This window comes from Natronincola peptidivorans, from assembly GCF_900111615.1.
GTDB classification, from domain to species: domain Bacteria; phylum Bacillota; class Clostridia; order Peptostreptococcales; family Natronincolaceae; genus Natronincola_A; species Natronincola_A peptidivorans.
Genome location: NZ_FOHU01000003.1, coordinates 1 through 337428, shown reverse-complemented (window position 1 = coordinate 337428; position 337428 = coordinate 1). Strand labels below are relative to the sequence as shown.

The window sequence follows — 337428 nt, the reverse complement described above, 5'->3', positions numbered from 1 at the left end:
AATCCAGAAGGAAGCGATAATCTTGCATTTGAAACTTTAGAATTCTAGGGAGCTTATCAATCTTTAACTTCTGGTACTTAGGACTATTAGAGTCTTCAAAATTCAATTGGCGTAAAGGGATGTTTCTAGAGACAAAGATTAAAAGTGTATAAAGTTCTTTTTGTAGATATTGAATATATAGTACTAAATAAGATATAATGGAGTTCACAATGACCACCCTTTCTTTATTAATTGTGAGCTGGGAACTTCAATTATATCAAGAAATGGGGGGGCATTGTTTTTTTATACAAAAAAACTTTGAAACCTTTAAAATATAATGATTAGTTAGTAAAAAAAGAGTGTCAAACTTGACACTACGAACTATATAAAAGGGGTCTTTATATGAATTACTATTCAGCACCAATAGCTAGATTGATAGATGAATTTACAAAACTTCCCGGCATAGGTAGAAAAACTGCCCAAAGACTGGCTTTTCATGTAATAGGCATGCCACATGAAGAGGTTTCAGTACTGGCGGAGACGATTATTGAAGCAAAGAAAAGTGTAAAGTATTGCAGTATATGTACCAATCTTACAGATAGAGAAACCTGTAATATTTGCAATGATAAAAAAAGAGATATGACGGTTATTTGTGTTGTTGAGGACCCTCGAGATGTTGTGGCAATGGAAAAAACAAAGGAGTTTCATGGTTATTATCATGTTCTCCATGGCGTTATTTCTCCTCTAGAGGGGATAGGCCCTGAGGAAATAAGAATTAAAGAGCTGCTGACAAGATTAGCTGAAAATGAAGTAAAGGAAGTAATCTTGGCAACGAACCCTAATATTGAAGGAGAAGCTACTGCTATGTACATTGCAAAGCTTTTGAAACCACTAGGAATAAAAGTGTCAAGAATAGCTTATGGGATTCCTGTCGGCGGAGATTTGGAATATGCAGATGAAATAACCCTTTCTAAAGCAATGGAGGGAAGAAGAGAGTTATAAAAGAAAGAATATACCTGTAAAGCATAATAACGTTTACATAAATAATAAACAGGTAAATAAAATAAACATTTATAAAAAAACATAGTTTAAGGAAAAAGCAATTATCCTTAAACTATGTTTTTTTGTTTTGCATAAGGCAAGTTCATTGAAAAATCAACTTGTATTAGCATTGAACCTTTTTAATCCGCATAGTATAAAGTAAGAGAGATTAAGAATTTAGCTTTAATGGGAAGAGGTATAAATATAGAAAAAAATGGACAATATTACAAATAAAAGAGACCTAATATAGAGGGAGGTTTTTACCCGCTAAACGGTAACCGAATTTATTTCTAGGATGTAGTGCTTGACCTATCGCTGGATAAGCGGAAGCTTTAGCAATACACCGAAGGGGGGTTGTGGTATTGAAAGATGAGAAAGAAATGCAAAAAAAAGAAAATATGCTAGAAGGAATTACAGAGGTTTTTAATGAATTACGTAGTAAAATACAACATATGCAAGAGCCGGAAAAAGATGAAAATCAAAAATTTGTTGAAATTATAAATCAAGCGCGAGCTGAATGGGAAAGTGCTGAAAAAACCTTTCATACTGTAGCAGATCCAGATTTGATAGATTATGCTATTTACAATGTTGAAGCAACAAAAGCAAGGTATATATATTTAATAAAACAAGCAAAGGAAATGGGGATAAAAACTAACTTTTATTAGGAAGGCTCGTCATATTATCTATACAGAATTTATATAATATAAGGAGTAGTATATAGTGCTACTCCTTCATACGTTTTATTGAAGAGAAAAAAGAAGATAACTTATATTTTTTGCAAGGTGAAGCTTAGGAATCTATTGCAATGCTACTCAGAGTGTTAGATAATAGATGATAAAACAAGGTAAATTAATAGTATAGTAAAGGTGGGGAGCGATTATGGGTTTTGAATTAAGTGTTATACTAGCGTATGCTTTTGGATTAATATTATTGTATATTGTAGGGTGGATATTGTTAATACCACTGAAATTTATCATAAGACTAATTTGGAACGGCATTATTGGAGGAATTATGCTTTTGTTAGTAAATCTAATCGGAGGTATTTGGGGCATATCCATCGTTATCAATCCAATCAGTGCTATAATGGCAGGGTTCCTAGGGGTGCCGGGGGTTATACTGTTATTGTTGCTGCAATATATTCTATAAAAAACTTTTTATCTACTAAAAACAAAAGATGCTGGGAGGGTTTTTGGGCAAAAACATATCAATGTTTTACAAAATAGTATATAATATTATATGAATTAAGGGTAGTTCATATAATAATGTTCATAAGAGGAAAGGTGAGTACTATGAAAATTGGTCTTAGGACCATAAAGACGGGTATTGCTGTTACCCTGTCACTTCTAGTCTCTAATATACTAGGGATAGAAAGCCCTTTTTATGCAGCTATTGCTGCCATTATTGTGATGCAGCCTACTGTATCCGATTCTTGGAAAATTGGGGTTAATCGACTGCTGGGAACCATGATTGGTGCAGCTGTTGGAGTGGCTTTTGTTAGTATTTCTCCTGGTAATCCATTACTAGGAGGGGTTGGTGTAATTGTTCTTATTCTTGCTACAAACAAGTTAAATTGGAAAGAGTCCATATCTATGGGAGGCGTTGTATTTGTTGGCATATTTATAAATGCTGAAGGGGGATATTTAAATTATGCACTCCATAGACTATTAGACACATCCGTAGGCATAATTGTTGCGGTAGTGGTAAACTATACAATCTATCCACCTACTTTTGATGATAAGGTTGTTGATGAAACAAAGCAGATTTCTAAAAACATTTTAAACTACTATGTAAAAACACTGGAAATGCTTCTACTAGAAGATGAAGAAAACATTGATCTACTACAGGAACAGATACTAGAAATAGAAAAGGAATTAGAGCTATCAGAGGAACTGTTGGCTTTAAAGAAAAAGGAAGAACGGATTATGTTTCAAGGAGGTATAACCTATAAGGAAATGGTTATGACTTTGAATCTAGAAAAAGAAACCTTTCAACATCTTCGAAATATGCAAAATGTTTTACAGAAAGGGATTCATAAGGAAGTTGTAAATATTGTTTTAGAGGATATTTACAAGGTTAAATGTGCTATAAAGCAACTACAGCATAAAGAAAAAGATCTTTGTGAGCTATACAAAGAAAATGATGAAAAAGAAACCATAAACCTTAACTACATTATAAAAGATATAAAAAAGGCTAAAATTCATTTAAAAAATAATGAAACCATCAATGATTATCCTACAGAGGAAGTAGTAAAAATGCTGGTGTTTTTATATAATCTTGAAGAAGCATTACTAAAATTTAATATGGTCATCAGCTGTTAAGCATCGAACTTTTCGAGTGCTTCTTTTTTTCATGAGTTAAAATAATAGGATAGACAAAGGAAAATAAGTATTTAAATAGAATATGTTTATAACACATAGGAAACTATCTAATATATAAAAATATAAACAGGTGAAAATACTATTGAAATCAGCCCATAAGAAAACCAACAAATAGCATCTTAGCTAGAAAGTGTTATAACGAAAAAAAGGGGGGAGAAAAAATGCTTCAAAACAATAAAACCAATAATGATATTGGTAAAAACTTAAAAGTAATAGAATTTTTAAAGTGCGAGCTTTTAAACACAGTAGCTCTATTATTTGAAACCATGATGAAGGGTTTAAAAAATAGCCAAGAGCTAGTGTTGGAGTGTTTGGTAAACCTCCTACTAGTAACCTATACATTAGGTAAAAGAGCAGGCTTTGACTATGAACTTTTAGATAGGAAGCTAGAGGAAAAAATAAAAGTCAGTATATTAGAAGAACATCATTTAGAGAAATGGTATGGAGATTTATCTAGTCTTAATGAGCATATAAACAATCATGGGAAGTGAATAAATCAGCGGGAGTGATTTTGACATGCATGCTAGCAGCAGCAAAAAAGCATTGATAGAAGCAGCGTTAACGGCAACTATTACCACTTTTTTTGTAATAGCAACTTTATATATTTCTATTTTATCTATTTTATTGGTTGTGTTACCGATGCCTTTTATTATCTTATCAGTACGACATGGTACAAGATATACGGTTTTGTCCTTGATCATTTCAAGCTTACTTATTGGATTTCTAACAAATATTTTATATACAATTTTTGTTTTTATTATTTTTAGTCCTATTGCTTTAGCGATGGGATATGCCATAAGAAGAAGAAAGAAACCCTATGAGGTGATAGGCTTTGGAACAGCTGCTTCAGTGTTGGCTATTTTTTTTCTATTGCAAATAATAGCTATTGCTGCTGGGATAAATATCACTGACGAAATAGCGAATATGACAAGGGAAGCCATTGACCATCAAATGGAAATGCTAAGAACTTTGAATCTAGATGTGGTAGATGTTAAAGAGTCGTTGAATTATCTAATGATGATAATACCGGCATTAGTTATTATTCATTCTATGATAGGTGCCTTCATCAACTATTACTTGACTGCAGCAGTTATCAATCGATTTAACTTTATAGACCATCAACTAGGTGAATTTAGTGAATTCAAGCTTCCTGGAAACATTGTTTTAGGGTCATTCATTATTTTTGTATTATCACTAACAACTAGATACATAGAAGGTATACAGCATACCAGCTTAATAGCCAATGTCACAATAATTTTCCTGGTGATTTTTTTTCTACAGGGACTAACCTTCATAAGCTATTTACTTAAAAAAACAAAGGTACCAAGGTTTATTAGAATAATACTTGTTTTGTCACTAATTATTATTAGTCCTCTAATGACGATAGTAGCTTTTTTAGGGCTGTTGGATGCAATATTAGATATAAGAAAGCTTAAAAAAAAGAAATAACCATACTTTTGTGGGAGGCAAACACACATGAGGAACTCTAGATTTTTTAAAATGTTGGTACCGGACACGCGAATATATCTATTTATCATCACTGTATTGATTATCGTTATTTCCATCTATAATCATATTATAGGAATTGTGGGTATATTTTTGTTAACCTATTTAATTTACTATAATTTAAAGACTACCAACATCAGAAGAGAAGAATGGACCCAGTACATAGAAGGTTTATCATCGGATATTGATTCTGCCACAAAACAATCTATATTAAACATGCCAATTCCCCTAACAATGGTGGAGATTGATGGCACCATTAAGTGGTACAATAGAAAATTTTTAGAGGTGGTAGGAACTCAGGGTATATTAGAAAAAGATATTGATGATATTGTGCCTAGCTTCGATTTACAGAGTATTCTCAAGGAGGATACAGAGAAAACAAAAAAGGCAAAAATCCAGGATAGGAGCTTTAGGGTTTTATATAATGTTATTAAGACAGGAAAAAGTTATGATACCAGCTATGTCATTATGCTATACTGGGTTGAAGATACAAAGTATCAGCTTTTAAAGAAAAAGCATAATGAAGAAAAGCTTGTAACTGCACTAATACAAATAGATAATTTTGATGAAGTAATGCAAACAACCGAAGATGCCAATAAGCCTTTGGTGATAGCGGAAATTGATCATAAACTAAACCTCTGGGTAAACAAAGGTAAAGGGTTTATGCGGAAATATGCTGATGATAAATTTTTAGCAGTTTTTGACAAAGAGGATTTAGAGAAACTAGAGATAAAAAGGTTTGATATTTTAGATGAAGTTAGGGAAATAAATGTAGGAAATAAAATACCTATAACCCTAAGTGTAGGTATAGGAACAGATGGAAAAACCCCAATGGAGACCTTTGAATTTGCCAATGGAGCTAAGGATTTAGCTTTAGGTAGAGGCGGGGATCAAGCAGCCGTTAAAAAGAATGACAAAATCAGTTTCTACGGAGGAAAAACCAAAGCAGTAGAAAAACGTACCAAGGTAAAAGCCCGGGTTATAGCTTATGCTTTAAGAGAGTTAATAGAACAATCCAGCGGTGTCATTGTTATGGGACATAAGCACGCAGACTTAGATGCTTTAGGAGCGGCATTAGGGATCTATAGAGCTGCAAAAAATAGAGATAAGGATGCTAGTATTGTTTTAAGCGGTAATAATCCTTCTATAGGATGTCTATATGAAAAAATAATAAGTAGAGAAGAGTACAAAAAAAACATTATCACCTGTGAAGAAGCAAAAACAAAGATGGATGACAACACCTTAGTAGTGGTGGTGGATACCCATAGACCCAATTTCACTGAATGTCCTGAGCTTTTAGAAAAAACGGATAATGTGGTAGTAATCGATCATCACAGAAGAGGAACAGAGTTTATTGAAAATACAGTGTTAACCTATCATGAAACCTATGTATCCTCCACCAGTGAAATGGTAACAGAAATTCTTTTTTATATGGAGGAAAAGGTAAAAATAGAAATGATCGAGGCAGAAGCACTATTAGCTGGAATTGCCATCGATACAAAAAACTTTACTTTTAAAACAGGGGTAAGAACCTTTGAAGCAGCGGCGTTATTAAGAAGAGCAGGGGCTGATACAACAGCAGTAAAACAATTGTTTCAGGATGATTTAAATACGGTTATCGCTAGAGGAGAAGTAGTAAAAAAGGCAGATATTGTTAGAGACGTTGTTGCCATATCTACTTATGAAGAGGAAATAGAAGCTTCTCCCTTAATAGCTGCTCAAGCGGCGGATGAGTTGTTAAATATAAAAGGAGTTCAAGCCTCCTTTGTTTTAGGAAAAAAAGATGATAAAATGATATATATAAGTGGTAGATCCATGGGAGATATTAATGTACAGGTAATTTTAGAGAAATTAGGAGGGGGAGGCCATTTAACGGTAGCCGGCGCTCAATTGGAGGATATAACCATGGAGGAAGCAAAGAAAAAATTAGAAAATACTATAGAAGAATACTTTGAGGAGGGAAAAGAATAATATGAAGGTTATTCTATTAGAAGATGTAAAGGGACAAGGAAAAAAAGGAGAAGTAGCTAATGTTAGTGATGGCTATGCTAGAAATTACTTATTTCCTAAAAATCTAGCTGTGGAAGCTACTGCTGGAAACATGAAAGTATTGGAAAAGCAAAACCAAGTGAAAAAGCAAAAGAAACAGATACAAATAGAGGAAGCAAAACAATATGCAGCAGAGATTGAAAAATTAACAGTTGAAATAAAGGCCAAAGCAGGAGAAGGTGGAAGACTGTTTGGTTCAGTAACCTCTAAGGATATTTGTGAAACAGCAGAAAAGAAATATAAAATGAAGCTGGATAAGAAAAAAGTTGTTTTACCAGAGCCCATAAGAGAGTTGGGAGTAAAACACCTAGAGGTAAAGGTATATCCTGGAATCGTTGCAAAACTGAAAGTGCAGGTTACAGAGGAGTAGGCTGTTGAAAAATCTTTAGACTGAAAGTAACAAAGATAAGGGCATAAGACCCTCACCTCCAAGGGATGTTGCAGGTGAGGATTTTACCTTGTATAAGGGACTGACACAAAATCATAGATTTTAGACATCTGATTCTTCGATGTTTCGATTTACTGAAACCAGTTCACTGGGAGGAATAAACATGGAGGAAACCAATATATTTAAAGTGCCGCCCCATAGCATAGAAGCAGAGCAATCGGTTTTAGGAGCTATGCTAATGGATAAAGAGTATATCGTAGTGGTTTTAGAAATATTGAAGCCAGAGGATTTTTATAAAGAAGCCCATAGGGAAATATTTGAGGCTGTTTTTGATGTCTTTAATAGAGAAGAACCAGTAGATTTGATTACTTTAACAGAAGAACTAAAAAAGCGAGGAACATTAGACGCTATAGGTGGTATACCCTACATTAATAGCTTATCAGAGGGGGTGCCTATTACTGCTAATGTAAAATATTATGCAGATATTGTGGAAGAAAAGGCAACCTTAAGACGATTAATTAAATCCTCAGAAAATATTATTCATATGAGCTTTAATACAGAAATGCAGGTACCAGAAGTTTTGGAACTAGCTCAAAAACATATCTATGATATCTCTCAAAACCGATATCAAGAAGGGTTCACCCCAATAAAAACAGTACTATCCGATACCTTTGATAAAATTGAGGAGCTATATGAAAACAAAAAAAATATTACTGGATTGACAACAGGATTTATTGATTTAAACAAAAAACTAAGTGGATTTCATAAATCAGATCTAGTACTGGTTGCTGCAAGACCTGCTATGGGAAAATCAGCCTTTGCCTTGAATTTAGCACAAAATGCTGCTATCAAAGCTTCCGCTTCAGTAGTTATTTTTAGCTTAGAGATGTCTAAAGAACAGCTAATGCTAAGGATGCTGGCAGCAGAATCTATGGTAAGCTTAAACAAAATACAGCATGGCAATTTAAACGAAGAGGAATGGACAAAGCTGGCAGGAGCTATGCTGCCCTTGTCACAGGCTAAAATATATTTTGACGATACACCTGGAGTTAGCATTACTGAAATGCGCTCTAAATGTAGAAGACTAAAAATGGAAACAGGCGTTGATTTAGTACTGATAGATTATCTTCAATTAATGCAGGGTGATGGCAGGACAGAAAACCGACAACAAGAAATATCTGCTATATCTAGAAATCTTAAAGTGATGGCAAAGGAATTGGATTGTCCTGTTATTGCATTATCACAGCTATCGCGTGCTCCAGAACTAAGATCCGATCATAGACCAATCTTATCAGATCTAAGAGAATCAGGAGCCATTGAGCAAGATGCAGACTTAGTTATGTTTCTTTACCGAGATGAGTACTATCATCCAGATAGTGATAAGAAAAATACTGCAGAAGTTATTATAGCAAAGCATCGACATGGTGAAACTGGAACTATTGAGTTGCTTTGGTCAGGAGAGCATCAAAAGTTTTTAGATTATGATAAGTATAGGGAATAATAAGAGCTAAAGACGGAGGAGAAGCATGATAATCGCCAGGGGGAAAACAACCTATATAACAGAACTACAGAGAGAACAAGTAGATGCTATGCAGTGGTGGGGGCACCATACAAATCCCTTGTTTGATAGCTACAATTTTCCCATCATGAACACAGTAGAAAGAGAATATTGGTATAGGAACAAAAAATACAGCTTTACCAAAAGATGCTTTGGTGTTTGTAATCTAGAGGATATATTTATAGGATATATTGCATTAAGAAATATACGCTGGGTAAGAAAACATAGTGAACTGGGGATTGTATTTGATCCAAAGCATGTAGGCAAAGGTTATGGTAGTGACAGCTTAAAAAGTTTCTTGGATTACTACTTTCATCATATGAAGATGAAGCAGCTAGGGCTAAAAGTAGCATTATTTAATAAAAGAGCAGAAAAGTGTTATGAAAACAGTGGTTTTCAACTAAAGGAAATGAAATATGATGCTTTTGAAGATCAAAACCTAAGGGTTTTTCAGGAGGATAGCTTAATAGCATATCGTCAATTTTTTCAACAAAGAGGAAAAGAATTGCTATGCAGCTATAAGCATATGTATATTACAAAAGAAATGCATTTAGCAAACAAAACAAATTATCCACACTATACACCGAACACATGTGCATATCCTCGGGAAAATGTGGATAACCAGGAGATTTTTTTAAAAAAATCCACATAATAGTTGATAAAAACCATGAAAAATGGTAACATTAAATAACATCAATAGATTGAAATGAAATTAAAACCAATATAAAGAAGACTTCCCTATAGCAACAAAAAAGTATTGAAGGAAGTTTAAGGAGGAAAAAATATGTTTAAAGTAACAGAAGATATGACCATTATGGAAGTATTACAAAAAGATCGTGAGTCTGCTGCTGTATTTATGAAATATGGATTACATTGTCTAGGTTGTCCAGGTGCTACTATGGAGAGTATAGGCGATGCAGGCAAGGTACATGGAATAGACCCAAGTAAGCTTGTGGAAGACTTAAATAAGTTTTTTGAATCAAAAGCTTAATAAAGAGATAAACTAAAAACCTAGGGATAAAGCCTAGGTTTTTTTATTATTTTCTTTTTTTTAAACAGAACAAAAGATAAGCGAATAATATTTAAATATAAACAAAAATCATTCGAGTTATATTTGACTATATCCATATTTTATGGTAATATTATTAATGATTGTTCGGAATGTGTAGAACATTAAAAAAATACCAATAAATATAGGGGTGGAAAAAATGCCATCAGTTGTTGTTGTAGGAGCCCAATGGGGTGATGAGGGTAAAGGAAAAATTATTGATTACTTAGGAGGCAAAGCCCATGTAGTGGTTAGAGCTCAAGGTGGAAATAATGCAGGACATACAGTAATTGTAGGAGATAAAAAGTATGCCTTTCATTTATTGCCATCAGGCGTTCTGTATAAGGACAAGCTAAATATTATTGGTAATGGTGTTGCATTTGATCCTGAAGGATTTTTAAAGGAAATAGAAACTATAGAAGCCCAAGGTGTTGATACCTCCAATATAAAAATAGATGAAAGGGTGCATGTGATTTTTCCTTACCATAAAAAGATGGATGCATTAGAGGAAGAAGCTAGAGGAGTAGGTGAAATAGGCACAACTAAAAAAGGGATAGGTCCCTGCTATATGGACAAAATTCAACGTTCAGGGATACGATTAGGAGATATGATAGATAAGGAAGATTTTAAGAAAAAGTTATTTCTTCAGGTTGATAAAAAGAATGAAATCATAGAAAAAATCTATGGAAGTAAAGGCTTTAATAAGGAAGAAATGTTTGAAACCTATTGGGGCTATGCAGAAAAGATAAAGAAGTATGTGGATGATACCACCATACTTGTTCATGAAGCCCTAGAATCCGGCAACAAGGTATTGTTTGAAGGAGCGCAAGGAACTTTGCTAGACATTGACTTGGGTACTTATCCTTATGTTACTTCTTCTCATCCTACATCTGGTGGATTTTGTGTGGGAGCTGGAATAGGACCAAACAAATTACAGGAAATTATTGGCGTTGTTAAGGCCTACACAACAAGAGTAGGATTAGGACCCTTTCCCACAGAGGAAGACAATAAAACGGGAGATTTAATTAGAAAAAAAGGAAATGAATTTGGAACCACTACAGGAAGACCTAGAAGGTGTGGTTGGTTTGACGGGGTAATGGTAAAGTATACAGCAAGAGTCAACGGTCTAACAGGGATTTCTTTAATGCTTCTAGATGTATTAAGTGGTTTTGATAAGATTAAAATTTGTACTGGCTATGAGGTTGAAGGAAAAACGATTCAGCATTTTCCTGCCAATATAAAGGTATTAGGAAAAAGCAAACCAATTTATGAAGAAATAGACGGGTGGCAAGAAGATATTACAAAAGTAGAAAGCTATGAGGATTTACCAGAAAATGCAAAGAAATATATAGCTAAAATTGAAGAGTATGTGGGCTTACCAGTGAAAATAGTATCTGTAGGACCTAAAAGGAATCAAACGATAGTAAGAGAAACTATCTTTTAAAAGAAAATTATGAAAAGCTAATAAAATATAAGAAAAGTACACTTGATTAGCTTTGAAAATCATCATTTTATTTTTCCACTGTATATGTTGAAGCAACTGATTTTTTGTTCCTCCAATCCAATACGATTTTTTAACAAGCTACAGCTGCCAACTTTTTTCGACAAAAAGTGTTGACAGCTCTTTTTTTTTGTATTAATATATATAAATGTGAGTATCTTACGACCCATTAGCTCAGTCGGTAGAGCACCTGACTTTTAATCAGGGTGTCCCGCGTTCGAGTCGCGGATGGGTCACCAATCACAGAGCAAGAAATAGGAAGTCAGCAGAGGTAAAAAGAATTCGGCAATTCTTAGTGAGGGAAACTGGGTTTTGCTGAAGTTATTGGCCCCTTGGTCAAGCGGTTAAGACACCGCCCTTTCACGGCGGTAACAGGGGTTCGATTCCCCTAGGGGTCACCATACATATAAAACACACCTTGTATCTTTAGTGATATAAGGTGTGTTTTTTAGATTATTAAAAAGCCTCAAGATTGTTTATTCCCATCTCAAATCCTTGCCATAAAATTTTAGTATGGTGTACTTTGCAAAGACCCGAGAAAAGATTCTATCATCATAGGTATCCATAATTTCCTTTGGAGTAAAATTCGTAGAAATAATGGTTTTTTTGCTGGTTAAAAGACGACTATTAATGATATTGAAAAGCTCACTATTGGTAAAGGAATTGGTCATTTCTGTACCTAAATCATCGATAATCAAAAGGTCTGCTTCAAATAATAGCTGTGCTTTTTCCTTATCACCATTATTTTGAAAACGAACCTCTTCTAAGATCTCTAATATTTTAAAGGCAGTTTGGTAAATAACAACCTTTCCTTTGTCAAGAAGGGCCTTGGCTATGCAATTGGCTAAAAAGGTTTTACCTAAGCCTGTAGCACCATAAAAAAACAGATTTTCTTCATTGTTACTGTCAAAATTAAAGACAAAGCCTTCACAGATATTTAGAATCTCCATCATATTTTCTCTAGGACTCTTCTCTTGGTTTTCATAAGCTTCATCACTAAATAAATTTATATTAAAAGCATGAAAGTTTTCCTTTTTCAGTACATTAGATAAATTGGACATAGAGTAGGTATGATTAATAAGCTGCTGTTTAAAGCAGCTGCACTTTTCTCCAGCAGGCAAAAAGCCAGTATCTTTACAATTTCTACAGTGATACTGTTCCTCTAAGTACTCTAGAGGAATATTATTTTCTGTTAAGAGGATGGCTTTTTCTTGTCTCAGCTTTTCCAAAGAGGTCTTTAGGTTTATCAATATGTCATGAGGGTTTTCTGATGAATGAAGCAAGGATTTTGACAAGGAAAGACCTACTTGTTTAATTTTTTCATCTATAGTTTTAATCTCTGGTACCTTGGCATAAATCTCTTGAATACGTCTTTCTTGCTGTTGCTTATTGAGATCTTTTTTCTTTTCATATTTTTTTAAGATATCCTTGATTATTGCATTTTTCATAAGGAGTCACTCCTATTACTTGTTTTTTTGGCGATTTAATAATAATTCCTCTAATTCCTTTGCCTCATACTTACTTCCCCTGCTTTCAGACAAATGAAATCTAGTTTTTTTCCGAACGGGTTTCTGAGACGAAGGCTTTTCAGGAGGTGTATCTTTCTTCTTTTCTGTGAGGATAGAAAGATCCTCTATCTTTTTAATGCCTTTTTTATGCCAATCCCCCAAGATACCATCTATGTAATTAATATTGGGGTTAGAGGTCTTGCTACAGTTTTCACAAGCTTTTAAGATGATCTCCATAGAAAACTGATAGGTATCAATCCATTTGTCCATAATGCTTATTTCTGCTTCAGAAGGTTCTCGATAGGCAAAGCCCATAGCCTTAAAGATTCTATCGTATAAGCTATACCTCTCTCCTTGTTTTTCTAAATGAGCCTGAAGCTGCTCCATGGTTGTAATGTTTAAGTCGTACCAGTTTCTAATAACCCCTGCTACATATTTGACGTTTCGCACATTTTTTTTGTGGCGACAGTAGCTATAAGCCTTTACCACCAAGGGAGGATCAATATTATAGTGGTGAAACCATTCTAAGATTTGCATCTTTTCATTTGGAACAAGAGAACGATTAATAATTTTATTTATGTCAATAAACATTTTTTTAATTTCGGGAATTTTATTAGCATCCAAAAGATCTTTAGTAGAACAGCTATAGGTTTCTTCTTCTGTTGTTTCTTGGTTTAAGGCTTGTAGAGATTTATAGTTATTATCTATATATAATTGCCTTATATTAAGGAACTCCACGGTATAATCCCATTCATTATCCTCAGACGGAGAAATCTTTTTTATAATTTTCTTGCTTTCCCAAAAATCCCATGCAGCTAGAACATCTGACAAAGGGATATTTAAATTTTTTGCAATGGTTATATTGTTTATGTTTTTACTAGGGTCTCCATCGCAAGCATATTTATAGCCTAATAAATAGACTTTGACAAAAGTACCATTTGCCATAGGCATATAGACATCAATAAATATATTTTCGATGGGGGTATCCCCTAAATCTATAGAAGTTGTGGTTTTTACAAAACCCATAAGTATCACTCCAAACTATTTGATCGGTAACAACATTATATCATATTTATCCTGTTACATTTTATAGGAAACAAATAATATGAGAAAAGAAATAAAATCAATGAGCATTTAAGAGTATAACTAAATTTCACAATAAATATGAGATTTTTTGTAATAAAATCTAGAATTACAAATAAAATTTTAATAGCTTAAATGAAGAAGGAATAGGGGGTAAAAAAGTGAAAATCAGCAGAAAGCTGAGATTAATGATTATTATTTTTAGTGTTATGATTTTTAGCATATCCATTCAGTATGTTTGGGATCTAACACAAGCAGAAAGGACCATGAGTTCTTATAACAAAGTAGACACCTTAACAGAGTACAATATTACAGTAGAGTTCTTAGAGGATAATATGTTTTTAAAAGGAAGTCAAGAGTTCATTTATACCAATCATCAGAAAGTTCCTTTAAAAAATTTATATTTTCATTTATATCCCAATGCTTTTAAAACAATAGAGAGAGTACCCTTTGAAAAAGAAGAGATACAAAGAGCTTATCCAAATGGGTTTGATACTGGTTATATAGAAATAGCCAGCATTAAAGAAGGAAAAAACACAATAGATTATAAGATAATGGGGGAAGGAGCAACGATTCTAAGGGTAACTCCTGAAAAGTCCTTGGCACCAGGCGAGATGTTACAGTTATTTTTTGACTTTAAGGTAAAGCTTCCTAATACCATAGGAAGAATGGGCTATGGAGAGAATACGGTCAATATTACCAACTGGTTTCCTATCCTAGCAGTATACGATGAAAGAGGATGGAATCTAGATCCTTACTATGCTATAGGTGATCCTTTTTATAGTGAAGTGGCCACCTACAATGTTACTGCTGTTATACCAAAGGAATATCAGCTAGCTGCGACGGGAAATGTTACTAAGATACATGAAAGGAGCAATAAGAAAACTTATAATATAGAAGCAGATTTAGTAAGAAACTTTGTAATGATATTAAGCAAGAATTTTCAAGTGAGGGAGGCAATGCTTGAGAATACAAGGATTTTCTCTTATGCAATAGATGGACTAAAAGGAGAACTGGCACTGCAGTATAGTTTAGATGCATTAAAAATATTTAATTCTCTTTTTGGAAAATACCCCTATGAGCAACTATCGGTTGTGGCCTGTGACTTTTTTGTTGGCGGTATGGAATACCCAAATGTTGTTATGATTAGTCAAAATCTTTATGAAATGAAGGAGGATTTTCCACTAGAATATGTAGTAGCCCATGAGATCGCACATCAATGGTGGTATGGAATTGTAGGAAATAATGAAGTTAGAGAGCCTTGGCTGGATGAAGCGTTAACCGAGTATAGTACTTTGATGTATTTTGAAAAAAAGTATGGAGCCCATATTAAAGAGCAGATTTTTGAAAAAATGATAAAAGCTCAATATGAGAATTATATTGATTTTGAAGCTGACAGAGGAGAAAAAATATTAAGAAGCTTGAGGGAGTTTGACAGCTCCTGGCAGTATAGCAGCATCGTTTATAGTAAGGGTGCTATGTTTATACATGAAATAAGAGAAGAGATGGGAGATGAGGCCTTTATAAAAGCATTGAGGGAGTATTTTGAAGCCTTTAAGTTTAAGAATGCTACCACAGAAGATTTCTATAACATCTGTCAAAAAAACACTGATAAACCTTTAAATAATCTATTTAATCAATGGCTAAATACTGATATGTAATATTTTCCTATTATCTGGGATATAATAATGTAGAAATATATGGAAGAACATAAGTTTGGGCTTGTATAATTAGCAAAAGTTATTATATAATATTTAAAGGTATTATTACAGAAATGTTACAAAAATCTAAATAAAAATTAAAGAAACACATATAATGGGTATAATGCCATAAATTGGGTAGCGCCCCATGAGAGGAGATCTCAAGATGGAAATAAACCAAAGAATTTTAAGGGTTTACAAAGAACTAGTAAATCGAATTACACAACTTTCAGGAAAAAAACTAGATAAAAAAGTTTTTACATATACAGCAGTTGGTTTGGTTTTAATAATTTTGGGAGTCATCTTAAACAGCAGCATAAATGCTTCTTTGAGAGCCTATGAGGTACAAATGGATGGCAGTGTTCTAGCTACTATAAGAAGTGAAGAGGATTTTGAGGAAGCGATAGAAGAAGTGAAGGAAGAAATTTTAGCATTGTATGGACATGAGTTTGTAGTTCCAACAAACATAACTTTAGTAGAAACAAAGGCAAAGCAGGAAGATTTGACGGACATAAACACCATCATCTATAACATAAAAAGACAGTTAGACATGAAGGTGAAGGCAATCTCCATTAAAGTAGATGGACAGGTGGTTGCTTATGTTAAGGATCAAGCAACAGCCGATAAAATATTAGAAGATATTAAAGGTTTATATATTAGTGAAGACAAAGAATATGATTTTATTGGGTTTAGAGAGAATGTTGTATTAGAAGAAGCGGCTGTGGAAATTAAGGATATTCGAAATAAAGAAGATGTTTACCAGTTGATTACTCAAGGAACAGATGAAGAGCAAATTCATGAAGTGGCTGCTGGGGAAAGTGCTTGGGTAATAGCAAGAAAGTATGATTTATCAGTAGAGGATATCGAGGCGGCAAACCCTGGTATTAATCCAGAACGTCTTCAAATAGGACAAAAACTCAGTTTAATTGTACCAAAGCCATATATCACTGTTCAAACAAAAGAATATGTTGAGTTGATAGAGGCTATTCCGTTTGAAACGGAACGTGTAGAAACAGACTCTCTCTATAGAGGAGACCAAAGAATTACAGTTCAGGGAATAGAGGGAGAAAGAGAAATAAAGGGGTATTTGATTAAAGAGAACGGTGTGCTAGCAGATAGAGATATTTTAGAAGAAATCATATTATCTGAACCAAAAACAAGAGTAATCGCAGAGGGGACAAAGCCTAGACCAGCTACTGTAGCTACTGGAACCTTTGCAAACCCAACAAGGGGAAGACTTACCTCAGGATTTGGAACGAGATGGGGAAGAAGACATGAAGGGATTGATTTGGCAGCACCCACAGGAACCTCTATTACTGCTGCGGATGCAGGCAGAGTTTCCTTTGCTGGCTATCAAGGAAGCTATGGAAATCTTGTTATTATTGATCATGAAAATGGCTATCAAACTTATTATGCCCATTGCAGCAGGATTTTGGTAAAAGTAGGTACAAGGGTGTTTAAGGGACAGGAAATAGCTAAGGTAGGAAGCACTGGAAACAGTACAGGCCCACATCTTCATTTCGAGGTAAGAAGAAATGGTGTACCAGTAAATCCTCTACAATTCGTAAGGTATTAAATTTATAAGATAAAAACGAGAGCGACCTTTATTAAAAGGTCGCTTTTAAATGTGGCTCATTATGAAAAGATATAATTAGAGGAACAACACTAAAAAAACAATCAGTATGACAAAAAACCAACCATCAAATATGGAGAATATTCCTCTAGATCCTCTGCTGCCTTCTTTAGGAGATCTATTAGGTGGCTGAGGAGAAGGGTTGGTGGTTCCCATCATTTTTTTTATATCCAGTAATCCTGCTCCTTGAACATCTGGATCATAGCCTAGACCAACACCATGACCCATCATGGTTCTTTTTATCTGAGTAGGTGTAAGATTCGGGTTGTTTTCATATAATAGAGCAGCACAGCCAGCCGCTATAGGAGTGGCCATAGAGGTGCCAGACAGGCTATGGTAGCTATTATCTTTATTACTTAATGAATTAATATTTACACCTGGGGCCAAGATATCTGGTTTGTTGATGTTATCAGGCGTAGGACCTCTACTGGAAAAGTTAGCAATGGTACAATCACTGGGCTTAGCAGCACTACGATCATCACAGGCACCCACCGCTATGATATTTGGACTAATAGCAGGAGAGTTAATAGTAGATTTTTCTGGGCCACTGTTACCAGCAGCAGCTACCACTGTAATACCATGATTTGAAGCTCTATCAACTGCTTTACACAAAGGATCTTCACGGTAGGAGGTTTTTGCTTTGGTACCTAAGGATAAGGTCATAACTTTAATATTATATCTATCCTTGTTTTCTACTACCCATTGTACACCGGCGATTACATCTGAAATGCTGCCACCACCATCTTTATTTAAAACCTTTACGCCAACAATATTGGCATCAGGTGCAATGCCCATATATTTCCCATTCGATGAAAAACCATTTCCAGCTACAATCCCTGCCACATGGGTGCCATGACCATCATCATCATAGGGTGAGGTTTTTTTATCAACAAAGTCTACAAAGCCAACGATACGATTATTAGGAGTAGTTAAATCTGCATGAGGGTATACTCCTGTATCCACTACAGCTACACCAATATCCTTACCTGTAAGACCATGCTCATTAGCATAATCAGACGCTACGGTGACGGAGGCAATATCCATCAGTTTAAAGGCCATGTCATCATAATGGATTTTGCTAACGTATTTTTCTCTTGATACACTTCTCACACCAACAGGTGGGATGTAGGCAGCAACGGCATTGATAAGATGAAGTTTATGCTTTATAGTTCCTCCCAGGTTTTCTACATACTTTTCTAGGTCATCACACTCACAATCATCCCCAGAAATAATTACAGGGATATGTTCACCGTTAGATTTCAACAAATTTTCAATTACAAGATCTTCCACAATATTTGAATAACTAAACACAATATGTCCCCCTTTACGCTATTGATAAATAATTAAGTTCACTGATCAAATCAGCAATCAACATTCCTCTATAAGGAAATCCAACATTCTTTATACTAGATTATGCATATAGCAGGAAAAGGTGATTGTCTGAAAGGAGGAAATACCATTAATTCTCATGGTTCATTCCATAGAAGTTTTAGTTGTTTTATGGTATAATAGTCCTGTCTTACCCCTAAAAAACTAGATTTGTTAACGCTGAAAAGTAAAGGGGGAAGAGGTATGGTCCTAAACAAAAAAAGGAAGGTACCTATTAAAATACTGGTAATAGTAGGTATTATTGTGCTTTCTATAGGTTTGCTTGGTTTTAAAAAACAAGATTATAATGTAAAGGTAGTTTTTCGTCCTATGGTTAGAGCTGTTGAAAGTAGGCTGGTTGGATACAAAACCCAGGGTTATGATTTTGTGACTACTGAGAATTTTATTATTCGATATGAAGAAAACATAGATTTAGAGATAGTAAAAATGATTGCTAGAACAGCAGAAGATAAATATAGAGCAGCAGTAGAGGTTTTTGAATATAAGCCTAAAGAAAAGATCCAGGTGATTTTATATGATAATCCAGAGGTTTTGATGCAAACAACCATGCTTAAAAAAGGATCACCACCTATGGGGGTTTATTATGGAGATACAATTCATATCTTAAATCCCATCCATTGGGTAAAGAATGTGGAAAAGGTTGAAGAATATTTTTACTCTCAGGGACCCTTTCTCCATGAATTAGTGCATTTGTTCACAGACCATATTGCAAAAGGGAATTTTCCTATATGGTTTACTGAAGGGGTTAGTCTTTATTTTGAGTACAAAGTAGATGGTTATGAATGGGGAAAGGAAGTAGTGTTTCAAGAAAATGAATATACGTTGGAGGAGTTAACAGATAACTTCCATGGGCTAAATGAGTATTTGGCTTATACACAGTCATTTAGAAATGTTAAAAACTTCGTTGATGATCATGGGATAGATGCTTTAATGGATATAATTAAGGTTTTAGGGGAAGGCAAAAGTTTACAAGAATTTATTCATCTTTTTTGATCTGTTTATTGGCGGAGAGCATGATTTTCTCCGCTATTTTACTGAAGATAGTGTCAAGATATAAGGAAAAATTTCTAAGCTTTCAATTAAGCAGGAAATAATAGAAAAAAGTAGAATCTTAAACTTATAATAACTGGTGGGGTGATGAAGTATGGAAACAAAAATATTAATCGTGGAAGATGAAAAACCAATAGCGGATATTTTGAAATATAACTTAGAAAAAGAAGGGTACAAAGTAGATATAGCCTACGATGGAGAAGAAGCGCTACATAAAGTGCCGCAATATACGCCTGACCTCATATTATTAGATGTAATGTTACCAAAGATAGATGGGTTCCAAGTGTGTAGAAAGCTTCGAGAAGGTTATTCTACGCCGATTTTAATGTTGACGGCGAAGGAAGAAGAGGTTGACAAAGTGTTGGGCCTAGAAATGGGAGCAGATGATTATATAACCAAGCCCTTTAGTATGAGAGAGCTTCTGGCTAGAGTAAAGGCTAATCTCAGGCGCATGAGTATACCTACTGGAGATAATAAGGCCTCCGTGATCACCTCAGGTGCACTAAGGATAGACTTCAATAAGTATGAGGTAAAGAAAGATGAGGATGTTGTAGAATTAACTTCAAGAGAATTTGAACTCTTAAAATTTCTGGCAGTTCAGGGAGAACAAGTTTTTTCAAGAGAGCAGCTATTAAAGGAAGTATGGGGATATGAATACTACGGAGATATAAGAACAGTAGATGTAACTGTAAGAAGATTGAGAGAAAAAGTAGAAGACAATGCTAGCAGCCCGAAGTATATACTAACCAAAAGAGGAGTAGGTTATTACTTTAGGAGGGCATAACATGTTTAAAAGTATAAGATTTAAGTTTATTACTATTTATTTTTTATTAGTATTTATGGCTATGATCATAGTAGGGGTATTTCTAATACAACAATTTGAACAATATCATCTAGGGGTAGTAAGAGGCAATGTTACACAGATTGCCGGTAGCGTCATGACTACCCTAGAGGATATAGACTGGAAAAATAATAAAGAAGAGATACAAAAAAATATTAGCCCATACGAAAAAATGGGAATGGAAATCTATGTTATTGAAAAAAACAATGATTTTACCATTATTTCCAGCACCAATTTATCCTACTGGAATCGAAATGCTATGTACATACTGGACTCTGATTTGATTCTATCGGCTTTTCACGGTGAAATCAAAGAGAAGGACATTGTTTCTGATCAAGAAGGACAAAGAAGCTCCAAAAACATGGTGTTTCCTTTGTATGACGAACATAGTCGTATTACAGGAGCGTTGTATATAAGACAAAATATTGAGGATATATATGCTACTTTGGATCAATCAAAATTTATTTTGACCAGAGCAATCATTTTAGCGTTGTTTATTACCATTATCTTGGGGTACCTGTTAGCAAAAAGTATTACAGGACCAATAAACGATGTTACAATTAAAGCTGAGAAAATGGCTAAGGGTGACTTTAATCAAGTAGTAGAAGTCAAGTCTGACGATGAAATAGGACAACTAGCAGGGATGTTCAACTATCTAACCGCCCGCTTAAAATCAGCGTTGCAGGAAATGTCTAATGAAAAGAAAAAAATGGATACCATTATTAACAATATGGCGGATGGGTTAATTGCTACAACGGCAGAGGGAATAATTATTCATGCTAACCCTGTAGCATTAGGTATGCTAAACACCAACGAAAAGATATTAACAAAAAAAAGCTTTGATGATGTTTTTTCTCCTTTAAATGATAAGCTTTCTTTAAAGTACCTAGCTAAGGAGAAAAAATGGTATGGAAACGAAATGATTGAGATGGACAAAGGTGTAAAACTAAGAGCAAAATATGCACCTATTGTAAGAGAAGATGGTGAGTTAGAAGGATTAGTTGTATTGCTTCAGGATGTTACAGAGCATGAAAAATTGGAGAACATGCGGAAGGAATTTGTTGCAAATGTTTCTCATGAATTAAAAACACCTTTAACAACTATAAAGAGCTATACAGAAACATTACTAGAAGGTGCAATGGAGAACAAGGAATTAACAGGTCAGTTTTTAACTGTTGTAGAAAGTGAAACGGATCGAATGACACGATTGGTACAGGATTTATTGCAATTATCCAATCTAGATTTCAAACAGGCTCAGTGGAATAAAATGGAGACTAATGTAAACGAAATTGTAGAAAATGCAATATTAAAATTAGATGTATCTGCAAAGAATAAAAAGCAACAGATAGATTATCATACTAGTGAAGAGGATCTCACAGTGTTTGCTGATATAGATAAACTAGAGCAGGTAGTTTTAAATGTCCTCAGTAATGCTATAAAGTATACGGCTGAGGCTGGAAAAATTCATATAGAAACAAAAAATGAGAATGATGTTGTGAAAATAATTATTCATGATAATGGTATAGGTATACCAAGTAAGGATTTACCTAGAATATTTGAAAGATTTTATCGGGTAGATAAAGCAAGAACCAGAGAACTGGGTGGAACTGGTTTGGGATTATCTATTGCTAAACAAATAATGGAAGCCCATGACGGCAAAATTGAATTATTCAGTGGAGAAGGGATAACTGGAACCAAGGCAATCATAACACTACCAGCGGTAGAGAAGGCTTTTGCTTCAGTTTAATCCAATATAGGAAAAAATGTGTAATTTATTTTTAATTCCACTGTAATATGATTGTAACAATATTTCTATATAATGATATTGAATAGAATTAGCTGTTATATGGGAGGTGTCAAAACAATGAAAAAGTTAATAGCCAGTACAGCTGTGCTTTTAATAATAGGAGGTACAAATATAGTTGCCTACGCAAGTCCAACAACAATATTAACAACAACTCCAGGAACCACCACACAAGAAATCAAAGCAGAAGAAGAAGCTAAAGAACAACAGGATACTCTTAAGATTATTACTCCCAATAGAGATGTGGTAGTAAGTGACTCTAATATGGTTTTAGCTTTTACTGCGCCAGAGGGTACAACTGTGACAATAGAGGTATATTATAATACAAGTGTAGCCACCAGTAGACAAAACTATGTAGAGGCTTATGATCCTATTGAAGTAAAGGTAGGAGCATTACAAAGAGGTTGGGCGGAAGTTGAACTAAGAAAAGGTCTAAACAAAATAGACTTTACAGCAGTATACAAAAATGGAATAAGAGATGTCATTAGTAGAATCATTGAGGTAAAGGATATAGATGAAGTAAAAAAACAGGTAGAAAAAGGTATTGCTAACACTTCTTCTACAGATGCAATAAGAAGTATCACAAGTACAGAAAGTAAGCAATAAAATTCGGAGTGGTTAAAATGAATAGGGAACAACTAAAAACCCTTATATTGACCTTATTGATTATTATGAGTGTCGTTTTCACTCAACAAATATGGTTCCATTCCCCTATTGCTATATTGCAATCTGAAGCATCTTCTCAGGAAAGACAGTTGAAAAACATAGAGAAGAAAAAAGAAGTAATTATGCCTAAAAGGGGCATTGTTAGCTTTGGAAATAATTACCACACCATCATTTCTACCGATATAGAAGAGCTTTGGACCGCCTCCAAGGTGATTTTAGAGGATTTTTTCACAGGAGAACCAGAAGTTATTTCTACTACCTATGATAAGTATAGGGAGAACAACAGATTAAAATCGATAGAATTGGAGTTTGGTAAAAATATTTCATCTGTTCTAGTAGGATCTGTTTTTGACACAGTAGATAATAAAATTGTTATGAATATTAAGGAAGTAAAAAAAATATTGATTCCTGCTTTAAACAGAGGGGTTATTTATATTGTTGGAAAAGAGGATCATGTCTATGAAGTAAAGCTAGATAATCATCAGGAGAATAGATTTTTGTTAGCCCTCATAGATGATTTACAAACTGCCAACCATATAAAATACTATCCTCTTTTTGCTGATGTAGATAACTATACTGTAATGCCTTTAAGCTATCAACAGTCAACACCACAGGTTTTTGTAGAAAGCAATATAAATGTTGAGAATGAACAAATGGTTATAGAAGAAGTAAAAAGCTTCTTTAATGAAAGTCTAGACTTTGTCAAGACAATAAGAGAAACCAGTGGAGCCATTGTCTTTATGTATGGATATGGAGAAAAAGGTGTTCGTATTAATAATAGAGGAAGATTAGAATATACTGAAGAAATTAGAAATTTTTCCAGCAGTAATGTAGTAACAGCCCTAGAGATAGCAATTGAGTTTGTTGAGGATCATGGAGGTTTTCCAGAAGATGCGTATTTAAAAGAAATCAGATACGAGGAGAAAAAAGGATATTACTTTGGATTTGGCTATCGTATAGAGGGGTTACCAGTTGCTTTCAACAGTGGTAATTTAGCACACCCTATTGAAATAGAGGTATATGGTGATAAAGTAAGAAGCTACCGTTCATTAATAAGAAAAGGCAAGAACTTGCCAAATGTTTCTCCCACCAACTATACTTTATTACCTCAAAAAATTATTGAAGATCATATAGAATTATTGAAAGCAGATTATTTAGCAGATATAGAGGAAAAAGATCTTTTGGAAGAGAAGGAGATTTTAAATTATATTGAAAGAAATATTGCACAGATGGAATTAGTTTATTATGATACATTAGAAGATGCTAGGATACAATTACTAATTCCTACGTGGAAAATCAAGATAAATAAAAGAGTATATTATTTTAGTAGCTATGATGGAAAATTACTACATAGTGGCCTTGTAAACTAGGAGGCGGTGAGAAGTTCTATGGATTGGTCAAAGGCGAAAAATATCCTAATAGTTGCCTTTATCATAACCAATATCTTTCTTATTTATCACATACAGAAGGATATGTTTGATAAAGGAGAACTACAGCTGATAAGTGATGCTTATATAGAGAATGTAGAAACCTATTTAAAGGATAGAGGTGTGAAGCTAGACATAGATATACCCCGTGAAATTGTATCTCTACCGTCTTTAATGGTGAGATATAGAGCCTTTGAACCTAAAGAGATTGCAGAAAAATTTTTAGGAGAAAATTATGAGGCATTAGAAAACAATGTATTTATTTCTGGTGAAAAGAAGGTTGAAAGTATAAGTAACAAAAAGTTTATTTATAGGAATTTTGCCAAAGAATCTATTAATTATCCACTGGATGAAAAGGAAGCTATTAAAATTAGTGATAGATTTTTAAAGCAGCAAGACTTATTGATAGAAGATTTAGTTTTACAACAGATATATTTTGGTGTTATTGAAGATTATGGAGAGGTACCTTTATACAAATTGGTATACAACCAAAACTATAAAAATATGTTTTTAGCGGAAAGCTATATCCATGTTTATATTCGACATAAAGAAGTAGTAGGGGTAGAAGCTATGCTGTTGGAATACGAAAAAACTGATGGTGATAGGAAAAGAATTATTCCTGCAACAGAAGCTTTGTTAAGAAAAATGAATGATATAATAAAAGAAAGCGAAGGGAATCACGATATAGCCATAACAGAGATGGAAATAGGCTATTACTTTAACACAGAAGATATCAATTTTACCACATGGGATACGATTGAGGCTGGGACGGCTTTTCCCTCGTGGAAAATTGTATTAAGCAATGGGAAGACTTTTTATGTGGAAGCATTATAGAGTGAATATTGTTATAAAAAAAGAGGATTTTTCTAATGAAAGTAGAATGAGTATAATTGATGCTCTTTCTACTTTTTTGATTTAGAGGGTAGTAAAAAGAAAGAGGATAGAGAAGTTACATAATATTTCCATAAAAACAGATGTTATCAAAGGACCATAAAAATGCTATAATGATAAGCAGTTAAGAATTTTTTTAAGCGATTTGAAGATATACAAATAATTCATTGATGGATAAATGTTTTGTTAAATTCATTTAGAAGGTGGTGACTACTGACATTTGTCAGAAACTATATGGAGAAGTTAATCATTGAAGGTGGGAAAAGGTTATCTGGAAAAGTTGAAATTAGTGGATTTAAAAATGCAGCTGTAGCCCTTATACCGGCAGCGGTTTTAGCAGGGGACGTTTGTACTATTGAAAACTTACCAAGTATAAGCGATGTAAAAATATTAGCAAAAATTTTAAGGGGTTTGGGAGCAACGGTGCATCAAAAAAACTCTAAGGTCATAGAAATAGACCCTAGAAATATAAATCATTGCTTTATTGATTATGAGGATGCCAAAGAGCTAAGAGCCTCCTACTATTTTCTAGGGGCAGCTTTAGGCCGTTTTAAAAAGGCAAAAGTAGTATATCCAGGAGGATGCTGTATAGGAAGTAGACCTATAGATCAGCACATAAAAGGTTTTGAAGCCCTAGGAGCACAAGTCAATATTGAACACGGAATTATTTCAGTAGAGGCTGAAAGATTAATAGGAACAGAAATATATCTAGATGTGGTAAGTGTAGGTGCTACCATCAATATTATGCTTGCAGCCACCAAAGCAGAAGGAGTAACCATTATAGAAAATGCAGCAAAAGAACCTCATATTGTAGATGTGGCTAACTTTTTGAACTGTATGGGAGCAAATGTAAGAGGTGCTGGAACGGACACCATAAAAATAGAAGGCGTACAACAACTAAAGGGTTGTCATCATACTGTTATTCCAGATCAAATAGAAGCAGGAACCTACATGATTGCTGCCGCTGCTACAGGCGGTGATGTTTTAATAAGCAACATCATACCTAAACACTTAGAAGCTATTACAGCAAAACTAAGAGAAATGGGTGTAGAGGTTGTTGAAAATGGAGAATCTCTTAGAGTGAAGGCTACCAAACCTTTAAAGAATATCAATGTAAAGACTTTGGTTTATCCAGGCTTTCCAACAGATCTACAACAGCCCATGAGCAGCTTACTGACAATCGCCAGTGGTACAGGTGTTATTACTGAAACTATTTTTGAAGGAAGATTTAAGCATGTGGACGAGCTAAAAAGAATGGGAGCAAATATCAAGGTGGAAGGAAGAGTAGCAGTTATACAAGGAGTAGAAAAGCTGCTGGGGGCAAAGGTTTCTGCATCGGACTTAAGGGCAGGAGCAGCTTTAGTGGTTGCTGCTTTAGCTGCGCAGGGTGAAACAGAAATTGAAAATGTTCATTATATCCATAGAGGTTACACCGGTTTATGTGATAAGCTTACGTCTTTAGGAGCTATAATTAAAAAAACATACTAAATACACACCTCAAAGGTGTGTATTCTATTGGAGGCACATACATGAAGGTACAGTTTTGTTCCTTAGCAAGTGGCAGTAGTGGGAACTGTCATTTTATAAGTAATGGAGAAGAGCATCTATTAGTGGATGCAGGATTAAGCGGGAAAAAAATTCAAAGCAAGCTGCAAGAGATAGGTTTTGAACCCAACAAATTGACAGGAATATTTATTAGCCATGAACATAATGATCATATATGTGGGGCAGGGATTTTGTCTAGAAGATTTGACATACCCATTTATGCCAATGAAGCTACCTGGCAAGCAATGGAAAGCAAATTAGGCAGTATTAAACAAGAGAATATTAAAATTTTTAAGACAGAAACAACCCTTCATGTAGGAAATTTACAAATAACCCCCTATAGTATTTCTCATGATGCGGCGGATCCAGTGGGATTTGTTTTAAAAAATAAGACAGTAAAAATCAGCATTGCTACTGATTTAGGCCATATAAATCAGGGTATACTAGATAAAATAGGGGACTCGCATTTAGTGGTATTAGAATCTAATCATGATGAAGATATGTTAAAGGCAGGGAATTATCCCTATTATTTAAAAAGAAGAATTTTATCGGACCATGGACATTTATCCAATGAGGCAGCTGGAAATGCCATCGTGGATTTAATGAAAATGAATGTAAAGAATATTTTGTTGGCACATTTAAGTAAGGAAAACAACTTTCCAGAGCTAGCAATTATGACGGTAAAAAGCATTTTAGATAGTCATAAAATAAATATAGGGAAGGATATTTCTATTGATTTAGCCCATAGGGATAAAGCAAGTCATCTATATGCTTTTGAGGGATAAGGAGGTTATTTTGATGGATTTTTATAACAACAATTACCAAAATGAAAAAGATGGAGAAAATCAGGAAAATAACAAAGCCACTTGGGAGGATACTAGTATTTATCCAAAAACTGAGTTTAGATCGGAACCACCTCTACCGCCAAACACACCAAGACAAAAAAAGACTTCTAAACTAAGCTACATAGCAGTGGCTTTGCTGGCAGCAATTTTTAGCAGTGTTATTTCTCTAACAGCAGCCTATATGTACTTACCACAACTGCTACAACACAGAGGTATGATTACTATGCCAGCACCAAACATAACCATTGAACCACAGCAAGACTTGACGGTATATACAGCGGTAGCGGAAAAAGCGATGCCCTCTGTTGTTGGGATAACAACTGTAACATTGCAAAGAGATGTTTTCTTTGGCACAAGAAGAGCTTCCGGCCTAGGGACAGGTGTTATTGTTGATGAAAGAGGATACATCTTAACAAACTCCCATGTTGTCGGGGATGGCAATGTTGAAGAGGTTATGGTGCTTTTACATGATGGAAGCAGTGTTAAGGCTGAGGTTTTATGGAATGAAAGAACCTTAGATTTAGCTGTGATTAAAGTAGAAGGAACAAATTTAGTTCCAGCTGAATTAGGAAACAGTGATGATTTAAGGGTGGGAGAAGTTGCTGTAGCTATTGGTAATCCCCTCGGTTTAAATTTTGAGAGAACCTTAACACAGGGGGTTATTAGTGGTCTTAATAGAAGTATACCCTTAGGTCAAGGAGAAACCATTGAAGACTTGATTCAAACAGATGCTTCTATAAATCCTGGCAATAGTGGAGGACCCTTACTAAATGCTTATGGCGAAGTGATAGGTATTAACACAGCTAAGATTCAAACCGGGGAAGGATTAGGCTTTGCAATACCTATAAACACAGCAAAACCTATTGTAGATCAATTTATAGAAAAAGGAGAATTCACAAGGGTACTATTAGGGGTTAGAGGCATTAACGTAGAGTCCTTTGAAGGCTTTACAGGAACTAGACTAAAGGCTGAAGAAGGGGTATATATAGTAGAGGTAGAGGCTAATTCAGTGGCAGAAGCCCATGATATCCGACCAGGAGATGTTATTGTGGGAGTAGGAGGCAACAGTATCGAAACCATGGGACAATTAATCCGAGAGCTTTATCGCTATAGACCGGGAGACAATACTACAATAAGCATTTTAAGAAATGAAAGAGAATTACAAATAGAAGTAGTATTATAATTACAACCCAAGGATGCCTTGGGTTGTTTCACGTGAAAAACAATTGAAACATTAAGAGAACTGGTATATAATGGAATCATAACGAGACAAGGTGCTTTGATTTTGATAGATCTTTATACAAATAAAAGGAGAAACCTTTAGCAAAGATAATCTATCAATGAATGAAGAAACCAATTTAACAGATACTAATAGAAAGTATGATTTAATATAAACAGAGGAATACATTAGCTCAATTGCAACTTAAGTTGTTTTGTGTAGCGACTGAAATAAGGAGCATTAAAATCAGACGCAGAGCACACATGAAATCGGAGCATATTATTTATAAATGGAGTGAAAAGAATGTACGTTGTATGTAATGAGCATTTAGACAACGCCATAGATGATTTTGTAGATGTTTATGAACAACCACCAGATCTCTATGAACTGGGTTCAGTAACCTTTACTGAATGGGATGTTCCCAAAACCTGTGATTTTTGCGACCATTTCCCAAGGTATTTGGTGGTGTAAGGAATAAGGTTAAGAGAGCCAACCATGCAAGCAGGAAGGTTCTTTTTTATTGCCGAGGAAAAACAAGGAAGCGAGTCCTTGGATAGTATAAGAGATCAAACATAGTGGTTAAAGCGTCAGCTTCAACACAAGGAAAGTTCACGCCAATAAAAACATGAGGAACAAAGGAGGACAGGTTTTATGAATATCACCATTATTTCAGTAGGAAAAATAAAAGAGAAATACATAAAACAGGGCATCGATGAATATGCAAAAAGATTATCTAGATACAGCAAGCTAAACATCATCGAGGTGGCAGATGAAAAAGCACCAGAGAACCTAAGTGATACAGAGATGGAGATAGTAAAGAGTAGAGAGGGAGAAAACATCTTAAAACATATCAAAGAAGGAATGTATATCATTGCCTTAGATATCAAAGGAAAAATGCTCTCCTCAGAAGAACTAGCAGAAAAAATGCAAGATTTAGCCATATCAGGCAACAGCAGCATTGCATTTATCATTGGCGGTTCTCTAGGACTCTCAAAAGAAGTGCTAAAAGCATGCAACTACAAACTATCCTTCTCCCCAATGACCTTTCCGCATCAGCTAATGCGATTGATATTGCTAGAGCAGATTTATCGGGGGTTTAGGATTATTAAGGGTGAACCGTATCACAAGTGACGACTGTATTCTAAAATTCTGTAGCACAGGTCAATTAGATAATGATATCTAACGAATGAAATAAGAAAAGAAAGCTCTCTCTTATTTTGCTTACTAATATTAGCGTATTACAGTATAGTAGTTATCAAAGAAATTACTTGACCGGGGTGATGGATCTGTTTTCCGGTACTTATAGGGAAATAAGTGTAAGGAGAGACTGTACTATGAATAATAAGCAAGTTCTGCCGAAAGTAATTAAGCCTAAGTTCATAAAAGGTATTGAAAAAACGTGTATAAAAATTAGTGATGTTGAAGATGAAGCTATTATTAAGAATATTTATATATCAGACTGCGGGATGGAAACACGAGAAGCTAACAAAGTAGCTTTTGAAGGTGTCATTTTTAATAAAGTGGATTTTAAAGGTATCACATTAAATTCATTAGAGCTTACTGATGTAACATTTAAAAACTGTGATTTGTCAAATGTAAATTTTGTTGGAGCAATTATACATAGAACTGAGTTTATCAACTGTAAGCTAATGGGCTTAAACCTCAATGATGCTACACTTCAGAATATTTATATGAATAACTGCAATGGTCAATTTATTCATATGAATTATACTCAAATGAAAAATGTGATCCTATCTGAGTGTATATTTGAAAATGGTAATCTTCAACACAGTAAATTACATAAGGTTGAGTTTAGAAAATGTAATTTTATATTAAGTCAAATGTCTGGAACTAGCATGTCAGGAATAGACTTGAGTAATTCCAATTTTGAAGGAGTTGGTATACGACCTGAAGATATTAGGGGTGCAATTGTTTCTCCTATGCAAGCAGTAGACTTTTCGAAAATATTTGGACTTATTATAAAGGAGTAAAAAAGAGGGTCAGGCTTGAATTATTTACTTACTAATAAATATGATAATGTTGGTGATGCATATGGCAAGGAAACCACAAATCCATTATCCTAGAGCACTATAGTATGTAGCAGTTAGTGGAGATAATGGTGAAAATGTGTTATGTAAAGAAATACATAAAAACGAGTATTCAAAAGATATCAGATATTAGTAAAGCTACAGTTCTTCTAAGTGAGAAGCATTGCAATATAAACAATAAATTGTTGTCGGAAAAGCTTAGCTTATCACCATCAATGATATCAAAAATAAAACCTGCAGACAGTAAAGGAAGATCTTATGTTGAAGAAATAATTAGAAGGCGGGAGGAAGAAGCATAAGTAAATAAGTAAATAATTCAAGCCTGACCCCTGCTTCTTTAGCCTTCTGTTGATGGACGTTACCCTTTTCCATAAGTATTTCGATTATTTTTTTGTCGTCTGGCGTCTTCGCTTGCAACGTGCCAAAGGATATACCCATCAGAGAATTCCTGTTAATTACAGTGTCACTATTAAAGTTTTTTGCTTGTTCAGCTGTAAGACCGCCTTTTTTGCCAAGCTAAGCGCTGCAGTGCGGTAGTTAAAATCCCCATCGTAACCAAGCATTTGTAAAATCATTGAACTATACGCTCTAGCATTCAATACTTGTTTTGGTCCAAAGCTGCCGTCCGGCATAACTTTAACATAACCCTTGTCGATTGCATAAGCTATTTGTTTTTTTGCCCAATGAGTTACATCAGCAGCATCTGTAATCAGCGCAAGCTTTGAATCTACTTCCTCATCCGTTAACGCCAGCGCTTCTTCTTCAACGCCAAAGATCCTCAGCAGCATGACAATCCCCTGCTCTCTGGTAAAAACTCCACCTAGATCAGATTCAAAGGTTGTATCTGATACTCCATTAAACAGAGTTGAGTCATATATTTTTCTGGCTTCTTTCTCGTAAGAATATTGCTTCGGACTTAGCGGTTTAGGAGCTTTTATAACTGTCACGGTGTAGTCTTTTGTAGCACCATTTTCTGCTTGCACCCTTACAACCACACGGTTTTCACCAACCACAAGATTAATTGGAGCTGATACCGTGTTGTTCGCTGTTGCTATCCCGTTAATTCTCAAGCTTGCGCTTGCATCTGCCAGTTCTGCCGTTGCAGTGATATGATGAACAGCCGAGGTGACCGATACGGAGTAATTTGTGATATTAGTGTTAAATTCAGGCGACAGCGACCCTCCGCTTATGGATAGTAATGCCAGATTATTATTACTACTTTCCGAGGGGCTAATGGGTGGCGCTTCTCTTGTCATCGTGATATAGTAATCAGTGCTTAATTCATCAAATTGTGATCTGTGAGATACGGTAATGGTTGTATTCCCTGTAGAAAGATTCACTGAACCACCATCTTCTGTTATAAGTGTATCGTTAACGTACACTTTTCCTTCCTCAGCACTTGCATTGACCGTTATACTGTATACGGATGAAGAAACGGAAGCAGTGTATTGAAAAATAGAAGGGTTAAAAGATGGACTCAATTGCCCGTTGCTTATGGTAAGGGAGCTCAGCCCTTTTATCACTCCTGCAACTATCGCCTCCTGTTTATCCACGATACCTTTTTCGATAAGTATTTCGATTACTTTTTTACTGTCTGGCGCCTTCGTCCTCGCTTGCAACGAGCCAAAGGATATACCGACCAGAGAATCCCTGTTAATTGCAGTGTCACTATTAAACTTTATTGCTTGTGCTGATGTAAGACCGCCTATTTGTGACAAGCTCGTCGCTGCAGTGTTGTAGTCAAAATCCCCATCGTAACCAAGCATTTGTAAAATCATTGAACAATACAGCTTACCATTTAATGCCTGTTTGGGTCTAAAGCTGCCGTCCGGCAACCCTTTAATATATTTCTTGTCAACTGCATAAGCCACTTGTTTTTTTGCCCAAAGACCTACATCAGCAGCATCCGTAAACATCGCGAGCTTTTCATCTGCTTCCGCATCCGTCAACGCCAGCGCTGCTTCTTCAACTCCAAACAGCCTCAGCAGCATGACAACCCCCTTCTCTTTGGTTAAGACTCCACCCAGATCAGGCTCAAAATCTGTATCTGAAACTCCTTTATACAGGGCCAAGTCATATAATATTCTGGCTTCTTGCTCGTAAGAAAACTGCTCCTGTGCCTGGGCAGTAAAACTTGCGAAAAGGTTTGTCAGTAATGCTATAAGGGTAATAAGCGTAACTTGTTTTAAATTTTGTTTCATTGAATATTCACCTCACTTAATTATTTGGTAAGAACTCTTCTCTACAAATTTTGAAATGGTTTTTTTCAATCAACAAATAATTCAAGCCTGACCCCCATACATCCATGGGTATTGGATTGTGGACCTTCAGTACCCGAATAATACTTCTTGTGTTAAGTTATGATGCCTTATTATCGGCAAATTATTGATGATTCTTTAGGTTCAAGAGGAAAAAAAAGGAAATAAAGGAAATAAAGGGGGCGGCACAAAGGAGATGATAAAGAACAGGAAATATCGCTCTGATATTCATCTTTAATCATCTATTGTAGAAATAATGATTTTTAAAAATTAGTTTGCTTTTCATTTTAAAGCGTGATAAGTTCATATTGACCGGTCTAATAATAATTCGAAGGGATTTGATATATAATGAAAACAACTATTGAAATAATTCCACACTATAAAATTGCTTATATTCGGAATACAGGACCATATGGAGTAAACAACGTTCGAACAATGGAAGAACTGAAAACATGGGCTCGAGAGAAATCTTTGCTGAACCATGATTCGATTATTTTGGGGATTGCCCAAGACGACCCATCAGTAACTAAAGCAGAAGAGTGTCGGTATGACACTTGCATTGTTGTTTCTGATGAATACGAGATTGATGACGAGTATGTGCAAGGAGGAGAGACTGCAGGTGGAGAATATGTAGTTTTTGAAATTGAACATACTGCTGAAGCGGTTCAAAAGGCATGGGCAGATATTTTTCCTAAGTTAAACAGGAGTGGCTTCAACATGGATTATTCAAGACCGATAATAGAAAGGTATGCTACCAAGATGATTGCCAATCATAAATGTGAAATATGTATTCCGATATGCTAATGGCTGACTATTAGAGAAAGAAACTTCATAATTTGATTCGAAAAAGTAGTCCTTCAAACGAAGGGCTATTTTTTTTGTATAGATAAGTAGGTTTAACATACAATTATTATCAACAAAACACAACAAAGTGCAATAAAGCACAACAAATCAATTGACCATAGCATAAAAATCAATTATAATTTTGGAATAAGCCATTAAGAAAGGATTACGTGATATGGAAAATAAATTTTATACAGTGGACAAAATTGCTGAATTCCTAGGCATGCATCATAAAACCATTAGAAAATTTATAACTGAAGGTAAACTTGGAGCAAGTAAGGTTGGAAAACAGTGGAGAATTTCAGAACATGATTTAAATGTTTTTATGGAAAAAAACAATGTCAAAAAGGGTAATGGAAAAAATGATAAGGGGCTAAGCTTTGATTACTCTACTGTGGGAGAAGAGGTAGAGACTACACGACAGCGGATATATGTATCATCTGTGATAGACATCAATGAAACCGAAAAGGAGGAATATATAAGAATATCAAATACACTTATAGCAATAGCCAACTGTAAAGACCCAGAGGTCGGTGAATCCACAATTCAAGTAAAATATGATGAGAAAGATAAAAGGCTAAGAGTTATTTTGTGGGGTAGCGTAAAGTTTATTGAAAGCATGTTAAGTTCAATTTCAATGCTTACTGAATAAACAAATATAATTACAAGAATCTATCTAAAAGTATTAATTATAGTATTGAATCAAAAGGATATTCTATTGCTGTATAGATAGGAGGGAAAGAAATGTCCTATGAAGTAGAGACCTATGCCAAGAATCAAATGGTAAAAATTCCAAGGGGAGAAATCGTGCTAAGAGACGATAGAATAAAACATAAATGGAAAGTCGAAATAAAACCTTTTCTTCTCGCCAAATATCCTGTAACCCAGGATCTGTATTATGATATAACACAAAAGGCACCTTCCTCTTCTAAAGGAAATCAAAATCCTGTAGAGAATGTCTCATGGTATGATGCAATTCAATTTTGCAATTTACTATCTCAGAGAGAGGGATTAAGAGAAAGTTACTCCATAAGCAGTAATGGTGAAGATGTTACATGTGATTGGGAATCGGAGGGCTATCGCCTGCCTACCGAAGCAGAGTGGGAATACGGGTGTAGAGCAGGAACGACAGAGGTTATATATGGAGAAATTGATAAGATTGCCTGGTATAAGGAAAATTCTATTGGAAAAACACATGAAGCAGGAAAAAAGGAACCGAATGCATGGGGTCTGTATGACATGTTAGGTAATGTATGGGAGTGGTGTTGGGATGTATATGACGAAAAGGTATATGGTTCCTACAGGATTTTTCGCGGCGGTGGTTGGTCTGATCCAGCCAGAGGTTGCCTTGCTTCGAATCGTCGTCGTAGTCATCCGACGTTTTACATCGATGACCTGGGACTGCGCCTTGCTAAGTCTTTAAAGGAGTTTGATGTCTATTACTAGCAAGATGGACTTCAATAACAATTATATAATTTTAAAGAAAAACCATTCATTGGAGGACTAACATGAAAATAAAAAAAATAAAAGAGAATGGCGTAGATATTGCTATTGTAAGTAGTAACGAAATTATCATCATTGATGTACAGTCGGCACTAGATTTTATTGCAACAGTAAACTATGAGACTGGCTGCGATTCAATAATTTTAAATAAATCAGCAATATATGAGGACTTTTTCAACTTAAAAACACGACTTGCAGGAGAAATTTTGCAAAAGTTCATTAATTATCGCGTGAAAATAGCTATAGTTGGGGACTTTTCTATATATTCAAGCAAGAGTTTAAGAGATTTTATTTATGAGAGTAACAAGGGAATAGATATATTTTTCTTAGCAGATGAAAAAAAGGCTATTGAAAAATTAATACTGGTGAATTCACTATATAGATAAAGACCAGTTTTATTATAATACAAGTCAGGTAAATATATATTTGAGGAGAAATACTATGGAAAAATATACAGGAGAAGAATTGATAGAAGCGCTAAGTGTTGTCTGTTGAATTATCAATAAATGTGAAAAGCACAGTTGAAATTTATGGAGGGTGCATCTCATCACACCCGCTTAAAGAACATAATAAAAGCGATGTATATTTCTAAAACATTAATAACAGATGAAATTAGTAAAAAAGTCTAACTTGCTATTTCGAGTACAAGACATAATCTACTTTTTCTCAAGATATATATTATTGATAAAAACCGCCATTAGAACGATAAGGCGAGCCATACCATAAGTGACTACAGTTTTGTAGCAGTAGTATTTTTAGGATATGAAGTAGCGCAATTATTATAAAGTTGTCCTAATCACCTAAGGGATAAGACCCACAATATAAGCTATACAAAAAAGTGCTACAGATAAAACTATACAATTTGCAACCTGGAGTAATTATGAAAAAAAGCTTTTTTTTATTTATCACTGATGGTTATGATGTTAGTAACTAATTGTAGTAATAACAGTGTTAATAACTTAGAACCAATGATAATGCTTAATGATGCAATATATCTTTCAGTACATGAAGAAGTTAAGGAGAATACTGATTTAATAAGATTCTTTAATGTTTTTCCAATCAATACATTTAATCTAAACATAGGGGGAATAATTAGATAATTGAAGTATTAATTTTAAAGGAGAATTAATGTGAAACAAATAATACAATGGCTAATATTTCTAGCTCCTATTGCATCACTAGTGCTAATTGGAAATAAAACCCTTAAAAGATTTCTTCCAGTTGCATTGTTTGTTACTGTAGTCGTCACTCTTATTTACCAAGCCGCATATCATTATAATTGGTGGAGAGAACCTGGGCTGTTTGAATGGGACAAAGTCGCAAATATTCCTTGGGTATATAGTGCATATTTAGTAGCAACAATATGGATTTTCAAGTTTACCTACGGAAAATTTTTTGTTTATTTGATAACAAACCTAATATTGGATGGTGTATATATATATTTATGGTATCCAATACAACAAAACCTTGGATTAGCTTCAGGTGAAATGTCACCACATATTACATATTTAATGATGATCGGAGTAGCCCTTTTAATATATGTTTTTCAGATTTGGTATGAAAAAAATTTACAAAGTAATCAAGATACTAGCTAAAACTTTCATAATTTCTTCTTAAAACTTACGGGTGCTTATGTTGAAGAAAGAAAAATTAAATAACAGAAGAATGCATTCTTTTTATGTATATTTAAACCCTACAAAAGTAGGGTTTATCTTATATAGTGAAGTAAAAGTATCGGTCAAATTGAACTTTGTATTTGATTTGTTTCGGTGAACCGGAGCATAAATGATAGGGGTTTTGCAATGAAATTATTGAAATTACTGGAGTTTAAGAGGAGTTATATATTTGTTTTTAGTTTTTTAATTATAAGAGGTAAGGAAAATAAGGTATATACTGAGGTGAGTTTATTTGAGTTATAATATGGTTTAGAGACCGTATTACAACTCAAATATAAATATTACAAAGCAACAAAGATAGTGATAATCGAATCCAGATATAGTAAGCAAGGACAGTCCCTGCTTACTATATCTAGAACAAAGAACCCTTTCCTTTTAAGTTGGCATCACATGGACAATTTGTTGTATACGAACATAGAATATCGTGTCACTATCATATGACCTCACAACAACATGATCAGGCATTACATCTGCTATTATACCTTGTAGGTTTCCTCTAACTGTTTCAATCACTACTGATTGGCCTATAATCATCCTTAATGTTTCTACAACGTAAGGATCTACTAATGTAGTATATTGTATTGGCTGTCTATTTTGTATCATAGGCATTTGATATAAGTGATAATTCATTATTCTAACCTCCAAATAAATTAATTTAATGCACTATATTATATTTAATATCTATAGAAAAAGTTATGTTTCAGGAAGAAGAAGGAGAATTTTACACCTATCATATCATACAGCGAGGGAACGATAGAAAAGAAATCTTTTTATCTAATTATGATAAAAGCCGATATATTAAAACCTTTGGAGGGGTTATGGCTTTTGATCTCACAGGGGGGAAACCCAGTGGAAATTTGCCACTGGGTTTTGAAAGAAGCCTAATAACCGCTAGAGTTACTTGACTTAGAACTTATATCCATTTAGAATTAGACTCATATCTTGAGATGACTTGTTTCATCATGTAATCAGGCAATATTGTATTTGATGGGTCTACACCCATTTTTTCTAAAGTACTAGCACCTCTTTCAGTTGTACTAAAGTGTGTATGATTAACTTCAAAAGGTATTCTTGTGTTTATGCCCATCTTTTCCAATACAGATATAACTAGTTTCCGTTGTTCATTGTCAAAACCAAAAGAACCACTTTGTCCATTTGCATACCTAATAAATTTATTTAATGCTGCAGCCATTTTACCTGCGTTAATATAATTATCTTCATTATATAAGCCATCATCTTTACAGAATATATCTACTATGTTGTCTTTAATTCTTATAACCATTCCATTTCCTAAATCAATGTTGGTTCCAGGAATTAAAGAAATACTATTTTCAGTTTTATTGAGACCAAAGCCTTCTTTAACTGTGAATGGAGAAAACAAGTTGTTTCCAAGCATTATGTCTTCGGATGTAGCAGGTAATCGTATAATAGTAAGGTTATATTTTTCAGCAAATTCTTTTGGACTACCTTTTTTTACTTCAAATTGGTCTTCAAAATCTTCATTCAGGTAATTACTAAAATAATTTTCCCAAGTTATTTTAGGCTTCTTGCTATTGTAAGAGTTAGTATAATTGACTGCTGAACTTTGATAGTTATTATCAATAACCATATTCTTCACCTCTATATAGAATTATTATCTATTTATATTATCGGAATATATTTTTATAAATGGTATACTAAAAACAAAAAAAGTAAAAAGTTTAAGGCGAAAAATTTGATATATAGGATACTAGTTTTATGACAAGTGACTTTGAGAAAAATAAGGGACAAGTGGACGGGGTCTGAAAAAAATGACAGTGGGAAATGTCAATACTACTTGTAAAATATATGAAATAATGAGAGTGTTACATGAGAAGACGGTGGATTTTCCAAGCTGTAAATGATTAAATAGTGTTTCAGAGAGGGTATTGGGATAAATTATCTTTCTTGAAACAACATGATCTACCTATTGAATAATTGGGTTTAAAGATGGTAGTGTAAAGTAGCTTATGAAAACTCTAAACAAACAAAAATGCTTCTAACAGAAAGCATAAAAAGACAAAAAAAGATTGGGTAAACATAAAATTCAATGACAAACTAAGAGGCCTGCTAGCTGCCGCCACCCTTGACAGCATGACAAACAATGCTCTGGAATTACAACCGACGGCGAAAGAACTCAAAAGCAGATAGACTTCACCGTCTCATTCACAGTATTGTAGCATTGTTTTTTACATGCCATCAAGGGCAAGTCCTTCGGATGGCTAGGTACCTCAGGTTCAAGAATCTAAAAGCAGACAGAGTTAAACAGCGATGTTTTGCTGCATGTTTAAGATGGTTTGCTGACCAAGAAAAATGAGGAGCTGCCATTTACCAGGCATGTTAGAAGTCTGATCCAGCATATCTACTTGATTTAAAGGACGTCTCCAACGATACAAATCATGAGGACGAAGGAAATTGTAATAGGTAACCCACAGACTAACACCATAGGCAGCACCATCATCACTACCATAACCACAAGTAACACGATAAGAAGCCTTAAAAGTTCTGTCAAGCCTTTCAATTTTCTGCTTTAAAGACCTAAACTCTTTAGAAATAGGGTCATCATTAGTAAGACCAATAACCTGAGTAATATCAAAGAGTTTATCTTCTTGGATAGCAAATTGCTGAGATGCTAAAGGATAAGCACTGTAACCATCAGCAACAAAAGCAGTTTTGGCATAACTAGCAACCATCGCATGAGAAATACTGATATTATGAATCTCTTTAAGAGCTTGAGAAGTTTTTCTTAAAGACAGACCTAGGTTGACATGATAAGTAAGGCAAAGCCCCATGACATGAGGATTTTGCCTCTTAAACTTAAAATTAGTAGCCCAATTAGGTAAGGCATGAAGATGCATTTTAAAAAAGTCCATAGTAAATTCACGATAAATATAGTGAAGCTTGTATTTGTGTTTATCCTCAGGAGCTAAATCCTTAGGTAGCTTTCTGAGATTCGATAAGTAGTAAGAACACTTTTTATTGGTACACTTATGAACCCTAAAGTGCTTACGATCCTTCCTAGGAACAAGAGTATGGGAGCAGTGAGGACACATAAGAACCAAAGGCCTTTTAACAACTTCACCGGTCTTGAAGGTTTGGCCACAGACTTTGCACTGATACCGTCCATTACCACCATTATTGTCATAAAGATAGTGGTGAGGAGCATCACAACGGGCACAAAAAATATTCTCAGGAATAGCTCTACCATTACGACGGTTAACAGGCTTAGTGTCTTTACCATAATGATGCTTATAGTAAGCAAGAAGGAATCGATAATCATGCTTTTCAAACTTTAAGATTCGAGGAAGCTTATCAATCTTGAATTTCTGGCACTCTGGACTTTGAGCATCATTAAAAGCCCATTGTTTAAGGGGAATGTATTTAGCAATAAAAAGAGTAAGGTTAAAAATTTCTTTATGTAAGTATTGAATATATACAAGTAAATAAGTTATAATTGAGTTCACAATGACCAACCTTTCTTTTGAAATTGTTGTTGAGGAACTTCAATTACATCAAGAAATGGGGGCCATTGTTTATTTATATAAAAAAACTTTGAAACCTTTGAAATATAATGATTAGTTAGTAAAAAAAGAGTGTCAAACTTGACACTACGATGTAACTAAGGGTGGTTAACATATGAAAATAGATAGGTTACTTGGAATAGTAACAGTGCTCTTAAATAATGAAAAGACGACAGCAAAAATTTTAGCTGAAAAATTTGAAGTATCTATCCGCACTATCCATAGAGATATAGAGAATTTATGCAAAGCAGGTATTCCCGTAGTGACATATCAAGGCGGTGGTGGCGGAATAAGTATTGCAGAGGGTTATAAGCTAGATAAAAGCATACTATCAACCGATGAACTAGATAATATAATAATCGGTTTAAAAAGCATTGAAAGTATATCAAAGAATTTTAGTATGAACCTTCTTCTAGAGAAGTTAGCATTAAAACAAGAGGACATTATATCTATTAGTAGTAACATCATTATAGATCTAACCTCTTTTCATAAGACAAGTCTTTCACAGAAAATAAGCCTTTTGAGAGATGCCATAAGTAGAAATCAAGAGGTAGAGTTAGATTACTTTTCGTTAAAAGGACCTTCTAGCAGGGAAATTGAACCTTATTTTATTACTTTCAAGTGGTCTGAGTGGTATGTCTTTGGATACTGTAAATTAAGGCAAGATTTTAGGCTTTTTAAACTTAATAGAATTAGTCATTTGAAAACAATCAATAAACAGTTCACTCGTAGGGATATCCCCAGGGAAAAACTTGATCTTGATATCTATTTTGAAAGTGAAGAAAAAACAATTACTATGCTCATCGACCGATCCGTTGAATATCAAATTGTTGATAGCTATGGTGAAGACTCCTATGAAATTACCGAAGATAACCGTATAAAATTTCATCTTGTATACACTAATCATCATTACGCAATGGATTTTATACAAAGCCTGGGTGATAAAGCATATGTGATATCACCACAATCGATAATTGATGAACTGAAAGTTAATGCAAAAAATATTTTAAAAATGTATAAATGAACATGACATACTGTTGTCATATTCGTTTTGGTATGATGTTTAAGTAAAGTGGTGGTTTCATGATGATCTAAGGCTCATTATAAAAAAGATAGGAGATGTAAACATGAAAAAGTATAGAGTGACTAAAAATAGAAAAACCAGTTCGGAAAATCCAATAAGTTTATTTAAGGATGAAAGAGTTATATGCGGCGAGGAGTCCAGTGAAGATAGCGATTGGGCTGGTTGGATATATTGTAAGAGTCAAAATAATGAAGGATGGGTTCCCAAACAAATAATCAATAGAAATGAGGATAGTGGTATTGTACTAGAAGATTATGATGCAAGAGAATTTGATATAGAAGTAGACGAAATTATAATTATGGATAAGGTATTAAATGGTTGGATATGGGGAGCTAAAAAAGATAATCTGGACACAAAGGGATGGGTTCCCCTAAATCATGTAGAAGAAGTTTAAAGCTAGTGCTGTAGAAGTTTTAGGGGCGGTTTTAATAACCCGGCGGCAACTGGGGAAAGGGAGTAGCGACACAATTAATTACATATTATGATCTACTTTTATCCCAAGTTATGTATATTACTAATAAAAACCGCTAATACAACGGTACGGTGAATCGTATCATAAGTAAAGGCGATTTTTTAGGTTATATCGTTCCATATATAACATAGACTAGAAGGATGAAGGGAAAGGAGAAGGCTTTAAATATATAAAGAATCAAATAATTTCAATTATTAAATACTTAAACCTTGAAAAAACAGATAAAGTAGATATAATTTAATTATAAGAAAAAATTAAGTGTTATTACTAAAGTTCTCTACCCCTAGAGTTAGTTTTTATGGCAGGGTTGGGGTGCTGAATTATAAAGGAGGAAGTATGATGATACCAACACCACATATTGAGTCGAGAAATAAGGATGAAATTGCAAAAACTGTTTTAATGCCAGGCGATCCCCTGCGAGCAAAGTTTATAGCAGATACATTTTTAGCTGATGTAAAACAGTTTAATGGCGTTCGAAATGTTTTAGGTTATACTGGAACTTATAATGGAAGAAAAATTTCTGTTATGGCAAGCGGTATGGGAATGCCTAGCATAGGAATTTATTCCTATGAGCTTTACAAATTTTACCACGTAGAAAACATTATTCGAATAGGATCTTGTGGAGGCTACACTCCAGATGCAAAGCTGTATGATGTAATCTTGGCCAAGGATGCCTGGAGTGAATCTAGCTATGCTAAGGTACAAGGCGGCTACGAAAGTGATGTTATTGAAGGAACACCAGAACTAAACCAGAGGCTTATGAGATTTGCAGATGAGCTAGGGATTCCGATGCAGATAGCAAGAATTCATTCTTCTGATGTGTTTTATAGAGAAAATTTTGAAGAGTATAAGAAAATTTATGATAAATATGGCTGTGTAGCTGTAGAAATGGAAGCTTTTGCCCTTTTCCATAATGCAAAGGTGCTTGGAAAAAATGCAGCATGTTTACTTACTGTGTCTGACAATTTGGCAACTCATGAGGCAACCACTTCTGAAGAGCGACAAAATGCTTTCACCAATATGATGAAGATTGCATTGGAAATGGCAGAGTAGAAAAAACATGAAAGAAGTAGGGTTTGTTTGACTTCTAATTACTAGTATTATTTTATAAAAGGTACAGGTTGTGAATAGTAGATCTAAAGATGATGCACTTAGTAAAACTCTATGTAAAACCTGTATATAATTAGGCGACAGCTGAATAGAGGTAAATATCTATGTCGCTTTATAATAGTAAAATTGAATTTAGTCTATTATAAGTAAACCCTATAAGAAATTTATAGTATCATCATTTTTATTAAATGTTTTCAATTATAGTGTACATACCATAATTGGAGGCGATATTATGAATATAAAAACTATAACATTTAAGTTAAAGAACGAACTTGAGGATGTCCCGGAAGCTACAGTGATACGGTGAACCGTGCCATGAGAAAAGGCGGTTTTTTATAAGAGATATTACTGAAATCCAATTAAGACTAACGCATTTCGTGGATGGACACTTTACTCTTTACCCACAAATCCCAAAAATCAAGGGTTTTACAGATTACTGTAGGACCCTTTTTTAGTTAAGCTTGGAAATTTCTATAAAAAGGTAAAAGAAGAATTAAAAACGGAGAATAGGACAGAATTAAAAGCAGAAATAACGGCTGAAAGGAAGACTGAAGCAAAAAAGAAAGAAGAGCTGAAAGAAGGAATCTTAGGTAAATTTATTGAACACTAGAGAAATAATGAATATAATGCTTAGGGATATGGGTGAGTGACATGACATGGAAAAATAGAGATAAATTTGATACAAGATTATATGAGAATCTAAAAAATGATTGCCAAAAATGTTTTGGCCTTTGCTGTGTTGCTTTGTATTTTTCAACTTCAGAAGGTTTTCCAACTGATAAAGAAGCTGGTAAACCTTGTATAAATTTACATCATAACTTTAGCTGTACTATTCACAATAGCCTTATAGAAAAAGGCCTAAAGGGATGCGTAGCTTATGACTGTTTTGGTGCAGGGCAAAAAGCTGCTCAAGTCACATATAATGGAAAGGACTGGCAAGAAGCTCCAGATTCAGCAAGGCAAATGTTTGAAGTGTTTTCCATTATGAGACAACTCCATGAAATGCTATGGTATCTGACAGAAGCAGTTTTGATAAAAGTGAATAGTGCCATGCAGGAGGATATAGCGTGTTTGATAAGGGAAATAGAAGGTCTTACATATCTAAATGCTGATGCTCTTATAGTGCTAGAAATAGATTCGTATAGAGAAAAAGCTAACGACCTTCTCAAAAAGGTTAGTAAACTCGTGAGAATTAAGTTTCCCAGAGATCAAAAAAACACCATAAATTGCAAAAAAACAATTGCTGGAAGACTAAATTTAATTGGTGAAGATTTAAGAAAAATTAACCTTATGGGAGAGGATTTAGCAGGAGCCCTCCTTATTGCAGCAGATCTGAGGGAAAGTGACTTGAGGGGGACTAACCTTATTGGAGCTGATTTAAGAGATGCAGATATCAGAGGGGCAAATCTTACAGAGAGTCTATTTATTACACAAGCTCAAGTTAATACTGCAAAGGGAGATCCTAATACGAGGTTACCAGCATGGATAGATTATCCTAAGGCTTGGTACAAATAATGAAATTCTATTACCTCTTTTATTTTCCACAAATGGGATAGGGTTGATAGTGAAGCTCATCATATGTAAAGGATTTATTCTAGTAAAGGTTAGGAGTAGGTTGGTGTGTCCAATGAAGTTAAGGTTTGCTCTGAAGACAAAATGATAAAAATACCAAGGGGAGATATAATATGGATAAGCTTAATATAACAGGTTGATGGATAAAAATAAATTCTTAGCAATATTTGATTAGCTAAATGAAGGACTAAAAGAAAATCAGCTGCAACTTGAGATAACCATTTATGGTAGATAGAGTATTGTTAAAGGAATTGGTTGAGTTTTTAAAAGAAATTATTTGCTTACATAACGCTCTAATCCGGTGATGTGTATAGTCTAATTATATGCAAGTAATGTTTTCAGAAATAAAAGACATATAAAACATTATGAGTCAGGAGATGACTTAGTGCAATCCCTGACTCACATTAGCATAGGTTACTCAAAATCTATCTGTCAGTTGATTGCAGCTGATTTTTTTATTTAACCTTTTTCAAATAGTGGCGTTACGTCTTCATATAAATTACCTGTGGTTAAAGGTATACGCTTATATTGTTTAAAACCACTAAAATCAATTTCTTTCAAGTCTATTGCCCTTATAGATTGATTTTGATTAGTTCGAAAATAGTAGATTCTATGAACATGGTCTCTAACTACTTCCCAAAGGGTACGTTCTATAATATCTTCACCATTAACCAAAGCTACTCTATTAATCATGTGAAAAGCTTGCTGGACTTCTTCGTTGGCATCTTTACTAATAGGAGAAAACTCTCTAAACATAGATAATCGAACAAAGCGAGAGGGAGGTGTAGAATCTCCTGGAAGCCCTAGCATACCACTACCATGACCAAGTGGAGTCCAAGGTCCGTCAGAGGTTGCATCTTTATAAGTTAGGTTACAATAATTACGCATATTGAGTAAATGCCAGTGCAAAAACGGAGAATTCGTTAAAACAGAAGCTTCTTCATCAAGGTAAATCTTAATCTCTCCATCCTCTGCCTCAAGTACTAAACTTTTGCCTTGTGCATCATGCACAACTAAATGAAGACTGCGTTCATCTGCTACGTATAGCACACTTAGATCACAGACAGTTACACCACTTTCTAAGAATTCTTTTACCTCATTAACATCTTTACAATTTCCCAAAACATATTGTAATAGATAGCCTATGGATATATTTTTTTCTGGACATTTGTCGGGCTCAGGATACCCGCAACCATATAAAGCTAATAAACCTGCCGACAACCCCATTTCATTCATTCCATCAAGATAGATAGGTAAGTTCCAACTATCTATTCCCACAAAGCCATATTTTGTTTTCCATTGCATACCCTGTTTAAGCGGTTGTTTTTCCTTATCTTCCCCATCATAATAACTAAAGACGTGAGTACCTCTAGGAACGACGACGAAGTTTGAGTACATTTCTTCAAACCAATCCATGGTACGGCCAGAAACTCTAGCCTTTTTGTGGCCTTTCAGCATAAATTCACTACAAGCTCCCACCATACTTCTCATGTAACTCCCCCCTAAAACAATCATATTTTTCTAGTTAGATAGCTCGTGTTATTTCACTACACTATATTCAGTATATTTTATTGTGTGCTATTAATTTTTTTTTGAAAATCTACTCCGTAGGAATTTTAGATTTAGCATTCAAAATGTTGAAATCAGGCCTATATTTTCTTTATCTTATGTATTTATTAGTGCAACAACCCTGAATTGGACAAATAAAAGCTCTTCCTATTAGATTTCTAGGGAAGAGCTTTACTATTAAGCATATAAATACTATTTTGTGTAATTATCAAAATAGCCTTGGATATAAACTACAGGAGTTCCCTTATCGCCGCTGCCTGAAGTCAGGTCACAAAGGGATCCTATAAGGTCAGTGAGTCTTCTAGGTGTAGTGCCTTGAGCTGCCATAGCACCAGTAAGGTCGGACTTTTTATTTCTAATATATTCAGAAATGGCTTCCTTAAGTGCATCACCTTTTAAGTGAGCAAAATCATTATCTGCAAGGTATTTAATTTTTACCTCATTAGGGGTACCCTCAAGTCCTGCAGTATAGGCTGGAGACACAACTGGATCAGCCAACTCCCAAATCTTACCCACGGGGTCCTTAAATGCACCATCTCCATAAACCATAACCTCAACAGTTTTGCCGGTAGCTGCTTTGAGCTTAGTCTGAATTGCATCAACAAGAGGCTGGCAATCCCGTGGAAAAAGCTTAACGCTTTCTTCTGTGGATTTATTTGAGCCTAAAAGACCATAAGCTTCATTGTAACCATTACCGTCTATGGAGGTTGACAAGAGATCATCAAGCCCATAAACCTCATTTGCACCATTCGCCTTTAATATTCTTTTGGTTCTAGCTCTAGTATGAATATCACAGGTAAGAATACTTTTTGTATAATTTAATATTGTTTTAGGATTGTTTGAGAAAATCACTTCACACTCAATACCGTATTCTTGAACTAAGGATTTATAGTAATCTACATAATCTACACCAGTAAAAGTATGCTTAATATGCCCAAAATAATTTCTAAACTGTTCCTCTGTAAGGACATCGGTCCATGGATTAATCCCTTTTTCATCTAACATATCTATATCTACTAAATGGTTACCCACTTCATCTGCTGGATAGCTAAGCATTAAAACAATCTTCTTGGCCCCTTTTGCAATACCACGGAGACAAATGGCAAAACGGTTACGACTTAATATAGGAAAAATTACCCCCAATGTATTTTCACCAAATTTTGAAGCCACATCCTTGGCAATAGAGTTAACGCTTGCATAGTTTCCTTGGGCCCGGGCAACCACGGACTCAGTTATAGCAACAATATCTTTATCATTAATATTGAAGCCCTCTGCTTTAGAAGCATTTAATACGGTGTTTACAACAATTTCTGATATGTTATCTCCTTGGTTGATGATGGGCGTACGAAGCCCCCTAGAAACGGTACCTATTATTCTTTCCACCAATAATCTCTCCTTAATTCATCTCTTTTTTTTATAATACATAAGAAATTATGTACCCTCAAAAATTACACAAACTATGAGGGCTATAATGTTTCAACAAAGTCTACCTAATAAATTATATCACAAGCAGCAGCGGTTTTTTATAGTAAAGTTTAATAAGGAAACCATGGCGCTAATACCTCATATGGAATTTTTGTGCCAGTGATGCTTTCCCCGATTTTCACATTAGGCTTAATTTTTCCATGGTAGTCACTTCCTCCTGATGCATAAAGCTTGTGTTTACCACAATATTGAAGAAGATACTTTGTTTTATCTATAGTATGAAGGGAATGGTAACACTCTATACCGTCAAGCACATTTAAAGATACGATTGAATTCAAAAAAGTTTCATGATCATCTACAAAGTAGCCATAAAGATGGGCAAGAAATGCTTTGCCTCCTGCTTTTTTTATAAGTGAAGCAGCCTCCTGTACAGTGAGATAATTTTTCAGTAGATCAAGAAAGAAAGGACTGTTTTCATTATTGACGCAGGTTCTATAAAAGGCATTGAGGCTTTCCCATACTTCTTTAGTAAAATGCTTTTGATTTTCAGGATATTTCCTAAGGTCTGCATGTAGAATCTGTGTTGCAAAATACTTATCAGTATGAATAGATAAATCATCACTATATTTTAGGTTGAGGTTTCTACATACCTCCTTCAATTTTTTAAGGTAAGTATTTTCTCTTTCAAAAAACTTTTCATCTGAGATAATGCCTGTTGAACTTATGGTGTCAAGGTCTATACCATATCCTAATATCTCGATAGGTTTTCCATTGTGAACAACAGAAAACTCACAACCGGGAAGGATAGCACCTTCGAAATAACTGCTTACTTTTATTTCTCGCAATTTTTTGTAAGCACCAATGGAATCATGATCTGTAATAGATATGTATTTTAGACCTGCTTGTTGTGCCTTGATCAGAATATCTTTGGGCTCATCTGAACCATCTGACGAAGTAGTATGAATGTGTAGATCTATCATTTAATGCATCTCCCCATTTCTATTTTTACGATAACGCGATACTTTTCATTTGTAGATAGATTTTTCCTCATGAGACAGGGTACAAATAAGTCTATTCATACCCTGTCATTTATTAACTACTTATAAGCCTTAGTCATAATTTCTATGGTTTCTTCAAGGGATAGAGTATAACAATCTAACTCAAAGAGTCCACCCATGGTGTTATGGGCATTTTCAGCGAGGGAGGGAATTTCTTCCTTTTTAATACCATAATCAGACATTTTAAGATCGCTGACTTGGCAATCCTCCTGAAGCTTTACCAAAGCCTTCACAAAGGACATAGGACGGTCCTCCTCTGGAAGCGTTTCGATGTCAACACCCATAGCCTGTGCCATAGCTGTAAATCGTTCAGGTGCGTTGGAGGCAAAGAAGGTATAATATGCTTCTGAAAGCATGATAAGTCCAGCTCCATGGGGCAGATCAGGATAAAAGGCACTCAGGGCATGCTCCATTGAATGCTCAGAGGTACAGCTGGATGTAGATTCTACAAAGCCGGAAAGGGTATTGGCTAAAGCCACTTGGGTACGAGCTTCAATATTAGTACCGTCCTGAACACATATAGGTAAGTATTTGGCAATTAACTCAATACTTTTTAAAGCATAAGCATCACTAATGGGTGTTGCTATGTTTGCGATATATCCCTCAGTTGCATGAAAAAGTGCGTCAAAGCCTTGGTATGCAGTGAGGTGTTTAGGGACTGTTATCATAAGCTCTGGATCAACTACTGATAAAACAGGAAATGTAGATTCATTGCCAAAGCCGATTTTTTCATTGGTTTCCTCTTTAGTTATCACTGTCCAAGGATCTGCTTCTGTACCTGTTCCAGCCGTAGTAGTGATGGCAACTATAGGAAGAGCGGGGTTTGGTACAGGAAGGCTTTTTCCACTTCCTCCACTGATATAGTCCCAGTAATCTCCAGGATTTTTGGCCATCACAGCGATACTTTTTGCTGAATCAATACTGCTGCCGCCACCGAGACCGATAACAAAGTCACATTTTTCTTCTTTTGCTAAGGCTGCGCCCTCCATAACATGAGCTTTAACAGGATTAGGCAGGATTTTGTCAAAGACAACATAATCGACATCTTGGTTATGTAAAATGGTAATCAGACGGTCTAAATAGCCATTTTTTCTAATGGAACCCCCGGAAGAGATAACAATTAAAGCTTTTTTACCAGGCAATACTTCCTCTGCCAAAGCATTCAATTTACCTGGTCCAAACAGAATTTTTGTTGGCATATAATAGTTAAACTTCATAAAAAGACCTCCTTGTTATTGATTTAATTATTGAAACTGTTACTTAATAGTATAATACTTATAAATATTTGGCAAGCTGAGGTTCCAAAGGGATCGGTACACTTTTTAAACCAATAAGGAAGCTTTGCCTACTACATTGTTGAAAAAAAGCGTGCCTTACATTACTCTAAGCATCTAATATTTTTGCGGGCATATTTTCCTTTAACAGGAAGGAGTAAAAAGCAACGCATGATAAAAAACTACAATAAAACCAAACAAAATACAATAAACATTTTGGGGGAGGGTAGAATTTATAGAGTACAGGTTATATTCAGTTTTTATGCTTATTGAGCAATAAAGGGAAGGATTTGTTTTTCTATCAACTAGGAAAAAGGCTATAGAAAAACTTGTTTTGGTTAACTCACAAAACAGCATACCGTTTTACCGCAGATGCAAATGCTGGAGTAGGAAGAGAATTGTTTTCCTTGTATAAGAGCTTTGTCTTTTATGCTTTTTATAAAATAATTTTTAATAGTACAGGGACAGTAATTAAAGAAAGCAATGTGGTTGCAGATACAACAACAGCTGCATATTCCCTTTCTTTATCAAAACTTTCTGCTAGGATTGAAGTCATAGCGGAGGCAGGCAAGGCAGACATAATAACAACAGTATTCATAGCTTTGGAGGAAGGCGCAATTAACAAGAAGATTACGTATATAATTGAAGGAATAATTATCAACTTAACAGTTATTCCATAATAAATTGTCCAATCCTTTAAATACTTTTTTAGCTTAACATTTGAAAGGATAGCTCCAATAATGATCATAGATAATGGACCTGTGATATTGCCAATAGCTTCTATACTAGATAATAGGGAACTTGGTAATTGAATATTGAAAATCATAATGATAATACCTGCACAGACTGCTAGAATAGAGGGGTTTAGAAGAATCTTTATTAGCTCTTCCTTTAGTTCCCTCCTATTAAAATTACCCTTAAATAATATTAGGCCATATGTCCATAGCAATATTACGAAAAACATATTAAATATAGATCCATACACAACACCTTCAGCACCATATATAGCATACAATATTGGAAATCCAACATAACCTGTATTCATGAATACATTCGCAAAATGCAATATGGTTTTTTTATCATGCTTTACTGGTAATAGCAGCAAATATGAAACAAGGAGGATAATAATATAAGCTATAATAGAATAGTAAAAGGTTTTGATGGCATTTGATTTAATCGTAGGGTCATAAGTATAAATGAAAGAAGAAAGAATCATAAAAGGTAAGGCTATCTGTATAAGAAGATCTGTTAACCCTTTATTCATTTCTGCAGTTATGATTTTTTTCTTACTCCCATAAACCCCCACCAAAATCATAATAAATAAAGAAAGAACACTTTCTAAAATAACGAGCAATTCCAAGAGGGTTCCCTCCTTTTATTTCGATACTAATTATTTTATTCCACAGGGGTTTTTATGTTACAAAACAAAATAATTTTAAGTAGCTTGGTTTATTTATATATAAAGGGTAATTCATTTTCTTAAAACAATCCAAACAAATATAAAAGGATTCTATAAACTACTAGAATCCTTTTACCATATTTCTTTATTGGTTAATAATCATCAGGCTAATAGAACAAGGCTAATAGCCATTACAATCATTCCTAGGATAGTACCATATACAGAGAGATGATGGTCACCATAATCTCTTGCAGCAGGTAATAGTTGATCCAAGGAAATATAAACCATAATCCCTCCTACTGAAGCAAATACAATACCAAAGACAACCTCTGTCATAAAGGGAGCCAAAATTAAGTAACCAATCAATGCTCCTATGGGCTCTGCGATCCCTGAAAGAAAAGAATAGAAAAAGGCTTTAGATCTACTGCCTGTTGCATAATATATGGGAACAGACACTGCGATACCCTCAGGAATATTATGAATAGCAATAGCAATAGCAATGCTGACTCCTAAAGCAGGATCTCTAAGAGTTGATATAAGTGTTGCGAAGCCCTCGGGGAAATTGTGAATAGCTACAGCTAAAGCCGTAAACATCCCCATTCTAAGTAACCGCTTCTCATCCTTACTCTTTTCGTCGGTAGAAGAAGTTGTTTCTTTATGCACATTTTCTTCAAAGGATGGTATTAACTTATCTATTAATCCTATAAAAAACATACCACCAAAAAAAGCAATAACATTGATCAAAGAACCCAGTTTTAAACCTAATTCACCCACAAGAGATTCCTGGGCTTTAAAAAATATTTCTATCATAGAGACGTAGATCATTACCCCTGCAGAGAAACCTAATGATAAAGAAAGAAATTTTTTGTTGGATTTCTTAGTAAACAACGCTATCATACTTCCAACTGTGGTTGAGAGCCCTGCCAGAGCTGTTATTGTAAAAGCAAATAATAAACCTGAAGTTTCCATAGGCAACCCTCCAAATCAACAAATATATTTTTACACGAGAAAAAGATAGTTTCCTTAAGGTAATTTTCAGCATAATACATAATATAAAATAGAGAAAAAATTGCTACTATTTCACAGCACTTTTCTTATAATCTATAGGAAAGTTCTCACTGTACAATAATTAAATTATAGAGAACTTTTGGTATATAGATTTCAACAAAGTCATCCTCTAAAGCTTCCAAAGGAAGAATTTGTTCTAAAGATTCCTTTTACTTTATGACGTAACTAGGGAAGACAAACGCTACATTTCTGTCTTAGATTTCTAACAGCTTATAAAATAGCAGCTGTGATATAATACTATATAGAATGAGTCTATAGGAGGAGTTGGTTATATGAAATCAAAAGCAACAGATATCCTAGATATCGCCACCAGTAAAAGCCTTACTTATCAGCAAAAGCTTTTTAATCTTGCTAATACTGCAGAAAGGCTGCTAGACCCCAGAGAAGTATTAGATTATGATGAAATCGAAATGATGTATATTGAAAAGGAAATGATATGTGATTTAAATGAAGGCTATGTTCCTTATCGACCCCGATATATCGTACCGGATTATTCTGTGTTGCTATCAAAGGGCTGCGATTTTTTAGATCTAAAGCCACCAACAGATTTAGATGAATTATTAGATCATCTGCTGATTCTCTATAGACATATCCCCTCTATCACTTCTTTTCCTGTATTTATTGGGGATCTTGATAGGCTGATTGATCCTTTTGTTACTCATGAGGAAAAGGACTATAAGAAAATTAAAAGGTTTTTAAACCATGTAGATAAATCTATTCCCGACTCCTTCTGTCATGCTAATATTGGTCCAGAAAGGACAAAAGCAGGAGACCTGATCCTAAAGGCGGTTATTGAATTAGAAAATCCTACTCCTAATATGACCATCAGATACGATAAGGATAAAACCCCTAAGAATTTTGCCCTAAAGGCGGTAGAGGCTTGTTTAAAGGTATCAAAGCCTTCCTTCAGCAATGATGCAAAGTATTGCAGAGATATGGGGGAACATCGGATTGTCAGTTGTTATAATGCCCTTCCCCATGGCGGCGGTGCCTATACCCTGCCAAGGCTTAGGTTAGGGACAATTGCAAAAGGAGTACAGTCTCTAGAGGAGCTATTAAAGGATAGGTTGCCTAAGGTAACAAAGGCCATGGCCACTATGATGGATAAACGGATCAAGTTTTTGGTGGAGGAATCAAATTTTTTTCAAACCTCTTTCTTGGTTAGAGAAGGCTATATTCAAAGAGAAAATTTCTCTGCTATGTTTGGCATTGTTGGATTGGCAGATGCAGTGAATCAGTTATTGAAGCTTGAGGGGCGACAGGAGCGGTTTGGCACCTCTAAAAGAGGTGATGAAATTGGCCACAGTATATTAAAACGGATACAAGAAGTCGCTAATAACCATGAAGCCCCTTATTGCGAAAGAACCAATAATCGATATCTTTTACATGCTCAAGTAGGGGCTAACCTCAGTGAGGAGGATACCTGCAATACACCAGCTCATCGGGTTACTGTAGGTGATGAACCAATCCTTCCTCTTCATATAAAACAGGCGATTCCCTTTCATGAGTACTTTATCTCTGGCACAGGTGATCTTTTTGCCTTTGATGAAACCTATCTGGATAAGCCTGAAGCAGTGCTAGATATTATAGAAGGAGCTTTTTCCTTGGGAGGACGATACATTACCACCTATCTACATAACACTGACCTCATAAGGGTAACAGGATATCTTGTAAAAAAGAGTGAAGTAAAAAAGGCAGCAGCTGGCGAAGCGGTTCTTCGAGATACAGATATTTTAGGCTATGGCACCAATAGCATTGCCCATGTTTTTGAAAGAAGATTGAGAAAAGATGAAATATAAGGCAGAAGTAAACAAAATCATCCCATTTTCAAATGTAGATGGCCCCGGCAACCGATTGGCGATTTTTTTTCAAGGCTGCAACATAAACTGTAGCTACTGTCATAACCCTGAAACCATTAACTGCTGCAGCCATTGCGGCACATGTGTAAGCCTTTGTCCAACAAAAGCTATAAAGATGGTGGATGGCAAGGTCATTTATGAGGAAGCTTTATGTATAGGATGTGATCAATGTATAAGAACCTGTGGATTTAATGCTTCTCCTAAAACAAGGGAATATACTGTAGACCAGCTCTATGAAGTGATTGAAGGCTATGCCCCCTTTATCAGAGGCGTTACGGTTTCCGGCGGGGAGCCCACCCAGCAGGCAGCTTTTATTACAGAACTTTTTAAAAGAGTAAAAGGGCTAGGCTTAAGCTGTTTTGTTGATACCAATGGTTTTTTTAATAAAGAAGATATGATTGAACTTATTCAAGTAACGGATCAATTCATGATAGATATTAAGGGGATCAATACACTAGAGACATTATGTGGAAAGAGGAGTAAACAACACCTAGAAAACCTGCAATATCTTCTAAGCATCCAAAAGACTTATGAAGTAAGAACTGTTGTGGCGCTGGAAATGGTAGATATAAAAGAAACACTAACCAGCGTGGCAAGCCTCTTAAAGAACCATCCCTCTGTCACCTATAGGCTTATAAGTCTACATTTAACAGGTCTGATTCCTTTTCAAAAGGAAAATTTAAAAGATAAAGTACCAAGTAAAGCCTATATGGAGGAATTAAAAGCCTATGTGACAGCCTTAGGAGTGAAAAAGGTTGAAATTCAAAGCAATTAAGCATTAATTTTAACCAGTTACAGATTTCACCTTGTTCTTGAATAAATTAGAAAACCTAAGATTATGGAAAAAGAACCGTCTCATTAACAAATAAAAAATTGTCAAGATGTAAATGAAGCGATAAATTACATAAAAAATATATTAGAATCAAAAGATCAAAGGACAATAAAGTATATTAAGATATAATTATAAAAGGAATATCTAAAGGGAGTATGCTGATATTAGATTTCATGGGTTGACAAAAATGAATAGATTCTATATAATTAATTTGAACGTTCAAACAAGGAGTTGGTGATATGGGAGAGAATGAAAAAGACACAAGAGAGAAAATAATTGCTGCTGCCTATGAAGTTTTAGCCAGAGAGGGTTATGAGAAAGCATCTACAAAGGAGATTGCTAAGGAAGCAGGTGTAGCTCAAGGTCTGATAAATTACTACTTTAACAAAAAAGATGATTTGTTTATTGAAGTTTTTAAAAAAGAAAAAGAAAGATATGGAGAATTCTTAGAGAATATAGCCAATGTACCTACTGAAGAGTTAATGGGAAAGATAATGACAGGGCTTGAAGAAAAGGTAATCAATCACTCGGAATGGTACAGATTAAGATATGAGCTATTTGCCCTAGGAATGCGTAATCCCGCTTTCAACACTGAAATAAAAAATTTCATGGAAGAAGGGAGAAGCAATGTAAAGGGTGTTTTAAGTAAGGTGTATCCCAAAATAGATGCTGGAAAGATGGAGACCTTGGCAGCAATTATCATCGTTTGCCTAGATGGCTTGGCACTGCAAAAAACCACTGATTCAGAATTTAATATTGACAAGGCATACTTAGCTTTATTTGAAATGATAGAAGCTATATCTAAATAATTAGAAACAATCTCTTTTTTTTAAAAACTTATTGTTTGAACGTTCAAAAAAACAATAAGGAGGATGTTTATGAAAATTTGTGTTGTAAATGGAAGCCCTAGAAAAAATGGAGCTACGGGGAAAATCCTTCAGGAGATGGTAAGACAGCTAGAGGGAAAAAAAGATGTGGAAATAAAGTGTTTTCATCTGGGAGATTATAGGATGAACTTTTGCAGCGGATGCATGAGATGTAACTATGATGGTAAATGTACTATAAAAAATGATGGAATCCAAGATGCTCTAGAGGAAATTAGTAAAGCAGATGGAATCATCATAGGCAGTCCTACATATGCTTCTAATATAACTGGGCAGCTTAAAACATTTATTGATAGAGGAAACTTTGTAATGTACCAGCAATTTAAAGGGAAATATGCTTTTGCAGTAAGCACCTATGAAAATGCCGAGGGGAAAAAAGTGATTAGCGTACTAAACAAATTATTCTTATTTTCAGGAGCAGTATTAAGTGGAAGCTATCTATCAAAGGTGGCCTTTAATGGAGATCCTTTTAGTAATGAAAAAAAACGCGGACAGCTTGATAGAAAAACAGAAAAGTTATATAAAAAAATTAAGAATAAAACCCAAAAGCCTATTATTCAGTTAATCATACATAGTATTGTTCTAAATCTAGGCATAAAACCTTTTGTTTTTAGAAATAAAGATAAAACAAAGGGACTTTTAGATAGATGGAAGCTTAATGGAACCATATAAAAAGATAATAGAAAAGCAAGAAAACCTTTATTTTAAACTATAATTGATTTATCATGCTTTCAAACTAAAGAAAACGCAGGTGATTTACTTGTCTAGAACACCCCAGCATCTGATAGAAAAAATTAAAACAATACCAGCCAAGCCTGGTGTATATCAAATGAAGGATAAGAATAATAGAAACTATGTATACTTAAAGATAGAGAACAGATGTATTTAGCAATGAAACTTCTTACCAGCTTCTTCAAGCATATTGATAAATACCAATAATTCCTTTCTAGAGGTAACATTAAGCTTAGCATAGATGCGCTTGTTATGTGTTTTTATGGTATTGATACTGAGACATAGTTTTGCTGCGATTTCTTTTGCAGTGTATTGTTGTACATAGAGATTGAAAACTGAGCGTTCTGCTGGAGAAAGTGTTTTCAAATTTTTTAAAAATTCATTAAGAACTACAGAGGAAGGATCTTCCTCACCTTTCTTTTGAAAACTTTCATTTTCTAGAGAAAGAAACTCAATAAGATCATCTATTTCTGGTATTTCAGTTTTAGGTGTTTCTATTAAGCCATTTGACTTAATCATATCAAAACTCTTTTTAATCGGCCGCATGTAGTATTTGCTTAGGAAAAATGAAACAATGATTCCTAAAATCATTAACAGGACAAACTTAAGGGCTAAATTGTAGTTAGCGTTTGCTATAGAGCTTATTATATCCTCTGTTGGCACCATAAGTGCCACAGCCCAATCTTCATGAGAAAAAGCAGAGCCTTTAGGATATAATTCTATAGATGTATGAAATCCTAAAAAAGAGTCTCCTCCTTCTTCTCTATAGGAAAAGAAGGACTTTTTTTGGCTTTCCTTAAAGTGAAGTAACTGATTATCTGCAAAAACATTTCGGGCAGAATAACCACCAGAAAACATTGCTTGAGAGACATCAAAAGTATTTTGAGAAACGGGGGTCAGCATACAGGAAATGCGATTATATATACGATTATCAGGCAGATGAGATAGTTTAAAAAGCATAGCACTCACCTCAAACCCACAGACGCCAAATACATTACCTTTTGAGTCAATAAGAGGAACAGAACAAAGCATAACCTCTTCGCTGGTACCTGGCAGTGTAATTGCAGGATTCCAGTAATAGAGCCTCGATAGGGGCAATGTTTGCTGAGATGCCGCTTCCATAGGAATCCTATAGTAAGAGGCATTAGTAATATCAAATTCCATACTCCATTGGGTATGAAGCGGTATAGTGTTACTACGGCCAATATTGGGGAATCCCCTTAGCAAAACAATCGTGGGGGAAGAGGAGCTTAAAATATTGGGCTCCATATTTTTAATAAAAAGCCCTGCCCTAGAAGCTTCGGCATTTTTTAGCTTTGGATTAACCGTTGCGTCTAAAATGATAAATACACCGCTGCTTTTAGATCTCTGCAGAGAAAATAAAGCACGCTCATACTCACCTGCTATTAACGCTTCAAGTAATTCTGGATGATCTTGCAAATCACTAACCTCAAGCCCTTGCTCCTGTAATCTTTTCTCGATACTCTTTGATAATTCAGTAGCAAGATCTACTGACTCCACTGATAGCTGGCCATATTGATTAGAAATATTGCGCCAGGTAAAGCTGAGCTTATTTTGAATGAGTTCTTCATGAGTATTTAGTTTAGCTGTAAAAGTGCCAGTAAGCAGTAGAATAGCAATTATTCCAAGAAGCATGGTAACTACCAGAACAATTAAAAATAAAAAAAGCCTTGGGCCCATTGATAGTCTCAGTGAGCCTGTTTTTATAAATCGTTGTTTAATTTCACTTAACTTACTTACCCCTAGCAAAGTTATCACACCCATTCGAAAAACATAAAAGTTGATTTTATTATACTTTTGCTTAGCAAAGGTGGCTTCTTTTGGTCAAGAGGTTATTACCAATTTTCAAGAAAAATCTTTTGCCTTTCTTTTATCTTTCCATAAGCCTCAGTGGCATGTAGGTGAGTTATAAGCTCTAGATATTCTTTTCTTGACTCCAGAGTAATATCTAGCAATCTCTCCTCATACTCCCTTTGAAGCCTATCAAAATCGTCAAAATAAGGTGGAATATAAAAATCATACTCATCATGCATCTGAATTGCCGTTATAAGAAGCGCTTTAATATTATCATCTGAAATGCTTTCAATCTCGCTAGTCATCATATCTCCAAAGGCTTCTTTCGTTACCGGAAGATATCCGGTTTTGGATACAAAGCGTAAATTCTGCTTGGGATCAGTAAACCATTTAAGAAAAATACTGGCAGCATATGCTTTTTCTTCGGTGGATTTTATAACACACATACCGCTCCCTCTTTGAATAGCTATTTTCTCACCATCCTTATAAACAGGATAAGGCAAAATGGAATACTCTACGGGTTCTGTTAAATTGTTTTCGTAGGTAATGGTAGGGGGATAAAAGATTACACCTGCTGTGGAACCTAAAGCACATATGATATCGCCTGTTTTTGCAAGGTCAGTGGCATATCCGTCAAAAATAGCAAAATGGCCCTTAACAGCAGGCTCATAATAGGTCTCCCATATCTTAGAAAATGCAGGTGAAGACAGATTCAACTGAGTACCTTTAAAAAGATCTTCTCCTAATTGTTGATAGCCAATCTGGGCGAGGTTAAAAAGAGAGTCAGGCATAAAAAACATTTTGCCCTCGGACCACTCATAATAGCTATCTGCAGCTTTAACAATCCCTTCAAAGCTTTTCAAATCCTCAAAGCTAATGTCGGTATCATTTGAAAACCTGTCAAAGATTGTCTTGTTTACATACAAAACCTCTGTTGATTTTGCACATGGAAAAACAAAGAGTCTATCACCTTTCAATCTTCCCTCTTCTAAAAAGCGTGGAACATAGGCTGTAAGCTCTTTTTCGGTAAAAAATTCACCAATATCTACTAACAAATTCTTTTCAGCTAGTGTAATTGCTGTTTTAGGATAAGCCGTTGTAATGTCCGGCAGTTCTGGTGCACCAGGATCCTGATTAGCGGCCATAATAAGCTTTTCATGGAGAGTTGCAGAACCAGAGATAGAGGTAACACTGAGGATAACTCCTTTTTCTGCTCCAATAGTATCGTTGAATTCGTCTATCATTATGTCCATAGTAGTTTTCATTTGGCCGCCATAATTATGCCAAATAGTTAGAGTGATAGGTTCTTTAGGGTTAAGGACCTTAGTTTTTTGACAGCCTAACAAAAAGCTCAATATTATCAATAATAAAACAATAAAAAATATGTTTAATTTTTTCATCTTCAACCCCCTACATTCACCATTAAATTCAACAATAAGTTTGATAAAGAAACACAAAAAATACCATATATATCCAAGTACAACCAAATCTATTATATCATATAGTATTAGAGAAAAATTGTCGCTATTTGGAAAAATCATTTTACAAATTACGTCTGATTTTTTTCTGTAATCAGTTTAAAGATAATTACAGAAGTAGCATATATAGCTACAATAAGAATGAAGGATTTGACCCCTTTTCATACTTAACCTTAAAAATATCAAAGTTTGATGATATAATAATAAAGATAGGGGTAAAAAAAGTTTTTATTGGAAGTAAAAATAATAAGTATAGTGGGAGGTATTTATGTTTTCACAAATGAGTATTTTTGAAATTTTAATGTTACTTTGCTTTGGAGCAGCATGGCCATTTTCAATTTATAAATCCTATAAGTCAAAGTCAGTAGCAGGAAAAAGTCCATATTTTTTGATGATCTTAATTATGGGCTATTTTTTTGGAATTCTAAATAAAATATTCTATAATTATGATCAAGTAGTTTACTTATACGGACTTAATTTAGTTTTAGTTTCTACTGATCTTAGTTTATACTTTAGGAATATAAGACTACAAAACAGCTTCCAAAAAGAAACTTCCATGTAAACTAGCAGGTGAAAAGCTAAAGAACATAAAAAAAAGTATTCTATGAATCTAAATAAAGCTATAGCTACATTCACTAGTCTACATATAAAAGTTGCAGAAACAATGATATGGAAAGCGTATTTAGAACATAATCTCAGATTAATATTGTAAAGCAAGATTCTAATACAAGGTTAGCTGTATGGATAGATTATGGAAAGTTTTGATACAAGTAATAATTATTTGGAAGAAAACTTTTAAAGTCTTCACAGATGGAGCATACTATATTCAGAATTTAGTAAAGATAGGAGTGAAAAAATGAAAGAAATATTTACAAGAAGAAGTATTAGAAGGTATAAGGATCAACCTGTAGAGTCGGAAAAAATACAGCAAATCCTGCGAGCAGCTATGTATGCACCTTCTGCTGGAAATGAAAAGCCATGGCATTTCGTTATTGTACGAGATCGCAGCAAGCTAAATGAGATTACTAAATTTCATCCCCATACACAAATGTTGAAAGAGGCTCCATTAGCAATTATAGCCTGTGCAGATATTAGCAATGTTAAATATGATGGCGCATTTTGGGTTCAGGATATGGCTGCTTCTATACAGAATATCCTTTTGCAGGGCGAGGCTTTGGGTCTTGGAACCTGTTGGTGCGGAGTATATCCTAAGGAAGAAATTGTAGAAAATGTGTCAAAATTAGTAAAGCTTCCTGCAGAAATCATACCAATAGCCATTATTGCTGTAGGCCACCCAGCAGAGCAAAGAGAAGTAAGAGAAAGATATAATCCCGACAGAGTACATGATGAAACCTGGTAGAAATTTGCTAAATTAAAGAGAAAACTGAAGAATTTGGTACAAAAACTATAACTATGGGATATATTCATGAAAAGGGCTCTAGAAATAAAGGGAACCATGCAGGATGTTAGGAGCTTTGGCATATGCGAATACGAAGAGAATGCAAAAGTTGAAGAGTTTAACGAACAAACCTACCATAATCAAGTCATAGCAATGGAAGTAGATAGTTTTAATCATATACCCAGCGGTATGATTAAAAAGACTATTGATGGTGGAAGGTATGCTGTCTTTACCCATAGAGGAAAAATTGATCTTATAAAAGAAACCTATAATTATATATGGGGAACTTGGGTGCCGTATTCAAAGGTGGAGTTAGATTTTAGGGATGAGTTCGAACTTTATGATGAAGGTTTTAAAGGAAGACAAAACCCTTCATCAACGTTTGATATTTATATTCCTATAAAATAGCCTATTAATGAAATGTCTGCTTTTATTATAAAGGGAAGTCTCAATGACTCTGAAACTTCCCTCCAGCACCGCAAAAAAATATTTTTGGTAGTTTACCTACTTATTTTTTCTGATTTTATAATACTATTCAACAGAACCTCTGATTATTTTATTAAATCTTTTATTTTTGCACTTTTTCTTTCCCTTCATCATAAATCAATGATAAATGTTCATATAAGCTATTGGAAAAATTTGACGATATATCTTTATAGACATTTTTATAGCTGGAGGTAGCTTCCATGGTTATTAAAAATAAGTGTCAATTGGGTAGAGGTATTGAAAAAGAATAGTATAGAGAATATTGCACAAAAAATAGGATGTTCTATTAGAGGAGTTATGATAAGAATTATGAGGTCAGTTAAATAGTCAGGAGTGAAGGATATGAGTATGATGATAAAAAAATTTACACATGATGCACACTATAAGGAAACTAAGGTAGCTTATGAAAAAAGTAAAGAGGAAATACTTAAAACAGCATTTGTAAGTATTAAGGAAACTATAGAAGGAACTAATTTTAAAAGAGAAGAAGAAAGAGAAAACTATGAAAAAAGAATAAGTGAAAAGGTTAAGTTAGGTGAAAAGCTAACACAAGAGGAGATGAGCTATATTCAAAGAACAAATCCCATTATGTATATGCGCGTCAAAAGGATTCAGATGCAGAGAGAAGCATTAGAGAGAAGATTAAAGCGATGCAGGTCAAAAAAAGAAGTAGAACAAGCTTATAACGAAGCCATATCTATGATTCATAAAAAGGATCCAGATAAACAAGTATTGGTGAGTGCTTATAATAATGTTATGAAAGAAGTTAAAAATACAAGAGAATATAAAGTCTTTCCTTTGGAAAGAAAGGATAAGGAAAATGAAAAAAATATTTTTGAAGCTAGTGTAAGAAGAAATAAAGAAACCACTTTTGATGTAACAGTTTAATTTTGATAAGAAACCACCGATACAACGATAAGGTGAACCGTAGCATAAATAAAGGTGGTTAATAAATTATCAATTCTTGAAATTTATGGAAGGATATTGTACCATTATAGGAAAGAGATAGTATAAGTGAATATTCTACCAAATGAGAATAGCGAGAGATATCTTATTAAAGATAGCCGAAGAAGCAATATAAAAAAAGTCAGGTTTTTATAGAATCTTTCAGGCAAAAGGATCGTTATTTGATGGGACTCTGGAGAGATCGAGAAACCGACGCCGAAGGGGCAATACATAGTGTGTGTAAAAACTCTCAGGCAAAAATACAGGGGATATAATGACATAATTTATTAATATGTCATTATATCCCTTTAATTACTAATAATTATGAGAATATTTGAAATACTTTTAAAGATGATGGTTTTTCTATATCTAAGAAAGCATGATTTTTGATTTTCTAGACATAGGGAGTGCAGAGGGGATTCTCTTCGCTGGTTTAAGGTGGGTGCTCAGGCTGCGATAGCAGGTGTCGAAGGGGACTAAGTCCCCCTATAAGCAGGTAGCCTATTTAGCTTGCTAAATTGTGCTGATTGCTTAGTTGTTTCACCCAGCTAAGAAAAAATTGACGAAGTCAAATTTGTTCAATTTGTACTTCTAATACTATTTACAAGGAGGTTTTTGTAGTGGAAGATCCAAAAAAAACAGCATTGTTTTATGCTCATCAAAAATATGGAGGAAAAATTGTTGACTACTCAGGATGGGCACTGCCGGTACAGTTTGAAGGTATAACAGCTGAACACGAGGCTGTAAGAACTGCTGCTGGTTTATTTGATGTATCTCATATGGGAGAGATAGAGGTTAAGGGAGCTCAAGCAGAGGATTATATTCAAAATTTGATTACAAATGATGTATCTAACCTAAAGAATGATCAAGTGATCTATACCTTTATGTGTTATCCCCATGGAGGAATTGTAGATGACCTTTTGGTTTACAAGTTCACAGCCAACCATTTTTTTCTTGTAATTAATGCAGGCAATATAGCAAAAGATTATGAGTGGATGAAGGATAACATTGGTACATATGATGTGGAGGTAAAAAACGTATCAGAAGAAATATCAGAGCTGGCTTTACAAGGCCCCAAGTCCGAAGAAATACTGCAAAAGCTAACAGAAACGGATCTTTCAGAGATAGGATTTTTCTATAACAAAAGAAATGTCAGGATTGCTGGGGTAGATTGTCTGGTTTCCCGTACTGGTTATACAGGAGAGGATGGCTTTGAAATATACTTAGATCATGAAAATGCTGAAATGGTGTGGGATCAATTAATGGAAGCAGGCAAGGAAGAGGGAATAAAGCCTATAGGTCTTGGGGCAAGAGACACTTTAAGATTTGAAGCCAGCTTACCTCTTTATGGTAATGAAATCTCCCAAGAGATTACACCACTGGAGGCAGGATTAGGGTTTTTTGTAAAACTAGACAAACCAGACTTCATTGGAAAAGAAGCATTAGTAAGACAGAAACAAGAAGGGTTAAAAAGAAAAATTGTAGGTTTTGAGATGGAAGAAAACGGCATACCAAGAAGCGGCTATGAAGTAATGTCTGGCGATAAGGTCATAGGCTTTGTAACTACAGGCTATTACTCTCCAACCCTAATGAAAAACATCGGTTTGGCTATGGTGGATATTGAGTACACAGACCTTGATACGCCTATACAGATTAAGATTAGAAAGAGGATTCTAAAGGCTAAGGTAGTCACCAAGAAATTTTATAAAAAGAATTATAAAAAATAACTTTAAGATACAGGATTTAAAAGACGTTTACTTTTAAGCTAATAAGGGAAATTATAAAATAGCTATCATTGAAAAAAGCATATAATTTTCTATTGCTTGAAAAAATAATAAAAATGATGAGGAGGAATAAAAGATGAAAACAGTAGCAGGATTATTATATTCAAAAGAGCATGAGTGGGTGAAGGTGGAGGGTTCAAAGGCCTTTATTGGGGTTACAGATTATGCACAGCATGCCATGGGAGAAATCGTTTTTGTTGAATTACCTGAGGTAGATGATGAATTTAGTATGGGAGACGTTTTCGGAGTAATTGAATCTGTAAAGGCAGCCTCAGAGGTTTACATACCAGTTTCTGGTAAAGTGCTGGAGATTAATGAAGCGTTGGAGGATTCTCCAGAGCTCATCAATGAAGACGCATTTGAAAATTGGATTGTATCAGTAGAGATAACAAATAAATCAGAGCTAGAGGGGCTGATGGGAGAAGAAGAATATCGAGAATTCTGCGAAAAGGAGGAATAATATGCACAGGTATATACCAAATACAGAAGCAGATGTAAAGCTAATGCTGGAAAGTATGGGGGCAAAATCTATAGAGGATTTGTTCCAAGATATACCTAAGGAGCTTCGTCTTAATAGGGAATTGAACCTAGGGGAATCTCTCTCAGAAATGGAATTAGCAAAACATATGAAGGACCTTAGTGGTAAAAATAAAAGCCTTGATGATTTGGTATGTTTTTTAGGGGCTGGAGCCTATGATCATTACATCCCATCTATAGTAAAGCACTTAGCTTTTAGGTCAGAGTTTTATACGGCTTATACCCCTTATCAACCAGAAATTAGTCAAGGAACCCTTCAGGTGATTTTTGAATACCAAACTATGATGTGCAGTTTAACTGGAATGGAAGCAACCAATGCATCTATGTATGATGGTGCTACGGCTTGTGCCGAAGCAGCTACTATGGCTGTGGAAAATACCAAAAGAAAGTCCATCATCGTTTCTAAAACTGTTCATCCAGAAGTAAGAAAGGTATTAAAAAGCTACATGAAGCTTAGAAAAGTAGAAGTAATTGAAGCTGATATGGCTGAGGGTGTTACTGATATTGATCATCTAAAAACATTAGTGGGAAAAAACACAGCAGCGGTTATTATACAAAACCCAAACTTTTTTGGGATCATTGAAGACCTTTCAAGTGTAGAAAAGATCACTCATGAAAACAAAGGGTTATTTATCAACTATGTAGATCCTATTTCTTTAGGAATCTTAAAAACACCTGGTGAGTTAGGGGCAGATATTGTAGTAGGAGAAGGTCAATCTCTGGGCAATCACCTTAACTATGGAGGACCTTACTTAGGGTTCCTAGCAACCACCTCAAAATTATTGAGAAAAATGCCTGGAAGGATTGCAGGGCAGTCAGAAGATGTAGATGGAAATAGAGCATTTGTATTAACATTACAGGCTAGAGAACAGCATATTCGAAGATATAGAGCTTCTTCAAATATTTGTTCCAATCAGGGACTAAATGCCGTCATGGCTACCATCTATTTAATTACTATGGGCAAAAAGGGTTTGCGTGAGGTTGCGAAGCAAAGCATTCAAAAATCTCACTATGCAATGCAACAGATTACAAAGAGTAGCAGCTTTAAGCCTTTGTTTAACAAACCATTCTTTAAAGAATTTGCAGTCACCAGTGAAGCAGACAGCAGTAAAGTTAATCAAGAGCTTCTAAAGCAAGGGATATTAGGAGGCTATGAGCTTGGAAAAGATTATCCTGAGATGAAAAATGGATTGTTATTATGTGTAACAGAGAAGAGAACCAAAGAAGAAATCGATAAATTAGCCCAAGTGATGGAGGTGATATAATGCAGAAATACAACAAGTTAATTTTTGAGGTCTCTAAGGAAGGAAGAACTGCTTATAGCCTTCCAAAATGCGATGTTGATGAAGCGGCATTGGATCAAATGATTCCTAAGGAATTTATCAATGAAGAAGAACTTGATCTGCCAGAAGTAAGTGAGGTAGATGTAGTCAGGCATTTTACACTATTGTCCAACAAAAATTATGGAGTGGATACAGGTTTTTATCCTTTGGGCTCCTGCACTATGAAGTATAATCCTAAGATCAATGAGGATGTAGCAGCACTAGGTGGATTTGCCGGTATTCATCCCTATCAGCCTCAAGAAACAGCACAAGGTGCTCTTCAGCTGATGTATGAGTTAGATAAAATGCTGGCAGAAATATCAGGCATGGAAAGGGTGTCCCTCCAGCCTGCTGCAGGATCTCATGGAGAGCTGGCAGGGCTAATGATTATTAAGGCTTATCATGATGATAGAAAAGACTATAAAAGAACAAAGATTATTGTTCCTGACTCTGCCCATGGAACAAATCCAGCTACTGTAGCAGTTGCTAATTTTGATATGGTAGAAGTAAAATCAGATCAAAATGGTGCTGTTGATTTAAATAGCCTTAAAGAAGTTTTAAGTGATGAGATTGCAGGGCTGATGCTAACCAACCCCAGCACCCTGGGACTTTTTGAAGAAAACATCAAAGAAATAGCAGATTTGGTTCATGAAGCAGGAGGACTACTTTACTATGATGGGGCCAATATGAATGCTATTCTTGGTAAAAGCAGACCAGGTGACATGGGATTTGATGTAATGCATTTTAACCTCCATAAAACCTTTTCAACCCCTCATGGGGGAGGAGGCCCTGGAAGTGGACCTGTAGGTGTTAGATCAGATCTTGTTAAATTTCTTCCAGTACCTGTAATAGAGAAAAAAGAAGACCAATATGTACTGGATTATGATCGTCCAGATTCCATAGGAAAAATCAAAGCCTTCTATGGTCATTTTGGTGTGATGGTGAGGGCATATGCATATATTCTTACCATGGGAAAAACAGGTCTAACTGAGGTAAGCGAAAAAGCGGTTCTAAATGCAAACTATATCATGAATAAATTGAAGAAGCATTATCATTTACCTATTGATCAAGTATGCAAGCATGAATTTGTCTTAGGGGGTCTTGCAAAAAGCACTCTTGAAGTCTCTACTTTAGATGTTGCAAAGAGATTGCTTGATTATGGCTATCACCCGCCTTCAATTTATTTCCCATTGATAGTAGAACAGGCTATTATGGTGGAGCCAACAGAAACAGAAAACTTACAAACCATTGATGGTTTTATTGAGGTCATGATCCAAATTGCAAAGGAAGCAGATGAAAACCCTCAAATACTAAAAAATGCACCTTATGATACACCAGTAAGAAGAATAGATGAAGTAAAGGCTGCAAGGAACCCAATACTAAAGTGGAAAAGAAGTGAATAATCCTTTTCCATAGCAATACAAGAAAAAACAGAGGAGGTACCCATATGCTATTTGCTCAAGACGGGGACATAAAAAAAGCTTTTATGGATAGTATTCAATCATCCATAGAAGAAAGAAAAGCCAATGCTTGCGCAACCTGAGATGTTGCAAGTGTACTTGCACACGCCTGGGGCGTGAAAGAAATGGTAGACCCAAAGCAATCTGAATCAATCAGAGCCTATATAAAGAGTGTTGAAGGAAGTGAAATCACACTAGATTCTGGAGAAAAAGTAACCATATTAAAGGGCGACGTAAAGGAAAAAAAAGAAGATGCTATATTGATATATAGATATCAGTTAGTGTAAATAGATAGCCGAAAAGCAGATGGACAACAGTATGGTTTACAACCTTTGATTCAGCTGCTTTCACAGAGCATATCTATGATTCTCAGGTAGTACTTTATACAGAGTGAGATGGAGTGCCCCCTACTGAAAAAGTGGGGGGTAGTTCACTAGAGGATTTAAAAGTAGAGATAGGTAAAGGGGATAGGGAGATGAGGTTAAATCTACTGTTTCTAGGAAAATGCCACTATGATGAGGCTCTAAAAATACAATATGATATTTTGGAAAAGAGGCAGCAAAACATAATAGAAGATACTTTGATCATAGTAGAGCACCCTCCTGTAATTACGCTGGGAAGGCATGCAACAAAAGGAAATATCATGGTTTCAGCAAAATACTTAGAGGATCAAAAGATTCAGCTCTATGAAACCGATCGGGGAGGAGATGTCACCTACCACGGATATGGACAAATCGTAGGATACCCAATTGTTGATTTGAAAAGCAAAAAAATGGGAATTAGGCAGTTTGTAGATAAATTAGAAGAGGTTTTCATTCAGCTGTTGAAGGATAAGTATAACATAACGGCAGAGAGGTCTTTAAAGCATACGGGAGTATGGGTAGAAAATAGTAAAATTGCTGCCGTTGGATTAGCAGTAAAACGAGGGATTACTATGCACGGGTTTGCTTTTAATGTAAATACAAAGCTGGAACATTTTAACCTAATCGTACCCTGTGGAATATCCAATAAAGGTGTTACTTCTATCGAGAATATATTGAAAAAACCTGTAGAATTAAAGAATGTGAATCAATGGATACTAGAGTATTTTTTAAAGATTTTTAACTATGAAGAGTATCAGGAACTTAGCATAAAGGAATCTATTGGGAGGTAAACCCTATGAATATGAAAAGAAAGCCGCAGTGGCTTAGAATAGATCTTAGTAAGGGACGTAGTTTAAATTATGTAAAGGAAATCTTAGAAAAATTTTCTTTAAATACAGTATGTGAAGAAGCCAATTGCCCCAATAGGATGGAGTGCTTCAGCAAAAAAACTGCCACCTTTATGATTTTAGGCAGTGAATGCTCACGCAACTGTAGATTTTGCAATGTATCCCATGGAGAGCTTAAGGAGGTAAATCCAGAAGAACCTGAAAATATTTCAAAGGCAATCTTAGAGTTAAAGTTAAAGCACGTAGTCATAACATCTGTCACTAGGGACGATTTGCCTGAAGGAGGAGCATCTCATTTTGCTGAGGTAGTAAAATGTATTAAAGATAGGGCTGAGGAAGTGGTTGTTGAAGTGTTGATTCCTGACTTTAAGGGAGATGAAGAAGCTTTAAAAATGGTAGTGAAAGCTAAACCTGAAATCATCAATCACAATATTGAAACGGTACCAAGGCTATACCCAGAGGTGCGCTCAATGGCCACATACGAAAGATCACTACAGGTACTGAAAAACGTGAAATTGATGGATGCTGGCATATTAACAAAGTCAGGTATCATGGTAGGTCTTGGGGAGAAGGAAGAAGAAGTGATAGAGGTATTAAAGGATTTAAGAGCAGTAGGCTGTGATTTCTTAACTATTGGCCAATACTTAGCACCTAGTGACCAGCACTATCCAGTAGCTGAATATATAGCACCGGAGATTTTTGAAAGGTATAAAGAAAAAGCCTTGGAACTAGGATTTACCTTTGCAGCATCAGCCCCCCTAGTTAGAAGCTCTTATAATGCAGCTGAAATGCTTGGATAATAGGACTAAGGGATTGCATCTAATCTGCAACCCTATGCACTATTCCAAAGGAAGCTTTGGAAAAAGAAGGCTACGGAGAACATAAAGTATTATTTCAAAAAGAAGAATATGATTTAAACAAGGAAAGGACCAAATGCTGAAAATCAGTGATAGCTTGGGTCCTTTTTTGATTAAAGAACCAGAGAAGGGAGTTCCTCTGTAAGATTAACAACTAAAGAAAAATCAGCATCTTCAAACCCAGTATGAGTTTTAACAGGACCTAGGAAGATTTCCATAATATAGATGCAAAAAAAACCAAACATTGGTACAATAAGATTATTATAATCAATAGAAAAGTATAATCATTTTAAAACTTTGTAGAAGCTATAAATTTTGTAAAGGGCTTTAAAATAATCAACCGATAAATCCTTTCAAGGAATACTTTTTTTAAATGGAAAATACTATAAGAGGAGTTGAAGCATATGATTAGAGTGATAATTGCAGATGATGAAACTCGAATATGCAAGCTTATCATTAAACTTATCCATTGGGATAAGCTAGATATGCTTATAGTGGGAACTGCCAATAATGGTATCGAAGCCCTTGAACTTATTGAAAAAGAAAATCCAGACATCGTTATTACCGACATTAGAATGCCTGGTTATGATGGGCTAGATATGATAGAAAAAGCTAAAAAAATCAATAACACTTTGGAATTTATTATAATAAGTGGATATGGACAATTTGAATATGCCAAGCGAGCAATAGAGTTTGGTGTAAAAGAGTACCTTCTTAAACCCATCAATAAAGAGGACTTATATAAAACCCTGCTTAAAGTAGGGGAACATGTAAAAAAGAATAAGTATCAGAGCAGCTTAGAAAAAGAGTATGAATTAATACTTAAAAATGATGCAAATAGAATAAGAGAATCATTTTTAAGTAATTTCCTATTCTACAATTCAGAGGGCTTTAAAGAATATACCATAAAGGAGATCAATGAAAATCATCATTTCCATTTTCAAGAGGGCTTTTTCAGTATAGCTGCTTTAAAGCTTGATTATAGAAGCAAAGAGGATTTAGGGCATATAAAAACTATGATGAATGAAATAGTGGATATGATTAAATCAAAGCTGCAAAATATTACCTATGAAGTAGATAGTATCAGAAACAAAAACAATTTATATATTGTGATGAATTATAATCAAAAGAAGAAAAAGCAAATGGAGGCAGTTTTTTTACGGGTTTTAGAATATTTCAATCAAAGGATTTCTACTGCTGAGAAGCTTGAAGTTACAGTTGCGTTGGGGGAGGAAGTAAAAGAATTAAAAGATATTGCAGAATCATTTGAATCAGCAAAACTATTAATTGAGGATAGAATACTAAAAGGGACAAGAAAAATAATAAAACTCGATAAAATAAGAACAGATAACACTGAAATAGAAGATGTCTTCAGTAATTTTTCCAAGAAATTTATTAAAGCGGTAGAGGTATTAGATGGAGATGAGGTAAAAAAATTACTGCTTAATTTTAAAAGAGATATCAGCTTTAGAAACATAAGAGGAACTGATTTAAAAAGAATGATCAATGAGATAGGAAGCATTTATTATATAACCATGAAAAATAACAACATGAAAATTGATCATGTTCCTGAGGATTATACTAAACTAAAAATTACAATAGAGGATTGTAATTCTATTGATGGTTTGTTTAATTTAATATTAAATTATATAACCTCTTCCTTAAGTGTTATCTCTGAAAATAAACCTCATAATCATCTTAGACAAATCAGAGAAGCAAAAAAATATATAGAAGAAAATTACATGAAAAATATCACTTTAGAGGATTTAGGTGTACATATAGGATTCAGTCCAAGTTATTTTAGCAGTCTTTTTAAGAAAGAGACAGGAACTTCTTTTATAGAGTACCTCTCTAAGGTAAGGGTTGAAAAGGCAAAAGATTTGTTAAAAGAATCTGATCTAAGGATACAGGATATATGCCTCATGGTGGGATATCATGATGCCAAATACTTTACTAAATCATTTATCAAACATACGGGCTTGAAGCCTAATGAGTATAGAAAAATATTTGCATAGGAGAATGAGATGAAGGAAAAAAGAGGATTTTATTTATTTGATAGAATTTTTATTGTTCTGATGGTTATGATTATTATGCTGCTAATTACTTTTTTACACTTGATATCTAGTTCTATCAGCAAGGGAACCTATGTTTTTTTATTCATATACACAATTATTACAGCAGGGGGTCTATATCTTTCCTATAAATGGATTTATATACCCTATAAAGAAAGCAACAAAGTATTAAGGCTTTTTCACGAAGGATATATATTTAAAGGAGTTTTTGACCTTAGAGTACCCTTCAATCACGAATCGTTACTGGCTTTTCAAAAGTTTAAAGAGATCATTGATACAAAAGAGCTAATTGAAGGCTCTAAAAAGCATGCTGAATACTTAGCTCTTCAGAATCAGATTAATCCTCACTTTCTATACAATACACTGGAAGGAATCAGAAGTGAAGCATTAATCGAAGGGGTAGACAGTATTGCCAATATGACGGAAACTTTGGCAACTTTTTTTAGATATACAATATCAAATGTAGATAGGCTTGTAAGCCTTGAAGATGAAATAGCAAATGTGGAAGACTATTATAAAATACAGAAATTTAGATTTGGTGAAAAGCTAGACTATAGTATACAGATTCAGGCAGATGATCATGAAGAGATACTTAAAGCAAGAATACCGAAGCTGACCCTGCAGCCTATTTTCGAAAATGCTATTTTTCATGGGGTAGAACGGAAAATGGGAATGGGGATATTGACATTAAAGGTTCTAGCAACAAGAAAAAGACTCATTATTACAATATCTGATAATGGTGTAGGTATAGAAGAGGAGAGGGTTAGAACACTAAATGAAAAGCTTAGAGGAGCCTCTCTTGAATATATGAAGGAAGATAAAAATAAAGGCGGTATAGCATTACTTAATGTAAACAATCGGATTAAGCTTATTTTTGGTGATGAATACGGCATTTATGTATATAGCAAAGTAGGAGCAGGAACAGATGTTGAAATAACAATACCTTTAATAATGGATTAATGCTTCCACGTGGCATTATATGAGGATGGGATTATGAGAGAAGAAATATTAAGAATTGAGAATGTAACAAGAAAGATAGAGGGCATTACCTATCTTGATAATATAAACTTCCATGTTTTCAAAGGGGAAATTGTAGGTTTATTACCCTTGAACAATCATGGGAAAAGGCAGCTTATTGAAATCATATCACAAAATGTATCCATTAATTTTGGCAGAATTTATTTTAATGAAAAGCTTGTAAACTATTATGAGCACAGCAGTATGACCAACAATAAAGTTTACTCAATAGACAAAGAGACAAAACTAGTAGAAGATCTCAAGGTAACAGATAATATTAACGTTCTTAATCATACTTTTCATGACTATATAATAAAGGAAAAAAAATTAAAAGAAAAAACGGATGAATTATTAAAACACCTGGGAATAGAAATAGAAACCTACCAATATGTTTCTGAATTATCCCTCTTTGAAAAAACAGTTATTGAACTGATTAAAGCGGTAATAAGTGGTGCACAGTTAATCATACTGAATGAGCTATCTAGCTTTTTAAGTATTGAAGAGCTCTGGGACTTCCAAAAGCTAATTCTATATTATAAAAACCAAGGCATAGCCTTTCTCTATATGGCCAATCACCATGAAGAGGTATTCAAGATATGTGATAGGGCTTGCCTTTTAGAAAACGGAAGAATTATCAAGGTAGTAGATAAAAAAGATTTTTCAGATGAAATATTAAAGCCTTATATTATCTCCTTTGATAACAGCATTGAGTTAAATGAACGAAGCAAAAACAAAGGAATTTTTGAATTAAGAAATTTTGCAACAGAAAACCTGAAGGGCATAAGCTTTTCTGTAAAGCGAAGTGAATGTATAACAATTCTTGATATTAACAATAAGGGCATCCAAGATATCGTTGGAATATTTAGTGGAGGCAATCAACCTATAGGTGGAGATATTCTACTAGATAATCACACTATTGATCCTATCAATGCCAATAATCTATTGTTAAACAAAGTGGTGTTTCTACCTGAAAACCCTGTGAATAAAATATTGTTTTATGATATGTCCTATATAGAAAATCTAACCTTTCTTATGGACCGCAAACTAAATAAAAGTATTATCAATAAAAAGATAATAAAACATATAAAGGAAGAATATAGAGCATTGGTAGGAAAGGATGTAGATGCAAAGGATATTAGAGGGCTTGATGCCAAATCCCTATATGAGCTAGTCTATTTTAGAGTACATATATTTAGCCCAAAAGTCGTTTTTATCATGCAGCCCTTTTCTGACGCAGACATGTATTTAAGAGGAAGAATCATAGAACTGATCAATAAACTAAAGAAAAAAGGTGTTGCCATTATCATTCTTGCTGTAAATATATCTGATACCTTAACAGTTTCTGACAGACTCTTGGTGATGGAGGATGGAAAGTTCCTAAAGAATTATAATAAAGAAAATTTAGCACTTTAAAAAAACATCTAATAAATGTCCCCCTAATTTAAAAGAATCTCTACCATGTTGGTTTTTAAATTATGATATTATTTATCTAAAGAATCGCATGGAGGAAGCTTAATTAGGGGGTTTTTATGGATAATTATATTGTTGAATTAGAAAACGTTTACAAGAATTTCCCAGGAGTAAAAGCTCTTGATAATGTTTCTTTTAAATTAAAATCAGGAGAAGTGCTTGCGTTGCTTGGAGAAAACGGGGCGGGTAAATCCACCCTTATGAAAATATTATCCGGTGTCTATACCAAAGATCAAGGTACGATAAAAATATTTGGAGAGACCATTGATGATATGAATCCAGTTAAAGCTCAGGAGCTAGGTATAGCCATTATTCATCAGGAGCTTAATATGTGTGACCATCTAACAGTTGCACAAAATATTTTTCTAGGCAGAGAAGTAACAAAAAAAGGTGTTTTATCGGATAAAGAAATGAATGATGAGGCTGGCAAGATTCTAGATGGATTAAATATTGATATTAACCCCGAAACAATTGTTGGAGATCTATCTGTATCCAAACAGCAAATGGTTGAAATCGCTAAAGCACTATCTACAAAGGCAAAAATACTTATTATGGATGAGCCTACATCAGCTTTAACATCTAAGGAAATTGATGATTTGTTTGCAATTATTAAAAGATTAAAGAAGGAAGGACATGGCATCGTATATATATCCCATAGACTTGAAGAGCTTCAGTATATTGTTGATAGAGTTATGATTTTAAGGGATGGACAATATATAACCTCCATGGATTATCAAGATACAAGCCTTAGAGAGATTATAGCTTATATGGTGGGGAGAGAAATTACTGAGAAATTCCCGCGAATAGACAAAAAAGTTGAAGAGAAAATACTGGAAGTAAAAAATTTAAATGCAGGGAAAATGGTTAGAGATATCAGTTTTTCCCTTTATAAAGGTGAGATAGTTGGAATAGCTGGATTAATGGGAGCGGGAAGGACAGAAACCACAAGAGCATTATTTGGTGCTGATTCCAAGGAATCCGGAGCAATCATGATTGATGGCGTAGAAGTAGAAATTAACAAGCCCATAGATGCAATAAACTCTGGAATCGTACTAGTACCAGAGGACAGAAAAAAAGATGGACTATGTACAAAGCTTAGTATAAGAGATAATATAGCCCTTCCTAATCTTGATATCATAGCCAATACATTAGGTATTGTGAATAGAAAAAAAGAGGAAGAAATAACAACAAAATCAGTAGATAATCTTAACATTAGATTAGCTAATGCAGAGACAGATGCAGACAGTCTTTCTGGTGGTAATCAACAAAAGGTTGTTGTAGGTAAATGGTTAGTAAGAAATTCCAGAGTTGTTATATTTGATGAGCCTACAAGGGGAATTGATGTGGCTTCAAAGGTTGAAATCTATAATCTCATGAATGAATTAAAAAGTCAGGGAATAGGCGTGCTTTTTGTTTCATCTGAAATGCCAGAGATACTAGGAATCAGTGACAGAATACTGGTTATGGCGGATGGAAGGATCACGAAAGAGCTTGATATTAAAGAGGCTACCCAGGATGTTATTCTTGAATATGCCACCAAATTTGACAAAAAAATAAATGAGCAAATAGAAGCTTGAGAAAGAATGGGGGAGATTATAGTATGGAAAACAAAAAAATACCTAGTAAATTGATGAAGGTTTTTTCTAAAAGAGGAATGGGGCAGGTTGTCACAGTAACAATTGGACTTTTAGTGCTTATTATCGTATTTGGCTTATTAAATCCTAACTTTTTTTCTAATAGAAACATTTCCAACCTATTAAGACAGATTGCGCCTATTATATTAATTGGTATCGGACAGTCCTATGTACTGATCACAGGGAACATTGATTTGTCCATAGGATCGGTTGTAGGAATGAGCTGTATGATTTCAGCTACACTTATGACAAAGGGGATGAACCCTTGGCTTGCAGTAGGGTTTACCTATATAGCAGCACTTGCTATAGGGCTGTTAAACGGACAGCTTATATCAAAAGCCAAGCTTCCAGCTTTTATAGCAACCTTGGGTACTATGACCATAGCAAGAGGTATAGCACAGATTGTTAATAACAACTACAATACTGACTCTATAGGAATAGGAGCGGAAGGATTTAGGAATTTCTTTTATTATGGTAAAACCTTTGGACTATATAATACGATATGGATTGCTCTTGCTATTTGGCTGGTATTTAATTTTATCCTTAGCAGGACTAGAACAGGAAGACATATTTATGCCGTAGGCAGTAATATCCATGCTGCACATCTCTCTGGAGTCAATATAGCTAGTACAATCACCAAAGCTTATCTAGTAAGTGCAGTATGTGCTGCTACTGTAGGCCTTGTGATGACAGCTATTAGTGGTATGGGTACCATGGACGCAGGTACAACCTACGAGCTTTATGCAGTAGCAGCATCGGTTATAGGTGGAGTTAGCACCCTGGGCGGTCAAGGAATACTTCTTGGAACAATTGTTGGCGCCTCCATCTGGGGGGTATTGCAAAATGGACTTCAATTTGCCGGTGCTCCTGTAGCCATAAGAAATATCGTAATAGGAATTATTGTTATTATCTCCGTTCTTCTAGACTTAGTGGTAAGAGCCAATAAAAGCAAAGCTAAAAAAGCAAAAATCAAAGCTTAATGTATTTAGGTTCTTAAAGCGAAAGCTTTAAAATAAAAAATAAAAATGGGGGATTAGGTATGAAGAAAAAAATTATTGGAGTAGTTTTAACCTTAGTGCTTATTATTGGGTTAGTAGGATGTGCAAGCGACACTGGCACAGGCACTGAAGGTAGCGAAGGTGGAAACTATAAGGTCTATCTTATAACCATGGACCAGATGGACCAGCATTGGGTAACTGTTGATGGAGGAGCAAAAAAAGCTGCAGAGGAGCTAGGTAATGTAGACTATGTATGGCTTGCTCCTGATGTAAAAGACGATGCAAAGCAAATCGAAAGTATCAATAATGCTATTGCTGGTGGAGCAGATGCAATACTTCTTGCGGCAAATGGACCAACGGCAGTAACATCAGCCCTTAGAGAGGCAGAGGCAGAAGGAGTAAAAATCGTATATGTTGACTCACCTGCTGACTTTCCAGCGGAGCAAACCTTGGCCACTGATAATGAAGCAGCTGGTACAACTGCAGGGTTGGAAATGATTAAAGCATTAGAAGCTAAGGGTGTAACATCTGGCAAGATTGGTATAGTCAATGTAAACGCATCAACAGCCTCTACTGTAGCAAGAGAAAAAGGCTTTAGGGCAGCATTTGAAGGAAAGGATTTTGAAATTCTTGAGACACAGTATGGAGAAGGAGATGCAGCAAGATCAAAGGATATAGCAGCTAATTATATTACTGAGGGCGTTGTTGGTATATTTGGAGCAAATGAAGGATCTACTGTAGGAGCAGGAAATGCCATTAAAGAAGCAGGTGGAGAAGTTATAGGAGTAGGATTTGATAAATCTGATACCATATTACAATTGATTCAAGAAGGAAATCTATTAGCTACAATGGCACAGAATCCTGATGTTATGGGATATGAAGGTATGAAGACGGCAGTTAAGGTTCTTGAAGGAAACACAGTTGATAAAGACTATGTTGATACAGGAGTTTCTGTTATAAACAAAGATGCTTTATAGAAAAGGATGCATTTAAATAAGAGGTTACCTTGGTAACCTCTTTAAACCTCTATGATGATGAAAAGAATCTATACTGTGGATTTTTTTCATGACCATAGAGTAGGATTAGCAGAGTAAGGGTTTCTAGCCACAACAGCATGGTGAAGTAAAATTTGTTCCATAAGGGTGATATACATTGAAAAATAAAACAGAAGTTATCTTAAATGAATTTAAAGAAAAGTATCCAATGATGGCCTATCTTGAAGGGGAGCTTAGAAGATTAGTAGAGGAAGTGGTAAATAGAATACAACTAGGAGGCAAAATCCTTGTTTGCGGAAATGGTGGAAGCGCCTCAGATAGTGAGCATATCGTAGGGGAACTTTTAAAAGAATTTTATATAAAAAGAGTAGTAGATGAAGATTTTAAAGAAAGACTGAAAGAAGATGTTTCAGAAAAAGATTTTGATTACATAATGGGATGCCTTCAGGGAGCCATACCGGCAGTGTCTCTGGTAGCACAAACAGGATTTCTAACTGCATATGGAAATGATGTAAGCTTTGATATGTCTTATGCTCAGCAGGTTTATGCCTATGGGAAGAAAAATGATGTGCTGATTGGTTTATCTACATCAGGAAATGCAGCCAATACTTGTTATGCTGCAAAGGTAGCCAAGGCGAAGGATGTTTTAGTAGTTTCTCTGACTGGAGAAACAGGAGGAGAACTTAAAAAATTCAGTGATATTTTATTAAATGTACCAGCACAGGAGACATATAAGGTACAGGAATATCATCTCCCATTGTATCATTTTATTTGTAGAGCTTTAGAATTTGAAATGTTTGGAGAAAGCTTATGATTGTGTTAGGATTTGATATAGGAGGAACAAAGTCAGCAGTACTATTGGCAGAAGTATCAAATGACCAGATTCATTTTTTTGATAGAAAGGAAATAAAAACCACAAAAAACTGGAAGCAGATGTTGGAGCATTTAATCGTAGAAGGAAAAAATATCTTAAAAACAAATGGCAAAGAAGATAATGATTTTAAAATTGGTGTTTCCTGTGGTGGACCTCTTGACAACAAAAATGGTATTATACAATCACCACCCAATCTTCCAGGTTGGCATCATGTTCCTATCCTTCACTATATCCATGAAAAGCTAGGTGTTTGGGGAAAACTTCAAAATGATGCAGATGCCTGCGCTCTAGCAGAATGGAAGTATGGGGCAGGAAAAGGGTATGAAAATTTGATTTTTCTTACTTTTGGCACAGGCTTAGGAGCAGGACTGATTTTTAACGGAAAATTATATACTGGTGCCAATAATATGGCTGGGGAAGTAGGCCATATACCTTTACAAGATGATGGACCCATAGGATATGGAAAGCCTGGAAGCTTTGAAGGATTTTGTAGTGGTGGTGGCATTGCAGAAATAGCAAAGCTAAAAGCAAAAGGGCTAGAAGCACAAGGAATAAAAGCATCCTTTGTTAAAGAAAAAATTAATAATATAACAACAAAGGACGTTGCCGAATCTGCCGAAGCAGGAAACAGAGATGCATTAGAGGTATTTAAAATCTCTGGCAAGTATTTTGGGAGGGGATTATCAATCCTCATCGACATTTTAAATCCTGAAATAATCATTGTGGGCAGTATCTATGTACGAGCAGGAAAATTTTTAAAGGAAGAAATGTATAAAGAAATAGAAGTTCAAGCATTGGAATCTTCCAGAAAAGCAGTTAAAATAGTTCCTGCAGAACTAGGTGAAAAAATTGGAGATTATGGGGCAGTAGTAACGGCGCTGCTATAGATTGAGAAAATTAAACTTGAGCTCTGATACCCTAAGGACTACAAATGCATCATTTAGCGTAGGGAAACAGAGCAACAAGCTGTTTTAAGTGAGGAGTGATGAAAATGTTAGGCGCTATTGAAGCAGGTGGAACAAAATTCGTATGTGCAGTAGGAGATGAAGATTTCAAAATAATTGAAAGGGTTTCCTTTGCTACAACCTACCCAGAGGAAACTTTACAAAGGGTTTTCGACTTCTTTGATACATATCCCCAGGTAAAGGCTATAGGCATAGGTTCTTTTGGACCCATTGAGGTAAACAAACAATCACAAAAATATGGCTATATTACTTCCACACCTAAAACAAACTGGAGAAATTTTAACTTCCTTGGGGAGATGAAAAAACAGTATAGTATACCTATTGGATGGACGACTGATGTTAATGCCGCCTGTTTAGGAGAATATAAGGTTGGGAGTGCTGCAGATGATCATAGCTGTATCTATCTAACTGTGGGGACGGGAATAGGTGGAGGAGCTATAGTAAAAGGAGAAATTATAGAAGGTTTTGGCCATACAGAAATGGGACATATCATCATTAGGAGTCATCCTGATGACGACTTTGATGGCTTTTGCCCCTATCACAAAAATTGTCTTGAAGGACTGGCTGCTGGGCCGTCAATTGAAAAGCGATATGGAATAAAAGCAGAGAACTTAGATGCCAACCACAAAATTTGGGAGATTCTTGCTTATTATTTGGCCCAAGCCTTGGTTAACTATACCCTAATATTAAGACCAGAAAAGATTATATTAGGAGGAGGTGTTATGAATCAGGTGAGGATGATGGACTTAGTAAAGAAAGAATTTTCTTTCCTATTGGCAGACTATGTTGAAACACCGGACTTAGATGCATATATCGTAACACCTTCCTTAAGGGATAATGCAGGCATTACCGGTGGTTTAATACTAGCTCGACAGGCTTTATAGAATATAAATGTGCGCTATAGGAATCTAATTTTTTAATACATGTGCCTAGGAGTTAAACATCATAGACACTGTATGTAAATGTACTCCCCCCTTAGCATTTAAAAAATTAGTTGTGAAGCGCACGTCTATATATTTGCAGTAGGAAAGGAATGAAATTGGACTAGATTTCATTCTTTTCTTTTTTAACAATAAGTGAGAAACACATAGCTCAAGCTAAGGGGCATATTTTAATGATATAATTAAGATGGATATAAGAAAGAATCGGGAGAGGAGGATTTCTATGGAAATAATATTTTTAGATAAGATTTTTCATGAAAAGATTTGGGGCGGTAATAGAATCAAAACTCATTTTGGTTACGATATAGATAGTGAAGGTATAGGTGAATGCTGGACAGTAAGTGCTCATCCCAATGGAGATTGTAAGGTTATCTATGGTGAATATAAGGACAAAACATTAAGCTGGCTATGGAAAAACAAAAGACATATTTTCGGCAATATAGAAGGGGATAGATTTCCTTTACTAACAAAAATAATAGACGCTAAGGATGACCTAAGTGTTCAAGTTCATCCTAATGACGACTATGCTGATACATATGAAAATGGTGAGTTTGGGAAAACAGAATGCTGGTATATCATTGACTGTGATGAAGGGGCAGAGTTAATCATAGGTCATCATGCTAATGACAAAAAACAAATGAAAGAAATGATAAAACAAGGTCTCTGGAATGAGCTATTGAAGAAGACACCTATTAAGCCAGGAGATTTTTTCTATATTCCCTCCGGCACCATTCATGCCATTGGAAAGGGAAGCTTGATTTTAGAAATACAGCAGTCCAGCGATATAACCTATAGAGTATATGATTATGATCGTCTAGAAAACGGCCAGCCTAGAGAACTACATATAAACAAAAGTATTGAGGTAGCCACCATACCCCATAAAGATTATAAAATCAGTAGAAGTACTGAGAAAATAGAGAACGGGTACAAGGAAAGTTTGATACAAGAGAAATATTTTTCTGTACACAGATTACAGATAGAGGGTAGATTAACCTATAAGCATAATAATAAATTTAAAATTATAAATGTTTTAAATGGCGTAGGAAGTGTTGATGGAATAGATATTAAAAAAGGTGACCACTTTATCATCCCCTGCGATTATGGTCCCTTAAGCTTACAAGGAGATTTGGAATTAATGGTTTCCCATCTATAGAAGAATATCTTTCTATACAATTTCGCAGCAGGATGATTCTTGGTCCTAAAAGTGGCTAAATAAGAACAAAGAAGATATCAATAGAAATAGAACTGACATCTTCTTTGTTTTGAATTGTAAAGCCTACTGTATAATTGCTCTAGGCTCCTGTATGTATTCCTCGATGATGTCTTGAACATGTGAATCTTTTAAGATCAAGGATATTTCAATCCTTCTATTTTGAGCACGGGCCCTTTCTGATGTTCCACTTACAATAGGACGATACTTCGAATAAGCGCTAGCTACAAAATAGGAGGCATATTTTCTCTCTATAGAGGGATTACTGGACATCAAGTAATTGACAACAGTAGTTGCTCTTTTAGAGGATAACTCTCTGTTATATGCTCCTGTCCCAACATCATCTGTATGACCTTGAATGCTTATTGCATCAATATTTTCTCTAACAGCTGGATCATCTAAAACATTTTCGAAGGCTTCAGAGAGTTTTGTCAAAAGCTCCCTTCCTTCAGACTTAATAGCATAAGAATTAAACTCAAAAACCAAACCTTCATTTATTACGATATTACCGTTATCAGCAATGCTGACCAATTCTTGTCCTGAACGATTGGTTGTCCCCAATTCTTCTTCTATAGAAGTTTTTACTTTTTCTAATACATCTAAACGAAGAACTGCAATACCTTTTAATTTTGCTCTCACTTCTCCTAATTCTCGATTGCTCTCTGCTATTATTTGTCGCTGTTCTTCTATTTGCTCTTCTGATAGTGTCAAAGCAATCTGCCCATCTTCAACTTCAGCCCTGATCTCTTCCAACTGATCCCTCATGAGCCTTAGATGTTGATCAGCTTGGCTAATTTCAGCCTTAGAAGATTCTAGCTGCAATTGAGTATCCATCAATTCTTTTTTTGCAAATTCCAAATTTTTACCAGAAATAATATTTTGTATATAAGCTAAAAGCATTAGCACAAAAAGTATTAAAGAAATGGTGGAAATCATATCAGTGAAAGAAGGCCAGAAATTCTGTTCTCCGCTGCTTCTTTTAAAGTTTCTTTTGCGAAATCTCATAGAAAGGCCCCCTTTTTATTCTTTTTTTCTGCTAAAGGTTAGGGTATCAATTCTTTCATTGATTTCCTTTATACTTTTCTTATGACTAGCAAGATCTTCTGTCAAATCTGCAAACCCAACATTCATGCGATCAACATTGGTTCTAAGATGATAGTTAAACTCTGAAAAATCTCGTGTGTTTTCACTAAATTTTTGTAGAGATTGATCAAATTGATTAATGCTTATAGATAACTCATTAGAGGTTTTTGTCATACTATCTGCCGCAGCCACAAATTGATTGCCCATGGTTTCAGCAACATAGTGAAGGTTTCTTTCTAGTGTGTTACCTATAGACTCGAAGGAATCCTTCCAAACACTTCTCTGTCTTTCATAATCCTGTTCTTTTTCTTTTTTAGTTAGTACAAAGGCTATATTGTTATCTAAGTATTCTTCTATTTGAACCATGACAGATTCTCTAGCATCCTCTACATTAAATATGATGTTTAAAATGGTTAATAAAACAGAACAAGCGATACCAAATAAAGAAGTAATAAAGGCAACGGACATTCCTTTTACAGAATCAATTAATCCTACTATAATATTGTCCATACCTTCTAATACTTCTGCACCTCCACTGATAGAGAGGATCTCTACCAATTTGCCAATAGAAAGGGTTAGCCCATAAAAAGTTCCTAAAAGCCCTAATATGATCATTAACGAGACGGCATTCTTAATAAATCTTTCTGTGAGGTTGAAGCTTCTAAACTCGCTATTAAAGTTTCTTTCAATAATAGCCTGGGTATTGATATCTCTAAAACTTCCTTGCATAGCATTATTATAATCATTAATAATGCTGTTAAAAATAGCGTGGTCAAATTTTCCTTTTGTTCTATTTGCAGGATTATTTACATCATTGCCCATAGACATATATTTTCTTCGAAGGGTAATTGACCCAAATAATGCAGTAAAAAAAATAACTAAAATGCTCACAATGATAAGTACAGCTAGTCCATTAAGTTTGCTTAATAATGGCAACATATTATCTTCCCCCTTTTCAGTAAATAGTTGTATAAAAACAAGCCTATCTATAATTATACCCAATATAGGCAAAAAGCACCAGCTTTTAAGCCAGTAGGTACTTTTCCTTCAAAATATAAAAGATATCTGCATCAACTAAAAACAAAACCAACAACATAAATGGAAAGCATCACGATGTAAGTAAGGGGTAACAAATAAAGATAGTTTTTATAAAGATCCTTTAACTTCACCTGGAAATATTCCAAGGTCAAGACCTGACAAAGGTGTAGCGGCGAAATATAATAAAACATAAAGGAGCTTGTATAGATAAACATAGCATATAAAAGTTTAGTCTCATAGTTGGGGGCTAAAGGCAAAAGCAAAGGAAATAAAATTGCAATACCAGGATTTGTTGAAGCTAATGGGAAGCATATAACAGCACTGGATAATATGATCAAAAGCTCAATAGGCATCCCTTTTTCCAGTAGACTATTTAGAAAGATAATGATTTCATCAATCTCATTCACAGCATTTTTATAAAGCATTATGCCAATGATAGCAATGAGCATAGGTAGTTTAATTCCTTTGTACATGGTAATTAGAGGATGCTGATTGATATTATATTTTCCATCTCTTTTTTTATCATATTGATTGATGACAATACTAATAACGATTCCTACCAAAAGAGAAGCTTGAAAAGAAAGCTTTAAAAGTGCAACCCCCAGCAAGCTTACTAATATAGGAGATGAATAGAGAAGAAATTCCCTTACAGCTTTGATATATTGTTGAATATTTATTTTTTCAGCTTTAGACTCCTTATAATTTCTAAGATAAAACATATAACCAAATATGTATAAAGCTAAAGCAATGGGAAACTGAAGTTTAATAAAGTCAATCACTTTAAAATCCCCTATTTCAGCAGCTAATAGGAGTGTAGGGGCCAGTGGAAAAACAAATAAAAGAGCATGTCTAAAAACCAAATTGATAGCTACTTTTCTGTTGTCGGAGATATGCAGTCTATCTCCTAGACTTCCTACAATGGGACAAGACATTAATGCACCACCAGAAACAAGCAAAGTCCCCATGAGGGCAGGGGCCACTAATATTGTAGCCTTTGCACTGCGCAGCATCCTTTCTAAAGCAATAATCATCCTATCCAAAATTAGATATTTCTCCATTAAATGTGCTAAAACACAAATTAAAGCAATAACAGAAGCCAAGGAAATTGTGGTGGATTCAAAAAGCGTTTGGATAAATATTTGTAAAAACGTTGAAAGACCACGTCCATTTAATAGTACCAGTAAAAAAGATCCAGCTATTAGAGAAAAGCCTATATTTACTTTTCTATTCACTAACAATAGTGTTACAAAAATTGAGGTAAAAAGAGATAAAATCAGCATAGTACAGCACCATCCCTACATATTTTCAGCTACATACTAATATATCATATTTAGCCGTCTCTTTTCTATATTAACCTTATGATGCTAGCATATAAAAGAGACAAAGGGGACAGAAAATCTTAAAATTTAGCAGTAAAGAAAGAGTTATTCAAGTGAGTTTATGTGATGGAAAGGGAGAAGAGATTTAAAAAAACTGAGTATATATTAGTTTTAGTATAGAAAAAGACCACACTGAGCTACAGTATGGTCTTAAACAAATGAACATAATGAATTGAGCTTGTTTCAATAAAAAGTTAATTAATTTCCTATTGTAGCTTTGATTTTCCTTGATAGATGAGACCATCTGATTCTTTTATTTGTTGATGGATTTACCTGGAGTATCTATATCCTCACCACTATATTTTGCAAACCTTCCTAAAGCCTTGGAATTCACCGGATCCTTTCTATCCCATGGCCAGCCTCCAAAGCTGGTAGCCTTGTAATCCTTGTAGGCTTGTTGAATTTCTTCCATAGTATTCATGACAAAGGGACCATAGTTTACAACAGGTTCATTGATGGGTTCCCCTTCAAGCAGCAGCAAAAAGCTATCTTCATTGCCATTTAGCACCTTGATTTCTTCATTACCAGCCAGCTTCAAGCTGCTATTAGATTTAATAGAGGTGCTATCTATTGATATGCTGGAACCTTTATAAAAATAAAGATTTCTATTTAAGGTAGGAGACACGCTGGGCAGGGTAAAGCTTGCACCTGGTTCCAGATGAATGGTCCAGATACCCACATGATTAGTCCTGTTATTGGCCCATGAATTGGGATTTGGGTCTAAGCTTTTAATGTCCTTGTAGGATCCTGCAATGACATTGATAATAGCTTTGTTCCCAGATTCGTCTACCTCTTCTACCACAGGAATATCTTCAGCCCACAGCATTTTATAATAGCAGTCAACAAATTTATCCTTACTTGGTGAGTTTAACCAAACCTGGAACAGCTCCATGGTATTTTCTTTATCATCATGTACTAAAGGAAACATCTCTGCATGCTGTATACCGCTTCCTGCTGTCATCCATTGCACATCGCCGGCACCATATCTTCCTGTTGCGCCAATAGAATCAGAATGATCCACATAGCCCTGTAGAACGATGGTGATTGTTTCAAAGCCTCTATGGGGATGAACAGGAAATCCCGGCACTTCTTTTCCATAATACATTTTCCAATCATCACTAAAGTCAAAGTCTTCTCCTATGTTTTTCCCTTTTAAGTCTGTCTTAGAGACTCCCTGATGACCATTACCTTTAGGATAATAGTCAAGATGATGCATCCTTGCAATAAAAGGGTCACCTGGATCCTCTCTGAACTTAAAATCCTTCACGCTAATTATGCTTTTCCCCACATTTACACCCCATTCTTTTAAAATTTAAGTCTTCCTATAACAATTATACCTAAAAGGAGAAAATTTAAACTCCCATCAAAACTTCAACAGTCCTAAATAAGAATAAACTCCTTTAAAATAATTCAACAGAGTAGTATTGTATAAATTTACTTGCAAATATTTAGGGAGTCATACGGATAGCCAATAATTGTGTACACAGTCTGTAGCAGCAGATTTAGGATTAGAGTAAAGGGTTTTGGGGAATTTATATAGTAGGATGTTGATTATATAATGCCATTTAAAATGAGAGGTGAATAGAGGATGAATAAAGACACTATAACAGAAAAAGCCACCTTTGCAGGAGGATGCTTCTGGTGCATGGTGAAACCCTTTGATGAAATGCCAGGGATTTATAGTGTAGTATCAGGGTATTCAGGAGGGCATAAAGAAAACCCATCCTATGAAGAAGTGATCTCAGGCACTACTGGCCATCGTGAAGTAGTGCAAATCACCTTTGACCCAACAGTTTTTCCTTATGAAAAGCTATTAGATATATTTTGGAAAAGCATTGACCCCACGGATGAAGGAGGACAATTTCATGATCGAGGGGAGCAATATAAAACCGCTATATACTATCATAATGAAAAACAAAAGCATTTAGCAGAAGAATCTAAAGAAAAGCTTGAAAAAAGCAAGAAATTCCATAAACCCATTGTCACAGACATTTTCCCAGCGAAAAACTTTTACCCAGCAGAGGAAAAGCATCAGGATTATTATAAAAAAAATGCTTTTCACTATAACTATTATTATCAAGGGTCTGGGCGAAAAGGCTTTATTGAAAGCAAGTGGCGGGTAGAAAAAAATACTAAAGAATTAAAAGAGAAATTAACGACGTTACAGTATGAGGTAACACAAAACAACGCTACTGAGAGACCTTTTGATAATGATTTTTATGATAATAAAAAAGAAGGAATCTATGTAGATATCGTATCAGGTGAGCCACTTTTTAGTTCCAAGGATCAATACGATGCTGGTTGTGGATGGCCAAGCTTCTCAAAACCATTACAGTATCAACACATTGATCAGAAGCTAGATGAAAGCCATGGAATGATAAGGACAGAGGTGCGGAGTAGATATGGTGATTCCCATCTAGGGCATGTTTTTGATGATGGTCCTAAAGAAAAAGGAGGATTAAGATATTGTATCAATTCCGCTGCACTACGTTTTATTCCTAAGGAAGATTTAGATAGGGAAGGCTATGGGGAATATAAAACGTTGTTTACAGAAGAAGACACCAATTTACAAGCAAAGCAGTGATTTAAAAATGATTCCATAAAACAACAAAACTACGTCCCTGAATCCTAGGAATACTAATCTTATACAAAAAATAAAGCACCTTGGAGGAACCTGATAGGATTTGGATATACAATAATTCAATGAAGGGAAGTTTCAATGATCTTGAAACTTCCCTCCAGAACTGCAAAAACTTTGTTTGAAAACTTGCTTACTTATCTTTTCCAATCCTATAGGTTTTTTGAGTGTTCTTCCTTTAGCAGTTTTATTTGATGAAGATGATTTAAAAGATGAAGATAAAAATCTGATTTCTTTTGAACACTTATAATTAACTCTTCAAGCTGCTTATTCTCATTCTTTGATTTATCAACAAGGTTTGTAAGATTGGAGGTAATATCGTGTATACCTTTTAAGTTTTCTTCCTGTGAATGATGCACTTCTTCAACATGGGCATTAATATCATTTTCTGATTTAATAATATTATCTAATAGAACCTCTGATTGTTTTATTAAATCCTTTGTTTTTAACACTTCCTCCTTTCCTTCATTTGATCTACTGTTCAACAAGTTCATCATATCTGTCATTTCTCGTAATGTAGCAATAATATCCTCTGAATTTTTCTCTGTATCATTAGAAAGCTTCTTTATTTCTTGCGCAACGATAGCAAAGCTCTTCCCTGCCTCTCCAGCCCTAGCAGCTTCTATGGATGCATTTAAAGAAAGCAAATTAGTTTGATTGGAGATACCTTTAATCACCGTTGTAAATTTTTCGATATTATTGTAGAGAGAACTCATTTGCTTAAACAAATCAAAAATATGTTGAAAAGCATCTGCAACAGTCTCCACTTGAAAAGATAATTGGTGCATTCCTTCTTTGGCGTTATTAATTTCTAAGGAAGAGGAAGAGAGGCTCTTGACTACATTAGTTACTAAGTCCCTAGTTCGTTCACTATTTTTAGATAGCAGGTAGAGATGCTCCTCCACTTCTGCAATCTGTTCTGTTGTATATCCTGTACCCTCTAATAGGGTGTTGAAGCTATGGGTCATGTTTCCTTCTTCTCTTGATAATGTTAATAATTGTTTTTCCATCTGGCTATTTAATTCAAATATTTCATTTTCATATTGAAAAGACAGGTTTGCTTCCTTCTCTACAGGGATAACCTGTTCAACTTCTTTTTTTGTAATTGATCTAGCAAATTTAAACATAATCAAACCCCCTTTTATTCAACTAGCAGCATTACCATTGTTTGATTTGAATGATTCTTATAATATTGTTCACCATAGCTTATGAAGCCAGTAGTGTTACTACAAAAGTTTGTTATGTTTCTATCTATATCTTTCCATAAATCTTCTTGTTGAAATTTTAAACTTCTTAGAATACAGTTTATTACGAAAACAAAGCTAGGCTTTATTGTGGCAGCAGATAGTGTGTTTTTTATTGCATTTATGGGATCTATAGGTTCAAGCACATGAACAAATGTATTAGGCATTAGCTGACAGTAAAAGGTGATAGATTTATCACTATTTACCTTCATTGGGGAAGCAATAAATATATCTTCTTCATAAATTTTGCCTAAGGGATGATTCATAAAATGATTTGGCAAATCAGCTTCCTCTACTCCTAACATTCGTGCATATTCTGTGCTTGCAGGAGCATTATTAAATTTTTTTACAACCCTACTTATAGGATCAGCATCTGTAACCAACAATCTTTTACCGCTAGGAACATAGATATTTTCTTTGAGAATCTCAGTTCTTTTTTGAGGGTTAAAAAACAATGCAACACTATGCACTTTTTTTCCTCCAATATAGATTACCGTCTCATCAAACTTTAGGCTATCCCCTGCACTTCCTCCAATTATTTTGAAGTGATTGTCCATAAAAAATAGAGTTGTGATGATACTTTCTTCCATGCCAGACAATCCATCACAGAGCAAAAGTAGAAAAGCATCCTTATTACTCTTCACCTTATTATAACTGGCTTTTAAATTTTCTAGGCTTTTTACAGGAGGGTATAGAAGCTCAACAATATGGCATTCATCTTTATTGTATGCAAACCCTGTAATAGCTCCCTCCCTAAAACCCTTATCGGTGTATTCACCTGAAGTTGAACAAAGAATAACATTACTTTCAATGCTTTGGGATAATGCTTTAATGTTTTCAACAGTACTAAATAATACATATCCCTTGTTTTTGTCCTTTTTAGTATACTGAGTTGCTTCTTGAACTGAAGAAAAAACAAATGCTTTCATATAATCGCCACCCTTCTTCATTATGTATAGAACAAATACTAAAATTAACCAGTTACCTATATTATAGCATGTCCATGATAGAATAAGAAGGCAAAAAGGCAAACGTTATCATTATTAAATATAGGTTTTCACTAATTATTTGAACAAATCACAAATTTTTACATAGGTTTTGTTTTTCTTTGGAACAAAGAAATAAATCAAGTAAATGGCGGAAAAATATAAGAAAACATAGACAAAAAAGAAAAAGGTCATTATAATTTCAGTATAAACCACTATAGAGAAGCGGTCTTTAAGAAGGAGAGACCTCTTCTAACTATAAATAAGTGCCAGGATAAGGATGATTTTAATGGAACTAAAGAAAATTATCTCTAGCGTACAAAACATATGTGAAGCTATAGCCAGTGTAATTAAGGTAGATGTAACGATTGTAGATAATCACCTTCAACGGATTGCTGGGACAGGAAGATATCAGGACAGCATAGGGAGAAAAGTCGATGAAAATTCTGCCTTTGGTGCGGCAGTAAAATTAGGAGAGAATTTTATTATAGAGAATCCTCGGCAGCATGAAATATGCTTAAGATGTGACGATATTCAAGTCTGTAAAGAATATGCGGAGGTATGCTGTCCTATAAAGGTAGAAGAGGAGATTGTGGGGGTTATTGGACTTATAGCCTTTGATGAAGAACAGAAAAAGGCTATTGTCTATAATCAATATAATCTTATGAGATTTTTAAACAAGATGGCAGATTTAATTTCTACCAAGTTGGTTGAGATGGAAAACACAGATAAAATAAAAGCATTAGCAAAAGAATTAGAAGTAGTATTGGATTCTGTAGACAGGGGTATTATAGCAGCGGATAATGAGGGGAAAATTTTACGTTATAATAAAAAAGCACTACAGCTGCTGAAGGTGCAAACAGAAGATATCTATTCCATGAATATAAAGGAGATTACTGGAGAAGCTAGCTTTTCCTCCCTCTTGAAAAAAAACTATCCCTTAAAAAACAGACAATTTTTTTATAGGGGAAAAAAGCATAGCTTTAGAGGGATTTATGATGCTAAACCCATAAGCCTAGAAGAAAAGCCTGTGGGATTTGTCTTTACCTTCAGCAATATCTCAGATGTATTGAATACAGTCAATGATCTTACTACGGGGACTATCATTACTGGATTTGACAATATTATTGGAAAAAACGATAAATTTAATAATGTAAAAATTGAAGCAAAAAAGGCAGCAAACTCTACCTCCACTATATTAATTCAAGGAGAAAGCGGGACAGGCAAAGAGTTGTTTGCTAGAGCCATACACTATGAGAGCCACAGGAGAAAAGAACCTTTTATACCCATAAACTGTGGTGCTATCCCGGAACAGCTGCTGGAAAGTGAATTGTTTGGGTATGAAGAAGGGGCCTTCACAGGAGCCAGAAAAGGAGGTAAAGAAGGAAAGTTTCAATTAGCAAACAAAGGAACACTTTTTCTTGATGAAATTGGAGACATGCCTTTACATCTTCAAAGTAAACTTCTTAGGGTGCTACAGGAGAAGATGATTGAAAAGGTGGGAGGCAAGGACTATATACCAATTGATGTAAGAGTCATTGCTGCTACAAATCAGGATTTAGAGGAAAAGGTGCTAGAGAAATCCTTCCGTGAGGATCTGTTTTATCGAATAAATGTTATCCCTATCAACATTCCCCCTTTACGACAAAGAGGTGAAGACATTCTTATTCTAATAGAGTATTTACTGGATAAGTGCAACAAAAAGCTTGGGAAACAGGTAGAAGCCATAGATCTACAGACAATAGATATTTTAAAAGGCTATAGCTGGCCTGGAAATGTAAGGGAGTTAGAAAATACAATTGAATATGCAGTTAATATGTGTAATGAACAAGTAATTAAGGCCATGCATTTGCCCAATAGATTAACCAAAAAAACTATAGCATTTGAAACCACAAATCCTCGAAAAATTCTACCAATAAAAGAAGTGGAAAAAATAGAAATCACGAAAGCTATTCATCTTTATAAAAATGACAGCAAGGCTATTACAAAAGCAGCTAAAGCCTTAGGGATAGGAAGAGCTACATTATATAGAAAGCTAAAAGAATATGATATAGAAACAGTCTCAAAATGATACGATTTCTCCTTTTGAGACTGTTTTTCAGCATTGCATTCTCATTATGAGACAGAATCTCCAAATAATAGTTGTTTTCTAAGGGCCACAATTGGCATGATAATTGCTTCTCATTAGAGATAAATAAAAATCATCATGAAATTGGGGTGCATAAAAATGGAACTAAAAGAGTTAATTATAGATACATTAAAAGAAGAAGTGGTGCCAGCCATGGGATGCACAGAGCCTGTGACGGTAGCATTAGCCTGTGCAAAGGCTAGAGAGTTAACAAGTTCTACAAATATCAAAATGGTAGAAGTGTTGGTTTCACCTAACATTTATAAAAATGGAGTTGCTGTAGGGGTACCTCATACAGGAGAGGTGGGGCTTGATATTGCTGCTAGCTTAGGAATTGTATGGGGTGAAAGCAGAAAAGGACTGCAAGTGTTGGAGGGAGCAAAAGCAAGGGATGTGGAGAAGGCTAAGAATCTGCTGAAGCAGGGAAAAATTTCTGTGGGAATAGAGGATACAAAGGAAAAGGTTTGTATCAAAGTAAAACTATATACAGATGAAGAAGTGATAAAGGTTGTTATAGCAGGAAGACATGATGAATTTGTTTATTTAGAAAAAGCAGGAAAGGTACTATTAAATAAGGATAGAGAAACCACACAAAAAGAAGATAAGAAAAGACTTCTATGGAATTTAAAAATAGAGGATATAATAAGAGCTATAGAAGAAATAGAGTATGAAAAGCTTCTATTCCTATTGGAAGGCATGGAAATGAATGAAAAAATAGCCCTAGCTGGATTAGAGAAAGAAGTAGGCATGGGTGTAGGAAAAACGATTTATAACAATATAAAAAAAGGTATTCTATCGGATGATTTAATGAACCATTCTATGATGTTGACGGCTGCAGCTGCAGATGCTAGAATGTCAGGAATAACAATGCCGGTAATGAGCAGTAATGGAAGCGGTAATAATGGACTAACAGCTGTATTACCAATTATAGCCTATAGCAAAAAATATCCTGCTGGAGAAGAAAAGTTGGCTAGGGCATTGGCAATTAGTCACATGATCAATGGCTATATTAAACATTATATAGGAAGGCTTTCAGTACTATGCGGTTGCGCTGTTTCTGCCGCTACTGGAGGAGCAGTAGCTATAACATGGTTAATGGGTGGAGATTACACGCAAATGGATGGAGTGATAAAAAACATGCTGGCAAATATCACCGGCATGGTTTGTGATGGTGCAAAGGCAGGATGCGCATTGAAGCTTTCATCCTCTGCATCTGCTGCGATTCAGGCAACGATACTGGCAATAAATAATCAAATTGTACCTGCTGGAGATGGAATTATTGCTGAGACAGCAGAAGCTACAATAAAGAATTTAAAAATATTATGTGATGAAGGAATGAAGCTTACCGATAGTGTGATTATAGGAATGATGGGAAAAGAAAGCTACTCCAAGGTGGCCCATTAATATTAATGCTTCTTTATTAGTAAATCACTGATTTAGTTAGCTTATTTAACAAACACAACAGGTATAAAAAATGGTAGAAATATAAAGGCCTCTTTTTATTCTTTTTTTCTGCTAAAGGGTAGGGTATCAATTCTTTTATTGATTTCCTTTATACTATTCTTATGACTAGCAAGGTCTTCTGTCAAATCTGCGAAACCAACGTTCATACCATCAATATTGGTTTGGAGATGATAGTTAAATTCTGAGAAATCTTTTGTGTTTTCACTAATCTTTTGCAAAGACTGATTAAATTGATTAATAATAATAGACAACTCATTTGATGTTTTTGTCATACTCTCTGCTGCTGCCACAGTCTGAGTTTAGTGAGTGAAATTTATATTTATTTCAAAGATTTTCTCTATGAAAATACAGATGCAAAAAATATTAAATATGATACAATAAGTTTAGCATAAGACTATATTCTATAATTCAGAGGCAGTCGAGATAGAACAAAAATTTTTTTTAGAATAGAAATGAAAGAATATGTTAGGCGCTATTGAAGCTGGCGGAACTAATTTTTTTTATACATATACTGATTTAAAGACCATAGGAATAGATTCTTTTTTCCTTAGGGATATAAATAAGAAATTCTCTTTTTCGGATTAAAGAGTAAAGACAAGCAATGTAAAAAGTTAATATATTATCAAAATCAATGAAATTTCAGAAAGGAAATGAATGAAATGAAAAGCAAAAGAATAATGAAAGAAATCTTCGATTGGGGAAGGACCCTTATTTTTGCTGTGCTGCTCTCGATACTAATCAGTGGATTTATTGTGCAGCCGTCTATAATCAGTGAAGCTTCCATGGAGCCAACCTTAGTAGGTCAGGATTCTTTTCATGATGATAAGGTTGGAGATCGTGTGATGATTTTTAAAAGTGTCTATATATTAGGTAATGCACCTAAATATGGTGATATCGTCATTATTGACAGCAGGGTTGACAGAGAGAGAACTTTTATGGATGAGATTATTGATAATCCCTTAATAAAAAGAATCATGAGGGAAAATAATGATAGACACTTTTGGATAAAAAGAGTCATCGGGGAAGCTGGAGATTTTTTGGAGTTTAAAGAAGGAACTGTATATCGTAATGACGCAGCCCTAGTAGAAGACTATATCAAAGAAGCTATGATCGGTGATTTTGAATCAGTATTGGTACCAGAAAATCATGTTTTTGTTATGGGAGATAATAGAAACATGAGTAGAGATAGCAGAGAAATTGGTCCTGTTCCTACGGAAAATGTAGTAGGAAAAGTTCTTTTTAGGTTCTATCCCTTTGATAAAATAAGTAAATATTAACATGGAGAGCTTGCTTAATTGTATAAGGCAGAACAAAAGACTATACCCATAGAGGGATAGTCTTTTGTTTAAATTCACTGAAATTATTAGAAGTAGCAAACAGATTTACTTGGACATAGCAAAAAAAACATAGCCATACTCAGAGAAACATTTATAGTACAAATCAATTTCTGCTTGTAGTGTATCAATAACCTCTTTTGCAACTTCATTGTCTTTATATTTTTCTCGCATGATATGGAGATTATTTTGTAAAGGAGAAAAATAATGCTCCGTCCAATCAGTAACAGGGGTAGTAAAATGAGATTGATAATGATAGCCTGCAGCTTTAATTTGCTGTATTTTATTTTCTAGGGTATCAATCTCTGGGTATTCCTTCTGCCAAAAATCATAGGCCTCCTTTGATGGATGGTCAGTAAGCCAGATGACTTCACTGCAAATAAGATATCCATCCTTCTTAAGAAACCTCTTCCAATCTCTAAGAGCCTTTTCAAATCCAGCGATATAAATAGCACCTTCAGACCAGATGAGGTGGAAGGAATCTTCCTCAAAATCCATTTCAAACATAGAAAGACACTTCCCTATTACCCTGTCAGAGAATCCATATCTCTTTGCCGATTGATTAAGGCTTTCGATATAAGGCGCATGGTTATCTATTGCAACAATAGAGGCATTGGGCAATGCTCCTGCCAGCAACAGGGTATGAATACCATTACCACAGCCAACATCTAAAATTCTAATAGGCTCTTCTGCCTTATCAAACATAGCGATAGCCTTTAACGTTGATTCTTTGCTACCAGGACCAAGCCTGGTTAAGCCATCAAAGGCTTCAAAAAAATATTTTTCCATTTTATAACCCTCCAGTTAATTAGTTTTTACTGGAATGGCAGGAGGGCAGACATAAAAGATTATATAGCAAATCCCTCCTGCCTTAATACCGACTCATTTTTACTATGTATCAACATAAAATACACCCTTTCTAGTATTGTTAATATTTAGTATATCCTATGACAAAGGTACTGTCTATATTAGGTTTGTAAGGACTAGAATACTATCTAATCTACTGGGAAGGGATAAGTGTGTGACAAGGGGACAGGTATATTGTCCCAAATATAGTTAAATTATTTTAACAGAACCACTTCTTAAACCGAAAAAACCGCAGTTACAACGATAAGGTGAACCGTACCATAAAGGACAAAATTCTATTAATATTCCAAAAGCAGACCGAGGAGTAATAAAATCCCTCGGTTTAAACATGTATAGAATAAATTTATTATAGTGACACTTCTTATCTCAAGTTACGAAGGTGGATCAGATCATCAACAGTAAGAGCCACTGAAAGTCAATAACCTGCTGAAAAGGGTAAAGGCTTTAAATCAGGCAGTTCAGTATCAGGAGGATGGAAGCTTACCAGTGGGTATAATTGCAAACGCCACTGCAGCTTTAGGTATTAGTTTAGCTAGTGAAACAAGAAATTTGATTGGCAAAAATGTAGCAGATAAAGATGGTAGGATGCATGAAGGTAGTATAAATAGCCCTATTCCAGTATTAGGCTTATCTAAAGAAGAGATTTTTAGCTTTCAGATGAAGATAAAAAAATGAGGACATAACTAAGAAAGTTAATCGATAATGATTATTATTATCTTAATGGGGTAGATAATAACTAAGGAAACTTTAGAAATAAACCTTAGGAGGTAGAGAAAATGAAACACACATTACCAAATTTAGAATACGCCTATGATGCTTTAGAGCCTTTTATTGATAAAGAAACTATGGAGATACATCACTCAAAGCATCATCAAGCCTATGTTAATAATTTAAACTCAGCCCTTGAGGGGCATGAGGACTTCAAGGAGAAGGAAATAGAAGAGCTTATTGGTCTCTTGGAGGACCTGCCTCAAGAAATATATTGGGCTGTGAGAAATAATGGGGGAGGCCATTACAATCATAGTTTATTTTGGAAGCTTTTATCGGTTAATGGTGGTGGGGAACCTAAAGGACAGTTATTGGAAGCAATTAACAAAAGCTTTGGCAACTTTGAAGCTTTTAAGGAGACCTTTAACAAAGCAGCTGCAACTCGTTTTGGAAGCGGTTGGGCATGGCTAATCATCAACAAAGATAATCAATTGGAGGTAACTTCAACTCCTAATCAGGATAACCCATTTATGGAGGGTAATAGAATTCTTCTAGGGCTGGATGTTTGGGAGCATGCTTATTATCTAAAATACCAAAATAAAAGGCCCGATTATATTCAAGCATGGTGGAATCTAGTTAATTGGGATTATGTGAGCAAACAATATAGCAGCCTGGTATAGACTTCTATTCCTATAAATTTGTAAACACATTAAAACTAAAAAAAGAGATCTCAGTAATAAAGTGCCTTTAGTTAAGTAGATGATAGGCATCTTGTTGCTTATGAGATCTCTTTTTAAATTTAACCTACAGACAAAACAATTCCCTGAGCTGCTAATAACAATAATCTGGGCGCCATAACGATCCCTAATAACAGTTCTAAGGAAGACCTTGCATTAACAAAAGTAAAATATATTAGAAATAATGTAAAATATATTTGACATATTATAAAACAAGAAGAAGGTTAATTAGCTTTGATGTATCATGTGGATAGTATTAAAGTATCTTTAAATGGGAGGCTTCTTCTTCAAAGAATAAATAATAGTTTACAAATAAAAAAACCCTTAGAAAACACCAAAAATAAGTGCTTCTAAGGGATTTTCTTTAAGCTATTATAGTTTCTAAATATTCATCATAGGTCATTCTCACATCAGTCATTGAGGTAGGTGTAATTTCTATAATTCGATTGGCAATGGTTTGAATAAATTGATGGTCATGAGAGGTAAAAAGGACGTTGCTTGGATAATCCCTTAAGCTATTATTTAAAGCTGTAATAGACTCTAGGTCAAGATGGTTGGTAGGTTGATCTAAAACCAAAACATTGGCATTAGAGAGCATCATCTTGGAAAGCATACATCGAACCCTTTCTCCTCCTGACAGCACCTTCAGCTGTTTCAAAGCCTCATCCCCTGAAAAGAGCATTTTCCCTAAAAATCCTCGAATATATATCTCAGATTTTTCATCAGAAAATTGCCTTAGCCAGTCTACCAAATGAAGGTCAACGTTATTAAAATAGCTAGAGTTATCTTTGGGAAAATAGGACTTTGTAATGGTGACACCCCACTTGTAATAACCACTATCTGGCTCTAGCTCCCCAGTCAGAATTTTTAGCAGGGTCATATTCACAAGCTCATTAGAGCCTACAAAGGCAATCTTGTCGCCCTTATGAACAGTAAAGCTCACATTATTTAATAGTTTCTCCCCATCAATGGTTTTAGATAGCCCCTCTACTATAAGTATGTCATTACCTACCTCCCGTGCTGGCTTAAAGTGTACATAGGGATATCTACGAGTAGAAGGTTGAATATCATCAATAGTAATTTTTTCTAGGATTTTTTTACGAGAGGTAGCTTGCTTAGATTTTGATGCATTAGCACTAAAGCGAGCAATAAAATCCTGCAGTTGCTTAATTTTTTCTTCTTTTTTTCGATTTTGATCCTTCATCATTTGTTGAGCCAATTGACTGGATTCGTACCAAAAATCATAATTTCCAGCATATAGCTTAATTTTACCGAAATCTACATCAGCCATATGGGTGCAGATTTTATTTAAAAAATGTCTATCATGAGAAACCAAGATAACAATACCATCAAATTCGATTAAAAATTCCTCTAACCAACGGACAGATTTAATGTCTAAGTGGTTGGTAGGCTCATCCAGAATCAAAATCCCTGGCTTACCAAACAAAGCTTGAGCAAGGAGCACCTTGACTTTTTCAGAACCTTGCAAATCAGCCATCTTCTTGCAGTGCAAGTCTGTAGTGATTCCTAGTCCTTGAAGTAAAGAAGAGGCATCGGATTCTGCTTCCCATCCGTTCAATTCACTAAACTCTGCCTCAAGCTCAGCGGCCTTCATGCCATCTTCATCAGTAAATTCTTCCTTTGAGTAAAGGGCATCCTTTTCTTTAATGATTTCATTGAGTCTAAGATTACCCATAATCACTGTTTCAAGGACTTCAACATCCTCATATTGATAGTGATCCTGCTTTAAAACAGATACCCTTATTCCGGAGGGGATATGAACATCTCCAGTATTTGCCTCTATTTCACCAGATAGTATTTTCAGAAAAGTACTTTTTCCAGCTCCATTGGCGCCAATGACACCATAGCAATTTCCAGGGGTAAATTTTAAATGAACATCTTCAAAAAGCTTCTGTTCACCATAACTTAAGCTTAAATTTGCAACACTTATCACAACATTACCTTCCTCTACTAATAAATTCAAAAGCTTCGGCTATTATAACATAAATCCAATAGAATTACATCTGAAAAGCAGTAATTGGAGAAAATCTTGTAGAATTCCTTTGATTATAAGAAGGAGAATTTCTTATCCCCATAGAAAATAATGAATAACTATGGATAGAGTAAAGGATGGGTAACGGATGAACCTGTATGTTAAGTTGATTAATGAAGTAATAGACTATATCGAAGATAATATTCATAAAAAAATACCTCTTGAGGATATAGCGAAGCATTTCTGTGTATCGAAGTATCATTTTAATAGAATGTTTAAAACCGTCTCAGGAAGGACATTAAAGCAGTATATACTAGGGAGGAAGCTTTCTGAAGCTCTGAAGGATTTAAACAATAAAGATATATCCATAATAGAGGCGGCCTATAGCTTTGGGTTTGAGTACCCAGAAGTTTTCAGCCGAGCCTTTAAAAAGCAGTTTGGTGTTCCTCCTTCTGTATGTAAGGAGGTAAAGCTGGATGATGGTATAGTGGAAAGGGTCGTGGTTGTTGAGAGAGAAATAAATAATTACAAAGGCACTTTAACATTGAAAGGAAGCTGTACATATCTAAATGAACTGCAACTTCAAGGCATCTTCTTGGAGGTAGATGTCAATAAGGAGGAGTTCAAAACCTTGATGCAATCTAATGCAGAGAGGTTTTTAGCAGCTACAAAAGGAAATACAGGACTTTATCAGGAGAGATTTTATACTGTAGTAAACTGCCACCAAGAGGATAATGGTGAATATACGGTTTTTTATGGTATGGAAGGAAAAAGTCAAGAAGAAAGCTTTAAAAAACGCATTATACCTCAGGGTTGGTATGTAAGCTTTATCTACAATGGAGATATGTTTGACATCAGAGAAACCTTTATCGATGATCTCTATCGATGGATTATGGTAAAGGAGATAGAGCTTAACCCCAATGGGGTGGGCATGCTGAATATATTTGAAAAGAATTATCTAGAAACCAAAGAAGTTCAAATCCTTGTGCCGATAAAAAACCAATATAGACAGCAAGAAAGGTCATGAAGGAATCCTGAAAAAAATCTAATATAGATAGAGAAGGAAGGTTTTGAAAATATCTATATTTACTTTTGAGGGGAGAGAATTTCATGAAGAGTTTGAAAGGAAAGGTGGCCATTGTCACTGGAGGCAGCAGAGGTATTGGAAAGGGTGTTGCCCTTGGACTTGGAGAATTAGGTGCTATTGTCTATGTAACGGGAAGGACTGAGACTGGTGAAGGACTGCCAGATTTTCTAAAGGATACCAATATCTATAAAACAGCGGAGGAAATCACTGGGCTGGGTGGGGTAGGAATACCCTATAAATGTGACCATGCTAAGGATGAGGAAGTAGAGCTTTTGTTTAAGAAGGTTGTTGAGAAAGAGGGAAGAATCGATATATTGGTGAATAATGCATGGGGCGGAGGGGCCCATGTAATGGGAGGGTATTTTTTTAATACACCCTTTTGGCAGCAACCAGTGTCCTTACTGGAGGATCAATACACTGTAGGTCTCCGCTCCAATTATGTTGCCAGTAAATTTGCAGCTGAGGTGATGACAAAGCAAAAGCAGGGATTGATTATCAATATATCCTTCTTTGGAGGAAGGCGGTACTGGAACAATGTTGCCTATGGCGTATGCAAGGCAGCGGTAGATAAATTGTCTGCTGACACTGCCCATGAGCTGAAGGATTATGGCGTCTCAGTTTTTTCTTTATACCCAGGGAATGTCAGTACAGAAGGCATGCTTGAATATGCCAAATATGACAAAGGGATTGACATAGAAAAAATGGAATCCCCTCAGTTTATCGGGAGATGTATAGCAGCCTTAGCAACAGATGAGAAGGCTATCAAGGATACAGGAAAAATTTTGATTGCGGCAGAGGTGGCAAAAGCTTACGACGTTATTGATATCGATGGCAAACAGCCAGAATCCTTAAGGCAACAGCTGTGGTAAAGCTATTGTAATAATTTGAAATATATGTTAAGATATACAAGAAAACCAAAACCAGCCAGTACAGGAGGACCATATCATGAATATGAAGAAGTATGTATCCAATGTACCGGCAAATGGCCGTGGCCTGAGCTCCAGCAATGACCAATGCTTAAATAATCGGTGAGCGTTGCCCGGAGCTGCTGTCAGTTAGTAGCCGATGCCGGAAATAAAAAGCCAAAAAGATGGGAATCTATTAATTTAGGTAGATAAATATTGTTACTCTGTTGAAAAATATTGTTCCAAAGAGTCTTTTTGTTATGCTTTCAAATCTAGGCTTTAACTGACCATCAGGTATATCCCTTGTATGTATGTACCTGTATTTAACATGCTGATATCCCTACTACTGCATTTTTGATAGATAGGATATTTGTTGAAATGAAGCTGTGGACACAATCACTGTCGGCGGCTTTTTCTATTTATTCTGTATTAGGAATATTCTCCCTTTGGGTAAAAAAAGACCGCAGTAAGCTGAGGTCTTTTATTTTTTACTGAAAAACCTATTAACCAATGGAGCTTAAGGGAGGAATAAAAAATGAGTTTATTAGCACTTGAAAATATAATGAAGGAATATAGGAATCAATTGGTATTGAATGATGTGAATTTAAGAATTGAAAGGGGAGAACGGCTAGCCTTGGTGGGTCCTAATGGTGCAGGAAAAACCACATTGCTTAAAATTGCTATGGGACTTGAAGAAAGTGATAGAGGGCGTGTAACCATAGCAAGGGGCATCAAGGTAGGGTATCTTAGTCAGGAGCTGGAGGTTGTTGAATCCACGGCTAAAAGAAGCGGTGAAGTCCTTCATTATGAGAAAGTTTATCAGCTTGAAAAGAAGCTGAGGGAAATGGAAAAACAAATGGAGGAGGAAGGAACTAAAGCAAATGCTGCTTCCCATAAGATTTTAATGGCGAAGTATTCTAAACTTCTTTTGAGATATGAAGCTATGGATGGCTATATAATTGAAACAAAAATAAAGAAAATACTTCTTGGTCTGGGATTACGACAGGAAACCTTAAGCACTCCTCTTGACAAGCTAAGCGGTGGAGAAAGAATGCGGGTGACGGTTGCCAAGATGCTTTTAGAGGAGCCTGATTTGTTAATCCTGGATGAACCAACAAATCACCTGGATATCGATGCAATAGAATGGTTTGAAGGCTTTCTGAAAAAATTCCAAGGGGGAATCCTTTTTGTATCCCATGATAGATATTTTCTTAATAAGGTAGCAACAAGAATTGCAGAGCTGGAGAAAGGCAGTATTTGTGTAAGAAGCGGTAATTATGCAAATTATATAGAGCATAAAAATCAGCTAAGTCACTTTGTATTAAAGGAGCAAAAACGTTTAAAATGGACAATAAGAAATACCCATGAAAAAGTACAGGGCTTTAAGAGCAAAGGTAAGGTCAAGGCATCAAAAAGTAAAGAAAAAGAAATAGAAAAGCTGAAGAGAGAATTAGCAATCAGTCTTAATGAAAGGAAAAAGCAAGAGCATCTCTACAAGGCAGATGGACCAAAGATAAGCTTTAAGAAAATCAAACACCTTAGTAAGGATATAGCCTGGGCAGATAACCTCAGAAAAAGCTTTGGTGATGTAGCCTTGTTTTCCGGCGCTAGCTTCCATATAAGAGGTGGAGAAAGAGTAGGGATTATTGGTCCTAATGGCTGTGGAAAATCAACCCTAATCAATATGCTTCTAGGAAAAGACAAAGAATACGAAGGCTTTCTTAGACTTGGGGAATGGGTTAGATACTCCTACATGGGGCAGGAGGTATTATTTCAGAATGGAGATATGACAATCCTTCAATTGATTCTTTCTAAAAAGGAAATGAGGGAGAAGGGAGCTAAAGAATACCTGGCTGGGTTTCAGTTTTATGGGGATGAGGTGGATAAAAGGATAAAAGTCTTAAGCGGCGGCGAAAGGGTAAGACTCTATCTTGCATGTATGATGCTGGAGAATGCAGACTGTTTGATTCTAGATGAACCTACAAATCATCTTGATATGCAGGCTAGAGATGCGGTTGAAAAGGCCTTAAAGGAATTCAAAGGAACCATTATAACCATCACCCATGATAGATATTATCTGACCCATTGTGTCAGCAAAATACTGGAGATAGAAGGTGGCGGCATCAACACCTATGAAGGAAACTATGATTTTTATAAGGAGACTAAATATGGCAGTGATGAGGATGGGACAGAAGAAAAGAAGGCCGTAACATCCAAAACTCTAAGTAAAAAAGCCAGCAGTAAAAGACACAGTAGTGCTGAAGCTTTAAGTCCACAAAGGACTAGACAGGAAATAGAAGAAGAAATCATAATCCTTGAAGATAAAATGAAAGCAATAGAAACTTCCTTAAACAAATCAACACCTTCGGAAACCTATGAAGAATATAACCGGTTATTGAAAAAGGTTGAGGATTTGTATAGTAAATGGCATGACTTGATTATATGATTTGTTACTTCTATCAATGGGTAGTATCCTATGGTAAAATATTCTATATACACTTAGAAAAGCCATAGAGGGATAAAAGGGATTAAACGATAAGTTTTTTTTCAAAGGAGAGCCGAGATGAAACAAAATGAGTATATGATGAGAATTAATCAAGCCATTAATTATATTCATGAGCATATCGATAAAAATCTTACGGTAGAGGATATAGCGCAGCGCTGTTGTTTTTCTAAATACTACTTTAATAGGATATTCAAGTCGATGGTAGGGGAAAGCATCTATTCCTTTGTCAAAAGACTAAAGCTGGAAAATGCAGCCTTCAAGCTAAGAACAAGCCATCGGAAAACCTTAACAGAAATTGGCTTTGAAATAGGCTATAGTCCTTCTAACTTTGCAACCGTCTTTAAAGAATACTTTGGAATGAGCCCATCGGATTACCGCAGATATAATAATGTACCAATAAAAGATTCCTATAAAGAAATTATTGAGCATATTGCTAGCTTCAAAAAGCAAGAGGATTTCTTTCAAAGAGTTCAATCCAAGATTACAATAAAGAAATTGCCAGAGATGATTTTAGAATATCAACGATTCATAGGTAATTACTATGACATGAGCACTGCTTGGGAAAGCTTTTGCAGGGAGATGGAGAAAAAATATCCTTTAGAAGAAAATAAAATCTATTGTGGCATTTCCTATGATGATCCATTGATTGCCGACGAAAATAAATGTATCTATGACATGTGTGTGAAGGTAAATAAAGTGACAGGCATAAATACCCATAGGATACCAGCAACAACATACGCATGTTATTACTATAATGACAGCATTGAAAATCTAGGGAAGGCCTATAATGAGATTTTTGCTCTATGGCTGCCGTATAGCAAATATAGTATTGATAATAGACCACCAATAGAAATATATCTATCCCCACAGGATGAAGAAAACAAAATGAAAATAGATTTAAGTATACCAATAATAGAAGGTTAATGATGTGCACCGGAATAAAAATTCCGGTGCTTTTCATGTTTGCCGGGCATAAGAGACCAGATGTAAATTAAAGCTTTCGTCTATCTACTTATGGCACGAATTCAGAAGTTTTTTTCCATGAGAAGCTGTAGAATGAGAAGAAAATGAATGAGAGGAGACTTCAACATGAATACAAACATAAATAAAGACAATGTTCTTAAAACCTTTTTAAAGTACTCTATTCCCTGTGTCATCGGTATGTTCCTTACCTCCTTTATTACAGTGGTGGATGGCATGTTTATTGGATGGAAGATAGGAGAAAGAGGACTTGCAGCAGTAAATTTGACCTTGCCAATATTATATTTACTGCTAGGGATCACCATCATGGTAGGGGTTGGAGGATCTACTCTAGCTTTGCAGAGCTTAGGGGAAAAGAATCAAGCCAATGCCAATCAACGGTTTACCCTTACCTTAGTACTAAATGTAGTAGTGAACATGGTGATAATCATTATTGTAGGGTTAGCTATGAACAAAATTTTATATTTCCTTAATGCTAGAAATGAGCTTTATTACTATGTTAAGGATTATTTAGGAACAATGATTTTCTTTTATATCTTTATGATGATGAATATCACCCTAGCCATGTTTATAAGAGGAGAAGGGAAACCGCAGCTATCCTTACTATTTGGTATAGTAGCCAACGTCCTGAACATTTTCCTTGATTATCTGCTTATTATAAGGATGGATCTAGGCATGAGGGGAGCAGCCCTAGCATCAGGGTTATCTGTATTGCTTGCTTTTACACTAGGGGCCTTGTATTTTTTAACAGGAAAATCTCTATTTAAGCTAACGAAGATAACCTTTAATACAGAGGATATAAAAAACACACTCTACAATGGTTCTTCAGAGTTTATTGGACAGATGGCATTGGCCATAACCACCTATCTATTTAACTTTGTCATTATCAGAAGAATTGGAGTAAACGGGGTTGCGGCGTTAACTATTGTTGGCTATATTTCAATGATTCAATACATGATCTTGACAGGAATTGCCCAAGGGATTCATCCTCTCATCAGCTACAGCTTTGGAGCTAAGGATAGGGATACAATTTTTAAGGTACTGTCTATAGGGAGCAAAGCAGTGTTTGTGGTAGGAGCTGTTACCTTGGTTTTATCCTTTGCAGCCACAGAAGGAATTATAAGAGTATTTTCAAGAGGCAACAGTGAGCTAATCAACATTGCTAAATATGGCTTAAGAATCTATTCCATCGCATTTATCATCAATGGATTTAATATTGTTGCTTCCACGTATTTCACCTCTATTGGAGATGCCAAGATATCTGGAATCATTTCTTTACTGAGAAGCCTTGTTTTGATAAGCATGTTTATTTTTACCCTGCCCCACATTATTGGAGATACTGGCATATGGCTGACAACCCCATTGGCAGAGGCTGTAACCTTTGTTGTTTCCTATACTTATATTAGAAAATCTAAGATGTCAGCAGGAGCTACTGTTTTTGGATTTGGAAAATTTATCTGTTAATACAGCCGTTTCACTCCTAAGCAGAAAGAAGGATTACCTAGAGATTTATGGGTCAATTATAGATAAATACAAAAAATAATCACAAAAAAGTTGTACCTTTACGCTATAATAATAGTACAGAAGATATTTTGGATTAAGGTCATTTCAGTTTTAAGAAGGGGAGGAGCAGGATGAGTTTCTTAAATGTTAGGCGATATAAACCTCAGCATCCTATGCTGCAGGAGTTTATAAAATATTTCTGGGCAATAAAGAGCCATGATGAAACTGTGGTGCACCATAAGCTATTGCCTGTCAGCAATATTGATATCATCTTGAATTTTTCTTCCCCTATTAAGTATATAGCAGATGATAATAGGGAAATCATAGCTGATAAGGTGCATTTCAATGGTATCAGGGACAAATACTTAATGATGGATCAAAGAGGACCTCTAGATATTATCGGTATCTCATTTTCTTCCACAGGAGTATATCCCTTCTTAAAAATACCTTTGTCAGAATTTAAAAATAAAACCATAGGCTTGGACTGTCTCATGAAAGATTTTACTTCCAGAATTGAAGAAGTTAGGGGAGTTGATTCTATAAAAGAAAAAATAGATGCTATTGAAAAAGAGTTAGTGAAGATGGTGGATACTGGTCTTATTCCTAAAAAGAAAACAAAGCAAATCCTTCAGCAATTCTATATCAATGATGATGGTGATAGGATTCATGAGTTTTGTCGGCAGTATGGAATCAGCCAGCGACAGCTGGAAAGGTATTTTAGCAAATATATTGGCATAAATCCTAAGCTCTATCAAAGACTTACTAGATTTCAAAAAACCTTCAATACCATGATGCAAAATAAAGACATGGACTTTACCACACTGGCTTACGAAAATGACTATTATGACCAAAACCATTTTATAAAAGAGTTCAAATCCTTTACTGGAGCTACACCAACAGGATTTTTTCATGAGAAAAAATCCGTAAAGGAAATAATGAAAGTTACCTAGATGTCGTGTTTTTACTATCCATAAAGGGAAAGCAATCTTAAAATAATACTGAAGATTAAATACTTTATGGAGGTAGAAAAAATGAAGCAAAAAATTGCCACGGAGATTGTAGAATTTAAATTTAATCCTAACCTGTCTGATGAAGAATGCATTGGCATCGTAGATGAACTGGAAGTAAATTTTCATTCTAAACAAAAAGGTTTTATCGACACAGAATTAGCAAAAGGCAAGGATGGCAAATGGACCATGATACAGCATTGGGCTACTATGGAGGATGTAAAGGTGGTAGTAAAACTGATGATGCAGGAACCCACCACAGAAGCATTTCGTAAAGCCATCGATCCAACCACGGTTAAGATGCAGCTTTTAGAGCAAATCCATACCTGGAGTAAGTAGTAGCAAAGAATAGAAAAAGACTCAAGGAATACCAGTAACTGGTACCCTTGGGTCTTTTTTTAACAAATATATAAAAAAATCCATTGTAATAGTTGACAAACAAGAAAATAGAGAATAAAATGATAGCAAAAGATGTAATATATAAATACAAATTAACTATTACAACTATTACAAAAACACATGGAACTAGGAGGTTTTTTAATGGAAGGAAGAATTGCCTTAGTTGGAAGCTTTGCTACCGACTGGATTAAGTACGATAACTATCAATTCAAAACAACAGAGAAAGGAGAAACCTATATTCTGCCAACAGAGGATGCAGTATTTAGCATGTATAATCCCTTTAATGTAGCAGAGGATTTGCTTCTGGATTTAATACAGATGGGAGATAAAGCTTTAATGCTAGAGGGTCAGGAGAATAGTGAGGAATTAAAAAAGGAGTTATTAATCTTTGCTAAAAAATATGGATTATTTGGTTTCATCAGCTCTAGCGTCTACAATCGCAACGTGATTGGGGAAAGCAGTATGTTGATGATTGAAAACAATCCTATCACGAAAGAAAAGGTGATGGAGGGTAAGGAATACATTTATAAATTTATACCCTTTGTAGAAGACGGTGAAGTTGAATTTCGAGAATACAGAAATTATGTAGATGTAGTAAAAAGAGAGGATGCTCCTAAGTTTTATGGGAAAAGGCCTATTGTTATGGATTTAATATTTTCTAGATTTTATTCTGAAGAAATACATTGGATTCTAGGCTTTGCTAAAATGATTTCTACTCATTTTAATCAATTGCTTATGTATAGAAAGTCTTCCAGTTATCTTACAGAACAGGTTACCATTTTGGCAGGGAAGTTCCGTACAGAAAAGATTGGCTTTACCATCAATCAATTAGATAAGACTATCATTTCCTGGGAGTTTGATTCGCTGAAATCTACTATAGAAACCATCTATGGATTTGCCGTCACCGATGAAACTACCCTAGTAGATCGCTGTAAGCATTGTAATAATGCATTTATTGCAACCAACTTGAGAGCCAAATATTGTAGTCCAGCCTGTAGAAATCGTGCGAATGTCCAAAAAAGCAGAGAAAATGCAGCTAAGAAGTAGGAGGTTGATGTGATGTTAAAGCAAGAAGAAATACATGAAATAGACGGAGTGAAGTATAGTTTATCCATAAAGGGGGAGGGTCAATCTATCGTGTTGCTACATGGAAGCTACGCAAATAAAAAGACCTGGAATTACCAAGTGGAAGATTTTTCACAACAGTACAAGGTCATCAGCTATGACCAGAGGGGTTATGGAAAAACCAATGTTCCAACACGAGAATTCTCCTACTATGAAGATTTAAAAAGTATATTGGATTACTTCAATATAAAAAAGACTATCCTTGTAGCATCCTCCTTTGGAGGGAGTGTGGCCTTAGATTTTACTTTGAAGTATCCAGAATATGTAGAAGCTCTAGTACTAGTTGGATCTGCAGCAAATGGATATAAATATCCAGCAAGGATGATGCTGGAATGTGTATTAGATTATTTTAGAATGAAAATAAAAGGAATAAAATATGCTGCGAAAAAATTTGAAGAAAATAGCTATTGGAACTACTATATTCCTAAAGAACAGCAAAACAGAAAGAAATTTATGGAAATATACAAATCAAATACAGCCTTTTATCAATGGAAGCAGAACTTATATAAGCCTTTGGAGCCTTTAGCTATAAATCAATTAGAAAAAATAAAGGTACCTACATTGATAATAGAAGGAGAGTATGACCAAGACTTTAACAAAAAGGCTAGTGAGTTATTACATAGTAGGATTAAAGGGGCAGAGAGAATAGTGATAAAGAAATGCGGACACTTGCCTTATTTTGAAAAGCCTGAAGAATTTAATAAGATTGTACTGAAATATTTAGAAGAGGTAAGCAAATAGCAGAAAAGCAAAAAAATGGAGGAAATAAACATGGAAAATTTTCATAATAAGGTAGCTGTAATTACGGGGGCTGCCAGTGGTATTGGCAAGAGCATTGCCGAGAGATGTGCAAAAGAGGGGATGAGAATTGTATTGGCGGATATAGAGGAAGAAACCCTTTATAGAACGGAAAGAGACCTAAAGGCAATAGGTGCAGAAACCTTAGCCGTGGTAACGGATGTAGGTAAGGAAAAGGATGTTAATCTGCTGGCAGAAAAAACCCTGCAGGCTTTTGGTGAGGTACATCTATTATTTAATAATGCTGGTGTTGGTGGAGGAACAATGCTATGGGAGAGTACCTTAGCTGATTGGCAATGGGTGATGAATGTAAATCTGTGGGGGGTCATTTATGCAACTAGAAGCTTTGTACCTATTATGCTGAAGCAAAATAATGAGTGTCATATTGTAAATACAGCTTCTCGGGCAGGATTGGAAACGGGCCCATTTAATGGAATCTATCGTGTTACAAAGCATGCAGTGGTCAGTTTTTCAGAGACTCTATATCATGAGTTGAAGACCGTCAATACTAAAATTGGTGTTTCTGTACTCTGCCCTGGATTTGTTAATACACAAATCTGTGATGCACATCGCAATCGGCCAGAGAATCTGGCGAATCCTTTAGAAACTCAAAAAGCTACACCTGAAGGAAAGATGGTGGATCTAATGATAAGGGAAGCCGTAGCAGATGGCATATCTCCAGAGGAAGTAGCAGAAATAACCTTCAGGGCCATTGAAAAGAATCAATTTTATATTCTTACTGATACTGAAGCAAAAGGGGGAGTTAAACATAGAATGGCAGCTATAATCAATGGGGAAAATCCAGCAGCAATAATCCCTGAAGCGTTAAAAGTAAAAATGACAGTTCAATAAAAACCCTTGACCCGACTATAACTTTATAGTTTAAAATACATATAAATCTTAAAGTATAGGAGGGTTTTATCATGAAAGCATTTAAAGCTGAGAAAGAAGTAAGGAGGTTTAATCTTAGATTTAATGCATCTGCAGAGGTGATTTTTCCACTATTATGTCCAGAAAGAGAAAAGGAATGGATACCTGGATGGGAGTATGAAATGATCTATTCCAAATCTGGATTAATTGAAGAGGGCTGTGTTTTTAAAACCTATGAGTATGAAGTGGAGACGATATGGTTAGTGGCGAAGCATGATCAAAATAAGAAGGAAATTTTGTTCATACAGTTTGCTAAGGATTTAATCATAGCAGAGTTTTCTGTAGTCTTATCAGAAAATGAAGCAGAAACAACAGATGCAGCCGTTCAATATATCTATACTCCCCTAAACAAAGAAGGGAAGGAGTACATAGATAGAGAGCTTTCCCAAGAAATCCTTGATGAGGAAATGGGGAAAATGGAAATGGTAATGAATTATTATTTACAGAATAGTTAAGTCAATAATGTACAATAAAGAAATAGAAAATGCCTCCTAAAATCACTTTATGAAGAAGGAGGCATTTTGTTGCAATTTTAACAAATTAAAATCAATAAGGAATTATTGATATAGCTTGTAGACAAACCCTAACATTTTTAAAGCTACGTAAATCCGCTCAGGACCAGGGCAGGAATGAGCTTAAAGATAATCAGGAGTTTTCAAAACTCGCTTCGCTCAAACAGTTGAAAACTCTTATCTGATTATCTTACGCTCTTTTATTTTAACTTCGCTAATCATTTACTTAAGCTATAAAAATCGGGTTTCCAAGTAAGTTTCATACCTTGTCTTCAGTCTGATTCAATAAGAAATGATTGATAATAACTTGCGATTATGATATAATATTGTAAACATTTCAAAAATTAATATCTTACTTCTATTATTTTTTATTATCTATTCTAGATAAGATTAAAAAATCACCTCAAACCTTAAGGTGATTTTTTATGCAGAAAATCAAGTAGACACATTCTATCTACAATCTTCTTTAGCATCGAGAATGCTAACCCTTTAAATATCCTTACAAAACCCCAATATTTTATCAGTAAAAGTATTCCCATATATAGGATACTATTTTTTAAAATGAGTCCTCTTCATGAAAAAAGATGACCACATGTGAGACTGTATCAATAATTCTGTGCATCACAAAAAAAGGAGGTTTTATTAAAATATTATAACAAGAAAGGGAGTGTTGTTAGCTTATGAAAGTAGCTGTTTTAGGATCAGGTAATGGAGGATGTGCTGTTGCGGCAGATTTTGCTTTAAACGGCCATGATGTGTATTTATTTGATTTTGAGGAATTTCATGAGAACATTGATGCCATAAGAAAAAATGGTGGCATACTTGCAGAAGGAGATTTTTCTGGGTTTGCTGAGATAAAATATGCTGGACATGATTTAAAAAAAACAATCACAGGAGCAGATTTGATTATGGTGGTTAGGCCTGCCTTTGGCACAGAGATATTTGCAAAAGCGGCTAAGGACTATATTGAAAAAGGTCAAAAAATCGTGATTTGTCCAGGATCCTGTGGAGGAAGTCTTCTCTTTAAAAAAGCACTAGGGTTAGAGCTAGAAGACGATTCTGTCATTGTAGCAGAAACATCTACACTCCCCTATGCCTGTAGAGTCATTGAAGCAGGAAAAGTATTTACCTATATAAAATTGGTAGGAGGTATTTATTTAGCTGCTATTCCATCAAGGCTTACTAAGGAAGTTTTTGAAGTCCTAAAAGGAGTTTATCCAGGAATAGTCCAAGCTAAAAACGTACTTCAAACAACATTACAAAATGGCAATCCTGTTATCCACCCTGCAGTAACCCTGCTGAATGCTGCATTGGTTGAAAGAAAAAAAGGGGATTTCTATTTTTATGAAGAGGGGATTACCCCTAGTGTCGGTAGATTAATGGAAGCAGTAGATAAAGAAAGGATCGAGATTGGAAAAAGGTTAGAAATAGAAATAGTTCCAAATCCAGTTTTAGGATTAGTTCAAGGATATATGCAGGAAGGTAATTATGATACAGGCTATAGTAAAGGAAAAGGATTTCAAGGAATCAAAGCCCAGAGTAAGCTTGATAACCGATATCTCAACGAAGATGTAGGCTATGGTCTTGTATTTATGTCTGAATTAGCTAAACAAATCGGAGTAGAAACACCCATCATGGATTCAATTATCAACATTGCTTCTGTAATCATAAAGAAGCAATACAGAGAAATGAAAAGTAGAACACCAGAAACACTAGGATTAAGTAAGTATACAGTAGAAGAATTAATCAATGTGTTATAGTCAAAATCAAGTAGCATTTTAGAGGAGGGAAGATTCTTCTTAATTTATATCATTACCTATAAATTTAATAGCAATGATTAAAAGCCATTTTCTTAATGTTAAAGCATTTAGGAAAGTGGCTTTTGTTAATAAAGACTCTTTTGTAAAGGAATACGCTTGTATAAACAAGCTTACTCAAAATGGCAATCCGATAAATTAAGAAGAAAGCAATAGTAGCTTCTAAAGCTATAGTCTAAAAGACCATATTTATATAACAAAAAATATGAAATATATAGAGGAATTTACAATAATTTGAAGAATATTTTAGCAAATATAAGAAGTGTAAATTTTACTTTATAGAGGACCCCATGAGTTAGTACTAGTAAAATAAAAGGAGATGATTTAATTGAACTATTGCATGAAAGTAATTGATAAGTCTGAGATTAAATTGGTAAAGTCATTATGGGAGAAGTTAAATCGATTGCATTTAGAGGATGCTCAATATTTTAAAGAACATTATAAGAATTTCACCTTTGAAAAACGCAGTGAAAAATTTATGGATATAGAGGATAACAATATTCGGATAGAGTTAATTACCGACAACCAAACCCCTGTTGGCTATTGTATTTCTACAATAGAAAAAGGTGTTGGAGAGATAGATTCTATGTTTATTGAAGAAAAGTATAGAAAATATAGATTTGGCAGCAAACTGATAGAGAACAGTCTAAAGTGGCTAAAGGAAAATGATTGTAGCAAAATACAAGTTGCTGTTGCAGAAGGACATGAAGCTGTATTTGGCTTTTATCAAAAACACGGACTTTATCCAAGAATGACCTATCTCCAGCTAAAGGAGTAAAGGGTAAAATCAACTGTAAGGGAGAGATATAGGTGGAGGATGATAGAAGAAACATAGTAAGAGAGGAGTATATAGCTAGAATCAATAGCGTTCAAGACTATATAGAAGCAAATTTTTCAGAGGAATTTTCCTTGAAAAAGCTTGCAGAAATTGCTAATTTTTCTCCATATCATTTTCACAGGATTTTTTCCATCATGACGGGAGAAACCTTGTTTCAATTTATACAAAGAATTCGGCTGGAAAAGGCCGGTTTTTTACTTTTAGCTAACCCTAAAACACCTATTATAGAGATTGCTTTGGAATGCGGTTTTTCAAATCAAGCCTCCTTTGCCAAGGCGTTTAAAAACCATTTTAACATGAATGCCAGCAAATTCAGAGAAGAAAGATTACAAGAAATAGAACTGAAGTCTACGCCAGAAAGCAATATGGGAAAAGTGTTCTGTCAAGGAATAAATTATAATGGCACTATAAAAGGAAAACAGTGTTGTATAACAGAGGTAACTCTAGATACTTCTTTTTCAGTTGAAGTAAAAGAAATACCTGATATGGAGGTGGTGTATATCCGTCATACTGGCCCCTATAAACAGGATGCAGCATTATTTCATGCACTTTTTGAGAAATTATATCATTGGGGGGCAGAAAGAGGCTTGATGGAGGCTGATGAAATCAAATGGCTTACTCTATTTCATGATAAGCTGGATTTAACAGAGGATCATAAGCTGAGAATTAGTATTTGTATGACGGTGTCCAAAGGGGTTAAGGTGGATGGTGAGGTTGGCAGGACCACCATTCCAGGAGGCAAATATGCTGTAGGACATTTTCAATTACAGGAGGACCAATACCAGAATGCATGGAAGGCTTTATGCGGCCAATGGTTGCCAGAAAGCGGTTATCAGCCTGACGATCGTCTGTGTTTTGAGCTGTATCCAAAACATACCTCAGGAGATTTAGAAAATAGTCAGTACGTAGATATTTATATTCCAATTAAGCCTTTATAACATCACTGTTTGAAGTTCCTTATGATACATAAGGAATTATTATTGAGGAGGAAAAGCATGAAAAAAGAAAGTCGTATGGAAAACAAAACCTTTCAATTGTTTCCTATTGGAAAGCTAAAGGTAGAAGGAGGATGTACTACTGTACATATTATGTCGGAGTATAGGCCCGCATTACAGCATTTAGAGTTTTTTAGCCATGTAATTGTGTTTATGAAACCCAACGGAAAAAATACATTTCCTCATTGCCCTGAGGATCTTCAAAGGGTTGTTGAGGAGAGCCTTCAACTAATGGTTCAATTAAGAAATAACGAGGTTGATGTGATAGTAGCAAAAGTACTGAAGGTAAACATGAAAAAAGGGATTGTTGAGCTGGATTATGGAGCTACAGAGGATGATACGGTAGTATTTGATTTAAAGCCATATTTTCCATGTGAGGATAGGGTAAAGGATGTCAAAGCACCTAATTTCATGAAGCAGTGGCCTGAATGGCGGTTTGATGTAAATAAAGATTGTAAAGAAGTAGAGAATACTAAGGATATATTTATGAATATACAATTGGAGGATAAACATTTACTCCATCCCATAGGTAAGGTCAAAAAAATCAATGGAGAATGCTTCCTTCAGTTAAAGAATTTAAATACAGATTTTTTTAAAACCATAAAAGAGTTTTCTCATATTAAGATTTTGTGGTGGTTTGACAGGTTTGATAAAAGTAATTTTAGAAAAGTTACTCAGGGGAATCCGCCCTACGAAAATGCTCCTAGAACAGGTATATTTGCAACCAGATCTCCTGTCCGTCCCAATCCTATAGCCATGACAACTGCAAGGATTTTGGATATAGACGTTAAGAATAGAGAGATCAAGGTAAGTGAGCTTGATGCCTTTGATAAAACCTCTGTTGTGGAGGTCATCCCATACATCCCTGCCCTTGACAGGGTAAATAAATATGATGTGCCTAAATGGTTAAAGCATTGGCCTGAATGGCTTGATGACAGAGAGGGAGGCTTTAATAGAGGAGAGATTGAGATGGTAGACGGTGACATCCAAGCCATCAAGAAGTATCTTGAGGCAGAAAAAGAAGAAGCAGAAGAAATAATTAATTTATTTCAAAAAGAAGAAAACTCTAAAATCCATTCAAATGAAATTATTGTAAGGGGTGCTAGACAAAACAATCTAAAGAATGTAAGCTGTACCATCCCTAAAAATAAAATAACTGTGGTAACGGGGGTAAGCGGCAGTGGAAAATCAAGCCTAGCCTTTGATACCATTTATGCAGAAAGTCAAAGACGTTTTATGGACAGCATAACTGCTTCCAGAGGGGCTTTTTATGGGCAAATGGCAAAATCAGATTTTGACCAAATAACAGGTCTTCCTCCAGCGGTGGCTATAGAACAAAAAAATGTAGGGAGAAATCCAAGGTCAACCGTTGGAACATTGACAGACATTTATGATTATCTGAGGCTGCTTTTTTCAAAAATAGGAACAAGACATTGTCCAGATTGTGGTAGAGGCGTTACTCCGTTAAAGACTGCTGAGATAGTAAAGCTTCTTGAATTGCTTAAACCAGGAACTATTTTTAGTATTAAGCCATTTGATGGAAAAGAAGCATTGGATGAATTTATAGCATTACCTCAGGAGAGTCCGGATAGAAACCTATACAGAAAAAGATTGAAGGATACAGTTGAAGCTGCGCTGGCGCTAGGGAATGGAGGCATTATTGTAACTATTGATGAAACAGAAGGATTTTTATTCCAAACAAGGGAGATGTGCTATCACTGCAAAAAAATCTTTTTTCAGCTTTCCTCCTCCACCTTTAGCTTTAATAACCCTGATAGCATGTGTCCAGTATGCAGAGGGCTTGGTATACAGCTTGAGATAGACACTGACTTGATTGTATCCAAGCCGGAGGCATCTATACTTGATGGTGCCTCAAACTGGTGGGGAGATTTAAGAAAATTTAGAAAAAAACCCAATGCCAACTGGATGAAGGGTGAGATATTGGCCCTTGCAGAAGTAATGAAGGTGAATCTGGAGCTGCCCTGGGAGGCATTACCTGAAGATTTTAAGCATCAGGCTATCTATGGTTCTGATGGTAAAGAAGTAAAATTTACCTACGAAAACACCAATGGCAGGAAGGGAGAAATAGTAAGGCCGGTGGAAGGGGCATATAACATAATACTTCGTTTGTTTAAGGAAAACAGTGGGGATACTGCCACAAGGCTGACTACTGCATTTATGCGGGAACAAACCTGTACTGCATGCAATGGAGAAAGATTGGCTCCAGAGGGACGCTTGGTTACCATCGGAAAAACAAGGTTTCCTGAAACTACAGGAATGACTATTGAAGGATTAAAGGAATGGATTAAGGATTTACCTAAAAATCTGGCAAAAGAAGAATTAGAACTATCTATTGAAATAATAAAGGAGCTATATAAAAGGTTGGATGGTTTAGTAGAGGCCGGTGTTTCTTATCTTAGCCTTGATAGGCCAGTACCAACACTGTCGGGGGGAGAATTGCAAAGGCTAAGACTTACTGCTCAGCTAAACAGCAATATCACAAGCATCCTGTATGTGCTGGATGAGCCCTCCACGGGTCTCCATCCCAAGGACCATCGTCGGTTGATTAAAATGCTGCAGCATATAAGAGACGAAGGAAATACTGTTCTTGTGGTTGAACATGATGCGGATACCATGCTGGCTGCCGATAAAATAATTGATATAGGACCGGGAGCAGGTCTTCATGGAGGAACTATTATCGCGGAGGGGACACCAGAAGAAATGATACAAAATCTCCATACAGAAACAGGAAAATACCTTGCGGGGATTAATGATACTAAAGATGCAAGTAAAAGAAGTAGAAAGAAGCCTTATGGATGGATCGAGGTACGAGGTGCCAGATGCAATAATCTTAAGTCTATAGATGCAGCATTTCCTCTAGGTGTATTCACTTGTATCACAGGGGTAAGCGGCTCAGGAAAAAGCAGTTTAGTTTCTAAAACCTTGTATCCAGCGCTGGCCAAATATCTGGGAAGCTCTGATGATATTCCTGGAGAGCATGATACTATAGAAGGACTTGAAATGGTAGATAAGGTTATTAGTATATCTCAGAAGCCAATAGGAAGGACACCTCGCTCAAATCCTGCAACCTATACTGGTGTGTTTGATCATATAAGAAGTTTATTTACCACAACGGAGGAAGCACAAAAGAGAGGATTTAAACAAAATCGTTTCAGCTTCAACAGCAAGGAAGGACAATGTCAGGCATGTAAAGGAGAAGGAAGGAAATGTATCGAGATGCATTTTATGCCGGATCTATGGGTAGAATGCTCAGTTTGTCAAGGAAAAAGATTTAATGAAGAGACCTTAGAAATAGTTTACAATGGGAAAACAATAGCAGGTGTTTTAGAAATGAGCATTGATGAGGCGCTGGATTTTTTTATAAATGACAAAAAAATATCTATCATACTACAAACCCTTTCTGATGTAGGTCTAGGGTATATCAAGCTGGGGCAAAGTGCTTTAACATTATCAGGTGGAGAAGCTCAACGAATAAAGCTGGCAAAGGAATTATGCAAAACAGATACCGGTAAAACAATATATCTTCTAGATGAGCCTACAACAGGTCTACACTTCTCAGATGTGAAAAATCTACTAAGCATATTACAGCGTATCACAGATAGTGGGAATACAGTAATTGTGATAGAACATAATCCCCAAGTAATGATTCATGCTGATTGGATGATTGATCTAGGGCCAGAAGGTGGAGACCAGGGAGGAACTATTATTGCTGAAGGCACTCCAGAGGAAGTAGCGGAGATAGAAAACAGCTACACAGGTAAGGTGCTGAAACAAATCCTTGATGGGTCAATATAGGGCAGTAGAAATAGACAATAGCCATAACCTAAAGCTATGTTAAAACGCTAATGCTATATACCAATTTATAGACATAGGGTTCTAAAGCTAAATGCTAATAGGCATGGTTTACTATTCCACTCCAAATTATAGGCTGTAAATGTAGCTCTCAATATATTAAAATTTAGGGTGTATGTTTAAAAAGATTACAGATAAATTTTAATAAATTTATAAAAAATGATAAACTAATAAAAAGAAGAAATTTTTCTACCTAGGATAGCGGAGAGGAGTAGGGCTGATGTCTCATAAGAAGGTATATGGATTAATAAGGGTGGGCATTGCAGTACCCAAACTAAAGGTAGGGAATCCTATCTTTAATGGTAAGGAAATTGAAAGGATTGCTAAAACAGCTGCAACAAAACATAACATAAAGGTTTTAGTATTTCCAGAGCTAAGCATATCAGCATATACTTGTGGAGATTTATTTCAACAGACTACATTGCTAAAAGCCTGTGAAGATACATTAAAGAGACTTATGAATAATACCAAAACATTAGATATGATCATAGCAGTGGGGATGCCTATTAAAGCTGATAATCAATTGTTTAATTGTGCTGTTTTATTCCATAAAGGAAGGATTTTAGGGGTAGTTCCAAAAACCTTCGTGCCAAATTATAACGAGTTTTATGAAAAAAGATGGTTTGCCTCTGGAAAGGAAAGAATCAGCAATCGCATTGATTTATGTGGTGAGACGGTGGTCTTTTCAGATAATCTATTATTGAAAGATACTGATTCAGAGCTATGTATAGCAGCGGAAATCTGTGAGGATTTATGGAATCCAATACCTCCCAGCAGTAGACATGCCATGTATGGGGCCAATTTAATTCTAAATCTATCTGCCAGCAATGAAGTTGTAGGCAAGTATGAGTATAGAAAGGAATTGGTAAAGCAACAATCCGCTAGATGCATAGCAAGCTATTTATATGTTTCTGCAGGACAAAATGAGTCTACAACAGATGTTGTCTTCAGCGGTCATGGAATGATAGCAGAAAATGGTGCTATCATGGAGGAGACAAGATTTGCTGATGAAGGCATTTTCTTATTCCATGATATTGATATTGAAAAGCTTATGAACGACAGACGTAAAAACAATAGCTTCATGGGAAAAAACACAGAAGCAGCTGCCTATGAAAAAATATCCTTTTCCTTTACTGATGTAGAAATAGAAGAAATAAAAAGAAAAATAGATCCCTATCCGTTTGTACCTGCCTCTAAGGAAAAAAGAACAGAAAGGTGCAAAGAAATCTTTACTATACAGTCCATAGGGTTAGCGGAAAGATTATCAAAAACAGGCATTCAGAAGGTGGTTATTGGAATCTCTGGCGGCCTGGATTCTACCCTTGCTTTATTGGTATCTATAGAAGCTTTTGATCACCTAAAAATTTCAAGAGAAAATATCATCGGAATAACTATGCCAGGCTTTGGTACAACAGGGAGAACCTATAACAATGCATTGCTGCTAATGAAGGAATTGGGGATTACAGTAAAAGAGATATCCATAAAGGAGGCTTGTATCCAACACTTCAAAGACATTGGACATGATATGCTGGTACATGATGTAACCTATGAAAATGTTCAGGCTAGAGAAAGAACACAGATTCTTATGGATATTGCCAATAAAGAAGGTGGATTAGTGGTGGGTACGGGAGATTTATCAGAGCTAGCACTAGGATGGTGCACCTATAATGGAGACCATATGAGTATGTACGGGATTAATGCTAGTATTCCTAAAACATTAGTAAGGTTTTTGGTAGAATGGTATGCCGATAAAGAAGGAGATACACTCATTGCAAAGACATTAAAGGATATAACCAATACTCCTGTAAGTCCTGAATTATTACCTCCTGATAAAGAGGGGAAAATAGAGCAAAAAACCGAAGAAATTATTGGTTGCTATGACCTACATGATTTTTTCCTTTTTAATATGCTCCGGCACGGGTTTAGTCCATCAAAAATTTTCTCTCTCGCCACAATAGCCTTTCAAGGGAAATGGAAGGAAGAAGAAATATTACAGTGGTTAAAAGTATTTTACAAAAGATTTTTTACCCAGCAGTTCAAACGGAGCTGTCTACCAGATGGACCTAAAGTAGGTTCTATTTGCCTATCCCCTAGAGGAGATTGGAGGATGCCAAGTGATGCCTCCTATGAAATCTGGTTGGATGAATTGAATAACATAGTATGCTAAAGCCAAAAGCTACTTATCAAATAAAGATAAGTAGCTGAGGTTGCCGATTCTTGTGAGACAAGAACAGTAAGAAAAAAGCTATCCTTAACTAAATAATCATTTATGTAGCTCTTGTGAAGCCCAAAGGATCTAATCCTTCATAGCAACAAATAAGTTAACAGCAACAAATAATAAAAGCCCTCATAAGCTTGAGAGAATTCTTTATATAAAAAGGATTCTTTTTTTGTGGCTTTTATATTGGCATAAAAATTGCTTTAGAATAAGTGGGTAATTTAAGTTGCTTTTTTATAAGAAGTGAAAGTAAGGGATATAGAAATTCTCTAAATCAACAAGTAAGCTAGAAGAACTACATCGATATTTATAACGTAAATCTAAAGAAAAAACTATTTTGATGTGTCAAAACACACAATTGGATGTGATAAATAACACAGGTATAAAAAGTATTTTCAGGAGGTGAGAGTTAAATAAGGCAGCAAGCCTGGAAGATATACAATAATAAAAAATTAGATGAATCTATAGAGTTGGAGGAGAAAAAATGTCAAAAAAAATACCTAATAAGAAAGAGCAGTTCACTCAGCCATCAAAAAGCAAAAGCCCTTTGATTGTAGGGGCTTTAGGAGTGGTATTGGTAGCAGCCATGCTGTTTATGTTTTTTGGTTCAAATGATGGCCAAGAGGAAGGGAATTACTTTGGTGATTCTGTAGCCTCATCCCGATCTTATATAGGAGAATTTATTTCAATGACACAAGTGGAGCCTATCATAGAGGACGGAAAAATTAAAATAGCTTTAGAGGAGATAGACCAAAACAATATTGTTTCCTTTGAAGTAGAAAACAATGAAAATCAGTTGGTGCCGCTAATGGCGTATATCACGCCTTCAGGGCGACTTTTTGCTGGCAGCAGCATGTGTGAGCCCTGCCGTGGTCGAACCTTTTCCCTTGCAGGAGAAACTCTTGTATGTGATGCTTGTCGCACCACCTATGACATTGAGGATCATGAATTCCTTTCAGGTTCCAAAGCCTGCGGATCCTATCCTCCTGTTTATATGAATCCACAGATAGAGGATGGCATGGTGATGATTGATTTGGAGGATGTATTAACTTGGAGAAGCCGTGCTTAGCGGTGAACTTTTACTTGCGAAGGGGGAAAAACAATTATGGGTGAAGATAGATGGGGTACGGAACAACAAAAAAGAAATAATGAAGAAGATAAAGATAAAAAACCTTTTGATATTGAAAAGTATATACAAATTGCCTTGATTATTGGCATTATTCTTATAGCCAGCATGAGATTTGGTCTTTTACCAAGGGCCAATGTTGTAAACAGCACTGGCAATAGTCTCAACCAAATGGCTGTGGAGTATTATCTTGATAAATATGGTCAAGAGGCTGGTGCTGAAGAAATAACCACCAACACAAGAAATTTCGGCTGCCACCGGGAAATTTATGTTTACCGGGATGGAGAGCTAGTGATGAGAATGGGTTATGCCAATGGGAGAATGTATGAAATACAGTAGTATATTACAGTTATGATTGAAGGCGAGGAGTGGACGGATGAATATTTTTCAGATCGCTTTAAATAATTTAAAACGCAGGAAAATAAAGATGCTGTTTTTAATGCTGGGTTTAGTGGTAGGTGTGGCTACTGTTGTAGCGGTTTTAAATATTATTGAAGCTATGCATTTGGATTTAGGAGACAGAATTGATGAATTTGGAGCAAATGCCATCATTCTTCCTGGAACAGAGGGGATGGAGATGCATTATGGCAACGCTACTGTTTCTGACTTAACCTTTGATGTACAACAGCTCACTATGGAGGATATACCCAAAATCTTTTCCTCCTCGGTGGCAGAATACATCAACATTGTATCTCCAAAGTTGGTGGGTGCTGTTGAGGCAGGAGAACAAAACTCCTTGATTGTAGGAATAGAACCTAGACAAGAGTTTATGCAAAAGCCTTGGTTTTCCCTAGCTCAGCAGGCGGATATAGAGCAAGGAGAAACAGTAGGGGATCTTGCTCTGCTGGATATACCACAGGATGGTTTGGTATTAGGAGCTTCTGCTGCTGAAGCCTTGAAGGTACAGGTGGGGGACCAATTGATGATTAACAATAAGCCCTTTGGGGTTTTTGGTATCCTCAATAAGTTGGGAAGCGAAGAGGATGGTTTGATTTATGCCAATTTAACTGTAGTACAGGACTTATTGAATAGACCTGGCGAATTGTCCATGATTGAAGTTTCAGCCTATTGTAATAGCTGTCCCATAGAAGAAGTAGCCATGGGGCTGGATGAAGCTCTACCAAATGGGCGTACAATACCTATGCGGCAGGCAGCTCTATTTCGGGAAGAAACCATTGATCAATTTTCAGCTTTTGGAATTGCACTTTCTGGGGTAGTTCTATTAATTGCAGCCCTAGTGGTATTAACTACCATGCTTTCGTCTATAAATGAAAGAACCAGAGAAATAGGTATTTTTCGTGCAATTGGGTTTCGACGTACCCACATCATAAAAATTATATTTTTAGAGGCGGCAATGATCAGTGTTCTAGGAGGTATAGCTGGCTATTTTTTAGGCAGTCTTACTGCCCGCTATGCGGGTCCTTATCTGGCACAGATTCAAGGGGATATACCATTACAACTACAACTACTTTTACCTGCTATACTCCTCTCAACAGGGCTAGCAATTTTAGCAAGTGCCTATCCTGCACTTAAGGCAGCACGACTTGATCCAGCTGAAGCACTACGCTTTATCTAGCTCCTTAATGAATCTATATTTGCAAATTTATTATATTGATTTTGTGCCTTTTATACTCTTTAAGATAGAGCTTTAGGAGGCATGGGAGTAATAACAACTTTGAAGGAGGCATATGGATGTCTGAAATAATGATTTCCCTGAGGGATATTAAAAAAACATACAGATCTATGGGGGATGAGGTCCAGGCCCTGCGATCTGTAACACTGGATATAGAAAAAGGCGAATCCGTAAGTGTGATGGGACATTCTGGATCAGGAAAAAGCACTTTATTATCTATCATAGGAGCCCTAAATCCACCTACATCTGGGATTATTGAAATTGATGGCATTGATATATATAAGCTATCGCAGGAGAAAAGGGCTGATTTTAGGCGTGAATATTTGGGTTTTGTTTTTCAGCAGTTTCAACTAATCCCTTATCTGACGGCCCATGAGAATGTAATGCTTCCTTTAACTACCACCAAACGTTCAAACAAGGAAAAAAGGGAAATGGCTGAGGAAGTTCTTCATCGAGTGGGTTTAGCCAATAAAATGAAGAGATTGCCTAATCAGCTTTCTGGAGGAGAACAGGAAAGGGTAGCCATTGCTCGGGCTATTGTGAACGAACCACCCCTTATTCTAGCAGATGAGCCCACTGGTAGTCTTGACACAAAAACTGGCGATGAAATTATGGAGCTATTTCAGCAGCTAAACCAGGAAGGCTTAACGGTTCTAATGGTTACCCATAACCCAGATAATACCCGCTATATGAGCAGAACCATTATGATGAAGGATGGAAAACTATCATCCGATGAAGAAGATATAATGTCAGCCATTACAGACAAAAGAAAGTAACGGAGGGATATAATGCAGCTTTATCATATAGCAATAAACAACCTCCGTCGTCGAAAGGCCAAAATGTTTTTTGTTTTGTTAGGTTTAATGATTGGTATTGCCACCATAGTTTCGATTTATGGTGTGGTGGAGGCCATGAAAACAGAGATGACCCGACAGGTTACTGAGTTTGGGGTCAATGTTGTTATTAAACCAGATGCCGGCGGTTTGACTTTTTCCTATGGAGGGATTACCCTTCCAGAGATTATGTACGATGTGGAGCAGTTAACCACAGATGATGTGGAAGCCATTGAGGAGCTTCCCTCTAGAGATATGATAAGGGTTATGGCACCTAAGCTTATTGGATTAAAGGATCACGGTCAACATAAGGTTATTGTTGTGGGAGCTAATTTACAGGAAGAATTTCTGGTGAAGCCCTGGTTGAGGATTAGAGAGGGAGGAAAAAAGAATCAGAGGACAACCCGCTCAGAAGAGAGTGCTTTAGAAACAGAACTCACAGAAAAAACATTAGAAAATGAAGAAAAAAAGATGGATTTTGAGATGATTGATCTTACGAGACAAGAACTAGACAGCCTCAACCTCCTTGATAACCAAATCGTAATGGGATCTGCGGTAGCAGGCACTATTGGCGTTACAGAAGGAGATCAGTTGATACTTTCAGGTAAAGGAATGGTGGTTTACGGGATTTTGATGGAGATTGGCTCTGTAGAAGACCAGCAAATCTTCATGAATCTATCGATGGCCCAGGAATTACTAGATCGTCCTGAGGAAATCACAGTGATTGAAATGGCAGTTGATTATTTTGCTGGATCGGAGGAAGCCTTGCTTTCGGAGATGAATGAAGTTCTTCCCCATGCACTTATTACCAGCTTGCGTCAGGAAACCCTTCGAAGAGATGAGATGCTGACTCGTTTAGTCCGGTTTGGTATAGCTATATCTATACTGGTTCTTCTAGTGGGGATACTGGTAGTAGGTTTAACCATGTCCGCCTCTGTACGAGAACGAACACGAGAGATTGGTATATTTGGTGCTTTAGGCTTTCGCAAGGCTGATATTGTTAAAATAATTATAACGGAGGGTATCCTTATCAGTATGGCGGGAGGATTAATGGGATTCTTTGGAGGAACAGCCATGGCCCGTTATGTTGGGCCCTATGTATCGGGGATGGATATCCAGATGCCTTGGAGAGCTGATCTTTTACTGCTTGCTATAGGGGCAGCAGTTATCATTGGTTTAGTTTCTAGTGTTTACCCAGCTTATCAAGCTGCAAAGCAGGACCCTGTAGAAGCTCTGCGTTTCATCTAGTTTTGTAGAAAATCCATTTAATTCTAGACGTAAAAAAACCCGGACACTGTATCGTATTTGTAGATACGTAATGGTGCCGGGTTTTGCTTTATCTACTGAAGATCAATAAACACATCTACATTATAGTTTGGCATTAAGAAATGATCTGTATTTTCTACAGAAATTCTAATAGGTATTACTGTTTCCCCATTTATCTGAAAAGCCATATTGGAGATAGAAACCACTTTTCCTGTATAATCCCTTCCTCGATCTGCAACGGGAATGATTTTAGCAGATGCTCCTATTTCAACATCTCTAATAAATTCCTCTACGATATTGGCTTCGATAATTAAGCTATCTAGACTAGCAATGGTAAAGGCCTTCAGTGTAGGATCAACAATGTCTCCCAAAGCATATTGGATATCATAGATAACAGCGTCTTGATACTGACATACCACCTGATTTTCTTTCATGTATGCCTTATTTAGCTTATCCTTCATTAAAGCCAGCTGATTTTCAACCTGTGCAACTCGTTCCTTTTGGATACGGAGTTGATCATTCTCAGCCTCCTGCTTTAAGAGAAATTGCTCCTTTTTATATTTAGCTTCCTGAAGCTGGTAGTCAATGTCATCTACAAGCTTCTTTTTTTCTTCTACTTCTCTTCTAATTTTATCAAATTCCTGCTGAGAGATAGCTCCTGCTGTATGTAGTTTCTCATGACCCTGAAGCTCACTAAGATATTGGTCATAAACTGTTTGTGCAAAGCTTAAATCATTTGTCAGCTTTTCAATTTCTAATTCTCTGTTTTCTCTGTAAAGTCCCTGAAGATTTTTCTCGATTTTTTGTTTTTCTAAACCGGCAATCATTAGCTCATTTTCTTTATTGAATATTTCGGATACATATTGAGGAAAGTCTAGGGTGAAGATAGGATCCTGAAAACTTATCTGTTGTCCTTCCTTTACAAAAATCTCTTCTACAGTAGCAGGAAAGTCAATAATAATGTTTTTTGTTTCCTCTGCCTTTACCAAACCAAAGGCCTCTACTGTTTTTAACTCCTGTGATAAATCTACCTCCTCTACATGAGTTTCCTCACCATTACCGCTGCAGCCAGTAACTATAAAGGCCAATGAAATTACTAGTAGAACCAAAATGATATTTCTTGTTGCAATCACTATATCCACACCCTTCCATCTTTAACACTGATTATCCTATCGCCATATTCTGCTGTTTCTTTAGAATGGCTGACTTGTACAATGGTTTTGCCACTTTCTTTATTGATTTTCTGTAGAAGCTTCATTACTTCCTCAGTAGTTTTACTGTCTAGATTTCCTGTAGGCTCATCAGCCAAAAGAATATCAGGATCATTGATAAGGGCCCTAGCAATGGCTACCCTTTGTTGTTGGCCACCCGACAATTCTCTAGGAGTATGACTTTTTCGGTCAGACAGCTCCACGGTTTCAAGAATTTCATCCAATTTTTTACGATAACCTTTTATTTTTTTTCCATCTAAAAGGATAGGAAGTAAGACATTGTCCTCTACTGTTAGATTGGGAATCAGATTATAAAACTGAAAAACAAAGCCTACATCCCTACGGCGCATGATGCTTTGCTCTTTATCTGTCATAGCAGCAATATCTTGTCCTAGAATGTTTATTTTACCAGCGGTAGGTTTATCTAATCCCCCCATCAAATACAGTAATGTACTTTTACCTGAACCAGAGGGACCCATAATGGTAACAAACTCTCCTCTGTTGATGGTAAGATTGATATCCTTTAAAACCTCCACTGGGATTTCACCCAGCATAAAGGTCTTATGCAAATCTATGGTTTCTATTATTGCTTCCATCATTTCACCTCAATCTATTTTACTAATATTTATCATTCATATTTAATGGCTTCAATAATGTTTAGCTTGGAGGTTTTGGATGCTGGGCTAACTGAAGCCAATACTGCGATAATAATACCGCCAATCACTGCATTGATAAAGAAGCTCTTTGCATAATGAATGCCTATGGGGATCTGAATAGCCTTCATCACATAGGGGATGCTGGATAGCATTAATGTCCCACCAATAATTCCTACAACTCCGCCAATCAAACCACCTGTCAGGGATTCCACCAAAATCATTTTTAGTGTTTGCTTTTTACTGAGGCCAACAGACCGAAGGATGGCAATAGAACGCTTTCTTTCAATAAAGCTAATCATATAGTTGTTAAAGACACCAAATATACCGATAAGCATAGCCAAAACTGAAAAAGCTTTTAGAATAAGAAAGATTTGGTTGTTGGATTCAGTATTACGCTGCTCCATATCTGCAACGGTACTACCCCACATACCTCTTCTCATAAATTTTGTTTGTATATCTACTAACACATCATCAGGATTCTTAGAGGTTTTGACATACATAGTATCAAAATAAGGCTGCTGCATATCCATTTTATAATATCTCTCTGAGATGAGGGCATTGCTACCATTCATCATGATAGAATCATGAAACCCAATAACATGATAGCTTCTATTTCCACTTTTCATCTCGAGGGTAATGGTATCTCCTACCTTTAGTCCTAGCCTTTCTTTGGCCATATTGGCCACAATAATATTTCTGCCTTCATCTAGCTGCTGAAGCACTCTATCTGGATCTCCTTCTGTACGGAAAGCCACATAATCTCTATATTTATTGGTATCTATTCCTTGGATATATCGAATTCTATAATCAACATCTGCTACCTTCACACCCTCCCAGGTTTCAAAGGTTCCATAGGTTGCAGCAACACCTTCTACAGCACGAAGGATCTGTTCAGTATTGCGATCCCCTTCATGTACACTCACCATGATGTCGAAGTCCCAGTCATTATAGGCCTGCAATACTTCTATGCTTACACTATGACTAAGGGTATTAATCATCAGCAGAGCAGAGATACCAATAGCCAAAAGAGAAATATTATTGAGTATATTTTTATTATCATTAAGATTTTTAGCCGCTAAAATCCCCTCATTACCAAAAAGAGATTCATAAATTTTTTCCAGAAACTGAAGAAAGCCTTTGGTTATATAGGGAACAAACATAATTACTGCCATTGTTGACAGCAGCATACTTATGGTGCTGGCTGGTAAAGCCATAAATTTGGGACTGATTCTAGGAGCAATAATAGAAAAAAGGATAAAACCAATACCAGCATAAACCTTCCACCTTTTTTTCCTAGTTTTTCCTTCCACCATATTCAACACTAAATCCTTGATAGGTATTTTAGATGTACGGGCAATAGGAATCCATGAACTAATAAAGGCTACCCCTACTGCTAGTAGGAAGGCGGCTATCATATGACCTAAGCCGAACTCCATTGTTACATCCATTCTTCCGCTCCAAGGGTCCGATGCTAAAAGATCTGTCATCAAGTAGAGAATACCTATACCTAAAAGATTTCCCAAAACACCACCTAGCACACCATAGGTCAAACTTTCTCCAATCAGAACAGCATCCGTCATTCTCTTTGTTGCTCCAATGCTTCTAAAGGTACCGATAATAGGAAGCCGCTCTACAGTAATGACCTTAAAGGTAGAATAGATAATAAAGATACTGATAAACAAAACCATGGTAGTCATAAGGAAAAAAGGAACCACAATAACGTTTAAGTATTCTGCTAATTCTTCACTGGAAAAGGGTTCTCCTACTGTGTATCTAGGATAAAGAGAACTCAAGGTATTCTTCACCTTTTCCACCTCAGCCCCTTCCTCCAAAACCACATAGGCTGAATTAACTCTGCTTCTAACATTATATAAAGAGGCCAGAGTATCCTTTGGCATAACAGCTGTCATAGAATCTGATTGAGGATGTATACGGAAAAGGCCTGTTGGCCGTGCAATACCCCATACTACCAACCTTCTATTGGTTCCTCGGATTTCTATGTCAATGGTATCTCCTACATCAAATGCATACTTTTCTGCAAAAACACTGCTGAGAATAATATGATTTCCTTTAAACTCTCGGTCCACAGCATATTTACTAAAGTTAATAGGGTTAAGGACTTCAAGGTCTTCCAAATCAAAGCCTCGAAGATGTAATCTTTGAGATTGGATTTTCGAGGCTTGAGCCTCTGCCTTTGGCAGCATATAATTTCCGCCTACAGATACATCACCTACAATATAAGCCACCCCATCTATAGGTTGCTGTTGAATACTAAAAAAGTCTGAGGGAGATTGCTGGTTAGGATTGATTAATAAATCTGCTTTTCCTGTCTGCATTTTTATTTGAGCCTCATACATACTTGTTATGGTACCAGAGATGGCACTGGAAGCAAAAAATAGTGCAGCGGAAAGGGTAACAGAGATTACAATAATAAAGGTTCTAAATTTTTTTTCAAAAATGTTTTTAATAATGTATTTGATAAGAATACCCACGATTTCACCACCATAGATAAAATAGAACTTCATTCAAACTGAGATTGAACAAGGAGTAAATTGTAATTACTTTTATTTCCAAGCCTAGAGCATAATATTCCAATGATATCCATATTATAAAAAACAACCATTAGAGCTTTATTAAAAAGAGATTAGAGTTTCATTAAAAAAGGCCATAAACCACTGATTTTCAAGTCTTAAGAGGCCCGTCCAGCTGCATACATAATATTGTACTCTTTTCTTACAAATTTGTCTACCAAAATATAGAATTAATACAATATTTTACATAAACCATCCTATGCTGAAAGCAATGAATATAGTAGAAAAAACCTCTTTTAAAGCTTGAAAAGAAAAAGAGAAAATCTAGTATCTAACAGATACCCTTAGGGAAAAATATTGTTAGTATACAAACTTGGTATACAACTATCTTCTTCTATTATGGTAGAATGAAAAGAGCCAAAGATATTTATTATAAAGTAAGCAAGACATAAAAACAAAGAAATAGAAAAACAATAAAAACTTACAATTGAGTGAGAGATAATTCATTTTAAAGTATATGAGGAGATATACATGAGATTAAATAATTATATTAGTTCTACGGGACTTTGTTCTAGAAGAAAAGCCGATGAATTAATTAAAGAAAAAAAAGTAAAGATTAATGGGAAAATTGCAGAATTAGGAGCCATTGTAGGCCCAGAGGATAAAGTTGAAGTAAATAATAAACCTTTAAAACCAAAGAAAAATGAAGTCTATATTGCCTTAAACAAACCTCCAGGGATTACTTGTACAACGGAGAGACATATAAAAGGAAATATTATTGATTTTGTAAATCATCCTGAACGTATCTTCCCAATCGGGAGACTAGACAAAGATTCTGAAGGCTTAATTCTGCTTACCAATGATGGCAGCATTGTTAATGAGATTTTAAGAGAAGAAAATGATCATGAAAAGGATTATATGGTTACAGTGAATAAAGCTCTTACTTCCTCCTTTATAGAAGGCATGGCAAAGGGAGTAAAGATTTATAATCCTGTAAAAAAAAGCTATACCATGACAAAACCATGTAAAGTTATTAAAATCAATAAGCGAACCTTTAAAATCACCTTATCTCAAGGATTAAATCGGCAAATACGAAGAATGTGTGCCCATTTCAACTATGAAGTGGTAAAGCTGCAGAGAATCCGTGTCATGAACATTACCATTAAAGGTTTACCCTCAGGAAGGTGGAGAGATCTAACAAAGGAAGAAGTAAGAGGCATTAGAGCAAAAAATTAAAACATCTGACGGAGGCTTTTCATTTATCATTTCAAAGAAGCATATAAGCCTCCCTAAAAATACCAACACAAAATACTTCTTGTTATGATAAGAGGTATTTTACATTTTGATGGTAATTAGTGAAAATACATCAAAAAAAACACTCACTAGTAGCAGTTAAAGGAGTCCTTCAAAATTGAAAGAGATAAAGAATAATATAGAGGAATTTACAATAATTTAAAGAAACCATTATGATTAGAAAAATCTAAAGGGCTGTTGGAATCCAGTAAATAAGTAAAAAAGATACATACAGTAAATGTATAACCATTAGATAAAATACAATGGGGGGATATAAGTGGACAAGATAAATCTTATAAAGGAAGAAGATCAATCATTAATTGCTAAGGAAAGACGGAAGTATCTTGACTCTCTTCCAGTATTCCAAGAGCTGTTTTTAGAGCTACTGGTGAAAGAAGGAACCTGTTATTTTATTAAAGTAAAAGAACAGATGATAGGTTATGTCATTATCAATAATGAGGACACACATATTTTAGAGTATTATAGTACAAGTAAGAGTATTTTGCATAACAAAAAAATACTTTTAGAAATTACCAAAACACTTAATGTAACAAGTGTATATTGCAAAACCTTTGACTATGAGCTGTTGACAGCCATGAATCTAATAACACAAGAATTTACCATAGATGGTATTTTGTTTAGAGAGCATGTAGAAAAGGAGCAATTATTAGAAAAGCAGTTTAATGAAAGAATTGCTCAAGAATCAGATTTGGAAAGAATACAACAAATTAATGACGACTTTTTTGAAAGTGACGATGAGATGATCTACTATATAAGGAATAAGAATATCTTGTTATTTCAAAACCAGGAAAATCAACTAATAGGCTGTGGTTTATACCAAAACATTGCCTATGATTATGGCTATATGGATATCGGCATGCTGGTGAATCCTGCCTTTCGAAAAAGAGGCTATGGAACCTATATTATAAAAAGGTTGGCGGATATCTGTAAAGAGGAAGGTAAAACACCTATCTGCGGATGCGGCTATGCCAACAAAGCTTCTCTAAAAACCTTGGTAAAGGCAGGCTTTATTCCAGAACATGCATTATTGGAATATAAGCTATAGCAGTGAAGGAGAAATCTAATTAAAAGAAAGGAAGGAAATGACATGAGTGCATATTCTTTTATAGGAAGTGATTATGACCTGCCAGAGGTACATAATACTAAGGAAAAAATGATTACAGTGAAGGAAGCCATAGAACTGGGAATAAAAGCCCACGAATTCATGCCTTGGGAAAAAATGAACCAAGAGGATAAGGTGATGGTTTTTGAAAGCGAAGAGGATTTAGGGGAATTGATGATTACAAAAGGGTATGATGGTGATGAAGATGCAAGACAGCATACACAAAAGCCCTTCATCTATATGGTTGAATTTAGATATACAGATGCTAGAGGAAAGCAATTATTGGAATATCTAAAAGAAAATCTCAGGGAAGGTTATTCTTTAGAGCTGTGGTCAATATGGCTGGGGGATAAAGAAAAAATTACCCCCCTTAGGTGCAGTTATAAGGAACTATCCTTAGACCACATAAAGCAGATGTATGAATGGGGACATGGAAAGGGATTTCAGCCTAGCGGGATGATTATTGAAAAATGAAGCAAATAGATTTATAAAGAGTTCTATATAGGTTCTATTACTAAAACAAATCTGGGGGAAGATAAAATGAAAATAGCATCGGTACTAACAACTTATTCCTTGTTAGCTGTTGTTTTTACTGCACCAGTTTATGGTAACTCCTCATGGATCTGGGTAACTACCAGTCCACGAACCATTTTACCTATTTGTATAGCAGTAACATTACTAATAGAAACCTTTGGTGTAGCTAAGCTTAATTATATTGCTGATATAAAGCAGGTTTTTGTTATAATAACCTTTGCCAATCTATTATCCTTTATAGCACCCTACCTAGTGAGAGGGTATAGATTATATCCTCTCACTGGTTCCATATTTGCAGCATTTGATAGAGGACCCTATTATATGATTTTAGCAGGGTACCTTCTACTAACTTTAATAATTGAGATTCCTGCAGTTTATCTATTGCTAAAAAAATATGTAGAAAACAAAAAAAGACTATTGATAACAATTGCAGGTGTAAATATTTTGACAACAGTACTTGTAGCAATTACTGAACGGATGATAAGCATTGGATACTATGTTTAAGTAATTTCATCAATAGTTTAGAGATACCTAGATAAAATGGAAAATTAATACAAAAAACCCTTGCTACAACAAATACATACTGGCATAATATGAATGAACAACAATGAGTTCATTCATAAAAAGGAGTGATTTTATGCCACGATCTTTTTCAAAAGAAGAGCAAGAAATACTATATAAAAGAATCTTTAAGGTAGGTAGAGATTTTTTCTATAAAAATGGTTTTAAAAAGACCTCCATTAAAGATATTACTAGAGAAGTGGGTATAGCATCAGGGAGCTTTTATCAATTCTTTCACTCAAAGGAAGCATTATTTATGAAAATATACTTTGAAGAAAACTACTTAATTACTAAAGAAATCATGGATACTACGAATTTAACTGGAAATCCAAAGGTAGTTATTAAGGAAATTTTTTTTAGGTTGGCTTCAGAATCAAACCAAGAAACAATATTAGGAAGACATAATCATCAAGAAGAATTTCTAAATATTATAAAGAAGCTAGACACAAGGGAAAAAGATTTGGCAAGAAGGGAAGTATATTGCTTGTTTCTTCCACTACTAGAAAGGTGGCAAAGGGAGGGCTTGATAAAAAAGATTAGCCCAGATTTGATACTGACTTTTTTTGATGCAATCTACTATGTTGAAATGCATCAAGAGGATTTGGGGGCATCTCATTTTCCCATTTTGACAAACTATTTATTTGAATTTGTTCTTGAAGGAATTCTTGAAAAAGGAGAGGAAAACAATGCAGTTTAAAAGAATAGTAATGATGATATTAATATTTTGCTTTGTTGGTTTAACTACATTAACAATACGTTATTCTATAGCAACGACACCTGCTATACATAATGAGAATGGAATTGCCAGTTTAGAAAAGATATCTATAGGTAATGTTGACCAATCGTTGTTGATTAGAGGAAAAGACTTATCGAAGCCTGTGTTGCTTTTTATACATGGGGGACCTGGTTTTGCAGAAATGGTTTTTACTAGACATTTCAATGCAGATCTAGAGGATAATTTTATAGTGATTAATTGGGATCAAAGAGGAGCGGGAAAATCTTTTAACTCTAAGATAGACGAAAAAACAATGACAGCTGATCAAATTTTGGCAGATACATATGAAGTTGTTCAGTATGTAAAGGATAGGTTTCAAAAAGATAAGATATTTATTGCTGGTCATAGCTGGGGTTCTTTTTTGGGATTGACTACAGTGAAGGAGCATCCAAAAGATTTTCATGCTTATATTGGGATAGGACAATTAATTAATGGCAATAAAGGGGAAGCGTTATCCTACAAATGGACGAAAAAAATGGCTGCAGAAGATAACAACAAAAAAGCCATTAAGGAGCTAGAAGCACTGGAGGTAATTGATGGTGTCTACCTACACGGTCACGATGAAAAGCATGTACAAAGAAAATGGTTATGGCATTATAGAGGATTTCTATACAATTTAAATGTTAGCAGTCTGTACTTTAGATTGGCCATTGCGCCAGAATATACAATTCTTGATAAAATCAACTACATTCGAGGGGTAGAGTTTTCAGAGGATTTGATAGGGGAAGAATGGCTAGAAAACCTAAAATTTGACGAGGAAATCAAAAGCTTAGAAGTACCGGTTTTCTTTATGCAGGGCAAGTATGACTTTAATACTCCGTCGGAATTAGTAAAAAAATTCTATGATGCTGTTGATGCTCCAATGAAGGAATACATAGAGTTTGAATACTCAGCTCATTCTCCCAATTTTGAAGAACCAGAGAAATTTAATAAGGTAATGGCTGAAATTGCTGAGATAGTACTAAAACAACAATAAGGAAGTGGAAAAATGAAGACCACCATTTACTATTTTTCAGGAACAGGAAATTCTCTTGCTGCTGCAAAAAAGGTTAGTAGCAGGATTAAAAAGAGTGCAATTATACCTATTTCTAAAGCATTTAGCCAGAAAGAATTTATTGAGAGCAGTGAAACGGTAGGCTTTGTATTTCCCATGTATTATCTTGGCATGCCTGATATCGTCATTAGGTTTATAAAAAAACTAGATATGTCAAAGGTGGCGCATATTTTTACTATTATTACTAGAGGGGTAGACACACCATTTGCTGGTGGCGCTATGGCACAAATAGAAAAGGAGCTTCATGATAAAGGTAAAAGGCTTGATGCAGGTTTTTACTTAACAATGGGAGATAATTTTATTCTATACTGGTGGGATTCCACAGCAGAAGATGTTTTAATGAGACGCCTGAGTGAAATGGAACCTAAGCTTGATAGGATTATCGAGAGTATCATAAATAGAGAAAATACAATAGAAAAAAACATAACAGATAGACTGTTTCCCATAGCAAAACACCTACCATTACTGGGAAGTAACTATTACTTAAGAAACACTTATAAGCAGGATAAATATTTTTATAGTGATGATACCTGCAATGGTTGCGGCATTTGTGAAAAAGTATGTTCTGTAAAGAATATAAAGCTTAAAGCAGGAAAGCCTCAGTGGCTGCACAATAACTGTCAGCAGTGTCTTGCATGCCTCCATTTTTGCCCGTCCACTTCTCTTCAGTTTACTAAAAGATTCATACAATTTGGCAATGACACTCGAAGGATGAAGAGATATCGACATCCACATATATCTGTTAAAGATATGTGTTTGGATTAAGATTGTAAAAAGGAAATTTTGCTTTAGGTTTTTATAGGAATTGATTTGGTATGAAATAAAAATTATTATTTTTCAGAATGCCTCTTAATCACTGATAAAGAGGCATTTTATTTTATAAGAGTTTGACAGAAAAAGCTAAGGCTTAGAAATAATGTATAAGACAGTAAAAATAAAATTATCAAAATATTATGTAATATTATAGAGGAGTTTACATGAATTTGAAGAATTTAGTTAATCAACGAAAAAGTAAAACAGTACTAGTATAGGAATCATTTTTTTAAAATAGAAGCATTTTCGAGAATCAATATGTATACAAGTTTGAAGATATAGTAGGATCGGTTACCTAATGATAGCTTTAAGAAATTTATTAAAGCGGCTTTTAGGGAAGATGGAACAATACGATAGAGGTGTTATATATGATTTCAAGCAGACAAAAAAAAATTTTGGAACAATTAATCCAGCATCAAGATTTCTTTACGGTAGAGCAGTTGGCTAAGCAATATGGAGTATCTCAAAGAACGATACGACATGACCTTTTGTCGCTGGAATCTTGTTTAAAAGAGAAGGAAATAGCATTTATACGTCATCGGAAGCATGGATTGAAGCTAGAGGGAGATAACCTGCAATGGCAAAGGCTGCAAGGATTCCTAGAACAGAAAACTCAATATCTATCTCCAGAGAGTCGATTAAAAGAAATGGCTAAGTTACTGCTAAAAAGCTCAGAAATTGAATTCGAAGGGTTGATGGAGGAATTTAGAATTAGTGATAAAACCCTAATAGGAGACTTAGCAGGATTGAAGAGTTGGTTTCATGTGAAAAACTTAAAGCTAGTACGAGAAAAAGGAAAAGTGAAAATTAATGGGCGGGAGTTGTATAAGCGGGAAGCTTATTTATCTTTAATAAAGGAAGAAGCTACAGAAGAAAAAATACTAGACTATCTATTAAATGATAAATCAAAAGACATGAATGTGTTGCAATTGAAAGAATGGTTTCAGCCTGAAGAAATGCATTATCTGTTTCAAGTAGTATCGGAATTAGAAAAAACTTTATCTATTGGATTTTCAGATAATGGTTATGTAGCATTAATTTTACACATGTTTTTATCTCTAGAACGATTAAAAGCGAAACACTTTGTAGCAATGGACCAGGATCTATTGAAGGAACTGCAAAATAGCAAGGAATTTAAAACGGTTGAAAGCATGGTGAGGACCCGAATAGAGCCTTATTTTAATATTGAATTACCTTTATCGGAAATAGGATATATCACTCAGCACATTTTAACGGCTCAAAAGGATTATCAAAAAGACAAAGAGGATGTAGAATGCTTTCAGTTAGCAAAAAAAATAGTAATGGAGGTAGAAAAAAATTATCATAAACCTTTATTAATGAGCGAGCAAATTATAAATAGCTTAGCTATGCATTTAAAGCCTGCTATTTACCGAGTGAAGTATGATAGAAGGATTTGCAATCCTTTATTTACACAATTACAAAAAGAGTATGGACAGCTATTAGAGGTTGTATTGATAATTACTAATAAAATATTAGAACCCATAGGGATTGAGTTTGATCAGCAGGAAGCCAGCTACATTGCTATGCACATAGGAGCAGGATTACATCAGCAGTTACCTCTCAGCAATCGGAAAGTGGCTATTGTATGCAGTTCAGGATTAGGAACATCGAATATATTGCAAAGAAGATTATTAGATATGTATCCTGATGTTAACATTGTAAAAAAATGCTCCTATAAAGACTTAAAAGACTTAACCTCTAAAGAAGTAGATATAGTTATTTCAACCATTGATATCTTTTATAATCTTACAATTCCTTGGATAAAGGTCTCCCCTCTTTTAAGTCAGGAGGATGAAGAAAAAATAAAGAAAATACTGGGGATGCCAGAAAAAAACGATGCAAGAGAATTAGAAATTATTCACACAGTAAATGAAGTAATAAAAATCATAGAGAAAAATGAAGACATAAAAAACAGAGCCACCCTATCCAAGCATCTGATACAATTTTTCAAAGGAGCACATTCCTATACCGAAAATACTAAACCTTTCTATGGTATTACTCAACTACTACCGGAGAAATCAATAATACTTCAAGCTGAAACTCCTAGTACAGTAGAGAAACTGATTTCATTAGGGACGATCCCCCTAAAGGAAAGAGAGCTTATTGGATTGGAATATGAAGAAAAGCTGATTCACATGATAAACAGCCCTAATCACCATTTTGTTATCTCAAAAGGAATCCTTTTTCCTCATGCTTCCAATGAAACGGGAGTTTGGGGAACTGGCTTCAGCCTGGTAACCTTTAAAAAACCTGTTAGGCTTCAAGAAATTTCTACTCCTATATGGTTAATGATTACCTTAGCAGCTGAGGATAACGAAAAGCATGTAGAAGCTTTAGCTTTACTGATTGATGCTTTGAATGATGAATTCTTCTTGAGAATACTTAAAAAAAGCCATAATTCAAAAGACATATACGACTGGTTTCAAAGAAGAGAGGGAGCGTTACTATGAAAAAAATTCTAGTGGTGTGTACCAGTGGGTTGGGAACTAGTTTAGCCATGAGACTGTCGATTGAAAGATTTATAAGAGAAAGAAATCTTAAGGTAAAGGTAGAGCATGCGGATATGGGGTCTGCTAATTTTATAGAGGCTGATTTAATTATTGGTGCAAAGCAGGTGATTAGTTGTTTATCAAAACAAAATGATATTGAGACTATAGGATTAGAAGACATTGTAAGACGTAGATATATAGAGGAGCAGCTGTTGAATTGTGATACCATCCAAACTTGGCTTAAGGAAAAAGAGGGGTTGCGATGAATTATTCAGATGCAATTAGCAGAGGAGTGTTGGGAGAACCGGCCTTTTTACTTGGAATAATAGCTTTTATAGGATTAGTTATTCAAAGGGAGACAGTCGAAAGAATTATTCAAGGAACGATAAAAACGATTCTAGGGTATATTTTAATCCAAATTGGAGCATCAGCGGCAGGGGTTGCTTTAGGGAATCTATCTTTACTAATACAAAGAGGATTTCAAGTAATTGGAATCATTCCCCACAATGAGGTTGTTGTAGCTTTAGCTCAGATCAATTATGGTAGTTACATTGCTTGGATTATGCTGTTTGGTATGATTGTGCATCTTTTAATTGCTAGATGGAGTCCATTAAAATACGTATTTTTAACTGGACATCATATATTATTTATGGCTTCAATGTTGGCGGCTTTGTTAGCAGTGTATCCATTGGGCAAGTGGGAAATCATTATTATTGGAAGCGGTTTATTGGCGATGGCTATGACTGTAGGGCCAGCTATTACGCAGCCTTTTGTACGAAAAGTAATAAAAAATGATGAAATCGCAGTTGGACATTTTAATAGCTTTGGTTTTGTGATTACGGGAATAATAGCCTCTTGCTTTAAGGAAAAGCAAGGAGAAAAAAGAGAATCACCATTTCCTAGCTTCGCTAAATTACAAGTGCTTTTTCAAGATCATATTATATCTACTACGCTATTTATGTTTACTCTATTCTTATGCGCTAGTTTTTTTGTAGGCTCAGAAAAAGTTACAGAATTATTTTTTAGTAGGCCTCCTCTAGTAATCTCTGTTATTCAAGCCATTTGGTTTGCTGCAGGAGTATATGTGATCCTAATGGGTGTACGTATGCTATTATCAGAAATTGTTCCAGCCTTTCAAGGAATCAGCGAAAAAATTGTTCCTAACGGAATTCCAGCATTAGACTGTCCTATATTGTTCCCCTATGCCCCTATTGCCTCGATTTTTGGATTTTTATTTAGCTTATTAGGAGGTCTGGTGGCTATGGGTGTATTTGTTTTGTTACCCAATCAATATACCATTATCATCCCTGGAATAGTCTCGCATTTTTTTTCAGGCGGTGCTGCCGGGGTAATTGCCTATACTATTGGGAGAAGAAAAGGGTTGGTGGTGGGCACTTTTATCCATGGATTCATCATTACATTCTTACCCTACTTTTTAATTCCCCTTTTATCAGGTTTAGGGTACGTCAGAGCTACTTTTGGGGATTCTGATTTTGCTATTATAGGTTTTTTTGCGAAATGGATATTGCAATATATATTTGGCCTATAGTGATTGAGGGAGATAAATTTGCCACAAAGGCATAAGTAATAAATACGATTTTCTAATTAAGAATAACCATGATCATTAAGATGATTTACAACTGGACAAAAGGCTTCTACAAACTATTAGTATCTCTATTATCATATAGAGATATTTTTTTGCCATTTAAAGTGGCAAAGAGATGGTATGGCATTGCTTTACCATATTCAAGTAAAATGAAATTAGAGAACCTAATAAAAATCAGAATTAATGCATCAATGCTTGAAAACGTATTCAATCAACCAAAATCTGTTTGAAAAAGGAGGAGGAAAAAAGATGTTTAAGAAAATGAGTACTACACTTTCTATTATTTTACTGATTACTTTGATATTGGCATCATGCAGTCCTGCTAATCCCCCAGCAGAGACTGCTGATGCTGCTGAAGAAGCTGCCAAGCAACCTAAGAATTTAGAACTAACCATTTATGCAGGTTTAATGGAAGACCATGCAATTATGGCAACTAGAGAGTTTGAAAAACAGACGGGAGTTAAAACAAACTTTATACGTATGAGTAGCGGGGAAACACTAGCCAGGATTCGTGCAGAAAAAGACAATATGACAGCCAGTATATGGTATGGGGGACCAGTTGATGCCTACATAGCAGCCATAGAAGATGATTTACTTGTACCTTATAAATCACCTAATGCAGCAAACTTCCCTGATAAATATAAAGATTCTGATGGATATTGGACAGGGATTTATTCTGGATATCTTGGTTTTGTTTTAGACAAGGAATGGTTTGAAGAAAATAATTATGATATCCCAACATCCTGGGATGATTTATTGAAGCCGGAGTTTAAAGGTCAAATCGCAACAGCTCATCCAGGCTCCTCTGGCACAGCTTATACTATGCTAGCAACCATCATTCAGTTGAAGGGTGAAGAAGCAGGGTTTGATTACCTACAAAGGTTAAATGGGCAGATTCGACAGTACACAAAATCTGGTACAGCTCCTGGTAGAATGGTTGGATTAAAAGAAATACCAATCGGAATTACCTTCCTACATGATGCTATAAAGTATCGTAAGGAAGGCTTCAAAGACATAATGATTTCAGCACCAGTTGAAGGAACAGGCTACGAAATCGGGGGTGTAGCTATACTGAGAAATGGACCTGACCAGGAAGCAGCAAGAATGTTTGTAGATTGGACACTAACAAAAGAAGTTCAAGAATTAGGAAGTGTAGTAGATTCCTTCCAATTCCTCACCAATCCCGATGCGGTACCACCTGAGGAAGCAATGGAATTAAAGGATACTAAATTAATTGATTATGATTTTGATTGGGCTGGCAAAAACAGAAGAGAGTTAGTGGAAAGATTCAATGATGTAACAAGAACAACACCTCCAACAGACTAAATAAGTTAACCTTGAAATAACATATGAAAGAATCCATGTAGCTTCTGCATGGATTCTTTCATAACACATAGGAAACATTGGCGGAGTCAACTTTGTTCTAAGTAAGAATAAGAAGAAAAGGGGGAAAGTAATGACATCAAAAGCAGCATATCGAAAATTGAAGATAAAAACAGAGCTAGATAATATCAAAAAAAATATGCGAGATCCTTTTTTAACGATTGCAATCATAGGAGTTTTCATTATTGTATTCTTATTTGTATTATATCCTTTAATAAAAATATTAAAGGAAAGTCTTTATCATCAAAACCAATTATCCTTATATCATTATAAAGAAATCCTAAGGCTATCTTCTACAAAAGAGATACTATGGAATACTATTTATCTTGGTTTAATCGTTAGTGTTATATCCACAATAATTGGTTTTTTGTTTGCCTATGCTTCTGCTTATTTAAAAATACGGAGTAAAAAAATGTTCAATGCTATAGCTATATTACCGATGATATCACCACCTTTTGTTATAGCATTGTCTACTATTCTATTGTTTGGTCGTAATGGATTTATTACTAGAGGAATTCTTGGTATGAGAGAGGCTAATGTATATGGGCTGCACGGCCTAGTCTTGGTCCAAACCCTTACATTTTTTCCGGTTGCCTATCTTCTTTTGGTAGGGCTATTGAAAAGTATAGATCCTTCTGTTGAAGAAGCAGCAAGGGATTTAGGGGCATCTAGGGGTGAAGTGTTTAAGTCTATTACTCTGCCACTGATGGTGCCAGGGCTGGCAAATGCTTTTTTGTTAGTATTTATTCAATCCATTGCTGATTTTAGTAATCCAATGGTTATTGGAGGCAACTATACTACCCTAGCTGTTCAGATTTATTTACAGGGAATAGGAAATTATGACATGGGTGGCGGCACAGCCCTAGCCATAATACTTTTGATGATATCTGTTACGGTGTTTATGATCCAAAAGTATTATGTAGGAAAAAAATCCTATATTACAGTCACTGGCAAAGCTTCCCGTGCTAGAGAATTGATAGATACACCTAAAATTACAAAACCTATCTATGCAATCGCTCTTTCCTTAAGTATTTTTGTTGGATTAATGTATGCGCTAGTACCCATTGGAGCGTTTATAAGATTGTGGGGTATAGATTACTCTTTTTCCCTAAATCACTTTAGATATGTTTTCAATTTAGGGATGAAGCCCATAAAAGATACTACCTTCTTATCTTTGATTGCAACCCCTTTAAGTGGAGTGCTGGCAATGATTATAGCATTCTTAATTGTAAGGAAAAATTTCTTTGGTAAAAGCTTTATGGAGGTGACAACCATGCTGGCACTGGCAATTCCTGGAACAGTAATTGGTTTAGGTTATGTTCTTTCCTACAATACAAAGCCCCTTGTACTAACGGGAACAGCAGCTATTCTAATAATTGCTTTTATCATGAGAAGCATGCCCATTGGAATTCGATCGGGTATTGCTGCTTTGCAGCAGATAGATCCGTCTATTGAAGAGGCAGCCAATGTACTGGGAGCTTCTAGTACCAAAGTATTTACCTCTATCACAATACCTATGATAAGGCCAGCTTTTTTTAGTGGACTAGTGTATACCTTTATCAGGAGCATGACCTTAGTCAGCACGGTTATTTTCCTAGTCTCAGCAAGATATAATCTACTGACGGCCTCCGTTATGAGTCAGATAGATGCTGGTAAAATTGGGGTTGCATCAGCCTACTCCACAATTTTAATTTTTATTGTTGCAGTTGTAGTATGGACAATGCAATTTATTATATCAAGACTAGGTATTGATATAAGCGATATAGAAGGTTAGGAGATGATAAGATGAAATCACCAAAGAAGGTTTATCTTGAAAACTTAAATAAAACATTTATAACGACAGGCAACGACAAAGTTGTTGCTGTTAATAATATCAACTTAAAAATTAAGCCAGGTGAATTTGCCACTATGCTGGGACCTTCCGGCTGTGGCAAAACAACCACATTGAGAATGATTGCAGGCTTTGAAATGCCAACCCAAGGCAAAGTCTATATTGGGGAGGAGAATGTAGCCACCAAAACACCTGACAAAAGGGATACAGCTATGGTTTTTCAAAATTACGCGTTATTTCCTCATATGAATGTTTTTAATAATATAGCTTATGGCCTAAAAATTCAAAAACGTCCAAAAAGTGAAATAAAAGAACGTGTTCAAAGAATACTAAAAATGATGAAAATGGAAGACTTTTCAGAGCGGGTACCGGGTCAGATGTCTGGTGGACAGCAGCAAAGGGTTTCTCTAGCCAGAGCTTTAGTTATGGAGCCAGGAGTACTACTCTTTGATGAGCCACTGTCAAACCTAGATGCTAAGCTTAGAATCCATATGCGGGATGAAATCCGAAAAATTCAACAAAATGTAGGAATTACCTCTATCTATGTCACACATGATCAAGAGGAAGCCATGGCCATGTCGGATAAGGTAATTATTATGAATGCTGGTGTGATTGAACAAGAGGGAACACCTCAAGAAATCTATCAAAGGCCTGTTAACGAGTTTGTAGCTAATTTTATAGGGCGTGCCAATATTATAGATGGAGAAATAGAAGGTATCAGCGGAAAGGATGCTATTGTAAATATTCATGGTATTAGCTACAGAACAAAAGCATACAAAAATTTTCAGACAGGACAAAAAATTCGAGCTGTTATTAGACCAGAAGGTGTAATCGTAGGAAAACAGGACTTCATTGTTAAGGTTGAAAAGAGTGTATTCATGGGTCAAAACCAAGAATATGGAGTAGACTTCTTTGGGGCCAACTTAGAAATCAGTGAAAATAACCCCACCGGGAAAACTATTTACAGAGCTGGGGAACAGATGGGAATAGGCTTTGAAGAGAGGGCTTTACATATTCTCTAAAGCCATCTATGAATTAGCTTGTATAAAAAACAACTGGAAGAATACTCAAAGAGGTGAAGAGAGGATTAAAGGCTAAGGTTTTGGAATTAGAAATTATTTGGTGAGGGAGGCGATCTAATGATAAGTATATATGAGCTTATATTAAGACTAGTGCTCTCAGCGATTATTGGCGGACTCATTGGAATGGAGAGGGAAGCCAATAATAGACCAGCTGGACTTCGAACTCATGTATTAGTAACCTTAGGATCCTCACTAATTATGCTATTGTCAACCCATGGGTTTGATACTTTAAGCAATACTGGAGATCCTGCCCGTCTAGCGGCTCAGGTTGTTAGTGGCATAGGATTTTTGGGTGCTGGAACGATTTTGAGAACAGGAAATAGCATAAAGGGCCTAACAACAGCCGCCAGCTTATGGGTATGTGGAGGAATCGGCCTTGCTATTGGAGGAGGGTACTATGTTGGAGGTCTAACCACTGCCGCCATTGTTCTCTTTTCCTTAATGAGTCTGGGGGTACTAGAAAAACGAATATTTACAAAAAAATATAGAGTACTGATTGTGCAGTGCAGAGAAAGAACAGGGTTAATTGGAGATATTGGACAGCTCTTAGGGAGACATAATGTGACGATAAAAGATATTAAAATTTTTAGAGGTACAGATGAATATGATTATGAAGGAAATGAATCTTTTGAAACCATAGATTCAATAGGAGTAGGAAGCATAATTGAGATACACCTTGCGGTAAAGCTGTGCAAAGACTTTAAAAGACAAGATTTTTTTCAGGAAATACATAGGATTCGTGGAATAGAACAAGCGGCATGGAAAAATAATGAATTCTCCTATAACCTTTAGAAGAAAATTAAACATACTCCTACAGGGAAAGACCAAGCGATGGAAGGTTTCTCTGTGCTTTTTTTTCTTGAAGAATAATAATATTACGTTAAAATAAAAATAAGGGGGTGGGACAATGGCAAAAAAATTTGTTCTAATAACAATAGGTTTAATTCTTCTTGTTTCTTCAAGCGGATGTACCCTAGGAAAAGAGGAACCAAAGGTTCTGCGAGTGTACGCTGGATTGTATGAAGATCATGCAATCAAGGCTATAGAAGCATTTGAAAAAGAAACAGGGATTAAAGTGAAATATACTCGACTATCAGGAGGCGAGATATTACACCGACTAAGAGGAGAAAAGGATGATCCACAAGCAAGTATATGGTTTGGAGGACCGGTTGATACATTTATCCACGCAAAGCAAGAGGAATTACTGATGCCATATCTAGCTCCTAATAGAAAATATATTGATGAAATATACAAGGATGATGAAGGATATTGGACGGGGATATACGCTGGATCCCTTGCTATTGTCAGCAACAGATCGTGGCTTCAGCAAAACGGATTAACGGTTCCACAATCATGGGAGGATCTTTTACAATCAGAGTTTAAAGGGATGATTGTCATGCCAAATCCAGCTACATCTGGAACAGGCTATACTATTTTAGCCACTTTAATACAGTTGTATGGTGAAGAAGAAGCCTTTTTATATCTAGAACAATTACATCAGCAGATGGGTTTATATACTACCTCCGGCAGCACCTCAGGACGTTTAGTGGGAATGAGAGATATGGGAGTAGCCATATTATTCGCTCATGACGCAGTAAAGTTTTTTAAAGAGGGTTTTAATGAAATTGTTGTTTCTTTTCCAAAGGAGGGAACCGGCTATGAGATTGGAGCAATTGCTATTATTGATGGTGCACCAGAGCTGGAGGAGGCGAAAAAATTTATAGATTGGTCCTTGACGAAACAAGCACAGGAATTGGGAAAACAAGTGGGGACCTACCACCTGCTTACAAATCGTGAGGCAGTATCACCAGTAGAAGCATTTCCTCTTTCGGAACTGAGCATTGTAAACTATGATCATGAATGGGCTGGAGTTCACCGACAACGTCTACTGGAACGCTGGAAAAAGCAGGTGCTTGCAAAGTAAAAATAGAATACTTCAAAAGTTTTATAGAGTTACCCTTAAAATCTTTTCATAATTAAAAAATTAGCATGCTACCACGTATCAAAGGGACATCTAGTTGTTATATAAAGCAATTGCAGCTACATATAAAAATCAATACTATTTTAAGATACTTCTTATCATTGATAAGAAGTATTTATTTTTTTAAAAAGCTACAATTTTGCATAATATAAAGGCAAAAGCACGTTAAGATTAGTAAGCCATAAGGTTTATTAATATATTGTGTAAATCTGTGCAGGAAAAGCAAGAATAATGAAGAATAGTTTCTTATTGAGACAAGTAAAGGATGCTGGAGGATATGGTGACAGTAAAAACTGAACAAAATAATTCCTCTTAAATTAGGTCTCATTTTATCGCATCTATAGGAGTGAACAAAATGGAAAACAGAAGAAAAAATCTAGATTTATTACAGGGACCCATCGGAAAAACCTTTATTTTACTGGCCATACCTGTACTATTGGCTATGTTTATGCAAACCTTTTTTAATATAGTTGATACTTATTTTGTTTCAAGACTTGGAACAGACGCTATTGCCGCAATGGGATTGACCTTCCCTATTTTTATGCTAAGCATATCCTTGGGCTCTGGAGTATCCATAGGAATAAGCTCTTTAGTAGCCAGGAGCATAGGTGCAGGTGAAGAAGAAAAAAGCTTTTTAGCAGCAGGCAATGGATTACTGCTGGCAGCAGCTATCGGGGTGTTCTTTTTTGTTTTTGGCATAGCTATTGTTGACCCTATGCTAAGATTTATTGGGGCAGAAGGAGAAGTCTTTAGGATGGCAAAAAGCTACATCATAATTGTTACCATTGCTATGCCTATTAAATTCTTATTGGCAGCAGTAGATGGGATTTTTAGAGGAGAAGGTAAAACAAGACTTTCTATGATTGCGTTAGTAAGTGGATCCGTTGTGAATATCGTATTAGATCCTCTACTTATCTTCGGCATAGGACCCTTCCCTAGGTTAGAAGTAGCTGGAGCTGCTATAGCAACGGCCATTGCATGGGGAGTAGGATTAAGTATAGGAATCTTATTTATTATTAAAAACAAGAGCAGTATAAACTTAAAAGCCCATCACTTTCGGTATAAATGGGAATATATTAAAAATATTCTTGTAGTAGGACTACCATCCTCTGTAGCCCAAGGTGCTATTGCTTTTACCATGGTATTTATCAACAGATTTGCCATGGATTTTTCTGAAGAAGCAGTTGCTGCCTATGCCTTAGGCTTTCGAATTGATAGTATAGCTATTTTACCAGGGGTAGCCTTTGCAGGCGCTACCATCGCTATGCTGGGACAAAACTATGGTGCTAAGAACTATCATAGAGTCGAGGGCATCTATAGAAAGGCAACGGTCTTTGGGATGCTGGTGATGGGAGGAATTGCCCTATTGGTCTTCGCTTTTCCTGATCCTTTACTAATGATTTTTTTAGAGGAGTCAGGAACAGGGGCTAGCGAAGTATTAAGACAAGGCAGGAGCTATTTACGGATCATGGCTTTAAGCTATGTGTTTATAGGAATGGGTATGGTAAGCAATGCCTCCTTCCAAGCTGTAGGAAGAGGAATGCCCACTTTTATCACGACAGCTATTCGCTTTTTTATTTTAGCCATCCCTTTAAGCTATACCCTGGCTTATCTTTTTAGGCTTGAAACCATAGGGATATGGCTGGGATTGTCCATATCCAACGTGTTTTTTGGATTTGTATCCAGATATTGGTTTCTGTATTCTTTTTCTAAAGGATATACTCCGACAAAAGAATATGAATAACAAAACCCCTGCATAGAATTTCATGATATTGTGCAAGGGTTTTAGATTCACTTACTAAAAGTATGATGAGCCTCTAAGAAAGCTTTGGAGGCTATTTGATATTCCTCATCACTTTCAATGTTATTAAGTTGCGGCCCTTCAGCAGTCTCTACAAAGCCATAAAGCATAGCAGACTCTGAGTCCTCTGGTAATACAGCAATATACTTTTTATCATTGGCATCAAAAACGTTTAAAACATCGCACTCTAGCTGAGAGTTATCCATCAGAGTTAAGTAAATTTTTTTATGTCCTTCATTTGTGTGTCCTTCATGGTTGCAGCCACACTGATCCATACAATTGCCCATAAATATATTCTCCTTTACTTATTTATTTAACGTTATTTCATTATACCCTAAGACAGTGGATTATATAAGTAATGTAAAAGAATAAAATAAAGAACTACTGTTTGAAGAATATAGTAGTAGTGTTTTTTATTTGAATTTCCAGCCACACCATTTGATTTTTTAAAAAACCCTGATATATAATTAAGATAGTATAAACATATGCTTTTAAAGCTAAATTATAGTATACACGGTCTACGGTTTAGCCAAAATCGTAGGCTCTAAATGTAGCTCATAGCATGCTAAAACCTAGGGGCGTATGACTATATACTGAAAAAAATGATAAAAATACTTTTATGGAGGCTTAAATATGAAACTCATTTCTTGGAACGTCAACGGTTTAAGAGCTTGTGTCGGCAAAGGATTTTTAGACTATTTCAAAGAGGTAGATGCAGATATCTTTTGTCTACAGGAAACCAAGCTGCAGGAGGGACAGATTGATTTAGACCTAGAAGGATATCATCAGTACTGGAACTATGCAGTGAAGAAGGGCTACTCCGGGACAGCTATATTTACAAAGGTGGAGCCTTTATCTGTCCAATATGGTATAGGGATAGAGGAGCATGATCAGGAGGGAAGGGTCATCACCTTAGAATTTGAAGAATTTCACTTAGTGAATGTCTACACCCCAAATGCACAAAGAGGATTAGCAAGACTTGATTATAGAATGACCTGGGAGGATACCTTTAGAAGCTATCTAAGGGAGCTGGATGCTAAAAAACCTGTTATCCTGTGTGGTGACTTAAATGTAGCCCATAAAGAGATTGACCTAAAAAATGCTAAATCTAATCGGAAAAGCGCTGGTTTTACAGATGAAGAGCGAGAAAAAATGACGGATTTATTGGGAAATGGCTTTATAGATTCCTTTCGGTACTTTTATCCAGATAAAGAAGACGCCTATACATGGTGGTCCTACATGGGGAAGGCTAGAGAGAGAAATGTAGGCTGGAGAATTGACTATTTTATTGTATCAGAAAAACTAGAAAATCAAATGAAAAATGCAGAAATTCATCCTCATGTTATGGGAAGTGACCATTGCCCAGTGGTTTTAGAGATAGGTGAATAAGAAAATACAACTTTTAAAATTATTCTCAGTAATACACTAGAGTTCACCTTAAGGAGTAAACGATTTATAAAAATTTCTAGTTGAGTAAAAAAAATTATTTTTATATTGACAAAGCAATTTTTTTATCATAAAATCTATTTAACCAAACGTTTGGTAAATTTTAATTAAGGATGGGTGATATGGCAAAAACAGATGGGGATATTACAAAGGAACGGATCCTACAAGTAGCAGAGGAATTATTTGCGGAGAAGGGGTTTGACGGAACAGGGGTAGATAAAATTGCTAAAAGTGCCGGCATCAATAAAGGCTCTATCTACTATCACTTTAAGGATAAAAACCATATCATAGAGTCTCTTTTTGAAAAAATCATGGATGAGATAGCAGAGCATATTAACTCAGCATCCAATGCCGGGGAAGTAGACCATAATAAACTAAGCCTAGAGGATAAGATTCGATCCGAGATAAGATATATGGATCAAAAGAAAAAAATTATTTCTGTCCTCTTTATGGAAACCCTAAAAAGCGGAAATCCTACCGACAGCCTTATAAGATGTATGGAGATTATTGTGAAGAAGGAATTGAACAGCACTTTAAAAATTGATAAATTAGAAAACTTATCTGAAGATGAATTTCAAAAATATATGATACATGAATTCTTCACTGGTATCATACCAGTAATCTCATTGATTACACTGAAGGATAAATGGTGCAAATATTTTAATTATGACGAGGATAAGCTATTAGAGCATTTTATGGAGGCCTTCATCAATACCCACATAAAATCACATGCAGACTTGTAAATTTTTTTAACCATTTAATTAACCAAACGTTTGGTAAAATATAAAGGAGGAGTCATAATGACAATATTTTTAACTGGAGGTACGGGATTATTAGGCAGTAATATTGTAAAAGAGTTAATAAAAGATGAATATCAAGTGAAGGTCCTGGCTAGATCTCATGCTAAAGGAGAAAGGATTAAAGGAAAAGGTGTAGAGCTTGTGCAAGGTGATCTGAAGGACATAGGAGGATTTGCTGAAGCGTTAGCTGGGTGTGATCTATTGATACACGCTGGAGCATATTTTACAGAGTTTTTTAAGAAGGGAAATGAAGGAAATCCACTCTATAAAATTAACGTCAATGGGACAGAAAAACTGTTTGAAGAAGCCTATAAAAAAGGAATAACGAACATCATCTACATAAGCTCCACTGGTGTATTAGATTCTTCTGGACCTGATATTGTTACTGAAAAGGCTCCTTATGTAGACAATACCAATCCATATTTTGAAAGCAAAATCCAGGCGGAGAAAAAAATCCGTGAGTTTATAGACAGATATCCAGAAATGAGGGTTGTTACTATACTACCTGCCATCATGATGGGACCTGGAGATTATGGACCCACCAGAATGGGAGAATTTGTTTTAAGCTTTTTAAATGAGAAAATGCCAGCTATTCTTCCTGTAAAGGCTGTCATCGTTGATGCCAGGGATGTAGCAAGAGCTGTTGTTTCAGCAATTGATAAGGGAAAAAATGGTGAGAGATATATTGTAGGAGGTAATGTCTATGAAATGAAAGAGATTGTTAGCATGCTATCGGATGTGTCAGGAATACCAATGCCTAAAAAACAGCCCCCTTTTGGAATGGTAATGATTCTTTCAGGAATTATGGCACTAATATCCAAAGTAACTGGTAAATCTTCTCCAATCCCTAGAAGGGATGAATTAAGAAAAATGAGGGTGCAAAAAGGCTATTCCTATGAAAAAGCAAAAAAAGAACTTGGGATTACCTTCCGACCCCTCCAAGAAACAATCACAGACACGGTGAATTGGTTTAGTGAAAATAGATGAGTTTGGTGATAAAAATCAGATGGGTACTGAATTAAAGCCAGTGAGGAGGGATATTTATTAAGCACATACTGCCGCCAACACTATTTATGATTTGTATAGGCCTAATGAGTTTACTGCATTTATTATTTCCTAATATGAGAATGATTTCATTTCCTCTGAATCTGCTGGGGATGTTGCCTATTGCCTTAGGTCTAATCATCACCTTTGCTGGGGCAATAAAGTTTAAGATTGTCGGCACTACGGAAATGACCTTTGATGAACCAGATTTATTGGTAACGGAGGGAATCTATAAAATCTCCAGAAATCCCATGTATTTAGGCTTGGGGTTGATTCTAATAGGTATAGGAACTATCACGGGAAACTCAGCTGCCTTTGCAATCAGCATAGCTTTTTTCACCATCACAGATCAATGGTATATCAGGTACGAGGAAGGGATTCTGGAGAAAAAGTTTGGTGAGGATTATATTACTTATAAGAACAAGGTGAGACGTTGGATTTAACATTTATTGTTATTGAAAAACAAAAAATAATTAGGAGGAAAGAAAATGGCAATAAAAAACCAAGAAAAGACAGTGAAGAGAACCTTTTGGGGGGCAGCGTTATTTTATATATTAATAGCATTTGAATTCTTTTATATGGCAAGCCCCTTTGCAATATATTTTTACTCTGTTTACAGGCCAGCATTAAATTTTTTCAATCAATCTTCAGCGTGGGGCTGGTTAATCAGCTTTTTTATGCCCCATGTGGCTCAAACTTCTTCCACCATTATTAATCTACACAATGTAGTAGGTGCTGTGCTGGCGACAGCAGGATTTTTAGCTTTCTGTATAGGTGCATGTCAGGTTTACTATAATAAGTTGACTAAAAAGGGGGCAGTTACTGGAGGGGTTTATCGATATATAAGACATCCTCAATACGCTGCATTTATTATTTGCAGCTTTGGATTGATGCTGATGTGGCCTCGATACATTGTTTTAATGATGTTTAACACTATGCTGTTTGCTTATTATTTGCTGGCAAGGGTAGAAGAAAAGGAATGCGAAGCTAAGTTTGGTGAGAGTTATATTAATTATAAAAATCAAACAGGTATGTTCTTCCCTTTAAGGATAAGCTTCCTAGAAAAGCTAAAGCCTGCCCCAAAGTCATCTATAGCTAAATTTTTCATGCTGCTGATACTATATATTTGTGTGCAAGCAGCAGGAATCGGTATAGCCAGAGGTTTAGATAATCTTTCTTTAGATAATCTATATACCCACTACTCAGGAAATACAGCCTTTATCTCAATGAATAAAATTGAGGCAGATAAGCTGAAAGGGATTAAGGAGATGGTCACCACAGATGAAGAGGTAAAAGGCATTCTTGAAGCTGCAGGAAACATAGAAACTACAAAATATCTCAACTATGTAATGCCTGCGGAATGGTTTGTACCAGAAATCCCTATGAATGGCATCAATGGCTCTGTGGGACATCGTCACTCATCCAATTATGATACCAATAACTATAAGGTTATTTTTAATAAAGTAGAAGTTCGAGGAAATCAAGATGTCACTGGAAAGGATCTTATTAGGAATGTTGCTAGAAGAGAGCCAATTGTGGAGGTGTGGGTCAATGTAGAGGAAGGCAGCATCACCAAAATAATGGGAATGCCAGAGAGAATCATGTATGACAATATTCCAGTAGCCATCTACTAAGGGATATACTTAATAAGAAAGAGATGTGAATGACATTGAGGGGACAAATGTCTGTATTGAAAAATAAAGTTTTGATAGGAGTAATTGTAGTTTTTATAGGGGTGGTGGGGATTAGCATGAGTATTCGTCCATTGTATAGAGGTCCTATATCTGATCATTTTGATGGAAGTCGTTTTTATTATAAAGAGACCAATACCATTTTAGACATGGTGAAGTGGCTAAGAGAAATGGAGACCGTCCCATGGCCTGATTGGATAGAGGACCCGCCACAGCCGAAGCCAGAGGAATCTGTTGGAAAGGGAGAATTGAAGATTACCTTTATCAATCATGCAACAGTATTAATCCAAATGGATAGTATCAATATTTTGACAGATCCTATTTGGTCAGAAAGGGCTGGGCCCATATCATGGTTAGGGACCAAAAGGGTGCGGGCACCAGGGATAGCATTTGAAGAACTGCCTAAAATAGATGTTGTGTTAATAAGCCATGATCATTACGATCACCTAGATTTAAGAACATTAAATAAGCTTATTGAAGAACACGATCCCCAAATCTTAGTGGGATTAGGAGTAAAGTCAGTGATAGGATCTAGGAGATCTTCAAACATCACTGAGTTAGACTGGTGGCAAGACTATTCTCTTCCAGCAAATGAAATGAAGTTTACCTTTGTTCCTGCCCGCCACAGCTCTGGAAGATTCATCCTAGGAGGAAACCGGACATTATGGGGTGGCTTTGTGATAGAGGGCTCAGAGGGAAATGTTTATTTTGCTGGAGACACTGCCTATGATGAATTTTTACATTTAATCAAGGAGCGGTTTGAAGACTTCCGATTAACTATTTTACCCATTGGCAGTTATGAAAAGAGATGGTATATGATGAACCAGCACATGAATCCAGATGATGCTGTTAAAGCACATTTACTATTGGAATCAAATCAAAGTGCAGGGATGCATTTTGCTACCTTCATAGAACACCCAGAACAGACCATTGATGCCCATGAGAAGGATTTAGCAGAGGCATTAAAAAAATATAATCTTACTGAAGAGAAGTTTTGGATATTGAGTTTTGGAGAAGGAAGGTATGTACCTTAAAGTATGGATTTTTATATAAAAGGTAGGTGTTCAGTTTGATTACATGGATAAAGGAGAGGGCGGAAAGATATAAAAAATATGCTTTAATAATTTTTATAGCCCATATAGTAATACATTTCTTGATCACTCTTATTACTGCTATCATTGTTAGGACATATTATTTTTAAGGCAGAAAAACAGCCATCGGCTGTTTTTTTGCCTTTATCCAAAAATCCCTACCGTTTGGAAAAAGGGTGCAAACCTTACACCATTCCATTCTAAGGAGGTCTGTACATAGCCTAATCCATCGGCATTATACCTGCCAGCTATACTTTGGGTTGCATATAATCCATAGATACCATTCCTTTGAAAATCTACTGGATACAGGCCCCCCAATGGGTTTACCCATCCTTCTATTGGTTCCTTCAGTCTACCATCAGCATCATAGATTTCAGATAGGTATTCTTTACCCTTATACTTAATGTCAATAATATATCTTTTTGAATCATTTCCCTTAACCTCAACCTGATAATGATCGAGGTAGTTTACTTTATAGGTGTATTCCTCATCAAACTTGGTATGATCAAAAATGGTTGTAGGCATATTATTGATAAAGGAATAAATATAATAAAAGGCATAGCCGCCGCTTCCTCCAGAATCAATACTAAGGAGGATTTCACTTATGCCATTTCCGGTAAAATCTCCCAAAAAAATCGTTGGATTATAACCAGCGTTATCCTGTGGAACAATAGGATAAAACATATTGGTTCTTCCATCTTGAATCAACAGAGTAATGTTAGTAACAAAAGGACTTTGCAGTCCATAAGGCTTTTCTCCCGTCAAATAGATATGATCAGGTACAGAATCACCATTGACATCCCCCTGCTGAAAGTCTATTGCATATAGATTCCTTCCGTTCATAGGGCTCAAATGGTAAGATGGATACGGATTCATAGCATCATCTCCTTAAAGGCATTCTCTCTTTATCATCATAATATGATTTATGGGGAGAAGGAGTTACGAAGAATGATAGATGTATTGATGAAAAATATCTGGTACAGGAGAAGGTGATGTAAGGACATTTCTTGCTACAGGAAAAGCCAAGAGAGCTCCTGTAATTGCAGGCATGGCTACTATATTAAGGGGAAAAGTGAGTTCATTTTATAAAGGCTTTATATATCTGGGAGTTATTTTATCTGGATATCTGCATCATCTGCTATTCAATACTTGATGCTTTAAGGAATGGAAAATTGTTAAAAGATCTCTTGCTGACAGAAGAGGGGGTCTTCGCCAGAAGAGATCTTTGTTTATTTATCTATATATTTATAGAGAGGGGGACTTATTTTGTAGCTGCGCTTTCACCTGCAATTTTTCCAAATACGATATTATCCAATGTGTTGTTTCCAAAGATACGACCAGCTCCGTACAATCCTCCAAGAACCTCGCCAGCTCCGTATAATCCTGGAATTGGATTTCCATCTGTGTCAAGGATTTGAGCATTTCTATCGAAGGCCAAACCACCCATGGAATAGTGAGAAGCTACTTCAGCTTTAACACCATAAAAAGGAGCTTTTGTCACTTTACCCATTGTTTTTCTGCCAAACTCATCTTCACCATTGTTGTAAGCTTCTATAGTAGTTGCAAGTGTAGCTGGGTCTAAGCCTAATTCAGCTGCTAACTCTTCAATTGTGTCAGCTTCAATCATTCTAGCATTTCTGATGGCTGCAGCACCATTGCTGGTTTCTGCTACATCTGCATCAAAGATTACAAAGGCAACGCCATCCTCTTGTGCTGCAACATCTGGCACCATATCCCATCTACTAGCTGTTTCATTAGTAAATCTAACTGCTCCTTTATTTACAAGGATACCACCGATTTCTTCATCACTAACCACTGTTTCTCTAATCCAGTATCCTGGAGTAGCTAATGGTCTCATCATGTGGTGTTCCATATCAACTGTACCTGCACCAATTGCAGTTGCCATAATTATACCATCGCCAGTGATACCAGCAGTACTCATTACACCAGTTCCACCTGCATATTTAGGATTGTATTCTCCTATTACATCAGGTGCATTTCCTAATCCACCTGTTGCTAATACTACTGCACTAGCTTTAATTGCGTATTCACCATCTTTATTCTTTACCATAGCACCAACCACTTTGCCATCTTCAAAGATTAACTCAGTAGCTTCGGTACCAAGTTTAATTTCAAGATTGTCAAACCTTTCTGCTTCCTGTCTGTATGCACCGATCATTAGTGAACCAAAGTGACCTTCTACAGGAACAAGGTGATGATCCTCACTGGCATGCATCTTGTACTCTAAACCTAAAGATAATAACCATTCTATAGCATCATTAGCATTTTCTGCCATGACTGTAACTAACTCTAAGTTTGGTAAATCCTTACCTACCTCCATTGTTAAATCAATATGATCTTGAACTGTGAAGGGTCTACCTGCTTCTTCCTGGATTTTTGTACTATTAGCTGCGATACCTGTTGCTGAAATAATCGTGTTTCCACCTAGCATTGGCATTTTTTCTACTAGGATAACATCGGCTCCATTTTCCGCCGCAGTGATAGCTGATACTAAACCTGCTCCACCACCACCAATAACCAATACATCTGTAAGCGTTTCATTTGATGCACCTACAGGCTCTTCCTCCGCTTGAACTGCCGGTTTAGCACAACCAACAAAGATAGAAGCCATAAGTAAAACTACTAACAATAATGCGATTTTCTTTTTCATAGTCAATGATCCTCCCCGAAGATTTATTTTCAATTTGATAAACCCATAACACACTTTGTTATGGATGTAACATAGTTGTTACATTATTATCATACATCAAAAATCACTTGTAGAATATTTGTCAAATGTCCCTTTAAAAGGACAAATGTCCCTTATTTTAGGGACATTTGTTTAGACCAGTATATGGCGGCTTCTGTTCGGTTGCTGACATTGATTTTACGTAAAATTCTACTTACATTGTTTCTTACTGTTTTTTCAGAGATAAATAACGCTTCACCTATCTCTTTATTAGTTTTTCCTTGGCTGACAAGCTCAAGGATGTTTTTTTCCTGAGGTGTCAATATATCATCTGTTGTATTATTTGCTTTAACCACATTTAACACCTTGCCCATGACAGAGGCATCTAAGACGGGCTTACCAGATGCTACATCACGGATGGCATTGATGATGTTTTTACTGTCAATATTCTTTAGCAGATAGCCTTCAGCACCTGCTTTTACAGCCTCTATAACGATGGAATCCTCTGCAAAGGCAGTTAAGATAATGACCTTTGCATCAGGGCACAGCTTTTTTATTTCTCGGCATCCGGCGGCTCCATCCCCATCCGGCAGCTTGATATCTAATAAAATAATATCTGGCATTAGCTCAGACACCTTATCATAGGCTTCCTGCAGGTTTCCAGCTTCTCCGATAACCTCTAATCCAGAATTTCTTTCTATCAATGATCTTATACCGCAGCGGACGATGGCATGATCATCTACTAGGAAAACACTAATGTTTTTCTTTTGCATCTTCAGATTCCTCCCATGGGATAATAACAGATACTAGAGTTCCTTTACTACTGCTTTTAATGATGAACTGACCATTTATTTTTGATGCTCGTTCTCTCATGGTAATTAGACCGTAGTGATGTCCTTCTGGTACCTGATGCTGATCAAAGCCTATACCATTGTCTTTTACTGTAGCAATGATTGTATTTACTGTTGTTTTAATTTCAATCGTTAAATGAGTTGCTTGAGAATGTTTAATTGCGTTACATAAAGCCTCCTGAAGGATATAATAGATCTCAGTGATTTTCTCCTGTGATAAGGATCCTAATGTAATTTCCGGCACATGAAAGCTAAGGTTTATGGGAATAGCACAGGTTTTCTTAAAGTTTTTTACAAGCTTTGAAAGGTTATATTTCAGGTCTTCAATTTCAAAGGACTGTCCTGATACCTGACCAATAAACTCCCGTATTTGCATAATAGCTTCATTTAGATTGGCTTTTATATAATGAAAATTTTCAAGCTGTTTAGGCCTTGTTTCTACCTCCATAAGATTTTCTACTTGTAAACCAGTGGCAAAAAGGTTTTGAATGATGACATCATGGAGCTCCTGGCCTAATTTTTTTCTCTCTTGACTTGCCGCCTGCTGTTTGGTTAATCGCTCAATTCTTTTATCGATTTCCCACTTGAAGATCTTTACTACACCAACAAAAAGAATGGTTATACCGATGGCTGATGCTGCTCTTCCTAGCTCAACAGGAAAGCCAAAAATTCTTAAAAATAGAGCTTTATTTAAATAATTTGCTAAAAAGAAGCCTCTGCTGTCAACTACAGCTCCTGCTAATAATCCATAGAGTGCAAAGAAAAAAGCCATACCATGTAACTTAATAGCCACACTATTTAGATTGATAGCTCTCATAGCGTCAGCATTTTTCTTAAGGGCATAGGCGGAAACAAAGGCTCCTGGAAGGCCGATAAAGTATCTGCTCATGATATCCTCTACAATAACCCAATGAAGGTAGGTAGTATCATAGATAGCGTAAGAGACTAAAAATGCAGCCAACCATATGCTAAAAAGGAGCCAAGGCAATCCTAACAGTATCCTTTTAGTTCTTCCCTTTTTTTCAAGGAGGCTTACACCGAAGGTCCATAGAAAGGCAAAGGAAAGACCATTGGTAAAAGTACCCAGAACCAAAAGAAAGCTTTGATGCTGAAGAAACATTCCAGAAATTCTTGCCATAATAATCCACTCAGTTATACCATGAACTAAACCAAAGTACCCTAGGTAGTGAATGGATTTTAAAAGAGGAAAGCTGGTGTCCTTTGAAGTACTTTGAAGCAGGGCAGCAATCCCCATGGTAAAAAAAGCTAATCCATAGAAAAAAAAGATAATTAGATATTGATTTTGCGTATACAAGTAATCATCACCTTAAATAATTATTGTGTAAGGATATTATATCATAATACAATGAACATATATAAAATCTAAAATAAGGAAGTATATCTAAGCTGCTGAGTTTAACAACAATTTGAACAGACGGTAAAATAATGATACATACTTTTGTAGATTTCTTGCTAAAGGCGGACATCCAGATGCTGTTACTGATTAAATAGCATGAAGGAAAGATAGTAGAAATAAAAACTGGAGAAGGAAAAACCTTCGCTGCAGTAATGCCTGCTTATCTAAATGCTTTCTTCCACTTGGACTTATTTCAGTAGTGACAGTCCTAATCAATTTAGCAGACTGTCCTTGACAAGATTCCCTACTATACTCAGATGACAGCAGTAGCAGAAAGATAAAGATAAAAATGAAAAAGCAACTGCCAGGAAAGCCTGTTGTCTAATTGGAGGGTTCAAAAAAACTTTAATTGGAGGTTTTTTACCAAATTTTTCTATGATATAGTAAAATTGGATGGTACCATTTACAGAAAAGGGTGGTTTGGATGACGATTATTATCAATAGAAACTGCAGCACTCCCATATATTTACAGATAAAAAACCAAATTCAGCAAAGGATTTTGTCTGGAGAGTTATCGGATGATTATGTTTTGCTTTCCGAAAGAAATCTTGCAAAGCAGTTAAAGGTAGATAGAAGCACGGTAGTGAAGGCATATATGGAGCTGAAGGCAGATGGATTGGTAGAATCCTTTGTAGGAAAAGGAACGGTGGTGTTACCTCAGCTTACAAAGGATATGGAATTTGATAAAATCTATACACCTAAAATTCACTGGAATCAAATGATCAATCAGGATACCGACCTAGAGCATCACGATCTTATTGCTAAGATTATGGAGGCAACCCAGTATAGAAAAATTATATCCTTTGCTGGTGGGATACCTGCATCCAATACCTACCCTATAGAAATCTTCAAGAACATTCAAAATCAATGCATGGATAAATATAAAGAAAAGCTCTTTATGCCAACCAGCATTTACGGATGCATGGAGCTGAGAAACAGCATCAAAAACCATCTGGAGAGTAGAGGAATTAACGCCGCTACAAAAGAAATCATGATTACTTCAGGTTCTCAGCAGGGAATCTATTATTTTGCTAAGCTATTTATTGAAGCGGGAGATGTTGTATTAATGGAAGAGCCTACTTATTTGGGTGCAATAGAAATTTTTAAAGCAGCCAAAGGAAAGGTGATTGGTGTACCCATAGATAAAGAAGGGATTAAAACAGATGTACTAGAAAATCTATTGCTCCGCTACAGACCTAAATTCATTTATCTTCAATCTAGCTTTCAAAATCCTTCTGGTGTAACCCTCAGCATGAAAAGAAGAAAAGAATTGTTAAAGCTTGCTTATTTTTATCAGATACCGATTTTAGAGGATGATGGCTATGGTGAAATAAACTTTAGTGAAAATCGTCTTCCTTCCCTAAAGGCATTAGATAAAAGTGATTATGTTGTATATTTAGGAACCTTTTCTAAAGCACTTTCCTTAGGGATGAGGATTGGGTGGGTAGCTGCCAACGAATTTATTATCAACAAATTTAGCAAATTTAAGCAAATAACAGATTTTCACTCCAACACCATGACACAATATATGTTAAGTGAGTTTCTAAATGGAGGGTATTATCAACAGCATATAAAAAAAATTATAGAGGAATATAAAAGCAAACGAGATCTTATGTGTACGGAAATCTTAAAATATAAAGTGGATGGACTACAATTTTCTATACCTGAGGGAGGTTATTTTCTGTGGTGTAAGCTGCCAGAGAATGTAAGACTAACGATATTGATGAATCAGGCAATCAAGGAAGGGGTCATGTTTATGCCTCCGGATCCATTTTATTGCAATGGCTCCATAGGAGACACCTATATTAGGCTAAATTACACTTATCCAACAAGAGAAGAGATTAAAAAAGGGGTAAAAGCCCTAATGGAAGCCATTAAAAAATCAAGAATTACTACCTATGCAGAAGGGAAATCAAGGACTAATGATAGAAATCCCATCATTTAATTTATAGAATAGGGAGAGATTGATATGGAAATGAAGTTTTCAAAAAGAGCGATGGAAGCAAAGGCCTCCGAGGTAAGAGAACTACTTAAACTAACGGACAGGGCTGACGTTATTGCCTTTGGGGGCGGACTGCCTGCAGAGGAGGTTTTTCCTGTAGAGGAAATGATAGAAATATGCAAGGACATACTTATAGAACATGGAACGAGGTCTATGCAATACTCCACCACAGAAGGCAACAACCAGATTAGAAGTCTTATGCAGGAAATTATGAAGGAAAAAGGAATTACTGCAGAGTTAGACAATATCTTAGTTACCTCAGGTTCTCAGCAGGGTTTGGATTTAACTGCTAAGGTTTTTATAGAAGCAGGGGATAAGATTATTTGTGAAAAACCAACCTACATGGCAGCTATCAATGCTTTTAAGCCGTTTTATCCAGATTTTTTGGAGGTGGAGATGGATGAGGAAGGCATTGTCATAGAAGAACTAGAGAAATTGGTAAAGGAAAACCCTGATGTAAAATTTATCTATACCATTCCAGACTATCAAAACCCTACAGGCATCACTATGAGTTTGGAGAGAAGAAAGCAAATGATAGACATTGCCAACAGATATGATGTACTTATCATTGAAGATAACCCCTATAGTGAAATAAGCTTTGCTGGTGAACCCCTGCCTCCAATAAAGAGCTTTGATACTGAGGGAAGAGTCATCTATTTAAGCACCTTCTCAAAACTGGTCTGCCCAGGCTTTAGAATTGGATGGGTCTGTGGAAAACAATCTATTATTAATAAATATGGTTTACTGAAGCAAGGTACAGATCTTCATACCAATATTTTCTCCCAGCTGCAAATACTACACTTCTTTAAAAAGTACAATAGGAAAGAACGAATTGATTATATCAAGGGAATCTATAAAAGAAAAAGAGATGTCATGTTGACGGCCATAGAAAAAGAATTCCCTAAGGAAGTAAGCTATACTACACCTGTAGGCGGTATGTTTGTTTGGATTACTTTGCCGGAAAAGATCAAGGCTAAGAACTTATTAGAAAAAGCTTTGAAGGAAAATGTCGCCTTTGTACCAGGAGATGCCTTTTATGCCAAAAGCCATGTAGAGAATACCATAAGGTTAAATTATTCTGGGGTGGAGGAAGATAAAATTAAAATCGGCATAAAAAAACTAGGGGAAATCATCAGGAATGAAATAAACTTATAAATTAACAGACAAATAGAATCAATTCATGAATGATGCATAGAGGAAAAAGGGAATGTTCATAAAGGCAGCAGCTAAAGAATCTCCATAGATAATGTAATGATAATTTGTTATACTATATATAATGAAGTATTTACCAACAAAGGAGGAGTTATTTTATGGATTATAAAATGCTGCATACCTGTATAAGAGTAATGGACTTAGAAAAGTCCCTAAAATTCTATACAGAGGCACTTGGTTTAGTAGAAACCAAAAGAAAGGATTTCCCTGAAAATGAATTTACTTTGGTGTATTTAAGTGATGCATTAGGCAATTATGAACTGGAGTTAACCTATAATTATAATCCAGATAAACCCTATGAGATAGGAAATGGATTTAGCCATATCGCTGTTACAGTAGATGATTTAGAAGCCTCAAGAGAAAGACATGAAAAAATGGGCTATAAGGTTACAAAGCTTATGGGACTTCCTGGCAGTCCGCCAAGATTTTATTTTGTTACAGATCCAGATGGATATGATGTTGAAGTTATAAGAGCCACATAGAAAGAATGTTGTAGTTTTATATTATTATCATAAAGATTATTGAACTACCTAGCAAAGTTAAAGGCTGGGTAGTTTTTTAATGAAGTTTTTAGATTTTTCTTAAGAAATTTGTAAGAATTCTACCAGTAGATTTTTAAAAACTATATGCTATGATAACTATAAGAGATATCTCGAAAGAATGTAGGAGGAAATAAAGCTATGTACAATATTCTAGTGGTGGATGATGAAAGGGAAATAACAGATGCTATCGAAATCTACCTAAAAAACCAAAATTATTATGTTTTTAAGGCGTATGACGGCCAAGAAGCCTTAGAGATTTTTGAAAGGGAAGATATTCATCTGGTGATTATGGATATTATGATGCCTAGACTGGACGGCACAAACGCTACCCTTAGGATGAGGGAAAAAAGCAATGTCCCCATTATCATGCTGTCAGCAAAATCAGAGGATATGGATAAAATATGGGGACTCAATGTAGGAGCAGATGATTATATCACCAAACCTTTTAATCCTATGGAGCTGTTGGCAAGGGTGAATTCATGTCTTAGAAGATATACAAGTTACTCAAATGCCTTAACATCCAAAGAAAATGTGATAAAAATTGGAGGAATTATCCTAAAGGATGATAGCAAGGAAGTGCTGGTGGACGGTGATGTCATAAAGATTACGCCACTGGAATATAGAATTCTGTATTTACTGATGAGCAATCCCAATAGAGTTTTTTCCATTGAGGAAATTTACGAAAAGGTCTGGAAGGAGCCAGCCTATAACCCGGATACAGTAACAGTGCATATACGAAGGATTCGAGAAAAGATTGAAATCAATCCAAAGGAACCAAAATATTTAAAGGTGGTGTGGGGTATTGGATACAAATTTGAACAACAATCATGATGATGTTAATGAAAGGCAAACAGATACAAATGAGGAAGAAAAGGAAAACAGTCAAGAAATAGAGGTAAATACTAGTAGGTCTGTAGCACAAAATCAGCCTAAAAAGTGGAGAGCATCTTCTCTGGCTATTGTATTTGCCCTATTAATACTTACAGTAGCTTCAGTAGGAAGCTATGCTCCAATAAAAGATTATTATTTTTCTACTGAAAACAATACAATTGATTATACAGAAAGCAATGATTTTTCCTTTGCTTTATCTCGTTTCACAAGGTATTTAAATGAATCCAAGCTTCAAGGGATCGATTGGTATGATCCTAGATATGAAAATGTAGAAAGCATTAAATATTATATAAGTAATTTGGAAAGAGACATTAGCATAAGCAATATACCAGAGGCAACAGAAAACAGGATACAACAGCAGATAAATAATAGTCAGTTCTATCTGTGGGCTGTTTTTGATGAAGAAGGTACTCCAGAAATAGAAACCTCCACAGGAATAAGATTTAACAAAGGCATCTTTGCAGGCAGTTTGTTTTTCTCAAATGAGGAAAAACTCAATTATGCAAATTCACAAATAATTTATATTGTTCCACAGGATTTTCTTGAGCATAGAGACTTTTTCACCTATAGCATGGAACGATATCACGCTATACCAGATTACTTGCTATTGATTGTGGTAATTGGGATTGCTACTATCCTGCTTTTAAGCATAACAGCCTTTAGCTTACCCTATGATGTCCAAAGGAGGGCAGCTGTTTGCAGGCTCTTTAATAAGATGTTTTTAGAATTAAAGCTTCTATTTTGGCTGGGCTTTCCCATGCTATTATTTCTAACAGGAGCAACAAGCCATAACATGGGATTTAATGAAGCAGAAGCTATCTACCATGTTAACCGATATTTTTACCTTTTAGGGATACCGGCAACCTTTATCCTTTACCTGCTGATCTATTTGACCATTGTTTATATTAAATACATTTATTACACTGGTTTTAAGGAAGGCTTTATAAACAATAGCTTTATGGGAAAAAGTATGTTTTATATTATAAGAAAAATAAAAAGAATAATAAAAGAACTCATAATGATTGACATAACAAAGAGTCCTCATAAGAAAATCTTTGTTATACTAGCAGTCAATTTATTAATCCTGTGGATTATTGCTTTGGCTGGAGGTGCTGCCTTTTTATTAGCTGTCGGCTACAGTATCTTCCTATTTCAGCACCTTGTAAAACTGATGAAGCATCTAAAGGCTTTAAATGATGTCAGTGGCCAGCTGGCTGAAGGAGGCTTTGACACTCATTTTCAGGAGGATATGGGAATGTTCACCCCCATAGCTGAAAATCTAGATAATATCAAAGAAGGCTTCCAGCTGGCAGTAGATAAAGAAATAAAGAGCCAAAGAATGAAGGCTGAGTTGATTTCCAATGTTTCTCATGATCTGAAAACTCCTCTAACCTCCATCATAACCTATGTGGATTTGTTGAAGAATGAAGAGATTGCGGTGGAAAAACAAAAAGAATATATAGAGATCCTAGATAGAAAGTCAAAAAGATTAAAGGTACTGATAGAGGATTTATTTGAGGCAAGCAGAGTAAGCAGCGGTAATGTTGAACTAGATTTAGAAAGAGTAGATGTATTGGCCCTTTTTAGACAAACCCTAGGAGAACTGGAAGAAAAAATAGCAGACAGCAATCTTCAAATGAGAATCAATATACCAGAAAACAAGATTATCTGTCGTCTTGATGGCAAGAAAACCTATAGAGTCTTTGAAAATATCATGAACAATATTATAAAATATGCATTGTCTAATTCCAGAGTATATATAGATGTTGAAGAAATTCAAGGGGAAGTAAGCTTTACCTTTAAAAATATTTCTGCCTACGAAATGAACTTTGATGCTGCAGAAATCACAGAGCGCTTTACTAGAGGAGATGCGTCTAGAAATACAGAGGGCTCAGGCTTGGGACTGGCGATAGCTAAAAGTATTACAGAGCTTCAAAAAGGATCCTTACAAATAAGTATAGATGGAGATTTATTTAAGCTGATTGTTAGATTTCCAAAGGAAGAAGAGGAGCATATAAAGGATCAGAGGGTAGATTAAGGCATATATCATGCAACACCGGTTGGCAAAACAATTATAAAATAGAATTTAAAAAACTGTATTTTCCCTCAGGGTTACAACAAAGTTATGCTGAGGGTTTTTCATTCAAACAATTAAAATAGTATAATTACTATTATTTTTTAATAAGAAAGCATTTCAAAATTAGGACTATAGTGCTATAATGAAAGTAGGATATTGACAAAATATGTAGAAAAATGAATTTTTAGTTATGGTTAGTGCTGCAATGATTAAATATAGGAAGGCGTGTTAGGAAACATTTACATACGTATCTAATAGCAAACTATGCGAAAGCATGGGACGCAAAGCCACGGGTCTAAAGCATAGCAATGACAGCCGGGCTGCCTCAGGTGAGTTAAACCTATTGAAAGTAAAAACTGCTATGATGCAGTTTTTTTGTCTAAAAAAGGGGGCACTAGAGTATGATAATTGAAACTAAATCCTCATTACCTTATAAAAAAGGGCTAGCCATCATTTTGTTTATCATTCTTTTTTCATTAGCCTTTATTGCTAGATTGGACAGTCTAGATTTTATTTTTGGTATAACCTTTAGTTTTTTTAGTGTCTTTTTACTTTTGATAGGTGGATTATATGGGTTTCCCTTAGCAATGGGGACAACTATAATCATACACATTGCCTCTATTCTATTTTTTAATTATCCCTTATGGGACATTATATGGATTTTAGAAATTCTCTTTATCGGAGTAATGGCATTTCGTAAAGGAAGAGGTAATATCGTACAATGGAATATGATTTTCTGGATTGTTGGAGGGATACCTTTATCATTTTTATATTATCACAGCTACCATCAACCGTTGTATAATAGTGCCTTGCTTTTTCAAATTTGTCAAAATGCAATCAATGGAGTATTTAATGCTTTGATAGCAGATGTGCTTCTATCTTACTTACCAAACAGAATTTTAGTGAAAAAAGAAAGTGAAGAAAAACCTGTTATAAACCTACGGCAATCTTTCTTTCACTTATCTATTGCAGCAGTGCTTATCCCATTTTTGATGAATTTTGCTGTGAACAGCTGGAACTCATATGAGGCCATAAAAAGAAATGCTCTGCCATTAGCTGTATATAGTGCAAATAGCATTGAAGAAGAGCTAAAACAATGGGATAAGGGAGATATCCTAAGATTAGTGCTTTTAGGAAGGATTCAAATCGGCTATTTAGAGGAACTTATTTATAAGCATACATCTGAAGGATCCTTTGCAATAGTAATCACTGATAAAAATTATAGGGTGCTTGCTTCCAGCGAAAACTCTCTTGAACCTAAGGAAGCCTATGATTGGAAAAAGACAAATGATGTTGAGATAATCTCTACAGATTTTTATCAATCTCTGCCTCCTATAGAAACTGACACTCTACCCATTGCTCGATGGGCAGAGGGGGCCTACATATATGAACGATCAGTACAACCATCCGCCATTAAGATCTTTTTACAATTCCCAATAAAACAATATCAAGAAAGAATTTTTAAGGACTATTTAGACCAATTTCGATTGCTAGTATTTTTTGCTCTATTTTTTGTAATCGTTACCCTTTTTATTAATCGCATCTTAGTTAGAACCATAAACCAACTAGCAACTGTCACCACTGGGCTGCCCAAAAAGTTAAAGAGAATGGAAACAATTCAATGGCCTAATACCAATGTGGGGGAAATGAAATCCTTAATAGAAAATTATAAACATATGGCAATGAATCTAAGGCAAATGTTTTTAGAGAGTGATACTATGAACAATCAGTTAAAAAATCAAGCTAAGATGCTTCGAGCATCTGAGGAAAGCCTTCATAAATTGGCCTACCATGATCCTTTAACCGACTTACCTAATCGATTAAATTTTTATAATTATTTGAGGGAAATAATAAATAAGGAAAGAGAAAACAAAGGTAATGCAGCTGTAATGTTTATTGATATCAACCAGTTTAAACAAATTAATGATACATTAGGGCATGCCGCAGGAGATAAACTATTACAGATTATAGCAAACAGGTTAAGCAGTATAGAAAATGAAAAGGTGAAAATCTTCCGATTAGGAGGAGATGAGTTTGTAATCACCATAATAGCCAGCAACATTGAGGAAGTAGAAAATGTTAGCACTAGATTTGCTGAAGTGTTTTTAGAGCCAATCGAACTAGAAGGGGTTTCCTTATACGTAACCGCCAGTGCTGGCATCAGTATGTATCCCCATGATGGTGATGATGTCGACACATTGGTGACCTATGCAGATATGGCTATGTATACCTCTAAAGATAAAGGTGGAACCCATATTACATATTTCGATGAGAGCATGAGAAATGATTTCTCTGAAAGAATGATGCTGGATAATGGACTTCGAGAGGCCCTAGAAAAAAACCAGTTTGAATTATACTATCAACCTAAAATAGATGCGACTACAGGAAAGATATCTAGTATGGAGGCCCTTATACGGTGGACACATCCTGAACTAGGGATGATACCACCTGCAAAGTTTATTCACTTAGCAGAAGAATCTGGGTTAATATTACAAATTGATGAATGGGTATTATTAGAGGCCTGTCAACAAAATAAAAAATGGCAGGAGGAAGGGTATGTTAAAATTCCTATAGCTGTTAATATATCAGCTAAGCATTTTCAGCAGAGACATCTTGTTGATAAGATACAGTCTACCCTTAATAAATTTGGCTTAGAACCTGAGTATTTACAAATTGAGATAACAGAAAGTGCATTTATTAAGAATTCTCAGGAGGTTATTCTTATAATCCAAGAGCTAAGTAAATTAGGCATAGTGATTTCTCTAGATGACTTTGGCAACGGTTATTCTTCGCTGAACCATTTACTGAAGCTGCCCATTCAGGAAGTAAAATTAGATAGAGAATTTATTAAAAACATAGAAGTAGATGAAAGAAGAGCATCTATGATTAAGTCCGTCATTGAATTAGCCCATAGCCTAAGCCTCAATGTTGTAGCTGAGGGGATAGAAAATAGAGAAGAACTATTTCACCTTCAGCAATTAAGCTGTGACGAATTACAAGGATACCTTTTTAGCAAACCGCTGACCAAAGATGAGTTTGAAAAACTGCTACAGTCTCAAATGAGGTTTGACAATAAAATAAAGGGTGAAAAATTTTAGGCCACTATTTCCTAAATCCTTTAAGAAAGATGTAACCAACCCGTTTCATAGGAGGAGAAGTGATGAAAAGAAAAAACACACTAATGCTAATCATCATCATTGTACTTACTATCAGCACTGGCTGTCAAAAAGTAGAGACAAAAAATATCTCTTCAGAGAAACAGGTATTCAGAGAAAAAAATCAAATAGTGAATGCATCTAACACTGCAGAAGAAATAATAGAGCTAACACTATGGTCTCATTATGGGGGTTGGGAGCTTTATCTTGAAGCCTTTAGAAAAAAACATCCCAACATACATATAAAGACAGTAGTTTTCCCATACAGCGACTATCCTAGCATCCTCATGAATGCTCTGGCTGAAGGGGATACTCCTGATCTCATCGTTTTAGATAGTCCTCACTTTGGAGCATTCAATGGGATGAGGGGGCTGCAGGATTTATTGGAAGAACCCTTTAAGGCAGATAGATACAAAAATGATTTTACAGATGCTTTATGGAAGGTAGGATTATCCTTTGATGAAGAACAGTTATTAGGGATACCATTTAATACATCTCCCAAGGTAACCTATTATCGTACAGATATCATGGAAAGCTATGGATTCCCATCTGAGCCAGACGCATTAGCAGCCTTTATTCAAAATCCACATAATTGGTTAGAAATTGCTAAAAGGTTACAAAAAGAGGATAAATGGATTGTTCAATGGCCCCATGAACCGGTGGAAATCTTAGAATCCCAAATTGGACAATATGATAAAGAGCTAAATCTGCTAAGGGATCAAGAAACCTTTAGTGAGGTTATTAGTATTGCTAAGACTATTCGCCAGCAGAGCTTAGCTTCTCATATCGACATATGGAGCGATGAAGGCAGGCAGGCTATCAAAGAAGATAAGATTGCTATGCTGTATTTAGGTTCATGGGGTGCACAGAGCATAGAAATATGGGCACCTGAGCAAGCAGGAAAGTGGAGAGTGACAGAGCTTCCCTTTGGCGTCAAAGGATGGAGCAACGCTTCCATTATAGCTATTTCTGATTTAAGTGAAAATAAAGAAGCGGCATGGGAGTTTATAGAATTTTTTACCTTTGAAGCATTAGGAGAAAATATGATAGGCTCTGTTGCAGGATATTTGCCCGCAAGGAACCATCCAAATACAATCGACTATACCAATGATTTTTTAGGAGGACAAAAAGAGCAAGCTTTTTATGAAAGGATTCAAAATGAAGTGCAGGAGCATACCTTAACACCTTTAGATGAAAAAGCAAAAGTTATATGGAAAGAAGGCATTTATAGAGGATTGGATTGGGGAATGGCTCCAAAGGAAATCATAGAAAGTATAATAAGACGACTGGAAGCTGAGCTGGGAAGAGATAGGGAGATTTTACTCCAAAGTCTTCAGTAATGATTGTTTAGAAGTGCATAGATGCTATATAATTTGGCTTGCCGAGGAAGAAGATTTTCAAAGCAAGTCTATTTTATCATCTAAGGTGATTACCATAATGAGCGGGGTCATGAACCTCTACTTGTTAACTCTGGGAGTAATCCCTGAGGGGTATTATAGATGGAGAGAGGACTATCAGCATCGTTACATAAATAACACTTGCAAAATAAAATGATTCAGCTAAACTATTATAAAGAGGAATGAAATATAAAGAGGAATGAAAAATATTTAGAGATGAAGCACTGTATCCTCGTAGTAAATTTGGTTGACTTTAGTGGGAATAAAAACTTCCTCTAAATTAAATCAGATTTTATTATAGGAATGACGACAACATTGCTAATCATATAAAGGAGTTGAAGAAAGAATGAGTAAGTATCGAGTTTGGCTGTTATTGGTGTTATGCAATTTATTTTGGGCGGGGAATTATGTTTTTGGCAAATATGTGGTTGCAGAAATGCCTCCCCTTATGATTACCTTCTCAAGGTGGCTGGTAGCATCTGTATTACTATTAATCATTGCCTATTTTTACGAAAAACCTCAATGGAGTTTAGTCCCTAAGGAGTGGATTTCTTTATTAGCTATGGCAGTATTAGGGATGATAGGATATAACACTATACTTTATGCCGCCTTGGAATATACATCTCCAACCAATGCTTCCTTGGTCAGTGCATTAAATCCAGGAATCATCGTGATATTTTCTCTTTATATGCTGAAGGAAAGGATTTCTAAAATTCAAAGCATAGGGCTGGTAGTTTCTTTACTGGGTGTTGTAGTGATTTTGACGGGAGGAAGACTGACACAAATTTTACATGTCAGCTATAATAGAGGGGATTTACTGATGCTGGCGGCTGTTATCATGTGGACCTTTTATTCCATCATAGGGAAAAGAATAAAGAATATACCTCCTATTACAACAACAGCAGTAACGGCATTGATTGCCACCATCATTATGGCACCATTTGCAATAGTGCAAGGAATTAACTATACAGAACTTAGTCCATTAGCCCTGCAGGGAATTGCCTATATGATCATTTTTCCTTCTGTAGGCTCCTTCGTCTTTTGGAATATAGGTGTTCGACAAATTAGCGCCAGCAAAGCAGGCGTCTTTCTAAACCTAATGCCTGTTTTTACAGCTATTATCAGCTGGAGTCTTGGAGAAAGGATTACATTAGCTCAAATTTCTGGAGGAATCCTAGTTTTTATTGGAGTATATTTGACTACTGGAATGCTTGATATAAAGCTGGCAAGTAAGCGGCAGCAAAAAGGAACTGCTTAAACAGCTTTTAAATTATTCCTTTTATACAAAATATAAAGAACCTTTTCCTTATCTGGTTTCTATAATAAAGAAAGAGATTATTAGCATAGTGAACAGTGCTATCGCTGCATTATTTTTTATGGTTGAATCACAGAGAGGAGAAGGAAAAATGGATACTGTTTTAGCAAAAAGACTACAAATACTTTTAAAGAGAAATAAAACCGACAGTCTTACCTTGGATATAGGTTATGGAAAAAGCTGTTGAAATACTTACGGAGTAACATCAGTTATGATGGGAAAGCCTAGAGATAAAGAAGGATTTTATGCGTATGAAATAGAAGGTATAAATATCTATGTAAATAAAAAACTATTTTTTAGTAAAGAAATATTATCTATGTATGTAAATAGTTTATTAGCTGCAGAAAAAGAACCCATTTCATAAAGCTTAGCATGAAATGGGTTCTTTTTCTAAACCAATAGAAATGTACAGGAAAGGAAGAGAAGGCCATGAAAAAGGATTTGACGATAAGGGAGATGCAGCAGCAGGTAGATGAATATATTTCTCAGTTCAAGGAAGGATATTTTAGCCCTTTAGCATTGATGGCTCGATTAACAGAGGAAGCTGGGGAATTGGCAAGAGAAATAAATCACTATTATGGAGAAAAACCCAAAAGAAAGGACGAAGAAGAAAACTCTATTGATATGGAGTTAGCAGACTGTATGTTTATCTTGACCTGCTTCGCCAACTCCTTAGATATTGATTTAGAAAAGGCATTTCATGCAATGATGCATAAATTTAACACAAGAGATGCCAATCGATGGACAAGAAAAGAAGAATAGGGAGAAACATAGCCTTTAAAAGAAAGGAAGAAGGCAGTGAAAATATTAGTAGATGCAGACGGATGTCCTGTAAAGGAAATCGTACTAAAGGTAGCAAAAGAATATAAAATAGAATTAATTATGATAAAAAATATCTGCCACGTATTTGAAGATGATTACGCAAAAATCATCACTGTGGATCAAGGAAGAGACATGGCAGACTTGGTACTTATCAATAACACAGAAAGAGGAGATGTTATTGTTACTCAGGACTATGGAGTAGCAGCCCTAGCCCTTGGGAAAAAGGCAATGGCCATTAATCAAAATGGGTGGATGTACACAGATGAAAATATTGAAGAACTTCTCATGAAAAGACATGTAAACCAGGAAATGAGAAGAAAGCATAAAAAATATACCAAGACGCCAAAAAGAAGTAAAGAAGATAACCTTTTGTTTGAAAAAAAATTTAGAGAATTGGTACAAAAATTTATCAGCAGATAATGATTTTTTTATCAAAGTGAAAAAATCGGAAGAAAAATAAATACATTTAAGGTAAAGCTATAAAAATACTGAAGTATAGCAGTTGACAAGATCAATCCTTTGGTGATATTATTGAGAAAAATTATCAAATATCATACAAAAACAAATAATGGGGAGTGTATTATTGTGAAACATTTATTTAAGAAGACTTTATTTATATTGATGGTAGTAATGCTAATCATCAGCATGACTGCCTGCAGTACAGAAACAACAGCTCCGGAAACACCAGAAGAACCAGAAATTGAGGAGGCATCAGAAACCGTTGAAAAGGGCAGCATGAGGGTTGCTGCTTTAAATGGACCAACAGGAATGGGTATGGTGGGATTAATGGACAGCAGTGAGTCAGGTGAAGCTGGATTAGACTATGAATTTACCTTAATGAGCAGTCCAGATGAGCTAGTGGGAAAAATCATCAATGGGGAAGTAGATGTAGCAGCAGTACCAACCAACCTAGCTTCCGTATTATACAATCGAACAGAAGGACAAGTGCAACTGGCAGCAGTCAACACCTTAGGTGTACTTTATGTATTAGAGGATGGAGACACCATTCATTCTGTTGAAGATCTGAAAGGAAAAACTGTAAATATTAGTGGAAAGGGTGCTACACCAGATTTTGCTTTTCAATACATATTGCAACAAAATCAGTTAGAGGCTGATAAAGATGTTATGCTGGACTTTGCATTACAGCATGCAGATTTAGCTGCAGCGGCTGTAGAAGGAGATGTGACCATAGCTCTATTACCACAGCCTCATGTAACATCTGCATTAATGAGAAATCAAAATCTAAGAATCGCATTAGATATAACAGCGGAATGGAATAAGGTTACCAATAATGAAGGTCAGCTGGCGATGGGAGCTATTATCGTTCAAAAAGAATTTGCAGAGAATAATAAAGCCTTGTTAGATGAATTTCTAAAAGAATATGAGGCATCTGTAAATTTTGTCAATCAAGAAATGGAGGCGGCAGCTGCTTTAATAGAAAAGTATGGTATTTTACCAAATGCAGCTATTGCCAAGAATGCAATTCCTTATTCAAACATTGTATATATCGATGCTCAAGAGGCAAAATCTTTTGTACAGGAATTTTATGAGGTATTGTTTAGCTTTGATCCTAGATCTGTTGGGGGACAATTAGCTGATGACGGATTCTATTACGAAAAATAAGAGAAAGTCTTTAAATAAAATATTCATTTTTATATTTTGGATTGCTGTATGGCAAGGTGCCTATCTTGTCATTCAAAGAGATCTGTATGTACCAGCTCCTTTAGACGTGTTCCTAAGGCTTAAGGAGCTGGTAGTATTAGAGGTTTTTTGGCGATCAGTAGCCTATTCCATATACCGAGTAATCGCAGGACTTATTCTATCCATCGTCTTAGGGGTAGTGATAGGTATTATTTCTAGTTTAAATGATTATGTTTATGACTTAATCAATCCTCTTATGGCAGCCATTAAGTCAACACCAGTATTATCCTTTATCATTATTGCTTTAATCTGGTTTTCATCCTCCAATGTCCCAATTTTTATCTGTTTTCTTATGTGTTTTCCAGTGATTTGGACCAATGTTGTTGCCGGTATTAGAAATGTGGACATAAAGCTATTAGAAATGGCAAAGGTATATCATGTAAAAAAATGGCTGGTTCTTAAAAAAATATATTTACCATCTATTGTTCCATACTTTTCGGCTGCCTGTATTACTTGTTTAGGTTTAGGCTGGAAGGTAAGCGTGGCGGCAGAGGTATTAAGTCATCCTAGAAATGCTATAGGCAGTCACCTTTATAGTGCTAAGGTTTACCTAGATTCTAGTGAATTATTTGCTTGGACCCTGGTAGTTATTCTGCTTAGTATTCTATTTGAAAATATTTTTGCTCGGTTAATAGAAAAATCAACTATGAACAAATCTGCAAAGGCTAAAATCTAGCTTAAAAAGGGTGTGTCAGGATTGGAAATACAGGTGAAAAACCTTCATAAAAACTATGGTGAACTAGAGGTTATTAAAAATTTCAACATGATGATTTCACCTAACAAAATACATTGTATCTTTGGACCATCTGGATGTGGAAAGACAACCTTTATCAATATTGTTGCTAGTCTTATTCCTGCTGATGAAGGAAATATTGAGGGGATGCAGGAGAAAACAGTTTCCTATATTTTTCAGGAGGACCGTTTGTTACCTTGGGCTACTGTTGAAGAAAATATATTGTTTGTTTTAGAAAGCCGTTATGATGAAAAAGAAGCACAGCAGTTAGCAGATAAATATTTATCCTTAGTAGATTTGACCAATTTTAAAAACGCATACCCTAGAGAACTAAGCGGAGGTATGAAGCAAAGGACAGCTATTGCTAGAGCCTTCGCCTATGAGGGAGATGTTTTAGTGATGGATGAACCTTTTAAAGGACTACATCTTGAATTAAAAAAAGATCTCATGGAATACATAATTAACTATGGGTATCGAGAAAATCGATTTTTTCTTTTTATTACCCATGATGTTGATGAGGCTTTGTATATAGCAGATCATATTCACATCTTTCAAGGACCTCCTTTAAGCTTAAAGCAGGAAATTATTGTTGACATTCCTCATGAAGAAAGAAGGAGTCAGAAGGAAAAGCTAAGACAATATAAGGAAATACTCTTACAAAGGAGTAAAGAATAAAAACAAAAGGATTAAAGGAAGTCTTTGTTTGAACAAAAAAATTTCTATAAAGGATATGAATAAGCACCAAAAAAAGGTTGATTCCTAATGAGGCTATTAACCTTTTTTTGGTGAATTAATTTATTGTGTTGAAAGATGGAGGAATATGGATTTTTATGGAGAATAGTAAATAAAAATAAGGATTGACTAATATTTACCAAAGAATACCATGGATGCAAAAAATAAAATAAGGAGGTGCTATTAATATACTCCATGAATAGTTATATATTATTTTTTACTGTCCTATGCTTCTCTTTTCTCATATTTGTTTTCACACTAACCTTCTACTATAACCATTCAAAGCTTCAGAGTATAGGTTATACATTTTTAATTTCATTTTATCTCAGTATTTTTTCTTATATATATTTACAGCAAATTCCATCCTTGGAAATTATCAATTTTATTGAGCTTATGTTGATGGCAACTCTTTTGTTATTTATTACTATGAAAGGCTTTCAAAGATATATCCTATCCTCTAGCCTAATGATTCTTATTATACTTACACTCCTATCTATGTTTTTAGCGAGAGAAGGATTTAATAAAATACTTAACGGTGCAACGATGATCCAAGTGATGCTAATTATGACCATTGTTGCAATCATTTTTCTTTTGTCGAGAAAAAGAAAAAAGGACAGGAGACTTATTTATTGTTTTCTATGGTTTTTAACGGGCTCCTTATTATTGTCAAAGGGTATAGACGGGAGGGTAGGTTTTCTTGGCATAATGATTAAGCTTATTTCCTACTATGGATTCTATCATTATTTTTATAAGGGTGCATACATAGCCTTAGAAAAACAAATGAAGGAAGTAGAAAAGTTAAAAACCTCTTTAAAGCAAACCTATGATGAGGAGGTAAAAAAACAGCTTTTTTATATGGAACTGCAGCAAGAACGATTAATCAGTGCTGCCCACATGGATGCCATGACAGAAACCTATAATAAAAAAGCAATCCTCGATATTTTAGAAGAGCTGCTTTCTTTAAAGAAGGAGCCTATATCTATCATGATGATAGATATAGATTGTTTTAAAAAGATCAATGATTTTCATGGACACGTTGTGGGAGATCAATGCATCAAGGAATTGGTGGCAATTATCCAAAGGAATATAAGAAAGCTAGATTATATCGGTAGATATGGAGGAGACGAGTTTATCGTTATTTTACCAGACGCCAGTGCAATAATAGCCAAAAATATCGCTGAAGATATTAGAGAAAGCATAAGTAGAGAGAGTAATCCCCGTGTGACTATTTCAGTAGGGATAGCCTGTTATCCCCAAGACGGCCAAACACCTTTGGATCTTATTGCTAAGGCAGATAAAGGATTATATACCTCCAAAAGAAAAGGAAAAAACAATGTATCCCATACAACAATGTTTTAATAAAAAAATCTGTTGCACACCATTATAAAGTGTGTACAACAGATTTTTTAATGTCTAGGAAATTATGGTTTTTAATTCTCTAGACATGGGGAGTGCAGAGGGGTTTCCCCCGCTGATTTAAAGGGGGGCTCAGGCTGCGATAGCAGGCGTCGAAGGGGGACTAAGTCCCCTTAGAGAAAACAAATTGACGAAGTCAACTTTGTTCTTATACTACCTTAGTGGTCCAGGTCTCGCAATTCCACACATCTGTAGTAACCTCTCTGTAAAACTCAGGCTCATGACAGATAAGAAGAACACTGCCCTTGTATTCCTTCAAAGCACGTTTTAATTCTTCCTTGGCATCTACATCTAGATGGTTGGTAGGCTCATCAAGGATTAATAAATTGGTTTCTCTATTGATGAGCTTGCATAATCGCACCTTTGCTTGCTCACCACCGCTTAGCACTACTATTTTACTTTCAATATGCTTGGTAGTTAAGCCACATTTAGCAAGAGCAGCACGGATTTCATATTGGGTGTAGGAAGGAAAGTCCTGCCATACTTCATCAATACAGGTATTATAGTTAGCTTCCTTGATTTCTTGTTCAAAGTAGCCAATATGAAGATAATCCCCTAATTCTACAGCACCAGAGATGGAAGGAATTTCTCCTAAAATACTTCTAAGGAGGGTGGTTTTTCCTAATCCATTAGCACCCACTAAAGCAATTTTCTGGCCTCGCTCCATACGAAGGTTTAATGGTTTGGATAAGGCCTCATCATATCCTATAACCAAATCCTTTGTTTGAAATATTAATTTACCAGAGACCCTAGCTCCTTTGAACTCAAATGATGGTTTGGGTTTTTCTCTTGCAAGCTCAATTACATCCATTTTGTCCAGCTTTTTCTGACGGGACATAGCCATATTTCTAGTAGCAACCCTTGCCTTATTTCTAGCAACAAAGTCCTTAAGCTCAGATATTTCCTGTTGTTGTTTTCTATAGGCAGCCTCTAGCTGCTGTTTTTTTGCATCATAAACCTGTAGAAAGTTATCATAATCACCAGGATAACGATTCAATTCCTGGTTTTCCATATGATAAATTAAGTTGATTACACTGTTAAGAAAAGGAATATCGTGAGAAATCAAAATGAAAGCATTTTCATATTCCTGTAGATAACGAGTAAGCCACTGAATATGCTGCTCATCAAGATAGTTGGTGGGCTCATCCAAAAGAAGAATATCAGGTTTTTCTAATAGCAGCTTCCCTAACAGTACCTTAGTACGTTGACCACCACTAAGGTCATGAACATCTTTTTCTAATCCGATTTCCTCCAAGCCTAGGCCTCGAGCTATCTCCTCCACCTTAGCATCTATAACATAAAAGTCGTTATTATCTAAAATGTCTTGGATGGTACCCATATCCTCTAGTAGCTGTTCTAGTCCTTCAGGAGAGGCATCAGCCATTTTATCACATATCTGAGTCATTTCTGTTTCTAAATCAAAAAGATATTGGAAGGCACCCTTTAATGCATCTCGCATGGTCATGCCTTTTTCCAGTATAGTATGCTGATCTAGATAGCCAACCCGTACTCTTTTAGCCCATTGGATTTCTCCTTCATCCGGCTCCAATTTGCCTGTAATCATATTCATGAAGGAAGATTTACCTTCACCATTTGCTCCTATAAGACCAATATGTTCTCCCTTCAATAGTCGAAAAGACACATTATTGAAGATAGCACGATCTCCAAATCCATGGCTTAAATTTTTTACTGTTAAGATACTCATCGTATACTCCTTTCCTTGTTGGCAAAATCCTTAAAATCAATAGCATATAACTATATTTTTATGACCCTTAAGCTCTTAGAAATACTTAAAATATTTGATCTATCTAGTAGTCATATTTTTATATTTTTAAAAACAACATACATTATAGATTATATACGACATAGCTATTGTTTGAAAGAAGTTTTTCATAATAATTTCAGGAAACTTTAGGAGGAAAAATATATTTTTGTATTGAAAGATTTAAAAAAGTTAGAAGAAAATTAATGATAGGATGCAGAAATTTTTTCCATACAAAAGAAGGAACAAATCGAACTGTGTCGAAGAATGATATATGTGTAAATTTAATTAACACTTCAATTAATTTATTGAATAATGATATAATTATATGAAAATGTAAAGGGATACCAAAAGAGGGGTCTTCATGAAAATATCCATTAAAAATAAAATAACAATTGCTATGCTAGTAGTAATACTAACCTCTGTATCCTCATTAGGATTTTTTGCATATAAAAAATCTAAAGAAATATTAATAGAGGATATCAAACATAAAAACTTTACTACCCTAGATAATATCTATAATTATTTTTTCCAAAACTTTATGGAAGGCATGGAGTATACGGTAAATCATTGGGCAGATAATCAATATATTGTCAGCTATAAAAAGAACCCAGGAGACCCAAAGACGGTAAATAAGATGCCGGAGGGTTTGCATGGGATAGCTAATAAGTGGAAGGGAATTGTTGAGGCTAACCCTGATATAGGCTGGATGTATTTTGGTGTTCAAGAAGATGGCTCTTTTCTCATAAGTCCCATAGATCCATCTATAACGGAGTCATACGATCCGAGGGAAAGAGAATGGTATATACAAGCAACAGAAAACCCTGATAGAGTTATTTGGACAGATCCATATGTGGATGCTGGAGAATCTAGTTTAATTGTTGTTACGGTAGCGAAAGCGGTTTTAAAACAGGATGACTTGGTAGGTGTTATTGGTATAGACATAAAGCTTGATAAATTTTCAGAAATAACAAAGAATCTAGTTTTTGGAGATGAAGGCTATTTAATGCTAATTAGTAATGAAGGGGATATTTATGCCCACCCGGATGATGATCTTTTGATGGATACAGCAAAAAATGAAGACTGGTTTCAAGAAATCTTAATGGGGGATTCTGGAACAAAAATGTTCACATCCACTGAAGGGAAAAACAAGATTATAACCTATTTGACAATACCTCAAACCAATTGGAAGCTAGTGGGGATAACAACGGTAGATATAATAGAGATGATTACTCCTATAAAAAATCAAGTGGTGATGATAGCTCTTATAAGTATCGCTATTGCTTTTATCATAGGGTACATACTTTCTCTGATTGTAACAAGGCCTGTAGGAGAAATCATGAAGGTTATTCATAAAATATCCAAAGGGGAAATGGGTGTTCGGGCAGATATACAATCAAGGGATGAGTTTAAGGTATTAGGGAATAAATTTAATGAAATGCTGGTGGAAATAGAGGGACTACTAAAGGAAAGAGACTTAAATGTTAAAAAATTAATAGATAAAAACAAGGAAATTATGGGGCAAAATGATGAGATACTGGCATTTTCGGAGGAAACAGAAGCCCTTAATGAAGAATTAAGCTATCTATTAAATGAAATAAGAAATAATTATCTCTCCACGGTAAAAGCATTGGCTAACTCCATAGAGGCAAAGGACAGCTATACCCGTGGCCATTGCGAGAGAGTGAGAAATATTTCTTTGGCCATTGGAAAGGTCATGGGATTGAATCAAGAAGAAATCAATAATCTGGAGTTTGCCAGTCTTCTTCATGATATAGGGAAAATAGGTATTCCTCTAGAAATTTTAAACAAGGAAGGCTTCATATCAGCTGAAGCACTAGAGACTGTACAAAAACATCCTCAGATTGCTTATAATATATTATCGGATGTAGAATTTTTGAAAGAAAGTAGGGAGATAATCTATCAGCACCATGAGAGGGTTGATGGTAAAGGTTATCCTAGAGGGTTAAAGGGAGAAGAAATCAGCTTGCCAGCCAAGATTTTGGCAGTAGCCGATGCATACGATGCCATGACCAGTACAAGGCCCTACAGGAAGATATCATTAACAAAAGAAGAGGCTTTAGAGGAGCTTGAAGCAGTAAAAGGAAGGCAGCTAGACATTGAAGTAGTAGATACCTTCATCAAGATTTTAAAGGAAAATCAAATAGAGATAGATGCTTAGTGAGTCATAGGGAATGTTTCCTTTTGACTCGCTTTTTCTGTTATGATATATTGGGTTTGTAATAAACAAGAGATTTCCTAGAGGGGCATTATTAAATCACCTACCCCTGATGAAGAAACTAAGGGATTCACACAAAAATAAAAACCATAATCTTTGCTTATATACTTGGTTAATGGAAGTTTAAGTACCACATCTCCAACATAATTTTAGCGACAAATTAAGTATTATATTAAAAGGAGAAGCTATGGATATATATAATGAGCTAAAAAATTTTTTTGGTTATGACACCTTTAAAAAAGGGCAGGAAGAACTGATACAAAGAATACTTGCAGGAGGTGATGTCTTAGGGATTATGCCTACAGGAGGCGGGAAATCTCTTTGCTATCAACTGCCAGCTGTATTACTTGATGGTGTGACTATCGTTATTTCACCGTTAATATCTCTGATGAAGGATCAGGTGGATGGATTGAATGAGATGGGAATAGAAGCCACCTGTATCAATAGTACCCTTCAACAGGATGAGCTGATGGAAAGAATCAGAGAAATAAAAGCCAAGCGATATAAGATAATATTTGCAGCGCCAGAACGACTAAATACTGGTGGTTTTAAGGATATCATTAGAGAGCTGAAGGTATCGTTGGTTGGCATTGATGAAGCACATTGTATCAGTCAGTGGGGACATGACTTTAGGCCCAGTTACCTTGAGATTCCAAAATTTATTAATGGATTACAAAATAGACCTGTGGTGGCGGCATTTACAGCCACCGCCACAAAGGAGATAATTATAGAAATTAAAAGGTTATTAGGACTGAAGCAGCCCCTAGAAATAACTACAGGATTTGATCGACCTAATTTGCTTTATCGTGTAGTTAAAGAAGGAAATAAACTTAATTTCCTAATGAATTATTTAAACAACAACTTTCAAAGGGAATCAGGGATCATTTATTGTGCTACTAGAAAAACAGTTGAGGGATTGGTAACAAAATTACAAGAAAAAGGATTTTCAGTCAGGGGATACCATGGTGGTATGGAGGCAGATCTACGTCAAAGAAATCAAGAGGATTTTATGTTTAACAAAACCCAGATAATTGTTGCTACCAACGCATTTGGCATGGGAATAGACAAACCAGATGTAAGATTCGTTATTCATTATAATATGCCAAAAAACATGGAGGCTTATTATCAAGAGGCAGGTAGAGGAGGAAGGGATGGAGAAAAGAGCCATTGCATACTCATGTACTCGCCATCAGATGTAGTAAAACAAAAACTCATCATGGAAAATGAGCATAGTAACCCTGAAAGACAGGCACTACAATATAAAAACCTGCAGTACCTAATTGACTTCTGTCACACCAATGATTGTCTTAGAAACAAGATATTGGCTTACTTTGGAGAAGAAATAGCTAAGGATCATTGTGATAGTTGCAGCAATTGTTTAGATAAGTCAGAGATGATAGATATTACCGTTGAGGCACAGAAGGTATTATCCTGTATCTACCGAATCCATCAAAGGTATGGCATTAATGTAGTGATACAGGTTTTAAGAGGCTCAAAAAATAAAAAAGTAATGGAATGGGGCTTAGATAGAGTATCTACCTATAGCATAATGAAAAATTATAGTGAAAAGGCTATAAGAGAGATCATTATGACTTTGGCATCTAGAGGCTATATTCATATTACTACAGACAAATTTCCTGTATTAAAGCTAACTGCTGAATGCAGAGGCGTGCTACAGGGAGAGGTGAAGGTTTATCACAAGAAAGAGCTAATGGAAACAACAGCTTCACAGTCAAAAGTACAAAAGAAAAAGGTGATAGAGGATGAATTTGATGAAGGCTTATTTAACCAACTAAAGGAGCTGAGATACAGGATAGCACAGGAAAAAAGCATACCCCCGTTTATGATTTTTCATGACAAAACTTTAAAAGAAATAGCCGCTTACTTACCACAGGAGAAAGAATCTTTCCTTGCCGTCAATGGAGTAGGAGCTAAAAAATATGAGAACTATGGAAAAGACTTTATAGACTTGGTTCAATCCTATTGTGAAGAAAAGAAATAAATCTTTAGGAAATATATTCATAATTCTAATCTAATTCTAATGTTACTCTAAAACCTCTCTAATTTAGATAGCCTATAATAGCATTATAAAAGAAAAATGGAGGGGTAAAAATGGGTATTGATTTAGAGAAGATTGATTTATTAAGAAACAGGGCAAATGTCAGCTATGAAGAGGCAAAAACAGCTTTAGAAAAAAGTGATAATGATTTGGTAGAGGCATTAATTTTACTTGAAAAAGACAACAAAACCAAACCGGATAAAAAGAAGGAGTCAGAAACCTTTGTCAACAATGCTACCAGCTTTATTAAAGATATCATTGAAAAAGGAAATGAGACCAGACTTATCATTAAAAAGGAAGAGCGGAATATTGTTAATTTATCCCTTACTGTAACAGTGATTGGCAGTATTGTGGCTCCAGTTATTCCTTTAGCAGGTATTCCTTTAGCTCTTATCACAAGACATAAAATTAGAATAGAAAAGAAAAATGGAGAAGATATGAAGGTGAATAAAGTATTTGATAAAGTATCCTCCAGTGTAAACTCCATAATGGATGGAACTGAGAAAGATCCCAAGGAAGATTTGTAAGGATTTATACCTTTTGGTTCTTTACAAAACCCAGTCCCTATACGTATTTCTTTTTATACGCTAGGTATGCTGGGTTTTTTAATGCCATAATTCTGAAGATTTTTCTGGTTTTTTTCCTTGAATGGGATGTGTTTTCTTACTATATCCTAGATAGCCAATATATTATATAATAAAGATAATATTGATTGATTATTCCTTTAAAGGGGAGAGAGGAAGAAATGTTTAAAATACTAATCATTGAGGATGAAATAAAGATTGCTCGTTTTTTAGAGCTGGAATTACAGCACGAAGGATACCAAGTAATACAAGCCCATGATGGCAGAGAAGGATTAGAAACAGCCCTTCGTGAAAAGGCGGATTTGATACTATTGGATGTGATGCTGCCAGGGCTAAATGGTATGGAGGTTTGTCGACGGATTCGCCAGACGACAGAGGTACCCATCATTATGCTAACCGCCAAGGATGAAACAATGGATAAAGTAATGGGACTAGACTTGGGAGCGGACGATTATATTACAAAACCCTTTGCCATTGAAGAATTATTGGCACGAATACGTACTGTATTGAAAAGAAATAAGGAAGGGTCACAGCCTGTAGATGTTCTTAAGATAGGGAAGCTAAAGCTAGCCGAGAAACAGCATCTTGTAACCTACAACCAAGATGTTATAGAATTGACAAAAAGAGAATTTGATTTACTATTATACCTAATGGAAAATGAGAATATTGTCCTTTCTAGAGAAAAAATACTAGAAAAGGTATGGGGATATGATTACCTAGGAGATACCAATGTGGTGGATGTGTATATTCGCTACTTAAGAAGTAAGATTGATGAAAAATACAAAACAAAGCTTATCCATACCATTAGAGGGGTGGGATATCTCTTAAGAAATGAGTAAATTACATAATTTTTTTAAGATACTAGGAAAGATATTTTACTATATTTTCTATTTAATCAAAATAATTTTTCAAGGGATGTCCTATATATTTACCAGGATAAAAAAATTATTTCGCTTTTCTATTACCTTCAAAATAACAGTAGTGTATGCATTGATTTTCACCATGTTGCTTTTATTGATTAGTGCTAGCATTTTAGGGATGTCTGGGTATTTTCTTAGACACCAAGCACAACAGGGAATCAGGAAAAATCTAGAGATGGTAAAGACTGTAGTAGCAAGAGATCCATATTTCTATGAAAATCAATTGGTAGAAATAGCTGAAGAGGAAGAGCTAATCATCCGATTTGTGGATAATAGAAATATAGAGATATTTTCTACTGGTGACAGTAGAGATCTAGAGGAGGACACCTCAATATTGCCCCCTTTGAGGCTGAAGGAAACAGTTACAGTAGATGACCAAATTTTATCTATAGAAATCATAAAGCTGTTAAACACAGAAGAGATGTATATGATGATTTTATTTTCAACATTAGCTGTTGTAAATAGTATCGCTGTCATTATCCTCCTTATTTTAGGAAGTAAAGCCTCAAGAAAAATGCTTATGCCTATTCAAAGAATGACCAAAACAGTTAAGCATATTTCTATTCATGAATTAAGTACAAGACTAGATGTGGGAGATTCTCAAGATGAATTAAAGGACTTAGCAGAAACCTTTAATGCAATGCTGGATAGAATTGAAGCATCTTATCAACAACAAAATCAATTTGTCTCAGATGCATCTCATGAGCTTAGGACACCTATATCAGTCCTCCAAGGATATGCAAATCTATTGGATCGATGGGGAAAGGATGATAAGGCTGTATTAGAAGAATCCATAGGAGCCATCAAAAGTGAGTCAGAAAACATGAAGGACTTAACAGAAAAACTGCTTTTCTTAGCAAGAACAGATAAAAATCTTCAAAAGCTAGAGAAAGAAGCCTTTGCTATGCATGAACTTATTGATGAAGTGGTGAGGGAGACAAAGCTGATTGATGCTAAGCATCAGTTTATTGTAGAAGCAAATGAAGAAGCTATTGTTGTTGGTGATAGAAAATCAATTAAGCAACTGTTAAGAATTTTAGTAGATAATAGCATAAAGTTTACTCCAGAGGGAGGAACTATTAAAATCAATCATAGGAAGAAAAAAACCCTAGCTGTTATAGAGGTGGAGGATACTGGTGTAGGTATAGCCCAAGAGGATTTATCTCATATATTTGAGAGATTTTATCGGGCAGATAAATCTAGAACCAAGGCACAGGGAGGTCAAGGACTAGGCCTAGCTATTGCAAAGTGGATTGTAGACAGCCATCATGGTAAAATTCAAGTGGAAAGCAAGCTAGGGGTGGGAACGAAATTTATCGTTAGATTTCCATGAAAAGAATAATAAGAAAAGAAGCTGATTAATTTATAAAGAAAATCCATCTAAGGTAATGCTTGGATGGATTTTTTATATAATAGGGGTTGTAGGGGATGAAATCCTCTGCCCGCATTCAGGAAGGTGCTCAGGCTGCAGAGCAGCCGTCGAAGGAAACCTAGGGTTTCCTATAAGCAGGCATCTAATTTAGCTTGCTAAATTGTGATGATCGCTTAGTTGTTTCACCCAGCGAAAGCATCGAAGATGCTTTTTTTGAGGCAAAATGACGATAGCTGAAAGGATAAAAAATATACTTAACTAGAAGAAAGGAAATAATATTACAAAAAATAAACATGAATATTGAAATGCTATTTCAAATAGAATATAATAAAATTACAGAAAGTTTAAAAAAATAAATAAATTAACTTATATTACTTCAAATGAACTAACACAAGGAGTGGGGGGTACTAATGCATATTGATTTAAATGGATTAACAACAGAGGAAAGAAATGAAAACAGCAAAAACATTGATAGCATGTCCACATTAGAAATGATGGAAGTCATCAATAAAGAGGACAGAATAGTTGTAGTAGCTATTGAAAAACAGCTTTCTAATATAGCTGCGGCTGTAGACGTTATAGCAAAGCAATTAAGAAGGGGAGGTAGATTGATATATATTGGGGCAGGCACCAGTGGCAGAATCGGCATATTGGATGCATCTGAATGTCCACCTACCTATGGTACAGATCCTTCAATGGTACAAGGGCTAATTGCAGGAGGCGCTGAAGCTCTATTTAAAGCAGTAGAAGGAGTTGAAGATAACCAGGAAGAAGGGAAACTGGATTTACAGAAAATTGGTTTTAATAAGGAAGATGTTTTGGTTGGGATAGCTGCCAGTGGTCGAACGCCCTATGTTATTGGGGCTATGAGATATGCTAATAGCATTGAAGGGCAAACGATTTCTGTTACATGTAATACAAAGAGTGAAATGACCAGGATTTCTAAAATTGCTATTACACCAGTGGTAGGGCCAGAGGTTATCACTGGGTCCACTAGAATGAAGGCAGGAACAGCACAAAAAATGGTTCTAAACATGCTATCAACTGGAGCTATGATCAAGTTAGGGAAGGCATATGAAAACTTGATGGTAGATGTAGAGGCAACAAACTTAAAGCTTATTGAACGATGCAAACGAATAGTGACAGAAGCTACTGGTGTTTCTAGAGAGAAGGCAGAAAAGTATTTAGAGGAAACGGATTATGATGTAAAGCTTACGATTTTCTTGATATTATCAAAGATACCACTTATAGAGGAAGCAAAAGAAATACTAGAAAAAAATCATGGGTATGTAAGAAAAGCATTAGAGTCTGTAAAAGAATAATGCAGAACTAACGAAGATAATAATTTTTTAATTATAATACTTTAGTAATACAAAGGATAAATTTTAAGAGGGAATAAATTATTATGAAAAAAGGGGTGTGTACAATGACTAATGTTGCAATAGCTAATAATAAAGAATTAGCTAGCAAAATCGTTGAACTAGTTGGTGGGAAAGATAACATCAAAAGTGCTACTAACTGTATGACAAGGGTATGAATACAAGTAAAAGATTACACTCAAGTAAAAATTGAAGAACTAAGAAAAGTAGAAGGGGTAATGGGCGTAGTAGAGGCAGAAACGTTGCAAGTTGTAGTAGGGCCAGGTAAAGCCAAAAAAGTAGCGGATCTTCTTGTAAGTGAATTTGGAATTCTCCAGGCCTCCACAGTAACGGAAGATTGGGAAAGCAATAAAGAAGCCATAAAAAAAGATCGAAAACAAAGCAAATTAAAAACAGGACTAGAAACAATCGCGGGTATATTTGTGCCTCTTATTCCTGCAATCATTGCTGCTGGTATATTCAATGGATTTAGTAATTTAATTGGTACAATGCAGCAACAGGGTGGGTTACCAGAAGGAAGTCAAATGTGGGATGTAATACGTCTTGTTTTTGCACTTATTGGAACTAGCTTTTTAGGTTATTTTGCTATATTTACTGGTGTAAATGCAGCGAAAAGATTTGGCGCTACCGAAGCCTTTGGTGGAATGATTGGTGCCATGTCTATTGCAGCACAAATTGTAAATATTTCTCAGCTTTTTGGGTTGTATGATGCTGATGTGCCATTAAACTCTATTTTAACAACAGGCAAAGGTGGAATCATAGGCGTTATTATTGGTGTATATATCTTGGCCAAGGTAGAAAAAGCCGTTAGGAAAAGAGTCCCTGATGTATTGGACTTAATTATCACCCCTATCGTTACCCTGCTTACAGTAGCCGTGCTGTTTGTATTTATTATCATGCCAGTATCAGGTGTATTGTCTGATTGGCTAGTAAGTGCCTTAAGTATAATCATTGGATCAGAGAATGCTATTATTAGTATTATTTCGGGATATATATTAGCAGCACTATTCCTACCGATGGTACTGCTAGGGTTACATCATGGTTTAATTCCTATCTATGCAATTCAGTTGGAGGCATTTGGAGGAGTATCTCTATTTCCGGTGTTGGCCATGGCAGGTGCTGGTCAAGTGGGAGCTGCAATAGCCATTTACATGATAAGTAATAAAGTTAAAAATGATAGAATGAAACAAGTCATTGCTGGGGCATTACCAGCAGGGATTCTTGGAATAGGAGAGCCTTTAATCTATGGTGTTACCCTTCCCCTAGGAAAACCATTTATCACTGCAGGATTAGGAGCAGGGTTTGGCGGTGCTTATGTTATGGCTACTAATGTTATGGCAACAGCTTGGGGGCCTTCTGGAGTGGTTGCAATTCCTCTTATGCAGACGGGATCCATGCTAAACTTTATCTTTGGAATTTTAATATCCTATATAGGAGGATTTGCTATCACACGTTTATTTATTAAGGATGAAGATGTAGCAAATGTTTAACAGTATAGAATTACTGTTAGAATATACCTTAAGGATTTAGCAGATTAGAAGAGAAAATAGAAGGGACAAGAATAAAAATGCTTGGGATTTCAGTCTATACAGGAATGGATTATAGCATTGAGGAAAACTTAAATTATATGAGAATGGCTGAAGGCTATGGCATAAAAACTGTGTTTACCTCCCTTCATATCCCGGAAGCCAATGACAAAGTTTATGCTGAAACACATTAAACCAATAAATCTCAGTGAAGGAGAAAGAAAAATATTATCGGGGACACATACAAATCGCATGGATCCAGGAGAATGCATCTGAAGCTGCTTTATTGATTGATGAAATGAAACCAGGAGATGCTTTTAAATTACTAGTAGATGAATAAATCATCAAAATAGGAGGAGAGCTTTTTGAGCTGTATTTTAAAAATAAGAGAAGTCTACCAAGAACTTACACCAACAGAACAAAAAATAGCTAATTATGTAATAGAGCATGGAGACCAGGTATCTGTTTTGTCAGCTGCTGAACTAGGAGAATTAGTTAAAACAAGTCCCCCAAGCATTGTAAGATTTGCTAGAAAGCTAGGATATGCAGGTTTTCAAGAGATGAAGCTTGGTTTAGTAAAAGATGCTGCTTTGCAGCATAAACAACAGGATAAGATATATGAAGCTGTTAGTATCCATGATTCTACAAAAGAGATTATTTATAAAATTGGTAAGGAGAATATGAAGGCTATTGAAGAAACCATGAGTGTTGTAGATGAAACTGAGATGGCAAAAGCTATTGATGCTATGACAAAGGCAAACCATATAAATATTTATGGTGTAGCTGCTTCTGGATTAGTAGGACTGGATTTACAATATAAGCTAATGCGTATTAATAAAAAATCCAGTATGTATATGGATAGCCACACCCAATTGGCTTCAGCTATTCATATGGGCAAAGGAGATGTGGCGGTAGGTATATCCCATAGCGGTAGAACACTAGAGACCTATAAAGCTATAGAAACAGCAAAAAAGCGGGGGGCCACCATCATCTCCATTACCAAATACGGGAAAAATCCTATAAGTGACTTAGCGGATATTAATTTGTTTACCGCCAGTGTAGAAAAAAACCTGCGTACAGGAGCTATTGCCTCTAGAATTGCACAATTATCAATCGTAGATATTCTATTTGTAGGTATAGCCAGAAACAATTTCAACGAAGTATCTAAATATATACAAGCTACTAGAGAGATTGTAGAAGATTTCAAAGTGTGAAAGCAAACAAGGGATGATAACAACTGATGAGGATAGATATAGAAGATAGCTATGAAGCAATACAGTTTAGAGATAAAGGATGATAAAAATGAAGGCATTAATCAATGGAAAAATTCTACTAGAGGATGGTATATATGAAGATAAGGTGCTAATATTTGATGAGAAAATTAGAGGGATTGTGTGCAAAAAGGATTTTAAGGAGAGGAATATAGAAGAGATTATTGATACAGAAGGTAGATATATTTCCCCAGGCTTTATTGATATTCACATTCATGGTTCTGGTGGCAGCGATACGATGGATGGAACAATAGAAGCTTTAAAAGCCATCAGTAGCACCATTGTATCCTACGGAACTACGGGGTTTCTACCAACCACCATGACGATGGATATGCCTTCTATCTATGCTGCCTTAGATACAGTAAAAAAAGCACTGTCCATGGAATGGCAAGGAGCTAAGGTGCTGGGGGCCCATATGGAAGGCCCTTTTATTAATAGTAGGTTTAGAGGAGCTCAGAGAGCAGATTATATCATAACACCCGAATATGACTACATTAAAGATTATATAGATATTATTAAAATAATTACCATTGCACCAGAGATTCAAGGAAGTAGAGACTTTATAGCATCTGTGCAACAGGGATCTAATGCAACATTGGCTATTGGACATACTGCTGCCACCTATGAAGAAGCCATGGAGGCTATAGAAGCTGGAATGTCTCATTGTACCCATCTTTTTAATGCTATGACGCCTCTTCACCATAGAAATCCAGGGGTTGTGGGAGCAGCCTTTAATAGTGATATCACCTGTGAGCTTATTGCAGATAAAATACATGTCCATCCAGAAGTCTTCAAGCTGTTGTTAAAGATAAAAGGTGAGGAGAAATTGATATTAGTAACTGATGCTATGCGAGCTGGGTGTATGAAGGATGGAGCTTATGAACTGGGAGGTCAGCAGGTTCAAGTAAAAGAAGGAAAAGCGCAGCTGACAGATGGTAGTTTGGCTGGAAGTGCTCTAACCTTAAATCAATCAGTTAAGAATTTTATGCTGGCTACTAAATCACCTCTACACCAGGTAATAAAATTGGTTTCTCTAAATCCTGCAAGAGTAATTGGTATGGAAAGGCAAAAGGGTAGTATAGCTATAGGAAAAGATGCAGATATTATTGTATTTGATGATAACATTAAAATAAAAATGGCTTTTGTAGAAGGCTGTAACCAATTAGGAGGTGACTAAATGCTGGGATTATTTAAAAAGAACAAGGACAATTTGTTAATGATAAAGTATCCGATTAAAGGAGAAATGATAGATATTACAGATGTGCCAGACCCTGTGTTTTGTGAAAAAATTGTTGGAGATGGAGTCGCTTTTCAACCGTTAGAAGGGAGGGTAGTCTCCCCTGTAGAAGGAGAAGTTTTACAAATCATGGATACCAAACATGCAATTGGTTTAAAATCTACCATTACTCCTATGGTTATTACGAATATGGAAGAAATTAAATCAATAGAAAAATCAAATGGACAACAGGAAGAGTGGAGTATGAAGGTAGTAAAATAGAAAGGTAGAGATAAAATGTTAGAAAAGAAGATTATTATTCAAAATGAAACTGGAATTCATGCTAGACCTGCTAGTCTAGTTGTGAAGGAAGCACAAAAATATCAATCAGAAATTATTTTGCTAAAAGAAGGTAGTAAATACAACTGCAAAAGCATAATGAATATTATGAGCATGGGAGCTAAAAAAGGTGAGGAAATCCATTTAACGGTAAGTGGGGATGATGAAGAGGAAGCCTTTAGTGCTTTGGTAAACATGCTAGAGAATAGTTTAGATGCATAGGAGGTAATATTATGTTTCGAGGGATAGGCGCTTCCCCAGGAATAGCTATCGGAAAAGCTTTAGTTTATAAAAAAGAAGTACTTAATATAGAAAAAAGAAAGATTGAGAATGCTGAAAAAGAACAAGAAAGGTTTCAAAATGCGATTGAAAGTACGAAGCTTCAACTAGAAGAAATTAAGATTGAAACAGAGGAAAAACTAGGTCTCGATAAAGCTGCTATATTTGAAGCCCACATAATGGTTTTAGATGACCCAGGATTGGTGGAAGAAGTAAATAATAAAATTGAACAAGAAAAAATAAGTGCTGATTATGCAGTTAATGAAGTGATAAAAACCTTTATTGCTATTTTTGAAGGCATGGAGGATGAATACATGAGAGAAAGGGCAGCAGACATAAGGGATGTAGGCACTAGACTATTAAAGAATCTGTTAGGAATAGAAAGTATTAACCTAGCAACCCTCTCGGAAGAAGTAATTTTAGTTGCTCATGACCTAACTCCTTCTGATACAGCTATGATGAACAAGGAGAAGGTGCTAGGATTTATTACTGATATTGGAGGTAAAACGAGTCATACAGCTATAATGGCAAAGTCGCTGGAGGTGCCAGCCATTGTTGGGTTAAATAACATCACTAAAGAAGTAAAAAATGGCGATATCATTGTTTTTGATGGAGAAGCAGGAATAGGATATATTAATCCTGACGTGAAAAAGTCAGAGACCTTTCAAAAGAAACAAAGTAACTTTAAGGCCAGTAGAAGAGAACTCCTTATTCTTAAAGAGAAGCCCACTATCACAGAAGACGGTAGAAGGATAGAACTAGCTGCAAATATTGGAACCCCTAAGGATGTACAGGAAGTATTGAAAAAAGGTGCTGAAGGAATAGGTTTATATCGAACAGAGTTTCTATATATGGATAGAAATTCCTTGCCTTCAGAAGAGGAACAATTTCAAGCCTATAGGGAAGTTCTAGAAAAAATGCAAACCAAGCCAGTGATTATACGCACCCTTGATATCGGAGGCGATAAAGAACTACCCTATCTAAACCTGCCAAAGGAAATGAACCCATTCCTTGGATATCGTGCCATTAGAATATGCTTAGACCAGCCAGAAATATTTAAGATACAATTAAGAGCATTGCTTAGAGCAAGTGTCTATGGAAACCTAAAAATTATGTATCCTATGATATCTTCCGTAGAGGAGGTAAGGGGAGCAAAAGAAATTTTAGATAAGGTAAAGAAAGAACTAGATAGCGAAGGTATAGCCTACAAAACAACAATTCCAGTAGGTATTATGATGGAAATACCTGCTGCAGCTATCATAGGAGATTTACTGATAAAGGAAGTAGATTTTTTTAGCATTGGCACCAATGATCTTATACAATATACAATAGCAGTAGATCGTATGAACGAAAAAATTAGCAGCTTGTATAATCCCTTTCATCCCGCAATCCTAAGAAAAATTAAAATGATAATTGATCATGCTCATGAGGCTGGAAAATGGGTAGGGATGTGTGGAGAAATGGCAGGAGATCTCACAATTATCCCCATTCTTTTAGGGCTAGGCTTAGATGAATTTTCTATGAGTGCTAGCTCCATCCTACCTGCTAGAAGGCTTCTTGGAGAATTATCGTATAAAGAGATGAAAGAAGTAGCAGAAGAAGCATTAACCCTTTCGACAGCAGAAGAAATAAAGAACTATATCTATAGAAAAACATCTGGTAGACAATAAAGAAATAGAACTATAAGGCAAAGGAAAGAAGTGACTTAATAAAGAAAGGCATGGATCGAAGAGGAGAAAAGGGATAGAAAAAGGAGACTTAATTCAAAAAATGGGAAAACTCCTGTTGAATTAAGTCTCCTTATTAGTTGCAATTATTTAGGTGAAATTATTTTCTTCATTTAGAACAAACTATATAAAGAAATTTAAAAAGAAAACAACGATTTAACACAAAAACACTAGGCAAAAACCAAAAAAACTTGTACAATATTCATGAGAATAAAATTAAATATTCGATATAATGCGAACAATACAACCTTAAATAAAAATAAAGATGCGCAATTAGCAGATTATTAAGAGGAGTGAATGGCATTGAAATATGATGTAGTAATCGTAGGAGCAGGACCATCAGGAATCTTTACTGCCTTAGAGCTGGTAAAACAAAAAACTGATAAGAAAATCTTAATTATTGAAAAGGGAAAGCGTATAGATAAAAGACATTGTCCTAAGGAGCAAACAAGAAGTTGTGTTTATTGCAAGCCTTACTGTCATATTACTACTGGGTTTTCGGGTGCCGGTGCTTTTTCTGATGGAAAGCTATCCTTAAGCTATGAAGTAGGTGGAGATTTACCTGCCTTAATAGGCAGCAACAATGCCCAGGAATATATAGATTATACAGATAAAATCTATCTTGAATATGGCGCAGATGAAAAAATAGAAGGATTAGAAAACAATGATGAGATTAAAGAAATAAGAAGGAAGGCAATAGAAGCAGGTCTAAAGCTGGTAGATTGTCCCATAAGACACTTAGGAACAGAGAAAGCTCAAGAAATTTACCTTAAAATACAAAATAGCCTTTTAGATTCGGGAGTAGATATTACATTTGATACAATAGTAAAGGATATTGTTGTAGAAGAAGGCATGGCCAAGGCAGTGGTATTAGCCGATGCGAAAACAAAAAAAGAAGAAAAGGTATTAGAAGCAGAAACGGTAATTATTGCCACAGGTAGAAAGGGTGCTGACTGGCTTCAAGAAATGTGTTTAAAACATGGTATCGATCATGGAGCTGGAACAGTAGATATAGGTGTACGAGTAGAGGTTAGAAATGAAATTATGGAAAAAGTTAACAATGTTCTGTACGAATCAAAGCTGATAGGATATCCCACCCCTTACAAAAATAAAGTAAGAACCTTTTGTCAAAATCCTGGAGGTTTTGTTAGTCAGGAGAACTATGATAATGATTTAGCTATTGTTAATGGACATTCCTATAAGGATAAAAAGTCTCATAATACCAATCTAGCTATATTGAGCTCTCATAACTTTAGTCAACCCTTTAATCAACCAATAGAATATGGTAAAAAAGTAGGAGAGCTAGTAAACATGCTGGGCAATGGAAAAATACTGGTGCAACGATATGGCGATATCTTAGATGGAAAAAGAACTTGGCAGCATGAGCTTCAGCAATCAAATGTCAGTCCTACTTTGCCTGATGCTGTTGCTGGAGATTTAGGCTCCGCCATTCCCTATAGACCCTTAATCAACATCTTAAACTTTATTAAATCAATGGACATTGTTGTACCGGGCTTTGCCAGTAGAGAAACATTGTTGTATGGTCCTGAAATTAAGTTTTATAGTAATAGAATCAATCTAGATGAAAAGCTGAAAACCAATATCAAAGGATTATATTGCCTAGGAGACTCTAGTGGATGGACTAGAGGACTAATGATGGCATCCGTAATGGGTGTATTAATGGCACGTAACCTAGTAGAGGAAGAAAAGTAAAACAAGCACTTTCCAGTGAGCAAGCTATAACTTGGAAGGTGCTTGTTTGTTCTTATGATTTATCTAGGTTTACTAATAAACATCTGTGTAAAAAGCTGACCATATCGATTACTAGGCTTTACTCCAATGCCTATATGAGTAAAATCTGGACTAAGAATATTTTTTCTATGACCACTGGAGTTCATCAGTGCGACATGAGCATCCTCTACAGAAGGATTTCCAGCAAGATTTTCACCGGCGTGAAGATAGTTTATGCCAAAGTTATCCAACATTTCAAAAGGACTTCCATAGGTTGGAGAATAATGACTAAAATAATTATGATCCGCCATATCCTGAGATTTTATTCTAGCAACTCTTGTTAACTCTAAATCTACTTCCAGCGTTGGCAGGTTATTTCTTTGTCTTTCTTCATTTACTAGATTGATCATTTGTTCCTCAACAGCAGTTAGGCCTTCTACACCTGTGGTTCTAGGCGTTTCAGCGATGGTCTCTGGCTGTTGTCTTTCTTCGGCAGCTTCTGGAACAGGAGCTTCTCTCTCAGGTACAGGAGGCTGATCCTCTGGCTGAGGCTCAGGAGTCCGCTCCCTAACTTCTGGAACAGGAGGTTGATCTCCAGCCTGTGGCTGTGGTAATCCCTCTGCGGTTTGAGGCTGTCTACCGGGGTCTATGGGTTGTGAGGAGTCATTAGTACCATCTCTCACGATAGGGGTGGCATCATTAACATCAATACTACCTATTTGATTGTTGTCCAGCTGAACTACAAATCTATCATCTACCTGTCTTAACACCTTGATGATGGCATCCTTATTGAGGACAGCCAAGGTGTCAAAATCATAGCCCAATCCGTCTTTAACCTCTACCTCATCAGCAGTAATCCTACAATACTCTATATCTGCCATTCCAGAGAGGGCGGATTGGTTAGTTTCAGTACCTGTCATGGGACCTCTACAAGAAGCTAAAAAGAAACAAAAAAACAATAAAAGAGCAATCTTTTTTCTCATATGCAACCTCCGTTAATTAAATATTTGCAATATAGATTTAAGTATAGTATTCGTAAATTTCTCATAAATATATAAGCTTTTTTTCTAGCAAAATACTTCAAAAAATACAAAAGCCTGCCATATTGGCAAGCTTTTAAAAATTATTAAATTTATTTAACCTTTACAATCCATCCTTCTGGCTCTTCTACATCACCAAATTGGATGCCATAAAGGGTATTATAAAGTTTTTTAGTAACAGGACCAACCTCTGTTTCGCTATAAAATACATGGAAGTTGTCCTTGTGTTGGATACCACCAATAGGGGTAATAACAGCAGCGGTTCCACATGCACCTGCTTCTTTAAACTCATCTAATCTATCTACCAAGACATCTCTTTCTTCCACCTTCATACCTAGATACTCTTTTGCTAGATACATTAAAGAATACTTCGTTATACTTGGAAGGATGGAAGGGGATACTGGGGTTACAAATGTATCATCCTTTGTAATGCCAAAGAAATTGGCGGCTCCAACCTCTTCAATCTTAGTATGGGTCAATGGATCTAGGTAGATGCAGTCTGCAAAACCTTTTTCAACAGCTAATGCATGAGGGTATAAACTACCAGCGTAGTTTCCACCAACCTTAGCTGCTCCAGTACCATAGGGTGCCGCTCTATCATATTCAGAAATAATAAAGTTCACAGGGGTCATACCACCTTTGAAGTAAGGACCTACCGGTAAACAGAAGACACAAAAAAGATATTCTGGTGCAGGCTTTACACCAATATTATCGCCAATACCTATCATAAAAGGTCTTAGATATAGAGTTGCACCTGTGCCATAGGGTGGCACATAAGCTTCATTAGCTTTAACAACCTGTATACAGGCATCAATAAATTTTTCCTCAGGTATGCCAGGCATCATAATACGTTTACAGCTATCATTCATACGCTTAGCATTTTGATCTGGTCTAAAAAGCTGTATAGAACCATCCTTTGTACGATAAGCCTTTAATCCTTCAAAGCACTGTTGTCCATAATGAAGGGCGGTGGAAGCTTCACTTATACTTATCTGGTTATCCTCCACTAATTTTCCGTCATCCCATTGGCCATCTTTCCATTTGGAGATGTAGCGAAAATCCGTCTTCATGTAGCTAAAACCTAGTTTACTCCAATCAATATTCACATTTTTACTCATGAAATCCCTCCATTTTTAATATTTTTGATTGTTCTTGACTTCTATGTAGTATATATATAATTATAGCATATTACTACTATCATAAATAATACTAATAAAAATCTTTATGGGACAGAAAAAATTTCCACTTTTATCATTCTGTGTAGATTATTAATAATCAAAAAAATGTTATAATAAGATAGTAATGCCAAAAACAGAAAAAATATTTATAAATGCGTTAATCTATTATATAAAAATATGGAGTTGAGTCATATGAAGAAATGTTCTATGTGCAATAAAAATATAGCTGTGGTATTTGCAACAAAGTTTGAAAACGGCAAGTCGGAGATGAAGGGTATTTGTATACCCTGTGCTAAAAAAATGGGTTTACCTGTGATTGATCAGCTTATGCAGCAAACCGGCATGACTGAAGAAGAAATTGAAAATCTATCAGAAGAAATGAATGATAGTGATCAGCTTGTGGATGAAGAGATAAATTTCGATGGCTTAGAGGAGCAAGAAGCCTTAATGAATTTATTTAATAAAAAGGATGCGTCTTTTAAGGAGCAGGAGCAAAAAAAACTCTTTCAAGAAGATGAGAAGCATACCAGTGATCTAAAAGAAGATACAAATAGCAAAAAGAAAAAATCTAAGAAAAAGAAAAAGCATTTAGATACCTATGGAACAAACCTCACAGAAAAAGCCCTAGATAACCAAGTGGATAAAATCATTGGAAGAAATAAAGAAATAGACAGAGTGGTACAAATCTTAAATAGACGAACAAAGAATAATCCGATGCTGATAGGTGAGCCAGGGGTAGGAAAAACTGCTATTGCTGAAGGACTAGCAGTAAGGATAGCAGAAAAACAGGTGCCTGCTAAGCTTTTCAAAACAGAGGTTTATCTATTGGATTTAACTGCTATTGTAGCAGGAACTCAATTCAGAGGACAGTTTGAAGGGCGAATGAAGGCCATTATCAAAGAGGCACAGGATTATGGAGATATCATACTGGTGATTGATGAGGTTCACAACATTATGGGAGCAGGAGAGGTACATGGCGGTGTTATGAATGCTGCAAATATTTTGAAACCAGCTTTAGCTAAAGGAGAAATACAAATTATTGGCGCCACTACCCTAGAAGAATACAGAAAGCATATTGAGAAGGATGCAGCTTTAGAAAGAAGATTTCAACCAGTTTTAGTAGATGAACCAACCATAGAAGAGACAATAGAAATATTGAAGGGTATTAAAGGATATTATGAAGAATACCACAAGGTGAAAATATCTGACACGGTGATAGCTGCAGCAGCAAAGCTGTCAGAAAGATATATTACCGACAGATATTTACCGGATAAAGCCATTGATGTCATTGATGAAGCTGGCTCTAGAGCCAACTTAAAAAATCAAGGGTTGATTGAATTAGAAGACTTAAGAGAAAAACTCATCTTTGTTCAACAAATGAGAGAAAGCTCTGCTGAAGCCAATGATTTTGAAAAGGCTGCTGAATACAAGGTAAAAGAATGTGTCCTTACCGATAAAATAAAGGAGATGCAAGAAAAATGCAGTGACGTAGAAATCCAAGAGGAGGATATCGCTGCTGTTATAGAGGCATGGACCAAAATCCCTGTACAAAAGATTACAGAAAAAGAAGCTAATAAGCTTTTAAACCTAGAAGAGAATTTACATCATAGAATCATAGGACAAAATGAAGCTGTAAAAAGTCTCTCAAGAACTATTCGACGAAACCGTTCAGGCTTTAAGAAAAAGAAAAAGCCGGCCTCCTTTATCTTTGTAGGACCAACTGGGGTAGGGAAGACGGAGTTAGTAAGGGTTTTGACTACAGAGCTTTTCGGGAGCGAAGAAGCGATGATCAGAGTAGATATGTCAGAATACATGGAAAAACACACAGTTTCAAAGTTGATAGGTGCACCTCCAGGATATGTAGGCTATGATCAGGGAGGCCAGCTCACAGAAAAGGTTAGAAGAAAACCATACTCTGTTATTTTATTAGATGAGATGGAAAAAGCCCATCCCGATGTTTTTAATCTACTTCTACAAATTCTGGAGGATGGAAGACTTACCGATAATCAGGGAAGAACTGTTTACTTCGAAAACACAGTGATTATTATGACCTCCAATGCTGGTACCCACTTAAAGTCAAGTGGCATCGGATTTGGTAAGGATAGATATGAAGCTATGGAAGTCCGGATGAAGGAGGTTTTACAAGAAACCTTCAGACCTGAATTTTTAAATAGAATCGACGAAATTATAGTATTCCAACAGCTGACCAAGGAAGAACTGTACAAAATTATTGATATTATGCTGCAGGAGGTACAGGAGGAGGTCAGGGAAAAGGGAATGGATTTGGAGGTTAGCCAAGAGGTAAAGGAATTTATTCTTGAAAAAGGATACGATGAAAAATATGGAGCAAGACCCCTCAGAAGAACCATTCAGAAATATATAGAGGACGAAATTGCAGAGGATTATCTGCAAAACAAATTTACTGAAGGGGACACTATCAAGCTTCAGCTAGAAGGGGATAAGATTATATTACAATAAAATCAAGGAAACGGAAAAAGCTGAGGGATTCTATAGCAACCTCTCAGCTTTTTAATGTGTGCTTCTTTATTAATTTTTAAAACTATGAACAGGGGCAGGAATTCTACCACCTCTTTTTATAAAGTCCTCACTGGAAAACTTACTGACTGCCATGATAGGCGCTGTACCTAATAAGCCGCCGAACTCTGCTTCATCCCCTAAGGTTTTACCATGAACAGGTATGATCCTAACACCAGTTGTTTTATTATTGATTACACCTATAGCAGCTTCATCTGCTATGATGGCGGCTATGGTGGAAGCAGGAGTATCTCCAGGAACCGCCACCATATCAAGTCCTACAGAGCAAACACAGGTCATAGCCTCAAGCTTTTCGAGATTTAAGGAGCCAGCTTTAACTGCTGCAATCATTCCTTCATCCTCACTGACAGGAATAAAAGCACCACTGAGACCTCCTACATGGGAGGAAGCCATAATACCCCCCTTTTTCACAGCGTCATTTAATAGAGCTAAAGCAGCTGTTGTGCCATGACAGCCGCAGCTTTCCAAACCCATTTCCTCCAGAATCCTTGCCACACTGTCACCTATAGCCGGTGTGGGAGCAAGGGATAAATCAACAATACCAAAGGGTACACCCAAGCGGGCAGAGGCTTCATGGGCCACCAGCTGTCCAGCCCTGGTGATTTTAAAGGCAGTTTTCTTAATGGTTTCTGCCATCACATCAAAGCTTTCTCCTTTAACATTTTCAAGGGCACACTTCACTACACCAGGACCACTTATGCCTACATTGATAATACTCTCTGCCTCTCCCACCCCGTGGAAGGCACCAGCCATAAAGGGATTATCCTCTACTGCATTGGCAAATACCACTAGCTTCGCACAGCCAATGCTATCTCTCTCCTTAGTAAGGAAAGCAGTATTTTTTATAATTCTCCCCATGTCTTGGACTGCATCCATATTAATACCGGACTTTGTACAGCCTACATTGATGGAGGAACAGACCTTCTCCGTCAATGCTAATGCCTCCGGTATAGAGTCAAGAAGAATTCTGTCTCCTTTGGAATATCCCTTCTGAACTAAAGCAGAGAATCCACCGATAAAATTCACTCCCACTGCTGAAGCAGCTTCATCTAATGTTTTAGCAAAGGCCACATAGCTTGTATCTTCACTGGCCTGAGCTATTAATGCCATAGGAGTAACAGAGATTCTCTTATTAATAATAGGTATCCCATACTCTGTCTCAATTTCTTCTCCTACCCGGACTAATTTTTCTGCCTGTTTGGTAATTTTATCATAAATTTTTCTTCGGGCTGCTTTTCCAGAAGCATCACAGCAATCTAAAAGTGATATTCCCATAGTAATGGTACGAATATCCAACTTTTCCTTTTCAATCATTTTAATGGTTTCCATGATATTTTGGAAGTTAATCATTCTACTCATCTCCTAACTATTAAATGCTATGCATTGTACTGAACAAATCCTCATGCTGAATTTTAATGGAAACCCCGATTTCCTCACCAGCAGTGGCAAGCTCCTCCTTCAATTGTTTAAAATCAATAGACATTTTTTCTAGGTCTACCAGCATAACCATGGCAAAGTACTCTTGAAGCAAGGTCTGATTAATATCTAAAACATTAACACTATGTTTTTTTAAAACAGTAGTAACACCATGGATAATGCCAATCTTGTCATCTCCTATTACACTAATAAATGCTTTCATCCCATACATCTCCTTTACTAAAATGATTATAAGGACATATTTCTCAAAAAAGCAAAAAGACTAAATAATAGAATCTAGTCTCTGGAAATGAAGGTTTTACAATATAAGAAAACGCTATGCTATTTTCTATACAAAAATAGATAAAATCATAGCTTTAGCTCTATATAGTAAATCCCCTGTCCTTTTACCTGAGAGTTTCACCTGAAAACAGGCTTTCCCCTTCGGTGCTCCTTTGAGTCTCTCCAGAGGCTCCTCCAATAACGGTCTACCATAGGTATTCCACTACCTTCCTCGGATTTTTATGTATTTGTCCCTAATGAATAATCCTTATTTTAACATGTTTTCTTTAGAAAAAGCAATGAAAAATTTAGAAATATTCCAATCTTTACAAAAAACCAAGGATAATTATAATAAAATCAATAAAATCAATAAAATCATGATGCTAGGGGGCCTCAAGGCTGAGAAGGAAAACCCTTGAGGTAGTTTCAGTGAATGAACTGAATCATCACAAGGGTTTTGCTAAATTAGTTAAGTTTCGTTAATGGTTCTAAAGCAGGCCCTTCAATCACGTCTCCCTCAGGGGAAAATCTAGAACCATGGCAGGGACAGTCCCAGGTGGTTTCTGCATCATTCCATTGCAGCTCACAATACATATGAGTACAGGTGGTGTCTACTAGATGGAGTTTACCGTTTTTATCTCGATATGCACCAATCCTTTTCCCATCAACCTCCATTACTTTCCCCTCATTAGGTTGAATCTTTTTTTCTATCTCGGGAGTAGAAGACATCAGCTTACCTGAAACAAAGTTAATAGCTACATCTACATTCTCTTTCACAAAGCTGGCTGCTGCCGTAATGGAGGGGGTAATCCTGGAAGGCTGATACACAGGTGCCCATGGATTCTCTCCCTTGACAATCAAATCCTTAAGTATCATAGCGGAGGCAGTACTATTGGTCATGCCCCATTTATGAAAGGCTGTGGCTACAAAAATGTTTGGTGTGGCAGGGGCTAGCTGGCCAATATAAGGAACCCCATCAGGGGTATGACCATCCTGAGTCGACCACCGATAGAAAATCCTCTCTACCTGGAAGGTCTCATGAGCAAAATCCATTAGGTTTTTGTAATGGGTAGTGGTACTCTTACCATGCGCTGTTTTGTGATGCTCACCACCTACCAGGATAAGTTCTCTATTTTCAAAGCTTTGGCAACGAAGGGAGCGAGCGGGCTCCTCTGCATTGATATACATACCAAGAGGAAACTTTTCTTTAATGATGATGCCTAAAACATAGGATCTTTTAGGGTAAATCCTAGAAAAATATAATCCAGGTTTATCATAGAAAGGATAATGAGATGCTATAATAACATAGGATGAAGTTACTTTATTGCCACCAGCAGTAATAACTGTTGGAGCAGCTCCCTCCTGTATATCCACAGCCTTTGTCTTTTCAAAAATAGCACAGCCATCGCCATGTATTTTTTTAGCTAGAGAAAGCAGGTATTTTCTAGGATGAAATTGAGCCTGTCCATCAAAACGCATAGCGGCTTTAACGGAAAAAGGTAGGGGAATATCTTCTAAATAACTAGCCATTATTCCAAGAGCAGAAGCAGTTTTCGTTTCATCAATAATTTTTTGGACATAGGCATCTGATTGGGTATAGACATAAGCTGGCTGCCAAGAAAAATCACAATCAATATCATTTTCTTCAATTAGCTCCGATATCATCTGTATGGCTGATTCATTTGCCTCGGCATATTGTTTTGCTTTTTCCTCCCCCATTTGCCCTTTGATTTTGTCATAGATAAGACCATGCTGAGAGGTGATTTTAGCGGTGGTGTGGCCTGTAGTACCTTGTAAAATTGCATCAGATTCTAAAACAGCAACCTTTAAGCCCTCTTTCTTAAGCAATAGAGCAGTTGTAATACCCACCATGCCGCCTCCTACTAGGGCTACATCTACATGAATATCCTCCCTGAGGGCAGGAAAATTATAGTTTTCTGTAGAAGCAAGCCAAAAAGATTGGGGCATTACACCTAAAACTTCTTCGTAATTATTGTCCTTCATTATTTAACCTCCTCAATGAATAACTAAAACACTACCTATATTTTGCTTATTTCTTTTGATAAAATACCTTTACAGTAGTATCCTAAAGAAATTTACCATCAACACATAGAAAAAAAATGGATTTTATGATATATTTATTTCAATATAGTGGATAATACATAACAAAACAGAATAGGAAAGGAGAAGAGAATGGAAAACAAGACTACTACTTCAAATTTTATTAAAAACATTGTTATTCAAGATTTAGCTGAAGGAAAGCATAAAGAAATCATTACCCGTTTTCCACCGGAGCCAAATGGATATTTACATATAGGGCATGCGAAGTCCATCGTATTGAACTTTGAACTGGCGGAGCAGTTCAATGGAAAAACCAATCTACGATTTGATGATACAAACCCTACAAAAGAGGATACAGAATATGTTAAGTCTATAAAAGAAGATGTTCAATGGTTAGGCTTTGAATGGGATAATCTTTATTTTGCTTCCGACTATTTTGAAGAAATGTACAATTTTGCCATACGGTTGATTAAAAAGGGAAAAGCGTTTGTATGCGATTTGTCGGCAGAAGAGATAAAGGAATACCGTGGAACATTAAAGGAGCCAGGGAAAGAAAGTCCTTATAGAAATAGAAGTGTAGAAGAGAACCTACAATTATTTCAAGCCATGAGGGAAGGCAAGTTTAAAGATGGTGAAAAGGTACTCAGAGCCAGAATTGATATGACCTCGCCAAATCTAAATATGAGGGACCCTGTGCTCTATAGAATTGTTCATGCCAGTCATCACAATACAGGGGACAAATGGTGCATTTATCCTATGTATGATTATGCCCACCCTTTAGAGGATGCCATAGAAGGTGTGACTCATTCTATTTGCACCATGGAGTTTGAAGACCACAGACCATTATATGACTGGGTGATTCAAGAGTGTGAAACAGAAAGTCAACCGAAACAAATCGAGTTTGCTAGATTAAATCTAACCAATACCGTAATGAGTAAAAGAAAGCTAAAGCAGCTGGTGGATGAAAAGATTGTAGATGGATGGGACGACCCTCGAATCCCCACCATTGCTGGTTTAAGGAGAAGAGGCTATACACCTGAGGCCATCAGAAACTTCTGTAGAGAAATCGGTGTTGCTAAAAGTCATAGTGTTGTAGATGAACAAATGCTGGAGCATTTTATTCGAGAGGATTTGAATGCAAAAGCCCCTAGAACTATGGCTGTATTAAATCCCCTTAAGGTAGTGATAACCAACTATCCAGAAAACCAGATAGAGATGCTGGAAGCAGAAAACAATCCTGATGATGAAAAAATGGGCACCCGTCAAATTCCTTTCTCTAAAGAAATATACATAGAGCAGGAGGATTTCATGGAAAATCCACCGAAAAAGTATTTTAGATTGTTTCCAGGAAATGAAGTAAGATTAAAGCATGCATATTTTATTAAGTGTAATGAAGTGATTAAAGATGATCATGGTGATATAATTGAACTGCGCTGTACCTATGACCCTGAAACAAAAAGTGGCACGGGCTTTACCGGCAGAAAGGTAAAAGGCACTCTCCACTGGGTAGATGCAACACAGGCATTACCTGCAACCTTTAGACTATTTGAACCGTTGATCTTAGATGAGAAACAGGAAGAAGGCGAAAGCTTTTTAGATCAAATCAACCCAAACTCCCTGCAGATATTACAGGGTTTTGTGGAGCCAGATATGAAGGATGCAGAGCCACAGGATAAGTTCCAATTATTTAGACATGGCTATTTTAATGTAGATCCTAAGTATACAACAAAAGAACAACTAGTATTTAATAGAATTGTGTCCTTGAAAAGCTCCTTTAAAATCTAAACCTAATAAAAGAGCATCCTTTTGAAAAATTTCAAAGGAGGCTCTTTTATTTTGAAAACCTTCATAGGTGTATTAGCAAATATTTCTTCTATCAAAGGATTTTAATATTTACTATAATAGTGCTTATAGTGAATCAAAATAAGGGTTTCCATCAATGAGAGGAAGATTAGAGAATGCAGGATAGAAGAAAAAGAGTTTATATAAAAATCACCATCCTTATACTTAGCAGTATTTTAGTGACTACACATATCATAAAAACTACAGCAGCCATGGAGTTAAGCATGAAGGATGATACATATTTCTTACCTGTTAACCAGGCCCACTACGTACTACAGCCCTCTATCCTTGAAACAATAAAAAGAGAAATAATAGAGGATCAAGAAAAAAATGATGCAAAAGAAACTATTTTAGAGGAAATAGAGAAACCTTCAGTAGAAAGTGAGGAGAAGGAGAAAAATCAAATCAATGAGAAACCAATAGTACAACCAGACAATAGCTTGAGAGGCTATCTTAATGATTATGTATTAGAAGTTATAAAAACATATAACTACAGGGAAAGAAGCTACCCCTATTTACTGAACAAGGATTATGACAATTATAATGGTGTTACTGCAACGCTGCATTACAAAAACCAAGTGCTATTAAAGGCTCATCCCAGTGGCAGCAGAGCAAGTCATTGCTCTGGCATTACCTTTGAAGTCTTTTTTAAAGCAATGCAAGAAAGGAATCAACAATTAGGGATTTCTGTGGATGATTTTAATGGTATGACATGGGATGAATTATATGATTTTGTTCTAACCTGGTATGCTGCATTAGGTCCCAAAACTCAAAGCAACATTGCTATCGCTGTAGAAAAGTATGGTATAGGACAGCAGATTAAAAGATTGGAGGATGCAAAACCAGGAGATTTTATTGACATAAGCAGAGAAAACAATACAGGACATACTGCTGTTTTTCTTGGCTGGATAAAGGAAGAAAATCGTATTATAGGTTTTGAATACTGGTCCAGTCAGGATTCAACAAATGGGATCAGCTATCATAAGGAATATTTTAATGTCACTGGTGCCCATGGAAGAAAATATGGAAATGTTCGAATAGATAAGGTATATATTGCAAGAATTCTTCCAGTTTCTCAATATAGAGCCTTTAAATAAGATGTTTTTGCAGGATGACAACTCTATAATAACCTCAGCGTCTAGTAAAACTAGGCGCTTTTAATATATATGGAATTTTTACCAAATCTTTGAAAGTAGTAAGATATTTCAAAATAATGAAGGATATCCTTTATAAAAATAGAAATAGGATAATTATTTATAGTATAATAGACTCATTAAATAATGTAAATTTTAGAGGGATAGGGATATTTTAGAAAAAATTTTATGGGGGGAGAAGAGTAGCATTGAAAAGATATGAGAGAAATATGCAAATGCTGTCTCTGGAGGAAAATGAAAAATTAAAGGAATATAAGGTATGTGTGATTGGTTGTGGAGGTCTTGGAGGGTATGTTATTGAGATGCTGGGGAGGTTAGGAATTGGATTTATTACAGCTGTTGATGGAGATGAATTTGAAGCCTCCAATCTAAACCGACAGTTATTTGCCAATGAGGAGGTTTTAGGAAAAAGCAAAGCCACAACGGCAAAAGAAAGGATGGCTATTGTAAACTCACTTATCCACGTAAATGCAATTACCTCTAGATTGACATCAGAAAATAGTGAAGAAATTTTAACCGGGCACGATATTGTGGTTGATGCTCTAGATAATATTGAAAGCAGGTTTGTTTTACAGGAAGCCTGTGAAAAATTAAAGATACCTATGGTACACGGGGCTATTGCAGGGTGGTATGGACAGATAACAACTATATTTCCTGGAGATAACACTCTACAAAAAATTTATACAAAAAAAGATATGAAGGGAGTAGAAAAGGAGCTGGGAAACCCTTCCTTTACTCCTGCCTTGGTAGCTTCTATTCAGGTGAGTGAAGTAGTAAAATTACTGATAGGTCGTGGAGAATTACTGCGAAATAAGATATTATTTATCAACACATTAGATACAGATTATTATATAGCAGAATTTTAACAAAATTACAGATCAATATACCTTTACTTTTTCTTTACAGAGGAAAACCCAAAATTACTTTCAGCAAAACAAGATAAAGATAAGTATTAGAAATGAGGGGCAGAAAATTTATGAAAATTGATTTTATTGTATGTGAAGATAATCCCAAAACTAGAAGAACTCTTTGTGATTGGCTAAACCCATACATTGATGATGAAAATATACAACTGTTATTAGCTACATCTCAACCAGATGAGGTGCTGGCTGTATTTGAAGATAATGATGCAACAAAGATTTGTTTGCTAGACATTAATTTAAACAAAAGTATTAATGGTGTAGCGTTAGCAGAAAAAATAAAAAATCTAAACATAAACACAAGGATTATATTTATCACTGCTTATGCAGAATGGGCAGTAGAAAGCTTAAACAGAAATATAGAGCCTTTTGCTTACCTAACAAAGCCTTTGGATCGACAGACCTTTGATTGGCATATAAAAAGATTATTGAAAAAGATCCAAGAATTCCATAGATCACATCTCCAAGATAAAGAGAGTCACCTTATAAAGCTAGAGGCCTATGGTAGAGTGCACTATAAAAAAGTAAAAACCATTACCTACATAGAAACCTATCATAAAGAGGGCTATCTGGTGGTCCATACCCTTCAGGGAGAAAAAATCATCCATAAAAGCAGGTTAAATGATATGCTGGATTATCTCAATACCATCTATCCAGATACCTTTATACAGTGCTATAAATCCAACCTAGTGAATTATCATTTCATAGAGGCAATCGATAAAAAGCAAGGAGAAATAATGTTAAAAAATGGAACAAGATTATTTATGTCTAGAAGTAAGGAAGTTCAGGAAAAAATAGAAAGAAAGATAATGGGGGACAGCTATGATCAATATTGATAATCTGCGAAGCGTTATAGCTATTGCCATAGAGGCTTGGATTTATGTTAATGTTGTAAGGTTATTTGTAAATATACCTAGAGGTAGATATGTAAGGCTATACTTTTTGGTCTTGATTTTGATTTCAAGCATTATAGTGATAAGTAACAATCATATGGAATATCTATATTATTTGAAAACCGTTATTGTACTTTTAACCTATGGTATGATCAATAGATTCTTATTAAACATACGTTTTTTTAGAAATATTTTTTTAATATTTTTTTTCGCGGTTATAACCTTATTAGGAAACGTGGTTACTATTTTTATCATGAAGTTTACCTTGGGAGTAACTGTAATAGAAATACAAAATGATACTAGGCTATTCTTTGCTTCAAACTTTGTATTTTTTGGTATTAGTACACTACTGTTATATATTATTAAATATGCATTGTTATACAAAGCCTATGGCAAAGAAATACAGATTAAAAGCACAAATATTGTCTTATATATGGTAACAGTTTTTTCTATGCTATTTATCAATTTATACACCTTTCTCTATCATGTAGGCGAGATGAAGCTATTTATTTCTATAGTACATATTATTTTGATTGTTGCTTATATTGGATTTTCCCTTAACTACACTTTTTTAGAAAATGATTTTTATTATCAAAAGATTCTCTATAAAAATCAGCAGGAGTATCTAGTAGTGATAGAAAATTTATTGAACGGCTATAGAGAGCTGAAGCATGGCTGGAAAAATTATTTGACGGGCTTCTCTGGTTTTATTTATGCAGAGGATAGGGATTGGGATGAGTTGACGGAGTATTATGAGTCGGTGGTGAAGACCACCAAGCATTTGTCCAATGACTCCTTATCCGTCTTAATCAAGCTAAAGAATCATATGCTGCTGGGGATGTTTGTAGAAAAGATTAATGAAGCAGAGACGCGGGGCATCGATGTCCATGTCAATATCATAGGAGAGAAGATCCAGCTGCAGGAGGATTATGACTTTTTAATGGATTTGAGTTTTATCCTAGGGAATTTTTTAGACAATGCCATAAGACATGCTGTGCTTGCTGACATACCTATGCTATGGATCACTATTGATTATCGAGAGGATTATATTGGTTTTATTATAAAAAATACCTATAAGGATACAGATGAAGAAGAGCATCAGCGTTTTGACAGTGGCCATGGTTTAAGACTGGTGGCAGAAAAGATAAAAAAATATCCCTTTATGATCCACAATATGGTGGTGGATGAGGACCTATTTGCTCAGGAGCTAATCATGGAGGGAGGAGAAATCAAAAGTAATAGAGGGTTTGAAGCAAAAAAGGAGGAGGCCTTGTAATGAGCCTACTCCTTTTCTTATTTTTTGTTGTTAATTATGTCTATTCTTCGTCTTCAAGCATAGATTCTGGCATTCTAGCTTCTCTTAATACCCATACTCCACAGGTTGATAGAAGAGTAAATAATAAAGCAAAGCTGCTAACCATACCTGCTAATTGAGTAAGAAATTTATTTTTTTTCATTGGCTTGTTCCTCCTTTTAATTTAAATAGTTTATACATAAAGGGGGCAGTGAACAAACTCTCCCCCAAAACTCCTAAAGTAATAAGGGTGCTGAAGGCATTATTTCTGTTTAAGAAAGTTAATACCATCAGGAGAACCAGTACCACCAGCAGCTTTTTTCTAAGCTTTTTCCTTAGCCTGTCACTTCTTAAGGGGCGGGCTTCTGTATCAGCGGGAGCATATCGATATAGAAGCCCACAGTTAATTCCCCAGATAATCAGCATGAGAGGGTAGGGGAATTGATGGAAAACACCAATAAAAACAATACCAAATAACAGTATAAGGCCACTAACAAAACAGCTTAAATCCGTTTTGAGATGCAGTCCCCAAGCATAGCTTCTTACTACTGAATAACTTACCTGAGTTACAGCATAATAAAGCAGAAAATTATCTATAAACTGATTGACCACAATAGCTAAAGCAATCAAACCACCAAGCTTTGGCAATGTGATAAAGAAGGATGCCAGTCCATATTCAATTCTTTCCAGCTCTTTTTGACTTTTATCAGGTAGGCTGGGACTAATAAAGGAATAAGTTAAATGAGCTGCAGCTCTTTCGGGAAAAGCCATAAGAATCAGTCCTTCACATTTATATTTTTCAAAATCATCGTAAATATTTGTCAGAAATAGATTATTTTTTAACAAAAACGACATCATCTACTATTAAACAGCATAATATAAAACAGTATAAAAACAAATACTGAATAGGGGAAAGCTTATTTTAATCGATATTTATTAAAAAAAAACAGTTTACCGAATAATTCTACAGATTACCGAAGGGATGTCCAACACTTAAGCATTTTTCTACTATAATATAAAGACAGCTGATAAAAATAGGTGTATTATATTATAAAGAAGAATTCATCAATGATATAGTACGAAAAGAAATTATAAAATAAAAATATTTACAATAAAAATAAGGAGTGCTTATTGATGAATGACAAGTACTTAACAGAAAAAACAAGGGACAAAATGGAGAGTTCTTTCTCTAAATCTAGACTGTGTAAAAAACAGCAAGAAAAAGATAGTTATAAAAGAAAAAATCAGAATCAGCTAAGTAGTCCCAGAAGAAGAGTTGCCAATGTGATTTTACCAGATATAGAGTAATGCCTTATAAAAATGTTGGATATGGGGGGAGGCAGTAAAGTTGATAGTAACAAAGGAATTATATCCTATAAATAAAAAAAACCTCAAAAGCCTAGAGGCGATAGATAGTATTTCCTTCTTAAATGCTTTAGAGAAATATATTATTATTATTAACCCTGATTGCCACACCATTGTTTTTGCTAATAATTATGCAAAAAAAATAAATCCACATTTGGAGGGAAATCTTTGCTGGAAAGCATTGGGCTATAGCAAACCTTGTTGTTCAGATAAAAGTTGTAGAGATGAAAAAACCTTTGAGGCAAAGAGAGCCAATGATAGATGGAATGAACATCAGCTTACGAAAATGCATTTAATGGATCAAACACTAATAATAGAAATCATAGAGGATATCACAGAAAGAAAAATGAAGGAAAAAGAAAAGAGCTTAAAGCATACATTGATATCCATGGTGTCTCATGAATTAAGAGCACCTCTTAATGTCATACTTTCTACGATACAGCTATTGGAAACCTTTGATGATAGCTGGAAGGATGGCAAAAATTTCAAACATACACAGCGTATAAAAAAAGCCACCAGCCAAATAAATAAATTATTGAGAGATATATTGCTAGTGGAAAGAGTGGAGGCTGATAAAGTAAAATTCAGCCCACAGCCGATAGATGTTGTAAAGCTTACAAAAGCAACCATAGACCTACTAAAAGAAAGTGATTATTACATGGCAGACATTATATTTACCAGTACAAAGGAGGTCTTCATTAGCAAGGTAGATGAATTTCTACTTACTACTATTCTCACAAACCTTCTGACTAATGCATTAAAATACTCCATCAACGGTGAAGATGTTCAAATAATGCTTGAATTTGATGACGAAAGTATGATGTTTAAAATTATAGACAAAGGGATAGGCATACCAAAGGTTGACCAGAAAAATCTTTTTGAAAGCTTCCATAGAGCTTCAAACGTAGGGAAGATTGTAGGAACAGGACTAGGTTTAACCATAGTAAAGGATTTCATAGATATTCATAAAGGAAGTATAAGCTTCAAAAGCAAAGAAAATGAAGGAACTACCTTTATAGTAAAGATACCTATAGTTCCATAAATAGAAAGGCATAAGAAAAGCATGGATATGATTAGTCCATGATCTAGAGAAGAGAGTTTCTTCTCTTTTTTTTCTTTTCTAATATATTTTCCCGTCAAGAAAAAAGAACCGCAGCACCTCTAAATAAAAACTGAAGAGGTGCTATTCAGCATGTAATAAATAAAAAAATATATAATGAGTTCATTAGAACATAAAGTCTTTATCCATAGGGCCAGCTCCCCAGTAATTTAAATTACAGTTAGCCTTCTGAAATTCATAGCCTATACTAAAGGAAGTGCTCTCACCATCAATATTTTTAACAAGCTTTAGGTTTTTAGTGTAATTTATAGATGGAGACTGTGAAGTTTTGTTTTTTTCAACAGCTTTGATCTTGTTAGATAACATTTTTATCACCTCCTAATCCTAATAAATAGTTGAAAAAAATCGCCCATGAAAATTACTACTGTTTTCAAGGACGAGATATTACCCGCGGTACCACCTTATTTGCATCTGATGAGATGCCGCTTTCTTTGTTTCTAAGAAACCTAAGCCTTTATCGAGGCAAATCGGTATCCACTACTATGATTTCGAAGATACTGCTTAGGAGTGATCAGTAGATTATCTCTAGTATCGGCTTTCAGCCAAGGCCGACTCTCTTTAACTATCAGAATAAAATACCCTTCCCCGTCATTGCTTTAATAAATATTTAAATTATTTAAGGCTAAATTAAAATGTTATTAATAAGTATTATAACAAAATGGAAAAACACTGTCAACACATTTTTCAAAAAAATTTAAGTATTCAGAAAATTATTTTTAGTTAAAAATATGTACTTATACTATATGTAGTTTTGATAATGATATGACCACTACTTTACGCATCATGGTTTTTTCATTCATGCTATAGATATGCTCCTCTCAAAATGAATACACGTAGGAGTGGGCCTGTGGACTCTCTTGAAAACGAGATAAGCATTCAGATCCACCCCTACGATGGAAAAGAACTAGTATTTAAAAGGTACATATCTATATTAAGAAAAGCTACCTGTAATTTCATTGAGATCATAAGGTGTTTCTTGATAGACATAATAATTTAACCAATTGGCAAATAGCAAATTAGCATGACTTCGCCAAGTAACTATAGGTGGTTTGGTTGGGTCATCTCCAGCAAAATAATTTTTAGGCATTTCTATGTCTTTACCAGCACTGACATCTCGATCATACTCTGCCTTTAAAGTTGTAGGGTCATACTCAGAATGACCTGTCACAAAGATCTGTCTACCATCCTTTGTAGCAACAATATAAATACCGCTTTCTTCTGATTCTGATAAAATCTCTAGCTCCGGTACTTTTTCAATATCTTGTCTCCTTACCTCTGTATGTCTTGAATGAGGGGCAGAATAATGATCATCAAAGCCTCTAAGCAGCTTGACATTTTTTTTGTTGACTGTATGAGGAAAGATACCAAACATTTTTGAATCCAATGGGTATTTTGGAACACCAAAATGATGATACAATCCTGCTTGAGCTCCCCAACATATGTGGAAGGTAGAGGTCACATTCTCCAGGGACCAATCCATAATCTTCTTTAGCTCCTCCCAGTAGGTCACTGCTTCAAAGGCTAAGTGTTCAACGGGGGCACCAGTAATGATGAGGCCATCAAATTTTTGATGTTTCACATCATCAAAGGTCTTATAAAAGGTGGTCAAATGTTTTTCAGGTGTATTTTTTGATGTATGACTTTTAGGATGTAAAAGTACGATATCTACCTGTAGAGGGGAGTTCCCCAACATCCGTAGAATTTGAATCTCTGTTGTAATTTTTGTTGGCATCAGGTTTAAAATACCTATTTTAAGCGCTCGAATATCTTGGGTAAGGGCGCGGCTCTGGGTCATAACAAAAATATTTTCTTTGTTTAAAACTTCCGTAGCTGGAAGATTATCAGGAATTTTCACTGGCATTTGAATATTTTCCTCCTTCAAACTGATAGTAAGCATTGAATTACAATCCAGAGGGAAAAAAGCTCCCTCTGGGTTCAGCATTATTTAATTAAATCACAGATTTTTGCAATGCTTGATCCAAATCCTCGATGAGATCTTCAACATCCTCAATCCCTATGGATAGTCTAATCATATCTGGTGTAACACCTGCGGCCTTTTGGGCTTCTTCTGATAACTGTGCATGGGTGGTGCTGGCTGGATGAATCACAAGGGATTTAGCATCTGCAACATTAGCTAATAAGGAGAAGAGTTCTAAACTGTCAATAAACCTTTTACCATTCTCTACCCCACCTTTAATACCAAAAGTAAAGATACAACCTGCTCCTTTAGGGAAATATTTTTGTGCTAATGCATAATATTTATTACCCTCTAGACTAGGATAGTTCACCCAAGTAACCAAAGGATGATTATTTAAGAAATCCACAATTTTCTTTGTGTTCTCTACATGGCGTTCTACACGAAGAGATAAGGTTTCCAATCCTTGTAAAAACAAGAAAGAATTAAAAGGACTTAAGGAAGCACCAGTATCTCTTAAAAGCTGTACTCTTGCCTTAAGGATATAAGCAAGGGGACCAAAGGCTTCAGTGTAGCTGATATTATTATAAGTAGGATCTGGCTCTGTTAATCCGGTAAAATTACCACTTTCTGCCCAGTTAAAGTTGCCAGAGTCAATAATTACTCCACCGATGGAGGTACCATGGCCGCCAATAAACTTTGTGGCAGAATGAACAACAACATCTGCTCCAAATTCAATGGGGCGAAGTAAATAAGGAGTTCCAAAGGTATTATCAACAATAAGAGGTAGATGATTAGCATGAGCAATGTCAGCCACTTCCTCAATATCCACTAGGTTGATACCAGGATTGCCTATGGATTCAATATAAACCGCTTTTGTTTTTTCAGTAATCGCCTTTCTAAAATTCTCTGCATTATCTGGATCTACAAAAACCACCTTGATTCCCAGCTTTGGTAAGGTTGAAGCAAAAAGATTGTAGGTTCCCCCATATAAAGTACTGGCGGCAACAATCTCATCACCGGCTCCAGCAATATTTAATATGGCATAAGTAATAGCAGATTGACCAGAAGCTACAGCTAAAGCGCCAACGCCTCCTTCTAAGGCTGCAATTCTTTGCTCAAAAACATCGGAGGTAGGATTCATAATTCTTGTATAGATATTACCAAATTCCTTTAAACCAAATAAATTTGCTGCATGATCGCTATCCTTAAATACATACGAGCTGGTTTGATAAATGGGTACAGCTCTAGAGCCTGTAGTTGGATCCGGCTCTTGCCCTGCATGAACCTGTAAAGTGTCAAATCTTAGTTTTTTGTTTGTGCTACTCATTTCAACATCTCTCCTTTTTAATTGTTAGCATACACATTGATATACTAAGTGCCAATAACGGATAATAGAACATATAGATTTCTTGAAGCAAAGGATAGATAGGTTCATATAAAAAAGCTCCTCCAAGAGAAAGGAGAAGCTTAAAAGTGTATAGATAGATTATCTATCCTCTCATCTCTTAGGTATAATACCTACAGGATTTAGCACCATACACTTTACTGTGCTGGTTGCCGGGCTTCATTGGGCCAGTCCCTCCGCCACTCTTTATAAGAGTTTACTATAAAGTTTTTTAAACAGCTGTTTAATATATAATATATAATCTAACATCAAAAAAAATGATTGTCAAGGAAAAAATTTAAATTATTTGGAAGACTCTTGCTTGTCAGTCTTCTATAACGATTCCTATAGGGTATAGAAGTATTTGCTAGTAATACTAATGAATTAATTGCTTACACAGAAAAATAACCAGTCAGCAAGGATAGAAAGCTTTAAAGCAATATCAAAGGATTTAGAAAATTTACCATTTTGTGTTATAATAATTTAACTAAGATGAATAAATAATAATTATTAAGGACGCTTCTCTCGATAATCTTAAAATAAATTCCATAAAAAAATCAGCATAATAATTAAAAATATGCATTATTTCCTTAGTATTTCACAGTCAAAGATATGTGGTAAGATTTTTTATGTTAAAAAAGCATAAAAAACTTCATAAACCAATTAAAAATCAACTTTAAAAGTATCAAATAATAGATTTTTCTTTAATTATATAAAATATTTCATAAAAAATTATAAAAAAATGTGGCAAACAATTAACGAATTGAATATATAATATAAAAAGACTGTTAAAGACAAGAAGCACTGGGTAAAAGTATAATACTTATATTTATACAAAAATACATCAATGGAAAAATATATATTTATTCTCGAATAGGTCTATGGGGAGGTGTGGTAGGCTTCATCTGACAACAGTGAAGTAAGAAAGAAAAAGAAAAACTATAAAACCGAAATAAAGGGAGGATATCATGAATATCAATAAGGCTTATGCACAAGCAATAAAGCCAAAACAGACTGAAGATGAATTGGAGGTTGCCAAAGCGACGGTGGAAGACATTGAAGGAATAATAGCAGTTGCAGCTTCAGTGGGAAGTAATAACAAAGACCATAAGCAAGGCTTTCTAATGGATGATTATACAAAGAATAAAGAAAAATACGTTGAAAAATTTAAAGAAGATATTGAAGAATCAAAGCTTTTCTATGTAGTTAGAAAAGGGAAAAAAGTAGTTGGGTTTTTACTAGCCTACACAAAGGACCAATGGATAAATATGGAGCCAAACTGGATTTTTAGCACAATGTGGAAATCTGATTTTGATAAAAAGACTTTAAACAAATTTGTAATATTGGAGAAAATAGCTGTTCGTTCCAATTTAACAGGATCAGGAATAGGAAGCAGGCTATTTAAGAGATTTAGAGAAGACGCTAAAAGAATGGGTATAAAGGATATGTTTTCAGAAACCCTTATTTCTCCAAAACCAAATTTTGCTTCTATGGAATTTGCATTAAAACAACAATATCATTTAGCAGGAATCAGATATGAAAAATTCAACGACAAGGTTCTTACTGACATCGTTTATCATAGAAAATTATAAACATTTAGACAGTTGAAAAGTCTTTAGATTCAAGGTGAAAAAAATTTTGATTTGCCAATGTACACCAGTGTTTTAATTATAAAGGAGTTGCTTTCCAAAAGCTAAGTCAACTGGCATAAAATTAATGACTTAAATCATTAATATAACTACTTGAAAGCCCACAGGCAATAATATAAGAGCGCTGGTTTATGCGAAAAAAAGAATATAGAGATTTTTCAACAGCCTAAAGGCGACCCCATGAGGTCGCCTATTATAATTTATAGATTTACTTTTATTTCGTACTTATCCTTCAATTCTTGTACCTTGTTCAAGTAAAGATTCTGTTGTTTTTGGGATAATAGCTGCTGTGCCAACTGACCTTTTACTTCATCAAAGGATTTCATTTCCTCTGGAGTATGATCAAAAACCTTAATCAAGTGATACCCAAATTGTGTTTTAACAGGCTTACTTATTTCATCCTTTTCCATGCTGAAAACAGCTTCTTCAAATTCAGGTACCATTTGTCCTCTTGAGAAATTTCCTAAACTTCCTCCCTGAGCTTTAGAAGGGCACTTTGAATACTTATTAGCAGCTTCTTCAAAGGAAAGACCTTCTTGTACTTCTACTAATACTTTTTCAGCTTCTTCTTCAGTATCAACTAAAACATGACTAGCCTTTGCAGTAGCAGGACTTTTAAACTGTTCTTTATTTTCTTCAAAGTAATTCTTAGCTTCATCCTCATCAATAGCAGCAGTTTTTACTAAACGACTGATGGCATATTGTTTTAAGAAATTTTCTTCTACTTTATGTAATTCTTTTAGATAAGCCTCATCCTTATCTAGTTGAGAGTCGATTGCATCTAGATAAAAAAGCTCTTGATTTACTAGCTCCTCTAATAATCGCTTTTTACCTTCTTCCGATTGAAATTGAGCAGCCCTTTGAGGGTCTAGGCTTCTTATAAGCAATTGAAGATCTGCTTCTGATATTTCACGGTTACCAACTACAGCTAAAACTTGTTTGTTATCCATTAAATAAACGCTCCTTTTTTATTTTATTCTAAACCATCTTACCAAAAAAAGAGGAATATGTCCAATTAATGTGGAAACATAATCTATACCTCTTATTTAAAAATTAACAATATACAGCAGAAAAAGTATGTGTTAAAAAAGAGTTTTTTTACAATAATAAGAGTATGCAAATTGTTTATTTTTGTTGATACTTATTATGAAGGAGGCGGAAACATTGAAAAAAATATTAGTAACAGGTGCATTGGGACAAATAGGTTCTGAAATAGTAATGAGTATGAGAAAAACCTATGGTGAAGACAATGTAATTGCCAGCAGTAGAAGTAAAGGGAAAAACGATGTTGCTGAAACAGGCATTTTTGAAATTGTAGATGTTACAAAAGCCCAGCAGGTTGCGGATGCTGTAAAGAAGCACAAAATAGACACCATTATTCATTTAGCGGCAATTTTATCCGCTACTGGAGAAAACAATCCAGCAGCAGCCTGGGACGTAAATATGAATGGACTTTATAATGTTCTAGAAGTAGCTAGAGAAAGTCAATGTGCTGTATGTACTCCCAGCTCTATTGCTGTTTTTGGTCCTTCAACACCCAAAGATAACACACCTCAAAATACATTGATGAGACCAACCACCATGTATGGAGTAACAAAAGTGGCGGGAGAGCTTCTCTGTGACTATTATTTCCAAAAATATAATGTTGATACAAGGGGAATGCGTTTTCCAGGATTAATCTCCAATGTAGCCTTACCAGGGGGAGGAACCACAGACTACGCAGTACATATATACTATGAAGCACTTAAAAATAAAAAATACACCTGCTTCCTAGAAAAGGGGACCTATATGGATATGATGTATATGCCAGATGCATTAGATGCAATTGTGCAACTAATGGAGGCAGATCCATCTAAGCTAGTGGACAGAAATGCCTTTAACATTACTGCCATGAGTTTTGATCCAGAAGAAATATCAGCAGAAATTAAAAAGCATATACCTGCATTTGAAATGGATTATGATGTAAACACCAACATCCAAAAAATTGCTGATTCATGGCCTAACTCTCTAGATGACACCGAAGCAAGAAAGCAATGGGGATGGAATCCCAAATATGATTTAGCTGCTATGACAAAAGATATGCTGGACAAGTTAAGCCTAAAGTTAAATATACAATATAAATAGTAGAAAGAATATATAGTTTAAGCCCAGTCTTTTCATAGGAAAGGAAGGGGCTTTTTATTATCTTTGAACCCATATATTTACGGTAGAATTTTATAAACATATGGGTTTTACAGAGGATATAACGTTTAAGTAATTACAATATAAAGGGAATGAAAAATTCCATCTAAAATATAGACTTCCTTAGTTACTAATGATATAGTTAAGGTAAGGTAAAAATGTAGTAACTTGATATCCATCAGGATAAATTTATTTCAACGGTACATATAGGGTAGAATAGGCTACTTGTAGGGAATTTCAAAATAGAAGCGGATGGAAGGGGGAAAAGGTTTTCATTCGCTCAAGATGGAAATTTAAGAAGCTTTTAAAAGGGAAAACTTTTAAGAGCTGTATTGCTATGAAGAATTGTGGGCAATTAGCATAAAATCCTTTTTCAGGGTCTTAACCCTAATCCTGTCAAAGTGAGAAAATGGCCAAAAGTTTTAACGAAAAAAATGTAACACTTAAAAAAAATTTTACTATAAATTTTTAAAATTTTTATATATAATATACTTGTATACAGGATACATTATCCTAAACATGTATAATTATTATATAGTTTCTATGAAATTCAATATAAAAAGGAGGCTATCATCATGACTAGAAAAATGAAAACAATGGATGGAAATGCTGCAGCTGCATATGTTTCCTATGCTTTTACAGATGTAGCAGCAATCTATCCCATCACCCCTTCCTCTAACATGGCTGAAAATGTTGATGAGTGGAGTGCAGACGGTCTTAAAAACATCTTTGGACAAACTGTAAAGGTTGTAGAAATGCAGTCAGAGGCAGGTGCTGCAGGAGCCGTACATGGTTCTTTAGCTGCAGGAGCATTAACAACTACATTTACTGCTTCTCAAGGTTTACTTTTAATGATTCCTAATATGTATAAAATTGCTGGAGAATTATTGCCAGGAGTGTTTCATGTAAGTGCTAGAGCAGTGGCAGGTCATGCCCTATCCATCTTTGGAGATCACTCAGATGTTATGGCCACAAGACAAACTGGATGTGCTATGCTGGCTACTGGCAGTGTACAAGAGGTTATGGACTTAGGTGGTGTAGCTCACTTAGCTGCTATTAAAGGCAGAATGCCATTTGTACATTTCTTTGATGGATTTAGAACATCACATGAAATGCAAAAAATTGAAGTTATTGAATTTGACGAATTTGCTAATCTAGTAGATCAGAATGAAATCAAAGCCTTTAGAGATAGAGCTTTAAGTCCTGAGCATCCTGTACTTAGAGGAACAGCTCAAAACCCTGATGTTTTCTTCCAAGCTAAAGAAGCTGCCAACAAGTATTATGATGCAATTCCTGACATCGTAGCAGATTATATGAAGGAGATCACTAAGCTGACAGGCAGAGAATATAAGCCATTCAATTATTATGGAGCACCAGATGCAGAGCATATTATCATAGCTATGGGTTCTGTAACAGATACAATTGAAGAAACAATCGATTACTTATTAGCACAGGGAGAAAAGGTAGGGGTAATTAAAGTACACCTATATAGGCCTTTCTCAGAAAAATATTTCTTTGATGTATTACCAAAAACAGTAAAAAGAATTGCTGTTCTAGATAGAACAAAAGAGCCAGGTGCTCTTGGAGAGCCATTGTATCAAGATATCAGAACGATGTTCTTCACCAAGGAAGATGCACCAATGATTATTGGTGGAAGATATGGTCTTGGTTCAAAGGATACAGTACCTTCTCAAATCATCGCTGTATATGAGAACCTTAAGGCAGCAGAACCTAAAAATCTTTTCACAGTAGGTATTGTAGATGATGTAACCAATACATCTCTAGAAATTAAAGAAAAGGTTTCAACAGCTCCAGAAGGAACCATTAGATGTAAATTCTGGGGATTAGGTTCCGACGGTACAGTAGGGGCAAACAAAGAAGCTATCAAAATCATTGGAGACGATACAGATATGTATGCACAGGCATATTTCTCCTATGACTCTAAGAAATCCGGTGGTGTTACTATATCCCACTTACGTTTTGGTAAGCAGCCTATTAAGTCTACCTACCTAATTGATGAAGCAGATTTTATTGCTTGTCATAATCAAGCCTATGTAAATCAATACGATTTATTAAAGGGCTTGAAAAAAGGTGGTACCTTCCTACTAAATTGCATGTGGTCACCAGAAGAATTAGAAGAAAAGCTGCCAGCAGCTATGAAAAAATATATTGCTGAAAATAATATTAAATTCTATACCCTTAATGGTACAGAAATCGCTAGAGAAATCGGCTTAGGTGGAAGAATTAACATGGTTATGCAAGCTGCCTTCTTTAAGCTGGCAGAAGTTATTCCTGTAGATGTAGCATTAAAGCATCTAAAAGAAGCTATTGTTAAAGCCTATGGAAGCAAAGGTGAAAAGATTGTTGCCATGAACCAACAGGCAGTTGATCGTGGTGTAGAAGCCCTTGTGAAAATAGATGTACCTGAAAGCTGGAAGGGTGTGGCTGAAGAAGTAGCAGCTGCAGTAGAAGAGCCAGACTTCATTAAAAATATATTAAGACCTATGAACGCGCAAGAGGGAGATAGCTTACCTGTAAGTGCTTTTGCAGGTGCAGAAGATGGAACCTTCCCATTAGGAACAAGCGCCTACGAAAAACGTGGCATTGCTGTAACTGTTCCTGAGTGGATTCCAGAAAATTGTATCCAATGTAATCAATGTTCTTTTGTATGTCCTCACGCTGCAATTAGACCTTTCTTATTAAATGAAGAGGAAGTAAAAAATGCACCAGAAGGATATGCAACATTGAAGGCCATGGGCAAAGAATTCGAGGGATTACAGTATCGTCTACAGGTAGCGCCATTAGATTGTACTGGTTGTGGAAACTGTGCTGATATCTGTCCTTCTAAAAATAAGGCGTTAGAAATGAAGCCTGTTGAGCCACAAATTGTTGAACAAAAAGGAAATTGGGATTACTCCATTACCATTGCAGATAAATCTACTTTAACAAATATCGAAACCTTAAAAGGCAGCCAATTTGCTCAACCACTATTTGAGTTCTCAGGAGCTTGTGCTGGTTGTGGTGAAACACCATATGTTAAGCTAATTACTCAATTATATGGCGATAGAATGATGGTAGCCAACGCTACTGGATGTTCTTCTATCTACGGAGGAAGTGCACCATCTGTACCATATTGTAAGAATCAAGAAGGTAAAGGGCCAGCTTGGGCAAACTCCTTATTTGAAGACAATGCTGAGTATGGTTATGGTATGATGTTGGCTTCAACACAAATCAGAGAAAAAATTGCTGATTTAATGAAGGAAGCTTTAACATTAGATATTAATGCTGAATTAAAAGCAGCCTTCCAAGAATGGCTTGATGGAAAAGATGAAGGTAAAGCTTCTAAAGCTGCAACCTACAAAATCCTTCCATTAATCGAAGCTGAAAAAGACAATGCTGTAATCGCTGAAATCATTGAAAAGAAAGATTATCTAATCAAGCAATCTCAATGGATCTTTGGTGGAGACGGTTGGGCTTATGATATCGGATATGGTGGATTAGACCATGTAATCGCATCTGGTGAAGATGTAAACATTCTTGTAATGGATACAGAGGTATACTCCAATACAGGTGGTCAATCTTCTAAGGCATCTCCAACAGCGGCTATCGCTAAATTTGCAGCGGCTGGTAAGAGAACCAAGAAGAAGGACTTAGGTATGATGGCCATCAGTTATGGTTACGTATATGTAGCACAGGTAGCTATGGGTGCTGATAAGAACCAATTAATGAAGGCCATGAAGGAAGCTGAAGCTTATAAGGGACCTTCCATAGTAATCGCTTATTCACCATGTATCGCTCATGGAATTGGCGCTGGCATGGGTAAAACTCAAGAACAATCCAAGAAGGCAGTAGAGGCTGGATACTGGCATCTATATAGATACAACCCAGAGTTAAAGAAAGAAGGAAAGAATCCATTTGTATTAGATTCTAAAGAACCAAAGACTCCTTTCAGAGACTTCCTAATGAGTGAAGTACGTTATGCTTCCTTATTAAAGACTTTCCCAGAGGTAGCAGAAGCTCTGTTTGCAAAATCAGAGGAAGATGCAAAGGAAAGATACGAAAACTATAAGAAGTTAGCACAATAAAGAAGTTCATGCACTTGGACAATAAATGAATAAAAGGGAAGACGGTATACTGTCTTCCCTTTTATTGATTAACCCCCAAAATATTATTTTAAATTTCCTACAAAATGACATGCAACATATCTTTCTTTACCCATATCCTTTAACTCAGGAGTCTGTTGTTTACAGATATATTGACGATGTCTACATCTACCATAGAATCTACAACCCTCTGGTGGATTAATTGGACTTGGGACATCGCCTTCAAGAATAATCCTTTCTTTCTGTACACCTATTTGAGGTGCAGGAATAGCAGACAATAAAGCCTGAGTATAAGGATGAAGGGGATCTTTAAACATGGTTTTATAATCTGACAATTCCACGATTTTGCCTAGGTACATAACAGCGATTCTATCACTAACATGCTTGATAACACTTAAATCATGGGAGATGAATAAATAAGTTAAACTCAACTCCTTTTGCAGCTGGTCCATTAAGTTCAATATTTGTGCCTGTATAGAGACATCTAAAGCAGATACTGGCTCATCCTGAACGATAAAATCAGGGTTTAAAGCCAATGCTCTGGCAATACCAACTCTTTGACGTCTGCCACCATCTAGCTCATGAGGATAGGTATTTACTAGTCTCTCAGCTAAGCCTACTGTATCCATTAACTCTTTAACTCTTTTATCCATTTCAACTTTCGTTGTATAAACCTTATTGATTTCCAGGGGCTCAGAAATAATTTGAGAAATGCTCATTCTAGGATTTAAAGAGGCAAAGGGATCCTGAAAGACAATTTGCATCTTCTTTCTCATTTCCCGCATTTGCTGCTTATTATATCTCAAGATGTTTTGACCTTCAAACAGAATTTCTCCATTGGTGGGTTCTAAAAGTCGCAGGATGACTCTCCCTGTTGTTGATTTTCCGCAGCCAGATTCACCAACCAAACCTAAGGTTTCTCCTGCCTTTATATAAAAATTAACATCATCCACAGCATGCAGCAATCCTTTTTTCGTTTCAAAATATTTCTTTAGATTTTTTACTTCTATCAATTTCTTTTTCACCTAATACCTCCTTACTATCATCATCTATCACTATATAGAATACAAGAAACAAAATGGTCTTTAGCAATTTCTATAGGCTTGGGTAGTTTTTTTGAGCAGACATTTATTGCTTTCGGACATCTAGGATGAAAGGGGCAACCACTGGGTAGGTTAGTAGGATCTGGCATTAAGCCCTGAATAGGTTTTAGTTTTTCTACATCATCTTCAATATTGGGTATAGAATTAAATAATCCAATGGTATAAGGATGTTTAGGATTAGTAAAGAGGGCTACTTTATCAGTGTATTCTACAACGTTGCCTGCATACATAATAGCAACCTTATCACATATCTCTGCTACAATACCCAAGTCATGGGTAATCATAATCATAGAGGTTTGAAATTCTTCCTTCAAACTTTTCATTAGGTTCAGCACCTGAGCCTGAATAGTTACATCCAGTGCTGTAGTAGGCTCATCAGCAATTAATAGATTAGGGTTACATGCTAATGCAATGGCAATCACAACCCTTTGTCGCATCCCACCACTGAACTGGTGGGGATACTCCTTATGTCTTTCTTCTGGAATTCCAACAGTTTCCAACATGTCTTGAGCCTTAATCATAGCCACTGCTGCACTAACTTTTTGGTGAAGCTTGATTACTTCAGCGACTTGTTCTCCAACCGTCATAACGGGGTTGAGAGAGGTCATAGGATCTTGAAAAATCATAGAAATATTGTTTCCTCTTATTTTTCTAAGCTCAGCAGGAGATTTACCTAATAGGTTTTCACCTTCATAGATAATCTCGCCCCCTATGATTTTTCCAGGGGGATTTGGAACCAACTGCATAATACCTAAAGCTGTAGTCGTTTTTCCAGCGCCGGTTTCCCCTACAAGACCTAAGGTTTCACCTTTACCGATTTCTATGCTCATATTTTCAACCGCATGCACAGTGCCTTCATCAGTAATATAATGGATAGTTAAATTTTTTATTTCCAATAACTTTTGATTTATAGTCATCCTATCACCCCCATTAGTTTTTTAATCTAGGATCTAGTGCATCTCTTAGGCCATCTCCAAAGAGATTTAGACCAAAAATAGTTATCATAATGGCTAGACCAGGGAAAGTTGCAATATGCCAATGATCACGGATGTAATATCTTCCCGCTGATAGCATAGCTCCCCACTCGGGGTTTGGTGGTTGAATACCTAAACCAATGAAGCTTAAACCTGCAGCTGATAATATAGCACTGGCCACTCCAAGAGTTGCCTGTACAATAATTGGCGCCATAGCATTGGGGATAATATGCTTAATGATAATCCTAAAGTCGTCGGCACCGATTGCCCTGGCAGCCTCTATAAACTCTTGATCCTTAATGGTTAACACCGAAGCTCTTACGATACGGGCATAGGAGGGGATAGAGGCTATACCGACAGCTATCATAACATTCACTAAATTAGCTCCTAAAGCAGCTACGATGGAAATAGCCAATAGGATACTGGGAATCGCCAGTAAAATATCCATAAGTCGCATGATCATATTATCTAACCTTTTACCATAGTATCCAGCAACAGCACCTAAAGTTCCTCCTATGACAGCTGCAATACCTACAGCAATGAAGCCTACCTGGAGAGAAATTCTTGATCCATAAATAATCCTACTTAAAATATCCCTACCTAAGTGATCTGTGCCCAAAATATGCTTGCTGCCAGGTGGAATAAATCTTCTATACAAATCTTGATCATCATAGCCCTCAGGGGCAATAAAATCTGCAAAAATGGCAGTAAACACTAAAACACCAATAATGAATAAACCAATCATTGCAGCCTTATTCTGCTTTAGCCTTCTCCACACCTCCATCCATTGGCTTCGCTTCTTTTTAACTATCTTCACATCAGCCATAAAATTACCTCCTTCTATTCTTTGGAGCATCTTTACTTATACTGGGATTTAATTCTTGGGTCAAGGAAGGAATATAATATATCAACCATAAGATTTACAATACTAAAGGTCAAAGCTATAAATAAAACTCCCCCCTGTACTACAGGAAAGTTTCTTGCATTAATGGACTCCACCATTAATCTTCCAACACCAGAAATGCCAAAAATAGATTCAGTAAGTACTGCTCCTCCCAACAAATATCCAAACTGTAGACCAATAACAGTCACAATGGGAATAAGTGCATTTTTAAGAGCATGTCTATTGATAACAACAGACTCCGTCTGCCCCTTTGCTCTAGCAGTTCTAATATAATCCTGACGTATAACCTCCAGCATACTGGAGCGGGTCATACGAGTGATAATAGCAGCAGAACTGGTGCCTAGAGTTAAAGCTGGTAAAATCATTTCTTTGTAGGAAGAAAAACCAGAAGAAGGAAGCCATCCTAAATGAACAGAAAATAACAAAATCAACATGAGGCCTTGCCAGAAGTTTGGCATTGATACCCCTAATAAAGCAGCAACCATAGCAGCATTATCAAAGATTGAATACTGTTTTGTGGCGGAAATGATACCTGTTGGAATTCCCAGTACCACAGCAACTACAATACCCAATGTGGCTAATTTCAATGTATTAGGAAAACGACTTAAGATTTCAATTGTAACTGGACGTTTGGAGGTATAAGAACGACCTATATCTTGATGAATGACTAAATTTTTTACAAATCGACCATATTGAAAGAAAAAAGGATCATTTAAACCTAATTCTTCTCGAAATTTTTCTACTTCCTCTGTTGGTGCCGATTCTCCTAACATAATTCTAGCAGGGTCTCCAGGAGTAATATACATCATCGTAAAGACAATAAAAGATACACCAAGCATGACGGGTATTAGCATAAGCAGTCGACGAAGTATGTATTTATGCATGATAAACCTCCTTTAATAATAAAACAATTTCAAAAAAAGTATTAAGAAATATAGTGTCACATTGTATATGACACTATATTCCATAAATATGCACCCGTTATTTAATAATGGCATCAATAGGCTTTATTCAAAATATACACTCCAAAGCTTATGATGTCCTGCTGGATGGTTCTTAAAGCCCTTTACATTATCTCTGATACCAGTAAGCTCTTCCCCAGTCCATGTAAAAATCCAAGGAGCCTCATCACGGACAATTTCCTGCACCTCTATATAGGCAGCCTCCCTAATGGCAGGGTCAACATTTACCCTTGCTAAATCCAGCAATTCATTTACACGTTCATTGGTATAGAAGGTTCTATTACCGCCATCCCCATGGGTTTTTGAGTGGAATAGGGGATATAAGCCGTAGTCTGGATCACCCGTAACTGTTACCCAGCCAAGGATAAACATATCATGCTCTCCAGCAGCAGTAGCATCCAGATAAGCACCCCAATCCATGATGCTTACCTCTGCTTCGATATTGATGTCTTTTAATTGATTTTGTAAGATTTCAGCGATGTCTATCCGTTGCTGGTTTTGATTGGTCCAAATTTTTGTTTTAAAACCATTTTCTAACCCTGCTTCCTTCATTAACTCTTTAGCTTTTTCAACATCATAACCATAAGGTTTTAAATTTTGGTTGGAAGCCCAAACATTTCCACCTAAAGGTCCCCTTGAAGGTTCGCCAGTACCTAGGTATACAACATCTACAATAAGATCCATATCTACAGCATAATTAATAGCCTGACGCACTCTAACATCATTAAATGGTTCCTTTTCAGCATTAAATCCAACATAGGTGGTAGAAAGGTTCATATCTCTAACCATAGCTAAGTCGGAATGATTGGCTACTCTATCTACATCTGTGCCAATGATATCATAAGCGATATCTATACCCCCAGTTTCTAGCTCGATGGCTCTATTACCATCCTCAGCAATAGCTTTGAAAACTACTTTTTCAATTTTTGCCTTGTTAGCTTCATCATAATAATCTTCAAATATAACTAACTCAACAGTTTCTCCAACAAGCCAGTTGGAAAGCTTGTAAGGGCCAGTACCTACTGGGCTTTGGCTATAATCCTCACCTGCCTCAGTAACAGCCTTCTCATTTAAGATACCGGTAGCTGTATGAGCTAAATGAGCCAGCAATGGTGCAAAAGGTTCATGGGTTGCTATTCTAATAGTATAAGGATCAACTACCACAATACCATCTGGGTTGATGGCTCCTACAATATGTGAGACATGGGAGGAACCAAGAGCTCTGTTTAATGTAAAGGCAACATCATTGGCTGTTAATTCTTCACCGTTATGGAATTTAACGCCTTGCCTTAAGTTGAATTCAAAGGTTAATTCATCAATTGCCTCCCAACTTTCAGCTAAACCAGGCTCTAGCTCCATGCTTTCATTCTGATTAATTAAATTGCTATAGATTTGTCTCATAACTCTAGATGAAGCTTGATCATTGTTTGCATGCGGATCCAGTACCACTGCATCAGAACGTTGCGCCACAATCAATGGTTGCGATTCTGTGGCGGCATCCTGGGATTCACCACCACAACCGGTGACCATCAGCGTAAAAATCATTAGAAAGGATGTCAAAATAATAAAGCTTTTCTTTTTCAACATAAAGATTTCCCCCTTTAAACATTAATCTATTTTCTATAAAAAGATAATAATGTGAAGCTTGTAATATTTTTATGTTTAAAAAGGGTTTTATAGAATAAAAATAATTAACAGATTTTTCTAGTAGGATTGTAAGTACATACATAAAAAAGCCAAGGGCATAAATCCCTTGGCTACTACTAAACTAAATCATTATAAATTTCCTGCAAAATGACATGCAACATATCTTTCGTTACCCATGTCCTTTAACTGAGGAGTCTGTTGTTTACAGATATCCTGACGATGTCTACATCTACCATAAAATCTACAACCCTCTGGTGGATTAATTGGACTTGGGACATCACCCTCTAAAATGATCCTTTCTCTTTTGACACCTATCTCTGGTACGGGAATAGCTGATAATAACGCTTGTGTATAAGGATGAAGAGGGCTTTTAAACATAGATTTATAATCTGAAAGCTCTACAACTTTACCTAAATACATAACAGCAATTCTATCACTTACGTGTTTAACAACACTTAAATCATGAGAGATAAACAAGTAGGTTAAGCCTAACTCCTTTTGCAATCGATCCATTAGGTTTAGAATCTGAGCCTGAATGGATACGTCTAGAGCCGATACTGGCTCATCTTGAACGATAAACTTAGGGTTTAATGCCAAAGCTCTTGCAATACCAATTCTTTGACGTCTACCACCGTCTAACTCATGAGGATAGACATTTACCAACCTCTCAGCTAAACCAACAGTATCCATTAATTCCTTAACCTTTTTATTCATTTCAGCTTTTGATGAATAAACTTTATTGATTTCTAAGGGTTCAGCAATAATTTGAGCAACACTCATCCTTGGATTCAAGGAGGCAAAGGGATCTTGGAATACAATTTGCATTTGCCTTCTCATTTCACGCATTTGCTGCTTGCTGTAATCCAAGATATTTTTGCCTTCAAAGAAAATTTCACCATCGGTAGCCTCTAGAAGTCTTAAAACTACCCTTCCGGTTGTTGATTTTCCGCAGCCGGATTCTCCAACCAAACCTAAGGTTTCCCCTTCATTTATATAAAAGTTAACGCCATCTACAGCGTGTAATAACCCTCTTTTCGTTTCAAAATATTTCTTCAGGTTTTTTACTTCAATTAATTTTTTTGCCATATTTTCACCACCTATCTAATTTACTTTTCGAATAAATGACAAGAAACAAAGTGGCCTTCAGCTACCTCAATAGGCGCTGGCTGTCTTTCAGAACAGACTGCTGTTGCCTTTGGACATCTAGGATGGAAAGGACATCCACTGGGTAAATCAGTGGGATCTGGCATTAGACCTTTAATAGGTTGTAAGGCCTCCATATCCTCTTCGATATTTGGTATAGAATTAAACAATCCGATAGTATAAGGGTGCTTCGGACTAGTAAATAAAGATTCTACGTCAGTATACTCTACAACATTTCCTGCATACATAATAGCAACCTTATCGCATATCTCAGCTACAATACCTAAGTCATGGGTAATCATAATCATAGAAGTTTCAAACTCTTCCTTAAGTTTTTTCATTAAAGTCAATACCTGAGCTTGAATAGTTACATCTAGTGCTGTAGTAGGCTCATCAGCAATCAGGAGATTTGGATTACATGCTAAAGCAATGGCAATAACAACTCTTTGACGCATACCACCACTGAACTGATGGGGATATTCCTTATGTCTTTCTCCAGGAATACCAACGGTTTCTAACATTTCTTGAGCTTTAAGAACAGCCTCTGTTGCATTTACCTTTTGATGCAGCTTAATTACTTCAGCAATCTGCTCTCCTACTGTCATAACAGGGTTTAGAGAGGTCATAGGATCTTGAAAAATCATGGAAATATTGTTTCCCCTAATTTTTCTAAGCTCCGCCGGGGATTTACCTATTAGGTTTTCCCCTTCATAGATGATTTCACCACTTATAATTTTCCCAGGAGGGTTTGGAATCAACTGCATAATACCTAGGGCAGTGGTGGTTTTTCCAGCTCCAGTTTCTCCCACTAAACCTAAGGTTTCCCCTTTACCAATCTCTAAACTCATATTTTCAACGGCACGGACGGTACCATCATCAGTAACATAGTGAATAGTTAAATCCTTTATTTCCAATAACTTTTCTTTTTTACTCACGATTTTCATCCTTCCCAATTAGTTTTTCAATCTAGGATCCAGTGCATCTCTTAAACCGTCTCCCAATAGATTTAAACCAAAGATTGTTATCATAATAGTTAACCCAGGGAAAGTAGCAATATGCCAATAATCACGGATATAATGTCTTCCTGAGGCCAACATACTTCCCCACTCAGGATTTGGAGGCTGAATACCTAATCCAATAAAACTCAATCCGGCTGCTGATAATATAGCGCCAGCTACACCAAGGGTAGCTTGTACAATGATAGGAGCCATAGCGTTAGGAAGAATGTGCTTGATGATAATTCTTAAATCATTGGCCCCTATTGCCTTGGCTGCCTCAACAAACTCTTGGTCCTTAATTGTCAATACCGAAGCTCTAACGATACGGGCATAGGAAGGCATTGAGCTGATACCTACAGCAATCATAACATTGGCTAAACTAGGACCTAGGGCAGCCACAATGGAGATGGCTAAAAGGATACTTGGAATAGCCAATAAGATATCCATAGCCCGCATGATGCCGTTATCCAGCTTTCCACCATAATAACCTGCAATAGCCCCTAAGCTTCCACCGGCTAAGGCAGCAATACCTACGGCAATAAACCCTACCTGTAGAGAAATTCTAGAACCATAAACAATTCTACTAAAGATATCTCTACCTAAATGGTCTGTGCCCATGAAATGCTCAGCACTTGGAGATACAAATCTTCTATCTAAATCTTGATCATCGATTCCTTCTGGTGCAATAAAATCTGCAAAGATGGCAGAGAATATTAAGATAACAATAATTGCTAAACCAACCATAGCAGCCTTACTTTTTTTCAGTCTTAACCAAACTTCAAACCATTGGCTTCTTTTCTTTTTCGCTATTTTTACATCAGCTTGAGGAATTTTTCCATCCATAGCTGGATTTACATTCGCCATAAAGTTACCTCCTTCTATACTTTCTATTCCTTACTTGTATTGAGACTTAATTCGCGGATCAAGGAAGGCATATAATATATCTACGAAAAGGTTCACAACACTAAAGGTTAAAGCAATAAACAATACGCCACCCTGAACCACAGGATAATTCTTTGAGCTAATGGCGTCTACCATCAATCTTCCAAGGCCAGGAACACTAAAGATAGACTCTGTTAATACAGCTCCTCCTAGCAAATAACCAAACTGTAGTCCAACAACAGTAACGATAGGAATAAGTGCATTTTTCAAAGCATGACGGTTCGTAATAACAGATTCCACCTGTCCCTTTGCTCTAGCAGTTCTAATATAGTCCTGTCTTATAACCTCCAGCATACTGGAACGAGTCATACGGGTAATGATAGCTGCCGAACTGGTACCTAAAGTAATGGCTGGCAAAATCATTTCCTTCGGGGTGGAGAATCCTGAAGCAGGAAGCCAACCTAAATAGACGGCGAATAACAGGATTAGCATAATACCTTGCCAAAAGTTTGGCATCGATACCCCTAATAGGGCTCCAACCATAGAAACATTATCAAATGCAGAATACTGTTTTGTAGCTGAAATAATTCCCGTAGGAATACCTATAATTACCGCCACCAGAACCCCTAGAGAAGCCAGCTTTAGTGTAGTAGGGAACCGGCCTAGGATTTCAGTCATTACCGGTACATTGGTTTTATAAGAACGACCTAAATCTTGGTGTACTACTAGGTTATAAATAAATCTTCCATATTGAGTAAAGAAGCCATCGTTCAGTCCTAATTCGCTTCTAAGCTGCTCAACCGCCTCCGGCGCCGCTGTTTCCCCTAGCATCATTCTTGCAGGATCTCCAGGTGTTATATACATCATAGTGAAGACAATGAAGGATACTCCCAGCATAACGGGGATTAACATCAAAAGTCTTCGAAGGATATACTTATGCATAATGGTCCTCCTTTTTCTTAATTTAATAACTATTGTTAAAATTTCGTCATAATGAATATAGTGTCATATGGAAATATGACACTATATTCTGTAGGATTATTGATTTTTCAAAGATAATTGTCTAAGCTTTTATTCGTAAGATACATTCCATAATGTGTGGTGACCTGCAGGATGGTTTTTGAAACCTTTTACATAGCTTTTTACACCAGTAATCTCTTCACCATTCCATGTGAACACCCATGGAGCATCTTCACGGATAATTTCTTGTGCCTCATGATAAATAGCAGCTCTTTCTTCTGGATCAGCTGTTACTCTTCCTAAGTCTAATAACTCATCTACTCTAGGGTTGGTATAGAAAGTTCTGTTACCAGCTGCACCATGAGCATCTGAGTGGAACAGTACATATAAACCGTAATCTGGGTCTCCAGTTACTGTACCCCAACCAAGTACAATCATGTCGTGTTTACCATCTTCTGTATCCTGTAAGAAAACACCCCAGTCTAAAACACGAGTTTCAACTGTAATACCAATTTCACGTAATTGGTTTTGTACCGTTTCCATAACAGCAATTCTTTGTGGATTTTGGTTGGTCCAGATTTCTGTTGAGAAACCGTCCTCATATCCAGCTTCCTTCATTAATTCTTTAGCTTTTTCAACATTATGACCATAAGCTTCAAGGTCTAGGTTAGCACCCCAAACGTTGGCACCTAAAGGCCCTTTAGCTGGTGTACCGATACCATCGTAGGCAGCACCAACAATAGCATCCATGTTTAAAGCATAGTTGATGGCTTGACGCACTCTTACATCATTGAAGGGCTCTTTTTCAGCATTAAAGCCAATGTAAGTTGTAGAGAAGTTCATGTCTCTAATTAAGTTTAAGTTAGCATGTTCTTCAACTCTATTAACATCCATAGCTGGGATATCATAAGCGATATCAATTCCACCAGTTTCTAATTCGATAGTTCTGTTACCAGCTTCAGAGATGGCTCTAAAAACAACCGTTTCAATATTAGCCATTCTTGTTTCATCATGATAGTCTTCAAATTTTATTAATTCAACAAATTCATCTTTTTGCCAGTTTTCAAGCATATAAGGCCCTGTACCTACTGGTTTTTGACCATAGTCAGCCCCAGCTTCTGTAACAGCCTTTTCATTTAAGATACTAGCTGCAGGATGAGCTAAGTGGGCTAAGATTGGTGCAAAAGGCTCTTTTGTAGCAACTCTAACAGTATAGGTATCAACAGCTTCAATGGCATCTGCATCAAGAACACCTACGATAGCAGCTACTCTAGGAGAAACAGCAGCTCTTTTAAAAGTAAAAACTACGTCATCAGCTGTCATTTCTTCACCATTGTGGAATTTAACACCTTCTTTTAGCTGGAACTCATAGGTTCTTTCATCTACTTGTTCCCAGCTTACAGCTAAGCCTGACGCTATTTCCATAGTTTCATCTTGCTCAACAAGCGTTTCATACATTTGTTTCATAACCCTTGCAGAAGCATTATCATTCTCTGCATGTGGATCTAAGGATACAGCATCAGAGGCTTGGGCTACAACCAACTTGTTTGGATCTGCTGGTGTAACGGAAGCTTCATTACTACTGCAACCAACAGCAACTAATGCCAGTACAAGCATTAAACTTACAATAATAACTGTTTTTTTCTTGAACATATTTATTTCCCCCTTTGAATAATCTTTCTTTTTTAAGTTTTTAGGATTCAAGACAATTTCGACAATTTTCGACATTACTGAATAATAAAAAGCACATTGCTATACATCTGTAAAACTAAGGTGTCTTATCCATGGTGTAAACAGAGGCTAGCAATATGCTAACTTAACATAATTTCAGTTAAAAGTAGTCGAAGTCTAGACCTAAAAAGATAAAACTATAAAATCTTGACCATCCTAGAACTTACAAAAAAATTTTAAAACTTATTATATTATTTTAACTACAAAAATATTATACATGATTATTGGGGATAAAAACAAGAAAAAGCTGCAATTTCCTTGAGGTAATAAATGGATATGTAGTATCATTTAATTAATAAGCAACACAATAGAGATAAATAATGAATATAATATAAATAAGGAAATAATGAATGATAGTGATTATTCTAAGATAAGGAAGTGAGGAAACAAATGCTGGGATTAACTTTAGAGGGTGGTGGGGCAAAAGGGGCCTACCAGATTGGAGCATGGCAGGCCTTTAAGGAAATGAATCTTGAATTTCAAGGGATAACAGGGACATCTGTAGGTGCTCTAAATGGGGCCTTGATGGTACAGGAGGATTTTGAGATTGCCTATAAGATATGGAATGATATAGCACCTCATATGGTGATGGATATAGATGATAGAATCTATGAAATGCTTTCAGGAAATCAGCTAAATGCCTCTAATATACATATTATATTTGAAGAAATAAGGAAAATCGTAAAGGGATTTGGACTTGATACAAAGCCTTTAGAGAAACTAATCAAACAAACCCTCAAGGAAGAAAAAATAAGAAAATCAAAGACGGATTTTGGATTTGTTACTGTATCTTTGACGGATTTCAAACCAATGGAGATATTTAAAGAAGAAATACCTTCAGCCAAGATGGCAGATTATCTTATGGCCTCTTCTTATTTACCGATCTTTAAATCAAAAAAGCTAGATGGAAAAAATTTTTTAGATGGAAGCTTCTATAATAATCTACCAATCGATATGTTGTACCATAAAGGCTATAAAGAAATAGTAGCAGTGCGGCTACTAAGTAGAGGACGCATTAAAAAAACAGACTATCCTGATTTAAAAGTAATCTGCATACAGCCTAATCAAGATTTAGGAAATATAATGGATTTTACTAAAAAAAGAGCACAAAGAAATATAAGGCTAGGTTATTTTGATACCATAAAAGTATTTAAAGGATTAAAGGGTAAAAATTATTATATAGAGACAAATATTCAAGAGGAGGAAGCACTGAAATTTCTAATGAACATAAATGAGGAGGCCATTAGAGAATTAGCAGAGCTTTACAGTTTATCACCATCCAAGGCTTCTAATAGGCTTCTATTAGAGGATATTATTCCTAGATGGGTTTCGTTTATGGGGCTTGAAGAAAACGCTTCCTATAAGGATGTTATGATTGGACTTGTAGAAGGCTTAGGACATTATAATCAAATAGATCCTTTCCATATTTATACTTTGTCAGAGCTATTTAAAAAAAGCATGGAAGCCTACAAAAAAAGTCAAAGAAACAATAAAAATAGCAATATGGGCCTGCTTATCAAAGCTGAATTTCTACTAAAGCTAAAGAAAGAAAAGCTGCTGGAGGAAACAATAAAAATTCTATGTAAGCATCATAAAATGAGGTTTGATTAAGTAGGGGCTCTAGTGCTGCACCAAAGTGAAAAAATTAGCAAAGGATTAGTAGATAGAGGGAGGAAGCTTCTATGGAAATTTTAAGAGTATTTGCAACCTTATTTACTATAACAACTATTTTAGTAAGTATATTAATCATATTGGATAATAGGAATCCCTCTAGAACCGTGGCGTGGCTTTTGGCTTTGATTTTTTTACCTGTGGTAGGTATGTTTTTGTATTTATACATTGGTCAAAATCATAGAAAAAAGAAAACCTTTATAAAGAAAAGCAAACAAGATTACAAGATTATTCATCATTTACTGCATCATCAGATAAGCTTTACAGGCTATGGAGAGTTTTTAAAAAAGACTTTTACAGATGCGCGCGGAAAAGTTGCTCCTCTGCTCCTCAGCAACTCAGAAGCACCTGTTACCGTCAACAATGATGCAACTGTATTAATCAATGGCTATGAAACTTTTAGAGAAATGTTGAAGTCTATCGATAGGGCAAAGCATCATATACATCTAGAGTATTTTATTATAAAGGATAGTGATATAGGCAGAAGGTTTCAAAGGGCATTAATAAGAAAGGCAAAGGAAGGAATAGAAGTAAGAGTAATTTATGATGCTGTAGGCTGCTGGCGATTAAGGAAAAACTTTTTTCAACCCTTAATAGAGGCGGGAGTCGAGGTTAAAGCGTTTTTACCAGTAACACTGCCTTTTTTCGGGAGCAGATTGAACTATAGAAATCATAGAAAGATACTAGTTGTAGACGGAAAAGAGGGCTTTGTTGGAGGAGTAAATATTGGTGACGAATATCTTGGAAGAAATAAGAAGATGGGATTCTGGAGAGATACTCATTTGAAGCTGCAGGGAGAAGCGGTATATATGCTACAGGTGATTTTTTTAAGGGATTGGTACTTCGTCAACAAAGAGGAGTTAGAAGATGAAATTTATTTTCCAAAACAAGGGGCCTGTGGTGAAAAAATGGTACAAATTACCTCCAGTGGGCCAGATTCTTATTGGGAATCTATTCACCAGGCATATTTTTCTGCCATTAATACAGCCAATCGGAGTGTTTTTATCACAACCCCGTATTTAGTTCCGGATGAAAGTATCCTAATGGCATTAAAAACTGCCGCTATCAGAGGGGTAGATGTCAGGATTTTGCTGCCTGGGAGACCAGATCATAGAACAGTGTTTTGGGCATCCAAATCCCATTTTAGTGAATTATTAGAGGCGGGAGTAAAAATATATCAGTATCAAAAGGGCTTTGTTCATAGTAAGGTATTTATTATTGATGACAATTTTTCTTCTATAGGAACGGCCAATTTAGACATCAGAAGTCTACAGTTGAACTTTGAGGTAAATGCTTTTATGTATGATGAAGACATGGCAAAAAAATTGAAAAGTATTTATTATAAGGATCTGCAACACAGTAAGGAAGTATTATTGGAGGATTACAAAAAAAGACCCATTTCTCATCGATTTAAAGAATCCGTTGCAAGATTGTTTTCTCCAATACTATAGAGGTAAATGCAATCTGACAGATGCACCTTAGGGATGAGGGCATTAAAAAAACCGCCTTTGATGACGGTTTTTTTGACGCTTATGATCACACTACTCTACAACGATTTCTTGAGTGTTTTCCCAAACACCGTGGATGTTACAGTAGCTAACAGCATGAATAGTTCCGGTTTTGTCTAGTTTCACCTTTGCAGTACCTGATGGCTCAGTAAAATTGCCACCTTCACCATGGGCAGGAAACTTAAATTCTGCTATTTCCACAGGGAACTTTCCTCCCTCTTGAAAACAGAAAACCTTTATCCAGGCTATGTAATGCTCTAATGTATTGGGATGAGGAATTTCATCTCCAATAGATACTCTTAAGTCAAATGTTTCCCCAGCCTTCACCTTTTCAGGTGCATGAATAACAGGAACATGTTTTTCACCTTTCCAATCTCCTGATTGTAAAAATTCACCAAATGATTTCATACCCCAAATTCCTCCTTTTGATTTTAAAATAAATCCTTATCTACACTATTTATAACCAAACTTTTAGAAATATAACCAAAAAATGAAAAAATCTTTTGTTGTATTCGTCTGTATGGCGACATAAATAAGTTTAGCGGATTGAAAAAATTATGGCCAGCTTAGTGAAATAAGCTAGCCATATACTATGGAGAAAGAAATATAGTTATTTAGATTTAAGGGTAATAATCATTTCTTTACCAACGGCTACCTGACGTTTCACTTCAACTCTAGCAGTACCGCCAAAGGTTTTTCTACGGTCTACTGCAAGTCGAGGAGATAGTATAGAGTAAATATCATCTTCAAAGGCAGGACAATACCTTTGCCATTCTTCTATCGAAAGGTCTTCTAGAGATTTGTTTTGCTTTACACAGTATTGGACAATACCACCTACGATTTCATGGGTTTCTCTAAAGGGTACATCCTTTGCCACCAGATATTCAGCTACATCCGTTGCTAACAAAAACCCTTTGTTTAAATGAGGCTCTATGTTTTGCTCTTTCACAATAATACCTTCTATTAGAGGTGTCAGTACATCCAGAATCATATTTATTGTAGTGATGGTATGGAGAACCGGACGTTTGTCTTCTTGAAGGTCTCTATTGTAGGTAAGGGGTAACCCTTTAATATTTATCATTAAATCATATAGACTACTAAGAACACCACTTGTTTTACCTCTAGTTAGCTCTAAAGCATCTGGATTTTTCTTGTTAGGCATCATACTAGAGCCTGTACAAAAAGCGTCCGGAGGTTCTATAAAATCAAACTCTGAGGTACACCACAGGATAAGGTCTTCACTAAGTCCACTGGTATGTAAAACAAAGGTAGAAGCAGCAAATAGAAACTCAAGCAAATAATCTCTATCCGAGACGGTATCTAAACTATTCTCACTATTTACAGCAAAGTTCAATTCTTTTCTAGTAAACTCTCTGTCTAGAGGTAGCGTAGAGCCAGCAAGTGCTCCAGCACCTAGAGGATTTACATCTGTTGTTTTATAGGCAGTTTTAAATCTTTCTAAATCTCTAGTGAATTTCCAAAAATAAGCCATCCAATGATGACCCAAAGACACCGGTTGAGCATGCTGAAGATGGGTGAAACCAGGAACAATGATATCCACATCCTTTTCAGCCCGTTGCAGTAATACTTCTAAAAAAAGTAGCAACTTCGTCTCAATAGCAGTAATGCTTTTTTTCATGAACAATCGATAATCTGTGGCAACCTGATCATTTCTAGAGCGTCCAGTATGAATTTTTGCACCTAGAGGACCTAGCTTTTCAATTAACCTTGCCTCTAGATTCATGTGGACATCCTCTAGAGAAATCTTTGGCTGCAATAAACCTTTTTCAACTTCTTCTTCAATTTCTGATAAAGCATTTATAATTTTATCTAGTTCTTCCTTAGACAAAATCCCGATATGATGAAGCATCCTACCATGGGCTTTACTACCCTCCAAATCTTCTTTATAAAAATGCCAATCAACATCTAGGGATTGACTATATTTTTGCATGATTTCAGCTGGAGAACTGGCAAAGCGACCACTCCAAAGAGCTTTATCTTTAGTATTCATAGAATACACCTCCAAAAGTATATTTATACTAGATAGTACATAATTATTATAGCACATAATGATTAAAGTCAATAGAAAGAAATACTAGCGGGCATAAAAGATATTAAAATAGGTTATTAGTATCATTAATAAAAATACAATGGTTTTTTTAAAAGGCTTATGCTACAATAATGAAAAAGTACTTTAACCATAACCTAACAAAGGGGAGATTGACATGGAAATACAACAGCTGTTTCATATTCAAAAACAGCTAGATGAAACAATATGTAATAATCACAACCTACATAATAAAGACTTAATACCTGCTAAAATTTTGGCATTAGAGGTAGAGCTGGGAGAATTAGCCAATGAAACAAGATGTTTCAAATTCTGGAGCAAAAAAATGGCTTCTCCAAAGGATGTTATATTAGAAGAATACGTGGACTGTTTACATTTTTTACTTAGTATAGGTTTAGATGAAGATTTTCATGAAGCAAAATTTTATATAAAGGAAAATCCCCGGGATTTGATTCAACAGTTTCAAGATGTTTTTAGAAAATGTAGTAATTTTCACCAAAGCCTATCAGAGGAAGCTTATGTTGACTTATTTGAAGGCTTCCTATCCCTAGGAGGAAAGCTGGGCTTTACATGGCAGGAGGTAGAGGAGGCATATTTGAAAAAAAATCAAGTAAATTATCAGAGACAAGAGGAAGGCTACTAAATAATAAATGAAGAAGGATAGAAGATAGATTTTCAACTTATCTTCCATCCTGTTTTTTTAATTACTGATCTAATTCATAAGAAAATGGATATACATCATCAGGTTCTTTATTTAGTTTACTAGCAAAATAATCAGCATCGATTTCTTCTACTACATTGTTTCCTTTGTGTATTTTAACATTCCAGATTTCCTTACCATTTTCTACTAAAAATTCTGCAGGATAGATAGTACCATCAGCTAAAGTAATTTTACCATGTTTCCAAGGCATATTTATCACTCCCTTCTATTCTATTTTTCACCTATTATAAAATGAATATGCTTTATATTTTTAGGAAGTTTTTAGAGTTTTAGATGATTGATTATTAATAGGCTTATTGTTAAAATGAAATAAGCTAAAGTTACACAAGGAAAATACATATTAATAAAACGGAGGAGATAAACTTGACACTATTAAGACAGTTGGCTATTGTTATCGGTATTTGCTTTGCTGGAGAATTAATAAATAAAGCATTCAACATACCTATACCTGGAAATGTTTTAGGAATGATGCTATTATTAATTTTACTAACGACAGGTATAATAAAGCTGGAAATGATTGACGAAATAGCCAAATTTTTATTGGATCATCTTGCTTTCTTCTTTGTGCCGGCGGGTGTAGGCTTGTTAAGCCATTTAGATATTATCAAAGAACAATGGATTCCCATCATAGGGGTGATCCTTATATCTACAGTGATTGTAATGGTGGTAACGGGGCTTACAGTACAATTTCTAATTAGGAGATGGTCAGCGTGATGGAGTTTTTAAACACACCCTACTTTGGAATTGTATTGTCCATATTATTTTTTGAACTAGGGCTATATATTTATAAAAAAAGCAAGTTGTCCTTTTTAAATCCATTACTAATTAGTATTACAGGGGTAGTTATTTTTTTGATGATATTTAATATAGACACTGCTTATTACAATAGGGGGGGAGATTTGATTCTCTTTTTCTTAGGGCCAGCAACGGTGATTCTAGCTGTACCCTTATATAAACAAAGAGCATTATTGAAGGCACACTTTTTGCCTATCCTAATAGGTGTCACTGTTGGCTGTATTACTGCTATCGTCAGTGTGGTTTTGCTGGCGAAAGCATTTGATATTACAGAAATATTAACTGCTTCTCTAGTGCCGAAATCTGTAACTACGCCTATAGGTGTGGAGATATCATCTGCACTAGGGGGAGTACCTGGGATAACGGTTGGTGCCATCATTGTAGCAGGAATCTTTGGCGCAGTTATAGCACCTACTCTTTGCAGAACTTTTAGGATTAAGGATAGAGTAGCTATTGGCATAGCTATAGGAACCGCCGCCCATGCTGCTGGAACTACTAGAGCTATAGAGATGGGGGAAACAGAAGGGGCTATGAGTGGACTGGCCATAGGGATTGCAGGATTGATTACGGTTTTATTGGTACCGGTTATTATTGCTATCCTATAAATAAATCACAAATTTTAGGAATCTTAGGCATTCCTTGTTCTTTATAAAACCAGCACCCTCACGTATATAGGTATACGTTGCAGGTGCTGGTTTTTGTCCTAAATACAATAAGATTTCTCCAACAGCTAGATTAAAGTGAGAGAAGAAGCTTATTTTTCTACTCTACATCTACAATTATTATAAATAGCCTGATCCCCTAAGTCAGAGATACCTTCTGGAGTAAGATTATTTACCCCTTGATTTTTTAACCACCAGCCCTCATAGGATACAAGGATATCATCACCTACGCCGTCATCTAACAGCATCTTTACTTTTAGTTTGCCATTAGCAGAAACAAGGGATACGTCATCACCCTCAACTAGATTCCAATGCTGCATTGTTTTATGATTACAAAAAACTTCTGGAAGCCTATCATTGGCTGTATCCATATAATGCTGAGAATGTAAGGAGGATTTAGGATGCAATGTCAAAAAAGATAATGGAAAATCAGAGTCCTTTTTATTGATTTCAATGACCTCAATAGCAGGATTAATCAATTGGAATTTACCAGAAGCAGTAGCAAACTTCTTATCCTGCCAAGGAATGTCACTGCCTTCTAATTTCATCCTTTTCCCCTTTAGTTCTTCAAGGCTGCATCCTAGTTTTTCAAGTAAAGGCTTTAAGGACCTTCCTAGATATAGCTTAGGATTATTATAGTTCTCTAAAAAATCTTTCATTTTCATATAATGAGCCAATCGGTTAAAGATTTCAAACTCATGCTTTACACTACCAGGTGCATCTAATACTTTTTCCGTATAGGAAAAATGACTATGCCACATAGAGGAAAAGATAAAGTCCTCTTCTTCATAAATACCAGTACAGGGTAGGACATAATCCGCTAATGCTGCTGTATCTGTCATAAAATGATCGATCACTACTTTAAAGGGGATAGAGCTAAAGGCTTTGATTGTTTTTTGTGTATTTGGCATTTGCACTACTAGATTACTCTTTGTGACAAAGATTCCTCTGATTTGTTCTTTATTTCCTAATACATAGTCAGCAAACAAGGGTCGTTTAAAAGAGACAGATGCTGAGGCACTATGGTCATTGGATACATAATCAGCATCAATGTAGCCAGCAATATATTTGTTAGCATAGTTCACACCACCACCGGAGATACCAATATTTCCAGTAACTGCCCCCAGTGCATCAATAAGACGAATGTTATTGCCACCATTTCGATAACGCTGCAGGCCATAGCCTAAAATGATACAGGAGGGCTTATTATCAGCATAAAGAGAGGTCAATTCATAAACTTCTTTCTTTGCAAGACCCGTGGCTTCTATTAGGGCTTGTAACTCCAGCCCATTCAAATACTGTTTATATTCATCAAAGCCGTTGCAATAGTTTTTTATGAAGATTTCATCGTAGGCTTTTTCTTCTAAAATAATTTTTCCCATCGCCATAGCTAGATAGCCATCTGCCTCGGGCTTTACCTGGTAATAGTAGTCAGCAAAGGAGGCAGTAGCAGTTTTAACTGGATCAATTACAATAATCTTTGTTCCCTTTTTTTGTGCTTCCTTCAAAAAAGGAACAAGATGAGCATTGGTAAAGGAAGGATTTCTACCCCAGATGATAAGGGTTTTTGCATGGAGATGATCATAGGGATCATGGCCTAAAGCGTTGCCAAAGTCCATAGTCTGAGCTTCAATCCCGGCACCCCAGCAAAGACTGCCTTTAGGAACTGTAGCGCCGCCGTATGCATTGAAAAAGGCAGTATCTATATTCTTTAACAATCCGCCATGGGCATCTTCTGAATAATGGATAACAGCGGTAGATCCATAGTTATGCTTAATTTCTAAAAGCTTATCACCAATTTCTTTTATGGTGTTTTCCCAGCTAATAGGAACCCATTCACCTCTTACCTTTTTCATAGGAGTGGTGAGACGCTGAGGATGGTTGATTCTCTCCAACAGCTGTAAGCCCTTCTTACAGATAAAGCCCTTTGTGATAGGGTCCTTCTCATCCCCTTTAACATGGAGAATTTTATCATCATCTAATGTTACTTTTATAGAACAAACATCAAAGCAATCTAATGGACACGCGGTTTGTATGGTTTTCATAGTGTCTCCTCCCCAAGATAAATCTATAAAGCTATTATATAACTTAAGGGGTCTAATGAAAAGAGCGATATTAGATGCAACCGGCATCTAACTATTTCCATTAATTTTTCATGAGGACTTCTAATGCCTGTTTGTTCACAATATTGTCCATATAGATAACAGAAACAACCGTTTGACTTTCGCTGCCAATGGTTAAATATTTTGTCTTTAATGCTGCGCTCTTGATTTTCTGGCGTATAAGACCTATGTTGGTATGGACATTTTCAATGAAGCTATCACGAGGCCCCCGAATGAGATTTTCTACAGGGGATTCCTGTACACTTCTGTCATTTCCTTCCGCAGTGCTTAGCAGTAACCCAACATCGGTGTCCTCTATCAGCAAAATAGTATCACCTGATAAAACGGCAGCTACTATCTCTTGAAAACTGTTTACCCTGCCTATAGTATGAGCACTAATGATTTTCTCCATAACATCTATTGTAACTTTTCTTTCCATAGACTTTTCTTTGTTGCTTATGCCATAAAGATTAATTGGTTTAATAATGCTTTCATTAATTTCTTGGATATTAACTAAATTATTTGCATAAATCAATAACACATCAGTACTTTCCTCATCTTTATAGAGGATTGCTTTTCTATAAATGATATCACCACAGTCTTCAAATGTTGTTTCTATATGCTTTCTATTGAATCCAAGATCTTCTGAAAGATAAAGCTGTAAATATTCCCTTTTTGTTTCATCAGATTCATTTATTTTATTAGCTTTAGGAATTGGTTTTGGATGCTTAAAATTGCTCTTTGGAAATTTCAATAAAAAAACCTCCATATCCTTGAATGCAGTTGCTTTTTTAGTATAAGAATATTTTTTTTATTTATACCTATAAAATACCACTATACAAAGCAGGAATAAAAATGAGAAAATTGAATTAATAGATATAAGAGAATTAAAAAAATGGGGTGAGGAGTAAAATGAGAACAAAAGACTATATTGAAAGATCACACCAAAGGTCTATCGGCTTTGGTATAGATCATAATCGAGTATATAGCGCAAAGATTTTACAAGGGGATGAGCTTCAGAAAAAACTGGAGGAAAATAGTGATCTCATTGTGACAACAGAACCCTTTATGAATCAACTATATAACTTTGTTAAAGGTTCCTGCTTTTTTGCTATCTTAACTGATGAAGAAGGATGTATTTTGAATCTAATCGGAGATGAAGATGTACTGGAAGTGGCTTTTAATCTGGAAATGGTGCCGGGAGCTTATATGAATGAGGAGCATATTGGAACCAATGCTATGGGGACAGCTTTGGCGGAGGGAATACCAGTACAGGTTTCAGGAGAAGAGCATTTTATTAAAGCCTACCATCGATGGACTTGTTCGGCAGCCCCCATCAGAAATGCAGAAGGGGATATCATTGGGACCTTAGATCTCACAGGCTATAGTCATCTTGTTCATTCTCATACCTTGGGAATGGTTGTGGCGGCTGTCCATGCAATAGAGCAGATGTTCAGAATAAGGCAAAGCAATATGAAGCTAGAGATAGCTAAAAGATATATGGAAACTATCATTGACTCTATCACAGTGGGAATCTTCACTGTAGGGCCTAAAGGTTATATGAAGACCATCAACAAAACCGCGACTGAAATGCTGGGATATACACAGAAGGAAATCAACGGGATGAAGATAGAGAGTTTAGTAGAAGGCTGGAAGGGAATAAAGGATAATGTAGCAAAGCATGTTACCTACCTTGAGGAAGAAATCTTTATCAAGGGAAGAGAGGAAAAAATTCACTGTGCCCTCAATGCCTATCCCATACTGGGGCCAAACAATAATCCTCAAGGGATTGTTTGCACCATTAAAGAGCAAAAAAAGGCTAGAAAACCAGCTAATAAAAATGCAGGAAAGCAAGCCTTCTATACCTTTGAAAAAATTATTGGTAAAAGTGAAAGGTTTCTGCAGATTTTGGAGTATGCAAAAAAAATCTCCAATAGTCCCTCAACAGTACTCATTACTGGAGAAAGCGGCACTGGAAAAGAAGTTTTTGCCCAATCTATACACAATTATAGTAGTCGTAAGGATGAAAGCTTTGTTGCTATTAACTGTGGAGCTTTACCTAAAAACCTTATTGAATCAGAACTATTTGGATATGAAGAGGGAGCTTTTACAGGAGCGAAAAGAGGAGGACATCCTGGAAAATTTGAGCTAGCAGATGGAGGCACCTTATTCTTGGATGAAATAGGCGAAATGCCCTTAGACATGCAAACCAATCTTCTGAGGGTACTAGAGGAGGGGAAGCTGTTTCGCGTGGGGGGCAATAAAGAAATAGAGGTAGATGTTCGAATTATTGCAGCTACAAACAAGGATTTAAGGCAAGAGGTGGAGCAGGGAAATTTTAGAAGAGATTTATATTACCGATTAAATGTACTGCCCTTAAAGCTATTGCCTCTGAGAGAAAGAAAAGAGGATATCCCTTTATTAATAGATTACTTTATGACCATGAAATCTTTAAAGCTAGGGAAAAGTCCTATAGCCTTATCTAAAGAAACCATAGAAGGCATGCTAGATCTTTCTTGGCAAGGAAATGTCCGAGAAATGGAAAATATGATAGAACAAATCATCAATGCAGAAGGCAACCACTTATGGCAAACGGCAGATACTGGTGAAAGTATAGACAAAACAGAGATTGTCACAAAAGAGGACAGCTTAGAGGAGGTAGAAAGACAGCATATAGAAAAGATATTAATAAAGGTGGAGGGAAATATTAGCTTAGCATCGGAAATATTAGGGATTGGAAGAAATACTTTGTATAGAAAGATAAAAAAATATAACATTGACTGTGTCAAAATAGAACACTGTGCCAAAATAGCACAGTAACAATAAGGAAATGTGCGCCAAAATAGAACAAGCCTTTATGAAATAAAATGTTTTATTTCATAAAGACGAAAAAATATCTTTAGATTTCAACATTCTTATTAAAAAAAATTATTCAATAATAATTGGTACAATAATTGCATTCTATAAAAGTGATGAAAAATTCAAAAAAGTATTAAATTTGAGGAGGAGGTAATTTTATGAACAAATTTATCAGAATAGACATGACCACAAAGAAAGTTGCTGTTGAAAACGTTCCCGAGAAGTATGCAGGACTGGGTGGCCGAGCCCTTACTTCTAATTTCGTAAATGACGAAGTAAAACCTACTTGCCATGCATTAGGGAAGAATAACAAGCTAATTTTCGCACCTGGACTACTAAGTGGTACTACTGCTCCTAACTCTGGACGTATTTCTGTAGGGGCAAAGAGCCCATTAACCGGTACCATCAAAGAAAGTAATGCTGGTGGTTCCTTCTCACAAAAAATGGGTAAAATGGGCATAAAAGCTTTCGTTATTGAAGGAATGCCTGCTGATGACAAGTATTATGTAATCAAAATTGATGTGAATGGTGTTACCATTGATGAGGCTCCAGCTGAAATTCTTGGAGGATGTGGTAACTATGAAGCAATTGAAATATTAAGTGAAAAATATGGTGCAAAAGTAGGTATCGCTCTAGCTGGACCAGCTGGGGAGCATCGTTTACCTTCTGCCAATATTTCCTTCAAAGATCCAGAAGGCAATATCCGTAGTGCTGGACGTGGTGGTTTAGGTGCAGTTATGGGTTCTAAAAAGGTAAAAGCTGTTGTTATTGATGATACTGGTGCAGCTGCAGTTCCTATTGCAGACCCAGAGAAATTTAGAGCAGCATCAAAAGTATTTTCTAAGGCCCTTTTAGATCATCCAGTTTCTGGTCAAGGTTTAGCAGCATATGGTACTGCTGTATTGGTGAATATCCTGAACGAAGCTGGCGGTTTACCAGCTAATAACTTTACTACTGGACGTATAGACCATAACGATAACATCTCAGGTGAAACATTAAATGCTACCATTACAGAGCGTGGTGGTGACGGTAAAGTTTCACATGGTTGTCATGCTGGCTGTATCATGAGGTGTTCTCAATGGTATCCAGATAAGCAAGGTAAAATGATTACAAGTGGTTTTGAGTATGAAACTATCTGGGGTCTTGGTGCTGATGCAGGCATTGAGGATTTAGATGTTATTGCTTATATCGATCGTGAAATGGATGACATAGGTGTTGATAGTATAGAAACTGCTGTTGCTGTAGCTACTGCTATGGAGGGTGGACTGTTACCTTGGGGTGATGGTGAAGCTGTATTAGAGGCTGTTAAGGAAATTCGTACAGCTACTCCATTAGGAAGAATCTTGGGTAGTGGTACTGCTGTTGTAGGCAAAGTTTGTGGTCTATTCAGAGTGCCTGTAGTAAAAGACCAGGGAATTCCTGCTTATGATCCACGTCCAATCAAGGGTATTGGTTTAACCTATGCTACAAGTACGATGGGTGCTGATCATACTGCTGGGTACTGTATTTCTGGCAACATCTTAAAAGTAGGTGGCGATATAGATCCACTTAAGAAGGATGGTCAAATAGAGTATTCTCGTGCTATGCAGATCGGAACAGCAGCTGTTGATAGTACTGGTATGTGCTTGTTCGTATACTTCGGTATTGCTGATAATCCTGGTGGATATCAAGCGTTAATAGACATGATTAATGCTCAATATGGTATAGACTTAACTGCTACTGATGTAGACAAACTTGGTGAATCTGTACTTAAGGTGGAGCGTGCCTTCAATAAAGCGGCTGGCTTTACTAACGCCCATGACCGTCTGCCCGAATTCTTTGAGTATGAGCCATGTCCTCCACATAATGTTGTTTGGGACTTAACTCCTGAAGAAATCGACGAAGTTTATGCTTTTGAAAACGAAGAAGCTTTAAATAGCTAATAATCAAATCCCTGGTTGTATCTTTTGGGATATTGGGTGTCATAACATCTTTGGTAAAATAAAAAGCCGGACTAAGGTCCGGCTTCAAATTTTCTATTTTGATTTTCTACTTTCAATAATTGTTTTTTTAAGTATGAATTTTCTTTAATGTAGAAAGGAATTATAAAGTATAGTATTGAATGAGAGACAAAAGTATTGAAAGGAAGGGTAGATTTATATGGAAGAAGAAAACAAAAAAACTATTGAGGTCAGGGGATTTCTTCATTTAGATGCAGCTTTTCGAAAAAAAAATGGATCCATACCTATAATAATGGAACTGGAGGAGCCCATTACAGGCGTTGCATTGGCTGAAAAACTAGAGGTATCCTTGGATGAAATTGAAGTAATTTTTGTCAATGGTTTTGTTGAAGCTTTAGACTACCTTATCCATCCAGGAGATAGAGTAGCTTTTCTACCACCTGGGTGCCCGGGTCCATATAGGATAGCCTTAGGGTTTTATGGAAAAAATCAAGGTAATGAAGCTAACTTTAAAATAAAGAAGAAGGAATAGTTTTCTGACATCAGGGAGGAAATAGTATGGGGGAGAAAAATTTAAAACCCTAGGTACTGAACTCTTTGCAGTAGGAGAAAAAGTTCAGATTACCAAGGATGGATGTGCGAAGCTACCGTTAGATAGCCCTGAAGAAGAAGAGTATAATGAAATCCGCCAAGAGACAAACTTTCAGAGTGTTTCTAAAAACATTGCGATCCTGCAGGCTATTAGACAACTAAGAAAGGTTAAGAAACCAGAGCTGGGAATCGAGTTCGTGGCCATGAAAAAGAATTATTGCTTGTCCATAAAAATGGAGGTGAAGATGGTGCAGATAAAAGTAAAGCTGTTTGCTACTTTAAGAGAAAATCGTGAAAAAGAGCTAATGATGGACCTTCCGCAAGGTGCTACGCCAAAAGATATTATTGAAGCATTAAATATATCTGAGGAGGAAGCAGCAATAGTATTTCTCAATGGCAAGAGCGTAGGACTAGATAAGGTCTTAGAAGACAATGATACAGTCTCTATTTTTCCTCCAGTGGGTGGGGGATAAACTCTAGACTGTTCAGAATTCTTCAAATTTGAGGCGCAAGAGAACCCAGCGACTGCAGCGTATGCACGTAATACGTAAAGGTGCTGGGTTTTTGAAGTAACGAAGAAAATGGAGGATTTTAAAGAGTCTAACCCACAATATATTGTGGGTAATGAGGATAAAATCACAATATAAAAAAAAGAAATGTGGATAATGATATTTTTCTCAAACACATCTCAACTATATTATTTTTATAGCCGATATAAAAAATAAAGGATGTGTTTAGCCATGATTAAGTCAGTCAATGGTATTCAGCAGGCCCCTATGACACAACAGGTGCACAGGAAAGAAAAAGGAAAAGAAAAGAAAACCCCTGCAAATAAAGAAGTACAAGTTGAAGCTGCAGCTAATGATCAACAGGTAAAAAAGGTAACCTATGATAAACCTAAAGAAGCTTCCCATGAAAAAACTATAGCAGCTTTAAAAAAAGAAAGTGAAAAAGCTTATCAGCAGCTACGTCAGCTGGTGGAACAGCTTTTAAAAAGACAAGGCTACAGCTGGGATAAGATAAAGGAAAAGGATTTTGATGAGCTTCAGATAGATTCTCAAGCTATAGAAGAGGCAGAGGCCCTCATTGCAGAAGATGGATTATTGGGAGCAGAAAAAACCAGTGAGAGAATTGTACAATTTGCTATTGCTATTTCCGGTGGAGACAAGAGCAAATTAGAAGAGCTGAAGGCAGCTATTGATAAAGGCTTTAAAGAAGTAGAAAACATGTTGGGTGGGTTACCAGAGGTTTCTCAAAAAACCTATCAGCTAGTAATGGAAAAGCTAGAGCAATGGTATGAGGGAGATCAAGAAATAGAATAACAAAATAAGTTCTGCGAAAAAAGAAAATCTCCAGAATCCTCTATGGATTCCGGAGATTGTTTTGTTATTTGTTCTTAGAATGAAAAGCTTTATTCAAAAGCAGGATGAAGCCTATAGTATAAAATCCTAAAATAACAATCATCATAACAATAGATTCAGTAGACATGATTTATTCCTCCCTATCATTAGATAGCTTTACAGCCTTTCTGTAATATCTCTACCTTTACCAACCTTATTAGCAAGCCAATTGTTGGTTAACAACCCAAAGACAATCACGATGGCAAATTGGAAAATAACCGTTCCAAAGCTAAAGACCTCAAAAGGCTTCCACCATTCACCAGGATACCATGTAATGGCTTGCCATAGCCACCAACCGGTAATCACAACAAAGAACACAGGGAATAATCGTATACAAGTACTCCACCAGGCACCGATTTTAAAATCCGCCCATTCTGTATTGATAATGGTAGTTCTAGCTTTTTCTAAGCCATATTTCATCAGAGCAAAAGCTACAAATAATCCACTTACTAATAATCCGATACCCCAAACAAAATCTTGGTTGTCCAAGATGTTGAGACTATAGGCAGAAGGAATTCCCAATAGGAAACCAAAAAGAATAATCAACAGCGTGGACTTTTTACGCTCAAAGCCCATATCCATCAAGTTTCTTACACCCACCTCTATCATTGGAAGTAAAGAGGATAGTGCAGCAATAGCCATGGAACCAAAGAAGATAGCTGCTAACCATCTACCGCCAGGCATCTCTGTAAATAATTGTGCTAGATAAATAAAGGTAATACCTGTATTTCCTGAGGCAAGTGCTTGACTTGCAAATTCTTGTGTTGGAGATAAGGCATAGATAGCCGGTAGCACTGTCATACCTGCAATCAAGGCCCCTAGGTTATCTCCAAACCCCATAATTAAGCAGTTGCCACCAATATCCTCTTTTTGCTTTGTATAAACTGCATAGGTAATAATAAATCCCCAGCCAGCCCCCGTAGACCATGCGGCTTGAGTGAAGGCCTCTAACCAAATTCTATAATTTGCCAGCATTTCTAGCCGAGGGTTAAATAAATACTCAAGTCCTTGAGCAGCTCCAGGTAAAGTTAAAGACCTTATAACTGCTGCAATTAACAAGAAAAATAAAGTAGGAATCATGATTTTACTGGCTTTCTCAATGCCATTGGTGACACCTCTATAGATAATAAAACCAGCAAATAACATAGAAACAAAATGAAATGAAATAGTCTCAGCAGGATTTGTTGTGAAGGTGTTCCAAATAGCTTCGGTAGCCACTGTATCCATTCCAGGTTGAAAAGCTCCTGAAAGTGCTAGAGTGAAGTATTTCACACACCAGCCCATAACCACAGAATAATAAAACATAATACCTAAACATACGACTGCAATCCATGTTCCCATCCAAGTGTATTTGCGACCAGCAAAATCACGAAATGCACCAATGGTGCCTAAACCAGTTTTTCTTCCCATAACCATTTCACCCATTAAGAGCGGTATTGCCCATACAAATAGTGCTATGGTCCAAGCGATGATGAAAGGTCCACCTCCATTGGCAGCGGCAACCCTAGGAAATCTCCATATATTTCCTGTACCTATTGCCATACCAATGGAAGCCGCAATAAAGCCCCATCTGCTTCCCCATTGTTCTTTCTTTTGACTCATGGTATGTAACCTCCTTATCAATTTTCAAGCGAAAGTACGAAATTGAGTGCTTTAATTCTTTATATAATAACATATTTTGAAGGACAATGCATAGAAAGTTGCATAAATGCCTACACCTATTATGTGAAAGTACAGCAATTATATGTTGAAATTTAAGACATTAGATAGTATCATAAAAAAAGCATTCAAAAAAGCTGTAGTTAGAGAGTCGGGATGACTTTTTATGCTATATAAGTACAATGTATATGCCAATGTCGGTAGATTAACTAGAATTAATACTGCATAAATAATTAATCTTCCTTGGACTATAAAAAAAGAGTATAATCGTAGAAAAAGGAATAAAATAATAAGGGACCAGCTAAAAAATTATTTCGAAAACTGTTGAAACAAGGTGGGCTTTGTGGTAATATGTTCATTAGGTAAAAACATTTGTATTTATGGAGAAAACAAAATTGTATACAGTATATATAAAGGAAGGGATGACATCATGGAATCTGATGGAAACACCTATTATATTGTTAAGGCAGAAGCATTACCAGAGGTTTTTTTGAAGACGATAGAAGTAAAGGAAAAGTTAAGAAAAGGAGAGATATCTACTATTTATGAAGCAGTAGAAAAGGTAGGAATTAGTAGAAGTGCTTATTATAAGTACAAGGATTACATCTTTCCTCTTTATGAAATGAATACAGGAAGAATGATTACTGTTGCTCTTATGCTGGATCACTCTCCTGGTGTTTTATCAGAGGTGTTAAATGAGATTGCTCAAGCTAAGGCTAGCATTTTGACTATCAATCAAAATATTCCCGTCCATGGTGTTGCTAACGTAACAGTTTCTTTAGAGCTGAAAAACATGATGGTACATGTGGATAAGCTAATACAGATTATAGAAAAGATTCAGGGAGTAAAAAAAGTAAATATATTGGCAAAAGAATAAATGTTGTAGGGGGAAAATAGAAATGAAAAAGATAAAAATAGCGTTATTGGGAATAGGAACTGTAGGTGGAGGAGTTTGGGAAATTCTTCAAACAAACAAGGAAGAGATTTTTAGAAACTCTTCTTGTGAAATAGAAGTAGCTAAAATATTAGTAAAAAATACCGACAAAAAAAGAGACAAAGCCATCCCTCAGAATTTGTTCACCTCAAATTATGAGGATATTGTAAAGGATAAAGAAATACAAATTATTGTAGAGGTAATGGGTGGTATTGAAGAAGCTAGAGATTACATAGTAAGAGGGATTAAAGCAAAGAAGCATATTGTAACCGCTAATAAAGCGTTACTAGCAACCCATGGAGAAGAAATCATTAAGGAAGCAAAGACTGCAGGAGTGGAACTCTATTATGAGGCCAGTGTAGCAGGAGGTATTCCTATTATACATGCATTGAAAGAGAGTTTAGCAGGCAATAAAGTACAGCAGATTATGGGTATTCTCAATGGAACAACCAATTATATTTTAACAAAAATGACCAATGAAAAAGTAGACTTTGATATGGTCTTAAAAGAGGCGCAGGAAAAAGGGTATGCAGAAGCGGATCCTACCGCTGATGTAGAGGGGTATGACGCAGCCCATAAGCTGACAATACTTTCCTCTTTGTCCTTTGGCACATCTGTAAAATTTCATGAAGTCTATAGGGAAGGAATATCTAAAATAACGCCTATTGATATAGAGTATGCCAAGGAATTAGGCTATGTAATAAAGCTATTAGCTATTGGTAAGGGAACAGATGATAGTCTTGAGCTGAGGGTACATCCTACTTTTATTCCTCAAACACATCCCTTGGCGTCAGTCAATGATTCCTTCAATGCTGTATTTGTGAAGGGAAATGCAGTTGGTGATTTAATGTTCTATGGCAGAGGGGCTGGGGATTTACCTACCGGAAGTGCAGTGGTAGGGGATATCATTTCTGTTATAAAAGATATAAATTGTAAAAATGCTGCAGCACATGCTATAGAAGAAAAGTCGAATAGAAATATAAAACCTATGGGAGAAACAGAAGGTGAATACTATATTCGATTGATCGTAAATGATAAACCAGGCGTACTAGGAACAATAGCCAGCCTTTTCGGCAAAAATAATGTAAGTCTATCCTCCGTCATCCAAAAAGGTGAGGGTGTACCTTCTGTATCCTTAGTATTTATTACGCATTTTACCAAAGAAGCAGATGTACAAAGGGCGATAGAGGAAATCATTTCATTAGAAGAAGTAGCAAAGCTGGCAAATCTAATACGAGTAGAAAACGGCCAAAAAAGAATGGGGGCATAATTATGTGGAATGGGATTATTGAAAAATACAAGGATTTTTATGATATAAAGGATGGAGAAGCGGTGGTTACCTTAAATGAAGGAAATACCCCTTTGATTCCAGCAGAAAACATAAGTAACATCCTTGGAGACATTAAGCTTTATTTAAAATATGAGGGGCTAAACACAACGGGTTCCTTTAAAGATAGAGGAATGACCATGGCAGTTTCAAAGGCAGTAGAAGCTGGGAGCAGAGCTATCATCTGTGCATCTACTGGAAACACCTCAGCAGCAGCGGCAGCTTATGCAGCTAAAGCAGGGATAAAGTGCTTTGTATTAATTCCTAATAATAAAATTGCATTAGGAAAACTAGCCCAAGCTATCCTATATGGTGCTGAAATTATTCCTGTAGACGGTAATTTTGATGATGCCTTAAGAATTGTTCGTGAAATAGCTGAAGAAGGTAAGGTTACGTTGGTAAACTCTGTAAATCCATATAGATTATTGGGCCAAAGGTCGGGGGCTTATGAAGTATGCGATCAACTGGAGGGAAAAGTGGATTATTTATCCATCCCTGTAGGAAACGCTGGCAATATATCTGCCTATTGGGCAGGGTTTAAGGATTATTATGCTGCCAAAAAGATTGACAAGTTACCGGTGATGCTAGGCTTCCAAGCGGAAGGAGCAGCACCTATTGTAGAAAACAGGGTTTTTGATGAGCCAGAAACTATTGCTACTGCCATCAGAATAGGAAATCCTGCCAGCTGGGATAAAGCTGTAGCAGCAAGGGATGAGTCAAAGGGTTTAATTGATAAGGTGACAGATGACGAAATACTACAAGCCCAAAAGCTTTTGGCATCCAAAGAAGGCGTTTTTGTTGAACCAGCTTCTGCCGCCAGTCTTGCAGGGGTAATAAAGCTAAGCAAAAAAGGATACTTTGAGAAGGACAAAAATGTTGTATGTGTATTGACAGGGAATGGATTAAAGGATCCTTCTGTTGTTTCACCAGAAAAGGAATTAAAGGTGTATAGTGTAAAAATAGAAGATATTAAAGCAATTATTGATAAAACTTTAGGAAGTGACCAGGATGGTTAGGGTCACTGTACCTGCCACCACTGCAAATATTGGTCCGGGTTTTGACTGCTTAGGCATTGCCCTTTCCCTTTACAACGCAATTGAAGTAGAAGAAACAGATCAAGGACTAATAATAGAAGTAGAGGGTAGAGACAGAGAGAAGATTGAAACAAATGAAAATAATCTTATATATCAAAGTATGTTAAAAACTTTTGAGAGAGTAGACTACCGTCCAAAGGGATTAAAAATAAAGCAATACAACAATATTCCTATGGCCAGAGGATTAGGCAGTAGTGCTGCCTGTATTGTAGGTGGGGTAGTGGCAGCCAATAAGCTTGCTGGGAATCCTTTAAAAAAAGATGAGGTTTTACAGATAGCGGTAGAGATTGAGGGGCATCCTGATAATGTAACACCTGCTTTACTTGGAGGCGTGGTAGTTTCTCATCATGAGAAGGGGAAAACCAACTATGTGAGATTTCCAGTAAAGGAAGTACTCAACTTTATTGTAGCTATTCCAGAAACAGAACTAAGCACCAAGGCTTCAAGAGGCGTTTTACCACAAACAGTACCATTTAAGGATGCAGTAGCCAATGTAGGCAAGTCTTCTTTATTAGTAGCTGCTTTGATGTCAGGAGAATTAGATAAAATCAGCAGTGCTTTAGAGGATCGACTACATCAGCCCTACCGAATAAGTTTAATGGATTCTTTGAACAATATCTTCATTGAAGCAGGGAAAAAGGGAATCAACCAGTTGTTTCTAAGCGGCGCTGGTCCTTCTATTGTATATCTAACCTGGGATCAGGGAGAAAAAGAGAAAGAAGAACAGTTTTATCAATTAGTAGCCAGTATGCCAGAGGAATGGAATATAAAGGTTCTAAAAGGCGATAATATTGGAACAAAATAAATTCAAATAACAAATCCAGCACCTATATGTATAACTAGTTATACCAAGGTGACTGGATTTTGTTAATGTCTAGGAAATTATGGTTTCCGATTTTCTAGACATGGGGAGTGCAGAGGGGTTTCCCCTCGCTGGTTTAAGGGGGGTGCTCAGGCTGCGATAGCAGGCGTCGAAGGGGGACTAAGTCCCCCTATAAGCAGGCAGCCAATTTAGCTTGCTAAATTGTGCTGATCGCTTAGTTGTTTCATCCAGCGAAAACAAATTGACGAAGTCAAATTTGTTCTTTCATCTTCGACTAAATTGGAAAGTTGCAGGGGAAACTATCAACATACAATTTACAGAAGAAGGTGAAAACAGTGAAAAAAAAGAAGGATTATTTTGTTATAATACTTATATTGGTAGTACTAAATATAATAGGATGCAGCAAAGAGCCAGTACAGGAAGAAACTATTGAAGAGCTGCGACAAGTAGAAAAAGTGCAAGGGTTTAGCAGTATAAATGGATATAAAGTACAGGAAGGAAAATTTTTTTTCACAGGTATTAAAAAGAATCAGTGGAATCTTTATAGACTTGATTTAGAAAATGAAGATTTAAAGGCTATTCATCCAGAGGCGGAGAATTATGATGTATATATAGCTTTGGGGGAGGATGCTGCTGTATATATAGATTTAGATGGACAATTATTTTATAGGACTGGAGAAGAAGAAAAAAGAATCGATGATGAAATAATGGGAATTCAAAGGCCGAATCTTTTAGTATCTCCCAGTCAAGAAGGAGTTTTATATACTAAAGGGCCTCTAGAAGAAGCAGATTTATACCTTTATTTTTTTCAGCAAGATGAACCAGTACCTATCAAAAAAAATATTTCGCAGGATGCCTTTAGAACCTTTTCCTTTACAACCCAATGGAGCAATAAAAATAATTACTTTATTTATCACAATCAGGAGATATATAATGATAAAGGAGAGCTTTATACAACTATTGATGCAACCACAGCCCTATGGTCGCCGGATGATAATTATATTGCTTATATCAAAATCCCTGAAGCAGCTCAGGAGAAGGAAATAACCATAGGACATTGGAATACTTATATAGGAGAAGAATTAGCACTGTTAAATGTAGAGGAAAAAAAGGCAAAAACTATCTATGAAAACTCTAAGGGATTGATTGATCCAATAGACAGCCTGCAGTGGAGTAAAAATGCTGCAAAGATAGGCGTTTCTGTTGGTGATATAACAATAACCCCCCATAAAGAATTAGATGAACTAAACTATGAAAAAGTATATGTATATGATGTAGCCGCAGAAGAAGGCATGGAGGTAGAAAACATCCATTTCAATTACTATGAGATTTTATTTGACAATTACCTTTATGCCAGCTCCATAGGAAAAAAAGAAGTACTAGAGCTGGTGGAGATCTATGAAAAGGATAGAAAAAAGTATAATAATCCTGCTCTACTAAACAGCCAAGACATGTTTGTTATATCCCACCAAAAAGAAGGCTATTTATTAGATGGAAGAAAGTTGATTAAGCTTAACCAACAGGGAGAAGAAGAGGTTATTTTTCAAGGCCCCTGGGAGATAAATGAAGTATACTTAGATACAAAAACAAAAACATTTATTATTACCAATGAAGAAATGGAGATGTATCTTTTAAAGAAATAAATTGTATAAGCCTGCTTATGTAGTAGGAAAAAGGGTATTTATTAATAGTAACGCTAAAAAGATAGAGGTGAATAGACAATGGAGTATGAAAAACAGGTAAAACAGATTGCTGCATTTATAAAAAGTGGAGAAAAACCTGAAGAAAGCTTAAAAATTGGAGTAGAGCTGGAACATATTATAGTAAAAAAGGACAGCATGGAATCTGTCACCTACTATGAAGAAGAAGGTATCGAAAGCATATTGAAAAAGCTGATTAAAAAGGGATATGAACCAAAATATGAAGGAGATTATGTAGTGGGCTTAGGAGACCAGGAAGCTGCTATTACATTGGAGCCAGGAGGACAACTGGAGATTAGCATAAAGCCCTGCAGCAGCTTACAGGAAGTAGAAACCATTTATCTTGATTTTTTAAAGAAAATTATCCCTATACTAGAGGAACAAAATCAACTATTAATGGCCATAGGATACCACCCCAAAACCTCTATCAAAGATATACCTTTTAATCCCAAGAAACGTTATGGATATATGGCAGAATATTTTCAAACAAAGGGGATCTATGCTCATAACATGATGAAGGGGACTGCTTCTCTACAGGTAGTAATTGATTACAAAAATGAAGAAGATTTCATAAAGAAATTTCGAGTAGCAAATTTCTTATCACCTCTACTACATTTAATTACTGATAATGCACCAGTCTTTGAAGGGCATTTGTATAAAAAAAACAGTATTAGAAGTACGATTTGGGAAAATACTGATAAGGATAGAAGCAGTATTGTGCCTAACTCCTTAAACAAAACCTTTGGTTATGAAGATTATGCCAAGTATATACTAGATACACCCCCAATATTTATCATGAAGGACGGAGAAGCTGTTAGGACCTATGATAAAAAGGCTGAGGAATTAATCAATGCTGATACTACTGAGAAGGAACTAGACCATATACTATCTATGGTTTTTCCAGACGTAAGAATTAGAACCTATATAGAAATCCGGATGGGAGATGCTCTACCCTATCCACTAAACATGGCTTATGTAGCTCTAATAAAAGGGATTTTTTATAATGATATGGCTTTAAATTATTTATATGAGCTGGCTAAATCTACAGAGGAAGAAAAAGTAAGATGTGCAAAAAAAGCCATAGAGGAAAAAGGCTTTGAAGGAAGATTTAAATGTAAAGCGGTTAAAGATTTTGTACCTATCTTATTTGACCTAGCAAAAAAAGGTTTAGATGAATCAGAGAAGCCGTATCTACTGCCGCTAGAAAAACTAATTATAAACAAGAAAAATCCTGCCCTTGTGATAAAATCAAACATGGCTTCTAAAGGAATGGAAGCTTTTAAATGGTGTGGACTAAATCAATTTGGGAGGGAATAACCCATGACCACCATCAGTGAAGTGTTTTCTCAATATCATAACAATGTTTTAAACAACAAAGAAGCCTACATAAAGGACTATAAAAAAGTTTTTGAAGAAGTAGGGCAATCACCTGCTGAGTACAAGGGTAAACCAGTAGAATTTTTATACCAGCCAATGTTCCTAAGCAAAGAGGATTTTGAAAAATTTCAAGCATTGACAACTATGCTGATGAAGATATTAAGAAAGGTTATTAATCATTATTTAAGCAATGAAGCCTTCAGAAAAAATTTTGAGTTTACACCATTGCTTGAAAAAATGATACTCAAGGACCCAGGCTATGCTATCCCTGTACCTATGGGAAGATTTGATATCTTTTATCATTATAACGGCAGCTTTCAATTTTGCGAACTGAATGCAGATGGCTCCTCCGGAATGGTAGAAGCTAGAGAGCTACAATGGATAATGGAGAGGTCCCTAGCCATAAAAGAATTAAAGAAGGATTATAGCTTTACTACCTTTGAGTTTTTTGATACATGGGTAGATGCATTGCTGAATAACTATAAACAGTTTAAAGGCGGAGAGGAAAAACCTAGACTAGCCATTGTAGATTTCTTTTCTTCAACAGTACCTAGTGAGTTTACAGAGTTTAAGAAGGCCTTTGAGAAAAGAGGATGTCCTACCGTCATAGCGGATATTAGAGATTTACAATATAAAGAAGGTAAACTGTTTTATGGAGACTTTCCTATTGATTGTATTTATCGGAGGGCAGTAACATGGGAAATAATTCATAATGAAACAGCAGTGCAGGATTTTATTGAGGCCTACCTAGATGGAGCAGTATGTGTGGTAGGTCCCATACGCTCTCAAATTATTCACAACAAAAAAATCTTCAGCATTCTGCATGACCCTCTAAAAACGCCATTTTTATCAGAGGAGGAGCGTCGGTTTGTTGAAGAACATATTCCTTACACCACCACCTTTGATGGAGAAAATGTAGAATTGGTTGATTTCACTATTAAAAACAAGGACCAGCTCGTATTAAAACCAACAGATAAGTACGCTTCCTGCGGCGTATATATTGGAAGAGATTTTACCGTAGAGGAATGGAGAAGGATAATAAAAAATGAAGCAAAGGAAGAGTATTTATTACAGCAATTTTGTCAAGTACCCAACATACCAATGGCGATGTTCAAGGATAAGGATGTAGCATTTATTGAAAACAATTATATCATTGGCTTATTTATGTACAATGAAAAGCTACAGGGGATTTATACCCGTACCGGTAGAGAAAATATTATTGGAAGTATTGTAGAATGCTTTACGGTACCAAACTATATCGTAGAAAAAAACACCAACCTATAAGGGTTGGTGTCAGCTTGTAGACAAACCCTAACATTTTTAAAACTACGTAAATCCGCTCAGGACCAGGGCAGGAATGAGCTTAAAGACAATCAGGAGTTTTCAAAACTCGCTACGCTCAAACAGTTGAAAACTCTTATCTGATTATCTTACGCTCTTTTATTTTAACTTCCCTAATCATTTACTTAAGTTTTAAAAATCGGGTTTGTAAGTAAGCTTCATGCTTTGTCTTCAGTCTGACACCAACACACCAACCTATAAGGGTTGGTGTTTTTATGCAATTAAATAACCTCCAGGAAAAATGTAGAAAAAATTGTTTTATAGGCAATACTGATGGATAAAGGAGGTTGTAAATAAAAGATGCAGGATTACCTCACAATTTTCTTGAGAATTATAACGATTTTACCCCTTCTACTATTACTTACCGTATACATTATGGGAAAACGTCCTATTGGAGAACTGCCAGTATTTGATTTTTTGGTGATTATTACCATGGGATCAGTGGTAGGTGCAGATATTGCAGATCCAGATATAGAGCATATGCCTACAATATTTGCTATTATTATTTTAGCCCTTTTGCAAAATATCGTCAGCAGATGGGTGTTGAAGCATAGAAGGTTTGGTAGATTCATCTCCTTTGAACCAACCCTTATTATAGAAAATGGAAGATTTATTGTTAAAAACATAAAGGATATTAAGTATTCTATCGATGAAGTATTAATGATGCTTAGAGAAAAGGACATATTTAATTTTAATGATGTAAAATATGCTATAGTCGAATCAAATGGCAAATTAACCGTATTAAAAAAGACAGAAGTACAACCATTAACTCCAAAGGATATGTCTATTATACCAGAAGAGGAAGGCATACCCACCATTATTGTTCTGGAGGGAAGGATAGATGAAAAAAGCTTAGATATACTAAAACTATCTAGAGAGGATATCATTACGATGATAAAACAACAAGGCTATACAAGTACAAAAGAGATCTTTCTTGCCACCTATTCTACAGAAAAAGGCTTAGTGATTTCACCCTATAAAGGGGAAATACCTCCAATAAACCTGCAGCACTAATTTACTAGATATACCTCCATGATTCGACGATATTTTACCAATAATGATAGCTTGATAGTACAAAATCATGTATAATGGAATGAGACCTAGTACTACACCAAAGGAAGATAGTTACAGTATATTTTAAAAAGAGGGGGATCGTTGTGAAGATACAATGGGATAAGCAGTATTTAAAATATTCTCTATATGCCAGTCTTACAATTATTTTAGCCATTATTTTTTACCAAGTGTTAGACAACCTAAAATCTATATATAGCAGCTTTTCTGGAAGCTTCAGCTGGGTAAGAAGAATATTGAGCCCCTTTATTATAGGAGGATTTATAGCATATATTTTAAACCCTGGTGTGAGATGGTTTGAAAAGAATCTATATAGCCACTCAAAATTTGTTGTGGGTAAATATAAGTTCCATAGAATGATAAGTATTTTAACAGTGTATATACTTCTCATTAGTTTCATTGCTATGTTAATAGTATTTGTAGCACCACAAATCAGCAACAATATAAGAGAAATTGTTAGAAGAGTACCTGAGTATCTCAACATGACCAGTGATTGGCTAGAATACTGGTCAAAGGACTTAGGACTAGAAAGTCAATATAACATTGCAGAATATATCGAGCAAAATGTAAAGGATATTTTTAATCGAACGAGTCAGATATTACAATATTTACTAGAAAACTTTGCTGTTAGTGTTATGAATGTTACCTCGGGAGTCTTAAATTTTCTACTAGGATTAATTATCTCCTTTTATATGCTGACGGACAAAGAATCCTTTAAAGAAGCTTCAGAGAAATTTTTAAGAGCCATCATGAAGGATGAAAAAGTAGATAGAATCAAAGATTTTGGCAGGGATGCAGATGAACTCTTCAGCAAGTTTATCATTGGGAAATCTCTAGATTCCTTTATTATAGGTGTTATTTGTCTAATAGGTTTAAGCATTATGAATATCCGCTATGCTCTACTACTAAGTGCTATTATAGGCATTACCAATATGATTCCTTACTTTGGACCCTTTATTGGAGGTATACCAGCCACCATTATTACCTTTTTTGATAGTCCCATAAAAGCTATCTGGGTGCTTATCTTTATCCTTGCACTACAGCAGTTTGATGGACTGATCTTAGGACCTAAAATATTAGGAGACAGCGTAGGATTAAGACCCTTCTGGATTATATTTGCCATCGTAGTAGGAGGGAAGCTGGCAGGGGTATTAGGAATGTTCCTAGGAGTTCCTATATTTGCCATTTTTAGACTTTTGGTAGTCCGATTCATCGATAGACAGCTAGAGATAAAGAATAATAAAAAGCTTCAAGGCGATAGCAATGGCACGTGATGCAGCGAGATTTAGCACTGCACCCAAGGAATAAATTTTTATAAAACCTAATTGTAAAATAGTTTATAACTATTTTATGATTAGGTTTTTTTATTGTCCAATAGTGACAATTGTCACAAAAAAATATTATTGATAATAATTATCAAAAGGTATATAATAAGAAAGGAATGATAACACTTATCATTTAATACTGATAATTAATGACAACTGAGGGGGAAATTTAATGTTCACAAAGAAAAAAATCTTAGCATTTATCATGATGGGTATCTTGGCAATTACTGCTATTGGCTGCAGTAGCCAGACGGTTGCAGCGCCAGATGAAGAGGGAGTTGGCACAAGTGTAGAGGAAGCAGGCCAGTTAGTGGTTTATTCAGCTAGAAATGAAAGGTTTGTCCAAGCACTACTTGATAAGTTCTCAGAAGAAACAGGAATAGAAGTTTTATCTTTACATGGAGCGAATCCGTTGCAAATTCTTGAGGAAAAAAATAATGTACGAGCAGACATCTTTATCTCAAATGATCTTGGTGCTTTAGGATACCTACATATGGAGGGGTTATTACAAGGATCAAACCCGGAAGGAATTGAAACCATTCCTGTAGACTTTAGAGCTGATGACAATGCATATTTTGCAATTTCAGCTAGGTCTCGTGGTTTTATTTATAACAAGGATCTTATTACCGAAGAAGAAATGCCAAAAAGTATAGAGGATTTATTCGATGCTAATTGGGCAGAAGTAGAAAATGGATATGCAATTACTCGTGGTGGTAATGGTGGCATGATTGGACATGTTTCAGCTCTTAGATATCAGTGGGGTGACGAGAAAACAACTGATTGGATTACTGCAATTAAGGAGAATGCAGCAGGTATTTACGAAGGACATGGTGACATTCGTAGAGCAGTAGGAGCTGGTGAGCATGCCTTCGGTCTTGTGAATAACTACTACTTTCATCAACAATTAGTAGAACCTCAAAACAACAATGTAGCCTTTATTTATCTTGATCAAGGAGAAGGTCAAATGGGAGTCGTTGCTAACGCAGCAGGTGTAGGACTTGTTAAAGGTGGACCTAATGCAGACAACGGAGCTATTTTTCTTGAGTGGTTATTACTGCCTGAAAATCAAGTAGCCTTCGTAGGAGAGTCACTAGAGCAGCTTATTAACTCACAATATGGTGCGGTTTATCCTGCTGAAGTAGAGTCCAAAATTATAAACTTTAGTGATTTAAAAGTTCAAGATATGCCTATCAAAGAGCTTGGTAATTACTTTGAAGACACTAAAGCTCTGATTGAAGATTCAGGATTAGATTTAGACTTAAAATAAGAAAATTTCACTATTATAGGAGATGGCATCATGGGTATCAAGAATATAATACAACTAAATAATAATGCTAAGGTTGGGGAAAGATTTTCTCCAACCCTTCTCCGTTTTTTTAGAAGAAAATGGCTGCATGTATGGAAAAAAAATCCTCCAGGAACAGGACTGCTTGTATTTGGACTTAGTATAGCAATGATTATGTCTATTCCAATTGTTTACGTGGTATGGCGCTCTCTCTTTGCTGGAACAAATCGTTGGCTTCGGCTCCTAGATCAGAGAATTCCAGAACTATTATGGAACACTCTTTCTTTAACAGCTGCTGTCACTACCAGCACCATAATAATTGGCGTTTCCCTTGCATGGATTGTTATTAGGACTGACATACCAGGGAAAAAAATATGGAGGTGGCTATTGGCAATACCACTAACAATACCTCCCTATGTTGGAGCTGTTACCTATATTATCGTTTTTGGTCGCAGTGGATGGGCAAGAGATCTATGGAGGGACACCGCTTGGTTAGTAAATGTTTTTGGAGATTATTCCATTAATATCTATTCCTTTTGGGGGGTATTCTTTGTCTTGACCATGTTTACCTATCCCTATGTATACTTAATAGCCAGTGCTTCTCTTAGGAAAATGAATCGAAACTATGAAGAAGCTGCCTACTCTCAAGGGTTCAGTGCCTCAGAAGTTTTTTGGAAGGTAAATCTACCCCTGATGCGACCTGCAATTGGAGCAGGAGGCATTCTGGTATCCCTTTATGTACTTGGAGACTTCGGTGCAATTGCTACCCTGCGATATGTTACCTTTACTGCCGCTATTTACTTTCAGAGGGCTGCCTTTGATACTGCATCTGCATCTGTATTAAGTTTGGTCCTTATTTTTCTAACTATCATTATACTGTGGATGGAATCAAAGACCAGGAAGAAAAATAAGTATTATCAAACATCAAATACCTATAGAGAACCATTGACTTTAGAATTAGGGAAATGGAAACCCATTGTAGTATTTTATGTCAGCTTAATATTTTTTTTATCTGTATTATTGCCTATTAGCGTTCTTGTTTATTGGTCGAAGATTGGAATCAGTATGGGGGCCCTTGATGGACGATTCTTTGGATTTGCTCTCAATAGTCTTAAAGCTTCTAGCTTTGCGGCATTGATATGTATGCTGTTTGCTATGCCTATTATTTATTTGAAGGCCCGTTATCCATCTATCATCACAAGTTTTATTGATAAGTTAAGCTATGCAGGATATGCCCTGCCTGGAGTTATTGTGGCTTTAGGCTTTGTTTTTATATTTAATAATCATCTACCTATCCTTTATGGTACTTTTTATATAGTAGCATTAGCCTTTGTTGTTCGGTTCTTGCCACAGGCTATGCAGGCAGGGGAAGCTTCTCTAAGCCTCTTATCACCAAGAATAGATGAAGCAGCACGAAGCCTTGGGTACCCGCCATGGAAGGTAATGCTTAAGGTAATTCTTCCTAATATGCTGCCAGGGGTATTGTCTGGGGGTGCACTGGTTTTTGTAAGCTCCATTAAAGAACTTCCAGCTACATTAATGCTGCGGCCACCAGGCTTTGACACCTTAGCAGTTCGTGTTTACTTTGAGGCTGCTGAAGCAGTATATCACCTGGCCGCACCGGCAGCTTTGTTAATTGTTATAGTGTCGATTCTTCCGTTACAGTATATGCTAAAAAAATATTAAGGTGGTGAGAAGTATGTATGATATTCAACTAAAAACAGTTTCAAAGACTTATCTTGGCACCAATGAACCAGCTGTAAAAAATCTTTCCTTAAATGTAGAGAAAGGGTCAATTATTACATTACTTGGACCCAGTGGGTGTGGGAAATCAACAACCCTCCGTTTGATAGCAGGATTCGAAAGAGCAGAAGGTGGAAGCATCTCTCTTGCTGGTAAGATAGTTAGTGATGAAAATACCTGGGTACCACCAGAAAAACGGGGGGTGGGAATGGTTTTTCAAGATTATGCACTATTTCCCCATCTTAATGTTTTTGATAATATAGGATTTGGTTATAAGGAAAAGGACCGTAAAAGCAGAGTAATGGAGGTCCTTGAATTAGTCAACTTAAAAGGGTTTGAAAAACGATATCCCTATGAATTATCAGGGGGACAGCAGCAAAGAGTTGCCTTAGCTAGGGCATTGGCACGGAGACCAGTTGTGGTGCTTTTAGATGAACCCTTTAGTAACTTAGACGCTGATTTAAGGGTGACTATGAGGGTGGAAGTAAAACGAATTCTTAAAGAAGCAGGAGCTACTGCCATCTTTGTTAGTCATGACCAAAAAGACGCCCTGGCAATCTCCGACGTAATTGCAGTAATGAAGGATGGGGTTTTAGAGCAAATTGGTACTCCTAGAGAAATCTATCGATATCCTGAAAACAAATTTGTTGCCTCCTTTATAGGACAATCAAACATCATAAAGGGCAAAATCAGTGACGACGGCTTATCTGTCTTTACCAATACACTAGGCTCGGTTTCCTGCAATCATAGTCACTGTATGTGTGCTGGGGAAGAGGTATGTATCTCTATCCGGCCAGATAGCATAATAAAAGATGCAAATGGACATATGGAAGGTCGAGTTAAAGAATTTACCTACACAGGAGAAACTATTGATGCCGTCATAACCATCACCTCAGCAGGAGAAGAGGTGGATCTCCTAATGCATATTCACCCTGAGGAGAACATAAAAACAGGAGAGATTATCAGATTTAAATTATTGCCCAACTTTGTGGCGGTGGTGAAAAATGAATAAAAGTACCGATTTAGAGGATATGGAAGAAGAAGGGTCCATGAATGATTAAATATGCGAAGGTAATACTCTATCACCTCACATGCTATTTCAAAGTCACTAGTTCAATCTAAGACAGGATCAGCAGCTTTGTAATAGAAAAACAATTAGGATACAATGTACTGGAGTATTAAATTAGAGAGGTGATTTATAAAATGTCAGGTATTGCAGTAATTAGTGGAGAAAACTCTCCCGAAGGAGATTTGATGCCCCAAATATTGAAGCAAATGAACCATAGGGGCCCAGAAGAAGAGAGTATAGTAGAGGAAGAGACCTTTGTACTAGGATATAAGGGACTACCAGTAATGGAAATCAACAGTAAAGGCAAAGCTATATTTACCAACAAAGAGAATACCTATATTGTATGCAATGGTGAAATCTATAACCATAAGGATTTAAGAAAAAAAATGTTGAAAAATCATGACTTTATTAGTGAAGCACAAAACGAAACCATATTATCATTGTATCAGCAATATGGTATAGAGGCATTAAACTTTCTAGATGGAAATTTTGCTTTTATTATTATAGATGAAGGGAAAGACAAGTCAAAATTATTTGCAGCCAGAGATACTCTAGGTGTTAAACCATTATATTTTGGAAAAAAAGGCGGGAAAATATTTTTTGCATCAGAGCTAAAGTCTTTATATAAATTAGTAGATGAGTTAGAAGAATTTCCCCCTGGTCACTATTATACACCAGAGGAAGGCTTTGTAGAATACAATAAAATTTCTTTTCCTAAAAAGAGGATAGCAGAGAAATTAGAAAATAGAGAAGCAGTTTTAGAAAACATAAGAAAACTAACCAATCAAGCCATCAAAAAGACGCTGGAGGCAGATGTACCTGTTGGGCTACTGCTCAGCGGTGGATTAGATAGTAGTCTTATAGCAGCAGTGGCAACAGCGGAAGCTAAAGGTAAAAAATTCAAATCATTTTGTGTAGGCTCAAAGAACTCTAATGATATCCCTAGAGCTAGAGAAGTTGCTAGGCAATTGGGAACAGATCACCATGAATATATCTACAATCAAGAAGAGTTAGTAGAAGCCATACCAAAGATTATCTATTACTTGGAATCCTTTGATCCATCGCTAGTGAGAAGTGCTATCCCATGCTATTTTGTATTTAGATTAGCGGCTCAGCACGTGAAACTAGTATTATCAGGAGAAGGGGCGGATGAATTATTTAATGGTTATGGGTATCTTAAAAATATTAAAGATACTGAAGCCTTAGATAAAGAAGTAATACGAGTACTACAAAGTGTTCATAATATAGGTCTACAAAGAGGAGATAGGATGAGTATGGCTAACTCTGTCGACGTTCGAGCGCCTTTCTTAGATAAAGAACTGATGGATTATGCCCTTAGCATTCCAACAAACTGGAAGATTTATGGTAATGGAGACACCCAGATAGAAAAATGGATTCTTCGAAAAGCCTTTGATGGAAAAATCAATTTGCCCAATGATGTTCTTTGGAGAAATAAAGAAGAATTCTCTGAAGGCAGTGGTGCCAAGGATGAGATGCAAAGCTACTCGGAGCAAGTTATATCAGATGAAACTTTTCAAAAAGAAAAACTAGAAATCTTTCTAAAAGATAAGATAAACATTAGATCCAAAGAAGAATTATACTACTACAAAATTTTTAAAGAAATATATCCACAATCCTATATAACAAAAACTGTTGGCAGATGGGCTACAGTTTAGAGATAGAAAAACTTCCTATTGAACAAGTAGGAAGTTTTTTGTATGGTTTCTGTTCCATGTGAAAAACTAAAGAGAAAAAGGAGGAATTTTTTTGCAACTATGGATACCAGATCGAGTATACTTTGAGCCTTCGGCAAAGGAGACAATGATAGGCAAGAGAGTATTAAAGTTTTGTGATGATAAACAGATCCCTATCTTAGAGACCACCTCACACAATCAAGTTAGAGATTTGCCTGGAAAGGATGAAAAGGCAAAATATGCAGCCGCTAAAAAAACTTTAATTGTAGGCACCAAAAGGAGTATGAAACTAGAAGTATGCAAACCATCTGCCGATTATCAATTTTCCTTGATGACCAACTGCCCCGGCAGCTGTGAATATTGTTACTTATTTACAACCCAGGGAAGCAAGCCTTATGTAAGAATATATGTAAATATCGATGAGTTATTTGAAACTATAGACCAATATATTGAAAAAAAACTTCCTGATACTACTATGTTTGAAGCTGCCAGTACTGGAGATCCTTTAGCAGTGGAGCATATCACCGGCACCTTAAAGGATACCATTGAGCATTTTGGCAAATTAGAGAAGGGAAGATTGAGGCTGGTAACAAAATTCAGCAATGTAGATTCTCTACTGGAGGCTAAGCATAACAAACATACTCGTTTTCGATTTAGTATAAACTCCAGGTATGTTATTAAAAATTTTGAGCATAATGTAGACTCCTTAGAAGATCGATTAGAGGCATCAGAGAAAATAGCTAAAGCGGGCTACCCTTTAGGCTTTATTATTGCTCCTATTATTCTTCATCAGAATTGGAAGGAAGGATATAGGGATTTAATAGAAAGACTGCATCAACGGCTTTCCTTTAAAGAAAAAAGCGTGATTACTTTTGAACTTATTCAGCATCGATTTACAATGAATGCAAAAAAGATAATAGAAGAACGATTCCCCAATACAAATTTAGAAATGGACCCAGACAAAAGATTAAAAAAGTGGGGAAAATACGGAAGAGTTAAATATGTTTATAGTAAAGAGGAAGCATTAGAAGCAAAAGAATATATTGAAAAGCTAATAAAGCAACACTTTCCCTATGGACATATTCAGTACTTTACATAAAGAAAGTAGGTGCATAGGGAAAGTGCAAAAAACTTAAAGTGGATTCTGTTTTGCTCGATAATTTAAATATGCTCCCAATAGAATACAAGCTACTCCAATAAAGCTTAATAAATCAGGAAGTTCTTTCCAAAGAATAATGCCTATAAAGATGGAAAACACTGTATTACCGTAGGAATAAATAGACAAATCTCCTGCCTCTCCATAACGATAGGCATGGGTCATGAAAAACTGAGCAAGAGTAGCAAAAACTCCCACAGAGATTAAGGCTAAAAACTGAAAAAAATTTGGAACTACAAATTCTCCAAATATCATAAAAGGTATTGCAGTCAGAGTAGTTATGCCAGTAAAGTAGAAAATGATAGTCTGAGGAGAATCCGTTAAACGTAGATGGCGGACTGTGGTATAGGCAGCAGCAGCAAAAACTGCTGACAAAAGACCGATAACAGCAGGAAGTACTGTATAATCAAACCCCGGACGAACAATAAACAATACACCAGTAAGAGCAATAAAAATTGCAGCTACCTGCAGCTTTAAGATAATTTCTCCTAAGAATAGAAAGGAAAAAATCAAAACAAAAAAAGGATTCATTTGGTTCAAAACAACTGCATTTGCTAAAGGAAGTCTATCGATGGCATAAAAATAAAAGAAGATTCCTATCAAACCAAAGATGGAACGATATAATAACAGCTTGGTATTATTACCCTTAAAGGATTCCTTAGATTTATAAATAAGATAACCAGAGGTCATGAAGCCTACAAGATTACGGAAAAAAACCTTTTCCATCGTGGGTAGATCTCCAGACAATTTAACTGAGGCTGCCATGAGGGCAAAGAAAAGAGATGTCAAAACCATATATAAGATGCCTTTATTTCTATCTGTCACAAAAACCCTCCTTGTACTGTAAAGAAACTAGGATAATGAATTAATCCTCATTCTATTATATGAAATAACTTTGAAAAAGTATAGGTAAAAAAGAAAAAGAGCTTATGAAAAACATTTACCAAACCATAAAAAACCCAACACCCTTACGTGTGATTGCATACACATTGCGGGTACTGGGTTTCCTTGAACCTTCACCTAATTGTTTTTGAAGCCTTTTGATTTTGTTGATTTAGAAGCTATAGCTTTCTCCCACCTTCATGATTACTACATCAGCACCTAAAACCTTGGATTTAAAGGTTTCTGCAGAGGCGGAAATAACAGGAAAGGTATTATAATGTATAGGAATCACAGTTTTTGGACGAATAAACTCTACAGCCTTGACAGCATCAACAACGTCCATTGTAAAGTTGCCTCCGATAGGGACTAAAGCTAGATCTATTTTTTCTGATGCCAAAAGCTGCATATCCATGGTTAATCCAGTATCCCCTGCATGATAGAGCTTTTTACCATCTGCTTCAATCACAAAGCCACAGGGGTTACCCCCATACAGGATGCCTTCCTCTGTTTCGATACCAGAACCATGAAGGGCCGGGGTCATTTTTATTGTTCCTATGTCTAAAGTGACCCTGCCACCTATATGCATAGGATGAATGTTAACACCTTGGTTTTGCAAATACATACAGATTTCATAATTGGCAATAACGGTAGCACCAGACTTTTTTGCTATTGTAATGGTGCTTCCCATGTGGTCACCATGACCATGGGTAACAAAAATATGTGTAATTTCCTTATCTTGAAAATCAAAAGACTTTACCTCTTCACTAATGAAAGGGTCGATTAAAGCCTTCATAGTAGAAGTCTCTAAGTAAAAAGCAGAATGTCCTAAGTATTGAAGCTTCATGAAATCCCTCCTAAAAAAATCATTATTATTATTATACCAAAGAATAATAAATTTAAGCACTGGAATCTACCAACGCTTCAGTTTTCAAATTTACCCATGATTATTAAGGTAAACATAGTAGGAATTTCACTGAAAAACCTAGGGATGTATCCTATTATTAGACTTTTTCTGAGGCTTTCTGATGAACAGTGCATCTAAAAATTGCAGGTAGCAAACATAGAGTTTATTAATATAATACTAATATACACTGAAACATGAGGTGATTTTTTTGTCCAAGTTAGAGGATTTTCAACGAAATGTTCTTCTCATTATTACTGTTGCTCTGTTATACCTTTTTATCTCAGGCAAAGCTGTAGAAGTATCCTTACCAGAAGCACCAATTATTATCCCATAGGAAATGCAAAGGGGGAGTAGGATGTTTTCCTCGGATCAATTAGATAGTTTGGCTAAGGCAGTAATGAATAAATTAGAAATAGATAAGAAAGCAGTTCGTCATAATTGTGAAGGGGAGAATGAAAAAATAACCTTAACGCCTTCCCAGACACTAGTGATTTTAGCATTATTAGCAGGAACCTTAGAAGTAAGCTCTGTTGTAATTGATAGAAACCAAAACGTAGATATTGTCTTAGCAGGAACTCTTAAAAAAGAAGAAGAAAGCGAAATGGATAAAGTATTATCCCAGATTGGACATGTCCCCTTTGATGAAGTAATGAAGGCGTTGCTAAAGAAGTTCAGATAATAACCTAGTTTCAGCTTATGGAAACTAGGTCATTTTATTAGATGCAGTGCTTCTAGAAGCATAGGAATCACTTGCTTTTTACGGGAAACCACACCATCTACGAAAACCCCCTGCTTATTTTCCACATGAAAGGCAGAAGAAATAAGATGACTGTTTCTACATTGATACAGGATATAAGAGCCTTCCTTCAAGATGTCGGTAATCAATAGTAACGTGATATCATATTGATTGTTTTTATGGGTTTTTTGAATAAACTCTATAAAAGATTCCTTCCGATTAAAGACATCCTCTATATCTAAAGTAAACACTTGACTAATACCAGTTTTGTGCATTGCCAAATTAAACTCCTTAAAATCCTTATAAAAAATTTGTTCAATGCTTTGACCTTCTAAAGAAGTTCCCACCTTAAACATATCCATTGCAAAGGATTCCACATCTAAATCAAGGATTTCCTTTAATTCCTCCACGGCTTTTTTGTCGATAGAGGTGGTGGTAGGAGATTTAAAAAACATAGTATCAGAAATAATACCAGCTAGTAAGACACCAGCAATTTTTTTGTCCAAGTCTATATTATATTCCTTAAACAACCAATAGATAATAGTACAAGTACTTCCTACGGCACTATTTTTAAAATTGATAGGCATGGAGGTAGAGATATCACCCAGCTTATGATGGTCTACTATCTCAAGAATCTCTGATTCCTCTAAGCCTTCTGCACTTTGGGCATACTCATTATGATCCACAAGGATGGTCTTTTTCCTTTGAGGATTAAGAATATGCTTTTTATTAATAAAGCCTAAAAAGGTATTATCATGGTCCAATATAGGATAATTCCTAAAATGCGTATTAATGATTTCCTCTTTAATCTCCTCTAGATAATCATTTTCATGGAAATGAACAATATTTTTTCTTCGCATAATCGTAGATACATAGCTGCATTGATTAATAATTTTTGATACATAATAGGTATCCATAGGTACAGACAGCATGGTCACCCCTTTATCCTGCGCCATATGGATATATTTTTTAGGAATTGTCTTATCACCTGTAACAATAATCAATTGAACCTTAGCTTGTATGGCTTCTTCAATAACATCATAGGTATCTCCTACAATAATAATATCCTCTTCACTTAAAGCTCCTGCAATGGTTTTATAGTAATAGGCAAGAACAGAAAGCTTTCCATCAAAATCCACAGCACTACCGGATAAAACCTTAGCATCTAAACCCTCTATTAAATTGCTTAAAGAGGTTTCCAAGTGATAAAAATCTCCCTTGATTAACCCCATAGCGATATCCTTCATACTGACAATCCCTTGGAGCTTATTTTCCTTATCCACTATAGCTACTGTCTGCAATCCTTGGCTCTCCATTAATCTATAGACCGTTAGGATAGAAGCATCACCCAAAACACCTTTATCAAAGTTATATTGCAGATCTCGAACCTGGACCTTCACGTTATCCAGCAAATGGGGAATAGGTAGCTGAAAGTAATCTAAAACAAAACTTGTTTCCTTATTGATATCCCCTAGAATACAGGGAACTGTTTCTACACCCAATTTGTTTTTCAAATAAGAAAAAGCAATTGCAGATGCAACAGAATCAGTATCAGGGTTTTTATGACCAAAAATAAAAATTGACATAATAATCCTCCTTGTATATTCACAGCTTACTTTCTAAGCGTTATTAAGTATTATACCAAAAAAAACATAAAAAACAATTGGTTTTATGAACTTCAATTATAGATAAGCAATTTTGAGTTTAAATAAATAATACACACGTTACGGTTTCGCCCATGAATAACTCCTACAGCTCACTTGGATGAAAAATCCTACAATCTGCAACCTGGCTACCCTCAAACATACAGATTGCTTAACGTATTTCTCATCTACATTCACTGGGAGTTATGGTCATGTTCTGCAAATGTACCCCTTAGCATTATTTATTTAATCATGGGGTTGCTTATCTATAACATAAGCATAACAATAGGTAACTTTGTCTTAACTATTACTTCTATGGGGATAGAAAGAGATAGAATAATTATCTAGAAAGATAGATTGACTATTTATTGAATAGAAGGGTGGTTTATTATGAGGGAAGCAACAGTACAGACAAAAGTGCTCCTCTTTTTACCATGGTTTTGAAATACTGGTTTTTTTCTGCGTTTATGGGTATATATAAAAAATCTACTGAGAGAAATAAGCAATCACCCAGGTTTTACAAGAATAATTATTATATAAAAATGTTTTAAGACAAGCAAATTTGTGGTATTATAGTATATGTGACTGTAATTATTTATAGGAGGTGGGATCATTTGATAAAACAACAAAAAATAGCTATAATATTGTTGCCTTTACTAGCTATGATTATATTATTTGGAGGCACTACCATCTTCGGTAGCCCAGCTGGTGAGTTTTATGAAGGCTCAGCAGAAGGATACGGCGGAGAAATAAGGGTAAGAGTAGAAGTATTAGAGGAAGAAATTGTAGGAATTGAAATACTAGAAATGAATGAAACCGTAGGACTAGGTGATAATGCAGCAGAGGCTACTATTGAAAAGATTCTTGAGTCACAATCAACTGAAGTAGATGTTGTATCTGGAGCTACTATGTCCAGTAATGCTGTCATGAGAGCTGTTGAGAATGCATTAGGCATTACCTCAGAGGAAGAAGAAGTTGAAAAGGTCTTTGCACCTATAACCATTACCCTAGAGGATGGAGAGTATGAAGGGGTAGCCACAGGATATTATGATGATATCAAGGTACTAGTTGAAGTAACAGATGGAACCATAGCCAATATTGAGCTGGTAGAGATCAATGATACAGAAGGATTTGGAGACACTGCAGCATTAAATACAATAAAAGAAATTCTTTCAACTCAATCGGTAGAAATAGATGCCATCACAGGAGCTACTGCATCAAGTCAAGGAACCATTGAGGCCGTAAAAGCAGCCTTAGGTATGATAGCAGCACCTGTTACCATTACCCTTGAAGACGGAGAGTATGAAGGGGTAGGAACAGGATTTGATGGAGATATCAAGGTTATGGTGGAAGTAGCAGATGGAAGCATAGCCAATATCCAGTTAATAGAAATCAATGATACAGAAGGGTTAGGAGATACTGCAGCCCTAAACACTATAGAAGAAATTCTATCAACCCAATCGGTAGAAATAGATGCCATCACAGGAGCCACTATTTCAAGTCAAGGAACCATAGACGCTGTAAAAGATGCAGTAGGATTATAGATGAACATAGACCTCGGGAAAGATTATCTCGAGGTCTTATTTTGTAATCATTCAATCCTATTCTCATCCTCAAATATAGACGGCTAATAGGCGGACAGCTTTAACAATTCAACCAATATAATCTACAGGAGAAACTGCAGTCATATGTATTTAAATAGTGAAAAGCTAATGCCACAGAATTGCATAAAATTATATAGAGCTTGAAAATATAAAATGGAGCCCTTTATTAAAAGGGCTCCATGAATTATGCTAAGCATAATAGATAACATCATAAAACTATTTTGCAGTATCTACCTGAGCTGCTTCATCCAATTTTTTCACACCAATACCTGTGAAACCAAATACTACGTTAATTACTGGTACCAATAGATTAAAGAATGCATAAGGTGCGTATACAAATGGATGTATGCCTAAAGTACCCATCATAAAGGCACCACAGGTATTCCATGGTATTAATGCAGAGGTTACAGTACCTCCACCCTCAAGTGATCTTGATAAGACTGCTGGATGAATACCTTTTTCTTTATAAGCATCTTTATACATTCTACCAGGAACAACAATAGCGATATATTGCTCTCCAGATAATAGGTTAACTGCAAAACAAGTAAGAACTGTAGCTAAAACTAGTGAGCCAGTTGAGTCAGCGAATTTTAGTATTGCTTCACCAACAGCATGCAGCATACCGGTTTTCTCCATTACACCACCGAAGGCTAGTGCAATCAAGATTAAAGATACTGTCCACATCATACCGTCTAATCCACCACGGCTTAGAAGACTATCCACTAAATCTACACCTGATTCCATTTCAAATCCATAATGAGCAGCTTCAATAACATCTCCGATATGAGCGCCTTGGAAAACCATTGCAAAGATTCCACCTAAAACTGCACCTATTATAAGGCCAGGTAATGCAGGAACCTTCATAACAACAATCAAGATAACCAAAATTGGAGGGATTAATAATAGTGGGGATATAAAGAAGTTACCAGAAATCGCTCCTAGTACTTCATTAATCTGACTTACGTCCAATGCTTGGCCAGCATATCTTGCACCTATAATTCCATAAAGAATAAGAGAAATGATTAGGGCAGGGACGGTGGTGTATAACATACTTCGAATATGGTCAAAAAGATTAGTTCCAGCCATGGCTGGCGCTAGGTTTGTTGTATCAGATAATGGTGACATCTTATCACCAAAGTAAGCTCCAGATACGATGGCTCCCGCCACCATACCAACAGGCATGCCAAGACCCATACCGATACCTAATAAAGCAATACCTACAGTACCAGCAGTAGTCCAAGAACTACCAGTTGATAAAGATACAATAGAACAAATCAAAGCAGTAGCAACTAAGAAAATACCAGGAGATAGAATCTGTAGTCCATAGTAAATCATGGTTGGAACGGTACCACTTAAAATCCATGTACCGATAATACTACCAATCACCATTAAAATTAAGGTTGCCTGCATGGCCATTTTAATGGTATCAATCATACCTTCTTCCAGTTCATTCCATGTAAAGCCCAACATATAGATGCCAACAATAACAGCAACGATGGTGGCGCCGATTAATGGAATGTGGGGATCTTGCCCAAATACAATAATAGAAGTAGATAAAATGAGAACTAGTGCTATAATAGGAATTAGTGCGTGTAGCAAAGTAGCTTGTTTTTTCGGTTTCATACTCATACTTTCTTCCTCCTTATAAAGTTTTTCATAAAATAAAAGCTAAAAAAACATAATAATCCTAAAGTAACCTATATTTTATTATACCACCTCTTTCTTGTATTGGCTTTGAGTTTAACATATTTTGTATAATGATAACATAAAAAATCAGAAAATTCAAATGCCAATCAATTCATCAACAAATACTGATGAAAGAGGCGGCTTGTTTTATATTTATGAGATAAAATCAAGAAAAATGCTTAACTTCATACCATTTTTTGTTAATAAAAACAGAAAAGTGGGTATGATAAAAAATACAAAACAAAAACAGGAAAAAAATAAAATATATGGATATATTCAGGAACTAACAAATTTGTAACAAATACAATTATACAACAAAATGAATAAAAATCCAACTATTTTATTATTGTAAATATTGACTTTTATAAAGAAAAGGAATACAATAAAAGTAATCCACCCCTATGGGATGGGGGTGTAAATTTAGGAGGGATTATCATGAGAATTAGTTTATCGGAAAAAGCAAAAGAAGAGATTCTTAAGCAAAACATAAATCATAAAGCTGTTAGGATTCATACCAATGGTTTTGGCTGAGGTGGTCCTAAGTTTGGTATATCTCTGGATGAGATTAAAGATACTGATGTAGTAAAAGAGATTGAGGGTATGAAGTTTGTAGTGGATGAAGGCCTAGATCAACAGTTTGAAGAAGTAACAGTAGACTATATAAAAAATTGGTTTAATAAGCAGTTTATCGTTTCCCTGAAATATGGCAGCAGCTGCTAGAATCGATAGAATAGAATGAAATAGCTAGCCCTCTTCCTGTTTTAAGGAAGGGGGCTAGCTATTGAGGTTGTTGAAAAAGTCAACAACCTCAAGACTGTTCAAAAATCTTCAGATTCAAGGCGCAAGAAAACCCAGCGACTGTAGCGTATACGTAATACGTAAAGGTGCTGGGTTTTTGAAGTAACGAAGAAGATGGAGGTTTTTCAACAGTCTAAAATAGCTAACCCTCTTCCTGTTTTAAGGAAGGGGGCTAGCTATTCTCCATAATGGAAACGGGAAAGGCTGAGCCGTCCTCTAAAATTTTAAATATTTGAAGCTCCTGCTTTTTAGAATAAAATATTTCTATAAAGCAGATGCTGCAGAAGTATCTAGATTTACTAAGCTTGCCTGTATGCTGATTACCACAAATTGGACATTTCATAGAATCCCCCCTGAAGTATTTATATGGGACTTTTATAATAATATAGAGTATAGAAAATTTTTGATTGTAAAAAAATTTATATATCTCAAAAAGGGTATAACCACCTTCAAATTTAGTTTACCTAATATACAATATACAATTTTTGCTAATTATTATTATATAGTATAAAATATATTTTGACAAGCAAATATTTCTATTCTCAAAATGTTTGTGATTGAAAATGCATTACAAGTCGGTATATAATAAATAGCATAGAAGAAAGGTAGGTTGATAAGATTGAAGGAGGAACAAATTGGAAAACAATTACAAAATTTTTATATAGCCTTTGGGAGTTGGATGCGTTATCAATATAAGCAAGTTAAGGGAGATGTAGGGTTAACCCTATCACAGTTTCAGGTTTTATTTATTATCAGCAAACAAGGCCTATGCAATATGTCTTGTCTTAGTGAAGCTATAGAAGTCAGCAAAGGAACTATGACCTCAGCTCTTAATAAACTGGTGGAAGAGGGCTATGTGGAACGAAGCGCCTCCCTTAAGGATCGAAGGAATGTATATGTCAGCTTAACAGAAGAAGGGAAAGAAAAAGTAACAGAAATAAAGGAAAAATTATTAAATTCCATCACTGGAGTATTAGTAGAGTTAGAGGAGGATAAAAAGAAAGAAGTACAAAAAGGCTTGGAAATCTTAACAGAAATACTTAAAACAAAAAAATAGTCCTTATATTTCTTTACCCCTTAAAAATTTAAGGGGTTATACTATGCAATGAAAGTCTTAGTTATGCACAAGGATTTAGATTATTTCATATTATATACTACAGTATAGATTCAAGTTAAAATAATTTAAATTTGCATAATTCAAAAGAATAAGGGGGTAAAGGAGTTGAAGGAAAGCAATGAAATAATTTATATAAATATATATCATCCCGATGAAAAAAAGATTGCAGAGGAACCATTAGAAGAAATGGTAAAATCGCTGGTGGCTTGGAGTATGCCGCTAACTTTTCATATAGAGGCATTAAAATGCCAGAGCATTATTATGAGAACTATTTTGGCTAAGAAGTTGAAAACATTTGGTGAAGAAGGTATAGAGGTATCGCCAGAAGCAGAAATCTCCTTAGAGGAATTTAATGGCTACCTGTCGTTAGAAGCATATAAGCAAATATGGGGAAATAAATATGATGACTATAAGGCCATTCTAGATGAAGCCATTGATGATACAAAAGGCATTGTGATTTTTTTTAACAATAAACCAATAGATGCTAGATTTCATATGGTTTGTGGTGGTGCTACTGAAAACAGTGAAAATGTTGATGGTAATATTGTGCAATATCTAAGAAAAGTGCTGTGTTGTTACTGTCAAGATGCTCCATATATTCATAGCTATAAGGATATATCCATTGAAGAAATAGAAAAAAAACTAGGAATTCAGTTTGTTAAGGAAAATGCTACAAAAACTATGGAAATAGAGAATGTATTCTACGATATTCACAGAGACGAGGAAGGAAGGATAACAAAGCTAAAGGCTGCAGGAAAAGAATTTCAAGGGAAAGAACTTATGAAGCTTTTACAATTAAACTCAACTCGATTTAGCTGGAAACCAAAAAAAATCAGGTTCTTTACTACTGGTAAAGGAGATGGTGTTGGACTTTGCCAATATGGTGCTAACCAAATGGCAAGGGAAGGAAAAAAAGCATCAGAAATACTAAATTATTATTATACAGGAATAGTTTTAAGAATAATGAAAAAAAACAACATAGAAAAACCATTGAAGGGAAAGACTATAATAATAGACGCAGCACATGGAGGTGAAAAAGGAGAAGATCATATTGGACCTACAGGATTAAGAGAAAAGGACATCAACTTAGATATATGTTGGTATTTAAAGAAAAAAATTGCAAGCCTAGGGGCAACGGTTTATATGACCAGGGAAAATGATGATTATCTTCCCATCACTGAAAGGGCTGCTATAGCAAATAAAATTTTACCAGATTTTTTCATTACGATTCATCAAAACTATTTCAAACACCCTACTATTTCAGGTACAGAGATTTATTATTATCGAGGAGATAAAGAAGCGAATAAACTAGGAAGAGAAATAATAGAAGAAATAACAAAAGAACTGCAGACTGTTAATAGGGGTGTAAAGACAGCGGAATTTTTTTTATTGAGAGATGTAAAGGTAAGTGCTCTTCATATTGAAATCGTGTATATTTCCAATCCCAAAGAAGAAGCTTTGTTAAGAAAAGAAGATTTTAAAGAAAAGGCTGCCGTAGCAATTGCGAAAGGAATCGTTAAATACCATGGCTGTGCTACAGGAGATTATCATTATTTGTAAAAAAAGCAAAACATAAAGGTGTTTTTTTGGAATTTTGTCTCTTAAATTATGGAATAAAAAGAAATATTTTTTAAAAAAATCTTTAAAACACTAATTGACAATCTAGGGTAAAACATTGTATAATATTTTGTTAAAGCAATTGACAACATTTTTGAAATGTGGTATTATATATATTGTTAGAGATGTGAAAGAAGGTGATGGTTTGGCAGATAGAAATACCTTGAATGAAATAAGAAAGAATATCGAAGGTTTTGTAGGACAAAAAGTGACACTAAAGGCCAATAAAGGTCGTAAGAGAACAATGATCCGTGAAGGTATTCTAGAAAACACTTATCCGAGTATATTCGTAGTGAAAATCAACGGAGACTATAATTCCGTTAGGAGAGTGTCCTATAGTTATTCAGATATTCTAACAGAAGCAGTAGAAATCACCATTGGAGCAGACAATCAACAAATAAAAGTTAGTTAACATAAACCACCTTTTTAGGTGGTTTATATTTTTTTTTATTTATATTAAAATAATTCAACAATTCATATTTATTAAATTTTTTAGAGATTTCACTCATACTTATTATTTATAATAAGTATGTCTTTATGAAAGAAAACCCTCCTTCTCCTTATTAAAATACTGCAGCGACAAAAAATATAATAAAAATAAGCTTTGTAGGAGGATGAAACTTTATGCACTCGATGCATAAAGTTTCAAAAAACATTGAAAAATACACACTTGATTTATGTATAAAAGAAGGGTATACTAATAATAATTAATAGGCATTTGGCCTTGTTATTACCATTGGGCAAAAAAGGAGGGAGATCACCAAAATGAAAGAAGGATTTTTTGACATTACTTCCGAAATAGGTAAGCTGGAAGCAGTGCTTTTACACAGACCTGGGAAGGAATTGGAGAGATTAACGCCACAGTATTTACAAGAATTACTATTTGATGATATACCTTGGTTAAAAAAGATGCGGGAGGAGCATAATAATTTTGCAAAAGTAATGAAGGATAGAGACTGTAGTGTATATTACTATGAAAGTCTATTAGAGGAAATTTTACTAGATAGAGAAGTAAGAAGCAGTTTTATCAAGGATATAGTATATAATGGTAATATAGACAATGTAGAGCTAGAAAGAGTATTAATAGAATTTTTACTTGCAAAGGATAGTAAGGAGCTAGTAGAAATCGCCATAGCTGGTCTTCATAAAAGAGATTTCCCTGACATAGATCGAGAATTTCATTTAGTAGATTACATTCGAGTGGATTATCCTTTTTATATTAATCCATTGCCCAATTTATACTTTACCCGTGATATTGGGGCTGTAATTGGACAAGGACTATCTATCAATAAAATGAATACACCTGCCAGAGATAGAGAGACGATGTTTCTAAAATACATTTATCAATATCATCCACTGTTTAAAAATAACGAAAAACCTCTATGGTACGACTATAAAGAAACCCATAGTATAGAGGGTGGGGATATATTGGTTCTAAGTGAAGAGGTAATTGCTATTGGCTGTAGTGAAAGAACTTCTCCAGCAGCGATAGAAACCATCTCTCAAAGACTTTTTCAGCAGGGCAGCATAGAAAAGGTAATAGCTATTGAAATTCCTTTTACTAGAGCTTATATGCATTTAGACACAGTTTTTACAATGGTGGACTATGACAAATTTACTATTTATCCTGGAATTGAAGATATGGTGAAGGCCTATGAATTGACGGTAGGAAAAACCACACCAAAGGTAAGGCCTATGAAGAATCTTAAGGATGCTTTAAAAACTACCTTGAGACTTCCAGATGTACAGCTGATTCAAAGTGGTGGAGGAGACGAGATTACGGCTGCAAGAGAGCAATGGAATGATAGCACCAATACACTAGCTATTGCTCCAGGTGTAGTGATTACCTATGATAGAAATGAAGCCTCAAACGCTACCTTGAGAAAGCATGGCATAGAAGTAATTGAGATAGAAGGCTCTGAGCTGGTAAGAGGTAGGGGAGGACCTAGGTGCATGTCTATGCCTCTAAAAAGACAAAACCAATAACGGAAATTATAGCTCATAAACACCATAGAAACCTACTTATATTTATAGTTTCCGATGGAGTATATAAACCAATATATTTTAAGGAGGAGTTATTGATGCCAGTAAATTTAAAAGGAAGAAGCTTAATAACATTAAAACACTTCACAACAGTAGAAATCCGCTACTTACTAGACTTAGCCAGAGATTTAAAGGCTAAGAAAAGAATGGGGATGAAAGGAAGCTTATTAGAAGGGAAAAATATTGTGCTCTTATTTGAAAAAGCTTCTACTAGAACAAGATGTGCCTTTGAAGTAGCCGCCTTAGATGAAGGGGCTCACATAACCTTTTTAGGCTCCAATGATTCTCAAATGGGGAAAAAGGAATCCTTAGAGGATACAGCGAAGGTACTGGGAAGATATTATGATGGCATTGAATTCCGAGGCTTTAAACAAGAAACAGTGGAACTATTAGCAGAGCATGCGGGTGTGCCTGTATGGAATGGTCTTACAGATCTTTATCATCCAACCCAAATTCTAGCAGACCTATTAACCATCACAGAGCATGTAGCAAAGCCTTTAAACAAAGTGAAATTTGTTTATGTTGGAGATGCAAGGAACAATATGGGTAATTCCTTGATGATAGGTGCAGCCAAAATGGGTATGGACTTTAGGGCAGTAGCTCCTAAGGAATTATTTCCTTCAGAAGAATTAGTTGCTGAAATGAAAGAAGTTGCAAAGGAAACAGGAGGAAGGATTACCCTAACAGAAGACATTGCTGAAGGGGTGAAGGATGCTGATGTTATTTATACAGATGTATGGGTGTCCATGGGAGAGGAAGACCAATTTGAAGCAAGAATCAAGCAATTGCTGCCATACCAAGTAAATATGGAGATGATTCAAAAGACAGGCAATCCAGATGTTATCTTCATGCATTGCCTACCTGCATTCCATGATTTAGAAACAAAGGTTGGAAACGAAATCCATGAGAAATTTGGATTAAAGGAAATGGAAGTAACAGATGAGGTGTTTAGAAGCAAGCACTCAGTTGTCTTTGATGAAGCAGAAAATAGAATGCATACCATAAAAGCAGTGATGGTAGCAACCATATAGGAACTATACTTTATTGTTAAGGAGGACGGAAAATGGTACTGCAGAAAAACAGAATTGTTGTGGCATTAGGAGGTAATGCCCTGCAAGCAGATCCAAAGGATACAAGAGCAGAATCACAGCTCATTACCGCTAAAGAGACGGCAAAGCCTATCGTGGACCTCATAGCAGAAGGTCATGAGGTGATTATAGCCCATGGAAACGGACCCCAAGTAGGGCAATTGATAGCTACCTATGAGGCAGCTGCACAATCCAATGAAAATATACCAGTGATGCCTTTCCCAGAATGTGGTGCCATGAGTCAAGGATACATAGGTTATCATTTACAGCAAGCAATCCGAGAAGAAATGTTCAATAGAGGCTTAGAAAAAAATATTGCTACCATAGTTACACAGGTAGTGGTAGACAAAAAAGATGAAGGGTTTCAAAATCCAACAAAACCAGTAGGCTCCTTCTTTTCTGAAGAAGAAGCTAAGGTATTGATAAAGGAAAAAGGCTATACCATGAAGGAGGATGCAGGAAGAGGTTGGAGGAGAGTTGTAGCTTCCCCAGAGCCTGTAGATGTAGTAGAAGCACCTATAGTAAAAACCTTGGTAGAAGCAGGTCATGTGGTGATTACCGTCGGAGGTGGCGGGGTACCGGTAATAGACGAAGGAAAAGGAATATTAAAGGGTGTTCCAGCGGTTATTGACAAGGACTTTGCATCAGAAAAAATTGCCGAAATGCTGGAGGCAGATTATTTAATTATTTTAACAGCGGTAGAAAAAGTAGCTATTCATTTTAATACACCCCAGCAACAGGAATTATCAGAAATAACCGTTACTGAAGCCAAGCAGTACATAGAGGAGGGGCACTTTGCGCCAGGGTCCATGCTGCCAAAAGTGAAGGCAGCTATGAAATTTGTGGAATCAAAGGCAGGAAGAAGATCACTGATTACCTCCTTGGAAAAAGCTAAGGAAGGTATTGAAGGTAAGACAGGAACCATAATCACACAATAAATCTAAGGGCAGAAGAATAATTCTGCCCTTCAGCATGAAAGTTTCATTTTATTGAAACTTTTTCCAATAAATTACGTCTAATAATAGAGGATAAATCTGCACAAAAATAGTAGAGAGGAAGTGTTTTTATGAGGTTGAAAAAGGCCACATGTGGCCTGCTGGTAGGAGGACTACTTTTATCAAATGCATCTTTTGTTTTAGCAAATCCAACTGCAGTGATGGTACAGTCAGCAAGTGAGGTTTCAACAGTAGCCCATGCAGCCTATGATGATCAGCAGCAGTTTAATGGGAACCTAGAAGAAACAAAGGCGATGGAGTTTGCAAAACAGTATAGCCAACAGTATTTTCAAGTAGATGTTGACGAGGCAGGACAAAACTACCATACCAATATAAACTATCGTGAGGATTGGAACAGAAGAGGAAAGTATGTATGGGAGGTAAGCTTTTCTAGACATGCAGCAAACCAATACTTAAGCATCCATATCACCATCAATGATGAAGATGGAAGCCTTATAGAGATGAGAAAGCATCAAGATCATAGAAATGAAGAAAACCATATTGCTAGATATACTAGAGAAGAAGCAGAGGAAACAGCCTATCAATTTTTATTAAAAATGAATCCTGATCTTCTTAATCAGTTAATCTTGGATCCTAGGCAGCAAAACATACATTACTACAATGGCAACAGCAGTGGGCTTATTCCAACAGAATACAATGTATTTTATATGAGACAGAAAAATGGCATACCAGTTAACTATGACGGGGTACAGATAGGAGTAAATAGCGGCAGTGGCGAGGTTACCTCCTATAGGCTCAACTGGAGTGAAGAAGCAATCCCAGACAAGAGGGTGGTCATCACAGCTGAGGAAGCTGCCGACGTCTTTAAAGAAAATCTAGACTTCACATTAACCTATGTACCTGTAAGAGATAGAAGTAAAGGGTATACAGACATAGTATCAGAAGTAAGACTGGCTTACGCACCTAGATTTGAAGGAGGCGTATGGGTAGATGCCACTAATGGTGAAATGGTCAATTATCCCGGAGCAGCTTCAGGGACAGGAAGAAAGATAGATGTCACAGCCAGGGAAAAGGAAAGCTTTAAAAACCTGAGGGCATCAAGAACAATACATAGCAAGGAAATGGATAGAGAGAAAGCCATCACCGTCATCACCAAAACCTTAGAAAAAATTTATCCTGATGAAGCTATAAAAATAGAAAACATAAGCTACAGCTCTAATGCCATATATGGTGACGGCAATAGAAGAAAAACATGGAGTGCCAGCTTTCAATTTGGCAATGAATCCTATGCCAATGGACACATCACAATAGATGCCATTACTGAGGAAGTCCTGCAGTTAAACTATCATAATTGGCACATGCGGGAAATGCTCATCATGTCAGGAGAAGAGTTTTCACCATCATTGGAATGGGAAGATGCATATTTACAAGCTATTGAATTGCTAAAGGAGTTATACCCAGAAAAACTCAAGAACCTTAATCTTGAGCAAACCTATCATGAAAGTACGCATTATTATAACAACCATAAGATTATTAACCCTGAGTACTACTTTAGCTTTAGCAGAATAGAGAATGAAATAACCTATCCAAACAATAGTATTGATGTTTCTGTTGACAGTTCTGATGGAAGAATGCAGAGAGTACATTATAGATGGAATGATATAGCTTTACCAAAACCACAAAATTTAGTTGCCAAAGAAGAAATGCTAGATGTATTTATGCAGCAATCTGAGGCAAAATTAGCTTACATCTTGATGTCTACTTTAGCAGGAGCTGAGGAAAATGAAATAAAGCTAGTTTATACTACCAGTCCTAAAAATGCCGTACAATACAATTATGTAGATGCCCATACAGGAGTCTTTTTAGACTATAATGGTCAAGAAGTAAAGATGAAGGATGGAGAGCCTATATCCATAGAAGAAAAGCTAAAGGGTCATTGGGCTGAAAGAGAACTAAGGATTATGACAGTCAATGGCGTCATCGATTTAGAAGTGTTTGATTTAAAGGATGAAGTCATTAAGAATGAAATCATTAAAACAATGGTAAAGGCTATGGGTCATTGGTATCCTATGGGAGACGAAGGAGAAGAATTAAAATTCACCGATGTAGCCGCTACAGACGAATACTATGAATACATACGATCGGCAGTAAATCACAAATTTATTGATAATGAAGCCAGAGAGCTTCAAGGCTATCATACTGTATCGAAGGAAGCCTTTGCAGAAATGCTGATTAAAATGACTCCCCTGGAGAAAGCAGCTGCAATTGAAGGGATTTATCAGCTTCCAGTAAAGGATACAGATGAAATCAATCCTGAAAAAATCGGTGCTGTTGCATTGCTATATGGTTTAGATATCCTAAAGGGAGAAGGGGATACCTACCAACCAAAGAAAAAAATCACCCTAGAGGAAGCGGCAACAGCCATTTATCAAACCTTTAACCTCTTTGGTTATAATAGAAGATAGGAAAAATCTAAGGATTAAACTTCATGCATGTCACAAGAAGTGAAAATATTATTTTTTCACTTCTTTTTTTTATGGGATAAACATATATATAGTAAAGAAAAAATCCTGGACATGAAAAGAATTTGACAAACTTTCTAACATATTTTATAGAAAGGCAAATAAGATATAGTAGGAGTTATAATTTCAATTAATGATAAATGAGAGGTGAGAAAAAATGGCGGTTGAGCTAATGAAGGATTTACTGAAGGTAGACAAATTAGTGGGAGAAAATACTGTTCAAGCCATTATAGAAGGGGATATTCTAGCCCCTGATGCAAAGCCGGATATTACAAGAGTCGTGGCGATGGATGGCAATATACAAGTAAATAAACAAGAAACACAGGATAACAAAATCCTAGTGGAAGGAAACCTTCAATTTAAAGTTTTATATGCATCTGATAAAGGGGAAGAACCATTATACAGCATAGATAGCAGTACGGATTTTAAAGAAGTTATAGAGCTGGAAGGAATAACCCCTCAAATGAAAAATGAAGTGACAGCAGAAGTGGAGCATATAGATTATACATTAAACAATGAAAGAAAAATAGGAGTAAAAGCTGTCATCAACATGGCTGGGAAGGTAGCAGAAGAAACACAGGTAGAAATCACAAAAGACTTAGAAGGCATGGAGGATATAGAGGTATTAAAGGAAACACTTCAATATACAGATATCATTGGCACAAATTCCTCTGATACCTTAGTAAAGGATGCCTTTGAGCTAGAGGCAGATCTGCCAGAAATGAAGGAAATATTAAAATGGTACGCTACTCCTGTAGAAAAGGAAACAAAAATTACCGATGGAAAGGTGATTGTAGGAGGAAATCTTATTATAGAGGTATTATACATAGGGGAAGAGGAGGAACAGCCCTTAAACGTAATAAAAAAAGAAATGCCCTTTACCCATTTTATTGAAATCCCTGAAGCCTATAACGACATGGGATATAAGTTGAAAATGAAAACCGAGGAAATCTATACAGATATCAAGGAAAACGCTGATGGAGAAAGAAAAATTCTAGAGGTGGAAGGGATCGTCCATATAGAAGCAACAGTAATGGAAAATCAAAAAAGAGAAGTGGTAGTGGACGCATATTCACCTAGCAAAGGACTGAATCTAGAAAAAAGCCGACTAGAGCTGAAGGAAAATCTCGGGATTCATCGTTCTCAAGTATTATTGAGGGAGACAATAGATTTACCTGCTAACCATCCTCCAATGGCACAGATTTTTTCAATAAACGCAAAGCCCATCGTGACAGATTATAGTATTATTGAAAACAAAGCTATGCTAGAAGGGGTGCTGGAGACGACTATTATCTATACCTCTGAAGAAGGAATACAGCCGATTTACAGCTATATGCAAGAGATTCCATTTAGACATCCTATAGAAATTGATGGACTAACAAGCGAGATGAATGTAGACATTGAGCTGTTAGTACAGGATTTAGATTATGATAGAATCAACGAAGAGCAGGTAGAGGTGAAAATGAATATAGGAACCACCTGCGAAGCCTATAGTATCAAGGCTATTGACGTTATCTCTCACGTGGAGGAGCGAGAGGAAGCAGTGGATATAACCAAACGCCCAAGCTTAACTATCTATTTTTTCCAAGAAGGGGATTCCCTATGGAAAATAGCGAAAAAATACCATACCACTGTACAGGACATTATGACCAACAATGAAATAGAAAATCCTGAGGATATAAAACCAGGAGACCAAATCATTATTGAAAAAATATATAACTTTAAGTTTTAGAGAAAAACCGCAGCCATTAGCTCTGCGGTTTCTTTATTGTGCTGAGATACGGATTTTTCAATTATTTTTGATAAAAGTTTGCAGGAAATCTACTAATTATATATAATATATACAAGTTAGAGTGAATAAACAAAGGAGTCAATTAGACATGAGTAGAATACAATTAAAATCTAGGGCAAAAATTAATCTGTCTCTTGACGTACTTGGAAAAAGATCAGATGGATATCATGAAGTAGAAATGATTATGCAGCAGGTAAACTTATACGATACGATTACATTGGTAGATAGAAGAGATAGGGAAACCATAGAAATCATTACAGATTGTGAGTATATTCCCAAAAACAATGGCAATATAGCCTATAAGGCTGCTGCATTAATAAAAGAAACATTGAATATTCCTTGGGGTATAGACATTATGATTGAGAAACATATACCTGTAGCGGCAGGGTTAGCGGGAGGAAGTTCTAATGCTGCTGCAGTGTTGGTAGGCTTAAATAAATTGTGGCAGTTAAAGCTGACAACAGAGGACTTGATGAGATTGGGAGTAAAAATAGGTGCGGATGTACCTTTTTGTATCATGGGAAATGCTGCAGTAGCAGAGGGTATTGGAGAAAAACTGACGGCAGTAAAGGGACTTGAAAATATATGGATGGTATTGGCCAAGCCCTCCATTTCCGTTTCAACAGCAGAAGTATATACGCAGCTGGATTTGTCAAAAATAGAGAAAAGACCCGATACACAAAAGCTTCTTAAAGCCATGGAGTTAGGAGAGTTGTATACATTATCCCAAAACATGGTAAACGTGCTGGAAACCGTCACAGAAAAAAAGTATCCCATCATAAGACAGTTAAAGAAAAAAATGATAGAGTATCATGCTGTTGGCAGTATGATGTCCGGCAGTGGTCCCACAGTATTTGGTATATTTAAAACCTATGAAAAGGCTAAGGCCGCCTACCGAAATTTAAAAATTATCAATAAACAAACCTATATGGTACAAAGCTATAGTAAGGGGAATAGAGATGAATAATTTAGGGAAATTGCAAATTGAAGAGTACAAGCCTTTAAGGGAAATTGTATTTAAGTATTTGAGAGAATCTATCCTAGAAGGAAGGTTAGAGCCTGGTCGCAGATTGATGGAAATGCAGCTGGCAGAAGAACTAGGGGTAAGTAGAACACCAGTCAGAGAAGCCATTAGAAAGCTGGAGCTGGAGGGCTTGGTGATTATGGTGGCAAGAAAGGGAGCTTATGTTGCGGATGTTTCTGTAAGAGATATGACAGAGGTGTTGGAAATCCGAGGAGCTTTAGAGGGCTTAGCAGCATCCTTAGCAGCAGAAAGGATGACAGACGAAGAGGTGCAGGCCTTGACACAAGTAGCTGATGAATTCAAAAAATGTCATCTAGAAAAGGATATAGAGGGCATGATAGAAAAGGACGTGGAGTTTCATGAGAAAATTTTTGCTGCTACCCGTAACGGAAAGCTCTATCAAATGTCCCAGAGCTTAAGAGAGCAGGTATATCGCTTCCGTGTCCGGTATATTTCTGAGTATAATAAGTCGAAGGAATTAGTCATCCAGCATGAAAAGATTTTGAAGGCTATTGCTGAAAGAAATCCTAAAAAAGCTTATGCCTATGGGCAAGAACATATTGAAAATTTGGCAAATCATATGATGGAGCAGGTAGGCACAGGTGAAAAAGGAAGAAATCTATAGAAACTGAGGGTAGAGGACTTAAGGAGGCCTATAAATGAAAGCCATTATATTGGCGGGTGAAGGCAAGGACAAAAATAGCTTTGATCACAACAAAGCAACTATACCTATTAAGGGTATACCTATGATTCAATATGTGGTGAACTGTATAAAATCCAGCGAATACATAGATAGTTTACTGGTGGTGGGAAATCCTCAGCACCTAGAGCCTATTATTGGAGGAGAGGTAGAGATTATCATACAGCAAAAAGCCTCCATGATGGACAATCTTCTTGAAGCACTAAGCTATGTAAAAGAGGAAGATAAAGTCCTAATAGCTACCTGTGATATACCACTGATTCATAAAGCGGTAGTAAACAACTTTATTGAAACAGCCATGACTAAAGAAGCAGATCTTTGTTATCCTATCGTGGAGAAAAGCTTTTGTGAAGGCTGCTATCCTGATGCCAGAAGGACCTATGTCCCCTTGAAGGAAGGGGTATACACAGGGGGCAACATGATTTTGCTGGCACCTAAAACCATTGACAAAATTGAAGTAATCGCTAGATTATTAATTAGACATAGAAAAAATCCAATAAAAATGAGTCAAGCACTAGGTTTTAGATTTATATTGAAGCTACTACTAAAAAAACTAAGTATCCCAAAGCTAGAAAGACATATACAAAAAAAGTTTAAGATAAAGGTCAAAGCTATCATTAGTCAGAATCCAGAGATAGCCAATGATATCGATACAATAGAGGACATAAAAATACTAGAAAAATACTTATAAAACAGAGATGGATTGAAAGAAATTCATCTCTGTTGTTTTTTTGCATAGAATTTTCCTCAAATGCAAACATTATAACAGTAAGTAATGAAATGGTAAAGGGTGAGAGAATTGCAAATGTTTCTAATGAAGCTAAAGGATATATACAACATATATATGTTGGCTCTGGTACTATTTATAGGTTTATTTTTACTACTTAGAGATGTGCCCCTTTTGAGAAAAAAAAAGCTAAAGCGGGATATGAAAATCGCAAAGTTTTTAGGTTATGCCTATATTATTGGAGGCATTACTTTATTTGTTGCACTAAAACTCTATAGACCGTAGGGGGTGAATCCATTTAATGAAATTTTGGAAAAAGCTATTTGGGAAAAAAGAAAGCAAGAAGGAACAACAGGATACAAAACCCTATAAAAGCCTTGAAAAGAACCTCAAGCTATTTAAAGAGGAGCTTTTGAAGGATTGTGATGATGTAGTTTATAGGGAATTTACTGTTGGGAAGAACGATGCCTATAAAGCTGCTGTTGTATGGATTGATGGTCTGGTGGATAAAGCATTAATCAACAACTTTGTGATGGAAAGCATGATGATAGACGCTAGACTAGTGGAGCCTAAGCCCAGTGCCTTAAAGGACAATCTTGTAGATCTTCTAAAAAACAAAACCCTAGCGGTATCAGAAATAGGAGAAGTAGACACTATCGAGGATGCCTTAGTCAATGTATTTAGTGGAGAGACAGCCCTACTGATCGACGGCTATGAAAAGATTATCATCGTTAATTCTAGGGGATGGGAAAGTAGAGGTATCTCTGAGCCAGAGACGGAGGCCGTCATCCGAGGCCCAAGAGATGGCTTTACTGAAACCATGCGATTTAATACCAGTTTAATCAGAAGAAGGATTAGAGACCATCGTCTAAAGGTAAAGAACTATCGGGTAGGGAAAAGATCCCAAACAGATATTGCTGTGATGTATATGGAGGACATTGCCAACAAAAAGCTCCTACAAGAATTAGATATCAGACTAAATAATGTTGATGTAGATGCTATTCTAGATAGTGGACAGTTGGAGGAATTTATTGAGGATAAATGGCTTTCTTTATTTCCTCAGATTCAAAACACAGAGCGGCCGGATACTGCTGCCTCTGCTATTTTCCATGGACGAGTAGTACTGGTGGTGGACAACACTCCGTTTTCTTTGATTGTGCCTACTACTTTTAATACCTTGATGCAGTCGGCGGAGGACTATTATGAGCGATGGGATATCGCTACCGCCATTAGAGCTCTGAGATACTTTTGCATTCTGATAGCCCTCTATGCACCAGCCCTCTATGTAGGGATCACCTCCTTTCATCCACAGATGATTCCAACGGATTTGGCCTTGGCCCTAGCAGCAACCAGAAGAAGCGTACCCTTTCCAGCTATCGTGGAGGCTTTAATCATGGAGGTAACCATAGAAATCCTAAGGGAAGCAGGGGTCCGTTTGCCCGGCGCTATCGGCTCCACCATTGGTATCGTTGGAGGTTTAGTAATTGGGCAAGCGGCAGTAGAGGCAGGGATTGTAGGTCCGTTGATGGTAATTGTAGTGGCCATTACTGCCATAGCCTCCTTTGCCATCCCCAACTATAACCTAGCTATTAGTTTAAGACTTATACGCTTTGGGTTGCTATTCGCCGCCGCCGCCTTTGGATTGTATGGCATTATGCTGGCAACCCTCATCATACTGATTCACCTTTGTAGCCTAAAGAGCTTCGGTATACCCTATTTAAGCCCTTTTATAGCCTTTGTACAGGATGCCTCAGATTTAAAGGATACCATGGTGAGGGTACCCCACATTATGATGAACAAGAGGGATATCAATGCTCCTAAGGACGAAAAAGGACGATTGGACGACCATCAAGAGGAAAGCTTTGATATAGAAGAGGGGGAAGAGGACTGATGAAAAAGCACATGATTCTATTGGCACTTCTAATGATGACCTCAGCCTTTACCGGCTGTTGGGATGCCATCGAAATTGATCAGCGGGGCTATGTCATGTCTTTAGGGATAGATAAATATGAAATACCCCCTCCAGGTAAATCAGAGGAAGGTAATAGCCCGGAGGAGGAAGCCGCAGTTCCCACCATGGCTCATATCCCTGAGGATAATCCTAGAAATAGATTTTCCTTCACCTATGTTATCCCCAATGTAGAATTTCTAGTAGGAGAATCAGAAAACCCTAATATCCTCTATAATACCGTAGGAGAAAACCTTTATAGTGCCAGTCGCATCTTGACCACCCGTATTAATAAACAAGTTTTTTTCGGGCATATGAAGGTTTTGGTGATAGGAGAAACTGTAGCTAGAGATCCTGATATGCTGCGAGAGGTTCTAGATGCCATCGAAAGGGACCAGTTTATCAGCAGAAGGATTAGTGTAGCCATTGCACCTGATACCGCTAGAGGCGTATTAGAGGTGGAGCCTCTCATTAATCCTATGACGGGACAGTTTATGGCAGATTTATTTCGTAACAAGGACAGATCACCCCGTTCTGGTGGAGGTATTATGGGTGATGTCTTTGAAGAGCTTCACCGATGGGGAAATACTGTGATTCCAAGAGTTATACCAGGTGAGGAAGATATTAAGGTGGCTGGATCTGCTGTGATTAAAAACTATCGACTAATAGGATGGTTAGGGGAGGTAGAAACCAGAGCCCTTGAGATTATCAGGGGAACGGCACGACCGGGAGGTTTGACCGTAAAGCATCAGGGAAAGGATGAAGAGCACATTGTACCCATCGATTTGATTTATTTATCCTCTGAGTTTAAGCTTGATAAGACCAGTGACAAGATAAGGGTTATAAAGGAGGTCAAGACAACTGGAGAGGTGAAACAGTTTATTTTGGATCCCCATCAGGATTTGATGGAGCCTCAGCTGATTAGAGAGCTGGAAGCCTTAGTCTGTGAAAAGATTAAAAAAGAAATGAAGGAAACCATCAGAAAGCTTCAAGAAGAGTTTCAAGTGGATGTTTTAGGTGTAGATCATTATCTCAGCAAGTACCATCCTAAGCTTTGGCCAGAGGTGGAGGAGGATTGGGATGAGGTTTTCCCCCATATAGAGATCAATGTGGATGTAGAAACAAAAATACGCCGGGTGGGACTTACAAAGTAATTAAGAGGAGGGCACCACAGCTATGTTTCCAAATAACGATAAAGTAACTGTTTCTCAAATGGTGACGATAAGCATATTGACCATGGTGGGGATTGGGATTTTGACCTTGCCTCGAGAGCTAATAGGGGAAGCCGGCACCGATGGCTGGATGGTATTGATCCTAGGTGGATTGGGGGCTATAGCTGTATCCTTTACCCATGGTTATATTATAAAGTCCTTTCCGGGAAAAAGCTATTTCGAAATCCTATCCATTACCTTAACTAAGCCTATAGCTTATATCCTTGGTCTATACACTATTATTTACCTCCTGGGGATTATGTCCTATGTAGTCCGAACCTTTGGCATGACAGTCAAGGAGTTTCTCCTTCCTGAGACTCCTCCTGAGTTTGTGATACTGCCTATACTATTGGTATCCGCCTATTTAGTGAGAAAAGGCATAGAGGTTTTAGGAAGAATGGCAGAAATCATCATTGTGCCATTATCAGCTGTGATTGTAATACTGTTTTTCCTATCCTGGCGTAATGCAGAGGTTTCCAATCTGCTACCGGTTTTTCAAACCCCCTCCCTACAGATTATTAAAGCCGTTCCTTTTGCTCTCTTCAGCTTTTTAGGCTTCGAGGTTTTATTGGTTTTTGGTGGATTCATGGATAAACCTAAGAAAGCTACAAGGGTAGGTCCTATAGCAATTTTTTTTGTACTGCTGCTGTATCAGCTTTTAAATGCTTCTGTTTTAACAGTCTTAGGATCACATCAAACAGAACGGCTCATTTGGCCCCTATTGGCCACCTTTAGAACCATTGAGCTTCCAGGAGCCTTTATTGAAAATGTAGAAATTTTCGTCATGGCTGTATGGGTATTCACTGTATTTATGACCATGGTGCCTCTTTATCTAGGAGGATGTCTGTTAATGATGGAATTGGCAGGAGGTAAGGATCATAGCTACTACAGTTTGCTGCCTTTGCCCTTTATAGCTGTCCTCAGTGTATGGGATGACAGTATAGCAGATGTATATGAAAGCTTAGGAAAATTCTCAGATTATACAGCCTATGGTGTGGTGTTGCTGGTACCCTTAGGGATTTTGATAGCTCTATTGGTGAGAAAAAGAAAAAAGAATGAGGATAGAACAGCATAGCATAGGAAATAAAACTATAGGCCTTAAGGAGGAAAAGAATGTATTCCAACAATGATCGTATAACCTATTATCAAATTATTAATATCTTGGTACTAACCTTAATAGGTGTAGGAGTTCTTACCTTGCCCCGGGAGTTGATAGGCATGGCAAAGACTGATGGATGGCTGCTGCTGATTATAGGTGGAACTATCTCCATGGGAATTGCTTATATCCATGGTTATATCATAAAAGCCTTCCCGAGAAAAAAATACTTTGACATCCTTTCCTTGACCCTAACCAAGCCGATAGCCTATCTATTTAGTGTGTTTTTTATTATTTATTTGGTGGGAACCAATGGATTTTTATTAAGGATTTTAGCGGAGGTCATAAAGGTATTTCTCCTTCCAAGAACACCAATAGAAGTGATTTTTATTGGAATGCTTTTTGTGGTGGCTTATTCAGCCCGCCTTGGGATTGAACCCTTAGGGAGAATCACCAATATATTATTTCCTGGACTTATCGTTTTTGTGATAGCTATGTTTGCCCTTACCTTTGCAAATGTAGATTTTACCAATCTACTGCCTATCTTTCAAACACCACCGGACCAAATGCTAAGGGGTCTGAATATTGTTGTTTTCAGTTTTCTAGGATTTGAGCTACTATTGGTCTTTGGGGCCTTTTTAGATAAGCCTCAAAAAGCCCCTAGGATTGGGCCTATAGCAGTTTTTTTGGTATTAATAGTGTATCTTATATTAAATTTATCTGTTTTAGCAAACTTTGGTGTCTATAATACAGAACGTTTAATATGGCCTACTTTGAGTGTATTTGAAACCATCGAGTTTCCTGGAGCCTTTATCGAAAATGTTCAGATTATTATTATGTCCATTTGGGTCTATACTATCTTTATGACCATAGCTCCTATGTATTTGGCAAGCTCTATTCTGATGGGGCAGGTGATGGGAGGAAGGGAACAGAATTATTTTGTTTTACCCTTAGTACCTATTGTGTATTTTGTTGCCCTCTATAGCGACAGTATAGCGGATGTTTATAAAGACTTTGGTACCTTTAGTGACTATACAGTGTACTTTATTGTTTTAGGGATGCCCATTGCCATCTTGATAGGCATGATGGTGAGAAAAATGCTGAAAAATAAGGATAATCAGAGCACCTAGATAAAGGTAAGGAAGGAGGAATTAAGGGTGAGAAAGTCAAAGGTCTTATTCACTTCAACAATCATCGGGATATGCTTTTTACCCATTCTATTTAAAAGAAAATATAGAAAGCAGTCCTTAATTGTTTTTGTCTTCACTGGACTTGCTAATACTTGGATTTCAAATCACCTGATTACCAAAGGATACTTTTCTTTCCCAGTAAGGTATTGGCCTAAAATCTTCAAGAGTAGTGTTGTATATGATTATCTGATAGGACCCTTGATAGCCGTTGCCCATTGTCAAACCTCATTATATTCAAATGCTAAAGGAATAGTAGGACAGGCTATCCTATATAGTATTTTTCAAGCCCTAGTAGAGTACTGGGTATTAGTAAAAACCCATTTAATCAAATATAACAACAAAAAATGGAGTATTTGGCATTCCTTTGTGGGTCTTATCTTATTTAAAGTATTGCTGATTAGAGGAGCATGGACCTTAGTGAATAGAGGAATAATCGCTATAGAGGAAAAATAGCATGTGAAAAGTATCCTGAGGCTGAAAAAACCCCCCCTAAAATATAACAACAGTTGAAAGAAGCTTTTAAGATAAAACAATACCAATGATACTACCTAAGGCTTTACCTGAGGAGAGACATAATCCTATGATCAATCAAAATAACAAAAACACAAGCCGAAGAAAAATAGCCCATTTAAGTACAGTAGGGACAACACAGATCCACCTCAGAAACCCCCGTATCATTGCTTGGTGGTCTGCTGCATTTCCTGGGATGGGACATCTTTTGCTTTCAAAGTATTTAAGAGGATTTCTTTTGTTTGTATGGGAGGTAATTATCAATATGCAGGCCAATATTAATATGGCCATCTATTATTCCTTTATCGGAGAATTCCATCAGGCAAAGGAAGTCCTAAACAAGGAGTGGATGCTGCTGTATATTCCCATCTATATTTTTGCCATTTGGGATAGCTATAGAACGACAGTAGATATGAATAATGTCTATAAGCTGGCATCCAGGGAGGATGCAGAAATAAAAGCCTTCAATATTGGTGCCATGGAAATAAATTACTTAGATAAAAGAAGTCCTGCTAATGCATTTGTATGGTCTGCACTAATGCCGGGAATAGGACAGCTTTATATCCATAGAATCATAACTGCTACCTTTGTTTTAATATGGTGGATTATGGTTATTTATTTGGCTAATCTCTTGCCAGCCATTCACTACTCCTTACTGGGGCAGATTGCAGAGGCAAAGGAGGTTTTGGACATTCATTGGATGATGAACAGTCCCTCTATTTATGGCTTCGCTGTATATGATGCCTATGTCAATACCGTGGAAAACAATAGGCTGTATAATTGGGAGCAATCAAAATTTTTAAAAAGACAATACCAGTTTGAAGGATTCAACATGCCTCTAAAGGATGTAAAATATAGGAGGGATAACATGTACATTATTGCTACCTTTGAGCATAACAATTATTTGGAATTAGCCATTACAGCTGTGGAGATGAAGGGGGTTTTAAAGGAAAGAATTCTAGCTGTGCCCTTAGATAAAAGAGGGGAATCAAGAAGACTATTTGATACCCTCCACTACTCCGATGGATTAAGCCTCCTGGATCTAGGGGCAGCCTTGGGGACCATATTTATGCTTCTAGGAAGTATATACGGATTTATCTTAAGGTGGGGACCTATATGGTGGGGATTAATAGGATTGTTTACTGGATTTTTTTTGGGCTTTATCATTAAATTAGTCACTACAAAGAAGTATGAGAAAAATAGAAGTAATCTACAAAAAACATCAGAAGTAGTCCTGATGATTGAATGTCAGCAGGAGGAATTGGAGAAAATAAAAAACACACTATGGGAAAATCATGCACTTGGTGTTGCTCAATTAGATTTTCATCATACGGCATGAGATTTTTTAAAAGCTCAACAGAAAATTTTCTTACTATCTATTGAAATAAAATAAACAAATAATGAAAATAAGAAATAAATTAAGGAGGCAAAAAAATGCACATAGGAAATAAAAAGCAATTAAATGCAGCAGAAATAGCAGGACTCTGGACCTCTTATGTAAATGACAGCATGGCTGTTTGTACTCTTAAGTACTTCCTTAATAATGTCGAAGATCGAGAGGTAAAGCCTATTGTCAAGTATGCCTTAAATCTATCTGAAGAACATGTGAAGAAGATTACAGAGCATTTTCAGGAGGAAAAGCTGCCTATCCCTCAAGGATTTACAGAAAATGATGTAAACCCAAATGCCCCCAAATTATATACAGATAACTTTTATTTATTTTATTTACGAAACATGGGTAGATTAGGGGTGAATGCATACAGCTTAGCCCTAGGTTTAGCTAATCGATCTGATATAAGGGACTATTTTTCTGGATGCTTAGGCTCCTCAGTAAAGCTGTTAAATAAAGTAACCAATCTTCAGCAGGAAAAGGGTATTTTTGTTAGCGCTCCCTACGTAGAGGTGCCGAAACAGGTAGGCTTCGTGGAGAAGGAGGACTTTATGGACAATATCGTGGGGAAAAAAAGACCTTTGCTTACCATTGAGGCTGCTCATCTTTACGCAAATACCCTTACCAACATCGTAGGAAGGGGACTTCTGACGGGCTTTGGACAGGTCACCAATGCAAAGGAGATAAAGACCTTTATGTTTAGAGGGGTAGATATTGCCAGCAAGCATATAAAAATTTTTACTACTCTATTAGCAGATGAAAACATTCCTGAGCCTTCAACCTCTGATTCTTTTGTCACAGATGGAACCGAGGCACCTTTTTCAGATAAGCTGATGATGTACCATGTGGATTCTTTAAATGCAGCAGGTATAGGAAACTATACGGCAGGGATGATAGCAAGCTTAAGAAAAGATTTACATGTCAACTATGGACGCTTGGTTGCAGAGGTGGGTCAATATGTGGAGGATGGCACAAAGATCATGATCCAGCATGGCTGGATGGAGCAGCCGCCTCAGGTGATAAATCACAAAAATTTATCCCATGTCTAATTAGGTAAATAGCCATGAACCTTGACGACAGAATGGAAAAGCTATTGTGGAGTATTGCCCTTCCAGGCTTTGGCCAGATATTGAATGGGCATCTAGTAAAGGGTTTTGTATTGATTGCTCTAGAGTTTATCATTAATGTACAGGCAAATGTAAATTTAGCCATTATATCGAGTTTTTTAGGGAATACGGGTGTGGCGGTTGAACAAACCAACTACCAATGGTTGATGTTCTATCCCTGTATATATATGTTTGCCATATGGGATGCCTATAAGCACGCAGAGGGACCCAAAGCTCCCAATAGTTTCTTGCCCTTTGTATTGGCAGCTTATTTGGGCACTATAGGGGTGATTTATTCCTCAGTCTTTCAAATAAAAGGGATACTATTAGGTCCCATATGGCTTCCCATTCTTTGCTTGATGATAGGAGCAGCCTTGGGGTTTTTTATTCAGGGGTTGATAGGCAAACAATCCTTTAAAGAATAATTTTTAGTATAAGAGCAAGAAAAGCTATAGCATTGAATTCTAGGGTGCAGGATAGGAGGGCCAATAGAAAAACAGCTACCTAAGAAAAATCGTAGTTGTTTTTTATTTTTTAGAATGAAGGTAAAACAAAAGACAACAACAGTAGTAAATACTGGAGAAGAATCTGTATATTTTTTCCCCTACTTGTACATAATGATAGTAGAACAATCAAATGGAGAAAGAGGGGGAAATTAATATGTATAAAAAGTTTGTAGTAGGGATATTCATCATAGGACTTATAGGGATTCTTGCTATCAATGATAACAAAGCTGAAGAAGCCCCTCAGCTGGAGCGTCTGGGAGAAAACCTAGTAAGATTCCATGTTTTAGCCAATAGCGATGATCCTGAGGATCAGCTGCTGAAGCTAAAGGTAAGAGATAAAATTATTGAAGCTATGGAGGAAGATTTTGCAGTCTCCAGCGGGATAGAGGAATCAAGAAAAATCATTACAAATAATCTAAAAGAGATAGAAACAGCAGCTCAGGAAGAAATATTTGCAAATGGAAAAGATTATAAGGTTTCAGCAGTTTTAGTAGAGGATGTTTTCCCCACAAGGCGTTATGGGGGTACCGTATTCCCTGCTGGTAGATATGAAGCATTAAAGGTAGTGATAGGAGAAGGTACTGGAGAAAATTGGTGGTGTGTGATGTTTCCACCTCTATGCTTTGTAGATGTAAAGCATGGATTAACGGATGAAAGAACGCAGCAGGAGCTAAAGGCAGCATTAACAGAGGAGGAATATAGGATTGTTTATACCTCTGTCAATGATGGAGAATTACCTTTACAGCTAAAATCAAAAATTGTTGAAGTATTTCAAGCATCAAGAGATCAGCTAAGTCGACTAGCGTCGGTTTTTTAACATAATGTAATCATCAATAGCATAAAAAATAGTGGAGAAGATATTTCTCTGCTATTTTTTTTGCAAAGAATTAAAAGTTGAATAATAGTTATCATAAGGGTAGAATATTAATTAGATATGAAGGAAGGTGTAGCTATGGAAAAAATAAATGTGATGGTGGTATTTGGAGGGAAATCAGGAGAACATGAGGTGTCCCTGATGTCTGCTACTTCTATACTAAAGGTAATGGATAGCCAAAAATACAATGTGATGAAGGTAGGGATTACCAAGAAAGGAATATGGAAGCGATATGATGGACCGATAGATAATATTCCTACAGGAGAATGGGAAAATCTTGCCACTGATGAAGAAATCATCTCTCTAGGAAAGGACACCCCTCAAAAAATAGATGTAGTTTTACCAGTACTACATGGACCCTTTGGGGAAGATGGTACCATTCAAGGATTATTGGAGATGTTAGACATTCCCTATGTGGGAGCTGGTGTACTGGCCTCCTCTGTTGGCATGGATAAGGCTATCACAAAAAAATTATGCTCCTCTGAAGAGATACCTCAAGCTCAATATATCCCTATGCTTCACAAGGAATATAAAGAAAAAGAAATAGATTATATAGAAGCCATAGAAGAAAAGCTAGGCTATCCTGTATTTGTAAAGCCTGCTAATCTAGGCTCCAGTGTGGGCATTTCTAAAGCAAAGGATAGACAGCGGCTGATAGAGGCCATAGGATTAGCCTTTCAATACGATAGAAAAATCGTAGTAGAGGAATTTATCAATGGGAGAGAAATTGAATGCTCAGTTTTAGGTAATGATGAACCAAAGGCCTCTTTACCAGCAGAAATTATACCGTCTAATGAGTTTTATGATTATAAAGACAAATATTTTGATGGTACCAGCAGCTTTCAAATACCTGCAGATTTGCCAGAAGAGTTAACGGAGGAAATCAGAGAGCTGTCTTTGCAGGTATATAAATTGTTGGATTGCTGTGGATTGGCAAGGGTAGATTTTTTTGTGGAAAGAGAGACAAACAAAATATATTTTAACGAAATCAATACAATGCCTGGTTTTACCAAAATAAGTATGTACCCCAAGATGTGGGAGGTTACTGGCTTACCCTATGAAGCATTGATTGATGAATTGATTGTATTGGCTATAGAAAGGTTTCAAGAGAGACCTCAAGGACATCAATAGATAAGGATGGATGAGATGAAGGAAAAACGAATGATAAAGGTAATTGGAATTCAAAAAGATGAAAAGGGCCAAGAAAATAAAATTGAATTAATGACAGAAGGCACCTGCTATGAAAAAAAGGATAGCTTATATATTGTCTATGAGGAATCAGAAATCTCCGGCATGGAGGGGGCCACCACTACCCTGAAGATTGATAGAGAAAACAAGGTCTCCATGAGACGCTTCGGCAGCTCGGATTTAAAAATGATTTTTCAAAAAGGGAAGACTTTTACTTCTCAGTATAGCACCCAGTATGGCAAGTTTGACATGGAAATCTTTACAAAAGAACTAGACATACAACTGTGCAGCAGTGCAAAAAAAGGCAGCATTGAAATTCAGTATGACTTATGGATCTCTGGCCTAGCGGATACTACCAATGAACTAAAAATACAGTTGATATAAAAATATGGCTTATCTACAGAGAATAGATAAGCCATATTTTCATTCTATATCTTTACAGCTGCTTACCCCTGCTAGAGAAGTGGCTTTTTTTACTGCTCTTAAAACAGCCTCCTCCATAGCTTTAGCCCCTAAAAGGCCAACCACGCTCACATCCGTCTCTATCCTTCCTGTAGCCAGAGTAAAAATGGTGTCGCCATCCATCATGGTATGAGCTGGACGGATGGTCCTTGCATAGCCGTTATGGGCCATAGAGGCAACCTTATTGGCTTGAGACTTTGTAAGCTTGCCATTGGTAATCACAGCACCGATGGTGGTGTTGCCGGCAAATAGGTTCTTTTTGGCGCTATATTGCTGCAGCATAATTTCTTCTGTATTAGCAAAGCTCTTTTTATCTGGTTTGAGAGCTCCAGCAAGGATTTTTCCAGTTTTAGGATCCATTACATCTCCCAAGCAGTTCACTGCTACTATAGCTCCCACTATTAAATCTCCAGCTTTGACACAGTAGGTACCTAGTCCCCCCTTCATGGCGGAGGCTGCTCCTAAAAATTTTCCAACAGTAGCACCAGTACCGGCTCCCACTGTTCCCTCAATAACAGGCTGACTGCTGGCGCTTTCGCAGGCTTTATAACCCATTTCCTTATTAGGACGAGTCTTGGGGTCTCCTATTGTAAGATCAAATAATACGGCACCAGCTACAATTGGTACAGTGGTTACTCCAACATCAAAGCCAATTTTTTTTTCTTCCAGATACTCCATTACTCCGGCAGCGGCGTCTAAGCCAAAGGCGCTGCCCCCTGCCAAAAGTATGGCGTGGACCTCCTCTACTAAGTTCATAGGATTTAGCAAATCAGTCTCACGGGTACCCGGTGCACCTCCTCGAACATCTACGCCTCCGATGGCACCCTCTTCAGAAATCACCACTGTACACCCAGTGGCTGCATTTAAATCCTGACAATGTCCTATCTTGATTCCCTCTATTGCTGTAATAGAAATTTCCTGCAAAATGAATCCCTCCTTTTCTTTAGCCCATTGTAATTACTTTGATGATGGCGATAACTACGCCGGTAACACCTTCTCCTCCCAACATACCGGAAGAAACAATAACCCCTTTACCACTTTTTTCTGGCTTAACCTTAGAGACAATATAATTCAATAGTCCTCCCATGAATACAGTAGAAGAAATCATCATGGGCAAATAGATGCCAAGACCTAAGGTCATACCTGGAATATTTAATAAGTACAAGGCTGCCCCTAATACCAGACCTATTATAAAGGCAGAGGTATTAGGCAATCCTCCCACCATAGTGGAAACTGCATAGGCTTGAGGTGCCGGCAGATCTGTTCCTGGACCCATAGCGCCATAGGCTCTAAACATAACAAATAATACGATGACTGATACAACTGCCCCAATAATACCCCCAACGGTTTCTGAGATAAGCTGGGCCTTGGGATTGGTTTTTAAGATAAAACCTGATTTAAAGTCGTTTAATACATCACCAGTCAACCCACAGGCTACTGCCACAACAGCGGCTATCAAGAAACCTTCTACACCTACAGTACCAAACAGAGCCTTTACTGATAACAATACTATTATACCAAAAATCTCCATGGGATTGATACCTGTCTGTCCTGTGATGGAGGCGGCCATAGCTGTTGTCAGCCAAACCCCTAAAATAGTGATGATACTAGGAAGTAACCGCATATCTGTTAGGATGGTTAGGAATAAAGCCACCAATGCAAAAACAAAGGGTGCCCATTTTAGACTGATACCACCTTCTTTTGCTGTTTTATTCCTAAGCATAGGGCCATATATTTCCTTCGTCTTTGGAATAATTCCCTTCAATAGGACCCCGATACCTGTTCCCACCATTAGACCGATTCCTAAGCTATCCTTGAAGGCAGTAGCAGCTGCTACATCAGAAAACCATCCTGCTGATACCCCTACCGGGATAATAAAGAAATAGACCAGTGCCGCTCCAAGGAACCAGACCCCTGTAAATAAGGGACCAATGATGTAACCGATGGCAGCAGCCATTGGAGAAATCCAAATGCCAAAGAAAATATTTTTTGCCATTAGTGTGGCAGACATCCATGCCCCAGGAATTAAGCCAAGTCCATCCCTCAGGGCAGTAAAGACGGCAGTAACACCTAAGGTAGAGAATAGGGTTTTTGCCTTTGCTCCTCCTTCATCACCTGCCAAAACAGTTTCAGAGGCGGCGATTCCCATAGGGAAGGGAAGCTTTTCTCCCTCAATAAAATATTTCCGAACTAGTGCTGTAAAAATAACCCCTAATATTGTTCCCGACAAAGTAATAATTAACAGGGTTAAAAATCCTACCTCAGCATTTTCATTCAGCATCCAAATACCTGGAATTGTAAAGGCTAAGCCTCCTGCCACCATACTGCCGGCAGACATGGCTGTATGGGTTACGTTAATTTCATTTAGATTTGTTTTTCCCAGTGCCTTTAATACGGTCATAGACATGACAGCAACAAAGATAGTAGGCCATGGTAATGCCCCCATCCTAAGGGCGACATACATGGAACTGGTGGTGATGATAATAGCCCCGAGAGCACCTATAACTAGTCCGCGGAAAGTAAGTTGTTCCTTAAAGCTTTTTGCATAACGCATCTCCTTCTTAGAGACTTCCATTATTTTAACCTCCGATCTCCTGCACCAGTAGTGACAATAGGTATGTTTTTCATACAGCTTAGGAAGGTACCATCTGTGGCGCCGGGAACACCGTTATAGATAGGATTTTTGCCGGTTGCTATAGTATATGCACAGGAAATAGCTTTTACGATAGCCTCATCCTTTGAGGTTTTTGTCTAGGGTCTTTCTTCAAGTACCTCTATAGAGGCTTGGAAATTTTCATCTATTTTTGCTAAATCATCAAGAATGCTTTGGATTTGCTGTTTTAAAACTTTATGATTCTGTCCTGGAACTGTTGGGATATCCAAGGTAGACTTGAAGGAATTTATTCATAAAACTACAATATTCAGAAGATTAAAAATAAAGCAATGATTACAGGGGCTTCATGTAAGATATTTACCGTTTTTTATTGAAAAATGCAGAATTTATGCTATTGCACTGAAGGGGGATTTCATATAAAATAGAGATGAGGTCTATGTAATATTATCCATTCTTCATCTTTCCACAGGTAATAAAGGAATATTTATTGCATATTTTTAATTAGAAGAACTTATTTGAAAATTTAAACATCATTTATTATAGAAAGGAGGGAAATGACTACCGTCTGGATGAAAGGATAATGACAATAGGACTCATGGTACTTTATTATAGTTAATTGAATAAAGGAGGTTTTATTTTGAAGCTGACAACAAAGATTTTATTAGGTCTTGTAGCTGGTATTGTAGTAGGGCTGCTTTTAGGGGGCGCACCAGAAATAGCCCATACTTATATTGCACCCTTCGGAAGGTTATTTTTAAACCTAATTAACATGATCATTGTTCCATTAGTATTTTCTTCTCTAATCGTAGGTGCTGCCAGTACCGGAGACGTAAAGAAACTTGGAAGAATTGGTGGGAAAACAGTTGGTTTTTACTTAATGACTACAGCTGTGGCTGTAACCATAGGGCTTGTCCTAGGAAATGTAATGCAACCTGGTGCTGGATTGTCCATACCAGTAGACGCCAGCATAGAGGCTGGTCAATCACCGCCATTGGCTGAGACACTACTGAATATTATTCCTAGAAATCCATTTAACGCATTAGTGACTGGGAGTATGCTGCAAATCATTGCTTTCGCACTATTTTTAGGAATAGGTATCACCCTTGTAGGAGAGAAAGGCAAGCCTTTCTTAAGCTTTTTTGACAGTTTAGCGGAGATTATGTACAAAATCACTGCTTTTATTATGAGCCTAGCACCTTATGGTGTATTCGCCTTGATTGTACCAGTTGTTGCAGTCAATGGACCAGCGGTATTACTACCGTTGCTCAAGGTAATTGCAGCAGTATACATAGGAGCAATATTACATGCAGTTATTGTGTACTCCTCTATTGTAAAGATTTTTGGAAAAATAAATCCTTTAAAATTCTTCAAGGGAATTTCTCCTGCCGCCGCAGTAGCTTTCAGTACCTGTAGTAGTGCAGGAACTCTGCCGGTAACAATTAAATCCGCAAGAGATAATTTAGGAGTACCAAATGGCGTAGCCAGCTTTGTATTGCCATTAGGAGCTACCATCAACATGGATGGTACTGCTCTATACCAAGGGGTATGTGCTCTTTTCGTAGCCCAGGTCTATGGTCTTGATTTATCGATTGCACAGCAGGTTAGCATCATTCTAACAGCAACATTAGCTTCTATCGGAACTGCAGGTGTACCAGGGGCAGGCTTTATCATGCTGACGATGGTATTGACCTCAGTAGGTCTTCCATTAGAAGGATCTGCTTTGATTGCTGGGATAGACAGAATACTTGATATGGCTAGAACATCTGTAAATGTAGTAGGAGATGCTGCAGTATCAGTAGCTGTATCCGCTACAGAAAATGAATTAGATGTACCACAGGATGAAGGCATCGGAACTGTATAAAAAATAAAAAAACTGAAGCCCTAGATCTTTTTCTAGGGCTTCAGTTTTTTTTTGGAGAAGTTGCCGTCATTGATTTAAAATAAGAACCTAACTCTTGGCTTTTTTTGTCTCCTTTTTTTGTCTGATACTAAATAAGGCAAAAACAAAGAAGGGAATGAGAAAAAGATTGATAAAGGCAATGTAGGTATAATAGTTTAAGAGCCTTAACAAGACCAAGAGATTATTGGCTGCAAAAAAAGCACAAATACCAACCAAGGCGGCGATAAAGAAGGGAATCCAATTCCCTTTATAGCCCATACTTTTCAGAATGATTAAAAGGCCATAGAAGGTGATGATGTATTTAAGATACCAACCCCCCACCACCTGAAGCATCACAAACAGCTCCCCTGCCTCTAGATAACGGAAATAGGTTACCAGCTGGGTTTGTAACAGGTTGGGATAAACCATCTCGTTCACCACTTCAATGCCAAAGGTCTGAATCAGACCTGTTAAAGTTACCAGCTGCATCTGTATCACAAAAATCAACCCTATAATACTATGCCTTAACAGTTTTTTGGTGGTTTTTATTTCTGTCAAATAGGGAAAAATCAATGTAATACTTCCATAGAGACCCAGGATCTGCAGTATGGATAAAATAAAGCCTCCAGTAATACCATTTTCAAAAATAGGAAACAGATAGGCTGCATGCTTATGCTTTACCGTCAGTATGGCTAGGTTAATGCCAGAAATGGTAACAAGGACAATACCAATCAAAGTAACGATGACAACCGGTGCCAGTCCTCTCCTGACTGTATATAAAGTAGGTACTACAAAAAACAGCAAAAAATACCATATAGGGGTTTCAATCAGCATATTGGTATGCATGGCATTGGCATGGACTGCTGCGCTCTCCACCAAAGTAAAAAATAGAGTTACCAAAAACAAAAAAATCAACAGTGTCCCCAAGCTCTTTCCCAAGGCGGTGGTATAGATTTCATAAAAGCCAGTGCCTTTATGATTCTGATAAACCTTTATACAGAAAATCATATAAAGTAAAATCAATATAGAAGCAATAATCATGGCCACCCAGCTGTCCCGCATACCGTTGATGGTATACACTGTGGGATAGGTTTTTAAGGAAACTACGGTGGTGGCTACAATAAAAAAGGCAAAATGCCTGGAATTAAACTGATCCATAGGAGGAACCCCCCTTCATGAAGGTACTATATATTTTTCTATTATCTACCAAAAGGAAAAAAGATATTCTTAGTAGTTCAATTAATAGTACATATTTCTACACTCCTTTACAGAAAATAAAGCTGGGTGATGCGTATGAGCAAAAAAAAGATACTGCAAAAAAAATACAAGGATAGACTTGAATATATTCAAGAAAAATTAAAAAAAAATCATGATTTGATTATTCGAGAGGTTGATACAGATAAAGGAAAAATACAAATCATTTTTTTAGAAAGCTTAGCTGATTGTGGGAATGTCAGTTTAAATGTGGTAACACCCCTGATAGAAGCAGAGGAAATGAGTGAGGACATAGAGGGGGTTAAGGGAAGGATCTTAACCAACAATAATATTGGAGATGTAAAAAGCCTAGAGGCAGCCCTGATGCATATCTTGTCTGGAGATACCCTCATTTTGTTTGAGTTTATCGATGGCATGATTTTCTCTGAAAGTCGATATACGAAGGCTAGGGCTATTGAGGAGCCCCCTAGTGAAGTGGTAATAAAGGGACCTCGGGAGGGCTTTACTGAAAGCATCATGGATAACATGGCATTGATCCGTAAAAAAATAAGAAATGTAGATTTTAAGATGGAGCGGATTGTTGTAGGGGAAGAAACCAATACTGGGGTCATCATGGCCTACATAGAAGGAAAAGCACCGGAGGAGCTGGTGAATTATATACGAAGCAAGTTAAAAACGGCACAGCAAAAGTATATCATTGAAACAAATTATATAGAGGAGGAACTGAAGTGTAAGGGTACAGCCTTTGATACCATTGGCTATACAGAAAAGCCGGATGTTGCCGTATCAAAAGTGTTGGAGGGAAGGGTGGTAGTTCTAGTAGACAGCAGTCCCTTTGTTCTCACTGCTCCCCATTTTTTTATGGAGGAAATTCATATGGCGGATGATTATTACCTCAATAAATATCCTCAAAATTATTTTCGTCTGATACGATGGGTAGCATTTCTGATTGCCCTTTTGGTACCTGGACTGTATTTAGCTTTAACCACCTATCATTTCAGTCTGATACCTTCGGTTTTTGTTTTCCGTCTGGCGGTGCTGAGGGCAGGGGTACCTTTTCCTACCTTTTTAGAAATCCTCATCATGATGTTTTTCTTTCAGCTATTAAGGGAAGCAGGGGTCCGTCTGCCTCAAGCCATCGGTCCTGCCATCAGCATTGTTGGAGCTTTGATTTTGGGAGATGCTGCCATCCGTTCTGGGATGGCCTCAGAAATCACAGTGCTGGTGGTGGCTTTATCTGCCATATCCTTATTTTTAGTACCAAAGCTCTATGGAGCCACCAGTATATGGACAAATGTCATCCTGATTTTTTCTGGAGTACTGGGATTGCCGGGGTTTTTTATAGGTTTTATTCTTGCATGCTCACATCTGGCAGGCTTAGACAGCTGCGGCTATCCCTACCTTTATCCCTTGGGAAGCATGAGGGATTTTAGCTTCAAGGATCATATTGTAAGGTATGATGTAAGGAAGATATCCAATAATATTTTAAAAAAGGAAGATTCCTAATGAAAAGATTTTTTATTGGCTTATCTCTAGCCATTACTTTATTATTGACCAGCTGCTACAGCTATAACGATATCAACAGAATGCTGTTTCCTATTGCCCTAGTCATTGATATAGATGAAGAAGGAAATGTCCTAGTATCCCAGGAAATCTTTCACTCCTTCCGCAGTCAGCAGGAAAATGCCGAGCAGGGGCAGCGGATTCTCTATAGAAGGAGCGGCAAGTCATTTTTAGATGTGATTAGTAAATTTGAGGAAATGGGCGCACAGCCCTTTAGCTATACCCAAAACAAGATTATTATTTTCACAGAAAGGGCAGCCAAGGAGGGGATCAAAGACTATTTGGATGCTCTTCATCGAAACCAGGATTTTCTTTTAAGGCCCTATGTGGCGGTTTATTATGGAGATGTAGTAGAACTACTGAATATGGAGATAAAGCAAAATGAATACTTGGGCTTATATCTATTTGACTTATTTGATCGACCTGTTGAACGGGTCACCATGCAGCATTTAAAGCTATTTGAGGTATTAAAGAAAAGGAGAATGGGGAAAAATGTTCTGGTGATTACATCAATTACAATAGATAAAAATCCTTTAGAGGACAAAATACGTAAGGATGGGGCAGCAGTTTTTCACAATGATAAATTAGTGGAAAAAATAACAACAGAGGAGATGAAGCCTTACGCCTTTATGGTGGATAGAGCAAGGGCGGGATTCCTGGATGTTCCTCATCCTCATGGTGAGGATAAATTATTAACGGTTCAAATCCTAAAAGGCAATACCGTATCGGATATTCTTTATGAAGATGGAAAAGTCATACTAAGGCAAACCATCAATGTAAGAACCTCTATAGTAGGGACAGAAGCCAGTATTGTATTGGATGAAGAAACTGTCAGAAAAATAGATGCATCCGTACAGAATACCATCAAGAAAAACTGTCATGAGCTTTTTCATAAGTATAAAGAGAAGGGGATTGATATCTTTGATATACAAGAGATGTTTCATAGGAAATATCCCCGATTAGAGGTGGAGAATGCTATAGAGGTGACGGAGTATCATCTGCAAATAGATCATCATATAGAGGGAACGACAAATGTTACCAGCTTTAGATAAAGATAGGCTGCAATTGAGAGGAAGGGATTTCTCTCGATTGCAGCCTAATTTTCTACAGCTAGGAAAATATATGCATTTTAATCTTTGAATCAGTTATAACTTTTTTAACTTTTTACAAAATAAGGTCAGCAATTAGATCTTTGGAAGGAAGACTGTTTATATGCTGCTGATCATTTCTTTAATGACCAGCGTCTTATTTTCTAATAAATCTACTGTATTAGAGGTATTCTTTCTATCCTTATCAATAATTAATCGAATAACAGGTCTAGAGAAAAATCGGCCGTTTACCTTCACTACGACACCAATACTTCCATCACTAAGCTTCACTAGGGTGTTGACGGGATAAGGATTGATATTGAGGATAAAGGCCTTGGTTAAGGTTGGATGAAATAAAGTACCTCCACTTCCCATGATATACTCCAGCACCTCTGAAACCGGCTCTGCCTTTCTATATGGACGGTGGGAGGTCATAGCATCAAAGGTGTCAGCCACAGCAATGATTCGAGAAAATAAATGGGTGTCCTTATAATCAACAGTATCAGGATAGCCTGAGTTGTCATAGCGCTTATGATGCTGTAGAGCGGGTATCCTTATGGTGGGGTTGATATCTTGTTTGGTTTTTAAAAATTCATAGCCCTTGACAGCATGGGTTTCGATTTCCTTAAATTCCTTTTCCGTCAAAGGACTTCTCTTTTTTAAAATATCCTCTGGGACAAACATCATACCGATATCATGAAGGGCCGCCGCCAGTGCCAGTTTATCTAAATCCTGCTTGTTTAACCCCAAAGTAGTACCTAGGACGAGGGAGTGAATCATTACATTAATAGAATGCTCATATATATAACCCTCCACTGTTTTTAAATCCAGCAGCTCAAGGACGATATCGTTTTTAGCAAAAATTTCATCCACAATGGTGGAAATAGTAGCCTTAGCCATGTTTAAATCTTTAGTAAACTCTGAGGAGGTACTATTGGGATTCTTTCCTTCCTCTCTAACGATAGAGGCCAACCTTCGAACATGACCAATAGCCTTTTGCCGCACCTCTGGTTTAATAATGTCCTCAATATCTTGTTGAGAATACTCGTCTTTTATGTAAACTCTACTATAGCCCATGTCTATCAACCTTGCTATTAGTGAAGGTCTTAGACTAACGCCATTAGACAGTAAAATTTTACCATTTTCATTAAAGATGGGTAAAGCCAATATGTGATCTTCTGTAGCATGATATAAATCTATTACTCTCAATTTATCACCTTCTTTAAATTATGATAATGTTTTTGTTTTAATAATACCATATCATATTTTTACTAGACAAGCCACATAAAACAAGTGTTTAATTAATAACAATCATTGGCTTTTTAGCAAGAACTATTATGCTCTTACCTATACTTATGGTCATCATAGCCAAAGCCTTTACCTTGATAATAGGATGATATAGAGGGGCGGTAAAAAATCCACAAACACCTGTGGATAATGTGGTTTCTATTCACAATAATACCCACATGCTTGTACCTTTTAAAATCACATTATCAACAAGATTACCCACATTATCCACATGGAAAGTATATACATATACACAGATAGCACCAAAAAATCTGTATTTTGTTGTAGCATTGTGTAAAAACAAAGAGAAATAAGGAGAAAAAACCGAGGGAGCTTGCAAAACAATACACATAAATCACAATATGATTCAAAGAATAACTAGTAAATAGTTTAAAAAAAGTAAAAAATCCAACTTCATGTATGAAGTTGGATTTTTTGATACATTTTTAATAAAATTCTTCCATTTCTACACCACTATTTTCAGGACTATTTAAATCTAACAATGTGTCTGACCCAGACAGCTTTAGGATAGGTCTATAGATATTTCTTTTTGGAATAAAAACGATTTCTCCAGTTTCTCCATTGTTTAATCTAACCATCTGTCCTACAAAATAATCCCCAATACGATTTAAAAACATATATAGGATATTGGTGTCTAACTTTCCTATAAATTGGGTTTCCATGATTTTGATGGCCTCAAAGGGGGTCTTTTTATCTCTATAGGCTCTCTTTGCTGTTAAAGCGCTATAGATATCAGCGATAGAAATAATACGGGCAAAGAGTGGAATTTTATCTCCCGTAATTCCCATAGGATAGCCGCTTCCATCAATCTTTTCATGATGTAATAAAACAGCTTGCTTCACTCTTTCAGCAATAAAGTCATAGTGTTTAATTAAATCATAGCTGAAAACAACATGCTTTTGCAGCTCTAACCATTCATCATTGGTTAGGCTTGCCTTTTTATTTAATAAAACGGTGGGTATCTGTATTTTCCCAATATCGATTAATAGGGCCGCTAAGGATAAATCCTTTAAATCCTGTGGTTTTAAATCTAACCATTTTCCAATGGAATAAGCAATAAGGGTAACATTATGGGCATGAGCATAAGTGATATCATCTAAATCCTTAATTTTTTGCATTAACTGAAAAATATTGATATCCTCTTTAAAAACCTCAAGGGTTTCTTGGATTTTGTTGACCAAATCATCTTCGTGGAGATTATCTCCATTGATAATCTTTTCAAATTCTTTTTTTAAACTTGCTCGCTTACTGTCAAAATTTTTGACGAAATTTACTATCTTTAGGGCTGTTGGGCTTGTTTCTTCTTCAGTAACAATGTCCTCGTCAATGCTAGATTCGGAAGGTTTTTGTATAAGGACCGTAAAAACACTATGCTGTGAAAGCATGTCAACAAAATGCTCTGGATCGTTAATCACAAAGCCTCTAGGGATCAAAACAACACCTCGATTGTTGAGAATTTCTCTAGCTACAATCATCCCAACTTCTACATCCATAATACTTATTTCTTGAGTTTGAAAAAATTTCATTGTTTTCACAAGCACTCCACCTTTTTATAGATTTATTCGGGTTATACTTTGAGGCAAGTCACTAACAAAGGATTTATAATAATGAAACGATAATAGCAATTCTAATAGCAATTCTAATAGGAGTATTTTGTATATAATGTTTACATATCAAATAGAAATTCGTTTAATAAGTATATTACTACATAGAAAGCCAAATCCCTGCCATAAAACGACAATTTTTCTTGAAATATTCTAAAAAATCTTAAAACCTTGGTTGCTAAGGGGAAATATCCTCTGTTGTTTTCTTTTAACTTTCATCCATTATTTTGATATAATACTTAAGAAGAGGAAATATAACAAAGAGGTGATGGTCTTGAAACAAGAAAAAAAACAAAAGTCAAACAAAACAGAAAAGCGGGTTATGAAGGATAAAAATAGAAATTTAGTGGAATTGTATAATAAAGGGAAAGTACACTATGTGTTGAAGCATGGTGTACTAAGCTGGGGAATTTCCACAGGTATTATTTTTGTAATATTAACCAGTTTATTTCAGTATGGATTTTCCTTTAGGGAAATCACGGATAACTTTTTTACAATAAACTCCCTTTTAGCTATTGCAATTTTTGCTGCAGCAGGCCTTATATGGGGGCAAATTATGTGGAAGGTTATTACCAAACAGGTAGAAGGAATGAATCCAAAAAAGAAAAAGTAATGGATGATTTATAAAGAATAGGAGAGATAAAGTGAGAAAAATAGAATTAATTGCTACAGCAGCCTTTGGCTTAGAGGCAGTAGTAGCGAGAGAAGTAAAGGAATTAGGTTATGAGGATGTTAAGGTTGAGAATGGCAGAGTTACATTTACTGGAGATGAGATGGCGATATGTAGGTGTAACCTGTGGTTAAGAACAGCTGATCGAGTTCTTTTAAAGCTTGGAGAGTTTAAGGCAACCAGCTTTGAAGCGTTATTTGAAAAAACAAAAGCCCTGCCTTGGAGTGATTGGATACCACAGGACGGAATCTTTCCTGTAGAGGGAAAGTCAATTAATTCGCAGCTGGCCAGTGTACCTGACTGTCAGGCTATTGTGAAAAAGGCGGTGGTGGAAAGCTTAAAAAAGAATTATAATACTACATGGTTTAAGGAGGAAAAGGGTCAATATACCATAGAAGTAGCCCTATTAAAGGATATAGCCACTTTAACCATTGATACCAGTGGTGCTGGATTACATAAAAGAGGCTACAGAACCTTATCTAACAAAGCTCCTCTCAAGGAAACTCTTGCAGCAGCATTGATTTTATTAAGCTATTGGAATCCTGACAGAGTATTGATAGATCCGTTATGCGGTTCGGGAACCATCCCGATAGAAGCAGCGTTGATAGGGAAAAACATAGCTCCGGGAATGAATAGAAGCTTTGTGTCGGAGGAATGGGAGGTAATTTCTAAAGAGCTTTGGAGAGACGCTAGAAAGGAAACCCATGATTTAGCTAATTATAATAGACCTTTGAGGATCTATGGATCGGATATAGATGGTGAGGTAATGAGTTTAGCAAGATACCATAGTAAAGAAGCCTTTGTAGAGGAGGAGGTCCATTTTCAAAAACTAGATGTAAAGGATTTAAAATCTAGGTTTGAATATGGCTGTATTATAACCAATCCACCTTATGGTGAGCGATTAGGGGAGAGAAAGGAAGTAGAAAAGCTTTACAAGACAATGGGGAAGGTCTTCAATCAGCTAGACACCTGGTCGCACTATGTTATCACCTCTCACCCTCAATTTGAAGAACTATTTGGTAAAAAGGCCGACAGAAAACGTAAGCTATATAACGGAAGGATACAGTGTAATTACTACCAGTATTACGGACCAAGGCCACCGAAAAATAGTAAATAAAAAGTAGCAGCAAGTTTCCATTTTTTTTGCTGCATCATTTGATTTTTTCTACAACCTCAGACCCTGTGTAAGACACAGGGTTTTTTCAATTGTTTGTAAGTTTCAAGTGATTACGATATAATAGAAATGTGGGTGCTGAAAAATGGGCATAAATAGCTTAAAAATTGGCGGTGATAGGATGAAAAGAATTCTTACAAAAAAAAATATTGAAAAAGTGCTGGACTATATTGGAGAAGGAATTCAAATTGTAGATATTGATGGGAAAATCGTTTACTGCAATTTAGCAGCGGCTAATTTAGACAATCTTAATAGAAATGAAGCCATCGGGAAAAATATATTAGACATTTATCCTTCTCTTACCGAGGCAACCAGTACCTTGATGCAGGTGATTAAATCTGGCCACCCTATTTACAATTTTCAACAAACCTTTTTAAACTATAAGGGCTACAAAATTACCACCATTAATTCCTCTATTCCTATCATAGAGGAAAAAGAAATTCTAGGGGCATTAGAAATTTCTAGGGATATCACACAGGTAAAGGCATTATCAGAAAAGGTTGTAGATTTACAAAAACAGCTATATAACGAAGAAATTGTAAAAAAGCGGGAAAGAAAAGGAACCGCTAAATATACTTTTTCTGATGTTATTGGAGCCAGTAAAGAAATAAAGAGATTAAAGGAAAAAGCACTTAGAGCTGCCCAAAATTTATCTTCTATTATGGTTTATGGCAGTACGGGAACGGGAAAGGAATTAATCGTACAATCTATCCATAATGCCAGCGTGAGGAGTAGTAAGCCCTTTATTGCACAAAATTGTGCAGCCATCCCTGCCTCCCTGCTGGAAAGTATACTGTTTGGTACGTCGAAAGGAAGTTTTACTGGGGCAGATGATCGACCAGGATTATTTGAGCTAGCCAATGGAGGCACTCTGTTTTTAGATGAGATTAACTCCATGCCGATTGAACTTCAATCTAAGCTATTGAGGGTTTTAGAGGAAGGAAACATTCGAAGAGTAGGGGATATAAGAACAAGACCTGTGGATGTAAGGATCATCGCTGCTATGAATATGGATCCCCTAGAGGCGGTGGAGAAGAAGTATTTAAGAAGCGATTTGTTTTACAGATTAAATGTTGTTTCTTTACGGATACCTAATCTAAAGGAAAGAAAAGAAGACGTAGAGGTATTGCTGAATTTCTTTATTAGAAAATTTAATAAAAAGCTGGACAAACAAGTTTTAGGGGTAGAGCCTAGGGTCATGGAGATTTTCCATGGATACCACTGGCCTGGTAATGTAAGAGAGCTAGAAAATGTAATCGAAGGAATGATGAACATACTGGAGGGTCAACTGATTACAGTGGAGGATCTACCCTACTACTTTAAAAGCTATAGCTATGCTTCTGCAGAGGATATAGAGGCCAATAGTATTTCTTTAAAAGAGAGACTAGAAGAAACAGAAAAACAGGTAATTACAGAAATGTTAACCAAAACAAAAGGCAATGTTACCACTACTGCAAAGCTGTTACAAATGCCCAGACAGACCTTGCAGTATAAAATGCAAAAATATCAAATCACTTAATTGCCGATTATTCGGCAATTATTTGTTGCCCTTGCCAGACCCACCTACATTTTTCCCTTTAGACCCGTTGAAAACACAGATAAAAGCAAAATCAATATCGGCTGTATATGTTGGCATGAATATTGCATCAATATAATTGCTATAGAGTTTTTATTGATGAAATAGTGCAATGCTGCTATGAATTAAGTATTTACTTATTTTTTTAATGTGAATAACTTATGAAGCTTTACAAAAGCTTAAAAATATCAAGGGGGAATAAAGATGAAAAAAGGATGTCCATTCGGCACTCACAGAGTAATTGAACCAAAAGGAGTTTTACCACAACCTGCTACAAAGATTGATAACAGCATGGAGATTTATGACAATGAGATACTTATTGATGTAAAGACATTAAATGTTGATTCTGCTAGCTTCACTCAAATAAAAGAAGAAGCTCAAGGAGATATAGAAAAAATTAAAGAGATTATGATGAGCATTGTTGCTGCTAGAGGAAAACACCAAAATCCTGTTACTGGATCCGGTGGTATGCTTATAGGAACTGTTGAAAAAGTTGGACCAGCTTTAGAAGGAAAAACTAATCTAAAGGTGGGAGATAAACTAGCTACCCTTGTTTCTTTATCTTTGACACCTTTGCAAATTGATGAAATCAAAGAAATCCGTAAGGACATAGATCAAGTAGATATAAAGGGAAAAGCTATTTTATTTGAAAGCGGTATTTATGCTGTCATGCCAACAGATATTCCAGAAAACTTAGCATTATCTGTATTAGATGTAGCAGGTGCACCTGCACAAACGGCTAAGCTGGTAAAGCCTAGTGATACAGTTGTTATCATCGGCGGTGGTGGAAAATCTGGAATGCTTTGTCTATATGAAGCAAAAAAACGTGCAGGAATCACAGGTAAGGTTATTTGCTTAGGCCATAGTGAAAAATCAGTAGCTAGAGTAAAAAATATGAATTTAGCGGATGAATACTTTACAGCAGATGCAACCAATGCAGTTGAAGTGATGGAAAAGGTAAAGGAAGCAACCAATGGAGAAATGGCTGATGTTGTCATCAACTGTGTAAATGTACCTAATACAGAAATGGCCAGCATATTAGCAGCTAAAGATGATGGATTGATTTATTTCTTTAGTATGGCAACCAGCTTTACAAAGGCTGCCTTAGGAGCTGAAGGAATTGGTCGTGATACTACCATGATCATAGGCAATGGCTATACAAAAGGACATGGGGAAATTGCACTGCAAATAATGCGAGAAAGTGAGATCTTGAGAAAAACCTACGAAGAATTGTATGCTTAACCATTGTAGAGGAGGAATTAGATGCGTCACTATCGAGATATAGATTTATGGAAAGACGTTTCAGAAAAAGATTGGAGCGATTGGCAGTGGCAGGTGCAAAATAGAATTACCACCTTAGAGGAATTGAAGCAGGTTATCAATGTAACTGAAGAAGAGGAAAAGGGCATATTGAAGTGTCTTGAAACTCTAAGGATGGGTATACCCCCATATTATGCAGCTTTGATGGATGAAAATGATCCTAACTGCCCTGTCAGAAAACAAGCAGTACCTAGAACGGTAGAGTTGACAAAGGGTAGTGCTGATATGGAGGATCCACTGCATGAGGACGAAGATTCTCCAGTGCCAGGACTAACCCATAGATATCCTGACAGGGTACTATTGTTGATTACTGATATGTGTTCTATGTATTGCAGACACTGTACTAGAAGAAGATTTGCTGGTCAAAAAGATACTGGCTTACCTGTAGATAAAATAGATGCGGCTATTGAATACATTAAAAACACACCGCAAGTAAGGGATGTACTATTATCTGGAGGAGACTGCCTACTGGTTTCTGATGAAAGGTTAGAATATATCATTAGTAAATTAAGGGCCATAGAGCATATCGATGTTATTCGCTTAGGCAGTAGAACACCAGTGGTACTACCGCAAAGAATTACACCAGCTTTAGTAAACATGATGAAAAAGTATCATCCTATATGGTTAAATACACATTTTAATCATCCAAAGGAACTGACTAAAGAAGCAAGGGAAGCCCTTACTTTAATGGCAGATGCAGGAATTCCGTTAGGAAACCAATCGGTACTTTTAAGAGGAGTCAATGACTGTGTGCATATTATGAGGGATTTAGTCCACGGGCTGGTGAAAAATAGAGTAAGACCGTACTATATTTATCAGTGTGATCTTTCTATGGGAATTGAGCATTTTAGAACAAGTGTAGCAAAGGGTATAGAAATAATAGAAGGACTTAGGGGTCATACCTCCGGATATGCAGTACCTAATTTTGTGGTAGATGCGCCAGGCGGTGGCGGAAAAATCCCTGTGATGCCAAATTATGTATTATCCCAATCCCATAACAAAGTAGTTCTCAGAAACTATGAGGGGGTTATTACCACCTACACAGAGCCAGCTCCTTATGAGGAAAGCTGCAGCTGTGATGTTTGTACAGGAAAGAAGGCACATAAGCTCCATGGAGTAGCTGGATTACACCAAGGAAATATAACTGCTTTAGAGCCAGCTAACTTAGAAAGACACGAAAGAAGTAAAAAAGAATAGAGTAATAGTAAGGAACCATTTTTGTTAGAGCTTTTAAACAAGGTTTGGTTTAGGTTTTTAGTTATGTATAGCTGGACCTAAACCATAACCTGAGTTTTCAGGTGGGAGGTGTAGAGATGCAATTAATGGATTTGATTCGTTACAAATACAAAACTGTTTCTGTTGTAGGGATGGCGAAAAACGCCGGAAAAACCGTTACCCTAAACAGGTTATTAGAGGAGGCAGCAGAAAAAAACATCATCTTGGGATTAACCTCTACTGGTAGAGACGGAGAAAAACAGGATTTAGTGACAAAGACTGAAAAGCCAACGATTTATGTCATGGAAAACACCATTATTGCAACTACAGAGGACTGTTTATTGAGAAGTGATGCCAAACTGGAAATTTTAGAAGCTACTGATTATGTTACTGCCATGGGTAGAGTGATTATCTGCAAAGTAAAGGCAAGAGGGATGATAGAAATTGCAGGCCCAGATACCAACTCTGAAATAAGAGAAGTGGCCATGAAGATGAGGTTTTACGGAGCGGAGATTGTGCTAATAGATGGTGCTATTAACCGTAAGACAACAGCATCTCCTTCCATTACAGAAGCTACTATATTGGCTACTGGAGCAGTTCTTAGCAGAGATATTGATAAAGTCATAGAAGGAACACAGCACCAAGTACACCTGTTTAACCTACCAACCATTGAGGATGAAACCATGAAGCCTTTGATTGCTAGCTTAATGGAGGATAAATCCTACAGTATTATTGATAAGTCAGGTAATGTTGAAGTGTTAGATATACCAACTGCTATTAACAATGGAACTACTATAGGGAGAGCTTTAACAGAGGAAAGTGCCTATGTTATTCTATCTGGTAGTTTAGTGAAGAAAACATTGGAGGATATATTGACGGTAACAGAGCTTTATAAAAATGTTACTTTTATAGTAAGGGATGCAACAAAGATATTTATAGGTGCAAAGGATTGGAACTTTTTTATAAGAAGGGGCTTTAAAATAAAGGTAGTAGACAAAATAAACACTTTGGTGGCTACCTTGAATCCATATGCACCTCAAGGCTATCAATTTGATCCTAAAGAGTTTTACAATAGAATGAAGCGAAATCTACCACTACCAGTAATTGATGTCATGCTGGAGGAGGAAGAGGTACATGTATAATTATATTACTGAAGAAAATGCAAAAGAGATTGGTTTAAAACATATATTACAAAAACTTCCTACCCAAACTCCCTATGGAAAAGAGGTAAAAGAAAACATAAATCCTTATTTATCAGATAGAATAAAGGATTTACGTAAGACCTTAAGGGATTTGGGGATTTTTTTGGAGGTTGTAGAAAAGGATTATCAAGTCCTGAGGGGCTTAAACAATCATTTAGGCGAGTTTATCGATATAAAAAGCTCTTTCTATAGAGCTAGAAACCATGAAATACTCAATGAAGTAGAGCTCTTTGAAATCAAAAACCAAATCATGGCGATGGAAAAGCTGCGAAAGTTTCTCCGACGCTCCCCCATAGCAATAGAAGTTTTTCAGTTGTTGTCCATGGAGAAAATCGAGCAATTATTGGACCCTGAGAATACCGGCGTTGAAACCTTTTATATATATGATGTATATTCTGAGGAACTGACCAATATCCGAAGGAAGAAAAGGGAATTAGAAGAAAAAATAACTTATCTTAATAAAAAAATCAAAGAAGAAATAGAAGAAGAAATAGGAATTAAGCCTAAATTGAATGGAGAAATTCTTGTCCAAAGAGAAAATGAGCAGCAGATAGAAAAGCTGGGGAACTCCAAAAGGGTTCATCAGATAGCAGAGAATATTAAATTTTTTATTTATAAAATAAAGCCTTCAAAGGAATTAAAAATACTAGAAACAGAATTAGAAGATATAAAACTACTTGAAGAAGAAGAGGAATTCAAAATTCGTCAAATGTTATCGGAAACAATAGGTGAAAGCGCCAATGATATAGTAAGGAATATTGATGCCATAGGACAGATGGACTTTATTATGGGGAAGGCCATATTGGCACTACAAATGAAAGCAGTAAAGCCTAAGATAGTAGAGGAGCCTATGCTTAGGGTAAAGGATGGCCGACATGCTGTTATCGAAGAAAAACTAAAACGTCAAGGCTCTAGCTATACCCCTGTAGATGTTTCTTTAGAAAAAGGAATAACCTTAATCACAGGAGCCAATATGGGAGGAAAAACCATTACTTTAAAAATGATGGCTTTGATTACCGCTATGGCACAGTTAGGGTTTTATGTGCCAGCTAAGGAGGCTATTATATCTCCAGTATCTTTTGTCTATTTTTCCTCAGGAGATCAACAATCAGAGGAAAACGGTCTCTCCACATTTGGAGCTGAGATTGAAGGATTAAAAGTTGTGATTGAAAAGGCAGATGATGCAGGGTTGATTTTGATAGATGAGCTAGCTAGAGGTACGAATCCTCTAGAGGGCTATGGTATTTCTAGAGGTGTGTTGGAGTACTTGAAGAATAAGCCATCTATTTCCGTGGTAACTACCCACTTTGATGGCCTCAGCAATATAGAAGGAATTAAGCATCTGCAGGTGGTGGGACTTAAAAATGTCCCAGTGGAAACATTAAAGGAGCAATTGCAGGTGTCTAAGGATTATAAAGGGGTATTAGAAAAATATATGGATTATCGTCTGGAAGAAAAGAAGGAAGAAGAGGTTTCGCCGAAGGATGCCATTATGATTGCTAAGCTAATGGGTCTAAAGGAAGAGATTATAGAGGAAGCATCAAAATCTATAAGAGAAAGGGAGGAACAAAATGAATAGCAAGCTAAATCTAAATCAAGGGATGATTGACAAGGCTAGAACTGCCGCAAGTAACATTGCAGAGGATGTACAAAAGTTTATTGATCAACATACAACTGTGGCGGTGGAAAGAACAGTTGCACGATTACTAGGAATAGATGGAGAAAATGACATTGATAAACCACTGGCCAATGTTGTGGTGGACAATATTAAAGAGGGTGGTGGCCTAGGAAGTGGTATTGCCTACTGGATGGGAAATGCCATGGTGGATACAGGAAAATCTTCTCAAGAAATAGCGGAGGCTGTTAGCGCTGGAGAATTAGATTTAACCCGTATTCCTGCCCATAGCCTAGATGAAATTAAAGAGGCTATTGATACCATAGCAGAGGAAACCGTCTCAAAGATTAAAGCCAATAGGGAAAAAAGAGAGACCTATATTGATAAGATTGGGGATGCAAAAAAACCTTATCTTTATGTTATTGTAGCCAGTGGAAACATTTATGAAGATGCTATTCAAGCCAAGGCCGCTGCTAAGCAGGGAGCGGATGTTATCGCCGTGATTCGAAGTACAGCTCAAAGCTTACTGGATTATGTCCCTTATGGCGCTACTACAGAGGGATTTGGCGGCACCTATGCAACTCAGGAAAACTTTAAGATTATGAGGAAGGCATTGGATGAAGTAGGAGAAGAAGAAGGAAGATATATAAGATTATGCAACTATTGCTCAGGGCTATGTATGCCAGAGATTGCTGCAATGGGGGCTTTGGAAAGATTAGATATGATGCTAAATGATGCTCTGTATGGTATCCTTTTCAGGGATATCAATATGCAGCGAACCCTAGTAGATCAATATTTCTCCAGAATCATCAATGGCTATGCCGGCATCATCATCAATACAGGAGAGGACAATTACTTAACCACCTCTGATGCAGTGGAGGAAGCCCATACGGTACTGGCATCGCAATTGATCAATGAGCAGTTTGCTTTAAATGCAGGAATTCCTGAAGAGCAAATGGGGCTAGGTCATGCCTTTGAAATGAATCCAGATATAGAAAACGGGTTCCTGTGGGAGCTGGCACAGGCGCAAATGGCGAAGGAAATATTCCCTAATGCCCCCCTAAAGTATATGCCTCCTACTAAGTTTAAAACAGGTAATATATTTAAGGGACATATACAGGATGCTTTGTTTAATCTAATATCTATTTGGACAAATCAAGGAATACAGCTATTAGGTATGCTGACAGAAGCTATTCACACTCCCCACCTCCATGATAGAGCATTGGCTATTGAAAATGCTAAGTACATCTTTAACAATTGCAGAGATTTAGGGGAAGAAATTGAATTCAAAAAGGATGGCGTTATCCAAAAAAGAGCCCAGGAGGTACTTTATAACGCCGGGGAGCTATTGGAGCAGATAGAAAAGGAAGGGCTGTTTACCACAATAGAAGAAGGTAAATTCGGTGGTGTTAAGCGATTGAGGACTGGCGGAAAAGGACTGGAAGGGGTAACAAAAAAAGCTGAAGGATACTTTAATCCCTTTATTGATAAGATGTTAGGAGGGAAAAAATAATGGCTATAGAGAAGGTTGATTTGACAAAGGTAAAACCCTATGGAGATACCTTAAATGATGGTATGGCACAATTAAGCTTTTCTTTACCGGTACCCTACGGAGAAGAAGCAAGGGAGGCGGCAAGACTGCTGGCTCTGAAAATGGGCCTGGAAGAGCCCAGTATTGTAGATGCTAAGGACTTGGGCATAGGCTATACTTACTTTGTGGTATATGGTAAATGCAAGCATACTGTAGATTATAGCAGTATTCAAGTGGCTAAGGTAGAAGTAGATACTATGGAGAAGGAAGAGGTAGAAGCATATATAGAAAGCAATATAGGCAGGGATGTTGTGATTATTGGGGCCTGTACTGGAACAGATGCCCATACTGTTGGTATTGATGCCATCTTAAACATGAAGGGCTTTGATGGACATTATGGTCTGGAGAGATATAATGGAATAGAGGCCTACAATTTAGGCAGCCAGGTACCAAATGAGGAACTGGTGGCAAAGGCAATAGAGCTAAAGGCAGATGCAATACTGGTATCCCAAATTGTAACACAAAAAGATGTGCATATACCCAACCTGACAGAGCTTATTGAAATGCTGGAGGCAGAAGGCATAAGAGATAAAATGGTGGTTGTATGTGGTGGGCCAAGGATTTCTCATGAGCTGGCAAAGGAGCTGGGCTATGATGCTGGCTTTACATCTGGCAGCTATGCAGAAGACGTGGGATCCTTTATTGTAGAGGAAATGGTAAAAAGAAAGTTAGTTTAAAACTAAAAAGATTAAGAAAGCATAGCATAGGGCATATTCTGCTTTATGCTATGCTTTCTTTGTGCATAAAAAACCTTCTTATGGCAATACTTGCAAAAAAAGCATAGGAGGTAAGATATGGATAATAAAGAAGCTGTTATAAAGCAAATCATTGTTGTCACTGACGGTCAGTCCAATGTAGGAGGTGATCCTATTGCGGTAGCCAGGGAAGCTAATAAAAAAAATATTATTGTCAATACCATAGGGATTGTAGATGAGAAACAGGCAGATGAAAAGCCCTTGACAGAAATTCAAGATATTGCTGAGGCAGGAGGAGGTACCTATGAATACACCTGTATCGATGATTTATACCAAACAATGCAAAGTGTAACCTATAAAACTGTAAATAAAACCATACAGGATGCAGTAAATAAACAGTTAAAGGAGATTATTGGAGAAAATCTAGATGACATGGCGCCAGTCTCCCGAAGCAAGCTGTTACAATATATCGATTCCTATTCTGATGAAGTGGTTATGCAGTGTTGTATTCTAATGGATACCAGTGGAAGCATGGCAAAAAAGATCCAATCGGCGAGACATAGTATTTTGGATCTCATGGATACCTTTAAAGCCAGGAAGGGTAGAGTAGATATGGCCTTAATTGCTTATCCAGGTGAGGGAAGAGAATACTTTAAACTAATACATAATTTTAATGATAACATAGAGACTTTAGAAAGCAGACTTTATGATATAAAAACTAGAGGAACCACCCCTACCGCTCCGGCTTTAGACTACGCAATAAAGCTTATGGAAGAGTACCAGGAGATGTCTAATGAGGAAGAAGCACTAAAACTAGAAGATGCCATAGGATAACGGAGAATAAATATTCTCCGTTTATTTATACATAAGGAAAGAGGTGAAAAAGGAATGGAACTGCCTCAACTGACCCCTGCTTCTGTTATTGAGGGAAGATGGAGTAAAAATAAATATAAGATTAAGAAAAAAATCGGTAAGGGAGGGATCGCAGAGGTTTATTTAGTAGAAGATATAAAAACAAAAAAGGAGTATGCTTTAAAAATCAGTAAAGATAGTATTTCTATTAATAGAGAATATGAGTTGTTGAAAAAATTTAATAAAATTGATATCATTGTAAAATGCTACGAAATAGATGATTATCAAATACATGGGGAAAACTATTACTATATTTTATTGGAATATATAGAAGGAGAAAATCTAAAAAAATATAGACAACAAAAATATTTGCAAAAAAATACAATTATCGCTATTATTCTTATAATTTTAAAAGGAATAAAGACATTATACAGCGAAGAGTATATCATAACAGATTTAAAGCTGGAAAATATAATGATGGATAAAAAGAACAGGCAGCTGAAGATAATAGATTTAGGCGGAGCGGTAAAAAAGGGAGAGACTGTGAAAGAGTTTACCCCTTTGTATGATCGAGCCAACTGGAAATGCGGAGAAAGGGTAGCAGAAGCTTCTTATGGGATATTTGCAGTTATGATGATTTTTACCAAACTGCTTTTAAAGGAGAATATACATCCTAAAAAGGAAAATATCCAGGATGTTATTAACAAAATCAGAGGTTTAGGTTTAGGGGAGGAAATAGAAGCATATATTATAGAAGGTCTCTTAGATCAAAATAAATCGGTGGATTATTTCTTAGAAGGGTTTAAAAAGCTATATAGACAGGAACAAGGCATTCAACAGCAAATGAGAATACTACTGAAAGAAAAAAGAATCAATTATTTCTTAGGGTTTAGTATTTTTTCCTTTTGTATAACAATAATAATCCTATTTCTAGCTTAAATACTTTAGGATATCTCGTATAATCAAATAGAGTAGAAAATGTCTTATAAATCAACAAACGAGGGATGAGAGCATGCTGGATAAAGTAAAAAAAACAATAAAAAGATATGATTTAGTTGAGGTAGAGGACAGAATAGTGGTGGCGGTTTCTGGTGGGCCAGATTCCATTGTATTGTTACATGCTTTATATAGTCTTAGAGAAGAATTTAACCTGCAATTATTTGTAGCCCATTTGAACCATAATTTTAGAGGAATTGATGCCCAAATGGATGCACAATATGTAGCTAATTTCTGTGAAGCAATGAATGTAATTTGCTTTGTTAAAAGCATGGATGTTCCTAAATATGCTAAAGAACAAGGATTGTCCTCTGAAGAGGCAGGCAGGGTGCTGAGGTATAAATTTTTTCAAGAGGTAGTAGAAAAGGTAGGAGCAAACAAAATAGCCGTTGCCCATAACCAAAATGACCAGGCGGAAACTGTCTTGATGCGATTGCTGAGGGGCACTGGTATACAAGGGCTGACGGCTATTCATCACGGTCGAGGACAAATCATTCGCCCTTTACTAGATATAAGTCGTAAAGAAATAGAGGAGTATTGTCTTCTACACAACTTATCACCAAGAATTGATGAAACGAATTTAGAGCCCATCTATCACCGTAATAAAATACGCTTAGAATTGATTCCCTATATAGAGGAGCATTATAATCCCAATATCATAGAAAGTCTAGCAAAAACAGCAGAGATTCTTAAAAAAGACAATGAATTTATTGAAATAGTTGGAAAGGATGCTTATAAGCAGGTAATGCTTCAAGCTAGGGAAGGATGTTTAGAATTTTCTATGGAAGGTATAAATAAATTACATATAGCTTTGCAGTCAAGAATTTTTAGATTAGCCACTGAAGCTTTAGTTGGAAAATTAGAGGCTTTAGAGTATAAACATATGCAAAGCATCATGGAATTGATACAAAAAAGTGAAACTGGCAAGAAAATTTTACTTCCTATGGGTATAATAGTAAAAACGAGTTATAATAAGGTTATATTTACTACGCAGGAGCAAGAGGAAGAAACTACATTTTATTACCCTTTAAGGGAGAATGGGCATACAAAAATAGAGGAAGTCCAAGGTGTAATCATTACAAAGGTAATAGAGAGGGATAATATAGAAGCTATTAGTAGAGATAAATATATCAAATACTTTGATTATGACAAAATAAAACAAACCTTAAATGTGAGAAATCGCAAGGATGGAGACCGATTTTGGCCTTTGGGTCTGGTAGGGAGCAAAAAGCTAAAGGACTTTTTCATAGATTACAAGATTGAGAGAGAAAAAAGAAATCAAATACCATTAATCTGTGATGGAGAGGAGATTATGTGGGTAGTGGGTTTTAGAATTAGTGAAAAATATAAAGTTACTGATGAAACCAATAAAATTTTATCGATTCAGTATAACCCCCCCTCAGATGTAGAATGATTTATAAAAACTACTATCCAACTTAGTTGTTTTTAACTGGATAGTGTGGTAAAATATTTTAATGTAGAAAAAAATGATGGTCATGAGAGGAGGACTTTTTTTGAGGAAATTTTTCCGAGGAGCTAGTTTTTATATACTGATTTTTATCATCCTGTTGATACTTGTGCAACAATTTGCCAAACAACCTCAGCAAACGATAGAAATAGATTTTTCCAGATTATATAAAGAGCTTGTAAATAACAATGTAACAGAAATTCATATCGTAGACCGCTCAGTAGAAGGAACGATTATAAGTAATAATGAGCCTGTTCATTTTAAATCCTTTATACCTACTGTGTTTAGCGAAGAAAAGTTTACAGAAGTGATAGAAGAGCAAATGGTTAATCAAAGAAACCTAAAAGTGACAGGTGCACCCCCTCCAGGGACACCTTGGTTTATTGAATTGTTACCTTCTATTTTTATGATATTAATCTTTGTAGTGTTTTGGTTTGTATTTATGCAGCAATCCCAAGGTGGAGGCAATCGAGTAATGTCCTTTGGCAAGAGTAAAGCAAAGCTTCATAAGGATGATGACAAGAATAAAACCACATTTGAAGATGTAGCGGGATTGGATGAGGAGAAGGAAGAACTTCAAGAACTAGTAGATTTCCTAAAAAATCCTCGTAAATATATTGAGCTTGGGGCAAGAATCCCAAAAGGCATCTTGATGGTTGGACCTCCAGGAACAGGGAAAACCTACTTAACCAAAGCGGTAGCAGGAGAAGCGGGCGTTCCATTCTTTAGTATAAGTGGATCTGACTTTGTGGAGATGTTCGTAGGTGTAGGTGCATCCCGTGTAAGAGATTTATTTGAGCAAGCAAAGAAAAGTGCTCCGTGTATCATTTTTATAGATGAGATTGACGCTGTAGGAAGAAGAAGAGGTGCTGGACTTGGGGGAGGTCATGACGAAAGAGAGCAAACCCTTAACCAGCTATTAGTAGAAATGGATGGCTTCGGCATCAATGAAGGTATTATCATTGTTGCAGCCACCAATAGACCTGATATATTAGACCCTGCCCTTTTAAGACCTGGACGATTTGATAGACAGGTTATGGTTGGAGCCCCTGATATAAAAGGTAGAGAAGCTATATTAAAGGTACATTCTAGAAGTAAGCCACTAGATAAAGATGTAGATTTAAAAGTGTTAGCAAGAAGAACCCCTGGCTTCACTCCAGCTGATATAGAGAATCTTATGAATGAAGCTGCCTTGTTAACTGCTAGAAAAAATGAGAAAAAGGTTAGAATGGCCACCATAGAAGAAGCTATTACAAAGGTAATTGCTGGAATAGAAAAGAAAAGTCGTGTCATCAGTGAAAAGGAAAGAAAGATTACTGCCTATCATGAAGCTGGGCATGCTGTTGTAGCTACATTACTGCCAAACACAGATCCTGTCCATCAGGTAACGATTATCCCAAGAGGTAGAGCCGGTGGATTTACAATGATTTTACCGAAGGAAGACAAATATTATGCTACCAAGTCAGAGATGGAGGATCATATCGTACATCTTCTAGGGGGCAGGATGGCAGAAAAGCTTGTTTTAAATGATATTAGCACAGGAGCTCAAAATGACCTTCAAAGAGTTTCTGATATTGCCAGAGCCATGGTTACGAAATATGGTATGAGTGATAAAATTGGACCGATGGCTTTAGGTGGCGGAGATGATGAGGTATTTTTAGGAAGAGATATGACCTCAAAGCGTAATTACTCTGAGGAGGTAGCTTCTGAGGTAGATCATGAAATAAAAAGAATTGTAGATGAAGGCTATGAAACAGCAAAGGAACTATTGGAGAATAATATGGATAGCCTGCACATTATAGCAAAAGCCTTATTAAAACTAGAAACCCTAGATGCTGATATGTACAAAAAAATCTTTGATGGAGAACTGATTATAGAAGATCAAGACACTGTTGAAGATATTGATAAGAAAATGAAAGAATTAAAAGCCAAGGAAAAGGGCGAGGAAAAGAAGGAAGCGGAGCAAGAAGGGCAAGAAGAAAAAATCCAAGACAAAGCTCAAGAAGACTCCGAGGAAAAGCCAAAAGACCAAGAGAATCCTAGTGAGGATCAAGATAAAAAAGAAGAATAAAGAAAAAGTCCTGAATTTATATTCGGGACTTTTTTAAGTCGCCAAAAAATACATGTATTTTTAAAATGCAAGAAACCTTCAATAATATATCTTATTTCTACCCTTTTTAAGGTAATTTAGAGGAAAAACTTCAATGATATACATATCTGAAAATATATCTTGCATAATTGATATACAGCTGAAGAAAATTAACAAATCAATGAAAATTCAACGCTTTAAATTTTTTAATTGGCTTGCAGGAATTATTTAAAAACTGTAGAATAACAATAGGGATAACAAAAATGAAATTAAAATTTCAACTTTTATTTCTTATGAAGCAAAAATTTCAAAACTAGGAGGTTTTTAAGATTTTAAATAAAAAAACAAATAAAATACTAAAAAAAATTCTTTTAAAACATATATAATGAAGATGGAGGATTTTTATAAGAATTGCTCATAATAAAGATATATATATTAAGTATAATATTTTAAATAACACGAGGGAGGCAATAAGATGTTTGAAAAAGAAAAGTTGCAGGAACTTAAAAAAAATCAAACAGACTGGAATGATAATAAGGTTGAAAAGAGTTTGCAAAGATTCCCAGAAAGAAAGGATGAATTTGTGACGGGGTCCAATCAAGAAGTCGATAGACTTTATACCCCTACATATTTAGAGGAATTTGATTATGATCAAGATTTAGGTTTCCCGGGAGAATATCCGTTTACCAGAGGGGTACAGCCTACCATGTACCGAGGAAAATTCTGGACCATGAGACAATACGCTGGTTTTGCCACGGCAGAAGAATCTAACAAAAGATATAAATATTTGTTAGAGCAAGGTCAAACTGGATTATCCGTTGCATTTGATTTACCAACACAAATTGGTTATGATTCAGATCATGCTTTATCTGAGGGGGAAGTAGGAAAGGTAGGAGTAGCCATTGATTCTCTAAAGGATATGGAAATACTATTTGATGGTATACCTCTTGATAAGGTAAGTACTTCCATGACCATCAATGCCCCAGCATCTGTTTTGTTGGCTATGTATATAGCTGTGGCAGAGAAACAAGGTGTATCCTCTCAAGAACTAAGAGGAACCATTCAAAATGATATACTAAAGGAGTACATAGCAAGAGGAACCTATATCTTCCCAACAGAGCCTTCTATGAGATTGATTACAGATATATTTGAATATTGCTCTGAAGAAGTTCCGGGATGGAACACTATTAGTATCTCAGGATATCATATCCGTGAAGCGGGATCGACTGCTGTACAGGAGGTTGCATTTACTTTAGCTGATGGGATTGCTTATGTGGAGGCGGCTATAAAAGCTGGCTTAGATGTAGATAAATTTGCACCAAGATTGTCTTTCTTTTTTAATGCTCACAATGATTTACTAGAAGAAGTAGCTAAGTATAGAGCTGCTAGAAGACTTTGGGCAAAAATCATGAAGGAAAGATTTGGAGCCAAGAATCCAAAATCTATGCAATTAAAATTTCATACTCAAACAGGAGGGTCTACATTAACGGCCCAGCAGCCTGACAATAATATTGTTCGTGTTGCTATTCAAACCTTAGCAGCAGTCCTAGGTGGAACACAGTCACTGCATACCAATTCTAAGGATGAGGCTTTGGCATTGCCAACAGAGAAATCTGTAAGGGTTGCTTTAAGAACACAGCAAATTGTAGCCCATGAAAGTGGTGTAGCAGAAACTGTAGATCCATTAGCTGGCTCCTATTATGTAGAGAGCTTAACCAATAATATTGAAAAGGAAGCAATGGAATACATCAAGAAGATTGATGATTTAGGGGGAGCAGCTGAAGCCATTGATAAAGGATTTATGCAAAAAGAGATTATGGATAGTGCTTATGAGTACCAAAAACAAATTGAGAATGGAGAAAGAATTGTTGTTGGTATGAACAAATTCCAAGTGAAGGAAGAACCTAATGAAGGCCTATTAAAGGTAGATCCAGCTGTCGGTGAAATGCAAAAAGAAAAAATTAATCAACTAAAAGCAGAAAGAAACAATGAGCAAGTAGAAGCAAGCTTATCAGCCCTTAAAGATGCTGCAAAAGGCAATAAAAACCTAATGCCTTATATATTAGATGCTGTCAAAGCCTATGCAACCTTGGGAGAGATTTGTGGAGTTTTAAGAGAAGTATTTGGTGAATATCAGCAAAACGTTATTCTTTAATATAGTAGAAAAATAAAGGAGGTTAACGAGATGGATAGACCTATTCGAGTGTTAGTTGGAAAACCCGGCCTGGACGGTCATGATAGAGGAGCTAAAGTAATAGCAAGAGCTTTAAGAGATGCAGGAATGGAGGTAATTTATACCGGATTAAGGTTGACACCTGAGCAGATTGTTCAGGCGGCTATTCAAGAGGATGTAGATGTTGTGGCATTAAGTGTTTTATCTGGAGCCCATAACCATCTTCTTCCAAAGGTAGTAGAGCTACTAAAAGCAGAAAATGCTTACGACGAGATTTTAGTGATAGGAGGAGGGGTGATTCCTGAGGAGGATATTCCTTTCTTAAAGGAGAAGGGTATACAAGAAATATTTACTCCCGGAACCCCTACAACTGTAACCATAGACTTTATTAAGGAAAATTTGAAAAGGGTTTAAAAATCGGGGAATAGAAGGTGGGAAGGATTTCCCCCTTTTTCCCATTTTAACTTGATTATTAATGAATTAGGTGGTGCAATAATGGATTTAGCAGAAAGGCTTTTAAAGGGTGATAAGAGAGCTGCAGCTCGACTCATTACAATGGTGGAGAATAATGATAAGGACGCTATAGATGTATTGTCTACTATATACAAGCATACTGGGAAAGCAAAGGTAGTAGGCATTACTGGACCACCTGGAGCTGGTAAAAGCACCCTTACTGATAAACTGGTAAAAAGATTACGTCAGGAGAACAAAACAGTAGGTATTATTGCTGTAGATCCTACCAGCCCCTTTACAGGCGGATCTATTCTAGGAGATCGGATACGGATGTCGGATCTAAATACGGATCCAGGGGTGTTTATTCGAAGCATGGGAACAAGGGGACATTTGGGAGGACTTTCGAAAGCTACCTTGGGAGCTGTAAAGATACTAGATGCCTATGGACTTGATTATATTTTGATAGAAACTGTAGGGGTGGGTCAGTCGGAGGTAGATATTGTCAAGGCAGCAGATACAGTAGTAATGGTGATGGTACCTGGGCTAGGAGATGATATCCAAGCTATTAAGGCAGGAATTATGGAAATAGGAGATGTGTTTATTATCAATAAGGCTGACAGAGAAGGTGCTGACAGAACGAAAACAGAAATTCAAATGATGCTGGATTTTAACCATGGGGATTGGCGGCCGCCAGTAACAAAGGTAGTAGCTATTAAAAATGAAGGCATAGAGGAATTAGTAGAGAATCTACAAGAACATGAAAACTACCTAGAGCGTACTGGCAAAGGAATTGAACGACGGATCAGTAATAGTGAGATGGAGATATTGCATTTAACTCAACAAAGTCTTATGAGTAAAGTATTAGATAATAATAAAAACAAAAACGAAATTCGTAGCTTTGCAGAGAAAGTGGCCAAAAGGGAGACGGATCCCTATACGATAAGTAATAAAATAATAGAGCAAATTATCATGGAGAATAAAGATAGTGTAAAGTAGGTTATGAAAACTAAGAAACAAAATTTTACAACATGATTTGTGGGGGGAGTACCTTCTTAAAAGAAGAAAACATCAAAAAAATAGATTGATGATACCACAAATAATGCTCTGGAACCCACAGCATTGATGGTGAAACGATGAAGTTTAGCAAAAGTGCAAAGGCACATTTAAGGGGAAGGTTGGTTTTGTTGTGAGAGGATGGTTTGTTGCCCTAAGTAGATCAGTAGCTGCCATTTGCCCGGCATATTATCGGCATTTGTCAGCATATCGACTTCGTTTAAAGGACGCTTCCACTCATGAAGCTTGTGAGGACGAAGAAAGTTATAGTAA

At 36.1% G+C, this 337428-nt stretch carries 292 protein-coding genes, 2 tRNA genes, 5 riboswitches and 1 other annotated feature; of the genes, 224 read left to right on the top strand and 70 right to left on the bottom strand.

Going from position 1 to position 337428, the window contains the following annotated elements:
- Window positions 1–381 precede the first annotated feature (381 nt).
- From recR to BMX10_RS05885, 14 genes are all read left to right on the top strand, one after another.
- The gene (gene recR / locus BMX10_RS05950; RefSeq protein WP_090440808.1) at window positions 382–981 is read left to right on the top strand and encodes a recombination mediator RecR; all 600 of its coding nucleotides are present in this window, start codon (window positions 382–384) and stop codon (window positions 979–981) included.
- A gap of 401 nt (window positions 982–1382) precedes the next feature.
- Window positions 1383–1685 carry a YaaL family protein gene (locus tag BMX10_RS05945; RefSeq protein WP_244272648.1) on the top strand — a complete coding sequence of 101 codons (303 nt, stop codon included), beginning with the start codon at window positions 1383–1385 and terminating at the stop codon, window positions 1683–1685.
- Window positions 1686–1899: 214 nt separating this feature from the next.
- Window positions 1900–2166: a pro-sigmaK processing inhibitor BofA family protein gene (locus BMX10_RS05940; protein WP_090440805.1), complete on the top strand. Its 267-nt coding sequence runs from the start codon at window positions 1900–1902 to the stop codon at window positions 2164–2166.
- 143 nt (window positions 2167–2309) lie between these two features.
- A complete protein-coding gene (locus tag BMX10_RS05935) occupies window positions 2310–3338 on the top strand; it encodes an FUSC family protein (protein ID WP_244272650.1) in 1029 nt (342 codons plus the stop codon).
- A gap of 221 nt (window positions 3339–3559) precedes the next feature.
- Window positions 3560–3889, top strand: a complete 330-nt coding sequence (locus tag BMX10_RS05930) for a MazG-like family protein (protein ID WP_090440799.1) — start codon at window positions 3560–3562, stop codon at window positions 3887–3889.
- Between the two features lie 25 nt (window positions 3890–3914).
- Window positions 3915–4847 carry a YybS family protein gene (locus BMX10_RS05925; RefSeq protein WP_090440796.1) on the top strand — a complete coding sequence of 311 codons (933 nt, stop codon included), beginning with the start codon at window positions 3915–3917 and terminating at the stop codon, window positions 4845–4847.
- Between the two features lie 27 nt (window positions 4848–4874).
- On the top strand, window positions 4875–6875 hold the full coding sequence (locus BMX10_RS05920; RefSeq protein ID WP_090440793.1) for a DHH family phosphoesterase: 2001 nt from the start codon (window positions 4875–4877) through the stop codon (window positions 6873–6875).
- A gap of 1 nt (window position 6876) precedes the next feature.
- A complete protein-coding gene (rplI, locus tag BMX10_RS05915) occupies window positions 6877–7323 on the top strand; it encodes a 50S ribosomal protein L9 (RefSeq protein ID WP_090440790.1) in 447 nt (148 codons plus the stop codon).
- A gap of 181 nt (window positions 7324–7504) precedes the next feature.
- On the top strand, window positions 7505–8842 hold the full coding sequence (dnaB, locus tag BMX10_RS05910) for a replicative DNA helicase (RefSeq protein ID WP_090440787.1): 1338 nt from the start codon (window positions 7505–7507) through the stop codon (window positions 8840–8842).
- A gap of 25 nt (window positions 8843–8867) precedes the next feature.
- Window positions 8868–9551: a GNAT family N-acetyltransferase gene (locus BMX10_RS05905; RefSeq protein ID WP_090440780.1), complete on the top strand. Its 684-nt coding sequence runs from the start codon at window positions 8868–8870 to the stop codon at window positions 9549–9551.
- Between the two features lie 132 nt (window positions 9552–9683).
- Window positions 9684–9890, top strand: a complete 207-nt coding sequence (locus BMX10_RS05900) for a DUF1858 domain-containing protein (RefSeq protein ID WP_090440778.1) — start codon at window positions 9684–9686, stop codon at window positions 9888–9890.
- Window positions 9891–10107: 217 nt separating this feature from the next.
- Entirely contained in the window at window positions 10108–11391 is a 1284-nt protein-coding gene (locus tag BMX10_RS05895) for an adenylosuccinate synthase (RefSeq protein ID WP_090440775.1), read from the top strand.
- A gap of 220 nt (window positions 11392–11611) precedes the next feature.
- Window positions 11612–11687 (top strand) — tRNA-Lys (locus BMX10_RS05890).
- A gap of 87 nt (window positions 11688–11774) precedes the next feature.
- Window positions 11775–11849, top strand: a tRNA-Glu gene (locus BMX10_RS05885).
- A 75-nt stretch (window positions 11850–11924) separates the two neighbouring features.
- Here BMX10_RS05885 and BMX10_RS05880 read toward each other — a convergent pair.
- Both BMX10_RS05880 and BMX10_RS05875 read right to left on the bottom strand, forming a co-directional pair.
- Complete coding sequence (locus BMX10_RS05880; RefSeq protein WP_090440772.1) at window positions 11925–12896, bottom strand: ATP-binding protein; 972 nt, start codon at window positions 12894–12896, stop codon at window positions 11925–11927.
- A 15-nt stretch (window positions 12897–12911) separates the two neighbouring features.
- Entirely contained in the window at window positions 12912–13982 is a 1071-nt protein-coding gene (locus BMX10_RS05875) for a DnaD domain-containing protein (RefSeq protein WP_090440769.1), read from the bottom strand.
- Window positions 13983–14200: 218 nt separating this feature from the next.
- Here BMX10_RS05875 and BMX10_RS05870 point away from each other — a divergent pair, with 218 nt between their 5' ends.
- Window positions 14201–15700 (top strand): M1 family metallopeptidase, encoded by a 1500-nt coding sequence (locus BMX10_RS05870; RefSeq protein ID WP_244272647.1) that lies wholly within the window; start codon window positions 14201–14203, stop codon window positions 15698–15700.
- 205 nt (window positions 15701–15905) lie between these two features.
- Window positions 15906–17315 carry a LysM peptidoglycan-binding domain-containing M23 family metallopeptidase gene (locus BMX10_RS05865; protein ID WP_244272646.1) on the top strand — a complete coding sequence of 470 codons (1410 nt, stop codon included), beginning with the start codon at window positions 15906–15908 and terminating at the stop codon, window positions 17313–17315.
- Window positions 17316–17390: 75 nt separating this feature from the next.
- On the opposite strand, the gene BMX10_RS05860 is transcribed toward BMX10_RS05865, so the two are convergent.
- Entirely contained in the window at window positions 17391–18683 is a 1293-nt protein-coding gene (locus tag BMX10_RS05860) for a S8 family peptidase (protein ID WP_090440763.1), read from the bottom strand.
- A gap of 261 nt (window positions 18684–18944) precedes the next feature.
- On the opposite strand from BMX10_RS05860, the gene BMX10_RS05855 reads away from it, so the two are divergent.
- The 13 genes from BMX10_RS05855 to BMX10_RS17730 all read left to right on the top strand — a co-directional run bounded on the left by BMX10_RS05855 (window position 18945) and on the right by BMX10_RS17730 (window position 31396).
- Window positions 18945–19754, top strand: coding sequence for a peptidase MA family metallohydrolase (locus BMX10_RS05855; protein ID WP_090440760.1), 810 nt, complete (start codon window positions 18945–18947; stop codon window positions 19752–19754).
- A 151-nt stretch (window positions 19755–19905) separates the two neighbouring features.
- The gene (gene yycF, locus BMX10_RS05850) at window positions 19906–20595 is read left to right on the top strand and encodes a response regulator YycF (protein WP_090440757.1); all 690 of its coding nucleotides are present in this window, start codon (window positions 19906–19908) and stop codon (window positions 20593–20595) included.
- Between the two features lies 1 nt (window position 20596).
- Window positions 20597–22399, top strand: a complete 1803-nt coding sequence (locus BMX10_RS05845; protein WP_090440754.1) for an ATP-binding protein — start codon at window positions 20597–20599, stop codon at window positions 22397–22399.
- Between the two features lie 117 nt (window positions 22400–22516).
- Window positions 22517–23062 (top strand): hypothetical protein, encoded by a 546-nt coding sequence (locus BMX10_RS05840; RefSeq protein ID WP_090440752.1) that lies wholly within the window; start codon window positions 22517–22519, stop codon window positions 23060–23062.
- 17 nt (window positions 23063–23079) lie between these two features.
- Window positions 23080–24492 carry a two-component system activity regulator YycH gene (gene yycH, locus BMX10_RS05835; RefSeq protein ID WP_090440749.1) on the top strand — a complete coding sequence of 471 codons (1413 nt, stop codon included), beginning with the start codon at window positions 23080–23082 and terminating at the stop codon, window positions 24490–24492.
- Window positions 24493–24510: 18 nt separating this feature from the next.
- The gene (gene yycI / locus BMX10_RS05830; protein ID WP_090440746.1) at window positions 24511–25383 is read left to right on the top strand and encodes a two-component system regulatory protein YycI; all 873 of its coding nucleotides are present in this window, start codon (window positions 24511–24513) and stop codon (window positions 25381–25383) included.
- A 291-nt stretch (window positions 25384–25674) separates the two neighbouring features.
- Window positions 25675–26928 carry a UDP-N-acetylglucosamine 1-carboxyvinyltransferase gene (locus BMX10_RS05825; RefSeq protein WP_090440743.1) on the top strand — a complete coding sequence of 418 codons (1254 nt, stop codon included), beginning with the start codon at window positions 25675–25677 and terminating at the stop codon, window positions 26926–26928.
- Window positions 26929–26969: 41 nt separating this feature from the next.
- The gene (locus tag BMX10_RS05820; RefSeq protein ID WP_090440740.1) at window positions 26970–27770 is read left to right on the top strand and encodes an MBL fold metallo-hydrolase; all 801 of its coding nucleotides are present in this window, start codon (window positions 26970–26972) and stop codon (window positions 27768–27770) included.
- A 13-nt stretch (window positions 27771–27783) separates the two neighbouring features.
- Window positions 27784–29013, top strand: a complete 1230-nt coding sequence (gene htrA, locus BMX10_RS05815; protein WP_090440737.1) for a serine protease HtrA — start codon at window positions 27784–27786, stop codon at window positions 29011–29013.
- A 339-nt stretch (window positions 29014–29352) separates the two neighbouring features.
- Window positions 29353–29520, top strand: a complete 168-nt coding sequence (locus tag BMX10_RS05810; protein WP_090440734.1) for a CxxH/CxxC protein — start codon at window positions 29353–29355, stop codon at window positions 29518–29520.
- 180 nt (window positions 29521–29700) lie between these two features.
- Window positions 29701–30180: a 23S rRNA (pseudouridine(1915)-N(3))-methyltransferase RlmH gene (rlmH, locus tag BMX10_RS05805; protein WP_090440732.1), complete on the top strand. Its 480-nt coding sequence runs from the start codon at window positions 29701–29703 to the stop codon at window positions 30178–30180.
- Window positions 30181–30383: 203 nt separating this feature from the next.
- On the top strand, window positions 30384–31040 hold the full coding sequence (locus BMX10_RS05800) for a pentapeptide repeat-containing protein (protein WP_170834706.1): 657 nt from the start codon (window positions 30384–30386) through the stop codon (window positions 31038–31040).
- 134 nt (window positions 31041–31174) lie between these two features.
- A complete protein-coding gene (locus tag BMX10_RS17730) occupies window positions 31175–31396 on the top strand; it encodes a hypothetical protein (RefSeq protein WP_139176385.1) in 222 nt (73 codons plus the stop codon).
- 156 nt (window positions 31397–31552) lie between these two features.
- Here BMX10_RS17730 and BMX10_RS05795 read toward each other — a convergent pair whose 3' ends face one another.
- A complete protein-coding gene (locus BMX10_RS05795; protein WP_090440725.1) occupies window positions 31553–33298 on the bottom strand; it encodes a cadherin-like beta sandwich domain-containing protein in 1746 nt (581 codons plus the stop codon).
- A 405-nt stretch (window positions 33299–33703) separates the two neighbouring features.
- Here BMX10_RS05795 and BMX10_RS05790 point away from each other — a divergent pair, with 405 nt between their 5' ends.
- The 5 genes from BMX10_RS05790 (at window position 33704) to BMX10_RS05765 (ending at window position 37296) form a co-directional block, all read left to right on the top strand.
- The gene (locus BMX10_RS05790; protein ID WP_090440722.1) at window positions 33704–34159 is read left to right on the top strand and encodes an AraC family transcriptional regulator; all 456 of its coding nucleotides are present in this window, start codon (window positions 33704–33706) and stop codon (window positions 34157–34159) included.
- A 214-nt stretch (window positions 34160–34373) separates the two neighbouring features.
- The gene (locus BMX10_RS05785; protein WP_090440719.1) at window positions 34374–34850 is read left to right on the top strand and encodes a helix-turn-helix domain-containing protein; all 477 of its coding nucleotides are present in this window, start codon (window positions 34374–34376) and stop codon (window positions 34848–34850) included.
- A 92-nt stretch (window positions 34851–34942) separates the two neighbouring features.
- The gene (locus tag BMX10_RS05780; RefSeq protein ID WP_090440717.1) at window positions 34943–35644 is read left to right on the top strand and encodes a formylglycine-generating enzyme family protein; all 702 of its coding nucleotides are present in this window, start codon (window positions 34943–34945) and stop codon (window positions 35642–35644) included.
- A gap of 62 nt (window positions 35645–35706) precedes the next feature.
- Window positions 35707–36087 carry a DUF4180 domain-containing protein gene (locus tag BMX10_RS05775; RefSeq protein ID WP_090440714.1) on the top strand — a complete coding sequence of 127 codons (381 nt, stop codon included), beginning with the start codon at window positions 35707–35709 and terminating at the stop codon, window positions 36085–36087.
- A 744-nt stretch (window positions 36088–36831) separates the two neighbouring features.
- Window positions 36832–37296 carry a hypothetical protein gene (locus BMX10_RS05765; protein ID WP_090440711.1) on the top strand — a complete coding sequence of 155 codons (465 nt, stop codon included), beginning with the start codon at window positions 36832–36834 and terminating at the stop codon, window positions 37294–37296.
- Window positions 37297–37752: 456 nt separating this feature from the next.
- On the opposite strand, the gene BMX10_RS05760 is transcribed toward BMX10_RS05765, so the two are convergent.
- From BMX10_RS05760 to BMX10_RS05740, 3 genes are all read right to left on the bottom strand, one after another.
- Entirely contained in the window at window positions 37753–38007 is a 255-nt protein-coding gene (locus tag BMX10_RS05760) for a DUF2642 domain-containing protein (protein ID WP_208976112.1), read from the bottom strand.
- A 283-nt stretch (window positions 38008–38290) separates the two neighbouring features.
- Window positions 38291–38986 (bottom strand): hypothetical protein, encoded by a 696-nt coding sequence (locus BMX10_RS05750; protein WP_090440705.1) that lies wholly within the window; start codon window positions 38984–38986, stop codon window positions 38291–38293.
- A 670-nt stretch (window positions 38987–39656) separates the two neighbouring features.
- Window positions 39657–40859, bottom strand: coding sequence for a DDE-type integrase/transposase/recombinase (locus tag BMX10_RS05740; protein ID WP_090440702.1), 1203 nt, complete (start codon window positions 40857–40859; stop codon window positions 39657–39659).
- Between the two features lie 172 nt (window positions 40860–41031).
- Between BMX10_RS05740 and BMX10_RS05735 the strand changes: the two genes are divergently transcribed.
- The 4 genes from BMX10_RS05735 (at window position 41032) to BMX10_RS05720 (ending at window position 45097) form a co-directional block, all read left to right on the top strand.
- The gene (locus BMX10_RS05735) at window positions 41032–41940 is read left to right on the top strand and encodes a helix-turn-helix transcriptional regulator (RefSeq protein ID WP_090440700.1); all 909 of its coding nucleotides are present in this window, start codon (window positions 41032–41034) and stop codon (window positions 41938–41940) included.
- A 103-nt stretch (window positions 41941–42043) separates the two neighbouring features.
- On the top strand, window positions 42044–42394 hold the full coding sequence (locus BMX10_RS05730) for an SH3 domain-containing protein (protein WP_090440698.1): 351 nt from the start codon (window positions 42044–42046) through the stop codon (window positions 42392–42394).
- 417 nt (window positions 42395–42811) lie between these two features.
- A complete protein-coding gene (deoD, locus tag BMX10_RS05725) occupies window positions 42812–43525 on the top strand; it encodes a purine-nucleoside phosphorylase (protein WP_330387816.1) in 714 nt (237 codons plus the stop codon).
- A gap of 708 nt (window positions 43526–44233) precedes the next feature.
- The gene (locus BMX10_RS05720) at window positions 44234–45097 is read left to right on the top strand and encodes a pentapeptide repeat-containing protein (RefSeq protein WP_090440695.1); all 864 of its coding nucleotides are present in this window, start codon (window positions 44234–44236) and stop codon (window positions 45095–45097) included.
- A gap of 516 nt (window positions 45098–45613) precedes the next feature.
- On the opposite strand, the gene BMX10_RS05715 is transcribed toward BMX10_RS05720, so the two are convergent.
- From BMX10_RS05715 to zupT, 6 genes are all read right to left on the bottom strand, one after another.
- Window positions 45614–46645, bottom strand: a complete 1032-nt coding sequence (locus BMX10_RS05715) for a linear amide C-N hydrolase (RefSeq protein ID WP_170834704.1) — start codon at window positions 46643–46645, stop codon at window positions 45614–45616.
- A 270-nt stretch (window positions 46646–46915) separates the two neighbouring features.
- A complete protein-coding gene (locus BMX10_RS05710) occupies window positions 46916–48106 on the bottom strand; it encodes a coenzyme F420-0:L-glutamate ligase (RefSeq protein ID WP_090440690.1) in 1191 nt (396 codons plus the stop codon).
- Window positions 48107–48258: 152 nt separating this feature from the next.
- Window positions 48259–49128, bottom strand: a complete 870-nt coding sequence (locus BMX10_RS05705; RefSeq protein ID WP_090440687.1) for a PHP domain-containing protein — start codon at window positions 49126–49128, stop codon at window positions 48259–48261.
- A 116-nt stretch (window positions 49129–49244) separates the two neighbouring features.
- Complete coding sequence (locus BMX10_RS05700) at window positions 49245–50423, bottom strand: iron-containing alcohol dehydrogenase (protein WP_090440684.1); 1179 nt, start codon at window positions 50421–50423, stop codon at window positions 49245–49247.
- 493 nt (window positions 50424–50916) lie between these two features.
- Window positions 50917–51840, bottom strand: a complete 924-nt coding sequence (locus BMX10_RS05695; RefSeq protein ID WP_090440681.1) for an AEC family transporter — start codon at window positions 51838–51840, stop codon at window positions 50917–50919.
- Between the two features lie 201 nt (window positions 51841–52041).
- On the bottom strand, window positions 52042–52848 hold the full coding sequence (gene zupT, locus BMX10_RS05690) for a zinc transporter ZupT (protein WP_090440678.1): 807 nt from the start codon (window positions 52846–52848) through the stop codon (window positions 52042–52044).
- Between the two features lie 371 nt (window positions 52849–53219).
- Between zupT and BMX10_RS05685 the strand changes: the two genes are divergently transcribed.
- The 4 genes from BMX10_RS05685 (at window position 53220) to BMX10_RS05670 (ending at window position 57194) form a co-directional block, all read left to right on the top strand.
- On the top strand, window positions 53220–54746 hold the full coding sequence (locus BMX10_RS05685) for a YjjI family glycine radical enzyme (RefSeq protein WP_090440675.1): 1527 nt from the start codon (window positions 53220–53222) through the stop codon (window positions 54744–54746).
- Window positions 54736–55581 (top strand): YjjW family glycine radical enzyme activase, encoded by an 846-nt coding sequence (locus BMX10_RS05680; RefSeq protein WP_090440672.1) that lies wholly within the window; start codon window positions 54736–54738, stop codon window positions 55579–55581. Before BMX10_RS05685 ends, BMX10_RS05680 begins: the two co-directional genes overlap by 11 nt.
- A gap of 296 nt (window positions 55582–55877) precedes the next feature.
- Window positions 55878–56447, top strand: a complete 570-nt coding sequence (locus BMX10_RS05675; protein ID WP_090440668.1) for a TetR/AcrR family transcriptional regulator — start codon at window positions 55878–55880, stop codon at window positions 56445–56447.
- 69 nt (window positions 56448–56516) lie between these two features.
- Window positions 56517–57194, top strand: coding sequence for a flavodoxin family protein (locus BMX10_RS05670; protein ID WP_170834703.1), 678 nt, complete (start codon window positions 56517–56519; stop codon window positions 57192–57194).
- A gap of 213 nt (window positions 57195–57407) precedes the next feature.
- Here BMX10_RS05670 and BMX10_RS05665 read toward each other — a convergent pair whose 3' ends face one another.
- Window positions 57408–59024: a LuxR family transcriptional regulator gene (locus tag BMX10_RS05665; RefSeq protein ID WP_170834702.1), complete on the bottom strand. Its 1617-nt coding sequence runs from the start codon at window positions 59022–59024 to the stop codon at window positions 57408–57410.
- An 86-nt stretch (window positions 59025–59110) separates the two neighbouring features.
- Entirely contained in the window at window positions 59111–60469 is a 1359-nt protein-coding gene (locus tag BMX10_RS05660) for an extracellular solute-binding protein (protein WP_090440659.1), read from the bottom strand.
- A 346-nt stretch (window positions 60470–60815) separates the two neighbouring features.
- On the opposite strand from BMX10_RS05660, the gene BMX10_RS05655 reads away from it, so the two are divergent.
- The 21 genes from BMX10_RS05655 to manA all read left to right on the top strand — a co-directional run bounded on the left by BMX10_RS05655 (window position 60816) and on the right by manA (window position 82666).
- Window positions 60816–61109 carry a PQ-loop domain-containing transporter gene (locus BMX10_RS05655; RefSeq protein ID WP_330387815.1) on the top strand — a complete coding sequence of 98 codons (294 nt, stop codon included), beginning with the start codon at window positions 60816–60818 and terminating at the stop codon, window positions 61107–61109.
- 294 nt (window positions 61110–61403) lie between these two features.
- Complete coding sequence (locus tag BMX10_RS05650) at window positions 61404–61907, top strand: nitroreductase family protein (RefSeq protein WP_090440656.1); 504 nt, start codon at window positions 61404–61406, stop codon at window positions 61905–61907.
- A 60-nt stretch (window positions 61908–61967) separates the two neighbouring features.
- Window positions 61968–62354, top strand: a complete 387-nt coding sequence (locus BMX10_RS05645) for a GyrI-like domain-containing protein (RefSeq protein WP_330387822.1) — start codon at window positions 61968–61970, stop codon at window positions 62352–62354.
- Window positions 62355–62774: 420 nt separating this feature from the next.
- Window positions 62775–63320, top strand: a complete 546-nt coding sequence (locus tag BMX10_RS05640; RefSeq protein ID WP_090440650.1) for a hypothetical protein — start codon at window positions 62775–62777, stop codon at window positions 63318–63320.
- 142 nt (window positions 63321–63462) lie between these two features.
- A riboswitch (glycine riboswitch) is annotated at window positions 63463–63565 on the top strand.
- Between the two features lie 3 nt (window positions 63566–63568).
- Window positions 63569–63645: riboswitch (glycine riboswitch) on the top strand.
- A gap of 352 nt (window positions 63646–63997) precedes the next feature.
- Window positions 63998–65104, top strand: coding sequence for a glycine cleavage system aminomethyltransferase GcvT (gene gcvT / locus BMX10_RS05635; RefSeq protein ID WP_090440647.1), 1107 nt, complete (start codon window positions 63998–64000; stop codon window positions 65102–65104).
- 133 nt (window positions 65105–65237) lie between these two features.
- Window positions 65238–65621: a glycine cleavage system protein GcvH gene (gene gcvH / locus BMX10_RS05630; protein ID WP_090440645.1), complete on the top strand. Its 384-nt coding sequence runs from the start codon at window positions 65238–65240 to the stop codon at window positions 65619–65621.
- 1 nt (window position 65622) lies between these two features.
- Window positions 65623–66963 (top strand): aminomethyl-transferring glycine dehydrogenase subunit GcvPA, encoded by a 1341-nt coding sequence (gene gcvPA, locus BMX10_RS05625; RefSeq protein WP_090440643.1) that lies wholly within the window; start codon window positions 65623–65625, stop codon window positions 66961–66963.
- Window positions 66963–68423, top strand: coding sequence for an aminomethyl-transferring glycine dehydrogenase subunit GcvPB (gcvPB, locus tag BMX10_RS05620; protein WP_090440640.1), 1461 nt, complete (start codon window positions 66963–66965; stop codon window positions 68421–68423). The genes gcvPA and gcvPB overlap by 1 nt, the downstream gene beginning before the upstream one ends.
- 182 nt (window positions 68424–68605) lie before the next feature.
- Window positions 68606–68767: a hypothetical protein gene (locus tag BMX10_RS17955; RefSeq protein WP_170834701.1), complete on the top strand. Its 162-nt coding sequence runs from the start codon at window positions 68606–68608 to the stop codon at window positions 68765–68767.
- Between the two features lie 188 nt (window positions 68768–68955).
- Window positions 68956–69633 (top strand): lipoyl(octanoyl) transferase LipB, encoded by a 678-nt coding sequence (gene lipB, locus BMX10_RS05615; RefSeq protein WP_090440859.1) that lies wholly within the window; start codon window positions 68956–68958, stop codon window positions 69631–69633.
- A 5-nt stretch (window positions 69634–69638) separates the two neighbouring features.
- The gene (gene lipA / locus BMX10_RS05610; RefSeq protein ID WP_090440636.1) at window positions 69639–70490 is read left to right on the top strand and encodes a lipoyl synthase; all 852 of its coding nucleotides are present in this window, start codon (window positions 69639–69641) and stop codon (window positions 70488–70490) included.
- Window positions 70491–70951: 461 nt separating this feature from the next.
- Window positions 70952–72562, top strand: a complete 1611-nt coding sequence (locus BMX10_RS05605) for a response regulator transcription factor (RefSeq protein ID WP_090440633.1) — start codon at window positions 70952–70954, stop codon at window positions 72560–72562.
- A 9-nt stretch (window positions 72563–72571) separates the two neighbouring features.
- Entirely contained in the window at window positions 72572–73579 is a 1008-nt protein-coding gene (locus tag BMX10_RS05600; protein WP_090440630.1) for a sensor histidine kinase, read from the top strand.
- A 33-nt stretch (window positions 73580–73612) separates the two neighbouring features.
- Window positions 73613–75049: an ATP-binding cassette domain-containing protein gene (locus BMX10_RS05595; protein ID WP_090440627.1), complete on the top strand. Its 1437-nt coding sequence runs from the start codon at window positions 73613–73615 to the stop codon at window positions 75047–75049.
- Window positions 75050–75165: 116 nt separating this feature from the next.
- Entirely contained in the window at window positions 75166–76683 is a 1518-nt protein-coding gene (locus BMX10_RS05590; RefSeq protein ID WP_090440624.1) for a sugar ABC transporter ATP-binding protein, read from the top strand.
- 23 nt (window positions 76684–76706) lie between these two features.
- Window positions 76707–77720: an ABC transporter permease gene (locus BMX10_RS05585; RefSeq protein ID WP_208976111.1), complete on the top strand. Its 1014-nt coding sequence runs from the start codon at window positions 76707–76709 to the stop codon at window positions 77718–77720.
- A 59-nt stretch (window positions 77721–77779) separates the two neighbouring features.
- Entirely contained in the window at window positions 77780–78715 is a 936-nt protein-coding gene (locus BMX10_RS05580) for an ABC transporter substrate-binding protein (protein ID WP_090440621.1), read from the top strand.
- A gap of 175 nt (window positions 78716–78890) precedes the next feature.
- Window positions 78891–79547, top strand: a complete 657-nt coding sequence (locus BMX10_RS05575) for a D-sedoheptulose-7-phosphate isomerase (RefSeq protein ID WP_208976110.1) — start codon at window positions 78891–78893, stop codon at window positions 79545–79547.
- Window positions 79544–80494: an ROK family protein gene (locus BMX10_RS05570; protein WP_090440618.1), complete on the top strand. Its 951-nt coding sequence runs from the start codon at window positions 79544–79546 to the stop codon at window positions 80492–80494. The genes BMX10_RS05575 and BMX10_RS05570 overlap by 4 nt, the downstream gene beginning before the upstream one ends.
- 104 nt (window positions 80495–80598) lie before the next feature.
- Window positions 80599–81456 carry an ROK family protein gene (locus BMX10_RS05565; protein ID WP_170834700.1) on the top strand — a complete coding sequence of 286 codons (858 nt, stop codon included), beginning with the start codon at window positions 80599–80601 and terminating at the stop codon, window positions 81454–81456.
- Window positions 81457–81736: 280 nt separating this feature from the next.
- On the top strand, window positions 81737–82666 hold the full coding sequence (gene manA, locus BMX10_RS05560; protein WP_090440612.1) for a mannose-6-phosphate isomerase, class I: 930 nt from the start codon (window positions 81737–81739) through the stop codon (window positions 82664–82666).
- Window positions 82667–82789: 123 nt separating this feature from the next.
- Here the strand turns inward: manA and BMX10_RS05555 are convergent, their stop codons facing one another.
- The 4 genes from BMX10_RS05555 to BMX10_RS05540 form a co-directional block, all read right to left on the bottom strand.
- Entirely contained in the window at window positions 82790–83728 is a 939-nt protein-coding gene (locus tag BMX10_RS05555; RefSeq protein ID WP_090440609.1) for an OmpA family protein, read from the bottom strand.
- 15 nt (window positions 83729–83743) lie between these two features.
- Entirely contained in the window at window positions 83744–84745 is a 1002-nt protein-coding gene (locus BMX10_RS05550; RefSeq protein WP_090440606.1) for a hypothetical protein, read from the bottom strand.
- 131 nt (window positions 84746–84876) lie between these two features.
- Window positions 84877–86124, bottom strand: a complete 1248-nt coding sequence (locus tag BMX10_RS05545; RefSeq protein WP_090440603.1) for a DUF401 family protein — start codon at window positions 86122–86124, stop codon at window positions 84877–84879.
- Between the two features lie 352 nt (window positions 86125–86476).
- Window positions 86477–87511 carry a pirin family protein gene (locus BMX10_RS05540; protein WP_244272645.1) on the bottom strand — a complete coding sequence of 345 codons (1035 nt, stop codon included), beginning with the start codon at window positions 87509–87511 and terminating at the stop codon, window positions 86477–86479.
- Between the two features lie 300 nt (window positions 87512–87811).
- Between BMX10_RS05540 and msrA the strand changes: the two genes are divergently transcribed.
- Entirely contained in the window at window positions 87812–88807 is a 996-nt protein-coding gene (gene msrA, locus BMX10_RS05535) for a peptide-methionine (S)-S-oxide reductase MsrA (protein WP_090440600.1), read from the top strand.
- Window positions 88808–89013: 206 nt separating this feature from the next.
- Here msrA and BMX10_RS05530 read toward each other — a convergent pair whose 3' ends face one another.
- Complete coding sequence (locus BMX10_RS05530) at window positions 89014–89988, bottom strand: methyl-accepting chemotaxis protein (RefSeq protein ID WP_090440597.1); 975 nt, start codon at window positions 89986–89988, stop codon at window positions 89014–89016.
- A 14-nt stretch (window positions 89989–90002) separates the two neighbouring features.
- Window positions 90003–91034 (bottom strand): FIST signal transduction protein, encoded by a 1032-nt coding sequence (locus tag BMX10_RS05525; protein ID WP_090440595.1) that lies wholly within the window; start codon window positions 91032–91034, stop codon window positions 90003–90005.
- A 346-nt stretch (window positions 91035–91380) separates the two neighbouring features.
- Here BMX10_RS05525 and BMX10_RS05520 point away from each other — a divergent pair, with 346 nt between their 5' ends.
- Both BMX10_RS05520 and BMX10_RS05515 read left to right on the top strand, forming a co-directional pair.
- Window positions 91381–93162: a sigma-54-dependent Fis family transcriptional regulator gene (locus tag BMX10_RS05520; protein ID WP_090440592.1), complete on the top strand. Its 1782-nt coding sequence runs from the start codon at window positions 91381–91383 to the stop codon at window positions 93160–93162.
- Between the two features lie 156 nt (window positions 93163–93318).
- Window positions 93319–94623, top strand: coding sequence for an L-cysteine desulfidase family protein (locus BMX10_RS05515; RefSeq protein WP_090440589.1), 1305 nt, complete (start codon window positions 93319–93321; stop codon window positions 94621–94623).
- Window positions 94624–94718: 95 nt separating this feature from the next.
- Here BMX10_RS05515 and BMX10_RS05510 read toward each other — a convergent pair whose 3' ends face one another.
- Window positions 94719–94955: a hypothetical protein gene (locus tag BMX10_RS05510; protein WP_090440586.1), complete on the bottom strand. Its 237-nt coding sequence runs from the start codon at window positions 94953–94955 to the stop codon at window positions 94719–94721.
- A gap of 387 nt (window positions 94956–95342) precedes the next feature.
- Between BMX10_RS05510 and lepB the strand changes: the two genes are divergently transcribed.
- On the top strand, window positions 95343–95960 hold the full coding sequence (gene lepB, locus BMX10_RS05505) for a signal peptidase I (protein WP_090440583.1): 618 nt from the start codon (window positions 95343–95345) through the stop codon (window positions 95958–95960).
- 105 nt (window positions 95961–96065) lie between these two features.
- Here the strand turns inward: lepB and BMX10_RS05500 are convergent, their stop codons facing one another.
- A complete protein-coding gene (locus tag BMX10_RS05500) occupies window positions 96066–96806 on the bottom strand; it encodes a class I SAM-dependent methyltransferase (protein ID WP_090440580.1) in 741 nt (246 codons plus the stop codon).
- 564 nt (window positions 96807–97370) lie between these two features.
- Here BMX10_RS05500 and BMX10_RS05495 point away from each other — a divergent pair.
- Complete coding sequence (locus BMX10_RS05495; RefSeq protein WP_208976109.1) at window positions 97371–97559, top strand: DUF2000 family protein; 189 nt, start codon at window positions 97371–97373, stop codon at window positions 97557–97559.
- A 101-nt stretch (window positions 97560–97660) separates the two neighbouring features.
- A complete protein-coding gene (locus tag BMX10_RS05490) occupies window positions 97661–98272 on the top strand; it encodes a superoxide dismutase (RefSeq protein ID WP_090440574.1) in 612 nt (203 codons plus the stop codon).
- A gap of 421 nt (window positions 98273–98693) precedes the next feature.
- Here the strand turns inward: BMX10_RS05490 and BMX10_RS05485 are convergent, their stop codons facing one another.
- Entirely contained in the window at window positions 98694–100283 is a 1590-nt protein-coding gene (locus BMX10_RS05485; protein ID WP_090440571.1) for an ABC-F family ATP-binding cassette domain-containing protein, read from the bottom strand.
- 187 nt (window positions 100284–100470) lie between these two features.
- Between BMX10_RS05485 and BMX10_RS05480 the strand changes: the two genes are divergently transcribed.
- From BMX10_RS05480 to BMX10_RS05380, 21 genes are all read left to right on the top strand, one after another.
- Window positions 100471–101349, top strand: coding sequence for a helix-turn-helix domain-containing protein (locus BMX10_RS05480; RefSeq protein WP_090440569.1), 879 nt, complete (start codon window positions 100471–100473; stop codon window positions 101347–101349).
- 83 nt (window positions 101350–101432) lie between these two features.
- Window positions 101433–102278, top strand: coding sequence for an SDR family NAD(P)-dependent oxidoreductase (locus BMX10_RS05475; protein WP_090440566.1), 846 nt, complete (start codon window positions 101433–101435; stop codon window positions 102276–102278).
- Between the two features lie 571 nt (window positions 102279–102849).
- Entirely contained in the window at window positions 102850–104760 is a 1911-nt protein-coding gene (abc-f, locus tag BMX10_RS05470) for a ribosomal protection-like ABC-F family protein (RefSeq protein WP_090440563.1), read from the top strand.
- A 117-nt stretch (window positions 104761–104877) separates the two neighbouring features.
- Window positions 104878–105744, top strand: coding sequence for an AraC family transcriptional regulator (locus tag BMX10_RS05465; RefSeq protein WP_090440558.1), 867 nt, complete (start codon window positions 104878–104880; stop codon window positions 105742–105744).
- Between the two features lie 165 nt (window positions 105745–105909).
- Window positions 105910–107265: an MATE family efflux transporter gene (locus tag BMX10_RS05460; RefSeq protein ID WP_170834699.1), complete on the top strand. Its 1356-nt coding sequence runs from the start codon at window positions 105910–105912 to the stop codon at window positions 107263–107265.
- A 170-nt stretch (window positions 107266–107435) separates the two neighbouring features.
- A complete protein-coding gene (locus BMX10_RS05455) occupies window positions 107436–108254 on the top strand; it encodes a helix-turn-helix domain-containing protein (protein ID WP_090440552.1) in 819 nt (272 codons plus the stop codon).
- 81 nt (window positions 108255–108335) lie between these two features.
- On the top strand, window positions 108336–108650 hold the full coding sequence (locus tag BMX10_RS05450) for a hypothetical protein (protein WP_090440549.1): 315 nt from the start codon (window positions 108336–108338) through the stop codon (window positions 108648–108650).
- Between the two features lie 201 nt (window positions 108651–108851).
- A complete protein-coding gene (locus tag BMX10_RS05445; protein ID WP_090440546.1) occupies window positions 108852–109757 on the top strand; it encodes a hypothetical protein in 906 nt (301 codons plus the stop codon).
- Between the two features lie 12 nt (window positions 109758–109769).
- Complete coding sequence (locus BMX10_RS05440; RefSeq protein ID WP_090440541.1) at window positions 109770–110576, top strand: alpha/beta fold hydrolase; 807 nt, start codon at window positions 109770–109772, stop codon at window positions 110574–110576.
- 30 nt (window positions 110577–110606) lie between these two features.
- A complete protein-coding gene (locus BMX10_RS05435; protein ID WP_090440538.1) occupies window positions 110607–111485 on the top strand; it encodes an SDR family NAD(P)-dependent oxidoreductase in 879 nt (292 codons plus the stop codon).
- Window positions 111486–111556: 71 nt separating this feature from the next.
- Window positions 111557–112018, top strand: coding sequence for a hypothetical protein (locus tag BMX10_RS05430; protein WP_090440535.1), 462 nt, complete (start codon window positions 111557–111559; stop codon window positions 112016–112018).
- A gap of 737 nt (window positions 112019–112755) precedes the next feature.
- Window positions 112756–113835, top strand: a complete 1080-nt coding sequence (locus BMX10_RS05425) for an NAD/NADP octopine/nopaline dehydrogenase family protein (RefSeq protein ID WP_090440532.1) — start codon at window positions 112756–112758, stop codon at window positions 113833–113835.
- A 385-nt stretch (window positions 113836–114220) separates the two neighbouring features.
- Entirely contained in the window at window positions 114221–114670 is a 450-nt protein-coding gene (locus BMX10_RS05420) for a GNAT family N-acetyltransferase (protein ID WP_090440529.1), read from the top strand.
- Between the two features lie 32 nt (window positions 114671–114702).
- Window positions 114703–115668: an AraC family transcriptional regulator gene (locus BMX10_RS05415; RefSeq protein ID WP_090440526.1), complete on the top strand. Its 966-nt coding sequence runs from the start codon at window positions 114703–114705 to the stop codon at window positions 115666–115668.
- Between the two features lie 57 nt (window positions 115669–115725).
- The gene (gene uvrA, locus BMX10_RS05410) at window positions 115726–119541 is read left to right on the top strand and encodes an excinuclease ABC subunit UvrA (protein ID WP_170834698.1); all 3816 of its coding nucleotides are present in this window, start codon (window positions 115726–115728) and stop codon (window positions 119539–119541) included.
- A 277-nt stretch (window positions 119542–119818) separates the two neighbouring features.
- Window positions 119819–121765: an NAD(+) synthase gene (locus BMX10_RS05405; RefSeq protein WP_090440521.1), complete on the top strand. Its 1947-nt coding sequence runs from the start codon at window positions 119819–119821 to the stop codon at window positions 121763–121765.
- A 535-nt stretch (window positions 121766–122300) separates the two neighbouring features.
- On the top strand, window positions 122301–122885 hold the full coding sequence (locus BMX10_RS05400; protein ID WP_090440518.1) for a Fe-S-containing protein: 585 nt from the start codon (window positions 122301–122303) through the stop codon (window positions 122883–122885).
- Between the two features lie 36 nt (window positions 122886–122921).
- A complete protein-coding gene (locus BMX10_RS05395) occupies window positions 122922–123281 on the top strand; it encodes a hypothetical protein (RefSeq protein WP_090440515.1) in 360 nt (119 codons plus the stop codon).
- Between the two features lie 37 nt (window positions 123282–123318).
- Window positions 123319–124518: an ABC transporter permease gene (locus BMX10_RS05390; RefSeq protein WP_090440512.1), complete on the top strand. Its 1200-nt coding sequence runs from the start codon at window positions 123319–123321 to the stop codon at window positions 124516–124518.
- A 116-nt stretch (window positions 124519–124634) separates the two neighbouring features.
- Window positions 124635–125351, top strand: a complete 717-nt coding sequence (locus BMX10_RS05385) for an ABC transporter ATP-binding protein (RefSeq protein WP_090440509.1) — start codon at window positions 124635–124637, stop codon at window positions 125349–125351.
- Between the two features lie 12 nt (window positions 125352–125363).
- Window positions 125364–126656 (top strand): ABC transporter permease, encoded by a 1293-nt coding sequence (locus BMX10_RS05380; protein ID WP_090440506.1) that lies wholly within the window; start codon window positions 125364–125366, stop codon window positions 126654–126656.
- A gap of 92 nt (window positions 126657–126748) precedes the next feature.
- Here BMX10_RS05380 and BMX10_RS05375 read toward each other — a convergent pair whose 3' ends face one another.
- From BMX10_RS05375 to BMX10_RS05365, 3 genes are read right to left on the bottom strand one after another with little or no spacing between them, the layout of a single operon-like run.
- Entirely contained in the window at window positions 126749–127807 is a 1059-nt protein-coding gene (locus tag BMX10_RS05375) for an HlyD family secretion protein (RefSeq protein ID WP_244272644.1), read from the bottom strand.
- Window positions 127807–128481: an ABC transporter ATP-binding protein gene (locus tag BMX10_RS05370; RefSeq protein ID WP_090440502.1), complete on the bottom strand. Its 675-nt coding sequence runs from the start codon at window positions 128479–128481 to the stop codon at window positions 127807–127809. The genes BMX10_RS05375 and BMX10_RS05370 overlap by 1 nt, the downstream gene beginning before the upstream one ends.
- Before the next feature lie 32 nt (window positions 128482–128513).
- Complete coding sequence (locus BMX10_RS05365; RefSeq protein WP_090440499.1) at window positions 128514–131033, bottom strand: ABC transporter permease; 2520 nt, start codon at window positions 131031–131033, stop codon at window positions 128514–128516.
- 570 nt (window positions 131034–131603) lie between these two features.
- Between BMX10_RS05365 and BMX10_RS05360 the strand changes: the two genes are divergently transcribed.
- The 16 genes from BMX10_RS05360 (at window position 131604) to BMX10_RS05285 (ending at window position 149362) form a co-directional block, all read left to right on the top strand.
- The gene (locus BMX10_RS05360; protein ID WP_090440497.1) at window positions 131604–132308 is read left to right on the top strand and encodes a pseudouridine synthase; all 705 of its coding nucleotides are present in this window, start codon (window positions 131604–131606) and stop codon (window positions 132306–132308) included.
- A gap of 334 nt (window positions 132309–132642) precedes the next feature.
- On the top strand, window positions 132643–133431 hold the full coding sequence (locus BMX10_RS05355; RefSeq protein ID WP_090440494.1) for a GNAT family N-acetyltransferase: 789 nt from the start codon (window positions 132643–132645) through the stop codon (window positions 133429–133431).
- 42 nt (window positions 133432–133473) lie between these two features.
- Window positions 133474–133962: a hypothetical protein gene (locus BMX10_RS05350; RefSeq protein ID WP_090440491.1), complete on the top strand. Its 489-nt coding sequence runs from the start codon at window positions 133474–133476 to the stop codon at window positions 133960–133962.
- 66 nt (window positions 133963–134028) lie between these two features.
- Window positions 134029–134526, top strand: coding sequence for a hypothetical protein (locus BMX10_RS05345; protein ID WP_090440488.1), 498 nt, complete (start codon window positions 134029–134031; stop codon window positions 134524–134526).
- Window positions 134527–134659: 133 nt separating this feature from the next.
- Window positions 134660–135280 (top strand): TetR/AcrR family transcriptional regulator, encoded by a 621-nt coding sequence (locus BMX10_RS05340; RefSeq protein ID WP_170834697.1) that lies wholly within the window; start codon window positions 134660–134662, stop codon window positions 135278–135280.
- The gene (locus tag BMX10_RS05335; RefSeq protein ID WP_090440482.1) at window positions 135270–136334 is read left to right on the top strand and encodes an alpha/beta fold hydrolase; all 1065 of its coding nucleotides are present in this window, start codon (window positions 135270–135272) and stop codon (window positions 136332–136334) included. The genes BMX10_RS05340 and BMX10_RS05335 overlap by 11 nt, the downstream gene beginning before the upstream one ends.
- Before the next feature lie 12 nt (window positions 136335–136346).
- Complete coding sequence (locus BMX10_RS05330; protein WP_090440479.1) at window positions 136347–137177, top strand: EFR1 family ferrodoxin; 831 nt, start codon at window positions 136347–136349, stop codon at window positions 137175–137177.
- A gap of 407 nt (window positions 137178–137584) precedes the next feature.
- Window positions 137585–139696, top strand: coding sequence for a BglG family transcription antiterminator (locus tag BMX10_RS05325; protein ID WP_280140740.1), 2112 nt, complete (start codon window positions 137585–137587; stop codon window positions 139694–139696).
- Window positions 139693–140001, top strand: a complete 309-nt coding sequence (locus BMX10_RS05320) for a PTS sugar transporter subunit IIB (RefSeq protein ID WP_090440473.1) — start codon at window positions 139693–139695, stop codon at window positions 139999–140001. The genes BMX10_RS05325 and BMX10_RS05320 overlap by 4 nt, the downstream gene beginning before the upstream one ends.
- On the top strand, window positions 139998–141284 hold the full coding sequence (locus tag BMX10_RS05315; RefSeq protein WP_090440470.1) for a PTS ascorbate transporter subunit IIC: 1287 nt from the start codon (window positions 139998–140000) through the stop codon (window positions 141282–141284). Before BMX10_RS05320 ends, BMX10_RS05315 begins: the two co-directional genes overlap by 4 nt.
- Window positions 141285–141590: 306 nt before the next feature.
- Window positions 141591–142667 carry an ABC transporter substrate-binding protein gene (locus tag BMX10_RS05310; protein WP_090440467.1) on the top strand — a complete coding sequence of 359 codons (1077 nt, stop codon included), beginning with the start codon at window positions 141591–141593 and terminating at the stop codon, window positions 142665–142667.
- Between the two features lie 130 nt (window positions 142668–142797).
- Window positions 142798–144498: an ABC transporter permease gene (locus BMX10_RS05305; protein WP_090440464.1), complete on the top strand. Its 1701-nt coding sequence runs from the start codon at window positions 142798–142800 to the stop codon at window positions 144496–144498.
- 11 nt (window positions 144499–144509) lie between these two features.
- A complete protein-coding gene (locus tag BMX10_RS05300) occupies window positions 144510–145577 on the top strand; it encodes an ABC transporter ATP-binding protein (RefSeq protein ID WP_090440461.1) in 1068 nt (355 codons plus the stop codon).
- Window positions 145578–145694: 117 nt separating this feature from the next.
- A complete protein-coding gene (locus tag BMX10_RS05295; protein ID WP_090440458.1) occupies window positions 145695–146429 on the top strand; it encodes an MgtC/SapB family protein in 735 nt (244 codons plus the stop codon).
- 115 nt (window positions 146430–146544) lie between these two features.
- Window positions 146545–147561, top strand: coding sequence for an ABC transporter substrate-binding protein (locus BMX10_RS05290; RefSeq protein ID WP_090440455.1), 1017 nt, complete (start codon window positions 146545–146547; stop codon window positions 147559–147561).
- Window positions 147562–147973: 412 nt separating this feature from the next.
- Complete coding sequence (locus tag BMX10_RS05285; protein WP_090440453.1) at window positions 147974–149362, top strand: MATE family efflux transporter; 1389 nt, start codon at window positions 147974–147976, stop codon at window positions 149360–149362.
- Window positions 149363–149409: 47 nt separating this feature from the next.
- Here BMX10_RS05285 and BMX10_RS05280 read toward each other — a convergent pair whose 3' ends face one another.
- On the bottom strand, window positions 149410–149706 hold the full coding sequence (locus tag BMX10_RS05280; protein WP_244272643.1) for a DUF1292 domain-containing protein: 297 nt from the start codon (window positions 149704–149706) through the stop codon (window positions 149410–149412).
- Between the two features lie 346 nt (window positions 149707–150052).
- On the opposite strand from BMX10_RS05280, the gene BMX10_RS05275 reads away from it, so the two are divergent.
- From BMX10_RS05275 to BMX10_RS05250, 6 genes are all read left to right on the top strand, one after another.
- Entirely contained in the window at window positions 150053–150808 is a 756-nt protein-coding gene (locus tag BMX10_RS05275; RefSeq protein ID WP_090440450.1) for an exodeoxyribonuclease III, read from the top strand.
- A 179-nt stretch (window positions 150809–150987) separates the two neighbouring features.
- Window positions 150988–151608: a TetR/AcrR family transcriptional regulator gene (locus BMX10_RS05270; protein WP_170834696.1), complete on the top strand. Its 621-nt coding sequence runs from the start codon at window positions 150988–150990 to the stop codon at window positions 151606–151608.
- 57 nt (window positions 151609–151665) lie between these two features.
- Complete coding sequence (locus BMX10_RS05265) at window positions 151666–152652, top strand: NAD-dependent epimerase/dehydratase family protein (protein WP_090440446.1); 987 nt, start codon at window positions 151666–151668, stop codon at window positions 152650–152652.
- 140 nt (window positions 152653–152792) lie between these two features.
- Window positions 152793–153152: a methyltransferase family protein gene (locus BMX10_RS05260; protein ID WP_170834695.1), complete on the top strand. Its 360-nt coding sequence runs from the start codon at window positions 152793–152795 to the stop codon at window positions 153150–153152.
- 45 nt (window positions 153153–153197) lie between these two features.
- Window positions 153198–154343, top strand: coding sequence for a methyltransferase family protein (locus BMX10_RS05255; protein WP_090440440.1), 1146 nt, complete (start codon window positions 153198–153200; stop codon window positions 154341–154343).
- 56 nt (window positions 154344–154399) lie between these two features.
- Window positions 154400–155434 (top strand): MBL fold metallo-hydrolase, encoded by a 1035-nt coding sequence (locus BMX10_RS05250; protein ID WP_170834694.1) that lies wholly within the window; start codon window positions 154400–154402, stop codon window positions 155432–155434.
- 201 nt (window positions 155435–155635) lie between these two features.
- Here the strand turns inward: BMX10_RS05250 and BMX10_RS05245 are convergent, their stop codons facing one another.
- The 4 genes from BMX10_RS05245 to BMX10_RS05230 form a co-directional block, all read right to left on the bottom strand.
- A complete protein-coding gene (locus BMX10_RS05245) occupies window positions 155636–156367 on the bottom strand; it encodes a spore coat protein (RefSeq protein ID WP_090440434.1) in 732 nt (243 codons plus the stop codon).
- Window positions 156368–156752: 385 nt separating this feature from the next.
- Window positions 156753–158162, bottom strand: a complete 1410-nt coding sequence (locus BMX10_RS05240; protein WP_090440431.1) for an FAD-dependent oxidoreductase — start codon at window positions 158160–158162, stop codon at window positions 156753–156755.
- Window positions 158163–158314: 152 nt separating this feature from the next.
- Complete coding sequence (locus tag BMX10_RS05235; RefSeq protein ID WP_090440428.1) at window positions 158315–158953, bottom strand: response regulator; 639 nt, start codon at window positions 158951–158953, stop codon at window positions 158315–158317.
- Window positions 158934–160346 (bottom strand): sensor histidine kinase, encoded by a 1413-nt coding sequence (locus BMX10_RS05230; RefSeq protein ID WP_090440425.1) that lies wholly within the window; start codon window positions 160344–160346, stop codon window positions 158934–158936. The genes BMX10_RS05235 and BMX10_RS05230 overlap by 20 nt, the downstream gene beginning before the upstream one ends.
- Before the next feature lie 209 nt (window positions 160347–160555).
- On the opposite strand from BMX10_RS05230, the gene BMX10_RS18570 reads away from it, so the two are divergent.
- The 16 genes from BMX10_RS18570 to BMX10_RS05155 all read left to right on the top strand — a co-directional run bounded on the left by BMX10_RS18570 (window position 160556) and on the right by BMX10_RS05155 (window position 178386).
- The gene (locus BMX10_RS18570; protein ID WP_090440847.1) at window positions 160556–160648 is read left to right on the top strand and encodes a hypothetical protein; all 93 of its coding nucleotides are present in this window, start codon (window positions 160556–160558) and stop codon (window positions 160646–160648) included.
- Window positions 160649–160872: 224 nt separating this feature from the next.
- A complete protein-coding gene (pdxR, locus tag BMX10_RS05220) occupies window positions 160873–162393 on the top strand; it encodes a MocR-like pyridoxine biosynthesis transcription factor PdxR (protein WP_090440422.1) in 1521 nt (506 codons plus the stop codon).
- Window positions 162394–162417: 24 nt separating this feature from the next.
- Window positions 162418–163605, top strand: a complete 1188-nt coding sequence (locus tag BMX10_RS05215; RefSeq protein ID WP_090440419.1) for an aminotransferase-like domain-containing protein — start codon at window positions 162418–162420, stop codon at window positions 163603–163605.
- 155 nt (window positions 163606–163760) lie between these two features.
- Window positions 163761–164144: a lactoylglutathione lyase gene (gloA, locus tag BMX10_RS05210; RefSeq protein ID WP_090440416.1), complete on the top strand. Its 384-nt coding sequence runs from the start codon at window positions 163761–163763 to the stop codon at window positions 164142–164144.
- A 198-nt stretch (window positions 164145–164342) separates the two neighbouring features.
- Window positions 164343–165035, top strand: a complete 693-nt coding sequence (locus BMX10_RS05205; RefSeq protein ID WP_090440413.1) for a response regulator transcription factor — start codon at window positions 164343–164345, stop codon at window positions 165033–165035.
- On the top strand, window positions 165007–167133 hold the full coding sequence (locus BMX10_RS05200; RefSeq protein WP_244272642.1) for a sensor histidine kinase: 2127 nt from the start codon (window positions 165007–165009) through the stop codon (window positions 167131–167133). Before BMX10_RS05205 ends, BMX10_RS05200 begins: the two co-directional genes overlap by 29 nt.
- A 285-nt stretch (window positions 167134–167418) precedes the next feature.
- Window positions 167419–167500: riboswitch (cyclic di-GMP riboswitch) on the top strand.
- A gap of 73 nt (window positions 167501–167573) precedes the next feature.
- Entirely contained in the window at window positions 167574–170270 is a 2697-nt protein-coding gene (locus tag BMX10_RS05195) for an EAL domain-containing protein (protein WP_090440410.1), read from the top strand.
- A 62-nt stretch (window positions 170271–170332) separates the two neighbouring features.
- Complete coding sequence (locus tag BMX10_RS05190; protein WP_090440407.1) at window positions 170333–171667, top strand: ABC transporter substrate-binding protein; 1335 nt, start codon at window positions 170333–170335, stop codon at window positions 171665–171667.
- Window positions 171668–172070: 403 nt separating this feature from the next.
- Window positions 172071–172982, top strand: a complete 912-nt coding sequence (locus tag BMX10_RS05185) for a DMT family transporter (protein ID WP_090440404.1) — start codon at window positions 172071–172073, stop codon at window positions 172980–172982.
- A gap of 268 nt (window positions 172983–173250) precedes the next feature.
- Window positions 173251–173403, top strand: a complete 153-nt coding sequence (locus tag BMX10_RS17950; RefSeq protein ID WP_170834693.1) for a hypothetical protein — start codon at window positions 173251–173253, stop codon at window positions 173401–173403.
- 65 nt (window positions 173404–173468) lie between these two features.
- Window positions 173469–173801 (top strand): nucleotide pyrophosphohydrolase, encoded by a 333-nt coding sequence (locus BMX10_RS05180; protein WP_090440401.1) that lies wholly within the window; start codon window positions 173469–173471, stop codon window positions 173799–173801.
- Window positions 173802–173837: 36 nt separating this feature from the next.
- The gene (locus BMX10_RS05175; protein WP_090440399.1) at window positions 173838–174281 is read left to right on the top strand and encodes a YaiI/YqxD family protein; all 444 of its coding nucleotides are present in this window, start codon (window positions 173838–173840) and stop codon (window positions 174279–174281) included.
- Window positions 174282–174446: 165 nt separating this feature from the next.
- Complete coding sequence (locus BMX10_RS05170) at window positions 174447–175484, top strand: ABC transporter substrate-binding protein (protein ID WP_244272641.1); 1038 nt, start codon at window positions 174447–174449, stop codon at window positions 175482–175484.
- The gene (locus tag BMX10_RS05165) at window positions 175459–176238 is read left to right on the top strand and encodes an ABC transporter permease (protein WP_090440396.1); all 780 of its coding nucleotides are present in this window, start codon (window positions 175459–175461) and stop codon (window positions 176236–176238) included. The genes BMX10_RS05170 and BMX10_RS05165 overlap by 26 nt, the downstream gene beginning before the upstream one ends.
- Window positions 176239–176259: 21 nt before the next feature.
- On the top strand, window positions 176260–176970 hold the full coding sequence (locus BMX10_RS05160) for an ABC transporter ATP-binding protein (protein ID WP_090440393.1): 711 nt from the start codon (window positions 176260–176262) through the stop codon (window positions 176968–176970).
- 423 nt (window positions 176971–177393) lie between these two features.
- Window positions 177394–178386: a GGDEF domain-containing protein gene (locus tag BMX10_RS05155; RefSeq protein WP_170834692.1), complete on the top strand. Its 993-nt coding sequence runs from the start codon at window positions 177394–177396 to the stop codon at window positions 178384–178386.
- 205 nt (window positions 178387–178591) lie between these two features.
- On the opposite strand, the gene BMX10_RS05150 is transcribed toward BMX10_RS05155, so the two are convergent.
- Window positions 178592–180148 (bottom strand): ABC-F family ATP-binding cassette domain-containing protein, encoded by a 1557-nt coding sequence (locus BMX10_RS05150; protein WP_090440387.1) that lies wholly within the window; start codon window positions 180146–180148, stop codon window positions 178592–178594.
- Window positions 180149–180569: 421 nt separating this feature from the next.
- Here BMX10_RS05150 and BMX10_RS05145 point away from each other — a divergent pair, with 421 nt between their 5' ends.
- From BMX10_RS05145 to BMX10_RS05080, 15 genes are all read left to right on the top strand, one after another.
- Window positions 180570–182387, top strand: a complete 1818-nt coding sequence (locus tag BMX10_RS05145) for an HD domain-containing phosphohydrolase (protein ID WP_090440384.1) — start codon at window positions 180570–180572, stop codon at window positions 182385–182387.
- A gap of 244 nt (window positions 182388–182631) precedes the next feature.
- On the top strand, window positions 182632–184446 hold the full coding sequence (gene recQ, locus BMX10_RS05140) for a DNA helicase RecQ (protein ID WP_090440381.1): 1815 nt from the start codon (window positions 182632–182634) through the stop codon (window positions 184444–184446).
- 110 nt (window positions 184447–184556) lie between these two features.
- The gene (locus BMX10_RS05135) at window positions 184557–185030 is read left to right on the top strand and encodes a DUF4342 domain-containing protein (RefSeq protein WP_090440378.1); all 474 of its coding nucleotides are present in this window, start codon (window positions 184557–184559) and stop codon (window positions 185028–185030) included.
- A gap of 218 nt (window positions 185031–185248) precedes the next feature.
- A complete protein-coding gene (locus BMX10_RS05130; protein WP_090440375.1) occupies window positions 185249–185926 on the top strand; it encodes a response regulator transcription factor in 678 nt (225 codons plus the stop codon).
- Window positions 185927–186077: 151 nt separating this feature from the next.
- Window positions 186078–187340 carry a sensor histidine kinase gene (locus BMX10_RS05125; protein ID WP_244272640.1) on the top strand — a complete coding sequence of 421 codons (1263 nt, stop codon included), beginning with the start codon at window positions 186078–186080 and terminating at the stop codon, window positions 187338–187340.
- A gap of 449 nt (window positions 187341–187789) precedes the next feature.
- Complete coding sequence (gene murQ / locus BMX10_RS05120; protein WP_090440370.1) at window positions 187790–188701, top strand: N-acetylmuramic acid 6-phosphate etherase; 912 nt, start codon at window positions 187790–187792, stop codon at window positions 188699–188701.
- A 104-nt stretch (window positions 188702–188805) separates the two neighbouring features.
- A complete protein-coding gene (locus tag BMX10_RS18255; RefSeq protein ID WP_244272639.1) occupies window positions 188806–188916 on the top strand; it encodes a PTS sugar transporter subunit IIB in 111 nt (36 codons plus the stop codon).
- Window positions 188917–188976: 60 nt separating this feature from the next.
- Window positions 188977–190248, top strand: a complete 1272-nt coding sequence (locus tag BMX10_RS05115) for a PTS transporter subunit EIIC (protein WP_244272638.1) — start codon at window positions 188977–188979, stop codon at window positions 190246–190248.
- Between the two features lie 77 nt (window positions 190249–190325).
- Complete coding sequence (locus BMX10_RS05110) at window positions 190326–190478, top strand: MupG family TIM beta-alpha barrel fold protein (protein WP_090440367.1); 153 nt, start codon at window positions 190326–190328, stop codon at window positions 190476–190478.
- Window positions 190479–190649: 171 nt separating this feature from the next.
- Entirely contained in the window at window positions 190650–191498 is an 849-nt protein-coding gene (locus tag BMX10_RS05105; protein ID WP_090440364.1) for a MurR/RpiR family transcriptional regulator, read from the top strand.
- 88 nt (window positions 191499–191586) lie between these two features.
- Window positions 191587–192732, top strand: a complete 1146-nt coding sequence (gene nagA / locus BMX10_RS05100; protein WP_090440361.1) for an N-acetylglucosamine-6-phosphate deacetylase — start codon at window positions 191587–191589, stop codon at window positions 192730–192732.
- Window positions 192733–193053, top strand: coding sequence for a PTS sugar transporter subunit IIA (locus tag BMX10_RS05095; protein WP_090440359.1), 321 nt, complete (start codon window positions 192733–192735; stop codon window positions 193051–193053).
- A gap of 15 nt (window positions 193054–193068) precedes the next feature.
- Window positions 193069–193332 (top strand): HPr family phosphocarrier protein, encoded by a 264-nt coding sequence (locus BMX10_RS05090; RefSeq protein WP_090440355.1) that lies wholly within the window; start codon window positions 193069–193071, stop codon window positions 193330–193332.
- An 11-nt stretch (window positions 193333–193343) separates the two neighbouring features.
- A complete protein-coding gene (gene ptsP / locus BMX10_RS05085) occupies window positions 193344–195059 on the top strand; it encodes a phosphoenolpyruvate--protein phosphotransferase (RefSeq protein WP_090440353.1) in 1716 nt (571 codons plus the stop codon).
- A 360-nt stretch (window positions 195060–195419) separates the two neighbouring features.
- A complete protein-coding gene (locus BMX10_RS05080) occupies window positions 195420–196829 on the top strand; it encodes an NAD(P)/FAD-dependent oxidoreductase (protein ID WP_090440841.1) in 1410 nt (469 codons plus the stop codon).
- Window positions 196830–196888: 59 nt separating this feature from the next.
- Here BMX10_RS05080 and BMX10_RS05075 read toward each other — a convergent pair whose 3' ends face one another.
- Both BMX10_RS05075 and BMX10_RS05070 read right to left on the bottom strand, forming a co-directional pair.
- Window positions 196889–197830, bottom strand: a complete 942-nt coding sequence (locus BMX10_RS05075; RefSeq protein ID WP_090440350.1) for a CAP domain-containing protein — start codon at window positions 197828–197830, stop codon at window positions 196889–196891.
- Between the two features lie 149 nt (window positions 197831–197979).
- The gene (locus BMX10_RS05070) at window positions 197980–199005 is read right to left on the bottom strand and encodes a branched-chain amino acid aminotransferase (protein WP_090440348.1); all 1026 of its coding nucleotides are present in this window, start codon (window positions 199003–199005) and stop codon (window positions 197980–197982) included.
- A gap of 252 nt (window positions 199006–199257) precedes the next feature.
- Between BMX10_RS05070 and BMX10_RS05065 the strand changes: the two genes are divergently transcribed.
- The gene (locus BMX10_RS05065) at window positions 199258–201543 is read left to right on the top strand and encodes an ATP-dependent Clp protease ATP-binding subunit (protein ID WP_090440345.1); all 2286 of its coding nucleotides are present in this window, start codon (window positions 199258–199260) and stop codon (window positions 201541–201543) included.
- A gap of 69 nt (window positions 201544–201612) precedes the next feature.
- Here BMX10_RS05065 and BMX10_RS05060 read toward each other — a convergent pair whose 3' ends face one another.
- From BMX10_RS05060 to BMX10_RS05050, 3 genes are all read right to left on the bottom strand, one after another.
- The gene (locus BMX10_RS05060) at window positions 201613–202971 is read right to left on the bottom strand and encodes a PFL family protein (RefSeq protein WP_090440342.1); all 1359 of its coding nucleotides are present in this window, start codon (window positions 202969–202971) and stop codon (window positions 201613–201615) included.
- A gap of 19 nt (window positions 202972–202990) precedes the next feature.
- Window positions 202991–203260 carry an ACT domain-containing protein gene (locus BMX10_RS05055; protein WP_090440339.1) on the bottom strand — a complete coding sequence of 90 codons (270 nt, stop codon included), beginning with the start codon at window positions 203258–203260 and terminating at the stop codon, window positions 202991–202993.
- Window positions 203261–203426: 166 nt separating this feature from the next.
- A riboswitch (glycine riboswitch) is annotated at window positions 203427–203516 on the bottom strand.
- A 268-nt stretch (window positions 203517–203784) separates the two neighbouring features.
- Window positions 203785–205323: an FAD-dependent oxidoreductase gene (locus tag BMX10_RS05050; RefSeq protein ID WP_090440336.1), complete on the bottom strand. Its 1539-nt coding sequence runs from the start codon at window positions 205321–205323 to the stop codon at window positions 203785–203787.
- A 189-nt stretch (window positions 205324–205512) separates the two neighbouring features.
- On the opposite strand from BMX10_RS05050, the gene BMX10_RS05045 reads away from it, so the two are divergent.
- From BMX10_RS05045 to BMX10_RS05025, 5 genes are all read left to right on the top strand, one after another.
- Window positions 205513–207165 (top strand): glutamine--tRNA ligase/YqeY domain fusion protein, encoded by a 1653-nt coding sequence (locus BMX10_RS05045; RefSeq protein WP_090440333.1) that lies wholly within the window; start codon window positions 205513–205515, stop codon window positions 207163–207165.
- Between the two features lie 173 nt (window positions 207166–207338).
- Window positions 207339–208319, top strand: coding sequence for a hypothetical protein (locus BMX10_RS05040; RefSeq protein WP_090440331.1), 981 nt, complete (start codon window positions 207339–207341; stop codon window positions 208317–208319).
- A 245-nt stretch (window positions 208320–208564) separates the two neighbouring features.
- Window positions 208565–209242, top strand: a complete 678-nt coding sequence (locus tag BMX10_RS05035; protein WP_090440328.1) for a HesA/MoeB/ThiF family protein — start codon at window positions 208565–208567, stop codon at window positions 209240–209242.
- A 110-nt stretch (window positions 209243–209352) separates the two neighbouring features.
- Window positions 209353–210132, top strand: a complete 780-nt coding sequence (locus BMX10_RS05030; RefSeq protein ID WP_170834691.1) for a LytR/AlgR family response regulator transcription factor — start codon at window positions 209353–209355, stop codon at window positions 210130–210132.
- The gene (locus tag BMX10_RS05025; RefSeq protein ID WP_090440322.1) at window positions 210119–211465 is read left to right on the top strand and encodes a GHKL domain-containing protein; all 1347 of its coding nucleotides are present in this window, start codon (window positions 210119–210121) and stop codon (window positions 211463–211465) included. Before BMX10_RS05030 ends, BMX10_RS05025 begins: the two co-directional genes overlap by 14 nt.
- A 40-nt stretch (window positions 211466–211505) precedes the next feature.
- Here BMX10_RS05025 and BMX10_RS17945 read toward each other — a convergent pair whose 3' ends face one another.
- Entirely contained in the window at window positions 211506–211646 is a 141-nt protein-coding gene (locus BMX10_RS17945; RefSeq protein WP_170834690.1) for a hypothetical protein, read from the bottom strand.
- Window positions 211643–212329: an accessory gene regulator B family protein gene (locus BMX10_RS05020; protein ID WP_170834689.1), complete on the bottom strand. Its 687-nt coding sequence runs from the start codon at window positions 212327–212329 to the stop codon at window positions 211643–211645. Before BMX10_RS05020 ends, BMX10_RS17945 begins: the two co-directional genes overlap by 4 nt.
- Before the next feature lie 288 nt (window positions 212330–212617).
- On the opposite strand from BMX10_RS05020, the gene BMX10_RS17940 reads away from it, so the two are divergent.
- Together BMX10_RS17940 and BMX10_RS05015 are read left to right on the top strand one after the other, a co-directional pair.
- Complete coding sequence (locus tag BMX10_RS17940; RefSeq protein WP_170834688.1) at window positions 212618–212791, top strand: hypothetical protein; 174 nt, start codon at window positions 212618–212620, stop codon at window positions 212789–212791.
- A 40-nt stretch (window positions 212792–212831) separates the two neighbouring features.
- The gene (locus tag BMX10_RS05015) at window positions 212832–213890 is read left to right on the top strand and encodes a sensor histidine kinase (RefSeq protein ID WP_090440316.1); all 1059 of its coding nucleotides are present in this window, start codon (window positions 212832–212834) and stop codon (window positions 213888–213890) included.
- Window positions 213891–214073: 183 nt separating this feature from the next.
- Here BMX10_RS05015 and BMX10_RS05010 read toward each other — a convergent pair whose 3' ends face one another.
- From BMX10_RS05010 to BMX10_RS05000, 3 genes are all read right to left on the bottom strand, one after another.
- Window positions 214074–214274: a hypothetical protein gene (locus BMX10_RS05010; RefSeq protein WP_090440313.1), complete on the bottom strand. Its 201-nt coding sequence runs from the start codon at window positions 214272–214274 to the stop codon at window positions 214074–214076.
- 63 nt (window positions 214275–214337) lie between these two features.
- Window positions 214338–214569, bottom strand: a binding site (T-box leader).
- A 330-nt stretch (window positions 214570–214899) separates the two neighbouring features.
- The gene (metA, locus tag BMX10_RS05005; protein ID WP_090440310.1) at window positions 214900–215829 is read right to left on the bottom strand and encodes a homoserine O-acetyltransferase MetA; all 930 of its coding nucleotides are present in this window, start codon (window positions 215827–215829) and stop codon (window positions 214900–214902) included.
- Window positions 215830–215917: 88 nt separating this feature from the next.
- Window positions 215918–217213 carry a homocysteine synthase gene (locus BMX10_RS05000; protein WP_090440306.1) on the bottom strand — a complete coding sequence of 432 codons (1296 nt, stop codon included), beginning with the start codon at window positions 217211–217213 and terminating at the stop codon, window positions 215918–215920.
- Window positions 217214–217381: 168 nt separating this feature from the next.
- A riboswitch (SAM riboswitch) is annotated at window positions 217382–217486 on the bottom strand.
- A 752-nt stretch (window positions 217487–218238) separates the two neighbouring features.
- On the opposite strand from BMX10_RS05000, the gene BMX10_RS04995 reads away from it, so the two are divergent.
- Window positions 218239–218862, top strand: a complete 624-nt coding sequence (locus BMX10_RS04995) for a GNAT family N-acetyltransferase (RefSeq protein WP_090440303.1) — start codon at window positions 218239–218241, stop codon at window positions 218860–218862.
- A 257-nt stretch (window positions 218863–219119) separates the two neighbouring features.
- Here the strand turns inward: BMX10_RS04995 and BMX10_RS04990 are convergent, their stop codons facing one another.
- Window positions 219120–219869, bottom strand: coding sequence for a peptidylprolyl isomerase (locus tag BMX10_RS04990; protein WP_090440300.1), 750 nt, complete (start codon window positions 219867–219869; stop codon window positions 219120–219122).
- 214 nt (window positions 219870–220083) lie between these two features.
- On the opposite strand from BMX10_RS04990, the gene BMX10_RS04985 reads away from it, so the two are divergent.
- On the top strand, window positions 220084–221043 hold the full coding sequence (locus tag BMX10_RS04985) for an L-threonine 3-dehydrogenase (protein WP_208976108.1): 960 nt from the start codon (window positions 220084–220086) through the stop codon (window positions 221041–221043).
- Between the two features lie 632 nt (window positions 221044–221675).
- A complete protein-coding gene (gene nifJ, locus BMX10_RS04980) occupies window positions 221676–225185 on the top strand; it encodes a pyruvate:ferredoxin (flavodoxin) oxidoreductase (protein WP_090440294.1) in 3510 nt (1169 codons plus the stop codon).
- A gap of 83 nt (window positions 225186–225268) precedes the next feature.
- Here the strand turns inward: nifJ and BMX10_RS04975 are convergent, their stop codons facing one another.
- The 10 genes from BMX10_RS04975 to BMX10_RS04930 form a co-directional block, all read right to left on the bottom strand.
- Window positions 225269–226228, bottom strand: a complete 960-nt coding sequence (locus BMX10_RS04975) for an ABC transporter ATP-binding protein (protein ID WP_090440290.1) — start codon at window positions 226226–226228, stop codon at window positions 225269–225271.
- 20 nt (window positions 226229–226248) lie between these two features.
- On the bottom strand, window positions 226249–227223 hold the full coding sequence (locus tag BMX10_RS04970; protein WP_170834687.1) for an ABC transporter ATP-binding protein: 975 nt from the start codon (window positions 227221–227223) through the stop codon (window positions 226249–226251).
- A 13-nt stretch (window positions 227224–227236) separates the two neighbouring features.
- A complete protein-coding gene (locus tag BMX10_RS04965; protein ID WP_090440287.1) occupies window positions 227237–228106 on the bottom strand; it encodes an ABC transporter permease in 870 nt (289 codons plus the stop codon).
- 32 nt (window positions 228107–228138) lie between these two features.
- Window positions 228139–229068, bottom strand: coding sequence for a nickel ABC transporter permease (gene nikB, locus BMX10_RS04960; protein WP_090440284.1), 930 nt, complete (start codon window positions 229066–229068; stop codon window positions 228139–228141).
- A gap of 123 nt (window positions 229069–229191) precedes the next feature.
- A complete protein-coding gene (locus BMX10_RS04955; RefSeq protein ID WP_090440283.1) occupies window positions 229192–230733 on the bottom strand; it encodes a glutathione ABC transporter substrate-binding protein in 1542 nt (513 codons plus the stop codon).
- Window positions 230734–230922: 189 nt separating this feature from the next.
- Window positions 230923–231879 (bottom strand): ABC transporter ATP-binding protein, encoded by a 957-nt coding sequence (locus BMX10_RS04950; RefSeq protein ID WP_090440280.1) that lies wholly within the window; start codon window positions 231877–231879, stop codon window positions 230923–230925.
- Window positions 231880–231899: 20 nt separating this feature from the next.
- The gene (locus BMX10_RS04945; RefSeq protein WP_244272637.1) at window positions 231900–232871 is read right to left on the bottom strand and encodes an ABC transporter ATP-binding protein; all 972 of its coding nucleotides are present in this window, start codon (window positions 232869–232871) and stop codon (window positions 231900–231902) included.
- Between the two features lie 18 nt (window positions 232872–232889).
- Window positions 232890–233798, bottom strand: coding sequence for an ABC transporter permease (locus tag BMX10_RS04940; protein ID WP_330387811.1), 909 nt, complete (start codon window positions 233796–233798; stop codon window positions 232890–232892).
- A gap of 30 nt (window positions 233799–233828) precedes the next feature.
- Window positions 233829–234758: a nickel ABC transporter permease gene (nikB, locus tag BMX10_RS04935; protein ID WP_090440274.1), complete on the bottom strand. Its 930-nt coding sequence runs from the start codon at window positions 234756–234758 to the stop codon at window positions 233829–233831.
- 129 nt (window positions 234759–234887) lie between these two features.
- Window positions 234888–236429 (bottom strand): glutathione ABC transporter substrate-binding protein, encoded by a 1542-nt coding sequence (locus BMX10_RS04930; RefSeq protein ID WP_090440272.1) that lies wholly within the window; start codon window positions 236427–236429, stop codon window positions 234888–234890.
- A gap of 468 nt (window positions 236430–236897) precedes the next feature.
- On the opposite strand from BMX10_RS04930, the gene BMX10_RS04925 reads away from it, so the two are divergent.
- Window positions 236898–238118, top strand: coding sequence for a patatin-like phospholipase family protein (locus BMX10_RS04925; RefSeq protein WP_090440269.1), 1221 nt, complete (start codon window positions 236898–236900; stop codon window positions 238116–238118).
- Window positions 238119–238189: 71 nt separating this feature from the next.
- The gene (cls, locus tag BMX10_RS04920; protein ID WP_090440266.1) at window positions 238190–239629 is read left to right on the top strand and encodes a cardiolipin synthase; all 1440 of its coding nucleotides are present in this window, start codon (window positions 238190–238192) and stop codon (window positions 239627–239629) included.
- Between the two features lie 90 nt (window positions 239630–239719).
- Here the strand turns inward: cls and BMX10_RS04915 are convergent, their stop codons facing one another.
- Together BMX10_RS04915 and argH are read right to left on the bottom strand one after the other, a co-directional pair.
- The gene (locus BMX10_RS04915) at window positions 239720–240094 is read right to left on the bottom strand and encodes a class II SORL domain-containing protein (protein WP_090440263.1); all 375 of its coding nucleotides are present in this window, start codon (window positions 240092–240094) and stop codon (window positions 239720–239722) included.
- Between the two features lie 202 nt (window positions 240095–240296).
- Window positions 240297–241697 carry an argininosuccinate lyase gene (argH, locus tag BMX10_RS04910; RefSeq protein ID WP_090440259.1) on the bottom strand — a complete coding sequence of 467 codons (1401 nt, stop codon included), beginning with the start codon at window positions 241695–241697 and terminating at the stop codon, window positions 240297–240299.
- 214 nt (window positions 241698–241911) lie between these two features.
- Here argH and BMX10_RS04905 point away from each other — a divergent pair, with 214 nt between their 5' ends.
- Window positions 241912–242397, top strand: coding sequence for a dUTP diphosphatase (locus BMX10_RS04905; RefSeq protein ID WP_090440256.1), 486 nt, complete (start codon window positions 241912–241914; stop codon window positions 242395–242397).
- A 61-nt stretch (window positions 242398–242458) separates the two neighbouring features.
- On the opposite strand, the gene BMX10_RS04900 is transcribed toward BMX10_RS04905, so the two are convergent.
- Window positions 242459–242665 (bottom strand): hypothetical protein, encoded by a 207-nt coding sequence (locus BMX10_RS04900; RefSeq protein WP_090440252.1) that lies wholly within the window; start codon window positions 242663–242665, stop codon window positions 242459–242461.
- A 173-nt stretch (window positions 242666–242838) separates the two neighbouring features.
- Here BMX10_RS04900 and BMX10_RS04895 point away from each other — a divergent pair, with 173 nt between their 5' ends.
- Both BMX10_RS04895 and BMX10_RS04890 read left to right on the top strand, forming a co-directional pair.
- Window positions 242839–243189 (top strand): CidA/LrgA family protein, encoded by a 351-nt coding sequence (locus BMX10_RS04895; RefSeq protein ID WP_090440250.1) that lies wholly within the window; start codon window positions 242839–242841, stop codon window positions 243187–243189.
- The gene (locus BMX10_RS04890) at window positions 243189–243875 is read left to right on the top strand and encodes an LrgB family protein (protein WP_330387821.1); all 687 of its coding nucleotides are present in this window, start codon (window positions 243189–243191) and stop codon (window positions 243873–243875) included. The genes BMX10_RS04895 and BMX10_RS04890 overlap by 1 nt, the downstream gene beginning before the upstream one ends.
- 149 nt (window positions 243876–244024) lie before the next feature.
- Here the strand turns inward: BMX10_RS04890 and BMX10_RS04885 are convergent, their stop codons facing one another.
- Together BMX10_RS04885 and BMX10_RS04880 are read right to left on the bottom strand one after the other, a co-directional pair.
- Window positions 244025–245977 (bottom strand): molybdopterin-dependent oxidoreductase, encoded by a 1953-nt coding sequence (locus BMX10_RS04885; protein WP_090440244.1) that lies wholly within the window; start codon window positions 245975–245977, stop codon window positions 244025–244027.
- Window positions 245978–246077: 100 nt separating this feature from the next.
- On the bottom strand, window positions 246078–246788 hold the full coding sequence (locus BMX10_RS04880) for a spore germination protein (RefSeq protein ID WP_170834686.1): 711 nt from the start codon (window positions 246786–246788) through the stop codon (window positions 246078–246080).
- A gap of 158 nt (window positions 246789–246946) precedes the next feature.
- Between BMX10_RS04880 and BMX10_RS04875 the strand changes: the two genes are divergently transcribed.
- From BMX10_RS04875 to BMX10_RS04855, 5 genes are all read left to right on the top strand, one after another.
- The gene (locus tag BMX10_RS04875) at window positions 246947–248854 is read left to right on the top strand and encodes a sigma-54-dependent Fis family transcriptional regulator (protein WP_090440237.1); all 1908 of its coding nucleotides are present in this window, start codon (window positions 246947–246949) and stop codon (window positions 248852–248854) included.
- A gap of 197 nt (window positions 248855–249051) precedes the next feature.
- Entirely contained in the window at window positions 249052–250815 is a 1764-nt protein-coding gene (locus tag BMX10_RS04870) for an aldehyde ferredoxin oxidoreductase family protein (protein WP_090440234.1), read from the top strand.
- A gap of 217 nt (window positions 250816–251032) precedes the next feature.
- The gene (locus tag BMX10_RS04865) at window positions 251033–251365 is read left to right on the top strand and encodes a MoaD/ThiS family protein (RefSeq protein WP_090440231.1); all 333 of its coding nucleotides are present in this window, start codon (window positions 251033–251035) and stop codon (window positions 251363–251365) included.
- Window positions 251366–251672: 307 nt separating this feature from the next.
- Window positions 251673–251897 carry a MoaD/ThiS family protein gene (locus tag BMX10_RS04860; protein WP_090440837.1) on the top strand — a complete coding sequence of 75 codons (225 nt, stop codon included), beginning with the start codon at window positions 251673–251675 and terminating at the stop codon, window positions 251895–251897.
- Between the two features lie 267 nt (window positions 251898–252164).
- Window positions 252165–252746, top strand: coding sequence for a hypothetical protein (locus BMX10_RS04855; RefSeq protein WP_090440228.1), 582 nt, complete (start codon window positions 252165–252167; stop codon window positions 252744–252746).
- Window positions 252747–252941: 195 nt separating this feature from the next.
- Here the strand turns inward: BMX10_RS04855 and BMX10_RS04850 are convergent, their stop codons facing one another.
- Complete coding sequence (locus BMX10_RS04850) at window positions 252942–254426, bottom strand: sodium-dependent transporter (RefSeq protein ID WP_090440226.1); 1485 nt, start codon at window positions 254424–254426, stop codon at window positions 252942–252944.
- A 400-nt stretch (window positions 254427–254826) separates the two neighbouring features.
- Here BMX10_RS04850 and BMX10_RS04845 point away from each other — a divergent pair, with 400 nt between their 5' ends.
- The 14 genes from BMX10_RS04845 to splB all read left to right on the top strand — a co-directional run bounded on the left by BMX10_RS04845 (window position 254827) and on the right by splB (window position 272365).
- Window positions 254827–255360 (top strand): ACT domain-containing protein, encoded by a 534-nt coding sequence (locus tag BMX10_RS04845; RefSeq protein WP_244272636.1) that lies wholly within the window; start codon window positions 254827–254829, stop codon window positions 255358–255360.
- 22 nt (window positions 255361–255382) lie between these two features.
- On the top strand, window positions 255383–256687 hold the full coding sequence (locus BMX10_RS04840) for a homoserine dehydrogenase (protein ID WP_090440223.1): 1305 nt from the start codon (window positions 255383–255385) through the stop codon (window positions 256685–256687).
- A gap of 2 nt (window positions 256688–256689) precedes the next feature.
- Window positions 256690–257760: a threonine synthase gene (thrC, locus tag BMX10_RS04835; RefSeq protein ID WP_090440220.1), complete on the top strand. Its 1071-nt coding sequence runs from the start codon at window positions 256690–256692 to the stop codon at window positions 257758–257760.
- Window positions 257753–258643 carry a homoserine kinase gene (gene thrB, locus BMX10_RS04830; RefSeq protein WP_090440217.1) on the top strand — a complete coding sequence of 297 codons (891 nt, stop codon included), beginning with the start codon at window positions 257753–257755 and terminating at the stop codon, window positions 258641–258643. The genes thrC and thrB overlap by 8 nt, the downstream gene beginning before the upstream one ends.
- 353 nt (window positions 258644–258996) lie before the next feature.
- A complete protein-coding gene (locus BMX10_RS04825; RefSeq protein ID WP_090440215.1) occupies window positions 258997–260304 on the top strand; it encodes a hypothetical protein in 1308 nt (435 codons plus the stop codon).
- 78 nt (window positions 260305–260382) lie between these two features.
- Complete coding sequence (locus tag BMX10_RS04820; RefSeq protein WP_090440212.1) at window positions 260383–261678, top strand: glutamate--cysteine ligase; 1296 nt, start codon at window positions 260383–260385, stop codon at window positions 261676–261678.
- A gap of 3 nt (window positions 261679–261681) precedes the next feature.
- On the top strand, window positions 261682–263022 hold the full coding sequence (locus BMX10_RS04815; RefSeq protein WP_090440209.1) for a glutathionylspermidine synthase family protein: 1341 nt from the start codon (window positions 261682–261684) through the stop codon (window positions 263020–263022).
- 357 nt (window positions 263023–263379) lie between these two features.
- On the top strand, window positions 263380–264093 hold the full coding sequence (locus BMX10_RS04810; RefSeq protein ID WP_090440206.1) for a YetF domain-containing protein: 714 nt from the start codon (window positions 263380–263382) through the stop codon (window positions 264091–264093).
- 143 nt (window positions 264094–264236) lie between these two features.
- Complete coding sequence (locus BMX10_RS04805) at window positions 264237–265424, top strand: AI-2E family transporter (protein WP_090440203.1); 1188 nt, start codon at window positions 264237–264239, stop codon at window positions 265422–265424.
- A gap of 223 nt (window positions 265425–265647) precedes the next feature.
- Window positions 265648–266742 (top strand): extracellular solute-binding protein, encoded by a 1095-nt coding sequence (locus BMX10_RS04800; protein WP_090440201.1) that lies wholly within the window; start codon window positions 265648–265650, stop codon window positions 266740–266742.
- A gap of 30 nt (window positions 266743–266772) precedes the next feature.
- Window positions 266773–268446, top strand: a complete 1674-nt coding sequence (locus BMX10_RS04795; RefSeq protein ID WP_090440198.1) for an ABC transporter permease — start codon at window positions 266773–266775, stop codon at window positions 268444–268446.
- Window positions 268447–268459: 13 nt separating this feature from the next.
- The gene (locus BMX10_RS04790; protein ID WP_090440195.1) at window positions 268460–269515 is read left to right on the top strand and encodes an ABC transporter ATP-binding protein; all 1056 of its coding nucleotides are present in this window, start codon (window positions 268460–268462) and stop codon (window positions 269513–269515) included.
- 191 nt (window positions 269516–269706) lie between these two features.
- Window positions 269707–271248, top strand: a complete 1542-nt coding sequence (gene asnB / locus BMX10_RS04785; RefSeq protein WP_090440192.1) for an asparagine synthase B — start codon at window positions 269707–269709, stop codon at window positions 271246–271248.
- Between the two features lie 91 nt (window positions 271249–271339).
- Window positions 271340–272365, top strand: a complete 1026-nt coding sequence (gene splB / locus BMX10_RS04780; RefSeq protein WP_090440189.1) for a spore photoproduct lyase — start codon at window positions 271340–271342, stop codon at window positions 272363–272365.
- 33 nt (window positions 272366–272398) lie between these two features.
- Here the strand turns inward: splB and BMX10_RS04775 are convergent, their stop codons facing one another.
- A complete protein-coding gene (locus BMX10_RS04775; protein WP_090440186.1) occupies window positions 272399–273247 on the bottom strand; it encodes a DMT family transporter in 849 nt (282 codons plus the stop codon).
- Window positions 273248–273476: 229 nt separating this feature from the next.
- Entirely contained in the window at window positions 273477–274148 is a 672-nt protein-coding gene (locus BMX10_RS04770; RefSeq protein ID WP_090440183.1) for a metal-dependent hydrolase, read from the bottom strand.
- Window positions 274149–274416: 268 nt separating this feature from the next.
- Between BMX10_RS04770 and BMX10_RS18425 the strand changes: the two genes are divergently transcribed.
- Together BMX10_RS18425 and BMX10_RS04765 are read left to right on the top strand one after the other, a co-directional pair.
- Entirely contained in the window at window positions 274417–274542 is a 126-nt protein-coding gene (locus tag BMX10_RS18425) for a hypothetical protein (RefSeq protein WP_280140738.1), read from the top strand.
- 21 nt (window positions 274543–274563) lie between these two features.
- Entirely contained in the window at window positions 274564–274887 is a 324-nt protein-coding gene (locus BMX10_RS04765) for a hypothetical protein (RefSeq protein WP_090440180.1), read from the top strand.
- 29 nt (window positions 274888–274916) lie between these two features.
- Here BMX10_RS04765 and BMX10_RS04760 read toward each other — a convergent pair whose 3' ends face one another.
- Window positions 274917–276530 carry a putative manganese-dependent inorganic diphosphatase gene (locus BMX10_RS04760; RefSeq protein WP_090440176.1) on the bottom strand — a complete coding sequence of 538 codons (1614 nt, stop codon included), beginning with the start codon at window positions 276528–276530 and terminating at the stop codon, window positions 274917–274919.
- Between the two features lie 671 nt (window positions 276531–277201).
- Between BMX10_RS04760 and BMX10_RS04755 the strand changes: the two genes are divergently transcribed.
- Complete coding sequence (locus tag BMX10_RS04755) at window positions 277202–278131, top strand: FMN-binding protein (protein WP_090440173.1); 930 nt, start codon at window positions 277202–277204, stop codon at window positions 278129–278131.
- Between the two features lie 276 nt (window positions 278132–278407).
- Here BMX10_RS04755 and nhaC read toward each other — a convergent pair whose 3' ends face one another.
- Window positions 278408–279820 carry a Na+/H+ antiporter NhaC gene (nhaC, locus tag BMX10_RS04750; protein WP_330387809.1) on the bottom strand — a complete coding sequence of 471 codons (1413 nt, stop codon included), beginning with the start codon at window positions 279818–279820 and terminating at the stop codon, window positions 278408–278410.
- 492 nt (window positions 279821–280312) lie between these two features.
- On the opposite strand from nhaC, the gene BMX10_RS18565 reads away from it, so the two are divergent.
- The gene (locus BMX10_RS18565; protein ID WP_408633571.1) at window positions 280313–280597 is read left to right on the top strand and encodes an iron-sulfur cluster biosynthesis family protein; all 285 of its coding nucleotides are present in this window, start codon (window positions 280313–280315) and stop codon (window positions 280595–280597) included.
- 250 nt (window positions 280598–280847) lie between these two features.
- On the opposite strand, the gene BMX10_RS17935 is transcribed toward BMX10_RS18565, so the two are convergent.
- Entirely contained in the window at window positions 280848–281018 is a 171-nt protein-coding gene (locus tag BMX10_RS17935) for a hypothetical protein (RefSeq protein ID WP_170834684.1), read from the bottom strand.
- Window positions 281019–281294: 276 nt separating this feature from the next.
- Here BMX10_RS17935 and BMX10_RS04740 point away from each other — a divergent pair, with 276 nt between their 5' ends.
- From BMX10_RS04740 to BMX10_RS04630, 23 genes are all read left to right on the top strand, one after another.
- The gene (locus BMX10_RS04740; RefSeq protein WP_090440167.1) at window positions 281295–281732 is read left to right on the top strand and encodes a MarR family winged helix-turn-helix transcriptional regulator; all 438 of its coding nucleotides are present in this window, start codon (window positions 281295–281297) and stop codon (window positions 281730–281732) included.
- A gap of 165 nt (window positions 281733–281897) precedes the next feature.
- Window positions 281898–283352: an N-acetylmuramoyl-L-alanine amidase gene (locus BMX10_RS04735; protein WP_090440161.1), complete on the top strand. Its 1455-nt coding sequence runs from the start codon at window positions 281898–281900 to the stop codon at window positions 283350–283352.
- A 202-nt stretch (window positions 283353–283554) separates the two neighbouring features.
- Window positions 283555–283821, top strand: coding sequence for a Veg family protein (locus tag BMX10_RS04730; protein WP_090440827.1), 267 nt, complete (start codon window positions 283555–283557; stop codon window positions 283819–283821).
- Between the two features lie 353 nt (window positions 283822–284174).
- Window positions 284175–285395, top strand: a complete 1221-nt coding sequence (arcA, locus tag BMX10_RS04725; protein WP_090440158.1) for an arginine deiminase — start codon at window positions 284175–284177, stop codon at window positions 285393–285395.
- Window positions 285396–285490: 95 nt separating this feature from the next.
- Window positions 285491–286483, top strand: coding sequence for an ornithine carbamoyltransferase (gene argF / locus BMX10_RS04720; RefSeq protein WP_090440824.1), 993 nt, complete (start codon window positions 285491–285493; stop codon window positions 286481–286483).
- Window positions 286484–286515: 32 nt separating this feature from the next.
- Window positions 286516–287478 carry a carbamate kinase gene (arcC, locus tag BMX10_RS04715; protein ID WP_090440155.1) on the top strand — a complete coding sequence of 321 codons (963 nt, stop codon included), beginning with the start codon at window positions 286516–286518 and terminating at the stop codon, window positions 287476–287478.
- 128 nt (window positions 287479–287606) lie between these two features.
- Entirely contained in the window at window positions 287607–289961 is a 2355-nt protein-coding gene (locus BMX10_RS04710) for an S-layer homology domain-containing protein (protein WP_090440152.1), read from the top strand.
- A gap of 214 nt (window positions 289962–290175) precedes the next feature.
- Window positions 290176–291750, top strand: a complete 1575-nt coding sequence (locus BMX10_RS04705) for a DUF3794 and LysM peptidoglycan-binding domain-containing protein (RefSeq protein WP_090440149.1) — start codon at window positions 290176–290178, stop codon at window positions 291748–291750.
- A 148-nt stretch (window positions 291751–291898) separates the two neighbouring features.
- Complete coding sequence (gene ispE / locus BMX10_RS04700) at window positions 291899–292777, top strand: 4-(cytidine 5'-diphospho)-2-C-methyl-D-erythritol kinase (RefSeq protein ID WP_090440146.1); 879 nt, start codon at window positions 291899–291901, stop codon at window positions 292775–292777.
- Window positions 292770–293459 (top strand): GntR family transcriptional regulator, encoded by a 690-nt coding sequence (locus BMX10_RS04695; RefSeq protein WP_090440143.1) that lies wholly within the window; start codon window positions 292770–292772, stop codon window positions 293457–293459. Before ispE ends, BMX10_RS04695 begins: the two co-directional genes overlap by 8 nt.
- Window positions 293460–293493: 34 nt before the next feature.
- Entirely contained in the window at window positions 293494–294225 is a 732-nt protein-coding gene (locus BMX10_RS04690) for a nucleotidyltransferase family protein (protein ID WP_090440140.1), read from the top strand.
- A 114-nt stretch (window positions 294226–294339) separates the two neighbouring features.
- Window positions 294340–294546, top strand: a complete 207-nt coding sequence (locus BMX10_RS04685) for a CLC_0170 family protein (protein WP_090440137.1) — start codon at window positions 294340–294342, stop codon at window positions 294544–294546.
- A 16-nt stretch (window positions 294547–294562) separates the two neighbouring features.
- Window positions 294563–296152, top strand: coding sequence for a spore germination protein (locus BMX10_RS04680; RefSeq protein ID WP_090440135.1), 1590 nt, complete (start codon window positions 294563–294565; stop codon window positions 296150–296152).
- Complete coding sequence (locus BMX10_RS04675; RefSeq protein WP_090440130.1) at window positions 296152–297363, top strand: Ger(x)C family spore germination protein; 1212 nt, start codon at window positions 296152–296154, stop codon at window positions 297361–297363. The genes BMX10_RS04680 and BMX10_RS04675 overlap by 1 nt, the downstream gene beginning before the upstream one ends.
- Window positions 297364–297385: 22 nt before the next feature.
- A complete protein-coding gene (locus tag BMX10_RS04670) occupies window positions 297386–298495 on the top strand; it encodes a GerAB/ArcD/ProY family transporter (protein ID WP_090440127.1) in 1110 nt (369 codons plus the stop codon).
- A 38-nt stretch (window positions 298496–298533) separates the two neighbouring features.
- Window positions 298534–299646 (top strand): GerAB/ArcD/ProY family transporter, encoded by a 1113-nt coding sequence (locus BMX10_RS04665; RefSeq protein ID WP_090440124.1) that lies wholly within the window; start codon window positions 298534–298536, stop codon window positions 299644–299646.
- 27 nt (window positions 299647–299673) lie between these two features.
- Window positions 299674–300159 carry a CBO0543 family protein gene (locus BMX10_RS04660; RefSeq protein ID WP_090440121.1) on the top strand — a complete coding sequence of 162 codons (486 nt, stop codon included), beginning with the start codon at window positions 299674–299676 and terminating at the stop codon, window positions 300157–300159.
- A gap of 127 nt (window positions 300160–300286) precedes the next feature.
- The gene (locus tag BMX10_RS04655) at window positions 300287–301555 is read left to right on the top strand and encodes a hypothetical protein (protein WP_090440117.1); all 1269 of its coding nucleotides are present in this window, start codon (window positions 300287–300289) and stop codon (window positions 301553–301555) included.
- 95 nt (window positions 301556–301650) lie between these two features.
- Window positions 301651–302655: a DUF3231 family protein gene (locus tag BMX10_RS04650; RefSeq protein WP_090440115.1), complete on the top strand. Its 1005-nt coding sequence runs from the start codon at window positions 301651–301653 to the stop codon at window positions 302653–302655.
- A 14-nt stretch (window positions 302656–302669) separates the two neighbouring features.
- The gene (locus tag BMX10_RS04645; RefSeq protein ID WP_090440112.1) at window positions 302670–303137 is read left to right on the top strand and encodes a hypothetical protein; all 468 of its coding nucleotides are present in this window, start codon (window positions 302670–302672) and stop codon (window positions 303135–303137) included.
- Between the two features lie 235 nt (window positions 303138–303372).
- A complete protein-coding gene (gene spoIIR, locus BMX10_RS04640) occupies window positions 303373–304035 on the top strand; it encodes a stage II sporulation protein R (protein WP_090440109.1) in 663 nt (220 codons plus the stop codon).
- Window positions 304036–304170: 135 nt separating this feature from the next.
- Window positions 304171–305223 (top strand): D-alanine--D-alanine ligase, encoded by a 1053-nt coding sequence (locus tag BMX10_RS04635; protein WP_090440106.1) that lies wholly within the window; start codon window positions 304171–304173, stop codon window positions 305221–305223.
- A 15-nt stretch (window positions 305224–305238) separates the two neighbouring features.
- Window positions 305239–305664, top strand: coding sequence for a YwiB family protein (locus BMX10_RS04630; protein WP_090440103.1), 426 nt, complete (start codon window positions 305239–305241; stop codon window positions 305662–305664).
- Between the two features lie 39 nt (window positions 305665–305703).
- Here BMX10_RS04630 and BMX10_RS04625 read toward each other — a convergent pair whose 3' ends face one another.
- Window positions 305704–306666, bottom strand: a complete 963-nt coding sequence (locus tag BMX10_RS04625) for a P1 family peptidase (protein WP_090440100.1) — start codon at window positions 306664–306666, stop codon at window positions 305704–305706.
- 19 nt (window positions 306667–306685) lie between these two features.
- Window positions 306686–308317: an OPT/YSL family transporter gene (locus BMX10_RS04620; protein ID WP_244272635.1), complete on the bottom strand. Its 1632-nt coding sequence runs from the start codon at window positions 308315–308317 to the stop codon at window positions 306686–306688.
- Between the two features lie 676 nt (window positions 308318–308993).
- Between BMX10_RS04620 and BMX10_RS04615 the strand changes: the two genes are divergently transcribed.
- Entirely contained in the window at window positions 308994–310217 is a 1224-nt protein-coding gene (locus BMX10_RS04615; protein ID WP_090440097.1) for a dicarboxylate/amino acid:cation symporter, read from the top strand.
- An 87-nt stretch (window positions 310218–310304) separates the two neighbouring features.
- Here the strand turns inward: BMX10_RS04615 and BMX10_RS04610 are convergent, their stop codons facing one another.
- On the bottom strand, window positions 310305–311393 hold the full coding sequence (locus tag BMX10_RS04610) for a GerAB/ArcD/ProY family transporter (protein ID WP_090440094.1): 1089 nt from the start codon (window positions 311391–311393) through the stop codon (window positions 310305–310307).
- A gap of 135 nt (window positions 311394–311528) precedes the next feature.
- Here BMX10_RS04610 and BMX10_RS04605 point away from each other — a divergent pair, with 135 nt between their 5' ends.
- Both BMX10_RS04605 and BMX10_RS04600 read left to right on the top strand, forming a co-directional pair.
- Complete coding sequence (locus tag BMX10_RS04605; RefSeq protein WP_090440090.1) at window positions 311529–312956, top strand: spore germination protein; 1428 nt, start codon at window positions 311529–311531, stop codon at window positions 312954–312956.
- Complete coding sequence (locus BMX10_RS04600) at window positions 312956–314065, top strand: Ger(x)C family spore germination protein (protein WP_090440087.1); 1110 nt, start codon at window positions 312956–312958, stop codon at window positions 314063–314065. The genes BMX10_RS04605 and BMX10_RS04600 overlap by 1 nt, the downstream gene beginning before the upstream one ends.
- 156 nt (window positions 314066–314221) lie before the next feature.
- On the opposite strand, the gene BMX10_RS04595 is transcribed toward BMX10_RS04600, so the two are convergent.
- Window positions 314222–315310 carry an HD-GYP domain-containing protein gene (locus BMX10_RS04595; RefSeq protein ID WP_090440084.1) on the bottom strand — a complete coding sequence of 363 codons (1089 nt, stop codon included), beginning with the start codon at window positions 315308–315310 and terminating at the stop codon, window positions 314222–314224.
- Window positions 315311–315834: 524 nt separating this feature from the next.
- Entirely contained in the window at window positions 315835–316935 is a 1101-nt protein-coding gene (locus tag BMX10_RS04590; protein WP_244272649.1) for an HD-GYP domain-containing protein, read from the bottom strand.
- 352 nt (window positions 316936–317287) lie between these two features.
- On the opposite strand from BMX10_RS04590, the gene BMX10_RS04585 reads away from it, so the two are divergent.
- The 16 genes from BMX10_RS04585 (at window position 317288) to meaB (ending at window position 337098) form a co-directional block, all read left to right on the top strand.
- Window positions 317288–317626, top strand: a complete 339-nt coding sequence (locus BMX10_RS04585; protein WP_090440078.1) for a hypothetical protein — start codon at window positions 317288–317290, stop codon at window positions 317624–317626.
- Between the two features lie 31 nt (window positions 317627–317657).
- Window positions 317658–318800 carry a THUMP domain-containing class I SAM-dependent RNA methyltransferase gene (locus BMX10_RS04580; protein ID WP_090440075.1) on the top strand — a complete coding sequence of 381 codons (1143 nt, stop codon included), beginning with the start codon at window positions 317658–317660 and terminating at the stop codon, window positions 318798–318800.
- Between the two features lie 142 nt (window positions 318801–318942).
- On the top strand, window positions 318943–320376 hold the full coding sequence (locus BMX10_RS04575) for a sigma-54 interaction domain-containing protein (RefSeq protein WP_244272634.1): 1434 nt from the start codon (window positions 318943–318945) through the stop codon (window positions 320374–320376).
- 261 nt (window positions 320377–320637) lie between these two features.
- Complete coding sequence (kdd, locus tag BMX10_RS04570) at window positions 320638–321675, top strand: L-erythro-3,5-diaminohexanoate dehydrogenase (RefSeq protein ID WP_090440072.1); 1038 nt, start codon at window positions 320638–320640, stop codon at window positions 321673–321675.
- A gap of 21 nt (window positions 321676–321696) precedes the next feature.
- Window positions 321697–322950, top strand: a complete 1254-nt coding sequence (gene kamA, locus BMX10_RS04565) for a lysine 2,3-aminomutase (RefSeq protein WP_090440069.1) — start codon at window positions 321697–321699, stop codon at window positions 322948–322950.
- Window positions 322951–323066: 116 nt separating this feature from the next.
- The gene (kamB, locus tag BMX10_RS04560) at window positions 323067–324110 is read left to right on the top strand and encodes a lysine 5,6-aminomutase reactivase subunit KamB (protein ID WP_090440067.1); all 1044 of its coding nucleotides are present in this window, start codon (window positions 323067–323069) and stop codon (window positions 324108–324110) included.
- On the top strand, window positions 324103–325749 hold the full coding sequence (kamC, locus tag BMX10_RS04555; protein ID WP_170834682.1) for a lysine 5,6-aminomutase reactivase ATPase KamC: 1647 nt from the start codon (window positions 324103–324105) through the stop codon (window positions 325747–325749). Before kamB ends, kamC begins: the two co-directional genes overlap by 8 nt.
- Window positions 325742–327298: a lysine 5,6-aminomutase subunit alpha gene (gene kamD, locus BMX10_RS04550; protein ID WP_090440062.1), complete on the top strand. Its 1557-nt coding sequence runs from the start codon at window positions 325742–325744 to the stop codon at window positions 327296–327298. Before kamC ends, kamD begins: the two co-directional genes overlap by 8 nt.
- Window positions 327298–328053, top strand: coding sequence for a lysine 5,6-aminomutase subunit beta (kamE, locus tag BMX10_RS04545; RefSeq protein WP_090440059.1), 756 nt, complete (start codon window positions 327298–327300; stop codon window positions 328051–328053). The genes kamD and kamE overlap by 1 nt, the downstream gene beginning before the upstream one ends.
- A 117-nt stretch (window positions 328054–328170) precedes the next feature.
- Window positions 328171–328905 (top strand): vWA domain-containing protein, encoded by a 735-nt coding sequence (locus BMX10_RS04540; RefSeq protein ID WP_090440056.1) that lies wholly within the window; start codon window positions 328171–328173, stop codon window positions 328903–328905.
- A gap of 54 nt (window positions 328906–328959) precedes the next feature.
- A complete protein-coding gene (locus tag BMX10_RS04535; RefSeq protein WP_090440054.1) occupies window positions 328960–329862 on the top strand; it encodes a protein kinase domain-containing protein in 903 nt (300 codons plus the stop codon).
- 73 nt (window positions 329863–329935) lie between these two features.
- Entirely contained in the window at window positions 329936–331333 is a 1398-nt protein-coding gene (tilS, locus tag BMX10_RS04530) for a tRNA lysidine(34) synthetase TilS (RefSeq protein WP_090440051.1), read from the top strand.
- A gap of 100 nt (window positions 331334–331433) precedes the next feature.
- A complete protein-coding gene (ftsH, locus tag BMX10_RS04525) occupies window positions 331434–333458 on the top strand; it encodes an ATP-dependent zinc metalloprotease FtsH (RefSeq protein ID WP_090440047.1) in 2025 nt (674 codons plus the stop codon).
- A 493-nt stretch (window positions 333459–333951) separates the two neighbouring features.
- Window positions 333952–335631 (top strand): acyl-CoA mutase large subunit family protein, encoded by a 1680-nt coding sequence (locus tag BMX10_RS04520; RefSeq protein ID WP_090440044.1) that lies wholly within the window; start codon window positions 333952–333954, stop codon window positions 335629–335631.
- Window positions 335632–335661: 30 nt separating this feature from the next.
- Window positions 335662–336063 (top strand): cobalamin B12-binding domain-containing protein, encoded by a 402-nt coding sequence (locus tag BMX10_RS04515; protein WP_090440041.1) that lies wholly within the window; start codon window positions 335662–335664, stop codon window positions 336061–336063.
- An 81-nt stretch (window positions 336064–336144) separates the two neighbouring features.
- Entirely contained in the window at window positions 336145–337098 is a 954-nt protein-coding gene (meaB, locus tag BMX10_RS04510; protein WP_170834681.1) for a methylmalonyl Co-A mutase-associated GTPase MeaB, read from the top strand.
- Window positions 337099–337428 lie beyond the last annotated feature (330 nt).

Coding starts and splice junctions, on each gene's coding strand:
- recR (WP_090440808.1), top strand. CDS start 382: ATGAATTACTATTCAGCACCAATAGCTAGATTGATAGATGAATTTACA.
- BMX10_RS05940 (WP_090440805.1), top strand. CDS start 1,900: ATGGGTTTTGAATTAAGTGTTATACTAGCGTATGCTTTTGGATTAATA.
- BMX10_RS05935 (WP_244272650.1), top strand. CDS start 2,310: ATGAAAATTGGTCTTAGGACCATAAAGACGGGTATTGCTGTTACCCTG.
- BMX10_RS05930 (WP_090440799.1), top strand. CDS start 3,560: ATGCTTCAAAACAATAAAACCAATAATGATATTGGTAAAAACTTAAAA.
- BMX10_RS05925 (WP_090440796.1), top strand. CDS start 3,915: ATGCATGCTAGCAGCAGCAAAAAAGCATTGATAGAAGCAGCGTTAACG.
- BMX10_RS05920 (WP_090440793.1), top strand. CDS start 4,875: ATGAGGAACTCTAGATTTTTTAAAATGTTGGTACCGGACACGCGAATA.
- rplI (WP_090440790.1), top strand. CDS start 6,877: ATGAAGGTTATTCTATTAGAAGATGTAAAGGGACAAGGAAAAAAAGGA.
- dnaB (WP_090440787.1), top strand. CDS start 7,505: ATGGAGGAAACCAATATATTTAAAGTGCCGCCCCATAGCATAGAAGCA.
- BMX10_RS05905 (WP_090440780.1), top strand. CDS start 8,868: ATGATAATCGCCAGGGGGAAAACAACCTATATAACAGAACTACAGAGA.
- BMX10_RS05900 (WP_090440778.1), top strand. CDS start 9,684: ATGTTTAAAGTAACAGAAGATATGACCATTATGGAAGTATTACAAAAA.
- BMX10_RS05895 (WP_090440775.1), top strand. CDS start 10,108: ATGCCATCAGTTGTTGTTGTAGGAGCCCAATGGGGTGATGAGGGTAAA.
- BMX10_RS05880 (WP_090440772.1), bottom strand. CDS start 12,896: ATGAAAAATGCAATAATCAAGGATATCTTAAAAAAATATGAAAAGAAA.
- BMX10_RS05875 (WP_090440769.1), bottom strand. CDS start 13,982: ATGGGTTTTGTAAAAACCACAACTTCTATAGATTTAGGGGATACCCCC.
- BMX10_RS05865 (WP_244272646.1), top strand. CDS start 15,906: ATGGAAATAAACCAAAGAATTTTAAGGGTTTACAAAGAACTAGTAAAT.
- BMX10_RS05855 (WP_090440760.1), top strand. CDS start 18,945: ATGGTCCTAAACAAAAAAAGGAAGGTACCTATTAAAATACTGGTAATA.
- yycF (WP_090440757.1), top strand. CDS start 19,906: ATGGAAACAAAAATATTAATCGTGGAAGATGAAAAACCAATAGCGGAT.
- BMX10_RS05845 (WP_090440754.1), top strand. CDS start 20,597: ATGTTTAAAAGTATAAGATTTAAGTTTATTACTATTTATTTTTTATTA.
- BMX10_RS05840 (WP_090440752.1), top strand. CDS start 22,517: ATGAAAAAGTTAATAGCCAGTACAGCTGTGCTTTTAATAATAGGAGGT.
- yycH (WP_090440749.1), top strand. CDS start 23,080: ATGAATAGGGAACAACTAAAAACCCTTATATTGACCTTATTGATTATT.
- yycI (WP_090440746.1), top strand. CDS start 24,511: ATGGATTGGTCAAAGGCGAAAAATATCCTAATAGTTGCCTTTATCATA.
- BMX10_RS05825 (WP_090440743.1), top strand. CDS start 25,675: ATGGAGAAGTTAATCATTGAAGGTGGGAAAAGGTTATCTGGAAAAGTT.
- BMX10_RS05820 (WP_090440740.1), top strand. CDS start 26,970: ATGAAGGTACAGTTTTGTTCCTTAGCAAGTGGCAGTAGTGGGAACTGT.
- htrA (WP_090440737.1), top strand. CDS start 27,784: ATGGATTTTTATAACAACAATTACCAAAATGAAAAAGATGGAGAAAAT.
- BMX10_RS05810 (WP_090440734.1), top strand. CDS start 29,353: ATGTACGTTGTATGTAATGAGCATTTAGACAACGCCATAGATGATTTT.
- rlmH (WP_090440732.1), top strand. CDS start 29,701: ATGAATATCACCATTATTTCAGTAGGAAAAATAAAAGAGAAATACATA.
- BMX10_RS05800 (WP_170834706.1), top strand. CDS start 30,384: ATGAATAATAAGCAAGTTCTGCCGAAAGTAATTAAGCCTAAGTTCATA.
- BMX10_RS17730 (WP_139176385.1), top strand. CDS start 31,175: ATGTGTTATGTAAAGAAATACATAAAAACGAGTATTCAAAAGATATCA.
- BMX10_RS05795 (WP_090440725.1), bottom strand. CDS start 33,298: ATGAAACAAAATTTAAAACAAGTTACGCTTATTACCCTTATAGCATTA.
- BMX10_RS05790 (WP_090440722.1), top strand. CDS start 33,704: ATGAAAACAACTATTGAAATAATTCCACACTATAAAATTGCTTATATT.
- BMX10_RS05785 (WP_090440719.1), top strand. CDS start 34,374: ATGGAAAATAAATTTTATACAGTGGACAAAATTGCTGAATTCCTAGGC.
- BMX10_RS05780 (WP_090440717.1), top strand. CDS start 34,943: ATGTCCTATGAAGTAGAGACCTATGCCAAGAATCAAATGGTAAAAATT.
- BMX10_RS05775 (WP_090440714.1), top strand. CDS start 35,707: ATGAAAATAAAAAAAATAAAAGAGAATGGCGTAGATATTGCTATTGTA.
- BMX10_RS05760 (WP_208976112.1), bottom strand. CDS start 38,007: ATGAATTATCACTTATATCAAATGCCTATGATACAAAATAGACAGCCA.
- BMX10_RS05750 (WP_090440705.1), bottom strand. CDS start 38,986: ATGGTTATTGATAATAACTATCAAAGTTCAGCAGTCAATTATACTAAC.
- BMX10_RS05735 (WP_090440700.1), top strand. CDS start 41,032: ATGAAAATAGATAGGTTACTTGGAATAGTAACAGTGCTCTTAAATAAT.
- BMX10_RS05730 (WP_090440698.1), top strand. CDS start 42,044: ATGAAAAAGTATAGAGTGACTAAAAATAGAAAAACCAGTTCGGAAAAT.
- deoD (WP_330387816.1), top strand. CDS start 42,812: ATGATACCAACACCACATATTGAGTCGAGAAATAAGGATGAAATTGCA.
- BMX10_RS05720 (WP_090440695.1), top strand. CDS start 44,234: ATGACATGGAAAAATAGAGATAAATTTGATACAAGATTATATGAGAAT.
- BMX10_RS05715 (WP_170834704.1), bottom strand. CDS start 46,645: ATGAGAAGTATGGTGGGAGCTTGTAGTGAATTTATGCTGAAAGGCCAC.
- BMX10_RS05705 (WP_090440687.1), bottom strand. CDS start 49,128: ATGATAGATCTACACATTCATACTACTTCGTCAGATGGTTCAGATGAG.
- BMX10_RS05700 (WP_090440684.1), bottom strand. CDS start 50,423: ATGAAGTTTAACTATTATATGCCAACAAAAATTCTGTTTGGACCAGGT.
- zupT (WP_090440678.1), bottom strand. CDS start 52,848: ATGGAAACTTCAGGTTTATTATTTGCTTTTACAATAACAGCTCTGGCA.
- BMX10_RS05685 (WP_090440675.1), top strand. CDS start 53,220: ATGAAATCAAAAGCAACAGATATCCTAGATATCGCCACCAGTAAAAGC.
- BMX10_RS05680 (WP_090440672.1), top strand. CDS start 54,736: ATGAAATATAAGGCAGAAGTAAACAAAATCATCCCATTTTCAAATGTA.
- BMX10_RS05675 (WP_090440668.1), top strand. CDS start 55,878: ATGGGAGAGAATGAAAAAGACACAAGAGAGAAAATAATTGCTGCTGCC.
- BMX10_RS05670 (WP_170834703.1), top strand. CDS start 56,517: ATGAAAATTTGTGTTGTAAATGGAAGCCCTAGAAAAAATGGAGCTACG.
- BMX10_RS05660 (WP_090440659.1), bottom strand. CDS start 60,469: ATGAAAAAATTAAACATATTTTTTATTGTTTTATTATTGATAATATTG.
- BMX10_RS05655 (WP_330387815.1), top strand. CDS start 60,816: ATGTTTTCACAAATGAGTATTTTTGAAATTTTAATGTTACTTTGCTTT.
- BMX10_RS05650 (WP_090440656.1), top strand. CDS start 61,404: ATGAAAGAAATATTTACAAGAAGAAGTATTAGAAGGTATAAGGATCAA.
- BMX10_RS05640 (WP_090440650.1), top strand. CDS start 62,775: ATGAGTATGATGATAAAAAAATTTACACATGATGCACACTATAAGGAA.
- gcvH (WP_090440645.1), top strand. CDS start 65,238: ATGAAAACAGTAGCAGGATTATTATATTCAAAAGAGCATGAGTGGGTG.
- gcvPA (WP_090440643.1), top strand. CDS start 65,623: ATGCACAGGTATATACCAAATACAGAAGCAGATGTAAAGCTAATGCTG.
- gcvPB (WP_090440640.1), top strand. CDS start 66,963: ATGCAGAAATACAACAAGTTAATTTTTGAGGTCTCTAAGGAAGGAAGA.
- BMX10_RS17955 (WP_170834701.1), top strand. CDS start 68,606: ATGGTAGACCCAAAGCAATCTGAATCAATCAGAGCCTATATAAAGAGT.
- lipB (WP_090440859.1), top strand. CDS start 68,956: ATGAGGTTAAATCTACTGTTTCTAGGAAAATGCCACTATGATGAGGCT.
- lipA (WP_090440636.1), top strand. CDS start 69,639: ATGAATATGAAAAGAAAGCCGCAGTGGCTTAGAATAGATCTTAGTAAG.
- BMX10_RS05605 (WP_090440633.1), top strand. CDS start 70,952: ATGATTAGAGTGATAATTGCAGATGATGAAACTCGAATATGCAAGCTT.
- BMX10_RS05600 (WP_090440630.1), top strand. CDS start 72,572: ATGAAGGAAAAAAGAGGATTTTATTTATTTGATAGAATTTTTATTGTT.
- BMX10_RS05595 (WP_090440627.1), top strand. CDS start 73,613: ATGAGAGAAGAAATATTAAGAATTGAGAATGTAACAAGAAAGATAGAG.
- BMX10_RS05590 (WP_090440624.1), top strand. CDS start 75,166: ATGGATAATTATATTGTTGAATTAGAAAACGTTTACAAGAATTTCCCA.
- BMX10_RS05585 (WP_208976111.1), top strand. CDS start 76,707: ATGGAAAACAAAAAAATACCTAGTAAATTGATGAAGGTTTTTTCTAAA.
- BMX10_RS05580 (WP_090440621.1), top strand. CDS start 77,780: ATGAAGAAAAAAATTATTGGAGTAGTTTTAACCTTAGTGCTTATTATT.
- BMX10_RS05570 (WP_090440618.1), top strand. CDS start 79,544: ATGATTGTGTTAGGATTTGATATAGGAGGAACAAAGTCAGCAGTACTA.
- BMX10_RS05565 (WP_170834700.1), top strand. CDS start 80,599: ATGTTAGGCGCTATTGAAGCAGGTGGAACAAAATTCGTATGTGCAGTA.
- manA (WP_090440612.1), top strand. CDS start 81,737: ATGGAAATAATATTTTTAGATAAGATTTTTCATGAAAAGATTTGGGGC.
- BMX10_RS05555 (WP_090440609.1), bottom strand. CDS start 83,728: ATGAGATTTCGCAAAAGAAACTTTAAAAGAAGCAGCGGAGAACAGAAT.
- BMX10_RS05550 (WP_090440606.1), bottom strand. CDS start 84,745: ATGTTGCCATTATTAAGCAAACTTAATGGACTAGCTGTACTTATCATT.
- BMX10_RS05545 (WP_090440603.1), bottom strand. CDS start 86,124: ATGCTGATTTTATCTCTTTTTACCTCAATTTTTGTAACACTATTGTTA.
- msrA (WP_090440600.1), top strand. CDS start 87,812: ATGAATAAAGACACTATAACAGAAAAAGCCACCTTTGCAGGAGGATGC.
- BMX10_RS05530 (WP_090440597.1), bottom strand. CDS start 89,988: ATGTTTAAATTTGCTAGATCAATTACAAAAAAAGAAGTTGAACAGGTT.
- BMX10_RS05525 (WP_090440595.1), bottom strand. CDS start 91,034: ATGAAAGCATTTGTTTTTTCTTCAGTTCAAGAAGCAACTCAGTATACT.
- BMX10_RS05520 (WP_090440592.1), top strand. CDS start 91,381: ATGGAACTAAAGAAAATTATCTCTAGCGTACAAAACATATGTGAAGCT.
- BMX10_RS05515 (WP_090440589.1), top strand. CDS start 93,319: ATGGAACTAAAAGAGTTAATTATAGATACATTAAAAGAAGAAGTGGTG.
- BMX10_RS05510 (WP_090440586.1), bottom strand. CDS start 94,955: ATGACAAAAACATCAAATGAGTTGTCTATTATTATTAATCAATTTAAT.
- lepB (WP_090440583.1), top strand. CDS start 95,343: ATGAAAAGCAAAAGAATAATGAAAGAAATCTTCGATTGGGGAAGGACC.
- BMX10_RS05500 (WP_090440580.1), bottom strand. CDS start 96,806: ATGGAAAAATATTTTTTTGAAGCCTTTGATGGCTTAACCAGGCTTGGT.
- BMX10_RS05490 (WP_090440574.1), top strand. CDS start 97,661: ATGAAACACACATTACCAAATTTAGAATACGCCTATGATGCTTTAGAG.
- BMX10_RS05480 (WP_090440569.1), top strand. CDS start 100,471: ATGAACCTGTATGTTAAGTTGATTAATGAAGTAATAGACTATATCGAA.
- BMX10_RS05475 (WP_090440566.1), top strand. CDS start 101,433: ATGAAGAGTTTGAAAGGAAAGGTGGCCATTGTCACTGGAGGCAGCAGA.
- abc-f (WP_090440563.1), top strand. CDS start 102,850: ATGAGTTTATTAGCACTTGAAAATATAATGAAGGAATATAGGAATCAA.
- BMX10_RS05465 (WP_090440558.1), top strand. CDS start 104,878: ATGAAACAAAATGAGTATATGATGAGAATTAATCAAGCCATTAATTAT.
- BMX10_RS05460 (WP_170834699.1), top strand. CDS start 105,910: ATGAATACAAACATAAATAAAGACAATGTTCTTAAAACCTTTTTAAAG.
- BMX10_RS05455 (WP_090440552.1), top strand. CDS start 107,436: ATGAGTTTCTTAAATGTTAGGCGATATAAACCTCAGCATCCTATGCTG.
- BMX10_RS05450 (WP_090440549.1), top strand. CDS start 108,336: ATGAAGCAAAAAATTGCCACGGAGATTGTAGAATTTAAATTTAATCCT.
- BMX10_RS05445 (WP_090440546.1), top strand. CDS start 108,852: ATGGAAGGAAGAATTGCCTTAGTTGGAAGCTTTGCTACCGACTGGATT.
- BMX10_RS05440 (WP_090440541.1), top strand. CDS start 109,770: ATGTTAAAGCAAGAAGAAATACATGAAATAGACGGAGTGAAGTATAGT.
- BMX10_RS05435 (WP_090440538.1), top strand. CDS start 110,607: ATGGAAAATTTTCATAATAAGGTAGCTGTAATTACGGGGGCTGCCAGT.
- BMX10_RS05430 (WP_090440535.1), top strand. CDS start 111,557: ATGAAAGCATTTAAAGCTGAGAAAGAAGTAAGGAGGTTTAATCTTAGA.
- BMX10_RS05425 (WP_090440532.1), top strand. CDS start 112,756: ATGAAAGTAGCTGTTTTAGGATCAGGTAATGGAGGATGTGCTGTTGCG.
- uvrA (WP_170834698.1), top strand. CDS start 115,726: ATGAAAAAAGAAAGTCGTATGGAAAACAAAACCTTTCAATTGTTTCCT.
- BMX10_RS05405 (WP_090440521.1), top strand. CDS start 119,819: ATGTCTCATAAGAAGGTATATGGATTAATAAGGGTGGGCATTGCAGTA.
- BMX10_RS05400 (WP_090440518.1), top strand. CDS start 122,301: ATGTCAAAAAAAATACCTAATAAGAAAGAGCAGTTCACTCAGCCATCA.
- BMX10_RS05395 (WP_090440515.1), top strand. CDS start 122,922: ATGGGTGAAGATAGATGGGGTACGGAACAACAAAAAAGAAATAATGAA.
- BMX10_RS05390 (WP_090440512.1), top strand. CDS start 123,319: ATGAATATTTTTCAGATCGCTTTAAATAATTTAAAACGCAGGAAAATA.
- BMX10_RS05385 (WP_090440509.1), top strand. CDS start 124,635: ATGTCTGAAATAATGATTTCCCTGAGGGATATTAAAAAAACATACAGA.
- BMX10_RS05380 (WP_090440506.1), top strand. CDS start 125,364: ATGCAGCTTTATCATATAGCAATAAACAACCTCCGTCGTCGAAAGGCC.
- BMX10_RS05370 (WP_090440502.1), bottom strand. CDS start 128,481: ATGGAAGCAATAATAGAAACCATAGATTTGCATAAGACCTTTATGCTG.
- BMX10_RS05360 (WP_090440497.1), top strand. CDS start 131,604: ATGAGATTAAATAATTATATTAGTTCTACGGGACTTTGTTCTAGAAGA.
- BMX10_RS05350 (WP_090440491.1), top strand. CDS start 133,474: ATGAGTGCATATTCTTTTATAGGAAGTGATTATGACCTGCCAGAGGTA.
- BMX10_RS05345 (WP_090440488.1), top strand. CDS start 134,029: ATGAAAATAGCATCGGTACTAACAACTTATTCCTTGTTAGCTGTTGTT.
- BMX10_RS05340 (WP_170834697.1), top strand. CDS start 134,660: ATGCCACGATCTTTTTCAAAAGAAGAGCAAGAAATACTATATAAAAGA.
- BMX10_RS05335 (WP_090440482.1), top strand. CDS start 135,270: ATGCAGTTTAAAAGAATAGTAATGATGATATTAATATTTTGCTTTGTT.
- BMX10_RS05330 (WP_090440479.1), top strand. CDS start 136,347: ATGAAGACCACCATTTACTATTTTTCAGGAACAGGAAATTCTCTTGCT.
- BMX10_RS05320 (WP_090440473.1), top strand. CDS start 139,693: ATGAAAAAAATTCTAGTGGTGTGTACCAGTGGGTTGGGAACTAGTTTA.
- BMX10_RS05315 (WP_090440470.1), top strand. CDS start 139,998: ATGAATTATTCAGATGCAATTAGCAGAGGAGTGTTGGGAGAACCGGCC.
- BMX10_RS05310 (WP_090440467.1), top strand. CDS start 141,591: ATGTTTAAGAAAATGAGTACTACACTTTCTATTATTTTACTGATTACT.
- BMX10_RS05305 (WP_090440464.1), top strand. CDS start 142,798: ATGACATCAAAAGCAGCATATCGAAAATTGAAGATAAAAACAGAGCTA.
- BMX10_RS05300 (WP_090440461.1), top strand. CDS start 144,510: ATGAAATCACCAAAGAAGGTTTATCTTGAAAACTTAAATAAAACATTT.
- BMX10_RS05295 (WP_090440458.1), top strand. CDS start 145,695: ATGATAAGTATATATGAGCTTATATTAAGACTAGTGCTCTCAGCGATT.
- BMX10_RS05290 (WP_090440455.1), top strand. CDS start 146,545: ATGGCAAAAAAATTTGTTCTAATAACAATAGGTTTAATTCTTCTTGTT.
- BMX10_RS05285 (WP_090440453.1), top strand. CDS start 147,974: ATGGAAAACAGAAGAAAAAATCTAGATTTATTACAGGGACCCATCGGA.
- BMX10_RS05280 (WP_244272643.1), bottom strand. CDS start 149,706: ATGGGCAATTGTATGGATCAGTGTGGCTGCAACCATGAAGGACACACA.
- BMX10_RS05275 (WP_090440450.1), top strand. CDS start 150,053: ATGAAACTCATTTCTTGGAACGTCAACGGTTTAAGAGCTTGTGTCGGC.
- BMX10_RS05270 (WP_170834696.1), top strand. CDS start 150,988: ATGGCAAAAACAGATGGGGATATTACAAAGGAACGGATCCTACAAGTA.
- BMX10_RS05265 (WP_090440446.1), top strand. CDS start 151,666: ATGACAATATTTTTAACTGGAGGTACGGGATTATTAGGCAGTAATATT.
- BMX10_RS05260 (WP_170834695.1), top strand. CDS start 152,793: ATGATTTCATTTCCTCTGAATCTGCTGGGGATGTTGCCTATTGCCTTA.
- BMX10_RS05255 (WP_090440440.1), top strand. CDS start 153,198: ATGGCAATAAAAAACCAAGAAAAGACAGTGAAGAGAACCTTTTGGGGG.
- BMX10_RS05245 (WP_090440434.1), bottom strand. CDS start 156,367: ATGAATCCGTATCCATCTTACCATTTGAGCCCTATGAACGGAAGGAAT.
- BMX10_RS05240 (WP_090440431.1), bottom strand. CDS start 158,162: ATGAAAAAGAAAATCGCATTATTGTTAGTAGTTTTACTTATGGCTTCT.
- BMX10_RS05235 (WP_090440428.1), bottom strand. CDS start 158,953: ATGCAAAAGAAAAACATTAGTGTTTTCCTAGTAGATGATCATGCCATC.
- pdxR (WP_090440422.1), top strand. CDS start 160,873: ATGACGATTATTATCAATAGAAACTGCAGCACTCCCATATATTTACAG.
- BMX10_RS05215 (WP_090440419.1), top strand. CDS start 162,418: ATGGAAATGAAGTTTTCAAAAAGAGCGATGGAAGCAAAGGCCTCCGAG.
- gloA (WP_090440416.1), top strand. CDS start 163,761: ATGGATTATAAAATGCTGCATACCTGTATAAGAGTAATGGACTTAGAA.
- BMX10_RS05205 (WP_090440413.1), top strand. CDS start 164,343: ATGTACAATATTCTAGTGGTGGATGATGAAAGGGAAATAACAGATGCT.
- BMX10_RS05195 (WP_090440410.1), top strand. CDS start 167,574: ATGATAATTGAAACTAAATCCTCATTACCTTATAAAAAAGGGCTAGCC.
- BMX10_RS05190 (WP_090440407.1), top strand. CDS start 170,333: ATGAAAAGAAAAAACACACTAATGCTAATCATCATCATTGTACTTACT.
- BMX10_RS05185 (WP_090440404.1), top strand. CDS start 172,071: ATGAGTAAGTATCGAGTTTGGCTGTTATTGGTGTTATGCAATTTATTT.
- BMX10_RS17950 (WP_170834693.1), top strand. CDS start 173,251: ATGATGGGAAAGCCTAGAGATAAAGAAGGATTTTATGCGTATGAAATA.
- BMX10_RS05180 (WP_090440401.1), top strand. CDS start 173,469: ATGAAAAAGGATTTGACGATAAGGGAGATGCAGCAGCAGGTAGATGAA.
- BMX10_RS05165 (WP_090440396.1), top strand. CDS start 175,459: ATGACGGATTCTATTACGAAAAATAAGAGAAAGTCTTTAAATAAAATA.
- BMX10_RS05150 (WP_090440387.1), bottom strand. CDS start 180,148: ATGAGTATCTTAACAGTAAAAAATTTAAGCCATGGATTTGGAGATCGT.
- BMX10_RS05145 (WP_090440384.1), top strand. CDS start 180,570: ATGAAAATATCCATTAAAAATAAAATAACAATTGCTATGCTAGTAGTA.
- recQ (WP_090440381.1), top strand. CDS start 182,632: ATGGATATATATAATGAGCTAAAAAATTTTTTTGGTTATGACACCTTT.
- BMX10_RS05135 (WP_090440378.1), top strand. CDS start 184,557: ATGGGTATTGATTTAGAGAAGATTGATTTATTAAGAAACAGGGCAAAT.
- BMX10_RS05130 (WP_090440375.1), top strand. CDS start 185,249: ATGTTTAAAATACTAATCATTGAGGATGAAATAAAGATTGCTCGTTTT.
- murQ (WP_090440370.1), top strand. CDS start 187,790: ATGCATATTGATTTAAATGGATTAACAACAGAGGAAAGAAATGAAAAC.
- BMX10_RS18255 (WP_244272639.1), top strand. CDS start 188,806: ATGACTAATGTTGCAATAGCTAATAATAAAGAATTAGCTAGCAAAATC.
- BMX10_RS05115 (WP_244272638.1), top strand. CDS start 188,977: ATGGGCGTAGTAGAGGCAGAAACGTTGCAAGTTGTAGTAGGGCCAGGT.
- BMX10_RS05110 (WP_090440367.1), top strand. CDS start 190,326: ATGCTTGGGATTTCAGTCTATACAGGAATGGATTATAGCATTGAGGAA.
- nagA (WP_090440361.1), top strand. CDS start 191,587: ATGAAGGCATTAATCAATGGAAAAATTCTACTAGAGGATGGTATATAT.
- BMX10_RS05095 (WP_090440359.1), top strand. CDS start 192,733: ATGCTGGGATTATTTAAAAAGAACAAGGACAATTTGTTAATGATAAAG.
- BMX10_RS05090 (WP_090440355.1), top strand. CDS start 193,069: ATGTTAGAAAAGAAGATTATTATTCAAAATGAAACTGGAATTCATGCT.
- ptsP (WP_090440353.1), top strand. CDS start 193,344: ATGTTTCGAGGGATAGGCGCTTCCCCAGGAATAGCTATCGGAAAAGCT.
- BMX10_RS05075 (WP_090440350.1), bottom strand. CDS start 197,830: ATGAGAAAAAAGATTGCTCTTTTATTGTTTTTTTGTTTCTTTTTAGCT.
- BMX10_RS05070 (WP_090440348.1), bottom strand. CDS start 199,005: ATGAGTAAAAATGTGAATATTGATTGGAGTAAACTAGGTTTTAGCTAC.
- BMX10_RS05065 (WP_090440345.1), top strand. CDS start 199,258: ATGAAGAAATGTTCTATGTGCAATAAAAATATAGCTGTGGTATTTGCA.
- BMX10_RS05060 (WP_090440342.1), bottom strand. CDS start 202,971: ATGATTAACTTCCAAAATATCATGGAAACCATTAAAATGATTGAAAAG.
- BMX10_RS05055 (WP_090440339.1), bottom strand. CDS start 203,260: ATGAAAGCATTTATTAGTGTAATAGGAGATGACAAGATTGGCATTATC.
- BMX10_RS05050 (WP_090440336.1), bottom strand. CDS start 205,323: ATGAAGGACAATAATTACGAAGAAGTTTTAGGTGTAATGCCCCAATCT.
- BMX10_RS05045 (WP_090440333.1), top strand. CDS start 205,513: ATGGAAAACAAGACTACTACTTCAAATTTTATTAAAAACATTGTTATT.
- BMX10_RS05040 (WP_090440331.1), top strand. CDS start 207,339: ATGCAGGATAGAAGAAAAAGAGTTTATATAAAAATCACCATCCTTATA.
- BMX10_RS05030 (WP_170834691.1), top strand. CDS start 209,353: ATGAAAATTGATTTTATTGTATGTGAAGATAATCCCAAAACTAGAAGA.
- BMX10_RS05025 (WP_090440322.1), top strand. CDS start 210,119: ATGATCAATATTGATAATCTGCGAAGCGTTATAGCTATTGCCATAGAG.
- BMX10_RS17945 (WP_170834690.1), bottom strand. CDS start 211,646: ATGAAAAAAAATAAATTTCTTACTCAATTAGCAGGTATGGTTAGCAGC.
- BMX10_RS17940 (WP_170834688.1), top strand. CDS start 212,618: ATGAATGACAAGTACTTAACAGAAAAAACAAGGGACAAAATGGAGAGT.
- BMX10_RS05010 (WP_090440313.1), bottom strand. CDS start 214,274: ATGTTATCTAACAAGATCAAAGCTGTTGAAAAAAACAAAACTTCACAG.
- metA (WP_090440310.1), bottom strand. CDS start 215,829: ATGCCAGTGAAAATTCCTGATAATCTTCCAGCTACGGAAGTTTTAAAC.
- BMX10_RS05000 (WP_090440306.1), bottom strand. CDS start 217,213: ATGAGTAGCACAAACAAAAAACTAAGATTTGACACTTTACAGGTTCAT.
- BMX10_RS04995 (WP_090440303.1), top strand. CDS start 218,239: ATGAATATCAATAAGGCTTATGCACAAGCAATAAAGCCAAAACAGACT.
- BMX10_RS04990 (WP_090440300.1), bottom strand. CDS start 219,869: ATGGATAACAAACAAGTTTTAGCTGTAGTTGGTAACCGTGAAATATCA.
- nifJ (WP_090440294.1), top strand. CDS start 221,676: ATGACTAGAAAAATGAAAACAATGGATGGAAATGCTGCAGCTGCATAT.
- BMX10_RS04970 (WP_170834687.1), bottom strand. CDS start 227,223: ATGACTATAAATCAAAAGTTATTGGAAATAAAAAATTTAACTATCCAT.
- BMX10_RS04965 (WP_090440287.1), bottom strand. CDS start 228,106: ATGGCTGATGTGAAGATAGTTAAAAAGAAGCGAAGCCAATGGATGGAG.
- nikB (WP_090440284.1), bottom strand. CDS start 229,068: ATGCATAAATACATACTTCGTCGACTGCTTATGCTAATACCCGTCATG.
- BMX10_RS04955 (WP_090440283.1), bottom strand. CDS start 230,733: ATGTTGAAAAAGAAAAGCTTTATTATTTTGACATCCTTTCTAATGATT.
- BMX10_RS04950 (WP_090440280.1), bottom strand. CDS start 231,879: ATGGCAAAAAAATTAATTGAAGTAAAAAACCTGAAGAAATATTTTGAA.
- BMX10_RS04940 (WP_330387811.1), bottom strand. CDS start 233,798: ATGGCGAATGTAAATCCAGCTATGGATGGAAAAATTCCTCAAGCTGAT.
- nikB (WP_090440274.1), bottom strand. CDS start 234,758: ATGCATAAGTATATCCTTCGAAGACTTTTGATGTTAATCCCCGTTATG.
- BMX10_RS04930 (WP_090440272.1), bottom strand. CDS start 236,429: ATGTTCAAGAAAAAAACAGTTATTATTGTAAGTTTAATGCTTGTACTG.
- BMX10_RS04925 (WP_090440269.1), top strand. CDS start 236,898: ATGCTGGGATTAACTTTAGAGGGTGGTGGGGCAAAAGGGGCCTACCAG.
- cls (WP_090440266.1), top strand. CDS start 238,190: ATGGAAATTTTAAGAGTATTTGCAACCTTATTTACTATAACAACTATT.
- BMX10_RS04915 (WP_090440263.1), bottom strand. CDS start 240,094: ATGAAATCATTTGGTGAATTTTTACAATCAGGAGATTGGAAAGGTGAA.
- argH (WP_090440259.1), bottom strand. CDS start 241,697: ATGAATACTAAAGATAAAGCTCTTTGGAGTGGTCGCTTTGCCAGTTCT.
- BMX10_RS04905 (WP_090440256.1), top strand. CDS start 241,912: ATGGAAATACAACAGCTGTTTCATATTCAAAAACAGCTAGATGAAACA.
- BMX10_RS04900 (WP_090440252.1), bottom strand. CDS start 242,665: ATGCCTTGGAAACATGGTAAAATTACTTTAGCTGATGGTACTATCTAT.
- BMX10_RS04890 (WP_330387821.1), top strand. CDS start 243,189: ATGGAGTTTTTAAACACACCCTACTTTGGAATTGTATTGTCCATATTA.
- BMX10_RS04885 (WP_090440244.1), bottom strand. CDS start 245,977: ATGAAAACCATACAAACCGCGTGTCCATTAGATTGCTTTGATGTTTGT.
- BMX10_RS04875 (WP_090440237.1), top strand. CDS start 246,947: ATGAGAACAAAAGACTATATTGAAAGATCACACCAAAGGTCTATCGGC.
- BMX10_RS04870 (WP_090440234.1), top strand. CDS start 249,052: ATGAACAAATTTATCAGAATAGACATGACCACAAAGAAAGTTGCTGTT.
- BMX10_RS04865 (WP_090440231.1), top strand. CDS start 251,033: ATGGAAGAAGAAAACAAAAAAACTATTGAGGTCAGGGGATTTCTTCAT.
- BMX10_RS04855 (WP_090440228.1), top strand. CDS start 252,165: ATGATTAAGTCAGTCAATGGTATTCAGCAGGCCCCTATGACACAACAG.
- BMX10_RS04850 (WP_090440226.1), bottom strand. CDS start 254,426: ATGAGTCAAAAGAAAGAACAATGGGGAAGCAGATGGGGCTTTATTGCG.
- BMX10_RS04840 (WP_090440223.1), top strand. CDS start 255,383: ATGAAAAAGATAAAAATAGCGTTATTGGGAATAGGAACTGTAGGTGGA.
- thrC (WP_090440220.1), top strand. CDS start 256,690: ATGTGGAATGGGATTATTGAAAAATACAAGGATTTTTATGATATAAAG.
- thrB (WP_090440217.1), top strand. CDS start 257,753: ATGGTTAGGGTCACTGTACCTGCCACCACTGCAAATATTGGTCCGGGT.
- BMX10_RS04820 (WP_090440212.1), top strand. CDS start 260,383: ATGGAGTATGAAAAACAGGTAAAACAGATTGCTGCATTTATAAAAAGT.
- BMX10_RS04815 (WP_090440209.1), top strand. CDS start 261,682: ATGACCACCATCAGTGAAGTGTTTTCTCAATATCATAACAATGTTTTA.
- BMX10_RS04810 (WP_090440206.1), top strand. CDS start 263,380: ATGCAGGATTACCTCACAATTTTCTTGAGAATTATAACGATTTTACCC.
- BMX10_RS04800 (WP_090440201.1), top strand. CDS start 265,648: ATGTTCACAAAGAAAAAAATCTTAGCATTTATCATGATGGGTATCTTG.
- BMX10_RS04795 (WP_090440198.1), top strand. CDS start 266,773: ATGGGTATCAAGAATATAATACAACTAAATAATAATGCTAAGGTTGGG.
- BMX10_RS04790 (WP_090440195.1), top strand. CDS start 268,460: ATGTATGATATTCAACTAAAAACAGTTTCAAAGACTTATCTTGGCACC.
- asnB (WP_090440192.1), top strand. CDS start 269,707: ATGTCAGGTATTGCAGTAATTAGTGGAGAAAACTCTCCCGAAGGAGAT.
- BMX10_RS04770 (WP_090440183.1), bottom strand. CDS start 274,148: ATGAAGCTTCAATACTTAGGACATTCTGCTTTTTACTTAGAGACTTCT.
- BMX10_RS04765 (WP_090440180.1), top strand. CDS start 274,564: ATGTTTTCCTCGGATCAATTAGATAGTTTGGCTAAGGCAGTAATGAAT.
- BMX10_RS04760 (WP_090440176.1), bottom strand. CDS start 276,530: ATGTCAATTTTTATTTTTGGTCATAAAAACCCTGATACTGATTCTGTT.
- nhaC (WP_330387809.1), bottom strand. CDS start 279,820: ATGAGTATGAAACCGAAAAAACAAGCTACTTTGCTACACGCACTAATT.
- BMX10_RS17935 (WP_170834684.1), bottom strand. CDS start 281,018: ATGAAATGTCCAATTTGTGGTAATCAGCATACAGGCAAGCTTAGTAAA.
- arcA (WP_090440158.1), top strand. CDS start 284,175: ATGAAAGAAGGATTTTTTGACATTACTTCCGAAATAGGTAAGCTGGAA.
- argF (WP_090440824.1), top strand. CDS start 285,491: ATGCCAGTAAATTTAAAAGGAAGAAGCTTAATAACATTAAAACACTTC.
- arcC (WP_090440155.1), top strand. CDS start 286,516: ATGGTACTGCAGAAAAACAGAATTGTTGTGGCATTAGGAGGTAATGCC.
- BMX10_RS04710 (WP_090440152.1), top strand. CDS start 287,607: ATGAGGTTGAAAAAGGCCACATGTGGCCTGCTGGTAGGAGGACTACTT.
- BMX10_RS04705 (WP_090440149.1), top strand. CDS start 290,176: ATGGCGGTTGAGCTAATGAAGGATTTACTGAAGGTAGACAAATTAGTG.
- ispE (WP_090440146.1), top strand. CDS start 291,899: ATGAGTAGAATACAATTAAAATCTAGGGCAAAAATTAATCTGTCTCTT.
- BMX10_RS04695 (WP_090440143.1), top strand. CDS start 292,770: ATGAATAATTTAGGGAAATTGCAAATTGAAGAGTACAAGCCTTTAAGG.
- BMX10_RS04690 (WP_090440140.1), top strand. CDS start 293,494: ATGAAAGCCATTATATTGGCGGGTGAAGGCAAGGACAAAAATAGCTTT.
- BMX10_RS04685 (WP_090440137.1), top strand. CDS start 294,340: ATGTTTCTAATGAAGCTAAAGGATATATACAACATATATATGTTGGCT.
- BMX10_RS04680 (WP_090440135.1), top strand. CDS start 294,563: ATGAAATTTTGGAAAAAGCTATTTGGGAAAAAAGAAAGCAAGAAGGAA.
- BMX10_RS04675 (WP_090440130.1), top strand. CDS start 296,152: ATGAAAAAGCACATGATTCTATTGGCACTTCTAATGATGACCTCAGCC.
- BMX10_RS04670 (WP_090440127.1), top strand. CDS start 297,386: ATGTTTCCAAATAACGATAAAGTAACTGTTTCTCAAATGGTGACGATA.
- BMX10_RS04665 (WP_090440124.1), top strand. CDS start 298,534: ATGTATTCCAACAATGATCGTATAACCTATTATCAAATTATTAATATC.
- BMX10_RS04655 (WP_090440117.1), top strand. CDS start 300,287: ATGATCAATCAAAATAACAAAAACACAAGCCGAAGAAAAATAGCCCAT.
- BMX10_RS04650 (WP_090440115.1), top strand. CDS start 301,651: ATGCACATAGGAAATAAAAAGCAATTAAATGCAGCAGAAATAGCAGGA.
- BMX10_RS04645 (WP_090440112.1), top strand. CDS start 302,670: ATGAACCTTGACGACAGAATGGAAAAGCTATTGTGGAGTATTGCCCTT.
- spoIIR (WP_090440109.1), top strand. CDS start 303,373: ATGTATAAAAAGTTTGTAGTAGGGATATTCATCATAGGACTTATAGGG.
- BMX10_RS04635 (WP_090440106.1), top strand. CDS start 304,171: ATGGAAAAAATAAATGTGATGGTGGTATTTGGAGGGAAATCAGGAGAA.
- BMX10_RS04630 (WP_090440103.1), top strand. CDS start 305,239: ATGAAGGAAAAACGAATGATAAAGGTAATTGGAATTCAAAAAGATGAA.
- BMX10_RS04620 (WP_244272635.1), bottom strand. CDS start 308,317: ATGGAAGTCTCTAAGAAGGAGATGCGTTATGCAAAAAGCTTTAAGGAA.
- BMX10_RS04610 (WP_090440094.1), bottom strand. CDS start 311,393: ATGGATCAGTTTAATTCCAGGCATTTTGCCTTTTTTATTGTAGCCACC.
- BMX10_RS04605 (WP_090440090.1), top strand. CDS start 311,529: ATGAGCAAAAAAAAGATACTGCAAAAAAAATACAAGGATAGACTTGAA.
- BMX10_RS04600 (WP_090440087.1), top strand. CDS start 312,956: ATGAAAAGATTTTTTATTGGCTTATCTCTAGCCATTACTTTATTATTG.
- BMX10_RS04590 (WP_244272649.1), bottom strand. CDS start 316,935: ATGAAATTTTTTCAAACTCAAGAAATAAGTATTATGGATGTAGAAGTT.
- BMX10_RS04575 (WP_244272634.1), top strand. CDS start 318,943: ATGGGCATAAATAGCTTAAAAATTGGCGGTGATAGGATGAAAAGAATT.
- kdd (WP_090440072.1), top strand. CDS start 320,638: ATGAAAAAAGGATGTCCATTCGGCACTCACAGAGTAATTGAACCAAAA.
- kamA (WP_090440069.1), top strand. CDS start 321,697: ATGCGTCACTATCGAGATATAGATTTATGGAAAGACGTTTCAGAAAAA.
- kamB (WP_090440067.1), top strand. CDS start 323,067: ATGCAATTAATGGATTTGATTCGTTACAAATACAAAACTGTTTCTGTT.
- kamC (WP_170834682.1), top strand. CDS start 324,103: ATGTATAATTATATTACTGAAGAAAATGCAAAAGAGATTGGTTTAAAA.
- kamD (WP_090440062.1), top strand. CDS start 325,742: ATGAATAGCAAGCTAAATCTAAATCAAGGGATGATTGACAAGGCTAGA.
- kamE (WP_090440059.1), top strand. CDS start 327,298: ATGGCTATAGAGAAGGTTGATTTGACAAAGGTAAAACCCTATGGAGAT.
- BMX10_RS04540 (WP_090440056.1), top strand. CDS start 328,171: ATGGATAATAAAGAAGCTGTTATAAAGCAAATCATTGTTGTCACTGAC.
- BMX10_RS04535 (WP_090440054.1), top strand. CDS start 328,960: ATGGAACTGCCTCAACTGACCCCTGCTTCTGTTATTGAGGGAAGATGG.
- tilS (WP_090440051.1), top strand. CDS start 329,936: ATGCTGGATAAAGTAAAAAAAACAATAAAAAGATATGATTTAGTTGAG.
- BMX10_RS04520 (WP_090440044.1), top strand. CDS start 333,952: ATGTTTGAAAAAGAAAAGTTGCAGGAACTTAAAAAAAATCAAACAGAC.
- BMX10_RS04515 (WP_090440041.1), top strand. CDS start 335,662: ATGGATAGACCTATTCGAGTGTTAGTTGGAAAACCCGGCCTGGACGGT.
- meaB (WP_170834681.1), top strand. CDS start 336,145: ATGGATTTAGCAGAAAGGCTTTTAAAGGGTGATAAGAGAGCTGCAGCT.